Source organism: Pseudomonas sp. H2_A10 (assembly GCF_054680085.1).
The window spans coordinates 1,962,501-2,409,734 of the sequence record NZ_CP162821.1; the positions used below are offsets into that span (position 1 = coordinate 1,962,501).

Here is a 447,234-nt window from a genome sequence, read left to right on the forward strand (position 1 = left end):
GAGAGCGCCTGCCTTGCACGCAGGAGGTCAACGGTTCGATCCCGTTTGGCTCCACCACTACTGCTTCTGACGTATGAAAGCTTAGAAATGAGCATTCCATCCTAGCGATGGTGAATGTTGATTTCTAGTCTTTGATTAGATCGTTCTTTAAAAATTTGGGTATGTGATAGAAAGATAGACTGAACGTTACTTTCACTGGTAACGGATCAGGCTAAGGTAAAATTTGTGAGTGATTACAGATTTTCGGCGAATGTCGTCTTCACAGTATAACCAGATTGCTTGGGGTTATATGGTCAAGTGAAGAAGCGCATACGGTGGATGCCTTGGCAGTCAGAGGCGATGAAAGACGTGGTAGCCTGCGAAAAGCTTCGGGGAGTCGGCAAACAGACTTTGATCCGGAGATGTCTGAATGGGGGAACCCAGCCATCATAAGATGGTTATCTTGTACTGAATACATAGGTGCAAGAGGCGAACCAGGGGAACTGAAACATCTAAGTACCCTGAGGAAAAGAAATCAACCGAGATTCCCTTAGTAGTGGCGAGCGAACGGGGACTAGCCCTTAAGTGGCTTTGAGATTAGCGGAACGCTCTGGAAAGTGCGGCCATAGTGGGTGATAGCCCTGTACGCGAAAATCTCTTAGTCATGAAATCGAGTAGGACGGAGCACGAGAAACTTTGTCTGAATATGGGGGGACCATCCTCCAAGGCTAAATACTACTGACTGACCGATAGTGAACTAGTACCGTGAGGGAAAGGCGAAAAGAACCCCGGAGAGGGGAGTGAAATAGATCCTGAAACCGTATGCGTACAAGCAGTGGGAGCCCACTTTGTTGGGTGACTGCGTACCTTTTGTATAATGGGTCAGCGACTTATTTTCAGTGGCGAGCTTAACCGAATAGGGGAGGCGTAGCGAAAGCGAGTCTTAATAGGGCGTCTAGTCGCTGGGAATAGACCCGAAACCGGGCGATCTATCCATGGGCAGGTTGAAGGTTGGGTAACACTAACTGGAGGACCGAACCGACTACCGTTGAAAAGTTAGCGGATGACCTGTGGATCGGAGTGAAAGGCTAATCAAGCTCGGAGATAGCTGGTTCTCCTCGAAAGCTATTTAGGTAGCGCCTCATGTATCACTGTAGGGGGTAGAGCACTGTTTCGGCTAGGGGGTCATCCCGACTTACCAAACCGATGCAAACTCCGAATACCTACAAGTGCCGAGCATGGGAGACACACGGCGGGTGCTAACGTCCGTCGTGAAAAGGGAAACAACCCAGACCGTCAGCTAAGGTCCCAAAGTTATGGTTAAGTGGGAAACGATGTGGGAAGGCTTAGACAGCTAGGAGGTTGGCTTAGAAGCAGCCACCCTTTAAAGAAAGCGTAATAGCTCACTAGTCGAGTCGGCCTGCGCGGAAGATGTAACGGGGCTCAAACCATACACCGAAGCTACGGGTATCACGTAAGTGATGCGGTAGAGGAGCGTTCTGTAAGCCTGTGAAGGTGAGTTGAGAAGCTTGCTGGAGGTATCAGAAGTGCGAATGCTGACATGAGTAACGACAATGGGTGTGAAAAACACCCACGCCGAAAGACCAAGGTTTCCTGCGCAACGTTAATCGACGCAGGGTTAGTCGGTCCCTAAGGCGAGGCTGAAAAGCGTAGTCGATGGAAAACAGGTTAATATTCCTGTACTTCTGGTTATTGCGATGGAGGGACGGAGAAGGCTAGGCCAGCTTGGCGTTGGTTGTCCAAGTTTAAGGTGGTAGGCTGGAATCTTAGGTAAATCCGGGATTCTAAGGCCGAGAGCTGATGACGAGCTAACTTTTAGTTAGCGAAGTGGTTGATGCCATGCTTCCAAGAAAAGCTTCTAAGCTTCAGGTAACCAGGAACCGTACCCCAAACCGACACAGGTGGTTGGGTAGAGAATACCAAGGCGCTTGAGAGAACTCGGGTGAAGGAACTAGGCAAAATGGCACCGTAACTTCGGGAGAAGGTGCGCCGGTGAGGGTGAAGGACTTGCTCCGTAAGCCCATGCCGGTCGAAGATACCAGGCCGCTGCGACTGTTTATTAAAAACACAGCACTCTGCAAACACGAAAGTGGACGTATAGGGTGTGACGCCTGCCCGGTGCCGGAAGGTTAATTGATGGGGTTAGCTAACGCGAAGCTCTTGATCGAAGCCCCGGTAAACGGCGGCCGTAACTATAACGGTCCTAAGGTAGCGAAATTCCTTGTCGGGTAAGTTCCGACCTGCACGAATGGCGTAACGATGGCGGCGCTGTCTCCACCCGAGACTCAGTGAAATTGAAATCGCTGTGAAGATGCAGTGTATCCGCGGCTAGACGGAAAGACCCCGTGAACCTTTACTATAGCTTTGCACTGGACTTTGAATTTGCTTGTGTAGGATAGGTGGGAGGCTTTGAAGCGTGGACGCCAGTCTGCGTGGAGCCAACCTTGAAATACCACCCTGGCAACTTTGAGGTTCTAACTCAGGTCCGTTATCCGGATCGAGGACAGTGTATGGTGGGTAGTTTGACTGGGGCGGTCTCCTCCTAAAGAGTAACGGAGGAGTACGAAGGTGCGCTCAGACCGGTCGGAAATCGGTCGTAGAGTATAAAGGCAAAAGCGCGCTTGACTGCGAGACAGACACGTCGAGCAGGTACGAAAGTAGGTCTTAGTGATCCGGTGGTTCTGTATGGAAGGGCCATCGCTCAACGGATAAAAGGTACTCCGGGGATAACAGGCTGATACCGCCCAAGAGTTCATATCGACGGCGGTGTTTGGCACCTCGATGTCGGCTCATCACATCCTGGGGCTGAAGCCGGTCCCAAGGGTATGGCTGTTCGCCATTTAAAGTGGTACGCGAGCTGGGTTTAGAACGTCGTGAGACAGTTCGGTCCCTATCTGCCGTGGACGTTTGAGATTTGAGAGGGGCTGCTCCTAGTACGAGAGGACCGGAGTGGACGAACCTCTGGTGTTCCGGTTGTCACGCCAGTGGCATTGCCGGGTAGCTATGTTCGGAATAGATAACCGCTGAAAGCATCTAAGCGGGAAACTAGCCTCAAGATGAGATCTCACTGGAACCTTGAGTTCCCTGAAGGGCCGTCGAAGACTACGACGTTGATAGGTTGGGTGTGTAAGCGCTGTGAGGCGTTGAGCTAACCAATACTAATTGCCCGTGAGGCTTGACCATATAACACCCAAGCAATTTGACTACTCGAAAGAGCATCAGATTGCGGTGTGTGAAGACGAAACGAACCGAAAGTTTGTAACTCACAAAACACCGACTGCTGTCACATACCCAATTTGCTGAAGCGAGGCCATCTGGTCACGAGTCAGTACCCGAATTTCTTGACGACCATAGAGCATTGGAACCACCTGATCCCATCCCGAACTCAGTAGTGAAACGATGCATCGCCGATGGTAGTGTGGGGTTTCCCCATGTGAGAGTAGGTCATCGTCAAGATTAAATTCCGAAACCCCATTTGCGAAAGCAGATGGGGTTTTGTTTTGGGCGCTCGAAAAGCCAGACGAAATTCTCCAGCGAGTGACCGACAAATTTGCGCAATTATCCCGAGCTTCAGCCCTTGGTCAATGCACTGCATACCTGGGCATGGCCCAAGGCGATTTTGTGTCGGAAGGATCGTCATCGGCAAAGCTCTGGATTACAGCTTCGAACGCTGGACAATATTGATTCGACCTCCCTAATAAGGCTGATAACGCTCCACTGCACAGTTGCGCCAAGTGGATGGTTTGCGAATAAGGCACCAGCGGCCTATAAGGCGCCTCACGGGGTTTTGATCGCCGTTACAGCTCCTCATGGGGCTGGAGGCTGCTGCTTGCTTTCTGGGTGCCTTACAGGCTCTCTCCGGCAGGTTGACACTTTTCTGCAGACGAAAAAAAAGACCTTGAAATTCAAGGTCTTTCTTTAAGATGGTGCCCCGAGGGAGACTCGAACTCCCACTCCTTTCGAAAACGGATTTTGAATCCGCCGCGTCTACCAATTCCGCCATCAGGGCTCAATGGCGGCGAAGTATAGAGATGAGATTACCGTTGGTCAATCACGTTTCATGGTCTATTTTCACTATTTCCGCTAGACTTCCCGGCCCTGCTAGACGAACCCCATCATGCGCGTTGCTGACTTTACTTTTGAACTCCCTGATTCGCTGATCGCTCGCCACCCGTTGGCCGAGCGTCGCGCCAGTCGACTGCTGACCCTGGACGGGGTCAGCGGCGCCCTCGCACACCTTCAATTCACTGATTTGCTTGAGCATTTGCGCCCAGGCGATTTGATGGTGTTCAACAATACCCGTGTGATTCCTGCACGGCTGTTTGGCCAGAAAGCATCCGGCGGCAAGCTGGAAATTCTGGTGGAACGGGTTCTGGACACCCATCGCGTGCTTGCCCATGTGCGCTCCAGTAAGTCACCGAAGCCGGGTTCGAACATCGTCATTAATGGCGGTGGTGAAGCCGAGATGGTGGCGCGTCATGACGCGTTGTTCGAGCTCAAGTTCGCCGAGGAAGTATTGCCGTTGCTGGAGCGCGTAGGCCATATGCCATTGCCTCCTTATATCGACCGTCCTGACGAAGACTCGGACCGTGAGCGCTATCAGACGGTTTACTCCCGCCACCTCGGGGCGGTTGCCGCTCCGACTGCCGGCCTGCATTTCGACCAGCCGCTGCTGGATGCGATTGCCGCCAAGGGCGTCGAGACCGCCTATGTGACCCTGCACGTGGGGGCCGGCACGTTTCAGCCGGTGCGTGTGGAGAACATCGAAGATCACCACATGCACAGCGAATGGCTCGAGGTCAGCCAGGCGGTTGTGGATGCGGTCGCTGCCTGCAAGGCACGTAATGGACGGGTGGTAGCCGTTGGCACCACCAGCGTGCGCTCCCTGGAAAGTGCTGCGCGCGATGGCGTGCTAAAACCGTTCAGTGGCGACACCGATATCTTTATTTTCCCCGGCCGGCCATTCCATGTGGTCGATTGCCTTGTGACCAACTTCCATCTGCCGGAATCCACGCTATTGATGCTGGTGTCGGCATTTGCCGGTTATCCGCAAACCATGGCCGCCTACCAGGCCGCCATCGATAACGGGTACCGTTTTTTTAGCTACGGTGATGCGATGTTTATCACCCGTAACCCGGCGCCACGCGGCCCAGAGGAACAACTATGAGTCGTATGTCGTTTGAATTGCTCGCAACTGATGGCAAAGCCCGTCGAGGTCGCCTGACCTTCCCGCGCGGCACTGTAGAGACCCCGGCGTTCATGCCGGTCGGTACCTACGGCACCGTAAAAGGCATGCTGCCGCGCGACATCGTCGCCACCGGCGCCGAAATTATCCTCGGCAATACCTTCCACCTGTGGCTGCGCCCGGGCACGGAAGTGATCAAGAAGCACGGCGACTTGCACGACTTCATGAAATGGCAGGGCCCGATCCTCACCGATTCCGGCGGCTTCCAGGTGTTCAGCCTGGGCGCCATGCGCAAGATCAAGGAGGAGGGCGTGACCTTCGCCTCGCCGGTAGATGGCGCCAAAGTATTCATGGGGCCGGAAGAGTCGATGCAAGTGCAACGGGACCTGGGTTCCGACATTGTGATGATCTTTGACGAATGCACGCCGTACCCGGCTGACGAGGACGTGGCGCGGATTTCCATGGAGTTGTCGCTGCGTTGGGCCCAGCGTTCGAAGAATGCACACGGCGACAACACTGCTGCATTGTTCGGTATCGTCCAGGGCGGTATGCACGAAAGCCTGCGCAAGCGCTCGCTCGAAGGCCTCGACAAGATAGGCTTTGATGGCTTGGCCATCGGCGGCTTGTCGGTCGGTGAGCCCAAGCACGAAATGATCAAGGTGTTGGATTACCTGCCGGGCCTGATGCCGGCTGACAAACCTCGTTACCTTATGGGCGTTGGCAAACCTGAAGATCTCGTAGAGGGTGTGCGCCGCGGTGTGGACATGTTCGATTGCGTGATGCCAACCCGTAATGCCCGCAATGGGCATCTGTTCATCGATACAGGCGTGCTGAAGATCCGTAACGCGTTCCATCGCCATGATGACTCGCCGCTGGATCCGACCTGTGATTGCTATACCTGCCAGAACTTCTCACGTGCTTATCTGCACCATCTGGACAAGTGCGGAGAAATGCTGGGTAGCATGTTGAATACCATCCACAATTTGCGTCACTACCAAGTCCTGATGGCTGGTTTGCGCGAGGCTATTCAACAGGGTACATTGGCCGCCTTCGTCGATGCCTTCTATGCCAAGCGCGGGCTTCCTGTGCCGCCCTTGGACTGAGTTTTCCGACCCTAAGATTCACTATTTGCAACTGGAGTGCTAAATGAGCTTTTTTATCTCTAACGCCATGGCCGACGCCGCTGCGCCTGCTGCTGCCGGCCCTATGGGCGGTGGTTTCGAGTGGATTTTCCTGGTCGGCTTCCTGGTCATCTTCTACCTGATGATCTGGCGCCCACAGGCCAAGCGTGCCAAAGAGCAGAAGAACCTGCTGGGCAGCCTGCAGAAAGGTGACGAAGTTGTGACCACTGGCGGCATCGCCGGCAAGATCACCAAGGTTTCCGACGCTTTCGTTGTACTGGAAGTCTCCGACACCGTAGAAATGAAGTTCCAGAAGGGCGCCATCGCCGCCACGCTGCCAAAAGGCACGCTCAAAGCGATCTAAGTAACAACCTTTACCAATCGACGGGGCGCGCAAGGCGCCCCGCGTTATAAGCGGGCGGCGTGATGCTGAACAAATACCCTCTGTGGAAATACGTACTGATCCTGGCGGTGCTGGCGATCGGTTTTATTTATTCCGCTCCCAATCTTTATCCTGATGACCCGGCTATCCAGATCACTGGAGCCAGCACTTCCCTGCAGGTCACTCAGGCTGACTTGGAACGCGCGAGCAAGGCTCTGACCGACGCGGGTATCCAGGTTAAAGCGGCAACATTGGCAGCTGGTGCGAAGGGCGGCTTGCTGCGCTTGACCAAGCAAGAAGACCAATTGCCGGCAAAAGATGTCGTGCGCAAGGCCATGGGCGACGACTACGTCGTAGCGCTGAACCTTGCACAGACCACGCCACAATGGCTGCGCAGCATTGGCGCGCACCCGATGAAGCTGGGCCTGGACTTGTCCGGTGGTGTGCACTTCCTGCTGGAAGTCGACATGGACAAAGCGCTCGACGCACGTCTGAAGGTCTATGAAGGCGATGTGAAGAGCCTGCTGCGCAAAGAGAAGTTGCGCTATCGCAGCCTGCCGCAGCTCAACGGCGCCATCCAGTTGGGCTTCTCCGACGAAGCTTCCCGCGAACAGGCCCGTACGCTGATCCGCAAGAACTTCAATGATTTCGATATCGTACCGGCTGACCTCAATGGTCAGCCTGTACTGCGCCTGGCAATGAGCCCGGTCAAGATCGCGGAAATCCGCGAATACTCCATCAAGCAGAACTTGACCACGGTGCGTAACCGCGTCAACGAGCTGGGTGTAGCCGAGCCTATCGTGCAGCGCCAGGGCGCCAACCGCATTGTGGTTGAGCTGCCGGGTGTGCAGGACACTGCTGAAGCCAAGCGTATCCTGGGTAAGACCGCCAACCTGGAGTTCCGCCTCGCGGCCGAGCCGGGTGCTTCCCGCGCGACGTCCGAGGAGTTCGAATTCCGTGAAGGCAACCGTCCTCCAGCGCTGATCGAGCGCGGTTTGATCATCACGGGCGACCAGGTCACCGACGCCAAAGCTGGTTTCGGCGAGCACGGTACCCCTGAAGTGAACATCCGCCTGGATGGTCATGGCGGCGAACTGATGAGCCGCGCCACGCGCAGCAATGTCGGTCGCAGCATGGCGGTGATCTTCATCGAGCAACGCCCGGTGACCACCTACACCAAGCAGGTCGTCAACGGCGTCGAGAAAGACGTTCCGGTGCAGACTTTCAAGGAAGAGAAGAAGATCATCAGCCTGGCGACCATCCAGTCGCCACTGGGGGCCCAATTCCGTATCACTGGCCTGAACGGTCAGGGTGAATCCTCGGAGCTGGCCCTGCTGCTGCGTGCCGGTGGCCTGGCTGCTCCGATGTACTTCGCTGAAGAGCGCACCATTGGCCCGAGCCTGGGTGCGGACAACATCACCAAGGGCGTGGACGCTGCGCTGTGGGGCATGCTGTTCGTGTCGCTGTTTATCATCGCCATCTACCGTTTCTTCGGCGTCATCGCCACCGTGGCCCTGGCGGGCAACATGGTGATGCTGCTGGCGCTGATGTCGTTGCTGGGCGCTACGCTGACCTTGCCAGGTATCGCCGGTATCGTACTCACCATGGGTATGGCGGTAGACGCCAACGTCCTGATCTTCTCGCGGATTCGTGAAGAGATCGCCGCCGGCATGACCGTGCAGCGTGCAATCAACGAAGGCTTCGGCCGGGCATTTACCGCGATTCTCGACTCCAACCTGACCACTCTGTTGGTCGGCGGGATTCTCTTTGCCATGGGCACCGGCCCGGTCAAAGGTTTTGCGGTGACCATGTCCCTCGGTATCTTTACCTCGATGTTCACGGCCATCATGGTGACCCGCGCAATGGTCAACCTGATCTTTGGCGGGCGTGACTTCAAGAAGTTGTGGATTTAAGGGGCTGCCATGTTACGTACAATCAACTTCATGGGCGTTCGCAACATTGCGTTCGGCGCCACAGTGCTCCTTACCGTTCTGGCGTTGTTCAGCTGGTTCCATAAGGGCCTGAACTACGGTCTGGACTTCACCGGCGGTACGCTCATCGAGCTGACCTACGAGAAGCCGGCCGACGTTACCCTGGTGCGCAACGAACTGGTCAAGGCTGGTTACCACGAAGCTGTGGTGCAGAGCTTCGGCGCGACCACCGACTTGTTGGTGCGTATGCCTGGCGAAGACCCGCAGCTGGGTCACCAGGTGGCCGAGGCCTTGCAGAAGGTCGGCGGTGAAAACCCGGCGTCGGTCAAGCGCGTCGAGTTCGTCGGCCCGCAAGTCGGTGAAGAGCTGCGCGACCAGGGCGGCCTCGGCATGCTGATGGCGCTGGTCGGCATCATGATCTACCTGGCATTCCGGTTTCAGTGGAAGTTCGGTGTCGGCGCCATTGTGTCGCTGATCCATGACGTGATCGTGACCGTGGGCATCCTGGCCTACTTTCAGATCACCTTCGACCTGACCGTACTGGCGGCCGTACTGGCCATCATTGGTTACTCCCTCAACGACACCATCGTGGTGTTCGATCGGGTTCGCGAAAACTTCCGTGTACTGCGCAAGGCGACGTTGATCGAGAACATCAACATCTCCACCACCCAGACCCTGTTGCGGACCATGGCGACGTCGATCTCCACCCTGCTGGCGATTGCCGCACTGATGATCTTCGGCGGCGACAACCTGTGGGGCTTCTCCTTGGCGCTGTTCATCGGCGTACTGGCGGGTACCTACTCGTCGATCTACATCGCGAACGTGGTGCTGATCTGGTTGAACCTCAACAGCGAAGACTTGATCCCTCCGGCCGCTACTGACAAGGAGGTCGACGACCGCCCTTGATGGGCGGTTGTTGATACGCTGTTACAAAGAAGGCGCGAGTATTGAACTCGCGCCTTTTTTTTTGCTCCAAGGCTGGGTATAGCGCGGATCTTTCGATCCGTTTGTGATGGTCAGGAGGTTCAACGTGAACAAGTCGTTACTGGTTGGTGCGGTATTGGGTGCTGTCGGTGTGACTGCCGGGGGTGCTGTTGCCACCTACAGCCTGGTAAAAAGCGGCCCTGAGTATGCGCAAGTGCTGGCAGTGCAGCCGGTAAAAACCCAGATCAAAACCCCTCGCGAGGTCTGTAAGGATGTCACGGTAACCCGGCAGCGTCCGGTGCAGGACCAGCATCAAATCGCCGGTACCGTCGTCGGCGCGCTGACCGGTGGCCTACTGGGTAACCAGATTGGTGGCGGTAACGGTAAGAAGCTGGCGACCGTGGCCGGTGCAGTCGGTGGTGGTTACGCCGGTAACAAGGTTCAGGAAGGCATGCAGAACCGCGATACCTACACCACCACGCAAACTCGCTGTAATACCGTGAACGACATCAGTGACAAGGTTGTTGGCTACGACGTGCGTTACACCCTGGATGGCAAGGAAGGTTCGGTGCGTATGGATCGTGATCCGGGCGGCCAGATTCCGGTCGACAAGGAAGGGCGTCTGATCCTGGGTCAGAACCAACAGTAATCCTGGGCCTGGCGCGGATTCAAAGGTCTGTGCGGTCCAGAATGTGGGAGGGGGCTTGCTCCCGATAGCAGGGTGTCAGTCACCGGATTTTTGGCTGATTCACCGCTATCGGGAGTAAGCCTCCTCACACATTTGATTTTGGAAGCAGCCGGTATTTAGTTTCTTGCTAAACCCCAGGCATAAAAAAAGCACCCCGAGGGGTGCTTTTTTGTGCGCGTTCGCTTAGCGCTTCAGCGAAGCCGGCAGGTGCGGCTGAATCGCTGTCAGCACTGCCTTGAAGCATTTGGTGTTGCCGGCAACCACGTGGCCTTTTTCCAGGAAGTCGTGGCCGCCTGTGAAGTCGCTCACCAGGCCGCCAGCTTCTTGGATCAGTAGGGCGCCTGCAGCCATGTCCCATTCGGACAGGCCTGACTCCCAGAACGCATCAAAACGACCGGCAGCAACATAAGCCAGGTCCAGGCTGGCAGCGCCGGCGCGACGGATGCCGGCGGTCTGGCCAACCAGGGCGCGGAACATGCCCAGGTAGTTCTCCAGGTTATCCATCTGGTCGTCACGGAACGGGAAGCCGGTACCCAGCAGCGCGCCGTCCAGGCTGGTACGACCGCTGACGCGCAGGCGGCGACCATTCAGTTGGGCGCCACGGCCACGGCTGGCGGTGAATTCTTCCTGGCGAACCGGGTCGAGGACAACGGCGTGCTCCAGGCGGCCACGGTATTTGCAGGCAATGCTCACCGCAAAGTGTGGAATGCCGCGCAGGAAGTTGGTGGTGCCGTCCAGTGGGTCGATGATCCACAGGTAGTCTTCGCCTTCGCCGCTGCCTTTGTGCAGGCCGGTTTCTTCACCGAGTATGCCGTGGGTAGGGTAGGCCTTGCGCAGCGCATCGATGATTTTCTGCTCGGCGGCGCGATCTACCTCGGATACATAATCCTTGGCGTCTTTTTCGTCGACCTTGATGGTATCCAGGCGCTCGATGGAGCGGAAGATCAATTCACTGGCGCTGCGGGCGGCGCGCAGCGCGATATTCAGCATGGGCTGCATGGATGTGTCACCTAAGGTTGTTAAAGAAAGCCGAGCATTCTAGCAGAAACTTTCTTCAGGTGAAGGACGACGTTAGCTTTCATGGCATAACCTTAGGCTGTTCTGTAAGATTTGCTCCCCTTTCCCGTGTCCGAGAGCGCCTCCCTTGCTGCAAAACATTCGTGTCGTCTTGGTCAATACCAGTCATCCCGGCAATATCGGTGGGGTGGCGCGAGCCATGAAAAACATGGGCCTGACGCGCCTGGTGTTGGTCGAGCCGCGTGTGTTCCCGCACCATGAAGCTGATGCTCGTGCTTCCGGCGCCAATGACCTGCTTGAAAAAGCCCAGGTCGTCGCCACCTTGGAGGATGCCTTGGTCGGTTGCAACCTGGTGCTTGGTACCAGTGCGCGTGATCGGCGCATCCCCTGGCCGCTCTTGGATCCGCGTGAGTGCGGAACCAAAGTGGTGGAAGAAGCGGCCGGTGGTGCGCAAATCGCCTTGGTTTTCGGTCGTGAAGATTCCGGCCTCACCAACGAAGAGCTGCAGCGATGTCATTACCACGTGCACATTCCATCCGACCCCGAGTTCAGTTCGCTTAACCTCGGGGCTGCGGTACAGGTGTTGACCTACGAAGTGCGCATGGCTTGGCTGGCTGCCGAGGGGCAGCCGAGCAAAGTGGAAAAGGACGAGGTGGCGTCGACCAAAAGTGGCGAGCTGGCCACCATGGACGAACTGGAGCGGTTCTACGAGCACCTGGAGCAAACCCTGGTGGCCATCGAATTCCTCGACCCGGAAAAGCCACGGCATTTGATGGCGCGCCTGCGTCGCCTTTACGGGCGCAGCTCGGTGAGCCGAGCGGAAATGAATATATTGCGTGGCATCCTCACGGAAACCCAGAAAGCGGCCCGTGGCGAGCTTCTTAAGCGGAAGGATTAAAAATGTTCGAGCGTTTGCGAGAAGATATCCAAAGTGTTTTCCACCGTGATCCTGCGGCGCGCAACGCTTTTGAAGTGCTCACCTGCTACCCAGGCATGCATGCCATCTGGATTCATCGCCTGTCCGGTGCCTTGTGGGGGATGGGCTGGAAATGGCTGGCACGTCTGGTGTCGAATTTTGGTCGTTGGATGACTGGGATCGAGATTCATCCGGGAGCCAAGGTTGGGCGCCGCTTCTTCATTGATCATGGCATGGGGATCGTGATTGGCGAGACGGCGGAAATCGGCGATGACGTGACGTTGTACCAGGGCGTGACCCTGGGCGGCACCACTTGGAACAAAGGCAAGCGCCACCCGACTTTGGAAAACGGCGTGGTGGTGGGGGCGGGCGCCAAGGTGCTGGGCCCGTTTACCGTGGGGGCCGGTGCCAAGGTCGGTTCCAATGCTGTCGTCACCAAGGCTGTGCCGCCAGGCGCAACCGTGGTGGGGATTCCGGGTCGCATCATCGTCAAGCCGCAGGTAGGCGATGAGCAAGAAGCCAAGCGCAAGGCGATGGCCGAGAAAATCGGCTTCGACGCCTACGGTGTCAGCGAAGACATGCCCGACCCCGTGGCGCGCGCCATTGGCCAGTTGCTTGACCACCTGCAAGCGGTGGACGGCAAACTGGAGGGTATGTGCGGTGCACTGAAGGAGTTGGGCAGCACTTACTGCGCCAAAGAGTTGCCCGAGCTGCGCGAAGAAGACTTTGCCGAGATCAAGGACGAAGCCGCCACCAAGGCAAGCTGAGGTCTGCGGTGGGAGGGGCTTGCTCCCACCTGTTGATCTCCATGGGGCGCGGAGTTTTTGCTCGGCCCCGTTCTTGCTGTTCGTTCCCACCCCATCCTGCTATGATTCGCGCGCCCTTTTTACGGGTAATCCTGACTAAAGTACTAGGTCTTATAGTTGACTTAAATACTCGGGAATCGCATACTTGCTCCCATTCCGAAACACCTTGGTACTTGTCCATGAGACTGACTACAAAAGGCCGATACGCGGTAACCGCCATGCTTGACCTGGCCTTGCACGCGCAAACTGGGCCGGTGTCCCTGGCCGATATCTCCGAGCGCCAAGGCATTTCCCTGTCCTACCTCGAGCAACTGTTCGCCAAATTGCGCCGTAGCAATCTGGTCTCCAGCGTACGTGGGCCGGGCGGCGGTTATCAGTTGTCCCGTGACATGCAAGGCATCCAGGTAGCCCAGGTGATCGACGCCGTCAACGAATCCGTCGACGCGACCAAATGCCAGGGCCTGGGTGATTGCCACGCTGGCGACACCTGCCTGACGCACCATTTGTGGTGCGACCTGAGCCTGCAGATCCATGAGTTTTTGAGTGGTATCAGCTTGGCTGATCTTGTGACTCGCCGTGAGGTGCAAGAAGTAGCCCAGCGTCAGGACCAGCGCCGTTGCAACACCAAGGCGCCGCGTCTGGACAAGATTGAAGCGTCCGCCGTCGAGTAACAGCCGAAGAGCTAACGGCGCGCCAGCCAGCCTGATTTAGGAGAAAGTCCATGAAATTGCCGATTTACCTTGATTACTCTGCGACTACCCCGGTTGATCCGCGTGTCGCGCAAAAAATGAGCGAGTGCCTGCTGGTTGACGGAAACTTCGGCAACCCAGCCTCCCGTTCCCACGTATTCGGCTGGAAAGCCGAGGAAGCGGTCGAGAACGCTCGTCGCCAGGTCGCTGACCTGGTTGGCGCAGACCCGCGTGAAATCGTCTGGACCTCCGGTGCCACCGAGTCCGACAACCTGGCAATCAAGGGAGCCGCGCATTTCTACGCGACCAAGGGCAAACACCTGATCACCACCAAGATTGAGCACAAGGCTGTCCTCGACACCATGCGCCAACTGGAGCGTGAAGGTTTCGAGGTGACTTACCTTGAGCCAACCACCGACGGTATCGTCACCCCGGCCATGATCGAAGCCGCGCTGCGTGAAGACACCATCCTGGTTTCCGTGATCCACGTTAACAACGAAATCGGCACCATCAACGACATCGCAGCCATCGGCGAACTGACCCGTTCCAAGGGCATTTTGCTGCATGTCGATGCGGCCCAGTCTACCGGCAAGGTCGACATCGACCTGTCCAAGCTGAAAGTCGACCTGATGTCGTTCTCCGCCCACAAGACCTATGGTCCTAAAGGCATCGGCGCCCTCTACGTAAGCCGCAAGCCGCGTGTGCGCATCGAAGCCACCATGCACGGCGGCGGTCACGAGCGCGGCATGCGTTCGGGTACCCTGGCGACCCACCAGATCGTCGGCATGGGCGAAGCCTTCCGTGTAGCCAAGGAAGACATGGCTGCCGAAAACGTGCGCATCAAGGCTTTGAGCGATCGCTTCTACAAGCAGGTCGAAAACCTTGAAGAGCTGTACATCAACGGCAGCATGACCGCCCGTGTGCCGCACAACCTGAATTTGAGCTTCAACTACGTCGAAGGCGAGTCGCTGATCATGGCGCTCAAGGACCTGGCGGTTTCGTCCGGTTCGGCCTGCACTTCGGCGTCCCTCGAGCCTTCGTACGTACTGCGCGCCCTGGGCCGCAACGACGAACTGGCACACAGCTCGATCCGCTTTACGTTCGGCCGCTTCACCACCGAAGAGCAAGTCGACTACGCCGCGCAGAAAGTCTGCGAAGCCGTCAACAAGCTGCGCATTCTGTCGCCGCTATGGGACATGTACAAAGACGGTGTCGATATTTCCAAGATCGAGTGGGCGGCACACTAACTATAGAAGCCGCCACCCAAGCTCTGTAGGAACGTGGCGGAAAACGCAGGCGTTTCTATAGGGTTCCAGAGCGGCCCTGATGAGTGAGGATTCAATACCATGGCTTACAGCGAAAAGGTCATCGACCACTACGAAAACCCGCGTAACGTCGGCAAGATGGATGCGCAAGACCCTGATGTCGGCACCGGCATGGTCGGCGCTCCTGCATGCGGCGACGTAATGCGCCTGCAGATCAAGGTCAACGAAGCTGGCGTTATCGAAGACGCCAAGTTCAAGACTTACGGCTGCGGTTCGGCCATCGCCTCCAGCTCGCTGGCCACCGAATGGATGAAAGGCAAGACTCTGGATGAGGCTGTGACGATCAGCAACACCCAACTGGCCGAAGAGCTGGCGTTGCCGCCAGTGAAAATCCACTGCTCCGTACTCGCAGAAGACGCCATCAAGGCGGCCGTTCGCGACTACAAGCAGAAGAAAGGCTTGATCTAAGTATTTGGCGACGAGTAAGGAGTCAACGATGGCTATCAGCATGACAGAAGCGGCTGCGCAGCACATTCGCCGCTCCCTGAATGGGCGCGGTAAAGGTGAGGGGATTCGTCTGGGTGTACGCACCACGGGCTGTTCCGGCCTTGCCTACGTGCTGGAGTTTGTCGACGAGGTGGTTGAGGAAGACCAGGTGTTCGAAAGTCACGGCGAGAAAGTGATCATCGACCCTAAAAGCCTGACCTACCTGGACGGCACCGAACTCGATTTCGTCAAGGAAGGGTTGAACGAAGGCTTCAAGTTCAACAACCCCAACGTGCGCGGTGAATGTGGCTGCGGCGAAAGCTTCAACATCTGAGGCTACTCGTGGGTACTCCTTGTCATTTCGCTTTATTCGAGCTGCAGCCGAGCTTTCGGCTGGACCTTGAGCAGCTTGCCGCGCGCTACCGTGAATTGGCGCGTGGCGTGCATCCGGACCGCTTCGCTGACGCCTCCGAGCGTGAGCAACGCTTGGCGCTGGAGCAATCGGCCAGCCTCAACGAAGCCTATCAGACGCTAAAAAGCCCGCCCAAGCGCGCGCGATATCTGCTTGCGATGAACGGCGGTGAGCTGCCACTCGAAGTCACGGTGCACGACCCGGACTTCCTGATGCAGCAGATGCAATGGCGCGAAGAGCTCGAAGACTTGCAGGATGAAGCCGATCTGGCTGGCGTCGCGGTCTTCAAGCGTCGTCTGAAAACGGCCCAGGATGAGCTCAACGAAAGCTTCGCAGCCTGTTGGAATGATGCGGCGCAACGCGAACAGGCCGAACGCCTGATGCGGCGCATGCAGTTCCTCGACAAGCTCTCCTACGAAGTGCGCCAGCTAGAAGAGCGCCTCGACGATTAACCCAGTGTGCTGCCCGTGATGCACGCCTGATAGACAGATAAGACCTGATTACCATGGCTCTACTGCAAATCGCCGAACCCGGCCAAAGCCCTCAACCGCACCAGCGTCGTCTGGCGGTGGGGATTGATCTGGGCACCACTAACTCCCTGGTCGCTGCCTTGCGCAGCGGCCTGTCCGAACCACTGCCCGACGCTGATGGCCAGGTGATCCTGCCCTCTGCCGTGCGTTATCACGCCGATCGCACCGAAGTAGGCGAATCGGCCAGGCTGGCGGCGTCCAGTGACCCGTTGAATACCGTGCTGTCGGTTAAACGCTTGATGGGCCGCGGTCTGTCCGACGTCAAGCAGTTGGGCGACCAGCTGCCGTACCGCTTCGTTGGCGGCGAATCCCATATGCCGTTCATCGACACCGTGCAGGGCCCTAAAAGCCCGGTGGAAGTGTCGGCCGATATCCTCAAAGTGTTGCGCCAGCGTGCCGAAACCACTTTGGGCGGCGAACTGGTCGGTGCGGTGATCACGGTTCCGGCCTATTTCGATGACGCACAACGCCAGGCGACCAAGGATGCGGCGAAGCTCGCCGGCCTGAACGTGCTGCGTTTGCTCAACGAGCCGACGGCCGCCGCTGTGGCCTATGGCCTGGACCAGCACGCCGAAGGCCTCGTCGCGATTTACGACCTGGGCGGCGGCACTTTTGATATTTCGATCCTGCGCCTGACCGGCGGTGTGTTTGAAGTGCTGGCTACCGGTGGCGACAGCGCCCTGGGTGGCGATGACTTTGACCATGCCATTGCCGGCTGGATCATCACCAGCGCCGGCTTGTCGGCTGACCTGGACCCTGGCGCGCAGCGTAATCTGCTGCAAACCGCCTGCGCGGCCAAGGAAGCACTGACTGACGCTGATTCTGTTGAAGTTTCCTACGGCAGCTGGTCCGCTCAGCTGACTCGCGAAGCTTTTGATGCGTTGATCGAACCGATGGTCGCTCGCAGCCTCAAGGCGTGCCGTCGGGCTGTACGTGATTCCGGTATCGAGCTGGAGGACGTGGCCGCTGTGGTCATGGTCGGCGGTTCGACGCGCGTCCCACGCGTTCGCGAAGCGGTTGCCGAAGCGTTTGGCCGCCAGCCATTGACGGAAATCGACCCGGATCAAGTAGTCGCCATCGGCGCCGCTATCCAGGCCGACACCCTGGCCGGTAATAAACGCGATGGTGGCGAACTGCTGCTGCTCGACGTGATCCCGCTGTCCCTGGGGCTGGAAACCATGGGCGGCCTGATGGAGAAGGTGATTCCACGCAACACCACCATCCCCGTCGCACGCGCCCAGGATTTCACCACGTACAAAGATGGCCAGACGGCCATGATGATTCATGTGCTGCAAGGCGAGCGCGAACTGATCAGCGACTGCCGCTCCCTGGCGCGCTTTGAACTGCGCGGCATCCCGGCGATGGTGGCCGGTGCGGCGAAAATTCGCGTGACCTTCCAGGTCGACGCCGATGGCCTGCTCAGCGTGGCAGCACGTGAATTGGCCTCGGGCGTTGAAGCCAGCATTCAGGTCAAGCCGTCCTACGGCCTCACCGACGGCGAAATCGCCAAGATGCTCAAGGATTCGTTCCAATATGCCGGTGACGACAAGGTCGCCCGCGTGCTGCGCGAGCAGCAAGTCGATGCCCAGCGCCTGCTCGAAGCCGTGCAGGGCGCCCTGGAAGCCGACGGCGAGCGTCTGCTGGATGCTGAAGAGCGCATGGTCATCGACCTGCAGATGCAGGAACTGGCCGAACTGATGAAAGGCAACGATGGTTACGCCATCGAGCAACAGACCAAGCGCCTGTCGCAGGTGACTGATGCCTTTGCCGCCCGCCGCATGGATCAGACGGTGAAAGCCGCACTGGCCGGGCGCAACCTGAATGAAATCGAGGAATAATTAATGCCGCAGGTCATTTTTCTGCCACACGCCGAGCATTGCCCGGACGGTATGGTTGTGGAGGCTGAGACCGGCAAGTCCATCCTCGAAGTTGCCCATGACAACCATATCGAGATCGAAAGCGCCTGCGGCGGTGTCTGCGCCTGCACGACCTGCCACTGCGTAATTCGCGAGGGTTTCAACTCTCTCGAAGAAGCGGACGAGCTGGAAGAGGACTTTCTGGATCGCGCCTGGGGCCTGGAGGCGACTTCTCGCCTAAGCTGTCAGGCAAAGGTCGGCACGGAAGACATCACTGTCGAAATTCCGAAATATTCCCTCAACCATGCGGCCGAAGCGCCGCATTGATTCAAGGAAATGTCATGAGCCTGAAATGGGTTGATGTACAAGAAATCGCTATACAACTTGCGGAAGCTCATCCTGAGGTCAATCCTCTTACCGTGAACTTCGTCAAGTTGCGCGACCTCGTAATGGCACTGCCGGAATTCGACGACATCCCTGACCGGGGTGGCGAAAAGGTCCTGGAGGCGATTCAGGGTCTGTGGATCGAAGAAGCAGACGACTGAGCCGACTTTTTACGCAGTTAGGCAATACCCAATAACCCGCGTATAATTCGCGGGTTTAATTTTTCGTAAATTACCGTTTCTGGAGTTACACCATGGCTGTTCAACGTACTTTCTCCATCATCAAGCCTGACGCTGTTGCAAAAAACGTCATCGGCGAGATCACCACTCGTTTCGAAAAAGCCGGCCTGAAGGTTGTAGCTTCGAAACTCAAGCAACTGTCCAAGGCTGAAGCTGAAGGCTTCTACGCTGAGCACAGCGCTCGTGGCTTCTTCGGCGACCTGGTTGCCTTCATGATCTCTGGCCCTGTTGTTGTTCAGGTTCTGGAAGGCGAAAACGCTATCGCTCTGAACCGTGAGCTGATGGGCGCTACCAACCCTAAAGAAGCGGCTGCCGGCACCATCCGCGCTGACTTCGCTGAGTCCATCGACGCCAACGCTGTTCACGGTTCGGACTCCGAAGCCGCTGCTGCTCGCGAAATCTCGTACTTTTTCGCCGCTACTGAAGTAACCGCTCGCTAAGCATCGGCTTAAAGAGTGAGGGTGAATCCATGACTATATCGACTGTTAAAACCAACCTGCTGGGGCTGACTCAGCCGGAAATGGAGAAATTCTTCGACTCAATCGGGGAGAAGCGTTTCCGTGCCGGTCAGGTAATGAAATGGATTCACCACTTTGGCGTCGACGATTTCGACGCCATGACGAACGTCAGCAAGGCCCTGCGCGACAAGCTCAAGGCCATTGCCGAGGTCCGTGGTCCCGAGGTTGTCAGCGAGGACATCTCCAGCGACGGCACCCGTAAGTGGGTGGTGCGCGTGGCGTCCGGCAGCTGCGTCGAGACCGTGTATATCCCCCAGGGCAAACGCGGTACTTTGTGCGTTTCGTCCCAGGCTGGCTGTGCCCTGGACTGCAGTTTCTGCTCCACCGGCAAGCAAGGCTTCAATAGCAACCTCACCGCCGCCGAAGTCATCGGCCAGGTGTGGATTGCCAACAAATCCTTTGGCAGCGTCCCGGCAACCGTCGACCGTGCCATCACCAACGTGGTGATGATGGGCATGGGTGAGCCGCTGCTGAACTTCGACAACGTAGTTGCGGCCATGCACCTGATGATGGACGACCTGGGTTACGGCATCTCCAAGCGCCGTGTCACCCTGTCGACCTCCGGCGTGGTACCGATGATCGATGAGCTGGCCAAGCACATTGACGTCTCCCTGGCGTTGTCGCTGCACGCACCCAATGACGCATTGCGTAATCAATTGGTGCCGATCAACAAAAAATATCCGCTTAAGATGTTGCTCGAATCTTGCCAGCGCTACATGGCGACCTTGGGTGAAAAGCGCGTGCTGACCATTGAGTACACCATGCTCAAGGACATCAACGACAAGGTCGAGCACGCGGTCGAGATGATCGAGCTGCTCAAGAACACCCCGTGCAAGATCAACCTGATTCCGTTTAACCCGTTTCCCCATTCCGGCTACGAGCGGCCGAGCAACAACGCCATCCGCCGTTTCCAGGACCAATTGCACCAGGCAGGTTACAACGTGACGGTACGCACCACCCGTGGTGAAGACATCGACGCGGCCTGTGGCCAGTTGGTTGGGCAGGTGATGGACCGTACCCGACGCAGTGAACGTTATATCGCCGTGCGTGAACTGAACGCCGCCGACGATCTACCGCAAATTGCTGTGAATCGAATCTGAGAGAGGATCTCTATGCCCTTGCGCCTCGCGCTGCTTCTGCTTGTTACCGGCCTGGCGGCTGGTTGTGTTTCATCGGGCCATGACAGCCCTTTGCAAACCGGTAAGGGGCGTGACGAAGCGCGAGTTGCTTATGTGCGATTGGGCTTGGGTTATTTGCAGCAGGGCATGAGCGAGCAAGCGAAGGTGCCGTTGAAAAAAGCCCTTGAGCTGGATGGCGACGATGCCGATGCCAATGCCGCATTGGCTTTGGTGTTCCAGGCTCAGGCCGAGCCTGAACTGGCCGAACGCTACTTCAATAAAGCCTTGGCCTCTCGTCCTTCGGACCCGCGACTGCTGAACAATTACGGCAGCTTCCTGTTCGAGCAGAAACGTTATGACCAGGCCTCCCGTTATTTCCAGCAAGCATCCGCCGATACCCTCTACCCGGAACGCTCGCGGGTGTTCGAAAACCTCGGGGTGACCTCGGTGCGTCTGGGCCAGCGCGACAGCGCTCGCCAGCAGTTGGAAAAAGCCCTGCACCTGAACAGCCGTCAGCCACGGGCATTGCTCGAAATGGCTGAGTTGTCTTACGAAGACAGGCATTATGTGCCGGCACGTGACTATTACGAACGTTTTAGCCTGCTCAGCGGGCAGAATGCACGTAGTCTATTGCTCGGTGTACGCCTGGCGACGGTTCACGAAGAACGCGACACGGCCGCACATTTTGGCCAGCAACTCGAACGACTCTATCCCGGTACGCCGGAATATCAGCAATACCTGTCGGAGCAATGATGAAAGCGGCGCACCCGGAAGTTGTAGCAGCTAATCGCGTAAACCCAGGCGACACCTTGCGTCAGGCCCGCGAAAGCAATGGTTGGTCGCTGTCGGAAGTGGCCCTCAAGCTCAATTTGACCACTACGTCCCTGGCCAACCTCGAAGCCGGTGCGTTCGATAAGCTGCCTGGGCACACGTTTGCCCGCGGCTATATCCGCGCCTACGCCAAGTTGCTGGGTATCGACCAGGCCGTCCTGGTTCAGCAATTCGACCAGTTCACCGGTACCGACTCCCAGGGCAGCAATGTCCATGGCTTGGGTCGCATCGAAGAACCGGTGCGGGTTTCCCACACTATTTTGCGAATTGTCAGCCTGCTGCTGCTGATCGCCGTGATCGGCGGCGGGTTTTTGTGGTGGCAAGACCAGACGTCCCTGCGCACCAAGGACCTGACCAGTAACGCCATGGAGCATGTCGAAGTCGAAAGCGCCGATGGTACCACCCAGATTCACCCGCTCGATGAGCCCGAAGACCAGGCCGTTGCCGAAGGCCAGGCCACGCCTGAAGCCCCGCTCGCAACCGAACAGCCCGTGCCGGAAACGGCGCCTGCCGCCACCGCTGCCATACCTGCTCCGGTAGCACCTGCCACGCCGGCGGCTTCCGTTGCTGCCCAGCCCCATGCACCTGCGGCACCTACTTCGACGCCCGCTACGCCGGCCGCCCCGGCAGCGCCCGCCATTTCGCCGCCCACCACCCCTGCGTTGATCGCCGGTGACGGCCGGGTACAGGTTACGTTCATCGCTGACTGCTGGACGCAAGTCACCGATGGCAATGGCAAAGTGCTGTTTAGCGGGCTGAAGCGTAAGGGCGATACGCTCGACCAGGGCGGCAAGCCTCCTTTGACGCTGCGTCTGGGCTTTGCCCGTGGCGCGCAAGTGGCCTACAACGGCCAGCCTGTGGACGTGGCGCCGTTCACCAGTGGCGAGACTGCTCGCATCAAGTTGGGACAATAGTCATGCACGGCGAATCTCCAATCAAACGTCGCGTATCGCGCAAGATCTGGGTCGGCTCGGTGCCGGTGGGCGGCGATGCCCCCATCGCAGTGCAGAGCATGACCAACAGCGACACCAACGACGTGGCCGCCACCGTTGCCCAGATCAACCGCCTGGAAGCTGCCGGCGTCGATATCGTGCGGGTTTCAGTGCCGGACATGGACGCTGCCGAAGCCTTTGGCCGCATCAAGCAATTGGTCAAGGTGCCGTTGGTTGCCGACATCCATTTCGACTACAAGATCGCGCTGCGCGTTGCCGAGCTGGGCGTGGACTGCCTGCGCATCAACCCAGGCAACATCGGTCGTGAAGACCGTGTGCGCGCGGTGGTGGATGCAGCCCGTGACCGCGGGATTCCGATCCGCATCGGCGTCAACGCCGGTTCCCTGGAAAAAGACCTGCAAAAAAAATACGGCGAGCCTACTCCGGCGGCGCTGGTTGAGTCGGCGCTGCGCCACGTCGAGCACCTTGAACGCCTGAATTTCCAGGACTTCAAGGTCAGCGTAAAGGCCTCCGACGTGTTCATGGCGGTTGAAGCCTACCGCTTGCTGGCCAAGGAAATCGTGCAACCGTTGCACCTGGGTATCACTGAAGCGGGCGGTTTGCGCTCAGGCACAGTGAAATCTGCGGTGGGTCTCGGTATGCTGCTCGCCGAAGGGATTGGCGATACTATCCGCATCTCGTTGGCGGCAGACCCCGTAGAGGAAGTGAAAGTCGGCTACGACATTCTCAAATCCCTGCGTTTGCGTTCCCGTGGCATCAACTTCATCGCCTGCCCGAGCTGCTCGCGGCAGAACTTCGACGTGGTGAAAACCATGAACGACCTGGAGTTGCGCCTCGAGGACCTGCTGGTGCCGCTGGATGTCGCCGTGATCGGATGTGTGGTCAACGGGCCGGGTGAAGCCAAGGAAGCCCATGTGGGCTTGACCGGCGGAACTCCGAACCTGATCTACATCGATGGCAAACCGTCGCAGAAGTTAACGAATGACAATCTTGTGGATGAGCTGGAAAAGCTGATCCGCGAGAAAGCGGCCGAGAAGGTCGCCGCTGACGCAGCGCTTATCGCACGCGGCTAAGAACGAATTTAAGGATTTGATGTGAGCAAGTCTCTGCAAGCCATTCGTGGCATGAACGACATCCTGCCGGAGCAGACGCCCCTGTGGCGCTACTTCGAGAACACGGTCGCGCGTCTGCTGGATAACTACGGTTACAAGCAGATCCGCATGCCGATCGTTGAGTTCACCGAGCTGTTCAAACGCTCCATCGGTGAAGTGACCGACATCGTCGAAAAAGAGATGTACACCTTTGAAGACCGCAACGGCGACTCCCTGACCTTGCGTCCGGAAGGGACCGCAGCGTGCGTGCGCGCCGTGCTTGAGCATGGTCTCACCGGCGGCGGTCAACCGCAGAAACTGTGGTACATCGGCCCGATGTTCCGTCACGAACGCCCGCAAAAAGGCCGTTATCGCCAGTTCCACCAGATCGGCCTCGAAGTGTTCAACCTCGACGGCCCGGACATTGACGCAGAGCTGATCGTGCTGACCTGGCGCCTGTGGGGCATGCTGGGCATCCGCGATGCGGTCAAGCTTGAGCTCAACAGCCTGGGCACCAGCGAGTCCCGCGGTCGCTATCGCGAAGCCCTGGTGGAGTTCCTCTCCGCTCGCCTGGACAAGCTGGACGAAGACAGCCAGCGTCGCCTGAAGACCAACCCGTTGCGCGTATTGGATACCAAGAACGCCGACACCCAGGCCGTACTGATCGACGCGCCGAAAATGGCCGACTACCTGGACGATGAATCCCGCACGCACTTCGAGGGCCTCAAGGCTCGTCTGGACGCGGCCGGTATTCCCTACGTGATCAACCCGAAACTGGTGCGCGGCCTCGACTACTACAGTAAAACCGTGTTCGAGTGGGTCACCGACAAGCTCGGCGCCCAGGGCACCGTGTGCGCGGGCGGCCGTTACGACGGCCTGGTCGAGCAGATGGGCGGCAAGCCGACCACGGGCGTAGGCTTTGCCATGGGTATCGAGCGGCTGATCCTGCTGCTGGAAACCCTGGAGCAGGTCCCGGAAGAAATCTCCCGTCAGGTGGACGTGTACCTCTGTGCGTTTGGCGAAGCCGCCGAACTGGCTGCCCTGGCCTTGAGCGAGAAGGTGCGTGACCAACTGCCGAACCTGCGCCTGCAGATCAACGCCGGTGCCGGCAGCTTCAAGAGCCAGTTCAAGAAGGCCGACAAGAGCGGTGCGCTGTATGCGCTGATCCTCGGCGATGACGAACTGGCCCAGCAAGTGATAGGTTTCAAGCCCCTGCGTGGCCAGGGTGAGCAACAGAACATTGCCTTCGATGCGCTCGCTGCGCACTTGGCCACCTGCGTCGTGCAGGGTTGAAGCTGTCGAACAGCCGAATTTAGCGATTAAGGAGTGTTGGGGTGTCGAGTACTGATGATGAGCAACTGGCCGAGTTCAAGGACTGGTGGCAGCGTAACGGCAAGCCTCTGGTTACCGGCGGTCTGCTGGCTTTAGTGGTGGTGTTCGGCTGGCAAGCCTGGCACAAGTATCAGGCCAACCAGTCCCAGGGCGCCTCGATCCTCTATCAGCAACTGCTGGAAACCACGCTGACGCCTAGCGGCAAGCCCGATCCGGCGCAAGTTGCGGACCTGGCCGGCAAGCTGAAAAACGAATTCGGCGGTAGCACCTACGCCCAATACGGTAGCCTGTTCGTCGCGAAAGTTGCGGTCGACACCGGTAAGCTGGATGACGCTGGCGCAGAACTCAAGGCAATCGCTGACAAGCCAGCCAACCCGACCCTGGGCGAAATCGCACGTCAGCGTCTGGCCCAGGTACTGGCGGCACAAAATAAGGCTGACGAAGCACTCAAACTGCTCGACGGCGATGCGGACAAGGCATTTGTAGCCACTCGCGAAGAGCTCAAGGGCGACCTGTTGGTCCAATTGGGTCGTACCGACGAAGCCAATGCTGCGTATAAAAAAGCCAAGGCGGCGCTGTCTGATGAAGCGGCGGTCGGTGGCTTACAAATCAAGCTGGACGACTTGGCCAAAGGGGATGCGTGACGTGATCCGTTGGAAACATGCAGCATTGCTGGCTCTGGCCGTTCTGGCCGCGGGTTGCAGCAGCAACAGTAAAAAAGAACTGCCACCGGCGGAGCTGACCAGTTTCAAGGAAGAAGTGGTCCTGCAAAAGCAGTGGAGCCGCTCCATCGGTGACGGTCAGGGCGAAACCTACAACATGTTGGTACCGGCAATCGACGGTGACAACATTGTGGCCGCTGACGTGACCGGCGTGGTGATCTCCATGGATCGCATGAACGGCGACGTCAAGTGGAAGAAAGACCTCGAGTTGCCAGTGTCCGGCGCCGTAGGCGTGGGTTACGGCCTGGTGATGGTCGGCACGCTGAAAGGTGAGGTCGTAGCCCTGGATTCCAGCACCGGTGAAGAGAAATGGCGCGCTCGCGTGACCAGTGAAGTCCTCGCGCCGCCTGCCACCAACGGCGATATCGTCGTGGTACAAACTCAGGACGACCGTGTCATCGGCCTGGATGCCAGCACCGGCGAACAGCGTTGGTTGTACGACAGCACCCCTGCGGTGTTGACCCTGCGCGGTACCAGTGGTCCGGTTGTGACCAACAATCTGGCCGTTGCAGGCCTGTCGACCGGTAAAGTGGTCGCCCTGGACACCCAGAACGGCGTGCCGACCTGGGAAACCCGTGTGGCCATCCCGCAAGGTCGTTCGGAACTGGATCGCGTCGTGGACATCGATGGTGGCTTGCTGCTGTCGGGTGAAACCCTTTATGTCGCCACCTACCAGGGCCGCGTTGCCGCGCTGGACCTGCAAAGCGGCCGCGTCAATTGGCAGCGTGATGCTTCCAGCTACGCCGGTGTCGCCCAAGGGTTTGGCAGCGTCTACGTCAGCCTGGCGTCCGGCACCGTTGAAAGTGTCGACGAGCGTTCCACCACTGCATTGTGGAGCAACGACTCCCTGGCTCGCCGTCAGCTGTCGGCACCGGAAGTATTCTCCAGCTACGTGGCGGTCGGCGACTTCGAAGGCTACCTGCACCTGCTGAGCCAGGTGGACGGTCGCTTTGTAGGTCGTGAGCGTATCGACAGCGACGGCCTGCGTGCGCGTCCGCTGGTGGTGGGTAACATGCTTTATGTGTATGGCAACAGCGGCAAGCTGGAAGCCCTGACCATCAAGTAAGAACGATGCTTGGGGTAACACCCAGGCGGCCCTGCTTCGGCGGGGCATGCGGCATCTGACGATGCTGCCCCGAGCACCAGCCGCTGCCTTGCAGCGGCTTTTGTATTTTCTGAAATAACGAAGTGGAGAGCCGCATGGTTCCCGTAATCGCCCTGGTGGGCCGACCTAACGTCGGCAAGTCCACCTTGTTCAACCGCCTGACCAGGACTCGCGACGCCATCGTCGGCGACTTGTCCGGTCTGACCCGTGATCGCCAATACGGTGAGGCAAAGTGGCAAGGGCGCTCCTATATTATTGTCGACACTGGGGGTATCTCCGGTGACGAGCATGGCATGGACGAAAAAATGGCCGAGCAGTCGCTGCTGGCCATTGAAGAAGCCGATGTCGTGTTGTTCCTGGTGGACGCCCGTGCGGGCTACACCGCTGCCGACCAGATGATTGGCGAGCACCTGCGCAAGCGCAACAAGCGTTCCTACTTGATCGCCAACAAGATCGATAACATCGATCCTGAGCAGGCCCGTGCCGAATTCAGCCCGATGGGCCTGGGCGACGCAATCCCTATCGCTGGCGCCCACGGTCGCGGCATCACCCAAATGCTGGAAATTGCCCTGCGCGATTTCCCCAAGGATGACGCTGAGGAAGAGGAAGGCGAGGAAGAGATCGTTGCCGAAGGTGAGGAAGCCAAGCGCATTCCTGGCCCAAGTGAAAAAGACGGCATCAAGATCGCCATCATCGGCCGCCCGAACGTCGGCAAGTCGACCCTGGTCAACCGCATGCTCGGTGAAGACCGCGTCATCGTCTATGACCAGCCCGGCACCACTCGCGACAGCATCTACATCCCGTTTGAGCGTAACGACGAGAAGTACACGCTGATCGACACCGCCGGTGTGCGCAAACGCGGCAAGATCCACGAGGAAGTTGAAAAGTTCTCCGTGGTCAAAACCCTGCAAGCGATCAAAGACGCCAACGTGGTGATCTTTGTGATGGATGCCCGCGAAGGCGTGGTGGACCACGACCTCAACCTGCTGGGGTTTGCCCTGGAAGCCGGTAGGGCGTTGGTAATCGCGATCAACAAGTGGGACGGCATGACGCCGAGCGAGCGCGATTTCGTCAAGATCGAGCTGCAGCGTCGCCTGTTCTTCGTTGAGTTTGCCGATATCCACTTTATCTCGGCCCTGCACGGTACCGGCGTGGGCAACCTCTACGCGTCCGTGCAGAACTCGTTCAAGTCCGCGGTGACCCGCTGGCCGACCAACCGCCTCACCCAGATCCTGGAAGATGCGGTCGGCGAGCACGCGCCGCCGATGGTCAACAACCGCCGGATCAAACTGCGTTACGCCCACCTGGGCGGTGCCAACCCGCCGATTATCGTGATCCACGGTAACCAGATCGAGAAGGTGCCCAAGTCCTACGTGCGTTATTTGGAAAACACCTACCGCCGTGTCTTGAAACTGGTCGGTACGCCGATCCGTATCGAGTTCAAGGGTGGCGAGAACCCATACGAAGGCAACAAGAACACACTGACCGACCGTCAGGTGAACAAGAAGCGTCGTTTGATGACTCACCACAAGAAGGCCGACAAGAAGCGCCGCGATAAGAAATAGCAGCCGCTTCACGTTAAGCGACACGCTGCAAGAGAGGGCTCCCTTGGAGCCCTTTTTTGTGTCCGGTGGTTTGTCGCTTGACCCGCTTGCAGCTTGCAGCTTAAAACTTGCAGCTCACCCGAAGGGGGCTCCCATGATCACCAGCAAGCTGCCGAATGTCGGCACGACTATTTTCACCACCATGTCACAACTCGCCGCCGAAACCGGCGCGCTCAACCTGTCCCAGGGGTTCCCCGACTTCAATGGCCCCCAGGGTTTGCTCGACGCCGTGGGCAAACACGTTGCCAGCGGCCATAACCAATATTCCCCGATGACCGGCCTGCCGGCGTTGCGCCAGCAGGTAGCGGCCAAGATCGCGCGCAGCTACGGCGCCACGGTCAATGCCGACACCGAAGTGACCATCACCCCCGGCGCCACCGCCGCGATTTTCTGTGCGATCCAGGCCGTGATTCGAAGCGGCGACGAAGTCATCGTGTTCGACCCCAGCTACGACAGCTACGAGCCTTCGGTGGAACTGGCCGGGGGCCGGTGCGTGCATGTGCAACTGAGCCTGCCGGGCTTTGCGCTGGACTTCGAGCAGATCCAGGCCGCGCTGTCGCCCCGCACGCGCATGATCATCCTCAACACGCCGCACAACCCCACAGGCGCGCTGATCAGCCGTGCCGAGCTGGACCAACTGGCCGACCTGATCCGCGACCGTGACATCTACCTGGTCAGCGACGAGGTCTACGAACACTTGGTATTCGATGGCGTGCCTCATGTCAGCGTGCTGGCTCACGAAGAGCTGTATCAGCGTGCTTTCGTGGTCAGTTCGTTTGGCAAGACCTACCACGTCACCGGTTGGAAAACCGGCTACGTCGTCGCGCCGCCCGCGCTCACCGCAGAACTGCGCAAGGTGCACCAGTACGTCAATTTCTGCGGCGTGACGCCATTGCAGTTCGCGCTGGCCGACTTCATGGCCGACCACCCGGAACATGTCGACGAACTACCGGCGTTCTACCAGGCCAAGCGCGACCTGTTCTGTGACCTGCTGGCGCCGTCGCGTTTCAGCTTTGCGCGGGTTACCGGTACCTACTTCCAGCTGGTGGATTACTCCCGGATTCGCCCCGACCTGGACGACGTGGCCATGTCGCTGTGGATGACCCGTGAGCACGGCGTGGCCACTATCCCAGTCTCGGTGTTCTACCAGAACCCACCCCAGGGCCAGCGCCTGGTGCGTCTGTGCTTCGCCAAACGCGAGGAGACGCTGCGACAAGCAGCTGAAAAACTATGCGTGATCTGAGTGCACTGCCGAATCTGAATATTGCTTTGATCCAGACCACATTGGCCTGGCACGACCGCCAAGCCAATCTTGATCACTTCGAGTTGCTGCTGGCACAGGCCAAAGGCGCCGATTTGATCGTGCTGCCGGAGATGTTCACGACCGGGTTTTCCATGGCGTCGGCCGCCCTGGCCGAGCCTGAAAACGGTCCGACCCATGTTTGGCTCCAAGCCCAGGCGGCAACGTACAACGCGGTGATCACTGGCAGCGTGATCATCCAGGCTGCCGACGGCAGTCACCGCAACCGCCTGCTGTGGGCACGGCCGGATGGCGAGGTGTTGCACTATGACAAGCGCCATCTGTTCCGTATGGCGGGTGAACACGATCACTACACCCCCGGCGAGCGCCAGGTGCAGGTCGAGTTGAAGGGCTGGCGCATTCGGCCGCTGATTTGCTATGACCTGCGCTTCCCGGTGTGGAGCCGCGATGCCCAGGATACGGACCTGCTGTTGTACACCGCCAACTGGCCGGGCGCGCGGCGTCAGCACTGGAACCGTCTACTGCCGGCGCGGGCGATTGAAAACCTGTGCTATGTGGCGGCGGTGAATCGGGTGGGCACGGACGGCAAAGGCTTTGCCTATACCGGCGACAGCCAGGTGCTGGATTTCCAGGGCGAAACCTTGCTGAGTGCGGGGGAGGCGGACGGGGTGTTCCAGGTGATGCTGGATGCGGCCGAGTTGTCTGCTTATCGCAGCCGATTCCCGGCGAACCTGGATGCCGATAGCTTTCAGTTTGTCTGACAGACCGCTATCGGGGGCAAGCCCCTCCCACACCTTGATTTGTGAATATATTCAAAATGTGGGAGGGGGCTTGAACCCGATGAGGCGCTATCAGGCAACCCAAATCTGAAACTCAATAAAAAGGCCCCTGGATTCTCAGCCAGGGGCCTTTTGCATTGCGACGATAGCTTACGCCGCCTTCGTCGCTTCTTGCTGGCTCAACGAACGATTCAGTGCGCTGAACAGCGCCTTGAAGCTGGCGGTGGTGATGTTTTCGTCAATGCCCACACCGTGCACCGGGCGTTCGCCATTCACGCGCAGCTCGATATAGGCCGCCGCCTTGGCGTTGGTGCCCGCGCCGATCGCATGTTCGTTGTAGTCCATGATCTCCACGCCAATCGGCAAACCGGCCACCAGCGCTTCCAGAGCGCCGTTGCCTTTGCCTTTCCAATGCAGGTTGGTCTCGCCCTGGCCCTTGCCGGAAACTTCCACCTCGACAAAACTGTTGCCGTTCTCTTCCTGCAAGCGATGGCTGACCAGCGCGTACGGGGTGTTGGCTTGCAGGTACTCGCGTTGCAGCAAGGCGTAGATCTGCGGTGCGGTCATTTCCAGGCCCACGCGGTCGGTTTCGGCCTGTACCACCTGGCTGAACTCAATCTGCATGCGACGCGGCAAGCTGATGTCGTATTCCTGCTCCAGCAGGTAGGCGATACCGCCTTTACCCGACTGGCTGTTCACACGAATCACTGCTTCGTAGCTGCGTCCGATGTCGGCCGGGTCGATCGGCAAGTACGGCACTTCCCACAGGGCATCGTCTTTCTGCTGGCTGAAACCTTTGCGGATGGCGTCCTGGTGGGAGCCGGAGAACGCGGTGTGCACCAGGTCGCCGACGTACGGGTGACGCGGGTGCACCTGGATCTGGTTGCACTCTTCAACCACTTTGCGCACGCCATCGATGTCGGAGAAATCCAGCTGCGGGTCGAGGCCCTGGGTGTACATGTTCAGTGCCACGGTTACCAGATCGACGTTGCCGGTGCGCTCGCCATTGCCGAACAGGCAGCCTTCGACACGGTCGGCGCCGGCCATCAGGCCCAGCTCGGTGGCGGCTACGCCGGTGCCACGGTCGTTGTGGGTGTGCAAGCTGATGATCACGCTGTCACGACGGTTGATATGGCGACCGAACCACTCGATCTGGTCGGCATAGATATTCGGCGTTGCGCATTCGACAGTGGCCGGCAGGTTGAGGATCATCTTGTGCTCAGGCGTCGGGTTCCACACCTCGATCACTGCATCACAGACTTCCTTGGCGAATTCCAGCTCAGTGGCGCTGAAGGTTTCCGGGGAATACTCGAACGTCCACTGGGTTTCCGGCTGCTGGGCGGCGTATTTGACGAACAGCTTGGCGGCGTTGACCGCGATGGCCTTGATGCCATCCTTGTCCTGGTTGAACACAATACGGCGGAACGACGGCGACGTGGCGTTGTACAAGTGCACGATGGCTTTTTTGGCGCCGCGCAGGGATTCGAACGTACGCGCGATCAAGTCTTCACGGCCCTGGGTCAGCACCTGGATGGTGGTGTCCTCGGGGATGTGGTTGTCTTCGATCAGGGTACGCACGAAGTCAAAGTCGGTTTGCGACGCAGCGGGGAACGAGGCTTCGATTTCCTTCACGCCGACGGCAACCAGGGTCTTCCAGAAGCGCAGCTTTTTCACCGCGTCCATCGGCTCGATCAGCGACTGGTTGCCATCACGCAGGTCGGAACTGCACCAGATCGGCGCGGTGGTGATGGTTTTGGATGGCCAGGTGCGGTCCGGGATGTCGATAGTCGGGAACGCACGGTACTTCGAAGACGGGTCTTTGAGCATGCTCATCGGGAAATCCTTTGTTGTAGGGCCGAGAAAAGGCGGCCTGCCGTAGAACTGTTGTTTGGGGATAAAGCTTGGGGACGAGGCAGATCGATTCAGCCTGGCAGTCGTGCGCTGACGAGGCACAGGCTGCGGTGCTGGCGAAGCTGAATGAGGGTGTGAGAGGTTTTCATAAGCTCAACCCTAACCGTCGGGGTGAAAGATGGCAAGCAGTCGCTAAAAATTGAGAGAAGTTCTTTTATATTCGTGAGAAACGGGATTTTATGGTTTGGAATTGCTTGGAGGCTAGATTAAATTGCGCTTCGGTTATCCAGCGCGCAATCGCTTCATTCAAGGTTGGAACGCCCCGATGAAAATCGCCGGGTCGACCCGCGCATCGTTCAGGCTCACATTCCAGTGCATATGGGGGCCGGTGGCGCGGCCAGTCGCGCCGACCTTGCCCACCACCGTACCGCGTACCAGTTGCTGGCCCACCTTCACGTCGATCTTGGACATATGGCAGAACATGCTGATAAAGCCCTGGCCGTGGTCGACGAATACGGTATTGCCGTTAAAGAAGTAGTTACCCACCAGGATCACCTTGCCGTTCGCCGGGGTCTTGATCGGTGTTCCCGCCGGCACCGCAAAATCCAGTCCCGAATGCGGGTTGCGTTCTTCGCCATTGAAGAACCGGCGCACACCGAACTTGCTCGACAGCGGCCCGTTCACCGGCTTATCCAGCACCAGATTGCTCGGCAGGTTGGGGCTGAAGCTGCGATAGAGCCTTGATCTGCACCGCCAGTTCCGCCTCGATGCGCTTGAGTTGCGCGGGGGCCGGGTTGACCTGGCTTTTGTTCTTCAAGGTGATGCGCTGTTCCGGGTATTTCTTGTAGCCGACGATAAACGGCAGGCTGCGCCCGCCACTGCTGATGCGCTCGTTACCCGGCTTGACGCTCAACGGGATGCCGACAATCGCCAGCCAATTGTCCTGCTCCTTGACCACCAGCACCGGTTTGCCCTGATAGCTGGCCTTGGGCGCGCCGGCCGAAGGCCCGAGGTCGACCACTGCAACGCCCCCCGGCACCGGTTTGTTCAAGGTGCGACTGATGTAGCTATCGGCATGCGCGTTAAAGGCCAGGCACAGCAGCAGCAACAAACTTAAGAAACGTGGCATCAATCAATCCAATAACGAAAGGGTGACGGGTGTGAGGTGGTTGTCTTCCACCCGCACTTGCAATTGGCCTTCGCCGAGACGCGCGGTGAGGCGCTGGCCGGTGTGGGTTTGCGCCGCGTTGCGGATGGCCTGGCCCCGTTCATCCAGCAGGATGCTGTAGCCACGGCCCAGGGTTGCCAGCGGGCTGACCACCTGTAGCGTCTGCACCTGGCTTTGCAGTTGCAGGCGCCGTGCCTTGAGGCCTTCGCGCATGGCGCGGGGCAGGCGTTCGGCAAGGCTGTCCAGGCGCTGGCGCAGCAGGGCCAACTGGCGGCCAGGGTGCTGACCGGCAAGGCGGGTTTCCAGGCGGATCAAGCGTTCGCGGCGGGTATTGAGGCTGCGCTCGAATGCTCGGCGCAGGCGCATGTCCAGATCGTCCAAGCGCTGAGCCTGCTGGCGCAGGCGCTCGCCGGGGTGGCGCAGGCGACGCGCCATGCCTTCCAGGCGCAAGCGGTTGTGGGCCAGGCGATTGCGCATCAGCATCACCAGGCGGCGATGCAGGTTTTCCACCTGGCGCACGAGGTGACTGGCGTCCGGCGCCAGCAGTTCAGCGGCGGCAGACGGGGTGGGCGCGCGCACATCCGCCACGAAGTCGCTGATGGACACATCGGTTTCATGGCCCACGGCGCTGACGATCGGGGTGACGCAAGCATCCACCGCGCGCGCCACGGCCTCTTCGTTGAAGCACCAGAGGTCTTCCAGCGAGCCGCCGCCACGCGCCAGGATCAGCGCGTCAAAGCCACGTGCGTCGGCGAGTTTCAGCGCACGCACAATCTGCGCGATTGCTTCGCGGCCTTGCACGGCCGTCGGGATCAGAGTCAGTTCAATGTTCGGCGCGCGGCGGCGGAACACACTGATGATGTCGCGTATCACCGCACCGGTAGGCGAGCTGATAATGCCGATGCGCCGAGGGTGGGCCGGCAGCGGCACCTTGCGCTCGGCACTGAACAGGCCTTCGGCGCTGAGCTTTTCCTTCAACGCATCGAAGGCCAGGCGCAGTGCGCCGTCACCGGCCGGCTCCACGGTGTCGAGGATCAGTTGGTAATCGCCACGGCCTTCGAACAGCGAGACCTTGCCGCGCACTTTCACCGCCAGGCCATCCTTCAGCGCCTGGCGCACCCGGGCGGCGTTATTGCGAAACAGGGCGCAACGCACCTGCGCACCGCTGTCCTTGAGGGTGAAGTACACGTGGCCGGAGGCCGGGCGGGCGAGGTTGGAGATCTCGCCTTCGACCCAGATATTGGTGAATACGTCTTCCAGCAACACCCGCGCACGGCCGTTGAGTTGGCTGACAGTCAGGACTTCGCGGTCCAGGCCCAGGCGGGCAAAGGGGTCTTTAATCATGGGCGGCAGTTTATAGGCATTCGCGCAAGGTTTGGCAGAATTGCTCCACCAGCGGGCCCGGTGCCTGCTGGCAGGTCAGCGCCACGGTGCTCAGGCAGTCCGGGTCGGCCAGGGGTAAAAAACGCACATTGGCGGGGGCGATGTCCTGCATGGATTCTGGTAACAAGGCTATGCCGAAACCGGCCTGGATCAGTTGCAACTGGGTGGTCTTGCGCGACATGACGCGCGCCGCCTTGGGGAAAAATCCGGCACGCATGCACAGTTCAGCCGACAGATAGCTCAGGCCACCGCGCTGAGGGTGAGGGATCGAGATAAACGCCTCATCCTTGAGTTGCCCCAGTTCGATGGGCTTGTCGGTGTGTGATAACGGGTGATTCGACGGCACCGCCAGCAACACCTGTTCGCTATATAAAGGCAATACGCTCACCCCCTCGCGCTGGCGCAACACCGGCAAGCGCAGCAGGCCGATTTCCAGGCGGCCCTCGGCGATCTCTTCCAACTGGGCTTCGGAGGACAATTTGACGATATTCATCGACACCTCGGGGCAGCGTGCCAGCCAGGTACTGATGCCCTGCAACAAACGACCACTCATCGGCACGGTGCTCGAATGGCTGAGGCGCAGGGTGCCGAGCTGGCCATTGCCGACTTGGGTAGCCAGTTCGCTGGCCTTGAGCAACTCACTCAGCAGGTTGCGCGCCCGTGGGTAAAAGGCTTCGCCGGCGGCGGTCAGGCGCGGTTGGCGCGCGGTGCGCTCGAACAGCGGTGTTTGCAGCTGGGTTTCGAGGGCCTTGATTTGCCGGCTCAGGGCCGATTGCGCCACGAACAGGCGTTCGGCGGCCGTGCTGAAGCTGCCACTGTCGGCGATTTCGACGAAGTAGCGCAGTTGGCGGGTGGAGATCACGCGTCATGCCTTTTCGAGATGGGTAGAGGGCTTTGAAGATATTAGTCGCATCGCTCGTTGATGGCTAAAGTAAAGGCCGTCTCTTTCAAGGAATGACCCATGAGCCCGGTTGAACTGATGAGTCAGTGGTCGTTTGGTGGTACGGATTGGCTGGTAATCGGCCTGGGTGTGGTGGTGGCGTACATCGTGTTCGGTATCGCCGGCTTCGGTACGGCGCTGGTGGCCGGGCCTGTCTTGATTCTGTTCATGCCGCTGTCGAAGATCATCCCGTTGCTGGTATTGCTCGATTTTGTCGCAGCCTTTGGCGGCCTGCTGCAAACACGACGGGATGTGAACAAAGCGGAGCTGCTGCGCCTGTTGCCGTGCATGGCCATCGGTTGCACATTGGGCGTGGTGTTTTTGCTCAACCTGCATTCAGACCTGTTGCTGCTGTTGATGGGGCTGTTTATCACCGCCTATGCCCTTTACACCCTGGCGGTGAAAGCGCGGCCGACGCAATTGGCGGCGGCTTGGTCGATCCCCATGGGCACTGTCGGCGGGTTGTTTGGTGCGCTGTTCGGCAGTGGTGGCTTTTTATATGCGATCTACCTGAACAGCCGCCTGCCCAAGGATGCGGCGCGGGCGACGCAAAGCGCGCTGATCAGTTGCAGCACAGTGGTGCGCCTGAGCTTGTTCCTGATTGCCGGGGTGTACGCTGATTTGCCGCTATTGATGTTGGCGCTGTGCCTGCTGCCGGCGATGGCCGTGGGGTTGTGGTGCGGGCGCAGGTTGACGATGCGCATGTCCCGTGAAGCGTTTGTACGGTTGGTGACATGGCTGGTGCTGGCCAGCGGCATTGCGTTGATCGGGCGGTATTTGAGTACTTGACCTGTGTGGGGCAGGGATTAAGCTGCCTACCCCCGATGGCGTCAGCAGCCACACCGCAGGACTCCCATGAACTCCCAAAGTATCCTTGTTCCGAAAATCTCCACCTTGCCCGTCCATGAACCCCGCGCCCGGGCGATCGTGCGCTGGCTGGTGCGCAAGAACATCATCAAGGAAGAACTGACCACCTGCGGGCGCACCGGCAACCGCATGGCCTACGCCTTGGCTGACGGTGCCCGCGCCGTGGTGCTGTACCCCGAGGCGCTGCCGTTCAATGAACCGGTCAACGGCCTGGAGATCATCTATAAGCGTTGCATCTATACGCCGGCCAAGGGCTTTCTCGAAGAGGCCGGCTGCCCGGAGTGCCGCAAGGAAGTGGGTGAAGCGCTGTTCGAAAGCCTGGAAGACTGGATGCCCGGCCACACCGATAACTTCACCTGCCCGCTGTGTGGGCATGAAGATGACATCAACGGCTTCCTGTTCCTGCAGGAGTGCGGGTTTTCCAACCTGGGATTTATCTTCAACAACTGGGCGGAGGCCGGTTTCAAGCAGAGCTTTATCGACGAATTTGCCGATTGGCTGGACCAGAAGATCAGCTGGGTCAAAGTCGAGCTTTAATCCATCTATCAGTATTACCAAGTTTGTCAGAGTTTTACATTGAGCCCGACAGGGTGCATGTATATAATGGCGCGCTTCCATTTTCCCGCTCGGGAGCCCCCGCGATGCTGCGTATCAGCCAAGAAGCTCTGACATTCGACGACATTCTCCTAGTGCCCGGTTATTCCGAGGTGCTTCCTAACGAAGTCAGTCTCAAGACCCGCCTAACCCGTGGCATCGAGCTGAATATTCCCCTGGTTTCCGCTGCGATGGACACCGTTACCGAAGCCCGCCTGGCCATTGCCATGGCGCAGGAAGGCGGTATCGGGATCATCCACAAGAACATGACCATCGAGCAGCAAGCTGCCGAAGTGCGCAAGGTCAAGCGGTACGAAGCCGGTGTGGTGAAAGATCCGATCACCATCGAGGCCGACGCCACTGTGCGTGACCTGTTCGACCTGACCCGCCTGCACAACATCTCCGGTGTTCCCGTGCTGCACGATGGCGACCTGGTCGGCATCGTCACTTCCCGTGACGTGCGTTTCGAAAACCGTCTTGAAGTCACCGTCCGCGAAGTGATGACGCCCAAAGAGCGTCTGGTCACTGTCAAGGAAGGCGCCGACAAGAACGATGTGCGTGAACTGCTGCACAAGCACCGCATCGAGCGCGTGCTGATCGTCGACGACAAATTCGCCCTCAAAGGCATGATGACTGTCAACGACATCGAAAAAGCCAAGGCTTACCCGCTGGCCAGCAAGGATGACCAAGGTCGCCTGCGCGTGGGTGCTGCCGTCGGTACCGGTAAAGACACCGGTGACCGCGTTGCCGCGCTGGTTGCCGCCGGTGTGGACGTGGTAGTGGTCGACACTGCCCACGGCCATTCCAAAGGCGTGATCGACCGCGTGCGCTGGGTCAAGCAGAACTTCCCAGAGGTGCAGGTGATCGGCGGTAACATCGCCACCGGCGCTGCCGCCAAGGCCCTGGCCGAAGCCGGCGCCGATGCAGTCAAGGTCGGTATCGGCCCAGGCTCGATCTGCACCACGCGTATCGTCGCCGGTGTAGGCGTGCCGCAAATCAGCGCCATCGCCAACGTCGCCGCAGCCCTTGAGGGCACTGGCGTGCCATTGATCGCCGACGGCGGCATCCGTTTCTCCGGTGACCTGTCCAAGGCCATCGTGGCCGGTGCTTCCTGCGTGATGATGGGCTCGATGTTCGCCGGTACCGAAGAGGCGCCGGGCGAGATCGAACTGTTCCAGGGCCGTTCGTACAAGGCTTACCGTGGCATGGGTTCGCTGGGCGCCATGTCCCAGGCCCAGGGCTCGTCCGACCGTTACTTCCAGGACTCCTCGGCAGGCGCCGAGAAGCTCGTACCGGAAGGCATCGAGGGCCGTGTGCCGTACAAGGGCACCCTGAGCGCCATCATCCATCAACTGATGGGCGGCCTGCGTTCTTCGATGGGTTACACCGGCAGCGCCAACATCGAAGAAATGCGCACCAAGCCAGAGTTCGTACGGATCACCGGCGCCGGCATGGCTGAATCCCATGTCCACGACGTGCAGATCACCAAGGAAGCGCCAAACTACCGCGTAGGTTGAGGCTTCCAGCAAAATGTTAAGTAACCGGGGCTGTTCTTCAGCCCCGAGTTGTTTCTGATTCATTAGACGAGACTGACTTCATGGCCCTCGACATTCACGCCCACCGCATCCTGATCCTCGACTTCGGTTCCCAGTACACCCAGCTGATCGCTCGCCGCGTGCGTGAAATCGGTGTGTACTGCGAACTGCATCCGTTCGACATGGATGACGAAGCGATCCGCGAATTCGCACCTAAAGGCGTCATCCTCGCCGGTGGCCCCGAGTCCGTGCACGAAGCCAACAGCCCGCGTTGCCCGCAAGCCGTATTCGACCTGGGCGTACCGGTGTTCGGCATCTGCTACGGCATGCAGACCATGGCCGAGCAACTGGGCGGCAAGGTCGAAGGCTCCGAACTGCGTGAATTCGGTTATGCCCGTGTCGACGTGGTCGGCAAGAGCCGCCTGCTGGACGGCATCGAAGACCACATCGACGCCGACGGCCTGTTCGGCCTCGACGTGTGGATGAGCCACGGTGACAAGGTCACCAAAATGCCGGAAGACTTCCACATCCTGGCCAGCACCCCGAGCTGCCCGATCGCCGGCATGTTCAGCGACGAGCGTCGTTACTACGGCGTGCAGTTCCACCCGGAAGTGACCCATACCAAGCAAGGCGGCCGCATCCTGTCGCGTTTCATTCTCGACATTTGCGAGTGTGAAGCCCTGTGGACCCCGTCGAAGATCGCTGAAGACGCCATCGCCCAAGTACGCGCCCAGGTCGGCACCGACAACGTATTGCTCGGCCTGTCCGGCGGCGTTGACTCCTCCGTGGTTGCCGCGCTGCTGCACAAAGCCATCGGCGACCAACTGACCTGCGTATTCGTCGACAACGGCCTGTTGCGCCTGCACGAAGGTGAGCAAGTGATGGCCATGTTCGCCGAGAACATGGGCGTCAAGGTGATTCGCGCCAACGCCGAGGACCAGTTCCTCAACAACCTGGCTGGCGAGTCCGACCCGGAGAAGAAGCGCAAAATCATCGGCCGCACCTTCATCGACGTATTCGATGCCCAGTCCAACAAACTGGACAACATCAAATACCTCGCCCAGGGCACCATCTACCCTGACGTGATCGAGTCGGCCGGCGCCAAGAGCGGCAAGGCCCACGTGATCAAGTCCCACCACAACGTGGGCGGCCTGCCTGAGGAAATGAACCTCAAGCTGGTAGAACCGCTGCGCGAACTGTTCAAGGACGAAGTCCGCCGCCTTGGCCTGGAACTGGCCTGCCGTATGACATGGTCTACCGCCACCCATTCCCGGGCCCTGGCCTGGGCGTGCGCATCCTGGGTGAAGTGAAGAAGGAATACGCCGACCTGCTGCGTCGCGCCGACCACATCTTCATCGAAGAACTGCGCAAGGCCGACTGGTACCACAAAGTCAGCCAGGCGTTCGTGGTGTTCCAGCCAGTGAAGTCCGTTGGCGTTGTAGGCGATGGTCGTCGTTACGCGTGGGTCGTGGCCCTGCGTGCGGTGGAAACCATCGACTTCATGACCGCGCGCTGGGCGCACCTGCCGTATGAACTGCTGGAGACGGTCAGCGGCCGGATCATCAATGAGATCGAAGGTATTTCGCGCGTGACGTATGACGTGTCGAGCAAGCCGCCGGCGACGATTGAGTGGGAATGATTCTGTCTCGACCCTGCCAACGGGTGCAGCGCTAGGTTCTCAATAGCGCTGTAAGGGGGTTATCCAATGCCAGTCAGTCACGCTGACTGGCATTTTTGTTTCTGGGTAAAAACCCTTGAGCGGTAAAGGCTGGCGCGGCATCAGAGAAACCGAGCTCGGATCAGATCCGTATCGAACGGTGTTACCCCTTGATCAGGTGCAAACACCGCCTGTGCCTGCTGCGGTGAATCCACCCGTTCTCCGCGTGCTCGAACATGTAAATCGAACAGCGTTTTCAGATCTGGTCTTGGTATGTGTACCAACGCTCGCAGCATCAACGATACTCCACTGAGGTTGTTGCTGACGTTGTTCCACCGCGCTGATGAGGCGAGCCCCAAATCGGCCCAGATCATGCGCCGTTCCTGCAAGTCCATCACGAATGGCAGGCAGATTCCTGTGTCGGATGCGATATCGATACGGTCGAACACGGAGCGCGGTTCGAATGCTTCACCCGACGCCACGTCGGCCCGAGCCATCCAACCGGCGAAGCATTCCGGAAGATCGCAGTACGGTTGCTCGGTGAATGAGTTGATAGACGTGACAACGTAGCGAATACCTTTCTCAATGAGGACATCAAGGTCGAGATCGATGAACTCCGAAGCGCCTTCGGGCGCGTCGATGATATCGCCGCTGTGGCAGCCGCCAAAATCTTTCAGATTGTAGTATGCGACCGTTTGTTTGAACGCGAAGTTGGCGTCGAAAAATGCCGCAGACAGGTCAATGTCTGTACGTCCGCTACCGTTCTTCCACCATAGGAACAGGCGAATAAAACGTGTATCAGGCATGGGCAATCGACTACCGCGCACGAGTGTACGCAACGACTTCGATGAAGCCCGTTGCGCCAGTGGAGCCCTATATTCTTTTAACGCTGGATCGACGAAGCAGCGGCTCTAGTGGCGGCAGCGAGGTAAAACGCGTTACGAGGGCGTCCTCGCAGATGCTGGCTGCACGAGCCAGCACGGTGGGATCGATAGGTTCGCGTCGATCCCTGATGCCGTAGATTTTGGCAAATGCGCCTTTCGGTATGAACGCCCTTAGCGGAAGGGGGCGGGGAGTGCGTAAGTGGGCCAGCAACTGCAGCAGAACAGGTGAGGACACCTGGCTTGCAATCGCCTCGAATGCGTCGAGAACCGACTCTGGTTCCGTCGCGCGCCGAAGAGTTACATCCAGCCGTCGTGCGAATTCACCAGGACGGCTCTGTAGCATCGGCGTCAGCGTGTCGATGTGACGCCGGGCGAGCAATGTTTCGACACGAGAACCAAATGAGGCGGGCGCTTCGTTGCGACGTGCTGCCCTAAGGGCGCCTAATGCTCTTGGGTACTTATCGGCGTAGTCGCCGGGATGCAACACTTCCGCCAGTCGTTTCCATCGCTCGGCATGGCGCATTAGGTCTTCTGTGGCGTGGGGGATATTGTCGAGCAAACGCAACAACAGACGGCGCGTCGAACGCTTCATCGCGGTGAATCGTGTGGTCGCAGTTGTCAGTGATACGTCTCCTCCACTCAGCGCGACTGCAAGTCGCAGCACGTCAGTGGCTGTTTCGACATTTCGCTCCAAGAAGGCTTCCACTCGCGTATCGTCGGCCACATGCACGAGCAGTGTGCCCCCCACCAGTGCCCGATTCTCCCGGAATGGTACGACCTCAGGCAGCAGGCGGAACACATCGCTTTTGTACGTTCGGATAAACCAGGCGACGTCGGCAGCTTCCTCTTCAGAGAGCGAGGTGCGCGATGAAACGAGCGGCTCGAGTAGTGACTCGAACTCAGAGACACTTCCCAATTCGATAACGCGAGATATGAAGTTGCCTTCAAGCATCGCAGGTCGAGAGTGCTCAGCCGCTGGTAAACGTCGAAGCGTGAGATAGTGCATGACGGCGTTAAGGTACAACTGCGCCTCTGATGCCGCCAGAACTTGCTCTGGAAAGTCAGGGTAAAACGGCCGATGGTGCACATGAGCGCCAGTTTCCCGCCGAAGTACTCCGACAATTTCACGCAGCCAGTGCTTGAGTTCGATCGCTGACAACATGCCGAGTCGCTCAATCAGAGGCTCCGCTAGTACGCATCGGAACGCCGTGACTTCCCGCACGGCAGACGCGACCTGAGCGCGCGTGGCTCCGCCAGTGCCCATCGGAACGTGAGCTTTGCATCGACGACGCAGGAACAGAGCCTGATTCATCCTTGATTTTCTCCCTTGGTCGCCGGCTTGGACGAACTGCAGCAGTGTTTTATTACTGATATAAAAACGCCTGCAGGAAGCAGGCGCGGTGTGGAGAGCGAAACCCCTAGGTCATAGGAGGTTAGAAGGAAGGTGTTTCATAGCCACGGCGGCATTCTACGTAAGGTCGTACTTGCTTGTCAGGTCGCGGTGTCTATCAACGGTAACAAGTTGCGTCGTCAGCAAATAGGGGTTGATAACCGACAAGTTGCCTGTCCACCGATGCGGTTGACTTGAATGATGGGAGCCCGGTTATTGGTCGGCATTCGCCAATAGGAAATATCCTGAAGCCAGCGTGATGGCGGTTTTTTGCGTAACATCGTTTAGCAAGTCTTGGCATCGCCGAGCCCTCTCATTTGTTTCATCTACCGTCTACGGCATCGCTTTTATTCGCGAAGGCGAAATGACGCGTCGGGCTGATATCGCGACCCTACGTGACATGATCATGCGCCGTGAGGTAGAGCCGGAGCGCTGGGAGCGTCGTTTCTCAAATGCGGATCTACACGATGATCTAGACGAGAACGAAATCAGGCGCGCCGCTCAGCAGGGTGAGAGGGGCGGTCACATCGACTCCGGGGCGGTATCAGAGCGCAGGTATTCCCCCATCGTGTAGAAATCTGGAACTCGGGCTCCTTACCCGACGGGGCAACAGCGGACGGCCTGAAAAACGGCCAGATTTCCATTCTGCGTAATCCGGACATAGCCCATATGCTTTATCTGCAAGGGCTCATGGAGAAACTTGGGCGTGGAGGAATGTTGATCAGCCATGCTTTCGCGGAGCAGGGTTTCCCGCCGCCGGAATGGCAAAGTGATGCCCAAGGCGTAACGTTGACACTGCGCACCCCGGAAGCTACCCCGGAAGTTATAAGGCTGCTCAACGCCTTGGATGGTGATTTGTCACGTAAGGAACTTCAGCTAGTTCTCGAACTTAAAGATGACGAGCATTTGCGCAAAAGCTACTTGCGACCTGCGTTGGCTGCCGGAGTGGTCGAGATGACACAGCCTGACAAGCCCAGCAGCAGCAAGCAGCGCTATCGGCTGACAGGAATTGGCTTGGGTTTGCAAAAACGGAAGCGAAAGTCCTGAGCAGGCTTTCACGATTGGAGCGCCCCAATTGGCAGGGCATGGCTGGGCAGTGACCAATCTTGCGCGAGGGGCGTGTGATCGACCGTCTAAGATCGCTCGTCATGCCGTTTGCCCCTCAACGTTCTGCAAAGATTGTCACCGTCGCGCCACATCCGAAAAATAAAACTTATCCAACGTATGCCGCGACTCGGTGTACTCGAATTGCCGTCCATCCTGCAAAAACGTCTGGTTACTCACCACGATCACATGACTTTGCCCTTCAAGGTCCAGGTGCGCCTGGTCGTCCTTGCTGCGGGGCAGGGCTTCGATGGTGCGTTGGGCGTAGCTGATTTGCAGTTGCAAGGTTTGCTCGATAAACGCGTAGATCGACTGTTCGGCAATCGTCTGGTCCAGCCCTGGGATCAGGTCGGCGACGAAGTGGTTGATGTCAAGGATCACCCGTTTGCCGCCGATGCGTCGTACGCGTTTGATGCGCGTGATGAGGGTGCCGGGTTCGGCCTCGATGTGTTGCAGCAGCGAACCTTCCAGTGGGAGTTGGGTGAACTCCACCACTTCGGTGTGTACGTCATCGCCCAGGTCGGCGTGGGTTTCGTGGAAGCTGACGATGCCGCCCAGTTGAAATTCGATCGGGTTGGGGGACAGCACGAAGGTGCCTTTACCGTGGATCTTTTGCGCAAAACCACGCTCCTGCAACTGCTCGATGGCCCGGCGTACGGTGCCTCGGCTCGCCTGGTAGGTGTCCATCAGTTCGGTTTCGGAGGGAAGGCGCGTGCCACGCTGCAGGCGTTCAGTGGTGATGCTGGCAAGCAGATCCGTATAGATCTGGTTGTATTTGCTCATGGGGATGGCTCTGTGCCCGACTTTGGTGAAGGTGGTTGCGCGTTCAGGCAGGAACCTTAGTGGTGCCGCTCGCGTTTGTCCATTAGACCCACGCATATCGATCAGCCTGCGAAACGCAGAATTTCAAACTCGTACAGACGAGTTGTTGCTTTAACTCGTACAGACGAGTACTTTTGCTCTCGGCGTGCTGCCAATGACTGCCCTCAAATAAAAAAATCAAAGTGGAAACCAAGCATGAGCCACGACTATTCGAACATTGCCCGCGAGATCCTCGGAAACCTCGGGGGCCGCGACAACCTTGAGCAAGCCGCCCACTGCGTGACCCGCCTGCGCCTGGCGCTCAAGGACCCGGGCCTGGTCAATAACAGCGCGTTGAACCAGGTTGATCTGGTCAAAGGTTCGTTCTTCACCGGCGGCCTGTTCCAAGTGGTGATCGGCCCTGGCCAGGTGGAAAAGGTCTACGCCGCCCTGCGCGAACAGACCGGCCTGGCGGCGTCCACCATTGCCGACGTCAAGAAAGCCGGTGGCGACAAGACCAACCCCATGCAGCGTCTGGTGCGGGTGTTTTCCGACGTGTTCATGCCGATCCTGCCCGCGCTGATCATTGCCGGCCTGCTGATGGGCATCAACAACCTGATGGGTGCCAAGGGCATGTTCATCGAAGGCAAGACGTTGCTGGAGGCCTACCCGAATCTGGATGGCCTGTGGAGCCTGATCAACCTGATGGCCAACACCTCGTTCGTGTTCCTCCCGGCGCTGGTGGGCTGGTCGGCGGCCAAGCGCTTTGGCGGCAGTGAAATCCTCGGCATCGTGCTCGGCCTGATGCTGGTACACCCCGACCTGCTCAACGCCTGGAACTACGGCAAGGCAGTGGCTGGGCTCGACGGCCAGAGCCTGCCGTACTTCGATATTTTCGGCTGGTTCAAGATCGAAAAAGTCGGCTACCAGGGCCAGATTCTGCCGATCCTGATGGCCGCCTATGTGATGAGCGTGATCGAGAAATGGCTGCGCGCCCGGGTGCCGAATGCCATTCAACTGCTCGTCGTGCCGATCACGACCATCGTCGTCACCGGCGTGCTGGCGCTGGCGATCATCGGCCCGGTGACCCGCCATCTCGGCATCCTGATCACCGAAGGCGTGGTCACCTTGTTCGATTTGGCGCCGATGGTGGGCGGGGCGATTTTCGGCCTGCTGTACGCGCCGCTGGTGATCACCGGCATGCACCACATGTTCCTGGCCGTGGACCTGCAATTGATCTCCACCCAGGGCGGCACTTTTATCTGGCCGATGATCGTGATGTCCAACCTGGCCCAAGGCAGCGCCGCGCTTGCGGTGTTCTACATGACCCGCAACGCGCGGGACAAAAGCATGGCCTCCACGTCAGCAATCTCCGCTTATTTCGGCATCACTGAGCCGGCGATGTTCGGGGTAAACCTGCGCTTCAAGTTCCCGTTTTATGCGGCCCTGGTGGGCTCGGCACTGGGCAGCATTTTCCTGTCGCTGAACAAGGTGCAGGCCTCGGCCATCGGCGTGGGTGGCTTGCCAGGGTTTATCTCGATCGTGCCGGGTGCCATCCCGATGTTCGTGATCGGCATGGTGGTGGCGATGGTCGTGCCGTTTGCGCTGACGTGCATGTTGAGCATGAAGATCGTGCGGCCTGGGTATCGGGTTGCCTGATCTACCGCCATTGGGGCGAGCCCCCTCTCACAGGTTGGAATGCATTTCAAAACGGTGGGAGGGGGCTTGCCCCCGATGAGGCCCTCAAAGCCAACACACCACCCACTCAAGGAACCCACCATGCAAAACTGGCAACACTCGGTGATCTACCAGATCTACCCCAAAAGCTTCCACAGCCACGCGGGTAACGCCACCGGTGACCTGCTGGGCATCGTGGACAAACTCGACTACCTCCAATGGCTGGGCGTGGATTGCCTGTGGATCACCCCGTTCCTGCGCTCGCCGCAGCGCGACAATGGCTACGACATCAGTGACTACTACGCCATCGACCCCAGCTACGGGACCATGGCCGACTGCGAGTTGCTGATCCGCGAAGCGGCCAAGCGCGGCATCAAGCTGATGCTCGATATCGTGGTCAACCACACCTCCGTCGAACATGTGTGGTTCCAGCAAGCGCGCAGCAGCCTCGACAACCCGTACCGCGACTTTTACATCTGGCGCGACCAACCGAACAACTGGGAATCCAAGTTCGGCGGCTCGGCCTGGGAGTACGAGGCGCAAACCGGGCAGTACTTTCTGCACCTGTTCGATCACACCCAGGCAGACCTCAACTGGGACAACCCGAAGGTGCGCGCCGAGGTGTTCAAGCTGATGCGTTTCTGGCGCGATAAAGGCGTGGGCGGTTTCCGCCTGGACGTGATCAACCTGATCTCCAAGCCTGCCGACTTTCCAGAAGACAGCAGCGACGGCCGCCGCTTCTACACCGATGGCCCCAACGTGCATGAATACCTGCAAGAGATGCACCGCGAAGTCTTCGAAGGTCATGAGTTGATCAACGTCGGCGAGATGTCCTCTACCAGCCTGGAACACTGCATTCGCTATTCGAACCCAGCGTCGAAAGAGCTGTCGATGACCTTCAACTTTCATCACCTGAAAGTGGATTACCCCAACCTGCAAAAGTGGGTGAAGGCCGACTTCGACTTCCTCCAACTCAAACGGATTTTCTCGGACTGGCAACAGGGCATGCAGGCCGGCGGCGGTTGGAACGCGTTGTTCTGGTGTAACCACGACCAGCCGCGAGTGGTCTCGCGCTTTGGCGATGACGGCGAATACCGCGTGGTCTCGGCCAAGATGCTCGCCACGGCGCTGCACTTCCTCCAGGGCACACCGTTTGTGTACCAGGGCGAAGAGCTGGGCATGACCAATCCGGGGTTTAACAGCATCGAGCAATACCGCGATGTGGAAACTCTGAACATCTTTCGTCTCAAGCGTGATGCCGGTGAGTCCGAGGCGTCGAGCATGGCGGCGATCATGCAGAAGTCCCGCGACAACGGGCGCACGCCGATGCAGTGGAGTGCGCAGCCCAATGCCGGTTTCAGCAGCGGTGAACCGTGGATCGGCATTCCGGCCAACGCGGCGCGGATCAACGTCGACAGCCAGCGGGATGATCCGGACTCGGTGCTGCATCACTACCGTGCGCTGATCGCCCTGCGGCGCCACGAACCGCTGATCCAGGCAGGCATTTACCGCGAACTGCTGCAAGACCACCCCCAGGTCTGGGCGTACCTGCGCGAAGGCGCCGCCGAGCGCCTGCTGGTGCTGAACAACTTTTATGGCCGGCCCTGCGAAATCCAACTGCCCGATGGTGTGATCGGCGCGGCGAGCGAGCAGCGCCTGTTGATCAGCAACTACCCCGATTGCCCGTTGCGCACGCGCACTGTGGTGTTGCGTCCGTATGAGTCCTTTGTGCTTCACCTCAAGCACTGACACCCGTTGTAAACCCCGTATGGGAGTGCGGGGCGCTTGACCCAAAACATAATAAAAATATCGGAGTGCTTCATGAAAACAACAATAAAGCTGGGCCTCGTTGCATCCTGCCTGAGCCTGCCGTTCGGCGCTCAGGCCCTGGAATTTGCCGGTTACTTGCGTAGCGGTGCAGGCACTTCGACAGGCAGCGGCCCGCAGCAGTGTTTCCAACTGCCGGGGGCGCAATCCAAATACCGTCTGGGCAACGAATGCGAGCAATACGGCGAACTGGAGTTGCGCCAGGACCTGCTCACGCTCGACGACGGCTCGGTGCTCAGCGTCGACGCCATGGCCTCGCTCTACAACAAGTACGACCGGGAGCTGAAGTTCCAGGGCGAGGACAACGGCTCGGCGCGCATGCCGCAGATGTACGCGCAATGGTCGAACCTGCCCGCCCTCAACGGCGGTTCGCTGTGGGCCGGTCGGCGTTACTACAAGCGTAATGACATCCATATCTCCGATTTCTACTACTGGAACCAGAGCGCCACGGGCGGCGGTATCGAGGACGTGCTGATCGGCGATCTCAAATACAGCTACGCGATTTCGCGCAAGGACAACCTGTACCAGAAGGAATACGCCACCCGTCATGACTTCAACGTCGCGGGTTTCAAGACCAACCCCGGCGGCGAGTTGGAGCTGGGCGCCAGCTACATCGAAAGGGCCGGTGGGCGCGACACCCACAGCGGCTGGGCCCTGACCGCGCAGCATGTGCAAAAGCCGTTTCTGGGCGGCAAGAACAAGTTCGCCCTGCAGTACGGCGAAGGCCCCGGTACCGGCCTTGGGTACACCGGCAATACCTTCTTGGACAAGAGCAGCAAAAGCTACCGCGCCGTGGAGTTTTTTGACTGGCAGGTAACCCCGCGTTTCGGTGGCCAGATCGAGGCCGTGTACCAGAAGGACATTCGTCCCGGCAGCCAGGACCAGACCTGGATGTCGCTCGGCGTGCGCCCGGCGTATGCGGTCAGTGAACAATTCAAACTGGTTGCCGAGTTGGGCCATGATCAAGTCGACGCCAGCGGCGGTACACGCAAGCTGAGCAAATTTACCTTCGCCCCCACCTGGTCGCCCAAAGGCCCGGATTTCTGGGCCCGGCCGGAGGTGCGCGTGTACTACACCTATGCGACCTGGAACGAAGCGGCCAAACGAGCGGCGAATGAACTGGCGGCGGGTTCGGCGTTGTCCGACACCGGTTCCTACGGCACCGCGCGGCATGGCTCGAACTTCGGTGTGCAAGTCGAATACTGGTGGAAATAAAGGCGGGCGGGGTAAGCCCCTCCCACAGCCGCTCCCTGTATTCACGGGATGTGAATCCGCCCAATGATTTTTACGGAACAAAACAGCAGGTGACCTCCATGACCCCATCTAAACCCTTGGAATTGCTGGCGCCCTTGTCGGGTGTGCTGCTGGAGCTGGGTCAGGTGCCCGACCCGGTATTCGCCAGCCGCATGATCGGCGACGGCCTGTGCATCGACCCCACCTCGCAGACACTCTGTGCGCCGTTGGCTGGCGTGATCAGCAACATCCAGGACACGGGGCATGCGGTGAGTATCACCGACGACAACGGTGTGCAGGTGCTGCTGCATATCGGCCTGGACACGGTGAACCTGGCGGGCAAGGGCTTCACCCGATTGGTCGAAGAGGGCCAGAGCGTGGAAGCCGGGCAGGCGTTGATCGAATTCGAGGCCGACTATGTGGCGCTAAATGCCCGCAGCCTGCTGACGTTGATGCTGGTGGTCAGCGGCGAACCGTTTACGCTATTGGCCGACGATGTGGTGGAGACCGGCCAGCCGCTGCTGCGGTTATCCCCCATTGAAGCCCTTGACGCGGTGGACGAGGAGGAGGGCGACGCACTGTTCTCCAAGCCGCTGACCTTGCCCAACGCCAACGGCTTGCACGCGCGCCCTGCGGCGGTGTTCGCCCAGGCGGCGAAGGGCTTCAACGCGAGCATCTACCTGCACAAGCAAACCCAGAGCGCCAACGCCAAGTCGCTGGTGGCGATCATGGCGCTGCAAACCGTGCAGGGTGATACGTTGCAAGTCAGCGCGGCGGGGCAAGATGCCGACGCGGCAATCACGGCATTGGTCGCGTTGTTGCTGCAAGGGTGCGGCGAGCCCGTCGTCGCACCCGCTGCGGTGGTTGCACCGCTGTTGTCGTCGACCTTGCTGACGGGCGTGTGTGCTTCGCCGGGTTCGGCGTTTGGCCAAGTGGTTCAAGTGCGTGAGCCCGAGCTGAACATTATCGAAGAGGGCACCGGTGAAGCCGCCGAACGCGCTGCGCTGGAACGCGGCCTGCGCGCCGCAACCGAGGCATTGCAAGCCTTGCAAAACCAAGCTGCCGGCAGTGCCCAGGCAGAGATTTTCCGCGCTCATCAGGAACTGCTCGAAGACCCGACGTTGCTGGAGCAAGCCCATGCGCTGTTGGCCGCTGGCAAGAGTGCCGCATTTGCCTGGCGCAGCGCCACGCAGGCCACCGTCAAACTGTTCCAGGGCTTGGGCAATACGCTGATCGCCGAGCGCGCTGCAGACCTGGCCGATGTCGGCCAGCGCGTACTCAAGCTGATCCTCGGTATTCAAGACAGCGCCTGGGATGTGCCCGAATGCGCGATCCTGGTGGCCGAACAGCTCACCCCCTCGCAAACCGCCAGCCTGGATACCCGCAAGGTGCTGGGCTTTGTCACCGTCGGCGGCGGCGCGACCAGCCACGTGGCGATCCTCGCCCGCGCCCTCGGCTTGCCGGCCATTTGTGGTGTGCCGGTTCACGTCTTGGCCCTGGCCAATGGCAAGCAGGTGCTGCTCGATGCCGACAAAGGCGAACTGCACCTGGACCCGGACCTGGCTGAGATCGAACACTTGGAAGCCGCGCGCCAACAGCAGGTTGTACGACACCAGCGTGATCTGGCGCAGGCGGCATTGCCGGCCACCACCCGCGACGGCCATCACGTGGAAATCACCGCCAACGTCGCTTCGTTGCAGGAAGTGCAGCAATCCCTGACTCTCGGCGGTGAGGGCGTGGGCCTGTTGCGTTCGGAATTCCTCTACCTGGACCGCAACCGCGCGCCGAGCCCCGACGAGCAGGCCGGCACTTACACCGCGATCGCCCAAGCCCTGGGCGCCGGGCGTAACCTGGTGGTACGCACCCTGGACGTCGGTGGCGACAAACCGTTGGCCTACGTGCCCATGGCGGCCGAGACCAACCCGTTTCTTGGCCTGCGCGGCATTCGCTTGTGCCTGGAGCGACCGGAACTGCTGCGCGAACAGTTTCGCGCGATCCTGGCCAGCGCCGGTTTTGCGCGGTTGCACATCATGTTGCCGATGGTCAGCCTGCTGTCGGAGCTGCAGCTGGCGCGCGAGATCCTTGAAGAGGAAGCGCTGGCGCTGGGGCTCAGTGAGTTACCGAAGCTGGGCATCATGATCGAAGTACCGTCTGCCGCGCTGATGGCGGATGTCTTCGCGCCCCATGTGGATTTTTTCTCCATCGGCACCAATGACCTGACGCAATACACCCTGGCCATGGACCGTGACCACCCACGCCTGGCCAGCCAGGCCGACAGCTTTCACCCGGCCGTGCTGCGCCTGATCGCCACCACCGTCACGGCGGCCCACGCCCATGGCAAGTGGGTCGGCGTCTGTGGAGCACTGGCCTCCGAAGCCCTGGCCGTGCCGGTATTGATTGGGCTGGGGGTGGATGAGCTGTCGGTCAGCGTGCCGTTGATCCCCACTATCAAGGCCGCCGTGCGGGAGTTGGCGCTGGCCGACTGTCAGGTCATCGCCCAGCAGGTGCTGGGCCTTGCGGAAGCGGCGCAGGTGCGTGAGGCGTTGCGCGTCTATCACGCGGCCACCGTCGAACCATCACCTGTGCTGGAGAACTGAGCATGTTGGATAAATTGAAGCAGGCGTTCTGGAAAGCCCTGACCCCGGATTTGATTGCGGAGACGGTAGCGGCGCCCGCGCCAGGCCTGGTGTCGGCGCAGGTGCTGGCGGCGCTGGGGGGTGTGGATAACCTTAAGTCGCAACAGCGTGTGGCGCTGACGCGGGTGCGCGTGCACCTGCAGGACCCGAACAAGCTTGATGCCGTGGCGTTAAAAGCGGCGGGGGTAGCGGGGGTGATGGTGCTAGCGGGCGGGGTGGTCCATCTGCTGACCGGCCTCCAGGCCGAATAGCGATCAGGACGTGGGAGGGGGAGGAGCCCTTCCTCCAGTGAGCATTCTTACAGTTGCGGGTTATCTTCCGGCGGCTTGGTCTTGTCTACGCCTGGAACATGCAAGTTGCCTTCGACCACCTGGTTGCCTTCGAGCTGCGGCTGGGTTACCCAGGTGAGGATGTCGTAGTAGCGCCGGATGTTCGCCACGAAGTGCACCGGCTCGCCGCCCCGGGCGTAGCCATAGCGGGTTTTGCTGTACCACTGCTTCTGCGACAGGCGCGGCAGCATCTTCTTTACGTCCAGCCACTTGTTCGGGTTCAGGCCTTCTTTTTTCGCCAGCAGACGCGCGTCGTCCAAGTGGCCGGTGCCTACGTTGTAGGCGGCGAGGGCAAACCAGGTACGGTCCGGCTCGGCGATGCTGTCGTCCAACTCATCCTTGATCTTGGCCAGGTACTTGGCGCCGCCCATGATGCTCTGCCTGGCGTCCAGGCGGTTGGATACGCCCATCGCCTGGGCGGTGTTCTGGGTCAGCATCATCAGGCCGCGCACGCCGGTCTTGGAGGTGACCGCCGGTTGCCACAGCGATTCCTGATAACCGATGGCGGCCAGTAAGCGCCAATCGACCTTTTCTTCCTTGGCGTAGGCGCGAAAGTGTTTCTCGTACTTGGGCAGGCGTTGCTGCAGATGCTGGGCGAAGGTGTAGGCGCCGACATAACCGAGTACATCGACATGTCCGTAGTAGCGATCCTTGAGACGCTGCAGGGTGCCGTTTTTTTCAACCTTGTCCAGGTAGCTGTTGATCTCGTTGAGCAGGCTGTTGTCTTCGCCGGGGGCTACGGCCCAGCTCTGGTTGCTGGCGTTGCCGAGGTCGAACGCCACGCGCACGTTGGGGAAGTACACCTGGTTCATCGCCACTTCGTTGGAGTCCACCAGGGTCAGGTCGATTTGCCCCTCGTCCACCATGCGCAGCAGGTCGACGACTTCAACGGCGTCGGACTCTTCGTATTCGATTGCAGGATTCTGCTTTTTAAGCTCAGCCAATTGTTCGGCGTGGGTGCTGCCCTTGAGCACCATGATCTTCTTGCCCGCCAGGTCCGCCGCGTTGGTCGGGCGCGACTGGCCGTTGCGGTAGATAATCTGCGGGGTGACTTCAAGGTAAGGGTGGGAGAACCGCACCTGCTGCTGGCGCTGCTCGCTGCTCACCAGGCCGGCGGCGGCGAGCACCGGGCCGTTGGGTTTGCTCAACTGGCCGAACAGGTCGTCGAGGTTGTCGGCGGTCTCTATCTCCAGTTTCACGCCCAGGTCGTCGGCAAAGCGTTTGACCAGTTCGTATTCGAAGCCGGTTTCGCCGTTACGGTCCTGGAAATACGTGGCCGGGCTGTTTCGGGTTATCACCCGCAATACGCCATCCTCCTTGATTCGCTCGAGCGTGCTGGGTTTATCAACACAGGCGCTGAGCAGCAAAAAGAGTCCGGTGGCGAAGAGCCATTTGGCGCATCGCGGGCGCAAAGCAGTTGGTGAGAACATCTGCGCAGTATACGCAAACGGCCCACGGCGCCATATCTCGACAGCGAGGGTCTTGTCTGCTAGCACGGGGAAAACTGTGCTGCAGCCCGCAGAAACGTGGCTTGGCGCCCAATTGTGACGGTTAAAATAACTGCTCGGAATGCCTGGTATCGCGCCCCGATACGGGGCAATCCGTGCCAACTGACGTTCGGCAGCGGCCAGCCATGCCGTTTCGAGTGCCGTTGGCGCAGGTTTACGCTAGAATGCACGGCCTCAAAGCACACCCCTTCCCGAGGCTGTCCCGAAGATGTTGATCCTGCGCGGCGCTCCTGCCCTTTCTGCCTTTCGCCACAGCAAACTCCTTGAACAACTGAGCCAGAAGGTTCCAGCGGTTACAGGCCTGTATGCTGAATTTGCTCACTTCGCCGACGTTACCGGCGTATTGACCGCCGACGAACAGCAAGTGCTGGCACGCCTTCTGAAGTACGGCCCAAGCGTTCCCGTTCAAGAGCCGACCGGCCGCTTGTTCCTGGTTCTGCCACGGTTCGGCACCATCTCGCCCTGGTCGAGCAAGGCCAGCGACATCGCCCGCAACTGCGGCCTGGACAAGATCCAGCGCCTGGAACGTGGGATCGCCTTCTACGTGGCTGGCCAGTTCAGCGATGCCGAGGCCAAGCTGATCGCCAGCAGCCTGCACGACCGCATGACCCAGATCATCGTCAGCCAGCTGGAACAGGCCGCCGGCCTGTTCAGCCACGCCGAACCCAAGCCGCTCACCGCGATTGACGTACTCGGCGGCGGCCGCGCCGCTCTCGAAAAGGCCAACACCGAACTGGGCCTGGCCCTGGCCGAAGACGAGATCGACTACCTGGTCAACGCCTTCAACGGCTTGAAGCGCAACCCGCACGACATCGAACTGATGATGTTCGCCCAGGCCAACTCCGAGCACTGCCGGCACAAGATCTTCAACGCCAGTTGGGATATCGACGGCCAAAGCCAGGAAAAAAGCCTGTTCGGCATGATCAAGAACACCTACGTGATGCACAGCGAAGGCGTTCTGTCGGCTTATAAGGACAACGCCTCGGTCATCGTCGGCAGCGTCGCCGGCCGTTTCTTCCCGGACCCGCAAACCCGCCAGTACGGCGCGGTGCAGGAGCCGGTGCACATTCTGATGAAGGTTGAAACCCACAACCACCCGACCGCGATTGCCCCGTTCCCGGGCGCAGCCACCGGTTCCGGCGGCGAGATTCGCGACGAAGGCGCTACCGGGCGTGGCGCCAAGCCAAAGGCGGGCCTCACCGGTTTCACCGTGTCCAACTTGCAAATCCCAGGCTTCGAACAGCCGTGGGAAGTGCCATACGGCAAGCCTGAGCGCATCGTCACCGCGCTGGACATCATGATCGAAGGCCCGCTCGGCGGCGCCGCGTTCAACAACGAGTTCGGGCGCCCGGCACTTACCGGTTACTTCCGTACGTTCGAGCAGTCCATCACCACCCCGCGTGGCGATGAAGTGCGCGGTTACCACAAGCCGATCATGTTGGCCGGCGGCATGGGCAACATCCGTGAAGAGCACGTCAAGAAAGGCGAGATCCTGGTCGGCTCCAAGCTGATCGTGCTCGGCGGCCCGGCCATGCTCATCGGCCTGGGCGGCGGCGCGGCTTCCTCCATGGCCACCGGCACCAGCTCGGCCGACCTGGACTTCGCCTCCGTACAGCGCGAAAACCCTGAGATGGAACGTCGCTGCCAGGAAGTCATCGACCGTTGCTGGCAGTTGGGTGACAAGAACCCGATCAGCTTCATCCATGACGTCGGCGCCGGTGGTTTGTCCAACGCCTTCCCGGAACTGGTCAACGATGGCGAGCGGGGTGGCCGTTTCGAACTGCGCAATATTCCAAACGACGAGCCGGGCATGGCCCCGCACGAAATCTGGAGCAACGAATCCCAGGAACGCTACGTACTGGCCGTCGGCCCTGACGATTTCGCGCGCTTCCAGGCCATCTGCGAACGCGAGCGTTGCCCGTTCGCCGTGGTCGGCGAAGCCACTGCCGAACCGCAGCTTACTGTTACCGACAGCCACTTCGGCAACAGCCCGGTGGACATGCCACTCGAAGTGCTGCTGGGCAAAGCCCCGCGCATGCACCGTTCGGCCGTACGCGAAACCGAGCTGGGCGATGATTTCGACCCAAGCCACCTCGACCTGGCCAACAGTATCGAGCGCGTGCTGCACCACCCGGCCGTGGCCAGCAAAAGCTTCCTGATCACCATCGGCGACCGCACCATCACCGGCCTCGTTGCCCGTGACCAAATGGTCGGCCCATGGCAAGTGCCGGTGGCTGACGTTGCCGTCACGGCCACCAGCTTCGACGTGTACACCGGTGAAGCCATGGCCATGGGCGAGCGCACGCCGCTGGCCCTGCTGGACGCTCCGGCGTCGGGCCGCATGGCCATCGGTGAAACCCTCACCAACATCGCCGCTTCCCGCATCGGCAAGCTGTCCGACATCAAATTGTCGGCCAACTGGATGTCCGCTGCCGGCCACCCCGGCGAAGATGCGCGCCTGTACGACACCGTCAAGGCTGTCGGCATGGAGCTATGCCCGGAACTGGGCATCACCATTCCGGTGGGCAAGGACTCCATGTCCATGGCCACCCGCTGGAACGATGAAGGCACCGACAAGAGCGTGACCTCGCCGCTGTCGCTGATCGTTACCGGTTTTGCGCCGGTTACCGATATCCGCCAGACCCTCACCCCGCAACTGCGCATGGACAAGGGCACCACCGACCTGATCCTGATCGACCTGGGCCGTGGCCAGAACCGCATGGGCGCTTCGATCCTGGCGCAGACCCACGGCAAGCTCGGCAAGCAGGCCCCGGACGTCGACGACGCCGAAGACCTCAAGGCCTTCTTCGCCGTGATCCAGGGCCTCAACGCCGACGGTCACCTGCTGGCCTACCACGACCGTTCCGACGGTGGTTTGCTGACAAGCGTGGTCGAGATGGCCTTCGCCGGTCACTGCGGCTTGAACATCGTGCTCGACAGCGTTGCCGAGGATGCTGCCGAAATCAACGGCATCCTGTTCAACGAAGAGTTGGGTGCGGTGATCCAGGTGCGCCAGGACGCTACCCCGGACGTGCTCGCCCAATTCAGTGCCGCTGGCCTGGACGACTGCGTGGCCGTGATCGGCCAGCCGATCAACAACGGCGAAATCAATATCTCGTTCAACGGCGACACGGTCTTTACCGGTCAGCGCCGCTTGCTGCAACGCCAGTGGGCCGAGACCAGCTACCAGATCCAGCGCCTGCGTGATAACGCCGACTGCGCCGAGCAGGAATTCGACGTGATCCTGGAAGAAGACAACCCGGGCTTGAGCACCATGCTCAGCTTCGACGTCAACCAGGACATCGCCGCGCCTTACATCAAGAAAGGCATCCGCCCACAAGTTGCCGTACTGCGTGAGCAGGGCGTCAACGGCCAGGTGGAAATGGCGGCTGCGTTCGACCGTGCCGGCTTCAACGCAATCGACGTGCACATGAGCGACATCCTCGCCGGTCGCGTTGACCTCAATGAGTTCAAAGGCCTGGTGGCCTGCGGCGGTTTCTCCTACGGCGACGTGCTGGGTGCCGGTGAAGGCTGGGCCAAGTCGGCGCTGTTCAACAGCCGTGCCCGCGATGCGTTCCAGGGTTTCTTCGAACGCAACGACAGCTTCACCCTGGGTGTGTGCAACGGTTGCCAGATGATGTCCAACCTCAGCGAACTGATCCCGGGCAGCGAGTTCTGGCCGCACTTTGTGCGTAACCGTTCCGAGCAGTTTGAAGCGCGCGTGGCCATGGTGCAGGTGCAGGAGTCCAACTCGATCTTCCTGCAAGGCATGGCCGGTTCGCGCATGCCCATCGCCATCGCCCACGGCGAAGGCCATGCCGAATTCAGCAGCGAAGAAGCGTTGCTCGAAGCCGACCTGTCCGGCACCGTGGCCCTGCGCTTTGTGGATAACCACGGCAAGGTCACCGAGACCTACCCGGCCAACCCGAACGGCTCGCCGCGCGGAATCACCGGCCTCACCAGCCGCGACGGCCGTGTGACCATCATGATGCCGCACCCGGAGCGCGTATTCCGCGCGGTGCAGAACTCGTGGCGCCCCGAAGAGTGGAACGAAGACGGCGCCTGGATGCGCATGTTCCGCAACGCGCGCGTGTGGGTGAACTAAGACGGTGTACAAGCTCGCCTTCTTCGTGCCCGACAGCCATGTGGAGACGGTGAAAACCGCCATCTTCGCAGCCGGCGGCGGGCGCATCGGCGACTACGACAGCTGCGCCTGGCAAGTGCTGGGCCAGGGCCAGTTTCGCGCGTTGGACGGCAGTCAGCCGTTTATCGGGCAGGTGGGCCAGGTTGAAGTGGTTGATGAGTGGAAGGTTGAGTTGGTGGTGGCGGATGAGTTAATCGTGGCTGTCGTGGCTGCATTGAAGCTCAGCCATCCGTATGAGACACCGGCGTATGAGGTGTGGCAGTTGGCGGATTTTTGATTCGTTAATTGCATAAAAAAGAAACCCGCTGGACCAGTTTGGTCAGCGGGTTTTTTGTTGGCAGCAGGGCCTCAGGCCTTAGAGCGGATCAGGCATTGATCGGGCGAGTAACCAACCGCTCCAACGCTTCACCCAACCCCGAAGCGTCATCGCCCACCAACAGGTGCCAGACCCCGCTATCCAGTCGGCTCACACCTTGGCATCCGAGCGCCGTCAGCTCGGCTTCGGACACCCTCGAATCATCCCCCAACTCCACCCGCAGCCGGGTCATCGCCACCGCCTCCAACTGGCGCACATTGGCCCGGCCACCCAGGGCGCTCAGCCATTTCTCGGCTTCCTGCACATTCACCGCAGCCGGGTTATCCACAGGGGCCGCCGCGACCGCAGGCGTGGCAACAAAACCCGGCATCGCCAGGCGAATTTCGTCGGCGATGCTATCGGCCATCGGGCCGACCACCACCTGCAAACTGCCGCCGTTACCCGGCCGCACCACGGCCATCGCACCCAGTGCTTTCAACTCGGCATCCACCGCCTTGTTGCGATCGACCATGTCCAAGCGCAGGCGCGTGGTGCAAGCACCGACGCTGAGCAAGTTATCGGCACCGCCCAGGGCTCGGATATACGCCGTTGCGCGCTGGTTATCATTCATTACATGCGCCTGCGTCACCTGGACATCTTCCCGCCCCGGTGTCTTGAGGTTGAAGCGGCGAATGCAGTAGCTGAACACCGTGTAGTAGATGACCGAGTAGGCCAGGCCTACCGGTATCACCCGCCAGCCATTGGTCGATTTGCCCCAGCCCAGCACCATGTCGATAAACCCACCGGAGAAGGTAAAACCGAGGTGGATATTCAGCATATTCGTCACGGCCATCGACAGGTCGGTGAGCAGCGCATGCAACAAATAGAGGAACGGCGCGAGGAACATGAAGGCGAACTCAATCGGCTCGGTCACCCCGGTGAGGAACGAGGTCAGCGCCATTGACAGGAAGATCCCGCCCATGACTTTGCGGCGCTCCGGCAGTGCATTGCGGTACATCGCCAGGCACGCCGCCGGTAGCCCGAACAGCATCACCGGGAACATGCCGGTCATGAATTGGCCGCCTTTGGGGTCGCCGGCAAAGTAGCGGGTCAGGTCGCCTGTCACGACTGCGCCGGTCGCCGGATCGGTAAACGTGCCGAACACAAACCACGCCATATTGTTGAGGATATGGTGCAGCCCGGTGACGATCAGCAGGCGGTTGAACACGCCAAACACGAACGCGCCGAGGCTGCCGCTTTCCATCAACAGTACACCGAAGCTGTTGATGCCGTGCTGGATCGGCGGCCAGATAAGACCAAAGATCACGCCCAAGCCTACCGCCGAGAACCCGGTGACAATCGGCACAAACCGCCGCCCACCAAAGAATGCGAGGTACTCCGGCAGCTTAATGTCCTTGAAGCGGTTATACAGCGCGCCGGCCATCAGGCCGCTGGCGATCCCGGCGAGCATGCCCATGTTGATGGTCGAGTCCATGACCTTGAGCGTGGAGATCATCACCAGATAACCAATCGCACCGGCCAGGCCCGCCGTGCCGTTGTTGTCGCGGGCAAAGCCCACGGCGATGCCGATGGCGAAGATCAAGGCGAGGTTGGCGAAAATCGCCTGCCCCGCATCGTGCATCACCGCGATGCTAAGCAAGTCGGTGTCGCCCAGGCGCAGCAGGAGGCCGGCGATCGGTAAAATCGCGATCGGCAGCATCAGCGCACGGCCCAGGCGTTGCAGCCCTTCAATAAAGTGTTGATACATGGCGAGTCTCCTTTTTCTTGTTGTTGTCAGCTCAGCGGCCAGTGCAGTTCACAGGCTTGGCGAACGGCCTTGGCGCTGTTCAGGTCGAGCAGGTCTTGGCTCAGTCGGCGGCATTGCGCCGCGTCCAGGTGGCGAACGCGGTCCTTGATTTCACCGATCTGCGGCGCGCTGACCGACAGCTCGCGCACGCCCAGGCCCACCAGCACGGGGGCTGCCAGCGGGTCGGACGCCAACGCACCGCACACGCCGACCCAACGCCCATGTTTGGCGGCGCCGGTGCAGGTCTGGGCGATCAGCCGCAATAGCGCCGGGTGCAAGGCGTCGACGCGCGCGGCCAGGCCCGCGTGGTCACGGTCCATGGCCAGGGTGTACTGGGACAGGTCATTGGTGCCGATGGACAGAAAGTCCGCATGTTCGGCCAGTTGCTCGGCCATCAACGCGGCGGCGGGCACTTCGATCATCACGCCGAGTTCGGGGCGCTGGGTCAGGCCCAGCTCGACGCACAACTCATCCAGACGCCGGCGTATCTGCAGCAGTTCGTCGACCTCGCTCACCATCGGCAACAGGATGCGGCAGCGCCCCAACGGGCTCACTTGCAGCAGTGCGCGCAATTGCTGGTCGAGCAATTCCGGGCGCACCTGGGCCAGACGAATACCGCGCAGGCCCAGCACCGGGTTCGCCTCGACGGGTAGCGGCAGGTAGTCGAGTTGCTTGTCACCGCCCACGTCAATGGTGCGGATGATCACCGACTTGTCGCCCATGGCATCCAGCACGGCTTGATAGGCTTGGCGCTGCTCCTGTTCATCCGGCGCCGTGTGGCGGTCGACGAACAGGAATTCGGTGCGCAGCAGGCCAACGCCATCGGCGCCGTTTTCAAAGGCCACTTGGGCCTCGCTGCTGGAGGCTACATTGGCGGCCACTTCAATGCTGACCCCGTCAGTGGTGCGCGCGGGCAGTTGGGCCTGGGCCTGCTGCTGTTGGCGGCGCAGTTTTTGCGCGTCGCGAATCTGGTGCACCTCGGCGTGACGGGCTTCGCTGGGCGCCAGCTCCAGGCGGCCGTTGGCGGCGTCGAGTACCACGCGCTGGCCCTGGGGCACGTCGAGCACTTCAGCGCCCAACGCGACCACACAGGGCAGGCCTTTGCCGCGCGCCAGGATCGCCACATGTGAAGTGGCGCCGCCTTCGGCCATGCAGATGCCCGCCGCACGCTGCGCGCTCAGTTGCAAAAGGTCCGACGGGGTCAACTCGTGAGCGCTGACGATCGAGCCCGTCGGCACCTCGAAGTGCCAGGCCTCGCCCAGCAATGCGCGCAGTACGCGTTGTTGCAGGTCACGCAGGTCATTGGCCCGTTCGGCAAACAGGGGCTTCCCCAGGGCGAGCAGCACCGTGCATTGAGCCTGGATCGCATCGCGCCAGGCGTGGGTGGCGGCGCTGCCGTGTTGGATGGCGGCGGTGGCGGTTTCGAGCAGGGCCGGGTCTTCCAGCAGGGCCAGATGGGCGGCGAAGATCTCTTGCTCTTCGACATGTTTGCGTTGGCGGGCGTGGCCCAGGGTGGTGCGGATGTCGCTGCGCACTTGCTCCAGGGCGGTGTCCAGGCGTTGCTGTTGGTCATCGGCCGAATGGGTGCCGGTATCGGCCGGCAATTCAATCCCGGCGAGGCGGAACAACGGCCCGCACGCCAGGCCCGGCGCCGCGCACACGCCTTGCAATACGTTGGCTTCGGTACTCGCCCGGCGGGGTGTCGCCGCGACAGGCTCGGAATGTTCGCCCTTGGCCGGCACTGACAGGGCGGCAATCAACGCCTGCAACGCCGCTTCGCCATCCTCGCCACGGCAGGTGACCCGTACTTCATCGCCTTCGCCAATCCCCAGCCCCATCAAGCCAACCAGGCTGTCGCACGGCGCCGATTTCGCGCCGTAATGCACGCGTGCCTGGCTGCTGAACGCCAGCGCTGTCTTGCGGATCAGCGCCGCAGGCCGCGCATGCAAGCCGCCCCGATGGGTCACGCGTACGCTGGCGCCGGCTTCAGCGCTCGAGTTATCCACAGCGGTGTCATCAAGGGCTGTCGAGCGAGCGAGTACACGCATCAGCGGCTCGCCGACCTTGACCGTTTGGCGCGCCAGAGGCTGCAACTCGAAGCGCTCGCCATTGGTCAGGATGATCAGGCTGACCAGGCTTTTGCACTGGCGCGCAATGCGGTCCAGATCAAAGCGCAGCAGCGCCTGGCCCTCTGTCACTCGCGCGCCCTCCTTGACCAGCAACGCAAAGCCTTCGCCGTTCAATTGCACAGTGTCGATCCCCACATGCATGAGCAGTTCGGCACCGTTGTCGGCGCGGATCGTCAGGGCATGGCCGGTGCGCGCGACATGAAGGATCACCCCGTTACACGGCGCATGCAGGCTGTCATTGAGGGGGTCGATGGCAATGCCGTCGCCCATGGCGTGGCTTGCGAACACTTCGTCGGGAACGTGGCCCAGGGTCAGCACGGGGCCGCTCAACGGGGCGCTGAGTGTGAGTTCTTTATTGTTGTTGGACATGGGCACGGTACTCATCAGGAAAAACGCAGCGATCGACTCAGTGGGTGCGGGTGACTTTGCTCAGATGACGCGGCTGGTCCGGGTCCATGCCACGCGCGACCGCCAGCCCTGCCGCCATCACATAAAAACTCTGGATGGCCAGGATCGGATCCAGGCTCGGGTGCTCGGCGCGGCTCAGGGTCAGGTCGCGTTCGGCAATATCGTCCGGCGCGGCCAGCAATACACGTGCGCCGCGTTGGCGCATGTCGGCGGCCAGGCTCAGCAAACCGGCTTGCTCGGCGCCGCGCGGGGCGAACACCAGCAGCGGGTAGTTCTCATTGATCAAGGCCATCGGCCCGTGGCGCACTTCGGCGCTGCTGAAGGCTTCGGCCTGGATCGCCGAGGTTTCCTTGAGCTTGAGCGCGGCTTCCTGGGCGATGGCAAAACCGGCGCCACGGCCGATCACCATCAAGCGCTGGCTGTCACGCAGGGCGTCGACGGCATGGCGCCAATCCTGTTTGGCGGCGTCGCGCAAGCCCTCGGGCAGCGCCTGGCATGCTTGCAACAAGTCCGCTTGCTGATTCCAGTGCCCGACCAACAGGGCGCTGGCGCTGAGGGTGGCGATAAAACTCTTGGTGGCGGCCACACTGAGTTCGGGCCCGGCGCACAGCGGCACGTGGAACTCGCACGCAGCTTCCAGAGGTGAGTCTTCAGCGTTGACCAGCGAGATGCTCAAGGCACCGCGCTTGCGCAGCAGGCGCAGGCTGTTGACCAGGTCCGGGCTTTGCCCCGACTGCGAAAACCCGAAGGCCACTTGGCCGCTAACCTTCAACGGCGCTTGCAACAAGGTCACCACCGACATCGGCAACGACGCGACCGCAACCCCCAGATGCTGCATGGTCAGGTAGGCGAAGTAGCTGGCGGCGTGGTCCGAACTGCCACGGGCAATGGTCATCGCCACTTGCGGCGGCTGGCGGCGCAGGCGGCCGGCGATCTCTTCCAGTATCGGGGTCAGGCGCTGTAATTGGGCGACGACCGCGTCACAGGAGGCCAAGGCCTCTTCAAGCATTTTTGAAGTCAAGGGTGTCTCCTTCGACCATTACGTCGGTCAGATGCAGGGAGCGGTCCAGGCGCACACAATCGGCAAAGCTGCCGGGTTGCAGGCGACCGCGTTCTTCCAGGCCCAGGTAGTCCGCAGGAAATTGCGACAGGCGTTGTGAGGCTTCGCTGATGGGCAGGCCGATCTTCACCAGGTTGCGCAGTGCCTGGTCCATGGTCAGCGTGCTGCCGGCCAGGGTGCCGTCGGCCAGGCGCACGCCGCCCAGGCACTTGGTCACGGTGTGGCTGCCCAGCTTGTACTCGCCGTCGGGCATACCGGCGGCAGCGGTGGAGTCGGTCACACAGTACAGGCACGGGATCGCACGCAGGGCCACGCGCATGGCGCCGGGGTGGACGTGGAGCAAGTCCGGGATCAATTCGGCGTATTGGGCGTGGGCCAGCGCGGCGCCGACGATGCCCGGCTCGCGGTGATGCAGCGGGCTCATGGCGTTATACAAGTGAGTGAAACTGGTGGCGCCGGCGGCGAGGGCGGCGACGCCTTCTTCATAGCTACCCAGGGTGTGGCCGATCTGCATGCGTACCCCGCGCTCGCTGAGGGTGCGGATCAGCAGGTCGTGGCCGGCGATTTCGGGGGCGATGGTGATCACGCGGATCGGCGCCAGGCGCAGGTAGGCTTCGACTTCTTCCATCAAGGCGGTGTGGGCGAAATTGGGCTGGGCGCCGAGTTTTCCCGGATTGATGTAGGGGCCTTCCAGATGCACGCCAAGTACTCGGGCGCTGCCCGTAGGGCGCTGCTCGCAGAAGGCGCCGAGCTGGCCGAGCACGCGGGAGATCTCTGCCACCGGCGCGGTCATGGTGGTGGCCAGCAGCGAGGTGGTGCCAAAGCGCACGTGGGTGCGGGTGATGGTCTCGAAGGCCTCGATGCCCTCCATGATGTCCTTACCGCCACCGCCGTGCACATGCAGGTCGATAAAGCCCGGCAGCAGGTAGGGCAAGTCGTTTTCAGCCGGGTCGCAAGGCGTGCCTTCAATGGCCACCACCTTGCCGTGTGCGTGTACCAGGCGGCCGCGAATCCAGCCGTGTGGCGTGAGGATATTGTCTTCGGACATGGCAGTTCTCTAAGGCCGCAACTCGGCGGCAAAGTCGTATCTGCGCAGCTCTGCCACGAAGTCGTAGTAGTCGTTGCGGCAGTAGGTGTCGGTGATTTCTATCGGCGTGTTGTCAGCGGTGTAGCCCACGCGGGTCATCAGCAACATGGCGGTGCCCGGGGCGATGCCTACCAGGGCGGCGAACTCGTCCGAGGCGTTGATCGCCTGGATGTGCTGCAGGGCACGCACGATGGGTTTGCCGATGCTTTCCAGGTACTCGTAGAGCGAGTTGCCGATGGCTTGCGGTTGCGGCAGCACGGTGGCGGGCAGGGTGGTCATTTCAATCGCCATGACCGTGTCATCGGCTTTGCGCAACCGCTTCAGGCGCGCCACTTTGTCGGTAGGCGACAAGGCCAGGCGGATCAGCTCTTCGTGGGTGGGCTGGGTGATATCGCGCTCCAGCCATTGGGAGGTAGGCACAAAACCCTTGAGGCGCAACATCTCGCTGAACCCCGAGAGGCGCGACAGCGGCTGTTCCAGGCGTGGCGTGATAAAGGTGCCGGAGCCCTGGCTGCGGCGGATCAGGCCTTGGTCAAACAGCACTTGCAGCGCCTTGCGAGCGGTGACTCGCGAGATGCTCAATTGCTCGCTGAGTACGCGCTCGGAGGGCAACGCCTGTTCGGATTTCCACTCTCCGGCGTGAATGGCGGCTTCGAGCTTGCGCGCCAATTGCAGGTACAGCGGCGTGGACTGTTTACCGTCGGGGCGCAGGGCCAGGATGGGATTCATCTGTCAGGTTTCCGATGCGTTATTGGAGTGTTGTCGCCCGGTATTGGCCGGAAATTAATACCACTTAAATACCATGTCAATGCCGCCAAAACGGTGCAAATCGCCATTCCAAGGCCCTGAAACGGGGCTTGGCGGCAAGTGGTATTACAGAGGTCTTTATCGCGCGCAGAACGACGCAGCCCGTGCCGTGCACTGGTATTCACCGGCGGGGGCTGTGGGGGAAGGGGATTTTTTTGAATTATTTTACGAACGGTCGACGATTACGGGCGAATCTCGATCAGCGTGCCGTCTTTGACCAGGCTCCAGACTTCACGCATGTCGACGTTGCGCATGCCGATGCAGCCGTCGGTCCAGTCCAGGGTGTGGAACCACTGCTCGGGGTAGTCCTCGGTGTCGGGAGTGCCGTGGATCATGATCATGCTGCCGGGCTTCACCCCTTCGCGGCGCGCGCGGGCGGCGTCGCTGATGTTGGGGTAGGAAATATGCATGGCCAGGTTGAAGCGGTCGCTGGTCTTGCGCCAGTCGATCCAATAGAAACCCTCGGGGGTGCGGCGGTCGCCTTCGATCAGCTTGTGGCCCTTGGGGTTTTTGCCCAGGGAAATACGGTAGGTCTTGAACGGCTTGCCGTCGTTGATCAGTTGCAACTGATGGGCGGATTTAAGCACCAGGACTTTTTCGACAGGTTTGCCGCCCAGGGTTTGCAGGGTGGAGGCCGACGACAGCGTAGCGAACGACAGGCAGAGCAGAGCAAGCAACCAACGCATTGAAACGGTATCCCTTTGGCGACGATCGGCCGGCTTGTTATTGGGCGGGCTTGGCAAGTGGTGGCACGGACTCGCTGCGCACCGGGTACGCCTGTTGGCGACGGTCAGCGAAAAAGCATTCTAAGGTACGCCCTACCGTGCGGAAAGCCAGCTCGGACCAAGGGATATCGGCTTCATCGAACAGCTTCACTTCAAGGCTTTCCTGGCCTGCGGCAAAGTCCAGGTCGATCAGCTCGGCGCGGTAGAAGATGTGCACCTGGCTGATGTGCGGCACATTGATCAGGGTATAGATGTTCAGGTTGCGCACGCGGGCGCAGGCTTCTTCCAGGGTTTCACGCATGGCCGCCTGTTCGACGGTTTCGCCGTTTTCCATGAAGCCTGCGGGCAGGGTCCAGTAACCCAGGCGCGGCTCGATGGCGCGGCGGCACAGCAGCACTTTGTCGCCCCACACCGGCACGGTACCGGCAACGATATTGGGGTTCTGGTAATGGATGGTCGAGCAGTGATCGCACACAAAGCGCAGGCGCGCGTCGCCTTCGGGAATGCGTTGGGTCACCGGTTTGCCGCACTGGCTGCAGAAATTCATGCTGGGGTTCCTGGAAAGTGCGTCTATCTTGGCGTGGCGGGCAAGGCCCTGCAAGTTGTCGTTTAGCGACACCCACCGGGTTTTGGGGTTGGGCGCCCGCACGCTTTGGTGCATGATGCAAGGTAGCCAACAGACCGAGATGACTCATGCTGGACGAGCTACTTCGCCGGGTAAGCAATCACACCCCCCACACGCTGGAAACCGATGGGCGTTTCCCCGAGGCTGCGGTGCTGGTGCCGATTACCCGCAGTGACGAACCTGAGCTGATCCTGACCCTGCGCGCCAGTGGCCTGTCGACCCACGGTGGCGAAGTGGCCTTTCCCGGCGGGCGCCGCGACCCCGAAGACCCGGACCTGATCTTCACCGCCCTGCGTGAAGCCGAAGAAGAAATCGGCCTGCCACCTGGGCTGGTCGAGGTGATCGGCCCGTTGAGCCCGCTGATTTCCCTGCATGGCATCCGCGTAACGCCGTATGTGGGGGTGATACCCGACTACGTCGAATACTTGGCCAACGACGCCGAGATCGCCGCCGTTTTCAGCGTGCCCCTGGACTTTTTCCGACAGGACCCACGCGAACATACCCACCGCATCGATTACCAGGGCCGCAGTTGGTATGTGCCCAGCTATCGGTTCGGCGAATACAAAATCTGGGGGCTGACGGCGATCATGATCGTGGAGCTGATCAACCTGCTCTATGACGATGCCAAGATCAGCCTGCATCAGCCGCCCAAGAGTTTCATCAATATCTAAGCCATCGTGTGAATGGCGAGCCGTGAGGACACACCATGAAATACCGCTTGGGCGACGCCCGCGTCGAGACGCATCCGCAGAGTTGGGTGGCCCCCAATGCAACGCTGGTGGGCAAGGTCAAGCTGGAGGAGGGCGCTAACGTCTGGTTCAACGCGGTGTTGCGTGGCGATAACGAACTGATCCTGATCGGCAAGAACAGCAACGTGCAGGACGGCAGCGTGATGCACACCGACATGGGCTACCCGCTGACCCTCGGCACCGGCGTGACCATCGGCCACAACGCCATGCTGCACGGTTGCACGGTGGACGATTACAGCCTGATCGGTATCAATGCGGTGATCCTCAACGGCGCCAGGATCGGCAAGCATTGCATCATCGGCGCCAACTCGCTGATTGGCGAAGGCAAGGAAATCCCCGATGGTTCGCTGGTGATGGGCTCGCCGGGCAAGGTGGTGCGTGAGCTGACCGACGCGCAGAAACGGATGCTCGAAGCCAGCGCTGCGCACTATGTGCATAACGCTCAGCGTTACGCGCGGGACCTGATCGAGCAGCCGGAATGAACCCGGTTGAACGCCCCGTTGCCTCGCCGTGCGTAAGTATTTGCGCGCTGGATGATGACGATATGTGCACCGGCTGCCAGCGCACTGTGGATGAGATTACGCGCTGGAGCCGCATGGATAACGCCGAGCGCCGGGCGGTGCTGGTGTTGTGCCATGCGCGGGCGGTGGCGAGTGGGTTGGTATGGATGACGCCCAAGCGCTCGGATGCCTGATCGATTGCTATCGGGAGCAAGCCCCCGATGAGGCCCTCCCAGACGACGTGTATTTATTTGTGTACCCTGTGCGAGATTATCCACAGGTCCACTTCCAATGCTCTTCCTGATCGCCTACATCAGCAGCGTCGTGCTGATCAACTTCGCCTTTTCCACCGCTCCGCACCTGGACGTGATCTGGTCCGCCTGGGGCGGCCTGGTATTCGTCTTGCGCGACATGGTGCAAACCCGCTTCGGCCATGGTGCGATCATTGCCATGCTGGCGGCGCTGGTGCTCTCGTACATCACCTCCGACCCGGCCATTGCCCTGGCCAGTGCCACGGCATTTGCGGTGTCCGAGTGCATCGACTGGCTGGTGTTCAGCATCACCAAGCGCCCGTTGCACGACCGCCTGTGGATAAGTTCGGCGCTGAGCATTCCCCTCGACACCTTCATTTTCTTCGGCCTGATCGGCGCCCTGACGCCGGCGGTGGTGGGCACCGCACTGGCCTCGAAATTCGCCGGGGTTACGGTGGTGTGGCTGATCATGGCCTGGCGCTTGCGCAAGCGGGCTGTCGCCAACTGAGGCCAATTGTTGTAGTTCATGTAAAATGCCGGCCTTTCTCCCCATGATCCGCTCCCCTGAGGACCTGAGATGACCCGAATCGGAACTCCATTGTCGCCAACCGCGACCCGCGTTTTGCTGTGTGGCTGCGGTGAGCTGGGCAAGGAAGTGGTAATCGAACTGCAACGCCTGGGCGTTGAAGTGATTGCCGTGGATCGCTATGCCAACGCGCCGGCCATGCAAGTGGCGCATCGCAGCCACGTGATCAATATGCTCGATGGCGCCGCCCTGCGTGCGGTGATCGAAGCCGAAAAGCCGCACTTCATCGTGCCGGAAATCGAAGCCATCGCCACCGCCACCCTGGTGGAACTGGAAGCTGAAGGCTTCACGGTGATCCCGACCGCGCGCGCCGCGTCGCTGACCATGAACCGTGAAGGCATCCGCCGCCTGGCCGCCGAAGAGCTGGACCTGCCGACCTCGCCTTACCACTTCGCCGATACCTTCGAAGACTACAGCAAGGCCGTGCAAGACCTGGGCTTCCCCTGCGTGGTCAAGCCAGTGATGAGTTCGTCGGGCAAGGGCCAGAGCCTGCTGCGCAGCGCCGACGACGTGCAGAAGGCCTGGGACTACGCCCAAGAGGGTGGGCGTGCCGGTAAAGGCCGCGTGATCATCGAAGGCTTTATCGACTTCGACTACGAGATCACCCTGCTGACCGTACGCCACATCGGAGGCACCACGTTCTGTGCGCCAGTCGGCCACCGTCAGGAGAAAGGCGACTATCAGGAATCCTGGCAGCCACAGGCCATGAGCCCGGTAGCCCTGGCCGAATCCGAGCGCGTTGCCAAAGCCGTGACCGAAGCCTTGGGGGGCCGCGGCCTGTTTGGCGTGGAACTGTTCATCAAAGGCGACCAGGTGTGGTTCAGCGAAGTATCGCCGCGCCCGCATGACACCGGTTTGGTCACGTTGATCTCCCAGGACCTGTCGCAATTCGCCCTGCACGCGCGCGCGATTCTCGGCCTGCCGATTCCTTTGATCCGTCAGTTCGGGCCTTCGGCTTCGGCGGTGATTCTGGTGGAAGGGCAGTCAACCCAGACCGCATTCGCCAACCTCGGCGCCGCCTTGAGCGAGCCGGATACGGCGTTGCGTTTGTTTGGTAAGCCAGAAGTCAATGGCCAGCGCCGCATGGGCGTGGCGTTGGCGCGGGATGAGTCGATCGAAGCGGCGCGGGCCAAGGCGACCCGGGCTTCCCAAGCTGTTGTCGTAGAGCTCTAACAGCATCGGGAGCAAGCCCCTCCCACATTTAACCGCGTATAGCCTTTGGAATGCGGTCGAGTGTGGGAAGGGGGCTTGCTCCCGATTGCGGTTTATCAGGCGACCTTGTTCAAGTCGTTATCCCGCGTCTCTTTCAGGCACAGCACGGCAATCAAGCTGAGCAACGCTGCCGCCGACACATACCCTCCGACATAACTCAGGCCACCCATCGCCACCAGCTTGGTTGCGAAGAACGGTGCGGCCGATGCACCGACGATTCCACCCAGGTTATACGCCGCCGAAGCACCGGTATAACGCACGCGGGTCGGGAACAGTTCGGGCAACAGCGCGCCCATCGGGGCGAAAGTCACGCCCATCAGGAACAGCTCCAAGGCCAGAAACAGTGCCACGGCCCAGGTTGAGCCGTGGGTCAGCAGGGGCTCCATGGTGAAGCCCGACAGGATGGCGAGGATCGCACCGACGATCAGCACCGGCTTGCGCCCATAGCGATCACTGGCCAGGGCGGCCAAGGGGGTGGCCAGGCCCATGAACAACACGGCAAAGCACAGCAGGGCGAGGAAGGTTTCGCGGCTGTAGCCCAGGGTCGATACGCCGTAGCTCAGGGAAAACGCTGTGGTGATATAGAACAGCGCATAGCACACCACCATAGAGGCGGCGCCCAACAGCACCGGCAGCCAATGCTGGCTGAACAATTCCACCAGCGGCACTTTTACTGGTTTTTCCCTGGCCACTGCGTTGGCGAATACCGGGGTTTCATGCAGCTTCAAGCGTGCGTATAAACCGACCATCACCAGCGCCGCGCTGAGGATGAACGGAATGCGCCAGCCCCAACTGCGGAACTGCTCGTCGTTCAGGCTCATGGCCAGGATCAGGAACAAGCCGTTTGCGGCAAGGAAGCCGATCGACGGGCCCAACTGCGGGAACATGCCGAACCAGGCGCGTTTGCCTTTGGGCGCGTTTTCGGTGGCCAGTAACGCCGCGCCGCCCCATTCGCCACCCAGGCCAAGGCCCTGGCCGAAGCGCAGCACACACAACAGGATAGGCGCCCAAGCGCCGATACTGTCATAGCCGGGCAGCAAGCCGATCAACGTCGTGCATACGCCCATCAGCAACAGCGAGGCCACCAGTGTGGATTTGCGCCCGATACGGTCCCCGAAGTGGCCGAACAACGCCGAGCCCAGCGGCCGGGCGATAAAAGCGATACCGAAGGTCAGGAACGACGCCAGCATTTGCGCGGTGCCGGAAGTCTGCGGAAAAAACACCGGGCCGATCACCAGCGCCGCGGCGGTAGCGTAGATATAGAAGTCGTAGAACTCGATGGCGGTGCCGACGATGCTGGCGGTCGCGACCCGTGCGGTCGAGTTGGCCGGGGCGGCGGGCGCGGCTTCGTTATAGGTGGTACTCATGGCGGTATCCCTGACGGTCATTGCGCGTTTGGACGCGGATTATTATTGGTCGAACACCCATTGATCAGGGTTGCACGCGGTCGGGCGAAGCTTGGGTAAGCCGCAGGGATTATAAGAAGGGGTCTGGAATTACAACAAGAGCCCGCACGCCGCAAAACAAATGTGTGACGGCTATTTACGGTCAGGCAGTTAGGCGGCGACGGGTATCCGGCTGGTATGCCAGATCAGCACCTTGCTCACCCGGTTGTCCTCGGTCTCGAGGATTTCCAGGCGGTAGCGACCGATTTTCAGGCACACCGCGCAATCCGGAATCGTCTCCAGCGCCTCGGTCACCAGACCATTGAGGGTCTTGGGACCGTCGCTGGGCAGGTGCCAGCCCAGGCTTTTGTTCAGCTCACGGATCGATGCGGCGCCGTCGATGATATAGCGACCGTCGGGTTGGGGCTCGATATGCGGGTTGTCGGTGCTTTGCTCGTTTTCGAACTCGCCGACGATTTCTTCGAGGATATCTTCGAGGGTCACGATACCCAGCACTTCGCCATATTCATCCACCACCATGCCCAGGCGCCGCTGCTGTTTGTGGAAGTTCAGCAATTGCAGTTGCAGAGGCGTGCTTTCGGGAACGAAGTAGGGTTCATGGCAGGCGGCGAGGAGCGCCTCTTTGGTCAGGCTGGCGTCAGGCAGCAGGTGCTGGATTTGCCGCGTGTTGAGCACGGCCTGCACTTGGTTGATATCGCTGTGGAACACCGGCAGGCGCGTGCGCTGGGAGGTGCGCAGTTGCTCGATGATGTCTTCGATCGGGTCATCCAGGTTGATGCCATCCACTTCGCTGCGGGGCACCAGGATGTCATTGACCGTGATGTTGTCCAGGGCGTGGATGCCGGGCATGCCGGGTGTGCGGTTTTCGTCGGTGTCGGGCTCGGGCTCGTCATCGTGGTCGGGCAGCGGCTCGTCGCTCTTTTTCACCACGCCGGATTTGCGCGTGAACGGGCGCAACAACAGCAGGCTGATGCCATTGAGCAGCCAGGCTGCGGGGTAGAGGATTTTCAGCGGTACACCCAGCAGGCTGTTGCCAAAACCCAGCACCGCTTGCGGATGGCGGGTGGCCAAGGCGCGGGGCATGTAGTCGGCCAGTATCAGCAGCAGGGCGCAGGCGATCAGCCAACCCAGCCACGGGCCGTTCTTTGCCCAGGCATAGATCGCCAGCAATGTGCACAGAATGACCACGGCGGCGCGACACAGGCTGTTGCACAGGATCAGGCTGTTACGTGGAAAATTCAGGCGGGCCGCGGCCTTGTCACCCTGGCGCGTGCCGGGGCGCAGCGCCAGCAGGTGTTGCTGGGCGGCTTCAATGGCGGTAAACAGCCCGGCCCATAACACCAGCAAGGCGATTACCGCAAGCATCGGCCCAAGGGGCAAGTTGTCCATGATCGCTGCCCGTCAGATATGCAGGATGTATTCGCGAACCAGCTTGCTGCCGAAATAGGCCAGCATCAGCAGGCAGAAACCGGCCAGGGTCCAGCGGATTGCCTTATGCCCGCGCCAGCCGAGTCGGTTACGACCCCACAGCAGCACGCTGAACACGATCCAGGCCAGGCAGGCCAGCAGGGTCTTGTGTACCAGATGCTGGGCAAACAGGTTTTCGACGAACAGCCAGCCCGAGATCAACGACAGCGACAACAGCGTCCAGCCGGCCCACAGGAAACCGAACAGCAGGCTTTCCATGGTTTGCAACGGCGGGAAGTTCTTGATCAAACCCGACGGGTGCTTGTGCTTGAGTTGGTGGTCTTGCACCAGCAGCAGCAGGGCCTGGAACACAGCGATGGTGAACATGCCATAGGCCAGGATCGACAGCAGGATGTGGGCAAGGATGCCGGGTTCTTCGTCAATCACCTGCACCGTGCCGGTGGGGGCGAATTGCGCCAGCAACACCGTCAGCACGCCCAGCGGGAAGAGCAGGACGAGCAGGTTCTCGACGGGGATCCGGTAGCAGGCCAGCACGGTCAGTGCGATGACCGCCGCAGCGATCAGGCTGGCGGCGCTGAAAAAGTCCAGGCCCAGGCCAACGGGTGTCATCAGATGGGTGAACAGGCTCGCGGCGTGGGCCAGCAGGGCGAGGACGCCCAGCCCAACCAGCAGACGTTTGTCCGCCTTGGTGCCTTGGGCCAGACGAGTGCCCTGATAGAGAGTCGCAGCGGCATACAAGATGGCGGCGGCGAGGCTGGGTAGCAAACTGGGTGACAAGGGGACCATAAATCCTGATAGACGAGCCCGAAAGGCGCTGAGTTTGGCACACCCCAGCGTTGCACGAAAGACTCCCAGGCCAGACAGCGGGTGTGCATGCGCGCAGTCTTCGCTATAATCCGCGACCTGCCCACGCCGCAGGCTCGCCGAACGCTGTTTTTAATAGCGATTTACCGCAGCCTGGGCCGTCACTACCTCGGTCTACCAACGCACTTCGATGCATAGGGCCTGAAAGGATCGCGCATGTTTGAAAACTTGACTGACCGTCTCTCGCAGACGCTGCGCCACGTAACCGGCAAGGCCAAGCTGACCGAGGACAATATTAAAGACACCCTGCGCGAAGTGCGCATGGCATTGCTGGAAGCCGACGTGGCGTTGCCTGTGGTCAAGGACTTCGTCAACTCGGTCAAGGAGCGCGCGGTCGGCACTGAAGTGTCGCGCAGCCTGACCCCGGGCCAGGCCTTTGTGAAGATCGTCCAGGCCGAACTCGAAAGCCTGATGGGCGCGGCCAACGAAGACCTGAACCTCAGCGCCGTGCCGCCCGCCGTGGTGCTGATGGCCGGTCTGCAAGGTGCGGGTAAAACCACCACCGCCGGCAAGCTGGCGCGCTTCCTTAAAGAACGCAAGAAAAAATCCGTGATGGTGGTATCGGCGGACGTCTACCGTCCGGCCGCCATCAAGCAGTTGGAAATGCTCGCCGGCGAAGTGGGCGTGACCTTCTTCCCGTCGGACCTGAGCCAGAAGCCGGTCGACATTGCCAACGCCGCTATTAAAGAAGCACGGCTGAAATTCATCGACGTGGTCATCGTCGATACCGCCGGTCGCCTGCACATCGACGAAGAGATGATGGGCGAGATCAAGGCATTGCACGCCGCGATCAACCCGGTCGAGACGCTGTTTGTGGTCGATGCCATGACCGGCCAGGATGCGGCCAACACCGCCAAGGCCTTCGGTGACGCGCTGCCGCTGACCGGCGTGATCCTGACCAAGGTCGACGGCGACGCCCGTGGTGGTGCCGCGTTGTCGGTACGTGCCATTACCGGCAAACCGATCAAGTTCATCGGCATGGGCGAGAAGAGCGAAGCGCTCGAACCGTTCCACCCGGAGCGTATCGCCTCGCGCATCCTCGGCATGGGCGACGTGCTCAGCCTGATCGAGCAGGCCGAAGCGACGCTCGACAAGGACAAAGCCGACAAACTGGCTAAAAAGTTGAAGAAGGGCAAGGGCTTCGACCTCGAAGACTTCCGCGATCAACTGCAACAAATGAAGAACATGGGCGGCCTCGGCGGCCTTATGGACAAGCTGCCGAACATCGGCGGTGTGAACCTGGCGCAAATGGGCAATGCCCAGGGCGCGGCAGAGAAGCAGTTCAAGCAGATGGAAGCCATCATCAATTCCATGACCCCGGCCGAGCGCCGCGACCCTGAGCTGATCAGCGGTTCGCGCAAGCGTCGGATCGCCATGGGCTCCGGCACCCAGGTGCAGGACATCGGTCGCTTGATCAAGCAGCACAAGCAGATGCAGAAAATGATGAAGAAATTCTCCGCCAAGGGCGGGATGGCCAAGATGATGCGCGGCATGGGCGGCATGTTGCCCGGCGGCGGCATGCCGAAGATGTAAAGAATTCGAGCGTAAGCGTTGCTTGCGCTCCGACCCACAGGGATGTGGGATCTCCAGCAAACCCGCCGTTGGCGGGAGCTGACTCGCCGTTTTAATCGACGGCCCTTTAGCAGATCTGAATGGCACGTTGATAGGCGCCAGAAAAAGACATTTGCAAAAGTCCGGATATTCCTTAGAATATGCGGCCTTTCGGGCACCTATGCCCGCTGTGCATTTAGATTTGCAGCACCGACTACAGGAACGATGTTCACATGCTAACAATCCGTCTTGCCCTTGGCGGCTCCAAAAAGCGCCCGTTTTACCACTTGACCGTAACCGACAGCCGCAACCCGCGCGACGGTTCGCACAAGGAACAGGTTGGTTTCTTCAACCCTGTTGCCCGTGGTCAAGAAGTTCGTCTGTCCGTGAACCAAGAGCGCGTAGCCTACTGGCTGAGCGTTGGCGCACAGCCATCCGAGCGCGTAGCAAAACTGTTGAAGGACTCGGCTAAGGCCGCAGCCTGAGCAATATGAACGCGACGCCAGCTGTTGCTGATGATTTGATCGTTATCGGCAAGATTTATTCTGTTCATGGCGTTCGCGGCGAAGTGAAGGTGTATTCCTTTACTGATCCGACCGAAAACCTGTTGCAGTACAAAACCTGGACGCTCAAGCGCGAAGGTAGTGTGAAACAGGTCGAGCTGGTCAGTGGACGCGGGAGCGATAAGTTCCTGGTCGCAAAGCTCAAGGGTCTTGATGATCGCGAAGAAGCCCGTCTTCTGGCCGGTTATGAGATCTGCGTGCCGCGCAACCTGTTCCCTGAATTGACCGACGGCGAGTACTACTGGTACCAGCTGGAAGGTCTGAAGGTTATCGATCAACTCGGGCAATTGTTCGGGAAAATCGATCATCTTCTGGAAACCGGCGCCAATGATGTAATGGTGGTCAAGCCTTGCGCTGGCAGCCTGGATGATCGCGAACGCCTGTTGCCCTATACGGAGCAATGCGTGTTGGCCGTCGACCTGGCAGCGGGCGAGATGAAGGTGGAATGGGACGCGGACTTCTAAGCGTGGCTAATTTGCGCATTGAAGTGATCAGTTTGTTTCCCGAGATGTTTTCCGCCGTCAGCGAGTACGGCATCACCAGTCGGGCGGTGAAGCAGGGGCTGTTGCAGCTTACCTGTTGGAACCCGCGAGACTACACGACGGATCGACATCACACTGTGGACGATCGCCCATTTGGCGGTGGCCCGGGCATGGTGATGAAGATCAAGCCCCTGGAAGACGCATTGGCCCAGGCCAAGGCCGCCGCCGGGGAGAAGGCGAAGGTAATTTACCTGTCCCCTCAAGGCCGCCAGCTGAAACAGGCTGGGGTACGCGAACTGGCGAATGAGGAAAGTTTGATCCTGATTGCCGGTCGCTATGAAGGCATTGACGAGCGTTTTATTGAAGCTCATGTCGATGAAGAGTGGTCGATTGGGGACTATGTCCTGTCTGGCGGTGAGCTGCCGGCGATGGTCCTGATAGATGCGGTTACACGACTGCTGCCTGGAGCTTTAGGGCATGTGGACTCCGCGGAGGAAGATTCCTTCACGGATGGTTTGCTGGATTGCCCGCACTACACCCGACCGGAGGTGTATGCGGATCAGCGTGTTCCCGACGTATTGCTAAGTGGCAATCACGCACACATCCGGCGTTGGCGTTTACAGCAGTCCCTTGGTCGGACCTATGAACGACGCGCCGATCTTCTGGAAAGCCGCTCGCTTTCTGGAGAAGAGAAGAAGCTGCTCGAGGAATACATCCTCGCGCGGGACGATAGTTAACAACGTATCGATGGTAGGTCCATTGACTTACCTTAGGAGCACAGCATGACTAACAAAATCATCCTTGCACTCGAAGCAGAGCAGATGACCAAAGAGATCCCTACCTTTGCCCCAGGCGACACTATTGTCGTTCAGGTGAAAGTGAAGGAAGGCGACCGTTCGCGTCTGCAAGCGTTCGAAGGCGTGGTAATCGCCAAGCGTAACCGTGGTGTGAACAGTGCTTTCACTGTTCGTAAAATCTCCAACGGTGTTGGCGTAGAGCGTACTTTCCAGACCTACAGCCCGCAAATCGACAGCATGGCCGTCAAGCGTCGCGGTGACGTACGTAAAGCCAAGCTGTACTACCTGCGTGACCTGTCCGGTAAAGCAGCTCGCATCAAGGAAAAACTGGCTTAAGTCCAGCTTCCCGATGCAGAAAAAGCAGCCTACGGGCTGCTTTTTTGTGCCTGGAATTTGTCTGAGCGCTACCAGGCATACGCCATTGAAGTGTGGCGTTGGCTTGGCTGCGATAAGATCCACCCGACACCCCCGATAATCAGCCCGAGCCCCCATGCCCGCTATCGACCATCCCCTGATCGACCGCTTCCTCGACGCCCTCTGGCTGGAAAAAGGCCTGTCGGACAACACCCGTCAGGCCTATCGCAGTGACCTGGCGCTGTTCAACGGCTGGCTACAGGAAAAAAACCTCGAACTGATCAACGCCGGCCGTGAGCTGATCCTCGATCACCTGACCTGGCGCCTTGAACAGAACTATAAACCACGCTCCACGGCGAGATTTCTCTCGGGCGTACGTGGGTTTTATCGGTATTTGCTGCGAGAAAAACTGATCGCGCTCGACCCGACCCTGCAAATCGACATGCCCCAACTGGGCAGGCCTTTGCCCAAATCGTTGTCGGAAGCCGATGTTGACGCCTTGCTCGCCGCCCCGGACCTGAGCGAAGCCATTGGCCAGCGCGACCGTGCGATGCTCGAAGTGTTGTACGCCTGCGGCCTGCGTGTCACGGAATTGATCAGCCTGACCCTGGAGCAAGTCAACCTGCGCCAAGGCGTGCTGCGGGTCATGGGCAAGGGCAGCAAGGAGCGGCTGGTGCCCATGGGCGAGGAAGCGATTGTGTGGGTCGAGCGCTATATGCGTGATGCCCGCAGCGAACTGCTCGGCGGGCGCCCCAGTGATGTGCTGTTCCCCAGCCTGCGCGGTGAGCAAATGACCCGCCAGACGTTCTGGCACCGCATCAAGCACCAGGCCAAGGTCGCCGGGATCGGCAAGACCCTGTCGCCCCATACGCTGCGCCATGCATTTGCCACGCATTTGCTCAACCACGGCGCCGACTTGCGCGTGGTCCAGATGCTGCTGGGGCACAGTGATTTATCCACAACCCAGATCTACACCCATGTGGCACGGGCGCGCTTGCAGGATATGCACGCCAAGCACCACCCGCGAGGCTGAAAACGCCCAATTTATCCCGCCAACGGCTGCCCTGCGATCCAACTGTGGTAGGCTTTGCCGGTTCGCAAAGGCGACGGTCCACACCCGAGTTTGCAATCGGCCTGCCTGTACCCGTCCCAGCATCTGCCTTCAGGAGTTTCCATGCGCTTGACCCAGATTATTGCCGTCGCAGCCATTGCGTTGGTATCCACCTTTGCCGTCGCCGATGACGCCGCTGAGCAGACCATCCGCAAGAGCCTGGCCAACCTGCAGCTTGATACGCCGATTGAAAGCATCAGTGCCAGCCCGATGGCCGGCCTGTACGAAGTCAAGCTCAAGGGCAGCCGCGTGCTGTACGCCAGCGGCGATGGCCAGTACATCGTCCAGGGCTACCTGTTCCAGCTCAAGGACGGCAAACCGGTCAACCTGACCGAGAAAGCCGAACGCCTGGGCGTGTCGAAGCTGATCAACGGCATCCCGGTGGCTGAAACCGTGGTTTACCCGGCCATCGGCGAGACCAAGACTCACATCACCGTGTTCACCGACACCACCTGCCCGTACTGCCACAAGCTGCACGCCGAAGTGCCCGCGCTGAACAAGCTCGGCGTGGAAGTGCGCTACGTTGCGTTCCCGCGCCAGGGCCTGGGTTCGCCAGGTGACGAGCAGTTGCAAGCGGTGTGGTGCTCGACCGACAAAAAAGCGGCCATGGACAAAATGGTCGACGGCAAGGAAATCAAGGCCGCCAAGTGCGCCAACCCAGTGTCCAAGCAGTTCGCCCTGGGCCAGTCGATTGGCGTGAACGGCACACCGGCCATCGTTTTGGCTGACGGCCAGGTGATTCCGGGCTACCAGCCGGCACCACAAGTTGCCAAACTGGCGCTCAGTGCCAAATAAACCAGCATCGTCGAACCTTTGACGATCATGGCCCGCGCATAAGTCGACGGGCCATCAATTGAAAGCCGCAGTCGTGCGGCTGTTTTCCACGGCCGACCTTGCGTCGGCCGTTTCATGGGGAGTTCTTCAGTGAAACCGGTCAAAGTAGGCATCTGTGGGTTAGGGACCGTCGGTGGCGGCACCTTCAACGTACTTCAGCGTAATGCTGAAGAAATTTCCCGCCGTGCAGGGCGTGGGATTGAAGTGGCGCAAATTGCCACGCGTTCGCCAAAGCCTCAGTTCGAAACGACCGGTATTGCAATTACCAACGATGTCTTCGCCGTGGCGACCAACCCTGAAATCGATATCGTCATTGAACTGGTCGGCGGCTACACCGTGGCCCGCGAATTGGTGCTCAAGGCCATCGAGAACGGCAAGCACGTAGTCACCGCCAACAAGGCGCTGATCGCCGTACACGGCAACGAGATCTTCGCCAGGGCCCGTGAAAAAGGCGTGATTGTCGCGTTCGAAGCCGCTGTAGCCGGGGGTATCCCGGTGATCAAGGCGATCCGTGAAGGCCTGTCCGCCAACCGCATCAACTGGGTGGCCGGCATCATCAATGGCACCGGTAACTTTATCCTTACCGAAATGCGCGAGAAGGGCCGTACCTTCGAAGACGTATTGGCCGAAGCCCAGGCCCTGGGGTACGCCGAAGCCGATCCGACCTTCGACGTGGAAGGCATCGACGCTGCGCACAAGCTGACCATCCTGGCGTCCATCGCCTTTGGTATTCCGCTGCAGTTCGACAAGGCCTACACCGAAGGCATCACCAAACTGACCACCGCCGATGTGAACTACGCCGAAGCCCTGGGCTACCGCATCAAGCACCTCGGTGTAGCGCGCAGCACCCCGGCCGGTATCGAGCTGCGCGTACACCCGACACTGATCCCCGCCGACCGCCTGATCGCCAACGTCAATGGTGTGATGAACGCCGTGATGGTCAATGGCGACGCCGCCGGCTCGACCCTGTTCTACGGCGCTGGCGCCGGCATGGAGCCGACGGCGTCGTCGGTGATCGCCGACCTGGTGGACGTGGTTCGTGCCATGACCAGCGACCCGGAAAACCGCGTACCGCACCTGGCTTTCCAGCCGGATTCGCTGTCGACCCACCCGATCCTGCCGATCGAGGCCTGCGAAAGCGCCTACTACCTGCGTATCCAGGCCAAGGATCACCCTGGCGTACTGGCCCAGGTCGCCAGCATTCTGTCGGAGCGCGGTATCAATATCGAATCGATCATGCAGAAGGAAGTCGAGGAGCAAAACGGCCAGGTGCCGATGATCCTGCTGACTCATCGCGTGCTCGAGCAGCACATCAACGATGCCATCACCGCGCTGGAAGCCTTGCAAGGCGTCGTCGGCCCGGTCGTTCGCATTCGTGTCGAACACCTGAACTAACCGATTGTTCCAGAGGCCCCGTGCGTTCGGCGGCTTCTGTTCGAGAATGTTTTAGAGGAGCCAGTCATGCGTTACATCAGCACCCGCGGCCAGGCACCGGCCCTGAATTTCGAAGACGTTCTGCTGGCAGGCCTTGCCACCGACGGCGGCCTGTACGTGCCGGAAAACCTGCCACGCTTCACCCAGGAAGAAATCGCCTCCTGGGCCGGCTTGCCATACCACGAGTTGGCCTTCCGGGTGATGCGCCCGTTCGTCACCGGCAGCATTCCGGATGCGGACTTCAAAAAAATCCTGGAAGAGACGTACGGCGTGTTTTCCCACAGCGCCATCGCGCCTTTGCGCCAACTGAACGGCAATGAATGGGTACTGGAGCTGTTCCACGGCCCGACCTTGGCGTTCAAGGACTTTGCCCTGCAACTGCTCGGTCGCCTGTTGGACTACGTATTGGCCAAGCGCGGTGAGCGCGTGGTGATCATCGGCGCCACCTCCGGTGATACCGGCTCGGCGGCCATCGAAGGTTGCAAGCACTGCGAAAACGTCGACATCTTCATCCTGCACCCGCACAAGCGCGTGTCGGAAGTGCAGCGTCGGCAAATGACCACCATCTTTGGCGAAAACATCCACAACATCGCCATCGAAGGCAACTTCGATGACTGCCAGGAAATGGTCAAGAACAGCTTCGCTGACCAGAGCTTCCTCAAGGGCACCCGCCTGGTGGCGGTGAACTCGATCAACTGGGCGCGGATCATGGCCCAGATCGTCTACTACTTCCACGCGTCCTTGCAGTTGGGCGGCCCGGCGCGCTCGGTGTCGTTCTCGGTGCCCACCGGCAACTTCGGCGACATCTTCGCCGGTTACCTGGCGCGCAACATGGGCCTGCCGATCAACCAGTTGATCGTCGCCACCAACCGCAACGACATCCTGCACCGCTTCATGAGCGGCAACCAGTACGTCAAGGAAACCCTGCACGCCACTCTGTCGCCGTCGATGGACATCATGGTTTCGTCGAACTTCGAGCGTCTGCTGTTCGATATGCATGGTCGCAACGGCGCCGCTATTGCCGGCTTGATGGACACCTTCAAAAGCGGTGGCGGTTTCAGTGTTGATGAGGAGCGCTGGACTGAAACCCGCAAGCTCTTCGACTCCCTGGCGGTGGACGATGCGCAGACTTGCGAAACCATCGCCGAAGTGTTTGCCCAGACCGGTGAGCTGCTCGACCCGCACACCGCGATCGGTGTGAAGGCCGCCCGCGAATGCCGTCGCAGCCTGGATACCCCGATGGTCATCCTCGGGACCGCTCACCCGGTCAAATTCCCGGAGGCGGTGGAGAAGGCCGGTGTTGGCAAGGCCCTTGAACTGCCGGCGCATCTGACTGACCTGTTCGAGCGTGAAGAACGTTGCACGGTGTTGACCAATGACCTCAAAGCGGTGCAGGCGTTTGTCAGCCAGCATGGCAATCGGGGTAAACCGTTGTAAGGCGAACCGCTTACACCAAAACGCCGCTTTCCCTTGCTGGGTCAGCGGCGTTTTTTGTTTGTGTGCCGCAGTTTTTTCGTTGTCATGTTGCAAGCGCATGCTGAATACGTCATCCCCCCGCGATAACGAAAAAGCGAACTTTCCTACGTCACGACCAGTCACTTAGGATAGATGCAGCACCCGTTGAAACGATTGTTCCCGAACTATTGAGTGGTGATCGAGATGGAAAGTATCAGCCTATTGCTCGAAGAAGCACTGAGCCCTTATCTGGTTACGCTGACCACCTCAGGTGTGCAGGGCGAATGCCTGGTGACCGTGAAGAACCCCGGTGGCGCCATTATGGTCGAGCGCGAAGTCAACCGCGCGCAGTTGACCGACAAACGCGCCCTGGTGGATGTGGTGGATTGCCTGCTGCGCGATTTGAAAATCGCTGAAGGTCGCCTCGAACCCTCGGTTATCGCAGCCTTGCGCAACGCCGCCATGACACGTGCGCCGGTCTGCGCATGAAGAATTATTTGTCCTTGGAAACTTCCTACAGCATGGCCGGTCAGATTTCGTAACAGCAAGAGCAAACATTGTGCTCCGGTGTTTGTGGCTTGTTGTACTGGTCATTGTAAGGCCACGTTTAACCCCGAAGTGTCTCCCCACGCTTCGGGGTTTCTTTTTGCCTGCGATTTATGTGGGGCGATGCTGCTTGAGGTGTCAGATGGCGCCCTGTTCGCGCAGACGTGCGATGGCGGCGGCGTCGTAACCCAACGCTTCGAGCACCACCGCGTTGTGTTCACCCAACTGCGGGCCGACCCACTCGCAGCTGCCGGGGGTGTCCGACAGTTTGGGCACGATGCCCGGCATCTTGAAATCCTTGCCATCGGGCAACTGCGCCTTCAGGAACATTTCACGGGCCAGGAATTGCGGGTCGCCGAGCATGTCTTCGGCGCTGTAAATACGGCTGGCCGGTACGTCGGCTTTGTTCAGTTGCTCGACCACCTGCTCCAGTGGCAATGAATTGACCCAGCGATCGATCACGCCATACAGCTCATCACGGCGGCTGTCGCGTCCATCATTGCTGGCCAGTTGCGGATCGTTGGCCAAGTCGTCACGGCCGATGGCGCTCATGAAACGCTTGAAAATGGCATCGCCATTGGCGCCGATCTGCACATGCTTGCCGTCCGCGCTGGTATGGATCGAGGACGGCGTAATGCCGGGCATGATGTTGCCGGTGCGCTCGCGAATAAACCCGAACACGTCGAACTCGGGGATCATGCTTTCCATCATGGCGAAGATCGCTTCATACAGCGCCACATCCACCACTTGGCCCAGGCCGCCGTTGACCTCACGGTGCCGCAGCGCCATCAGCGCGCCGATCACGGCCCACAAGGCGGCGATGGAATCACCGATGGAAATCCCGGTGCGCACCGGCGGGCGGTCCTCGAAACCGGTGATATAGCGCAACCCGCCCATGGATTCGCCCACGGCACCAAACCCCGGCTGATCTTTCATCGGCCCGGTCTGGCCGAAGCCCGAGAGGCGAACCATCACCAGCTTCGGGTTCAGCGCGTGCAGGGTCTCCCAGCTCAGGCCGAGTTTTTCGAGCACGCCGGGACGAAAATTCTCGATGAGCATATCGGCGTCCGCCAGCAGCTGTTTGAGAACCGCCAAACCGTCCGGATGCTTGAGGTTCAGCGTCAGCGACTTTTTGTTGCGCGCCTGCACAAACCACCACAGCGAGGTGCCCTCATACAGCTTGCGCCATTTGCGCAGCGGGTCGCCGCCGTCGGGGGATTCGACCTTGATCACCTCGGCCCCGAACTCGGCGCAGATGCGAGAGGCGAACGGCCCGGCGATGAGGGTGCCGAGTTCGATGACTTTGAGGCCGGCAAGCGGTTTGGCATTGAACGACATGGGGATCCTTTCTGGCGCTGGACGGGTGTGTGATGCCTTTTAACATAGGCGAGCGGTGAGGGATAAGGATGATGATTCGTTGAATGGCTCCACCATCGGTTAGACTGGCCGCCTTTCCCTGTCTCTAGAAGCCCGTTCATGGCCCAGCCGTCCACGACCTACAAATTCGAACTCAACCTCACCGACCTCGACCGTTCGGTCTACGAGAGCGTCAAACAGACCATCGCCCGTCACCCTTCGGAAACCGAAGAGCGCATGACCGTGCGCCTGCTGGCTTATGCCCTGTTTTATAACGAGCAGTTGGCGTTCGGTCGTGGCCTGTCAGATGTAGATGAACCGGCCCTGTGGGAAAAAAGCCTGGATGATCGGGTTTTGCACTGGATCGAAGTCGGCCAGCCCGACGCCGACCGTCTGACCTGGTGCTCGCGCCGCACCGAGCGTACCAGCCTGCTGGCGTATGGCAGCCTGCGAGTCTGGGAAGGCAAAGTGGTGCCGGTGGCGACTAACCTGAAGAACGTGCACATCGCTGCCGTGCCACAGGAAGTGCTGGAAACCCTGGCCAAGGACATGCCCCGCGTTATCAAGTGGGACGTGATGATCAGCGAAGGCACAGTTTTCGTGACCGATGACCGTGGCCAGCATGAAGTGCAGTTGCAGTGGCTGGTTGGCGGACGCGATTGAAAAATGTGGGAGGGAGCAAGCCTCCTCCCACAGTGATTTGTGTCGTTTGAAGCATTGTCGTTTAACCGTTTATCCGCAGAGAAGTCATCACCCCCGTATGCGTATCGATCCTCGCCCGTTGCCCGCTGTCCTGCCGTTTCTCGGTGAATTGCCGCCGCTGTTGACCCGTCTTTACGCCGCCCGCGGGGTGCAATCGGAGGCTGAGCTGGATAAAAGCCTGGCACGGTTGATTCCCTATCAGCAGCTCAAGGGCATCGACGCGGCGGTAGACCTGCTGGTGACGGCCCTGGAACAACGTCAGCGCATCCTGATCGTCGGCGACTTCGATGCCGATGGCGCCACCGCCAGTACCGTGGGCACCTTGGGCCTGCGTTTGCTGGGTGCGGCCCATGTCGATTACCTGGTACCCAACCGCTTCGAATATGGCTATGGTCTGACCCCGGAAATTGTCGCCGTGGCCCTGCAGCGCGAGCCGCAATTGCTGATCACCGTGGATAACGGCATCTCCAGTGTGGAAGGGGTGGCCGCGGCCAAGGCGGCGGGGCTGCGGGTGCTGGTGACCGACCACCACTTGCCCGGTGACGAGTTGCCGGCAGCGGATGCGATCGTCAATCCGAATCAACCCGGCTGCGCGTTCCCCAGCAAGGCCCTGGCCGGCGTGGGCGTGATCTTCTACGTATTGATGGCCCTGCGCGCGCGCCTGCGTGACCTGGGCTGGTACACGAACACGCCGCAGCCGAACATCGGCGATCTGCTCGACCTGGTCGCCCTGGGCAGCGTCGCCGACGTGGTGCCCCTGGACGCCAACAATCGCATTCTGGTGCATCAGGGCCTGGAACGTATCCGCGCGGGTCGTGCGCGGCCGGGAATCAAGGCAATCCTGGAAGTGGCCAAGCGCGACGCCGCGCGCATCACTTCAACCGACCTGGGCTTTATCCTCGGGCCACGGCTCAACGCCGCCGGGCGTCTGGACGATATGAGTCTGGGCATCGAATGCCTGCTCACCACCGATTTTGCGGCCGCACGGGAAATGGCCGCGCAATTGGATGGCATGAACCAGGACCGCAAATCCATCGAACAAGGCATGCAGCGCGAGGCCCTGGCCCAGCTCAAGGACTTGCCGATGGAATCGATGCCCTATGGCCTGTGCCTGTTCGACCCCGAGTGGCATCAGGGCGTGATCGGTATTCTGGCGTCGCGCATGAAAGAGCGCTATTTCCGCCCGACCATCGCCTTCGCCGACGCCGGTGATGGCCTGCTCAAGGGCTCGGGGCGCTCTGTGCAGGGCTTTCACATCCGTGATGCCCTGGCGGTCGTCGCCAGCCAGCATCCCAGCCTGATCACCAAGTACGGCGGCCACGCCATGGCGGCCGGGCTGACGTTGCCCGAGGCAAATTTCCCACTGTTTGCCGAGGCCTTTGACGCCGAGGTGCGTCGTCAACTGCGTGAAGAAGACCTCACCGGTCGCCTGCTGTCCGATGGCACCCTGGCGGTGGAAGAGTTTCATCTGGAACTGGCCCGTGCGCTACGGCATGCAGGCCCGTGGGGGCAGCACTTTCCCGAGCCGTTGTTTCACGGTGTGTTCCAGTTGGTTGAGCAGCGCGTTGTGGGGGAGCGGCACCTGAAAGTGGTGCTCAAGAGCGAATGCGGCTCGGTGAAGCTCGATGGCATTGCGTTTGGGGTGGATCGGGAGGTCTGGCCGAACCCTACCGTGCGTTGGGTGGAATTGGCCTACAAGCTGGACGTGAACGAGTTTCGTGGGAATGAGACGGTTCAACTGATGATCGCGCACATCGAGCCGCGCTGATTTTCAGCCACACCATAAAGCAAATGTGGGAGGGGGCTTGCTCCCGATTGCGGTGCATCAGTCACAACGCTGTTGACTGACACTTAGCTATCGGGAGCAAGCCCCCTCCCACATTGGGTCCTGTGTGTTGCCTGGGGTTATTCGGCCTTGGCCTGGTGCTTGACGATGATATCCACCAACCGCTTGGCGAGCGCCGGGTAGTTCTCGTCGAAGTGATGCCCACCTGGCAGTTTCAGTGCCTCACCCACAGCGGTCTTGTCGGTGCAGCCACTCTCGTCGACTTCTTCGGCGCCATAAATGCACACCACTTTCTCAGGCGGCAGCTTGGCCATTTCCGGCCCGGTGGCGGCTTCTTTGCCGGCATTGCCCAGCCAACCTTCCACTTCGATCTCAAAGCTGCCGGTACGGGCGAAGGCCAGCAGGATGATCGCATCGACCCGTTGCTGCTCGTTCTCCGGCATGCGGTTGTAGATCGCCGGCAGTACGTCGGCGCCGAACGAATAGCCGGTCAGTACGAAGCGCTTGGTGCCCCACTTCTGCCGGTAGTGCTGCATCAGTTCGGTGAGGTCCTTGGCGCTTTGTTCCGGGGTTTTGTGCTGCCAGTAGTAGCGCAGGGTGTCGATGCCGACCACCGGGTAGCCGATCTTGGCCATTTCACCCGCTACGTCGCGGTCCAGGTCACGCCAGCCGCCGTCACCGGAGAGGAACAGGGTGACCGTGTCTTTGGCCTGGCCAGCCGGTACTTCCACCACGGGAATCGCCAGCCCGCCGTTGTCCGAACCCACCAGTTGCTTGCGCAGTTCGTTATTCAGGACTTGCGGGTAATGAATGTCATAGTCGCTGATGCTCGTAGTCGCGCGTGGCGTGTCGCGTACGAAACTGGCGCTTTCATCGTCAGGGTTATCGTTCCACGCCACCAGCCAGTTGCCGTGAGCGGCGGTCTTGGGCAGCGGGTCCTTGCAGCCTTCCTGCACCAGAGCAAAGCCGACGGAGATGGCGTTGGCCTTGTCGTCGTTCTGGGTGGCCAGCCAGCGCCAGGCGAGGGCGGCGCCAGGGCCGATGCCGCTGACCAGCGTCGCCGGGCCCTTGAGCTGGCCCAGGGCGCTTTGCAGCGCTTGTTCCTGCAGCTTGCAGTCGTCTTTTGGCAGGATCACCTGGACGATCTGCGCCTTGCCCCCCTGGCTCAGCGTCATCAGTTGGCTGTCGGTCAGGGTTTCGTCGGCCATCACCGCTACGGCGACGCGTGCTTTGGCTGTGCCGACCGGAGTGACGCGGGTCATCACCGAACCATCGACCTGGGGCAGTTGCTCCAGGGTCGGCTGCGGGGCAGGGCGGTTCCAGAACCAAAAGCCACCGCCCAGGACCAGCGCGAGCAGCACTACAAAGGCCAATACATACCGCCAGGAGCGTCGAATCATCAGCGTTTCACCAATCCAGTCAAGCCGCCCGCGATCAGGGCGGCGGTATCGGCCAGTGCCACCAGCGGATCCAGTCCGGCGGGCACGGCCATGTAGCGGGGTTCCCAGTCGGGCTGGAACTTGTCTTTGAAGCGGCGCAAACCTTGGAAGTTATACAGTTGCTCGCCACGACGGAACACCATCGAACCCAGACGCTGGGTTAATGGCGCGCCCCGTCGCGGTTGCAGGCCCGACAATGGCACCATGCCCAGGCTGAAGCGGGCGTAGCCATGATTCTTATAGTGTTGAATCAGGCCGACCATCATGAACTCCATGGTCAGCTTGGGCGCGTCCGGGTGGGCACGCATCAGGTCGAGGCTGGCCAGGTCGTGGTTGTAGGTCTCGAGCAGGTTGGCGAAGGCCACCGGGCGCCCTTCGAAGCGAATGATCGCGATACGAAAATGCTTGAGGTAGTCGTCACTGAAGCGTCCCAGGGAAAAGCCTTTTTCGCGCACATTCTTACCGGTAAGCCAGGCGTCCGAGATAACTTTTAATTCATCCATCGGCGCGGTGCCCGGCTCGCAGATCTCCAGGGACAGGCCGTCCCGGGTGCCACGGTTCCAGGTGTAGCGCAAATCCTTCATCTCTTTGCCCTTGGCTTCAAGGTCAAAGCGTTTGAGGTCCACGCGCGCTTCTTCGCCCAGCTTGATCGCGGTAAGGCCGATGTCCATGTAGTACGGCAGGTTCTCCGCCCGCACCTGGTAGAACACCGGGCGCGCATGGTGGATGTCGCACAGGTCGCGGAACTGCCAGATCATCTCGGCGCGCGGTTGGGTCGGGCCGATCGGGTCGTACAGGGCCACCAGGCTGCGGCCGCGACGGGCATACATCAGGAAGGCTTCGTCGTTGGGGTGGAACAGCAGCGCCTTGTCGCCGGTCAGCGCCAGGCCGCCGTCGGGCTGTGACGAGGCCATCAGGATCTTGCTGGCGCGCTCCAGCTCTTGCGGCGTCGGCAGGTGGATCACCGGGCGAGCAGTGCGCAGCAGCCAGGTCAGCGAGACGATCACCAGCAGCACCGCAGCCCCGAGCAGTGAGCGCAGGCCACGTGGGGCGTTGGCGTCCAGGGTGAACTGCCACCACAGTTGATGGCTGTAAGGCACATCTTGATAGGCGAACAGCAGCAGCCAGATCGACGCGCCCAGCACGCAGACGCTGGCCACCAGGTAGAGCGGCGAGAACGGCAGTTCGGTGAGGCGGCTGGCGCGGTAGAACGAGCGCCGGAAGATCGCCAGCAGCACCGCGGTCATGGTCATCAGACTGGCTTCTTCCCAGTCGAAACCCTTGAGCAGCGAGAGCAGGGCGCCCGTCAGCAGCAGCACCATGGTCAGCATCCAGGCGGCTGACAAACGCCGGCGCAAGCCCTGGGCCAGCAGCAGGCACAGCACGCCGATCAGGCTGGCACCAAAGTGCGACGCATCAATCAGGCGGTGGGGAATCAGGAAACCGATGTTTTCCAGGCGTGAGTCGATCTCTGGCGTGGCGCCGGAAAACAGCAGGACCACGCCGGACAAAAAAACCAGTACGGCCAACACCGGCGCCGCCAGGCCCGAAGCCACGCGCAGGCTCTGTTGGGTCTGGAACAGTCGCTGGGCCTCATTGATCAGCAGGAATACACAGGCAATCAGCAGCGGCAGCACGACATAGATCATGCGGTACAGCAGCAGGGCGGCGGCCAATGGCGCGGCGCCGAGCTTGTCGGCGAAGGCTGCCAGCAGAATCGCCTCGAACACCCCCACGCCACCCGGTACATGGCTGAGTACGCCGGCGGCCAGGGCCAGCAGGTACACCAGCAGGAACGGGCCGAACGGCGGGGCTTCGGGCAGCAACATATAAAGAACGGTAGCGGCAGCGGCGACGTCGAGTGCGGTGATGACCAGTTGCAGGAGCGTCAGGCGCCGGCCAGGCAAGCGCAGGGTGCGACGGCCGGCCCTGACCAGCAGGTTGTCCGGATACGGTTGTTCCGGCAGGCGTCGGCGATAAATACCGATGCACAGCATCGCCGATAACAGCAGGACGGCACCGGCAACGCCGCCGAGTACAGTTTGCGGCAAATGCAGGTACGTCGATGCGGCCGGCAAATTGCTCAGTGTCGCCAGGGCGGCCAGCGGCGGCAGGGCGCAGCCCAGGGCCAGGCTGGCGAATACGGTCATATGGGCCACTTCCGACGCCCCGATGCCATGGCGCGCATATAAACGGTAGCGCACCGAGCCGCCCGAGAGCATCGACAGGCCGATGGCATTGCCGATGGCAAACGCGGTAAAGCCGCCCAGGGCCAAGGTTTTGGCGGGCAGGTTTACCCCGGCGTAACGTGCTCCGGAAAATTCGTAGCCCAACAGAATGACGAACCCGGCCACCGCTGCGGCGAATGCCCCCAGCAGCGCCGGCCTGGGCACGTCCAGGATCGAGTCGTGGAGGGCGTAGAGGTCCAGTTCCAGCAACAGGTGTCGGCAGGCGATCAGGGCAATTGCGAACAGCAGCAAGGTGACGGCCAGCCCGATGGGTTGCCGGTATTTGCTCAACAGATCCAGCCAGCGTAAGCGGGTGGGAGCGATCGGTTGTTCTGCTGTGACGGTGTCTTGTGGTTCAGACGAGTTGGCGCGCATCAATCACCTCGTGGATTGTGCGCGACAGGATGGAGGTATCCAGCCAAGTTACCAATCCCTATGGACAAAATAATTACAAATATTAACGCGGATCACCGGGTGCGGCGACTGCGGCCATTGGTCGTAGAGAAGTAAGCATGCTTGCGATGAGATGGACTCTACAAACCCTGTACGGTTTCATGAAAGATGCCATGTCATTGTTTCAAAAGAACTTTTTCGCCGGATACAAAAAAGGCCACTCTTTCGAGTAGCCTTTTTTGATGTTTGGTTGCGGGAGCCGGATTTGAACCGACGACCTTCGGGTTATGAGCCCGACGAGCTACCAGACTGCTCCATCCCGCGTCTGTGGGCGGCATTGTACAGTCCAACGCCGAGGTGTCAACCGTTAATCAACCAATGGGTCAAATAAGTGTGAATTGACTGCGCGGGCAACCTGACTTCGCGATTGAAAACACTTTGCCCCGATGCCGGCCGGATCAGGAAGCTGACACCCAGGCAAAACAAAAAAGGCCACTCTTTCGAGTAGCCTTTTTTGATGTTTGGTTGCGGGAGCCGGATTTGAACCGACGACCTTCGGGTTATGAGCCCGACGAGCTACCAGACTGCTCCATCCCGCGTCTGTGTGTCGGCATTCTACAGAGGAACGCGAGTGTGTCAACCCGAGATTGAAAGAAAAGCGCTTGTGGTTCAATCGGTTAGCTCTCCATTAGTGGCTGCATGACCGCTGCGGGCCAGTCCGGCCGGGGCTTTCAGCTCTATTGAAATGCCAAATTCGATTGAGAAAATAAATTTAGCTGGGAATTTTCCTACCGCTCAGACGGAAGATTCAAACTACTGGTGCTATATACAGGGGTGAATGCGATACTGGCGGCCCGTTGGATTGCCCTCTTTTATATGACTCAGCGCAAAATCATCCACGTCGACTGTGATTGCTTCTACGCCGCCATCGAGATGCGCGATGACCCGAGCCTGGCGCAAAAGCCGCTGGCGGTGGGGGGCTCGGCGGATCGGCGTGGGGTGATCGCCACTTGCAACTACGAAGCGCGGGCCTATGGGGTGCGCTCGACCATGTCGTCGCGCCATGCCTTAAAGCTGTGCCCGGACCTGACCATCGTCAAGCCGCGGATGGATGCCTATAAAGAAGCGTCAAAGGAAATCCAGCTGATCTTTCGCGATTACACCGATTTGATCGAGCCTTTGTCGCTGGATGAGGCCTACCTCGATGTCTCCGACAGCCCGCATTTTGGTGGCAGCGCCACGCGTATCGCCCAGGATATTCGCCGGCGGGTATCCAACCAGTTGCACATCACCGTGTCCGCAGGGGTGGCGCCGAACAAGTTCCTGGCGAAGATCGCCAGCGACTGGAAAAAGCCCAACGGCCTGTTCGTGATTACCCCGGACCAGGTCGAAGACTTTGTCTCCCAGTTGCGCGTGAGCAAATTGCACGGTGTAGGCAAGGTGACGGCCGATAAGCTGGCGCGCCTGGGTATTGAAGACTGCCTGCAACTGCGCGAGTGGAACAAGCTGGCGCTGGTGCGCGAATTCGGCAGTTTTGGTGAGCGACTCTGGAGCCTGGCTCGTGGGATCGATGACCGTTTGGTGCACAACGACAGTCGGCGACAATCCATCAGTGTGGAAAATACCTACGACGTCGACCTGCCCGATCTTTCAAGTTGCCTGGCAAAACTCCCCGAACTGATGGAAACCCTGGCCGGGCGCATGGCGCGCATCGACAGCAGTTACCGCGCAGGCAAGCCGTTTGTGAAGGTGAAGTTTCATGACTTTACCCAAACGACATTGGAGCAGGCGGGGGCGGGGAGGGATCTGGAGAGTTATCAACAGTTGCTGACCCAGGCATTTAACCGAGGTGGCAAGCCGGTGCGGCTGTTGGGGATTGGTGTGCGGCTGCTGGACTTGAGCGGCGGCAACGAACAGCTCGAATTCTCCTGGTAGAAACCGGAGTCGAAATGTGGGAGGGGGCTTGCTCCCGATTGCGGTGTGTCAGCTATGTATAAGCTGGCTGATGCACCGCTATCGGGAGCAAGCCCCCACACATTTGGATCTACAGCGTTTTTGAAGCCTCAGCGTGCTCCGGGATCCGCCACCAACCGCCCCGCATCCTTGGTCAGCGCTTGCAGAAATTCCTGCTGCAACTCCGGATCATTGCGGGTCAGTTCGATCAAGCTTTGTTCCAGTTCGCTGGCTTCTTCTTCCAGGCCCAGCTCCGAGAGGCGCTTGACCCGGTGAACCCACTGGCTGACTTCATCGTCTTCCAGGTCGTCATAGATCAGGCCGTGGGCTTCCAGCAATTTGCCGCGCAAGGCGCTGCTGATCGCCAGGGTCGAGTCCGAATGCACATCGTCCTGGCCATCTTCCACGCTGATTTTCAAGGTGGTGATGCGGTTCAGGTCCTGCTCGGCAAATGGGCTGTCCAACAGGTTCAGGCGCAGGACGCCGTTGCGGTCGGTGGTCAGCTCATGGGTTTGTTTGCCGGCGGTGACCTGTACCGGGCGCTCGCTCCACGGCAGGCTCGAATACTCCACGCGCTTGTCGCGCTGGACTTCATCGATACCCGCCAGGTTCTGTTGCGCACGGCCATGGGACTGCACGTTCATGAACGGGTTGAGGCCGTCCACGCCGTAGGTCAGCCAGTCGTGGGTCATGCTGGTAGGCAGGTGGCCGAGGGCGAAGATATTCGCCACGTTGGCACCCGCGCCCGCCACCAGCGCCACCGCACCCAGGGGCATCTCATAGAGTTTGCGCCAGGGTTGGTAGGGCGTGTAGCGGTCGTAACGACGGGTGACTTCGAATTCGGTGACCTCGAAGGTCTTCTGTTCGTGAATGCGCACCCGGCGTTGCGGCAGCTCAAGCACTTTGGGTTCGCCTACATCGATCTGCAGGCTGTGGTTGAGCAACTTACGCTCGACCCGCTCCTCGTGCTCACTGCGTTGCGACATCTGGTTGGCGCAGCCGCTGACCAGCAGGGCGCCGCACAAGGCGGCGCCCCCCAGGGCTCTGGTGTTTCGCTTGAACATGACTTCTCTTGATCTGGTTTTCAGCGACGAATACGCGCCTGAAGGAAAGACAGCACGTCAGCCACCGGCAACGGTTGGGCTTCGGCTTCGGTCCGGCTCTTGTATTCCAGATTGCCATCAGCCAGGCCGCGGTCACTGACCACGATGCGGTGTGGGATGCCAATCAGTTCCATGTCGGCGAACTTGATGCCCGGGCTGGTTTTCTTGTCCCGGTCATCGAGCAACACTTCAAAACCGGCTGCCGTGAGTTCGGCATACAGTTTGTCGGTGGCTTCGCGTACTTGCTCGGTTTCGTAACGCAGCGGCACCAGGGCAACCTGGAACGGCGCCAGGGCGTCACTCCAGATGATGCCTTTCTCGTCGTTGTTCTGCTCGATGGCAGCGGCAACCACGCGGGACACGCCAATGCCGTAGCAACCCATGTCCAGGGTGATCGGCTTGCCGTTTTCGCCCAGCACTTCGCACTTCATCGCCTTGCTGTACTTGTTGCCCAACTGGAAGATGTGCCCGACTTCGATGCCGCGCTTGATTTCCAGGGTGCCCTTGCCATCCGGGCTTGGGTCACCGGCCACGACGTTGCGCAGGTCGGCCACGGTCGGCACCGGCAGGTCTCGCTCCCAGTTCACGCCGAAGTAGTGCTTGTCGTCGATGTTCGCGCCGATGCCGAAATCGCTCATCAGTTCGACCGAGCGGTCGATGATGATCGGCAGCGGCAGGTTCAGCGGGCCGAGGGAACCGGCGCCGGCGCCAATGGCGTCGCGCAGTTCGGCATCGGTGGCCATGACCAGCGGGCTGGCCACGCCAGGTTGCTGGGCCGCCTTGATTTCGTTGAGTTCGTGGTCGCCACGGATCACCAGGGCGATCAGCTTGCCTTCTTCCTCGGCGTGCACGATCAGGGTCTTGATGGTCTTTTCAATCGGCAGATTGAATTTCTCCACCAGGGCCGCGATGGTCTTGGTGTCCGGGGTATCCACCAGGCGCAGCTCTTCAGTTGGGGCTGGGCGCGAGGTTTCACGCGGCACGGCTTCGGCTTTCTCGATATTCGCCGCGTAGTCGGAGCCGTTGCTGAAGGCGATGTCGTCTTCGCCGGACTCGGCCAGCACGTGGAACTCGTGGGAGCCGGCGCCGCCGATGGAACCGTTGTCCGCTTCAACCGCGCGGAACTTCAGGCCCAGGCGTGTGAATACGTTGCAGTAGACCTGGTGCATGCGGTCGTAGGTCGCCTGCAGCGAAGCCTGGTCGGCGTGGAACGAATAGGCGTCCTTCATGATGAACTCACGGCCGCGCATCAAACCGAAGCGTGGGCGGATTTCATCACGGAATTTGGTCTGGATCTGATACAGGTTCAGCGGCAGCTGTTTGTAGCTGCTCAGCTCGTTGCGCATCAGGTCGGTGATCACTTCTTCATGGGTCGGGCCGGCGCAGAAGTCGCGGCCATGACGGTCCTTGAAGCGCAGCAACTCAGGGCCGTACTCTTCCCAGCGCCCGGATTCCTGCCACAGTTCAGCCGGTTGGGTGCTCGGCATCAACACTTCCAGAGAACCGGCAGCGTTCATTTCTTCACGAACGATGGCTTCGACCTTGCGCATCACCTTCAGGCCCATGGGCAACCAGGTGTACAGGCCCGAGGCCAGTTTGCGGATCATGCCGGCGCGCAGCATCAACTGATGGCTGATCACGACCGCGTCGGAAGGCGTTTCTTTCTGTGTGGCGAGCAAATATTGACTGGTGCGCATGGTAGGCCGTTGTCGGTTGCTGGGCTTGAAATGACTTGGGATTGTACGGGCGCAAACTGCTGGAGTACAGGCGTCAGAATGCAGAGGGGTCTGTGGGAGGGGGCTTGCTCCCGATAGCAGGGTCAGGCGCTTATAGCGCACTGGCCCACCGCTATCGGGAGCAAGCCCCCTCCACATTGACCGAGTTGTGTCAGTCTTCGGCGGGTGGGTTCAACCGAATCCGCCGGTTTTCCTGATACCAGTGCAACGCAATCAGCAGCAGCGTTGGCACACCCAGCAGGCAGGTAATCATAAAGAAGTTGTGATAGCCGAACTTCTCCACCATCACGCCCGAATACCCGCCGATGAGGCGTGGCAGCAATAGCATGATCGAGCTGAGCAGCGCATATTGGGTGGCGGAGAACTTGAGGTTGGTCAGGCTCGACAGGTAGGCCACAAACGCCGACGTGGCCAGGCCCGAGCTGAAGTTGTCCAGGGAGATGGTGAAGATCAGCATCTGCAGGTCCGGGCCCATGTCGGCAAGCATCACGAACAGCAGGTTGGTGCCGGCCGACGTCACACCGCCGATAAACAGGATCGGCAGGATGCCGAAACGCACGATCAACAGGCCGCCCATGCCGGCGCCGAGCAGGGTCATGATCAGGCCGAAGATCTTGCTGACCCCGGCAATCTGGTCCTTGGTAAAGCCCTGGTCGATATAGAACACGTTGGCCATCACGCCCATCACGGTGTCGGACATGCGATAGGTGGCGATCAACCCCAGCAACAGCAGGGCCTGCCAGCGGTAGCGCAGGATAAAGTCATTGACCGGCGTCAGCACCGGCGCAAGCCCACGGCGGCCCATGGCCGAAAGGCATAAGGCGGTCAGCGTGATATAGAGGATGGCGCGCAGGAAGGCGCGGTCTTCCATCAGCAGGTCCCACAGGCTGACACCCTGGAACAGTACACTGGCGAAATCGGTGTTGAACAGTTGGGTAAACATCGCCGGAACCGACACCAGCAGCACAATCAGCACAAACACCGATACCAGTTGGTGCACAAAACTGTAGCGTCCGGCCTGCAACTGGGTGCGCAATGGCACATTCGGTTCGCGCATGAGCAGCGTGGTCAGCAGCGCCGGGATCATCAGCACGCCGAACAGCACGTAGGTGCCGGTCCAGGCCGCGTGTTTATAGTTGAAACCGGTGGAGCCGAAGCCTTCGGCAAAGAACAGCGCGCCGGCCGTGGCCAGCAGGGCGGCGATGCGGTAGCCGGACATATAGCTGGCGGCCAAGGCGGCCTGGCGGCTGTCGTCGGCGATTTCCAGGCGATAGGCATCGACCGCGATGTCTTGGGTGGCGGAGGCGAAGGCCACGACCACGGCAATAGCGATCAGCCAGGACAGGTGTTTCTGTGGGTCGCAGAAGCCCATGCCGATCAATCCGAGGATCACCAGCGACTGGGACAAGACCAGCCAGGAACGTCGACGTCCGAGTTTGCCGAGCAGCGGCAGGCGCCATTGGTCGAGCAGCGGCGACCAGACCCATTTGAAGGCGTACGCCAAACCGATCAGGCTTGCATAGCCGATGGTCTCGCGGGCCACACCGGCCTCGCGCAGCCACACCGAAAGCGTCGAGAACACCAACATGTAAGGCAAGCCGGCGGCAAAGCCGAGCAACAACAGCACTAACGTCGAGGGGCTGGCATAGGCAGCGAGCGCGGCGCGCCAGGTTTTACGGGGCATGGGCTGGAGTCTGCCTCAGGTTTGCGAAAACAAAGCGCGCACTCTAACCGCTGTGCTCTACCGGGCGCCAGCCATGGCGCTGAATATCCACGCGATTGTTGCGCACCGTGACGCCTTCATCGCGCAAACGCGCGCGCTGCTCGTCGCCCGAGGCACTGCCCGCCGGCAGACTTATCCGACCACCGGCACCCAGCACGCGGTGCCAGGGCAGTCGGCTGTCCTCGGGCAGTTGGCTCAAGGTGCGCCCGACCCACCGAGCCGCGCGCCCCAGCCCAGCCAGTTGCGCCAGTTCGCCGTAGCTCACCACGCAGCCAGCGGGGACTTGCGCCAAAGTCAGGTAGAGCGCGGTGCGGCGCATTTCGGCGGGGGTTTGGGCTGATTGATTCACTGTGGTGCTATCCGGTTTATGGCGCGATCCGTTGAAATCGTCGGCATATTTGTAAGAAACGTCTGTAAACATGGTGGTGAGCGTTGAACTCAACCCCGATCCTTGAGTCAGTCCTTGCTCAGACGTTATCTAACACGATAATGCCCTCTTTTTGCCAAAGCCCGAGCCTCGAATACGCTTATGTTGTCCAGAACCCTGCTGTGCCTAGCTGTTCTCAGCGCCTCAACCCCCTTGCTAGCAGACACCGTCTGGTTGAAGAACGGTGACCGCCTGACCGGCAAGATCAAGGTCTTCGACGGCGGTAAGCTGTTGATCCAGACCGATTACGCCGGCGCCATCCCGGTGGACTGGAAGCAGGTCAAGACCCTCGAAAGTGAACAGGAACTGCTGGTCAAGCAGGATGCCTATACCGGCGAAAAGGCCAAGTCCCTGCAGGCTGCGGATGACGGCAAAGTAGTGCTGGCCAATGGCGAGGCGCCCAAGACCGTCGAACTGGCCAGCATCCAGCAAATCATCAAGCCCAAGCCGGTGATTGAAGACCTGGTGTGGAAGGGCAACGTCGACATGGCGCTGGACTATAAGCGCGCCGAGAAAGATACCAACGATTACGACATCGATTTCAAGACCACCGCGCGTCATGGCCAATGGCGTCACACTGGCCAGGGCGAATACAACCGCGAGTTCCAGGATGATGTGAGCACCACGGACAACTGGGCGCTGGAATACGACCTGGACCGTTTCCTCACCGAGCACTGGTTCTGGCAGGGGCGTTTGACCTACAAGCGCGACAAAGTCGAAGACCTCGCCCGCCAACGCACCGTCGGTACCGGCCCGGGGTACCAGTTCTGGGACGACGAGTTGGGGGCGTTCTCCCTCGGTTCGCTGGTCAACCGTACCGACTATGAATATGCCGAAGGCGGTAAAGACAACTTCTATTCGGTGGCCATGAAATGGAATTACAACCGCTACCTGGTGGGCAAGACCGTCGAGTTCTTCACCAATGGGGAACTGGGCCGGCCGATCGATGGGCCCGTCGACTACTCTCTCGATGCTGAGATGGGCCTGCGCTACAAAGTCACCGAATGGGCATCGCTCAACCTCAAGGCCGAGCGCGACATGATCAGCGGCGACTCCGAAAGCAGCTTGAGCAAGACCCGCTACACCGCAGGCTTCGGCGTGGCCTGGTAATCGAGTCCCTGGCAACCGGTGCGTATATTGATTACCGTGTGTTGAGATCGATTCCCATAGACTGTGGGCGGCTGAATACCCGAGGAGTCATACGTTGAGCGCACAGGTTGCCAAGAACGCCCGAGAGCTGTTGCTCAAGGAATACCGTGGAGCCCTCTCCACATTATCCAAGGCCATGCCTGGCTTCCCGTTCGGTTCGGTGGTGCCTTACTGCCTGGACGAACTGGGCCGCCCGCTGATCCTGATCAGCCGCATCGCCCAACACACCCACAACCTGCAGAAAGACCCCAAGTGCTCGCTGTTGGTGGGCGAGCGCGAGGCGGATGATGTGCAGGCGGTGGGGCGCCTGACCTATCTGGCCGAAGCCGAGAAGCTGGAAGACACCGCTGCCATTGAAGCGGCCGCCGAGCGTTACTACCGCTACTTTCCTGATTCGGCCAATTACCACAAGGCTCACGATTTCGACTTTTGGGTGCTCAAGCCGGTTCGCCACCGCTATATCGGCGGCTTTGGCGCGATTCACTGGATCGACCAGTTGAGCCTGACCAACCCGTTCTTCGGCAAGGCCGAGCGCAGTATGGTCGACCACATGAACAGCGATCACGCCAAGGCAATTGCTCACTATGTCGACCTGGCGGGGCTGCCCGCCTCCGAGCCGGCGCAACTGGCCGGCATCGACAGCGAGGGCATGCACCTGCGCATTGGCCAATCACTGTACTGGTTGCCCTTTGCCGAGTCTTGCAACACTCCGACACAAGTGCGCGAAGCCCTCGTTTCATTGGCTCATGCCCAGGCATGGCCAAAAAAAGAACCGGCTTCAGCTTGAATTCAGGCAGGGGTGGCGGCATCTAGTGTGTACTTGCAAGGCATTCTTGCGTTGAGGAACTCTTTTGATGCGCCCTTTTTTATTGCTCTTTCTGCTGTTCCCGGTGTTGGAGCTGTTCGTATTCGTTCAAGTCAGCAGTGCGATCGGCTTTTTCCCGGCCCTGTTGCTGATCATTCTCGGCTCGATGCTCGGCGTTCTGGTGCTGCGCGTCGCCGGGCTGGCGACGGCGCTGCGTGCCCGTGAAAGCCTGAACCGCGGCGAGCTGCCGGCCCAGACCATGCTCGAAGGCCTGATGATGGCCCTGGCGGGTGGCCTATTGATCCTGCCGGGTTTTATCAGCGATGTGATCGGCCTGGTCATGCTGCTGCCGTTCACCCGCAAACTGCTGGCCGGCAAGATGCGCCAGCGCGCCGAAGAAGCGGCGATACGCCAACGAGCGTTCGCCGACGACCTGCAATCGCGCGGTGGCCCGGTTCCACGCGAGCCGCTGGGGCGCGAAGGCGATGTGATTGAAGGCGAGTTCGAGCACCGCGACAGCAAATAACTGCTTCATCGGCACGGCACCTTTGGGTGCCGTGTTGCATTTCCCCGGCCGCAGACACAAAAAATTTCATCTACGCCCCCTTGTAATCAGCTTATGCGCCCTTATGTATCGGTCACCGCAAGGTTTCTGGTGGTGACACTAGACAGACTTCCGCGTTTCGCCCAGCGAACCGCGACCGGCACCGCCGGAATTTAACCCGCCGGAATTGATACCGGCCGATGAAAAACACAATTAGGAGAGATCGACAATGAGCAAGCTTCGTCCTCTGCACGACCGCGTCGTCATCCGTCGCAGCGAAGAAGAAAAGAAAACCGCTGGCGGCATCGTTCTGCCAGGTTCGGCTGCTGAAAAAGCCAACCACGGTGTGATCGTCGCTGCGGGCCCAGGCAAGACCCTGGAAAACGGTGATGTCCGCGCACTGGCCGTGAAAGTGGGTGACAAGGTTGTTTTCGGCCCTTACTCCGGCAGCAATACTGTGAAAATCGACGGCGAAGACCTGCTGGTGATGGCTGAGAACGAAATTCTCGCCGTACTCGAAGGCTGATTTCCCGCTCATTTTCCCGTTACTACAAAGTATTTAAGGAATATCGATCATGGCTGCTAAAGAAGTTAAATTCGGCGACTCCGCCCGCAAGAAAATGCTCACCGGTGTCAACATCCTGGCTGACGCAGTAAAAGCGACCCTGGGCCCGAAAGGCCGTAACGTGATCATCGAGAAGAGCTTCGGCGCTCCGACCATCACCAAGGACGGCGTTTCCGTAGCCAAAGAAATCGAACTGGAAGACCGTTTCGAGAACATGGGCGCGCAGCTGGTCAAAGACGTTGCCTCCCGTGCCAACGATGACGCAGGCGACGGCACCACCACCGCTACCGTTCTGGCTCAGGCCATCGTCAACGAAGGCTACAAGGCCGTCGCTGCCGGCATGAACCCGATGGACCTCAAGCGCGGCATCGACAAGGCGACCATCGCCATCGTTGCCGAGCTGAAAAACCTGTCCAAGCCATGCGCTGACACCAAGGCTATCGCCCAGGTGGGTACTATTTCCGCCAACTCCGACAGCTCCATCGGCGACATCATTGCCGAAGCCATGGAAAAAGTCGGCAAAGAAGGCGTGATCACCGTTGAAGAAGGCTCGGGCCTGGAAAACGAACTGTCGGTTGTAGAAGGCATGCAGTTCGACCGTGGCTACCTGTCCCCGTACTTCGTCAACAAACCAGACACCATGGTTGCTGAGCTGGACAGCCCGCTGATCCTGCTGGTCGACAAAAAGATCTCCAACATCCGCGAAATGCTGCCAGTACTGGAAGCCGTGGCCAAAGCCGGCCGCCCACTGCTGATCGTTTCCGAAGACGTTGAAGGCGAAGCCCTGGCCACTCTGGTTGTGAACAACATGCGTGGCATCGTCAAAGTCGCAGCCGTCAAGGCTCCAGGCTTCGGCGACCGTCGCAAGGCCATGCTGCAGGACATCGCCGTATTGACCGGCGGTACCGTTATCTCCGAAGAGATCGGCCTGAGCCTGGAAAGCGCCACCTTGGAAAACCTGGGTAGCGCCAAGCGCGTGACCATCTCCAAGGAAAACACCATCATCGTTGACGGTGCTGGCGTTGAAAGCGACATCGAGTCCCGTATCGCCCAGATCCGTGCGCAGGTTGCTGAAACCTCCTCGGACTACGACCGTGAAAAACTGCAGGAGCGTCTGGCCAAGCTGTCCGGCGGCGTTGCAGTGATCAAGGTTGGCGCCGGTTCCGAAGTTGAAATGAAAGAGAAGAAAGCCCGCGTTGAAGACGCCCTGCACGCAACCCGCGCAGCCGTCGAAGAAGGCGTGGTACCTGGCGGTGGCGTTGCGCTGATCCGTGCTCTGGAAGCCCTGACCGGCCTGACCGGCGACAACGCTGACCAGAACGTCGGTATCGCTGTGCTGCGTCGTGCTGTTGAAGCACCGCTGCGCCAGATCGCTGCCAACTCCGGCGACGAGCCAAGCGTTGTGGTTAACGAAGTCAAGAACGGCAAAGGTAACTACGGTTACAACGCTGCGACTGGCGTCTACGGCGACATGATCGAAATGGGCATCCTGGACCCTACCAAGGTGACCCGTTCGGCGCTGCAAGCAGCATCCTCCATCGGCGGTCTGATCCTGACCACCGAAGCGGCGATCGCTGATGCACCGAAGAAAGAAGGCTCGGCTGGCGGCGGTATGCCAGACATGGGCGGCATGGGTGGCATGGGCGGCATGATGTAAGCCAGCCTTACCCCTGTACTGAAAAAGCCCCGCCTGCAGTGATGCAGGCGGGGCTTTTTTGTGCGCGCTGTCTGAGGTTCAGCGCGGCGCCAAGGGCCTCGATGGCCGATACAGCAACAAACCATACAGGCCCAGGCAGATCAGCCAGCAAAAAATCGCCGTCCACACATTGTGGGAAAAGAAGTGCGCCCCTTGCAGCATGCGGCTCACTGAAAAGATGCTGCCCAAGCCGACCGCGAAGAGGAATGCGTAGCGGGCCATCCGCGGCTTGCGGTCACGCAGTGCAAAAAACAGCGCGAACAGGGCGAACCCGGTGGCCGCATGGCCGCCGGGCCAACAGCGCCCGGGTTTATCGGTGGCGGGGCGATGGCTCAACAGTGTGCTGTAGGTTTCCTCGCCACCGAACTCCTTGAGGCTCCACGGGCACTGCACGCCGGTCAGGGTTTTCAACGGTGAAACAAAGGCGGTCGCCAGTCCAAGGGACAGCACCAGGCAGCCCAGTTCGCGGCGGTAGGGCTTGAGGCGTTGCAGGATAAATGTGCCGACAAACCCCAGGATTGCCATGACCGAAAACAGGATCACCAACTGCTTGGCGCGGTCATGCAGGATGTCTTCGAGCAAGAAGCTGTAGCGACCGACGAAGCCGCCCTCCGCCGCGTTGTAGAACCGTTTGGCGAGAGCCATGTCCAGTGGCGTCAGCTCCAGCAACAGCAATGCCAGCGCGGCGGCGGCGGGAATGCCCAGGTATAGCCGAAAATCAAGCGGCTTGGAAGCCGGCGCAACGGGAGGGGATGGCATGGCGGACCTTGATCGAAGACGTCCCGCACTCACCTGTGCGGGACGCTCTGTTTAGCGTGTGCTCAGCGCTGGGGCCTCGTCCTTGTGCCCCCTCCAACTCAGCAATTGTTGTTTGAACCCATAGCTGGCGGCCTGGTAGTAGGTGATCGCGCGCTGGATTAATGGATCATCGCTGTTCACCCGCAATTCCTGGCTCTCACCCAGGGCTTGGTCATGGCGACGCAGGCCCAGGCGTGGGCTGAGGATCGCCAGGTCCGTGCCGTCGAACAACCCCAGATGCTGGTAGTTGCCGACCACGACCCGAGGCGGCAGTGGGTTGTCCTGCAGCAGGTTGCGGCCAAAGAAGGTCGACTCGTAGCTCAGGTTGATCAGGCCCAACAGCGTCGGCGCAATGTCGATCTGGCTGGCCAATTGCGCGGTTTCCCGGGCATCGATCAGCGTTGGCGCATAGATGAACAAGGGGATCTGATAGTTGGTGATGGGCAGGTCTTCCTTGCCCGCGCTGCCGGCGGTGTGGTCGGCGACGAACACAAAGATCGTGTTATCGAACCACGGTTTCTTGCGCGCAGCGGCGAGGAATTCGCCGATGGCGTGGTCGGTGTATTTCACCGCGCCGTCGCGACCATTGCCGGATTTGATGTCGATGCGCCCATCCGGATAGGTGTAGGGACGATGATTGGAGGTGGTCATCAGTTGCAGCAAAAACGGCTGCTGCCTGGCGTAGTCGGCGTCGGCGAGCTTGAGGGTCTGTTTGTAGAGATCTTCGTCGGCCATGCCCCAGGCGTTTTTAAACGAAATTTCCGCTTCGGGCACGCTGCTCTGGTCTACGACCCGGTAACCGTTACCGCTGAAAAACGCGTTCATATTGTCGAAGTAACCGCGCCCGCCGTAGACGAACACGCTGTCGTAGCCGATGGCGGAGAGTTGTTGTCCGAGGCTGGCGAACCCGCTCTCGCGGCCAATGCGCTTGACGATCGAGCGCCCCGGCGTCGGAGGGATCGCCAGGGTGATGGCCTCAAGGCCTCGATCGGTACGGGTGCCGGTGGCGTAGAAATTATTGAAATACAGGCTTTGTTTACGCAGCTCATCCAGGTTAGGCGTGAGGTTGCGCCCATCGCCATTGCTGCCCATGTACTTGGCGCTGAAACTTTCGATGGTCACCAGCACGATGTTGGGTTTGCGCAAGGTGCCGGGGTTGCTGATCTCGCGCCGGATATCCAGCGGGTCCTGGCCGACGAAGCGGGCGTTGGGTTCGCTGAGTTCGGCGCGCAATTGCTGGGCGACCACGTCGGTTGGCAAGGTTTTGTAGAACTGGGTGTAGTCCAGCTCGTTGTTACGGAACGCGGCGAAAAACTGATAGGGGCCGTTACTCGCCAGCTCGTTCTTGTAGGCGTTGCCGCCCTGGGTGCGCGGGCTGTCCTGACTGATCAGTTGCAGGCTGAGGCCGGCGACGACCAGCAGCGCCACGGCGTTCAACACGCGGCCGCGCAGGGCCGGCAGCGGAGCGTTCATCGCCGCGTTGAACGGTTTGCGCAGCGCCAGGCTCAGCACAATGGCCAGCATCGCCAGCAGGCTCAGCAGCTTGCCGATCGGGTAGGACTCCAGCAGGTTGTTCAGCACCTCGTCGGAATACACCAGGTAATCGACGGCAATAAAGTTGAAGCGCACACCGAACTCGTCCCAGAACAGCCATTCGGCGACCGCGGTGAACAGCATGGCGAACAGGCTCACGGTCAACACCGCCTGCAGGAACCAGCGGTGTCCACGGCGGCGCCACAGTCCCGCAGGGCAGAGCAGTAAGTAAAGTCCCAGCGGCAGCGCCGCATAGGCCAGGAAACCCAGATCGTAGAGCACACCGACGCCAAACACCGGCAGCAGGTTGCCGCCGACTTCGTCCAGGTGAGTAATGAGCAGCACGCTGCGAGTGAGCAGGAAAACCACCAGCCAGGCACCGGTGATCAACTGCAGATAGCGCATTGGCGCCGATTTGAAAAACCCCATGTCCATGTTCCTTATATCAATGGGCGGCGATATTCGTCCTGACGCTGTAGTCAGTTTGTGAAGCTATAGTGAAAAACTCGTTGAACGGTTGAATCGGTTGAAAACCCTTATCGACGCACCTTCCGGCTCTATCCCTGAGCCCCGCTTGGCCTTAAGCTGCGCGAGCCAACACGGCCGTTACCGCGTACGGAGACACTGCCCATGCGAATTTTATTGGTTGAAGACAACCGCGATATTCTGGCCAACCTGGCGGATTACCTGGGGCTCAAGGGCTACACCGTGGACTGTGCGCAGGACGGTTTGTCGGGCCTGCACCTGGCGGCCACCGAGCATTACGACCTGATCGTGCTCGACATCATGCTGCCCGGTATCGATGGCTACACCCTGTGCAAGCGCCTGCGCGAAGACGCCCGCCGCGACACGCCAGTGATCATGCTCACCGCGCGTGACCAGTTGGACGACCGGTTGCAGGGCTTCAAGTCCGGCGCCGATGATTACCTGCTCAAACCGTTTGCTCTGTCGGAACTGGCCGCGCGTATCGAAGCCGTGCTGCGCCGTGCTCAGGGCGGCGACCGCCGCGCCTTGCAGGTCGGCGATTTGAGCTATGACCTCGACACCCTGGAAGTCACCCGTGAAGGGCGCCTGCTCAAGCTCAACCCGGTCGGCCTCAAGCTGCTGGCGGTGCTGATGCAAAAAAGTCCGCACGTGCTGCGCCGCGAAATCCTCGAAGAGGCGCTGTGGGGCGACGATTGCCCGGACAGCGACAGCCTGCGCAGCCACGTCCACCAGTTGCGCCAAGTCATCGACAAGCCCTTCGCCAAACCGTTACTGCAGACAGTGCACGGCGTTGGTTATCGTCTGGCCGAGGGGCGTGATGGAGTTTAAGCAAAGCCTTTCCCAGCGGATCATCATCGCCTTTGCGTTGATGAGTGCGTTGGTGGCGGGGGCCTTCGCCATGGGCATTATCGCGACCGTGCACCTGGTGGAAGAGAAGTTGATCTCGGCGGGCCTGGGCGGTGACTTGCAACGCTTGCTGCTGATGGACACGGTCGAAGACTGGCGCCACCGACCCGAGCCGGACCAGTTGTTCTATTTCAGCGGCGGGCCGGGCGATTTTGAATTGCCCAAGGACCTGCGGCATCTGGAGCCGGGCTTTCATGAAGTATTTCGCGAATCGCTGTCGTACCACGCCATGGTCGAAGTGATTGACGGGCGACGTTATGTGTTGCTGCAAGACCAAAGCGATTTCGAAGAGCGTGAGCGTGTGCTGTTTGCCGTGGTGCTGGTGGGCTTTGTGCTCAGCCTGGCATTGGCGGTGTTCCTCGGCTGGGTGCTGGCGCGCAAGGTGATGGCGCCGGTGGTGCGCCTGGCGCGTCAGGTGCGTCACCGCGACCAGTTGCTGGGGCTGGCGCCGCCCCTGGCGCCGGACTATGCGGCCGATGAAGTGGGTGAGCTGGCGGTGGCGTTCGACGCCACGTTGGGGCGGCTGCGCGCGGCGTTGTCGCGTGAGCAGTTGTTTACCAGCGATGTGAGCCACGAATTGCGCACCCCCTTGATGGTATTGGCTAGCTCCTGCGAGCTGTTGCTGGAAAACCCGGCCATCGACCAGCGCGGGCGTAACCAGGTGCAGCGCATTGCCCGTGCCTGCGAAGAAATGCGCGAGCTGGTACAGACCTTCCTGATGCTGGCCCGCGCCCAGCATAACGATGCCTCTATGTCGGCCCAGGTCACCCTCAGCCAGGTGGCGGACGATTTGCTCGGCATCTGGCGTGAACAAATCGAACACAAGGGGTTGGAACTGATCTACCAGCCAGGCAACCCCCTGGACACGCGCTACAACACGACGTTCCTGCATGCGGTGATGGGCAACCTGCTGCGCAATGCCTTGCATTACACCGAGCATGGTTTTATCCGGCTGACCCTGGAGCCGGCGGGCTTTGTGGTGGAAGACAGTGGCGTCGGCATTCCAGAAGAGAAACGCGAAGCGATGTTCGAGCCCTTCGTGCGCGGCAGCGAGAAGCGTGGTGATGGCCTGGGGCTTGGTTTGTCGCTGGTGCAACGGATCTGCGAGAACCAGGGCTGGAGCGTCAGCCTCAGCACCATGGAGCCCAATGGCTGCCGCTTTCATGTCGAACTGGGTCAGCCCGGCGCCTGACCCGTCCACCCTGCCGCAATCCTCCCAAACATCGTCGTCATTCGGCGAAGATGGCCCCATGATATTGTTTATGTCTGTAAAGTTTTGAAATGTATGGGGTTGGACAGGACAGGTTTTTCACACATGGTTGACCTGTTGATCACAGTTCGGTGCTTAACGTTGTAGGCATCAGTAACTGGAGATCAGTGATGTCTAACCCTATCAAGCTCGAATTTTCCGAAAAGTATGACGATGAGCATGCGCGGGAATATTTACTCAAGCATCAAGACAATCTGGCGCGTCGCCTGTCCCATAAACGCGACGAGCAATTGGCTCGTGGCGCCCTGGCGATGGCCGGTGAGCCAGGCCTGGTACTGGACCTGCCGTGCGGCGCGGGGCGGTTCTGGCCGTTGCTGGCAGAGAAACCCAACCGTGTGATTATCGGCGCGGACAATTCAGCGTCGATGTTGAAGGTTGCAACCGTCGCCCAACCCGCGGAAGTTGTGAAACGGGTACGACCCTTGCAGACATCAGCCTTTGATATCGACCTGCCAGATAACGCGGTCGACAGCATTTTCTGTATGCGCCTGCTGCACCATATTGGTGACCCGGCGCACCGGCTGGCGATATTGCGGGAGTTCCAACGGGTTACCCGCGACAGTGTGATCATTTCGCTGTGGGTCGACGGCAATTTCAAAGCCTGGAAACGCAAGCGCCTCGAAGGGCAGCGGCGTAGAAAAGGTGAGCAGGAAAGTTACCAAAACAGATTTGTGTTACCAGCTGCTACTGTTGAGGCAGAGTTCGAAGAAGCCGGTTTTCGTGTCCAGGAGTCTCTGGACTTCATACCGTTGTACGCCATGTGGCGAGTGTATGTATTGCGCAAGAGGTAGCAGGATGGCAGTTGAGTGCGTAGCAGGCAGTCACGTAGCTCCCGAAGACAAGTTTGATTATTTCTGGCGCCAGCAAGGCGAGTGGGTCGAGGAACCCAATCGTCGGCGCGGCGGTGAAAGCGGTGTGCAACGCGTGATGAGCGCCAATGGCCGCTTGCTCTACAGCAAGCGCCAGACCGGGCACATCTATCGCAGTTGGCTGCACCCGTTCGGTCGCCCCACCGTGTTGCGCGAGCGGGACGCCATCAAGGGCCTGCGCTTGTTGGATGTGCGCGTACCGGAGCTGGTGTTCTGCGAGGCGCGTCGCGATGCGGATCACCACTGGAAGGCACTGCTGGTGACAGCGGCGCTCGACGGTTTCGACGAAATTGAACACTGGTACGCCGCCGGTGGCCGTGAACGCTACGGCGAAGTAGTGCACGAGCGTGTGCTCAAGGAATTGGCCGGCACCCTGGCGCGTATGCACAAGGGGCGCTGGCAGCACGGTTGCCTGTACATCAAGCATATTTTTGTGCGGGTGATGGGCGAGGGCGACTCGGCCACTGTGGACGTGGCACTGCTGGATTTTGAAAAATGTCGCCAGCGCCTGACCGCTCATCGGGCGGCGTCCCATGACATGCGGCAACTGCGCCGCCATTCGTCGTGGAGCGATAGCGACTGGCAAAAACTCAGCTACTTTTACGAGACGGCGTTTGGCAGCGCTATCAAGGGTTTAACCAAATGAAGCTAGAAATAGCACGAGGTCTGTTCCTGGTGGGGGCGTTGGGCGTTGCTGCCTTGGCCCTGGCCGCGTGGGAGCAGCCTCGCACACAGGTACTCAGTGCAACGCAGGAGGGCGCGCAATGCCTGTTGCCGCGTGTCGCCAAGGCGAGTGTGGCGGCCAAGCCTGATCACGAGCTGCTGCTGTTCATGTTTGGCATGTCTCAAGGGATGAGGCCACAGAGTTGAAACGATCAAGCCAGCCGAAAAGGGCCTTGCGATGCGAGGCCCTTTTTTTGCGTTATTCACCGCCGGGAAACGGCCAAACTCGGCTCAAATCAGGTGCAGATGGTTATCCCAGAGCCCCGCCGGCAACTCCAGCGGTGTTGCCACCAACGGTTGCTGGCGGCAATCGTAGAAGCGGCAACGCCCTTGACCGGAGGTGACGACAAAACCATCCGCCACCGCGCCGACACCCGCGCAGTCCGGTAACGGCCCATCCAGGCGCAGCTCGCCGCTGTCCATGTCCCAGATAAAGAAGCGGTTGCCACGCGGCGCGGTCAGCGCCACCAGGCGCAACTCGCTGTGCACCGCGACGCTGGCGGTGTAATGCCCCATCGCCTGCAACTGCTCATCGGCTACCGGGAAGGGGACGAACGGCTGCCCTGGCCGCTTGATCGCCAGCAGCTCGGAACGCTCTTGGGACGGCCCCATGAATTGCTGACCGGTAAGGATGGTGCCATCGCTGGCGATGCCCATGTGGCGCACGCTGTTCATCTGTTGCGCCAGGGTTTCCTTGCTGATCAGTGTGCCGTCGCGGCACATCAATACCAGGCTTGGCTCCATGGCGTTGAGGTTCATCTCCACACGGCTTTCGGCTTCGGTGCGAATGCCGCCGTTGGCCACGATCAGTGTCTCGCCGTCGGGCATCCACGACACCTGGTGCGGGCCGATACCGTGGGTAGAAAGCTCACCGCTGTGCACCAGCCGCTCGCCTTCGAACTTATACACACCGAGCAGAGCCGCGACCGGGGTCGGAGGTGTCGTTTTCGGTGGCGTACAGCCAGTCGCCGCTCTGGTGAATCACCGCATGGCCATAGAAGTGGCGATTGGCGTTCGAGGTAATGGTTTGCAGCAATGCGCCATCACGCAGGTCGATCAGGTAACTCTCGGTGCCTGGGCGTCGGGCAACAAACAACGCAATCGGTAGCGTGGGGTGGTTGATGATGTCGTGGCAACGCTGGCCAACCTGGGTGGCAAATACGGGTTTGCCGTCCAGGTGGTAGCCCACGGCGTAGTGCTTGCCGTCCGCATCATCCCGCGCCGACAACAGCAGCGGGCGTTTGTCTTTGCTTTTGAACAGCGTCCAGCCACCCAGGGTGAGTGCGCTGAGCAGTACGCTGCCAATGGCCAAAGCCTGTCGCCTGAGCATCATCAGTCACCGTCGTTGGCGTTAAAGCCCAGTTGGATGCCCAGCGCCTTGGCCAGTTCGCCTTCGTGCAGGCGGTGAACCACATTGAGGCTGTCGTAGAGGTCATTGAGTTGCTGGCGCCCGGCGTCATCGTTCAACAGTTCGTTGAGGGTGCGCTGGTTGCTGGCGAACAGTTTCAGCGATGCTGCATAGGCAGCGTCGATCTTGTCGGCCAATGGCTTCTGATCCGCCGGCAGCAGGCCGCGCAGGCCCTTGTTGTCGACGCCGACCCACACGGTCTGGGCGGCGGCGAGGCTGGCCTCCAGGCTTTGCAGGGACGACTGGCTGCGCCATGCGTCAGCCTGGAACGGCTGCGGGATGCCCTTGGTCTGGCGGCCCATCGGCGTGCCGAGTTTTTTCTTCAGGGTGTCCAGCGCGGTCACTTGCACACGCAGCAGATCAGCGATCGCTTCGTGGGAATCGGCGTAGCGCTGGTTGGGAAACTTGCTCATCTGCGCGAGCATGCCGTCGGTGCTATTCCAACTGGCCAGGATCTCTTCAGCCAAGGCTTTCTGACGGTCGCCGATGGCCACCAGCAGCGGGCAATAACGCGCTTTCTGTGCCGCGTCGGCGAGGTCGGTCTTGGCGTCGTAGAGGATGTATTCGTAGGCCGACAAGCCTTGTACCACCACGCTGGACTTGGCCAGTTCGGCGCCGTCGATCTGCGGCTGGCTGGCGACCAGTTGTTCTACCTGACGGCCCACCAGGTTCTTTTTGTCCGGCCAGAACTGCACCTGCCACGAACGGTTGCCTTCAGCCAGCGGGCCGATCAGCAGCGGTTGCAACTCGGCCCAGGCTTTTTGCGCGTGGAGGAAGTCTGCGCGGGCGGTGTCCAGGCTCTCCTTGCCTTGGCAGTAGGCCAGGGCACTGACGGCCAGTTGACGGTCGGCCTCGACCCAGCGGCTGTAGGTCGGCAGGATCACTTGCTTGGCGATCGCCGCCGAGGTCACGGCTTGCGGGTCTTGTGGCGAGCAGGCGCCCAGCGCAAGGGCGGCCAGGCTGGTGAACAACAACTTGGGACGGAACATGTCGAGCTCCCTTCTGTAAGTGGGGCAAAGCTTATAAAGAATTCAGGAACGCCAGCAACGCAGCGCGCTGCTCGGCATTGAAGGACAACACATGCTGCTGCGCCGCTTGTGCCTCACCGCCGTGCCAGAGCACGGCTTCCAGCAGGTTGCGCGCGCGGCCGTCATGCAGAAACTGGGTGTGGCCACTCACGGTTTGCGTCAGGCCGATGCCCCACAACGGCGCGGTGCGCCAGTCGCGGCCGCCGGCCTTGAATTCGCTGCGGTTGTCGGCCAGGCCCGGGCCCATGTCGTGCAACAGCAGGTCGCTGTAGGGGCGGATCACTTGGTTGGCCAGTTCAGGTTCGGCGGCCGTCGCTGCGGTGGTGAACGACGGTTTGTGACAACCCTGGCAACCCGCCTGGTAAAACAGGTTCTTGCCGTCCAGCACTTGTGGGCTGTCGACATCGCGACGCACGGGTACGGCGAGGTTGCGGGTGTAGAACAGCACCAGGCGCAGGATGTTATCGCTGACCTCCGGCTCGCCGTCGGGGCCGTTGCCGTTGGGCGCCTGCTTGCAGGCCACTTGGGCATCGGTGCAGTCATCGAAGGGTCTCAGGGAGGTGGTGAGGCCCATATCACCAGAAAACGCGTGAACATTTTGTTGATTGAGGTTGGGTTGCCCGGCTTTCCAGCCAAAGCGCCCCAGAACAGTCTTTTGCCGAGCGTCATCCCACACCCAATTCGCGCGGCCGACCAGGGCTTCTTTATCGGCGGTTTTCGCGTCGGTGTTGCGCAGGATATCCGCCTCGCTGATGGCTTCGAGCAGGCCCAGGCCGATCATCGGCGGGGCGATGCGCGCCGAAAAACGCGTGTCGGGGTGCATCGGGCCATAGCCCAGTTGGGTGATCTGCAGGTTTGGCTGGCGCAACTCGACGACGGTACCGTCCTTGAAGGTGACGTTGACCGGCGTGTAGTCGACGCGCACCTTGCCTTCGGGTTCTACACCGGGCACGGCCATGTCTTGCAATTGCCCGCCATAGACCGGCTCGGGCACCACGCCGGCCTGTTCAATGAGTTTGGCGTAGGCGGGCGCATCCGGGATCGACAGACGCACCAGCATCGACACTGCATTGGCGGCGTCGGGCAGCGGCGGGTGGCCACGGCCATCCTTGATATGGCAGTTCTGGCAGGCGTTGGTGTTGAACAGCGGGCCCAGGCCATCACGCGCGGTGGTGGTGGACGGCGCGATCACCCAGGGGCTGCGGAAAAAGCTGTTGCCGACGCTGAAGTCCAGGCGGCGCGTGGGCGACAGGTTGGCCGACGGCAGGGAAAACGCGTTCTGGTCGCGCTTGTTCACCGTCGCCGCGCCGCCCGCACGCGCCTCACCCGGCTCGACCTTGGCAAACCTGGGGGCGTTATCGCACGCAGTGAGGCCCAGGGCCATGCAAGCGATGGACAGACGAAAAAGCGAGCGGAACATCGAGTTTCCTGAACGAAGGCGAAAAATCTGGTCGCAAAGTCTAACAGGGCCGGGGGGAATGAATAAGAGCAATTATCGTTTGGTGGTAGCCGATTCATTCCCGCTAGAATGACCGCACATTTTTTTTGGAGGTGACCAATGCAGGCTATCGACGCTTTGCTCAACCGTGTTTCCGTGCCGCGCTTGCTGGAGCCGGCACCGACCCAGGCGCAGCGCGACGTGTTGTTCGCCGCCGCCATGCGCGCGCCTGACCACGGCCAGCTGCGTCCTTGGCGTTTCCTCACGGTGGAGGGCGCCGCCCGCGAGCGGATGGGCACGCTGCTGGCCGAAGCCGCGCGCCTGCAAGACGCCGACGCCCCGCAAGCCGCCATCGACAAGGCGCAGAACGGCCCGTTGCGCGCACCGCTGGTGGTGGTGGTGATTGCCCGTTTGCAGGAACACTTCAAGGTACCCAAATCCGAACAGTTGCTGGCCGCTGCCTGCGCCGCCCACGGCATTCTGCTGGCGGCATACGCACAGGGGATCGGCGCGGTGTGGCGCACCGGCGAATTGTCTTACTCCGCTCATGTCGCCAAGGGCCTGGGGCTGAAGCCGGATGAAGAAGTGATTGGCTTCCTATACCTGGGCACGCCGCAAAACCCACCGCGCACGGCGCCGAAGGAAGATGTGGCGCAGTTTGTTCAAGCCTGGAACGGTCTTTGAACGATCACTGAGCTGCTTGATGTGGGCGCTGGCAAACCCCGCTCCCACAGCGGCTTCATGGCGTTGGTGAGCGGATCGTTGGCGGTGCAGGAGCGTTCAGAGCGGCTGGGCATGCCGTTCGGGGCGTGACCAGATCCACAGGTTGCCCAGGCTCATGCCGGCAATGGCCAGGTAAATCGGCCAGCCGTGGTCGAGCATCACCAGCATCACTATGGCGCACAGCAGCATGCTCACGGTGGCGCTGACCTTGGCCCTGCGCGCGATGATCTTGCCGTTGCGCCAGTTGAACAGGATCGGCCCGAACAGGCGGTGGTTTTCCAGCCAGGCGCTGAGGCGTGGCGAGCTTTTAGTGGCAGCCCAGGCAGCCAGCAGGATGAATTCGGTGGTGGGCAAACCCGGCACGACAATCGCCACCAACCCGATGCCCAGGCTGACGTAGGCCAGCAGTCCGAAAAGGAGCTGGACGATTTTCGAGGTGGATTGGGTTTTACCGGTCATGGTGAAACTTATCTGGGGAGAAGGTTTACAAAAGTGCGAACTGAAATGCAGTTTAACGGTGGAAGGGGGCTTGCACCCTCCCACAGTTGATCGCATTTCAATTCAGACGTCAGGCCAGTTCAGGCGCGCTAGCGTACGCCTGTTCCAGCAACACGGTGAAGCGTACAAACGCATCGACCGCGCCTTGTTCCACGGCGGCTTCTTCTTCGGCGCTCAATTGCAGAGCATCCAGGGTGCGGGTGAAGCTCTTCCAGCCTTCGGCGCGACCGCCGGCCGGTTCGCCCAGGTGGCGGGCCCCGAAGGTTTCGCTCAGGCCCAGGCCCACGGCGCGTTTGATCAGGAACGCGGCGCCCAGCTTGGAACCTTCAGACACGAACAGCCAGCCCAGCGCTTGGGCCTTGCTTGGGTTCTTGAGCGCGCCGGCCACCGGTGCGGGCACTTCAGTGTCCAGGTCGGCAAGGTCCAGTTTGGCGGCGTCGGCGCGGCAGCGCGCGGCCAGGTCCGGGACGATCTTGATCAGTTCGGCATCGTTGTACAGGCCCACCAGTTCCGATTGGAACAAGTACTGCGCCACCACGAAACGGGCAAAGTTGGCCTGGGTTTCGAACGGTGCATGGGCTTTTACCAGCGCATCGAGCTTGGTGTGCGGCTCATTGGTGATCTGGTTCAAGCGCTGGGAGCGCAGGCTTGGGCGTTCTGCGGTAGGGGAAGCGGTCATGAAAAAGTCCTTGAGAAGGGAAGCGCCTTGTTGCCCTAAAGAGAGCGGTTATCAACTAGACGAACAAGAAGACGCGGCACAGTAAAAAATCCTCACCTGGCCGACGAAATCTCGGCGAGGTGAGGGAGGCGTGGTCAGATGTCCCAGACCACGTTGATCGCAAAGTTGCGACCCGGCTGGGTCAGGCGGTCAAGGTTGGCGGGGCCCGTCACTGCGGCTTCGCCGACGCTGTCGTAGCTGCGCACGTCATCCCAGTTCCAGTACTTTTTGTCGGTCAGGTTGTAGAAGCCGCCGTTGAGGGTCACGTCGTTGGTCACCTTGTAGTAGGCGGTCAGGTCGAGAATGCCGAAGCCCGGGGTCTTGAACGGGCCTTCGGTGCTGCCGTCGGGGGCGTGAAAGGTGCTGCTGTCGACGCGATTCTGTTTTTTCACCAGGGTCCAGCTCAGCAGGCCACCGTAGTTGTCCTGCTCATAGCCCAGGCCGAACACGCCCTTGAGCGGGTTGACGCTGTTAAGCGGTTCACCGTTGTCGTCGTTGCGGCCGTGGGCGTAGGCAACCGCGCCTTGGGTGTAGAGGCCTTGTGGCGCGCCGAATGCGTCCAGGTTCAGGCGGCCCTTGGCTTCTACGCCCTTGACGGTGGCGCGTTTGATGTTCACGGCCTTGAACTGCTCGACGGTACCCGCGACCACGGCGTTGTCTTCGTCGATAAAGTCGCGGTACTTGTTGTAGAACACCGCGATCTCAAAAGACCCCTCGTCAAACTTCCCGCGAAGCCCGGTTTCGATGCCCTTGCTGGTTTCCGGCTTGAGGTCGGGGTTCGGCTCCACGAGATAGCCGATGTTCAGGTTCTCGAAGCGCCCATAGAGGGATTTGGCCGAGGGGGTGCGGAACCCTTCGGCGTACTGGCCGAACCATGTGTAGTGATCGGTCAGGGCGTAGGTCAGGCCAAATTTGGGCGTAACACGGTGCCAGGTTTTTTCCTTGTCGCTCACTTGGTCCGCACCGGTGGGGTTCACGGTGTTGAGGAATTCCTCGGTCAGCTTGGGTTTGAGCCGGGTGTAGTCGTAGCGCACGGCGGGCAGGAACGTCCATTTATCCCAGCTGATCTGGTCTTGTGCGAACAAGGAGTAAGCGTTGATGGTCGGGTCGGGGAAGTCACTGGACTTCTTCACGCTGTCGCCGGCTTGCGGGCTGGGCGCGCCGATGGCCGTGCAACCGGAGCCGACAGCGAGGCAATAGGCCGAGCCCTCGCGGGACCCGGTGACTTTTTGCTGTTTGAGCGTCGTGCCGTAGGTCACCTGGTGATCGGTTTCACCCAGGCTGAATGCTTTGTCCAACTGAGCGTCGAAAACCCACTGTTTCTCTTCGTAAAGCGTGTCGCGGGTACGCATCACGCGCCGGCCCGACTGATAGATTTCGGCGGTCGTCTGGTCGGTCTTGGCGATCTGGTAATTGAGGCTGGTCTTGATACGGTCGGCTATCGGTGACGCGAGGGCGAAGCTGTTTTCAAGGCCGAAACGTTCGCGGGTAATGGTGTCGTTGCCGCGACGGTCACGGTACAGGTTGAAACCGCGCCCGCCGATGAACGGGCCGCCCACCGCGTTCTTCAGGTTGATGTCGCGATCATCCTTGTACTTCTCATATGTCAGGCCCAGGCGGTTGTCGTCACCGTAGTTCCAGCCCAACTTGGCCAGCACGTTGGTGGTGCGCGCGTCTTCCGGGTTGGCGCCGGTGCGGTCCAGCCCGGTGGCGTTATTGCCGTCATAGGATTCGGTTTCATGGCCGTTGCGCTGGCTCAGGTGCAGCAGGCCGTCGAAGTCCTGCACGCGACCGGCGAAGGTGCCGGACGTCAGCCAGCTCTCATCGGCGGAGCTGTAGCCGGTCTTCAGGCGGGCGCCGACATCCTGGCCGGGCTTGATGATGTCATCCGGGTCGAGGGTGAAATAGCTCACCGCGCCGCCGATGGCGCTGCTGCCATACAGGGCTGAGGCGGGGCCACGCAGGATCTCTACGCGCTTGACGATTTCCGGGTCGACATAGTTGCGGCGGGTCTTGGCGTAGGGGCCGTTGAAAAAGTTGTCGGGTACTTCCACGCCGTCCACTTGGGTGAGGATGCGGTCGCCATCGATGCCGCGGATGTTGAAACCGGCATTGCCCGACCGTGTGCCGGCGCCGCCCACCGACACGCCGGGCTCGTAGCGCGCCAGTTCGCGGATGGTGTTCACGTTCTGACGGTCCAGCGCTTCGCGTTCATGCACGCTGACGGTGCTGGGCACACTGTTCACATCCTGTTCGTTGCGAGTGGCGCTGATGGTCACCTGCTGCAGGTTGAGGGTGCCGCCGGCTGCGCGTTTCTCCAGCACGATGCTGTTATTGCCCAGTTTGCGGTAGCCCAGGTTGGTCCCCACCAACAGCCGGTCCAGCGCTTTTTCCGGCGGCAGCGGGCCGCGCACGCCAGGCGACGACACGCCTTGGCCGAGCTCTGCCGGCAGGCCGACTTGCCAGCCGGTCACGGCAGTAAATGCGTTGAGCGCCGAGACCAGCGGCTGCTGCTCGATGCTGAAGGTGTAATTGCCGTGGCTGCGCGCGGCGGGCTCGGCGGCGCTGGCGGTCATCACCGGCACGCCGGCCAGCAGGATGGCGGCGGTCAGCAAGGACAGGACGGGCGAAGAAGACCGGCGATTGAAACGAGAGGACATCGAGAGCGCTCCGGGGTACGAATCTTATAGTTGCGAACCGAACCAAATAGGAATCAGTTGCATTGGCTAAGACGAGACGTACCACCGAGGGCTATCGAGTAAAAATTGTTCTCATTTAATTCAGGATAACCAGCGCCGGGTATTCCGAGAGCGTGGCCGAGGTGATGTGTGCCAGGGAACGCACCACGTCCAGCGGCTGGTCGAGGCGGTAATTTCCGGTGACGGCGACGCGGGCGAGACGGTCGTTGGTGTTGACGATCCAGCCGGGATAATACCGACGCAATTCGGCAAGCACTTCGCTCATCGGGCAGTTTTCGAAGATCAGCCGGCCTTGGACCCAGGCCAGGTCTTTGTTGGCATCCAGCTTGGCCGGCTGGCCGAAGCCTTTGGGGCCGATGCGGATACTTTGCCCCGCGCTCAGGCGCACGCGGGCGTCGTCGACGGTGTTGCTCAGGTCGACATCACCACGCTGCACTTGCACCTGGGCCTCGCCATTGAGGTAGCGCACGGCGAAGGCGGTGTCACGTACGCTGGCGCGCACTGGGCCGGCGTCGATCTGCAAGGGCTGGTCGTGGTTCGGCGTGACTTCAAAAAACGCTTCGCCCTGGTACAGGCGGGCGATGCGCTGGTGATCCTTGACGTCGCTGGAAAACGCCGAGTTGGTGTTGAGCAGCACTTTGGAGCCATCGTCCAGTTGCAAGCGCTGACGTTCGCCGACCACGGTGAGGTGGTCGGCTTGCAGGCGCACCGGCAAATTGCTGAAGCTGAACAGGCCGATCAACAGCACGGCGGCTGTTGCCAGTGGCTTCCAGTACGGTTTGATCCGGCGCCAGGCGCTGGGCGTGCGCGGCGCCGCCAGGGCCGCGGCGGCGCTGTGTACCGGCGCGCCACCCCAGGCCGCCTGGGCTTTTTCGAAGGCATTGGCGTGGGCCGGGTCGCTGGTCAGCCAGCTTTCAAACTCGGCCTGCTGCCCGGGCTGCGGGCACTGCAGGGCGATCAGCCAGTCGAGGGCCTGGTCCATAGCCGCGTCTTGCAACACCTCATGAGCCAGCTCATGGGCGCGCAGTTTGTTCGGGTCTGTCACGGTGTGCCTCGGGTCTTCGCCACGTTCTATTCATTTTCTACGGCTTGGGTCGACATTTCTGTCGGATGCAGCTTAAGGCCGATCCAGCCGTTCGGCCACACCTACGCAAATGGCCATGATCAATTTCAGTTCTTTTTGCACGGTGCTCAAGGACACGTTCAACTGATCGGCAATCTCCTGGTAGCTGCAATCGTGCAGGCGGCTGAGGATGAAGATCTGCTGCTGGCGCGCGCTTAACTGGCCCAGGCTGACGCTCAGGTGTTCCAGCAACTGCTCGGCCTGGGTGGCGTCTTCGGGGGGGCTGATGGGGGCGGCAACGCTTTGTAGGATGTCCAGCGGTACATCTTCCTGCAACGTACGGGCCTGGATCCGACGCGCGCGCAGGTGATCCAGCGCCAGGTTGCGTGCGGTTTGATAGACGAAGGGTTCGAGGTGATCGATGGGCCGCTCGCTCAGGGCCCGGGTGACGCGCAGGTAGGTTTCCTGCAACAGGTCCTCGGCGGTGCTGTGGTTATTCACCATCCGCTGCAAGGTGCGTAGCAGAATCACCCGTTGGGTGAGAAAGACATGGTTAAAGCGAGATTGGCTCACAGGCGTACCCGACCGATTTTCAGTTAATGATAATGCTTATCATCAACTGAAATGGCAAGTGGCTATTGCTGCAGGCCTACATAGAGCAAATGCGGGAAGGGGGCTTGCCCCGATAGCGCGGTGTCAGTCACCCCATCTCTGACTGATAAATCGCCATCGGGAGCAAGCCCCCTCCCACAAAAGCCACATGCACAACGCTCGTTATTCGGCGTTGCACAGTGCCAGGCAGTTATCCAGCATGCGGTTGGAGAAGCCCCACTCGTTGTCGTACCAGGCCAGCACTTTGAGCAGCTTGCCGCTTACCTTGGTGTGGTTGGCGTCAAAAATCGACGACAGCGGGTTGTGGTTGAAGTCGCTGGAAACCAGCGGCAGGGTGTTGTAGCCGAGGATTTTCGAGTGCTGGCTGGCTTCCTTGAGCAGCGCGTTGACTTCTTCGGCGGTGGCTTCTTTTTTCAACTGTACGGTGAGGTCCACCAGCGACACGTTGATCACCGGCACACGCACGGCCATGCCGGTCAGCTTGCCCGCCAGCTCCGGCAGTACCAGGCCCACCGCTTCGGCGGCGCCGGTCTTGCTCGGGATCATGTTCTGGGTGGCCGAACGCGCACGGTACGGGTCGGTGTGGTAGACGTCGGTCAGGTTCTGGTCGTTGGTGTAGGCATGGATGGTGGTCATCAAGCCGCTTTCGATACCCAGCTCGCGATGCAGCACCTGGGCGACCGGTGCCAGGCAGTTGGTGGTGCACGAGGCGTTGGAGATGATCTGGTGGGACTGGCGCAGAATGTCATGGTTCACGCCATACACCACGGTGGCGTCCGCACCCTTGGCCGGTGCCGAGATGATCACCTTGCGTGCGCCGGCGGTAATATGGGCGGCAGCCTTGTCACGGTCGGTGAACAGACCCGTGCATTCAAATACCACGTCGATCTTGTGTGCGGCCCATGGCAGGTCGGCCGGGTTGCGAATGGCACTCACGGCAATCCGGTCACCATTGACGGTCAGGCTTTCCTGATCGTGGGCGACCTCTGCGTCGAAAGTACCGTGCACGGTGTCGAATTTAAGCAGGTGGGCATTGATCGAGCTGTCGCCCAGATCATTGATGGCGACGATCTGCAAATCCTGGCGATAGCCTTGGGTATACAGTGCGCGCAGGACATTACGGCCGATACGGCCAAAACCATTGATTGCGATACGAAGAGTCATTGGAAGGTGCCTGTCGTCGATTTGTTGTAAGAATTACAAGATTATTCGCATAAAAATAGAAAACAAGCCTTTTTAGTGGCAATATTTTGTTCAATCTACAACGAGTGACCTGAATCAACTGGTCCGATGATTTAAACGACACCCTGCCATCCCATGCGCTGCGGGCGTTTGATCAGCATAGACACTCAGGTCGCCACATCCGTTAGCCTGGAGTTCTACACATGCATCCCCGCGTTCTTGAGGTCACCGAACGGCTTATCGCCCGCAGCCGCGCTACTCGCGAGGCTTACCTTGCGCTCATTCGCGGTGCCGCCAGCGACGGGCCGATGCGTGGCAAGCTGCAATGCGCCAACTTCGCCCACGGCGTGGCCGGTTGCGGCACCGAAGACAAAAACAGCCTGCGCATGATGAATGCCGCCAACGTGGCAATTGTTTCTTCATATAACGACATGCTTTCGGCGCATCAGCCGTACGAACATTTCCCGGAACAGATCAAGAAAGCCCTGCGCGAAGTCGGCTCGGTCGGCCAGTTCGCCGGCGGCACCCCGGCCATGTGCGACGGCGTGACCCAAGGCGAGCCAGGCATGGAACTGAGCCTGCTCAGCCGTGAAGTCATCGCCATGTCCACGGCGGTTGCGCTGTCCCACAACATGTTCGATGCCGCGCTGATGCTGGGCATCTGCGACAAGATCGTCCCCGGCCTGATGATGGGCGCGCTGCGCTACGGCCACTTGCCGATGATCTTCGTACCGGGCGGCCCGATGCCCTCAGGCATTTCCAACAAGCAGAAGGCCGACGTGCGCCAGCGCTACGCCGAAGGCAAGGCCACCCGCGAAGAGCTGCTGGAATCGGAGATGAAGTCCTACCACAGCCCCGGTACCTGCACCTTTTACGGCACCGCCAACACCAACCAATTGCTGATGGAAGTGATGGGCCTGCACCTGCCGGGCGCCTCGTTCGTCAACCCGTACACACCGCTGCGTGACGCCCTGACCCGCGAGGCCGCGCATCAGGTCACACGCCTGACCAAGGCCAACGGCAACTTCACGCCGATCGGCGAAATCGTCGACGAAAAATCCATCGTCAACTCCATCGTCGCCCTCAACGCCACCGGTGGTTCCACCAACCACACCTTGCACATGCCGACCATCGCCATGTCGGCGGGCATTATCCTCACCTGGCAGGACATGGCCGACCTCTCCGAGGTGGTGCCGACCCTGTCCCACGTGTACCCGAACGGCAAGGCCGACATCAACCACTTCCAGGCGGCGGGGGGCATGTCGTTCCTGATCCGCGAGTTGCTTGAGGCCGGCCTGCTCCATGAAGACGTTAATACCGTCGCGGGCAAGGGCCTGAGCCGTTACATCCAGGAGCCGTTCCTGGTCGACGGTGAACTGGTCTGGCGCGACGGCCCCATCGAAAGTCTCGACGAAACCATCCTGCGCCCCGTGGCCCGCGCGTTCTCGCCCGAAGGCGGCCTGCGCGTGATGGAAGGCAACCTGGGGCGTGGCGTGATGAAAGTTTCCGCCGTGGCCCCTGAGCATCAGGTGGTTGAAGCACCGGCGGTGGTGTTCCAGGACCAGCAGGACCTGGCCGATGCGTTCAAGGCCGGCCAATTGGAAAAGGACTTTGTCGCGGTCATGCGCTTCCAGGGCCCGCGCTCCAATGGCATGCCGGAGCTGCACAAGATGACGCCGTTCCTCGGTGTGTTGCAGGACCGCGGTTTCAAAGTCGCGTTGGTGACAGACGGGCGTATGTCCGGCGCGTCGGGTAAGATCCCCGCCGCGATTCACGTCAACCCCGAAGCCCAGAGCGGCGGGCCGCTGGCGCGGGTGCGCGATGGCGATATCATTCGCGTGGATGGCGTGACAGGTACCTTGGAGCTTAAGGTAGACGCCGAAGAATTTGCAGCGCGCACGCCTGCCACGGGCCTGTTGGGCAATAACGTGGGCGCCGGTCGCGAGCTGTTTGCATTTATGCGCTTGGCCGCAAGCTCCGCAGAGCAGGGCGCCAGCGCCTTTACCTCTGCCTTGGAGACGCTTAAGTGAAGCTTGCGCTGGTCGGTGATATCGGGGGTACCAACGCCCGTTTTGCGTTGTGGCGGGATTCGGCACTGCATTCGATTCGTGTGCATGCCACGGTGGATTACTCCAGCCCTGAAGAAGCGATCAAGGTCTATTTGCAGCAAGAAGGCCTGAACATCGGCGATATCGGCGCAGTCTGCCTGTCGGTGGCCGGGCCGGTGAGCGGCGATGAATTCAAATTCACCAACAACCACTGGCGCCTGAGCAAGGCTGCGTTTTGCAACACGCTGCAGGTGGAGCAACTGCTGTTGGTGAATGATTTTTCGGCCATGGCCCTGGGCATGACCCGTTTGCAGCCCGACGAATACCGTGTGGTGTGCGCGGGCACGCCGGAGCCGTTGCGCCCGGCGGTGGTAATCGGCCCGGGTACTGGCCTGGGTGTCGGCACCTTGCTGGACCTCGGCGCAGGTCGTTACGCGGCGTTGCCGGGCGAGGGCGGCCATGTCGACCTGCCCCTGAGCAGCCCGCGGGAAACTCAGTTGTGGCAACACATTTACAACGAAATCGGCCACGTCAGCGCCGAAACCGCCTTGAGCGGCGGTGGGTTGCCGCGTCTGTACCGGGCGATCTGTGCGGTGGACGGCCACACGCCGGTGCTGGAAACGCCCGAAGCCATCACGGCGGCGGGTTTGGCCGGCGATCCGATCGCCATGGAAGTGTTGGACCAGTTCAGCATCTGGCTGGGCCGGGTTGCAGGCAATAACGTGTTGACCACCGGTGGGCGCGGTGGCGTGTACATCGTGGGCGGGGTGATACCGAGGTTTGCCGACTTCTTTATCACCAGCGGTTTCGCCAAAAGCTTCGCGGACAAAGGCTGCATGAGTGACTATTTCAACGGCATTCCGGTGTGGCTGGTGACAGCGCCGTATTCGGGGTTGACCGGGGCGGGTGTGGCGCTTGAGCAGGCTTTTACGTAGGCATCAAGAACACCCCATAACAACAAGGAGGACCCCGTGAGCGTAATCAGTAAATCGATTCTCCTCGTCGACGACGACCAGGAAATCCGCGAATTGCTGCAAACCTACCTCAGTCGCGCCGGTTTCCAGGTGCGGGGCGTACCGGATGGTGCGGGGTTCCGTCAGGCGATGAACGAGGCGCCGTGCGACTTGGTCATCCTCGATGTCATGCTGCCGGACGAAGACGGCTTCAGCCTTTGCCGCTGGATCCGCCAGCACCCGCGCCAGGCGCAGGTGCCGATCATCATGCTGACCGCCAGTTCCGATGAGAGCCGACCGCGTGATCGGCCTGGAGCTGGGCGCCGACGATTACATCGGCAAGCCGTTCAGCCCCCGTGAGTTGCAGGCGCGGATCAAGGCCCTGTTGCGCCGCTGCCAGTTCGGTCAGGAGCGCAGCAGCGGCGGCGATGTGCTGGTGTTCGATGAATGGCGCCTGGACATGATCAGCCATCGGCTGTTTCACGTGGATGGCGAAGAGGTGATCCTTTCCGGTGCCGATTTTGCCTTGCTCAAATTGTTTCTCGACCACCCACAGGAAATCCTCGACCGCGACACCATCGGCAACGCCACCCGTGGCCGCGACCTGATGCCGCTGGACCGTATCGTCGACATGGCCGTGAGCCGCCTGCGCCAACGCCTGCGCGACACCGAAAAGCCGCCGCGGCTGATCCGCACCGTGCGCGGCAGCGGTTATCAACTGGCAGCCAGCGTGGTTGCCGGCAATGCCCACTGAGCCTGTAACCGAACGCCGCCGCCGCTTCCCGGTGCCGCGCTCATTGCTGGGGCGCATGCTGCTGCTGACCTTGCTGGTGGTGCTGTTCGCCCAGGCGCTGTCCAGCGTGATCTGGGTGTCGCAGTTACGCGCGACCCAGCTCGAAGGCCTGGTCACCAGCGCCCGGAGCCTGGCGCATTCGATGACCGCCAGCGTGAGTTACTTCCGTTCGTTGCCGGTGGCCTATCGGCCGTTGGTCCTCGACCAATTGCGCAGCATGGGCGGCACCCGGTTCGTGGTGACGCTCAACGATCGCCCGCTGGAGATGCAGGTACTGCCCGAAACCCCGCGCAAACAAGCGGTGCTGGTCGCGGTCGATGAAGTACTGCGCCAGACCCTTGGCGCTGACGTGGTGATCTCAGTGGAGTTCGTCAGTGCCGAAGACCTGCGCATCTTCAATGCCGGCCTCAAGCTTGATGAGCTGCCGCGCTCCTGGGCTCATTACGCCTTGACGCTGGAGCCCGTGAACCCGCCGGTGCTGGTCACCCAGATTCAACTCGCCCCCGGCGAATGGCTGTACATCGCCTCGCTGTTGCCCGAGCCCTACACCAGCCTTGAGGAACAAGGCCTGCCGTCCCAGCAGGTGTGGTTTATCGTGCTGACCAGTGGTTTTCTGCTGTTATTCATCGGCCTGTTGGTGCACTGGCAGAGCCGCCCACTCAAGCGCCTGGCGCGGGCGGCGCGGGATATGTCGCTGGGCGCCGACGTGGAGCCGGTGGCCGAAGGCGGCGGCAGCGAAGTGGTGGAAGTGGGTCGTGCCTTCAACGCCATGCGCGAGCGCATCAGCCGTTACCTGACCGAGCGCAGCCAGTTATTCAGCGCGATTTCCCACGACCTGCGCACCCCGATCACCCGCCTGCGCCTGCGCGTAGAGCTGCTGGAAGACGAAAACCTGCAAACCAAATTTGGTCGCGATCTGGATGAATTGGAGCTGCTGGTGAAAGGCGCGTTGCAATGCGTCAAAGACACCGATATCCACGAGAACATCCAACCCGTCGACCTCAACCATGTGCTCGAATGCCTGGTGGAACCTTACGTCGCGCCGAACGGCAATGGTCGCGTGACCCTGGATGGCTACGCCCTGGCGGCCTACCCAGGCAAGCCACTGGCGCTCAAGCGCTGCATCGGCAACCTGATCGACAACGCGTTGAAGTACGGGCAGAACGCCCATTTGCATATCGAAGATGATGGCGCGCAGTTCATCCTGCACGTGGATGACGAAGGGCCCGGGGTGCCGGAACAGCGTTTGGAGCAGGTGTTCGAGCCCCACTTTCGTCTGGCCGGGCAGCAGCAGGGTTATGGGTTGGGCCTGGGGATCGCGCGCAATATTGCCCATAGCCATGGCGGGGAAGTGAGTTTGCAGAACCTTCGCGAAGGCGGGCTGAGGGTGACCCTTCAGCTCCCGCGAACGCTGGACTAACTGTGGGTCAGATGCTTTGGCGCAACCGGGCCAAGTCTCTGAGCGGCGGCGCACCAAATAGCCGCCTGTATTCCCGGCTGAACTGCGACGGGCTTTCATACCCCACCCGATACCCGGCCGCCGAGGCTTCCAGCCCCTCGGCAATCATCAGCCTGCGCGCTTCCTGCAAGCGCAGCTGTTTCTGGTACTGCAGCGGGCTCATGGCGGTAATCGCCTTGAAGCGATGGTGCAGGGTCGAAACGCTCAGGTTGACTTCCTTGGCCAGGTCATCGATGCGCAACGGCTGTTCGTAATTGCCATTGAGCCACTTGATCGCCTGGCTCACCCGATGGCTCTGACTGTTGGCCACGGCAATTTCATACAAACGATAGCCCTGTGGCCCACGCAGCAAGCGGTAGAGAATTTCGCGGTTGATCAGCGGCGCCAGCATGGCGATGTCTTTGGGCGTATCCAGCAAGCGCGCCAGGCGCAGTACGGCGTCGAGCAGTTGATGGTCGATCCGGTCCACGTACATCCCGCGCGACGTTGGGCGTGTAGGCACGCCCATGGGGCCGGCCTCGGCGATCAGCGCTGTGAGTTGCGCCGGGTCGATGTTGATGCGCACCGACAGGTTCGGGTCGTCCGGCGTGGCATCGATGATGCGCCCGGCCACCGGCATCGCCACCGAAAACACCAGATAGTTGAGCGGGTCATAGGCGAAGATTTCGTCAGCCAGGCGCACTTCCTTGCTGCCGTTGGCGAGGATGCACAACGCGGGCTCCACCAGCACCGGCATGAAGTCTCGCGGTGTGTTGTGACGGTTCAGGTACAACGAGGTGATTGCGGTGCCGTAGGAACCATCTTCCCAGGTATGCCGGTGCACGATGCTGGCCAGTTCGGCGCGCTGTTTTTCCATCTCGGCATCGAGGGGGGTGGGCTTATGTTCGGGCGACGACATGGCGCGTCCTCTGCGGCGGCTTTGATGGGGCTCAGCTTAGCGGCGGCCTTTGAAAAAGTGTTAGGTCGATTCTGCATAATCCTTGCCTGATCCTGCGGCCTGTCGTCAATCAGGCAAGCGCGAGGCGTTTCATCTGCCTGAAACATGGCGTGTGTGCGTGGAATAAAACCGTTGGGCCAACGTCCTATCTACGCTTCTCGCAGGATCGTGCAATAAGCCGGCAGGAATTGACTAACCGCGCGCTCACCCGCGCCGTTATCGTTGATCCTGTGGCAACACACCCTCACAGTGCTTGCCGAGCATCACTTCTCAACGGGAGAGTCGAACATGTCCACCCCCATTCCCGCGAGCCATATGGCCTTTATCCGCGCCCGCACCGGGTGCAGCACCGAACTCGGTGCACGCTTGAGCAGTTTGATCGAACCGGGCCGCCAGGCTCAGGGTTGCCTGCAGTTCTCGTTGCAGCATTCCCAGGTCGACCCCGATGTGTGGCTGGTTTCGGGCTTTTGGAGCAGTGAGCAGGCGATGAGCGCCTACTTCAACTCGCCGGCCCTGCTGATCTTTACCGAGCTGCTGAACGACATGGTCATCCGCAGCATGGACTTCCAGACCTTCACCGATGCATCCGCTGCACGCGCCTACGGCGAGTACCTGCAACTCGCCGGTTGAACCGGTTTAGAATGGCCGCCTTTCCATTGACCAGGACCTGCAACATGGCACGTAAACAATTTGCCCTCCACGAAGCCGTTTCCGCCGTAGTACCGGGTGACGGAGGCTACAGCGCCGCCGTGGCCGTCAAGGCGCTGGATGGCATGGGCGCCCCGCGGTTTCACAAGATCCTGGATGGGCAGAGGTTCAAGACCGCCTCGGATGCTGATGATGCCGCCACTGTGCAGCTTGAGCGTCTGGTCGATGTGGACGTAGAGGGGCAACTGACGTGGGCACCTGCCGCTGACTAAAGGTGGGGCTTGCTCCCGATAGCGGTGTATCAGCTACAGATAGGCTGACTGACACAGCGCCATCGGGAGCAAGCCCCCTCCCACCATGGGTTGCATTCCACTCAGGGTTTTGCAGCGCCAGGCCGGTACATCTTGAACAACGCTTCGGGCCCCAGCTGGAAGTAATCCGCCGGGCCGCCGCCGCGTAGAATCGGTTCGGCGGCAGCGGTGTCATAGATGCCGTCCTTGAGCAGCCACTTGGCGATGTGCACCGCGACTACCTCGCCCAGTACCAGCCAGCTTGGCACCAGCTCCTTGTCGGCGCGTTGCAACTGGATGATCTGCGTCACCTTGCACTCGAACGACACCGGGCTCTCACCCACGCGCGGTACGCCAACGATTTTCGAAGCCACCGGCGTCAGGCCGGACAACTCGAATTCATCCACCTGCGGCGAGACCGCCGCGCAGCTCTGGTTCATCTGCTCGGCCAGCGGGCGCGTGGCCAGGTTCCACACGAATTCGCCGGTCTGTTCGATGTTGTTCAGGCTGTCTTTGCGCCCGACACTGGAAAACCCAATGATCGGCGGAATGTAATTGAACGCATTGAAAAAACTGTAGGGCGCCAGGTTCAGGTGGCCTTCACGGTCGTGTGACGAAATCCAGCCGATCGGCCGTGGGCCGACGATGGCATTGAACGGATCATGAGGCAGGCGGTGGCCGTTGGCGGGTTCGTAGAAGTGGATATCGTCGGACATGGGCCGGGGTTCCTGCTGCGGGGTTCTGGGAGGCGACCATACTGCAACCCATGGGCGCGAATTTCCATTGGCCCCATGGAATTTTCATTGATTGCCCACCTATTTTTCACAGCGTCCCGTTCAGTCTGCGGCCAAGGTCGACACTCCATAAGTCGGCCATTGAAAGACTGAGCTTCGGAGCCTTTACCCCTATGAATAAACTTCCTCAGATCACCCTGGCGTTCTGGGTCATGAAAATCTGCGCAACCACCCTGGGCGAAACCGCCGGGGACTTGTTGTCGATGACCTTGAATGTTGGCTACGCACTCAGTTCGATGATCCTGATCAGCGTGTTCCTGGTCACCCTGGTGACACAACTCTGGTCGAAAACCTATAACCCCATGCTGTACTGGATTGTGATTTTGTCCACCAGCACCGCTGGCACGACGATGTCGGACTTTATGGACCGAACCCTGGGCCTGGGCTACGCCACCGGTTCAATGATCCTGATCGTGATCCTGATGATCATCTTTGCGCTGTGGCACCTCAGTGGTGATTCGCTGAACGTGAACAAGGTGCAGACCTTGCGGGGCGAGTTGTTCTATTGGATGGCGATCCTGTTTTCCAACACCCTGGGCACCGCATTGGGTGACTTCCTGGCGGATGATTCGGGGCTGGGCTTTGCCGGCGGCGCCTTGTTGATCGGCTCGACCATCGCTGCGGTAGTGGCGCTCAAGTACTTCACCCAAATCTCGGCGGTGCTGTTGTTCTGGGTGGCGTTTGTGCTGACCCGGCCTTTCGGTGCGACCCTGGGCGACTTCCTGACCAAGCCCCATGAAAAGGGCGGGTTGGATTTCGGCACCATTGGTTCATCGGCCGTGTTGGCTGCAATCCTGGTGGTGATGATTGTCGGCGCGGCGTATGCACAGCGACGGTATGGGCGACCACCAGTGGCAGAGGTGTCCTGATTCACCAAGCGACATAAAACCGATGTGGGAGGGAGCAAGCCCCCTCCCACAGGTTTAGCGGGTCAGGCTTTTAGTCCGTGGTAATCCGCGAGTGCTTGCGGGTGTCCTTCATGGTCACGTAGACCAACAACGACACCGCAATACAGGCGGTCACGTACCAGTAGTAACCGGTTTCCATGCCGATGCTCTTGAACCACAGTGCGATGTATTCAGCGGTACCGCCGAAGATCGACACGGTCAGTGCATAGGGCGAGGCCGACGCCCAGGGCGCGGATTTCGGTCGGGAATAACTCGGCCTTCACCACGGCGTTGATCGAGGTGTAGCCGCTGACGATAATCAGCGCCGCCATGATCAGGAAGAACGCGCCCCACCAGGTCTGGATGGTGTGCAGGGTGGTGAGGATCGGTACGGTGAACAGGGTGCCGAGGATGCCGAAGGCGATCAGGATCGGCCGACGACCGACTTTATCCGATAGCCCACCGACGATCGGCTGCAGGCACATGAACAGAAACAACGTGGCCGCCGAGATGGTGGTGGAGTCGGAGATGCTCATGCCGACGGTATTCACCAGGTATTTCTGCATGTAGGTGGTGTAGGTGTAGAACGCCAGGGTGCCGCCCATGGTCAGGCCGACCACGGTCATCAGTTCCTTGGGGTGGCGCATCAAGGTGCGCATTGCGCTTTCCTTGGCTTTTTCTTTTTTGCTGAACGACTCGGTTTCTTCCATGCCACGACGCAGGTACAGCGCGACCACTGCGCACAGGGCGCCGATGGCGAACGGGATGCGCCAGCCCCAGGCATAGAGTTGTTCGGTGGTGAGCACCTGTTGCAGCACGATCAGCACTGCCAGGGCAATGAGCTGACCGGAAATCAAGGTCACATATTGGAAGCTGGAGAAGAATCCGCGACGTTCCCGTGTCGCCATTTCGCTGAGGTAGGTGGCGGAAGTGCCGTATTCGCCCCCTACCGACAAGCCTTGCAGCAAACGGGCGAACACCAGCAGGATCGGAGCCCCGATACCGATGGTTTCGTAGCCAGGGCTCAGCGCGATCAACAGCGAGCCGAAGCACATCAGCAGCACCGAGGCCATCAGCGCAGCCTTGCGCCCCTTGTAGTCGGCGTACATGCCCATCAACCAGCCGCCGATGGGGCGCATCAGGAAGCCGACGGCGAAGATCGCGGCGGTGTTCATCAACTGAGCGGTGGAGGAGCCGGCTGGAAAGAAGGCTTTGGCGAAGTACAGCGAAAAGGCGGCGTAGACGTACCAGTCGTACCACTCGACCATGTTGCCGACCGAACCGCTGAAGATCGATTTGATGCGACTGGTGGTGGTGCGTTCCTGCGCAGGCGCAGCCACCGAGCCCAGAGGCAGGGAGTTGGAGTTATCCATTGAAGGATCCTTCATCTAGTTGTTTTTATGGAGCGGCGCGAACGCTGCCTGGCTGGGGCTATAGCAGGAGCTGTGCCAGGTGGATGAAGGCCCGGTCTAGAGGGGTTTGCGGTTTTTTTTGAGCGGAATGTTGCTGATGGTTTTGCAGCGGTGAGCGGAAATCCGCTCATTGATCCTTGAGAAACATGTCCCGTGCAAGGCCATGGCGCTGCATCTTTTCATTGAGGGTTCGGCGGGGCAGTTGCAGCTCCGCCAACACCTCTTTGATATCGCCTTTATGCCGGGTCAGTGCGGCTTTCAGGCAATGGGCCTCAAAGGCTTCCTGCTGCGCGGCGAGGGATTGCCCGGCTTCGATGCCTTCCGGTTCGGACTCGCCGAGGCCCAGCACCTGGCGCTCGGCGACGTTGGCCAGTTCACGCACATTGCCTGGCCAGTCGTGACTGAGCAGGCGCCCCAGCGCCGCACCGCTCAAGGGCTGGGCAGTGCGGCCCAAGCGCTCTGCGGCGTCATGGGCGAAGTGTTCATACAACAGCGGGATGTCTTCACGGCGCTCGCGCAGCGGTGGCAGGCGCAACTGGGCCACGTTGAGACGATATGCCAAGTCTTCACGGAAGCGTCCGGCGCGGGCCTCTTCCAAAAGGTCCGGCTTGGTGGCGGCGATGATGCGCAAGTCTACGTGGATGCTCTGGTTGGACCCCAATCGCTCCAGCTTCTGTTCCTGCAACACCCGCAGCAATTTCACCTGCTGGGCCAGGGGCATGCTTTCGATTTCATCCAGGAACAACGTGCCGCCGTGGGCGTATTCCAGCTTGCCGATGCGTTTGCCCTGGGCGCCGGTAAACGCGCCGCTTTCGTGGCCGAACAGTTCGGCCTCGAACAGTTGCTCGGGGATCGCCGCACAGTTGAGCGCCACGAACGGTTTTTTCGCCCGCGGCCCACAGTCGTGCAGGCAACGGGCGACCCGTTCTTTGCCGCTGCCGGTTTCGCCTCGGATCAGCACGTTGACCGGCAAGCTCGCCAAATCGAGCACCTGGCGGCGCAGGTTCTGCAAGCCACGGGACACGCCAAGCAGGCTGGATTCGAGTTGCGCGCGGTGATCGGCCTGCTGATGCAGGCGACGGTTCTCCAGGATCAGCCCACGTTTATCCAGGGCGCGGCGCAGACTATTGAGCAGGGTATCGGGGCTGAAGGGTTTTTCCAGAAAGTCGTAGGCGCCGTCGCGCATCGCCTCGACGGCCATCGGCACATCGCCATGGCCGGTGAGCAGGATCACCGGCAAGTCGGCGTCGCGGCGTTGCACCTCGGCGAGCAGCTCCAGGCCGCTGAGCCCGGGCATGCGCACATCGCTCAAAATGACCCCGGCAAAGTCCCTGGGCAATTGCGCCAGGCATTCTTGGGCACGGCTGAACAGTTGCACCTCAAACCCCGACAGGCTCAACCACTGTTCCACGGCCGTGCGAATGCTGGTTTCGTCATCGACCACAATCACCGCATTTAACATAGGTCCGGCGTCTCCAGCGCGATGGGCAGGGTCAGGGTGAACACCGCGCCGTCGCCGCGGTTACCGGCGATCAGGCGGCCGCCCAGTTCATGCACGATAGCGTAGGACACCGCCAGCCCCAAGCCGAGGCCGTCGCCCACCGGCTTGGTGGTGAAAAAGGGGTCGAACACATTGCTCAAGTGTTCTTCGGCAATGCCGCCGCCGCTGTCGCTGACGCTCAAAACCCAAAGCTGCTGGTCGGCATGCACACGGATTTCCAGGCGTTTGCGTGGCTTGTCCACCATGGCGTCGAGGGCGTTGCGCAGCAGGTTGATCAGCACTTGTTCCAGGCGTATCGCGTCGCCGCGTACCCAGGCCGGGCGGGTCAGGTCCAGCACGACGCCGATGCCTTCATCACGCAGGCGTGCATCGAGCAAGTGCAGGGACTGGTCGACGACCGTGGCCAGGTCCAGGCGCTCGCGCAGGCCGCTGGGGCTCTTGCGCGCAAAGGTCTTGAGGTGGCCGGTGAGCGCGGCCATGCGCGTGAGCATGTCGTCCAGGGGCGTAAGCGCCTTGTAGGCGTCGTCCACGCGACCGTGATCCAGCAGCAGGCGCAGGGTCGCCAACTGCATGCGCTGGGCGGTCAGAGGTTGGTTGATTTCGTGGGCGAGGGCGGCAGACATCTGCCCCAGCGCGGCCAGCTTGGCCGATTGCACCAAACCCTCTTGGGCGGTGCGCAGGGCCTGGGTGCGTTCTTCCACCAGTTGTTCCAGCTCTTCGCGGCTGCGTTGGCGCAAGCGGGCCAGGCGCCAGCGTTGGCTCAGGAACAGCGCCAGGAACACCAGCGCCAGCCAGGAACCGGCGGCGGCCAGGCCAGCGTTGCGTTGGTCTTCAAACGGGAACTGCGGTTTGCGCAACAGGTGCAGGGTCCAGCCTTCGGCCTTCAGCGGCAGGGATTCCCAGATGTAATTGGCGCTGCCGTCGGGGCCGTTGACGCGCATCAGGTGGCTGTTTTCGTCAAAGCGTTGCAGGGTGCTGGTGTCCAGCGGTTGCAGGTGTTTCTTGTCGTATTGGCGGGTGGCCTTGAGTTCGGCCAGGTCGCTGTCCGACAACGGGCGCAGGTTGCGATAGCGCCAGCCCGGCTGGTTGGCGATAAATACGATGCCACGCGCATCACTCACCAGCAGCAGGTCATTGCCCTGGGCCCATTCGCGCTCAAGCTCCGGGAATTCCAGCTTGACCACCATGGCGCCGAGAAACTGCTCCTGTTCATCGAGCACCGCGCTGGAGAGGAAGTATCCCGGAATCCCCGTGGTCACCCCCACCGCATAGAAACGCCCGGTACCCTGGCTTCTGGTCTGGCTGAAATACGGGCGAAACGCATAGTTATGCCCCACATAACTACTCGGCAATGCCCAGTTGCTGGCGGCTACGGCCAGGCCGGTGCGGTCCATCAGCTCCAGGGTGGAGGATTGCGCAGCGCCGTTGATGCGTTCGAGCTTGCGGTTGAGCGTGTCTTGTGTGGCGGCATCCATCGGGCCTTTGAGCGCGCTGATCATTTCCGAGTCCAGCGCCAGCACGGCGGGCAGCGCGCGATAGCGTTCGATCAGGGTGTGCAGGGAGTTGGCGTACAGCGCCAATTGCTGGTTGGCGCGGGCGGCATCGTCGATCAGGGCCTGACGTTCGGCATGGCGCGTGGCCAATGCCGCGGCCAGCACCGCACCGGCGATGATCAACAGGGAATAAAAGGTCAGGCGCAGGGGGCGAGGAATCGCGATCATACGAAGATGAACAGCTGCAATAAGGGTGAGCACAATATCACGCGTTGCCCGGATCTTGTGGTGGCGCGCCCTCATAAAAAAAGGCGACCGGGCTTATCGCCTCGGTCGCCTTTATGGGCCAGTTAAAGTGCTTACTGCACCTCTACCGCCAGGCTCTCACTGATCTTTTTCTGCCAGATGGCAGGACCGGTGATGTGCACGGACTCACCCTTGCTGTCTACCGCGACGGTGACCGGCATGTCTTTGACGTCGAACTCGTAGATCGCTTCCATACCCAGTTCGGCGAATGCGACAACGCGCGACTTCTTGATGGCTTGCGCCACCAGGTAAGCGGCGCCGCCCACGGCCATCAGGTACACCGCCTTGTTGTCCTTGATCGCTTCGATGGCGGTCGGGCCGCGTTCGGACTTGCCGATCATGCCCAACAGGCCGGTCTGCTCGAGGATCTGGCGGGTGAACTTGTCCATCCGCGTCGCGGTGGTCGGGCCCGCCGGGCCAACCACTTCTTCGCGTACCGGGTCAACCGGGCCGACGTAATAGATGAAGCGGCCCTTGAGGTCCACCGGCAGGCTTTCGCCCTTATTCAGCATCTCGACCATACGCTTGTGCGCCGCATCGCGACCGGTGAGCATCTTGCCGTTGAGCAGCACGGTTTCGCCCGGCTTCCAGCTTTGCACGTCTTCTGGGGTCAGGGTGTCGAGGTTTACGCGACGAGCCGACGGGCCGGCTTCCCAGACGATTTCCGGGTAGGCGTCCAGCGGTGGCGCCTCCAGCGACGCAGGGCCCGAACCGTCGAGCACGAAGTGTGCGTGACGGGTGGCGGCGCAGTTGGGGATCATGCACACCGGCAACGAGGCGGCGTGGGTCGGGTAATCCATGATCTTCACGTCGAGCACGGTGGTCAGGCCACCCAGGCCCTGGGCGCCGATGCCCAGTTGGTTGACCTTCTCGAACAGCTCCAGGCGCATCTCTTCGATACGGTTGGACGGGCCGCGCTTGATCAGCTCGTGGATGTCGATGGATTCCATCAACACTTCCTTGGCCATCACCGCGGCCTTCTCGGCGGTGCCGCCGATGCCGATGCCGAGCATGCCCGGTGGGCACCAGCCGGCGCCCATGGTCGGAACGGTCTTGAGCACCCAGTCGACGATCGAGTCGGACGGGTTGAGCATGGCCATCTTCGATTTATTCTCGGAACCACCGCCCTTGGCGGCCACGTCCACTTCCACGGTGTTACCCGGGACGATGGAGTAGTGGATCACCGCCGGGGTGTTGTCCTTGGTGTTTTTACGCGCCCCGACCGGGTCGGCGAGGATGGATGCCCGCAGTACGTTCTCCGGCAGGTTGTAGGCGCGACGCACGCCTTCGTTGATCATGTCGTCCAGGCCCATGGTGGCGCCATCCCAACGCACGTCCATGCCCACGCGCACGAACACGGTGACGATACCGGTGTCCTGGCAGATCGGGCGATGGCCGGTGGCGCACATGCGCGAGTTGATCAGGATCTGGGCCATGGAGTCACGGGCTGCCGGCGATTCTTCGCGCAGGTAGGCCTCGTGCATCGCCTGGATGAAGTCCACGGGGTGGTAGTAGGAAATGAATTGCAGGGCGTCGGCAACGCTCTGAATCAGGTCGTCTTGCTTGATCACGGTCATGAGTCGCGCTCCTCTATAAGGGAACATTCAATAAAGGTGGCTTCAGTGTTGCATCGGTCGGCTGGAGCCACCTTTCCAAGGCACGCCAAGTGGTGCAGGCGCGACGCTAAAAAGGCGCGGCAGTATAACCCGGCGCGGTGGCCGATACACCCGACTATGGTCAAACTCTGCCGGGCATGATTCCCTGTGCGGGCCTTTTTGATTCGAGAGTTTCCATGCCTGAACTGTACGTCGGCGAACGCCATTGGTCGGTATCCACCGGCAGCAACCTGTTGGACGCCTTGAACCAGGCGGGCGTGGCGGTGCCCTACAGTTGCCGCGCAGGCAGTTGCCATGCCTGCCTGGTGCGTTGCCGAGGTGAGGTCGAGGACAAACAACCCGACGCCCTGAGCCCGGCGCAACGCCAGGATGGCTGGCGCCTGGCGTGCCAGTGCCGGGTGACGGCGGATGTGCAGGTCGAAGCGTTTGACCCGCTGCGTGATGGTTTGCCGGCCCAGGTGGTGGGGGTCGATTGGCTGAGCGCGACGGTGTTGCGCCTGCGTCTGCAACCGGAGCGTGGCCTGCGTTACCGCGCCGGGCAACATCTGGTGCTGTGGGCGGGGCAGTTGGCGCGGCCGTATTCCCTGGCGAGCCTGCCGCAGGAAGATGCGTTTCTGGAGTTTCATATCGACTGCCGCCTACCCGGTGAATTCTGCGATAGGGCCCGGCTGCTGCAGATCGGCGACCGCCTGCGCCTGGGCGAACTACGCGGCGGCGCGCTGCAATACGACCCCGACTGGCAATCCCGGCCGCTCTGGCTGCTGGCGTCCGGCACCGGGCTGGGCCCGTTGTGGGGGGTGTTGCGCGAGGCGTTGCGCCAGGATCACCAGGGCCCCATCCGTATGATTCACCTGGCCCATGATGCTGGCGGCCATTACCTGGCCGAACCCTTGGCCGCGCTGGCCGCCGGGCATCCGAACCTTACGGTGCAGCTGTGGACGGCGGCTGAGTCGATCCAGGCATTGGCGCAACTGCGGCTTGTTTCAAGGCAAACGCTGGCCTTACTCTGCGGGCACCCCGCCAGCGTCGAGGCGTTTTCCAAGCGCCTGTTCCTGGCCGGGTTGCCGCGCAATCAACTGCTGGCCGATGTGTTCCTGCCCCGTGGTTGAGCGCTGAACTTCACAGCCGCGAGACGCACCATGACCGACGCCATCCTGTTGCAACGCGAGCGCGGGTTGCTGACCCTGCAGCTCAACCGCCCGGACAAGAAAAACGCCCTGACCCGCGCCATGTACACGCAACTGGCCGAGGCTCTGGAGCGGGCCGATGCGGACGCCACCCTCAACGCCGTACTGATCCAGGGCAGCCACGAGTGCTTCACGGCCGGCAATGATATAGGCGACTTTCTCGATCAGCCGCCCAGCGATCTCGACAGCCCGCCGTTTCACTTCATGCAGAGCCTGCTCAACTGCCGCAAACCGGTGGTTGCCGCGGTAGCGGGGCCGGCGATAGGCATTGGTACAACCCTGCTGCTGCACTGTGACCTGGTGTATATCAGCCGCGATGCCAGATTGCGCATGCCGTTCGTCAACCTGGGGTTATGTCCGGAGTTTGGTTCGAGCCTGATCCTGCCGCGTCTGCTTGGGCATGCGAAAGCCGCGCAATTGCTGCTGTTGGGCGAGGCGTTCAGCGGTGAACAGGCCGCCGCGTGGGGAATCGCCACCGAGGCGCTGAGCAGTGGTGATGCGGCATTGGCCAAGGCGCGGGAAGTTGCGTTGCGCTTTGAACACCTGGCATTGGGGGCGGTGCAGGTGACCAAGCAATTGATGAAGAGCGTGGACCGTGAGCAGTTGCGGCAGGTGATCGAAGAGGAGGGCGCGTTGTTTACCCAGCGGTTGAGGTCGCCGGAGGCGATTGCGGCGTTGTCGGGGTTTATCACGCGCAGATAAAGCGTGTCGGCGGGGCCGTCGAATTGAATGAATCAGTAGCCGGCTACAGCAAAAAGCCCCGCCATTCACATGGCGGGGCTCTTGTTTTTCAGCGTGTCACTCAGACCTGCGGGTCGCCCACGTGCAGGATCTTCATGCCGTTGGTGCCACCGGTGGTGTGGTAACTGTCGCCCTTGGTCAGGATGACCCAGTCGCCTTTCTCTACGACGCCGCGTTTAACCAGCTCATCGATAGCCTTCTGGCTGACTTCGTTCGGTGCCAGCGAGGCCGGATCGAACGGAATGGTGTACACGCCGCGGAACATCGCCGCGCGGGCCTGGGCTTCGCGGTGCGGGGTGAACGCGTAGATCGGCACCGAGGAGCGGATGCGCGACATGATCAGCGGCGTGTAGCCGCTTTCGGTCAGGGCAATGATCGCTTTCACGCCAGGGAAGTGGTTGGCGGTGTACATGGCAGCCAGGGCGATGCTCTGGTCGCAGCTTTCGAAGACCTTGCCGATACGGTGGCTGGAGGTCTTGCTGGTCGGGTGCTTTTCGGCGCCGACGCAGATACGCGCCATGGCCTGCACGGCTTCCAGTGGGTACGGACCGGCAGCACTTTCAGCCGAGAGCATCACGGCGTCGGTGTAGTCGAGTACGGCGTTGGCCACGTCGGACACTTCGGCGCGGGTCGGCATCGGGTTCTGGATCATCGACTCCATCATCTGGGTCGCGACGATCACCGCTTTGTTATGGCGGCGCGCGTGCAGGATGATCTTTTTCTGAATGCCGATCAGCTCTGCATCACCGATTTCCACACCCAGGTCACCACGGGCAACCATCACGGCGTCGGACGCCTTGATCAGGCCGTCGAGGGTTTCGTCATCGGCCACGGCTTCGGCACGTTCGATCTTCGCCACCAGCCAGGCGGTACCGCCAGCTTCGTCGCGCAGTCTGCGGGCGTATTCCATGTCGGCGGCGTCGCGCGGGAAGGAAACGGCAAGGTAGTCCACTTCCATTTCTGCGGCGAGCTTGATGTCGGCCTTGTCTTTCTCAGTCAGGGCTGGTGCGGTCAGGCCACCGCCACGACGGTTGATGCCTTTGTGATCGGACAGCGGGCCGCCGATGATCACCGTGCAGTTCAGTTCGGTTGGAGTGGCGGTGTCGACGCGCATGACGACGCGGCCGTCGTCCAGCAGCAGTTCGTCGCCGACGCCGCAGTCCTTGACCAGATCGGGGTAGTCGATACCCACCACGTCCTGGGTGCCTTCGGTCAGCGGATGGCTGGTGGAGAAGGTGAACTTGTCACCGATCTTCAGCTCAATGCGCTTGTTGGCAAATTTGGCGATACGGATTTTCGGGCCTTGCAGGTCACCCAGCAGTGCAACGAAGCGGCCATGTTTGGCGGCCAGGTCACGCACCAGCTTGGCGCGAGCCTTGTGCTCGTCCGGGGTGCCGTGGGAGAAGTTCAGACGGGCAACGTCCAAACCAGCCAGAATCAGCTGTTCGAGGACTTCCGGCGAGTTGCTGGCCGGGCCAAGGGTGGCGACGATTTTGGTACGACGGACGGACATGCACGGACTCCTGAGTTCAAGCGCTGAGGAAGGCTACTATGCTCTTTCGTTGTAGTCATTGTTCGTTTGCACTACTTATCGACGATTGACTTGTTTTGGTTGTGGCTGAATAGACGAACTGCCTTGAAGATTTTTGACGAGGGGTCGATACACTGCACAAGACTGGAGAACCCTCATGCGAATTCTGCTCATTGCTGCACTGGCCGTCAGTGTTGTCGGCTGCACCCGCTGGTCAATGGACCACCATTTGAACAACGCCTACCGTGCTTACAAGGTGGGTGACTGTGAGCGCGTTACCCTGGAATTGTCCCAGGTCGACCGCACAAGCCGCACTCGGCGTTATGTGCAGCCCGAGGTCTCAATGCTGCGTGGGCAATGCCTGGAACGGCAGAAACTGTTCGTCGACGCGGTGCAGACCTATCAATTCATCATCAACCAATACCCGTCGAGCGAGTACGCCTACCGTGCCCGCGCCAGACTGGACACCCTGCAACAACTGGGGCATTACCCCGGTGCGAGCGTTGCGAAGCCGAGTCCAGCGTCACTGTAATGCTATTCGTCATTTGTTAACTGGCCTCTTGCCAGTCTTGGGCTATCCTTTGTATGTTCGTTTGTATAAGTTTTACTCGAACGAATGAGGGGCCCGGACTCGGCAGCTGTCCAGTGACAAAACGTTTTCTGTTGTCACACCGAGATCCAGGGAGAGCGAGTGTTTGTGCTCGTTCCGAATCACTGGCACGGCCAAATAATGGCCACTGGATGGCGATCTCACCATGTTTACCGACCGACGGATCGAGCGGCATCAACTACCTTATTTCCTGCAAGTGTTTAATCGTCTTACCGATAAACCTATCGGCTTCTTGGGTAATGTCTCGGGGAATGGACTGATGTTGATCAGCCAGTTGCCCATGATGGTCAATGCGCAATTCGAGCTGCGCTTGAAGATCCCCGAGGCTGACGGCACTTTCCATGCAATTGACCTTACGGCGACCTGCCTGTGGAGCCACGAAGATATCAACCCGCAGTATTACGATTCGGGGTTCAACGTGCTTCAGGCGCCCGAGGAATATGAGCAATTGATTGGTGTGTTGGTGCAGTACTTCAGGTTTGACCCCCTGCAGGCATCCGTCTGATTACCGCACGGTGGTTGACCCGGCTCGGGTAATGCTACCCGGGCCGTGACCAGGCGTTAATGGTTCAGAACACGCCGGCTTTTTTCCAGCCCAGATAATGCGTCACCAGGGCCGCTCCCATGGCTGATGGCAAAGTGTCCAATACCGAGAGGCCGTGCGCGTTCAAACGGTCATGCAGTTCATCCCGGGTGTTGAGGTAGTCCACCGTTGCGCTGTAGGCCAAGGCTTCTGGCATTGTTTGCACGGGCGACTGGCGCAGTCGATCGAGTACTTCTTCACGCAAGCTGGCCACCAGCACCCGATGCTGGCGACTGATGCGCTTCACGGCAGTCATCAACGCTTCGTCATCTTCATCGCGCAGGTTGGTCACCATAATCACCAATGCCCGACGTTTTTGCCTGGCCAACAGTTGGCTGGCCGCCGCCTCGTAGTCGGCGGCTCGTCGAGTGGTGTCCAGGTCGTAGACCGAGTTGAGCAACAGGTTCAATTGGCCACTGCCTTTGACGGGAGCGAGGTAGCGTGGTTGGTCGCCGGCAAAAGTGCACAGCCCCACCGCGTCGCCCTGGCGCAACGCGACGTAACTGAGTAGCAGGCAGGCGTTGAGCGCGTGGTCAAAATGGGACAGTTCGTCATCCTGGCTGCGCATACGTCGGCCGCAATCGAGCATGAACACGATCTGTTGATCGCGCTCGTCCTGGTACTCTCGGGCAATGGGCGTACGTTGCCGTGCGGTGGCTTTCCAGTCGATCTGCCGCAGGCTGTCGCCCTCACGAAACTCGCGCAACTGATGAAACTCCAGGCCCAACCCACGCCGCTGGCGTTGACGCACCCCCATTTGGCTCAGCCAGTTGTCTACGCCCAGCAGTTGCGCTCCATACAAACGGGCGAAGTCCGGGTAGACGCGAGTGGTGTCGTGGGCTTCGATAAAGCGCCGCGCGGACCACAGCCCCAAGGGGCTCGGCAGGTGGACTTCACAGCGACTGAACGTGAAATGCCCCCGTCGCAGAGGGCGCAGGCGATAGCCCAGCTCACTGCGTTCACCGGGGCGCAGTTCGATGGCCTGGGGTAGGTTTTTCCTGCCTAAACCATCGGGGACATGGTCGAACACCTGGACTGTCAGCGGCTGTGGGTAGTCGCATTCCAGGCTCAGGCGTACTTCGCCCCAGCGGCCCAACGCCAAGCTGCCGGGCATCTGCCGTTGCACCCGTGGCGAGGGCCGGTGCCGCAACCGTAGCGCGTCGAGCATGGCCAGCAGCAACAGCGCCAGGAGCAAGCCCCACGCCACCGAATGTACGGTGTCGGGCACTTTGAACGGCAATGCTGCGGCAGTGCCCAGCAAGATGTTCAAACCCAGCAATAGGCCGAGCCAGATCAACAGCAGACGGGTTGGCTTCATGGTCAGCTCATTGGCGGGGTGCTGGGATCTGGTCCAGCAGCTGCTTGAGCACCTGGTCGACCTCCAGCCCATCGATGTCCAGTTCTGGTGCAATGCGTACCCGATGGCGCAGTACCGCCAAAGCGCAGCCCTTGATGTCATCCGGGGTGACGAACTCGCCGCCGCGTAACAATGCCCGGGCGCGGGCGCCGCGCACCAGTGCAATGGACGCACGTGGGCCGGCACCTATGGCCAGCCCTGGCCAACTGCGGGTGGCCCGCGCCAGGCGCACGGCATAGTCGAGCACTTGTTCATCCAGGGCCAGTTCACTGGCGATTTGCTGCAATTGCAGCACGTCCGAGGCTTGCAGCACGGTGCGCAACGGTTGCACATCCAGCATGTCGGCCCGTGACGAGCGCGTCACTTCACGCACCATCTCCAGCTCTTGCTGTGCATCGGGATAGTCCATGCGCACCTTGAGCATGAAACGGTCCAGTTCTGCTTCCGGCAGGGGGTAGGTGCCTTCCTGTTCGATGGGGTTTTGCGTGGCCAACACCATAAACGGCTGCTCGATGGGCAGCGCCTCGCCTTCGAGGGTCACCTGCCGCTCCTGCATGGCTTCGAGCAAGGCTGCCTGGGTCTTGACCGGGGCTCGGTTGATTTCATCGGCCAGCAACAGGTGGGTGAACACCGGCCCCTTGCGCAACTTGAATTGCTCGGTGTGCAGGTCGTACACGGCGTGGCCGGTGACATCGCTGGGCATCAGGTCCGGGGTGAATTGGATCCGCGCGAAGTCACCCTCAAAGCATCGCGCCAGGGCACGTACAAGCAGAGTCTTGCCCAGCCCTGGGACGCCTTCGAGCAATACATGGCCGCCGGCGATCAGTGCGGTGAGCACGTCGTCGATCACCTGCTCCTGGCCAATCACTGCTTTGCGCAGTTCAACGCGCAGAGCCTGGGCCTGCCGGCTGGCGCGTTGCAGGGTTTCGGTCGTCAGGGTGTTGGCGCTGGTAAATTCGCTCATAGGGCGTTCCTGAGGGTTTGCAGGCATGCCACCCGCCGGCTGAAATCGGCGCTGGAAAGCCGTTTTGCCGGGAGTGGGCCAAGGGCCTGGCTGATGACATGAGGGGGTTGGCGCGTCAGGTGTTCAAGTACTCGCCATTGTTCGGTGTTGTCGAGGTGCTCAAAGCCAGGATGGCGGCGCCGGGCGGCACGCTGGATATCGCGCTGCAACGCGTGCAATAGCGAACCCTGGCTGCTGCGGCGCAGCAGGAAGTCGGCGCTGGCCTTCAAGTGTTCCTGCAACTGCCGGCGAGCCTTGGGAGCGGGTGCCTGGATCGGGCCTTGGCGCATACCTGCCTGCCAGAGCGCCAGGGCGACCAGCGCAATGAGCGCGACCGCGGCCTGGGGGAAATAACGCAGCAGCAGGGTCAGCAGGTTGTCCACGTCACTGTTGAACAAGAAAGTCACCGCCGTACCCTGGTTCAGGTACCACAGCAGCCAGGCGTTGTCGTGTTTGCCGATATCGGTGGTTTTCCACAGGTCGCTGTCGGTAATCACGGTCACACGGCCTTGCCCGAGGTCTCGTTGCATCAGGTGACTTGACCTGGCGCTATTGGCTGAAAACTGGGCAAGGTGCTTGGGGTCGGTGAGGTTGAAGTCGGTGTCGAAGCTGAAGTACGCCGGGGCGGTTTCATTGTCGACATAGAGTTTGGTCAGGTCCGGCGCTTTCTTTTTGCGGGGTGGGGTGGGCTCAGCCGGCTCCTCACTCAGGGCCTGGTGGATATGCAGGCTATCGAGTAATAAGTCACCGCTTTTGCCGGTTTCTTCATCCCATAGCGCCTCGGCGACCAGGAGCAGATGGCCGCCGGATTTGGCCCAGTCGAGCAGTTGCCCGGCCTGGCGTGGCGACATATTGCTACGTTCGCCCAGCAACAACAGGCTGTTGCCCTTGGCGGGCAGGGTGGCCAGGCGATCAAGGCTATTGACATGCTCCACCGTCAGGCCTTGCTTGCGCAAAAAGTGTTCGGCCGCCAGGTAAGGGTTGGCCAGCACTTGTGGGGCAGGGCCGCGATCCACGACTTCGTCATAGGGCGTCGCGTTGCTCCAGGCGTAAAGGCCACCCGCTCCGATCAGGCATATCAATAACAGCCCAACCCACACCAATAGCCGGCTCATTGATGACCCCCGTAACTGAACAGGGCGCGCCAATCACTGCATAATTTTTGCTGGGTTGAGGCAGAGGGAAGGTGATGACCGTAGGCAAGGTTTTGCCAGTGTCGGGTCAACTCGTCGCTGAAGGCCAGCAGTTGCGGTTGCTGTAATTGTTGAACGCGTGCCAGCACCTGGCCTTCGGTATCGGCGCTCTTAAGCGGCAGGTTGAAGTCATGCAGTAACCGGCTCAGCAGGCCGCGATACAGAAGGCCAAGTGCTTCCCTCGGTTGAGTGGGCCACAGTTGCTCGGCGGTGCTGGCGATATCGACGGGCAAGGTGTCGGTGCCCAGCTCCAGGCCGAACAATTGCGTGGGGAGCGGTGGGGTTGCTTTGGCGCTGGGTGGCCCGCGTCGGCTGACAAATGTTTGCAGCCAGTCGCGATAGCGCCAGACCAGCAGGGCCAGGCCACCTGCCAGCAGACTCCATAACAGCACCTCCAGGCCTTGGGCAATGTGCTTGAAAGCATTGCTGTTGAGGTTGCCCAGTAGCGTTTGCAGCCATCCCGGCAGTTTACTGTCGGCGTGTGTCTTGTTTTTTGCGGCGGGCTTTTCTTCGCCAAAGCGATAGCGGGTCACGGTTTCCGGGTTTTTGAAGGGGGGCTTTTCCAGCATCGACTTGATGGATCGGCGCGCGTCCTGGGTACTCAGCGGCTTGGCTTCGCCTGCCATGACAGGAGGGTTGAAGGGCAACAGTGTCAGCCCGATCACCAGCAATAACAGCGTGGCCACATGACTCAGGCGTTGGCGCAAGCGGCGGAACACCAGCTCCAGGTCCCACGCCTCCAATACGGTGCGACGATTGAGATAAAGGCTGAAACCACACGCGACGTAAATGGGCTCCCAGAACACTAGGATCAACGCGTAGAAAGCGTTGCCCAGATGCTCCAGCCACAGTCCTTCGGTGGTGGTCGCCAGTGCCAGGCGCTGCCAATCCCAATCCAGTTCAAGTTGCTGCGGAATGAACAGGTAGAACAGCGCCATGCAGCCGAACCACAGTCCGATTTCCAGGTGTACGCCAACCGTGGTCAACCACCTCGCGGCACCGGCGTTGCGTTGTTGCAGCACGCCCAGGCGTTTTTGCCTTGCCTGGCCGTCCAGGCCTTCAAGTTGACTGACCGGCATCACAAAGCTGCGGCTGAGGCTGAGTCGGCGCCAGGTCAGGCTGACCAAGAGTTGACCCTTGAGCAGGCGGGGCCACTGGCGCACGGCCTGCTTGAGGCTGGGCGTTTCTCCGAACAAGGCCTTGGACAGGATATAGAGCGGCAAGCGGTCGAAGGCCGGTTTGAACCACCAGAACAGGAACATGGCGGTGGAGGGGTATTTCCACAGCAGCGCGCTTAGCACGGCGAATACCGGCAAGCTCACCAGCGCCCAGCTACCCATTAGCAACCGGCGATGTTCCCTGGCCATTAGTACACCGAGGTCCATGGCTTCCCAGGCCGTGCGCGGTCGAATCACCACGCTGGAGTCACTCAGGCGCATGGCGAGCCCTCCCGGCAAAAGTCAGGTAAGCGATTACCAGCAGCCAGAGTGCAGCCCCAACCAGGTATTTGACCCAGGGGGCGATCTGGGTAGTGGACGACCAGTAGGCTTCGATGAACGCGGCGATCAGCAAGAACATCATCACACCGCAAAGCAATTGCACGCTTTTGCGTGCCGCGAGCCGCAAGGATTCCCCGCGGGTCAACTGCCCTGGGGCGATCAGCGCCCAGCCCAACTGCAAGCCTGCCGCACCGGCGAGGGCGATGGCCGTCAACTCAAAGGCACCATGGCCGATGACGAATGACCAGAAGGTCTGGCCGTAGCCGATCTCGGTCAAGTGCCCGGAAATCGCGCCGATGATCAGCCCGTTGAAAATCAGGAAAAATACGCTGCCCAGGCCAAACAGCAAACCGGCGGCAAACGTCTGGAAGGCGATACCGATGTTATGCATCACGTAGTAGCCGAACATCATCCAGTCTTCGCTCGATGCCCGTTCGGCGGCGCGCCCCAGGCGGCTGGCTTCAGGGTTATACATACTTTGCATCTCGGCCACTTGTTGCGCGCTGACAATGCTGTAGATCAGGTCAGGAAACAGGTAGACCAGCAGTGCAATACCCAACAGGCTGGTAAAGAACAGCAGGCTGGCGATCAATACGAAGCGCCACTGCTCGCGCACCAGTCGCGGGAAGTCCGCCAGGACGAAGCTCAGCACGTTGCTCGCCAATTGGCTGCGATGACGGTACAGCTGTTGATGGCCGCGTAACGCCAATTGTTGCAAAGGATCCACCAGGTAACTGCTGTAGCCGCGCTCCTGAGCCAAGGCCAACTGCTGGCACAGACGCCGGTATTGATGGGGGAAATCGGCTACATCAGCGGCCTTGGCCTTGCCTTGTTCCAACTGCGTCAGTCGTTCGGCAAAGGCGTGCCATTGGGGCTGGTAGCGGCTTTCGAACATGCTTTGCTTCATGTCGGCCCCAACAGGCCGCGGGCCACGCCATTGAGTTGCTCGGCGGCGCGCGCCGGGGATACTTGCAAAGGCGTCGCGAGGATAGCGGCCAGTTCATGCACGCGTTCAGCAGAGAGTTCACCCTGGCGTTCGGCGAAGCCGAGGATCGCCCGTTGCTCACTCAGTTCCAGCGCAAACGGCAAGCGCAGGGCCGCAGCTTGCGGGACCCGAGGCCGCGCCAGGGGCAGTTCGCGGTAGACCACCAGCGTGCCGGCGGCCAAGTCGCCAAGGCGTTTGAAATTAGGATGCTGCAGGCAGCTGATAGCGCCAAGAAAGTAGCCGAAAGGCAACATGTCGACAAACCGCAGCAGGTTGCGAATGAGCGACGCCGACCAGCCGATGGGGGTGCCGTCGTCCTGTACGACGCGCAGGCCCATGACTTGTTTACCGGGTGAGCAGCCTTGGTTGAGCACTTCGAACAGCACCATGTACCACCAGCTCGCCACGAACAGCAGCAGTGAGCCCAGGCCGATTCCAATATTGCCGAGCAGCGCCAGCGGCACCAGAAGCACACCCATGACCACGCCGCGCGCACCAAGGTCGAAGGCGAAGGCCAACGCCCTGGGCACCAGGCCGGCGGGGCGCAGCGGGAGGTCGATACCCTCAGGGGTTTCGATCTGGTAGCGGGTGTCCAACGGGGTTGATGGCATCGCGATCCTTGGCAGTGCGGAGCGTTTGGAGACACGGATGCTAGCAGTGTCGGCGATGGAAGCAACTCTCCAAGATTTTACTGGGTGTTTGTACAGTGCATTTGGTGCTGGCCCCGAGTGCTGTTCAGCGCCTAGACTTTGCCGATCTTCAGCACAGGAATAGCCCGTGACCTCGATTTTCTGGTACGACTACGAAACCACCGGCATCAACCCGCGCAACGATCGCCCATTGCAGGTGGCGGGAATCCGTACCGATTTCGAGCTCAACGAGGTCGGCCCGCCGGTCAACCTTTATTGCCGGCCCAGCGACGATATCCTGCCCCATCCCGCCGCCTGTGCGATCACCGGCATCACCCCCGGAATACTGGCGGAAAAAGGCCTGGCCGAAGCCGATTTCATGACGCGGGTGCATGCGCAGCTGGCCGCGCCGGGTACCTGTGGCGCCGGCTACAACACGTTGCGCTTTGACGATGAAATGACCCGCTACAGCCTGTATCGCAATTTTTTCGACCCTTACGCGCGGGAATGGCAGGGCGGTAACAGCCGTTGGGACTTGATCGACGTGGTTCGCACCGCCTACGCCCTGCGACCGGAAGGTATCGAGTGGCCGCTGGAGGGCGGGCGCGTGACGCTCAAGCTTGAGCGCTTGACCGCCGCCAACGGTATCGACCATGGCCAGGCCCACGATGCGTTGTCCGATGTGCGCGCCACGATTGCGCTGGCGCGGTTGGTTCGCCAGAAGCAGCCCAAGCTTTATGACTGGCTGTTTCAACTGCGCAGCAAGCAGCGCGTGATGGATCAGGTGCGCTTGCTGCAACCCATGGTGCATATCTCCGGGCGGTTTTCCGCCGAGCGTCATTATCTGGGCGTTGTGCTGCCGTTGGCTTGGCACCCACGCAATCGCAATGCGTTGATTGTCTGCGACCTCGGGCTCGACCCTCAGGCGCTGCTGAACGAGGATGCCGACACGCTGCGCCAGCGCCTGTACACCCGCCGTGATGAGCTTGCCGAAGGTGAACTGCCGGTGCCGCTCAAGTTGGTACATATCAATCGTTGCCCGGTGGTTGCGCCCTTGAGCGTGTTGCGCGCCGAAGACCGTGCACGTTTGCAATTGGACATGGACGTTTATCAGGCGCGGGCGCTGCGGCTAACTGAAGCACAGGCACTTTGGTGCGATAAGTTGGCGGCCATTTATGCCACGGAAGATTTTGCCTCGAGTGCAGACCCGGAACAGCAGCTTTACGACGGTTTTATCGGTGATCGCGACCGACGCTTATGTGAACAAGTCCGCATGGCCGAACCCGCGCAATTGGCGCTCCAGCAGTGGCCTTTTGATGATCATCGTTTACCGGAATTATTGTTTCGCTATCGGGCACGCAACTTCCCCGATACGTTGAACAATGAGGAGCAACAACGCTGGAAACTTTTCTGTCAGCAGCGCTTGTCAAATCCTGAATGGGGCGCGCCGAATACCCTTGAGGCATTTAAGCTGGCCAGGCAGGAGTTGGCCGTTAATGCGACTCCGTTTCAGCAGCAGGTGTTGGCACTTTGGCAGGAATATGCTGATTCTTTAGCGGCCCGCGTGGCGCGGTAATCAGCGTTGTAACAAAATAGACGGGCATTAAAAAACGCCAGCAAGCTGGCGTTTTTTATGTGTTGCGTATCAGGTGCAGGCCTGTCGAAGCTTAGCCCAGCAGGGTAGCCCAGCCTTCAACGACGTCGCCGCCCCACTTGGCTTTCCACTCTTTCAGCGTTTTGTGGTTGCCACCTTTGGTTTCAATCACTTCGCCGTTGTGCGGGTTTTTGTATTGCTTGACCTTACGGGCACGTTTGGTGCCGGTAGTTTTCACGGCGCCGCGAGGTGCTTTAACTTTCGACTCTGGATCCAGCAGCGCGATGATGTCACGCAGGGATTTGGAGTATTCACCCATGAGGGTGCGCAGTTTGCCTTCGAATTCCAGCTCGGTTTTCAGTTTGTCGTCTTGGGACAGGTTCTTCAATCGGGCTTGCAGCTCTTTGATAGCTTCTTCGGTGGCACGGTATTCGTTGATCAGAGACATGTGGACTACCTTATGTAGAGCGCTGATTGACAGGGACAGTGGCCAATAATAGTCAGGCAGTTTGCCCAAGTAAACATTTAAGCGTGCATTTATGTGAATTACTTTGATTGTTTTTAGCGAATCTATGCAATCGAGTTAATTATAGGGCGCAGCGCTTAAGCCAATACCCCAGGTATTCAGGGTAACGCCCGCGGGTAACGCAATAGATTCATATATGAGGGATAAAACCCTGGGCTATTGAGGGGTATGACGCGGCATCGCGGTCAGAATAGGCGATAACGAATACTGCAGTTTTTCTGCGCAAACGCTAGAATGGCGGCCTTTGCGAAGTCCTGGAGTTCCCCCCTAATGCGCACTTTTCGGCTGGTGATTGCTTGCCCGGACCGGGTTGGCATCGTTGCCAAAGTCAGTAACTTTCTGGCCTCCCACAACGGCTGGATCACCGAGGCGAGCCATCACTCGGACAACCTCAGCGGTTGGTTTTTCATGCGTCACGAGATCCGTGCCGACACGCTGCCCTTTGGTCTTGAGGCTTTTCGCGAGGCATTCGCGCCAATCGCCGAAGAGTTTTCGATGACCTGGCGCATCACCGACACCGAGCAGAAAAAGCGCGTGGTGTTGATGGCCAGTCGCGAATCCCATTGCCTGGCCGACTTGCTTCACCGTTGGCACAGCGATGAGCTGGACTGCGAAATCGCCTGTGTAATTTCCAACCATGACGACCTGCGCAGCATGGTCGAATGGCATGGCATCCCGTACTACCACGTGCCGGTCAACCCGCAGGACAAGGAGCCGGCGTTCACCGAGGTTTCCCGCCTGGTCAAGCAACATGAAGCCGACGTGGTGGTACTGGCGCGCTATATGCAAATCCTGCCGCCGCAGCTGTGCCGCGAATATGCCGGCAAGGTGATCAACATTCATCACAGCTTCTTGCCGTCGTTTGTCGGCGCCAAGCCTTACCACCAAGCTTCCCTGCGGGGCGTGAAGTTGATTGGCGCAACCTGCCACTACGTCACCGAAGAGTTGGACGCCGGTCCGATCATCGAGCAGGACGTGGTGCGCGTCAGTCATAGCGACAGCATTGAAGACATGGTGCGTTTCGGCCGCGATGTCGAGAAAATGGTCTTGGCGCGTGGCTTGCGATATCACTTGGAAGACCGAGTGCTGGTGCACGGCAACAAGACTGTGGTGTTCTGATTTATACGTGTTGATTGAAGAAAGGGCCTGGGCGTTTAATCGCTTCAGGCCTTTTTTGTTGTTAGCTGACCGTCAGGACAACGCCATGAACGATCCGCTCGATAAAGCCACGTCCAGGGCGCCCGCCACACTCGGTGAGGGGTGCCTGAGTCGTTATGATCCGGATGCGCTGGACGCCGAGGATGGCACGGATTTCCCGGACGCTGCGCAGTTGTGGAAGCAGTTGCAGGCGTTGGATGAAGCGCCTGCCGCACCTGAAGAGGACGCTTGAGCCGCCCTGGCACAAGGCTCGGTTCATGATCGGGTAGCGAGCCAGGCGGCTTTGGTCATTGGGATGCGTCCCGCGTTCAGCATGCGCTGCAAGGTCTCAAGCCAATAGCGACGGGAAAACTCGTGGCGCATGTCCACCGGGTGCAGGCCCAGGCGGATGACTTGGGCTGTCTTCCAACGGTGCTCGCAGCAATCACTGAGGGCTTTGGACAGGTGCCGGCGCCAGGCGCTGCGGGCACTCCACACCAGGCCGGGGGCGTCGATACGCGTGAAGTCGGGAAGCCGGTACAGGTGCTGCGGGTCGCTGGTGTAGCTCAGCGGTAATTGGCGCAATGCCTGGCGGGTGCCTTGGCTCATCAACCAAGCGGGCGCGACGAAACCCGACAATGGCCAGTCGTTGCGTTGGAATACTGCTATGCCCTCATGAAGTCGATTCAGGGCCTGGACATATGACAGGCGATAAAACTCACCCTCGTGGGTATACACGCGGCGCATGAGCCAGTCTTTGGGCGTGCGCGGTGCCGGTTGGTCATCGCAGTGGTAGTAGCCGTGCAACGCCAGTTCATCACCCCTGGCGACGCGGCTGTCGAGCAGGCGTCGGAACTCAGCGTGATCGTGCAAGGCATCGCGATGGTGAAAGTCCGGCACCACCAGCCACGTGATAGGCACCGCGCCGAGTGCGTCCACGGCCTCGACAAAGGGACGATAGTCCGCCCAATTGTGCGGCGCGACATCGTGCAGCACCAGTAACACGGCGGTTTCAGCCATGACAAAGCATCGTGTCGTGGCTGCCCAGTACGGCATGGTAATGCCCGAGCAGGCTGTCGACCACGCTGTCCCATGCGTAATGCTGTTCCACATAACGCCGAGCCTGGGCTCCCAGGCGCCGGCTGTCGGTGTTGAACAACTCGCGTACGGCGTCGGCCATCGCCTGTGGGTGGTTGGGCCTGCATAACAGACCGCAGCGTTCATTGACGATCTCATTGAATGCGCCGGCTGCCACGGCGACCACGGGGGTGCCGCAGGCCATGGCTTCGAGGATGACCAGGCCAAAGGTTTCCTGGTCGCCAGCATGCAGCAAGGCGTCGGCGCTGGCCATCAGACGGGCAACGTAAGGGGCCGGGCGAAACCCGTCGATGACGGTGACGTTGCCCGGCACGCTGACCGGCATGCCGGAGCCCACCAGCAATAAATGGTAACCGTTGCCCAGGCGTTTCATGCAGCGCAGCAGGACCGGCAGGTTTTTCTCCTTGGAGCCGCGCCCGGCAAAGATCAGCAGGCGGGTGTCCTGGTCGATCCCCAGTTCGGCGCGCAAGCCCGGGTCGCCGGCCTGCGGAGTAAAGGTCTGCAGGTCCACCCCCAGGGGCTGGACGAAGACATTCTTCACCCCCAGGCCTATGAGTTTGTCGGCCATCACCTGGCTTGGCGCCAGTACCCGGTCAAAATTCCCGTAGAGTTTTCTGACATAGGCTTCAACATTGGGTGTAAACCACGGCCCCATGCGGTTGCTCACCAGCAGCGGTAAGTCGGAGTGGTAAAAACCGATGACCGGCACATCCAGCTGGCGCCGAGCATCCGGTGCGGCCCACGCAGTGGGTAGGGGTCTCCTACCTCGATCAGATCGGGCTGTAAATCGCGCAGGACATTTCGCCAAGGAGCCAGGCGCACCGGGAATCGATAGCCCTTGCCGAAGGGCAGGGCGGGCGCCGGCACTTTGAACACGCCATCGCGTTCGCTCAAGTGCGCGCCGGGTATTAAAAGGCTGTGGCGAATGCCGGGTTTGAGGGCCAGGCGGCGGTGCTTGGCATCCAGATAAGTGCGTACGCCGCCGCTGGCTGGGGCGTAGAACATGGTTATGTCAGCGATATGCACGATGAACATCCCTCCGATCCATTGCTCTCCTAAACGTGGACCTGAGCTAAGGATAGATGTTCGGTTGGTGTTCATCGTGCAGGCGTCGGTCCGGCGCCTGGGTGGCTCAGATGCGGAAACTGCCCACCAGCTGTTTCAGCCGCGCAGCCTGCTGTTCCAGATCGGCACAGGCACGCAATGTCGATTGCAGGTTTTCCACGCCTTCCTGATTGAGGGTGTTGATTTCCGTGATGTCCATGTTGATCGATTCCACCACCGAGGTTTGCTCCTCGGTGGCGGTGGCCACTGACTGGTTCATACCGTCGATCTCGCCAATGCGCAGGGTCACGCTATTGAGGCGTTCACCGGCGAGGTTGGCGATTTCCACACTGTCATGGCTGTGACGCTGGCTCTGGCTCATGGTGGTCACCGATTCCCGGGCGCCGACTTGCAGCTCTTCGATCATGGTTTGTACCTGTTGTGCCGATTCCTGCGTGCGATGGGCCAGGTTGCGCACCTCGTCGGCCACCACCGCAAACCCACGGCCCGCTTCACCGGCCCGTGCCGCCTCGATGGCAGCGTTCAGCGCCAGCAGGTTGGTTTGCTGAGAGATACTGGTGATTACCTCGAGAATCTGGCCGATATTCACGGTCTTGCTGTTAAGTGCTTCGATATTGCTGCTGGAGGCGCTGATCATCTCGGACAGTTGGGTCATCGCCTTGATGTTGCGATCGACCACCTGTTGGCCGTCCTCAGCCAAGTGGCGGGCATCGCTGGCCTGGTTTGAAGCCTGCGCGGCGTTGCGCGCGATTTCCTGGGCGGCAGCCCCCAGCTGATTGATCGCGGCGGCCACGCTGTTGGTTCGGTTGGCCTGCTCGTCGGAGTTGACCATCGACGAGTTGGAGGCGCTTACCACCCGCAGGGCCACTTCATTGACGTGCTCGGTGGCCGAGGACACTTCGCGGATCGATGTGTGAATGCGCTCTACGAAGCTGTTGAAGGCATTTGCCAAGGTGCCGAACTCATCGTGGTTCTGGATGGCCAGGCGGCGCGTCAGGTCACCTTCGCCGTCGGCGATGTCCTGCATGGCGCGGGTCATGACGTGCAGCGGTTGCAGCAGTACGCGGATCAGCATGCCCAGCAGGGCGATGATGATCACCACGGCGATCACGGTGGCAATCACGGCAGAGGTGCGGAATTTGCTGAGCATCGCGTAGGCTTCGTCTTTATCCACCGATACTCCCAGATACCAGTTCACCGACGGCAAACCTTTGATCGGTGTGAAGGTGACGATGTTGACCTTACCGTTGCTCTCGACTTCGCTGAAGTTGCCGCTGATTGCCGGCGTGTGGCTGGGGTAGACATCGGCGAGGGTCTTCATCACCAGGTTTTTGTCGGGGTGTACCAGCACCTTGCCGTCGGCGCTGACCAGGAACGCATAGCCCATTCCGCCGAAGTTCAGCGCGCCGATGTTGTCCACCAGTGTCTGCAGGCTCAGGTCGCCGCCGACCACGCCGACAGCCTGGCCGCCCTTGGTGCTGGGGGTCGCGATGGAAATAATCAACTTGCCGGTGGCGGCATCGATATAGGGCTCGGTCAGGGTCGAGCCGTTGCTGCTCTGCGCCCCTTTGTACCAAGGGCGAACGCGCGGATCAAAGCCGTCCGGCATTTTGGTGTCGGGGCGGATGGTGAACGCGCCCTGGCTGTCACCCACGTAGGTGGCCATGAACGACGAGGTCAGGGTTTTCTGGTCCAGCAGGCTCGCGACGACGCTGGGCTCAGGGTTGATGGCGATGTTCTGTGCGGCGTTTTCCACCAGCGCAATACGCCCGCTCAGCCAGGTCTGAATGCTGCTGGCGGTGACGTCACCCATCTCATGCAGATAGCTGTTGAGGTCCTCGCGTATGGCATTGCGCTGCAGGTAATCGTTATAGAGGGTAAACAACGCGAAGGCGGCGATGACAATAAGGGAGGCTGCAAGCAGGATCTTATGGCTGAAACGCAGATTTTTATTCATGGCTTGAAGGGTCCGCTAAGGTCATAAATATCCAACGCGCGTCCTTGTGGAACACGCTGGAGGGTAGCGTCAAAAAAAGTTTGATATTTCCGTTGTTCCCTGTAGGAACTATCTGAGCGTTTTTTAGACTTTGTGGGTCTCACATCTGTCTTATCGACCTGGCGACACTAAAGATTAACCATGGGTGACGAAATGCCTGACTCCACGCAACTCCTTATAGGTGCCGGCCTTGATGGCCAGCCCATCGCCCAGGCCATGCGCCTGGCCAATCGTCACGGGTTGATTGCCGGCGCCACGGGTACGGGCAAGACGGTCACGCTGCAACGCCTGGCCGAAGCCTTCAGTGATGCGGGCGTGGCGGTGTTTGCCGCGGATATCAAAGGTGACCTCTGCGGCCTGGGCGCCGCGGCTTTTCCACAGGGCAAGGTGGCCGAGCGTATCGCCGGCATGCCTTTCCTGAATTACACGGCTCAGGAGTATCCCGTCACGTTGTGGGATATCCACGGGCAGTCCGGTCATCCGTTGCGCACCACCATCAGCGAAATGGGCCCGTTGTTGCTCGGCAGCTTGCTGGAGCTGACGGACAGCCAGCAGTCGGCCCTCTATGCGGCGTTCAAAGTGGCGGATCGCGAAGGCTTGCTGCTGCTGGACCTCAAGGACCTCAAGGCACTGCTCAACCATCTGCGCTATCACCCGGAGTTATTGGGTGACGATGCCGCGCTGATGACCACCGGCTCCAGCCAGGCACTGTTGCGGCGCCTGGCGGTGCTGGAACAGCAGGGCGCGGAGGCGTTGTTCGGCGAGCCGGCCCTGCAGCTGGAAGATATCCTGCAGCCGACCAGTGATGGGCGCGGGCGTATCCACCTGCTGGATGCCAGCCGCCTGGTGCACGAGGCGCCGAAGGTGTACGCGACGTTCCTGCTGTGGCTGTTGGCCGAATTGTTCGAGCAACTGCCCGAGCGTGGCGATGCGGATAAACCGCTGCTGGCGCTGTTTTTCGATGAGGCGCATTTGTTGTTCGCCGACACCCCCAAGGCCTTGCAAGAGCGCCTGGAGCAGGTGGTGCGCTTGATTCGTTCCAAAGGGGTGGGCGTGTATTTCGTGACTCAATCGCCTGGCGACCTGCCGGACACGGTGCTGGCTCAACTCGGCTTGCGCATCCAGCACGGCCTGCGCGCATTCACCACTAAAGAGCAGAAATCCCTGCGCGCGGTGGCAGACGGTTTCCGGCCCAACCCGGCATTTGATGCCTTGTCGGTGCTTACCGAGCTGGGCACCGGTGAGGCGTTGGTGGGCACCTTGCAGGAAAAGGGCACGCCGGAGGTGGTCCAACGGGTACTGGTAGCGCCGCCGCAATCGCGTATCGGGCCGCTCAGCGAGGCCGAACGCACGGCACTGATTGCCCGTTCACCCCTGCAAGGGCGCTATGACAAACCGATCGACCGGGAGTCCGCTTATGAAGTGCTGATGGCACGCAAGGACTTGAGCCCTGCCGAAGACGCTGTGCCAGCTGCCGAGGAGCCGAGCTTTACCGACAAGGCCGGTGCGTTTCTGGGAACGGCAGCGGGTAAGGCGCTCAAATCAGCGATGCAACAGGCGGCCAATCAGATGGGGCGGCAATTGGTGCGCGGCTTGTTGGGGTCTTTGCTGGGCGGCGGCAAGCGCAAGTAACGGTTCAGGGCTTGGGCTTGCCGTGGGCGGCCAGCCGCTCAAGCGCGGCGCGCAAGCCCGGGTCGCTGATCCCGTCGGCCGTGGCCTGAATGGTCTCGGCCGCACTTTCCGACAGGTCCATGGTGTGCCCCGCCGCGCCTTGCTGAACGGTCGGCGGTTGCACCTTGAACTGGATGCGCGTCAGGCTGGCGAACTCTTCAAAGGCCATTAATTGACGCTGCAGGCGTTTTTGCTGATAGCGCAAGCGGGTCGCCCAATGGCCATCTGTGACAATCAGCAGCAGGTTGCCTTCACGCCAGGACGCCACATGGCAATGTTCACGTGCGGCCGGTTGCAACTGGCTTTCGAGCAGGCGCTGCAAATGGCCCAAGCGTTGCGCATGGCCAAAGATGGCTTTCAACGGCTTGGCTTCGCGAAGCAACACGCTGGGCGCGCGGGCTGTAAGAGGGCGAAATGCCATGATTGGACACCTTAGGTAACAGAGCGGCCATCTTAGCAGAAAGCGCCTGCACGCCTTCCAGGCAAAGCGTCGACGCGGTTTTTTGCGTGAAATCAATAGGTGACTTCTGCGCGGCATGGGTTGAAGTTCCGACAAAAGCCCTTATTTTAAACAAGCCCTCTCACAGCGCCGTGCCCGCATCGGGGAACAACGCCACTTTCCTCACCCACGATTCCGGGTAGAATGCGCGTTCGCATGCGGCCGTGAGGGCTGCTCGGGCCACTCACGGTGCGCCCTCCATCCCTATGTGTGGAAGAACCTGCCGATATGTTTGCGCCTTTGTTAAAGAAACTTTTTGGAAGCAAGAATGAGCGCGAAGTCAAACGCATGCTCAAGACGGTGCAGCTGGTCAATGCCTTCGAAGAGCAGATGGTTGCCCTGTCGGACGAGCAATTGCGCGCCAAGACCCAAGAGTTCAAGGCCCGCATAGCCAAAGGTGAAACCCTCGACAAACTGCTGCCCGAAGCGTTCGCGGTTGCCCGTGAAGCCGGTAAGCGTGTCATGGGCATGCGCCACTTCGACGTGCAGTTGATCGGCGGCATGACCTTGCATGAAGGCATGATTGCCGAAATGCGTACAGGTGAAGGCAAGACCCTGGTAGCAACCCTGGGTGTTTATCTCAACGCATTGTCCGGCAAGGGCGTGCACGTTGTGACGGTGAACGACTACCTGGCTCGCCGGGACGCCAACTGGATGCGCCCGCTGTATGAATTCCTCGGCCTGACCGTCGGCGTCGTGACGCCGTTCCAGCCGCCGGAAGAGAAGCGCGCCGCCTACGCCGCCGACATCACCTACGGTACCAACAACGAATTCGGTTTCGACTACCTGCGCGACAACATGGCGTTCAGCATGGAAGAAAAATTCCAGCGCGAACTCAACTTTGCCGTGATCGACGAAGTCGACTCCATCCTCATCGACGAAGCTCGTACCCCGCTGATCATCTCCGACCAGGCCGAAGACAGCTCGCGCCTGTACACCGAGATCAACAAGTTGATCCCGCGCCTTGAGCAGCACATCGAGGAAGTGGAAGGCGTGGTGACCAAAGAAGGTCACTTCACCATCGACGAGAAGACCCGCCAGGTCGAACTTAACGAAGCCGGCCACCAGTATGTCGAAGACATGCTGACCCAGATCGGTTTGCTGGCTGAAGGCGAAAGCCTGTACTCGGCGCACAACCTGGGCCTGCTGACCCATGTGTATGCCGGCCTGCGTGCCCACAAGCTGTTCCATCGCAACGTCGAATACATCGTGCAAGATGGCCAGGTGGTACTGGTCGACGAACACACCGGCCGTACCATGCCGGGTCGCCGTCTGTCCGAAGGCCTGCACCAGGCCATCGAAGCCAAGGAAATGCTCAACATCCAGGCCGAAAGCCAGACGTTGGCGTCCACCACCTTCCAGAACTACTTCCGTTTGTACAACAAGCTGTCCGGCATGACCGGTACGGCCGACACCGAAGCGTTCGAGTTCCACCAGATCTACGGTCTGTCGGTAGTGGTCATCCCGCCGAACAAGCCGCTGGCGCGTAAAGATTTCAACGACCTGGTGTTCCTGACCGCCGAAGAGAAATACGCGGCGATCATCAACGACATCAAGGATGGCATGGCCCAGGGGCGCCCGATCCTGGTGGGTACCGCCACCATCGAGACTTCCGAGCACGTGTCCAACCTGCTCAACAAGGAAGGCATCGAGCACAAGGTCCTCAACGCCAAGTTCCACGAAAAAGAAGCCGAGATCATTGCCCAGGCCGGTCGCCCAGGCGCATTGACCATCGCCACCAACATGGCCGGTCGTGGTACCGACATCCTGTTGGGTGGCAACTGGGAAGTGGAAGTGGCCTCCCTGGACAACCCGACCCCCGAGCAGATCGCCCAGATCAAGGCCGATTGGCAGAAGCGTCACCAGGCCGTGCTGGAGTCCGGCGGCCTGCAGGTGATCGCCTCCGAGCGTCACGAATCGCGTCGTATCGACAACCAGTTGCGTGGTCGTGCCGGTCGTCAGGGTGACGCCGGTTCCAGCCGCTTCTACCTGTCCCTGGAAGACAGCCTGATGCGCATTTTCGCCTCGGACCGGGTGAAAAACTTCATGAAGGCCCTGGGCATGCAGTCCGGTGAAGCGATCGAGCACCGCATGGTGACCAACGCCATCGAGAAGGCCCAGCGCAAGGTTGAAGGCCGCAACTTCGACATCCGTAAGCAACTGCTCGAGTTCGATGACGTCAACAACGAACAGCGTAAAGTGATCTATCACATGCGTAATACGTTGCTGGCCGCCGACAACATTGGCGAGACCATCGCCGATTTCCGCCAGGACGTGCTCAACGCCACCGTCAGCGCGCACATTCCGCCACAGTCCCTGCCTGAACAGTGGGATGTCGCCGGCCTGGAAGCGGCATTGAAGAGCGACTTCGGTGTCGACTTGCCGGTTCAGCAATGGCTGGACGAAGACGACCACCTGTACGAAGAAACCCTGCGCGAAAAACTGATGGCCGAGTTGCTGGCTGCGTACAACGAGAAAGAAGAGCAGGCGAGTGCCGAAGCGCTGCGCACCTTCGAGAAACAAATCGTACTGCGCGTGCTGGACGACCTGTGGAAAGACCACCTGTCGACCATGGACCACCTGCGTCACGGTATCCACCTGCGTGGCTACGCCCAGAAGAACCCCAAGCAGGAATACAAGCGCGAGTCGTTCACGCTGTTCTCCGAGTTGCTGGATTCGATCAAGCGCGATTCGATTCGCGTGCTGTCCCACGTTCAGGTGCGTCGCGAAGACCCTATCGAAGAGGAAGCTCGCCTGCGCCAGGAAGCCGAGGCACTGGCGGCGCGCATGCAGTTCCAGCACGACGAAGCACCGAGTCTGGACGCACCTGAGGTGCTGGGCGAGGAGGTCGATGTGGCCCTGGCCCAGACACCGGTGCGCAACGAGCAGAAGCTGGGCCGCAACGAGCTGTGCTATTGCGGCTCGGGCAAGAAATTCAAACACTGCCACGGCCAGATCGAATAAGATTTTCGCCTGACGCTGCAACACTCCGCGCCGCGACCGGCCTCTGCCGTCGCGGCGTTTTGCCATTAATTTCACCGTCGATCATGGCGGCACAGACATCACCTAATTTTAAGGAGCGCATTCATGGCTGTTGGTCTTGGTCCTTTGCCCACATTGCACCCGGTTTCCGGTTTTGAACTGGGTATCGCTTCGGCCGGCATTAAACGTGCGGGGCGCAAGGATGTGGTGGTGATGCGCTGTGCCGAAGGCTCGACCGTCGCCGGTGTGTTCACCCTCAATGCGTTTTGCGCCGCACCGGTGATCCTGGCCAAGCAACGTGTTGCAGGCTCCATTCGTTACCTGCTGACCAACACCGGCAATGCCAACGCCGGTACCGGCGAGCCTGGCCTGGTGGCTGCCGCGCGCACATGCGCCAAGCTGGCTCAACTGGCCGGCGTGGATGCCAGCCAAGTGCTGCCTTACTCCACCGGCGTCATCGGCGAACCGCTGCCGGTCGAGAAAATCGAAGGCGCCCTGCAAGCCGCACTGGATGACCTGTCTGTGGATAACTGGGCCGCCGCCGCGACTGGCATCATGACCACCGACACCCTGCCAAAAGGCGCGAGCCGCCAGTTCGTGCATGACGGTCAGACCGTCACCGTCACCGGCATCAGCAAAGGCGCGGGCATGATCCGTCCGAACATGGCCACCATGCTCGGCTACATTGCCACCGACGCCAAAGTCTCTCGCGATGTGTTGCACAGCCTGATCCTGGACGGTGCCAACAAGTCGTTCAACCGCATCACCATTGATGGCGATACTTCGACCAATGACTGCTGCATGCTGATCGCCACCGGCCAGGCCAGCCTGCCGGAAATCACCGAGGCCAGCGGCCCGCTGTTCGCGGCCCTCAAGCAGGCGGTGTTCGAAGTGTGCATGGACGTGGCCCAGGCCATCGTGCGTGACGGTGAGGGGGCGACCAAGTTCGTCACGGTCGAAGTCAACGGCGGCGGCAATCACCAGGAATGCCTGGATGTCGGCTACACCGTGGCCCACTCGCCACTGATCAAGACTGCGCTGTTCGCTTCCGACCCGAACTGGGGCCGCATCCTCGCCGCTGTTGGCCGTGCCGGTGTGCCGGACCTGGATGTGAGCAAGATCGATGTGTTCCTCGGTGACGTGTGCATCGCCAGCCGTGGCGCCCGCGCCGAGAGCTACACCGAAGCCCAGGGCTCGGCGGTGATGCAGCAGGAAGAAATCACCATCCGTATCGAGTTGGGCCGTGGCGATTGCAGCGAAACCATCTGGACCACCGACCTGTCCCACGAGTACGTGAAGATCAACGCGGAATACCGTACCTGAAGCCTGGAGGATGAGCGCGGTGAAACGAGTGCATGTAGCAGCAGCGGTGATCCGCGGTGTCGATGGCAGGATCCTGCTGGCGCGCCGCGCCGATACTCAGCATCAAGGCGGCCTCTGGGAGTTTCCCGGCGGCAAGGTGGAGGCGGATGAATCGGTCGCCGCCGCCTTGTCCCGCGAGTTGCAGGAAGAGTTGGGCATCCAGGTCACCACGGCGCGGCCGCTGATCAAGGTGCAACACGACTACCCGGACAAACAGGTATTACTGGATGTCTGGGAAGTTTCGGCGTTTACCGGCGAACCGCATGGCGCCGAGGGTCAACCCTTGGAGTGGGTGGCGCCTCGGGATTTGCTCAACTATGAATTCCCGGCCGCTAACGCGCCGATCGTTGCCGCCGCGCGCTTGCCCGCCGATTACCTGATCACTCCTGGCGAACTGGAAACCCCGACACTGTTGCGTGGGATTCAGAAGGCTGTGGCTGGCGGCATCAAGCTGGTTCAACTGCGCGCGCCCAACGGCTACGACCCCAAATACCGCGACCTGGCGGTGGATGCGGTGGGCCTGTGCGCGGGCAAGGCACAATTGATGCTCAAGGGGCCGTTTGAATGGCTGGGGGATTTTCCTGCGGCCGGCTGGCACATGACCTCGGCCCAGCTGCGTAAATACGCGAGCAAAGGCCGACCGTTGCCGAAGGACCGCTGGCTCGCGGCGTCGTGCCACAACGCTGAAGAACTCGCATTGGCGCAATTGATGGACGTGGATTTTGTCACGCTGTCGCCGGTGCAACCGACCCAGACCCACCCTGACGCGCAGCCGTTGGGCTGGGAGCAGGCGATGGAGTTGATCCGTGGGTTCAGCAAGCCGGTGTTTTTGCTGGGTGGTGTTGGGCCGGCTGAACGAGAGAAGGCTTGGGAGGCTGGGGCGCAGGGTGTGGCAGGTATCAGGGCGTTCTGGCCGCAGGAGTGATGGTGTTCTGACGGGCCTCATCGGGAGCAAGCCCCCTCCCACATTTGACCGGGGCATACCCTTTGGAGTGCGGTTCAGTGTGGCTTGGCTGCCGCCTGCCACAAAACCTCCGCTACTCCCTGGCGCCTGGCAATCACCCGCGCCGCCACAAACAGCAAGTCCGACAACCGATTGATATACGCCAACCCAACGCCTTCCAACGGCTCCACCGCATTCAGGTGCTGACATCGCCGCTCCGCGCTGCGCGCCAGGCTACGGCACACATGGGCCTGGGCAATCAGCGCCGAGCCACCGGGCAGGATAAAGTTCTCCAGTGGCCCGACCTCTTCATTCCAGCGATCAATCGCCGCTTCCAGCCGATCCACTTCTGCGGCGTTCAACGCCTTGTACACCGGCATCGCCAGCTCACCGCCCAGATCGAACAATCGATGCTGGCAAGGCGTCAGTACCTCAACCACATCCTTCAGTTGCGGATGCTTGCCGCTTTGCTCTTCAAGGCCTGCCAGCAACAACCCCAGTTGGCTGTTCAGCGTATCGACTTCGCCGATGGCCTCCACGCGCGGATGGTCCTTGGGCACCCGGCGGCCGTCGCCGAGGCCGGTTTCGCCTTTGTCGCCGGTACGTGTGTAGATTTTCGACAGGCGAAAGCCCATGGTCAGTGCTCCAGTTGGGTGCGTTCGTAGGGTGGCAGTTGGCTGCCGGCCAAGGGGATGCGCAAGGTAAAACAGGTGCCTTGGCCGAGGGTGGAATGTACTTCCATTTGGCCTTTGTGGTTGTTGGTGATGATGAAATACGACACCGACAGCCCCAGCCCTGTGCCCTGGCCGATTTCCTTGGTGGTGAAGAATGGCTCGAAGGTGCGCTTGCGCACATTCTCACTCATGCCGATGCCGTTATCTTCCACCTGGATCTCTGCCCATGGCGGGTTGAGGCGGGTGCGCAGGATGATGCGCCCCGGCTCGCGATCGTCTTCACGCAGGTGAATCGCCTGGGCGGCGTTTTTCAGCAGGTTGAGCAGCACCTGCTCCAGTTCGTTGGCGGTGCCGGGCACCGGGCCCAACTGCGGGTCGAACTGGCGGATGATCGCCTGGCCCTTGAAGTCGAACCCTATGGCCAGGTCGAAGTCGTTGCCGGCAATTTCAACCGCCTGGTCGATCAGCGCGGGTAAGTCGCAAGGCGCCATCTGTCGATTGCTGCGCCGGCTGAAACTGAGCATGTGCGTGACGATTTTGGCGGCTCGTGCCCCGGCTTGCTGGATGCCATCGAGCAGTTGTGGCACTTCGCGACCTTCCAGGTAGCGGTTGATCGTCGCCAGTTCCACGCCTGTCTGTTCGGCGTATTCCAGATTCTTGGGCAGGTCGGCGGACAAACGGCGGCGGATGTTCTGTACGTTGTGCAGGATCGCCCCCAGCGGGTTGTTGATTTCGTGGGCCATACCGGCGGCCAGCCCGCCGACGGAGAGCATTTTTTCCGACTGCACCATCATTTCTTCCAGGGACAGGCGCTGGGTGATGTCATCGATGCGGATCACCACACCGCGCCCGGCACCGCCCATCAGTGGATAGAACGTCAGGGCGTAATGCTTGGGCTCTTCATCCTTGATCCAGGTCACACGTTCGATGCGTTCTACCGTGTGTTGCTCGATCGTGGCCTTGATTTGCGGCAGGAAAGGCTTGAGCGGTTCGAAGGCGAGATAGATCGGCTGGTTCAGTGCTTCGTCCAGGCGCGTACCGGAAAGCGCGCTGGCTTCCTGGTTCCACTGGGTGACATAGAGCTGCTCGTCCAGGGCGATCAGCGCCGAGGGCATTGAGTCGATGATGCTGTTGAGGTAGTTCTGGAAACCGGTGAGTTTTTTCTCGATTTTGCTGCGAACCTGGACTTCCAGCTCCAGCTTGCGGTTGGTGTGGCGGGTCTCTTCAGCCAGGCCCTGGGCCTGGTCGTAGGCGGCCTGGGAGTCGTCCCGGGCGCGCTTGAGCTGTTGCTCGCGGGCTTCGATACGCGACAACATCGTGTTGAACGCTTCGGCCAGGCTGCCGATTTCATCGTGGTTGCCACGGCCGGCGCGCAGGGCGTAGTTTTCTTCGCGGGTTACCTGGCGTGACAGTTCTTCCAGTTCGTGGATCGGCCGGGTGATCAGGCGTTTGATCTGCCGCGCGATCACTAACCACAACAGCACGCTGAAAATCAGGATGCCCAGGCTGGCCGTCAGCGTGCCGGTATAGAACGCCACCGGCAGCTCACTGCTGGCCACCAGCAGCAAATGCCCTGAAGGCTGGCCGGCGCGGGGCAGGGTGATCACCTGGTTGCTGCGAAACTCGGTCACGCGCCACGCCTCGATATGCCGATAGTTGTCGGGCAAATTCAAGCGATCACCGTGTTGCATCTGCGCCAGGCGGTTGCCTTCGCCGTCGTACAAGGCGGCAGCGCGCAAGGGTGAATAGCTGGTCAGTTCATTGAGCAGCGCTTGGGCTTTGGCGCTGGATTCGAGGGCTTCGGCGGCGAGGGCCGGGTTGGAGACCAGCCGACCGATGGCCTGCAAGGCCTGGGGAGCCATGCTCTCCTGGGAGATCCAATAGGCGGCGCTGATAAAGGTCAGGTTGGCCACCAGTAATACGGTGGTCAGCAGCACCAGCAGGGCGGCCAGCAGTTTCTGCCCTACCGGTAAGTTTTCAAGACGCTGGCGCAGCGGCATCAGGGTTTTCCCAGGTGATAGACAGGCTGGCAGGGTAGCGCGTGGTTCAGTCGCGGGGCAATCGGCGTACCACTAACTGGTCGATCAAGCGCTGCTGCAACTGCTGCAAATGCGGCAGCGTCAATTGGTGGCGGGTTGCCGCCTGGCAAGCATAGCCCAACAAGTAGCTGATTTCGGTGCGGCGGGCGTTGGCCACGTCCTGGTACATGGAGGAATAGTTGGCGGCGGTGGCGTGGATCACCCGTTCCACTTCTGCTTGCAGATCCTGCGCGGCGGCGGGTTGGCCGCAGCATTCCAATAGTTCGCCGAGTTCGGCGCACAGGGTGGCCACTTCGCATTGATGCTTTTGCAGCTCGCCATTGCGGCACTGGTAAAGCACGGTCAGTGGGTTGATCGCGCAATTGAGCGCCAGCTTGCGCCATAGCCGCGTCAGGATATCGGTACTCCATTCGTGGGGGATGCCGGCGGCTTGCAACTCGTCCAGCCACACCGGTGGCGTCGGCCGGGCCGAGTCGCCCAGCCAGGTGTAGCCATGACCCGCAAAGACCACGCGCCAGTCCGCCTGGCGAAACGCGCCTTCGGTGCTGGAGGCAAAGATGCAGCGTGCCTGGGGCAATTGCGCGGCCACCGCGTCTTGGCTGCCAAGGCCGTTTTGCAGCAGGATCAACTCCGCGTCTTGCATCAGCCGGTGTTGCAGCTGTGCGACCGCGCTTTGGGCGTCGTAGGCTTTGCACGCTACCAGCAGGCGATGAATTGGCTCCGGGCCGTGGGGCGTTTCGCCAATGACTGGATATGTCTGCTCTACGCCGTGCTCGACCAACGTCAGCCCCTTTGCGGCCTGATAGTTGGCCAGGCGCGCCTCATCCCGCAGGATCAACCTCACGGGCAGCCCGGCGCGGGCCAGGCGCGTGGCCCAGAGTGTGCCCAGGCTGCCGGCGCCGAGAATATGCCAGGTGGTCGACATCAGTTTTTGCTCCGTAGGGTCGCCTGCGGTGAACGGGGCGAAAGAACCGCTATAATGCCCCGGCATTTTAGCTCGGGCGCGCTCCATCTCTACTGAGCCCGCCCCTTTATTATTGGAGAAATCACATGCCTTCGTTCGACGTGGTATCTGAACTGGACAAACACGAAGTCACCAACGCCGTCGAGAATGCCGTCAAGGAGCTGGACCGTCGCTATGACCTCAAAGGCAAGGGCAGCTTCGAGTTCAAGGAAAAAGAACTGACCGTCAACCTGACCGCTGAAGCCGATTTCCAGCTGGAAGCGATGATCGAGATCCTCAAGCTGTCACTGGTCAAGCGCAAGATCGACGCGCAATGCCTTGAAATCAAGGACGCCTACGCCTCCGGCAAGCTGATGAAGCAGGAAGCCGTGCTCAAGGAAGGCATCGACAAGGAGCTGGCGAAGAAAATCGTCGCGCATATCAAGGATGCCAAGCTGAAAGTCCAGGCCGCCATCCAGGGTGAGCAAGTTCGTGTGACCGGCAAGAAGCGTGACGATCTGCAAGAGGCCATCGCGGCCCTGCGCGCCAAGACCTTCGACATGCCGTTGCAGTTCAATAACTTCCGCGACTGATGGCACTTTGCGGAACCTGTGCGCGTTTTTGACGTCCCACGCCCCAGAATCCGCGCCTACACTTGAGCCCTACGGGGCTCATTTGCGTTTTTAGGCAGTCAATAAAGCCGCACATCCGCTACACAGGAGAAGCTCCATGGATTTAAACGCTGAAATGGATCACTTGATCAAGACCTCACAGTCGTGGATCCCGATGATCATGGAATATGGCAGCCGCGTATTGCTGGCGATGATCACCCTGGCCATTGGCTGGTGGCTGATCAATGTATTGACCCACCGAGTGGGCCGCCTGCTGGCCCTGCGTAACGCAGACCAGGCGCTGCAACATTTCATCACCAGCCTGGCGAACATCGCGCTCAAAGTCATGCTGGTGGTCAACGTGGCCTCGATGATCGGCGTGGCGACCACCTCGTTCGTTGCCGCCATCGGTGCCGCTACCCTGGCTATTGGCCTGACCTTGCAAGGCAGCCTGGCGAATTTTGCCGGTGGCGTGCTGATTCTGTTGTTCCGCCCGTTCCGCATTGGTGACTGGATCGAAGCCCAGGGCACCTCGGGTACCGTCGACAGCATCCAGATCTTCCACACGGTGTTGCGCACCGGCGACAACAAGACGGTGATCATTCCTAACGGCAGCCTGTCCAACGGCCTTATCACCAACACCAACCGCCAGCCGACCCGCAAGGTGGTGTTTGACGTGGGTGTGGACTACGAGGCGGACCTGCAGAAAGCCCGCGAAGTGCTGCTGGAGCTGGCCAAGGACCCACGCGTACTGACCGATCCTGCCGCGGTCGCGGTGGTTTCGACCCTGGGCGACAGCTCGATCACCGTTTCCCTGCGCTGCTGGACCAATACGCCGGATTATTGGGACGTAGTGTTCATGCTTAATGAATTGGCGCGTGATCGTTTGAAGGCGGCGGGAATTGATATTCCATTTCCGCAGCGGGTTATTCGCGTAATGCAGGAAGCCGCACCGAAGTAACGGGAAGCGTCATGTTTAACTTGGCCGAAAGGTCAGGTTAAACGTGTTGGTTTAATCTCATTAGTTACTTAGCTTGCTAGTTATTATCGGGCGACATGAAACTGCAATAAAAAAGCCGCTCCCTTGCAAACAGGGGAGCGGCTTTTTGTTTAAGGCCGAAGCCTTAAGTCATCGTTGTAATTGAACGGGCAATTACAGGATGTTCAGCGGGTATTGCGCGATCAGACGCAGTTCGTCGAGAGAACCCGAGTAAACCTGATCAGACGAGCGATAGGTCGCTTGACGTACGCGCAGGCTCAGGTCCTTGGCCGGACCGCTCTGGATCACGTACTTGGCTTCGATATCGCGTTCCCACTCTTTACCGTTGTTAGTCGTGGCGATGTTGGCGCCGCGACCGGTTACGTAACGAGTCATGAAGCTCAGGCCTGGAATGCCGAAGGTCGCCATGTTCAGGTCATAACGAGCTTGGTAGGACTTCTCGTCTTCAGCGTTGAAGTCGGAACGGGCGATGGAGTTGGCCAGGAAAATCGTGCCGCCGCCGTCTACGCCGTAGCCGTATTGGCCGTCGCCGCTGACTTTCTGAGCTGCCAGGGTGAAGGTGTGAGCACCAATGGTGTACGCGCCTTGCAAGCTGAATGCACGGTTGTCGAGCTTGGTGGTCTTGTCTTTGTCGGACCGTACCAGGCCCGCGCCGTCGCTCTTGGTGTCGTAGATGTTGAAGTCGACAGCCACGGATTGGTCATCGCTAAGCGCGTGTGTCCAGTTCACGTTGGCGTAGATCTTCTTCCAGTAGTCTTCCACTTTCGAGTAGTAGAGGCTGGTGGTGAACTCTGGGGTCCAGGAGTACACGCCGCCCACGAAGTTGGCGTCGCGCAGGCCGCGGTTTGAGTTTGGCTCAGAGCTGAGGATACTGTCGCGGTAGGTCTGGTCTTGGGCAACGATCGAGGTGAAGTGACCGGCTTCCAGTTTCAGATCTTTGATTTCGTTGCTGGTGATGGAAACGCCTTGCGGCAGTTCCGGCAGCAAACGGCTGTCATCGGAGGCGAATACTGGAGCGGTGGTGTATTGATCACCGACCTTCAGAACCGTGTTGGAAATACGGAACTTCACGGCAGCGCCGGCTTTGGAATAGTCGTCCTGCGAACGGCCGTCGGAACCTTCAGGGAACAGACCGGTACCTGCGCGCCCTTTGCCGCTGTCGAGTTTGACGCCCAGCAGGCCGATGACATCGACACCAACACCGACGGTGCCTTGGGTGTAGCCCGAGCTGAAGAGGCCGTGGAAGCCCAGACCGGATTCTTCAATACGGCTTTGCGCTGCATCGTGATTACGGCGGTCACGGCTGAAGTACAAGGCACGCGTCAGGATGCTGGCGGTGCTGTCTTCGATAAAGCCCTTGGAATCGTCCTGGGCGGACGCCATTGCGAACTGCGAGGTGCCTGCTGAAACAGCCAGGGCGATCATGCTCCACTTCATCACGCGCATCGTGATTTGCTCCTTTGGTTTTAGGAAGAGTACTGCCGTCCCACCTGTATTTTTATCTGGGCGGCTCTTTCTTTTTTGTGTCGGCGCAAAGTTATATCACGCCGGCTCTATTGACGATACTTACCCATCTTTCCTTTCAGCTTCTTTACGAGGCTGTCGTAAATTGCTAGCTCCGTGTCGCAAATTCACAGCCCGACTGTAAATGGGCTGACAACTTCAATGCTGTTTTCAAACGCCTTTCGAAGTTTGAAACCTTCCCTGAGATGCATTGAAACGCCACTGTTCTTTATCGCGTAACACCTGCTTCCCGGCAGGTGCCGTTGCCGACGATAACGGGGTGAATGCAACAAGCGCGCCCAACTCAGTAACCGAATGTCATTTTTTCGTGAAAAATGTGATGGTCCTGTAAAAACCTCATAAACACGGGCTTTTTAAGCCGTTTGGTTTGGGCTTGACGCCCTAGTGTTACTTCTGTTCGCAGGTACAAAAAAGCTGTTCCAGGTAAAAACGTTACCGGTCCACCCCACGAAGTGGGTAGTTCGCGGGCCCCTTTGAAGCACAGGTGGGTCATTTTGGTGCATCCCGGTGAGGCCCAAGTTAGCGTAGCTCAAATAATTGCCTGCATCGAAAGGGTGCAGGTTTTTTGCAGGATTGCGCGGGTGCGTGTGCAATCGCCGTGAAGCCTGAGGCATTCAACGGTATGCTGGGCGCCCTGAACCTGACCTGCCGAACGGAGGCCCGCGGTGTTCGCCTTAGATCAACGCCTGCAACAAGACACACTGGTCATCGGGGATTTCCCGTTGTGCCGCCTGCTGCTGACCAACGACTCGAACTACCCCTGGTTCATCCTGGTGCCGCGCATCGAAGGTATCAGCGAAGTGTTTCAGCTGAGTGTCCAAGATCAACAAACTCTGTGGCAAGAGACGACAGCCCTGGCGCAATGGCTGAACCAGGGCCTGGACGCCGACAAGATGAATATCGGTGCACTGGGCAACGTGGTCAGCCAACTGCATGTGCATGTGATCGTACGCAAGCGCGATGACGCCGCCTGGCCGGCACCGGTGTGGGGCAAGCATCCTGCGCAGCCCTATACTGACGAGCAAGTGGCGGGTATCCGCGCACGTCTGCGCGAGCTGCTGCCCGCCGATTTCAAATTTACCCAGAGCTGAATCATGGATCTGCAAGCACGCGTTACCGACCTGGAAAGCCGCCTGGCCTTTCAGGACGACACCATCGAGACCCTCAATGACATCCTCGTCGCCCAGCAACGCGCGGTTGAGCGCCTGCAACTGCAGATGACTGCGCTGCTCAAGCGCCAGGAAGAAATGGGTGGCCAGTTCGAAACGTCCGAAGAAGAAGCGCCACCGCCTCACTATTGATCCGGGGGCAATAAAAAACCGCGACCCGGCAGCGCCGGATCGCGGTTTTTTTACGGCTGCTAAAGCGGTATCAGCGACGCGGCAATGCCGCGATCACGTCTTCGGCTTGCAGGCCCTTGTCGCGATTCATCACGGAGAATTCCACGCGCTGACCTTCCACCAGGACGCGATGGCCTTCACCGCGAATGGCCCGGAAGTGGACGAAGATATCGTCGCCCGAATCACGGGAAATAAAGCCGAAGCCTTTGGACGTATTGAACCACTTGACGGTACCGGTATCCCGGTTGGTCATATCGTAGTTCTGCGACGCGGCCGCCGGCGACGAACGGTAGAAGCTGATGGCCAGGTGAAGAACGATGGCGACCACAGCAATCACCAGGCTGAGCAGGATGGCCGGATGACCACCGACTTCAGGCATGGGTGCCAGGAGGGTGAGGGTTTGTACGACAACGGTCAGTACCAGCAGCGCGCTGACCAGGTTTTGCAGTTGATGACGGGTGCCTTTGTTCCAGTAAGGGATTACCGGGGCGAGGGTCAGGTTAAGAAGGCCGAACAAGGCCAGATACAAAGCATCATGTTGTTGCAGGTAGGGCAGGCTTTCAGGCTGCAGGCTCGGGATAAAGGACAGCAGCAACGCTGCAACGCCCGTTAGCAGGTGGACGATTTTCAACATTTTGATTAACTCACGTTAAGACGGATCACCAGGAAGAGCTGACTGGCACGGTTCGCTTCTGAACAATGGGAGGCGTTGGGCACGTGCACGGGTATCAGCCTATGCCGCTTGCCGTGGACATTAACGGCGGCGACACGCTGCCTATTTAACAGCAAAGGCCGTGCCTACTCAAATCAAGCATTTACGGGGCGCGTGAGGCTTTGGGCATTTGCAGGGCAAACACTTGTCCTAGACAGGTGCGCGCGATTTGCCGCACGTCGCCTGGGTGTATCCGGCTGCGTATCGCCGGCACTCTTGCTAGAGTGGTGCGGCACCTGGTCAATGAATGTTGCTCAATTGAAGGGGATAAACATGGCAATCGATATCGGCATCAGTGAAGAAGATCGCAAATCCATCGTCGACGGGCTTTCGCGGCTGCTTTCCGATACCTATGTACTGTATCTGAAGACCCACAACTTCCATTGGAACGTCACAGGCCCCATGTTTCGTACGTTGCACTTGATGTTCGAAGAGCAGTACAACGAGCTGGCGCTGGCGGTGGACTCCATTGCCGAGCGTATCCGCGCCCTTGGGTTCCCGGCACCGGGCGCCTATTCGATCTACGCCCGGCTTTCTTCTATCAAGGAAGAGGAAGGCGTACCCAGCGCCGAAGAGATGATCAAGCAGCTGGTGACCGGCCAGGAGGCGGTCACCCGCACGGCGCGTGGCATCTTCCCATTGCTCGATAAAGTCAGCGATGAGCCGACGGCGGACCTGCTGACCCAGCGCATGCAGGTCCATGAGAAAACCGCGTGGATGCTGCGTTCCCTGCTCGAAAATCAATAAGTCACGCATCGGAGTGGCGCCGTCCTGGCGCCACTCGCTTGTTTCTGCGCACTTCCTGGCGTTGTCCTACAACTATCGACTCCGCGTCTTCTGGCTGCCACCGGTCTCCCTGCTGTTCCATAGAACCATCGCCCAATGGGAATAACCCCTGGGTTACTGTTTGGCAATGGAGTGTCAGGTGTATGTCACGCGCGGTGGGTAATGGAGTGATGGAAACCTGTGGTTTTCATAAGATAAAAGTCGACCCGTTTGCTAAAGGGTTCGACATGGCGCTGGCCAGGCCCTTGTCCCGATCGGTCAGGCTCAATGGGTTTTCAACGTGCCTGCGGCTTGAGCAGGTCTATTGGAACATCCTTACGGAAATAGCCCGGATCAATGCCTGTTCTGTCAGTGCATTGTTGTCTTACGTCGACCGGGAAGTGCATTTGCGTTACGGCGGTGTGAAAAATTTCAGTGGGCTCGTGAGGGTGGTGTGCGTCGTTCACTTGCTAAAAAGCTGCGCCACCTCGCCGAACCCTGAGTAAACCCGTGACCCCGCAGCCGGCCCGCCGCCCAGGCGGGCGAGGCTTCGGGTAGAAAGCCGGCTGCGCTGCCTCGATTTACCAGATATAATCCCGCGCTTTGCTGCGCATGCCGCCGACCCTTAGGGCAGGCGTGGCGCAGTAACGTTCTGATCGCCGAGACATCTCCATGCCCATGTACGACTATCAATGTGCTTCCTGTGGTCATCAGTTGGAAGCCATTCAGAAGATCAGCGCAGCGCCGCTGGTCGATTGCCCAGCCTGCCAGGCTCCGGAGCTCAAGAAGATGTTGTCCATGCCGGGCTTCCGCTTGAGCGGCAGCGGCTGGTACGAGACCGATTTCAAGACCGGCTCGAAGAAGAATCTGGCGGGCGGCGACAAAGCAGACTGAGTTGAACTCTACGCGCAGGCTCCTGCATTATCCGTCCCCTGCTTTAATGTACGGTGACGAGGCAGGCCTGCCACCGAATTTCGAATTACGAGAAGTGAAACCACGACCATGATGCGCAGCCACTATTGCGGCCAACTGAACGAGACCCTGGAAGGTCAGGAAATCACCCTTTGCGGATGGGTTCACCGTCGCCGCGACCACGGCGGGGTGATCTTCCTCGATATCCGTGATCGTGATGGTCTGGCCCAGGTAGTGTTCGACCCGGACCGCGCCGAGAGCTTCGCCGCCGCCGACCGTGTGCGCAGCGAGTACGTTGTGAAGATCACCGGTAAGGTCCGCCTGCGTCCTGCCGGTGCCGTGAACAAGAACATGGCGTCCGGTGGCATCGAAGTGCTGGGCTACGAGCTGGAAGTGTTGAACGAGTCGGAAACGCCGCCGTTCCCGCTCAACGAATACTCCGACGTAGGCGAAGAAACCCGCCTGCGGTACCGCTTCCTGGACCTGCGTCGTCCGGAAATGGCCGAGAAGCTGCGCCTGCGTTCGCGCATGACCACCAGCATCCGCCGCTTCCTGGATGAAAACGGCTTCCTCGACGTCGAAACGCCGATCCTCACCCGGGCCACCCCGGAAGGCGCGCGTGACTACCTGGTACCGAGCCGTACCCACGCCGGTTCGTTCTTCGCGCTGCCGCAATCGCCGCAGTTGTTCAAGCAATTGCTGATGGTGGCCGGCTTCGACCGTTACTACCAGATCGCCAAATGCTTCCGCGACGAAGACCTGCGCGCTGACCGCCAGCCGGAATTCACCCAGATCGACATCGAGACCAGTTTCCTCGATGAAAAAGAGATCATGGGCCTGACCGAGCAAATGATCCGCAACCTGTTCAAGGAAGTGCTGGACCTGGAGTTCGGCGAATTCCCGCACATGACCTTCGAAGAGGCCATGCGCCGCTACGGTTCCGACAAGCCAGACCTGCGTAACCCGCTGGAACTGGTGGACGTGGCCGACCAGCTAAAGGACGTCGACTTCAAGGTGTTCAGCGGCCCGGCCAACGACCCGAAATGCCGCATCGCCGCCCTGCGTGTGCCAGGCGGCGCGAGCATGCCGCGCAAGCAGATCGACGACTACACCAAGTTCGTCGGCATCTACGGTGCCAAGGGCCTGGCGTACATCAAGGTCAATGAGCGCGCCAACGGCGTTGACGGCCTGCAATCGCCGATCGTGAAAAACATCCCGCTGGACAACCTGAACGCGATCCTCGATCGCGTGGGTGCGGTCGACGGTGACATCGTGTTCTTCGGCGCCGACAAGGCCAAGATCGTCAGCGAAGCCCTGGGCGCGCTGCGTATCAAGCTGGGTCACGACCTGAACCTGCTGACCTGCGAATGGGCGCCGATGTGGGTCGTTGACTTCCCGATGTTCGAAGAGAACGACGACGGCAGCTTCAGCGCCTTGCACCACCCGTTCACCGCGCCGAAGTGCTCCCCGGCCGAGTTGGAAGCCAACCCGGCAGGCGCGTTGTCCCGCGCCTACGACATGGTGCTCAACGGCACCGAGCTGGGTGGCGGTTCGATCCGTATCCACCGCAAAGAGATGCAGCAAGCGGTCTTCCGCCTGTTGGGCATCAACGAAGCGGAACAGGAAGAGAAATTCGGCTTCCTGCTCGACGCCCTGAAATACGGCGCGCCGCCGCACGGTGGCCTGGCGTTCGGCCTGGACCGTCTGGTCATGCTGATGACTGGCGCCCAGTCGATCCGTGAAGTGATCGCCTTCCCGAAAACCCAGAGCGCCGCGGACGTCATGACCCAGGCTCCGGGTGTGGTGGATGCCAAGGCACTGCGCGAGCTGCACATCCGCCTGCGCGAGACGCCGAAGGCTGAGTAAGGCTGCTGCGTGAAAGCGCGATAGGGTTGTAGGCAGTCAAAAAGGCGCATCTTCGGATGCGCCTTTGCGTTTAAAAGAGGGAAATCTCGCCTGGGGCGGGATTGATAAGGTTTCTAGAGAATTCGGAGTTGTGTTATGGCTGGCCATTCCAAGTGGGCGAACATCAAGCACCGCAAAGAGCGTCAGGATGCCAAGAAAGGCAAGATTTTTACCAAGTGGATCCGTGAGCTGACCGTCGCCGCCCGCCAGGGCGGTGGTGACCCAGGTTCCAACCCGCGTCTGCGCCTGGCACTGGACAAGGCCCTGGGCGCTAACATGAGCCGCGACATCATCGACCGCGCCGTGGCTCGTGGCGCCGGTGCGACCGACACCGACGACATGGTCGAGCTGACCTACGAAGGTTATGGTCCGGGCGGCGTGGCGGTGATGGTCGAGTGCATGACCGATAACCGCAACCGCACCGCCGCCGCCGTGCGCCATGCATTCAGCAAATGCGGCGGCAACTTGGGTACCGATGGCTCGGTGGCCTACCTGTTCGAGCGTAAAGGGCAGATATCCTTCGCGCCGGGCACCGATGAAGACGCGCTGATGGAAGCTGCGATGGAGGCCGATGCCGACGACGTGGTGACCAACGAAGACGGCTCCATCGATGTGTTTACCTCGTTTGCCAGCTTCTACGCCGTGCGTAACGCGTTGGAGGCTGCCGGCTTCAAGGGCACCGACGCGGAAATCGTGATGTTGCCGACCACCAGTGCCGAACTGGACCTGGACGGCGCGCAGAAAGTGCTGAAGATGCTGGATATGCTCGAAGACCTGGATGATGTGCAGAACGTTTACTCGAATGCCGACATCCCGGAATCGGTAGCGGAGCAACTGGGCTGAAAAGCGCTGTAGCTCCGAATCTGGGAGGGGCTTGTGTGGGAGGGGGCTTGCCCTCGATGAGGGAGTGTCAGTAAGCACATTTGTGACTGACCCACCGCCATCGGGGGCAAGCCCCTCCCACATTGGATTCTCTGAGTATCAAGAAATGTGTTTACCCTAACCGCAGGCGTTATGACTTTAATCCTAGGTATCGACCCCGGTTCGCGCATTACCGGTTTTGGCGTGGTGCAACAGACCCCGCGCGGCTGCGTCTACGTTGCTTCGGGGTGCATCCGCACCGGTTCGGGCGAACTGGCCGAGCGTTTGCAGATTGTCTATCGCGGCGTGCGTGAAGTGATCCAGACCTACGGCCCTGTGACCATGGGCATCGAAAAAGTATTCATGGCCAAGAACGCCGATTCTGCGTTGAAGCTTGGTCAGGCCCGCGGTGCTGCTATCGTGGCTGGCGCCGAGGAGGGCATGGAGATCGCCGAATACACCGCGACCCAGGTCAAGCAGGCTGTGGTCGGCACTGGCGCGGCCAATAAAGAACAGGTGCAGATGATGGTCATGCACATGCTAAAACTCACTTCAAAACCGCAGATTGACGCTTCCGACGCCCTGGCCATCGCCATTTGTCATGCGCATACCCGTTCCAGCCTGCTGCCTCATGGGTTGGGCACCGCACGCAGTCGTGGCGGGCGGCTGCGTCTCTGATAGCATCAGCGCAATCGATATTTGCGGTCAGGCCTTTGATCTGACCCCCACGCTTTAAGGATCTGAACCGTGATTGGACGCTTGCGCGGCACTCTGGCTGAAAAACAGCCGCCGCACCTGATTCTGGATGTCAATGGGTTGGGGTATGAGCTGGAAGTGCCCATGACTACGCTGTACCGCCTGCCCTCGGTCGGCGAACCCATTACGCTGCATACTCACCTGGTGGTGCGCGAAGACGCGCAATTGCTCTATGGTTTCATTGGCAAGCGTGACCGCGACTTCTTCCGTGAACTGATTCGCCTCAATGGCGTAGGGCCAAAATTGGCGCTGGCCTTGATGTCGAGCCTGGAAGTGGATGAACTGGTGCGTGCGGTTTCGGCCCAGGACACCTCGGCGCTGACCAAGGTGCCAGGCGTGGGCAAGAAAACCGCCGAGCGCCTGCTGGTGGAGCTCAAGGACCGCTTTAAAGCGTGGGAAGTCGTACCGAGCATGTTCGCCCTGGTGCCGAACCAGCCGGACATGCCGGCGGGCCAGGTCGCTAGCGCCGAAAGCGATGCGGTCAGTGCCTTGATCTCCCTGGGCTACAAGCCGCAGGAAGCCAGCAAAGCCGTGTCGGCCATCAAAGACAAGAACCTGAGCAGTGAAGACATGATCCGCCGAGCCCTGAAGGGAATGATTTAAGTGATTGAAGCTGATCGTCTGATCGCGGCCACCGGCCCGCGCGACCGTGAAGAAGTCCAGGACCGTGCCATTCGCCCGCTGAGCCTGGCCGACTACATCGGCCAGCCCACCGTGCGCGAGCAGATGGAGCTGTTTATCCAGGCCGCGCGTGGGCGCAGTGAGTCTTTGGACCACACCTTGATCTTCGGCCCGCCGGGCTTGGGTAAAACCACCCTGGCCAACATCATTGCCCAGGAAATGGGCGTGTCGATCAAATCCACCTCCGGCCCTGTGCTGGAGCGTCCAGGCGACCTGGCCGCGCTGCTGACCAACCTTGAACCTCACGATGTGTTGTTTATCGACGAGATTCACCGCCTGTCGCCGATTGTCGAGGAAGTGCTGTACCCCGCGATGGAAGACTTCCAGCTCGACATCATGATCGGCGAAGGCCCGGCGGCCCGTTCGATCAAGCTCGACCTGCCACCGTTCACGCTGGTGGGCGCAACGACGCGTGCCGGTATGCTGACCAACCCGTTGCGAGACCGTTTCGGCATTGTTCAACGTCTAGAGTTCTATAGCACCGCCGACCTGGCAACCATCGTCAGCCGTTCGGCAAGCATTCTCGGGTTGCCGCTGGACCCGGAAGGCGCGTTTGAAATCGCCCGTCGCGCCCGTGGCACGCCGCGAATTGCCAACCGCCTGCTGCGCCGCGTGCGCGACTTTGCCGAAGTGCGAGCCAAGGGGCATATCACCAAGGCCGTGGCCGACCTGGCGTTGAACCTGCTGGACGTGGATGAGCATGGTTTCGACCACCAGGACCGGCGCCTGCTCTTGACCATGATCGAGAAATTCGACGGTGGCCCGGTGGGTGTGGACAGCCTGGCGGCCGCAATCAGTGAGGAGCGCCATACCATCGAAGATGTGCTGGAGCCGTACCTGATCCAGCAGGGCTATATCATGCGCACCCCAAGGGGCCGCGTCGTCACACGCCATGCCTATCTGCACTTCGGGTTAAACATTCCGTCACGTTTGGGTGAGATGCCTGCGGTAGACGAGTTTCTCGATGCAGTGGACGATTAAAAAGGCGATGCGGGCCGATTTATTCGAGGTTTGTGCTGTCCCAGTGTCTGGCGTCGTCAGTCAGTGGTTGGAAATGTCTTTGAGAATGCAAAAACAGTTGCTCAGCCGGATTGGCAACCTCAGGAGTAAGCACTAGAGTATGCGCGCGCAAAACGGGGATCAGTCGTTCGCACATCGCTGTCGCGTTTATTACGAGGACACCGATGCCGGCGGCATCGTGTATTACGTCAATTACCTCAAGTTCATGGAGCGGGCTCGAACCGAGCGGCTACGGGAGCTGGGCTTTGCCCAATCCCAGCTGGCAGGGGAGGACCTGTTATTCGTCGTGCACTCCAGCGAGGCGCGTTACCACGCGCCGGCGCGACTGGACGACGAACTGCTGGTCAGCGCTGAAGTAATCGAATTGAACCGTGCCAGCCTGCGTTTCAAGCAGCAGGTCAGGCGGGCAACGGATGCAACGCTGCTCTGCGAGGGGCAGTTCCTGGTGGCCTGTGTGCGCACCAACAGTTTGAAACCTCGGGCCATTCCCGAAACTCTACGTGCGGCCTTTGCCGCCGTGAGCGGCGCGGGTAAACAATCAAAGCAGGAGATTTAGCGTGGAACCTACCGTCGTCGACCATTCCTCCATGTGGAGCCTGGTCAGCAATGCCAGTGTTGTGGTTCAACTGGTCATGCTGATCCTGGTAGCCGCATCGGTTACCTCTTGGGTCATGATTTTTCAGCGCAGCAACCTGCTGCGTGCCGGTCGACGTGCCCTGGAGAGCTTTGAAGAGCGCTTCTGGTCGGGTATCGACCTGTCCAAGCTGTATCGCCAGGCCGGCAGCAACCCCGACCCGGACTCGGGCGTCGAGCAGATCTTCCGTGCCGGTTTCAAGGAATTTTCGCGCCTGCGCCAGCAACCGGGTGTTGATCCGGAAGCGGTGATGGAAGGCGTCGCCCGTGCCATGCGCGTGGCCATTTCCCGCGAAGAAGAGAAACTGGAGCAGAGCCTGCCGTTCCTCGCCACCGTAGGTTCCGTCAGCCCGTACATCGGCCTGTTCGGTACCGTGTGGGGCATCATGAACTCCTTCCGCGGCCTGGCCCAGGCCCAGCAAGCCACCCTGGCCACCGTGGCCCCGGGTATCGCCGAAGCCCTGATCGCCACCGCGATCGGCCTGTTCGCCGCTATCCCGGCCGTTATTGCCTACAACCGTTTTGCCGCGCGCGGCGAAAACCTGATTGGCCGTTACTACACCTTCGCCGATGAATTCCAGGCGATCCTGCACCGTAAAGTGCACACCAGCGAAGAATAAGCAGGTACTCCCCGATGGCTTTAATCACTCGAGCTCGAACCAAGCGCAAGCCGGTCGCCGAGATGAACGTAGTGCCTTACATCGACGTGATGCTGGTGCTGCTGGTGATCTTCATGGTGACTGCGCCGATGCTCAACCAGGGCGTGAAGGTTGACCTGCCCAAGGTTTCCAGCGAAGCCTTGCCCCAGGACAACAACACCCAGGTGCTGACCATTTCGATCAAGTCTGACAAGACCTATTACTGGAACCTTGGCAGCGAAGTCGACACCCAGAAGCAGCAGGACAAGGCCTTGACCCTGCCGGCGATGACCGATGCGGTGACCAAGATCATTCGCTCCGGCAACGAAGGCGGCAAGCACACCCAGGTGTTCATTCGCGGCGACAAGTCGGTCGACTACGGCTCCGTCATGGGTGCCATGGGTGGGCTGCAGAAAGCCGGCGTGGGTAACGTTGGCTTGATTACCGAGGCGCCCTGATGCAGCAACAGCGAGAGCCGTCCGCCTCGGAAAGCTACTTCTGGCCTAGCGTCTGGGCAATTGCCCTGCACGTCCTGGTATTTGGCATGCTGTTCGTCAGCTTTGCCATGACCCCGGACCTGCCGCCAGCCAAGCCGATCGTGCAGGCGACCCTGTATCAGCTGAAATCGAAAAGTCAGGCCACCACCCAGACCAATCAGAAGATTGCGGGTGAAGCCCAGAAGTCGGCCGCGCGCCAGACTGAAGTCGAGCAGATGGAACAGAAAAAGGTCGAGCAGGAAGCGGTGAAGGCTGCTGCGGAACAAAAGAAAGAAGAGGCGGCTCAAAAAGCCGAGGAATCGAAAAAGGCTGACGAAGCGAAGAAGGCCGACGAGGCGAAAAAGGCTGATGAAGCCAAGAAAGCCGAGAAAGCCGCCGAAGCGAAAAAAGCCGAAGAGAAACAATTGGCTGATATAGCCAAGAAGAAATCTGAAGAAGAAGCCAAAAAGGCTGCCGAAGAAGAGGCCAAGAAGAAGGCCGCTGAAGAGGCCAAGAAGAAGATAGTCGAAGACGCGAAGAAGAAAGCCGCCGAAGACGCCAAGAAAAAAGCTGAAGCAGACGAGGCGAAGAAGAAAGTCGCCGACGACGCGAAGAAGAAAGCTGCCGCCGATGCCAGCAAGAAAAAGGCCCAGGAAGCAGCGCGTAAATCCGCCGAAGAGAAAAAGGCCCAGGCCTTGGCAGATTTGCTCTCCGACACGCCGCAGCGTCAGCAAGCCTTGGCCGATGAGCGTGGTGATGAAGTCGCGGGCAGTTTCGACGACCTGATTCGGGCACGGGCAGCAGAAGGCTGGACTCGTCCACCTTCGGCACGCAAAGGCATGACAGTAGTGCTACAGATCGGCATGTTGCCGGACGGTACGGTGACTTCGGTCAGCGTGGCCAAGGGCAGTGGCGATCCATCGTTCGACAGTTCGGCGGTTGCCGCGGTCAAGAACATTGGCCGGTTGACCGAGATGCAGGGAATGAAACCAAGCGACTTCGCTCCCTATCGTTCATTCAAGATGACATTCACACCTGAGGATCTAGCCTTGTGAGAAACCTTCTTCGAGGAATGCTTGTCGTTATTTGCTGTATGGCAGGGATAGCGGCGGCGGATGAAAAGAACATTCTGGTTACCAGCGGTAGCGATCGGGCCACCCCGATCGCGGTTGTACCGTTCGGTTGGCAGGGCGGCAGCGTGCTGCCGGACGACATGGCCCAGATCGTCAGCGACGACCTGCGCAATTCCGGCTACTACGCGCCGATTCCCAAAGGCAACATGATCAGCCAGCCGGCCCAGGTCAGCGAAGTGATCTTCCGTGACTGGAAAGCCGTTGGCGCCCAGTACCTGATGGTCGGCAACATCACGCCGGCCGGCGGTCGCCTGCAGATCACCTACACCTTGTTCAACGTGGCCACCGAGCAGCAGGTGCTGACCGGCAGCGTATCGGGCACCGCCGAACAACTGCGGGATATGGCCCACTACATCTCTGACCAGTCGTTTGAAAAGCTTACCGGCATCAAGGGTGCTTTCTCGACGCGTCTGCTGTACGTGACGGCTGAGCGTTTCTCCGTAGACAACACCCGTTACACCCTGCAGCGCTCGGACTATGACGGCGCGCGCGCCGTGACCTTGCTGCAATCGCGTGAGCCAATCCTGTCGCCGCGCTTCGCGCCGGATGGCAAGCGCATTGCCTATGTGTCTTTCGAGCAGAAACGTCCGCGTATCTTCGTCCAGCACATCGACACCGGCCGTCGTGAGCAGATCACTAACTTCGAAGGCCTCAACGGTGCGCCGGCCTGGTCGCCGGATGGTTCGCGCCTGGCGTTCGTATTGTCCAAAGACGGCAACCCGGACATCTACGTGATGAACATGGCTTCGCGCCAGATCACGCGTGTGACCAGCGGCCCGGGTATCAACACTGAACCGTTCTGGGGTAAGGATGGTTCGACCATCTATTTCACCTCTGACCGGGGCGGCAAGCCACAAATCTACAAATCGAGTATTGGCGGTGGCGGTGCGGAACGAGTGACCTTTATTGGTAACTACAACGCCAACCCTAAGCTTTCGGCTGATGAAAAGACGTTGGTGATGATTCACCGTCAGGATGGTTTCACTAATTTCCGGGTTGCGGCCCAGGATTTGCAGCGTGGAACGGTAAAAATCCTTACAGATACCAACCTTGATGAGTCAGCTACTGTTGCGCCCAACGGCACCATGGTAATCTACGCCACCCGCCAGCAGGGCCGGGGAGTCTTGATGCTCGTGTCCATTAACGGACGCGTAAGGCTCCCGCTTCCTACCGCTCAAGGCGAAGTCAGAGAACCGTCCTGGTCCCCTTACCTGAACTGACGCGGCGCTACAAAAAGAAGTACTTAACACACTGGGGTTCATTAGGAGTTTCACGATGGAAATGCTGAAGTTTGGTAAGTTTGCTGCTCTGGCTCTGGCTCTGTCCGTAGCCGTTGGTTGCTCGTCTAAAGGCGGCGACAATGCCGGTGAAGGCGCAGCTGTTGATCCAAACGCTGGTTACGGCGCTAACACTGGTGCAGTTGACGGCTCCCTGAGCGAAGAAGCTGCTCTGCGCGCTATCACCACTTTCTACTTCGAATACGACAGTTCGGACCTGAAACCAGAAGCCATGCGCGCTCTGGACGTTCACGCCAAGGACCTGAAAGCTAACGGCGCTCGCGTTGTTCTGGAAGGTAACACTGACGAACGTGGTACTCGTGAGTACAACATGGCACTGGGCGAGCGTCGTGCGAAAGCCGTTCAGCGCTACCTGGTACTGCAAGGTGTTGCTCCAGGCCAACTGGAACTGGTTTCCTACGGTAAAGAGCGTCCAGTTGCTACTGGCCACGACGAGCAGTCCTGGGCTCAAAACCGTCGCGTCGAACTGCGTAAGTAATTCGTCATGCGAACGTGCCGTCGTGCTCTAACTGTATTGGCTCTCAGCTTCGCACCGCTTGCGGTGTGGGCTGCGGTTCCTGTGGAAGATAGCAACTCTGGCTATAACAATAGCGGGAGCAGCTATCCGCCAGCGGGTTATGGCACGAACGGCGCCTATGCTGGGGGGGCGGCTACGGCCGCTCCTTCGGCACAGGGCGAACTGTTCAACCAACTGCAACGCATGCAGGATCAATTGGCCCAGCAACAGGGCGCCATTGAAGTTCTGCAGAATCAAGTGAACCAGTTGAAGCAAGAAGGCCTGGAGCGTTACCAGGATCTTGATCGACGCATAGGAGCCGGTGTTACACCTGCCGCTACTCCTGATAATTCTTCTGCCGGTGGTGCGCCAAGCGCTGCCGCCGGTGGTGCAGCAGGCGCCGCGGCTGCCAGCCAAGCCCCTGCCGCCAGCAGCGAACCGGGTGATCCGGCCAAGGAGAAGCTGTATTACGATGCAGCTTTCGACCTGATCAAAGCCAAGGATTTCGATAAGGCCAGCCAGGCATTCAGCGCGTTCCTGCGCAAATACCCGAACAGCCAGTACGCGGGCAATGCCCAATATTGGCTGGGCGAAGTAAACCTGGCGAAGGGTGATCTGCAGGGGGCGGGCCAGGCATTTGCCAAGGTCAGCCAGTTGTACCCCAAACACGCCAAAGTACCCGACTCGCTGTACAAGCTCGCTGACGTAGAACGCCGCCTGGGTCATACCGACAAGGTAAAAGGCATTCTGCAGCAGGTTGTAGCCCAATATCCGGGGACTTCCGCCGCACAGTTGGCTCAACGGGATCTGCAGCGCTTGTAAGCAATGCCGCCCGTTTAGAAGAAACCCGCGCCTGGCGCGGGTTTTTTCGTTAGAATCCACGCCCTTTTATGAAACACGCTCCTTGGAGCCTACGCGTTGGCGGGGTTCCTTGAAGTGCCTGACGGAGGCGGACAGCCTGTTTAGCTGTTACGCCCGTGGCGACTATGCAAGACACATTACGTATTACCGAAGTTTTTTACTCGTTACAGGGTGAAACGCGAACCGCTGGGCTGCCCACCGTTTTCGTGCGCCTTACCGGTTGCCCTTTGCGCTGCCAATACTGTGACAGTGCCTATGCCTTCAGTGGCGGCACCCTGCGCACCCTCGACGACATCCTGGAGCAGGTCGCCGGCTTCAAGCCTCGCTATGTCTGCGTGACCGGTGGCGAGCCCTTGACCAGCCCAATGCCATCCCGTTGCTTAAGCAGTTGTGTGATGCCGGTTATGAAGTGTCCCTGGAAACCAGCGGGGCCTTGGACATCTCGGCAGTCGACCCACGCGTCAGCCGCGTGGTCGACCTCAAGACGCCAGGCTCCAAGGAAGCGCATCGCAACCGTTACGAGAACATCGAGCTGCTGACGCCCAACGATCAGGTCAAGTTCGTCATCTGTTCCCGTGCGGACTACGATTGGGCCAACACCAAGTTGATCCAATACGGTCTCGACCGTCGAGCCGGTGAAGTGCTGTTTTCCCCAAGCCATCACGACCTGAACGCGCGCGACCTGGCCGACTGGGTGGTGGCGGACAACCTGCCGGTGCGCCTGCAATTGCAGTTGCACAAGTACCTGTGGAACGACGAGCCGGGTCGCTGAGAGGGCGCACAAACGGCCGTCATTGCAGCCCTAACGCGTTATTTCTGATTTTTTTAAAATAAGGTGTTGAATAATCCTTAGAAATCAGTATTATACGCGCCACCACACAGCGGGTCGTTAGCTCAGTTGGTAGAGCAGTTGGCTTTTAACCAATTGGTCGTAGGTTCGAATCCCACACGACCCACCATTTTTGGCGGTTTAGAAAATCCGGAAGGCCCACGCAAGTGAGGATTTCCGGGTTTTTTTTTGCCTGGCATTTGGGCCTGACAGGTGCGCAATGCACCCGGCACTGCCAGCATTTGGCCAAAGCGCCTGTTGACTCTCCTGTTACGGGCACACCCTATCCTGAACGTTCAACTTTCAGGATGCGGTGATGATGAGTAAGCGAGTACTGGTGATTCTGGGGCACCCCTCAACCGACAGTTTTTGTGGGGCGTTGACCGAGACGTACGTGAATGCCGCCACACGTGCCGGGCACGATGTGCGTCTGTTGCGGCTGGACGCATTGCGCTTCGATCCCGTGCTGCACGACGGCTACAGACACGTTCAGCTGTTGGAGCCGGATCTGCTCAAGGCTCAGGCCGATATCACTTGGGCTGAACACCTGGCATTTGTCTATCCGATCTGGTGGGGCGGGATTCCGGCATTGATGAAGGGGTTTTTCGACCGGATATTCCTTCCGGGGTTCGCCTTCAAGTACCGCGAAGGCAAAGCCTTTCCCGATAAGCTTCTAAAGGGGCGTACGGCTGATCTGCTGGTCACGATGGACACGCCGCCGTGGTACTACAAATGGGTCTATCGCATGCCGGGCCTGCATCAGATGCGCAAAACCACCCTTGAGTTTTGCGGCATAAAACCGTTGAACACGCTTACGTTTGGGCCAATCCTCGGTTCCGGCGCCTCCCAGCGTGAAGCCTGGCTCAAGCAAGCGCAGGCTATCGCCGGCCGTTGATGCCCGCGTGGCACAGCATCGCCTGCAACGGGCGATGCCAGCTTCATTCATATAGATACATAGCCTTTTGATATCTCCGGGTTCCCGGTTCCGGAGACATGTGTGAAGATGCGCGCGCCAAAATGCGCTTCCACACGTGTGCCATAAAAAAGGACTTTTCATGTATATCGGCAAAGCGGCCCTGCTGTCGGGCACCACCGTCAAGACGATCCGCCACTATGAAGACATCGGCTTACTGCCCCCGCCGGTGCGCGAGGGCAAGTATCGGGTCTATAGCCAGCAAAGCGTCGAGTTGCTGACGTTTATCAAGTGTGCTCAGCAACTGGGGTTCAAACTCAAGGAAATGCAGGCGATCCTTCAGGATCACCGCGGCCAGGAGCTGCCTTGGGATTTGGCCAACAAGGCCATTGCGGATAAAAAAATCGAGCTGAAAGCCCAGATCCAAGGGTTGCAGAACATCTACGACGGCCTTGAGCAATTTGAAAGCAGCCTCAAGGATGCCCAATACCAATGCCAGTTTGAGCACCTGTCCAAAACAGCCTGAACGAACGTGCTGCATGAGCTCATGAAGCGGTGCACGCGGTTCGCAAACGCCGGCAACCCATGGTTACTGAATGGTTATTGCCGGCGTCGCCCGTTTCAGCACCTAGCCCAGGGCGCCCTCGTGTGCTGGATGTTCACGTTCAGTTGCCGGTTGCTCGGGCACGATCGCTGCAAAGAACCAGGGCGATATCAGCGTCACTAACAAGATGGTCATGACCCCGCTGGAGAACAGCGCCAGCGCCACCAATGTTCCCAGATCAATCACGGGCTTGTACGCGGAAAACAGCAGCGCCAGAAAACCCACCGAGAAAATCACCACGTTGACCACCGTCGAGCGCCCGACACTGTGCATGGCCGTCAGAATTGCCTCGTCCACGTGGATACCTTGCTGCACCAGCAGCTTGATGCGCGACAGCAGATGTACGGCGTAATCCACGACGCCCACCACCAGGAACGTGACCAGCGTGGTGCCGATGTTCAGCTCGATGTTCAACAGGTACATACAGCCATACACCGTCACCGAAGTGGTCAGCAGCGTCAGCATGCCCAGGATCCCCAGCCGCACTGACTTGAGCCAGAACATCATCATCAGCGTGACCACCAGCAGCGCGAGCGAGAAGCTCAGCACCTGGCCCTGGGTGATCTCCGCCAGGATGCCGGTCCAGATTTTGGGTGTGCCGGCATGGGTGACCTGCAGGTTGGCCGGTTTGTTTACCAACAGCCAGGCGTCCAGGCGGTCCAGCAGGTCCTTGTAGTCGCTGGCCACCGAGGAGGTCATGGTATAGAGCGTCAAGGCTTTGGAGTAATCGGCGTTAAGCACGTTCTGCAAGTCGGAGCCGCCGCCGTTCTCGAACATCATGATGTGCTGCTCGATCAGCGAGTTACCGTCGACCTCAAAGGTTTCCGTTTGCCCTTCATCGTTGACGGATGTCACCTGCTCCATGGCCTGCGGCACGCGCAGGTACGCGGGGTTCATGTCATTGAGCACGAGGTTCATGCGCTTGACGTAAGCCGCCACTGAATAGGTGTAGCTGACGTTCGGCTGAGACTTGAGAAAGTGGTCGAGTTTGTCGAGGAACTGTACCGTCTCGGTGGTCAGCGCGCCGCGCGGGGTGTTGGTGTCGAAGGCGATCCAGCCAGGGGAAGTGCCCGCGATCCGGGAACGGTTGATGAACTCATCGGAAACGCGCACCGGGCTGTCTTTCTTGAAATAGGCGATACCTGAGTCCTCGATATCGACCATGAAGGTAAATACCGTCATCAGTGCCAGCAACGGCAGGCTCACGACGAGCACCGGCTTGCGCCAGCGGATCAGGCGCGCGCAAAAAGCCACCAGGTAGCGCGAGATAATCGACTCTTTGTGTACGGTTTTACGCAGCGGCTGGTCTTTGCCCCAGATGGAGATCCACGCTGGAATCAAGAGCAGCGAGATGATCAACGCGGCCGTCAGCCCGATGGACATGAAGATGCCGAAATTGCGGATGCTGACGATGTTGTTGGTCGTAGAGATCATAAACGTGGCGATGGTGGTCACCGTGGTCAACACCACGGGCACCACCATGCGGCGCATGGTCTCGCGGTTGGCCTCGCGGTACGTCTTGCCGGCGTTGAGTTGCTCGTAATACTCAGCCATCACATGGATCGCGTCGGCGCAGCAAATCGTGAACAAGAACACCGGCAGCACACTGGTGAGCAGGTCGATGGGCACTTTCAGCAATGCCATCAGCCCCAGCGTCCAAATCGTGCAGAACAGAATATTGAACAGCGGCAGGAACACGCCCAGGGGCTTGCGGAAGAAAAACACCAGCATCGAGGTCACGAGCAGGAACACGATAGGAAACAGCAACGCCAGGTCGTGATCGATGATCTCTTGTTGGGCGGCAATGAAAATGGGGGTGCCGGCAATAAACACCTCATCGGTGAATTGCGGGTTTTGGCTCTGGTAGTCGGCGACAATCTGGCGAACCTGTTGGTAGGCCCGCAGTTGCGCCTGGGCGTCGTCTTGCTTGGTGCCCAGCTCGGCCACCACTACCGCGACTTTCTTGTCCGGGGACACCACCCCGCCGACCATTTGTTCGTTGCCCATGATCTGCGCTTCGACGGCCTGCGGGTCCATGTCCAGGCCGTGCAGAGTCTTGTGGATCCACAGTTCGCCGTCAGCGCTCAGGCTGATGTTTTCCAGGTCGGCCATCGAGGCCATTTCCTGGATCGGGTTGATGCGTTCGGCCAGAAAGGTCAGAAACTGTAGGTCGCGCGCCTCCCAGCCCTGGCTGCGCGCGTGGTCGCGCAAGGCTTTGGCCTGGGCATAATCGTTTTGGCTGAAGCCGTTGCCGAGGATATCGGTGGCCAGCAGTTGGGCACGACTGTCGTTCTCGTGCTGGCCGACAATGCGGCGCAACTCGACTTCGTCATCGGCGTTGGCCAGCATCAGCCGTCGCAGGGCTTGGGATATTTCGAACTGGGCGTTGAGCGACTGCGTGTTAAAGACGCTGTGCGCATTATTCTGGGCGACCATGACCGAGTCATAGGTGCCTGTGAACTCGCGTTGCAGTTCGATGATGGTTTTGCGTGCGGGGTGGCTTTCCTTGAGCAGGTAGGGGTTGGTGTCCGACATCAGCGAGCCGAGGGCATAGGTGAAGTAGGCCGTGATCGCCACCAGCACAAACACAATCGTTCGCGCATAGCGCTCAACGAAGTTCAGGTATCGTTCCATAGTTCAATCGGTTCCACGAAAGGCAGGCGCAGGAGTCAGCGGGCGGAGACGGCAAATTCCGGCAGGTCACCGGTTTTGAGGCCGCGCTTGATCGCGGTCTGGTTGAACAGCCAGTCGTCCAGTTCAACGTTGTATTGCAACTGGTTGAAGCGCAGCTGGGAGCGGGTGCCGGCGATGAAGTCTTCGGTCTCGCTGAGGGTGATGCTGTCGATGTGGTCGACGGTCTCGACTCTGAGCGTACGCATCTGCTTGAACATCACGCCTTTGACGTCGAAGAAATCCTGGCGCATGACCAGCTTGTTCTGCTTGTCGATCCACACCTTGAGCTGGTTGTAGCCGGTCTTGGCCAGAATCTGCGCGGACACCGGGGTGCGTTCGATGACGTAGCATTCGCGCCCGCCCAGGGTCTCTTCGCCCACCAGCGTCTGGCGGTAGTCCTCGGCGCGGATCTTGTCCAGGTCTGCGTAGGAGTAATCACTGCCCATAAACGCGCCGCGCTTGTCGGTGGTCGAGATCCGGCGGGTCTGACGGCTGACCGGCAAATACATCCACTGGCTGTCTTCGGCATTCAGGGCTTCGTGGGGGTTTTCGATGTGGAAGGCCACGTTGCGCACATCGTTGGGCGCCGAGAAGTACATGGTGAATTTGTCACTGTCCGCGTAATCCTTTTGCAGGTAGCTGAACTCGCGCACACGGCTGTTGCCTTGCTTGTCGAGCAGGATCAACGAGACCTGCGACATAAAACTCTTGCCGTCATTGCGGTCGCGGGCCTGGCGAATGATGTCGTCGGCGTTCGGCGCGGCCAGCGCAAGCGTGCTGGTGAACATCAGCAGGCTGGTGGTCAGGACCTTGAGGGGCGGCAACATAGAAATTTCCTTTTCTTTAAGTGGTTTTATCGAAGGTCAGAACAAATAACCGGCCGACACGCGCAGTTGGTCGCGTTGGCTGTATTGGCCAAACGTGTGGTCTTGTTTGCCAAAAAACACATCCACCTCCAGCCCCAGCTTCAGCCAGTCCACGGGGGTGTAGGTGAAAATGCCTTGCAGCAAGGCGTCGTCTTTGGCCGGCGGGGACATTGCCAGCACCAGCCTGGATTTGAGCCGGTCACGCAGGTGGGTGCCCTCGGCGGACAAGGTGAACAACGGCTGGCGTTTGTCCTGCACCATGCCGGCCTGCCAGTCCAGCAATTGCTGCTCTTGCCATTGCACCGAGATCAGCCAGTTGCGCAGCAGGTAGTCCACCCCCAGCAACGACTTGATCATCGGGCTCTGGCTGCTGCCCTGGGCGCGGTAGGGGTTGGTGACGTGCCAGCGATCGAAGTAAGCCACCTCGCTGCGCACCACGATACTGTGGCCGGCGTCGATCGCCAGGCCGGCGCCGCCCATGCTGTAGCGAGGGAACTGGCGCTCGAGGATCACGCGCTGGTCGTCGGCGATGCCCTCGACCGCATACACCGGGTCTTGCTGGCGTGCATTGAGGGCGACAAAACTGGCGTCTACCGCGCCGATCCGGCCGTTGGCGCTCAACCCATACGAAAACCCCTTCTGCCCGCTGTAGTCGGGCTTTGAGCCGACCACGAACGTGTCCGGGGCCGGTGCGGCGAATAGCGGCGCGTCGAATTCGCTGCCCGTGGCCGGCGCCTGGTTTTTCAGGAAGTCGGTGATCCACAAGGCTTCCACTTCCCACTCGCCCACGGGTTGGGTCAGGCGCACCATCGGCACGGCGATGCGGCTGTCTTCGAGCAAGGCCGTCACCCCTTCGCGATAGTCGATGGGGTTGACCTGGTCCAGCACCCGCAACTCATCGGCGCGCCCCCACACCACTTGCTGCCAGCCCACCGTGACCTCACCGTCACCCAGGTAATGGCCCCAGTACAGGTGGCGCCAGTCGGCACTGAAGCGATAGTCCTCGCGTGCCGCCTGGCTATAGGGGTTATGCCCGTCATAGCGTGCGTCGTAGCGAACCCGGCCCTTGGCCTTGTAGTAACCGCTGTCCCAGTTGTCTTCCAGATTGGCCTTGAAATACACCGCCTTCTGCGTGACCGGGTCATCACCGTGCAAGCGCAATGCGCTGGCCAGGCCCACTTCCGCATCGGCATGCGCCGGCAGCAGGTCCGCGCCGGCCAGTTGCGGCGCCAGCGCGACCAGGCCCAGCAGCAGGCTGCGCGTGAGCAATGCTGTGTTCATGGCTACATCCCCAACCCGGCGCCGCCATCGATCATCAGGCTCTGCGCCGTGACCCCGCTGGCTGCGGGGCTGACCAGGTAACCCACCATGGCGGCGACTTCGTCGGCTTGGATGAAACGGCGCAATGGCAGCTTTTTCTTGGCATTGCGCAGGATCTGCTCCTGGCTCATCCCGGTAATGCCGGCTTGCGTCGCCAGCTCGCCTTGCAGCATCGGCGTATCGATCCAGGCCGGTAAAATGGCGTTCACGGTGATCCGGCGCGGCGCCAGGTCCAACGCCAGTGCCTTGGTCATGCCGATAATGCCGTGCTTGGAGGCACAGTAAGCGGTGTTGCGAACCTTGCCGATGCGGCCCAGGATCGACGACAAATTGATGATTCGCCCGCGATCCGCCAGCAGCGGCAGGCACAACGAGGTGACATAAAAGGTGCCGTTCAGATTGACCGAAATCACCTTGTGCCAGTTATCCAGGTCCTCCGGTTCATTCTCGTTGCACACGCCGGCGCTGTTGACCAGCACGTCGATGTAATCCAGGCGTGCCGACAGGTCGTTGAACAAAGCCTGCACGCAGGCCAGGTCGGCGATATCGACGCCATGGGTTTCGATGCTTGCGGCAAACGCCCCGGCGCCCACCCAGCTTTGCAACTGCGCCAGGTCACGATCCACCAGGATCAGGCGATGGGCCGGGTCGTTGGCGAAGTGCTCCGCCACCGCGCGACCGATACCGTTGGCGGCGCCGGAAATCAAAAACGTTCGAGATGCATTCATGGCATTTTCAGCCCGCCGTTGACCGACAGTACTTCACCGGTCACATACGTTGCGCGTTCGGCCAGGTACAGCACGGCCTCGGCGATGTCAGCCGGCAAGGCAAAACGCTTGATCAACAGGCGTGATTGCACTTCTTGCGCGTGGAGGTCGAGCAAGGCGGCGGTCATGTCGGTGCTGACGATACCCGGCGCTACCGCGTTGACGCGGATATTGCGCGGCGCCAGTTCCACCGCCAGGGCGCGAGTCAGCGCCTCCACGCCGCCTTTGGCGGCGGCGTAGCTGCTTTGACCCTTGCCAGGTTTTTGCGCGGCTACCGAGCTCAAGTTGATGATGCAACCCTGGCGCTGGCGCATCATGCCGGGCATCACCTGCCGGCAGCAGAGCAGGGTGCCTATCAGGTTGGTCTGGATCACTTCACTGATCGCCTCGACCGAGAGTGTCGCCAACAGACCATCGCGGGTAATCCCAGCGTTGTTGACCAGCAGGTCTATGCGCTCGAAGCGCTGTTCAACCTGTGCGAAAAAAGCCGTGATGCTGTGGGCGTCGCCGACATCGCACTGCGCCGTGAAACACGCGCGGCCCATCTTTTCGACGTCATCGCGCACCGCCTGAGCCGCCGCTTCGTCACGCACATAGCTGAAGGCAACCTGGTAACCGGCCTCGGCCAGTGCCAGGACGACCGCTTTGCCGATGCCGCGACTGCCTCCGGTGACTACCGCTGTTTTGAGGTTCATGGCCGTTCCTTAGAGTGAGTTGTGGGTCTTGAACTGCGCCAGGCCAAAACCGTGGATCGCCGCCAGGGCGCGGATCTGCTGCACTTGTTCGCGGCTGATGTCGCCGTAGGAGTAATGCTTGGTGATCCCCGCCAGCCCCATCAGCACCGACTCGGCCATGCAGGCATACAACTGGCCCTGTTTCAGATAGGCCCGCACATTCGGCGCCAGGCCATCGTTGAAAGGCGTCTGCACAATGCCGCCATGCATGTACAGCACGTCGCTGCGCTGGGCGCTTATCGCTTGGTCCACGTTCAAGGGCACGGCGATGTCGCAGATCACGCTGTGTTCGGCAAAATGCCCGGCGTCGAGAAACGGCTGCGCCGCGTTTGCCGCACACAGCACGATGCGTGCGCGCTTGAGGGCTTGCAGGTCATCGGTAACGGTGATGAAGGCGTTGGCGCCCAGGCGCTCCTGCACCAGGCGCGAGACCTGCAACCCCAACTGCGGGCTGCTGCCGTATTCCTGCAGCAATGCACGGATACCGTCGATCTGGAGCAGGCGCCGCGCCAGCAGGTCGTCGTTGGCCGTGCCCTTGAGTATCGAGCGCGCAGCGTCGGCGTAGATCAGTTGGGCGGTTTTTTCCAGGCGGCGTACCGAGCCATCACGACCGCTGCCAATCAGGATCAAATGGTCGACGGCGACGGACAGCAAAGAGGCGTAGGTCGACGCCACGTTACCGGCCGCACCTACCACGGCTGCCGTTTGCGCATGCAGCGCCAGGCCCTGTTGCTTGCAACCTTGCTCGATGGCCTCCAGGCCCATGCCGATGGTCAGGGCGTTGCCGGAGGTGAGCGCCATGTCCGGGATTTTCAGGGCCTGGCAATTGTTAGTCACGATGGAGGTGTACATTCCCAAGCCGGCGACGCGGTAGCCGTCGGCGCGGGCGTCGAGGACGCGATTGCCGACTTCTGTGCGAATCACCTCCAGGTCGCCGCTGATGATGTAGTCCGCCATGGCATTGGAGTCCATGCTCAGCGGGTACAAGGTGAACTCCACCGCCATGCCCAACTGCGAGCGAATCACCACGGGGCCCACGGGCGCGGCACGGCGCTCCGGTGCGGTGCGTTGCATGAACACGCGCTTTTGCTCGGCGCTCAGTTGGCTCAAGGACGGGTCGACATCACCGAGAATGTCGGCATCGATCAAGTGGTTGATAAAGGCCACGCGCGCGACGATAGGCGTGTCCTGCGTGGCATGGGCAGCGGCGGCGACCTGGAATCCGGTGTCACGCGGGGCGATCACCGGGATCAAGTCACTGCAGACGGTGGCGACCAGCGGGAAGGCGTCCCCGCGTTGCAGCATGTCGCAGACTGTTTGCAACGCGCCGATCAGCCCGTCGATCTCCGCAAAGGTGATGCATGCGGGCGGTTCCAGGCGGATCACATTGGAGTTGCTGCCCGAAGGCGCCACGCGCAGGGCTTGGAACTGCAACAGGTAGCCGGCGATCAGGTAACCCAACGCATCGTTGTACTGGGCCGATGCCTGCACCAGTGAGCTGTTGCCGCTTTGGTCGTGCAGTTCAATGCCCAGCAACAGGCCACGGCCCCGGACATCGGCGATGACCTCGGGGTACGCCGCTTGCAATTCAAGCAATGACGACTTGAGGTATTCGCCCTTGTTGTGCACGTCCTTGAGCATCGCATGGTCATCGGCGAACAGGCGATTGAGCGCCGCCAGGGCGATATGGCACGAGGCGTCGTCTTCGGCGAAGGTCGAGCTGTGGATATAGCTGAAGTCTTTTTCATAGTGGCTGCTGCGGATCACCGTGGCCGCGATCTTCATCAAGCCGCCGCCCAGCGCCTTGGACAGGCAGTAGCAATCGCCTTGCAGGTTGAAATGACTGCTGGCCAGGAAGGTGCCCGTACGCCCGAAACCCGACTGCACTTCGTCGATGATCAGCGGGCATTGCTGCTCGTTACACAGGCGGCGCAACGCCCGGTAAAAATCAGCCGGGAACTCGATGATGCCGCCTTCCCCCTGGATCGGCTCCATCAGCACGCCGGTGATCGCGCTGAATGCATCGCGCTTGACCAGCAGTTGGTCTGCGCTCCATTGCACGCTCAGCCAATGTCGGGTGTGGCGCGCCGGCAGTTCCTGGAGTTGGTGGGGCTGCTGCGGGTCGATGAACTCCACGTTCAAGCCAAAGCGCGCGAACGGCTGGCGATATTGCCGGCCATGCGTCAGTTGCACCGTGTTGACCAACTTACCGTGGAAGCTGCCGCGCAACGCGACGAACACCGGCTCTATGTGCAACTCGGCGAGGTTGTGCTGGCGCACGGCCTCAACCACCTGGCGTACCGTGGCGCTGGTCAGGTGGGCGGGCAGCAGGCCCGCCGGCAGGTCGAGGTCGGCCACGTCCACTTCACGGTAGGCGCGGTCGCTGGCGCTCAGTTGCGCCAGGTCGAAGTCCAGTTCGTCGAACCGGCGTTGCAGGTTTTTCTGGCGGCGAAACTCGGCATGCTTGACGGCAATTTCCACCGCCTCGGCGCCGCTGTTGGAAAAAGTCGAAATGTACGCTTCGCTGTTCTTCAATTCGCGGTTGAAGGCTTCGCTCAGCGCACGCCCCAAGGTTCCGGCCGTGCCGCGGATCGACATCTGCGCGTTAAACGGCACGTCGGCGCGCAGCAACGTGCAGAGTTGGTCGACAAACCCTGGGTCGTTGTGGCCGAACAAGGCGGCGCCATAGCCGCCGAGAAAATCGGTGACGGTGACTTCGTCACCCTGGCGGTTGCGGTAGAACAATTGGCTGCCCAGCGCGCGCTGGAACTCGCACTCCAGCCCCAGGGCCTGGAGCAAGTCGACAAACTTGGGGCGCACAAAATCACGGTAATCCATTACATCCATGTCCTTTAAAAGAGGAGGGTGTCGTACAAGAACGTCAGGCGTTGTCGGCCCGCTCGCTGTAGGTCAAGTGGTAACAAGCACTGAAACCGTTGTCGTCCTGGTTGAGGACCAGGCAGTCGACGAGTTTTGTCGAATGGGCGGCCCCCATCGCAAAGGGCAGGTCCGCGGCCACCGGTTGGCGCAACCCGGCAATCGGCGGCACGCACTGGGCGCGCAGGGCGCAGCGGGCGAGGATCAGGTCCGCCAGGCTGGGGGCCGCGCTGAGCAGGCCGGTTACCGCCACGCCGCTGGTAATGTGGGCGGCGCCGGTTCGGGCCAGGGTGTGGCTCAACCGCCGGTCTTTGTCGGGCTGGCCGGTAGCGCCGCACACCAGCAAATCGGCTTGCCGGTCAGGCAGGTTCAACGCTTCGACCGCCACATCGGCGGTCATTGTTTGCAGGCATACCTGGGCTTCATCGCCAAGCTCTACGCGCCGGCGCAACACCAAGGCCGCCGCGCCTTCGCCGGCGATACCGCCAGTGCCTTGCGCATCGAAAGGCAGCAGGGTGTGGGCGCCGTCGGCGCTGATCGTGCCGACCTGCACCAGAGCGCTGAGTGCCAATGCATCGAGTTCGCTGCCCGCGCCGACGATGATGGCCACGTCGATGCGCCCGCTCTGCAAGGCGGCGCAGGCCTCACGCAATGCCGCGAGGTTGCCGCTGACGCCCTGCATGTAGGCGTTGCATTCGCATTCAAGCTTGAGCGCCAGGCTGGTCACGCCCAACAGAATGTTGCTCAGGCCTTTGAGCACCAGGAACGGGTCCTGCGCCCGCTCCTGCAAGATGCGTCGGGCCAGGTGGCGCATGTCGGCGCCTTCGGCTTGACGACAGTCGTGGAGCAACTCGCCGTAGGACGCCAGCGACGGATGGGTATACCCGCCCTGGCAGCAATAAAGACCGTAGGTCAGGTCGTCGGTGCCTGGGTTCAGATTGGCCTCGGCCAATGCCTGGCGTACCGCGCTGACGCCCCAGATGACGGCGGGCGTGCAGTAACGTTGCAGGTTTTGGGCAAGGTCCTGACGGCTGCGTTGGTGGTCGTCATAGTGGACCTGGCCGAAGGCTGTGACCCGTTCACTGTGAAACTGCAACGAGCGCAGCGGCTTGATCCCGCTGCGCGACTCGCAGGCCGCCGACCAGAACGCATCCACGCCCCAACCGCTGGCCAGTACGCAGCCGCTGCCGGCGATCGCGATGGGTACGCCGCTCATTGTGCGTGCTCCTGGTATTTACCCAGCACCAGGCAGGTATTGAGCCCGCCAAAACCGAATGAGTTGCTCAGTGCCACATCGACGCGGCGGTTCACCGTTTGATGGGCGCAGTAATCCAGGTCGCAGTCGTCGGCGGCATCGTGCAGGTTGAGGGTCGGGGTAATCCGGTCGTGCTTGCAGGCCAGTGCTGTGACGATCAACTCGGGCGCGCCGGCGGCTGCGATCAAGTGGCCGAACTGGGATTTGTTGGCGCTGACCGCCAGCCGTCGATAGTGCTCGCCTTGGGCGAACACTGACTTGATGGCGAGGGTTTCGGCCGCATCGTTGAGCGGGGTGGAGGTGCCGTGGGCATTGATCAGGTCCACCTGTTGCGGGCGGATGCCGGCGTCGTCCAGGGCGGTCTGCATCGCGAGGGCGGCGCCCCGGCCCTGCGGGTCGGGCGCAGTGACTTTGTAGCCGTCCAGGCTGCTGCCAAAACCCAGCACTTCGGCATAGGGCACGGCGCCACGGGCGAGGGCGCGCTCCAGGGGTTCGAGCACTACAAAGCCGCCGCCTTCGCCGGCCACCAGGCCGCTACGGTGGCGATCAAATGGCCGGCAAAGCCCGGTGCCCCAGCGTTGTTCGCTGCTCGCGGCACCCAACAGGTACAGCGCGGTCATGGTGTCCAGGCTCAGCACCGAATCGGCGCCGCCGGCGATAGCGACCTCGACTTCACCCCGGCGGATCATCTGGAAGGCATTGCCGATGGCCTGGGAGGCCCCCGCGCAGGCGCTGCTGATATTGACCACCGGGCCTTCGCAACCGATGTCATCGGCAATCACCCGCGCCAGGCGGTCGTTGCTCTGGCGCAGCGAGTGGTCGGCATCGACCTGGTCGACCCTGGCCATCAAATGGCGCCACGCCGGTGGCGCATCCCGCTCGCTGGAGACGGTGAGCAGCATGTCCTGGATGCTGTGGGCCGGGGCGCCCGACGCACACAGTACCGCGGCATCGCGCAGTTGCTCGCGGGTCAGGCCACTGTCGGTAATGGCTTGGCTGGCCGCCACCCAACCCAATCGGCTGCGTTTTTCCAGGGGCATTTGCCAGGCGCGATGGCCTTGCAGGTAGTCGGGCAGCAGGCGGCTGTCCACGGCGGCCGCATAGCGTACCGGGAACGTCCCGTCCGCCACGCCTTCGGGTTGCCAGGGGCGGATGCAGTGCTCCCCGCGCAGCATCTGCGCCCACATCGATTGCCATTCGAAACCGAAGCCGGTCACGGCACCCATGCCGGTTATCACAATCCTTGGTGGGCTCATGCCTGTTTCTCCGTGGTTTCGTTGGCCAGTAATACGGCGCCCCAATGGCCTGCGCGGCTGTGATCGAGCAGCAGGGTGTAGCCATCGGCGTGATCGTGAAGCGCCAGGGCGATTTCGGTCAGCAAGGCGCTGGCCCCCAAGTCGCCAGTCATATGCCGGCTGCTGTGGAAAATCGCCTGGGTGTCTGCGAACAGAAGAGGCAGGAACGGCGTACCTGGCGCGGCGACAATCCGTGCGACGTCGCGCATGCCGAGTTTTTCCCTGGCTAATGTTTGCTGGACGACTCGCTGCGCCACGGCGCTCGACCGTTCGGGCGAGGCGCTGTAGCCACGGGCGAACCCGGCAATGCGCAATGCATGTGTGCCGTTTGCCGGTGGGCGCGAGGTCAGCAACAGCGCTGCCGCGCCTTCGCCGTAAAGGCTCGCGTCTGCCTGAGGCGGGCTTTGTGTGCTGTCGCGCAGATACAGCGCAGGCGAGAGGTTCGGGCTACTGCTGACCACGACAGCCGCATCGGCACGATCACCGGCGATCTGTTCAACCGCTTCGATCAGCGCATCGATCCCGGCATTGCTCTGTGAGCAGAAACCGCCCATGGGGCCGTGGCAATGCAGGGCTTCGGCCACGTAGGCCATGACGCTGCTGTTGAGCATCATCAGCGCATGCAGCGGCGGGGTATGCGCAAACAGTTGCGCGAGCAGCGCATCCGGTTGTTCGGCGATGGCCTGCACGGCCTCCCAACAGGAGCTGGGGCCATCCACTTCCGGAATGGCGGCCATCAGCGCAACCCGCTCGCCGGCGAGGTGCAAGTTATTCAGCGGGCCGGCCATACGACCGGCGCAATACAGCAGCCTGGCGCCCTGCGGTTCGACATTGCGTTGAATCTTGCGGTCGAACACCGTGGTCGGCAAACGCGGTACGGTCACTGGATAGGCCAACGGGCCTGGGGGGAAATCCAACACGTGGGCGACCGGCGCCGAGCCATGTAAGTCGGCGCACTCACTACCGGCGCTGTTGAACACGGATGCGGCGACCAGGTAGACGGGTTTTGCTTGAAGGCTGTTCATCTCATGCGTTTCCCAACACCAGCGAACTGTTGACGCCACCAAAACCGAACGAATTGGACAGCACCACCTTGATGGGCTGTTGCTGTGCTTCGGTCAGGAAGTTCAACTCAGGGAACTCGGCATTTGCCGGGTCATAGTTAAGGGTGGGCAACGCCACGCCTTGCTGCAGGGTCATCAATGACAACACCGCCTCGATGGCGCCGCTGGCCGCCAGCGAGTGGCCAATCGCCGATTTGTTGGCGGTAAACGTCATCGTGCTTGCGGCCGCGCCGAACACACGCTCGATGGCCAGTGCTTCACTGCGATCGTTCGCCTGGGTCGAGGTGCCATGGGTATTGACGTGGTCCACGGCGTCGCGGCTCAGGCCGGCACTGGCAAGGGCGGCGTTCATGCAGTGGGCGTAGTGGCTGCCATCGCGGCTGCTGGAGGTGATCTTCTGTGCTTCGCAATAATTGGCGTAGCCCAAGACCCGGCCGAGGGCGCGGGCCTTGCGTCGTTCGGCATGTTCCCTGGACTCGAGCACGAGCATCGCCGCGCCTTCGCCGAGGACGAACCCGCAGCGGTCATTCATGAACGGGCGACTCTGTTGCTCGGGTGCGAGGTCGGCACGCTGGCAAATCGCACCCAGGCCGTCGAAGCTGTAGTAGGACAATTCGTGGGCCATCAACTCGACGGCGCCGCAGATGGCCACGTCGATGTCGCCGCGCGCGATGGCGCGAAACGCGCTGCCGATCGCCATGGTTCCGGCCGCGCAGGCGTCGGAGTGGGTGCTGATATGGTCGCGAATGCCGAGCAGGCGGGCGATGTGGACCGTCTGCTGGTCGATCCGCCGAGCGAATGGGCCACCCACCAGGGTGTGGTTGTCCAGGTAGCGATCCAGGTCGACGCTGCCGGTGGCGTCCATATGGCGACTGGCTTCTTGCAGGTCACGGCTCACGCAATGCTTGTTGGCGCCGAGGAACACGCCGCTGGCCACGCGGGAAAAATCGGCGGCAACCAGGCCTGCCTGCTGCAGCGCCTGCCGGGCGACGAACTCGGCGAGCAGGCTCTGGCGCGGTAGCGTTGTTGCATCCACCGCCACCTGCGCGGCCATGGCCTGCCACTGCGCGTGGTCGATATAACCGGCGGCGCTCACCGCGAAGCCCAGTTCGGCAAACACCGGATGTTGACGGATACACGAACGCTTGCCACGGATGTGTGCAAACAGCGTTGCAGCATCCAGTGCCGTGGGGGCTACCAGCCCGTAGCCCGTGACTAAAACCTCTCGCGGCCCCATGAGCAAACTCCTAGACCGCTTGCGGCAAACGCGACGCGGCAAATTGCTCCACCAGGTGGCGAGAAATTTCATCGCCCTCCATCGGCGTCAAGCGCGCACTGCAACCGCAACACACGACTTGGCTACGCTCATTGAGACGGGCCTGGTCGGCGGCACACTCGGGGCAGGTCGCGGGCAAGTAGTTGAACATGCGGTAGCACTGCTCGGCCCAGTTGCGCACGGTCGTGGCCGCGAACACATCCGCCGGCTGCATGCCGCTGCGCAACTGTCCGGGGGTAAACGCGCTCAGGCTGTGTTCCAGAAGCTCCACGCCGGCCTGCGTGATGCGGCCTTTCTCGACCAGCCCGCTGACATCGCCAAACACCGCGACCGCATGGTCGAGTACGCTGGTCTTGGGCAGCGTGCAGCCGTAGTGGCGGCCGAGCTGAAAACTCAGGTCGACGATATCCAGCGAGTCGGCACTCAGGTCTTCCACGATGCTGCTGTGCTCATTTACATCGGCGGCATCCATCACCAGTAGCTGTGCGAGGATTTCGCGGGTGGTGGTAATGACGCTGTCCAAGTCCAATGGATTGTTCAAAGGTTATGTCCCTATAACGCGTAAATGAGAGGGGTGTGAGCAGTGACCCTGACGGGATTTGCTTGAGGTGTTTTTGAAGGCGGGGGAGCGTAAACCCTCCTGCGAGGGGGAGAGTCAATGTGCCATTATTTTTTTTTGCTGAGCAGGCGCAGGTGTCATGGCCAGATTAGGCTTTTGAATCCATTCGATATTCTGTAGCCTTGCGCAGCTTCACCTTTACCCGTGCTTGATGAACACGATCACTTCGTCCGGCGGCGCCCGAAGGGCTCCAGAGCCGGTGGTAAACTCGACTTTCGCGCAACTGCGCCTGCAGGTCTTGCGAATATGACGCACATTTCCGAACGCCTACTGGTTCAAGCCCATCTCGACGCCAAGCAGCCCAAGGCCCTCAGCGCCGACGAAGAGGCGAGCCTGCGCGCCGCCATCGCCGCCGAGCTCAAGGCTCAGGACGCGGTGCTGGTGGCCCACTTCTATTGCGACCCGGTGATTCAGGCCCTGGCCGAAGAAACCGGCGGCTGTGTCTCCGACTCCCTGGAAATGGCCCGCTTCGGCGCCGCCCACCCGGCCAAGACCGTACTGGTCGCCGGCGTGCGTTTCATGGGTGAGACCGCCAAGATCCTCACACCCGACAAACGCATCCTCATGCCCACTCTGGAAGCCACGTGCTCGCTGGACCTGGGCTGCCCGGTGGATGAGTTTTCGGCATTCTGCGACCAGCATCCCGAGCGCACCGTGGTGGTCTACGCCAACACCTCGGCTGCGGTCAAAGCCCGGGCCGACTGGGTGGTGACCTCCAGCTGCGCGCTGGAAATCGTCGAAAGCCTGATGGACAACGGCGAGACCATCATCTGGGGCCCGGACAAACACCTGGGCACTTATATCCAGCGCCAGACCGGTGCCGACATGTTGCTGTGGGACGGTGCGTGCATCGTGCACGAAGAGTTCAAGTCCAAGCAGTTGGAAGACATGAAGGCGCTGTACCCGGATGCGGCCATTCTGGTGCATCCCGAATCCCCGACCTCGGTGATCGAGCTCGCCGATGCGGTGGGCTCCACCAGCCAGTTGATCGCTGCGGCGCAACGCTTACCGAACAAGACCTTCATCGTGGCGACCGACCGCGGCATCTTCTACAAGATGCAGCAGCTCTGCCCGGACAAGGTTTTCGTGGAAGCGCCTACGGCGGGCAACGGTGCTGCGTGCCGCAGTTGCGCGCATTGCCCGTGGATGGCGATGAACACGCTGGAGCGCACGTTGCAGTGCCTGCGTGAGGGCAGCAATGAGATCTTCGTCGAACCGTCGGTGATCCCGCATGCCGTGCGGCCGCTCAAGCGCATGCTGGACTTTACCCAGGCCGCACGTCTGAAGCTGGCCGGCAACGCCTGAGCCGAGACGGGCTCGGTCAAACCGGTGGGCAGGGGTGCAAGCCCCCTCCCACCGGTTGATTTCCATTGGGCAGGGGTTACTTCTTTTGCTTTGGGACGCGCACCAGTTGCGTGTCCGAATAGATGTCATGCCAGCTGCGTTTGTGCTTATCAAACAGCGACCAGATAAACCCCAACCCCACGCACAGCCACGACGCAATCGACACCACAAAGCGCAACAGTGCCTGCCACAGGCTGATGCGTGAGCCGTCGGCGTTCTGCACGCGTACCCCCCACACCTGCATGCCCAAGGTCTGACCCGAGTGGGTCCAGAACTTGGCGAAGAAGCCAAACAGCACGAACAACAGAATCGTCGACAGCAGCGGATCGCCGTCCAAGGCGCCGGACTCGGTGAGGGTGCGCATCCTGGCTTCGCCGACGAACGCGATCCATACCAGCTTGTAGATAAACGCGGTGACGATCAGCAGTGCGGTGCACAGCAGCAAATCATAGAACATCGCTGCCAGGCGACGGCCCAGGCCAGCGGCGGGAAATTCGCCTTGGGGGCTCAGCAGGGGTTTGGACATGGCAGGGCTCTCTGGAGAAAACACGCAGTTTACGGAATCGCGCCCATAAAAAAGCCCCTGATGTCATATCAGGGGCTTTTTGTCGCAGGTAGAGATCAGGCTTCCGCTTGTACTTCGTCAGCCTGCATGCCTTTTTGGCCTTGCACGGCAACGAAGGTCACTTTCTGGCCTTCTTTCAGGCTCTTGAAACCGTTGCCCTGGATAGCGCGGAAATGCACGAACAGATCCGGACCGCTTTCTGGCGTGATAAAACCAAACCCTTTCTCGTCGTTGAACCATTTAACGGTACCGCTCTGACGTGTAGACATTGTCTTCTTTCCTTTGACACTAAAATTAATGACAGCCCCTTTCACATGAAAGAGTACTGGGCTGGGTTGCAGGAAAGTAAGAGACGTCGAACGGGTTGTAGCGCAACTACTTCAGCTACTGCCCAGGTCCAGGTTCCAAGCGACCCATGCAAACACAGTGGGCAAACTCTACGCCAACTAATATGAAAAAAACAAGCCCCGCCAAACCCCAGGTTTTGCTCGGTTTCATGAGACTGGGTTGAATAATATGGAACGGACTTATTCGATAGAGTTAGTCACTTGTTATAGGGAAAACCCTATAACAATGACTATCGCTACTGCACTGTTTTATGGCGGTTGCGTTACAGATTAGTGCACGTTAACGCAACCGCGTTACTTATAGGAACAGTCAGCCACGGAAGTAACGTTGCGGCACGAATGGCATTTTACTTACACGAAGAGGCACCTTTTTCCCACGCACCAACGCAGCGACTTCGGTATCCAAGGCGGTGAATGCGCTGTCCAGGTAGCCCATGGCAAGCGGGCCGCCCAGGCTCGGACCAAAGCCGCCGCTGCACACGCTGCCGATCACCGTGCCATGTTCGTCGACGATTTCCGCGCCCTCCCGCACGGGCGTGCGCTCTTGCGGCAGCAGGCCCACGCGCTTGCGGCCGACGCCGGCTTGCTGCTGGGTGAAGATCCGGTCGGCGCCAGGGAAACCGCCGGCACGCGCCCCGTCGGCACGGCGCGCCTTGGAGATTGCCCACAACAGGCTGGCTTCGATCGGCGTGGTGTCGGTGTTCATGTCGTGGCCGTACAGGCACAGGCCAGCTTCAAGGCGCAGCGAGTCGCGGGCGCCCAGGCCGATGGCCTGTACTTCGGTCTCGGCCAGCAGGCTGCGGGCCAGGCTTTCGGCGCTGGCGGCAGGCACGGAGATCTCAAAACCGTCTTCGCCGGTGTAACCCGAGCGGCTCACGTAGCAGTCCACGCCCAGCAGACGCAACGCGGCGAACTGCATGAACGTCATCTTGCTGACCTCCGGCGCCAGGCGCGCCAGCACCTTCACCGCCAACGGGCCTTGCAGGGCCAGCAGCGCGCGCTCTTCGAACAGCGGCTCGATGGTGCATTGGTCGCCAATGTGCTTGCGCAGGTGTGCCAGGTCCTGATCCTTGCAGGCGGCGTTGACCACCAGGAACAGCTCATCGTTACCCAGGTTGGCGACCATCAGGTCATCGAGGATGCCGCCTTGTTCGTTGGTGAACATGGCGTAGCGCTGCATGCCCACCGGCAGGTCGAGAATGTCGACAGGCACCAGGGTTTCCAAGGCTTTGGCGGCGTTGGCGCCGGTCAGGCGGATCTGGCCCATGTGGGACACGTCGAACAACCCGGCCTGGTCACGGGTGTGTTGGTGTTCCTTCATCACGCCCAGCGGGTACTGCACCGGCATGTCGTAGCCGGCGAAGGGCACCATGCGTGCGCCCAACTCGAGGTGCAGAGCGTGCAAGGGGGTTTTCAACAGGGTTTCGGTGGACATGTTCAGCTCCTGAAAAACGTGCCGGCGCGCCTTGAGGCGTCAGCACTCGATAATGTTGACCGCCAAACCGCCACGGGCGGTTTCCTTGTATTTGCTTTTCATATCGGCGCCGGTCTGGCGCATGGTGCGGATGACCTTGTCGAGGGATACGAAGTGCTGCCCATCCCCGCGCAAGGCCATGCGCACTGCATTGATCGCCTTGACCGAACCCATCGCGTTGCGCTCGATGCAGGGCACCTGCACCAGCCCGCCTATCGGGTCGCAGGTCAGGCCCAGGTTGTGTTCCATGCCGATTTCGGCGGCGTTTTCCACTTGGGACACGCTGCCGCCCAACACCTCGCACAAGGCGCCCGCGGCCATGGAACAGGCCACGCCGACTTCGCCCTGGCAGCCGACTTCGGCACCCGAGATCGAGGCGTTTTCCTTGTACAAAATACCGATGGCGGCGGCGGTGAGCAGGAAACGCACCACGCCGTCTTCGTTCGCACCTGGGATAAAGCGCATGTAGTAATGCAGTACCGCCGGGATGATTCCCGCCGCACCGTTGGTAGGCGCCGTGACCACGCGGCCGCCGTTGGCGTTTTCTTCGTTGACGGCCAGGGCGTACAGGTTGACCCAGTCGAGCACCGATAATGGATCGCGCAGCGCCGACTCCGGGTTCTTGCATAACTGGCGATGCAGGGCCGCCGCGCGCCGCTTGACCTTCAAGCCCCCCGGCAAGATCCCTTCATTGCGGCAGCCCGCATCTACGCAGTCCTGCATGACTTGCCAGATGTTCAACAGGCCGCTACGGGTTTGCGCTTCCGGGCGCCACGCACTTTCGTTGGTCAGCATCACCTGGCTGATGGACAGCCCGTAAGTAGTGCAATGGCCGAGCAAGTCTTTGGCGTGCTTGAACGGGAAGGTCAGGGGCGTGGCGTCCTCGACAATCCGGTCGGCGCCGGCGGCGTCTTCGTCGACCACAAACCCACCGCCGACCGAGTAGTACTCGCGGCTGCGGACCTGGATACCCGCGCCATCGAAGGCACGGAAAATCATGCCGTTGGGGTGGTAGGCGAGGGGTTTGCGGATCATCGCCAGGTGTTCTTTCTCGTTGAACGCAATGCTGTGTTCGCCGAGCAGGTTCAAGCGGCCGCTGCTGCGCATCGCCAGGAGGCGCGCGGCGACGGTTTCAGTGTTTACGGTGTCCGGGTGTTCGCCTTCCAGGCCGAGCAGCACGGCCTTGTCGCTGCCGTGGCCTTTGCCGGTGGCGCCCAGCGACCCGTAGAGTTCCATCTTGATGCCGGTGGTGGCGCTCAACAGGTTGTCGCGCTTGAGGCCCTCGACAAAACGAGCGGCGGCGCGCATAGGGCCGACGGTGTGGGAACTGGAGGGGCCGATGCCAATCTTGAACAGGTCGAACACGCTTAACGACATGGTTGTTCTCCGGTTTCTTATTATTTTTGAGATCGTACTCGGTCAAGTGTGGGAGGGGGCAAGCCCCCTCCCACATTTGATCGAGTTGACCCTTGAGTTAGGCGTAGCTCTCGATCGATGGGCATGCGCAGACGAGGTTGCGATCGCCGAACACGTTGTCGACCCGGCCCACCGGCGGCCAGTACTTGCCTTCGACCAGCGACGCAACCGGGTACACCGCTTGCTCACGGCTGTACGGGTGGCTCCATTCGCCTACCAGTTCGGCGGCGGTATGCGGCGCGTTCTTTAGTGGGTTGTCGTCCTTGTCCAGGGTGCCGTTTTCCACCGCGCGGATCTCTTCGCGAATGGCGACCATTGCGTCGCAGAAGCGGTCCAGTTCTTCCTTGGACTCACTTTCGGTCGGCTCGATCATCAGCGTGCCCGCCACCGGGAACGACATGGTCGGTGCGTGGAAGCCGAAGTCGATCAGGCGCTTGGCCACGTCATCCACGCTGATGCCGCTGCTGTCCTTGAGCGGGCGCAGGTCGAGGATGCATTCATGCGCCACCAGGCCGTTGCTGCCGGTGTAAAGCACCGGGTAGTGCTCTTCGAGGCGACGGGAAATGTAGTTGGCATTCAGGATCGCCAACTGCGAAGCGCGCTTGAGGCCCGCGCCGCCCATCATGCTGATGTACATCCAGGTGATCGGCAAAATGCTCGCGCTGCCGAACGGTGCGGCGCACACCGCGCCCTCCTTGCGTTGCATGGCCGCATGGCCTGGCAGGAACGGCGCCAGATGCGACTTGACGCCGATCGGGCCAACGCCCGGGCCGCCACCGCCGTGGGGAATGCAGAAGGTCTTGTGCAGGTTGAGGTGGGATACATCGCCGCCGAACTTGCCCGGTGCGCAGAGGCCGACCATCGCGTTCATGTTGGCGCCATCGATGTACACCTGGCCGCCGTGGTCGTGGATGATCGCGCAGATCTCGCGGATGCCTTCCTCGAACACGCCGTGGGTGGACGGATAGGTGATCATCAGCGCGGCGAGGTGTTCGCGATGCTCGATGGCCTTGGCGCGCAGGTCTTCGATGTCGACGTTGCCACGCGCGTCGCATGCGGTCACCACCACACGCATGCCGGCCATGTTGGCGGTGGCCGGGTTGGTGCCGTGGGCCGACGATGGGATCAGGCAGATGTCGCGACGTTCTTCGCCACGGCTGTGGTGATAGGCACGAATGGCCAGCAGGCCGGCGTATTCACCCTGGGAACCGGCGTTCGGCTGCAGGGAGATCGCGTCGTAACCGGTGGCCGCGCAGAGCATGGCTTCCAGGTCGGAGGTCAGTTGCTGGTAACCGGCGCTTTGCTCGGCGGGGGCGAACGGGTGCAGGGCACCGAATTCGGCCCAGGTCACCGGGATCATTTCGCTGGCGGCGTTGAGCTTCATGGTGCAGGAGCCCAGCGGGATCATGGTGCGGTCCAGCGCCAGGTCTTTGTCCGCCAGCTTGCGCAGGTAGCGCATCAGCTCGGTTTCCGAGTGGTAGCGGTTGAACACCGGGTGGCTGAGGATCGGCGACTGGCGCAGCAGCGCGGCCGGCAAGGTGCTTTCAGTGTGGGCGAAAACCGGCAGGGCCTTGCCGTCGGCGAAGATCGCCCACAGGGTTTCGATATCGGCCTGGGTGGTGGTTTCGTCCACCGACAGGCCGACACGCTCGGCATCCACCACACGCAGGTTGATGCGCTGGGCGCGGGCCTTGTCGTGCAGGGCCGCGGTGTGGGCGCCGGTGTTGAGGGTGAGGGTGTCGAAGAAGTGTGCTTGTTCGACCTTCAGGCCCAGGGCGGTCAAGCCCTTCGCCAGGATTGCCGTCAGCTGATGAATACGCTGGGCGATCTGGGTCAAGCCTTCAGGCCCGTGATACACGGCGTACATGCTGGCGATATTGGCGAGCAGCACTTGGGCGGTGCAGATGTTGCTGGTGGCTTTCTCGCGGCGGATATGTTGCTCGCGGGTCTGCATGGCCAGGCGCAGGGCCGGCTTGCCGAAACGGTCGACGGACACACCGACCAGGCGGCCCGGCATGTCGCGCTTGAACGCATCCTTGGTGGAGAAGTACGCCGCGTGCGGGCCACCAAAGCCCAGCGGCACGCCGAAGCGTTGCGCGCTGCCGATGGCCACGTCGGCGCCGAACTCACCCGGTGGGGTCAGCAGGGTCAGGGCCAGCAGGTCGGCGGCCACGGCCACCAGGGCGTTGGCGGCGTGGAAGCGTTCGGTCAGCTCGCGGTAGTCGAACACGTCACCGTTGCTCGCCGGGTATTGCAGCAGGGCGCCGAAAAAGGCGCTCACGTCGCTCAACTCGCGCTCATCGCCCACCACTACATCGATGCCCAGCGGCTCGGCACGCGTGCGCAGCACATCGAGGGTTTGCGGGTGGCTGTGTACGGAGGCGAAGAACGCGTTGCTGCTTTTGTTCTTGCTCAGGCGCTTGCAGAAGGTCATGGCCTCGGCGGCGGCGGTGGCTTCATCGAGCAAGGATGCGTTGGCGATCGGCAGGCCGGTGAGGTCGCTGATCAGGGTCTGGAAGTTCAGCAGCGCTTCCAGGCGGCCTTGGGAAATCTCCGGCTGGTAGGGGGTGTAGGCGGTGTACCAGGCCGGGTTTTCCAGTAGGTTGCGCAGGATCGGCGACGGTGTGTGGCAGTTGTAGTAGCCCTGCCCGATGTAGGTCTTGAACAGTTGGTTCTGGCTGGCGATAGCCTTGATCTTGGCCAGCGCCTGGGCTTCGCTCAGGCCGTCTTCGAGGCCGAGCACACTGGTGCCCTTGATGCTTTCCGGGATCACGCTGGCGCTCAAGGCTTCGAGGGAATCAAAGCCCAGGCTTGCGAGCATCTGCTGCTCGTCTGCCTGGCGCGGGCCGATGTGGCGGGCGATGAATTCGTTGGCGGTGCTCAAATTAATACTCATGGCGCGCTCCTCAGGCTTCAGCGTTGGCTTTGATCAGGCGGTCGTACGCATCCTGATCCAACAGCTTAGCCACTGCACTGGCATCGGCCGGTTTAAAACGGAAGAACCAGCCTTCGCCCATCGGGTCTTCGTTGACCCGCTCCGGGCTGGCGTCGAGTTTGTCGTTCACTTCCAGTACTTCGCCGTCCAGCGGCATGTATACACCGCTGGCGGCTTTGACCGACTCCACGGTGGACGCTTCAGCGCCCTTGCCGTAGACCTGCAGCTCAGGCAGTTGCACGAAAACCACATCGCCCAGCGCGTTCTGCGCAAAAGCGGTAATGCCTACGGTAACGCTGCCGTCAGCTTCGGCGCGCAGCCATTCGTGATCTTCAGTGAAACGCAACTCGCTCATGGAAACTCCTCAGGGCCAGAATCGTCTGGTGGGCGGGATTGGAATAATGAGGAGTTGCTAAGCAAAATCGCGGCCAATGTTATTAATTCCTTATAATTCAAGAAGTTAATAAAAATGGTTATGAGGTTATACGGCTGCGCTGTAGCGATTTCGCTACAGCTGGGCCTTGGAAAAAAAGCCTATGTGGATCAAAGCCTTGCATGGCGCGCAAAAAGCAGGGTTGTAGCGATATCGTTACGCTGTAGCGCTTTCAGTACACGGGATGTCGTTCCTGGACCAAAAATGCGGTCAATGTGGGAGGGGGCTTGTATTTCAGGTTTAGAGCCCATTCCCTTTGGAATCAGGGCTTGCCGGGTATGCCGTACTTGCGCAATCGATGGGCAATGGCGGTGTGCGAGGTCTGTAACCGGCTGGCCAGCTGGCGGGTCGAGGGGTAGCTGGTGTAGAGCTTTTCCAGCAGGTCGCGCTCGAAGTCTTCCATGGCCTGTTCCAGGCTGTCGATTTCGCCGTCGTTCTGGCGCGCAACCGAGGTGCCGGCGATGTCCAGGTCGCCGATGTCCACCAGGCTGCTTTCGCAAATGGCGGCGGCGCGGAAGATCACGTTCTGCAACTGGCGCACATTGCCCGGCCAGCGGTTGCCCAGCAGCGCCGGGTAAGTGCCGGGTGCCAGGCGGCAGACGGGGCGCTGGATCTGCGCACAGGCCTGCTGCATGAAGTAGCGGGCCAGCAGCAAGATGTCCTGGCCGCGTGCGCGCAGGGGCGGTACTTCGACGTTGAGGACGTTGAGGCGATAAAACAGGTCTTCGCGGAAGGTGCCTTCGCTGACCATTTTTTCCAGGTCGCGGTGAGTGGCGCTGAGAATGCGCACATTGACTTTCACTTCACGGTCGCCGCCCACCCGGCGAAAGCTGCCGTCATTGAGAAACCGCAGCAGCTTGGCCTGCAGGTACGGCGACATCTCGCCGATCTCATCGAGGAACACCGTGCCCTGGTTGGCCAGTTCCATCAGCCCTGGCTTACCGCCGCGCTGGGCGCCGGTGAAGGCGCCCGGTGCGTAGCCGAACAGCTCGCTCTCGGCGAGGTTCTCCGGCAGCGCCGCGCAGTTCAATGCCAGAAACGGCGCACTGTGCCGCGTGCTGATGGCATGGCAGGCACGCGCCACCAACTCTTTGCCGGTACCGGTCTCGCCCTGGATCAACAACGGTGCATCCAGGGCCGCCACCCGCTGCGCACGCGCCTTGAGGGTGCGAATGACCGGGGACTCGCCGAGCAGCGCATCAAAGCCTTCGGCATGGTCATGGTGCAACGCCGACAGTTGTTCGCCGATACGGTTGGGTTGGTACAGGGTCAGCAGGGCGCCGGCGTCGGTGATCGGCGTGGCGTCCAGCAGCAAGGTCTGGCCGTTGACGCTGATCTCGCGCAGCGGCAAACGAAAGCCGTTTTCCAGCAAGGTCTCCAGCAGCGCGAGGTCGTTGAACAGCTCGGCGATACTTTCGCCGGCCGGTTCGCGCCCGTACAGGGCGATCAACGCCGGGTTGGCCAACAGAATCTTGCCCGCGCTGTCCAGGGCCAGCACCGGGTCGGTCATGGCGGCCAGCAGGGCATCGAGTTGCAGGTGGCGGCGTTGGCCGGGAAGGATGTCCACCACCGTCACCGCTTGTACGCCGTGCACGCTGAACAGGGCATCGCGCAGTTCTTCCAGCACCTCGGCGCTGAGGGTCGGGGCGTCGATGTAGACGTTGGGCGGCACCATTTCCACCGCATCCAGGTTGAGATTGCGCCCACCGAGCAAGGCCAGGACTTCCTGGGTAATGCCGACGCGGTCGATGAAGCTGACGTGGATACGCATGCAGTGGCTGACGATTCTGGGGAGCGAGAGGCGGCAAGTATGCCTTGACGCGAGGCACAGGTGAAATCTGACAAATAATGGAGATCAAAATGTGGGAGGGGGCTTGCTCCCTCCCACATTTGAACACTGTTGTGTCAGTGCAAACGCATCACGCCAGGTGTTCGGGCTTGACCGGGTCCCCGGATTTCATGTCCAACTGATGCCGCACATCTTCAAACATCAGATCGTAGTGCTTGTGGTCCGATCCCACGCTGCTGTGGGTTTTGGGGATACCGTATTTCTCGACAATCCGGGTCACGTTGCTGGCGAAGTTGTAGGCCTGATCCTTGGGCAGAAAGAACGTTTCCTTCATGTCCTTGCCCTGGACGCTGCCATGCAGGGTGAATTGCATGCCTTTGCCCTCGCTTTTATCCGTGACGACTTCGTAGTCCAGGCACAGGTCGTAGCTGACGTCGTCCTTGTTCAGCGCATGTCGCTCGATATGCAGGTGACCGGGTTCAAAGGTGGCCATAGGCGAATCTCCTCTACTTCACAGATAGGTGATGCCAGGTGTTGCCGTGCTGATGCGGGTACCGGCGCTGCCCTGGACGATGGCTTCGATGTCCGAGAGTGAACCGATCACCGCGGTTTTGCCAGTCTGGCGGGCGAACTCGCAGGCGGCTTGCACCTTGGGCCCCATGGAGCCGGCGGCGAAACCGAGGTCTTCCATGGCGTCGGGGTGGGCCTGGGCGATGGCCTTTTGGGTTGGCTTGCCGAAGTCGATAAATGCGGCGCTGACGTCGGTGGCGATCACCAGCAAATCGGCGTCCAGTTGCGCGGCCAGCAAGGACGAGCACAGGTCCTTGTCGATCACGGCTTCAATGCCTTGGAGTTTGCCGTCTTCGCCATACATCGTCGGGATGCCGCCGCCGCCGGCGCAGATCACGATGGCTTTTTTCTCCAGCAGCCATTTGATCGGGCGGATTTCGAAGATGCGTTTCGGGCGCGGGCTGGCGACCACGCGCCGGTATTTGTCGCCATCCGGGGCGATGGCCCAGCCTTTTTCGGCGGCGAGTTTTTCCGCTTCGGCCTTGGTGTATACCGGGCCGATCGGCTTGGTGGGGTTCTGGAAGGCGGGGTCGTTGGCGTCGACTTCCACTTGGGTGAGCACGGTGGCGAAGGGCACTTCAACGTCCAGCAGGTTGCCCAGTTCCTGTTCGATGATGTAGCCGATCATGCCTTCGGTTTCGGCGCCCAATACGTCCAGTGGGTAGGGCGAAACGCTGGTATAGGCCGCCGCCTGCAACGACAGCAGGCCGACCTGGGGGCCATTGCCGTGGGCGATCACCAGTTCGTTGCCGGGGTGGATCCTGGCGATCTGTTGGGTAGCGACGCGGATATTGGCGCGTTGGTTGTCCGCCGTCATGGGTTCACCACGGCGGAGCAGGGCGTTGCCGCCCAGGGCTACGACGATGCGCATAAGGAATGTCCTTCTAAGATTTATCGTTGTGAACACAGGAAAAATGTGGGAGGGCGCAAGCCCCCCTCCGACATTGATTGCGTTCCTGCAGTAAAAGTTAGATATCCGCCAGTGCCGACACCAGGATCGCCTTGATGGTATGCATGCGGTTTTCCGCCTGCTCAAAGGCGATGTTGGCCGGCGACTCGAACACTTCTTCGGTCACTTCCACGCCATTGGCCAGGTTCGGATAGCGTGCGGCGATGTCTTTGCCGACCTTGGTTTCGCTGTTATGGAACGCCGGCAGGCAGTGCATGAATTTCACCCGGGGGTTGCCCGAGGCTTTCATCATCTTGGCGTTGACCTGGTACGGCAGCAGTTGCTCGATGCGCTCGTCCCACGCTTCCACGGGCTCACCCATGGATACCCAGATGTCGGTGTGGATGAAGTCCACGCCCTTCACCGCCTCGGCAGGGTCTTCGGTGATGGTGATGCGTGCGCCGCTCTCTTCGGCGAACGCCTGGCATTGTTTGATGAAATCTTCGTGTGGCCACAGGGCTTTCGGCGCGCCGATGCGCACGTCCATGCCGAGCTTGGCGCCGATCATCAGCAGCGAGTTGCCCATGTTGTAGCGGGCGTCGCCCAGGTAGGCGTAGCTGATGTCATGCAGCGGCTTGTCGCTGTGTTCGCGCATGGTCAGGGTGTCGGCGATCATTTGGGTGGGGTGGAATTCGGCGGTAAGGCCGTTGAACACCGGCACGCCGGCGAACTTGGCCAGCTCTTCGACGATTTCCTGTTCGAAACCACGGTATTCAATGGCGTCGAACATGCGCCCGAGCACACGGGCAGTGTCTTTCATGCTCTCTTTGTGGCCGATCTGCGACGATACCGGGTCGATGTAGGTGACGTGCGCACCTTGGTCATGGGCCGCTACTTCGAAGGCGCAACGGGTGCGCGTCGAGGTTTTTTCGAAGATCAACGCGATGTTCTTGCCTTGCAGGTGCGGACGCTCGGTGCCGGTGTATTTGGCGCGCTTGAGGTCGCGGGACAGGTCCAGCAGGTAGTTCAGCTCGCGGGTGGTGTGGTGCATCAGCGACAGCAGGCTGCGGTTGCGCATGTTGAAAGCCATGATGGATCTCCTTAATAGTCGATAGGGTCGCGGACGATCGGGCAGGTCATGCAGTGGCCGCCGCCACGGCCGCGGCCGAGTTCACCGGCGCTGATGGTGATGACTTCCACGCCCGCCTTGCGCAATAGGGTGTTGGTGTAGGTGTTGCGGTCGTAGCCGATCACCACGCCCGGTTCCACGGCCACCACGTTGTTGCCGTCGTCCCACTGCTCGCGCTCGGCGGCGAAGCTGTTGCCGCCGGTCTCGACCACACGCAGGGCCTTGAGGTTGAGGGCTGCGGCCACGGTGTCGAGGAAGTTGGTTTTCTCGCGCTGGATGTCGATGCCGTGCGGCTTGCTGTCGTCAGGGCGCAGGGTGAACGGGACGATCTGGTTGACCACTTCCGGGAAGACGGTCACCAGGTCGCGGTCGCAGAAGCTGAACACGGTGTCCAGGTGCATCGCCGCGCGGGATTTGGGCAGGCCGGCAACGATCACGCGTTCCACGGCTTTGTTCTTGAACAGGTTGCGCGCCAATTGGCCGATGGCTTGGTGGGACGAGCGCTCACCCATGCCGATCAACACCACGCCGTTGCCAATCGGCATCACGTCACCGCCTTCCAGCGTGGCGGCACCGTGTTCCTGGTCGGGGTCGCCGTACCAGATCTGGAAGTCGGCGTTGGTGAACTCGGGGTGGAATTTATAGATGGCGCTGGCCAGCAGGGTTTCCTGGCGTCGCGCCGGCCAGTACATCGGGTTGAGCGTCACGCCGCCATAGATCCAGCAGGTGGTGTCGCGGGTGAACTGGGTGTTGGGCAGCGGCGGCAGAATGAAACTGGCGTGGCCGAGGAAATCGCGGAACATCTCGATGGTTTTGCCACCGAAGCTGCTCGGCAGGTCATCGGCCGACACGCCGCCGATCAGGAACTCGGCGATCTTGCGCGGCTCCAGGCTGCGCAGCCACGAGCCGACTTCATCGACCAGGCCCAGGCCCACCGTATTGGCGGTGATCTTGCGTTGCAGTATCCAGTCCAGCGCCTCGGGGATTGCGACGATGTCGGTCAGCAGATTGTGCATTTCCAGCACATCAATGTCCCGCTCGCGCATCTTGGTCACAAAGTCGAAATGATCGCGCTTGGCCTGGGCCACCCACAACACGTCATCGAACAGCAATTCATCGCAATTGTTGGGGGTCAGCCGCTGGTGGGCCAAGCCTGGGGAACACACCATGACTTTGCGCAGTTTGCCGGCTTCGGAATGTACGCCGTACTTCACTTTTTCCGTGGTCATTACAGATCCTCCAGTCAGAATTACAGAGTCAGGAAGCCGTCGTAGAGCCCATAGGCCGCCACCAGGGCGCCAATGACCACTGCGGCGAAAATCAGCTTCTCGACAGGGGTGAAAATCGGTTTGCCCAGTTCATGCTTGGCCTTGGCGAACAGGATCGCGCCGGGCGCATACAGCAGGGCGGAGAGCAGCAGGTATTTGGTGCCGCCGGCGTAGAGCAGCCACACCGCGTAGATCAGCGCGATGGCGCCGATGAACAGGTCTTTGCGGCGCTCCTTGAGGGCGTTTTCGTAGGTTTCGCCGCGTACCGCCAGCAGCAGGGCATAGGCCGCCGACCACAGGTAGGGCACCAGGATCATCGAGGTGGCGAGGTAGATCAGCGACAGGTAAGTGCTGGCGGAAAACAGCGTGATCACCAGGAACACCTGCACCATGGCGTTGGTCAGCCACAGGGCGTTGGCCGGCACATGGTTGGCGTTTTCCTTGCGCAGGAACTCCGGCATGGTGTGGTCCTTGGCTGCGGCGAACATGATCTCCGCACACAGCAGCACCCACGACAGCAGCGCACCCAGCAACGAAATGATCAAGCCGACGCTGATCAACACCGCGCCCCAGTGGCCCACCACATGCTCCAGCACGGCAGCCATCGACGGGTTCTGCAATTTGGCCAGTTCAGGTTGGGTCATGATGCCCAGCGACAGCACGTTCACCAGCATCAGGAACAGCAGCACGGTGATAAAGCCGATCACGGTGGCCTTGCCCACGTCGCTGCGTTTTTCGGCGCGGGCCGAAAAGATGCTCGCCCCTTCGATACCGATGAACACCCACACAGTCACCAGCATCATGTTGCGCACCTGGTTCATCACGCTGCCCAGGTCCGGGTTTTTCACGCCCCAGATATCTGCGGTGAAGATGTCCAGCTTGAACGCGAACACTGCGATCAACACGAACAGCACCAGCGGCACAACCTTGGCTACGGTGGTCACCAGGTTGATGAACGCCGCTTCCTTGATCCCGCGCAGCACCAGAAAATGCACGGCCCACAGCAACACCGAAGCGCCGATCACGGCAGCCGGGGTGTTGCCTTCGCCGAAGATCGGGAAAAAGTAACCGAGGGTGCTGAACAGCAACACGAAGTAACCGACGTTACCCAGCCAGGCACTGATCCAGTAGCCCCAGGCCGATGAGAAACCCATGTAGTCACCAAACCCGGCCTTGGCGTAGGCGTACACGCCGCCATCGAGGTCGGGCTTGCGGTTGGCCAGGGTCTGGAATACGAATGCGAGGGTCAGCATGCCCACGGCGGTGATCACCCAACCGATCAGCACGGCGCCGACATCGGCGCTGGCCGCCATGTTTTGCGGCAGCGAGAAAATACCGCCGCCAATCATCGAGCCGACGACAAGTGCAACCAATGCGCCTAAGCGAAGTTTTCCGGGAGATTCAGACATCGCATAACTCCAATGCAGGAGAAGAGAGACCACAGAATAATTCCGTGTGCTAATCAAACAGCTGACTCAGATCACTTCATTGGCACATTCCATTGTGAATTAATGACTTAGGCTGGAAATCCTTGGGCAATGGTTTTGCGCGAAAAGCCGCTTGCCAGAGCGGTTTCTGCTTTGTGGTCACGCATTGGGGCTACGTATGGACGTTTGACGCTAGACCGTTTTATGGAATGTGCAAACGTTTAAATAAAACGCTGAAGTATTTGGCGTATTTAAATTATAAATACGCCTGAACGCTATAAGTTGTCATGCCGTTGGGTTATGAACGCGGCGCTTTTATCGCCATCGCTAATAAACGCTACACTCGCGCAGTTAGTTAAATGAGTGTGCGAGTGTCAGCGGTTAAATTCTCAGGAGTGTGCATGTCTCAACCGGCCCAGAAACTTCGACTCAGCGCCCTGATCGCCCTGGTGGTGGGTTCGATGATTGGCGGGGGGATTTTTTCCTTGCCGCAGAATATGGCGGCGCGCGCCGAGGTGGGCGCGGTGCTGATCGGCTGGGCGATCACCGCCGTGGGCATGCTGACCCTGGCCTTTGTGTTTCAGACCCTGGCCAATCGCAAGCCTGAGTTGGACTCCGGGGTGTATGCCTACGCCAAGGCAGGTTTTGGCGACTACATGGGTTTCTCATCGGCCTGGGGTTACTGGATCAGCGCGTGGATGGGCAACGTCGGTTACTTCGTGTTGCTGTTCAGCACCCTCGGGTACTTTTTTCCGGTGTTTGGCCAAGGCAATACGCCAGTGGCCATCGGTTGTGCGTCAGTGCTGCTGTGGGCTGTGCACTTTCTGGTGATGCGTGGGATCAAGGAGGCTGCGTTCATCAACCAGGTCACCACCGTGGCGAAGATCGTACCGCTGCTGATGTTTATCGTGATCGCCGCCGTGGCGTTCAAGGCCGATGTCTTCACCCGCGACATCTGGGGCCTGGGCAACCCGCAATTCGGCAGCGTGGTGGACCAGGTGCGCAACATGATGCTGGTCACGGTGTTTGTGTTCATCGGCATCGAGGGCGCCAGCGTGTATTCGGCGCGGGCCGAGAAACGCGCGGACGTTGGCCGGGCCACGGTCATCGGTTTTCTCGGCGTACTGGCGCTGCTGGTGATGGTGAATGTGCTGTCCCTGGGCGTCATGAGCCAGCCGGAGTTGGCCAGCCTGCAAAACCCGTCGTTGGCGGGCGTGCTGGAGCACATCGTCGGGCCATGGGGCGCGATGCTCATCAGCCTCGGCCTGGCGGTGTCGCTGCTGGGGGCGTTGCTGTCATGGGCGCTGCTCTGCGCGGAAATTCTGTACGCCACGGCCCATGACAAGACCATGCCGGCCTTCCTGAAAAAGGAAAACGCCAACCAGGTGCCGGTCAATGCGCTGTGGCTGACCAACGTGATGATCCAGGCTTTTCTGGTGATCACGCTGTTTTCCCACAGCACCTACACCACGCTGATTTACTTGGCCTCGTCGATGATTCTGGTGCCGTACCTGTGGTCGGCGGCCTATGCGGTGTTGTTGAGCGGGCGTGGTGAAACCTACCAAGACGCCCAGGGCCAACGCATGAAGGACCTGCTGGTGGGGGTGATTGCCTTGGGTTATGCGGTGTGGCTGCTGTATGCCGGCGGCTTGAAGTATTTGTTGCTGTCGGCGCTGCTGTACGCGCCGGGTGTGATCCTGTTTGCCCTGGCCAAGCGTGAACAGGGGCAACCGTTGTTTACCCACGTGGAAAAAGGCATTTTCAGCTGTGTGATTGCGGGCGCGGGGTTGGCGGCGTATGGGTTGTACAGCGGGGTTTTGGCGCTTTGACTGGGTTGGCTGTACTGGCCTCATCGGGAGCCCCCTCCCACATTTTGATTTGTGAACACAGTCAAATGTGGGAGGGGGCTTGCCCTCGATAGCGGTGTGACGAGTCACCACTGAGCCCGATGTGCCCCCAATTCCCCCGCCGGCAAATCCCACTGCAACGGCGTGCCGCGATGGTCAGCGGCGCCAGCAGGCGATGTGCCTGGCCCCAGGCCGTCTGAGAAGGGCCACTCTAAGAGATCATCACACCGCAGTGACAACCCCCGGTTCCAACGGCAGGTCGATGCTGGCGATAAACCCGCCGCCGGGGTGGTTGGCCAGGCTCAGGCTGCCGCCATGGCGTTCGGCGGCGCGCCGTGCGATCGCCAGCCCGAGGCCGTGGCCTTGGGCGGTCTGGCCGGGGGCGCGGTAGAACGGTTCGCCCAGTTGGCTGAGGTGTTCGGCGTCGACGCCGGGGCCATGGTCGCGCACGCTGATCAGGATGCGTTCGCCCTGGCGCTGTGCCTGCAACTCGATTGGTTGGCCTGGCGGGTTGAAGCGTTGGGCGTTGCGCAGCAGGTTATCCACAGCGCGTTCGATCATGGTCGGCCAGCCCTTCAGGTGCAGGTCGCTGTCGGTGCTCAGTTGCACCACCTGGTCCGGTGCGCTGAGTTGGGCGTCCTTTTGCAGGGTCTTGAGCAGTGGGATGAGGTCGACCTGTTCGGCGCTGGCGTTGTCGGCATCGACGCGGGCCAGTACCAGAATTTCACTGATCAGCGCTTCGAGGCGGTCGCATTCGCGGGTCAGGCGTGGCCAGAGTTTTTCGCGTTCTTCAGGGCTTGCGCGTTCGGCCAGTGCCAGGGCTATGCGCAGGCGGGCCAGTGGCGAGCGCAGTTCGTGGGAAACGTCGCGCAGCAATTGGCGCTGGCTGCCGATCAGGCTTTGCAGGCGCGCGCCCATGCGGTTGAAGTCGGTGGCCAGTACGCCGAATTCATCGCGACGGTTGGCCAGGCGTGCCAGGCTGTTTTGCTGATAGCTCGCTTGGCCGAGGTCATGCACCGCGCCGCGCAGGCGGCTGAGCGGGCGCGTGATGGACAAGGTGACGAACAGGCTGAACAGGGTCAGCACCACCAGGGCAATGGCCAATGCGCTCAAGGGCCAGGTCAGGCTGCTGCGGTGCCATTGGTCAAGTTCCGGGTGCGGAATGCGGTAGATCAACAGGTAGGTGTCGCCGGTTTTCTCGCTGGTGTACTCGGCGGTCAGGCGCCGCCAGGGCAGGTGGCTGTCCTTGTTGTCGTTCTGGCGGGCTTCAAAAGCCGCGGCGCGACGCGGGAAGGTCCCGCGCACCACCGGCTCGCCGCTTTCGTTCAACACTTGTACGTCAATGTGGTACTGGCGCTTGCGCTGTTGCAGCAAATCCTGGGCAGCGTCCTCACCCTGGGCTTCGTAGAGTTGAGTCCACTCTTGGGCCAGGTTATTGAGGCCGGGGTGCCGGCTGAGAATCCACGCATCTTGATTAAGCATGTGCCCAAGCAGGATCGACAGCCCGGCAACCAAGGCGATGGCCAGCCAGAAACTGGCCAGGATGCGCCAGAACAATGAACGCACAGGAAACCCTCAAACTGGAAAAGCCCAGTGGCGGGGGGCCACTGGGCTGGGAGCATTAACGCGAGGGCATTATTGCGCTTTTTGCGGCTGTTGCGCTTTCCAGGCTTGGAATTCCTTCCACTCGGCACGGCGCTCGGCTTGCTTTTTGACGATCTCGTCGAACTTCTTCTGCTGGTCCGGCTTGAGCACGGTACGGATATCGGCCTGGGTTTTCTGGCGGCCGGCGTCGATTTCATCCCGCATGGCTTTCTGGTCGGCGGCCGGGAGTTTGTCCAGGTACTTTTTGGTCAGGTCTTTGCGAGCGTGCCATTGGTCGCCCATCAGTTTGCCGATCTGCTCGCGCTGTTCGCGGCTCAGGTCCAGCTGGCTGAAGGGGCCGCCTTTGCCACGCGGACCGTGTTCACCGCCGTGGCCCGGGCCACCCATCATGTGACCGGAAGGCTCGCCCATCGGGCCTGGGCCTTCAGGCATGGCGGCCATGGCAACGGTCGGCAGGGCAGCGGCGAACATCAAAGCGATAAGGGTCTTGCGCATGGTGATTCTCCTGTCTCTATTCCGGTGAGTCCGGATGTGAGTAGGCTACGCAGATCAAGGTCAGCGGCGGTCAGGGGTGGGTAAAGCTTCTGTAAAGGCGGTTTTGATGCGAACTGACAAAACGTTCATACCGCTCAGATCAATGGCCGGCGCAAAGGCTCAGAGGCTGTAGTAGTAGCCGCGACTGCGCAGCGCCACGATGCGTGGCCTTCCATCAGGGTGAGGGCCGATCTTTTTGCGCAGGTTGCTTACGTGCATGTCCAGGCTGCGATCGTACAGGGTCAGCTTGCGGCCCAAGGCGATCTGCGCCAGTTCCTGTTTATCCAGCGGCTCGCCGGGTTGGCGCAGCAAGGCTTCGAGCAGGCGGCTTTCGGAGACGGTGAGGGCAAATTCCTGCTCTTCAATGCTGACCACGCCGCGCACGGGGCTGAAGCACAGGTCGCCCAGTTCCAGTTGGGTGGAAACGGCGGCCGGGTGGCTGCGGCGCAATACCGCGCGCAGGCGAGCGGTGAGTTCGCGCGGATCGCAGGGTTTGGCCAGGTAATCGTCGGCGCCCAGTTCCAGGCCGAGGATGCGGTCCAGCGGTTCGCCGCGGGCCGAGAGCATCAACACCGGCAGCTCCGGGTGGTCGTTGCGCAATTGCTTGAGTAATTCCAGGCCACTGCCGTCGGGCAGCATCACGTCGAGCACCACGGCGGCGGGCGCGCTGTCGGCCAAGGCTTTGCGCGCGCTCAAGCCATCGTGGCAGGCGCGCACCTGGAAGCCTTCCTGGCTCAACCAACTGGTCAGCAGCTCACAGAGCTCCTGGTCATCATCTATCAGTAACAGCTCGCTCATGACTCACTCAATTTAGCCATTGTCGACGGCGACGGTGCCCCCCGCTGGCGAAGATCCCGCACAGCAAGGCGATCAGTGCGACGGCCCCGCCAGTGACAAACCATTGCTGTTGCTCGGTGAGCCATCGGGTCAGGACGCCGCCCTGTGAATCTTTGAGTTGCTGGGCCAGCCGTTGGTTCTCCTGGCGCAGGCGACTCAACTGAGCGCTTTCGCGGGTAGCGTCGGCGCTTTGCAGTTGCTTGCTCAGTTCTTCACGCTGACGTTCGCTTTCTTTCAAACGTTGCTGCAACTCGGTGATCTGGGCGCCGGCACTCAAGGACAGGGGCGTGGAACTGCCGGTGTTCGAGGTTTCTTCCGCGTGGGCCGTAGCCCCGATCATTAACACTGCCAACAGACACAACTGACGTAAGCGCATCGGAACTCCTGATTCCACACGAATATTCAGAACGTTGTCGGCAGGTTACCGAGAATAATGAGCCCTTAGGCGCTTGCCGAACGCAATTGGTTCGGCGCGGGCGGGGTCAAGGCAGCACTTGTTTGAATGGCTTGATCACCACGTCGGCGTAAACGCCCGCTGCGACATAGGGATCGGCCTTGGCCCAGGCCTGGGCATCGGCCAGGGAGTTGAACTCGGCGACGATCAGGCTGCCGGTGAAACCGGCGTCGCCCGGGTCGTTGCTGTCCACCGCCGGGTGTGGGCCTGCGAGCACGATGCGCCCCTCGGCTTGCAGCACTTTCAGGCGCTCGACGTGTGCCGGGCGAACGGAAAGGCGTTTTTCCAGCGAGTTTTCAACGTCGGTGGCAATGATGGCGTAGAGCATGTCAGTCCTCGGTTTTCGGCGTGGAAGGGTCGGTGTCATGCAGGTGGCGCGACAGGTAGATACCCTGGCCGACCAGGAACAGCACGGTCATGCCCAGGCTGCCGAAGACTTTGAAATCGACCCAGTAGTCCTGGAAGGTAAACGCCACGAACAGGTTGGCGGCGCCGCAGAAGATGAAAAACACGATCCAGGCCACGTTCAAACGTGTCCATACCGGTTCCGGCAGTGTCAGCGCGTGGCCCATGATCCGCTTGATCAACAGGCGGTCGCCGATGAAGTGGCTGCCGATGAACGCCAGGGCGAACAGCCAGTTCACCACCGGCGCTTTCCATTTAAGGAAGGTTTCGCTGTGGAAGGCCAGGGTCAGGCTGCCGAAGACCAGGCACGCGACCAGGGTCAGCCATTGGCTTTTTTCGAGTTTGCGCTGGGAGACGAAGATCGCGCCGTAGACCACCACGGAGCTGATGATCAGCACGGCGGTGGCACTGTAGATGCCGCCGAACGTGAGTTCGTGACCGGCCAGATCGATGACCCTGGGGTCGAGTTTGTACACGATGAAAAACAGCAACAGCGGGATGAAGTCGATGAATTGTTTCACAGTAAGAGCCAGAAGCTGGATGTGGCGGCATAATAACAAACATCCTTGGTTGCGAAAGCGCCAGCTGACTTGAGGTTCAAACCCCCCGTGAATGTTGATTTGCACTGCCACAGTACGGCCTCCGACGGCGCCCTGGCGCCCGCGGTACTGGTTGCGCGTGCGTTTGAAAAAGGCGTGCGAGTCCTGGCGTTGACCGACCACGACACCCTCGAAGGCCTCGATGAAGCCCGCAGCGCGGCCCATGCGCTGGGCATGCAGTTGGTCAACGGTGTGGAATTGTCGTGTACCTGGGGCGGTGCCACCATTCATGTGCTTGGCTACGGCTTCGATCAAACCGCTGCGCCGCTGGTGCAGGCCATCGCCAATTTGCACGATGGCCGTTGGCTGCGGTCCGAGGAAATAAGCCGCAAGCTCAGCCTTAAAGGTATGCCCAACGCCCTTGAGGGCGCCCGCGCCATCCAGCAAGAGCTGGGCGACAGCGGCAACGCACCGGCCCGTCCGCACTTTGCCGACTGGATGGTGCGTGAAGGTTTTGTTAAGGACCGCGCCGAAGCCTTTCGCAAATGGCTGGGCGCCGGCAAGTTGGGCGATGTGAAGCAACACTGGCCGACTCTTGAAGACACCGTCGAGACCCTGCGGGCCTCCGGGGCCTGGGTCAGCCTGGCGCATCCCTGGCATTACGATTTCACCCGCAGCAAGCGTCGCAAGCTGGTCAGCGACTATATTGGAGCGGGCGGCCACGCCATCGAAGTGGTCAACGGGCATCAACCCGCCGAACAGGTCGGCAGCCTGGCGATTCTTGCCCGCGAATTTGGTCTGCTGGTCAGTGCCGGCAGTGACTTTCATGGCCCAGGTGGCTGGTCCGAGATCGGCGAGTATCGCCCCGTCCCGGACGACCTGCCGTTGTTGTGGGGGCGATTCAAGCATGACCCCATTATTGCCACCGTCTGAACAGGTAGAACACGTGAGTCAATTCTTCCAGATTCATCCGGAAAATCCCCAGGCGCGCCTGATCAAGCAGGCCGTGGAGATCATTCGCGCCGGTGGGGTGGTGATCTACCCAACCGATTCGTCCTACGCCATCGGTTGTCAGATCGGCGACAAAGGCGCAGTTGAGCGTGTCAGACGCCTGCGTCAGCTGGACGACAAGCACAACTTCGCGCTGATCTGCAGCGACCTGTCCCAACTCGGGCTGTTCGCCAAGGTCGACACTGGCACGTTCCGCCTGCTCAAGGCCCATACGCCGGGGCCCTACACGTTTATCCTGAACGCCACCCGCGAAGTGCCGCGCCTGCTGCTGCACCCCAAGAAGCGCACCATCGGCCTGCGCGTGCCGGAGCACCCGATTGCCCTGGCGCTGCTCGCCGAGTTGGGTGAGCCGTTGATGAGTGTGTCGTTGATCATGCCCGGCGACACCGAGCCGCTGGAAGATCCCTACGAAATGCGCCAACTGCTGGAAAAACAGGTGGACCTGATCATCGACGGCGGCTTCGGCGGCGGCAAGGCCTCCACCGTGATCAACCTGGCCGACGGCGAGCCCGAAGTGGTACGTGTCGGTTGCGGCGACCCGGCGCCGTTTATGGTCGAGGCCTGAATGTCGTCAGTGGAAACCGTCGACCCCCAGGCAGGCGCCCAGCAGGAGCTGCCGTTTGCCATGGTGTATGGCCAGGCGGTCATGGAAATGCCGCTGGACCTGTACATTCCGCCGGATGCGCTGGAGGTCTTCCTTGAAGCGTTCGAAGGCCCGCTGGACTTGCTGCTGTACCTGATCCGCAAGCAGAACATCAACATCCTCGACATCCCGGTGGCGGAAATCACTCGCCAATACATGGGTTATGTCGAATTGATGCAGTCGGTGCGCCTGGAACTGGCCGCCGAATACCTGGTGATGGCCGCCATGCTCGCCGAGATCAAGTCGCGCATGCTGTTGCCGCGTTCGGAGACAATCGAAGCCGAAGAGGACGACCCGCGCGCCGAACTGATCCGCCGCCTGCAAGAGTACGAACGCTTCAAGGCCGCGGCGGAAGGCATCGACGGCTTGAGCCGCGTGGGCCGCGATGTGGTGGTGCCCAAGCTCGACGCCCCCGAGGCCCGCGCGCGCAAGCTGTTGCCGGACGTGAGTCTTGAAGAATTGCTGATGTCCATGGCCGAAGTGCTGCGCCGTGGCGATATGTTCGAAAGCCACCAGGTCAGCCGCGAGGCGTTGTCGACCCGCGAGCGTATGAGCGATGTGCTGGAGCGCTTGAAGGGCGGCGGTTTTGTGCCGTTTGTCGAGCTGTTCACCGCTGAAGAAGGGCGCCTGGGTGTCGTGGTGACCTTTATGGCCATCCTTGAATTGGTCAAGGAATCCTTGGTCGAGCTGGTCCAGAATGAGCCTTTTGCGGCTATCCACGTGCGGGCGCGAGCCGAATAAAGAGCTGAATCGATGAATCTGACAGAACCCCGCGAACTGGCACCCTTGCTGGAGGCTTTTCTACTGGCCTCGGGTAAACCGCAATCTTTGGAGCGCCTGTTCGAACTGTTTGAAGAGGCCGAGCGCCCCGAGCCGCCAGTGTTCAAGAAAGCGCTGGAGATCCTGCGCAAGTCCTGCGAGGGCCGTGCGTTTGAATTGCGCGAAGTGGCGTCGGGCTATCGCCTGCAGATCCGTGAGAAATTTTCCCCATGGGTGGGCCGCCTGTGGGAAGAGCGCCCGCAACGTTATTCCCGGGCGATGCTTGAGACCATGGCGTTGATCGCCTATCGCCAGCCGATCACCCGCGGCGAAATCGAGGATGTGCGGGGCGTGGCGGTCAACAGCCATATCGTCAAGACGCTGCTGGAGCGCGAGTGGATCCGCATCGTCGGCTACCGCGACGTGCCGGGCAAACCGGCGATGTTCGCCACCACCAAGGTATTTCTTGACCACTTCAACCTGAAAAACCTCGACGACCTGCCGCCGCTCGCCGAATTGCGCGAGATGGAAGCCGAGCCGGTGCTGGATTTCGACGACGCGCCGGTGCCTGCGGGTTTGCAGGAGTTGGCTGATGCTACGGCCGAGCCGGAAGAGCCAAAGGATGAAACCAGCTTCCATACCTTGCTGTTGGAACTGGACGACATGGAGCAGGGCATCAAGACCGACTTTGATGATTTGCTGCGCGATGGCGCGGCAGAGCCTGAAACAGAGATGAACGTTGAGCCTGAGGTCGAGCCCGAAGAAGACATCCTCGGCGTGGCCGATGCCCGCGAGAAACTCCTGGCCGCCGTCGCTGCCCTCGAACAGCCGCCGCTGAGCGATGAAGAGGACGAAGCCCGGGCGCTGGCCGAAGCGATTGAGGCCGAGCGCCGCCAGTTCGAAGACTGACACAGTCCAATGTGGGAGGGGGCAAGCCCCTCCCACATGGAGTCAGTGGTGTGCTGGGCGCCACCGGTCGGCGGAAAAACAAATGACTTGGCGCTTATCGACTACTCTGTGATGCGCAACGCGCGCCATGCGCGTATGATTCGCGACCCTTTGCCGACCTATTCGGCCAAGGCCCCGCTTTCAACACTCTTCAGGCCATGCCTGAATCGACCCACCGGGAGGTGCTTAAGATGAACGACAAAGACCAGAACGACAGCCAGGAAATCGGCCCAGCAGGTGAAAAACTGCAAAAGGTGCTGGCGCGTATCGGCGTGGGCTCGCGCCGCGACGTCGAGGCCTGGATCACCCAGAAGCGCATCAAGGTCAACGGCGTCGAGGCCACCCTCGGCCAGCGCGTCGACCTGCACGATGCAATCACCATTGATGGCAAGGTCATCAAGCGTGAAGAGGCCGCCGAATCGGTGCGCCGCGTGATCATGTACAACAAGCCCGATGGCGAGATCTGCACCCGTGACGACCCGGAAGGCCGTCCGACGGTGTTCGACAAGATGCCCAAGCCCAAAGAAGGCCGCTGGATCAACATCGGTCGTTTGGACATCAACACCACCGGCTTGCTGATGTTCACCACCGACGGTGAGTTGGCCAACCGCCTGATGCACCCGTCCTACGAGATGGACCGCGAGTACGCCGTGCGTGTACGTGGTGAAGTCGATGACGAAATGATCGAACGCCTCAAGGCCGGCGTGGTGCTGGAAGACGGCCCGGCCAAGTTCACCGACATCAAGCAGGCGCCAGGTGGCGAAGGTTTCAACCACTGGTACCACTGCGTGGTGATGGAAGGCCGTAACCGCGAAGTACGTCGCTTGTGGGAATCCCAGGGCCTGGTGGTCAGTCGCCTGAAGCGCGTGCGTTTCGGCCCGGTGTTCCTCAATTCCGACCTGCCGATGGGCCGCTGGCGCGAAATGAGCCAGTACGAAGTCGACATCCTCAGCGCCGAAGTCGGCCTGACGCCGGTCGCCATGCCGCAAATGAACGCCAAGAGCAAAGACAAGCTTGAGCGTATGCAGCGAAAATCGTCGCGCCCTGTAGCGCGTACCGAGCGCGTTGCCCGCACCCTGCGCCCGGCGTTGGATGCACCGGCAACCGGCGGGCGTATCTCGCGCCAGCCGCACATCGAAGGTGAGCGTCGCCCAACCGCGCCATCGCGTCAGGAAGGTGAGCGTGCTCCACGTACGCCGCGCCCTGCACCGTCCGGTGGTCGCAGCAACCGTGGTGAAGCGGATCGCCCCGCCGACAACGCCAGTACCAAGCGTCCAGCCAAGCCGGCGGCGAACAAGCGCCCCGGTCCGAAACTGGTCGCCGACGAGCCGTCGGGCAAGCGCCGTGGCGCACCGGCCGGTTCAGGTCAACGTCCTGGCTTTGGTCGCAAGAAGCCGCAGTGATGTAAAGCTGCAATGCAATAAATTGTGGGAGGGGGCAAGCCCCTCCCACATTTGGATCTCCAGTGTTTTCGAGCCCTTTGCTCAGAAGGTAAAGGCCCCATCGAATACCGGCTTGTCATCCAAGGCCAACACCCCGCTGGCGAAGATCAGGTCCAGGTGATGACTGCCTTTCTGTCCGCCGCCCAAGCCCAGATGCAACCCGCAGTGGCGCTCTTCAAAGCCCGCATTGCGTGCATATAAATCCTTTACGCCTTCGTTGGTCCCGATACCCAGTTCCTCCACGCGCCGATTGGACGGGTTGGCGTTCAAGTACTTGTTGAAATCCTCCACCAGCCCCGGCACATCACTGGCCACGCTGCAGACGGTCGAGTTTTCGATCCACAGCTCAAGCGGTGATTGCAGCACGCCGTATTTACGTGCAAACGGAATGGTACTGAGGAAAGTACCGACAAACCTCACCTGGCCATTGATGGCTTCGCTGTGGGTGGCGATTTCGCCGGGAGCGAGATCGTGGTTGCCGATGCCGTTGATATTGGTCCATTTCTTGATGCTGCTCAGCGGCGCTTCAAGGCGAGAGCCGTGCTTGTCGGTAAAGCTCAGCACCTGGGCCTGGCTCATGCGCCGGATCAGCGTGGCATTCAGGTCGGCGATGCGCTGGGGCTCGACGCTGAAGGTGTCGTAGAAATAATCCCCATAATCCTTGAACAGCAGGGATTTTTTCCAGTGTTCGGCCATTACGCCCTGCAAGGCGCGGATAAAGTCGGGGCCCTCGGCGCGCGGGTTGGCCAGGGTCGAAGCGTCGTATAAAAACAGGTAGAGGTCGCAGGTTTCGATGGCCTGGGCCAGGGTATCGCTGGCAGCCAGGTCGAGGCGCTGCACCTGGAAGTTGAAGCGGGCGGCGCTGCTGTGGACGATCGCCTGGGCGATGGCGTCGTAGCGCTCGGTATGGCCCAGCAGCACGGTGGGGCAGTTCAGGCCGCTAACGGCCGGGTGATGGGCCAGGTAGTAAAGAAAGTGTTCGACGGCGCGGGCCTTGTCCATGACGTGTGTCCTTGTGTGCCTTGGGTAAGGAGGGCAGGCGCCGTGCGCGGCACCTGCCGGATGGCTGTCGAGGGTTAGAACGGCCACATCGCGGTACCAAACGGTACAACGGCATCGGCCTGCATCATTTCCACGGCGGCTTCGTGGGTGGGGGCTTCGAACCAGTCGTCGAGTTGCAGTTCGGTTTCCAGGTCGTTTTCCAGTGCTTGCATGGTGTATCTCCTAGAGGGCGAAAGTTGAGAAAGGCTCGCCAGCGGGCTTCGCGGGCAAGTGGAATGAACCTAGGAGAAGCTGTTGTTTAATGCAAAAAATTTATTGACACGGTTTCATTTGGATTTTTTGTTCTGTTTTTTGGCCGTGGCTATTTATCGAGGAAATACAGGAGGCTGGCGTCGTAGGTGTTGAAGAGATTTCCCATCGCCAATTTTTCTTCGGATGACAGGTGTAACGCCTGTTTTCCGTGATGTAACGATTAATTTACGACTTGGCCTGGTTATCATTGGCCTACCGGTCGGTGTAAGGAATAGCTGACAGATCGTCGCATGCACCGTTCAGGGGCGGGCGTAAGCGGTCGAGCGGTGTACAATGCGCCGCGTTTTACTGTGACCCCCTTGCGTAACCACGCAAAAGGCCAAGACCTCAGGGTTTACCTACCCTGATCACTCCGCTCGGCCACGAGCCCTGCGGGTTCGATTTCGTCACAGATAAAAACAAACAGGTGACGCATGACCGTTAGAAAGACGCTGTATTCCTGGTGCCTGCGCTGGGGTTTGAGCGGCGCTGCTTGAGTCGAGATTCAACGCAGCAACGTGCATTCAACATCATCAAACCTTGCGTGAGACCCTTTTCATGAGTGGACCCCATTCCTCTTCAGGCGAGCTGAAACGCGGCCTGAAAAACCGTCATATCCAGTTGATCGCCCTCGGTGGCGCCATCGGTACCGGCCTGTTCCTGGGCTCGGCCGGGGTGCTCAAATCCGCGGGCCCGTCGATGATCCTGGGCTATGCGATCTGTGGCTTCATTGCCTTCATGATCATGCGCCAGCTCGGCGAAATGATCGTCGAAGAGCCGGTCGCCGGTTCCTTCAGCCACTTTGCCCACAAATACTGGGGCGGTTTCGCCGGTTTCCTGTCGGGCTGGAACTGCTGGATCCTGTACATCCTGGTGGGCATGTCAGAGCTGACGGCCGTCGGCAAATATGTGCATTACTGGTGGCCGGAGATCCCGACCTGGGTCTCGGCAGCCGCGTTCTTCGTGCTGATCAACCTGATCAACCTGGCCAACGTCAAAGTGTTCGGTGAGGCCGAGTTCTGGTTTGCAATCATCAAGGTGGTGGCCATCGTCGGCATGATCGCTTTGGGCAGCTACCTGCTGGTCAGCGGCAGCGGCGGCCCGCAAGCCTCGGTGAGCAACCTGTGGGAACACGGTGGCTTCTTCCCCCATGGCGTTGGCGGGTTGGTGATGGCCATGGCGATCATCATGTTCTCCTTCGGCGGCCTGGAAATGCTCGGCTTTACCGCCGCCGAAGCCGACCAGCCACGCACGGTGATCCCCAAGGCGATCAATCAGGTGATCTACCGCATCCTGATCTTCTACATCGGTGCGCTGGTGGTGCTGTTGTCGCTGACGCCGTGGGACAGCCTGCTGGCCACGCTCAATGCGTCCGGCGATGCCTATAGCGGAAGCCCCTTCGTGCAGGTGTTCTCGATGCTGGGCAGCAACACGGCCGCGCACATCCTCAACTTCGTGGTCCTGACGGCGGCTTTGTCGGTGTACAACAGCGGCACCTACTGCAACAGCCGCATGCTGCTGGGCATGGCCGAGCAAGGCGATGCGCCCAAGGCCCTGGCCAAGATCGACAAGCGCGGCGTGCCGGTGCGTTCAATCCTCGCCTCGGCGGCGGTGACCCTGGTGGCGGTGCTGATGAATTACTTCATCCCGCAGCACGCGCTGGAGTTGCTGATGTCGCTGGTGGTGGCCACGTTGGTGATCAACTGGGCGATGATCAGCTATTCCCACTTCAAGTTCCGCCAGCACATGAACCGCACCGGCCAGGTGCCGTTGTTCAAGGCGCTGTGGTACCCGTATGGCAACTACGTCTGCCTGGCGTTCGTGGTGTTTATCCTGGTGATCATGTTGATGATTCCGGGGATCCAGGTGTCGGTGTACGCGATCCCGGTATGGGTGGCGTTTATGGCGGTGTGTTACTGGTTCAAGAACAAACGTAGTGCTGAAGCGGCGTTGGCGACGGCGAATGCCGTATTGAAGTAAGCGAAATATGCAGGCTGTGTGAAAACGCTGCCTGCACCGGTGAAAGCAAATGCCCTGAAAAGAGATCTGGACGTCTGGTATTTCCAGTGCTCACTTGTTTCAAAGACGCTGATGTTTAAACGACTACTTTCTCAACCATGGCAGGACGCCATGAGCTGCACAGTTGCACCCATCCCACTTATTTCATCTGCTGCCATACATTTCACGTCTATACAGCGTGGCCATATAGCCTCATCCACTACAAGACAACTGAAAAGTGTAGTCCGGGCTATTGAAGGTCTTGCCGGTCATGCTTTCAAGAAGGCCGACTTGCGCTGGTGATAGGTCGTACTCATAGATCGCGTCTTCAGGCTCACTCCAGGACATTAGCTCCGATAACTTGTCGTACCGGTCGGCAGGAATTTCAATACTGAAAGCCAACTCCTCGGTTTTTTTATTAAATGCAAGAATTTCATGCTGCATGTCTGATGCTCCTATCGAAATTATTTTGGCGTGGTTCGGCCTGGCTCGGCGTCCTTTGTGCGCTCTCCCGTATCAGGGTTGAACTCTCCAAGATGTTTGCCTTGCTTGTCGTAAAGTTCAACCCGGCCATTTTCATAGTCCCACTCATAAATGCGTCCCTTGCGATCTTTCCAGCGCTTACGCTTTTGCCCCCACGCCTTTAACTGAACTCTTCGAGGGGCTGAGTACCGCATCGGGAAACGCTGTCAGCCCCTTGGGGGCAGGGTGGTAGCTGTGATCGCGGCGGAACTGAAAGCGGACGCGGGTTGGTGCGCGGCTCATTTGGCGCAGTGCGTCGTCGCTGTAGAGCGTTCCGTCACCCATCTGGGTAAGGGAGCATTCCCGCAATGAACACTCCGGCAGGATTGCCGCGAAGAGTCCATCTGAATCCCTGCTGCAAGATGCCGCTACCGGCTATGCGTCCCAATACCGCGTCGAAGCCTACCGCGAATGCAATTGCTTCGATTGACGAGGGAACAAGCATCGGCGCGGCAAGCATGACCTTCCCAAAGTCTGAGGCGGGGACGGTGGCAGAGCCAGGCTTGGTACAGCTCCAGTTTTCAGCGACACAGGACTTGGCAAAGACCAAGTCTGTACGTTCCTTGGGGCGCGGCCATTCATCTTTTTTGATATAGGCCGCCGGCTCTGGCTCGCGGGGTGGATTAAACGCGGCCCATGAGGCACCACCGTTCGGAAGTTTCCGGCTCCATTCGTTGTCAAAAATGCTTTTCGGTGTGTCCTTTTCCATGACAAGTCTCTGTATCACTTGATGTCGAGTCGGGGAGATTGTCGTCCAAAAAGGATGACGGTCAATTTTGCTCGGTAACCTGAAGTTCCAGAGTGCGTTGAGCATGAGCCATATGACGCACAAAGCTCATGTAGCGCTTTTGTCCATTTCTGGGACGGAGTTGGGCGCATCTGTGGAATTTGAATCATCTGGATACGCGATAAGCAAAAGGTGAAAACGCGACAGGCTTTCGCCTGATATGTATACATCTTAATAATCAAACGCGATGAAGTAGTCGCTTTCTAAAAGAATAATCTCACGAGCGAAGTACGCTTAGATCAGTGGTAACCACCTCTGTCGCAGTTCAAACATGCCGTTATTGACGTCCTCGTTTATTGGCAGCCCGAGTTTGGAAATCACGGCGCAATCGTTTCCTAAGTCCGCAGGTTCATCCCTTTCGCTTAGCCACTTTTTGGTTCTGTCGAACCATTCCAATCTAACTTTTAGTCCTGTGTGGCCCCTATCTCGGAACTGGTCACTTACTACCAGTACATAACTCAGTATGGCCAAGACTCCTGAAGGTGGAATGATATCTGATAGTCGTAGTTGTCTTGTTTTATCTCATGTTTGAAGTGAGGCTGTAGGACCGTTACCCACTTACTTGTGAGGTCATAAGAACCGTCAAAAATCTGATAGTCGCTTTCTAGCTCAAGCGAGGCGAGTATTGAATGGTTGTTTTCAAATATAGCTGATGGTTCTTCTCCAATTCCAAGCCCAGTATTTTTTTCAAACCATTCGAGTATTACTCTGAAACTCATAAACCTTTTTCCTCACGGGATTTTAGAGAGGAGCGTTCAGGCATGACGGGCTCACTTCCTTGTGTGGGGGAGTGAGCCTACGCGGGAGGAACAAGGGCCTGGAATCGGCATTTATTCGATGGGAAACGTGGGAAAAGTAGACGGAAAATTCAGCTTGTTTCGAATACATTTTTTCGAGAGCCATTCACCGGCTTTTTAAAATCACACCACTCATGTATTGATTCAAATCGCGAAAATCCTCAACGCTCCACGCATGCGGCGGTACGCGCACACCGTTTTCCTGCAATGTTTTTGGAATCAGGTTCCCATTGGGACGAAGGATCACCGAAGAGACAATCACGCCCGGATAATCAGCCAGGCGTTTTTTGAACGCGGCGGTTGTAAGGTCAGGTGTGGGCGGGCTGCTTTTCCTGGCCAGTGGTCCCGTTGCCTTGAGGTCCGCTCCATGGCACATGGCGCATCGCTGGGAATAGAGATTCTTGCCGTTGGCACTATCGGCGAAGGCCTGCGCAGTTTGAATGAGTGATAAAGTGCCTAGCACAGCGATCAAGGGTATTTTCATTTTTACAGGTGGCCTTGTTGTCGATGTTGTTCCACGTTTGGCTTATCCGTTGCCTAAGGTCTTTGATTCATGCTGGTCATTTCCAACAACGTGCACCTGCCCGACGCCGAGATCGAGTTGACGGCCATCCGTGCGCAGGGCGCCGGCGGGCAGAACGTTAACAAGGTGTCGAGTGCGGTGCACCTGCGCTTTGATATTCCGGCGTCCTCGCTGCCCGAGTTCTACAAGGAACGCCTGCTGGCCCTGCGTGACAGTCGCATCACCAGTGACGGCGTGTTGATCCTCAAGGCCCAGCAATACCGGACCCAGGAGCAGAACCGTGCCGATGCGCTGGAGCGCCTGGTGGAGCTGATCCTCAGCGCCACCAAGGTGGAGAAAAAGCGCCGTCCGACCAAGCCCACCCTGGGCTCGAAAAAACGTCGCCTCGAATCCAAGACCAAGCGCGGCAGCATCAAGGCGGGGCGCGGCAAGGTCGACTTCTAGGCGTCGCGTGTTTCGCGGGCCTTGGGCGCCTGCCGGTACAGGTACACGCTCAGCAGCAAGCCACCCAAGGCGGCGAGAGCGGCGAACAGGAAGATCGACGCAAAACCGAAGCCTGCCGCTACGGCCCCGGCCAACGGGCCGGTGATTCCCAGGGACAGGTCGATAAACAGTGAGTAAGCCCCCACCGCCGAACCGCGGCTGGAGGCGGGCACCAGGTTGACGGCCTCGACCCCCAAGGCCGGGAACACCAGGGAAAACCCAAAGCCGCTCAACGCCGCGCCGGCCAACGCCAAGTTGGCATCCGGCGCCAGCCACAGTAACAGCAGGCCAAGGATCTCCACCGACAGGCAGGCGATCGCCACGCGAAAACCGCCGATGCGGTTGATCAAATTGCCGAACAGCAGGCGCGCGCCGATAAAGCTGGCGCCGAACAGGCTCAGCGCCCACACCGCGTTATCCCAGTGCTGGGTGGTGTAATACAGGGTGATGAAGGTGGCGATGGTGCCAAAGCCGATCGAACCCAAGGCCAGGGCGCAGCCGTGCGGGAGTACCCGGCCAAGGACATTCATGAACGGCAGGCGTACCCCGGCCACAATCGGCGCGGCGACCTTGTTCCACGCCAGCAACAAGCCCACCGCCGCCAGCAGGATAATGCTGACGCCCATGCTCCACAGCCCAAATTGTCTGACCAGCAACACCCCCAACGGTGCACCGACCGCCAGCGCCCCGTAACTGGCAATGCCATTCCACGAGATGACCTTGGCGGTGTTGGCCGCGCCTACCCGGCCGATGCCCCAGCCGATCGCGCCGGACCCCACCAGGCTTTCCGCGCTGCCCAGTACCAGGCGGCCGACCAACAGGCTGCCCAGGCTCAGCGCCGGCAGGCTTGAAAACCACGCCGCGAATAACATGAACACACCGCTCAGGCCACAGCCCGTCAAGCCGATCAGCACCGCACGCTTGCTGCCCAGGTTATCGATGATTTTGCCCGCATACGGCCGGCTCAACAGGGTCGCCAGGTATTGCACGCTGATCACCAGCCCGGCAATCACCGCGCCGTAGCCCAACTCGCTGTGGACATAGCCGGGCAACACGGCCAGGGGGATGCCGATATTCAGGTAGCCGATAAAGGTGAACAACACGATGGAAACAACTTGCAGCGTGACCGCCAAGGGGCGCTGGGTATCTGGCATGGGGAGAGGTCCACTGTCGCAGCAGGTAAAGATAGGCTGCTAATGATAGCGGTGCTTTGGCCCGAACAGGGTAGTAAAACGCAAAAACGTCAGGGGTCAGGGCTTGGCGGGTGCCAGCAACTGGGTAGTAACCAAGGCGGCCAGGGCGTTTTCCTGGGTGCCGAAGCGCTTGAGCAGTACGGCTTGCTTGTCGGCGCTGAGGCGGTTCCATACCTCGACCATCTGCAAGGCAGCATCGAGGACGGCGGTGTCCGGGGTGTCGGGGAGCGTGTCGGTCATGGCGGGTACCTCGGGTGATTCAGGCAGTGTGGAAAGCGCTCAAAGCTGCGCTTTCCACACGGTCTGGTACGGCGTCAGTCCTGGCGTTTGCTGTCGACTGGTTTGGCTTCTTTGGCCTCAGGCTGCTTTGGGCTGGCCTGCTGCGGTGTTGGCTGCTCAGTTTCGTGCAGGCTTGGGAAGGGGAGATTAGGTATCTCGTGCATCGTCGTCGCTCCTCGCAAAGTCTGTTTTTTCAATCGCAGGTGATTCCGCGCTCTCAAAAAGCCTTGGCAGGATACCGCACTGCAAATGACAAAAAGACTTTTATCTCCACCCGGCCTAGAACGGCACTTTGCCCAGAATCATGTCGCGATACATCACAAAATCCCCCAGCAAGCTGTAGAACGGGTGCTGAAACGTGGCCGGGCGGTTCTTTTCAAAGAAGAAATGGCCGACCCAGGCAAAGCTGTAGCCGGCGATCGGCAGCGCCAGCAGCAGGCCTAATGAGCCCCGGCCGATGGCATAGGCCAGAATGCCGATCACCAAGGTGGTGCCGATAAAGTGCAGGCGTCGGCAAGTGCTGTTGCCGTGTTCGCGCAGGTAGTACGGGTAAAATTCGGTAAAACTGTTGAATTGCTTGACGTTTTCCACGTGGCCGGCCCTTTGATTGTTGTGCCGCCCAACAGATGTTCGGCGGGGGGATTATTTGAGTCTAGAGTGATCAGTGGTAACAGCCAGTGACATTAAATGCCACTTTAGTATCCTTGACTTCCTGGCTGCCGTTTTGAGCCTGCTTTATTAAGAAGACGCCATGAGCGAACGAACAACTTCTGCAAGCTGGGCGATGGGGATAGTCAAGGCGCTGGAAATGGATGGCCTGGACTGCCGCACTCTGTTCACGCAACTGGGCCTGGATTACGCCGCCCTCAACGACCCCGACGCGCGATTCCCGCAGGATTCCATGACGCGCCTGTGGCAGCGCGCGGTCGAGTTGTCGGGCAACCCGGCGATCGGCCTGAACATGGGCAAGGTGGTGCGTCCGGCGTCGTTTCATGTAGCCGGCTACGCCTTGATGTCCAGTAACACGCTGGCCGAAGGCTTTATGCGACTGGTTCGCTACCAGCGGATCATCGCCGAAAGCGCCGACTTGAGTTTTCGCCTGTTGCCCGAAGGCTATGCGCTGATTCTGACGGTGCATGGCGACCATCTGCCGCCCACCCGGCAAAGCGCCGAAGCCTCGCTGGCCTGCGCATTGGCGCTGTGCGGCTGGCTGACCGGGCGCACCCTGCAACCGCGCAAAGTCATGTTGCAAGGCGAGCAACCGGTGGACCTGGCGCCCTACAAACAGGCATTTCACGCGCCGCTGCAATTCAACGCGGCCTACGACGCATTGATCTTCGAGCGCGCCGACATGGACGCGCCGTTGCCCACGGCCAACGAAGCCATGGCGCTGCTGCATGATCGGTTTGCCGGTGAATACCTGGCGCGTTTTTCCGAAAGCCGCGTGACCCACAAGGCGCGACAGGTTTTGTGCCGGTTGTTGCCTCAGGGCGAACCCAAGCGCGAAGTGGTGGCCCAGACGCTGCATCTGTCCCAGCGCACCTTGCAGCGGCGTTTGCAGGAGGAGGGCACCAGTTTCCAGACCCTGCTCGACGACACCCGCCGCGAACTGGCCGAGCAATACCTGGCGCAGCCAAGCATGACGTTGTTGGAGATCGCCTACCTGTTGGGGTTTGCCGACCCAAGCAACTTCTTTCGCGCGTTTCGCCGCTGGTTCGATACCACGCCCGGCGAGTACCGGGCGCGGTTGTCGACGATCAGTGACGCCAGAACGCCGGGATGCACAGAACAAAGACAGTGATGATTTCCAAGCGGCCCAGCAGCATGCCCAGCGACAGGATCCACTTGGCCGCATCCGGCAGGCTGGCGAAGTTGCCGGCCGGGCCGATGGTTTCGCCAAGCCCCGGGCCTACGCCGGATACGGTACTGGCGGCGCCGGTGAGCGCGGTCATCCAGTCCAGGCCCAGCAGCGACAGGGCCAGGGCGATGGCGCAGATGGTGATGGCGAAGAAAAACGAAAAGGTCAGGATCGAACGCACAATCTCTTCATCCAGACGGTGGCCGTTGTACTTCTGCTTGATGACCGCGCGCGGGTGAATCAGCTGGTTCAAGTTGGCCTTGAGCAGGATATAGGCGACCTGGAAGCGGAAGATCTTGATCCCGCCGGCCGTCGATCCCGAACAACCGCCGATAAAGCCCAGATAGAAGAACAGCATCAGTGAGAAGTTGCCCCACAGGCTGTAGTCCCCGAGTGCAAAACCGGTGGTCGTCACGACGGAGGTCACGTTCAGCGCCACATGGCGCAGGGCTTCCAGCCAATGCAGGTTGGTGGTCCACCAATACCAGGTGCCGAGCACCAGCCAGGTCACCACCAGCAAGCCGAGCAAGCCCTGAACCTGTTGGTCTTTTATCAGTGCCTTGCGGTTGCCACGCAAGGTGGCCACGTACAGGGTGAACGGCAGGCTGCCGAGGATCATCACCACCACCGCCACCCAGTGCACCGCCGGTTGTTTCCAGTGGACCAGGGACTCGTCGGAGGTGGAAAACCCACCGGTGGAAATCGCCGACATCGCGTGGTTGATCGCATCGAACAAGCCCATGCCGGCCCACCAGAACGCCAGGCTGCCGAGGATGGTGATGCCCACGTAAGCCGCCACGATCAAGCGTGCCACCATGTGCGAACGCGGCATGACCTTTTCCGAGCGGTCCGAGGACTCGGTCTGGAACAGGCGCATGCCACCAATGCGCAGCAGCGGCAGGATCGCCACCGCCATGCCGATAAAGCCGATACCGCCCAGCCAGTGGAGCAACGAGCGCCATATCAGGATGCCCGGCGACATGCTGTCCAGCCCGCTCAATACCGTGGAGCCGGTGGCGGTGATGCCCGACATGCTTTCGAAGAACGAGTCGGTGTAGCTGATGTGCTGGGTCAGCAGAAACGGTAGCGCAGCGAACACGCAGACCACCAGCCAGCTTGTGACGGTCAGTAGGTACATGTCGCGGGGGCGCAGGTTGACGTGTTCGGGGCGGCCGGGGATCACCAGGGCCAGGCCGGCGACAAAGGTAATCATGCTGGCCCAGAGGAACGAGGGCAGGTCGCTGGTGCGTTCGAAAATCACCAGGGTCGCCATGGGCACGACCATGGCGATCGCGAGGGTGATCAGGAAGATGCCGATGATGAAACCGATGATACGTAGGGTCGGCAACGCCATGAAGTTCGCTCGATATAGGGCAGAGGCGCCATTCTACCTGGGGTGTGGGGCATGTAAACCGGGCCCTCCACATGGGTTTGCCGGTGGTGGTACTACTGTGGACAACAGGCATGAAAAAGGCGACCCGAAGGTCGCCTCGTTCAACGCACCACTGATCAGAACTCGTGATCAGCGCTGTCGGGGTTCAGGTCGCTGATGCCCAGCTTGCCTGCCGCGGCTTCGATCGAACCGGTCTGCTTGACCAGCGAGGCGATGGCGTCGCGCACGATCTGGTTGCCCGCGTCGTTGCCGGCCGCGATCAACTGGTCGTAGTGCTCACCCTTGTTGGCGTGGTCAACCATGACCTGGATCTTCGCTTCGGTCGCGGCCAGGTCGGCCTTCAACGCGGTGTCGGCGGCTGGGTCCACCTTGGCCACCAGGGACGACAGGCTGGCGCCGGTCAGTTTGGTGCCGTCAACACGGGTGTACTCGCCCAGGTAGACGTTGCGGATGCCCTTGGCGTCATAGAAGTGCGAGTAGTGGGTGTTGTCGCTGAAGCAGTCCTGCTCATCTTCCGGCGAGTTGGCTTCCAGGGACACTTTCATACGCTCGCCGGCCAGCTCGCCCAGGGACAGGCTGCCCATGCCGAACAGCATCTTGCGCAGGCCGTCGGTGGCAGGTTCTGCCTCCAGGGTGGCGCGGTAGTTATCGTCAACCTTGGGTTTCCAGTTGCCGACCATTTCTTGCAGGTCGCTGACCAGCAGTTGGGTCACGGCGCGCAGGTAGGTACGACGACGCTCGTTGTGACCGCCAGTGGCGCCGTCGCCGGTCAGGTAGTCCGACGCGGGACGGTTGCCGGCGCCTGGGCCGGTACCGTTCAGGTCCTGGCCCCAGAGCAGGAATTCGATGGCGTGGTAGCCAGTGGCGACGTTGGCCTCGGAACCGCCCAGCTCGTTGAGGCTGGCGAGTTTTTCCGGGGTGATTTCCTTCACGTCGACCTTGTCTTCGCCGACCTGGACTTGAGTGTTGGCGATGATGTTGGCGGTGGCGCCTGGGTTACCCAGGGCGTGCTCGTAGGACTTGTCGACATAGTCGATCAGGCCTTCGTCCAGGGGCCAGGCGTTCACCTGACCTTCCCAGTCATCAATGATGGTGTTGCCGAAGCGGAATACTTCGCTCTGCAGGTAAGGCACGCGCGCGGCAACCCAGGCAGCACGGGCGGCCTTGAGGGTTTCGTCGTTCGGCTTGGCGAGGAAGGCGTCGATGGCGGTCTGCAGGGTTTTCGCAGTGGCTTCGGCGTCGCTGTACACCGCGAACACCATGTCGGCGTAATGCGCGACCACGGCTTTGGCGGCGGCTTCGTCGACCTGGCCGGCAGGAGTGGCAGCCGCTGGAGCGGTAGTGCTGGCAGCCGGGGTCGGCGCCTGGTTGGCTGCGGGCTTGTCTTTACCTTCGCCGCAACCGGCGAGAGAAATGGCAATAGCCAGCAGACTGGCGGTGGCCAGGGGCATACGAATCATGGCGAACATCCTGCTTCGGTTGTTGATGGGACGCGCGGGGGAGCGCAAAAACTGCGACATAATGCGAAAGATTTGCATTTTGTGTAAAGGGGTACACGCGGGAAATATTCAGTATCGTATTGCCGCGTCAGAGAATGGCCGCGTTATTGCGCTCGGCCTGCTTCAAAAAAGCCGCCAGCTCGCGTGCCTGCAAGGGTTTGCTGTAGTAGTAGCCCTGACCTTCGTGGCAGCCCTCGGAAATGACGTAAGCCTCCTGTTCCGCAGTTTCCACGCCTTCGGCGATCACCTGCATGCCCAGGCTTTTACCCAGTTGGATAATGGCGCGCACGATGGTCGCATCGTCGTCATCGTCCAACAGGTCCTGGACGAAGCTCTTGTCGATCTTGATCTTGTCCAGCGGCAGGCTCTTGAGGTAGCTCAGGGACGAGTAGCCGGTGCCGAAGTCATCGATGGCGATCAACGCACCGGAGCGGCGCAGGCTCAACAGGTGCTGGGCGGCGGTGCTGATGTCTTCCATCAGGCCGGTCTCGGTGACTTCCAGCTCCAGGCTGCGCGGCGGCAGGCGGTAGATCTGCATCAGGTTGTTGACCACCCTCGGCAATTCGGAGTGGTGCAACTGCACGGTGGACAGGTTGACCGCCATGCGCAGGGCGGTGAAGCCCTGGTCGTGCCATTCGCGCAATTGGCGGCAGGCCTGGTCCAGCACCCATTCACCGATCGCAATAATGGTGCCGTTCTGCTCGGCCAGTGGGATGAACAGGTCCGGCGGTACCAGCCCATGCTCCGGGTGCTGCCAGCGAATCAGCGCTTCCACGCCCACCACGTGCTGATCGCGGTAGCTGATCTGCGGTTGGTACACCAAGTGAAACTGGTCGCGGCTCAACGCGTCGCGCAGGTCTTTCTCCAGTTCGCGGCGGCGGCGCATTTCGCTGTCGACGCTGGCGATATAGAACTGATAGCGGTTGCGCGAACGGCTCTTGGCCAGGGTCATGGTCTGTTCGGCCTTTTGCAGCAGCTTTTCGGTGCTGTCGCCGTCTTCGGGGAACAGGGTGATGCCGATAGTGGCGCGCAGACGGATCTGCTCGTGGTCGAGGGCGAATTCCGCTTCCAGGTCGTCGAGGATGCTTTGCGCCAGCTCGGCGGCTTCGTAAGGTTGGTCGATGTCGGCCTGCACCAGGGCGAACTGGTCGCCGCCCAGACGCGCGAGGGTCCCAAGGCGGCCACTATGGGCACGCAAGCGGTCGGCCAGGGCCAGCAGCAATTTGTCGCCGACCTGGTAGGTGAACTGCTCGTTGATGCTTTTAAAGTCATCCAACCCTACACATAACACCGCCACCCGGCGTTGCCGGCGACCGGCATCGATCAGGATCTTGTCCAGTTGCTCCTGCAGCTTCTGGCGGTTGGGCAGACCGGTCAGGAAATCGTACTGGGCCATGCGCAACAGGCTGCTTTCGGCTTCGTGGCGCAGGTGGGTGTTGCGTTCGATGGATTCCAGCAACTGGTTGGCGGTGTTGATCCACAGCCCCAACTCGTTGTGCTCGTGCCCCTTGAGTTGCGGGATCTTATGCTCGCTGGGCCGATCCGGATTGATGGAGGTCAGGTGTTCGATTATCCGCGACAACGGTTTGGTCAGCAGCCAGTGATACACCAGGTACAGCACCAGGCCCATGGCCAGCGCGCGTAACACGCCGGAAATAAAGATGACCACCGAGCTGACAATAAAACCCTTGCCGTAGGTGGCGGTGTCGAGGGTCAGGCTCAGGTCGCCGTAATACTCGCTGTACGGGCCTTTGCCAACCAATGCAGTGGTGAAGGTGCGTTCCTGGCCAAGAATCAGGTCGGTCAGCCAGCGGCTGGGGGACTGCTGCAACGCGCGGCTTTTTTCCGCCAGCATGGTCTCGTTGGGATGGCCGATGGAGGCCATGCGCACGGCCTCGTCCTGAAACAGCCCTTCGATCACCTGCATGCCCATTTCGCGGTCCAGGCTGTAGACGGCCTGGGTCGAAGGGTCGCGAAACATGTCGAGGATGCGCTGGGCATCGCCGGCTACGGCCTGGCGTGTCTTATAAGCATCGAACACGATCTGCGCCACGCTCAGCGCCACGCCAACGATCAATGCCGAGAGCAGCACCACCCTTAGCAACTTCACCGACAAGCTGTTTTTGAGTTCCAGCTTCAAAGGGGCATTCCTTGTCTCATGCGGGTGGCCTTCAATATGCCATGAGTATTGGCAATCTGATGGCGGCCGTCAAAGGAACATTGGGGCGTGGGGTAACGGGAAGCGGTCGAATGCAGGTGGGGCAGGAAGAGGGCGGATAAAATCCGCCGCTCTCTGGTGTGGCGCGGGGCCCAAAGGGCGCGAACCTTTTGGCTATCCCGCCTGGCGGGACCCGCTGTTTTATGCGTTGTAACTGATCTGAACAGTGTTGCTCTGGTGCGTATCGGCGCCGATTTTGCCTGGGTCCTGATTGGCGCTCGTGCTTTTTGCGTCCACGATCTTCCCGAGCACATCCAAGCCTTTGCCCAGCAAATCCAGGCCTTGGCCGACGACTGGCATCACTGATGACAATGCCGACATACCCATCGATAACGGATCCATTGCGGAGTCTCCTACATGAACTGAGAGAGGTATTTCTCTCGTCGTCTGGGTGGCGAATTCGTTTCAGTGAGTTCCACACTTCCTGCACGGCGTGCATTTTCAAGCGCCCACAAAAAAGCCCGGCGATCGCCGGGCTCTTTCTACTGCACGCGTTGCTTAGGCAGTGAAGGTCTTGCCTTCGAACTGCTCAGCCACGAACTTCCAGTTGACCAGGTTCCAGAACGCTTCCACATACTTGGGACGCACGTTGCGGTAGTCGATGTAGTAGGCGTGTTCCCATACGTCGCAGGTCAGCAGCGGGGTGTCGCCGTTGGTCAGTGGGTTGCCGGCGCCGATGGTGCTGGCCAGGGCCAGGGAACCGTCAGCTTTTTTCACCAGCCAGCCCCAACCGGAACCGAAGGTGCCGACGGACGTCTTGGTGAATTCTTCCTTGAACTTGTCGAACGAACCGAACGCTGCGTTGATAGCTTCAGCCAGTGCGCCGGTAGGTTGGCCACCGGCGTTTGGCGCCAGGCAGTTCCAGTAGAAGGTGTGGTTCCAGACCTGAGCGGCGTTGTTGAAGATACCGCCCGAAGAGGATTTAACGATCTCTTCCAGGGTCTTGCCTTCGAACTCGGTGCCTGGCACCAGGTTGTTCAGGTTCACGACATAGGTGTTGTGGTGCTTGTCGTGGTGGTACTCCAAGGTTTCCTTGGAGATGTGCGGCTGCAGGGCATCGTGTGCGTAGGGCAGCGGCGGCAATTCGAAAGCCATGATAATTCTCCTAATCAGGTCAGTTGCGGTGAGCGCAAGGCCGATCACGGGCGGCCAAACAAGCGCCGGGGAGTTTGTACTCTTTGCGGCGCAGGGGCAGGATCATAGCACCGGGGGTGCGGCAAAACCACGCAACAACTGTGTGGGATAGAGGTTCCAGAGCCTTTTGGAATAAGTTCAAGGCGCGCTTATTAACTGATAGGCCACGCTGAACATCATCACGGCCACCAACAGATCCAGCAGCCGCCAGGTCGCCGGGCGTGCGAGCCAGGGCGCCAGCCATGCCGCGCCGAGTGCCAGCGTGGCGAACCACAGGAACGACGCGCTGGCCGCCCCCGCCACGTAAGCGCCCGGTTCGGTTTGTTGCGCGCCCAGGGAGCCGATCAGCAGCACGGTGTCCAGGTAGACATGGGGGTTGAGCAGGGTCACCGCCAGGGCACTGAGCAGCACGGCGCGCAATGAGCGGGTCTTGAGACTGGCGCCCTGGTCCAGGCTCTGTTTCGAACACGCCCTGCGTAGCGCGCACGTGCCGTACCACAACAGGAATGCCGCACCGCCCCAACGCGCCACGGCCAACAGTATCGGGCTCTGCGCCAGCACCGTCGCCAAGCCGAAAACCCCGGCAGCCACCAGCACGGCATCACAGATCACACACAGGGCAGCGACGGGCAGGTGATGCTCGCGGCGCAGGCTCTGAGCCAGGACAAACGCATTTTGCGTACCGATTGCCATGATCAGGCCAAGGGCCACCAGCAGTCCGTTCATATAGCTTTGCCACATAAATAAAGATCCTCAAGGCGATGCTGGTCATTCTCGGGGTCGAGGCTGTATAAGAAAAACCAATATTGCTGATCGCTCATTAGAGAAACTGATGTTCGACTATAAATTACTGTCTGCCCTCGCGGCCGTAGTGGAACAGGCTGGCTTCGAGCGCGGCGCCCAGGTGCTGGGGCTGTCGCAATCGGCGATCTCCCAGCGCATCAAGTTGCTGGAGGCGCGCGTCGGCCAGCCGGTGCTAGTGCGGGCCACGCCGCCGACGCCCACCGATATCGGCCGACGCCTGCTCAATCACGTGCAACAGGTGCGCTTGCTGGAACGTGACCTGCAAAGCCAGGTGCCGGCGCTGGATGAAGAGGGCATGCCCGAACGCCTGCGCATCGCCCTCAACGCCGACAGCCTGGCGACGTGGTGGGCCGAGGCGGTCAGCGAATTTTGCGCCGAGCAACATCTGTTGCTCGACCTGGTTGTTGAAGACCAGGCCGTCAGCCTCAAGCGGATGCGCGCCGGTGAAGTGGCGGCCTGCATTTGCGCCAGCGAACGCCCGGTAGCCGGAGCCCGCAGCCTGCTGCTCGGCGCCATGCGCTACCGCGCATTGGCCAGCCCGGCCTTTATTACCCGGCATTTCCCGCAAGGCGTGCGCGCCGATCAACTGGCGCGCACGCCCGCGCTGGTGTTTGGCCCGGACGATTTCCTGCAGCATCGCTACCTGGCATCCCTCGGGGTGGACGGTGGTTTCGAGCATCATTTATGCCCATCGTCCGAAGGCTTTATCCGGCTCACGGAGGCAGGGCTGGGCTGGGGGCTGGTGCCGGAATTGCAGGTGCGCCACCAGTTGGAAAAGGGCGTGTTAGTGGAGTTATTGCCCGATAAACCGATCGATGTGCCGTTGTACTGGCATCATTGGCGCAGCGGCGGGCAATTGTTGGGCCTGTTGACCGACCATCTGGCCCAGGCGTGTGGTCAATGGTTGGTGCCGTTGGACTGACAGCGGGCGTCAAGGCAACAGCAATGAAAAACGAAAGAACACGGGGTAACACATGAAGATTCTGGTCACCGGCGCAAGCGGCTTCATTGGCGGGCGCTTTGCGCGTTTCGCCCTGGAGCAGGGCCTGGACGTGCGGGTTAACGGGCGCCGCGCCGAGGGCGTGGAGCACCTGGTACGGCGCGGTGCCGAGTTTATCCAGGGTGACCTCAATGATGCCGACCTGGTGCGCGACCTGTGCCGCGATGTCGAAGCGGTGGTGCACTGCGCCGGTGCCGTGGGGCTGTGGGGGCGTTACCAGGATTTTCACCAGGGCAACGTGCTGGTCACCGAAAACGTCGTCGAGGCCTGCCTGAAACAGCGGGTTGGGCGCCTGGTACACCTGTCGTCGCCGTCGATCTATTTTGATGGTCGCGACCATCTGGGCCTGACTGAAGAACAAGTGCCCAAGCGCTTCAAGCATCCCTATGCGGCCACCAAGTACCTGGCTGAGCAGAAAGTGTTCGGTGCCCAGGAGTTCGGCCTTGAAGTGCTGGCCCTGCGCCCACGTTTTGTTACCGGCGCCGGCGATATGAGCATCTTCCCGCGCCTGCTTAAAATGCAGCGCAAGAACCGCCTGGCGATTGTCGGCGACGGTCTGAACAAGGTCGACTTCACCAGCATCCACAACCTCAATGAAGCACTGCTCAGCAGCTTGCTGGCCCCTGGCTCGGCGCTGGGCAGGGCCTACAACATCAGCAACGGCGCGCCGGTGCCGGTGTGGGATGTGGTGAACTACGTGATGCGCCAAATGGAGTTACCCCAGGTGACCCGTTATCGATCCTACGGCTTGTCCTACAGCGTGGCGGCGTTGAACGAAGCTTTCTGCGCCCTGTGGCCGGGGCGACCGGAGCCGGCGTTATCGCGCCTGGGCATGCAAGTCATGAACAAAGATTTCACCCTCGACATCAGCCGGGCCAGGCATTATCTGGACTACGAGCCCAAGGTCAGCCTGTGGGCCGCCCTCGACGAGTTCTGCGGTTGGTGGAAAGCCCAGGACCCGGGTGGCAAGTAAGGTCACACCAGGCAACACATCGGGAACCGAATGGGTGGTTCCCGGTCGATCAGTGCGATGGGACTGCGGTTTATACTCCCGTCGCCTGGCGTTCCCGCCAGCCATTTCAGCGATTCAGGGTTGATTCATGCGTAACGATGCCAACGACGACTTCGACAACGTTCCCAGCCTGCGGGCCGATCCAGGGGATGACGATGATTTCGAACCTTCCCCGGCCACTTCGGTGCGTTCGCGCAACACACCGGTAGTCAAGGTCAAGAGTGCCAGCACCGGCCCGTTGTGGGCATTGATCGGCGCGCTGCTGATCGCCTTTGCCGGCTTGGCCTGGTGGAGTTTCCAGCAGATCTCCCTGATGGGCCAGCAGTTGGTTGCCACCCAGGAAAGCTTTGCACGCATCAGCGAAGAAGCGGCGGGGCGCCTGCAGGACATTTCCGGCAGGGTCGTCGCCAGCCAAGCCAGCGTGAATAACGGCAGCGAAGCGCTGAAGTCGCAGATCAAACAGTTGGAAAGCCAGTTGCAGGAGCAGGGCAAGCAGCAACTCGGCGTCGCCGGCCAGGCCACCGAACTGGACAAGCGCCTGGCGCAAATGACCGCCAGCACCGCCGACCTCTCCACTGCCAACAGCAAGTTGCAAGGCCAGGTACAAGCCCTGACCGACGCCGTGGCCAGCCTCAAGGCCGCGCAAGGCGATGCCGGCAAGCGCGATGCCGAGATAAAGGAACTGGTGGCCGACGTTGCCGCCCTGAAGAAACAAGGCAACCCGAGCGCGGCCATTGCCCGCCTGGAGCAGGACCTTGTAGTGCTTAAAAGCGCACAGGACGCCCAGCCGGCCAACAGCGATGCACCCACCAATAAAGAGTTCGACGTCTTCCGCATCCAGACCACGCGCAATATCACTACCTTGCAGAGCCAGGTGCAGAACCTGCAGCAGCAGCTCAATACGCCGGCGAAGATCACCCCGCAGGCTCAATGACTAAAGCTGGCCAAAATGTGGGAGGGGGTTTGCTCCCACATTTGGATCATTGTCGAGAGTTGAATCACGCTCGCTTGTAGCATTGTCACTGCTTGGTGACATTTATGATCCCCTTCGTTACTTGCCCCTCTCACGCCCTTGTTTAGACTCCCGTCACCCCACCAAAAACAATAAGGGCCACCCATGACCACGCAACCACTGCCTGCCAGCAGTTGGCTGAATGCACCTGCCCATCACGCCTGGCTTGCCGCCGAAGGCCAGCGCCTGCTGTCATTCGCCAAGTCGTCCCGTCTGCCGGACGGGTTCGGCAACCTGGACGATAAAGGCCGCCTTGCGGCCAGTGCCCGCGCCGAAACCATGAACACCGCCCGCATGACCCACAGTTTCGCCATGGCCCATGCCATGGGGCTGCCGGGGTATGCCGAATGGGTTGAACACGGTGTGGCGGCCCTGCGTGGCCCTTTGCGCGATAGCGAGCACGGCGGTTGGTTCGCCGCGCCACACGCCCAGGATGGCAACACTGGCAAGGCGGCCTACCTGCATGCGTTCGTCGCCCTGGCGGCCAGCTCTGCGGTGGTGGCGGGGGCTCCCGGTGCGCAAACCCTGCTCAATGACGCCATTCACATCATCGACCAGTTCTTCTGGAGCGAGGAGGAGGGCGCGATGCTCGAATCGTTTGCCCAAGACTGGAGCGGTATCGAAGCCTATCGCGGCGCCAACAGCAATATGCACGCCACCGAAGCCTTTCTGGCGCTGGCGGATGTCACGGGTGACACGCGGTGGCTCGACCGCGCGTTGCGCATCGTTGAGCGGGTGATCCACCGTCATGCCGCCGACAACCAATTCATGGTGATCGAGCATTTCGACAGCCGCTGGCAACCCGTGCACGGTTACAACGAAGACAACCCCGCCGACGGCTTCCGCCCTTATGGCATCACCCCTGGCCACGGTTTCGAGTGGGCGCGCCTGGTGCTGCACCTGGAGGCTGCGCGCCTGCAGGCCGGCCTGGTCACGCCGGATTGGCTGGTCAGCGATGCCAAGGGGCTTTTCGCCAGTGCCTGCGAATACGCCTGGAGCGTGGACGGCGCCCCCGGCATCGTCTACACGCTGGACTGGCAGCATCAGCCGGTGGTGCGCGAGCGCCTGCATTGGACCCACGCCGAGGCCAGCGCCGCGGCCCAGGCCCTGCTCAAGCGTACCGGTGAGCTTCACTATGAAACCTGGTACCGACGCTTCTGGGAGTTTTGCGAGACCCATTTCATCGACCGCCGCCACGGCAGCTGGCACCACGAACTCAGCCCGCACAACCAGCCCAGCTGCAACATCTGGGGTGGCAAGCCGGACCTGTACCATGCCTGGCAAGCGGTAGTGCTGCCTGCATTGCCTTTGGCACCTAGCATGGCCAGCGCTTTAGGCGCTGGACGCTATGTCACCAGGTGGTGACATTTGTGCATCCCTTTGTTACCTGCGCTCAAAAAAACCATGTTTAAACTCCGTGCAGCGCAAGCTCCAGACTTGCATGCATAACAACAAGAAAAGGTATTCAGATGAACGCGATTAATCGCCTCGCCGTAGCTATTTCCGTTGCCTCGTTGTTCCCCCTCAGTGCATTTGCCGCCGACTCCAAAGGGACGGTTGAAGTTGTGCATTGGTGGACCTCGGGTGGCGAAAAAGCGGCTGTAGATGTCCTGAAGGCCCAAGTTGAGAAAGACGGCTTCACCTGGAAAGACGGTGCCGTCGCCGGTGGCGGCGGCGCCACGGCCATGACCGTGCTCAAAAGCCGCGCGGTCGCCGGCAACCCGCCAGGCGTTGCCCAGATCAAAGGCCCCGACATCCAGGAATGGGCGTCCACCGGCCTGCTCGACACCGACGTCCTGAAAGACGTGGCCAAAGAAGAAAAATGGGATTCCCTGCTCGACAAGAAAGTCTCCGACACCGTGAAGTACGAAGGTGACTACGTGGCCGTGCCGGTGAACATCCACCGCGTGAACTGGCTGTGGATCAACCCGGAAGTCTTCAAGAAAGCCGGCATCACCAAGAACCCCACCACCCTTGAAGAATTCTACGCAGCCGGCGACAAGCTGAAGAAAGCGGGCTTCATCGCGCTCGCCCACGGTGGCCAGCCATGGCAGGACAGCACTGTGTTCGAAGCGGTGGTTCTGTCGGTGATGGGCGCTGATGGCTACAAAAAAGCCCTGGTCGACCTGGATAACGGCGCTCTGACCGGTCCGGAAATGGTCAAGGCCCTTACTGAGCTGAAGAAAGTCGCGACCTACATGGACGTCGACGGCAAAGGCCAGGACTGGAACCTCGAAGCGGGCAAGGTCATCAACGGCAAGGCCGGCATGCAGATCATGGGTGACTGGGCCAAGTCCGAATGGACCGCCGCCAAGAAAGTCGCGGGCAAGGACTACGAGTGCGTAGCGTTCCCTGGCACCGACAAAGCCTTCACCTACAACATCGACTCCCTGGCGGTGTTCAAGCAGAAAGACAAAGGCACGGCTGCCGGTCAGCAGGACATCGCCAAAGTCGTGCTGGGTGAGAACTTCCAGAAAGTGTTCAGCATCAACAAGGGCTCGATCCCTGTGCGCAACGACATGCTGAACAAAATGGATTCCTACGGCTTTGACTCCTGTGCCCAGACCGCCGCCAAGGACTTCCTGGCAGACGCCAAGACCGGTGGCCTGCAGCCGAGCATGGCGCACAACATGGCCACCACCCTGGCTGTGCAAGGTGCGTTCTTTGACGTCGTGACCAACTACATCAACGACCCGAAAGCCGACCCGGCCGACACTGCCAAGAAACTGGGCGCTGCGATCAAGTCCGCCAAGTAACACCGTTGTAGGAACCCGGCTTTTGGAGTGAGGGAGCAAGCTCGCTCACCCCACAAGCCGGCCCCTGCAAGCTGTAGTCCTTTTTCTCTGTATTGGATTTTCCCATGAGTTCTGTTGCTGTGTTCAGCAAAGCCTCGCCGTTCGATGCACTGCAGCGCTGGCTACCCAAACTGGTGCTGGCGCCCAGCATGTTTATCGTGTTGGTAGGCTTCTACGGCTACATCCTGTGGACGTTTGTACTGTCGTTCACCACGTCCACCTTCCTGCCCAGTTACAAATGGGCGGGCCTTGCGCAATACGAGCGGTTGTTCGACAACGATCGCTGGTGGGTGGCGAGCAAGAACCTGGCGCTGTTTGGCGGCATGTTCATCGGCATCACCCTGGTGATCGGCGTGACGCTGGCGATTTTCCTCGACCAGAAAATCCGCCGCGAAGGCTTTATCCGCACCATCTACCTGTACCCGATGGCGCTCTCGATGATCGTCACCGGTACCGCCTGGAAATGGCTGCTCAACCCGGGCATGGGCCTGGACAAACTCCTGCGTGACTGGGGCTGGGAAGGTTTCCGCCTGGACTGGCTGATCGATCCGGACCGTGTCGTTTACTGCCTGGTGATCGCGGCTGTGTGGCAAGCCTCGGGTTTTATCATGGCAATGTTTCTCGCTGGCCTGCGTGGTGTTGATCAATCGATCATCCGTGCGGCCCAGATCGACGGCGCGAGCCTGCCGCGCATCTACTGGAGCGTGGTGCTGCCCAGCCTGCGTCCGGTGTTCTTCAGCGCGGTGATGATCCTGGCGCACATCGCCATCAAGAGCTTCGACCTGGTGGCGGCAATGACCGCCGGTGGCCCGGGCTACTCGTCCGACCTGCCTGCCATGTTCATGTACTCGTTCACCTTCAGCCGTGGCCAGATGGGCATGGGTTCGGCCAGTGCAATCCTGATGCTCGGTGCGATCCTCGCGATCATCGTGCCTTACCTCTACTCCGAGCTGAGGACCAAACGTAATGACTAGTCTCGCTTCCAAACCTGCCATCAGCCTGAGTCGCATCGCGATCTACGCGGTGCTGATTCTCGCGGTGCTGCTGTACCTGGTGCCGCTGGTGGTGATGTTGCTCACCAGCTTCAAGACCCCGGAAGACATCACCACCGGCAACCTGCTGAGCTGGCCGACCGTAGTCACCGGCATTGGCTGGATCAAGGCCTGGGATACGGTGGATGGTTACTTCTGGAACTCGATCAAGATCACCGTTCCGGCCGTGTTGATCTCCACCGCTATCGGTGCGTTGAACGGCTACGTGCTGTCGTTCTGGCGCTTCCGCGGTTCGCAGCTGTTCTTCGGCCTGCTGTTGTTCGGCTGCTTCCTGCCGTTCCAGACCGTGCTGCTGCCGGCATCCTTCACCCTCGGCAAGATGGGCCTGGCCAGTACCACCACCGGCCTGGTGTTTGTGCACGTGGTCTACGGCCTGGCGTTCACCACGCTGTTCTTCCGTAACTACTACGTGAGCATTCCGGACGCGCTGATCAAGGCCGCACGCCTGGACGGTGCGGGCTTTTTCACCATCTTCCGTCAGATCATTCTGCCGATGTCGACCCCGATCATCATGGTCTGCCTGATCTGGCAGTTCACCCAGATCTGGAACGACTTCCTGTTCGGTGTGGTGTTCTCCAGCGGCGACTCCCAGCCCATCACAGTGGCGCTGAACAACCTGGTCAACACCAGCACCGGGGCCAAGGAATATAACGTGGATATGGCGGCGGCGATGATCGCCGGGCTGCCGACCCTGCTGGTCTATGTGATCGCAGGCAAGTATTTCGTGCGCGGCCTCACGGCCGGCGCGGTCAAGGGGTAATCATGGCTACGCTTGAACTTCGCAATGTAAACAAGACCTATGGCGCCGGCCTGCCCGACACCTTGAAGAATATCGAACTGTCGATCAAGGAAGGCGAATTCCTGATCCTGGTCGGCCCGTCGGGCTGTGGTAAATCCACGCTGATGAACTGCATCGCCGGCCTGGAGACTATCACCGGTGGCGCGATCATGATCGGCGACCAGGACGTGAGCGGCATGAGCCCCAAGGATCGTGACATCGCCATGGTGTTCCAGTCCTACGCGCTGTACCCGACCATGAGCGTGCGCGAGAACATCGAGTTCGGCCTCAAGATCCGCAAGATGCCGCAAGCCGACATCGACGCTGAAGTGGCGCGCGTGGCCAAGCTGCTGCAGATCGAGCACCTGCTCAATCGCAAGCCGGGCCAACTCTCCGGTGGTCAGCAACAGCGGGTGGCCATGGGCCGTGCGCTGGCGCGTCGCCCGAAGATCTACCTGTTCGACGAACCGCTGTCCAACCTCGACGCCAAGCTGCGCGTCGAGATGCGCACCGAAATGAAGCTGATGCACCAGCGCCTCAAGACCACCACGGTTTATGTGACCCACGACCAGATCGAGGCGATGACCCTGGGCGACAAAGTGGCGGTGATGAAGGACGGCATCATCCAACAATTCGGCACGCCGAAAGAAATTTACAACGACCCTGCTAACCTATTTGTGGCAAGCTTTATCGGTTCACCACCCATGAACTTCGTTCCCATGCGCCTAAAACGCAAAGACGGTCATTTGGTTGCGCTGCTCGACAGCGGCCAGGCCCGTTGCGAATTGCCGCTGAGCATGAACGACACGGGCCTGGAAGACCGCGATGTGATCCTGGGCCTGCGCCCGGAGCAAATCGTGCTGGCGACGGGGGAAGGCAATGGGTCGTCGAGCATTCGTGCCGAAGTCCAGGTCACCGAGCCCACCGGCCCGGACACCCTGGTGTTCGTGCAGCTCAATGACACCAAGGTGTGCTGCCGTCTTGCACCGGACGTAGCACCCCAAGTGGGGGAGACGCTGACCCTGCAATTCGACCCGGCCAAGGTCTTGTTGTTCGACGCCAACACCGGCGAGCGGCTGGGCACCGCCTCTTCATTGCCCGCACAGGGGCATGCCGACAATGTGGCCCAATTCAAGGGTCGCTGAAGCAGGTAACGTATTGTTTTAATTGAAAAAAATGTAACCCGCGTTAGATAAAAACAGTTTAATAACAATAAAGACGAGGATGTAGGGATGAAAAAGCAACACAACAACACCCGGCTGATCTGCCAATTGTCAGCGGCAGCAGCCCTGGTATTGTCCGCCAATGCGATGGCGGCCGATGCATTCAGCGCCGATTCCAAGTGGATGACCGGCGATTGGGGCGGCGAACGTACCAAGCTGATCGAGCAAGGTATCGACATCAAGGCTGACTACGTAGGGGAGATGGGCTACAACGCCCACGGTGGCTTCAACGACGACAAGACCGGTCGCTACTCCGACCAGTTCGGTCTGGGCGTGGCACTGGACCTGCAAAAACTGTGGGGCTGGGACAACACCCAAGCCAAGATCCAGTTCACCAACCGTAATGGCCAGAACATTTCCAACGACCGCATTGGCGACCCGCGTGCCGGCACGCTGAGCTCGTCCATGGAAGTCTACGGTCGTGGCCACATGGTGCGTCTGACCCAGTTCTGGATCCAGCACCAGATGTTCGACAACAAACTGGATGTGAAACTCGGTTACTTCGGTGAAGGCGAAGACTTCAACACCTTCCCGTGCGACTTCCAGAACCTGTCGTTCTGCGGCTCCCAGGTCGGTAACTACGTGAACACCTGGTACAACTGGCCGGTCAGCCAGGCGGCGATCCGCGTGAAGTACAACATCACGCCAGAGCTGTATGCGCAAATCGGTGCCTACAACCAGAACCCATCGCAGCTGGAACACGGCAACGGCTTCAAGCTCAGCGGCAGCGGCACCAAGGGCACCGTGATTCCGGTGGAATTGGTCTGGTCGCCGAAGGTTAATAACCTGCCGGGCGAATACCGTGTGGGTTACTACAAGAGCGCGGCCGATGCTCCGGATGTACGTGAAGACGTCAACGGCGGCAATGCTGTCCTCACTGGCGCAGACTTCCGTACCCGCAGCAGCAAGAAAGGCTACTGGTTCGTTGCCCAACAGCAACTCACCACGCATAACGGCGACGCTTCCCGTGGTCTGAACATCGCGGCCAACGCGACCTTCCACGACAAGGAAACCAACCTGGTCGACAACTATCAGTCGCTCATGCTGGTGTACAAAGGCCCATTCGATGCGCGTCCAAAAGACGACGTCGGCATTGGCGCCGCGCGCCTGCACGTCAACAACGACGTGAAGAAAAACGCCGAACTGCTCAATGCCGCCAATGGTGTCAGCGATTACGACAACCCGTTGTACACGCCGATCCGCGAAACCGAATACAACTTCGAAATCAACTACGGCTTCCACGTTACCAACTGGCTGACCGTGCGTCCCAACCTGCAGTACGTCGTGCAACCTGGCGGCGTGGATAAAGTCGACAACGCGTTGGTGGCTGGCCTGAAAATCCAGTCTACGTTCTAACGCTGTTGCGATAAGCTCCTTCTCTCTGTGCGCATTTTGCGGGTAGCCATGGCTATCCGCTTTTTTTTGGGTGGCACTGTGAAGATATTCAGGACCGTGGCACATGCATGAGCAACCGCTGCAACGCTTTTTCAAATCCCTGCGCGAGCGTCCGGTGTTTGCCTGGGAGCGCTTTCAGATGCGCGACGTGTTGGTGATCGACCATCCGCTGTGCCAGGCGGTGTTCAGTCGTCAGGGCGCGCAACTGCTGCATTTTCAGCCCCGTGGCCAGAAACCATGGCTGTGGTGCGCGGCCAAGTGGCCGCAAGTCGGTGCCATACGGGGTGGCGTGCCGGTGTGCTGGCCGTGGTATGGCCGCCACCCCAGCGAGAATGCCTGGCCGTCCCATGGTTGGGCGCGCTTGATCGACTGGAAACTGCTCGACAGCAGCACCGACGACGAAGGCGTGCGCCTGCACTGGCAATTGCAGCTGTGCGATTGGCAGGTGGACTTGCATGCGCACCTGGGCGAAACCCTGGAGCTGCGCCTGAGCACCGAGCATCAGGACGAGTTGCCGTGCCAGTTGAGCCATGCTTTGCACGCTTACTGGCGTATTGGTCACGTCGACGAGATAGCGCTGTCTGGGCTCGACGGCGCTCAAGGTTATGACCAGCTCAATCGTCAGGCTTGCCAGCAGGAAGGCGAATTGCGGGTGGACGGTGGGTGCCAGCGGGTATTCCAGCATGAGGGTGAGTTACACCTCAAGGACCACGCCTGGCAGCGCGAACTGTGTATCGACACCGGCGACAGCGCTGACACCGTGGTATGGCATCCTGGCAGCCGGCCGCTGTTGGGCGTCAGTTTCAACGAGGCGTCGGGGTTTGTGTGCGTGGAGTCGGCGATGGCCGGTGCCAGTTTGGCGCCGGGGGAGAGGGCGCACCTGAGTTTGCAGGCGAGAGCGGGGGTTTAGCGGTGCGACGATTCGACTTGCCCCCGATAGGGCCAGTGAAGCCAACACACAGGCCGGCTTAGTTGAACTCATCCCCAACCGGATACCGGCTGTCATTCAAACTCTCTTTGATCTTGCGCAAATGCGGCTGGAAATCCACCCCGCGACGCAAGGTCATGCCGGTGGCCAGCACGTCCAGTACCGTCAGCTGGATGATCCGCGAAGTCATCGGCATGTAGATGTCGGTGTCTTCCGGCAACGGAATATTCAGGCTCACTGTACTAGCCTTGGCCAGCGGCGAGTTCTCGGCGGTCACGCCCAGCACGGAGGCACCGTTTTCGCGGGCGATACGGGCTACTTCCACCAGTTCACGCGTACGCCCGGTGTAGGAAATAATCACGAACAGCTCGCCGGTATGCGCCACCGACGCGATCATGCGCTGCATCAGCACGTCGGCATGGGCGGTGACCGACAGGTTGAAGCGGAAGAATTTGTGCAAGGCATCCATCGCCACCGGGGCTGAAGCGCCCAGGCCGAAGAAGTGGATCTGCCGCGCCTGGATCAACAGGTCCACGGCCTTGCTGATAAGGGCGGGGTCCAGCGCCTGGCAGGCACTGTCCAGGGAGGCGATGGCGCTGCCGAAGATCTTCTGGGTATAGGCCTCAGGGTTATCATCGGCCTCCACGGCGCGGCTGACATAGGCCGCGCCACTGGCCAGGCTTTGCGCCAGTTGCAATTTGAGTTCAGGGTAACCGCTGACGCCGAACGAACGGCAGAAACGGTTGACCGTCGGTTCACTGACCGACGCGGCTTGGGCGAGAGCGGCGATAGAGAAGCGGGTCGCCTGCTGCGGGTTGAGCAGGATGACCTCGGCGACTTTTTTCTCGGCCTTGTTCAATTCTTCGAGGCGGTTCCGGATCTGTTCCAGAAGATTTCGCACGCGGTCCATTCAGTCTTTCCTTCGGGCGACGATGCAAATAAAGGGCGGCAGCCAATCGACGAGTGGCTTTTCGCGGTGGCCTATCCTACTGAGGGTAGCTGAACACCACCACTCGGAATGCGCATTTCGGCAAAATGTTGTGGTTATTACTACATTTTTCCTTGAGTGATACCTTGGAAAAAGGTATTTGTAGCTTAACTTGATAAAAGAACAAACATCATGCCTTTGATAACCGTAGAACCCTGCACCTTTGCCCTGTTTGGCGCCTTGGGTGATCTGGCGCTGCGCAAGTTATTTCCTGCCCTCTATCAACTCGATGGCGCCGGGCTGCTGCACGACGATACGCGCATCCTGGCCCTGGCCCGTGAAGCCGGCTCCGAGCAACAGCACCTGGCCCATATCGAAAAAGAACTGCGCAAATACGTCGGCAAAGAACTGGAAGAGACCATCGCCCAGCGGTTCCTGGCGCGCCTGACCTACGTACACGTCGACTTCATGAAGGCCGACGATTATGTGGCCTTGGCCGAAATAGCCGGCACCGAGCAATGCCTGATCGCCTACTTCGCCACGCCAGCGGCGGTGTACGGGGCGATCTGCGAGAACCTGTCCAAGGTCGGCCTGGCGCAAAACACCCGCGTCGTGCTGGAAAAGCCCATCGGTTCGGACCTGGAGTCCTCGCGCAAGGTCAACGACGCCGTGGCGCAGTTCTTTGCGGAGAACCGCACCTACCGCATCGACCACTACCTTGGCAAAGAGACCGTCCAGAACCTCATTGCCCTGCGGTTCGCCAATAGCCTGTTCGAAACCCAGTGGAACCAGAACTACATTTCCCACGTGGAAATCACCGTGGCCGAGCAGGTCGGTATCGAAGGCCGTTGGGGTTATTTCGACAAGGCCGGCCAACTGCGCGACATGATCCAGAACCACCTGCTGCAACTGCTTTGCCTGATTGCCATGGACCCGCCGGCCGACTTGTCCGCCGACAGTATCCGTGACGAGAAGGTCAAGGTGCTCAAGGCCCTGGCGCCCATAAGCCCGGATGGCCTGACCACCCAGGTGGTACGCGGCCAGTACATCGCCGGCTACAGCGCCGGCAAACCGGTGCCGGGTTACCTGGAAGAAGAGAATTCCAATACCCAGAGCGACACCGAAACCTTCGTCGCGCTGCGGGCCGATATCCGTAACTGGCGTTGGGCCGGGGTGCCGTTCTACCTGCGTACCGGCAAACGCATGCCGCAAAAACTGTCGCAGATCGTTATCCACTTCAAGGAACCGTCCCACTACATCTTCGCCCCCGAGCAGCGCTTGCAGATCAGCAACAAACTGATCATTCGCCTGCAGCCGGATGAAGGTATCTCCTTGCGTGTAATGACCAAGGAACAGGGCCTGGACAAGGGCATGCAACTGCGCAGCGGCCCACTGCAACTGAATTTTTCCGACACTTATCGCAGCGCGCGCATCCCCGATGCGTACGAGCGTTTGCTGTTGGAAGTGATGCGCGGTAATCAGAACCTGTTTGTTCGCAAAGATGAAATCGAAGCCGCGTGGAAATGGTGTGACCAGTTGATCGCCGGGTGGAAGAAATCCGGTGACGCGCCCAAGCCGTATGCGGCGGGGTCTTGGGGGCCGATGAGCTCCATTGCACTGATCACGCGGGATGGGAGGTCGTGGTATGGCGATATCTGAATTGAAACTGCCTCAGGGCGTAACGGCCCATGAGTACCGTTCGCCGGTGCTGCTGGCGGAGGGCCTGGCCAATGACGTGGCCGAGCAATTGCGCGTGGCCATCAGCGCCCGTGGCGAAGCGACCCTGGTGGTGTCCGGTGGCCGCAGCCCCGTGGCGTTTTTCCAGAACCTGGCCAAGCAAGGCCTGGACTGGTCAAAGGTCACCATTACCCTGGCCGATGAACGCTGGGTGCCGGTGGAGCACGCCGACAGCAATGCCGGTTTGTTGAAGCAGCACCTGTTGCAAGGCCCGGCGGCCAAGGCCAGGTTTTTGAGCTTGTACAGCGCGACGCCAACCCTTGAAGACGCTGCCGAGCAGGCCGATCGCCTGCTGGCCGAACTGCCGGCCATTGATGTGCTGGTGCTGGGCATGGGCGATGACGGCCACACCGCTTCGCTGTTTCCCAACAGCCCGAACCTCGCCGAAGCGCTGAAGGCCGACGGTACCCGCCGTTGCTGGCCGATGCTGGCGCCGACCGTGCCGCATCAGCGCCTGACCATGAGTCGCGCGTTGCTGGCCACGGCCAATTACACCGTGCTGTCGATTTCCGGCAGTTCGAAGTTGACCACCTTGAGCGCGGCCCTGGCCAGTGACGATGTTGCGGCCATGCCGATTCGCGCGTTTTTGCAACCTACATTAGAGATTTACTGGTGCCCATGAGCCAAGGATCAGCCGCTATGAAAAGCCCACAACCGACCGTGTCCATGGCGGATAAAGTTGCCCTGATCGACAGCCTCTGCGCCAAGGCGCGGATCCTGCCGGTGATCACCATCGCCCGTGAACAGGACATTTTGCCGCTGGCCGATGCCCTGGCAGCCGGTGGCTTGACCGCATTGGAAGTGACCCTGCGTTCCGAGTTCGGCCTCAAGGCCATCCAGGTGTTGCGTGAGCAGCGCCCGGAACTGTGCACCGGTGCCGGCACTGTGCTCGACCGCCATATGCTCGAAGCGGCTGAAGTGGCAGGCTCGCAATTTATCGTCACCCCCGGCATCACCCGCGACTTGCTGGAAGCCTCGGTACACAGCCCGATCCCATTACTGCCGGGCATCAGCAATGCCTCCGGAATCATGGAAGGCTATGGCCTGGGCTACCGCCGCTTCAAGCTGTTCCCGGCCGAAGTCAGCGGCGGCGTTGCCGCAATCAAGGCCCTGGGCGGCCCGTTCGGCGAAGTGAAGTTCTGCCCGACCGGCGGCGTCGGCCCGGCCAATATCAAAAGCTACATGGCGTTGAAAAACGTGATGTGCGTGGGCGGTAGCTGGATGCTGGACCCGGAGTGGGTCAAGAACGGCGACTGGGCCCGCATCCAGGAAGTCACCGCACAGGCGCTGGCGCTGCTCGATTGAGCTGATTTATCGAATCGTTGTTGCTGTGCTTAACGGCATTTTTGCGGTGCACTTGGTCGGTGTACCGCTTTTTTTTGCCTGTAAAAAATCGCGACAGCGCCACAAAACCGAAGGTGGGAAGGGGCGAGCCCCTCCCACATTTTCAGCGTGTGTTTAGCTGGGTAATGGCGTCGACCAGCACACTCATGTCTGCCGCCGATGTCAGCAACCCCGGCGTCACCCGAATGCAGGTACCGAACGCCGCTCCTGTTCGCGTCGTGGTAAACAGGCCGTACTCCTTGAGCAACCGATCCACCATGACTGGCTGATCGCGCCCCATGAACTTGAACGCGGTGATCCCGCAATAAAGCCGCGGATCATCCGACGTCAGCACCTCGATCCCTTCCAACGGCCGTACCCGGCTCACCCAAAGGTCGCGCAGGTAATTGACCCGCGCCCCCTTGGCCGCCGCGCCGCCCAATGCCCGATGTTCTTCAAACACCAGCGGAAGGGTCATCAGCGCCGGAAAATTCGGCGTGCTGTAGGACGTACGTGCGCGTACATCGGTGGCGGGGTAGTGGAACTCGCCCATATCCGGGTCGATATCGGCCAAGCGCTCGGGAGCGATATAGAGAAAGCCGAGCGTCAGCGGCGCGCCAATCCACTTGTGCAGGTTGAAGCCGGCGAACTGGATACCCAAGTCGGCCAGGTTGAACTCGATTTGGCCCAGGGCGTGGGCACCGTCGAGGATCACATCGATGCCATGCTCGCGAGCGGCCTTGGCAATCGCCGCAACCGGCATTACCAGACCGGTGCGGTGGGTGACGTGGGTCAGCGCCATCAGCTTTAAACGCGGGTGCTGGGCGAAGGCATCGCGATACGTCTGCACCAGGCTGTCGAAACTCGCCGGGTGCGTGTGGGACAGTTCGACTACTTCGACCCCGCGAACATCCGTCAGCCAGCGCATGGCGCCTTTGACCGTGTCGTACTCCAGGTCACTGATCAACACTTGGTCGCCCGGTTGCAGACGGTTGTAGTTGCGGATCAGCGACTGCAAGGCTTCGGTGGCATTGCGCGTGAAGGCGACGGACTCCGGGTCGACATCGATCAACCCGGCCAGTTGGCGTCGGATCTCGACGTTTTCGCCGGTCTCGAAGCGTTGGCGCACGTGCAGCGAATTGCTGCGGTTGATAAACGCGACGTGGTCCAGGTACTGCGCCTGCACCGGACGGCTCATGCGCCCGAAGTAGCCGTTTTCCAGATTGATCGGGCCCGGTTCCACGTCATAGCACCGGGCGATGGCCTGCCAGTGATCTTCGTTATCTGCGTTCCTTGGCATGGCGGGGCTCTTAGTCAATGGCGAGGGGCTGGTTTGCCGTGTTTCGCGCGTAGCGGTTCAAGTAATTCGGCCAGGCCGTTGTGGTCGATTTCCTGCATCAACGCCAGCAAACCACCCAGCTCGCCGTGGGGGAAACCTTCGCGGGCAAACCAGTTCAGGTAAGGCCCCGGCAGGTCGGCGATGATCCGGCCCTTGTATTTGCCGAAGGGCATTTGGCGGGTGATCAGTAGTTCGAGTTTTTCGGGGTTCATGGGGATCGGCCGCTTGCGTCGAGACCTTGGAAAATACAGGCATTCTGCATGAAGGCCAAATGACAGATCATGCAAATAACGTACATACAGATGGTTCAATAATTCATAACTTATTGAAAATTAAAAGGAAAATAATTTTTCAAAACCTGGCATGAGCGCTGCAATCATCTAGGCAACCTTCCTCAACCCACATAAGGAATTGAAAAATGACTGACATCAATAAAGAATCGATCTCTGTACTCAACGACCTGATCGAGACCAGCATCGACGGCCAGAAGGGTTTCAAGGAATGTGCCGAAGACATCAAGCACCCAGAACTCAAAGCGCTGTTCGCCAAGCGCTCCGCTGATTGCGCGACTGCCGCTGCCGAACTGAAAACCGCTGTGCGTGCATTGGGTGGTGATCCGGAAGATTCCGGCAGCGTCGCCGGCGCACTGCACCGTGGCTGGGTCGACGTGAAGTCGATGGTGACCGGCAAAGACGAAGAGGCTGTGCTGAACGAAGCCGAGCGCGGTGAAGACCATGCACTCAAGGCTTACCGTGAAGCGATCGAGAAGATCAACCAGCACAACCTGCTGGGCATTCGTGACCTGGTTGAGCGCCAGTACCATGGCGCACAGCGCAACCATGATCAGGTAAAAGCCCTGCGTAACCAGGCACGCGCTCAGTCGTAAGCCCTACGCAGTAAAAAAATGTGGGAGGGGGCTTGCCCCCGATGGCAGTGGTTCAGTCACCGATAAAGTGCCTGACCTACCGCGATCGGGAGCAAGCCGCCTCCCACATTTGTTGTGTGTTGATGATGAAAGTGCAATCAACCAATGCTGATCGGCGGCAGTTCGGTCAGGGTCACGACTTGCTGCTTGCGTGGCGCGAGGATCTCGGCCTCGCCATCCACTACCAGCTCATCGCGCTGGTTGAACACACGGGTGGCGATGCGTACGCGAAACTTCGGCAGTTTTTCAAGGATTTCCAGGCGCACGGTCAGGGTGTCGCCGATCTTGACCGGTTTTTGAAAGCTCATCTGCTGGCCAATATAGATGGTGCCCGGCCCAGGCAGCTCGCAGGCCACGGCTGCACTGATCAACGCGCCGCTGAACATGCCATGGGCGATACGCTCCTTGAACAGGGTGGCCTTGGCGTATTCGGCATCCAGGTGCACCGGGTTGTGGTCGCCGGACATGGCGGCGAACAACTGGATATCGCGCTCTTCGACGGTCTTGCTGTAGCTGGCGGTCTGGCCGACTTCGAGGGCTTCGTAAGGGGTATTGGTTACCTGGGTCATCTAAAGGTGCATCCTGTGGCTAATCGGTAATTTAACAGGCTGATTTTTAAGCGGAATTTATTCGCAATGGACCGGCCTGCGCAGGGTCAGGGCCTGGTCGAGCCACGTCAGCACATCCGCGGTGACTTCATCGCGGTTGGTTTCGTTGAACACTTCGTGACGCGCCTGCGGGTAGATATTGAGTTGCAAATGCTGACAGCCGGCCTCACGCAGGGCGGTGGCCAGACTGTTGAGACGCTTGCCCTCACTCACCGGATCACATTCGCCGCCTATGACCAGGATCGGCAGGCCCGGATCGATCTGCGCGAGGTTGGACGCTTTGCTGATTTGCTGCAAGCCGCCGAGCAAATCGACCCACAGTTGGTTGGTGCAGCGAAAACCGCAAAGCGGGTCATTGATGTACTTGTCCACCTCTGCGGGGTCGCGGCTGAGCCAGTCGAACGCCGTGCGGTTGGGCTTGAACGCTTTGTTGAACGAGCCGAACGACAGGAACTCGATCAGCGCGCTGCGACCGCGCAAACCCTGGCGCACACGCTCGGCGCGGGCGATCACGCGGGCGGCGCGGTATAGCGCCACCGGCTGGAAATTCGACCCACTGAGAATCGCCCCGTGCAGGCTGGCGCTGTGGTGCAACAGGTAGGCCTGGGCGATGTAGCTGCCCATGCTGTGGCCCAACAATATGATCGGCAACCCTGGGTGCTGCTGGCCAATGTGCTGGTTGAGACTCGCCAGGTCGCCCACCACTTTGTTCCAGCCATCCTCCTCGGCGTACAACCCCAGCGTGCCTTCATCGGCGGTGCGGCCGTGGCCACGCTGGTCCGGCGCATACACACCATAGCCGGCGGCGCACAGGGCCTTGGCCAACCGCGCATAGCGCCCGCTGTGCTCGGCCATGCCGTGGGACAGCATGACCACCGCATGGGCCGGCTCGTCGGGCATCCATTGATTGACGTACAGGCGGCTGTGGTCATTCGCGGTCAGCCAGTGGGTGCTGTGGTTCATGACGCGTCCTTTCTTCAAGGTTGCTCGGGGGTCGTTGCAGTGTATAGCTCATCTGCCAGAGGGCGGGGTATCTGCCTACGCGTCAGGGACAAGATTCATACAATCAATGACACGATTGAGTGTATTTGCCTGTTTGGCTATAGCTGCTAACGTCCCCAAAGCTCCGCTTTTTATAAGCGGCCGGACACCTTCAGGTACAGAGGACAAGAATAATGCAACCTGATTTCTGGAATGACAAACGCGCGGCGGGGGTTCCCAATGCCATCGACCTCTCGGCCTACAAGTCGGTGATCGAGGTCTTCGAGCGTTCCTGCAAGACCTTTGCCGACCGTCCGGCGTTCAGCAACATGGGCATTACCCTGACCTACGCCGAGCTTGAACGCCAGAGTGCGGCGTTCGCCGGCTACCTGCAACAGCACACCGACCTCAAGCCCGGCGAGCGCATCGCCGTGCAAATGCCCAACGTGCTGCATTACCCGATTGCCGTGTTCGGCGCCCTGCGCGCCGGCCTGATCGTGGTCAACACTAACCCGCTGTACACCCCGCGCGAGATGCGCCACCAGTTCAAGGACGCCGGCGTGCGTGCGCTGGTCTACCTCAACCTGTTCGGTTCGCGGGTACAGGAGGTGTGCAACGATACCGAGATCGACTACCTGATCGAGGCCAGGATGGGCGACTTCATGCCCGCCGCCAAAGGCTGGCTGATCAATACCGTGGTCGACAAGGTGAAGAAAATGGTCCCCGCCTATCACCTGCCGCGCGCGGTGTCGTTCAAGCGCGCGCTGCGCATGGGCGCCGGCCTGGGCGTAACGCGCCATCCGGTGAGCCTGGATGACATCGCCGTGCTGCAATACACCGGCGGCACCACCGGCCTGGCCAAGGGCGCGATGCTCACCCATGGCAACCTGGTGGCGAACATGCAGCAGGTGCGTGCCTGCATGTCGCAAACCGGCGAGGACGGCCACCCGCTGATCAAGGAAGGGCAGGAGGTGATGATCGCGCCGCTGCCGCTTTACCATATCTACGCCTTCACCGCCAATTGCATGTGCATGATGGTCTCGGGCAACCACAACGTGCTCATCACCAACCCCCGGGACATCGGCGGGTTTATCAAGGAGCTGAAAAAGTGGCGCTTTACCGGGCTGCTGGGGCTCAACACGCTGTTTGTGGCGTTGATGGACCACCCCGACTTCAAGAGCCTGGATTTCTCCCACCTCAAACTCACCAACTCCGGCGGCACCGCACTGATCAAGGCCACGGCCGAGCGCTGGGAGCAACTGACCGGCTGTGCGATTGGCGAGGGCTACGGCCTGACGGAAACCTCGCCCGTGGCGAGTACCAACCCCTATGGCAACAAATCGCGCCTCGGCACCGTGGGCATTCCGGTGCCGGCCACCGCGATGAAGGTGATTGATGATGATGGCGTCGAGTTGCCCCTGGGTGAACGCGGCGAGTTGTGCATCAAGGGGCCGCAGGTGATGAAGGGCTACTGGCAGCAGCCGGCCGCCACCGCCGAGGCTCTGGACGCGGAAGGCTGGCTCAGGACTGGCGATATCGCGGTGATTGATGAGGATGGTTTTGTACGGATTGTCGATCGCAAGAAAGACCTGATCATCGTCTCCGGTTTCAATGTGTACCCCAATGAAATCGAAGACGTGGTGATGGCTCACCCGGGGGTGGCCAACTGTGCGGTGATCGGCGTGCCGGACGAACGCACGGGCGAGGCGGTGAAGCTGTTCGTGGTGGCGCGTGCCGAAGGCGTGAGCCTTGAAGAGCTCAAGAGTTACTGCAAGGCCAACTTCACGGGCTATAAGGTACCCAAGCAGATTGTGCTGCGCGATTCGTTGCCGATGACGCCGGTAGGGAAAATTTTGCGGCGTGAGCTGCGCGACATCGCCTGAGTTGAAATAGATTCAAAATGTGGGAGAGGGCTTGCTCCCGATGGCGGCGTTCAGTCACCAACTGTGTGACTGACCCACTGCCATCGGGAGCAAGCCCCCTCCCACATGTGTTTTATGTTGTGCTGAAAGCCTTATTCCAGAGCCTCTCGCTGAGGCATTTCGGCTTTGTTTAAAGTGTGACCAAATATTGTAGGACAGTCATGATAGTGACTGTGGGGCCCTCGTTTGGCTCTAGTCGGCCCTTGGCAAAGCTGCTACTCTCGGCGCGCTTTGTGACGTCTAGGCCTGCTTGAAAGCGCCAGATTCACCTTAAAAAAACATACACCAATAATAATCGCATCAAATGCGATGATGAATTCGCGTCGCTGAGGAGTGGGCTTTCCATGCACGAAGACTTTTGGAAGGATAAGTACCCCGCCGGGATTGCTGCAGACATCAATCCAGACGAGTATCCAAATATTCAGGCGGTACTGAAGCAGTCCTGCCAGCGCTTCGCCAACAAACCGGCTTTCAGCAACCTGGGCAAGACAATCACCTACGGTGAGTTGTACGAATTGTCCGGCGCCTTCGCCGCGTACCTGCAACAGCACACCGACTTGAAGCCCGGCGACCGAATCGCCGTGCAACTGCCCAACGTCCTGCAATATCCCGTCGCCGTGTTCGGTGCCATCCGTGCCGGCCTGATCGTGGTCAACACCAACCCGCTGTACACCGCGCGGGAAATGGAACACCAATTCAACGACTCCGGCGCCAAGGCCCTGGTCTGCCTGGCCAACATGGCGCATCTGGCGGAAAAGGTCGTGCCCAAGACCGCCGTCAAGCACGTGATTGTCACCGAAGTCGCCGACCTGCTGCCGCCGCTCAAGCGCCTGCTGATCAACAGTGTCATCAAGTACGTGAAGAAAATGGTCCCGGCGTACCACTTGCCGCACGCGATCAAGTTCAACGATGTGCTCGCCAAAGGCCATGGCCAGCCGGTCAGCGATGCCAGCCCGGCCAGCAGCGAAGTGGCGGTGCTGCAATACACCGGCGGCACCACCGGCGTGGCCAAGGGTGCGATGCTCACCCACCGCAACCTGGTCGCCAACATGTTGCAGTGCAAGGCACTGATGGGCTCCAACCTCAACGAAGGTTGCGAGATCCTGATCACGCCGCTGCCGCTGTATCACATCTATGCTTTCACCTTTCATTGCATGGCGATGATGCTAATCGGCAACCACAACATCCTGATCAGCAACCCGCGTGACTTGCCGGCGATGGTCAAGGAACTGTCCAAGTGGAAGTTCAGTGGCTTTGTCGGCCTTAACACGCTGTTTGTGGCGCTGTGCAACAACGAAGCCTTTCGCAAGCTGGATTTCTCCGCGCTCAAGGTCACCCTGTCGGGCGGCATGGCCCTGCAACTGGCGGCCGCCGAACGCTGGAAAGCCGTGACCGGCTGTGGCATCTGCGAAGGCTACGGCATGACCGAAACCAGCCCGGTGGCCACGGTCAACCCGATCCAGCATATCCAGCTTGGCACCATCGGCATTCCGGTGCCCTCGACCCTGTGCAAGGTCATCACCGATGACGGCGTCGAGTTGGCCCTGGGGGAAGTCGGCGAGTTGTGCGTCAAGGGCCCGCAGGTGATGAAAGGCTACTGGCAGCGCCAGGACGCCACCGACGAGATGCTCGACAGCGAAGGCTGGCTGAAGACCGGTGATATCGCGATCATCCAGCCGGATGGCTACATGCGCATTGTCGACCGCAAGAAGGACATGATCCTGGTCTCGGGCTTCAACGTGTACCCCAACGAGCTGGAAGACGTACTGGCCACCCTGCCGGGCGTGCTGCAATGCGCGGCCATTGGTGTGCCGGACGAAAAGTCCGGGGAGCACATCAAGATCTTCATCGTGGTCAAGCCGGGCGCCACCCTGACCAAGGAGCAGGTGATGGAACACATGCGCGCCAACGTCACCGGCTACAAGGTGCCCAAGGCCGTGGAGTTCCGCGATGCGCTGCCGACCACCAACGTGGGCAAGATCCTGCGGCGTGAGTTGCGTGATGAAGAGTTGAAGAAACTCGGCCTTAAAAAGTAACCCGGTCCAAATGTGGGAGGGACGGTGCGCCCCTCCCACATTTTTTGTCCTGTGTGCTTACAGAGCGAACTGCGCGAAGCTCACACCCGCACCCGCCGGGCGTACATCCTTCAAGAACGAATCCTTGTCCGCGCTCAGCTCCAGGGTGATCTCCGGGCTGCGCTTGCCCGCGTTACGCACCACCAAGCCTTCGAGCTTCTCACGCAGGAACGCCGTCGGCACCTTCAGGTGCAGCAACTGGTCGGACTCGGCGTTGTGCATCAACAGGTGAATCCACTCGTACTGGCCGACGGCAATACGGCCTACCGGCAGGTCGAACCACCAGATGTTGCGTTTGCGGTCCAGGTCGGTGAAGTGGCAGTTGTTGACGCCGAGTACGGCACCGCCCAATTCCTGGTTTCTGCGGGCGATGGCCTGTGCTTTATTGAGTTTCATAACCTTCCTACGGGATCTGTTATTCAGCGTTATAGCCTGAATGTGCCGGGCATTCTCGTGGGTTGGCCACAAAACATAAAGCCAAACCTGCCGCTTTCGATGAAATGCCTGCCGCAAAATAATTGAAACTCTGTCGAACGGCCTCGGGTCAATCGCTACGCAATGACCAAAACCTTTGATTGTTCCTTCGGAGAAATACCATGAGCAGCACATCGGATAAGGCAAAAGGTTTGGCGAACGAAGCAGCTGGCAACATCAAGCAAGGCGTCGGCAAAGTCACCGGCAACGACAAGCTGCGCGCGGAAGGTGTGATCCAGGAGAAGAAAGGCGAAGTGCAGCAAGCGGTCGGCGATACCAAAGATGCGGTAAAAAAAGCCACCCGGTAAATCGATATGCCGGCGGTCTTGATGCAGCGCTGCGGCCATCCACGGATGGCCGTTTTTGTATCGGTTACTGCAACTAAACTTTCGAAATTGTTTCAAAGTCGCCAAATGGGCTACTTTGATGTAGAAAACGGCCCCTGAGTCGCCCACGACCTCACCCTCTTTGCGGCGAAAGGAGACGCTATGATCTTTCCGGTTCTCGATGGTCTCAAGCTGCACAAGGTTCTGGCGCGCACCGTCAAGGAATTCGTCGATGACGAGATGTCCACCTACGCTTCGGCACTGGCCTACCAGATGCTGTTTTCGCTGTTTCCCTTCCTGCTGTTCCTGATTGCCCTGATCGGTTTCCTGCACTTGCCGGACTTTTTCAGTTGGCTGCGCCTGCAGTCGGAGCTGGTATTGCCGCCCCAGGCCCTGGAGCAGGTCAACCCGGTGATCGACCAGTTGCAACAGTCCAAGGGCGGCCTGCTTTCGGTGGGTATCGTGATTGCGTTGTGGACCGCTTCAGCCGGCGTGCGCCTGATGATGAGCGCGATGAACGCCGCCTACGATGTGGTGGAAGGCCGGCCGATCTGGAAGCGTTTCCCGCTGTCGATTTTCTACACCGTCGGCATCGCCGGCATGCTGCTGGCCGCCGCCGCGCTGATGGTGCTCGGCCCGCAGGTGATGGAGTGGCTGGCCGGGCAGATCGGCATGCAGGAGTTCGTGGTTACCCTGTGGACCATCGTGCGCTGGCCGCTGATCGTGATTCTGCTGATGTTCGCCGTGGCCCTCATGTACTACGTGATGCCCGATGTGGAGCAGCAATTCCGCTTTATCACCCCAGGCTCGGTGTTGGCGGTGGTGGTGTGGATCGTCGCGTCGCTGGGCTTTGGTTATTACGTCAAAACCTTTGCCGACTACAACGCCATGTATGGCAGTATCGGCGCGATCATTGTGCTGCTGCTGTACTTCTACATTTCGGCCGCCGTGCTGCTGCTCGGTGCCGAGATGAATGCAGTGATCGAGCACATGTCGGCCGAAGGCAAGGCGCCCGGCGCGAAGGGGATCGATGAGCCCGCGCAAGAAAAACAGCATGTCTCCGGTCTCGGCCGGGACCACTCCAAACCCACCCCCGTCGAGCCTGATCAATGATCCGTGACATCCTGAAAATGGGCGACGAACGCCTGCTGCGCATCGCCCCTGCGGTTCCGCCGGAAATGTTCGACAGCCCCGAGCTGTGGCAATTGATCGACGACATGTTCCAGACCATGGAGCATGTCGGTGGCGTAGGCCTGGCCGCGCCGCAGATCGGCGTGGACCTGCAATTGGTGATCTTTGGCTTCGAAGCCAGCGAACGTTACCCGGATGCACCGCCGGTACCGCAGACCATCCTGATCAACCCGCTGATCACGCCGCTCAGCCCGGTGTTGGAAGAGGGCTATGAAGGCTGCCTTTCCGTGCCGGGGTTACGCGGCGCGGTGAACCGTTACCAGCAGATTCGCTATGAGGGGTTTGACCCGAAGGGCGAGCCGATTGTGCGTTTTGCCGACGGTTTCCATGCGCGGGTGGTGCAGCATGAATGCGATCACCTGATCGGTCGGTTGTACCCGTCGCGGATTACCGATTTCAGCAAGTTCGGATTTATCGAGGTGATGTTCCCGGACATGGATCCGACGGCCGACGAATAACGTCCACACCGATCAAACGGGTGGAGGGCTTGCCTCGCTACCCTGGTTATTGCAAACCCATCGCAATCATTGGCTTATTACGCTTGTAGCGCACCAACCGCTCACTTAGCGACTGCGGCAGCACGGTGTCCTGGGAAAACCCCATGCGCTGATACAAGCCTTCCAGATCCGGATGGCACAGCAGCCACACCGTGCCGTCCACCCCGGCGACCGCCTGTTGAATCAACCGCGTCGCCAGCCCCTGGCCGCGATAGGCCGGGTCGACGAACATCCCCGTCAGCCACTGCCCACCCACCACGGGGCTCAGGCACAGCCCGGCCACAATTTCTGTATCCCGCACAACCCATAGTCGTCCACCCTTGAGGGCTTTCATCGAAGAGTCATGGCGGCGATAAAACTTGTTCAGCAGCGGCCACAGGGGCTCTGCCAGCAGATCAATGGGCAACTCGGGCATGGTGTTCAAGCACGCGTTATGAAGAGCCGGCGATTATAAGCGCCTTCTGCCGGGTAATAGGTGGTATACCCAATGCTGCATCCCCTTACAGTGGAGTACGCAGCATGGCCAAAGGTATGGATTCAAAGAAAGCCTCGAAGAAAAAACCGGCAAAGACCGCCGATGAAAAACGTGCCGACAAAAAAGCCAAGAAGACCGAAACCGGGCTGTTCGGGCACTGATCACCTTAGCTTCAGCGGTTTTCAGCGGCCAACGCGGCAATCACCGTTGGCCGTGCACTTACCCGTTGTTGAAACGCTGCCAGCGCCGGCCACTCGCGCAGATTGATCGCGTGAATGTCGGCCCAGCGCAGCACCACGAACAAATACACATCCGCTACCGAAAACTGTGAACCCATCAAGTAGTCCTGCCGCTCCAGCGTCTGTACCAGAATCGCAAAGCGCTTGAATAGCGTGGCCATGAACATCGCCTTGATGTCACCTTGGATCGCGCTGTTGAAGAACACCGCTAACCCGCCATGCACTTCGCTGGCAATGAAGTTCAGCCATTCCTGCAAGCGCACGCGCTCCCAGCTGCCATTGGCCGGGGCCAACTCAGCGTCGGGTTTGAGGTCGGCGAGGTATTGCAGGATGGCGCTGGCTTCGGTCAGCACCTGACCATTGTCCAGTTGCAGCGCCGCCACATAACCCTTGGGATTGATCTGCAAGAAATCTTCGCCATCGGCGGTGGTTTTTGCCTGGTTGTCGACTCGCACCAGGTCAAAGGGCAGCGCCAATTCGCGCAGCACGATATGCGGGGCGAGGGAGCAGGCGTTTGGAGAAAAGTACAGTTTCATCAGGGGGCGGCTCCGCAGAATTTGCGCCAGTCTCGCGGGCATGCCACCGTGGGTAAAATTAAACCTTCAGCGCCCTGCCATAAGGACAGCGACTGCCATGATGAATCTGATGCACTGGCGCCTTCTGGTGGCCGTGGCCGACCACGGCAGCATCACCGCCGCCGCCGAGCGCGTGGGCATGACCCAATCCGCCGCCAGCCAGGCCATGGCCGGCATGGAGGCGGCCCTGGGCGCGCAACTGTTCACCCGAGCCCCGCGCAACACCTTGCCCACTGCCCTGGGATTGAGCGTGATCGAACAGGCGCGGGTGATGCTGGGCGCCTTGCAGACGATTCGCCGCACTGTGGATCATGCCCGGCCGATGCTGCGTGGGAGCATTCGTATCGCCAGTTTCCCGAGTGTGCTGGCTAAGTTTCTAACGCCGCAGTTGCAGCGTTTCGCCCAGTTGTATCCAGGTATCGAGGTCACTCCCCTTGAAGTGACCGACAGCGAAGTGGACACCTTGCTCGGAGGCCGGCCTGATTGACTTGGGCGTGGTGCTCAACCCCCAGCCTGAGCGCAATGCCACATTGCTGGGGCGTGACCTGTGGCTGGCAGTATTGCCCGCGGACCATGCACTGGCACAGCGCCCCTCTGAGGCCAGCGTGTCGCTGGAAGAATTACTTCAACAACCCTTTGTACTCGCCACCGGCGGCTGCACCGCCAATGCCCGCAGCCTTGGCGCCGAGGCCGGGCTGGCGCTGGGCGATATCCGCGTGCAAGTGCGCGAATGGAGCAGCGCCTTCAGCCTGGTGCGTGAAGGAGTGGGCGTGACCCTGGTGCCGGAAATGACCTTGCCCGTCGAGCGCCGAGGCTTGCGCGTCATGCCGTTGAAGGTGCCGGTGCATCGTGAATTTGCGCTGGTGGCAACTCCACGACGCCCGCTGTCTTCCAGTGCCAGCGCCTTGTTGCAAATGCTGGCTCAATAGCAGCCTTGCGCAAACCCCTGTCATCGTTTTGATCGCCCGCTCAAACCACACGCGTCAGGCCAGCGGCGCGGCCTAGATTGCCGCCAGGGTTTCTTTCACTGTCCGGGCCTGCGGGTCTGCCGTTTTCGCCGCTACCTGCTGCTCTTGCTGCTGCTTGAGGCGCTCGGCCACTTGCTTGGAAATAGCGTCCTGTTTTTCCTGCGACATGGTCTGCACATCCGCCTCGGTCAAGCCTTGCTCCTTGAGCAACTGCTCACGAATCCGCTCGGCCGGGGATTTGCTCATGTAGTCGGTGAACTCGGCGCGCGCGCCCGAAGCTGCCGTGGTCGACGGCACATCGCTGGTTGCTGCGCTGGCCTGTAACTGCACGCGGGTCTTGGCGAAGGCTTCATCGATACGATCGGTCGCCTTGTCCAGTTCCTTCTGCGCGGCAGGCACGGTCACGCTTTGTTGCACCGCTTGCAGGGCACCGCTGTACAGCGCGCTGGCGGCGGCGTTGGCGGGGTCCATGTCGGGCCGCTTGATCTGTTGCACGGTCGACAGGGCTTGGGTGTTGTTGTTAACCAGCATGATCGGTCACCTGGGAAAATGTACGGTGCAACCGCTGGAGCAAATAGCGTGCCGGGCATCAAAGCCCCGTGTTTGTTGGGGATGGCATGGCCGCTGCGGCAAGACTTGTGCCGCCAGCGGCCAGGCGTTGCCGTCCGACTCGGGAAAACGTCTTGCCGATTCTAGTTGTGACCGTCGAGGGCGAAGTTCTTGAAGCCCTGATGTTGCCTGAGGCGTTCGTAGTAGGCCGCGATGGCGGGGTAGGGCGGATGCTCCGGGAGTGTCATGCGCCAACGGTGCACCGAAAGGCCGATGAGGATGTCGGCCAGGGTGAACTCTTCACCGGCGACGTAGGCCTTTGTTTTCGCGAGCTGCTGCTCCAGCAGACCCATCTTGTCGTTCCAGGCCTTTACACCGGCCTTGATACGCTCCGGGTCCTGATAGTCGGGGTGCTGGCGCACCAAGGCATGGAAAGCGTAACCCCAAGACGGATTGAGTTCGGTGGCCTGCCAGTCCATCCATTGCTCCACCCGCGCCCGTGGCGCGGGTTCGGCGGGCAACAGGTCGTGGCGCTGATAGAGGCTGACGAGGTAGCGGCAGATGGTGTTGGATTCCCACAGCACGCCATGGTCGTCGATCAGCACCGGTATTTGCGCGTTGGGGTTGAGGGCGAGGAATTCGGCGGATTGGGTGGGTTTGAAGCCGATGCCCCAGTTGTCCTCGTGCGCGTAGTCGATGCCCAGTTCGTGGCAGGTCCAGAGTACTTTGCGCACATTGATGGAAGAGGTGCGGCCGAGGATTTTCAGTGAGTGTCCCATGGTGATTCCCTGGCAGTGGAGAGGGAGACAATCTAGCAGGGCCTGCACGCTACGGCGAGATGCCCAAGCGGGCACGGTAAAACAAGGGGGCTTGCTCCCGATAGCAGTGGTCCAGCTAATGAATACTTGGCTGACACGCCGTCATCGGGAGCAAGCCCCCTCCCACATTTTGACCGAGTAAAGGTCTTAACAGCGCGGAGTATGTTGGTCCATGGCTTTGCCCACCAGCAAGACGGACAGCTCGCTCAGTTGATGAATGGCCAATGCCACATCACGCTGTTTACCACTGAGGTCATTGGACAGGTCGAGCAACAAGGTGCTCACGGCAGACACGGTTTCGTAGCTGTTGATCAGCAGGGTTTCGGTGGAGGAACCAGGAGTGACAGTGAAGAGCGTATGCGTGGGGATGCTTTGCATTGTTGACGTACCTGATGTGGCTGATACCTCATCGCTACTCAACGAGGGTGGCAGCTGTACGCAGGTTAGTAGACCGGTGGACACTCAAAGCCGGCGCACCCGAAGATGCCCTACGCACAGCCGCCATAAAACAGAAAAGGCTCATGCACTAAGAGTGACCAATAGTCGGGCTACTAAACCCGATCACCGAAAAATTCAGCGACCGGCCAACCTTAAAGACCACCTCCCAGGCACACAAGCCGGCGGATTCTGACGTAAGCGTAGGCAACCGGGCAAGGGGCTTACCGCGATGTCAGCCCCGTCTTACAGGCGTCTTACGTGCTTTCCCGTACCTGCAACTCAAACCCCATATCCACCACCGGTTTGGCGATCTTGTTACCCGCCATGATCGTCAACAAATGTTCCGCCGCGCGCCGGCCAATGGCTTCCCGTGGCGTGCTGATGCTGCTCAAGCGCGGCACCATGAACGCCGACGCGGGCAAGTCGTTGAAGCCCAGCACCGCCACGCGCTCCGGCACTTTAATACCATGGCGCATCGCTTCCAGCAGGGCGCCATGGGCCAGGTCGTCGTTGCCGAAGAAGACCGCATCCACATCCGGATGCGCGGCCAGCAGTTGCAAAAACAACTCACCGCCCAGGCCCACGGAAGACGGGCGCGGCGTGAGCAGTTCCAACGCCGGGTCGTACTTGCCCGCCTGTTGCAATGCCCGGCGGAACCCTTCGCCGCGCAGCAGGGTGCGTTGGTCCAACTGGGCGCCGATATAGGCCAGGCGTTTGCGCCCACGGGACAATAAATGCGCCGCCGCTGTTTCGCCCGCGGCCAGTTGCGAGAAGCCCACGCAGTTCACGCCCGCATTCGGGTCCAGGTCCATCATGTATACGCAGGGCACGTTACTGGCCTCGACCATCCGTCGGGCGCTTTCGGTGCGATCGAACCCCGTCAGCAGCAAACCCCGAGGCTGGTAGGCCATGTAGTTGCGCAGCAGGTTTTCTTCTTCATCGCGCGAATAGTGGGAGTTGCCGATCAGCACTTCGAAGCCCTTGGGCCGCAGCACCTGGTGAATGGCTTCGAGGGTTTCGATGAACAGCAGGTTGGACAACGACGGCACCAATACCACCACCGAATGGCTCTGGGTCGAGGCCAGGGCGCGGGCGGCGGGGTTGACCACGTAGTTGAGTTCGGCGGCGGCGTGCTGCACTTTTTCGACCAGCTCAACGGCCACGGTGCTGATGCCACGCAAGGCGCGGGAAGCGGTAATCGGGCTGACGCCGGCCAGGCGGGCGACTTCGTTAAGGGTCGGGCGACCCGTGGTGCGCGTATTTTTATCGTTCTTGGAGGTCATCAGGCGGCTTGCCAAACAAAAATCGAGGCACTAAGGTAGCGCTGTCTCCAAATGGCTGCAAATTATTGAACTCTGGGTTGCCTGATCCGGTTCAAATGATTGGAGCGGATGCACGCGTCACTCCATAAAAATGACAAGACGGCGCGGGAAAAGCCTGTTTTTGCACTCGCCTCAAGGCGTGCAAAGGTAGCGCTATCTGCGTCTTGAGGTGTTTCATGAGTCAACCTGTTACCGCCCTGGTCATCATGGGCGTCGCCGGCTGCGGCAAGACCAGTGTCAGCGAGGCCCTGTGCCGGCTGAACGGCGCCACTGCCATTGAAGGCGACAGCTTTCACCCCGCCGCCAACATCGAAAAGATGAGCGCAGGCCACCCCCTCGACGACGACGACCGCGCCGGCTGGCTCGACATCCTCTGCGATGAACTGCGCCGCTCTCTTAAAGCCGGTGAACACCCGGTGCTCACCTGTTCAGCCCTGAAGAAGAAATACCGCGACCACCTGCGTGAAGCCGCGCCGGGCCTGGGTTTCGTCTTTTTGGAACTGACCCGTGAAGTGGCCTCGGACCGCGTGTCCCATCGCCCCGGCCATTTCATGCCGGCAAGCCTCATAGACAGCCAGTTCGCCACCCTTGAATCGCCCAAAGGCGAGCCGCTGACCCTGGCCCTCAACGCCAGCGAAGACAGCGTTGAGGCCCTGGCCGAGCAAACCAACGCCTGGTGGCTTCTGCACGGTTTTGAACGAACTGATTAATTTTTTGCCGGAAAAGATAGCGCTATCCCCGGCAGGAAATTCAACACCCGCTTTAATAACAACAACAAACAGGAGAGACCCCCATGTTTGGCATGTCCCACGAGTCGTACCTGCTGCTAGATGCAGTCGTCACCATCATCGGGTTGATCGTTCTGATCACCAAGTTCAAGGTTCACCCCTTTATTGCGTTGATCATCGCGGCCGGCTTCCTCGGCCTGACCTCGGGCATGCCCGTGGACAAGATCATCAAGGCGTTCCAGGACGGTTTTGGCGGGGTGCTCGGCTTTGTCGGCATCATCCTCGCGCTGGGCACCATGCTCGGCAAGATGATGGCCGAATCCGGCGGCGCCGATCAGATCGCCCAGACCCTGATCCGCGCTTTCGGCAAGGACAAGGTCCAGTGGGCCATGATGTTTGCCGCCTTCCTGGTGGGCATCCCGCTGTTCTTCGAGATCGGTTTTGTACTGCTGATCCCGCTGGTGTTTATTGTTGCGCGCCGCACCGGCGTGTCGTTGATCAAGATCGGCATCCCGCTGCTGGCCGGCCTGTCGGCGGTGCACGGCCTGGTGCCACCGCATCCGGGCCCGCTGCTGGCCATCGGCGTGTTTGGCGCGGACATCGGCAAGACCATCCTGTACGGCCTGATCGTCGCCCTGCCGACTGCCATCATTGCCGGCCCGATCTTCGGTACGTTCATCGCCAAGTACATCCCCGGCAACCCGTCCCAGGAGCTGGTCGACCAACTGGCCCGCGAGACCGATAACAAGTCGCTGCCAAGCTTCGGCATCACCCTGGTCACCGTGCTGTTGCCGGTGTTCCTGATGCTGCTCAAAACCTTCGCCGACATCGCGTTTGCCGAAGGCAACGTAGTGCGCAACTGGATGGACATGATCGGTCACCCGATCACCGCCTTGCTGCTGGCGCTGCTGCTGTCGCTGTATACCTTCGGCACTCGCCAGGGCATCCACGCCAAGCAGATCCTCAAGCTGCTCGACGCAAGCCTGGCGCCCACCGCCGCGATCATCCTGATCATCGGTGCCGGTGGTGGCTTCAAGCAGATGCTGGTGACCAGCGGCGTGGGTGACGTGATCGGCCATATGGCGGTGAACGCGCAGATCAACCCGATTCTGCTGGCGTGGCTGGTGGCGGCGGTGATCCGCGTGGCCACCGGTTCCGCGACCGTGGCGACCATCACTGGCGCGGGCATCGTGGTGCCGGTGGTAGGAATGATCCCAGGGGTTAACCGCGAATTGCTGGTGTTGGCGACGGGGGCGGGCTCGTTGATCTTGTCTCACGTCAACGATGCGGGATTCTGGCTGGTGAAGCAGTACTTCAACATGACCGTGGCAGAAACCTTCAAGACCTGGACGGCGATGGAGACCATCCTGTCCATCGTGGCACTGATCTTCATCATGCTGCTGTCGTTGGTGGTCTAACAGACACCCAATGAAACCGGGCTGATAACCCAATTAAAATGTGGGAGGGGGCTTGCTCCCACATTTTGACCGAGTCAGATTCAGGCTTTAGCGACTAGCCCATCCGCCCTGAACATCCCGCGAATCCCGCGTACCGCCTGGCGAATCCGGTCTTGGTTCTCGATCAGCGCAAAGCGCACATGATCATCCCCATACTCACCAAAGCCGATGCCCGGTGACACGCACACCTTGGCCTCCAGCAGCAGCTTCTTGGCAAATTCCAGCGAGCCCATGGCGGCGTACTGTTCGGGGATCTTGGCCCAGACGTACATCGACGCCTTCGGGTTCTCGACCATCCAACCCAGCTCATGCAGGCCCTTGACCAGCACATTGCGGCGCTGGCGGTATTGCTCGGCGATGTCTTTCACGCATTGCTGGTCGCCTTCCAATGCCGCAATCGCCGCCACCTGCAGCGGGGTGAAGGTGCCGTAGTCGTGGTAACTCTTGATGCGGGCCAGGGCGTTGACCAGTTCCGGGTTGCCCACCATAAAGCCGATGCGCCAGCCGGCCATGTTGTAGCTCTTGGACAGGGTGAAAAACTCCACCGCAACGTCCTTGGCGCCCGGCACCTGCATGATCGACGGGGCTTTCCAGCCGTCGTAGACGATATCGGCGTAGGCCAGGTCGTGGATCACCAGCACGTCGTATTGCTTGGCCAGCGCAATCACCCGTTCAAAGAAATCCAGCTCCACGCACTGCGCGGTGGGGTTGGACGGGAAGCCGAGAATCATCATCTTCGGCTTGGGGATCGAGCCGCGAATCGCCCGCTCCAGCTCGTCGAAGAAGTCCACGCCGGGCACCAGCGGCACCGAGCGCACTTGGGCGCCGGCAATCACCGCGCCGTAGATGTGAATCGGGTAGCTCGGGTTGGGCACCAGCACAGTGTCGCCCTGGTCCAGCGTGGCCAGCATCAAGTGCGCCAGGCCTTCTTTTGAACCAATGGTCACAATGGCTTCCGACTCGGGGTCGATGTCCACTTCATAGCGGTCTTTGTACCAGCGCGAAATCGCCCGGCGCAGCCGCGGAATACCTTTGGAGGTGGAGTAGCCGTGGGTGTCTTCACGCTGGGCCACTTGCACGAGTTTTTCGACGATGTGCGGCGGCGTGGCGCCGTCGGGGTTACCCATGCTCAAGTCGATGATGTCTTCGCCGCGCCGACGCGCAGCCATCTTCAGCTCGGCAGTGATGTTGAATACGTAAGGGGGGAGTCGATCGATGCGCGCAAAGCGGCGCGGCGAACCTTGTTCGGCCATTGTTGCCTCGAAGTACGTAAGCGCCCGGAACCGTCCGAGCGACGTCGGCCACTGCGGTGGCCTGCGGGGCAGACAATACGGTCCGTGATGGCCAGTTGTCTAGATGCGTAGGAAAATTTTCCGGTTGAAGCGCTGCGTGAAAATGCCCCTATACTCGATGCGGGTTTGTTCCCTCATAAGAAGGAGACTGTTCGTATGGATCAGCAGACAAGACAACCGCTGGAGCCACGCATGGAAGCAGGCAAGGCGCTGGTGATCGCCGGGGTACAAGGGCGTTATTCGAAGGCCACCGTCGGCGATATACCCAGGTTGTGGGAGTTGTTCGACACCTGCGTCAAAGACATCAAAAAGCGTGTCGGCGGTGTGACCTATGGGGTTTGCCATAACCCCCACCATGGCGAATTCGATTACATGGCCGGCGTGGAAGTCCCGGCTAAAAGCGCGGTGCCGAGCAACTTTGAAGTGATCGAAATTCCACCGCTCAACTATGCCGTGTTCCCGCATCACGGCCCGGTGCAGGCGTTGGAACAGACCTACGAGCGCATCATGTTCGAGTGGCTGCCGCACTCGGGCTACAAGGTGATGGGCGCGGATTTCGAGCGCTACAGCGCCGATTTTGATGCGCGCAAAGGCACGGGCACAGTGGAGATCTGGTTACCGGTTGGAGAGCGCGGCTGACTGCAATCATGCGGGTGCCGGCTTGCCGGCGCCTGCAGAGGCACCTCAGCCACCAAAGCTGCGTTGGTAAACCTCAGCGGATTGCCGTATGGCTTTCGCCACTTCAGGCGCTGACCGGCAGTAATCGTCTTCGCGCTTGAGCACGACTTCAAGCGTCTGGAGCAACGCCTGGATGCGTGTTTCAGGATTCTCGACTTCGCAGGTTTTGGCGAATTCGAGGATGCCAAGGCGCGAGGCGAACATTGATTTATTTCCGCTCAGGTCCAACGCCAGTGCATCCTCGGGGATGTAGGCCGTGGTGTTTACAATATCGTAGGCAGGTGCCAGTCGCGTATCCAACTGCACTGGATCGCTGTAGAGCACGCCGAAGTTTTTCAGATGTGCATCGCCATTACCCACGATGCAGCTCAGCGCCACGCTATCGAACAATTGATCGAGTGAGCTGCGTTGATGTGCCGGGGCGCAGAAAACGCGCACGGCCTTCGCGATGGCGGCGTAGCTCTTGCTGTATTTTTGCTCGGCAGACAGGTCCATCAGGGTGGTCATATCTTCAAAGCCCAACGGGTTGAGCTGCTCGTCTCGGTCAAAGCGTCGCATGACGAACAGTTTATGGTTCTTCGACAGGTAAAACGGCGGCACGGGAAGGCCTGCATCCCGTGCAATGGACATGCACAGGTACTCATTGATAGCCAACCCCGGAAACTCCTCGCGCCCGCTCTTGATAATCAGATCGTCTGTTTTCGAGGTGAATTTCTGCTCGGGTGTCTGTGGTTTTTCCGGCACCAGTACTTTGGGCTGCACACCAGAAATGCCTGCCCGCAAAATGTAGCGATCCATCAAGTCGGCGAACAAATCTTGCGCACCGTCCCAGGCGAGAATCTCGTCCAGGTTCTCGCCTGTGGTAGAGGGGCTGTTGCGTTGGAGTAATCCGTTCACTTGCTCGGAGGATACGAACACTCGGCCAATCGGCGCACTGCTGCCTGACAATGCCAGTAACAGCATGGGGTCGACCTTCATCATTTTGGCGAGGCGATTGCGCAATTGCTCCAGAACGTAGCCTTCCGGCAGGTTCATCTGGAAAATGGGATGAAGCTCTCTGCGACGGTACTCCTGCGTTCGAACAGGCATAGACAGGCTTACTGCGCTTTGTGCCTTTGCTGAGTCGCTGTATCGAAACAGATAGTCGTCAGCACTGAGCAACACACTACCGCTGTCTCCTTGAGGGGTACGCACATGGAGCGTTGGGCTATTCATCGAACAAATCCTCTAACTCCTCCAGCGTCGGCAGGGTCACGGGTACCAATTTGACCTCGCTGCCCAAGGCCGCCATCACCCGGGCGTAAGCATTCATGGAAACCGAGAGGCTTCCTTGTTCAATTTCAATCAGTTTCTGCCGGGTAATGCCCGCAAGCTTCGCCAGGTCGGCCTGTTTATAGCCCCGATTGAGGCGCATGGCGCGGATTTGATGACCGAGTCGTTGGGTAATAACCGAGGCGTCCATGTTACGTATTCGTTACTTTTGAAAGGTGAAGTCATATATACGTTACATTTCGGCAGTGTCAACGGTGGCCCGACCAAACACCCACCTCAACCTGCGCTCGTAGCCCACCCGCCCTTTATAGGCCTCGCCGCTGTCCACCCATCCGAGCCCCAGATACAAGCCCATCGCCGCCACATTGTCGGTATCCACCGACAACTCCAACGCCTTGATCTGCGGCCACGCCTCAAGCGCCGCCGCCGGCAATGCCTGCAGGCACGCCTTGCCGAACCCACGGCCCTGTTGCCGGCGATCCACCTGCAAGGCATGCAGCGTGGCGCTGTGTTCGTCGGCCCAGTGCGGCAGGCACGGCGGGCGCTTGAGCAACAGGAAGGCCACGGGGAAATCATCGGCCAGCAGCGCAAAGCCTTTGACGCCGGGGCTGGGTTTAGCCAACAGGCTATTGAGCGCGCAATACATGTCGCCGCAAAACGGTAACTGCTCGGGATGCACTTCGATGGCGCTGACGTGCTGTTGCTGTGTGGCTGTCAGCGCGGCGTAATCGACCAGGCGGGTGTGCATCGGGGTGTCCGAACGGCTGCAAGTAAGGCCGCAGTCTATCGGGTTTGGCGGGGTTGAAATTATTTTTCAACGGTCTGTCGATTGGCCCACGGCGCGTTCGACTAAGGGTGTCTTCCATGATTTTCCATCCCAGGAGTCAACACCATGAGCACTGCAATCAACACCCTGATCGAACACTGGAAACACGCCGTACTGGCCCGTGATATCGACAAAATTGTCAGCTATTACGCCGACGATATCGTCTCGTTCGACGCCGTTAGCGCCCTGCAATTCAAGGGCAAGGCCGCTTACCGCGAACACTGGAAGGCGTGCATGGAGCACTGCCCTGGCCCCGGTATTTTCGAGTTCCACGAACTGCGCATCGTGCAGGCCCAGGACAGCGCCTTTGCCCACTGGCTGGCCCATTGCGGCGGCGCCGGGCCGGATGGCGAGGTAAAGGCCTGCTGGATGCGCGTCACCGCCGGTTATCAGCGATTCAACGGCGAATGGAAAGTGGTGCATGAGCATTGGTCGGCCCCGTTCGATATGGCCACAGGCACCGCGCTGTTCGACCTGAAACCTTGAGCGTCGCGAACTATAGTCAATAGTCCGAAAACGGAGAACGCCATGAAATACCTGTGCCTGATCTACAGCAACGAACAGGTGCTGCACACCTCGCCCGACAGCCCTGCCGACCCGGAATGCCTCGCTTACGCCCAGGCCATCCAGGCCAGCGGGCGCATGCTTGCCGCCGAGCCGCTGGAGTCAGTGAGCACCGCCACCACCGTGCGCATGCGCAACGGCAAGCTGTCGATCACCGACGGGCCGTTTGCCGAAACCAAGGAGCAGCTCGCCGGCTTTTACCTGATCGAAGCCCGGGACCTCAACGAAGCGCTCCAGGTAGCCGGCGGCATCCCGGCTGCTCGGGTCGGCAGCGTGGAAGTGCGCCCGGTGCGCGAATTGAATCTCTGAGTACAACAATCCCAACAATCAGGAGGTTTTTCCCATGTTCCGACAACCTGCCGCGTTTGAACCGTCCATCAGCTGCTTGATCAATGCGCCAAGCCATGGGTTTTCATAATGGCCGGGGCCAGAGCCTCGACCGAAGGCATGCGCGATTGACGCCGCAGATCGAGGCGATCTACCGCAGTGAATCGCGGCGCGTGCTCGCCACGCTGATCCGCCTGCTGGGTGATTTCGACCTCGCCGAAGAAGCCCTCCACGAGGCGTTCTTCGTCGCGGTCGAACGCTGGCCGCAGGACGGCGTACCCAACAACCCCCGCGCCTGGCTGGTCTCCACCGGGCGCTTCAAGGCCATCGACCGCCTGCGCCGCCAGGCGCGGTTCACCCCGTTGTTGCAAGCGCAGGCCGACGAACTGGAAGCGGCCGACTGGAGCGTTGAAGACGTGCAAGACGATCGCCTGCGCCTGATCTTCACCTGTTGCCATCCCGCGCTGGCACCTGATGCCCAGGCGGCGCTGACCTTGCGCGAGATCTGCGACCTCACCACTGAAGAAATTGCCCATGCGTTTCTCGTCACGCCCACCACCATCGCCCAGCGCATCGTGCGCGCCAAGGGCAAGATCCGTGAGGCGAAAATCCCCTATCAAGTACCGTCCCTGGCCGAATTGCCCGAGCGCCTCGACAGCGTATTGCGCGTGATTTACCTGGTGTTCAATGAAGGCTATTCGGCGTCCATGGGCGCCGACCTCACCCGCGAAGCATTAACCGGCGAAGCCATTCGCCTGGCGCGCTTGCTCATGGAATTGCTGGCGGAACCGGAAGTGATGGGCCTGCTGGCGCTGATGCTGCTGCACGAATCTCGCCGCGCGGCGCGTACCTCGGCCAATGGCGAACTGGTGCTGTTGGATGAACAGGACCGTTCGTTGTGGGATGCGTCCCTGATTGCCGAAGGCTGCACGCTGGTGGAACGCGCGCTGACCACGCGGCGCTTCGGCCCCTACTGCCTGCAAGCGGCCATTGCGGCGGTGCATGCCGAGGCGCCGAGCGCAGGGCAAACGGACTGGCCGCAAATTGTCGGGCTTTACGATGTATTGCTCAGGGCCATGCCGTCGCCGGTGATCGAGTTGAACCGCGCGGTGGCACTGGCCATGCGTGATGGGCCGCTGGCGGGGTTGCAGCAGGTGGAAGCGATCCTGGCGCGCGGCGAATTGCTCGATTACCACTTGGCACACTCGGCGCGTGGGGAGTTCTGCCGGCGGTTGGGGCGGTGGGAAGACGCACGCCTGGCATACGAAAAAGCCCTGTCCCTGACCCAGCAGGTCCCGGAACAGCGCTTTCTTGACAGCCGCCTGGCTGAACTCAAATCGTCCATGCAATGAAGATCAAACTGTGGGAGGGGGCTTGCTCCCGATAGCGGTGGTTCAGCCAGCACATCGGATACTGTCACACCGCCATCGGGAGCAAGCCCCCTCCCACAGGTGATCTCAGTGTCAGCACCGGCAGTGCTCGTCACTCCAGCATCTTGCCCAACAACCAACTCCCCGCCGGCCCCGGCGCGTGGTGGCGCGACCACAGCGCATCCACCGCCACCGAACGCGGCCAACTGCGTGCGGTGAGTTCGACCAGTTGCCCGCCGCCAAACCGCTCTACCAGCCAGCGCGGAATCGGTGCCCAGCCGAAACCCAGTTGGGCCATCTCCATCAGCATCAGGTAACTGGGTGCCGACCAGACGCGCCCGGTGGCGCGGGTTTCATTCGGGTTGATGATGCTGGCCAGGCGCAATTCGCGGTGTTGTTGCAGGGCGTGTGCGGTGATGGACTTGAGCGCCGCCAACGGGTGTTTCGGCGACACGAACAACGCAATTTCCGTGCGCTCGTCCACGGTTGCGCAGGTCAGGTCCGGCGGGTAAACCGCCTGGTGCTCAATAAACGCAATCTGCGCCCGACCGCTCTGCACCAAGGCAATCAAGTCTTCGCATTCGGCGATCAGGCATTCCAGCTCAAGGTCCGGATAGCGCTGTTCAAATGCGCTGAGGGCGCACTCGAAACGGTCGGATTGGTAGGTATCGGACATGGCGATGGTCAGCTTCGGCTCCAGGCCCTGGGCCAACTGGCTCGCCGCCAGTTCCAGGCGGCTGCTGGCCTCCAGCACCTGCTCGGCGCGTTGCAGCAACACATGGCCGGCGGGGGTGAGGGCTGGTTTGCGGCTGCTGCGGTCGAACAGCACCACATCCAAGTCAATCTCCAGGCTGGCCACTGCCGCGCTGACGGTGGACTGGCTCTTGCCCAGTTTGCGCGCGGCTGCGGAAAACGAGCCTTGGGTCGCCGCCTGGACAAACGCCTGCAGCACTTCATGAGAGGCCATGACTATCGCCTTGATCGATGGTTATTGGTTATGAAGTATCGAGACAAGGGGTAATCATGGCAACCTTCCTCACTCACGGAGACCGGTCATGAGCCCTACCAAATCCATCGCTGAACGCGTGTGCCAAGCCATTGGTTTCGAAGCCTTGGCGTTGTTGATCTGTACGCCCTTGCTGGCGTGGATCATGGGCAAGCCGGCCCTGGAAATGGGCATGGTCACCCTGGCGATCAGCCTTATGGCGCTGACATGGAACGTGATTTTCAACGGCCTGTTCGACCGCCTCAAGGTGCGCCTGCAACTGGCCAACACCGCCTGGACCCGCGTGCTTCATGCGTTGCTGTTCGAAGGCGGGCTGATCCTGGTGTGCGTGCCGTTGATCGCGGCGTGGCTGAAGATCAGCCTGTTGCAGGCGTTTGTCCTCGACATCGGCATACTGCTGTTCTTCCTGCCGTATACCTATGTGTATCACTGGGGGTATGACGTGCTGCGCGAAAAGCTCCTACAAAAACATACCGCCCGAAGCCTCGATCCGTTGGCCGGTGATCCAGTGGCTGCCGTCGGCCAACAGGCTGGCGATGGCCCCGCCAATGTCATCCGGTAAACCGGCGCGGCCCAGCGCGGTGTTGTTGGCGACCATGGCATTCAGGCTGGCGTTGTCGCGCACGGCGCCGCCGCCGAAATCGGTCTCGATGGCGCCGGGTGCGAGGACGTTGACGCTGATGCCGCGCCCGCCCAATTCCTTGGCCTGGTAGCGGGTCAGCACTTCCATCGCGCCTTTCATCGCCGCATAGGCCGCGTAACCTGGCAGGCTGAAGCGCGCCAGGCCGCTGGAGACGTTAAGGATGCGCCCACCGTCGCGGATCAACGGCAGCAACTTCTGGGTCAGGAAGAAAGGGCCCTTGAATTGAATCGCCACCAGTTGATCGAACTGCTCCTCGGTGGTTTCAGCAAAGCTGGCGTGAATGCCGATACCGGCGTTATTGATCAGAAAGTCGAAGTGATCCTGTGCGAAAACTTCCTTGAGCACGCCGGCCACTTCACCGACGAAAGCGCCGAAGGTCGCGCTCTGGCTCACGTCCAGCTTGAGCATGGCGGCGCGGCCACCCAATTGTTCGATCTGCGCTACCAAGGCTTGTGCTTCGTCGGCCTTGCTGTGGTAAGTGCCGATGATGTCGACGCCTTGCGCCGCCAGATGCAGCGCGGCGTTCTTGCCCAGGCCACGGCTGGCGCCGGTGATGAGTGCGATTTTACGGGTCATGGTGCAGTCCTCTTCAGATGTGAGCGTGGGACCGAGTGTATTTGTCCGCTTATAACGTGATAAACAGAGCAGAACCGGAATCACTGGCCGGATAAGGCGAACAATCCATGAACAAGTTGGAGTTGCTGCGCACCTTTGTGCGCGTTACCGAACTGTCGAGTTTTACCCAGACCGGCGAGAGCCTGGGGCTGCCGCGCTCCACGGTGTCCGAGCATGTGCAGGCATTGGAAGAACTGCTCGGTGCGCGCCTGTTGCAACGCACCACGCGCAAGGTGCAAGCCACCCAGGACGGCCGCGTTTTGTATGAGCGCAGCAAGGATCTGCTGGCCCATATGGACGAGCTGGAAGGCCTGTTCCGCCAGGATGAAGCGCAGTTGGCCGGGCGCATCCGTGTGGACATGCCCAACGTGATGGCCCGCGATTTGATCTTGCCGCGCCTGCCGCAGTTCATGGCCGCGCACCCGCTGATCGAGCTGGAAATCAGCACCACCGACCGCCAGGTCGACCTGCTCGCCGAAGGGTTTGATTGCGTGTTGCGGGTCGGCGCGCAACCGGACCAGACGGTGGTGGCGCGGCTGCTGTGCAGCATGCCGATGATCAACTGTGTCAGCGCCGCCTACCTGCAACGCTTTGGTGTGCCGCAAACCCTGGCTGACTTGGCCGGCCACCACTTGGTGCACTACGTGCGACCGTTGGGTTCGCGCTCGGCGGGGTTCGAATACCTGCAAGGCAACAAAGTGCAACGTATCCCCATGGCTGGGCGTGTCACTGTCAGCAGCACCGATGCGTACAAGTCGGCGTGCCTGGGCGGCTTCGGGATTATCCAGGTGCCGGCCCTGGGCATCGGCGATGAGTTGGCCAGCGGCGAGCTGATCGCGGTACTGCCGCAGTACCCGGCGCCGCCCCTGGACGTGTCGTTACTCTACGCCGGGCAGCGGCATTTGCCATTGCGGGTGCGGGTGTTCATGGACTGGTTGGCGGCCATCGTGCAAACCCATCTTTAACGCCGCGCCGACAACTGCTGCGGCGCCAGGAACGCGTCGTGGAAGTAATCGCGCAGCGCCTGCATCGCCGGGGTAAACGCACGCTCGCGGTGCCAGGCCAGGCCGACGCTCATGGGCGTGACGGGGTCGGTGACGGTCAGGGTTTCGATGCGCTTGCCTTCCAGTGACCAGGGCCGGTGCACCAGGTCTGACAGGATCGCCACGCCGCTGCCGTTGGCGACCATGCTGCGCACCGCCTCCACCGAACTGGTGCGCAGCCGCACCTTGGGTGTCTGCCCGGTCTGTTCCCAGTAGCGCATGGCGCTGTGTTCGGCTTCATCCACGGTGAGCAGGATGTAGGGGTGCCGGGCCACCTCGGCCAGGCTGACGCTGGCGTGTTCGCACAGTGGGTGATGGCTGGGCAGCCACAGGCGCCGTTCCGAGTTAAACAGGATTTCGGAGACGATATCGGGGTGGGTCAGGTTGGCAGTGAGCACCACGGCCATGTCGAACTGGCCGTTGAGCAAGCCCTGTTCGATGGCCTGGCGCTCCTGCTCGAACACCTCGATGGTCACGTCCGGATGCCAATGCTCCAGGCGCTGCAAGTGGTGGGGCAGGAAGTAACCGAGCACCGTGTAACTGGCGGCCAGGCGCAGTACGCCGCTGGCGCGATGGTCGGGCAGGGGGCTGTTCAACGCATCGTCGACACTGCGCGCAATCACATAGGCGCGGTTGAGAAAATGCCGCCCGGCGTCGGTCAGGTTCATGCCCTGGGCCGAGCGCACAAACAGCTGCACGCCGAGCATCGCCTCCAGCTCCTTGATCGCCGTGGTCACCGCCGACTGGGAGATATTCAGGTGAATCGCCGCCTGGGAGATCTGGCCGATCTCGGCGGTGGCGATGAAGTAACGCACTTGGCGCAAGGTCAGGGACATCATCGCTCCCAGCATCGGGTTATCTGTTTTTCAGAAGAAGGGCCATCTGATAATAGATCTTCCCAAGGGGTCAAGCCGCGCCTACTTTTCCAGCATCACCTTGGCGGAGCGACCTTGATGCAGGCAGTGGATTTCAACTCGGACATGGGCGAAGGCTTCGGCCCCTGGACCATCGGCGATGGTGTCGATGCAGAACTGATGGCCTATATCAGCTCGGCCAATATCGCCACCGGCTTCCATGCCGGCGACCCCGGCACCATGCGCCGTACCGTCGAACGCGCCAAGCAACTGGGCGTGGCCATCGGCGCGCACCCAGGCTTTCGCGACCTGGTGGGGTTTGGCCGCAGGCACATCAATGCGCCGGCCCAGGAATTGGTGGACGACATGCTCTACCAACTGGGCGCCCTGCGTGAAATTGCCCGTGCCCAGGGCGTCAGCCTGCAACACATCAAGCCCCACGGCGCGCTCTACATGCACTTGGCCCGCGACGAAGAAGCCGCGCGACTGCTGGTGCAAAACCTGCAAGTCGTCGAGCCGACGCTGCTGCTGTACTGCATGCCCAACTCGGTGATCTGGCAGGTGGCCAAGGAGCTTGGGCACCCGGTGGTGCGCGAGTTTTATGCCGATCGTGAATATGATCTGAGCGGCTCCATTGTGTTCACCCGTAAGGTCCGGGCGTTGGACCCCGCAACGGTCGCGGCACGTGTGCTGCGGGCTTGCCAGACCGGGCTGGTGCGAACCGTGGAAGGCGAAGACCTGGTTATCGAGTTCGATTCGATCTGCCTGCACAGCGACACCCCCGGTGCGCTGGAACTGGTGGAAGCCACCCGCGAAGCGTTGGACCAAGCGGGGATTGCGGTGTGCAACGCGGCTTGTGTCATCGGGCAGGCCCGCTCATTCCACCCGAGGAACACCCATGGCTGAAACGTCGCCCATCCGCTACAGCTTCGGCGGTGATGAACACCTGTTTGCCGAGGTCAGCGACAGCATGTCGCTGGAGGCGTTTTTCAAGGGCATGGCCGTGACCCGCGCGGTGGAGCGCCTGGCGCTGGACGGTGTGCTGGATGTGTGCCTGGCCAACGCCTCGTTCCAGGTCCGCTTCGACCCCGACCGCATCGCGCCTCATGTGCTGCTCGACGCCGTGCAAAGCGCCGAAGCCCAGGCCGTGGCCGAACGCCGTCTGCACACGCGCATCATCGAAATCCCGGTGCTCTACAACGACCCCTGGACCTTGGAGACCTTGATGCGTTTTCGCGACCGCCATCAAGACCCCAGCGGTACCGACCTGGAGTACGCCGCACGCATCAATGGCCTGGCCGATGTGGACGCGTTTATCGCCGCCCACAGCGGTGCGCCGTGGTTTGTGTCGATGGTCGGGTTTGTTGCGGGTCTGCCGTTCATGTTCCAGATGGTCGAGCGCGCGCGGCAATTGCAGGTGCCCAAGTACCTGCGCCCACGCACCGACACACCGAAACTCACCCTGGGGCACGGCGGTTGTTTCGGTTGTATCTACTCGGTGCGCGGCGCCGGCGGTTACCAGATGTTCGGCGTGACCCCGGCACCGATCTATGACCCGGCGCAGCAGTTGGCCTACCTCAAGGAACATATGGTGTTCTTCCGCCCCGGTGACATCGTGCAGTTCAAACCGATTGACCGCGAAGCCTACGACCGGGCCCTCGCCGAGGTGGACGCGGGACGTTTCGACCTGCGTATCCGCCCGGTGGAGTTTTCCCTCGATGCGTTCCTCGCCGACCCGATCGGTTATCCGAAAACCCTGCAGGAGGCGTTGGCATGATCAAAGTGCTCAAGCCCGGTCTCGCCACCTCCGTGCAGGACCTTGGGCGCGAAGGTTATTACCACTTGGGCATCCCGCCTTCGGGCGCGCTGGACCAATATGCGTTGAGCGCGGCCAACCATCTGGTGGGCAACCCACTCGGCGCGGCGGGCCTGGAGTGCACGTTGATCGGGCCTGAGTTGGCGTTCCGGCAGGATGCGTTAGTGGCGTTAAGCGGCGCATTGATGTCGCCGCGTCTGGACGGTGAAGTGGTGCACCAGGACACCGCCTTTCACGTGCGCGCGGGGCAGGTATTGCGCTTCGAATTTCCCCAGGTCGGTGCGCGCACGTACCTTGCGGTGGCCGGTGGCATCGACGTGCCGCAGGTGCTCGGCAGCCGCTCCACTTATACCCTCGGCGCACTGGGTGGGTTTCACGGGCGGCGTTTGCAGGAGGGCGACGAACTGCCCATCGGCGTGGCGAGCGGGCAGGGCCGGGCGGGTAACAGCCTGCCGATGGCTTTGCGCCGCTCGGTGGGCGGCGACATTACCCTGCGCGTGGTGCCCGGTCTGTATTACGAACGCCTGATGGATACGGCCAAACACAGCTTTTTTGCCGAGCCGTGGACAGTCGGCTCCGAAGCCGACCGCATCGGCTATCGCTTCAAGGGCGGCAGCGCGTTGAGCTTCCAGCCACGGGAGCAGCCATTTGGTGCGGGCTCGGACCCTTCGAATATCGTCGACAGTTGCTACCCCATCGGCTCGATCCAGGTGCCGGCGGGGCTGGAACCGATCGTGTTGCATCGCGATGCGGTGTCGGGCGGCGGCTACGCAATGATCGGCACGGTGATCAGTGCCGACCTGGATTTGATCGGGCAGATGCAGCCGAACCAGCGGGCGGGGTTTGTGGCGGTGACGCTGGAGGAAGCGTTGGAGGCGCGGCGGGTGTACAAAAAACGGCTGAAGGCGATGGCTGCACTCTTTAGTCACTGACACCGCACGGTACTCATGTGGAAGGGAGCAAGCCCCCTTCCACATTCAAGCGATGGTGTGTCAGAAAAGCTTGGTGAACAGCCAGTAGAGGCTGCCCGACAGAAGAATCGCTGCCGGCAATGTCAACACCCAGGCCATCAACAGATTGCGGATGGTCCGCATCTGCAACCCACCGCCATTGGCCACCATGGTGCCCGCCACACCGGACGACAACACATGGGTGGTCGATACCGGCAACCCATACATATCCGCCGCGCCGATGGTCAGCATCGCCACGGTTTCCGCCGAGGCGCCCTGGGCGTAGGTCATGTGGGTCTTGCCGATTTTTTCGCCGACGGTGACCACGATGCGCTTCCAGCCGACCATGGTGCCCAGGCCCAATGCGATGGCCACGGCGATCTTGACCCACAGCGGAATAAAGCGCGTGGAGTTATCGATCTGTTGCTTGAACAGTTGCAGCTTGCCTTGGGTGTCGGCGTCAAAATTGCCGACTTTGCCCTTGTCCATCAAGCGGATGGTTTCGCTGGTCAGGTACATGTCGTTACGTACGTTACCCACCGCTTCGGCGGGGACCTTGGCCAGGGAGCCGTAGCCTTTTACCTCTTCGCCGATATGCCCGGTGAGGGCCGCCAGGGCCGGTACCAGTTGCGGGGTGGCTTCCTTGGTGCGCACGTAGGTCGACAGGATCGGCCGTGGGTCAGCCGCCAGTGCCTGCGGCGCGGTTTTCATCAAGGCCACCTGGGTGACTTCCGCCACCGCCGCAAACTGCAACGATTGCTCGGCCGGCATCGTGCGGTTCAGTGCGTAGGCCATCGGCAGGGTGCCGACCAGGATCAACATGATCAGCCCCATGCCTTTTTGCCCGTCGTTGGAACCGTGGGCGAACGACACACCGGTGCAGGTGGCGATCAGCATGCCGCGAATCCACCATGGCGGCGGGGTGTCACCTTTGGGGGCCTTGTACAGCGCGCGGTTTTTCACGAAGGCGCGCAGGGCCAGCAACAGCAATGCGGCAAACGCGAAGCCGATCAGTGGCGACAGGAGCAGCGCGTAACCGATCTTGATCGCCTGGCTCCAGTCCACACCGCTGGTGCCGTCACGCCCGTGCATCAGGGCATTGGCCACGCCCACGCCGATGATCGAACCGATCAGTGTATGGGACGACGACGCCGGCAGGCCCAGCCACCAGGTACCCAGGTTCCACAGGATCGCGGCGATCAGCAGCGCAAAAATCATTGCGAAGCCGGCCGAGGAGCCCACCTGCAAAATCAGCTCGACGGGCAGCAGGGCGATGATGCCGAAGGCCACCGCGCCGCTGGACAGCAGCACCCCGAGGAAATTGAAGAAACCCGACCACACCACCGCGAAATGCGGCGGCAGCGAGTTGGTGTAGATCACCGTCGCCACCGCGTTGGCGGTGTCGTGGAAGCCATTGACGAACTCAAAGCCGAGGGCGATCAGCAGCGCCACGCCCAGCAGCAGGAACGGCGTCCAGGTGGTGACCACCGTGCCCAGCTCCCTCATGTCGTGCATCAGGCTGTAGGCGGTGAACAGCAGGCCCATGGCGAGCACGGCGAAGAAAATGATCACCGTCACCAGGCCGGGTTTCTTGTCCAGCCTGGGTTTGGGGTTGGCAGTCGAGGTGTGTGTGGAAGCAGTCAGGGAAGGGGTGGCCATGCCGGAGCATCCAGGTAATGAAGGATGTCGTTCATAGTCATTGCAGAATGTTACAGAGATGCTGCGATAAGTCACTGTTTGTGAAATTGGCTATGCCGCTCGTCTACAACACCCCGTAGAGCCCTGCGATCTACCCCTTCCCACAGCCGGTCGCCTTTCAATTCGAGAATTTGCGAAAGGCCCAGCGCCCCGCGATCAGCGTGAATGTCGCGACCAGCGCCACCAGAATCCAGAACCCCTCGGGGTCTTGTGAAAGCGGTACACCGCCCACGTTCATGCCAAAGAAACCGGCGATGATGTTGATCGGCAACGCCAGCACCGTGACCACCGTGAGGGTGAACAACGTGCGGTTGCTTTGCTCGTTGAGGTTGGCGGCGATCTCTTCCTGCAATAACTTGATTCGTTCGCCCAAGGCCGTCAGGTCGTTGATGACCAGCGCAAACTCCTCGGTAGATTTGCGCAGTTCCTTGACGTCTTCCTTTTGCAGCCATTGCGGTGGACGGTTGAGCAGGCGCAGCAGCGACCCCGGCTCCAGCGCCAGCAGGCGCTGCAGGCGCACCAGCACGCGGCGCGCGGCGCCCAATTCAGCGCGGTTGGTGGACAGGCGCGAGGACAGCAACTGGTCTTCGATATGGTCGACGCTGAGGCTGGTCTTGCGCACGATCTGCGTGAGTACTTCGCCCTGGTCGCGCAGCAAATGCACCAGCAACTCCAGGGGCGAGCGAAAGCGCTCACCGGCCTTTACCGATGAGCGCAGTTTGTCCACCGAGTGCAGCGGTTGCAGGCGCGCGCTGACCAGCAGGCGGCTGCGGGCGCATACCCACAGCGTGGAAATGTCCGACGAAACCAAACTGCTGAAGTTGAACACCACGTCGTTGACCACCGCCAACAAGGCCGAGTCGACGTGCTCGATCCGCGTGGAGCGCGAGCCCTCGTGCAGGGCTTCGAAGAACTCTTCGGGCAATTGCAGGTGCGTCTGCATCCAGCGCTCACAGGCGGCGTGGGCCAGGTTCAGGTGCAGCCACAAAAACTCTTCGGGGTCTTGAGGGCTTGTCAGCGCCGCCAGCGCAGCGGCTGAATCAATCTGTTCCGCCTTTTCACCTGGGCGAAAACGAAAACCGTAAAGCAAGCCAAACAGATCGGAGTCCTGATGGCTGTGGTCAATGCTGTGGTTCATGGAGGCTCGCAGAGAAAGCGCCTGTAGGACGTTTCACAGGATCGCGTAGGCGAATCATTGCAAGGCGGTATGACGGTTATGTGACGGTTTAGCGGCGCCCATAAAAAAACCGCGCCACCCGAAGGTGGCGCGGTTTTACAGCGGGGTGACTCAAGTGTCTTGCTTGTTTTCGAGTACGGCGCCGGTCTTGGCGTCGAGCTTGACTTCAAACTTCTTGCCCGCCGTGTCAGTCAGGTCGACTTCGTACACATATTCATTGGCTACACCGTGTTTGGTGTCCAGTTCGGTATCGGTAATCGTCGCCCCTGGGTGGGTGGCTACGGCGGCTGCGTTGAGTTTGTCGAACTGCATGACGGCGCCGGATTTGACCAAGCCTTCGATGTGGTCCGGACGAACATCAGCCTGGGCCAGGCCGGCAGTCAGAGTCAGGGCCGCGGCGGCGAACAAAGTGGTCATGGTTTTCATGGTGTGTCCTTCTGGGGGTGAGCTGTTTAAGTGGGATCAGGTTATCCCGCGCAACTTAATTCACGCTTAATTATGTCAAGTGGTTGCGCAGTTTGTTCAATCCACCCGCCGCCGACACTTTCATGCTGGGGCTCACTTGGAAGGAGACTCGGATGAAACGGTTAATGAGCTGGATCTATGCACCGGCGTTTATGACGGGATTTATCGGTTGGGCCATCGCGCAGCCAAATGGGCTGGTGCTGGTGTTTGCCACGGCGGTAGGGGTGTCATTTTTCATGGAGCAGTGGTTGCCCTATGAGCCGCAGTGGAATCGCAGCCTGGGGGACCGTCGGCGCGACACGCTCCACGCGTTGGTCAACGAAAGCCTGAATGCCATGGGCCTGCTGATGCTGCCGGGGCTGACTGCGCTGTTGGCGTTCGAAAGCATCTGGCCGCGTGGTTGGCCGTTGTGGGAGCAACTGCTGATGGCCATCGTACTCGCCGACGCAGGCATTACCTTGATGCATTACGCCAGCCACCGCATCGCGCCGCTGTGGCGTTTGCATGCGGTGCACCACAGCGTGCAGCGGCTCTATGGGTTCAACGGTTTGATGAAGCACCCGTTACACCAGATGCTGGAAGCGACTGCCGGCTTGCTGCCGCTGATCCTGCTGGGCATCCCGCTGGAGGTGGCGCAGCTCTTGGCCCTGGCTATTGCCGTTCAACTGTTGCTGCAGCATTCCAATGTGGATATGCGCCTGGGGCCGCTGCGCTGGGTGTTCGCCTGGGCACCCGTGCATCGGTTTCATCACATGAAGTACGGCCGCGCCGGGGATGTCAATTTCGGCCTGTTTTTCAACCTCTGGGACTGGCTGCTGGGCACGGCGTTTTATCGCGACCGCTATCGCATGGGGCCGGGGGATCTGGGCATTGGCAGTCGCCCGGATTTTCCAGTGGCCTATGGGGCGCAGTTGCGTGATCCGTTCCTGCCCGTTTGCGTGCGCAAGGAGCCGCCGCTGCCGGAAGAGTTACGCTAGAAATTGCACGTTCAGTTGGCGCAGCGATGCGGCGGCCGTTACGCCGAACAACTGCTTCATGGTCCGCGAGAAGTGCGCCGAATCGGCAAAGCCTGCGGCATGGGCAGCCTCGGTCAACGTGCTGCCGGCGAGTGCCAATCCCAGGGCGACGCGCAATCGTCGCCACACCACCAGGCGGCGCACCGGCAAACCCAACTGATGGGTGAACAGGCGTTCCAACTGGCTCAGTGACAAATGTGCCACCTCGGCCAAAGCCTCGGTCGACACCTTGCCGCCGAGCTGTTGGTCCAAGGTGTCGAGGGCGCGCTCCAGGCGTGGATCACCGAGGCTGCGCCGGGGCAGTTGGTGCAGGGCGTCCAGTGACAGGTCGGCGCCGGTCAACAGCTGTTGCAAAGGGGCGGTATCAAATACGGCGGGTTCGGCGTACAGCACCCGCACCTCACCCTCGCTGTCGAGAATGGCATGGGTTTTTCGCGAAGGGATAAACAAGCGCTGGGCCACGGTGATCTGGCCATTGAGGCGGACCGTGATGGCGCCGCCGGGGCAGAACATCAACTGATGGGCGTAGTGCGCATGGGGCGCGGTACGCCCCAGCTCGCCGAGGATCAAGCCGTAGTCGCGCCCCAGCCACAGGCGGCCTGACCATGGGGCCGTCACTCAGTATTTATAGTCGTTGAGCAAATCCTGCACGCTCGATGACGGCCAGCGCTTGTAGAACTTCAGCAGTTCGGCGGCGCGGTTGGTGAAGATGCCATCGACGCCGGCCTTCATGACTTTTTCGAAGTCCACCGGCTCATCCACGGTGTACACATGCACCAGCAGGCCTTTGTCGTGGGTCAGCTGGTTCATTTCAGGCTTGACCAGGTCGGTGTAGCTCTGGTCGCCATGATCGGTCAGCTCGGCCGACGGGCCGGTGCCGATGGCGCCGAGGCTCTTGGCTTCGTCGACCCATTTTTCGAACTCGGCGGCGTCCTTCGGCTCTTGTTTGGCGTAGTAGGCGGCCTTGGTGGGTTCGCCGGACTCGGCGAAGGTCTGCTTGGATTTGGGTTCGATGCTGCCTTCACCGACCCACAACAGCAGGATTTTCGGGGTGTTGGGCATTTCTTTTTGCAGCTCTTTGAGGCTGGCGGTTTCGAAGGTTTGCAGCACCACGCGGCCCTTGCCCTGGCCGACGCCGGTGTTGCTCTTGCCCAGCTTGGAACCGGCGGAACTCAACCAGCCTTTATCCAGCAGTTTGTTTTTCAGGTCGGCTTCGATTCCAGGAAATTGCTTGGGCTCTTTGGTTTCGATGTACAGGCCGGGTTTGTGCTGCGGGTTGCCTTCGGCGATCTTGATGATGTCGTCCAGGCTCAGGATCTTCAGGCCGACGAAACCGGGGCGTGCGCGGTCCGGGTAAGCCGCGTTGAACCAGCTGCCGGCGTCGAGGGTTTGCAGCTCTTTCCAGGTGAATTCGTTGGCCGGCGCGTCTTTGCGCTCAGGGAACTTGGTGGCCACGTCGGTGGTGCGCTGCAGGTTGTTGTCGTGCAGGGCGAACAGCACGCCGTCCTTGCTGCGCTGCAAGTCCAGCTCCAGATAGTCGGCGCCCAGGTCACGCGCGACCTTGTAGGCTGCGGCGGTGGATTCAGGCGCGTCGTACGAGGCGCCACGGTGGGCGATCACGGCGGGGTACGGGATGCCTTCGTTAGTTGCCAATTCAGCCGGGCTGATCGGGTCGGCAGCCTGCGCCTGGCCAAGGCCGAGCATCAGAGCCAGCAGCAAGGCGCTCTTGGTAAACGTGACAGGCATATGCGAAGTCCTTTCGTAGAGGTAGCTTTGAGATGGCCTCCTTTTTAACAATTGATTGCGAAAGGCGCTATCACCAAACCGACATTAACGTGCGCCCGCGCCAATTTTTTCGGTTTTTTTTGCCAGGCATTGCAGTACTCTTGTTCGCAGCCGCCCCGTCAGAGGGCAGTACTTTCCGCCACGCGTGTAAACCATCTTTCCAGTCCATGTAGGACTTTTCAGTGAGGTTTACCATGCGCATCACCTCCGAGCTTATCTGCCAGGCCGCCGACCAACTTAACGGGTTTGTGGGCCTTAACCGCAAGACCGGCCAATACATCGTGCGTTTCAGCGAAGACTCCTTCGGCATGGACGTTGCCGACGACGGCATCATCCCCACCGCCGAATTCGTCTGGTTGCCGGCCCCCGGGCAAACCATGACCCTGTCGCGCGAGCGCATCCGGTTGCTGCTGGACCAGAACATCGACGACCGCATCAACATCACCGAGCCGCTGCGTGTGTACATGCGCCGGGTAGAGATCCCGCAGATCAGCGCGTTGCGCAGTCTTGTGAGCTAGGTTTGCGCGTTGCCCGCAGGGTTTTGCAGTGTGTTATCGACTGCCTTTCAATGCGCGAATCCATAGTCTCGTTCCACCTTGCACACCCGCGTATGAAACGCCGCGTACCAGGTGGAGCGTCCTCTCTCACGCACGGCGCGGTGCTCGGCCTGCTGCTTCCAGGCCAGGATCGCGGCTTTGCTGCTCCAGTACGACACGGTAATCCCCAGCCCATCTTCTCGTGCCGATTCCACCCCGAGGAAGCCTGGTTGTTCCCGCGCCAGTTCCAGCATGCGGCCGGTCGCCTCAACGTAACCGTGGTCACCGTCGGTGCGCAGTGAGCTGAAAATCACTGCGTAGTAGGGCGGGGCGGGCGTCTTGGCGATCATGCCGTTTGCGCCTGGCAAGCCTTGAGCAAGGCCAGCGCCAAGGGTGGTGTGCGACCCTTGAGCGCCGCGCGTTCGGGTTGGAACAGGGTGGCGACGAAGAACGGATGGTCCAGCGACTCGATGGCGCGCAGGTCGCCTGCCGAATCGTGGCCGCTGGCTATCAAGTCACGTGCGAGCAACGCCGCGGCAAAATCAGGGTTGATGCCATAGCGACAGCGGTAGCCTTCCTCAACCTCAAGCGTGTCGTAGGCCTCGGCGATGCGTGTGTAAGGCGCCAAGCGTATGGTGTCGCGCGCTTCCACCAAGGCGCAGCTCAGGGGCGTGATCACCGCGCGCTTGGCATCCGGAGCCAGTTCACCATGTTCGGCGTCGGCCCAGCCCAGTACGTTGCGGGCATATTCCAGCACCGCATGTTGAAAACCGCCGCAGGTGCCGAGGAACGGTCGCCGTTGTTCGCGGGCAAAACGGATCGCGCGCAGTGCGGCTTCGGTGTCGCGATAGGGGCTGGCGGGCACGCACCAGAAACCGTCGAAGTCGTGCAGGGAGTGCGTGAGCGTATCGGTGTCGAGCCAGTGGGCGTTAACTGTCACGCCCAAGTTGGCGGCAGCCTGTTGCAGCGCCAGGGGGATGGCCTGGTGGGCGATCACCTCAGGGTTGTAGTCACCGATCAGGGCAAGGCGCAGAGGGCGGGTTGTCATCGTAGGCGTTCCATGGCTTGTGGTGGGGCTGGGGTGCACTATAGATTGGCGCTCACGCAATCAATATTGGCGTTTACCCATATGCTCAATGCGGCCACGCACTATTCAATCGCTTATACCGACCTGTCGCTGATCCTCGCCCTGGTGCGCGGCGGCAGCCTGGCACGCGCGGCGGCGTTGCTGCGCGTGGATGTGTCCACGGTGTTCCGCGCGGTGCGGCGCCTGGAGGCGGCGCTGGGCCAGACGCTGTTTGAAAAAAGCCGCGCGGGTTACTTGCCGACCAGCCTGGCCAGCACCCTGGCGCAGCAGGCCGAGCGCGCCGAGCAGGCGTTGGAGGCCGCGCGCATTGGCGTGGAGCAGGGCGGCGAAGTGATCAGCGGCACGGTGCGCCTGACATGTACCGACTCGGTACTGCAAGGCCTGCTGCTGCCTGCGCTGGCGCAGTTTATGCCGCAGTATCCCGCGCTCACTCTGGAGTTGAGCACCTCCAATGATTTCGCCAACCTCAGCCGTCGTGATGCGGATATCGCCCTACGCTTGACCAGGACGCCACCGGAGCATCTTGTAGGGCGCTGCCTCGGTACTGTGTCGTACGTCGTGTGTGCCAATGCCGACTATGCCCGGTGCCATGCCGGTCGGGAGTTGGCCGAGTTGGCCTGGATCGCACCGGATGATTTCCTGCCCGACCACCCCACCGTCGCCTGGCGCCGCGAACACCTGCCAGGCGTGCGCCCCAGCTATCGTTGCAACAGCATGTTGTCGGTCACCGAACTGGTGAAGGCCGGGCTCGGCGTGGCGGCGTTGCCCGACTTTTTATTGGATGACGCCCTGCAACCGCTGGGGCCGGCATTGGCAGGGCACGACACTGCGCTGTGGTTGCTCACGCGCCCCGACTGCCGGGCGTTACGCTCGGTGGTGACGTTGTTTGACGAGCTGGGACGGCACGTGCGCTTGAATAAATGAACGTTTGGGGCGAACTGCACCGACCTTGGCTTCAGGTTTTTCTCACAAAGTGCTCATGCATTTCACACGTCAGGGTTTCGATGTGTTCCGTCAGTTGCTTGGTCATTTCTGTCAGCCGGGTGTTTTGTTCGAGCAGTTCCAGCAGTTGTCTGGTGGTCTGCGCGGCCTGGGCCTGGCGTTCGGTATTGGCGATGGCCAGGGCTTCGCGGTGTTGCGCGTCGGCGTCTGACTGGGCTTTATCCCGTGCGGCTTGCCGGGTCTGGGCCAGCAGAATCAGCGGTGCGGCATAGGCTGACTGCAGGCTGAAGGCCAGGTTGAGCAGGATGAACGGGTACACGTCGAAGTGGGTGATGCCGGTGGCGTTCAATGCCACCCACAGCACCACGATGGCGGTTTGCGCGCCGAGGAAGGTCGGCGTGCCAAAGAAGCGCGCGAACGCTTCAGCCTTGAGCGCAAAGGTGTCGTTGCCAAAGGTGGGCGCCAAGTGCGCGTGGGCACGATGGAAGCGCAGGTGGTCGACGGGGGCTGTGTCGGGCTTTTCTGAGTGCATGGCGGGCTCGGGTCATCGTTAAGACAGGGGGTGACTATAGCCCTGGCGACCTGTCTTACGCATGAATAACCCGTAGCCTGCTTAGCGCCCGGCGCGCTCGTTGGCAAACGCACTCACCGCCTGCACCGCCTCGCTGGTGCCCTCGCGGATCTGCAGGATGACCGTGCCGGCTCGGTTGGCCAGGTCCACGGCTTGAGCGGCGCGGTCGCGGGTGCCGTCCATGCTCTCGATGGCCTGGCGGGTTTCGTCCTGGATCATCGCGATCATGCTGGAAATTTCCGCCGTTGAGCCACTGGTGCGTGCCGCCAATTGCCGGACTTCGTCGGCCACCACGGCAAATCCGCGGCCTTGCTCACCCGCGCGGGCTGCTTCGATGGCTGCGTTGAGGGCCAGCAGGTTGGTCTGCTCGGCGATGCCGCGAATGGTGTTGACGATGGTGGTGATCTGCTGCGAACGCTCGCCCAGCTTGGCGATCAGGTGCGAAGAGTCGTCGATGTCGGCGGCGATGTCGCGCATGCCGTTGGCGCTTTGCTGGATCACCTCGGCGCCTTTTTCGGCGATGTCCCGGGTACTCAGGGAAATGTGATACGCCTGGGCCGCGCTGGCCGCATCGGCCGCGTGTTGTTGCACGCTCGCGGTCACGTCCGAGGCGAACTTGACCACTTTGCACAGCTGGCCGCTGGCGTCATACACCGGGTTGTAGTTGGCTTCGAGCCAGACGGTCTGGCCGTTTTTGTCCACGCGTTCGAACTGGCCGCTGAACAGTTCGCCCTGGTTCAAACGTTTCCAGAATTCTTTGTAGGCCGCACTGTTGGCCAGTTGCGCCGGGCAGAACAGGCGATGATGCTGGCCCTGGATCTGCGCCAGGCTGTAGCCCATGCGCTGCAGGAAGTTCGCATTGGCCGTGATGATGGTGCCGTCGAGGTTGAATTCGATCACCGCCATTGCCCGGCCGATAGCCGCCAATTTGGCATTGGCTTCGCTCTCGGCCTGCAGGCGGTGTGTGACGTCCATGGCGTACTTGACCACCTTGATCACTTGGCCTGCCTCATCACGTACCGGGTTGTAGCTTGCCTCCAGCCACACCGACTGCCCCTTGTCGCCCACGCGTTCGTACGTACCGGCCTGAAATTGGCCGCTGCGCAGGTTCGACCACAACTGCTGGTACTCGGCGCTACGGGCGAACGCGGGGGGACACAACAGACGGTGGGGCTGGCCCACGATCTGCTCGGCGCGGTAGCCCATGGTTTTGAGGAAATTGTCATTGGCCCGCAACACGTGGCCCTGCAGGTCGAATTCGATCACCGCCATGGAGCACTCGATGGCGTTCAGCAGGCTGGCCTGTTGCGCGAGGGTGTGGTGCAAGAGGCTGATGGTTTTTTTATGGGCGTTGAATAACATGTTCGGGGGCTCGTACAGGCAGACGTGAGGTATCCATGAATGTGCGCCTGTCCCCGTAAGGCATTCTGCCTTACGGTTGACCTGCTCATTGTCAGTGTCCTGTTTCTGACAGCGGGGGGGAACAAGGGGCTCAGAGTGGTCAGCGTGACAAGAAGTTCGCCCCAGGGGCAGGACCTTTTTTGGGTAGGCGACCAGTGGCGGCATTGTGCTATCGCTCAGCCGGCCTGACGGGAGAATCAGACGAGGTGCGTAAGGCCTTTCAACTGCAGTGAGCGACCTTTTTCTCACTGAGGTTGACCCGGTTGCGCCCGGTGTCCTTGGCGGCATACAGCGCCCGGTCCGCCGCATTCAGCCACATCGCGGCGTCGGTGAAGGAAGGATGGAAATCTGCCAGGCCGATGCTCAGGCTCACGCGCAGTTCGGGGATATGCGCGGGACGGTAGTTGCTGAATTTTTCGCGCATGCGCTCCATGATTCGCGCCGCTTCCTCCTGATGCATCTGCGGAAGAATCACACAGAATTCATCGCCGCCATAACGTCCCGCCAAGTCGTTATTCCCCAGGTTGCGCCGGAGCTCCAGGCTCAGTTGGCGCAGCACGGCGTCGCCGACGATATGGCCGTGGGTATCGTTGATCTGCTTGAAGTGGTCGATATCGATCAGCGCGATGGTGGCGTGGCTTTGTTGCTGCCGGCACTTGTGGAACGTGAGGTGCAGCAGGTCTTTCCATGAGCCGTGATTGAGCAGGCCGGTGAGGCTGTCGATGCGGCTTAACGCGCTGAGGGTGCGTTTGTGTGCCGACAGGTTGATCGCCAATTGATAGCAGACCATGCCGATGGCCATCGGGTAGAGGGTCAGCATCGGCAGGCAGGCATAAACTTGCACCAAACCGACGCTGGGGTTGAAGTGCAAGCCAAACAGCAGCACGGCCACCCCGGCGCCGAACAGTTGGGCCAGTGCGCCGCGAATCAACAGGCGTTTGCCGCCGGCGGCCACGTTGTTCATGGACACCATCGACAGCAGGGTGACGCTGGTTAACGGTGTGAACTGCAGCGTCGCGACCCAGAACCCACTGAACAAGGCGTCATACACCAGGTTGCGCTGTTCGCCGTCATAGGGAACCTTGGAATGGGCCGCCCACTGATACGCCAGGTGAGGCCAGACCACGCCATTGAACAGCAGTAATGCCCAGACCCAGCCAGGCATGGCCAACGGATACAGGGCTGCAATCACGCCGATGCTGCACATGGCCGCGCCGATGATCCTTGGCCTGTAGATGCGTCTGGCAAACGAAAGCCCTTTGCCTTGTCTGTTTTCCATAGATTCCCGGTTCAGCTGCTTGACCTGCACGGCGATGCACGCTCGGTGGATTAACCGTTGATCGGATAAGCGCGGTGAATATTGTGGGGACTCGCAGGGGAATAATCAGTGTCCTTCCAGGCCATTTGCGCAGAGCAGAGGGCGAAAGCGTCAAAAACGACCTGGAATGTCGCGCCTGCAACACCTTTTATGGGCGGCGCGGGGCAGTGACTTCGTAGCCGGCCAGGAACAGGTCGATGGCCGACTCGATGACATTGGCCTGGCTGGCAGTGTCGAGGATGGGTTGGCCGAGGGTGATCTGGGGCCAGAAAGCGAAGGCTTTGAGCAGGCTTTGGATCTGGTGGGCGGCAAACGCCGGGTCGGTGCAGCAGAGGCGGCCGTCTTCCTGGGCGGCACGTACCCATTGGGTGAAACCTTCTTCGCGCTGGCTCAGGCGGTTGACCATGTCTTGCGCGCGGTCCGGCGAATGAATGGTCGCAGCGATGGCGACGCGGGCCAGGTCGAGGAAATTGGCATCCGACATCATCTTCATCTTGGCCTCCAGCAACCCGCGCAATTGTTCGCGCAGCGGGCGTTCGCTGGCGTAGCTGACATCGAGTTGCGCGACGCTGCTGGCCCAGAGTTGGTGCAGGATTTCGGCGAACAACTCTTCCTTGCTGGGGAAGTGGTTGTACACGGTGCGTTTGGAAACCCCGGCGGTGGCGGCGATTTTGTCCATGCTGGTGACCTCGAAACCGTTCTCGCGAAACTCGGCGATGGCCGCTGCCACGATGGCTTGGCGTTTACGGTCGGTGAGGCGCTGAGGGGCAGTCATGGGTGGCGTTCGGCTCTTGAAGTAAAATTACACTCGGTAGTTTACTTGCTAACGGTTTTGTTGCAATCTTGAAACTACACTGTGCAGTGTAGTTTAGCTGCGGACCGTAGGAGTCACTCTGCAATGGCCACCGTCTCACCCCGCATCGACCCTTCCTCCACCGCCGTGCAGGGCAAATCGCATTTCAGTAACGCCCCCCCTGTGCCGCACGGTGGCTTCGGCAAAACCTTGCGTATCTTTTGGAACATGCTGTTCAACAAACCGCGTACCACGCGGCCGGTAGGGGCGATTCCGGTGCAACCGTTGTCCCGCGACCAATTGCTGGCCGCACCCGATCACAGCGTGTTTCGCCTTGGGCATTCCACCGTATTACTCAAGATGCGCGGTAAGTTCTGGGTGACCGACCCGGTATTCGCCGAACGCGCCTCGCCATTCAGTTGGGCCGGCCCCAAGCGCTTTCACCAGCCACCGATCAGTCTGGATGAGCTGCCTGAGCTGGAAGCGGTGATTCTTTCCCACAACCACTACGATCATCTTGACCGCAAGGCTGTCATCCAACTGGCCGCCAAGACCCGTTATTTTCTTGCGCCGCTGGGCGTGGGTGACCTTCTGGTCAAGTGGGGCGTGGCGGCCGACAAGGTGCGCCAGCTGGATTGGTGGCAGGGCACCGAGGTGCAGGGCATTCGTTTCGTGGCGACGCCGGCGCAGCATTTTTCCGGGCGCGGGCTGTTTGATGCCAACCAGACGCTGTGGTGTTCCTGGGTGATGGTCGACGGCGCGCGGCGGATCTTTTTCAGCGGTGACACCGGTTATTTCGACGGCTTCAAGCGGATCGGCGAACAGTACGGCCCATTTGACCTGACGCTGATGGAAACCGGGGCCTACAACGTCGACTGGCCACACGTGCACATGCAGCCGGAGCAAACCCTGCAGGCGCACATCGACCTCAAAGGGCGTTGGCTGCTGCCGATTCACAACGGCACCTTCGACCTGGCTTTCCATGCCTGGCACGAACCGTTCGACCGCATCATGGCGCTGGCGTGGGAGCGCAATGTGTCGATTACCACGCCGCCGATGGGGCGCGCGTTCAGTTTGAATCACCCTGAGCGTGGGTATGCATGGTGGTTGGAGGTGGAAACTCAGGATGCGCAACAGCCCCTCGTGAGCTGATGAGGGGGGATCGGAAAAAGGAGTTTTCAAGCTGTTTCAGGACTGCGACACGTGTCCATGAAGGGTGCGATGATCCCCGAAAATGAGTGTTCAGGGGGCAGATCTGATGGAAGGCAAGTGTAAGAAATATGGGTGGCCGGGCATGGGTTGTCAGGTCGGAGCGTGGGGGCCCGCGCTCACGGAATCCACCGGCTCTGGCGACGGCAACCTGCCATTCCGCCGTCGAACCCGCGAGCCCGCCCAGCATTGCGTTTGGTGGTGTTCCCTTGCCTCAGGTGCATGCCGACAGCCGCGTCCCGATCCCGGGTTATGACGCACCGGCACTTCCCATAAAGCCCATGCGGGATCCCTCGTTGTCGCTGATCGCCTTGAGCGGTGTCGACCCAAGGGAGCCAGTCATGGTGGCGGTGCCGCCGGTGCAAGACAGTTGCACGTTTACGACCGTCTACGGGTTGTCCGGCAAACGCATAGGGTTTGCCGACTGCTACGGGAGTGGCCCTGATCAAACGTCTATCGCACACCGGCCGCCCTTCACGCGGGCGCTGGAAACCCTGTGTCGGGCCGGGGTAAAGCTGGTTCCGGTACCGGCACGACGGGTTGATGCAAGCCTCCAGTTCAACCTGCACACCCACAATGAAATCGACGAACTGGTGAACGAGTATCGGCTGGATGCCCTGGTATCCGACAGCCAGAGTGCCGCGTTCCATGAGGCGTGTTGGGCTGGGTATCCACGGTTTGGCGAGCCACTCGAGGGCGGCACTACGGTGTGGTTCTACGGTGCGCGATGGTCGAGGGAATCACTGGCCGTGGTGGTGCAGGGGTATCGCAGCGTGCGTTTGAACAACCCCACGCCTGACCCTGGGCCCTGAAACCAATGGCTCCATCATTGTGCCCGCGGTGTTCCAACGCGGTGGAGCGAACCCCGCCAAAGTAGGCGTCAAACCTGGGGGGTTTAGCCTGCGCACCTGGCGTCGGCCCTCATTCCCCACGCCGGCGCAAACCCTGGAAAAAATACCAGCCCTTCTGCTTCCAGCCGAAACGCCAGGGCCAGACGGGTTTTGTCATCCACCTCGCCCAGGCCTTCAAACTGTTGAACCGATTCGACCGCGACGCCCGCGTGACGGGCCAGGTCTTCGCGGCTCCAGCCCAGCATGAGCCGGGCCTGTGCGCTATGTTTGGCGGTGAATTGGTGCAGGACGATCTGCTGTTCTACAAAAGAGCTCATTGCCAGAGAGGACATCGGGTTTCTCCAGGGTTCGACGGGGAGGGCAAACTATACTGTGTTTTTGTACAGTTGTTTCGACCGTTCATCAACTGGATTTTTTTGATGGCTTTTCAGCCGCCCTCTATTCGACCGTCGGCGCCTCCCGAATAATCAGGTGGTCCAGGTTCTCGATATTCGCGCTGAACACCCCGAACGTCTGCTCGGGGTTCTTCTTGCTCGGCACCTGTTTCAGCTCGGGCGTCACTCCATAAAAGAAGCAATACAGCGACCGCTCACTGCTCGCAGCGGCTTTGATCTGCTCCAGGAATGCGGTGCGCTTGCGGTAGTTGTCGATGAGTTTTTTGCTCAGGTAGACGTTCACCGAATACGGCTTCTTGTCGAGCCATACCTTCTTTTCGAAGTCGATGCGAAAGCTGCTGGTGTAATCCTTGATCGCTTTGATCTTGCCCCAGTAGATCAAGCCCTTGTTGTCTTGCAGGTATTCGATTTTCTTGAAAAAAGCCCAATAGGTCGCCGTGTGATCACCGATCTTCAGCGGCATGCGCTTGAGCGTATCCTTGTCGTCGATATTGGACACGTAGCATTCCACCGGGTGGGCGAATACGCTGGTTTTATCCGGGGTATGGTCGCTGGCGCCGTGGGATGGGGTTGCTTGAGGTGACGGCACCTTTGTGTGGGCTTGTGGGAGGCTTCCTTCGGTACCGGCGGGTGCGGGTTTGCGTGGGTACTGACGCCGCGTCAGCACCCATTCCGACGGGAAGTTGTCCTCGCGCTCGTCGTCATTTTCACCCGCAGCGGCCTTGTGCGTACTGGCATAGCGGCAGCCTTCGATATGCCGGGTGCTGGTTTTGTTCTTGAAATGCGGCGTGCGCACATAATTGACGTTTTTCGCGTTGAAGGTGCCCAGTGCATTGCCCGTATCGAACGCCCCACGGCAGGCGTCGTTGGGGCAGAGGAAGCTATCCTGTTCGGAGTCGTAGGCTGCGGTTTCATCGAAATTCAGCTCTCGGACGTCGTAGATCGACAGCTTGTCATCGAGGCTCAGGCTGTAGGCCGTAGCGAATTTCATGGGGCTTGGGTCCGGGAGAAGTTTCGCTGGATATTACGCAGATATCGGTCATTGCAGCGATCGAATGTACAGGCTTACGGCCCCCAGCGAAGCTACCGCCAACCCCGCCACCGCATTAGCGCTGCAACCGAGCCCGCTTTTTCTTCTTCGCATGAAAATGCCGAAAATGCGCGTCCTGCGCCGCCGCCAGCAACTCCCGGTCCCCGCGCGTATCGCCCCAGGCCCTGAGCCGGTACTCCCCCAGGTCGCCATACACCGCTTCGAGCCGCAGCACCTTGTTCTCACAGCGGCAATTATTCCCGGTGAGCTTGCCGGTCAACACCCCATCCACCACTTCAAGCTCAGTGCCGATCAAGCGGATGCCAAGCCGATCGGCAAACGGCTGCAACACCAACGCCGGCGACGCCGAACACAGCGTCACCACCGCCCCCGAGCCCAACTCCTGCTCCACCGACAACACCCCCGCCGGGCGCATCAACCGCGCCCAATTGCGCTGGCAATACTCCTCGGCCTTCTGCTGCACCCACGTCTTCTCCACCCCCGTCATAAAGGTGCGGATCAACTGCGCCTTCAACTCATCCCGGCTGATCTGCCGCACCAAAAAGCGCAGCCCCGGCACCGCCAGCTTGACCATCCGGCCATAAAACTCGCCGGGGCCAAAGGCAAACTTGAGGAAGGGCACAAAACTGTCGTGGTGGGTGAGGGTGCCGTCGAAGTCAAAGACGGAAAGTACTTTGGCATCAACGGGGCCGGCTTCGAGCATGTCTGGGTTCACGGGTTGGCCTCGGTCCTATCTAATAGTTTTGAACGTGCATCAGCTGTGACAGCAGGAGTCTACTCCCGTGCCAATCTTCCGATTTTGGCGTAAAGCCCTTCGGTGAAAGCCTCCCGATCACTCGACCGGTGACGACGCTGATGGCAATTGGGGCACAAGGCTACAGCATTGGTGATGCGATCCGAACCCTTCTGGGCCAGGTGCTTGACGTGATGTACTTCGAGGAATGGCAAACGTTTATGGGTAGTCCATTTGTTCCAGCCGTTCAAGGGCCTTGTCCAACGCAGTTTGTTGCACGCACAACCGACAGCGCAGGTCGTCAAGCTGTTCTCTCCGCTGTGCTATCGATAGCTTCGTGGGGTTATCCAATAGCCGCTGCGCATGCTGTTGGATCATCGCGATGTGGTTGTAAACCAGCCTCACGGCAGCCTTTGCAGAGTGTTTATCCGCTTTGGCTAGATGCTGGGCTTTCAATAGGATGCCGCTTGCAATCAAACTTCCGCCGGCAGCTGCGATGGTGTAGCTGACAAGTGCGGCGGTCAGCTTAAGGTCGCTAAAGTACTTAGCGACTTCGGCGTTATCGGCGGCTTCTTGCAAACTGTAGGAAAGGTATCCGCCGGCGAGGGCCAGGACAAAACCCATGACGCAGAGAACGAACGGTTTTCTGAAGACAAACCCACCGAGAAACATCCAGGTAGCCAGTCCGATTGACGCGATTATGATTAGGGTGGCGTAGAGCATTTCCATGTGCTGATTGGACCTTCTAACTTCCATATATAAAAAAAGAGCCGCCCATGGGCGGCTCTATCTGGTGTTTGTAACTTCAATCCCAGCTCAGCGCGCCGCCGGTCTGGTACTCAATCACACGGGTCTCAAAGAAATTCTTCTCTTTCTTCAAATCCATAATCTCGCTCATCCACGGGAACGGGTTGGTCGTGCCTGGATACTCTTCCTTCAGCCCAATCTGCGACAAACGGCGGTTAGCAATGAACTTGAGGTAATCCTCCATCATCGCCGCATTCATCCCCAGCACCCCACGCGGCATGGTGTCACGCGCATATTCGATCTCCAGCTGAGTCCCTTGCAGGATCATCTGGGTCGCTTCTTCCTTCATCTCGGCATCCCACAAATGCGGGTTTTCGATTTTGATCTGGTTGATCACGTCGATACCGAAGTTCAGGTGCATCGACTCATCGCGCAGGATGTACTGGAACTGCTCGGCCACGCCGGTCATTTTGTTGCGGCGGCCCATGGAGAGGATCTGGGTGAAGCCGCAGTAGAAGAAGATGCCTTCCAGTACGCAGTAGTAGGCGACCAAGTTGCGCAGCAGTTCTTTGTCGGTGTCGACGGTGCCGGTTTCGAACTTGGGGTCGGAGATCGAGCGGGTGTATTTCAGGCCCCACGCGGCCTTTTTAGCCACCGATGGGATCTCGTGGTACATGTTGAAGATCTCGCCTTCATCCATGGCCAGCGATTCGATGCAGTACTGGTAGGCGTGGGTGTGGATCGCTTCTTCGAAGGCCTGGCGCAGGATGTACTGGCGGCACTCCGGGTTGGTGATCAGGCGGTACACGGCCAGCACCAGGTTGTTGGCGACCAGCGAGTCGGCGGTGGAGAAGAAGCCCAGGTTGCGCATGACGATGCGGCGTTCGTCGTCGGTGAGGCCTTCGGGGTTTTTCCACAGGGCGATGTCGGCGGTCATGTTGACCTCTTGCGGCATCCAGTGGTTGGCGCAGCCGTCGAGGTACTTCTGCCAGGCCCAGTCGTACTTGAAGGGCACGAGTTGGTTGAGGTCGGCGCGGCAGTTGATCATGCGTTTTTCGTCAACGGCGACGCGGGCGGAGGCGCCTTCGAGTTCGGCGAGGCCTTCGGCGACGTCGAGTTTGTCCAGGGCAGCCTTGGCGCGGATGATGGCGGCGGAGTCGTTGGCGGTGACGGCGCGGGCTTCGACGGCGGCAGCGGCGCCGGCACCGTCGAGGCGGTCCATGTTGGCTTCGGTGGCGTGGCCGGCGTTGGCGCCTTTAGCGGCTACTTCGCCTTCTTCTTCTTTGTCGAATTCGTCCCAGCTCAGCATGACGTGTCGTCTCCTGCGTGAGGGCTCAAAGGTGCCCGTGTGAAACCGCGTGGTTGGGTGTTCACACGGCCCTGAGGCCGCGGTGGATCTTAAGGAATCGTTTGTTGCAGCAGCTCGCGCAGGCATTAAACGGAATAGGGTTACGGGTACTCTGCGTGAGGCTTGAGGTGCGGAGCGGTGCGCGCTTGCTCCAGCGGAGGCCTCAGGTCTGGCTCTTCGTCCCAATGTAATGGGATATTGCAGGCCCGATTTACCCGCGCATTATAGGGAAAAAATCGGCGCTGTGTTGCGGCGGATGGTCTCGGCGCGCGCACAAAATGAAGACTTTTTTACCCGGAGTGCGGGTTTACAGGGGTTGGCGGGGTAGGAATTTTTTGACGGACGGTGACGAGATTTCAGTGGGCATTTGCCGCATGCAGGCGCCAGCCCTGTAAATCGGGCAGTTGGCGGGGTAGGGCTCAATGTGCAGGGCCGGGTATTTGAGCGCGCAGAAACTGCAGCAGGCTTCTGCATGCCGCCGATTGATACGGCGTGGGCCGGGTGATGATGTGAAAGCGCCTGGACGCCCAACTGTCGCTCAACCCGATGCTGACCAGCCCCGGCCCGTCGGTGTAGCTGACCGCTTTGCGGGGAATGACGGCGATACCCATGTGTGCCTGGATCATCCAGCACACCGCATCGAAGCTCTTTACATGCACGTCGTACTGGATCGTTTGGCTGTCGCTGCGGGCCGCGTGGTCCAGCATTCGGTACAGCGGGCTGTCCGTGTGCAGGGCGATATGGCGGAACGACAGGCTGTCTGAAAAGGCGATCACGCGATGCTGGCACAACGGGTGGCCCATCGGCACCATCAGCACCAGTTCGTCCCAGTGGTAATCATGCACCTGCAGCCCGCGCTCTACCGCGTCGCACAGGCCCGTGCCAATACCCAGGTCATGTTGATTGCCGAGCACCGATTCCAGGACCTCTTCGCTGGTCTGTTCCTCCAGTGCTATTTCAATACCGGGGTACTCCGTACGGAAGGCGCGAAGGTCGTGGGGCAGGAACTGAATGATGCTGGAGCGGTTCGCGCCGATCCTGATATGCCGCGTCGGCCCTTGGCGAAGCCGGACATCTGCGCGCTCATCTGCAATAAGTCATCGACGACCCGCGTTGCGTGTTCAAACAGGCACTGGCCGGCAGGCGTGGCGGTGATGCCTTTTTTGTGCCGATAGAACAAGGGGGTGCCAACGGCTTCTTCCAGTTCCGCAATGCGTTTGCTCACCGCCGAGGCCACCCTGTTTTCTCGTTCCGCGGCGCGCGCAATGCTGCCCAATTCGCAGGCGGCAATGAAGAGCTTCAAGGAGGTGGGGTCAAATCGCCAGATTGATTGCATGGAGCACCGCTATTTGGTGATGGGTGTGCTGAGCAATGATCACTACCGTTAAACGGGTCGAAGTTTAGTCTCGCTCTCAAAAGGAGAGGGCATATGGCTAAAACACCCCTGCGCTTTGAAGGACGCATCCTGTTTTTATCCAGCCACTGCGAGGCCGTTCGTGCCCAGCTCCAGGGGCACGACATCACGCTGACCGCTGCGCTGCCACTGCGTGATGATATTTCCACCGATGAAATCACGCCCGTGGTCGTCATGATGACCTATGACGCGCGGCTGGGTGAGTTTCCCTACGTGGGCTTCAAGGTTGAAGGCGTGTGCCCGATCGGCAATTTTGCGGTTCAGGCGGGCGGGTTCACGGTCACGGTGACAGGCAAGCGTTATGGCAAGGGATCTTCGCGCGAATCCAGCCCACTTGCCGTCGCGTGATGGCAACGTGTTCAACCCGCTCCCGAGCAGCCGGCCTCTCACGTTGGTCGAAAAGATCATCGAGCGTCGTCGCCTCGGGCCTGATAAGGCGGTGGCGAAAGGGGATGGCGTATTTATCTCGGCGGACTGGCGTTTTAGCCACGATTACTTCACCGGGATGTGCGCGCACTTGATGCACGACGCTTTTGGTGACGATGTGGCGCTGGTGCGTGCCCATGAAATTATTGCTTTTCAAGACCATCTCATCCTGGTCAGCCAGAGTGTGGCCCATGTGCGAGACAACCTGCTCGCTGCGGTCGGTGGGCTGGCCAGCGCCCATCACGCGTTTGTACGGCGCTACCCGGTGATCGAGCACGGCGCATTGCAAGACAGGCCTGGCTCGGAGGGTATCTGTCACGCCTTGATGACCGAGAAGTACGCGATGCCCGGCCAGGTCGTCGTCGGTACCGACTCACATTCCCCGCACTCCGGCGCGCTGGGCTGCCTGGCCTTCGGGGCCGGCGCCACCGACATTGCCAACAGTTGGGCCACGGGTTACATCCGTTGCCGGGTGCCCGAGATCATCCGTGTCGAGCTCAATGGCCGGCTTGTGCCGGGGGTTACCGCCAAGGACGTGGTACTGCAGTTGCTGAGCCTGGCATTCATTCGTCAGGGCCATGGGATTGGCGCGGTGTTCGAGTACACCGGCGAAGCGGTGCGGGCCATGTCCATTGATGAGCGGGCCACGTTGACCAATATGGTGGCGGAGCTGGGCGGGTTCACCGGTATCGTGCAGCCCGACCAGAAAACTGTCGATTTCATCCTTGAGCGCCGGGGCGTGGCTATTGAATTGGAAGGGTGGTTATTCAGCGATGCGCAGGCCGAGTACAAAGAGCGGTTGGCGATCGACTGTTCGCGCCTGAGGCCCAGGGCTTGTCCCTGCATGAGCGCACCCGGCTCTACCTGCAATATGGCACGCTGGCAGTTCGCGACTACTGCATCGAAAAGGGCTACCTGGCCACCTTCGAGCGCCTGGGCGTCGAAATGATCATGCCCGGGTGTGGCGCCTGCGCGAACTGTGGGCCGGGGTCATCCACGCGCGCGGACCAAGTAACGGTGAGTGCGATCAACCGCAGCATTGCTATCGCCGGGGGGATTGCCGCCGTGAATACGGTGGGGCAGCTCAGTGGGATGGTCGCGCCGTTGCTGGTGGGCTACATCAACGATGTAAGCGGCAACACCTACCTTGGCATGTTGGCGCTGGCACCGTTCTGCCTGATATGCACAGGCGTGGTGTACTGGGGGTTGCCGGATGATCGCACCACAGGCAAGCCTGCTCGTCGGTTTATGAACGTCGCGCGGCTGGGGCGATAAAAGAGGCTGGGCCTTTGCCGCAAGAACGATTTCTTGCGGCGAGCAAGCATTCAACTTGAAAACTCATTACCCGTTGGAGCAACCATTGCCCATCACGTGATAATTAAGAATATGCCGTTGGCCGTGCGAGTCTTCATATTCCATCTTCACCGGTACAACTTCGCAGACTTCCGGGATATTACTCATGGACACTACTTTGGCGACATCCAAGTGCGTGCTGTAGGTGTAGTCCTCAACAATCGGGGCGTTCTGGCCGGCCAGCTCGGTCGGGGCTTCGTCGGCCAGGACGGTGGTGGCAAACAGGCTGCTGAGGGCCATTGCTACTAGAACTTTCATTTCTTTACTTACCTTCTTTGGGGCGAAAGGGGTCACGGGGCCCTTGTGAGGCCGCGTGCGTAACTTGAAGTTTGGGAGTTCGGATTAACGTTGCCTTCGTGGGGGCTGTTGCGGTGTTAATCAGATTGCCTTGTTGGCGGAGTTGATTTTAGGCGTGGGGGTTATATTCATATACCCGTGGTTTTGATAAACACTTTTAGCGGTTTTTGTAACAATCCCGTGTTAAAGGTTTTTTCACAAACCGTCGAAGCGCCGCAGGCCGCGGGCCAGAGCGCCAAAGCTGGATACCGGGGCAATTTGTAGGGGCTTGTTACTACCATCGTCGAATGGTTCTATAGGCCGGCCCCGGCTACAACAGGGCCATACAAAAACAACTATTGTCACCGAGGTAAGAAAGATGAGTGCGGCTTCCCTGTACCCCGTTCGCCCCGAAGTAGCAGCCAACACGCTGACCGATGAGGCGACCTACAAGGCCATGTACCAGCAGTCGGTGGTCAACCCCGATGGTTTCTGGCGTGAGCAAGCCAAGCGTCTTGACTGGGTCAAGCCTTTCACCGCGGTGAAGCAGACCTCTTTCGACGACCACCATGTCGACATCAAGTGGTTTGCCGACGGCACCCTGAACGTTTCCTACAACTGCCTGGACCGTCATCTCGCCGAGCGTGGCGATCAGGCGGCGATCATCTGGGAGGGTGATGACCCTGCCGAAAGCCGCACCATCACCTACCGCGAGCTGCACGAAGAAGTCTGCAAGTTCGCCAACGCCCTGCGTGGCCAGGACGTGCACCGCGGCGACGTGGTGACGATCTACATGCCGATGATCCCCGAAGCCGTGGTCGCCATGCTGGCCTGTACCCGCATCGGTGCGATCCACTCGGTGGTGTTCGGCGGTTTCTCGCCGGAGGCCCTGGCCGGCCGTATCATCGACTGTAAGTCGAAGGTGGTGATCACCGCCGACGAAGGCATCCGCGCAGGTAAGAAAATTCCGCTCAAGGCCAACGTCGATGACGCCCTGACCAACCCGGAAACCAGCAGCATTCAAAAGGTCATCGTGTGCAAGCGCACCAATGGCGCGATCAAGTGGAACCAGCATCGCGACATCTGGTACGAAGACCTGATGAAAGTGGCCGGCACCGTGTGTGCGCCTAAAGAAATGGGCGCCGAAGAAGCGCTGTTCATCCTCTATACCTCCGGTTCCACCGGCAAGCCTAAAGGCGTGCAGCACACCACCGGCGGCTACCTGTTATACGCAGCCCTGACCCACGAGCGCGTGTTCGACTACCGCCCGGGCGAAATCTACTGGTGCACCGCCGACGTTGGCTGGGTCACCGGCCACACCTATATCGTCTATGGCCCGCTGGCCAATGGCGCGACCACGCTGCTGTTCGAAGGCGTGCCGAACTACCCGGACATCACCCGGGTGGGCAAGATCGTCGACAAGCACAAGGTCAACATCCTCTACACCGCGCCGACTGCGATCCGCGCGATGATGGCCTCGGGCACCGCCGCTTGCGAAGGCGTGGATGGCAGCAGCCTGCGCTTGCTGGGTTCGGTGGGTGAGCCGATCAACCCCGAGGCGTGGGACTGGTACTACAAGAACGTCGGCCAATCCCGTTGCCCGATCGTCGATACCTGGTGGCAGACCGAAACCGGCGCCACCCTGATGAGCCCGCTGCCGGGCGCTCATGCGCTCAAGCCGGGTTCGGCCGCACGGCCGTTCTTTGGCGTGGTGCCGGCGTTGGTGGACAACCTGGGCAACATCATCGAAGGCGCCGCCGAAGGCAACCTGGTGATCCTCGATTCGTGGCCGAGGCCAGGCGCGTACGCTGTACGGCGATCATGACCGTTTTGTGGACACTTACTTCAAGACCTTCCGCGGCATGTACTTCACCGGCGACGGTGCGCGTCGTGACGAAGACGGCTACTGGTGGATCACCGGGCGTGTGGACGACGTGCTTAACGTGTCCGGCCACCGCATGGGCACCGCCGAGATCGAAAGCGCGATGGTCGCCCACCCTAAAGTCGCCGAAGCGGCGGTGGTGGGTGTGCCGCACGACATCAAGGGGCAGGGCATTTATGTGTACGTCACCCTTAAAAATGGCGAAGAGCCGAACGAAGCGCTGCGCCTGGAGTTGAAAAACTGGGTGCGCAAGGAGATCGGGCCGATCGCTTCGCCGGATGTGATCCAGTGGGCGCCGGGCTTGCCGAAGACCCGTTCGGGCAAAATCATGCGCCGCATCCTGCGCAAGATTGCCACGGCTGAGTACGACGGGCTGGGTGATATCTCCACCCTGGCCGACCCAGGTGTGGTGGCGCATTTGATCGAAACCCACAAGACCATGAACGTCGCGTAACGCGGGCTAGGTGGCAAAGAGCCCCATTCGGCATGAGCCGGCTGGGGCTTTTTTGTGCGTTCTCGAAACCACGAAGATCCCCTGTGGGAGGGAGCTTGCTCCGATAGCGGAGGTCCAGTGACCTAGGTGTTGGCTGACACACTGCAATCGGGAGCAAGCCCCCTTCCACATTTGGGCTGCATTTCAGGTCAGGCTCATGACCAGTCCAATAAATATCGGTTTTTCACGTAGGAGGTTTCTGAATGTTACCGAGCGGCGCAAATGTGTAACCCTGCGCCCAAACATGAGGCAAAGCGCTACGCCCGCGCCGCGAAAAACCGCGTTTTAGACACCCCCGCAAATAAGATCAAACGCCACACTTGCCGTGCTAGAAGGGTTTGCGAATAATAGGCCCGCAATTTGCAGCGTCTACAGGTTTAGTGTCTTTTGTCTCTGCATAAAATTCAGGGGCTGTCAATGAGCTGGAACCGCTTTCTCGGTGCTTCTGTAAATTGTTGTCGCATTGAGGAAATATCGGCTTCCGGCCTGTCGTTAGAATGCCGATCACTCGCTCGTCGTCTCCAGTGTTGAACTGGCGTAGGACGCAGCACCGCTATTCGGTTTCACCTTCGCCGCATCGTGGGCCATGGCTCATACTGCTGTTTTGCCCTATACCGATGGAGTCCCAAGATGAAGAAACTCGTGCTGTTGGGCGCCCTGGCGCTGTCCGTGCTGTCCATGCAGGCTTTCGCTGAAGGCAAGCCTCTGAAAATTGGTATCGAAGCGGCCTACCCTCCGTTTGCCTCGAAGGCGCCGGATGGCAGCATCGTCGGTTTTGACTACGACATCGGCAACGCCCTGTGCAAGCAGATGGACGTCAAGTGCACCTGGGTCGAGCAGGAATTCGATGGCCTGATCCCAGCGCTCAAAGTGCGCAAGATCGACGCGATCCTGTCGTCCATGTCCATTACCGACGACCGCAAGAAGTCCGTGGACTTCACCAACCGCTACTACCTGAGCCCGGCGCGCCTGGTGATGAAGGACGGCACTGCGGTCAGCGACAGCCTGGATGAGTTGAAAGGCAAGAAGATCGGCGTACAGCGTGGCTCGATCCATGACCGTTTCGCCCATGAAGTCCTGGCGCCAAAAGGTGCGGACATCAAGGGTTACAGCACCCAGAACGAAATCTACCTGGACGTGGCTGCCGGTCGTCTCGACGGTACCGTGGCTGACGCTACCCTGCTGCAGGACGGTTTCCTGAAAACCGACGCCGGCAAAGGCTACGCGTTTGTAGGCCCGTCGTTCACCGAAGCCAAATACTTCGGCGACGGCATCGGCATCGCGGTACGCAAGGGCGACAAGGAAAACCTGGACCGCATCAACGCAGCCATCGCCGCGATCCGTGCCAACGGCGAATACAAGAAAATCCAGGACAAGTACTTCGACTTCGATATCTACGGCGCTGACGCCAAGTAAATCGTCGCGGCTGTCTGTGCAAAATGGCGCAAGCAACAGAACACTCTGAAGTTTGCGCCATTTTTTCATCCCCCTTTTCGAGGACCTGAATCATGTTGAAAGGCTACGGGGCCGTCATCCTCGATGGCGCATGGTTGACGCTTCAGCTCGCCTTGTCGTCCATGGCCTTGGCCATTGTTCTGGGTCTGATCGGGGTCGCGTTACGCCTGTCGCCGGTGCGCTGGCTGGCCTGGCTGGGTGACTTGTACTCCACGGTGATCCGCGGGATCCCCGACCTGGTGCTGATCCTGCTGATTTTCTATGGCGGTCAGGACCTGCTCAACCGCGTCGCGCCGATGCTCGGCTACGACGACTATATCGACCTGAACCCCTTGGCCGCCGGTATCGGCACCCTGGGTTTCATCTTTGGCGCCTACCTGTCGGAAACCTTCCGCGGTGCCTTCATGGCCATCCCCAAGGGGCAGGCCGAAGCCGGCCTTGCCTATGGCATGAGCAGCTTCCAGGTGTTTTTCCGGGTGATGGTGCCGCAGATGATTCGGCTGGCTATCCCTGGGTTCACCAATAACTGGCTGGTACTCACCAAGGCCACTGCGCTGATTTCGGTGGTGGGCCTGCAAGACATGATGTTCAAGGCCAAGCAGGCGGCAGATGCCACCCGCGAGCCTTTTACCTTCTTCCTCGCGGTGGCGGCGATGTACCTGGTGATCACCAGCGTGTCGTTGCTGGCCCTGCGTCATCTTGAGAAGCGCTACTCGGTAGGCGTAAGGGCGGCTGATCTATGATCTTCGACTACAACGTCATCTGGGAATCCATGCCGCTGTACCTTGGCGGTTTGCTGACCACCCTGAAACTGCTCGCCATTTCGCTGTTTTTCGGCCTGCTCGCCGCCTTGCCGCTGGGCTTGATGCGCGTGTCCAAGCAGCCGATCGTCAACGGCGCGGCGTGGCTCTACACCTACATCATCCGCGGCACGCCGATGCTGGTGCAGCTGTTTTTGATCTACTACGGGCTGGCGCAGTTCCAAGCGGTACGCGAGAGCTTCCTGTGGCCGCTGCTGTCCAGCGCCACCTTCTGCGCGTGCCTGGCCTTTGCGATCAACACCAGCGCCTACACCGCAGAAATCATCGCCGGCAGCCTCAAGGCCACGCCCAATGGCGAGATCGAGGCAGCCAAGGCCATGGGCATGTCGCGCTATAAGCTGTACCGCCGCATCCTGCTGCCGTCGGCCTTGCGCCGCGCGCTGCCGCAGTACAGCAACGAAGTGATCATGATGCTGCAGACCACCAGCCTGGCGTCCATCGTCACCCTGATCGACATCACCGGTGCCGCGCGCACGGTGAATGCGCAGTTTTACCTGCCGTTCGAGGCCTACATCACCGCCGGCGTGTTCTACCTGTGCCTCACCTTCATCCTGGTACGCCTGTTCAAGTTGGCCGAGCGCCGCTGGCTGAGCTACCTGGCGCCACGGAAGCATTGATATGGAACGTATCGATCACCTATTGCCCTGGGGGCATCTGGGCTGCGAACGCCAACTGAGCGTATTCCGCTTTGGCAGTGGCGAGCGCAAGGCCTATATCCAGGCCAGCCTGCACGCCGATGAACTGCCCGGCATGCGCGCCGCCTGGGAACTGAAAAAACGCCTCGGCGAACTGGAACGTCAAGGCGCCCTCAACGGGGTAATCGAGTTGGTACCGGTGGCCAACCCGATGGGCCTGGGCCAGTTGCTGCAAGGCAGCCACCAAGGGCGTTTCGAGGTAGGCAGCGGCAAGAATTTCAACCGTGATTTCGTCGAATTGAGCGAACCGGTCGCGGCGTTGCTGCAAGGCCGGCTGGGCGATGATGCCCACGCCAACGTGGGCATGATTCGTCAGGCCATGAGCGCCGCGCTCAGCGCGTTGCCGGCCCCGAGCAGCCAGTTGCAAGGCATGCAGCGTATCTTGCTGAGCCACGCCTGCACCGCCGATGTGGTGCTCGACTTGCACTGCGACGCCGAGGCCGCGCTGCATATGTACGCGTTGCCCCAGCATTGGCCGCAGTGGCGTTCGCTGTCGGCGCATTTGAACGTGAAGGTCGGCCTGCTGGCGGAAGATTCCGGCGGCAGCTCGTTCGATGAAGCGTGCTCGTTGCCGTGGTTGCGTCTGTCGCGGATGTTCCCTGAGGCGCAGATCCCGCTGGCGTGCCTGGCGACGACCCTGGAATTGGGTGGCCAGGCCGATACCGGCCGGGATGAAGCGATCTTCCACGCCGAAGGCATCCTCGCATTCCTCGCCGAGCAGGGCCTGATCAAAGGTCAATGGCCGGAGCCGCAGTTCGAGCCTTGCGAAGGCATGCCTTTCGAAGGTACGCAATTGCTGTTCGCCCCCCACGCCGGGGTCATCAGTTACCTGCGTAAGGCCGGTGACTGGGTTGAGAAGGGCGATGCGATTTTTGAAGTGATTGACCCCCTGGAAGACCGCGTGAGCGTCATCTGCGCGGGCACCTCGGGGGTGTTGTTTGCCGTTGAACGGCTACGTTATGCCCAAGCGGGTTTCTGGCTGGCCAAGGTGGCGGGGCGCGATGCGCTGCGGCACGGGCGCTTGCTCAACGACTGACCACCTGTTTTTGTGAGAACCGACCGCATGTACAAGCTTGAAGTCCAAGACCTGCATAAACGCTATGGCAGTCATGAAGTGCTCAAAGGCGTGTCCCTGGCCGCCGCGGCCGGTGATGTGATCAGCATCATCGGTTCCAGCGGTTCGGGCAAAAGTACCTTTTTGCGCTGCATCAACCTGCTGGAGCAACCCCACGCCGGCAAGATCCTGCTCAATAACGAAGAGCTGAAACTGGTGGCCAACAAGGACGGCGCCTTGAAGGCCGCCGACCCCAAGCAACTGCAACGCATGCGTTCGCGCTTGTCCATGGTGTTCCAGCATTTCAACTTGTGGTCGCATATGACCGCCGTTGAGAACGTGATGGAAGCCCCGGTGCATGTGCTGGGCGTGTCGAAGAAAGAAGCCCGTGAAAAGGCCGAGCACTACCTGGCCAAAGTCGGCGTTGGGCATCGTAAGGATGCGTTCCCCGGCCACATGTCCGGCGGCGAGCAGCAGCGCGTGGCGATTGCCCGTGCCCTGGCGATGGAGCCGGAGGTGATGCTGTTCGACGAACCCACCTCGGCGCTCGACCCGGAGTTGGTTGGCGAGGTGCTCAAGGTGATGCAGGACCTGGCTCAGGAAGGCCGCACCATGGTGGTGGTGACCCACGAAATGGGCTTTGCCCGCGAAGTGTCCAACCAGTTGGTGTTCCTGCACAAAGGCATTGTTGAAGAGCGCGGCAACCCGAGGGAAGTGCTGGTCAATCCACAGTCCGAGCGCCTTCAGCAGTTCCTGTCCGGCAGCTTGAAATAACACCCCTGCTGAAATTGCTGGCGCTTTAGGTGGGAGGGGGCTTGCTCCCGATAGCGGTCCATCAGATACACATGTGCTGACTGGTACACCGCTATCGGGAGCAAGCCCCCTCCCAGATTTGTTTTTGAGCTTTGTATTGGTTTACGGGCTAGCATTGCCCCACAGTTTCTTTCACTGTTTTTGTTTCGGATAGCTCCCACATGACCGCCCACAAAATTGGTTTCCTGATTTGGCCCAGCACAAAAGCGCTCACGCTTGCGCTGGCTGAGGAGGCCTTGCGCGTTGCTCAGCGGGTGCATCCGGATGTGGTCTACGAGCTGTCGTTCCTGCTCGCCGAACCTGCCACCGACGGCGCCTGGCAACTGCCGGGCGAGCCATGGGCCGGCAAGCTCGAAGGCTTCCAGAAACTGTTCCTGCTGGCTGACGAACCGCCCACCGTCATCGCCTCTCAACTGAGCAGTGCCCTCAAGCAACTTGTGCGGGCCGGCTGCGTGATCGGTGGTCTGTCGGCAGGCGTGTATCCACTGGCCCAACTCGGTCTGCTCGACGGCTACCGCGCCGCCGTGCACTGGCGCTGGCAGGACGATTTCGCCGAGCGCTTCCCCAAGGTCATCGCCACCAGCCATCTGTTCGACTGGGACCGAGACCGCTTGACCGCCTGCGGTGGCATGTCGGTGCTCGACCTGCTGCTGGCGGTACTTGCCCGTGATCACGGCGCCGAGCTTGCCGGCGCGGTGTCCGAAGAGCTGGTGGTGGAGCGCATCCGCGAAGGCGGCGAACGCCAGCGGATTCCGCTGCAAAACCGCCTGGGTTCCAGCCACCCGAAGCTGACCCAGGCGGTGTTGTTGATGGAAGCCAATATCGAAGAACCGCTGACCACCGACGAAATCGCCCAGCACGTGTGCGTGTCGCGACGACAACTTGAACGCATCTTCAAGCAGTACCTCAACCGCGTTCCCAGCCAGTATTACCTGGAACTGCGCCTGAACAAGGCGCGCCAGATGCTCATGCAAACCAGCAAGTCGATCATCCAGATCGGCCTCTCCTGCGGCTTTTCCTCGGGGCCGCATTTCTCCAGTGCCTACCGCAACTTTTTCGGCGCCACGCCGCGTGAAGACCGCAACCAACGACGCAGCAGCAGCCCCTTTGAATTGTCCTCGGTGCCGTCCGAACGCGGTTGACCCGCAGGCTCTATTGTTCCATTTCCTCCTCGGACACGTCGGGTGACGCAGCAAGCGGGTTCATCTGCGGGTCCAGCGTGACTTCTACTACGCCAAAGTCCACCGCATGGCGTCGGTAGTAAGGGCGCAGCATGGCAATTGTCGCGGGTGAGAGTGGGTTGCCATTCAGATCGAAGCCATCGGCCAGGTCAGGCGTGATTTCAAGAATGTCGCTGGGAAGCTCGGTGATCTGGTTGTCGCTCAAATCCAGTTGATCGAGCAGCGGCAGGTTGAATGCGCCCGCGGGGGCTTCGGTAAGCCCGGCATTCGAGAGCATCAGCGTTGAGAGCCCGGTCATCAAGCGTACGTTCGGTGTAATGCCCAGCGGGTTTTCGCTCAGGTCCAGGTAGTTAAGGTGCTCCAGGCCGCTTAACGCGTCGGCGCTGGCAGGGCTCAGGCGCAGGCCGCTGAACGTCAGGCTCAGCGACCTGAGCTTGGCCAGGTTGAACACCTCCAGTGGGATGTCCGGCAATGCGTAGCGATGCACCAGCAAGCTTTCAAGCTGAGGGAAGCGCTTGAGGAAGCCCGGCGGGATCGACGTATGGTGCTCGCCCACCAGTTCAATCCTCGCGACATGGTTAAAGCTCACGTTCAGTGCCGGCAAATCCCCCAGGATCGCGTGGGTGCTGACCAGTTCGTGAGTGTCTCGCGGCGACTCATGATCCGCGTACAGGGCGGTTTCCCGGCGCCAGCAGTCTTGCAGCAACGTCTTGAACGCCCGCCGTGTGATTTGCTGTTGCGCGCGCGTTCGGGTGTCCAGGGGGGCGTGGGTGACGGGGTGTCGCTCGGGGACTTCCACCGCCCACTGCTCAAGGTCTGTTTGCAGGCGCTCGTAGTCCGCTTTCATGTCGGTGAGGGTAGCCATTGCGTCGTCCAGGCTGCCCGGCAGCTTGAAGATAAATTGGCTGGCCTCCCTGTCGGTGAAGGTAGGGTAGAGCTCATGGACCCGGCGCCGCTCTTCAAGGCCGGCATCCGCGCCGAAGTGTTCGCCGGTTTGCTGGCAATAGGTTTTGACCCGCTCCAGGGTGGCCCGCGAGAGCGGGTTGCCGGAAAAATCAAAGGCCTTGGCGCGTTCGGCCGGCAACGTAAAGAGGGCATCGGGCAGTGCTTGAAACTGGTTGTCGCTGAGGCTGGCGTCGATCAAGTGGGGCAGGTCCGTCAGGCCTTGGGGCGCTTGGGCAATCTCTGTGTGGCTCAGGTTCAGCAGCTGCAAGTCGGTCATGTGTTCAAGGTTGGGCGCCAGCGTCAGCGGGTTGCTGGACAGGTCGAGGGTCTTTAACCCGCGCAGGCTGGCCAGGTTTTCACGGCTTTGCGCGGTCAACTTGATGGCCGTGTTGCGCAGTGTCAGGTCATTGAGATGGGGTTGCGACGTTACCTCGGTGGGCAGTGTTCGCAGGGCTATGCCGTGGATATTCAGGCTGCGCAGCTTGGGGAATTGGGCCAGGAACGCCGGTGTGCCTCGGGTGGACACATAGCCGTTCAATTCCAGGTAGGAGATGTGGTCGAAGTTGGCGCTCAGTTTTGGCAGTTCGCCATAGATCGGCTGGGTGAGGCGCAGCGTGAGGCCGTTGTCATCGGGGTTGGGGAAATGGCTATCGGACGGGGTTTCATGCCGCCAGGCGTGAACTATTTCTTCTACCCACCGCGCTCGATTGTGCCGCTCGGCCGTGATCACCGCGCGGCTCAGGGGGATCTGCGTATCGAGGAACGTCTGCGGCGTGTTGTGAAGCCAGGTCGCCAGGTCGGCTTGCAATCTCAGCAATTCTCTTTTGACGGATTGCAGCGTCAGCAACGGCGGACCCGCCTGGGCGCGCATGGCTTCCAGCACATTGCGCACTTCTTCCGGGTTCAGGCTGGGGTAAAGATCGCGCAGCCGATCTTCCAGCGACGGTTGCCCACTGGGGCCAGGCGTGGGTGAGGTCCGGTCATAGCCTTCCATGCCCCCTGGCAGGCGCATCAGTTTCGGGTCGTAAAGAGGCTTGCGCACGGGCATCTCGGCGAGCAGCGTGCCAACCTCTTCGCGCGTCAGCGCGTGTTGGCGCAAGGTCTGGCGCAGCAATCGGCCTTGGCCGATCTGCATGCCCAGCGCGTCGCGCTGGGCGTCGGGGAGTGCCTGGAGCACCGCTGTATAGAAGTCGGTTTCTCCAAAGAGCGTGCCCTCGCCGTTTTCTGGAACGTAAGCGCCCTCGGCCGTACGCACCAACGTACGTTGGATCGGCGCTTGAGGCGTGCCGATTGAGTCGCGCACGCGGCCTGTGCGCGAGTAGTCGGTGACGACCAGGCGCACCTGGGGCGACCAGCCCGGCAGCTTTTGCAAGGTGTGCAGGGCAAGGCGATGGGTGTCGCTGCTGTCCACCGAGTCCAGGTACAGCCCTTCGTAGGCGCGGCTGATCCTGACTTGGTGCGCCGCCCAACGTGCACGTTCCGTCAAGGTTGCGGGCAGGCTGCCCTGGTCGATTTCCAGCAGCTCCTGGCCGGTCGCTTCGCGCAACACCTCTTCGGCGGTGCTGGTAGGTAGGCCGGGCGTGGTGTCGATGATTTTTTGCACGCGAGGGTCGTGGGTGACCTCCCGGCTGCGATAACGCGCGTCAAACAGGGCAAAGCGTTTCTCCTCGGCTTTGCGCGCCAGGCGTTTGCGCAGTATGGCCGCGCGCACGTGGGGCTGTGTGACGGCCGCGCCAAACTCTTCTTCCAGTAGGATTTTGCGTTCGGGTTCGTCGAGGGTTTCGAGCAGGGTCTTGAGCAGGTCGCCATTTTTCAACTGCGCTTGGTGGACCTGCACCACTGCGGCGTTTTCCTTGCCTTTGAGTTCCCACAACGTGCGGCCTTCGGCGTCGAGAAAGCGCAGGGTTTTGGATGCAGGCCACAGGGCCGTATTGCTGAGCAACCAGAGTTGGGTCTGTGAATCGGCTTTTTGAAACAGCTCAGGGTCGTCGCTGTTCATCTGGTCGATGAAGTCTTGCAGTTGTTGGTCGAGGGTGACGCGCTTGAGTGCGTCGGCTAGCAGGGGCGGCGGTGGCTGGCGGTCCATGAACTGCTTGCGCAGGGCCGGTTCATCGGTACCGCTGATCAGCCGCGCCTCCTCCAGGCGTGCGTCGCTGAGGTGCTCGGCGAGTGGGCCTTGTCGGCGCAGGAGGGTGGCGCGGTCCCAGCTCAAAGGCTGATCCACTTCGGTGACCCAGGCGCCCGCGCCGTTGCCCATGATCTGGGGGCGGTAGGCGTGCGGGCGGGTCGGGTGTTGCATGAATGCGTGGCCGGCGCGTTGCTCAACGGCGAAGTGTTTGCCGTCGAGCGCCAGGATCTGTTTGCCTTGGTGGGTGTGCAGCCCTTCGGGGTTGGCAGATGATTCGGCAGCCAGGGTGATGTCGTGGGCGTAGGGCGTGAGATCAGGCTTCCAACGGCGGGTTTTGCCGTCTTCGCCGCTGACCGGGTGAAGCGTGTCGAAAAAATCCCACAGTGGCTGGGGCAGCGCCTGTCGTAGCAGGCTTTCGGCAATCGGTGCGCCCACCGCGAACATCCCCAGTTGCACCATTTGTTCAAGGATCGACATCAGGTGGCCGAAGGCCTGGCGCTTGAGCCCTTCGGCCCAATCGAGGATGCCTTCGAAGGTGTCGTCGAGCAGTTGGAAGGCGGTATAGCCGAGCATCAACGCCCCCAGCGGCGGTATGAAGGGGGTGGCGATAAAGGCCGCCACTTCGAGAATCGCCTTGGCGACTTTTTGCACGATGCTCCAGCGTTGCCAGCGCGCCTGGCGATCGGCGTCGGCGCTGGACACGGCGGTCACGCGTGCGTCGTTGAGCAGCTGGTTGAGTTTGTTTTCGTAGAGGTGTTCGTACAGGCCGCCGCTGATCTTGGTGGCGAAAAACTGCAGGTTGGGCTCCGCCACGGGCTTTTCGCGCCAGGTCGGTCGTGGGTCGCCGGGTTTGGGCTTGTGCCAGGCCACTTGCGACAGGCGATTGTTAAGGTCGGCAAAAAAATAGCCGCGGTGCTCCTGTTTGACGAAGCGGCAGAAGAACTTCTGGTAGTCGGCGCTGCGCAGCTTCGAGGTGAGGTCGAGCATGAACGCCGTGCCGTTGGGGTAGTACTTGAGCGGCGCCTGTGGGTCACCGGGGATGTAAGCCACCACGGGCGTTGAATCGTGGTGCGCCTCCAGGTCGGCGGCGAACAGCACGATACCGGTCAGCGGCGCTGCCATCAGGCTCAGGTCGTGGCTGAGCAGCAATTTGCCTTCCAGCATCATGCCGCGCAGGCCTTCGAGTTGGCCCTGAAGGGTGTAAAAGGCGGCGTCGCTCACGTCTTTTTTCAGGCGCGCCATATGCAGGCTGGTGTTGGCCTCGGCCTTGAGGCTTTGGATCAGCGTGTCGCGCAGGGTGGCCTTGACGGTGGCGTCTTCGAAGCCGAAAAAGCGCTTGAGGTAGCGTTGGTAGCGCGCGCCGATATCCAGCTCGCGGCACAGCTGGATGAACTGTCGGATGCTGACCTTGCTGGCGAACGAGGGCAACGTGTCGAACTGCCCGGTGGCGCTGGGTTGGGTGATAAAGGTTGAGTCGTTTGTGTAAGCGTGCGGCTGGCTTTCGGCCGCGTCGAAGTTATGCAGCGCGGCCGAAAGCAGCGACACGGTCCAGACTTTCGCGCCGCCGGTCGGCACGGGCAGCAGCGGGGTCGTCAGCGGTGTGTACAGGCGCAGGTAGGTGGTCGTTACATCGGCGTCCAGGCCGAACCGTTGCTTGAGCGCTTGCTGCAGCAGGGGCGCGGCGAACTGTTGCGGGGTCTGGAGTGTCGCCAGGGCGCTGTCCACCTGATTGTGCGCGTTCCAGTTCGTCGCCAGCGCCAGTTTGAGCGGCGCCTGCCGTTCGCGGCTGGTGGTGGCATGCCAGTCGGCAAATACCATCGGTGTGGCTTTTAATGCCTGGCGCTTGGCGGCTGAGGCGTTTCCCAGCCAGCTTGGCAGCGTTGTGTGTACACCGGCGGGCGCGATGCGTGTGGCCTGGATAACGCTTTGAATGACAGCGAAAGCCATGTGGCTGATCCTTCAGTGAATTGAGTCACCGTGATCAAAACAGGCTTTGGGCTCGTCCTGGCTTCAAATAGTTAGCGCGTGGCGGCAAATCAGCCGTGCGTGCCTCTGCCTCTCGGGCCCTGCACGGTTTAAACTGCGCCTTTGCGACGCTATTTGTCGCATTGGCGTAAACCCGCCAAAAACGCGGGTTGGCGCTATAAGAAGTTGTCGCTTGGCGGCAAGGCCGCGCTGAAAACTGTCCTTACAATCCCTGCATCGCCCGCCAGTTCCAGGCAGGCGTTCCTCTTCAGGAGACTCCGATGTCCGTTGAGCAAGCCCCGGTGCAACGTGCCGATTTCGACCAGGTCATGGTTCCCAACTACGCACCTGCCGCGTTCATACCTGTGCGTGGCGCAGGGTCCCGCGTATGGGACCAGGCGGGTCGCGAGCTGATCGACTTTGCCGGCGGCATCGCGGTCAACGTGTTGGGCCACGCCCACCCGGCGCTGGTCGGTGCGCTGACCGAACAGGCCAACAAGCTGTGGCATGTCTCCAACGTCTTCACCAATGAGCCGGCCCTGCGCCTGGCGCATAAATTGATCGACGCCACCTTTGCCGAGCGCGTGTTCTTCTGCAACTCCGGCGCCGAAGCCAACGAGGCCGCGTTCAAGCTGGCCCGTCGCGTGGCGTTCGACCGTTTCGGCAGTGAAAAGTACGAAATCATCGCCGCACTGAACAGCTTCCACGGCCGTACCCTGTTCACCGTCAACGTCGGTGGCCAGTCCAAGTACTCCGATGGCTTCGGGCCTAAAATTACCGGCATCACCCACGTGCCTTATAACGACCTGGCGGCGCTGAAAGCCGCCGTGTCGGGCAAGACCTGCGCGGTGGTGCTGGAACCGATCCAGGGCGAAGGCGGTGTACTGCCGGCCGAACTGGCTTACCTGCAAGGGGCCCGCGAGCTGTGCGACGCCAACGACGCGCTGCTGGTATTCGACGAAGTGCAAACCGGCATGGGCCGCAGCGGCCACCTGTTTGCCTACCAGCACTACGGCGTCGTGCCGGACATCCTCACCAGCGCCAAGAGCCTGGGCGGCGGTTTCCCGATCGCGGCCATGCTGACGACTGAAGCGCTGGCCAAGCACCTGGTGGTCGGCACTCACGGCACCACCTACGGCGGCAACCCGCTGGCGTGCGCGGTGGCTGAGGCGGTGATCGACGTGATCAACACACCCGAGGTGCTGGCCGGCGTCAAGACCAGGCATGAACAGTTCAAGGCGCGCCTGGAGCGGATCGGCACGCAATACGGCATCTTCACCCAAGTGCGCGGCATGGGCCTGTTGATCGGTTGCGTGCTCAGCGACGCGTTCAAAGGCAAGGCCAAGGACGTGTTCAACGCGGCCGAAAAAGAAAACCTGATGATCCTGCAAGCCGGCCCCGACGTGGTGCGTTTTGCCCCGAGCCTGGTGGTGGACGAAGCGGACATCAATGAAGGCCTGGATCGTTTTGAGCGGGCTGTAAAAACACTGACGCAAGCATGATGGACCGTTCGATGCCCGAGCGATTGAGCATCGAACCCAAATTTTTGTGCCGGGCCCGTCAGTTGGAGCGGTGAAGATCCAAATGTGGGAGGGGCGGTGCGACGATTCGACTTGCTTCCGATGGCGGTGTGTCAGTGAATTCATTCATCAACTGACACACTGCCATCGGGAGCAAGCCCCCTCCCACACCGGACGTCACTGGTTTCTGGACTGTGCCTGGTATTTTTTCCTATGAGTTTTTCGAGTTAAGGAGTGACACCATGCTGGTGATGCGCCCCGCGCAAATGGCTGATCTGGGCGAGGTACAGCGTCTGGCTGCGGACAGCCCGATTGGTGTCACTTCCTTGCCGGACGATGTGGAACGCCTGAGCGACAAGATCGCCGCCAGCGAAGCGTCCTTCGCGGCCGAGGTGAGTTTCAACGGTGAAGAAAGCTATTTCTTCGTGCTCGAAGACACCGAGACCGGCCAGCTCGCCGGTTGTTCGGCCATCGTCGCCTCGGCCGGCTACTCGGAGCCCTTTTACAGTTTCCGTAACGAAACCTTTGTGCACGCCTCCCGCGAGCTGAAGATCCACAACAAGATCCATGTGCTTTCCCAGTGCCACGATCTCACCGGCAACAGCCTGCTTACCAGTTTCTATGTGAAGCCTGCGCTGGTCGGTTCGCCGTGGTCGGAACTCAACTCCCGTGGCCGTCTGTTGTTCGTCGCCAGCCACCCCGAGCGCTTTGCCGACTCGGTGGTGACCGAGATCGTCGGCTACAGCGACGAGAACGGTGATTCGCCGTTCTGGGACGCCATCGGCCGCAACTTCTTCGACCTCAACTACGCCGCCGCCGAGCGCTTGTGCGGGCTGAAGAGCCGCACCTTTCTCGCCGAACTGATGCCGCATTACCCGATCTACGTGCCGCTGCTGCCGGACGAAGCCCAGGAAGCCATGGGCCAGGTGCACCCGCGTGCGCAGATCACCTTCGACATCCTCATGCGCGAAGGCTTCGAGACCGACCATTACATCGACATCTTCGATGGCGGCCCGACGCTGCATGCACGGGTTTCGGGCATTCGCTCGATCGCCCAGAGCCGCGTGGTGCCGGTGAAGATCGGTGAGATGGCCAAGGGTGTCGGCCGCCAGTACCTGGTGAGCAACGCGCAATTGCAGGATTACCGCGCGGTGATGCTGGAACTGGACTACGCCCCCGGCAAGCCGGTGACCCTGGACCTGGCGGCGGCTGAAGCGCTGGGCGTTGGCGAAGGCGCCAGCGTGCGTCTTGTTGCAGTTTGAGAGCCGGTATAAAACAGAGTTTCGCGGGTGGCTGCAAAGCGGCCCGTCTGAGGAGATAGCATGATCGTTCGTCCCGTACGCAGCAGCGATTTACCGGCCCTGATTGATCTGGCGCGCAGCACCGGCACCGGCTTGACCACCTTGCCGGCCAACGAAGAGCGCCTGACCCACCGGGTTGGCTGGGCCGAAAAAACCTTTCGCGGCGACGCCGGGCGCGGCGACGCGGACTACCTGTTCGTGCTGGAAAACGATGAAGGCCGCGTGGTGGGTATTTCCGCCATCGCCGGTGCCGTTGGACTACGTGAACCTTGGTACAACTTCCGGGTCGGCCTGACGGTCAGCGCCTCCCAGGAGCTGAACATCTACCGCGAGATCCCGACGCTGTTCCTGGCCAACGACCTCACCGGCAATTCCGAGCTGTGTTCGTTGTTTTTGCACGCCGATTACCGCAACGGCCTCAACGGTCGCATGCTGGCCAAGGCGCGCCTGCTGTTTATCGCCGAATTCCCGCAGCTGTTCGGTAACAAGATCATCGCCGAGATGCGCGGCGTGTCCAACGAGGCCGGGCGTTCGCCGTTCTGGGAAAGCCTGGGCCGGCACTTTTTCAAGATGGAATTCAGCCAGGCCGACTACCTCACCGGCGTGGGCAACAAGGCGTTTATCGCCGAGCTGATGCCGAAGTTTCCGTTGTACAGCTGCTTCCTGTCCGAGGATGCGCGCAACGTGATCGGCAAGGTGCATCCAGACACCGAGCCGGCGCTGAGCATGCTCAAGAGCGAAGGTTTCAGCTACCAGGGCTATGTCGACATCTTTGACGCCGGCCCGGCGGTGGAGTGCGAAACCGCCAAGATCCGTGCGGTGCGCGACAGCCAGTCGCTGGTGCTGGCCATTGGCACGCCGGGGGACGACGCCACGCCGTTCCTGATCCATAACCGCAAGCGCGAAGATTGCCGCATCACCGCCGCACCGGCGCGCCTTGCCGCCGGCACCCTGGTGGTTGATCCGCAGACCGCCAAACGCCTGCAACTGGTGGTGGGTGATCAAGTGCGCGCTGTACCGTTGTCCGCTGCTCGGGAGTCGAAATAATGAATTCGTTGTATATCGCAGGGAGCTGGCTGGCTGGCCAGGGTGAGCTATTTGAATCGCGTAACCCGGTAACCCAACAGGTGTTGTGGGCCGGCAATGGCGCCAGCGTCGAGCAGGTTGAATCCGCCGTGCAGGCCGCGCGCCAGGCGTTCCCGGCGTGGGCCCAGCGCTCGTTGGAAGAGCGCATCGGCGTGCTGGAAGCCTTCGCCAGTATCCTGAAACGCCGCGCTGATGAAATCGCCCGCTGCATCGGTGAGGAAACCGGCAAGCCGCTGTGGGAATCGGCCACCGAAGTCACCAGCATGGCCAACAAGATCGCCATCTCCGTGCAAAGCTACCGTGAACGTACTGGCGAGAAGAGCGGCCCCCTGGGCGACGCCACCGCCGTATTGCGCCACAAACCTCACGGCGTGGTGGCGGTGTTCGGCCCCTACAACTTCCCTGGGCACTTGCCCAACGGGCATATCGTCCCGGCCTTGCTGGCGGGTAACACCGTGTTGTTCAAGCCGAGCGAACTGACCCCCAAAGTCGCCGAGCTGACCGTGCAATGCTGGATCGAAGCCGGCTTGCCGGCGGGCGTGCTGAACCTGCTGCAAGGCGCGCGGGAGACCGGCATCGCGTTGGCGGCCAACCCAGGCATCGACGGTTTGTTCTTCACCGGTTCCAGCCGCACCGGCAATCACCTGCACCAGCAGTTCTCCGGGCGTCCGGACAAGATCCTGGCGCTGGAAATGGGGGGCAACAACCCGCTGGTGGTCGACGAAGTGGCCGACGTGGATGCGGCGGTTTACACGATTATCCAATCGGCGTTTATCTCGGCCGGCCAGCGCTGCACCTGTGCCCGTCGCCTGTTGGTGCCGCAAGGTGCCTGGGGCGATGCGTTGCTGGCGCGCCTGGTGGCGGTCAGCGCCACGATTGAGGTGGGCGCCTTCGATCAACAACCGGCGCCGTTCATGGGCTCGGTGATTTCCCTCGGCGCGGCCAAGGCCTTGATGCAAGCCCAGGAGTTGATGCTGGCCAACGGCGCCGTGGCGCTGCTTGAAATGACCCAGCCGCAGGATCAGGCGGCGTTGCTGACCCCCGGCATCATTGATGTGACCGGCGTCACCGAGCGCGAAGACGAAGAACTGTTCGGCCCGCTGCTGCAGGTGATTCGCTACGTTGATTTCGAAGCGGCGATCACCGAGGCCAACAACACCCAGTACGGCCTGGCTGCCGGTTTGCTGTCGGATTCCGAAGCGCGTTACCAGCAGTTCTGGCTGCAAAGTCGCGCCGGTATCGTCAACTGGAACAAACAACTGACCGGCGCCGCCAGCACTGCGCCATTCGGTGGGGTAGGGGCTTCGGGCAACCATCGCGCCAGTGCGTATTACGCGGCGGATTATTGCGCGTACCCGGTGGCGTCGCTGGAGACCCCGAGCCTGGTGGTGCCGGCCACGCTGACCCCCGGCATAACACTGATCTGAATGTGGGAGGGGGCTTGCTCCCGATAGCGGTGTGTCAGTCACCTGATTCATAACTGACAGACTGCTATCGGGAGCAAGCCCCCTCCCACACTGGATTTATGGTGTTTTAAAGACTTTTACTGCCTTATAAAAACAGATGTTCGTGGAGCCTCGCCGATGAAATCCTATGAAGTCAATTTTGACGGTCTAGTGGGGCCGACCCATAACTATGGCGGTTTGTCCTTCGGCAACGTCGCGTCCCAGAGCAACAGCCAGCAGCATTCCAACCCCAAGGAAGCCGCGTTGCAGGGCCTGCAAAAAATGAAAGCCCTGATGGACATGGGGTTTGTGCAAGGCGTGCTTGCACCGCAGGAACGCCCGGACGTAGCCGCTTTGCGCAGCCTCGGTTTCGGTGGCACTGATGCCCAGGTGATCGAGCAGGCGGCCAGGCAAGCCATGCCGTTGCTGGTGGCCAGTTGCTCGGCATCAAGCATGTGGGTGGCCAACGCCGCCACCGTCAGCCCGAGCGCCGACACGTCTGACGGCCGCGTGCACTTCACCGCCGCCAACCTCAACTGCAAATACCACCGCAGCATCGAGCATCCGACCACCAGCCGCGTGCTGGGGGCGATGTTTGCCGATGGCAAGCACTTCGCCCACCACGCCGCGTTGCCGGCTGTGGCGCAGTTCGGCGACGAAGGCGCGGCCAACCACACGCGTTTCTGCCGTGAATACGGCGAGGCGGGCGTGGAGTTTTTTGTGTTCGGGCGCAGTGCATTCGACCCGCGTTACCCCGCGCCGCAGAAATACCCGGCGCGCCAGACCCTCGAAGCGTCCCAGGCCGTTGCACGCCTGCACGGCCTGAAGGACGAAGGCGTGGTCTATGCCCAGCAGAACCCGGCGGTGATCGATGCCGGCGTGTTCCATAACGACGTGATCGCGGTGGGCAATGGCGAAGTGCTGTTCTATCACGAGGATGCGTTCCTCAATACCGAACCGATGCTCGCCGAGCTGCAAGGCAAGTTGGGCAAGCTGGGCGGCAACTTCCAGTCGGTGTGCGTGCCACGTGCGCAGGTCAGCGTCGAGGACGCGGTGCGTTCCTACCTGTTCAACAGCCAATTGCTGACCCGCCCGGACGGCTCGATGCTGTTGATCGTGCCGGAGGAATGCCGTGCCAACGAACGTGTGTGGCACTACCTGCAAGGCCTCACCGCCTCCGGTGGGCTGATCCGCGAAGTGAAGGTGTTCGACCTCAAGCAAAGCATGCAGAACGGTGGTGGCCCGGCGTGCCTGCGCTTGCGCGTGGCGCTGAACGAAACTGAACTGGCGGCCGTGAACCCAGGGGTTATCATGACCGCGCCGTTGTACGACACGCTGACCCAGTGGGTCCACAAGCACTACCGCGACAGCCTGCGTGAAACCGACCTGGCTGACCCGCAATTGCTGCTTGAGTGCCGGACGGCACTGGATGAACTGACGCAAATCCTTAAACTGGGCTCGGTTTATCCTTTCCAGATCAATTAATGCCGCACGGCTGAGAGCTTTTATTTATGACCGACACCCTGCAACTTATCCTTGAAGACACCGACGGCACCCAGTTGGAAACCTCCTGCACCCGCGTCGCCGTGGTCTGGCAGGGCAAGGAGATCTGGATCCAGCACGACGGCCGCGGCCAACTGCTGATCGGCGTGGATGTGGAAGAAGGCGATGCCGAGTACGCCAACCTGCTGATGCGCCCACTGGCCACCAACCTGATGAGCCTGCAACTGGAAATGGAACCGGCCGACGTCGAAGGTGATGACGACGATCACGTCCACGGCCCAGGCTGCAACCACTAAGGAAGCTGCGTATGCTCGCCCTCGGCAAACTGCTTGAACTGACCCTCGCCGGTCGCGAACCGGCGCAAAAAATTCAACTGACTGTCGACGGCGTGCAGATGCGCTGGCTCAGCGAGGGTGCGCTTGAAGTGCGCCCGCCGCAGGCTCGGGACAACGGCGGCGACCTGCTGCTGTCGTCCGGCATCCATGGCAACGAAACCGCGCCGATCGAACTGCTCGACCGCCTGTTGCATGGCATCGCCCGTGGGGAGATCAAGCCCCGCACCCGTATTCTGTTCCTGTTCGGCAACCCCGAGGCCATGCGCCGCGGCGAGCGTTATCTCGAACTGGACATCAACCGGCTGTTCAACGGCCGTCATGAAAGCAACATCGGCCCCGAAGCCATGCGCGCCGCCGAACTGGAGCAACTGGCCCGCAGCTTTTTCAGCCAGCCTGGCCGTTCGCGCCTGCATTACGACCTGCACACGGCCATCCGCGGCTCGAAGATCGAGCAGTTCGCCCTGTACCCCTGGAAGGAAGGGCGCCAGCACTCGCGTCGTGAGCTTTCGCGCCTGCGCGCCGCCGGCATGGAAGCGGTGCTGATGCAGAACAAGGCCTCGATCACCTTCTCGGCCTTTACCTACGAGCAGTTGGACGCCGAGGCCTTCACCCTGGAACTGGGCAAGGCCCGGCCGTTCGGGCAGAACCAGGGGGTGGATGTGTCGCGCCTGGAGCTGCGCCTGAAGCAGATCATCGAAGGCACCGAGCCTGAGGCTGACAGCCTCGACGGTCTGAAGCTGTTTGCCGTTGCGCGGGAGGTGATCAAGCACAGCGACGCCTTCCTGCTGCACCTACCGGCAGACGTGGAAAACTTTTCGGAATTGGAAAAGGGCTATTTGCTGGCCGAAGACGTGGCGAAGACCCGCTGGGTGATCGAGGAGGAGGGCGCACGCATCATCTTCCCCAACCCGAAGGTCAAGAACGGCTTGCGGGCGGGGATTCTGATTGTGCCGACTACAGAGGCCGGTCTGGCGTAGATCTCAAGGCTCGTGTAGTTCCAATGTGGGAGGGAGCAAGCCCCCTCCCACATTTTGTTTGGCGGTGTGGCTTAGACCGCTACCGCACGCGGTTCGCTGCGACGGATCGCACGGACTTTGTGCAGCGTGTCGGCGCAGGTGCGTGCCGCTTCCTGGCCCTTGTGCACGAAGTGATCGTGGAAGAATGCATGGTGTTCGCTGCCCGCATGGAAATGGTGTGGGGTCAGGGAGACCGAGAACACCGGTACTTCTGTTTCCAGTTGCACTTGCATCAGGCCACTGACCACCGACTGGGCGACGAATTCGTGACGGTAGATACCACCGTCCACCACCAGTGCGGCGGCGACGATACCGGCATAACGGCCGGTCTTGGCCAGCAGTTTGGCGTGCAGGGGCATTTCAAAGGCGCCGCCGACTTCGAAGAAATCGATGTCCGATTCCTGGTAGCCCTGAACGAGCATTTCGGCGAGGAAGCCTTTACGGGATTGGTCGACAATATCCTTGTGCCAGCAGGCCTGGATAAACGCGACGCGCTCGCCATGATGGTTTTTGCTTTTGCTGTCGATAGCGGTGGGTTGCATGTTCTGACTCCTGTTTAAGAAAAAAACAGGGCGTTATGAATCGAATGGGATTTAAGGGTACGCATGCGCGAACAGGCGCGCGGCCCTTAGGTGCCAATCCCGTTCTCTCTTCATCCGGACTATGACCGTCGGCCCCGGGATCACACCGGGTCTGCTGACCTTGTCGCCGTCCCGCGTGAGCAGTTCGAGGCGCCAAGCGCTCGCGGGCTATACACATTGCGTGTAATTACCGCCGGTGGGGAGTTACACCCCGCCCTGAGAACGTTACCGCCAGAACCCTGGCGGCGGAGAGTTTTTAACATGGTTTTTCAAAAACTGCACGAGCGCCGTATCGATAAGCTATATCGGTTTGTTTGGTTGGTATTCGATTGAGTGCAGACGGGGCTTGATATTCCTCGGCTTTGCCCGCAGTAATCACTCACAAAAGGACTTATCCAACTTGCCCGAGGCCTGCTTCATGACTGTGATTGACCTGCGTAGCGATACTGTGACCCAGCCCACCCCCGGCATGCTCGATGCGATGGCCAGTGCCGTCAGCGGCGATGACGTCTACGGTGAGGACCCCAGCGTCAATCGTCTGGAAGCCGAACTGGCCAAGCGCCTGGGGTTTGCGGCCGCGTTGTTCGTGCCCACCGGCACCATGAGCAACCTGCTGGCGTTGATGGCTCACTGTGAGCGCGGCGAGGAATATATCGTTGGCCAGCAGGCCCACACTTACAAATACGAAGGCGGTGGCGCGGCGGTACTGGGCTCGATCCAGCCGCAACCGCTGGAAGTGCAGGCAGACGGCTCCCTGGATTTGAAGCACGTGCTGGAAGCGATCAAACCGGACGATTTCCACTTCGCCCGCACCCGCCTGCTGGCACTGGAAAACACCATGCAGGGCAAGGTGTTGCCCTTGGATTACCTGGCCCAGGCGCGGGCCTTTACCCGTGAGCATGGCCTGGCTCTGCATCTGGACGGGGCGCGCCTCTATAACGCAGCAGTCAAGTTGGGGGTAGACGCGCGGGAGATCGCCCGGCATTTCGATTCGGTGTCGGTGTGCCTGTCCAAAGGCCTCGGTGCGCCGATTGGCTCGGTGCTATGCGGCTCCACCGCGTTGATCGCCAAGGCCCGCCGTTTGCGCAAGATGGTCGGCGGCGGCATGCGACAGGCCGGTTCTCTGGCGGCAGCCGGGTTGTATGCGCTGGATCATCAGGTGCAGCGCCTGGCTGACGACCACGCCAACGCCCAGTGGCTGGGGGACCAATTGCGCAAAGCGGGGTATGAGGTGGAGCCGGTGCAGACCAACATGGTCTATCTGCGCGTCGGTGACCTGGCCTCGGCGCTCCAAGCCTTTGCCGCCGAACGCGGGATCAAGTTGAGCGCCGCGCCGCGCCTGCGTATGGTCACCCATTTGGATGTGAGCCGGGCTCAGATTGAGCAGGTGCTCAAGGCATTCGTCGATTTTTCGCGCAAATGAGCGTGTTGACCGTCTAATTGAGCTTCTCTATCGCATAAACACGCTGTACCACCGGCAAAGGGCCGATATAATGCGGCCTTTTGCCGTCGCTCCGTCTGATGATGTTGCGCACTGGCCTTTGGCCGCAGCCTCCGTGGAAGAACCTAATGAAAAGCGCAGAAATCCGTGAAGCCTTCCTTCGCTTCTTCGAAGAGCAAGGTCACACCCGTGTCTCCTCCAGCTCCTTGATCCCAGGCAATGACCCGACCCTGCTGTTCACTAACGCGGGGATGAACCAGTTCAAGGACTGCTTCCTGGGCCAGGAAAAACGCGCCTACACCCGCGCCACCAGCAGCCAGAAGTGCGTACGCGCCGGCGGTAAGAACAGTGACCTGGAGAACGTCGGTTACACCGCTCGCCACCACACATTCTTCGAAATGCTGGGTAACTTCAGCTTCGGTGACTATTTCAAGAAAGACGCGATTACCTTCGCCTGGACCTTCCTGACCGGCGTGTTGAAGCTGCCCCAGGAAAAACTCTGGGTCACCGTGTACGCCACGGACGACGAAGCGTATGACATCTGGACCCAGCACATCGGCGTGCCCGTCGAGCGCATGATCCGCATCGGCGACAACAAAGGCGCGCCGTATGCCTCCGATAACTTCTGGACCATGGGCGATACCGGCCCGTGCGGCCCCTGCACCGAGATTTTCTACGATCACGGCGCCGATATCTGGGGCGGCCCGCCAGGCTCGCCGGAAGAAGACGGCGACCGCTATATCGAGATCTGGAACAACGTGTTCATGCAGTTCAACCGCACCGCCGATGGCGTGTTGCATCCGCTGCCGGCGCCGTCGGTGGACACCGGCATGGGCCTGGAGCGGATCAGTGCGGTGATGCAGCACGTTCACTCCAACTATGAAATCGACCTGTTCACCAACCTGCTGAGCGCGTCGGCGGCGGCCATTGGTTGCGCCAATGAAAGCCAGTCTTCGCTCAAGGTGGTGTCGGACCACATCCGTTCCTGCGGTTTCCTGATCGCCGACGGTGTGCTGCCGTCCAACGAAGGCCGTGGCTACGTGTTGCGCCGCATCATCCGTCGCGCTTGCCGTCACGGTAACAAGCTGGGCGCCACCGGCAGCTTCTTCTACAAAATCGTGGCCGCGCTGGTTGCCGAGATGGGCGAAGCGTTCCCGGAACTCAAGCAGCAGCAAAGCAACATCGAGCGTGTGCTTAAGGCCGAGGAGGAGCAATTCTCCAAGACCCTGGAACACGGCCTGAAGATTCTGGAGCAGGACCTGGCTGAGCTCAAAGGCACCGTGGTGCCGGGCGACGTGGTGTTCAAACTCTACGACACCTATGGTTTCCCGATGGACCTGACCGCCGACATCGCCCGTGAGCGTGAGCTGACCGTCGATGAAGCCGGTTTTGAGCGTGAGATGGAGGCCCAGCGCGTGCGTGCGCGTTCCGCCAGCTCCTTTGGCCTGGACTACAACACCCTGGTCAAGGTTGACGTACCGACCGAGTTCACCGGCTACAACGCAACCGTTGGCTCGGCCAAGATCGTTGCCATTTACAAAGACGGCAAATCGGTCGACGTGCTGAACGAAGGCGACGCAGCGGTGGTGGTCCTGGACCAGACGCCGTTCTACGCCGAATCCGGTGGCCAGGTCGGCGACTGTGGTTTCCTGAGTTCGACTTCCGGGCGCTTTGAAGTGCGCGACACCACCAAGACCGGCGGTGCGTTCCTGCATCACGGCGTGCTGGTGCTGGGCAACCTGACCATCGGTGCGCCGGTCGACACTCAGGTAGATGCCGATGTACGTCACGCCACCGCGCTGAACCACTCGGCCACGCACTTATTGCACGCCGCGCTGCGCCAGGTGCTGGGCGATCACGTTCAGCAGAAAGGTTCGTTGGTCGACAGCCAGCGCCTGCGCTTCGACTTCAGCCACTTTGAAGCGATCAAGCCTGAGCAGATCAAGGCCCTGGAAGACATCGTCAACGCCGAGATTCGCAAGAACACCGCCGTAGAAACCGAAGAGACCGATATCGAGACCGCCAAGGCCAAGGGCGCCATGGCGCTGTTCGGCGAGAAGTACGGCGACAGCGTGCGTGTATTGAGCATGGGCGGCGATTTCTCGGTAGAACTGTGCGGCGGTATCCACGCCAACCGGACCGGCGACATCGCCTTGCTGAAAATCATCAGCGAAGGTGGCGTGGCCTCTGGTGTGCGTCGTATCGAAGCGGTCACCGGCGCTGCGGCCCTGGCCTATTTGAATGCGGGTGAAGAACAACTCAAGGAGGCGGCCAGCCTGGTCAAGGGCAGCCGCGACAATCTGATCGACAAACTGTCCGCCGTGCTGGAGCGCAACCGTGCGCTGGAAAAACAGCTGGAGCAGTTGCAAGCCAAGGCAGCCAGCGCGGCGGGCGACGATCTGTCGGCTTCTGCGGTGGACGTCAAGGACGTGAAGGTCCTGGCTGCACGCCTGGACGGTCAGGACGGCAAGGCGTTGTTGGCCCTGGTCGATCAGTTGAAGAACAAGCTCGGCCGCGCAGTGATCCTGCTCGGCAGTGTCCATGAGGATAAGGTCGTTCTGGTTGCCGGTGTAACCAAGGACCTGACTGGCCAACTCAAGGCTGGTGATTTGATGAAGCAAGCCGCTGCGGCAGTGGGCGGCAAGGGCGGTGGGCGTCCGGACATGGCGCAAGGCGGTGGTGTAGACGCCGGTGCCCTGGACGCGGCCCTGGCCTTGACCGTGCCGTTTGTCGAAGCGGGTATTTAAGGCACAGCTGACTGGCCCGTGGTTCACTCGCGGGCCATGCGGTGTGGGTTGATTGGATATTAGGCGCCCCTTTACGGGCTGAGGCGGCTTGGAAATGGCTTTGATCGTACAGAAATTTGGAGGCACCTCGGTCGGCTCTGTTGAAAGAATCGAGCAGGTGGCCGACAAGGTTAAGAAGTTCCGCGATGCCGGCGACGACCTGGTGGTGGTGCTGTCGGCCATGAGCGGCGAGACCAATCGCCTGATCGATCTGGCCAAGGCCATTAGCGGCGACCAGCAACCGCTGCCGCGTGAGCTGGATGTGATCGTGTCCACCGGTGAGCAGGTGACCATCGCCTTGTTGGCCATGGCGCTGAACAAGCGTGGCGTACCGGCGGTATCCTACACGGGCAGCCAGGTGCGCATCCTTACCGACAGTGCGCACACCAAGGCGCGCATCCTGCAAATTGATGATCAGAAAATTCGTACTGATCTGAAAGCAGGCCGCGTGGTAGTTGTAGCGGGTTTCCAGGGTGTGGACGAGCACGGCAACATCACCACCCTTGGGCGCGGTGGTTCGGACACCACCGGTGTGGCCCTGGCTGCAGCCCTCAAGGCTGATGAATGCCAGATCTACACCGATGTGGACGGCGTCTACACCACCGACCCGCGCGTGGTGTCGGTGGCCCAGCGCCTGGACAAGATCACCTTTGAAGAGATGCTGGAAATGGCCAGCCTCGGTTCCAAGGTGTTGCAGATCCGCGCGGTGGAGTTCGCCGGTAAGTACAACGTTCCGCTGCGCGTATTGCACAGCTTCAAAGAGGGTCCGGGCACCCTCATTACTATTGATGAAGAGGAATCCATGGAACAGCCGATCATTTCCGGTATCGCTTTCAACCGTGATGAAGCCAAGCTGACTATCCGTGGCGTGCCAGACACCCCGGGCGTGGCTTTCAAGATTCTGGGCCCTATCAGCGATGCGAATGTTGAAGTCGACATGATCGTGCAGAACGTCTCGCACGATAACACCACCGATTTCACCTTCACTGTGCATCGCAATGAGTACGATGCGGCGCTGAAAATCCTGGAGAACACTGCGCGCGAAATTGGCGCCCGCGAAGTGGTGGGCGATACCAAGATCGCCAAGGTCTCGATCGTGGGTGTAGGCATGCGTTCCCACGCCGGCGTTGCCAGCCGCATGTTTGGCGCACTGGCCAAGGAAAGCATCAACATCCAGATGATCTCCACCTCGGAAATCAAGGTCTCGGTGGTGATCGAAGAGAAGTACCTGGAGCTGGCTGTACGCGCACTGCATACCGCTTTTGAGCTGGACGCTCCGGCCCGACAGGGCGAGTGATGTGTTGCCAGGAAGGCGCGGACTACCGCGCCTTTCCTTTTTTTGTAGGGCGCATGGTCTTTTGCCTGCGCTCGACAATACTTAGGCCGTTAGGGCTGCGTCCATCAGGTCGTAGGTCGAACGCCTTTTTTTTGCAGACTGTTGTTCCTGAACTGAAATGCGTGAGGAGAAAGGTATGCTGATTCTGACTCGTCGGTGCGCAGAAAGCCTGATTATCGGTGATGGCGAAATCACCGTGACCGTGCTCGGCGTCAAAGGCAATCAAGTACGTATCGGGGTTAACGCTCCGAAAGAGGTAGCGGTCCACCGCGAGGAAATCTACCTGCGGATCAAGAAAGAGAAGGACGAAGAACCAAGCCTTTAATTTTTATCGTTTTTTATGTTTGCAAACGGGGATGAACGTGGTTAATATACGCCCCGTGTTGCGGAGAGCTGGCCGAGTGGCCGAAGGCGCTCCCCTGCTAAGGGAGTACACCTCAAAAGGGTGTCGGGGGTTCGAATCCCCCGTTCTCCGCCATTATTTGCTTAGTACGTTGCAATCTGGTTTTTTCGTTAAGTTGTTGAAGTTAAACGAAAAAATAGCTTTACATAGAGATTGAACGGCCTATAATGCGCGGCAACAAATGCACTCGTAGCTCAGCTGGATAGAGTACTCGGCTACGAACCGAGCGGTCACAGGTTCGAATCCTGTCGAGTGCACCATTTAAGAGTTAGTTGCAGCAATGCAGGTAGCTTGGCTTCAGCCAGTTGTGATCTGGTCTAAAAACACAATCTGCACTCGTAGCTCAGCTGGATAGAGTACTCGGCTACGAACCGAGCGGTCACAGGTTCGAATCCTGTCGAGTGCACCATACAAACAAAAAGCCCGCCTAGTGCGGGCTTTTTGCCGTCTGGGGTTTGAGTAAGATTTATCCCAAGCGCTGTTTTTCTCTCGCCTTCATGTGTTTTCCTTTCGCGCTGCGTCGTCGCAGATCCTAGATGCAGCCAATACTCAACTTTGGCTCGCAAGCGCTTGTTCTTTCCAGTTTTTTGACGTTAAAACCAGCCGAGCGGTGTATCATTGCGCCCGTCAGCCCCGCCGGGGCTTGTGGAATACCTCCATGGACTTACCCAGTAGTTACTCAGTACCCCGTTTTACCAATCATGAATTGACTGATTGATCCTTCCGGCGTGCCCCGCTGCTGGGAGTGGAGTTCGCCTATGACCGAAGTAGAAGTAAAGAAAACACAAGAAAGCCTGCAGGATCGCCTGGCTCAAGTCATCGAGCTGCTGCAGCGCCAGCGTGTGGTCGAAGACCTCACGCACCGCCAGGAAGGTCCGCATCACGACCGCGTTGAAAACCTGGTCCATCGGCAAAATCTCGTCGAGTTGCAGCGCAAGCTCGACGACCTGCACTCCGCCGACGTCGCCTACATTCTCGAAGCTTTGCCGCTCGATGATCGACTGACCCTCTGGCAGTTGGTCAAGGCTGACCGCGACGGCGACATCCTCCTCGAAGTATCCGACTCGGTCCGTGAAACCCTGATCGCCGACATGGACGATCACGAACTCCTGGCCGCGGCCAAGGAGATGGACGCCGACGAGCTGGCTGACCTGGCGCCTGAGCTGCCTCGAGATGTTGTCCACGAGCTGATGGAGGCTCTCGACGGCCAGCAGCGTGAGCGTGTGCGCTCCGCGTTGTCCTATGACGAGGACCAGGTCGGCGCCCTGATGGACTTCGAGATGGTCACCATTCGTGAAGACGTCAGCCTGGAAGTGGTACTGCGTTACCTGCGCCGGCTCAAAGAGCTGCCGGGCCATACCGACAAGTTGTTCGTGGTCGACTACGAAGGCATTCTCAAGGGGGTGCTGCCGATCAAGCGCCTGCTGGTCAACGACCCTGAGAAGAAAGTGGCTGATTTAATGGCCAGCGATACCGTGAGCTTTCATCCGGATGAAGATGCCTACGATGCGGCGCAGGCGTTTGAGCGTTACGACTTGATTTCGGCGCCGGTGGTCGACAAAAACGGCAAGTTGATCGGCCGTCTGACCATCGATGAAATGGTCGACCTGATTCGTGAAGAAAGTGAAACCGAAGTCCTCAACATGGCGGGTTTGCGTGAAGAGGAAGATATTTTTGCGTCAGTCTGGCGTTCGCTGCATAACCGCTGGGCCTGGCTGGCCGTTAACCTGATTACCGCGTTTATCGCTTCTCGGGTGATCGGCTTGTTCGAAGGCTCCATCGAAAAACTGGTGGCCTTGGCGGCATTGATGCCGATTGTGGCGGGTATCGGCGGCAACTCCGGTAACCAGACCATTACCATGATCGTGCGCGCAATGGCGCTGGATCAGGTGAGTACGGCTAACTCTTCGCGCCTGTTGCGCAAGGAGCTGGCGGTGGGGCTGGTCAACGGTCTGGTGTGGGGAGGCGTGATCGGGGTTGTCGCCTACTTGCTGTATGGCAGTTGGTCCCTGGGGGTGGTCATGACCGCCGCCATGACCCTCAACCTGCTGCTGGCTGCGTTGATGGGGGTGCTGATCCCCATGACGCTGGCACGTCTCGGTCGCGACCCTGCCATGGGGGCCAGTGTCATGATCACTGCCATGACCGACAGCGGCGGTTTCTTCATCTTCCTGGGGCTGGCGACAATCTTCCTGCTTTGATCCCTTGTGGGGGCGGCTTGCGTTGGTGAGCAAGCTTCCCTTGCCGCAGCAGAGCCGGCCCCAACCCTTGCCCAGTCCGGGCGCCCTTGAAAGACGCGCAAAAAAAAAGCCAGCACATGGCTGGCTTCGGCTATCAGTTGCAGATCAATTGGCTTCTGCGGCTGCCTCTACGTCGTGCGCGATAAGCGAGACCAGGGCATTTTGCTGGCGATGGGAGAGCTGACGAAAACGCTGCAGCAGTTCGCGTTCGTGCAGTGACAGCTCTGGGCTGTCCAGGCGCATGCTCAACTCGTCGCCCAGCGCACCTTCCTGAATAAGGCTTTGTTCCAGGCGCGCGATGATTTCAGAGTTCATGCTGCGATGATGATTGCGAGCCACCTCGGCAATGCGTTCCCGCATTCCGTCTGGCAGACGTACGACGAACTTGTCAGCCGTACGGCTTGAATAGATTGCCTGTTTCAATGGGCGCATATATTTAACCGGTTAGTTCAGGGGAGCGGTTTTTGGAATTGGCCGCAAGATGAGTGTTAAGACAAGACTCACGACCAAAGTTCAACCCGAATTGCAAAGAGGCCGCATCATGCCTCAGATTTGCCAGTTCCTTGGCGTCAATTCTGTGACAAATATTGAACTGCCTAAAGGCTTTATGCCAGCACTCATTTGCATTTTTGCGGACTGGTTGGAAAAATCTTTCGCGCGGGATGCCCAGGGCGATTTCCGCGCAGAACCAGGCTGCATAAGGGTTTGAGGCCGAACATCCTATCGCAAACTGGCCTTTTGCCCTGTTGTTTAAGACTAGTGGCAATTTGCTGATTTACTAGGTTGAGGCGACATAAGGTAGGGCGGGGAACGGGCTAGCGCAAAATCGGGTCGAACTTGATGCGTCGGCCTACGATAAGCGTCAGCAGCAGAAGGCAGGCGAATACGCCGCTGGCAATCTGTGCGGTGGTGTGGCCGGTTCCCAAGCCGAACCCGGCGGTGGCAATGAACAGGCACAGAAACAGCCAGGCAGATTTGCTCATGAGTGCTTTTCTCAGAAAACCCAATGTTCAGAGGCTGGCGAAGCCTGACTACCTTGAGCCAAGCGCAGTGGCGCTTGCGCGGTCGGGGTCATCACCGCCAGTTGCGGGCGTTGTTGCAGATGGTGTGGCACGACCTGGCTGATCTGCGCGGGGTCGTTGCTGCCGGTCGATTGGAAATGAAACATCACCAGCGCAGCCAGGGCGACGGTATTGAGGGCTAACAGAAGGGCACTGTTCATGGTCATGTTCTCCGTTTAACGCCGTGGCTGAGGGGGTTCACATGAAACATTGCAGGTCGCGTGCCAATCTATTATTTCAATAAAATCAAATGGTTGAGTCTACCTTAAGTGGCTTTCGGGTTGCAATTTGCAATGCTGGCATTTTGTCGCAGTGCATTCTGCACGATGGCGTCATGTGCCGGTGTTTACAGGGTTGAGCGACGATCGCATTCGCAAGTATCGGCCTACGCTCAAAAAGCCCACGGACGACATGACAAAACCTAACTCGACCGTTAACATGCACGCCGTCCGTCGCAGTGCCCCTGAGCCCGATGGCTGTCATTTGTCCCAGTAGCTCAATTGGATAGAGCATCCCCCTCCTAAGGGGAAGGTTGGCCGTTCGAACCGGCCCTGGGACACCATATAATTAGGGTCTCTCCCGCCTATCCACTGCCGGTTCACTTTTTCCGTGACAGCAGGGTGGCAGCAGCAGGCCAATAAAAAGCCCCGCTGGGCGATGCTCAGGCGGGGCTTTTTTTGTTCTGTAACTTGTAGCAGGCGTTAGTCGTTGACTCGTCGCCCGTGCTGGGCCATCAGTTCAGCGAACTGCGTCCAACTGAGTTTCAGCTTGTGCTGAGCACCGCGCGGTTTCCAGTCAATGGTTCCCTGGCTGATCAGTAACTCGCCAAGCTTCGCATCGTCTTTCCGCACCTCAATTTCTACGTCCTTTCGCTGCACTACCTTGGTGTGCAAAGTGAGGTTTATTTCGTGCTTAGCCATTATCGATCCCTGGTTGGTTGGTGGCAGAATGCGATCATACGCGCATGGGTGTTAGTGGGCGAGACTGTCTTTAATCCGGAGCACCTTGGTGGTTGAGCAGTTGGAGTGCCGTGCAGTGGCGCGGATGCCGAGACCGGGCGCCAGCAATTCTCGTGCGCGCTTGTGCAGATCGATGTCCACTGGTCCGCCCTCGCCCTGTGAGACGGCAGACTGGGACATCACATAAATTGATACTTTCAGCCGATCAAGCTCAAAACAACTTCAGGTCATGGGTGCTATGTGGGTGCATCTGGCGCCGGGAAAGAATTACCAGTTTTTTGCTAGGGCTTCCAAATCGTCCCTCTCGATCAGATGCAATTCCATCAAATTTGAAAGGCGTTGCCCGGTAGTAGAAAGGTTCGTAGCGCTTGGTAGGGTTGTGGCTTCGTTGAAAGTTATGTCGGCCTGGAATGGAGAAAGCTTCTGGAACAACTGCCTTTGTTTAAGGTATTCAGCCTGTTCGGCCAGATTTTGAGTCTCTTCCGATACCATTTCTCCGGAATTCAAGTTATGCGTCCGGACTACATACTCGCCGCTTTGCAGCTTTGATCGAAGCCCCAGCATGCAAAGCTGGGTGTAGGTCAGCGTTTCCGCAACTCCTAGCAAATAATTTGCTTCGGATCGTTTGACGGACTTGTCAAACACTAGGTTGGCATAGAAATTTGCCATGTATGGAAGCTTGAGTTGTTCGTGTTCCTGCTTCGCACTCAACAGTAGCCCTTCAAATAGCTCTGCTGCGGCTGATGGGGAGCTGTCGTCACCTTCAAAGAAGTCATCGTTTCTCACAGTCTCAAAAAGAAGCTTTTCACGGATTTTCTCTATAGCTAGGACGGCTACGCCTGCTACCCGCTGTTCTTCTTTCGGTGAAAGCCAACGCTTCGCCAAGTCATCCAGAACCTTAGTGCACGTCTCTGCTACAGCGGCCCCAATAGCAGCACCAGCTACGGTCCCGGCTGGTCCCGCGAGTGAGCCCGCGGCGCCTCCAACTGCTGCCCCGGCAATTTTGGCTCCGTGAGTTAAGAGCGATATGTGATTTTTCATTTTTTCTCAGCTAGCTGGAATGGATATCTGTTCGCGTATGCGAAGTACTGTAGTTGTGGAGCAGTCAGCGTGCCGTGCGGCGGCACGGATACCCAGCCCGGCCTTTAGTAATTCTTTCACGCGCTTGTGCAGATCTGCATCGACTGGGCGGCCCTGATACTTGCCCTCAGCCTTGGCCTTCTCGATGCCCTGGGCTTGCCGCTCGCGGCGCTGCTCGTAATCCTTGCGAGCGATCGCGGCCATCATTTCTACCAGCATCGAATTAATCGCGCCCAGCATGCGTCCGGTGAACTCATCACCTTTCGTGTCCTGCATCCCCTGATGGCTCGTCGGCAGATCGAGCGCCACGATGCGCAGGCCCTTGGAGTCGATCGCGACCTTGAGCTTCGCCCAGTCATCCACCGGCAAGCGGGAGAGGCGGTCTATCGACTCCACCAGCAATACGTCCCCCTTGCGAGCATCCTTCAACAGGCGCAGCAGCTCAGGCCGGTCGGCGGTGGCGCCGCTGGCATTCTCCAGGTAAACGCTTGCAATGACCTTGTTGTGGTCGCTGGCGAACTGCTCGAGCGAAGCCCGGGCACGGCCGGCGTCTTGTTCTTCGGTGGAAGCTCGGAGGTATGCGCGGATGAACATGATTTGTGCCTGTATCAGTTAGGGCGTTCTACTAATACTGTTGCACTTTGGGTGTTCCTTATCAAGCGGAAAGCCCGAAAAAGGCAAAATAAGCCTGTATCTGGATAGGCATACCCTAGTGAGATTCGCCGGATGTCATTATGATCTCAAGCTTTTGCGTGGTGAAAACTCCGGATATGAAAAACCCTTATGCCGTTGGATTTTACTGCGCGCTGGTTGCCCTTCTCGTGTTGTCTACTGGCGTCTTTTTCGGAAATTTGAGTGTGGGCGGCGCTGATAAGGCGTTCAGCTTTATTAGCTCCTTCTCTTCGTTAGTGCAGGCCATTGCAGCCATCGTCGTCGGTGGAATTGCGTTCCACGGCCTAAGTGCTTGGCGGAACCAAATAATTTATGGAAAAGCTCTGGGGGTAATCTGGGACGCCCAAGTCGCTCTAAGGCAGATTGAAGCTTCCTGCAGTGCTTATCTTGAACGAATAGACGCACTCGATCGAGGTAGAAGGACGAAGACGGAGATCACGGAAGAAATTGCCGACACGTCGCTAGGTGATGCTTTCAATCAATTCAAATATCAATGTATTTTGCTCGACAAGGTCGTGGTCAAACGGGGCTCTGAGTGGCAGGATCATGCGTCCAATTTGGAAAATTCGATCCATAATCTTGCGATTGAGATTAGTAAACCCCGGCCTCTCTACACTGCCTGGTGCCTTGCTAACATTGGGAAAAGGTCCGAGGCGGAGGTTGAAAAGCACCTTTCGGATGCAGACGGATACGTTGAAAGAATGAGTTCGCTACTCGACAGTCTTGCGGAAAAATATACGGTCTGATGCGATAGTTTGCCTAGCTATCAGAGCCGTCGATGATGGCGTGGTGAAAGCGCCAAAGTGTGTATGTTTCAACACACTGTGTTGTTTGCGACACGGTGGGGGTTCAAAGCGAGCTGGGGCGAATATCCGTGCCGTTCTGCGTGCCAGAGATTCGGTACTTCTGAACCTCGCCCCCCGCCACCTCTGAGGCCGTCTCCTTGACTGGCTGGCCGATCTGCATCGCGCAAAGGCCGTTACCCTCATCGTCGCCAGCGATGCCGACAATATGACGGCCCGGCTTGACCTGGAATTTCACCACTTCGCCAGTGTTGATGCGGGCGACCTTTTTCCCGTCAATGAGCACGGTCGCCATACAGCCACCCGAAGCCCAAAACCCGTTATCCCGGCTTACCACCAACGTAGCACCACCCGGAACGGCGGCCTGGTAGGCATAGACCCGATCGGCAGGCACGCGCTTGGCCGAACCTGGCTCTACCGGCGTGCTTGAACAGCCGGCCAGCAACACGGCAGCGGCGGAGAGCAGAATCCTGTGCATATTTCTTCCTCGTGGGTTGATGGGTGACTTTATAGCAGCCTGGCTACATCTGGTCTTCGGCGTAGATAGCGGCGCTGATGATCGCGCCTCCTACCCGCCGCTTGCCGTAGCAGAGCGGTACCGGGTTGCCAGATGCGGTGGTGTTCTTGGCGCTGCCGAAGGCGTAGCCCGGTGTGTTCTCTGGCGCGGCGCTGGTCTTGAGGCCGCCGGCTTGGGGGCTGAGCATTTGGATAACCCCGCCAGCCACGAGCGCAATTCCAGGGGCAAGCGTTGCGCCGTTGGTAAATGCGCTGGCCACGATCAACACGATGCCGACGATGGTCTGGAGTATGCCGGCGCGCTTGCTCCCGGTGATCACTGGAACCACCCTTATTTCCCTGGCCCCGCCGAGAGTCAACTCGGATTCGCCTACGTTCTTCCTGTTGCGGAAAATTGCGAACTCCAGACCGATAGACCTTGCTCGCGCGATGTCGCTCAGGAAGCCCGGGTGATTCACATCGATTGCCCTTAAAGCCTCCCTGGTATCGCCATGAGCGGACAGGGCATAGGTATGTCGACGGCCATATTTTTTGGCCAGTGAGCCACTGAGCAGAATGGTTGTGCGCGGTGAATATTCGATGGCAGTCATACCCGATCCTCAGCGTAAATAGCAGCGCTGATGATGGCGCCACCCCAGCGACGGTGGCCGATACAGAGAGGTACGGGCAAGCCCGATGCCACCGTATTTTTCGCACTGCCAAAAGCATAGCCAGGCGTGTTCTCGGGCGCGGCGCTGGACTTCAAACCCTGGGCTTGAGGGCTCAGCATTTGAATCACGCCGCCGGCGGCCAAGGCGATACCCGGCGCAAGAGTTGCACCATTTGTGAAAGGGCTCATAACGATCAGTACGGCCCCTATGATCGTCTGCAAGATGCCTGCCCGCTTACTGCCTACGATCACTGGGGCGATAATGATGTCGCCCTGGCCTTGGTAGTTGAGCTCGCTCTCCCCGATGTTTTTCTTGCCTCGAAAAACGGCGAACACCAACCCACGCGACCTGGCATTTGAGATAAAGCGTTCCAAGCCGGGAATTTGCACGCACAGTGCTTTCAAGGCTTCTGCCGGTGTCCGCACTGCAAGGTCGTAGGACCTGCCGAACTGTCGGAGCTGGCCGTAGAGCTTGATGGTGGTCATAGGGGAGTTATCGAATGCTGTAGCGGCCATGGGGCCTCCTATGGATTGGTGGACGGGGCTGGAAGCCCAAGGCGAATGGCGAGCACTGCGCGCGACATATGCGCCTGATCGATGGTCAACTGCTCCTGGCGCGGGTCGTAGTTCCACACCCGGTTGTAGATCGCCTCACTGGCCCGGGCGCCTCGGAATGTACCCCTCAGCAGGTCGGCCGAAACCCTGGCCTCTTCCTCGGTGAAGAAGGGGCCGTCGATTGTCACCTGTTGGCCACCGCTGACGTGCTGGACCTCCCACACCGTGTAGCCGGCGTCCGGCCCCTGGATCAGTTCGTAGGGTTTGAATTTCTGCGTTTTGCACGCCTCGGTATAGCGCTCTTGAAACGTCATGTTTTCTTACTCAAAGAATCAGCCGGCTGATCGGCGCTACCAATACTTGCGTAGCGCACGGATGGTCAGTTAGGCCGCTTCGGAATGATCAGGGGTCGCTTTTGCAGAGGTGCGAGTGGGCATTTTCGCCAGCCATTCGCGAAGTGCTTCGGAGCCCTCACAGCCCGATCGCCACTTCTCAAACCGGCCGGTGTATCCATTCGAATTGGCGACCATACCGCTCAGTGCGACACCGGCATTGGAGGCGGTGGCCAACACGTCATCGTAGATCGCTAACATCTGCTTGAGCCCTTCGATGTCTTCGGCGCGCGACGCGGCAATGCCTGCACGCGAAAGGCTGTCAGCCGCCTCTGGCGATAGCCCGGAGAGCATTGGGTTTGCCCTGAGTACAGCCTCTACAACGTCGGGATGACTGCCTGCGCGCGCCTCAGCGACTAGTCGCTGGCGCTCTTCCGGCTTGAGGCTACGCACGATGGCTCGTAGCTCCTGATCGGCCAGGAAACCAACAACGTCCGAGCTAGCGCGCGGCGTGACCGCGGCAAAGCCGCTGGCCACTGTTTGGGCCAACGTGAGCATATCTTTTGCTGCCTTCTCCATCGCCGGCATCAGGACGGGGATGATTCCATCAATCTGCTCCTTGCCCTTGCGCTCAATAGCAGCGGCGTTGAGGTCCTTGTTCCCGCGAATCGAGAGGATTTCTTCTCCGAGGTCCTTGAACGCCTCCAGCGACAAGCCCTGCAAATGGCGAACAGACTTCAACAAGCCACCGACCTGCCAGGTGCCTTTGGTGCCATCGGGGCGCTGGATATTGAATGTTCTTGCCTCTACCTGGTGGTGTTCGTATTCGGAGTAATGGAGGTTGGCCAAGCCAACTTTGAGGACGGATCGTTTGCCGATTTTCATGGGGTTACCTTTTGATTGTCTGGCCGTGGTTCGGCCGGTTTTGGTCTGAGGCTTCGCTCAGGATTTGGAGTAGGGACAAGTTCTCCCGGGCGTCACCGCCGGTTGCTGCTGCGTGCAACTCGTCCATAAGGGCGCTGATCTCTCGCACGTCACGATTGAATTGAGTGAGTCCGGATTGCTGACGCAGCTTGGCCACCTGGCTACGGATGTTCATGGCGGGCCTCGAGGATCAGCCGGTACTGTTCGGCGACGTGATTTTTGATGTCTTGCCCGTCAGCCAATGGCGGGAAGATCCAGGCGCCAGCGCTTGGGAATGGCCGCATATCCATCACACCTACTGGAGTGGGACGGCGGAGACTTTCAATTGCTCGGACGTGGAGAATGAACGCCTCTGCCAGATTGGCCGCGTCATAGCTGTTCATGGTGCACAGTGGGAAGTGCATGACCGTCTGTACGCCGAGGACGGGATAGTTGAAGGAGTGGCCCACTGTCTTGGGGTAGTCCATCTCCTCCTCAACCGCGCCAACCCTGCAGTCCACCACCGTCAACATAACGAGCACTGTTTCTTCGTCATCGGCGCCGATCTTTTCTGCAATTCGCTTGAGCTCGGCCCGCATCCACTTGATGCTCATTGCCGCATTCCCTCCATCTGTTCGCGGAGTTCTTCGACAGCCTTCTGTAGCTCGGCAACCTCGATGACTCGGGCAACAGCGCCTAGCCCTTCGATCAATGCCTTGCCCTGGTCGGGCGGTAGCTCGCCGGCGGCAACTGCGCGAAGGATTGATTTGGCTGCGCTGGGTAGGTCGGTGTCGTCGAGTTCGAAGCACACTGTCTCGGCAGTTGGCTTGATTGGCGGTACCAGGCGCTCAAGGATCAGTCGGCAAGCCTGCATATCGCCCTTCTTGGCTGCTGTCAGAACCTTCTTTGTCACGGCGTCTGCACCTTCCGCTAGTCGGGCGCGCAGCTCTTGCGTCTGGCCGGAACGGCCGCCGGGATTACCCGACTGTCCTGGCTTCCATTTGCCGGCTTTATCGCGATCAGTCATGCGGCCGGCGATTCCATGGCGATGACCGGTTTGTTTTCAGCGAGCGCTATCAGCAGGGCGGATGCTTGAACGCTTCCGTCTGCTGCGGCTTCGCGAAGGCGGCCCCAGGCGGCAGCAACTTCGGAGCGAGTTGGTTTGTGCTGACGTCCTCGGGCGGGCTTAGCTGTGTTCATAGGTGCTGCCTCGAATGGGTTTTGAGTGGCTCAAAAACTCACATTAGGCATGATCTGATCATTTATCCAGTGCTTTTTAGGTGCACTCTAGGTGATACACATAACCGGATTAAACGGGACTGAAATTGTTGGTATTGGCGGGATTGAAGAGGGTGTTTTTGTTGCAGTAAGTCGAGGATAGGCAAAGTGATACAGGGCTGGGATTTCAGCTCAGTCCGGCCTCAGATTGTGGGTGGGGCGGGGAGGGCTGGCCTACCGTTTCGGTATGTCAGGTATCCGCGCCACGTTTTACGAGATATGAAAACGTGGCGCGGAAGTATGATCCACCACTGGTGGAATACCCCTGATCGGCGGGATTTGCGAACGACAGAGAAATCCTCGGCAGTTGGCAGCCCAGGCGGGGTGAGAGAATCCCACCTCGCTCCGAATGGATTAAGGGTGAGCAAGGATCACATTTGAGCGAGGATGCTGCTGCCACAGCAACGCCTGCTCCAGCCTGCTGTCAGGGGCTATTTGTTGTTGCCAATTAATAGTGGGAGGTATTGAAGCGCTTGGGCGTCGCGATCTTTAAAATATGCGACAGCCTTTTGAGGGAGCCAGACTCTGTGAAAATGGTCTCTAAAGTCACCGAGCACCTCGTTGGGATAAAGCTTTGGCGACACTACCCGGCCATCTTCAAACCGATGTTGGTATGTGGGGAGGGCATCGGTATCGATACCTTTGGTATCTCTAAGCCACTTGCAAAACATACGGCCTTCCGAGATGTCCGGGAGCATTCTGTCTGGCAGCCTGTAACCGGCATCCTCCATAGGACCTATCAACACTAGCGCCATTTCGTTCAGCATTGAAAAATGAGTAGGTGGAACGGCCCCTCTGTTGGCCATATACCTTTTCATATGGTACGGCAAGTTTTGTGGGTTTGCCTTTTCTGCAAGCCACTCTCTTACCCAGGTAGCTACCGCTACTGCGAAACGTGGGGAGCACCATTGACCTAGGTTGATTGCAACGTCCGGGTGAACCCAAGTCCCACGTGCTTCGACAGGGCCGTTTATTACGGTGATTACCAATGAATCAATCGGGATGCCGTTCGACCTAGAAAGTTCTGATAGGAACTCTCCAGTCACTACCTGCCTTGAGTAATCGTGAAATCCTTTGCCTGAGGCACTGCACATTGCAGTTGCATTCACATATCCATCAGCAGTGCGCTGGTGGATCAATGCGCCTTCTACCCGTCTAGGGATAAGATCCATCTGTTCGTTCATTGCAGCTCTCCATTCCTGCCTGGACCCAGCTGGATCCAATCGGACAGGCAGAGTGCCACCATAACCGCATTTTAAGGGCTCGGCCTATACCCTTTCGTCTTAGTTGATGGAGTGCCCTCGAAGATTTCCGATTTACGATCCTGTTGATTGGCAGATGCGGGCCAAACCTGCTGGGACATTTATCCGTCCTGCTGATCTGACAAAGCGGCGCGAACCAGATGATCAGATCCGATTCGGCTCATATGGTCTGTCTCGAAGGGAAGAGAGGAGGCTCCATCCTGGGTCTTGCAGCAAAGGTATGGTGATGTTGACCACCCCCCGGTGTTGAATTCTTGACTCAGTGAGACCAAAACGTCTCAGTGAGACAGGCTTGACTCTCTCGCCGCGATTAATAATGCCCTTACTGCTATTAGTCTTCAGTTTGCTGATGGACCAAAGGTTTCGACCATCCCCATTGTTGTCCCGCGAGCGATCAGGGAGGCTAAGGTTGGATGGCGGCTTGCTAAAGCTTAGCGTTTCCGGACTTTCGAGGGTGTAGGTATTCGCCTGGTGCTAGTACGTTCGGCTCGCTCAGCTGACCACTCCTCAGTTAAGCTATCGGTATGACACTCGGTCAAGCTTTTCCCATCCTCGGGTGGGGCAATATAAATTGATGCAAGGGAAAGCAATGCTTAATGTGCGACGTTGGAAGGAATGGCCTGGGCGGGCGGTAGGTGAGCTCAATATCGTTTCTGGGGTGGCAACTTTTGGTGGGTGTGTCGCTAGTCTCGCCGGCTGGTTGCTTGCGACGGGGCCGTTCGCGACGGTATTAACCTATGGCGGTATTCTTATCATAGCTTTTTCAATAGGGATAGCGATTGTACGTTCAACGCCGCCCATTATAAAAAGGCCAGAAGACCTAGTAGGGAAAACAATCCCTCTATCAGAAGTAAAAAATATTTCCCCGGCGATAATGACTCTTGCTGTTGTTGGCCCAAGTATGGTTGGGAAGACTACACTAAAAGATCGTTTATCCTTTGCAGATTCCGGCAATGTCAGAACGCAGGCTGTTAGTGCTTATATTGCCAACTTCCAAACGTCTCCGCCAACGCACATAGCTATACTTGATGGCGGGGGAGAGCTCTACTCTCATCAGCTTGAACTAGCGGAGTATTGTCAGTGCTTGTGCGTGGTTATAGATCATAATTCCTCTGATAGCGATGCTGAAGTGGACGTTGATCGACTTGCGAAGCATCGTGAGTTCTCAAAGCAGATAAGGCAACATCTCGATAAGGTTTCGGGTGTACGTAAAACCTGGGTGCGTCTTCTTATTAATAAACATGACCTGTGGGGAACGCTTTCCTCAGATAAACAACAGCTAATCAGTGATTTTTACACTGAGGAATTGGATTTGTGGAGGCAGGGGAATCGTGCGGTTTCGACAGAGTCACTTGTATTCTCAAATGAGGACGCATCGGATGTTGCTCGATTTGTAGAAAAACTAAAACAGACAGCGGCTATCTGAGGTACTACTAAATGAATCCAAATGGCCGGCCTATTGTAATAAAAAACTCCCCTATTGAGTTTGTAGTGTCGGGCCCGATGGCGGGGCGCGATCGCATACTTATTCGTAGTGAAAATGCGGGAGTGGACCTTGTCGGTAAATCAATTCATAGCGCTGGATACAAGCAGGGAAAGGCGCACAGGGTCACCTCTTCCTTGATTTTCGGAGGCCCAGCGGAACTGCATACCGTGGTGAGTGGTTTCGTCGCCGATTTTAGGTCTGATGTAGATGATAGAGAGTCTATGATGGCTCTAACTTGGCGTGGTTATGCCACGAGCCGTGGGGTTGAGGAAGTGAAGGATACTTTCCTTAAATACTATAGAGATATATATGCTGCGTATTATTATGGTGATGAAAATGATGTTGAGCTTCAGGTGGCTCCGCTGATTTATCAGTGCTCTTTTGCTAATGATAGTGCTATTCGCTCACGAGGAAGAGTGAAGTTTTTGCTGGGGGTTTACGCTCTACTAGGTTTGGGTTTAAGTCTTTGGTCTGTAATAAGGTATTTTAAATTTTGATTCGGTAGTTTTTACTCGGGTAGTAGCGTGAGAGAGCTACCCGTGGAAACAGACCGCCGATAGCCGGCGGCCTGTGCGCCACATTATCCTCTAGCGTCTCGCCCGGGCTCATCTTCAGCTACCCTGAAACGCCAGTAACGATCAGGTTTAACCCACACCACGCTGTCTGGCGTCAGCTTGCGGAATGTTGCGAGAACACTCTTTCCGAGAACCTGGTTTCCGTCTGCGTTCTCGGTCAAGAGCTCTTCATGCCCGGATTTAACGATGTGATCAACGACATCGTCTTGGTAAACGCACGCGTCGCGCTCGATCTCCGAGAGCATCCATTGCGCAACCGACGAGGCGTCCATTAACTCGCCCCAGAGGTTTTGGGCTCGAGAGACTCGGCTTTGAAATCACCGCTTTCGAGTTTCTTTCCAGCAAACCACTGGCACGTGTAATACAAATAACCCTTGTCCCAGCGTTGAACGGTCATATCGGGGCCACCCGATTTCAATTTGACGATATCGCCAACCGCGAATTCTTTTCCTGTAGCCATGATTTGCAAGCCCTCATAAGCAGGGGACATCCCTGTGCTTTCCATATGGGGGCTGGCCATTTGCTTTCAAGTGGTGTTCGGTGCGTCTGCCGGGGTGCAATTTTTTGCACCCTCCTTGTTGCGTTTCCCGTAACGCAATGCCATTATTCTTTCGCGTTACGGGAAACGAGGCTTGTATGACGGACGAGAAGATCATCAAAAGCAGCACCGAGCGGCAACGAGAGTTCAGGGAGCGTCAACGCGAACTGGGTTTCAAGCAAACCACTCTGTGGATTCACACGGAGACAGAGGAGGAGGGCAGGCAGGCAGCCAGGGATGGCAAGCCACTCAAGCCGATGGGTACGAAAGACCCGCTGAGCTGGGCGGCAGGATGGATCAGCGAGAAGGGTAAGCAGTAAATACCCCGGATTCAGGGTATTTAGATCGGCTCAGAAATTAGCCGATCGAGACGATGGCTTGGATCTCAGCCATCAGAGAAGAGGTGCCAAGCCGCTGCGTCAACAGCGGCCTGGCGATCACACGACGCCACTTGAAGGTACACGTCATGCAATTTAAACAGAATACCATCCAAATTCTGGATGCGCGCGGCCAGATCATCGCCACCATGGCGCTGCCGGCCAATATCAAGCTCACTGAGCTGGCCCCATTGAAGATCCTGGGCGACGTAAGCTTCAAGGTTTTGCCAGGCGCAGCTCCTTCACGCGGGATCTGCGTAGGGGGTGTCCTATGAGCGCTCAGGCCCGCACCATCCAAGAAGTCGCACATGACGCGCTTGAGGATCTCGAAAGCGCCCAGATCGTCCTGCGCAAGGTTGAGGCGGTTCTCTGCGCCGCGCTGGCAGACAATGCCACCAGTCAGCACGTCCGCAACTTGGTAGACGTTGCGTGGAACCTGGCCGCTGACGGAGCCAACACCGCCGACTGCAACCGCGAGCAAATCGCCGCCGCGCTGGTCGGGTGTGCTGCACCGGGCGCAGGGGGTGATCTATGAGCCGCTCCTACAAGGCAATCGCCGAGACCGCCACCAGCGATCTGTACGAAGCGCAGGCAGCACTAGACAACATGCACGCAATCTTCACGCTGATGCTCCAGCACTTCCCCGAAGACAGTACCGGCAACGCTTTCGCGCAACTCGGCATCCTCGAGTCGAATGACTGGTCCACGAAAATTTATCAGTGGTGCGAGTGCATGGAAAACGAGCTGGATGACGCGAACGAAGAGGCGGCCGTGGCGATTTCTGCCGAGCGCGCACACGCTACCCGATGGTGGACGCACTTGAACGAGATGCGGCGCCGTAAGGAGCTGCCAGAGTGGGTAGCGGCGGGCATCGGCACGCATGATGAGCATGACCTTCTGCTTGAGAGTAGGAAGGCCGTCAATCAGGCTTTGTTCGGATCGGATGACCTGGGCGGCGATCAGCAATACCGCGCGGTGGTGCTGGAGTAGGGCTGGTAAACTACCAAACCTTCGCAGCATCAAGGGCACTACCCCGAAACAGGGTGGTGCCCTTTTTTCATTTGTTGGCCGTTGGTGCCTTCTCGGTGAGGTAGATAAGGTCTTTCCTCACTTCCTCGGCGCACGGTCTGCACATTCCGAGCGTCGTCCAAGGTCGCCAGTCGAGAACAAGGAAAGTGAAGCCTCCGATGCGCTTACATTTCCCTGCATAACCATGAGTGCAGCGGGCCTGCTGGTAGGTCGTTGGTCCCATCTTAATAACCCCTGGTGGTGGTAATTTATAAAGGGTGGGATTTTTTCCGTTTACGCACTCCTCTGGAGGCCCCGGTTTCATTGAAAGGTACTGGGAAAAAATCCCAGTACTGCACCATTTCAGCAAAATAACCGGACGCAACCGGACAATGAGGGGGTGATGACTGGGAAAAATTCCCAGTACTAGGCGGAAAAATTCCCACCGAAAAACTCGAAATCAGATGAACTTGAAGCGCGGTGGCCCGGGGGAAATCTCGAGTTCCTTTCCCGGGCAGTCGTCAATTGCTGCCCAGGTGACCGCATACAGCGCGCAACGGGCCATTCCCTGCTCTCTGCCGCCCTTACGGCTCTCCCTTGTGCGAACGATCAGCCCAGCCTCCATAAGCTCAGCGAGGGCTGAGGCAAGCGTCTTCGCGTCCATAGGCTTACCCTTGGCCATCATTGAGGCAGTGCAGGAGAGATCTCCGTTATTGCGGCCGTTGTAGTTCCTGGCCAGCTTGATCAGCACCGTTACCGCCTTGGTCGACAGATTGTCGAAGGCGTCGCTGACCAAGAGCCGATAAGGAAGCGCCAAAACTCGGCCGCCGCCAAAATCGACTTTGTAGGGTTTTTTTCTGGCCATTAGCGGCTCACAGGCAGGCGGAACGGGTGTCTCCGTTATGGAGACACCCGCTATCTTTGGATTACGACGCTTCGCGCATGAGGATGTACTTGGCCACGCGGTGTGGTGGCCGGCCTGGTTCGGTGGACTGGTGCGTCCAGTAGGTGCGAATTTCGTGACCCTTTTTCCTGAGGCGTCGGATGGTGTTGGGGGGCTGGACAATATCCAGGTCCTTGGCGGCTTCGATGGTCGATACCGGCCCGTTTCGCAGGGCCTCCATCATCTTGCGGTCTTGCTCAGTGGAAGAATGACGTGTCATAGTTTGCCCTTCACGTTGGTGCTATCCAGTGTGTTTTCGCTAAGGCGGTGCTCGAACACCGCCTTGGCAATCTCTCGCGCAACCGTGCGCAATCCCCACTCCTTATTCTTTTCGCACTTCATCGTGCGCCGACCTTTGCTGCGCGCTCGATGAAAGCCTTTAGCTCGGATGCCAACGCCAGGCGCCGGCGGCCGATCTTAAAAGTCTTGATTTCGCCCCGAGCGATCAGCTCGTAGGTTGCTGAGCGCGATATACCCAGAATGCGGGCAGATTCTTCGACGCTCATCGACAGCGGCGCCATTTGTTGCTGTGCTTGTTCCATGGATGTCTCCCGAAAAACGAAGCCGGAGAAGGCGTCGTGTGTTGCTAGGTTACAACGCACAAAACTAACATTGCAAGCAATTGCTAGACAGACTCGTACTCGCATGGATTGACAGGGGTTTGCGTGTCGCGCAAGCTGTGGCAATCAGGTCGGCAAGGCTGACCTCATCAGAGCAGATGGAAAGTTATGGCTACTAAGACAAGTAAGCGGGCGGGTGAATCGAGCACGACAGTGAGTGTTGGGATACGGATCGATCCTAAGATCAAGTTCGCCTTGGACATCATGGGGCGACTCCAGAAGCGCTCTTTGACGGCCGTTATTGAATGGTCAATTTCACAGGCAATTGCGAGTCAGGCGACAGACGCAGATGGCGGAACCTTGGCGAGCTCCATAGACAAAATATGGTCTACTGATGAGTCGGTTCGAATGGTCAACCTTGCCATCAATATGCCGGAAGCTCTTACATACGATGAGTTACGAGTATGGGAGACCATCAGATCCAGCGAGTACTTTTGGAACACGTATCCCAACGGATCGTTCGGAGACAACTTTGATCGATTGGAACTGAACCTCATCAGGTCTAACTGGGCGTTGATCCAGTATCATGTTGAAAAGCATAAATCGTCACCGACAGTGGTCCCCATGTACGACGACGACTTCATGCCTGATGACATACCGTTCTAGATTAACTCGACTGCCGCTGCCTTGGTCCCGGGAGCCAGGTGCGCGTACCGTAGGGTCATCTTGATATCCGCGTGCCCCAGCAGATCTCGTACCGTGTTGAGCGGTACGCCGGCCATTACCAGGCGAGACGCGAAGTCGTGACGCAAATCGTGCCAGCGGAATCCGTCGATCTGCGCCCGCTCAAGCAACTTGAGCCAGGCGCTTTTGACGTCCTCAAAGCGACCGCCGCCCTGACCTGGGAATACATAGGGCGACTTGCTCACCTGCTTCTTCCAGGCTTCCAGCACACCAACGGTCTCCTTGTTCATCGGGATGTGGCGCGTATCGCTTGTCTTGGTGGTGGCCCCGGCGACTGTGATTGTCTTCGTGTCGAAGTTCACCGCTGACCATTTCAGGTCGAACAGCTCTCCGCGCCTCATGCCGGTATTCAACGATACCAACACCATTGGCTTCAGGTGATCGGTGAAGGGCAGTTGCAGAAGGCTTGGCAACAGCTCTCTGTAACGGTCCGTTCGCCAGGTATTTGCACTCTCACGCTCGGCCCTCATTTCATCCTGTCGAGCGTCCAGGGCATCGCGTAGACGCTTGGTCTCGTCAGCAGCCAGGTAGCGAATCACTCCCTTTGAATCGACTTTGAGCTGTTTCAGCTTGGCCAGCGGATGTATATCGATGTACTCCCACTCAACGGCACGACTGAATACCCCGCTGATTGAACCCATCTTGCGGTTCACCGTTGAAGGCTTGTTGCCGGCCTGCATCCATCCTGTGCGGATCTGCTCCAGGTCCCGCCCGGTTATCGCGTCCAAGCGCTGGGGCATGATTGGGTCGAAGTTGTTGCTGAGGGTGTGCTGCGTCTTCTCATGGCCTTTGTGATGAGCTTTGAACCACGGCATATAGTTGTCGTCGATGAAATCGCGCAGCGAGGGCAGGGCTGACCCCTTGCGCACCTGGGCGATGGCCAGGGGCTCGCCGTGGGCGTGCGCATCGGCTAAGTACTGGGCGGCCTCGGTTCGGGCTTGGTCAAGGGTAAGCACGCCGACACGCCCGAGGGTGGCGTTCTTGTTTCGGCCCCAAGTGACCATGTAGGACTTGTGACCGCTGGGCAGTACGCGAATAAAGAAACCGGGTTGCACGGTGTCATGCACGCGGTATGCTTTCGCCTCGGCGGCTAGGCTGCCAATAAGCTTCTGAGTGATTTTGGTTTTCAAGGGTTCGACCGTGACAGCAGGGTGGCAGCAAAAAGCACTATACCGCTCGATGTTCACGGACTCAATGGGACTAAAAGGCCCAATAATACTGGGCTTGTGGCTGTACCCATTGGGTCTAAATTGACCCTCCTAAGGGGAAGGTTGGCCGTTCGAACCGGCCCTGGGACACCATATTATTCAAGGCTTGTAGCGCTTTTTTTTCTTCTCTTGGCTCTCATGTGGACAGCGTGGGTGCAGCAGTAACAATTCAGGCAGAAAAAATCCCCGCTAAGGTTTGACCTGGTGAGACTTTTTTCGCCGGATGGTGACGAAGAATGCTTATCCGTTGTGCTACGGAGTGAGAGATTTCCCCCACCGCTTGGTTACGGTTTGGATTTCGAGCCCCATTACCTGAATACTCACTTCCAATCGGTGATATTCAGGCGATGTCAGGCGGGCGGTCATGATCGTCGTTGCTATGCTCTTACCCCGATGAAGAGGTCCAAGCTCATCGGCAATTGTTCATTGATTGCTAAGGCAATTTGCTGCACTTGGTTTTCTGTTAGTGGAAGCTCTCCGTCGGCCTCCGCCGCCAAACTTTTCCAGCCCAGCACCTCCATAACCGCTTGCTGAAACTCAGGGCTTATCTCGAGCTCAAATTTAATTGAGTCATCTTCGTTGGCGTCAGCGAGAAACCCCGTAATTTCTAAAAACATCTTGGCCCTCCAATATCACTTTGATGTGGTACGTCCTGGTTCAGCGTCCTTTGTTCGCTCTCCTGTTCCTGGGTTGAACTCCCCCCAGGTGCTTGCCTTGTTTGTCGTATAGCTCGACTCTGCCGTTCTCATAATCCCATTCATAAATTCTGCCTTTGCGATCTTTCCAACGACTTCGTTTTTTGCCTGCGCCCTGGACACTCGACATCTGTTTTGCGCGTATTGCATCTGGGCTACATTTTTTGTTGGCATTCGGTCTTTTCACCTACCAATCGAACCTTGCCGCCGATCGAGGTTCACAGCATGTGCGTCGTGTCTTTTATCGTAACGATGTACCTTGCACGCCACCCGGCAGCGTCTGAGCGGTTAAGCAAAATAATCCCCGGAAACAGCCTCTGCCGCCTGTCCGGAACCTGCCACCCGGGACTATCATGCCGATAGCCCTGTTTCTAACTGCAAGGAGCCGCTCGGAACGCCGATGCGCCAGATCTGGAAATCTTTTCGAGCCCTTTATTTCGCTTCCTTGATGATGCTGATCGGCTCCGGCCTGCTCAGTACTTACCTGGCCTTGCGCCTGGCGGCTGACCATGTCGACAGCTTGTGGGTGGGTGCGCTGATGGCGGCCAACTATTTCGGCCTGGTGCTGGGCGGCAAGATCGGGCATCGCCTGATCGCCCGGGTCGGGCATATTCGCGCGTATGCGACCTGTGCCGGTATCGTCGGTGCGGCGGTGCTGGGGCATGGTTTGGTCGACTGGTTGCCGGCCTGGATCGTGCTGCGGGTGATCGTTGGCCTGGGCATGATGTGCCAGTACATGGTGATCGAAAGCTGGCTCAACGAGCAGGCGGATGCCAAGCAGCGTGGCGTGGTGTTCAGCGGCTATATGATCGCTTCCTACCTTGGCTTGGTGTTGGGGCAGTTGATTCTGGTCATGCATCCTCAACTCGACCTGGAGTTGTTGATGCTGGTCGCGCTGTGCTTTGCCTTGTGCCTTGTGCCGGTGGCCATGACCCGACGCATCCACCCCGCGCCCCTGCACCCCGCACCGATGGAGCCGCGTTTCTTTATCAAGCGCGTGCCGCAGTCGCTGAGCACGGTATTGGGGGCGGGGTTGATTGTCGGCTCTTTCTATGGCCTGGCACCGCTGTATGCGTCCCAGCAGGGGCTCACCACCGAGCAAGTGGGTTTGTTCATGGGTAGCTGCATTTTTGCCGGACTGCTGGTGCAGTGGCCGCTGGGATGGTTGTCTGACCGCTATGATCGCGCGCTGTTGATTCGTTGTTTTGCCCTGTGCCTGGCGGTGGCGGCATTGCCGCTCGCAATCATGACCCAGGTGCCGCTGGAGGTTTTGTTCGTCGCAGGCTTCCTCTGCTCGCTGGTGCAGTTCTGTTTGTACCCGCTGGCCGTGGCGTTTTCCAATGACCATGTCGAAGGTGATCGCCGCGTGTCGCTGACAGCCATGTTGCTGGTGACATATGGCATCGGCGCCAGTATCGGGCCTTTGCTGGCGGGTGTGGTGATGAAGATGTTCGGCAGCCAGATGCTTTACGCGTTTTTCAGCCTGTGTGCGTTGATTCTGGTGTGGCGCATCCGGCCAAAAGCCGTCACCAACCTGCACCAGGTGGAGGACGCCCCCCTGCATCACGTGGCGATGCCCGACAGTATGTCCAGCTCACCGCTGGTGGCTGCACTTGACCCGCGGGTGGATGAGGCCGTGGTCCAGGAGCAGATGCAGACCACTGCGCCTGAGCCTGAGCCTGAAACCGAGCCAGAGCAGCCGCCGATAGAGGAGCCAGGCTGCGAAGCGCCACCCGAGCATCCGGACCCGGACGAGCATCCCCATGACCTCAGCAGGGCACGCCCCTGAACGAAAAAAACGGGCAGATCCCCAAAGGATCTGCCCGTTTTTTTGTGACGACCTGTATGTATTAAAAATCGTCGTCTTTATCGAACCGTCGCGCTTCACGCTGCAACTGGTACACAAAGCGCTCGACCTGGCGCTGTACCAGCCCACTCATGTTGTGGAAGCGTACGCCGGCAAAGGTGGTATTGATCTTTTCTTCGAAGTGCAGGTAACGCAATTCGACCGAGGTGGTCATGCTGCCAAAGGGCAGGGCGGCAATAAATCGGTCGTAGACCTGGCCCAATTGCAGGCGCTCGGAGATATTGCCTTCAAAACGCAGCTTGCAGCCGGTGGCGGAAATATCCAGCAATTTACCGTTGACCGGCGCCTTGAGTTTTTCGCCACCCAGTTCGATGTTGACCAATTGCGCCAGCTTCAACGCGGCACGGAACGCATTTCGACGCTGATGGTAGACCACCTCGTCCGGCAGGCTGCCGGTGTAAATGCGGTGGCCGTCTTTCGCGCTGATAGCCAGGGTGCCCTTGCTTTCCCAGGCAACGCGAACGCCATCGTGGAAGCCTTCGATGCGGAAGGGCTCGCCGCTCTCAAGGTAGCGTTCGCCGTCGCGTGGAATCATTTCGTCCAGTGCCAGCGTGTTGCTGTCACGGTTGACGTCCACCAGATAGCTTTGGAAGCGCTGGCTGCGTTCGTGGAAGGTGATGATCAGCGGGTCATGGCTGTCTTGCAGCATCCGCAAGGTGCCGGCGATTTCCAGAGGCGTGGTGAGCACCTTGGGTGGCTGCGGGGCATCTTCCGCATTAAGGGCGTTGAACACGGTTCTTCCATCTCCAGACAAAATACGACTACACGCAAGAACCGGCATTTTGCCAGCATGTGGCGCGCCTTGGATAGGGCGCACGGTAAACCGATGTCAGGCTTGGCTGCGGGTGCTTGGTTTGACCAGACGCGAGGTGGAACCCTGGGCGTTATACAGCGCCGGCGGCTCTCCGCCGTGAAGTATGCGTAACTGGTTGGCGGTCGTGGCTTGCTGAAGCTGGATCGACTGACCGTTGAGCCGGTTGGCTTCCTGGCACTGGGCGAGCAACTGATTGAGTTCTTTGCTCTGGGACAGCAATTGGTCGCCAACCGAGGAGTGGCTGGCCAACTGCGCCAGGCCGTCATGGTCTGCCGGCAGGCCGAGACTACTGAGGATCTGGCTGCGTTTTTTGCCGTGTTGCTCCAGCAGCACAATCAGCGATTGCTTGCGCGCCAGAATTTCTTCCAGCAGCGGCATATCCCGGCCATAGAGGGCCAGGGATTCTTCTTTGAGCAGCTCGAGCAATTGTTGCGTCGGCGCTAGATCATCAATGATCAGTTGCAGCAAATTTTCGTCGTGATGCATGGCTGGCCTTGGGGTTTAAGCGTCCAAAAGCCCTGCGCAGGCCTTTGCCTAGCGCTCGGCTTCGAAATTAAGCAGCTTGCTGGCTACACGGTTGCTGTCGACTTTATAGCTGCCATCGGCGATTGCCTGTTTCAACTCGGCCACGCGGGCTTTATTGACCACTGGTTGATCGCGCAGCGAGTCAGTGACCTTCTGCAACTGTTGAGCCTCATTGCTCAGGTGTACGGATTCCCCGCTTTGGCTGACGCTGGCCTGTTCTGTCAGCGGCTGGGCCTTGGCTTCGACGCTTTCTTTGGCAGCGCTGGTACGCGTAGCGCCTGACGTCGACGGGGTGTTATTCAAACGGCTGAAATCGATGACCATGATAAAAAAACCTCTGGGTATTTGGACGCTTGCCATGTTTTCGGCCATACCCGGACAAACTTTAGGCGCGAATGACAATAAATCTCCGCACGGTAAACCGCGTGCACAGTGTAGGAAAACCCAGCGTCCTGTACCAGTAATCTATAAAGCGACCTCTACCTGTCCGGGGGCTGTGACCCGCGCTTTGATCACGCGATTGGAATTGAGATTCTTGACTCGAATTTGTTCACTCATGCCGCCGTTGGACAACGCTTCACCGGGCATTTTTACATTCAGCGTACCGCTGCTGGCGGAAATTACCACTTGGTCGCCCTTGCGAATCACTTCGGCCTGTTCCAGGTGGACCAGCGTGATCACCTGATCGGTGACCACTGGTCGGGTCAATCGTTGGCCGACGGCCTGATCCAGGGACGTCAGGTAGCCCTGGCTGATCAGGCTGATGTCGCGTTCGCGTAATACGACGTCCTCAAAACCGATGATGCCGGTGCGTTTCAGTGGTCGGGCCACTACCACAACATCGCGAAACAACTTGACCTGCGCCGGCACAAACACCGTCCAAGGCGAGGCTCCGTCGCAGCGCACCCGTACCGTCACGCGGCCGATGGGCTGGGCTGGGCTTTCAAGGGTCGCTGTCAATTCCTTGTCGCACATCGGCATGCGCAGGCGGGGGTCCAATTGGTTGACTTGGATTTCATAACGCCCCGGTGTCTGTGTGGTTGCCAGATAATCTTCTACAGTGAACTCAAGAAAGCCCTGAGTGACGCCGATAAGGAGATCAGGCAAGGTGACGTTCTCTGCGCGGGCCGTGGTGTTCAGGCTCAAAGCAAGCAACGCCACCGAGGCGCAGAGCAATCTGCGGTAACGTGGGAGTCGAAGGCGTCGGGAAACTGTCGTTTTAATGTCCATGGCCAATAAATAGCAAGGCTCGTGCCGTTTAGTGTTGGGTGCGCGCTGCCGTGTAGGTACAGCCCAAGGTTTTAGCGTAGGAGTAAAGGCATGGCAGGTGTAATGGATTCAGTAAACCAGCGCACACAGCTGGTAGGGCAGAATCGCCTGGAGTTGTTGCTTTTTCGCCTCGATGGCAAGCAACTCTATGGCATCAATGTGTTCAAGGTACGGGAAGTGCTGCAGTGCCCCAAGCTGACGATCATGCCCAAATCCAGCCCGGTGGTGTGTGGCGTGGCCAATATTCGTGGTGCGACCATTCCGATTCTCGACCTGGCCCTGGCCACAGGTTCGGCAGGCTTGCAGGACCGCGAAAGCCCATTCGTGATCATTACCGAATACAACACCAAGACCCAGGGTTTCCTGGTGCGCTCGGTGGAGCGCATCGTCAACATGAACTGGGAAGAGATCCATCCGCCACCCAAGGGCACCGGCCGCGACCACTACCTCACGGCGGTGACGCGGGTCGATAACCAGTTGGTGGAAATCATCGACGTAGAGAAGATCCTCGCCGAAGTGGCGCCGACCTCGGAATCGATTTCGGTCGGTGTGGTTGACGCGGAGACGGCGCACAAGGCGGTCTCGCTGCGGGTGCTCACAGTGGACGACTCCTCGGTGGCGCGTAAGCAGGTGACCCGTTGCCTGCAAACCGTCGGCGTGGACGTAGTGGCGCTCAACGACGGCCGCCAGGCGCTGGACTATCTGCGCAAACTGGTGGATGAGGGTAAGAAGCCGGAAGAAGAATTCTTGATGATGATTTCCGACATCGAGATGCCGGAAATGGATGGCTACACTCTCACGGCCGAAATACGCAGCGATCCACGCATGCAAAAATTGCATATCGTCCTGCATACTTCGTTGTCGGGTGTATTCAATCAGGCGATGGTCAAGAAAGTCGGTGCCGATGACTTCCTGGCCAAATTCCGTCCTGATGACCTGGCATCCCGGGTGGTCGACCGGATCAAGGCAGCAGAATAATAATAGCCAGGGGCTTTTTCCCTGGCGGTCATACGATTTTAGAGGCGGTATCAGTGTCTACAGGTAATTTGGATTTTGAGCAGTTCCGGGTCTTCCTGGAAAAAGCCTGTGGGATATTGCTCGGTGAAAACAAGCAATACCTGGTATCCAGTCGTCTTAACAAACTAATGGAGCAGCAGGGTATCAAGTCCCTGGGTGAGTTGGTTCAACGGATCCAGGGCCAGCCGCGCAGTGGGCTCAAAGAGATGGTGGTCGATGCCATGACCACCAACGAAACCCTGTGGTTTCGTGACACCTACCCCTTTGAGGTGCTCAAGAGCAAGGTGCTGCCGGAGGCTATCAAGGCCAGCCCGGGCCAGCGTCTGCGCATCTGGTCGGCGGCCTGTTCTTCGGGGCAGGAGCCGTATTCCATCTCGATGTCCATCGATGAGTTCGAGCGGACCAACATCGGGCAATTGAAGGCCGGTGCGCAAATTGTCGCCACCGATCTGTCCGGCACCATGCTCACCAACTGCAAGACCGGTGAGTACGACAGCCTGGCCCTGGGCCGTGGTTTGTCCCAAGACCGGTTGCAGCGCTACTTCGAGCCTAAAGGCGCCGGGCGCTGGGCGATCAAGGCGCCGATCAAAAACCGCGTGGAGTTTCGCTCGTTCAACCTGCTCGACAGCTACGCCAGCCTGGGCAAGTTCGACATGGTGTTTTGCCGCAACGTGCTGATCTACTTCTCGGCCGAGGTGAAGAAAGACATCCTGTTGCGCATCCATGGCACGCTCAAGCGTGGCGGCTACCTGTTCCTGGGTGCTTCCGAAGCGCTGAACGGCCTGCCGGATCACTTCCAGATGGTGCAGTGCAGCCCCGGCATCATTTACCAGGCCAAATAACCGGCGCTTTAAAAACAAAAACGGGAGACCTTTGCAAAGTCTCCCGTTTTTTATTCGCGCAAAATCGCTGCCGGTCCTCATCAACAGCGCTCAGGGCGTGGTGCTCATTTGGAGGGGCCCCAGGGACAGGCCATGTTGCCCGCTGGGCACTGTTGCGTTGAAGATGCCGAGTCGCACGGTTCCCGTCGTGGCGGCGGTAAATGTTCCTGTTCCGATTTGGCGTCGGGCATCGGTAATAGTGGTGACGTCAGGCCCGATCCGGCTGCCGTTTATCGTCATGTGCAGGGTCGACCCGTCGCTGACGGCTGTACTTCCCGTCACCTCGAAGCTGCAGTTATAGGTGCGTCCTGCCGTTACCGGAACTGCACGGGTGATGATGTGGGAGCTGGTGGCCTGATTGTTGAACTGGTTAACGACCACGCGGCTACCGATCACGCTTAGCCGCGACACATAGACGCCTTGTGCTACCCAGCCTTGAAAGGTGCCGTCGCTGAAGTCCCATGACTGGTCTGGTGGCACCACAATGGGCAGGCGACCGATGTTTACTCTCGCCTCCCCTGCAGTGGAATACAGCCCTCCACGCAGGATGCGGGCCCGCAACTGGACTTCGGTGCCCGCACTGGCGATGACAATGTTCGTGGGAATCAGAATCCGCAGCGAAGCGGTGCTGTGGGCAATATTAAAGCTTTGATTGTGCGTGCCACCAAGAACGGTGCTGTTGAGGCTCAAATAGAAATAATCGGCTGGCTGCATAGGAAAATCCAACCTCAGTATGGCGACGTCGCCGCTCAGTCGGGCAGGGTCAAGATTCGGGATCGGCTGTGTCGAATCCTGTTCGACAAACCTGGGGGCCGGGATTATCAACATGTCGAGCCTCTGCGTTGTGCTTAAGGGGGTCGGTTGATAAAGTATCAAAGCCTACGCGTGTCGCAATTGTCATAAATAACAGTACGGACAAACGGTTAAATACCCCGGCCCCCTGCGCACACCGTTTATAGCCCTCCACTCGCAAGCGGCAAGCCCGATTGCCGCTTTACTGGCGCTACGCGGAAATCGCTTGCCGCTTTTCTGGCATCACCGCCGGCAACATTGCCGCAAGCCCTTGAAATTCGGGCTCTGCTCAGGTTGGCATGCACCTTGCTATAGTCCTGTTAACGAACAGCAGGTCAGCCTAAAGGTTTCCGCCATGAGCATCAGCTTCGATAAAGCGCTCGGTATCCACGAACAAGCCCTGGGCTTCCGCGCCCAGCGTGCCGAAGTCCTGGCCAACAACATTGCCAACGCCGACACCCCGAACTACAAGGCTCGGGACCTGGACTTCTCCGCTGTGCTCGCTGCACAGCAGGACAAGACCAAGAACGGCACCTTCGCCTTGAACATGACCAACAACCGTCATATCGAAGCGCAAGGCCTGAGCAGTGGTGACGAGTCGTTGCTGTATCGCACGCCGATGCAGCCATCGATCGACCAGAACACCGTCGACGCCCAACTGGAGCAATCGGCTTATGCCGAGAACTCGGTGAACTTTCAGGCCAGCTTTACCCTGCTCAACAGCAAATTCAAAGGGCTGATGTCAGCCCTGCGTGGAGAGTAAGCCATGTCCCTGTCCAGTGTTTTCAATATTGCCGGCAGTGGCATGAGCGCCCAGACCACGCGCCTCAACACCGTCGCCAGTAACATCGCCAACGCCGAGACTGTGTCTTCGAGCATTGACCAAACCTATCGCGCCCGGCACCCGGTGTTCGCCACCATGTTCCAGGCCGGCCAGAACGGTGGCAGCGATTCGTTGTTCCAGGAACAGGACGCCGCCGGCAAAGGCGTGCAGGTACTCGGTGTGGTCGAAGACCAGAGCAACCTCGAAGCGCGCTACGAGCCTAACCACCCGGCAGCGAACGAAAAAGGCTACGTGTATTACCCGAACGTCAACGTGGTCGAGGAGATGGCCGACATGATCTCCGCCAGCCGCTCGTTCCAGACCAACGCGGAAATGATGAACACCGCCAAAACCATGATGCAAAAGGTCCTGACCCTGGGTCAGTGATAAGGGGCGCCAAATAATGGCCATCGTTGATACGTCTAACAACACGGCAGTCCAGGACCTGTTCAATTCCAAGGTCAAGACTGCAACGGACAACAGCAGCCTGGGTGATGCTTCCAAGACCGCGACGGGCAACCAGTCGCTGGGCAAGGACGCGTTCCTGCAACTGCTGGTGACCCAACTGAAAAACCAGAACCCGCTGTCACCCCAGGACAACGGTGCATTCGTGGCCCAGCTGGCGCAGTTCAGCAGCCTCGAAGGCATCAACACCCTGAACGACTCGGTGAATAACATCTCCAGCAACTTCAGCTCCTCGCAAGCGCTGCAGGCTTCTTCGCTGGTCGGGCGTTCGATCATCACCCAGACCGACAAGGCCCTGGTGGATACCAGCAAGAGCATGACCGGCTCGGTGGCCGTGACCGCGGCGACGGGTAACGTCACCGTCAAGATCACCGACAAAGACGGCAACCTGGTGCGCACCCTCGATTTGGGCGCCCAGAGTGCCGGTACGTCGGACTTTATCTGGGATGGCAAGAACGGCAACGGCGAGGTCGCCCCAGCCGGCACCTACACCTTTGCGGCCACGACCAAGAATGACAAGGGCGACGCAGTGGCCCTGGCAACATCGCTGCCGGCAACCGTGACCAGCGTGACGTTGAGCAAGACCGGCGGCGAAATGCTGCTGAACCTTGCAGGTGGCATGGGCAGCGTGAAGCTGTCGCAAATTCAGACTATTGGTACATAGAGCCGGCTAGATACGGCAGAGGGAGAGAAACATGTCTTTTAACATCGGCCTTAGCGGCCTCTATGCGGCCAATAAACAACTGGACGTGACCGGCAACAACATCGCCAACGTCGCGACCACCGGCTTCAAGTCGTCCCGTGCGGAATTCTCCGACATCTATGCCGCGTCCAAACTGGGTACCGGCCAGAACAGCATCGGCAACGGCGTGAACCTGGCGGCGGTGTCCCAGCAATTCACCCAGGGTGACGTCAACGGCAGCGGCGGTATCCTGGACATGGCGATCCAGGGTGGTGGCTTCTTCGTGCAGAAGGGCAGCGACGGTTCGCTGGAGTACACTCGCAGCGGTGCCTTCCGTGCCGACAAAGACGGCTATATCACCAACAACACCGGTACCTCGCGTTTGCAAGGCTATGCGGCGGACGATGACGGCAAAATCATCAAGGGTGGCCTGACCGACCTGCAACTGAACCTGTCGAACCTGCCGCCGAAGGCGTCCACCAAGGTGGATTCCACCAGTAACCTGAACTCCTCGGAGCCGGTGATCAACCAGACGCTCAAGCCATTCGACCCGACGGATACCAGTACTTTCACCACCCAATACAGCACCACCTTGTACGACGCCCAAGGCAATGCGCACCCGATGGTGCAATACCTGGTGAAAACCGACGGCAACAAGTGGAACGCCTATACGCTGATTGATGGGCGCAACCCTAACGGTTCGTCACCAACGGGCGGTACGCCACCCACTCCGCCTGTGCCTTCGACCCTGACCTTTGACGGCTATGGCAAGCTCACCAGCATCGTCACCGCCGGCGCGTCCAGCACGACGCTGACCTTGACCGGTTGGGTGCCAGGTACCGTGACCAATGGCGTCTGGAAAGCCAACGGCGCGGATGCCAACCCTGACGGCATCGCCATCAACATGGCGAACATCACCCAGTACAACTCGGCCACCTACCGCAACCCACCGATCACCGACGGCTATGCCACCGGCCAGATCACCGGCCTGAAAATCGACGGCAGCGGCGTGTTGTTCGCCACGTTCAGCAACCAGCAGAGCAAGGCCATCGGCCAGATCTCCCTGGCCAGCTTCAACAACGAGCAGGGCCTGCAGCCAGCCGGCAGCACCACTTGGAGAGAGACGTTCGCTTCGGGCCAGCCGGGTTACGACACCCCGCAATCCGGTACCTTGGGTTCGATCGTGGCCAACTCCCTGGAGAACTCCAACGTCAACCTGACCAACGAGCTGGTGGACCTGATCAAGGACCCAGAGCAACTACCAGGCCAACGCCAAGACTATCTCCACCCAGAGCACCATCATGCAGACCATCATTCAGATGACTTGATGCCATGGCGTAATGCGCTTGACTGAAAACCCCTCGATCGAGGGGTTTTTTTTGCCCTGACAAACGTCGTCTGGAACGTCCTACGCCCTGAATGCCACCCATGAAGCCGGAAGCTATCGAGCTTGTGACCTTGGGTGGGGAATAACAATGGGAAATCAGTGGGGGATGGGTCGCAGCGAGGCCGGCGTGCATTTTGACGCGGGAGCGGCACAGTTCTATTTGAGCGGCAAAGGCGCGACACACGCGATCAACGAAGACCGGGACGCAAAAAATAAGGAGGCCGTCGCACAACTGCTCAAGGAGCTTGATGACGCGCACAGTACCGGCAAAAACCAGACTGTCCGGGAATTGCGCGACAGGCTCAATGAAAAACGCACAGCATTGGGGGACGACACGTTCAAGAAAATCCTTGAGCAACTCAAGGAAGAACGCTCCAAGCGATGGCTGGAGCTTTTAAAGATGCTGTTTCCGGACCTGTTTCCGGATACGCCTGCCCCTTCTCCGGCACCACCATCGCCTAGGGATGGCGGTGGCGGCGGTGATTTTCCCGGTCGCGGCGGCTTCGGTCCCAGTGAGTCGATGAGCAACAAGCCGATTACCGAAGGCTCACGGCATCACCACTACAAGCCCGACACGAGCAACCCCGGGAAAAAGCCGGACAATATCTGGAGTGGCTTCAGGCAGGGGCCTGACGGCAATTGCGTGACTGTATCGGCGATAAAGGCGGCGATGATGCGGTATGGGCAAAAACCTACGGACATTTTCAAAGACGTTAAGGCGTTGGGCCACGGCTACGAGGTGACCATGCGTGATGGCTTCAAGCTTTCTCTGTCCAATGACGAGGTGAGGCAGGCGGCCATTCATGCGCGTTTCAAGGGCGATGACCCGGCAATGATGACGGATGCCAACTTCATGTATGCCGCGAGCGCCAAGCGGGCGCAGATGGAAAACAATGACGGTACTGCTGGGCGCAGTTTCCAGGCGGCCATGAACAGCCTCAACGATGGCGAACACTCGCGTGAAGGGCTGGACCGTTTGGGTTTGAGAGGGTTCTACAGGCAGACAACCGTTGCTGATTTGAGAAACAGCAAGGTGGGCACCGTGGAGTTCGGTGGCCATTCGATGGCCGTGATTGATGGCCGGATTGAGTTGTGGGGCAAGCGCGGCGGCATGCCTCAATCAGGTATCGCGACCGTATTGTTTTAAATCGCGAGCGCTTTTCACCCAGCAAAAGAAAGCCCCCGATACGCCGTAAGCCTATCGGGGGCTTTCAACTTGGGTGGTTAACCCAATGGGCTCAGCTTATTGGCAAGCTTCGCAATCCGGCTCGTCAATCGCGCAGGCTTTTGGCACGGGTGCCGGGCCGGCTGGAGCAGCCAGAACCGAATCATCACCATGGTTGCCGCTGGACACTGCGTTCAGCTTGCCGGTGTTGATGGTCGACTTCTCGGTGCTGGTCGCTGCCAGGGCACGGAGGTAGTAAGTGGTTTTCAGACCACGGTACCAGGCCATGCGGTAGGTCACGTCAAGCTTCTTGCCCGAAGCGCCGGCGATGTACAGGTTCAGGGACTGCGCCTGGTCGATCCACTTCTGACGACGGCTGGCGGCGTCAACGATCCACTTGGTGTCCACTTCGAATGCAGTCGCGTAGAGCTCTTTGAGCTCCTGCGGGATGCGCTCGATCTGCTGCACGGAACCGTCGTAGTACTTGAGGTCGTTGATCATCACCGAGTCCCACAGGCCGCGAGCTTTCAGGTCGCGAACCAGGTACGGGTTGATCACGGTGAATTCGCCCGACAGGTTCGATTTCACATACAGGTTCTGGTAGGTCGGTTCGATCGACTGCGATACGCCGGTGATGTTGGCGATGGTCGCGGTCGGCGCGATGGCCATGATGTTGGAGTTACGAATACCTTTCTGCACACGGGCACGTACCGGTGCCCAGTCCAGGGTTTCGTTCAGGTCGACATCGATGTACTTCTGGCCACGGGCTTCGATCAGGATCTGTTGCGAATCCAGCGGCAGGATGCCCTTGGACCACAGCGAACCCTGGAACGTCTCGTAGGCGCCGCGCTCGTCGGCCAGGTCGCAGGAGGCCTGGATCGCGTAGTAGCTGACCGCTTCCATGGACTTGTCGGCGAACTCGACCGCCGCATCCGAACCGTACGGAATGTGCTGCAGGTACAAAGCGTCCTGGAAGCCCATGATGCCCAAGCCGACCGGACGGTGCTTGAAGTTGGAGTTCTGCGCCTGCGGCACCGAGTAGTAGTTGATGTCGATCACGTTATCGAGCATGCGTACGGCGGTGTTGACAGTGCGTTCCAGCTTGGCGGTGTCCAGCTTGCCGTTGACGATGTGGTTCGGCAGGTTGATCGAGCCCAGGTTGCAAACGGCGATCTCGTCCTTGTTGGTGTTCAAGGTGATCTCGGTGCACAGGTTCGAGCTGTGGACCACGCCCACGTGCTGCTGCGGGCTGCGCAGGTTGCATGGGTCTTTGAAGGTCAGCCATGGGTGGCCGGTTTCGAACAGCATGGACAGCATCTTGCGCCACAGGTCTTTGGCCTGGATGGTCTTGAACAGCTTGACCTTGCCTGGGTACTCGGTGAGGGCTTCGTAGTACTCGTAGCGCTCTTCGAAGGCTTTGCCGGTCAGGTCGTGCAGGTCCGGCACTTCGGATGGCGAGAACAGGGTCCACTTGCCGTCATCGAAGACACGCTTCATGAACAGGTCGGGGATCCAGTTGGCGGTGTTCATGTCGTGGGTACGACGACGGTCATCACCGGTGTTCTTGCGCAGCTCGATGAACTCTTCGATGTCCATGTGCCAGGTTTCCAGGTAGGCACACACCGCGCCTTTGCGCTTGCCGCCCTGGTTGACCGCAACGGCGGTGTCGTTCACGACTTTGAGGAACGGTACGACGCCCTGGGACTTGCCGTTGGTGCCCTTGATGTAGGAACCCAGTGCACGTACCGGGGTCCAGTCGTTGCCCAGGCCACCGGCGAATTTGGACAGCATGGCGTTGTCGTGGATCGCGTGGTAGATGCCCGACAGGTCATCCGGCACGGTGGTCAGGTAGCAGCTCGACAGCTGTGGGCGCAGGGTACCGGCGTTGAACAGGGTCGGGGTCGACGACATGTAGTCGAAGGACGACAGCAGGTTGTAGAACTCGATCGCACGGTCTTCCTTGTGCTTCTCTTCGATGGCCAGGCCCATGGCCACGCGCATGAAGAACACCTGCGGCAGTTCGAAACGGATACCGTCCTTGTGGATGAAATAACGGTCGTAAAGCGTTTGCAGGCCCAGGTAGGTGAATTGCTGGTCACGCTCGTGGTTGATCGCCTTGCCGAGTTTTTCCAGGTCGAAGGTGGCCAGGACCGGGTTGAGCAATTCGAATTCGATACCCTTGGCGATGTAGGCAGGCAGGGCCTTGGCGTACAGGTCGGCCATTTCGTGATGGGTGGCGCTGTCGGCCACGCCCAGGAAGCCCAGGCCTTCGGCACGCAGGGTGTCCATCAGCAGGCGCGCGGTGACGAACGAGTAGTTCGGCTCGCGTTCAACCAGGGTACGGGCGGTCATCACCAGGGCGGTGTTGACGTCGGTCAGGGCCACGCCGTCGTATAGGTTCTTCAGGGTTTCGCGCTGGATCAGGTCACCGTCGACTTCTTCCAGGCCTTCGCAGGCCTCGGTGATGATGGTGTTCAGGCGGCCCAGGTCCAGCGGCGCAAAGCTGCCGTCGGCCAGGGTGATGCGGATCGAGGGGTGGGCTTGCACGGCTTCGGCGGCCGGTGCGTGCACGGCACGTTCCTTGGCGCGCGAATCGCGGTAGATCACGTAGTCGCGGGCGACTTTCTGCTCGCCGGCACGCATCAGGGCCAGTTCGACCTGGTCCTGGATTTCTTCGATGTGGATGGTGCCGCCCGACGGCATGCGACGCTTGAAGGTCGCGGTGACCTGTTCGGTCAGGCGGGCAACGGTGTCGTGGATGCGCGACGAAGCGGCAGCGGTGCCGCCTTCAACTGCGAGAAACGCTTTGGTGATGGCGACGGTGATTTTGTCATCGGTGTAAGGAACGACAGTGCCGTTACGCTTGATCACACGCAATTGGCCAGGTGCGGTAGCGGACAGATCCATATTCGAATCAGCGGCCTGCGGCACGGAGCCCTGCGGGTTCTCGCGAGTTGTGTCGGTTTGCATGGGGGGTTGTCTCCACGTTCTATATTTGATTGCGAGTGCCAGGCTCTTCCTGCAACACCCGTACCGTTTTCCATATCGGGATGGAGAAACAGGTGCCATCCGCGTGAGCGGTTTGGTCTACTGAAAATCGGTTGGTTCCACGCTGTGTCAGCAATAAAACGCTTGAATTTCGTGCCACTTGTGTGGTTGGGCAATTTGTTCAAAAACCCTACATGTAGGGTCTGTGTTGTCGCCGAGCTACAAGATAATGCGTTTTGGACGCCTTAGCAATGCACTAACCTGTGGATAACGCTGTGAGTAAAATGTGTATGAAAGGTGGAACTGCCGTGTAGGCCGCATCACTGCTGCATTGCGCCGTTTGTCACTAAATGTTCCAAGGACCAAACAGCCCGGCGAATTTCGAAGGGCGCGAACCCTATCACAAAAAAATGCGATCACCGAATGGATTTCCCGGCTTGTGCGCAAGGGTTGGGGCATGGCTACAATCGCCTCCTTTTATGCCTTCCCAACATGACAAACAGGGTATCTGCCTGGTGAAGACCAACCTGTGGGAGGGGGCATTTTTTATAACAATGAGGACAACGCATGGAGCAAGAAGCCTGGCACATATTGATTGTCGAGGACGACCAGCGATTGGCCGAGTTGACCCGCGAGTACCTGGAGAGCAACGGCCTGCGCGTGTCGGTCGAAGGTGACGGCGCCCTGGCCGCGGCGCGGATCATCGCCGAGCAACCGGACCTGGTGATCCTCGACCTGATGCTGCCCGGTGAAGATGGCCTGAGCATCTGCCGTAAGGTGCGCGAACGCTATGACGGCGTGATCCTGATGCTGACCGCGCGCACCGACGACATGGACCAGGTGCTCGGCCTGGACATGGGCGCCGACGACTACGTATGCAAACCCGTGCGCCCGCGCCTGTTGCTGGCGCGCATCCAGGCCTTGCTACGGCGCAGCGAGCCGGTCGAGCCCGTGGCGGTGGAAAACCAGCGCCGCCTGCAATTCGGCCCGTTGGTGGTGGACAACGCCCTGCGCGAAGCCTGGCTGCATGACAGCGGCATCGAACTGACCAGCGCCGAATTCGACCTGTTGTGGCTACTGGTGGCGAATGCCGGGCGCATTCTGTCCCGCGAAGAAATCTTTATCGCCCTGCGTGGCGTCGGCTATGACGGTCAGGATCGCTCCATTGATGTGCGCATTTCGCGTATTCGCCCCAAAATCGGCGACGACCCGATTCACCCGCGCCTGATCAAGACCATCCGCAGCAAAGGCTACCTGTTCGTCCCCGAAGCCTGCGCCGACATGCCGCTGTGAACTCGATCTTCCTGCGCATCTACGGCGGCATGTGCGCGGCGCTGATTCTGGTGGCGCTGCTCGGTGTGCTGGCCCTGCACTTGCTCAACGAGGTGCGCAGCGGCCAGTACCGCGAACGCCTGGCCCATGGCACCTTCGCCTTGATGGGCGACAACCTGCGCCCCATGAGCGCCATCGAGCGTCAGCGCGCGTTGGCGGTATGGGAGCGTTTGCTGGGCATTCCGCTGGAACTGCGCAGCCTCACCGACGCCCAGCTGGACCTCAGCCAGCGCAATCGCCTGCAACGCGGCCACGTGCTGGTACAGCAGACCGGGCCCCATGCCGCCCGCGTGCTGCGCCTGGTCAGTGATAAAGAGCAGTGGGTGCTCACGGGGGAGGTGCAGCAGATCAGCGAGCAGCTGGCCCGTGCGACCATTTACCTGTTGGCCGACGAACTGGTGCGCTTTGCGGTGGCCGAGCAACCGCAACGGCTGGCGGATATAAAACAGGCCAAGGGCTTTGGCTTCGACATGCACTTGATGACACTCGATCAGGCGGACATGGACGATGACCAGCGTCGCCGTGTGTCGGAAGGCGATACGGTGATGGCCCTGGGCAAGGGCGGCGACTCGATCCGCGTGTTTGCCGGTATGGTCGGCACGCCCTGGGTGCTGGAGCTCGGCCCGTTGTACCAGATGAACCCGTATCCGCCGCAATGGCTGGTGCTGATCGCCTTGATCGGCCTGACCCTGATCGGCCTGATCGTCTATCTCTTGGTGCGTCAGCTCGAGCGTCGGCTGCGCGGCCTGGAAGCCGCCGCCACACGCATCGCCAAAGGCAATCTGGAGGTGCGGGTACCGGCCCGTGGCGCCGACTCGGTAGGGCGCCTGGCCGCGGCGTTCAATGGCATGGCCGAGCACTTGCAACAATTGCTGGCGATCCAGCGAGAACTGGTGCGCGCCGTGTCCCATGAACTGCGCACACCGGTGGCGCGCCTGCGTTTTGGGCTGGAGATGATTGGCGAAGCCGCCACCCCTGAAACGCGGCGCAAGTACCTGGACGGCATGGACAGTGATATCCAGGACCTCGACGGCCTGGTGGATGAAATGCTCACCTACGCCCGGCTTGAGCAGGGCGCGCCGGAGCTGAATTTCCAGCGGGTCGATCTTGATGCGTTGCTCGACCAAGTGATCGGCGAATTATCGCCACTGCGCCCGCAAGTGACCGTCGCCCGTGGGATCTGCCTGTCATCGGCGCATTGGGACGATGCCTGGGTCGACGCCGAACCGCGTTACCTGCACCGCGCCCTGCAAAACCTGGTGAGCAACGCCATGCGCCATGCCCAGGGCCAGGTGTTGATCAGTTATCAGGTCGGCCAGGTACGTTGCCGCATCGATGTGGAAGATGACGGCCCCGGTGTGCCGGAAAGTGCCTGGGAACGCATTTTTACGCCGTTCCTGCGTCTCGACGACAGCCGCACCCGCGCGTCCGGCGGGCATGGCCTGGGCTTGTCGATTGTGCGGCGGATTATTTACTGGCATGGCGGGCGGGCGCTGATCGGCAAGAGCAATAACCTGGGCGGGGCATGCTTCAGCCTGAGTTGGCCGAGGGATCAGGACAAGCCCTGACACCGCTGTCGAAGGTAGCCACAGATCACAGTGTGGGAGGGGGCTTGCTCCCAATAGCGATCGATCAGACGCCGACGGCCACCAGGCTCAACAACTGCCCATCAGCCACCGCAAACTGCCCAACCAGCTCCTTGCCGTGGCACCACTCGCTGGACAGGTCGATCAACAGCCGCAAGCGCACGTGCCCGGTCGGCGACCATTGCACCACCTCGGCATGCTCAAAGTAGAAGCGCGTCTGCACAATCGGATACAGCGCCTTGAACAGGCTCTCTTTGACCGAAAACGTCAGCGTCACCAACAGGGCCGCCTGCTCGCGGTCTACCGTGGCCATGCGCTGCAATTCATCAGCGGTGAGAATCTCCCCGGCCAGGCGCTCCGCCCGTTCTCGTGTCAGCACATTTTCCAGATCCATGCCCAGCCCGCGCCATTGGGCCTTGTGCCCGACAATCGCTGCCGCATGCCCGGTGCTGTGGGTGATCGAGCCACTGATATGCGAAGGCCATACCGGCGCACGGTCTTCGCCGATCGCGGGGATGCAGTTGAGGTGGTCGAGCTGTTGCAGTGCGGCGCGGGCACACACTCGACCGGCGAGAAACTCGGCCTGGCGCTTGGCCACCGAGCGCTGGATGCTCGGCGGTGGCGGCACGGCGCTGCGCTGGAAGTCCCCAGCGGTTAATAGCGCCGGGTCAAAACGGGTGCTGAGAAACACCGTGCCCGGCAAGGGAACGGGCAGCGGCCAATGGGCATCGAGTGGAGTGCAGCAAGCGGGTAGGGGCGTCATGGGGCGGTATTTTGCCGAGTTGCAGCGCCCGCGGATAGCCCGCGGCTGTTCAGGGGGAGTTCAGGGGCGTTTGCGTAGGCTGGTCACAACAGCCCAAACGCGTATGAGGTAACCCACCATGACTGCGATCAAAAAGCTGATGTTGGCCTTGACCCTGCTCAGTGCCACCGCCGGGGCCCAAGCCTCGGAAGGTGCCTTCGCCGAGTTCGGCAGGGAGAAAACCAAGAAAACCAGTAGCCTGATCCAGCGTGTGAGTTTCGAGGATGCAGGCAGCCAGCCCCAGCCTTGGGGCCAGGCCCTGGGGCTTGCTGCCCCGCAGCCAACCTACCGCGTCGGCTATGAACATCTGAGCGGCCGGTTCAATGGCATTAAACTGCGCCCGCAAGACCTGCAGGGCCGCTATGATGTCCTCCTGTCGGACAGTTGATTTGCTTTGGAGAGCCTTATGAAATTGCTGGTGGTGGAAGATGAGGCGCTGTTGCGTCATCACTTGTTTACCCGCCTGACCGACAGCGGCCATGTGGTCGAGGCTGTGGCGAATGCCGAAGAGGCGCTTTACCAGATCGGCCAATTCAACCACGACCTGGCGATCATCGACCTGGGCCTGCCCGGCATGGGCGGCCTGGACCTGATCCGCCAATTGCGCACCCAGGCCAAGACCTTCCCGATCCTGATCCTCACCGCACGCGGTAACTGGCAGGACAAGGTCGAAGGCCTGGCCGCCGGTGCCGACGACTATGTGGTCAAGCCGTTCCAGTTCGAAGAGCTGGAGGCGCGCATGAACGCCTTGCTGCGTCGCTCCAGCGGGTTTACCCAGTCGACCATCGTCGCCGGGCCTCTGCTGCTGGACCTCAACCGCAAGCAAGCGTCGCTCGACGAACAGCCCTTGGCATTGACCGCCTACGAATACCGCATCCTCGAATACCTGATGCGCCATCACCAGCAAGTCGTCGCCAAGGACCGCTTGATGGAACAGCTCTACCCCGATGATGACGAGCGTGATCCAAACGTCATTGAAGTGCTGGTCGGCCGCCTGCGCCGCAAATTGGAAGGCCCGGCCGGGTTCAAACCGATCGACACCGTGCGCGACCTGGGCTACCTGTTCAATGAGCGCTGCCGTTGATTCGCTCGTTACGCGTGCGCTTGATGCTGGCGGCCACCACCCTGGCCGTGCTGTTTATGCTGGGCTTGTTGCCCGCCATGCAAGGTGCGTTCAGCCTGGCGTTGCAGGACTCTATCGAGCAGCGCCTGGCGTCGGATGTCACGACGTTGATCTCGGCCGCGCGGGTCGAAAACAATCGTCTGCTGATGCCGGCGCAATTGCCGGATGAGCGTTTCAACCTCACCGATAGCCGGTTGCTCGGCTATATCTACGACCGCGAAGGCCACCTGGTGTGGCGCTCGCGGGCGACCCGCGACGAAAACATCAACTACAAGCCGCGTTACGACGGGCGTGGCAATGAGTTTGCGCGGATCCGCGAGGCCGACGGCCAGGAATTCTTCGTCTATGACGTGGAGGTCAAGCTGCTTGGCGGCAAGAGCGCGGCGTTCAGTATCGTGGCCCTGCAACCGGTGCGTGAATACCAGCTGACCCTGGAGGGCCTGCGCGAGAACCTTTACCTGGGTTTCGGCGCGGCATTGCTGGTGCTACTGACCTTACTGTGGCTGGGCCTGACCTGGGGCCTGCAAGCCTTGCGGCGGTTGAGCCAGGAGTTGGACCAGATCGAGGGCGGCACCCGTGAAAGTCTCTCCGAACAACACCCCCGTGAATTACTGCGCCTTACCGGCTCCCTCAACCGCTTGCTGCACAGTGAACGCGAGCAGCGGGCGCGCTACCGCGATTCTCTGGACGACCTGGCCCATAGCCTGAAAACCCCGCTTGCGGTGTTGCAAGGCGTGAGCGAAGACATGGCCCAGCGCCCCGAGGACCGCGACCAGGCCTGGGTGCTGCAATCGCAGATCGAGCGCATGAGCCAGCAGATCAGCTATCAGCTCCAACGTGCCAGCTTGCGCAAAAGCGGCCTGGTGCGCCATCAGGTGCGCCTTGAACCGGTGCTGCAAAGCCTGTGCGATACGCTGGGCAAGGTGTACCGCGACAAGGGCGTCACGGTGTCTTTTGACTTGCCGCAGGCGTGCGACATACCAATCGAGAAGGGCGCCTTGCTCGAGTTGCTCGGCAACCTGCTGGAAAACGCCTACCGCCTGTGCCTGAGCGAAGTGCACATCAGCCTGGTAGAAAGCCTTGAAGGCATCGAGTTGTGCATCGAAGATGACGGCCCCGGCGTACCGCCGGATCAGCGCGCGCGGATTTTGCAGCGCGGCGAGCGGCTGGACCGCCAGCACCCTGGACAGGGGATTGGGCTGGCGGTGGTCAAGGACATCATCGAAAGCTACGGCGCGCGGCTGACCCTGGGCGATTCACCTTTGGGTGGGGCGGCGTTCAGGATTCATTTTCCGGCTGTTTGATCCTTATGGGCTGTAAAGGCCTCATCGGGGGCAAGCCCCTCCCACATTTTGATCTCTGAATACATTCAAGTGTGGGAGGGGGCTTGCCCCCGATGAGGCCCGGTCAGGCGACACATCTTTAACGCTCCTGCGCTCTGTAGGCCCCCGGCGTGAGCCCCGTCCACTTCTTGAACGCCCGATGAAACGCCGACGGTTCTGAAAAGCCCAACTGCTCGGCGATCGCTTGCAACGACAAATCCGCCCGGCCCAAGTGGTAGATGGCGATGTCCCGCCGCAGTTCGTCCTTGAGCGTCTGGAAACTGGTGCCTTCTTCGCGCAAATGCCGACGCAGGGTTTGCGGGCTGACGTGCAGGTGTTGGGCGACGGCTTCCAGATCCGGCCAGGGCGTGCGGTCGCGACTTAACAGACGACGCAACTGGCTGCTCAGGCTATCGCCTTCATCCGGGCGTGACAGCAGGTCGGCGGGGGAGCGTTCGAGAAAATGTTTGAGGGTGCGTTCGTCCTGCAACAGCGGCAGGCTCAAATAGCGGGCGGGAAACACCAGGCTGCTGTTCGGTGCACCGAACACCAGGGGGCAGGGGAACAGCAGGTCATATTCACTGGCGTGGGCGGGCATCGGGTAGCTGAACGTGGCCTGGTGCAGCCGGATGCGCTGGCCAATCAGCCAACTGCCCAGGCGATGCCAGATCACCAGCAGGCATTCGCTGAGAAAGTGGTCCGGGTCCCATAGGTGCGAGTCATCCAGGCTCAAGTGGGCCATTTCGCCATCTAGCGTCAGCTGCCAGCGCGGGCCTTGTGGGAATAGGCTATAAAATAATAAGCCGCGTTCCAGGGCCTTCTCCAGCGTGCGGCAGTGAATCAGCGCGTGGCACATCATGGCAAAGGTGCCGCGTTTGCTCGGGGCCTCGGCGAACCCCAGGTATTCGTCGTCCAGCCCCTGCCAGAGCATTTGCAGCAAGTGGGTAAATTGTTCCGGGGTGATGCGGGCACGCGCTTCGGTCAACAATTCAGGAGTGATGCCCACCTGCTGGAGCAGGCCCGAATAATCGTAACCGGCCCGACGCGCACCCCCGAGGGCAGCGCGGGCGTAGTGACTGGCGATGGTACGTTCACGCATGCGGGGCCCTCGTTGCGGAAGGCCAGAGGGTAGTCATTGACGAGCAGGGCAACAAGGCGGATATCCGCCAAATTGTAGGACGGGATCGGGCCGTGCGGCGGAAATCCGCCAACCGCTTCGGTGGCGGGAACCCTGCTTGGAAACCCTAAACCCTGATGTCTAAAGGCCTTTAGCGGATTTGCCGAAAGTGGCACGGCGTTTGCGATACACAAGACAGCGCAGGCTTAGTCCTACAGGCCTCGTAAACAACAAATCCCTCCAGTGCAGGAGGGTTCGCAATTCAAGTGCCGTGGGCAATGGCGGATATTTGCCCCATGGGACGTTTGAGGAATTTCGCAATGACGACTCGTCAGCCAATCTACAAATCCCTGTATTTCCAGGTGATCGTTGCAATCGTTATCGGTATTTTGCTGGGCCACTTCTACCCGCAGACCGGTGTGGCCCTCAAGCCGCTGGGTGACGGGTTTATCAAACTGATCAAAATGGTCATTGCGCCGATCATCTTCTGCACCGTTGTCAGCGGCATCGCCGGCATGCAGAGCATGAAATCGGTCGGCAAAACCGGCGGCTACGCGCTGCTGTACTTCGAAATCGTATCCACCATCGCCCTGCTGATCGGTCTGGTTGTCGTGAACGTTGTGCAACCGGGCGCCGGCATGCACATCGACGTGGCCACCCTGGACGCGTCCAAAGTCGCGGCTTACGTGACTGCCGGTAAAGACCAGAGCATCGTCGGCTTTATCCTCAACGTTATCCCGAACACCATTGTCGGCGCCTTCGCCAACGGCGACATCCTGCAAGTGCTGATGTTCTCGGTGATCTTCGGTTTCGCCCTGCACCGCCTGGGCGCCTACGGCAAGCCGGTACTGGACTTCATTGATCGCTTCGCCCACGTGATGTTCAACATCATCAACATGATCATGAAGCTTGCGCCGATCGGTGCCCTGGGTGCGATGGCGTTCACCATCGGTGCCTACGGTGTAGGTTCGCTGGTGCAACTGGGCCAGTTGATGATCTGCTTCTACATCACCTGCGTCCTGTTCGTGCTGGTGGTGCTGGGCGCCATCTGCCGCGCCCACGGCTTCAGTGTGATCAAACTGATCCGCTACATCCGTGAAGAGCTGTTGATCGTACTGGGTACTTCTTCTTCCGAATCCGCACTGCCACGCATGCTGATCAAGATGGAGCGTCTGGGCGCGAAGAAATCCGTGGTAGGCCTGGTGATCCCGACCGGCTACTCGTTCAACCTCGACGGTACCTCGATCTACCTGACCATGGCGGCCGTGTTCATCGCCCAGGCGACCGACACCCACATGGACATCACCCACCAGATCACCCTGCTGCTGGTGCTGCTGTTGTCCTCCAAAGGTGCTGCCGGCGTGACCGGTAGTGGTTTCATCGTACTGGCGGCAACCCTGTCGGCCGTCGGCCACCTGCCGGTTGCCGGCCTGGCGCTGATCCTGGGCATCGACCGCTTCATGTCCGAAGCCCGCGCACTGACCAACCTGGTGGGTAACGCAGTTGCCACTATCGTTGTGGCCAAGTGGGTCAAGGAACTGGACACCGACAAGCTGCAAAGCGAGCTGGCGTCCGGTGGTACCGGTATCTCCGAAACCCGCGAACTCGATGACCTGGGCGTGGCCGAAGGCCCTGCACCTGTGGTCAAGTAAACGACTGATGGCGTGAACTCACGCTAGCCGTCATCTGCAAACGCCCCGACTGGTTCGGGGCGTTTGCGTTTGTGCGCGGCCACTTTTGAATTCTTTTGCTTTACAGTAAATAAATATTTCAGCAACAACGCTGGCGGGAGGCGTGATGGACAGTGTGGATCTGAATGTCCTGCGTAGCGTGCTCGAATGGCGCCGCGCCGGGCAGCGAGTGGTGTTGTACAGCGTGGTGCAGACCTGGGGCAGTGCCCCGCGCCCACCGGGGGCGATGCTGGCCTTGCGCGGCGATGGGGTGGTGATTGGCTCGGTTTCGGGTGGGTGCATCGAGGATGACCTGATCGCGCGCCTGCAGGATGGCCGCTTACCCGCTGACGGCCCGCCCGTGCAATTGGTGACCTACGGCGTGACGCGCGATGAAGCGGCGCGTTTTGGCCTGCCTTGCGGCGGCACCCTGCGCCTGACTGAAGAGCGGGTGGATGACTGGGGTTGGGTCGAGGAATTGCTGGCGCGTTGTGAGGACCATCAAGTCGTCGCGCGCGAGCTGAACCTGGTCACCGGCGAAGTCACCTTGAGCAGCGCGAGCAAGACCGACGTGGTGAGCTTCGACGGTGAACGCTTGCGGGCCATCTACGGCCCGCGCTGGCGCCTACTGTTGATCGGTGCCGGGCAACTGTCGCGCTACGTGGCCGAAATGGCGCGTTTGCTGGATTTTGAAGTGTTGATCTGCGACCCGCGTGAAGAGTTTGTGTACGGCTGGGAAGAGCAACATGGTCGTTTTGTGCCGGGCATGCCTGATGAAGCGGTATTGAGTATCCAGACCGACGAGCGCACGGCCATTGTCTGCCTGACTCACGACCCGCGTCTGGACGATATGGCATTGCTGACTGCGTTGAATTCGAGTGCTTTTTACATCGGTGCGCTGGGGTCGCGGGTCAACACGCAAAAACGCCGGGAAACCCTCGCTGCATTGGGCTTATCGGCGGCGGCGATCGCGCGGTTGCACGGGCCGATTGGGTTGCATATCGGCAGCCACACACCGGCGGAAATCGCTCTGTCGCTACTGGCGGAAATTGTCGCGATCAAAAATGGCGTGGCGCCGATGCAGAAAAAACCCTTGCCGGTGGTGGTTGAGTGACGCTCGCCGCGATTGTGCTGGCGGCAGGGCAGGGCAGCCGGTTTCGCGCTGAAGCGGGGAGGGATCAGGATAAGTTGCTGGCGCCCTGCGTCGGTCGGGACGGCGTGACGCGGCCGGTGATCGAACAGGTGCTGGTGAATCTGCCGCAGGGGCTGGTGGAGCGCTGGGTGGTGACTTCGCCGGATCGTACGGCCGTTATTCAGTTGGCCAAAACGTATGGCTGCAAGGTCTTGTTGCTGCAATCGGCCGGCATGGGCCACAGCATTGCCGCAGGCGTCGCGGCCAGCGCTTCGGCGCAGGGCTGGCTGGTGGTGCTGGGGGATATGCCGTTTATTCAGGCCTCGACAATCGAGCGCGTGATGGAAGGTCTCGATAGCATCAACGTGCCCGTGCATGCCGGGCGATATGGGCATCCGGTCGCGTTTGCCCGCGCATTCGGGCCTGCCTTGATGGTATTGACCGGGGACCGTGGTGCCAAATCGCTGTTTGCGCAGGCTGCGCTGAAGGAAGTGCCGGTGGATGACCCCGGTGTGTCATGGGATGTGGATGTGCCCGCGTCGTTGGATTACCGCTAATCAGCAACCATAAAAAAGCCCCGCCTGATCACTCAGGCGGGGCTTTTTAGTGGCTCATGGAATCAGACGAGAGGTTTGGTCTCGTGTTCTTCTTCCTGGGCCTGGTGCTCTACCACTGCTTCAGCAGCGGCGTGCTCAACCACGGTTTCAGCAACCGGGGCTGGCGCCTCGACGGTTTCGACTACGGCTGGAGCAGCAGCAGCAGCAGCAGCAGCGGCGGCTTCAGCTTCCTTGCGACGGCGACGCACTTCACGAGGGTCGTTCGGTGCGCGGCCGTTTTCGGTCAGGGCGCTGGCAGGGGGCGTTTCGACCACTGGCGCTTCAACTTCGGCGACGGCCGGCACTTCGACCGCTGGCGCAGGCTCGGCAACCACAACCGGAGCCGCTTCAACCACTTCGGCAACCGGTGCCGGCGCTTCTTCTACGACAGGCGCAGGCGCTGGGGCTTCAATCGGAGCGGCGGGCTCGGCAGCCCATTGGAAGGCGGTCTGTTCTTCACGAACTTCACGAACTTCACGCACTGCCGGGGCGGCTTCTTCGGCAACCGGGGCTTGAGCCGCGACTTCAACCGGGGCTTCAACCACTGGCTGAGGTTCAACCACTGGAGCCGGTTCAACGGCAACCACTTCGGTGTCTGGCTGGGCGTCGCGAACCGGTGCCACTTCCACTTCCGGAACCACTGGGGCTTCGATCGGGGTGGTGGCTTCAACGACAGGTGCTTCAACTACGGGAGTCTCGGCAACAGGCGCTTCTACAGCAGCGGTTTCTTCGACAGCAGCCGTGGCGCGTTCAGCTTGCTCGTGAGCCTGGGCTTCAGCAGGTGCGCTGATGACCGAGCTGGCAACGGCAGCGGTAACGGCCAGCCCGGCAGCCAGTTCGGCGCCGGTCGGTTCGCTGGTGTGGGCCTGCGCGTTCTCGCCGGCTTCTTCCGAGCCTTCGATCACGTTGCCGTTGGCATCACGCTGACGCTCGCGACGGTTGCTGCGACGACGCTGGCCACGGGAGCGGCGGCGTGGACGGTCGCCTTCGGCGCCTTCCTGGCCATCTTCCTGCGAGTGCTCTTCACCGGTCAGCACTTCTTCTTCGCTGGCGGCAGCGGCTTGCTCGGCGCGTGGTTGACGCTCTTCACGCGCAGGGCGCGGCTGGCGCTCTTCACGTGGGGCGCGTTCTTCACGCGGCTGGCGGGCCGGGCGCTCTTCGGTAGTGGCGGCAGCGCCAGCAACGGCTGGCGCGGCGGCGTCCAGCGGCTCGCGCAGTTCACGCACGCGCTCTTCACGCTCGCCACGTGGCTTGCGGTCTTCACGTGGGGCGCGCGGGGTGCGGGGTGCGCGCTCTTCGCGGGGTGCACGTTCTTCACGGGCGACGGCCGGGGTGTCTTCACGGGCTTCGCGAGGCGCACGCTCTTCACGTGGCGCGCGATCTTCACGCGGTGCACGTTCTTCGCGAGGCTTGCGCTCTTCGTCACGGCGACCGTTGCGGTTACGGCTTTGCTGGCGACCGTTGCGACGCTCTTCGTTGCGTGCCGGGCGTTCGGATACTGGTTTTTCAACCACTACCGGTGCCACAGGCTCTTCCTTGCTGGCGAACAGGCTGACCAGCGACTTCACCAGCCCTTTGAACAGGCTTGGCTCAGGCAGGGCGGCCGGCGCGGCAACCGGGGCTGCGACTTCAACCGGCACCGGTGCGTTGGCGCGGGCCGGCGCGGTCTTCACGGCTGCTTCCTGGCGAACCAGGGTGCGGGTCGCGGCAGCTGGCTGGACTTCTTCCACTTCGGCAGCTGCCGCGGCGATTTCATAGCTGGACTGGCCGCTGTGGGCTTCCGGGCTGTCATCACGCAGGCGCTGCACTTCGAAGTGCGGCGTTTCGAGGTGATCGTTCGGCAGGATCACGATACGGGCGCGGGTGCGCAGTTCGATCTTGGTGATCGAGTTGCGTTTTTCGTTGAGCAGGAAGGCTGCAACCGGGATCGGCACTTGCGCGCGGACTTCGGCGGTGCGGTCTTTCAGGGCTTCTTCTTCGATCAGGCGCAGGATCGCCAGGGACAGCGATTCAACGTCACGGATGATGCCGGTGCCGTTGCAGCGCGGGCAGACGATGCCGCTGCTCTCGCCCAGGGAAGGGCGCAGGCGCTGACGGGACATCTCCAGCAGGCCGAAGCGCGAGATGCGGCCGACCTGTACGCGGGCACGGTCAGCTTCCAGGCATTCGCGGACTTTCTCTTCCACGGCGCGCTGGTTCTTGGCGGGGGTCATGTCGATGAAGTCGATCACGATCAGGCCGCCGATGTCACGCAGACGCAGCTGGCGGGCGATTTCTTCAGCCGCTTCCAGGTTGGTCTGCAGGGCGGTTTCTTCGATGTCGCTACCCTTCGTGGCGCGCGCGGAGTTGATGTCGATGGACACCAGGGCTTCGGTCGGGTCGATCACGATGGAGCCGCCGGAAGGCAGTTCAACCACGCGCTGGAAGGCGGTTTCGATCTGGCTTTCGATCTGGAAACGGTTGAACAGCGGCACGCTGTCTTCGTACAGCTTGATCTTGCTGGCGTACTGCGGCATCACCTGGCGAATGAAGGTCAGGGCTTCGTCCTGGGCTTCAACGCTGTCGATCAGCACTTCGCCGATGTCCTGGCGCAGGTAATCGCGGATAGCGCGGATGATCACGTTGCTTTCCTGGTAGATCAGGAACGGCGCGGAACGATCCAGCGAGGCTTCTTTAATGGCGGTCCACAGTTGCAGCAGGTAGTCGAGGTCCCACTGCATTTCTTCGCTGCTGCGGCCCAGGCCCGCAGTGCGCACGATCAGGCCCATGTCGGCCGGTGCGATCAGGCCGTTCAGCGCTTCACGCAGTTCGTTGCGCTCTTCGCCTTCGATGCGACGGGAGATACCGCCGGCACGTGGGTTGTTCGGCATCAGCACCAGGTAACGGCCGGCCAGGCTGATGAAAGTGGTCAGGGCTGCGCCCTTGTTGCCACGTTCTTCTTTTTCGACCTGAACGATGACTTCCTGGCCTTCGCTCAGGACGTCCTTGATATTCACGCGACCTTCAGGGGCTTTCTTGAAGTACTCGCGGGAGATTTCTTTAAGGGGCAGGAAGCCGTGGCGCTCGGAGCCGAAATCGACAAAGGCTGCCTCAAGGCTTGGTTCGATGCGAGTAATACGGCCTTTGTAGATGTTGGCCTTCTTTTGCTCGCGTGCACCGGACTCGATGTCCAGGTCGTAGAGGCGTTGGCCATCTACCAGTGCAACACGCAACTCTTCGGGTTGAGTTGCGTTAATCAGCATTCTTTTCATGTTGTACCGTCGGTTTCCGGGCTGCCGGAAACGGCGTTCGGCACACACGACTTCTCACGGTCGGTGTCAGGTGCGTCAAGAGTGGTTGGCCACTCCAGTGTCCAGCAAAGCCTGCCAATTGGGCGGGCATCGCGACGGACGCGTCCTGCTTGTTAGCGGTGGTGACAAAGGCACCACTTCAACAAAAGCTAAGGTCAGGAGGAGGAATCAACCGACGACTGTGGACGAGATGAAGCGTCTAAATATAAGCCTAGTGCTACACGGTCCGACGGTTGTGCATCTCCACCCTACACGTATCCCTGATAATTCGGGTGCTGCCGCGCGCAGAATCCGCAGCGGGTTGGCATTTACCGTGTTCTCCAATGGGGAGTCCACGCTCATGGCTAAACAAGACTGAATGTGGGCGATTGCGCTCTCACTCAGCTCTTAACAGGCGTTGTTTCCGAAGCATTCGCCATGGTCTGGCACAAGACTGACTGCACTTTGTGAACTGGCCGTAAATATCGGCGCGCAACGCGAGTATTCACTCTGCGCATCGCACTCGCTTCAGGCCTCATGTCACCTGCGCTTGTTACAATCCTGAGCCTTCCAAGGTGGCGAAAGCCCCGTAGGACGGCCTCGCGTCCTGATGAATTGCGATGGTCAGGGCCGGCAGTTTGCCGCATGTCCTCTGGCCAGGCCGCTTTTGGCGGCGTTCGCGACTATAGCAGCAATGATTAAGTGCTTCAATTCCATAAAAAATTGTTATCATCGCCGCCATGACGACTACCGCCCCCCCGACCCCCAGCGTCCAGCTGCTTGAGGTCTCGCCGGAATATGCCGGCCAACGCATCGACAATTTTCTCCTGGCCAGGCTCAAAGGCGTGCCCAAGACCTTGATTTACCGCATCTTGCGTAAAGGCGAAGTGCGCGTGAACAAGGGGCGCATCAAGCCCGAGTACAAGTTGCAGGCGGGCGATATCGTTCGTGTGCCGCCCGTGCGCGTGCCTGAGCGTGACGAGCCTGTGCCCTTGGCCCAGGGGCTGTTGCAGCGCCTGGAAGCATCGATCGTGTTCGAAGACAACAAGCTGATCGTGATCAACAAGCCGTGTGGCATTGCGGTTCACGGTGGCAGCGGCCTGAACTTCGGCGTGATCGAAGCCTTCCGTCAATTGCGCCCGGATGCCAAGGAGCTTGAGCTGGTCCATCGGCTGGACCGCGATACCTCTGGCCTGCTGATGATTGCCAAAAAACGCAGCATGCTGCGCCACTTGCACACCGCCCTGCGTGGCGATGGCGTGGACAAGCGCTACATGGCGCTGGTGCGCGGCAACTGGGCCAGTTCGATCAAGAGCGTCCGCGCGCCGCTGCAAAAGAGCAACCTGCGTTCGGGCGAGCGCATGGTCGAAGTGGACGAGGAGGGCAAAGAAGCCCTGACCCTGTTCAAGGTGCTGCGCCGCTTCGGTGACTTCGCCACCATGGTCGAGGCCAAGCCGGTGACCGGGCGTACCCACCAGATCCGCGTGCATACCCTGCATGCGGGCCACTGCATTGCGGGCGATACCAAGTACGGTGATGAGGGTTTCTCCAAGGAAATCCGCGACCTGGGCGGTAAGCGCCTGTTCCTGCATGCCTACATGCTTACTGTGCCGCTGCCGGATGGTGGCGAATTGAAGCTGCAGGCGCCGGTCGATGAGATGTGGGCCAAGACCGTGGAGCGTTTGAGTGTCGCACCTTGATTACAAGCTGCTGATTTTTGATTGGGACGGGACCCTGGCCAACTCCATTGGCCGTATCGTTGAATCAATGCACGTGGCGTCTACCCGTTCAGGCTTTGCGTTGTGCAGCGACCTGGCGGTCAAGGGCATTATCGGTCTGGGCTTGCCTGAGGCGATTCGCACCCTGTATCCCGAAATCACCGACCCTGAGTTGATCACTTTTCGCGAGCACTACGCCGATCACTACATTGCGCTGGAGGCTGAGCCTTCGCCGCTGTTTGAAGGGGTTGTGCAATCGCTGGACACCTTCCGTGCCGAGGGTTACTACCTGGCGGTCGCCACCGGCAAGGCGCGTCGCGGGCTGGATCGGGTGCTCAGGGCCCATGGCTGGGAAGACTATTTCGATATCACCCGCGCCGCCGATGAAACCGCCAGCAAACCACATCCTCTGATGCTGGAGCAGATCCTGGCTCATTGCGGCGTGTCTGCCCGCCAGGCACTGATGGTGGGTGACGCCTCCTTCGACTTGATGATGGCGCGCAACGCCGGCATGGACAGTGTGGCGGTCAGCTATGGCGCCCAATCCGCCGAGGCGTTGCAGCCATATGAGCCCAGGGTCATGATCGATCATTTTTCGCAATTGCAGGCCTGGCTCAGCCGGGCCCGATAAGTCTTAGCCGGGGTTGATGGCACATGAGTGACGAGTGGAAAGCGCCTGAAAAGGCAGAAAGTGGTGACGACAAAAGCTGGAAGCTGCTGGAGAAGACGCTTCTGGCCAGCGTCCAGGAGCAACGTCGCGCACGGCGCTGGGGGATTTTCTTCAAGCTGCTGACCTTTACTTATCTGTTACTCATGCTGGCCTTGTTCAGCCCGCTGATGGACATGGAAAAAAGCGCGACGCGCGGCGCCAACTACACCGCGTTGATCGAAGTGCGTGGGGTCATCGCCGACAAGGAGCCGGCCAGTGCCGATAACATCGTCGCCAGTCTGCGTGCCGCATTTGAGGACCCAAAGGTCAAGGGCGTGATCCTGCGCATCAACAGCCCAGGCGGCAGCCCGGTGCAGTCGGGTTATGTGTATGACGAGATTCGCCGTCTGCGCGGCCTGCATCCGGATCTCAAGCTGTATGCGGTGATTTCCGACCTGGGGGCTTCGGGTGCCTATTATATTGCCAGCGCCGCTGACCAGATTTATGCCGACAAGGCCAGCCTGGTGGGTTCCATTGGTGTGACAGCGGCGGGTTACGGCTTTGTTGGCGCCATGGAGAAGCTCGGGGTAGAGCGTCGCACTTATACCTCAGGCGAGCACAAAGCGTTCCTTGACCCATTCCAGCCGCAAAAGGCCGATGAGACCCAGTTCTGGCAGGGCGTACTTGATACTACCCATCGCCAGTTCATTGCCAGCGTGAAGCAGGGGCGTGGCGATCGTCTGAAAGACAAAGAGCACCCGGAGTTGTTCTCGGGTCTGGTTTGGTCAGGCGAGCAGGCGCTGCCGCTGGGCTTGGTCGATGGCCTGGGCAGTGCCAGTTCGGTGGCGCGTGACGTGATTGGCGAGAAGGAGTTGGTGGATTTCACGGTTGAGGAATCGCCGTTTGATCGCTTCTCCAAAAAACTCGGTGCCAGCGTGGCGGAGAAGCTGGCCCTGTACATGGGCTTCCAGGGCCCGAGCCTGCGCTGACAGTTCGGGGCAGGTAGATATCAAAAATGTGGAAGGGGCTTGTGCCCGATGACGGTGTGTCAGCCATAAAGAAGCTGGTGGGTCCATCGCTATCGGGGGCAAGCCCCTCCCACATTTTGATTTATGTTTCTCCTAGGGGATTTGCACGCCTTCGGCCAGCAGCATGTCCACCAGTCGAATCAGTGGCAGGCCTACAAGGCTGGTGGCATCCGGCCCTTCGGTACTCTGGAACAGGCTCACGCCCAGCCCTTCGGCCTTGAAGCTGCCCGCGCAGTCATAAGGCTGTTCGGTCCGCAGATAGCGCTCGATGCGCTCAACGTCTAGTTCGCGCATGTGTACGGTAAACGGAACGCAGTCCACCTGGCAGTGCCCTGTCTTGGTATTGAGCAGCGTCAGGTCGGTGAGAAAGCTCACACGCTTGCCGCTGGCCGCCAACAACTGCTCGCGGGCGTTTTCGAAGGTGTGCGGTTTGCCGATAATCCGCCCGTCCAGTGCGGCAACCTGGTCCGATCCGATAATCAGGTGCTCGGGGTATTGAGCTGCAAGGGCGCGTGCCTTCTGTTCAGCCAGGCGCTTGACCAGTTCCACGGCAGGCTCGTTGGCACGGTGGCTTTCGTCGATATCCGGCGAGCTGCAGATGAACGGCAGGCGTAGGCGGCTCAGCAAATCCCGGCGATAAACCGAGCTGGAAGCAAGTAATAAAGGCAGCATGGGCATCTCCTCAAAGCAGTCGCGGATTCTAGCGGGGCGACCGGCTGACGCACAGGGCTGAATTTCCTTTGACATGGCCGGGTGCATCCCTATAATGCTGCGCCTATGTTGAATGACCCGATTCCACCTCACGTTGACCCGCGCAAATTGGCTGACCGTGGCACCACCCTTCAAGGTGAACTGCTGCTGGCCGATTTGAAGAGACTCTGCGACCCGCTTTCCGACGATGTCGGTACGGTGCAGGCCAAATTCGTTTTTGAACGAGATGAACGCAAATCTGTGGTGATCCACAGCTTTGTCGACACCGAAGTCAAAATGGTTTGCCAGCGTTGTCTTGAGCTGGTCACCCTGCCGATCCACAGCGAATGCAGTTACGCCGTGGTGAAGGAGGGTGCGAATACCCAGTCGTTGCCGAAAGGTTATGACGTGCTGGAACTGGGCGAAGATCCATTGGATCTGCATGCACTGATCGAGGAGGAGCTTCTGCTCGCCTTGCCCATTGTGCCTGCTCATCATCCGGAAGAATGCCAGCAGCCGGAGGGTCTCGATGACGAGGCCGAGCCGAGCGAGGACGAGGTAACGCGGTCCAACCCGTTCAGTGTATTGGCGCAGTTAAAGCGTGACCCAAACGTTTAGGAGTTAATCAATTATGGCTGTTCAGCAGAACAAAAAATCCCGCTCCGCCCGTGACATGCGCCGTTCGCACGACGCTCTCGAGGCTAGCACCCTGTCCGTGGAAAAGACCACTGGTGAAGTTCACCTGCGTCACCACGTATCGCCAGAAGGCGTATACCGTGGCCGTAAAGTGATCGACAAGGGCGCTGACGAGTAATCACTTGTCTGCTCAAGTCATCGCGATTGACGCAATGGGCGGGGACTTCGGTCCCCGCAGCATTGTTCAGGCCTGCATTGCCAGCCTGTCTGCCACGCCCTCGTTGCACCTGACCCTTGTCGGTCAACCCTCACTCCTTGAAGAATTGATTGCCAGCCATCCGGTTGTGGATCGCGCGCGCCTGACGATTACGCCAGCCAGCGAAACCATCACCATGGATGAAAAGCCGGCGGCAGCGTTGCGCGGCAAGCCCGACTCCTCAATGCGGGTGGCCTTGGAGTTGCTGCGTGATGGCAAGGTGCAAGCCTGCGTCAGTGCCGGTAATACCGGGGCGTTGATGGCGTTATCGCGGCACGTGCTCAAGACTCTGCCGGGTATTGACCGACCGGCGATGGTCGCGGCGATTCCGACGCAGAAAGGCTATTGCCAGCTGTTGGACCTGGGCGCGAATGTGGATTGCAGTGCCGAGCACCTGTTCCAGTTCGCCGTGATGGGCTCGGTGGCCGCCGAAGCGCTGGGCGTGGCCCGCCCGCGAGTCGCCCTGCTGAATATCGGCACCGAAGACATCAAGGGCAACCAGCAGGTCAAGCTGGCCGCTACCCTGTTGCAAGGCGCGCGCGGCCTGAACTACATCGGTTTTGTCGAGGGTGACGGTGTATACCGCGGCGAAGCGGATGTGGTGGTGTGCGACGGGTTTGTCGGCAATATCCTGCTCAAGTCCAGTGAAGGGCTGGCGACCATGATCGCCGCGCGCATTGAGGCGTTGTTCAAGCAGAGCATGGTCTCGCGCTTTGTCGGCGCCCTGGCGCTGCCATTGATGCGGCGGTTACAGGCTGACCTGGCGCCGGCAAGGCACAACGGCGCGAGCTTTCTGGGGTTGCAGGGCATTGTGGTGAAAAGCCACGGTTCGGCCGGTGTGGAAGGGTTTCAAAGTGCCATTGCGCGAGCCGTGATCGAGATCCAGGAAAACCTGCCGCAACGGTTGCACGGCCGTCTTGAGGATCTGTTGCCTTAGGCGAATTGGCCCGGGAGTGCTTAAATGTGACCGGCCAGTTCAATTGACCATCCAATCTGTCAGTTTCGTGCGCTCCCACCCTTCATTTTAAGATCGGGAGCGACCATTTCCGACGACCTGATCATTTAGGGGCTTGTTACATGTCTACATCCCTCGCATTCGTCTTTCCAGGGCAGGGTTCGCAGTCCCTCGGCATGCTGGCCGAGCTGGGCGCGCAATACCCGTTGATCCTGGACACCTTTAAGGAAGCTTCCGACGCCCTGGGTTACGACCTGTGGGCGCTGACCCAGCAAGGGCCGGAAGAGCAACTCAATCAAACCGATAAAACCCAACCGGCCATCCTGACCGCTTCGATCGCCCTGTGGCGCTTGTGGCTGGCCGAAGGCGGCGCGCGCCCGGCATTCGTGGCCGGTCACAGCCTGGGTGAATACAGCGCCCTGGTAGCGGCGGGCAGCCTGACCCTGGGTGAGGCCGTCAAGCTGGTCGAGCGCCGTGGTCAATTGATGCAGGAAGCCGTCCCGGCTGGGCAGGGCGGCATGGCCGCTATCCTGGGCCTGGACGACGCGGTAGTGATCGAAGCCTGCGCCGAAGCGGCCCAGGGTGAAGTGGTCAGTGCGGTGAACTTCAACTCCCCAGGTCAGGTGGTGATTGCCGGTGCCAAGGCGGCAGTCGAGCGTGCCATTGAAGGCTGCAAGGCCCGTGGCGCCAAGCGCGCGTTGCCGTTGCCGGTGAGCGTGCCGTCGCACTGCGAGCTGATGCGCCCGGCGGCCGAGCGTTTTGCCGAGTCCATCGCCGCCATCAACTGGCAGGCGCCGCAGATCCCGCTGGTACAGAACGTCAGCGCGGCGGTAGCCGCCGACCTCGAGACCCTCAAGCGCGACCTGCTGGAACAACTGTACAAGCCGGTGCGCTGGGTTGAATCGGTCCAGACCCTGGCTGCCAACGGCGCCACCGAGCTGGTCGAATGCGGCCCAGGCAAAGTCCTGGCAGGCCTGAACAAACGCTGCGCCGATGGCGTGTCGACTGCCAACCTCAATACCCCGGATGCCTTCGCTGCCGCTCGCGCGGCGCAGGCCTGACCCCTCGAACTTAGGAGAAGCCTGCATGAGTCTGCAAGGTAAAGTTGCACTGGTTACCGGCGCCAGCCGTGGCATTGGCCAGGCGATCGCCCTGGAACTGGGCCGTCAGGGCGCTATCGTGATCGGCACCGCCACGTCTGCTTCGGGCGCCGAGCGTATCGCCGCTACCCTGAAGGAAAACGACGTTCAAGGCACCGGCCTTGAGCTGAACGTGACCAGCGACGAGTCCGTGGCTGCCGTACTGGCCGAGATCACCGCACAGTTCGGTGCGCCGGCGATTCTGGTGAATAACGCCGGTATCACCCGTGACAACCTAATGATGCGCATGAAAGACGACGAGTGGCACGACGTGGTCGATACTAACCTGAACAGTCTGTTTCGCCTGTCCAAGGGTGTTTTGCGTGGGATGACCAAGGCGCGTTGGGGTCGAATTATCAATATTGGCTCCGTAGTGGGTGCCATGGGCAACGCAGGCCAAGTAAACTATGCAGCCGCCAAGGCCGGTCTGGAGGGTTTCAGCCGTGCACTGGCGCGTGAAGTCGGCTCGCGGTCGATTACGGTCAACTCGGTGGCCCCAGGGTTCATCGACACCGATATGACCCGCGAACTGCCTGAAGCACAGCGTGAAGCCTTGCTGACGCAGATTCCGCTGGGCCGTCTGGGCCAGGCTCAAGAGATCGCGAATGTGGTCACTTTCCTGGCATCCGACGGTGCGGCATACGTGACTGGGGCTACAATCCCGGTGAACGGCGGGATGTACATGAGTTAAATTGTGACGGATCGCTTCAAAAAAATGTCATACGAGCTGTCTAAAATCCGTTATAAAGCTGCAACTTAATTTATAGACAGGTGGCCGAGCGGGTACAGGGTGAAGCTTTCAGTTGAAAAGCTGAAATGGCTTTCTATACACTTACCCACTGGCCAGCTGCCTGAATTTGTCCATTAGGAGTTAAACAAGGTATGAGCACCATCGAAGAGCGCGTCAAGAAAATCGTTGCCGAGCAACTGGGCGTTAAAGAAGACGAAGTGGTCAACACTGCTTCCTTCGTAGAAGACCTGGGTGCCGATTCCCTTGACACCGTTGAGCTGGTGATGGCTCTGGAAGAGGAATTCGAGACCGAAATCCCGGACGAAGAAGCTGAAAAAATCACTACTGTTCAAGCTGCCATCGACTACGTTACTAGCCACCAGGCGTAATAGTTTGTAGTCGTCGCTTGCTGTCAGGGAAAAACCGCACTGCTGTAACGGCGTGCGGTTTTTTCTTTAGCGTCTATGAAAACTGGCGCCGATGAAAAGTGAGCTCTGAAACGAAGTGTCGTCATCAAGAAAAAGGAGAGTGCTGTGTCGCGTAGACGCGTCGTAGTCACCGGTATGGGTATGTTGTCGCCACTGGGTACGGATGTGCCGAGCAGTTGGCAGGGCATTCTGGCTGGCCACAGTGGTATTGGTCTGATCGAACACACGGACCTTTCTGCCTATTCCACCCGTTTTGGCGGCTCGGTAAAGGGTTTCAATGTCGAGGAATATCTCTCGATCAAAGAATCCCGCAAACTCGACCTGTTCATTCAATACGGCCTGGCAGCCGGTTTTCAGGCGGTGCGTAACGCCGGCCTGGAAGTCACCGACGCCAACCGTGAGCGCATCGGCGTGGCCATGGGTTCGGGTATTGGTGGTTTGACCAATATCGAAGAAACCAGCCGCACGCTGCATGAATCCGGCCCTCGTCGAATTTCACCGTTCTTCGTGCCTGGCTCGATCATCAACATGATTTCCGGTTTCCTGTCCATCCACTTGGGTGCACAGGGGCCTAACTACGCCATCGCCACAGCCTGTACCACGGGCACTCACTGCATCGGGATGGCGGCGCGCAACATCGCCTATGACGAAGCCGACGTGATGATCGCCGGCGGCGCCGAGATGGCCGCCTGCGGCCTCGGCATGGGCGGCTTCGGCGCGTCGCGTGCATTATCGACGCGCAATGACGAGCCGACCCGTGCCAGCCGTCCGTGGGACAAGGGCCGTGACGGCTTCGTGCTGTCCGACGGCGCCGGTGCGCTGGTGCTCGAGGAGCTGGAGCACGCCAAGGCGCGCGGTGCCACCATCTACGCCGAGCTGATCGGTTTTGGTATGAGCGGCGACGCCTACCACATGACCTCGCCACCGTCCGACGGTGCCGGTGCTGCGCGTTGCATCACCAACGCACTGCGCGATGCGAAGGTCAATGCGGACCAGGTGCAGTACATCAACGCCCATGGCACTTCGACCCCGACGGGCGATCTGGCGGAAGCCGAAGCCATCAAGTCGGTGTTCGGCGAGCACGCCTACAAGCTGGCCGTGAGTTCCACCAAGTCCATGACCGGCCACCTGTTGGGCGCGGCGGGCGCGGTCGAGGCGATCTTCAGCGTCATGGCCATCAAGGATCAGGTCGCTCCGCCGACCATCAACCTGGATGAGCCGGACGAAGGCTGCGATCTGAACTTCGTGCCTCACGAAGCCCAGCCGATGCCGATTGATGTGGCAATCTCGAACTCCTTCGGGTTTGGTGGCACCAACGGTTCCCTGGTGTTCCGCCGGTTCGCCGAGTGATGTACAGCTGGGTCGACGGTCAGCCAGCGGACAGCGTGCCCCTGAAAGATCGCGGCCTGGCGTATGGCGATGGGCTGTTTGAGACCATGGTGGTCAAGGCCGGGCAGCCTGTGCTGCTCGACCGCCACCTGCAGCGCCTCGACGAGGGTTGCAGGCGCCTTGCGCTGGTGGCGGAGCCGACCGTGATCCGCCACGAAGTGCTGGCCTACGCTGGCGCCCTTGGCAGCGGTATTCTCAAACTGATCCTCACCCGCGGCGACAGCCTGCGCGGTTATGGGATCAACCCTGACGCGCCGGTGCGTCGTATCTTGCAGGGCAGTCCGCCCGCTACTTATCCCCCCGCCCATGCAATCGATGGCATCCGCCTGTTTGCGTGTGCCACCCGCCTGGCTGAACAGCCGTTGCTGGCCGGTCTCAAGCACCTTAATCGCTTGGAGCAGGTGATCGCCCGTGCCGAGTGGCAGGATGCCGAGCACGCCGAAGGCTTGATGCTGGATATGTCCGGGCGTGTGATCGAGGGTGTATTCAGCAACCTGTTCCTGGTGCGCAACGGCTTGTTACTAACCGCCGATCTGAATCGTTGCGGCGTAGCCGGGGTGATGCGCGCCGAGATCCTGGCCCAGGCACAAACGCTGGGCGTCCCGGTGGCCGTGGCTGATATCACTGTCGAGCAACTGCAGCAGGTCGACGAAGTTTTCATGTGCAACAGCGTTTATGGCATTTGGCCGGTGCGCGGGTACGCCGCGATGCGCTGGCCGGTTGGCCCGCTCACCCGTAAACTGCAGGGCATTGTTCGCGCGCTATTGGATATTTGAGTTGATACGAAAACTGGTTGTACTGCTGCTGGTCGGTCTGTTCTCGGCGGCGTTGCTGTTGGGCTTTTCTGCCTGGAAATACGACGCTGCCTTGAAGCAACCGTTGAACCTGACCCAGGAGCAGTTGCTCGATGTGCCGGCTGGGGCGACCCCTACCGGTATGTTCAATCGCCTTGAAGCCGACGGCGTGCTCGATGGCGCCTTCTGGTTGCGCCTTTACTGGCGCTTCAACCTCGATGGGCAGCCGCTGCACAGCGGCGAATACCGTATGGCTCCCGGCATGACCGCCCAAGGCCTGATCGGCCTGTGGCAGCGCGGCGAAGTGGTGCAATACAGCCTGACCCTGGTAGAAGGCTGGAATTTCCGCCAAGTGCGCTCGGCCTTGGCCAAGCACGAAAAGATTGTGCAGAGCCTGCCGGGGCTGAGTGACAGCGAAGTGATGGAGAAGCTCGGCCACCCCGGCGTATTTCCCGAAGGACGGTTCTTCCCCGATACCTACCGCTTCGTGCGTGGCATGACGGACGTCGAATTTCTCAAGAAAGCCTACAACCGCCTGGATGACGTGCTTGCCCAGGAGTGGAACACTCGCGCCGCCGATGTGCCGTACACCGATCCGTATCAGGCACTGATCATGGCCTCCCTTGTCGAGAAGGAAACCGGCGTACCGCAAGAGCGCGGGCAGATCGCCGGGGTTTTTGTGCGGCGGTTGAAGGTCGGTATGTTACTGCAGACCGACCCCACGGTGATCTACGGCCTGGGCGAGCGCTATAACGGCAAGTTGACCCGCGCCCACCTCAAGGAAGCCAACCCCTACAACACCTACATGGTGGCTGGCCTGCCGCCGACGCCGATCGCCATGGTCGGCCGCGAGGCGATCCATGCCGCGCTGAACCCGGTGCCGGGCAGCAGTCTGTATTTCGTCGCCCGTGGCGATGGCAGCCATATTTTCTCCGATGACCTGGGTGCGCATAATGCCGCCGTGAGAGAGTTTCAGCTCAAGCGCCGCGCCGACTACCGCTCCAGCCCGGCGCCGGTGGCAAAGCCTGCCGAAGACGTGATGCCGCCCGCAGACGCACCCGCCGAGCCCACGCCGGACACCGCCGCGCCGCAAAGCCCGCAATGACTCTGACTAAGGACTGCCTGTGACTGGCTTGTTTATTACCCTGGAAGGCCCGGAAGGCGCCGGCAAAAGCACCAACCGCGATTACCTGGCCGAGCGCTTGCGCGCCGAAGGTATCGAAGTGGTGTTGACCCGCGAGCCTGGCGGTACGCCGCTGGCCGAGCGCATTCGTGAAGTGCTGCTTGCCCCAGGCGAGGAACAGATGAACCCGGACACCGAGCTGCTGCTGGTGTTTGCCGCCCGTGCCCAGCACCTGGCCGAGGTGATTTGCCCGGCCCTGGCACGTGGAGCGGTGGTGATTTGCGACCGTTTCACCGATTCTACCTACGCCTACCAGGGAGGTGGTCGTGGCTTGTCTCTGGAGCGTATCGCCACTTTGGAAACCTTCGTGCAGGGCGATCTACGCCCTGACCTGACGTTACTGTTCGACCTGCCGGTGGAAGTCGGTATGGCCCGCGCCAGCGCCCGTGGCCGTCTTGATCGTTTCGAGCTGGAAGGCCAGGCATTTTTCGATGCCGTACGCAGGGCCTTCCTCGCGCGTGCCGAGGCTGAGCCGGCGCGCTATCACCGGCTGGACGCCGCCCGGCCATTGGCCCAGGTGCAGCAAAGCATTGATGCGCTGCTGCCCACGTTATTGGAGCGCGCCCGTGGCTGAGGCCTATCCGTGGCAGGACAGCCTTTGGCAGCAGTTGGCCGGCCGTGCCCAGCACGCCCATGCCTACTTGCTGCACGGGCCAATCGGTATCGGTAAGCGCGACCTTGCCGAGCGCCTGATGGCCAGCTTGCTGTGCCAACGCCCGGTCAACCTGAACGCCTGTGGCGAATGCAAATCCTGCCTGCTGCTCAAGGCCGGCAGCCACCCCGATAACTACCTGCTGGAACCCGAGGAAGCCGATAAGGCGATCAAGGTCGACCAAGTGCGCGACCTTGTCAGCTTCGTGGTGCAGACCGCGCAAATGGGCGGGCGCAAGGTGGTGCTGATCGAGCCCGTGGAGGCGATGAATATCAACGCCGCCAACGCCTTGCTCAAAAGCCTGGAGGAACCTTCCGGCGACACCGTGCTGTTGCTGGTGAGCCATCAGTCCAGTCGCTTGCTGCCGACCATTCGCAGCCGTTGCGTGCAGCAGGCGTGCCCCTTGCCCAGCGAGGCTATGAGCTTGCAATGGCTGGGGCAGGCGTTGCCGGACTGCTCCGAAGACGAGCGGGTGGAATTGCTCACCCTGGCAGCCGGCTCGCCTCTGGCCGCAGTAAAGTTGCAGGCCCAAGGCGTGCGCGAGCAACGGGCACTGGTGGTGGATGGCGTTAAAAAGCTGCTCAAGCAGGAACTCTCCGCGACACAACTGGCCGAGAGCGCCTGGAAGGATATTCCACTGCTGTTGTTGTTCGATTGGTTCTGCGACTGGTCGAGCCTGATCCTGCGTTACCAGTTGACCCAGGATGAAAACGGCCTTGGCCTGCCGGATATGCGCAAGGTGGTGCAATACCTCGCGCAGAAAAGCGCCCAGGAAAAAGTACTGAATATTCAGGACTGGATCCTCGCCCAGCGCCAGAAGGTGCTCGGCAAGGCCAACCTCAACCGTGTGCTGTTGCTCGAAGCGCTGCTGGTGCAGTGGGTCGGGTTGCTTGGCCGACGTTAATTTCCGTGGCCGACAGGTGTATCGTCGGCCAGACAACTTTCTGTGATCTCAAGTCGTAATTTCCTATGCTCGTAGACTCCCATTGCCACCTTGATCGTCTCGACCTCGCCCAGCACAACGGCTCCCTGGATGCAGCGCTGCAAGCCGCTCGCCAGCGTGGGGTAGGGCACTTCCTGTGTATCGGCGTCAGTGCCGACAACGCCGCCGACGTCAAGGCCCTGGCGGACCGTTATGCCGACGTAGACTGCTCGGTGGGTATCCACCCACTGGACCTCAAGCCCGGCGAAGCCCCCGCCCTTGATTGGCTGCTGAGTGAGCTCAACCATCCGCGTGTGGTCGCCATCGGCGAAACCGGCCTGGATTATCACTACGAGCCTGAAGCCGCCGAGTTGCAGCAGGCTTCCTTCCGGTTGCACCTGCAAGCCGCCCAGCACACCGGCAAACCGGTGATCATCCACACCCGTGGCGCCCGCGCCGACACCTTGGCGCTATTGCGCGAAGCCGCCTTGCCCCAGGCCGGTGTGCTGCATTGCTTTACCGAAGACTGGGATATGGCCAAGGCCGCCCTGGACCTGGGGTTCTATATTTCCCTGTCGGGTATCGTCACCTTTCGCAATGCCGATGCCCTGCGTGACGTGGCGCGGCAAGTGCCGGCGGATCGGCTGCTGGTGGAGACCGACTCGCCGTACCTGGCCCCCATCCCTTATCGTGGCAAGCCGAACCTGCCGCAGTATGTGCGCGAGGTGGCGGATTACCTGGCGATGCTGCGCGGTGAGCCTTACGAGCGGTTTGCCGAACAGACCACCGAGAATTTCAAGCGCCTGTTCCCATTGGCCCGCGTTGGCGGGTAACGAGGCCAAATCGCGGGCAAAAAAAACCCGGGTTCTGGGGGGTGAATCCGGGTTAAGACCATTAGGAGTAAAACAAGGGCACACAGTCCGTCGGTACCCAGGTCGGCGCTTCACTTGGGGGAGATGTCACGCCGACAGTTGAAGTATTGATCATGTTCTGATTCAGTCCAGTCTTTGCTGCTCGTTTTTTAAACAGATTTGGAATACGTCCACTTCGCTTGAGTTCTCATGGCGGGGTGTACGGGGATAGATGTTGCGTATTATTTCTGACTGATTCCCATGAAAACGTTGGCGTGCTGAAAGTAAGTGCGTGTTGGGTTCACATAGGCGTTGCCCAACGACCGTTCAGTCGGGATAATCCCTTGCACTGGGTAAATCGTATCGCCATGTATTCGTGGCCCTGCGCAACCCTTCCTATTCCGACCTTTGCAGACCTCTTCCTCATGCACAAAGAACCCCGTAAGGTCCGTGAGTTTCGCCGCCGTGAGCAGGAAATTCTCGACACCGCCCTCAAGTTGTTCCTCGAACAAGGCGAAGACAGCGTCACCGTCGAGATGATCGCGGATGCCGTGGGTATCGGCAAAGGCACCATCTACAAGCACTTCAAGTCCAAGGCCGAAATCTACCTGCGGCTGATGCTCGATTACGAGCGCGACTTGAACGAGCTGCTGCATTCGGCCGATGTGGACAAGGATAAGGAAGCCCTGTCCCGCGCTTATTTCGAGTTCCGCATGCGTGACCCGCAGCGCTATCGTCTGTTCGACCGCCTGGAAGAGAAAGTTGTCAAGGGCCATCAGGTGCCGGAGATGGTCGAGGAGTTGCACAAGATCCGTGCCTCGAACTTCGAGCGTCTGACCCTGCTGATCAAGGGCCGTATCAGCGAAGGCAAGCTTGAAGACGTACCGCCGTATTTCCACTACTGCGCCGCCTGGGCCCTGGTGCACGGTGCCGTGGCGCTGTATCACTCGCCGTTCTGGAGCAATGTGCTGGAAGATCAGGAAGGATTCTTCCAATTCCTGATGGACATCGGCGTACGCATGGGCAACAAGCGTAAGCACAGCAGCGAGCCGGCGCCGGTGGAAGCCGCACCCGTCGACGCGCCTGCCACGTAATGATTTGCTGCCAGGCGTAGTACCCCAGGAATATACTCAGGCAAGGACCTTGCTAAAAACTGATTTATAAGTCAGCTTTCAGTGCGCCCGAATTATCCTCTGCCGGAGTGATCCATGATCGTTGATCGTCAAGGCAGGCGTTTTCGCAATTTGCGGATCAGCCTGACCTCAGCCTGCAATTATGCGTGTACCTACTGCGTGCCTAACGGCAAGCGGCTGGTGGCTGCCCAGGACGAACTCTCGGCCGAGGCCATGGCCCGTGGCGTGGCGTACCTGATCGAAGCGGCGGGCATCGACCGCCTGCGCATCACGGGCGGTGAGCCGCTGGTGAGCCCCAAGCTGGAAGCCTTCATGGGGGCCGTGGGGCAAATGGGCCTCAGTGATATCAGCCTGACGACCAATGGCCAACTGCTGGCACGCAAACTTCCGCTATTGGTGGATGCGGGTATCAAGCGCATCAACGTTTCCCTCGACACACTAGATGCCGACGCCTTCCGCGGAATCGCCCGGGGCGGCGACCTCGCCACCGTACTTGATGGCATGGACCAGGCTCGCGCGGCCGGAATCAAGATCAAAGTCAATATGGTGCCGTTGCGTGGCCAGAACCTGGACCAGGTCATGCCGCTGCTCGACTACTGCCTGGAGCGCGGCTACGAATTGCGATTTATCGAGTTGATGCGCATGGGCCACCTGGCCAAGGATTCCAATGCGTTCCTGCAGCAATTCGTCAGCCTGCAGCAGCTGCTTGGCTTGATCGGCGAACACCATGAATACCTGCAAGCCAACGCGCCCGTGGATGCCACGGCGGTACGCTACGAAGTACCGGGCAAAGGCTTCTTTGGCGTGATCGCCAACGAAAGCGTGCCGTTCTGCCGCACCTGTTCGCGGCTGCGCTTGTCATCCACCGGGTGGCTGCATGGCTGCTTGTCGTCGAGCAACCGTCACTACGTCGGCGACTTGCTGGACAAACCGCGTCATCAAGCGCTGCCGGCCCTGCAAGGCTTGCTGATGAAGGCGCTGGGCGACAAGCAGGAAGTGGCGTTCTCCGGAGGGGCCACCATCATGAAAATCATTGGCGGCTGAGCCTATTCCAACCATTTCACATAACTGAAGGTGGGAGGGGGTTCGCAAGCACCCTCCCACCTTGAGTTATGCGTTGTTTGCAGATGGCGCGGTTTCTGCATCTCACGCCCATTCGCCGGTTTTCCGTCACCGGCTTCTGGAGGATTAGGATGCGTAGTCTGGTTTTGTTGCTGGCGTCGTTGACGCTGAGTGGTTGCATGACCGTCAGCGATATGGCCGAAGGCACCCGCTATCAGATGAGCGACGCCGGCTTGCTTGACCATAGCGATACCCGTCGAACCGCATCGGTTCGCATACAACCGGACTCCTTTGTCTTTATAGCCCAAGGCGCTTTCGTGCCGCCGGGCAGCGCCTATCCGCGCCCGAACGTAGTGGCCGAAGAAGCCTTCAATGGCTTCGTTGAGTACTTTCCCATGGTGCGCCGCGCCCGTCAGCCCGAAGGCTTGGAGCAGGCGCTGGCCGAAGCCCGTGCGGCGGGTGCGCACTACTTGCTGTACTGCCGCTTCGCCAAGGCGGATGACCGTATCGGCAACGCCGATGAATGGGCGGACCAAGAGGCCCTGGATCGTGTCGGCCTGGACAATGGTGTTATCCAGATCATGTTGATCGAGACCAGCACGCAGTATTTAATTGATACCGCACGTATCCGCAGTCGTGGCGGTTTACTGACGTTCCACGACAACAAGCCGGAAGACCTGATCGCCCGCCCACTGGCGCAGTACGCACGAGGGCTGCTGGGCATGGGTGATCAGTAAGCCCGGCAGGTAAAAAAGGGAGACCTCATGACCGATTCCGCCAAGGCCAACGATCTGCTCGCCCAACTGCCCAAAGGCAAGGGACCGGCGCCGGTGCACCTGTGGAACCCGGATTTCTGCGGCGACCTCGACATGCGCATCGCCCGCGACGGCACCTGGTTCTACCAGGGCACGCCGATCGGGCGTAAACCGATGGTCAAGTTGTTCTCCAACATCATCCGCCGCGATGGCGATGATTACTTCCTGGTGACTCCCGTCGAAAAAGTCGGCATCCGCGTCGATGACGCGCCCTTCGTCGCGGTGACCCTGGAGGTCGAAGGGCAGGGTGAAAGCCAGGTGCTGCGCTTTACCAGCAACGTCGACGAGCAGATCGAGGCGGGCCTCGAACACCCGCTGCGGGTCGTCACAGACCCCGTCACCCAGGAGCCGTCACCTTACTTGCGTGTGCGCACCAACCTCGAAGCCCTGGTGCATCGCAACGTGTTCTACCAATTGGTCGAGTTGGCGGTAAGCCGCCCAATCAACGGTCAGAACTGGCTGGGCGTATGGAGCGGCGGCGAGTTTTTCCGCATTGACCTGGAGCCCTGAGGTCGGTATTTTCACCTCGCTGAAATAATTCGCTTGCTGCAATCTGACGCTTTCGGTTATCAATTTGGACATGATTAGACATGTGCGATTTGATAAGAAAAAACGCGTCGTCGACGAGCTCATCCGCCGTATCGAGGGTGGGGTGATGGCCGACGGTGTCCTGCTGCCTGGGGAACATCAATTGGCCGAGGAGTTTGCGGTCAGTCGCGGCACCCTGCGCGAGGCCCTGGCCGAACTCAAGCGGCGTCATTACATTGCGACCCAGAGCGGCGTAGGTTCCATCGTCACCTTCGACGGCATGGTGCTGGATCAAAATAGCGGCTGGGCCCAGGCCCTGGCTGACACCGGTGCGCTGGTAACCACCGATATCCTGCGTCTGGAAGCGGTGACCCGGCCGGACCTGCTCAGCCGATTCGGCAGCGACCAATTCATTGCTCTCGACCGCCGCCGGCGCACCACTGACGGTACCGCCGTATCCCTGGAGCGTTCGCTGATGCCGGCGTCCGGCGGGCTGGAAAGCCTGCCCAGGGTCGGCCTCATCGATGATTCCCTGACAATCACCCTGGCGGCCTATGGTTACATCGGCGCCGACGGTGACCAATGGATCGGCGCCGAGCCACTGAGCGATGAAGACGCCGAACTGCTGGGTCGCCCGGCGGGTAGCGTGTTCCTCAAGGCGTCGCGTACCACTTACGACCGTCGTGAGCGTTTCATGGAATACGTCGAGAGCTTGCTCGACCCTGTGCATTTTCGCCTGCACTTGCAGTTTGGATCTTCGAAATGACCCCTCAAACCCGCGCCCTCGGCGCCTTCTACGGTCTGGCCCTGGGCGATGCCCTGGGTATGCCTACCCAGTCCCTGAGCCGTGAGCAAGTGCAACAGCGCTTCGGGGCCATCACTGCCCTGGAAGCGGCTGGCCCCGACCAACCCATCGCACCGAATATGCCCGCGGGCGCCATCACCGACGACACTGAACAGGCGATCCTGGTCGGTGAGTTGCTGGTCGAGGGCCAGGGCAAGATCGCACCCACCGTACTCGCCCAGCGGTTGATCGACTGGGAAGCACGGATGCGCGCCAAGGGCTCCCAGGATTTGCTCGGGCCGTCGACCAAGCGTGCCATCGACCTGATCCTTGCCGGGCACACGCCCCAAGAGTCCGGACGCTACGGCACCACCAATGGCGCCGCCATGCGCATCACGCCCGTGGGCATCGCCGTGGATGTGAGCGACCCGGCAAAGTTTATCCAGGCGGTGATCCAGGCGTGCCAGGTCACCCACAACACCACATTGGGCATCTCCAGCGCGGCGGCGGTGGCTGCGGTAGTGTCCGCCGGCATCAATGGCGTCGACTTGGGCGAAGCCTTGAACATCGGCACCCAGATCGCCCAACAGGCGCAAGGCCACGGCCATTGGGTTGCCGGCGGGCGTATTTCCACCCGTATCAGTTGGGCGCGCACCTTGAGCGTCGGCAGTGGCGACAAAGCCCTGTTTGCCGACCTGGTGTATGAACTGATTGGCACCTCCGTCGCCTCCCAGGAGTCGGTGGTGGTGTCGTTCGCCCTGGCTCAGCAAGTGGCGGTGGGCGACATGAACGCGTTCGAAGCCCTGTGCCTGGCCGCCAGCCTGGGCGGCGACACCGACACCATCGCGGCGATTCTGGGAGCGATGCTGGGGGCGTGCCTGGGCATGCAGTGCTGGCCCGAGGCGATGATCGAGCAGGTCAAGCGGGTCAACGGCCTGGATCTGCAGCCGCTGGTGCAGGCGCTGCTCAACATGCGCTAAGCACCGCAGGCAAGCCCTCTGCCACACGGGGCTCGTTCAGTCAGGAAGACATCTGCCACAACCACAACAATGCAGGCATCAGGGAGCATCCTCATGAGCAGCACCTCTTGCGGCCAAAGCGCCGGGCAATTGGAAACACGCGGCATCGAACCGGTCCCCGAAAGCGAGTGCAACGGCCATCCGCTGCAACTGTTCTGGGTGTGGTTTGCCGCCAACATCAGCATCCTGGGTTTGCCGCTGGGGGCGACGCTGGTGGCGTTTCGTGGCCTGGCGATCTGGCAGGCGATCATCGTGGCGATCCTCGGCGCCGCCGGTTCCTTTGCAGTGGTGGGCATCATCTCCATTGCCGGTCGTCGTGGCCGTGCGCCGAGCCTGACCTTGTCTCGCGCCATTTTCGGCGTGCGCGGCAATATCGGTCCTACGCTGGTCTCGCTGATGTCGCGCCTGGGCTGGGAAACGGTCAACACCACCACGGCGGCGTTCGTGTTGCTGTCGCTGTGTTCGATCCTCTTCGGGTCAGCGGTAGAGGCGAAAAGCGCACCGCTGCTGACGTTGATCTTTATCGGTATTTTCGTGCTGCTGACCCTGGCCGTTTCCGGCCTGGGCCATGCCACGTTGCTGGTGATCCAGAAGTGGGCCACCTATGTGTTCGGTGCGTTGAATATCCTGGTAGGCGGCTTCCTCTGCGCCACCATCGACTGGAGCGCCGTGTTCAACGCCACACCGGCCCCGCTCAGCGCGATGATCATCGGCATCGGCACCATGGCCGCCGGCACCGGTATTGGATGGGCCAACGCCGGCGCCGATATGTCGCGCTACCAGCATCGCAGCGTCAAGGCCGCGCGCCTGGTGGCGTCCGCCGCGTTCGGTGCGGGCATTCCGCTGGTGCTGCTGATCACCCTCGGCGGCCTGCTGTCGGTGGGTAACAACGACTTGGCCTCGGCCACCGACCCGATTATTGCGATTCGCGACATGCTGCCCACCTGGATGGCCGTGCCGTACCTGATCACCGCGTTCGGCGGGCTGTTGCTGTCCAATAACCTGTCGGTGTATTCGGCCGGGCTCACCACCTTGACCCTCGGGTTGAAGGTCAAGCGCGTACATGCGGTGATCGTCGACATTGTCGCGATCTTTGCCGGTTCGATCTACTTCATGCTGATCGCCGACAGTTTCTACGGCCCATTCATTACCTTCATCTCGTTGCTGGCGGTGCCGATCACCGCGTGGGTCGGAATTTTCGTGGTCGACCTGATCCACCGTCACCACTACAGCGCCAAAGACCTGCTGGACGTGAGCCCAAGCAGCGCCTATTGGTATCGCGGCGGTGTGGAATGGCGTGCCTTCGGCGCCTGGGCCGTGGCCATCGTGCTGGGGTTCAGTTTCACCACCATTGGCACCACGGCCGAGAACATCTGGTTTGCCGGCCCATTGTCCGACTCCTGGCTGGGCCATAACGGCTTGGGCTGGATCGTTACCTTCCTGCTGGCCGGCGGGGTTTATGCGGTGTTGGGTGGCGCGGCTGACCGTCGCCCAGTGCCGGTAGAAAGCCACAATGTCTAGATTGCTGCACACCGGCCAGGTCATCGTCGACTTGGTCATGGCCCTGGATACCTTGCCCGCGACCGGCGGTGATGTACTCGCCAAATCGGCCAGTTTCGAGGCCGGAGGTGGTTTCAACGTCATGGCCGCTGCCCGTCGCAACGGGTTGCCGGTGGTCTACCTGGGGCGTCATGGCAACGGGCGCTTTGGTGACCTGGCACGCGCGGCGATGCAGGCCGAGGGTATCGACATGGCCCTTGCCACAAGCCCTGACAAGGATACCGGCCTGTGTGTGTCGCTGACCGAAGCCACCACCGAGCGCACCTTCATTTCCCACCTCGGCGCCGAGGGCGAACTCAGCGCCCAGGACTTGGCTGACGTGGTACCGCGTGCTGACGACTATATCTATGTCAGCGGCTACAGCCTGCTGCTTGAGGGCAAGGCCCAACCCTTGCTCGACTGGCTGCTGGCATTGCCACGAAACACTGTGGTGGTGTTCGACCCAGGCCCGTTGGTCAAGGCGCCGGGTTCGGCCTTGATGCGCAGGCTGTTGCCGCGTATCGACATCTGGACCAGCAACGGGCCGGAAGCGCTGGCGTTTACCGGTGCGTCGGATATCAACGCAGCGCTGCCCGCGTTGAGCCGGCACCTGCCCGCCAACACGCTGCTGGTGGTGCGTGATGGACCCAATGGCTGTTGGGTCGGGCGCGTGGGGCACATTGAGCACGTGCAGGGCTTCAAGGTGCGTGCCGTGGACAGCAACGGCGCAGGCGATGCGCATGCCGGGGTGTTTATTGCGGGGTTGGCAAACGGTCTGGAACCCGCTGAAGCGGCACGCCGAGCGAATGCGGCGGCGGCGTTGGCGGTGACGCGCTGGGGGCCGGCTACCTCTCCCGGTACCGCTGAAGTTGACGCCTTGCTCGCCGAATAAACACGGGCAACCTGTGGGAGGGGCAAGCCCCCTCCCACATTTGGCTCTATGTTTAGCCGGCCTTTTTCAGCGCCGCGATCAGTTCATCCTTACGCATCGTCGAACGCCCCGGAATATTCTTGGCCCGCGCTTCCTTCATCAGGCTTTCCTTGGTTTGCGTCCCCAGCGAAGCACCGCTACTACGCGAATGACCCTTCCGGCTGGCGGCCGCTCGTTTGGCCGATTCCTCTCGGTCCTGGGCCTTCTTCGCCGGGGCCTTGCGCTGGCCCGAGCCCCCGGCCTTTTCGCCACCGCCGGACTGCTTGTTGACGGTAGCCCAGGCACGGGCTTCGGCTTCTTCCTTGGACACGCCCTTGTGCTCGTAACTGTCTTCGATATGAGCGGCTTTGCGCTTCTGTTCGGCGGTGTATTTGGCTTTGCTTCCACGAGGCATCGCGATACTCCTTCTGGCCCTCGGTAACCGGGCCAGGCCAGGCAAAATAGATTACTGAGTGAGTTCACCGTCGAGCTTGCGCGCTTCGTCCACGCCCGATGCGGTCAGCTTGATGGGCAGGTTCAACGAATATTCGCCGGCGTCGTCGGTGGTGACATGACCATCCCTGATAAAACCGCGGTCTTGCAGGCCGGCCAACACGCCGGCCACTTCCTTTTCGCCACGGTAGTTGTCCAGCAGCTCCTTGCCCAGGCCCTGGGGGTGGGCGTGCAACAGGCGGGTGAGCACTTCTTTTTCGAGGTTTCTATCAACGTTCATGCATACCTCTTCACTGGGAAATGATCAGGTGTCGGTGTTGCGTGCGAAGGCTCAAGGCGCCGGTTGTTTCGGCGTGCCTGGCACGTTGGAATCGTCACCTTTGTTGACGCCGGGCTGATTGATTCCGGGGCCCATCTTGCCGTTGCCTACGCCCGCAGGTGCTTGGCGTTGCGGGTCGTCACCTCGGGTGCGTGGGTCGGTGCCGTTGTCGATGATCGCGCCGCCGTTGGTGTCGAGGCCGGTGCCCATGGACTTTTGCGAATCGGTGGTGGCGTCCGGGGTCGGGTCGGTCGGGCCGGTGGTCGAGCCGGCGGCAAATGCGCTCAGCGAAGCGGCGGACAGCAGGCCGGTGAGGGCGAGGGCAGCAAACTTGGTCGTGTTCATGAGGATGTCTCCATAGGGTTATTGTCCTTACCCTTTATTGGTCAGTCCTCGTTTTGCGTTGGTGCCTGGGTGGCGACGAACGGTATCAGCCCAGCTGCAAGATTTTCTCTGCTGTCGCCCTGCGCCACGCCAGCCGCGCCACGCTGATCAACCAATTGCCGGCAGCCACTGTCAGCACGCTGAGCATCAGCGCGGGCAAGCCGAAGTCAACGATGATCCAGCCCGCCAGCCATGGGAAACCGAACACACCGACGAAGTAGGCGAGGCTGAACAACAGCAAGGCCTGGGGCGTAGTGCCAACGGGTGCCTCGTTGGCCACCTGGCCATTGATCACCGAATACGTCAGGCCATAGCCGACCCCCAGGGTCACGGCCGCGAACAGGTAACTGGCATTCCCGCTCACGCCAAAGGTGAACAGCAGGATAGCCCCCAGCATCAGCCCGGACAGCGCACAGGCGGCCACATAGGCATCGCGCTTGACCACGTAGCCGGCGATCAACAGGCGGCTGGCAATCGCCGCACTCACGAAACCTGCGAAGAACAGCGAGTAATCCAGCCCGTGGGCCGCCGCATAGCTGGTCTGGAACGAAGACAACCCGCCAAACACACACCCTCCGAGGCCGACCATGACGATGGCAAATACCGCCCGCGAAGACAGCACGCGGCGGCAAGCTGCCCAGGAAATTTTCGACACCGGCGCCGTGGTGTGGCGTTTGAGCGCGGTGCCCAATCGCCAGAACACCAGCACCCCGAGCAGGCTGGCCAGGGCGGCAATGTAGAAAGCGCTGGTCAACGGCAGGCCCAGGGCATTCGCGGCCCGGCCCAGCAACGGTCCCGAGCCGATGCCGCTCATCATGCTGCCCGACAGCAGAGCGAAATATCTGGCGCGTTGTTGCGGCTCCACCAGCATCGCCACGATGATCGGCCCCAAGGTATAGAACACGCCCCAGCCCAGCCCGAGGGACAAGCCGAACAGCATCAAGCCCTCGCCAAAACCCGGCGCCAGCGCAAAACCCAGGCACGCCACCACCAGCAACCCACCCATGCCCGCAATCGCCCGCGCCGCGCCCCAGGCATCCGCCAGATGCCCGCAAAGCAGCACCGCCACGAAGGTACTGAGCATCGCCGTGGAGATCACACTGCCCGCGTCGTGCTCGTTGCCGCCGCGCGCATGAATCAGCAACGACAATAGGAACGTCGAGCCGTAGGACAGCGACAACAGGAAACTGGCAAGGCAAAACAGCGCGAACAGCTTCGTGCTCACCGGGGACGTGGACTGCATGGGGCCGCCTGGAGGTGATTGGAGTGATGCGCCACTGTTTACCACGCACACCGTCCGGGTTTGTTCTGTGGTTAGTGGTGCTTGCATTGCTTCAGGCCGGAGTAACCCGGCAACCCGCGAAATTGCACTGCAATCAGTCATCAAAGCGCCTTAGTATGTGTGCTTTGAAATTGCCCAAGGCTTGCCCATGACCATCGAGATTCGCCCTGCGGTGCCCAGCGATGCTGCGCAGATCCTGACGTTCATCACTGAACTTGCCGAGTACGAAAAGGCTCGGCATGAAGTGATCGCCAGCGTGGCGGACATTCAGCGCAGCTTGTTCGGCGAAGGCGCCACCGCCCATGGCCTGATCTGCTTGCGCGATGGCTTGCCGATTGGCTTTGCGGTGTTCTTTTTCAGTTACTCCACGTGGCTGGGCAGCAATTGCCTGTACCTGGAAGACCTCTATATCAACCCCGAGCAACGCGGCGGCGGAGCGGGCAAGAAGTTACTGCGCCACCTGGCCAAGATTGCGTTTGATAACGGTTGCGCGCGTTTCGAGTGGAGCGTGCTGGACTGGAACGAGCCGGCGATTGCCTTCTACAAATCCATCGGCGCCCAGCCCCAGGAGGAGTGGGTGCGCTACCGCATGGAAGGCGACGCGCTGCGCGACTTTGCCCTCGGCTGATGGAGTTTTGGTGCTTGGAAAAACCGGCCCTTGAAGCGCCGGTTTTTTTATTAATTTGCTCACAATATGGGATGCAAATTTATATATTGAGATGTTTCTGGGTCTGGGTTTATAGTCGGCGGCATCAGCACTCACTACCAAAAATAAAACAGGTGAAGCGATGCAGGCACAACCGTTGTCACTCCCCGCCGTGCCCGAGCCCACTTACGGCGAGCGGCTCAAAGGCAAGGTGGTGATCATCACCGGCGCCGCCCAGGGCATTGGCGAGGCGATCGTCGCGTGTTTCCAGGCCCAGCAGGCGCGCCTGGTCATCGCGGATATCCAGAGCGAAAAAGTCGAGCGCGTCGCCGCCCATTGGCGCGAGCGTGGCGCCGAGATTGACGCGCAAGCGGTCGACATCACCTCCAAGGAGCAATGGCAGGCGCTGGTCGATACGGCCATTGCGCGCTTCGGTAGGGTGGATGTGCTGGTCAACTGCGCCGGCGTCAACGTGTTCCGCGACCCGTTGCAAATGACCGACGAAGACTGGCGCCGCTGCTTTGCCATCGACCTCGACGGCGCCTGGTTCGGCTGCCGCGCGGTGCTGCCGCACATGATCGAGCAGGGCATCGGCAACATCATCAACATCGCCTCCACCCATTCCAGCCACATCATTCCCGGTTGCTTCCCGTACCCGGTGGCCAAGCACGGCCTGCTTGGCCTTACGCGCGCCCTCGGTATCGAGTACGCGCCCAAGGGCATTCGCGTCAACGCCATCGCTCCCGGCTATATCGAAACCCAGCTCAACGTCGACTATTGGAACGGTTTCCCCGACCCCCATGCCGAGCGTCAGCGCGCCTTCGACCTGCACCCGCCCAAGCGCATCGGCCAACCGGTCGAGGTGGCCATGACGGCGTTGTTCCTGGCCACCGATGAAGCGCCTTTTATCAATGCCACCTGCCTGATGATCGATGGCGGGCGGTCTGTGATGTACCACGACTAGTCCTTGAAACGCTCAATAACAAGAAGAGGTGCTCCATGCTTGGCAAAAACAGGTTCAAGAAGACACTCGGTGCCCTGGCACTGGCGATGGCGTTCAGCGGCGTTGTATCGGCTGAAGAAGTGAAGATCGGTTTTCTGGTCAAGCAGGCCGAGGAGCCGTGGTTCCAGACCGAATGGGCCTTTGCCGAAAAAGCCGCCCAGGACAAGGGTTTCAAACTCATCAAGATCGCCGTGCCCGACGGTGAGAAAACCCTTTCGGCCATCGACAGCCTGGCGGCCAACGGCGCCAAGGGCTTTGTGATCTGCCCGCCGGACGTGTCCCTGGGCCCGGCCATCGTGGCCAAGGCCAAGCTCAACGACATGAAAGTGATCGCCGTGGATGACCGCTTCGTCGATGCCAAGGGCAATTTCATGGAAGACGTGCCGTACCTGGGCATGGCCGCCTTCGAAGTGGGCCAGAAGCAGGGCGCCGCGATGGCCGCCGAAGCGAAAAAACGCGGGTGGGACTGGAAGGAGACCTATGCCGTGGTCAACACCTTCAATGAACTCGACACTGGCAAGAAGCGCACCGACGGTTCGATCAAATCCCTGGAAGAGGCCGGCATTCCCAAGGACCACATCCTCACCGCCCCGCTGAAAACCCTCGACGTTCCCGGCAGCATGGACGCCACCAACTCGGCCCTGGTCAAACTGCCCCGTGGCGCGAAAAACCTGATCATCGGCGGCATGAACGACAACACCGTGCTCGGTGGCGTGCGCGCCACTGAAAGCGCCGGTTTTGCCGCCGCCAACGTGATCGGCATCGGTATCAACGGCACCGACGCCATCGGCGAACTGAAGAAAGCCAACAGCGGCTTCTTCGGCTCGATGCTGCCAAGCCCGCACATCGAAGGCTATAAAACGGCCGAGATGATGTACGAGTGGGTGACCAAAGGCACCGAGCCGCCGAAGTACACCGCCATGGACGAAGTGACGTTGATCACCCGCGAGAACTTCAAGGAAGAACTGACCAAAATCGGGCTGTGGAAATGACTGCTGCGGCCCTGCGGTTTGACGGTATCGGCAAAACCTTTCCCGGGGTCAAGGCGCTCGACGGCATCTGTTTCACCGCCCACCCGGGGCAGGTACATGCCTTGATGGGCGAAAACGGCGCCGGCAAGTCGACGCTGCTGAAGATATTGGGCGGTGCCTATATCCCCAGCAGCGGCACGCTGCAGATCGGCGATCAGACCATGGCCTTCAAATGCGCCGCCGACAGCATCGCCAGCGGCGTGGCGGTGATCCACCAGGAGTTGCACCTGGTGCCGGAAATGAGCGTGGCCGAGAACCTGTTCCTGGGGCATTTGCCGACGCGTTTGGGCGTGGTCAACCGCGGCCAGCTGCGCAAGCAGGCTCTGGCCTGCCTCAAGGGCCTGGCCGATGAAATCGACCCGGACGAGAAGCTCGGGCGTTTGTCCCTCGGCCAGCGCCAGTTGGTGGAAATCGCCAAGGCGCTGTCCCGTGGCGCCCATGTGATTGCCTTCGATGAACCCACCAGCAGCCTCTCGGCGCGCGAGATCGACCGCTTGATGGCGATCATCACGCGCCTGCGCGACGAGGGCAAAGTGGTGCTGTATGTGTCGCACCGCATGGAGGAAGTCTTCCGCATCTGCAACGCGGTGACGGTGTTCAAGGACGGCCGCTACGTGCGCACCTTCGATGACATGAGCACGCTGACCCACGACCAGTTGGTGACCTGCATGGTCGGTCGCGACATTCAGGATATCTACGACTACCGCCCGCGCGAGCATGGCGAGGTAGCGCTCAAGGTCGACGGCTTGCTCGGTCCTGGCCTGCGTGAGCCGGTGAGTTTCGCGGTGCGCAAAGGCGAGATCCTTGGCCTGTTCGGGCTGGTGGGGGCAGGGCGCACCGAGTTGTTCCGCCTGCTCAGCGGCCTGGAACGCGCGAGTGCCGGCAGCCTGCAACTGTGCGGCGAAAAACTGCAGTTGCGCTCGCCTCGCGACGCCATTGCCGCCGGTGTCTTGCTGTGCCCGGAAGACCGTAAAAAGGAAGGCATCATTCCGCTGTCGAGCGTGGCCGAGAACATCAACATCAGTGCGCGGGGCGCCCATTCCACCTTCGGCTGGCTGCTGCGCGACGGTTGGGAGAAGGGCAACGCCGAGCATCAAATCAAGGCCATGAAGGTCAAGACCCCGAACGCCGCGCAGAAAATCATGTACCTCTCCGGCGGCAACCAGCAGAAGGCCATTCTCGGCCGCTGGCTGTCGATGCCGATGAAAGTGCTGCTGCTCGACGAACCGACGCGGGGCATCGATATCGGCGCCAAGGCCGAGATCTACCAGATCATTCACAACCTCGCAGCCCAAGGCATCGCGGTGATCGTGGTGTCCAGCGACCTGATGGAAGTCATGGGCATTTCCGACCGCATCCTGGTGCTGTGCGAAGGCGCCATGCGCGGCGAACAACTGCGCGCGCACGCCACTGAATCCAACCTGCTGCAGCTGGCCTTGCCGCGCCGCGTGACGAACTGAGAGAAGACCATGACCACTCAAAACAACGCGTTGCCAACCGCACGCAAACCCCTGGATATGCGCGCGCTGCTCGACAACTGGGCGATGCTGCTGGCGGCGGTGGGCATTTTTGTGCTGTGCGCCTTGCTGATCGATAACTTCCTTTCGCCGCTGAACATGCGCGGGCTGGGCCTGGCGGTGTCCACCGTGGGCATCGCGGCGTGCACCATGCTGTTTTGCCTGGCATCGGGGCATTTCGACTTGTCGGTGGGCTCGGTGATCGCCTGCGCCGGCGTGGTCGCGGCCATTGTCATGCGCGATACCGACAGCGTCATGCTCGGCATCGGCGCGGCGCTGGGGATGGGCCTGATCGTCGGGTTGATCAACGGCATCGTCATTGCCAAGCTGCGGGTCAATGCGCTGATCACCACCCTGGCGACCATGCAGATCGTGCGCGGCCTGGCTTACATTTTTGCCGACGGCAAGGCAGTGGGCGTGTCCCAGGACCAGTTCTTCATCTTCGGCAACGGCCAGTTGTTCGGCGTGCCGGTGCCGATCCTGATCACCATCCTGTGCTTCCTGTTCTTCGGTTGGCTGCTCAACTACACGACCTACGGGCGCAACACCATGGCCATCGGCGGCAACCCGGAAGCAGCATTGCTGGCGGGGGTCAACGTTGATCGCACCAAGATCCTGATCTTTGCTATGCACGGTCTGATCGGCGCGCTGGCCGGGGTGATCCTCGCGTCGCGCATGACCTCGGGCCAGCCGATGATCGGCCAGGGCTTCGAGCTGACGGTGATCTCGGCGTGCGTGCTAGGCGGTGTGTCGTTGAGCGGCGGGGTCGGCATGATCCGCCATGTGATTGCCGGGGTACTGATCCTGGCGATCATCGAGAACGCGATGAACCTGAAGAACATCGACACGTTCTATCAGTACGTGATCCGTGGTTCGATCCTGTTGCTGGCGGTGGTCATCGACCGTATGAAACAACGTTGAAAACCGGTCTGTAGAACACAGAGGATCAAATGTGGGAGGGGCGGTGCGACGATTCGACTTGCTCCCGATGGCAGAGTGTCAGCTTGCACATTTTTCCCTGACCCACCGCCATCGGGAGCAAGCCCCCTCCACATTTGGATCTCCACTGTATTGATATTCAGCATTTGCCATAATGGCGCCGTTTTCGTACTTCCCAATAGGCCCGATATGCAGGAACCCCCCCACACCCCCGTCAAAGACGCCGTTCCCACCGGCACCCAGACCCTGCTGCGTGGCCTGGGCGTGGTGCAAGCGGTGGCGGCCGGTGCGCGGGATCTGAAAGAGATCGCCAAGCGCATCGGCACCACCCGCAGCACCACCCACCGCCTGGCCAGTTGCCTGGTGGAGGAGCGTTACCTGCGCGTGGTGCCGCAAGTCGGTTACCTGCTGGGGCCGAAGTTGATCGAGCTGGGGTTCCAGGCTCGCGAAGAATTGCCCTTGGTGACCCTGGCGGTGCCCTACCTGGATGAGTTGTCCGCGCTGACCGGCGATACCATCCACCTGGCCATTCGCGAATACGACGACGTGCTGTACCTGCACAAGAACCCCGGCCGCAACGGCCCGGAGATGCGTTCGCGGGTCGGCCACCGCATGCCGTTGGCACGCACGGGCGTGGGCAAGGCGATGTTGCTGGATGACTCGGTACAGGAGTGGCAACGCTTATACGAAACCAGCTTGCCGGCGGGTGGGAAAAACCTGCAATGGCCGCAGCACCCGGAACAGTCCTGGGCGCAGTTCGAGCAGCGCATGCATGAATATGTGTTGGGCGGTTATGCGTTCGATCTGGAAGACAACGAACCGTCGATCCGTTGCGTCGCGGCACCGGTGCGCGATGCCAGCCGGCGAATCGTCGCCGGCATCAGCATCGCCAGTACCGTGCCCTACATGCCGCTGGAGAAAATGGCCGAGCTGATCCCTGTGATCAAACAGGTTGCAGCGCGGCTTTCCGCGCAGTTGGGCGCGAAGGTTTGATCAGGCTTTCAAGGTTGCCATGTCGATAACAAAGCGGTACTTCACGTCACCGGCGATCATGCGGGCGTAGGCCTCGTTGATCTGGCGGATGTCGAGCATTTCGATGTCGCAGGTGATGCCATGCTCTGCGCAGAAATCCAGGACTTCCTGGGTTTCGGCAATGCCGCCGATCAGCGAGCCGGCCAGCACTTTACGCCCCAGCACCAGTTTGGCGGCGTTGACGGGCGGGTCCACCGGCTCGATCAAACCGACCAGAATATGCACGCCATCAAAGCGCAGCACATCGAGGTAGGGGTTCAGGTCGTGCTGCACCGGGATGGTGTCCAGTAGGAAGTCGAAGTGCCCGGCGGCGGCTTTCATCTGTTCGGCATCGGTGGACACGATCACGTGGTCGGCGCCCTGGCGGCGACCTTCTTCGGCCTTGCTCGCCGAGCGGGTGAACAGCGTGACTTCGGCACCCATGGCCTTGGCGAACTTGATGCCCATGTGGCCCAGGCCGCCCATGCCCAGGATCCCCACCTTGTCGCCAGCCTTGACGCCGTAATGCTTGAGCGGCGAATAAGTGGTGATGCCCGCGCACAGGATCGGCGCGGCGCTGGCCAGGTCGAGCGTGGCCGGGATTTTCACCACGAAGTGCTCGCTGACCACGATGCTGTCGGAGTAACCGCCCATGGTGTTGCTGCCGTCCACGCGGTCGGGGGTGGCGTAGGTCATGGTCGGGCCTTCGAGGCAATATTGCTCGAGGTCCGCTTGGCAGGCGTCGCAGTGGCGGCATGAATCGACCATGCAGCCTACGCCGACCAGGTCGCCGACTTTATGGGCGGTGACGCTGGCACCGACGGCGGTAACTTTGCCGACGATCTCATGACCGGGCATCAGCGGGTACACGGCGATGCCCCACTCGTTGCGTGCCTGATGGATGTCGGAGTGGCAGACGCCGCAATAGAGGATCTCGATGGCCACGTCATCGGCGCGCGGGCTGCGGCGTTCAAACGACATGGGGGCGAGGGGCGTGGTGGCCGATTGGGCGGCATAGCCGATGGCGGTGTACATGGAAAACCTCGCAAAAGCGTTGGAAAGTGAGGTGGGCCATTCTCCGTGCCGACCTTGTGGGCGGCCATGGCGATTGCTCCGAGTCTCATGCCTATTCGTCCGGCAGTGCCCTCTGTTTGGATTTATGTACCGTCAGACCTGCGATGATGCTCGCATCTCTTTTTCACGAAGTTTTTTGCCATGTTGTTGACCCGCCATCTCGACGCCAATGCCACGCTGGTTTCCTTGATCGAGGGGCTCACGTCCCGCGACGGTTTCTCCCCGACCCACCTGCCCGGCGTAAAGGTATTGCGCGCCAGTTGCGACGTGGCGCGCGGGCCGCAGATCTATGAGCCGAGCCTGATGTTCGTGGCGCAGGGCAGCAAAGTCGCGTACCTGGGCCCGCGGACGCTGGAGTATGGCGCCGGGCATTACCTGATCCAGGCCATGCCGGTGCCGTTCGAGTGCGAGACCTTCGCCATGGCGCCGGGTGCGCCATTATTGGGGGTGACGGTGGGTATCGACCGCGTAGTGCTGGGTGAGTTGGTCATGGCCATGGGCATGCAGGCCGGGCCACCGCCGACGGCGCAGACGCTGGCGTCGATGAGCTCCGTGGTGCTTGATGATGCGATGCGCGGTTGCGTCGAGCGGCTGCTGCAGTGCCTGCACGATCCGCTGGAAAGCCGGATCATCGGCCCGTCGCGAGTGCGCGAATTATTGTTCACGGCGTTGCGCGGGCCCCAGGCCGATGTGTTGCGCGCGCTGGTGGAGCAACAGGGGCAATTTTCGCGAATCGCCACCTCGTTGAACCACCTGCACGCGCATTTCGCCGAGCCGCTGAACATCGAGACATTGGCCGGGTATGCGCATATGAGCGCTTCGACCTTTCATGAGCACTTCAAGCGCTGCACCTTGCTGTCGCCGGTGCAATATCTGAAGCGCCTGCGCTTGCTCAAGGCCCAGCAGTTGCTGCTGGTGGACGGCATGAGTGTGGCGCAGGCGGCGCACAGCGTGGGGTACCAGAGCACGTCGCAGTTCAGTCGCGAATACAAGCGCTACTTCGAGCGCAACCCCGGCGAGGAGCGCGCGGCCTAGTAGTAACGGCGCGGGTCGGTTTCGATCAGGCTGGCCAGTTTGGTCAGGGCAAAGCGCAATTCGTTGCGGCTGGTGGGCGACATCAGCACCAGTCGCACGCAGCGTGTCATTTCAGAGCGTTCGGCCTGGAACTGCGTGCCACTAAGTACCAGCACGCCATTGGCCCGAGCCAGCATGGTGAACTCGTCGCTGGTCCATGGCTCCGGCAATGTCAGCCACACATGGTAGGCGTAGGGCTGGGTCTTGAGCTCGAACCTGGCGAAGATCTCGCGGGCAATCGCTTGCCGGCCGGCCGCCTCGTTGCGGTGGATGCGGATCAGTTTTTGGTCCATGCCTTCGGTGATCACATTGCTGGCCAGTTGCGCGGTCAGGGGTGATGGCATCCAGACGCTGCTACGCACCATCGAGCTGAGCCGCGACAGCAATTTTGGCGGGCTGTGCAGGTAGCCGATACGCAATGCGGGCATCACCGACTTCGACAGGCTGGTGAGGTACACCGAGCGGTCCGGGGCAAACGCCGAAAGGGGTTTGATGGACGGGTCGGTGGCAAGAAAGCCGTAGATGTCGTCGTCGAGGATGATGAAGTCGAACTCTTCGGCCAACGCTGCGATTTGCGCCCGACGTTGTTGCGACATGATCGCCGCCGTCGGGTTCTGGCAGGTCGCGACGCACACCAGCATCGCCGGTTTTTCCCGCAGGCACAGTTCGCGCAGCGCCTCGGGAATGATGCCTTCGTCATCCATCGGCACGCCACGCAGGCGGCGTTCAAGGCCATGGGCCAGGGAAATGATGCCGGGGTAGCACAGTGCCTCGCAGAGCACCAGGTCGCCGGCGTTGGTCAGGGCGCTCATCGCCACCATCAAGCCATGCTGCGCGCCGGCGGTGATGATCACCTGCTGCCACTGTGCCTCGGGCAATGAATGCCGTAGCCACTGTGCTCCCGCCTCGCGATGCGCCGGGTGACCGCCGTCCGGGGCGTAGTCCAGGGCGCCCGCGAAATCGGTGCTCCTGGCCAGGCTCACCAATGCGTCGCGCAGCCAGTGTTCCAGGGTTTCGCTGCCGGGCTTGATGATCGACAGGTCGAGCAGTTCCGGCTGCCCCAGATTCAGCGCCGCCGGGCTGTTGCTCGCCGCCGGCCCCGGTGGGTTCTGAGTGAGCACAAACGTACCGCGGCCCACTTCCCCCTGCACCAGGCCCCGGCGCTGCGCTTCGCTGTACGCGCGGCTGATAGTGCCCGGCGTGACATCCAGGGCCGTGGCCAGCTCCCGCAGGGTCGGCAGGCGATCGCCTTTGTTCAACACGCCGTTGCTGATATCGCGTGCCAATGCGTCGGCAATCGCCAAATACACCGGCTGGTTGAACTCGCTTAGCTGGGGAACCCACATGAATGATCACTGCCCTTCGTAGAAATGATGAAGCGTTGAGCATATCACAGGGATATTGGATGCCTGATCAGATGAGCTAATCGCTTTATTGATTCGATTGATTCGATAATTTTATGGCTGATTGCTTTTATTGTAGAGGGTGTATTTTAGTATTTTATTTAGTAATCAAAGGGTTGTATTCAAGTCGTTGAGGAGATGCGCTGGTGATCGCAAAAAATATCGAGTGATAATTGAGTTGCTTATTGAATCAACTCAATTTAATCAAATACACTCGCCTCGAATCGAGTCAATCGAATCGATCATCCCCCTGGTCACTGCGCGACGCTGCCGCGCCAAGTCGAGACATCATGGACACACTCAGAAAGGATCTATCCCTGTCAGCCGTGATTGCGGGTTTTATCGCCGTGATCATTTCGTATGCCGGTCCCTTGATCATCGTGTTTCAGGCGGCTAAGGAAGCGCACCTGCCCAATGACGAGGTGTCATCGTGGATCTGGGCAATTTCCATTGGCAGCGGGATTACCGGCCTGTTTTTGAGCTGGCGCCTGCGGGTGCCGGTAATCACCGCGTGGTCGACGCCGGGAGCGGCGTTGCTGGTCTCGATGCTGCCCACGGTGACTCTGCCCCAGGCCATCGGCGCGTACGTGGTTGCGTCAGTGATTATTGCCGTGGTGGGTTTGTCTGGCGCGTTCGACAAGCTGATGAGTCGCCTGCCCAAAGCCATCGCCGCCGCCATGCTCGCCGGCATCCTGTTCCGCTTCGGTGCCGAGCTGTTCACCTCGATCAAGCTGCAACCGGCGCTGGTGCTGGCGATGATCGCGACTTACCTGGTGTTCAAGCGTTTCTCGCCACGTTACGCCATCCTGTCCGTGCTGATTATCGGCTGCGCGGTCGCTGCCTCGTTTGGTGAACTCAACAGCGGGGCAATGACTATCGCCGTCGCCCAGCCGGTGTTTATCGCGCCGCAGTGGAGCTGGCACGCCATCATTAATATCGGCTTGCCGCTGGCGCTGGTGACCCTGACCGGTCAGTACGTGCCGGGCATGGCGGTATTGCGCACTTCGGGCTACCACACGCCGGCGCGCTCAATCATTTCGGTGACGGCGATCGGCTCGATCCTGATGGCACCGTTCGGCTCCCATGGTTTGAATCTGGCAGCGATTACCGCCGCCATCTGCACCGGCCGCGAAGCCCATGAAGACCGCGACAAGCGCTACATCGCCGGGATCGCCTGCGGGGTGTTCTACATCCTGATGGGCATCTTTGGCGCGACCCTGGCTTCGGTATTTTCTGCCTTGCCCAAAGAGCTGATTGCCTCCCTGGCGGGCCTGGCACTGTTCGGCGCAATCAGCACCGGGTTGACAGGCGCCATGGCCGACGAGAAACAACGCGAAGCGGCGCTGATTACCTTTCTGGTCACCGCTTCGGGCATGAGCTACCTGGGGCTGGCCGCTGCGTTCTGGGGCTTGATCTTCGGCCTCGTCGCGCACTGTGTGCTGAGTTACACCCGGCAAAGCAAAGCCGCCGCTGTCGCCGAGGGCAGCCGACCATGAGGCACGGGTTGAGCGCTTGAGCGGGTACAAAAAAAGCCAACGCTTGAGGCGTTGGCTTTCAGGTGTGGCGAAATGCGTTGTGAGGAGCCGCGTTACATATTCGGGTAAGTCGGCCCACCTGCGCCTTCCGGTGTAACCCAGGTGATGTTCTGCGAAGGGTCCTTGATGTCACAGGTCTTGCAGTGCACGCAGTTCTGGGCGTTGATCTGGAAGCGCTTCTCGCCGTCTTCCTGGGTGATCACTTCATACACGCCGGCCGGGCAGTAACGCTGTGCCGGTTCATCGTAGAGCGGCAGGTTGGTGCCGATCGGGATGCTCGGGTCTTTCAACTTCAAGTGGCACGGCTGTTCTTCTTCGTGGTTGGTACCGGAAATGAACACCGAACTCAGCTTGTCGAAGCTCAGCTTGCCGTCGGGCTTGGGGTAGTCGATCTTCGTGCTGTCTTTGGCCAGCTTCAGGCAGGCGTAGTCCGGCTTGGTGTCGTGCAGGGTAAACGGCATTTTGCCGCCGAGGATGTTCTGGTCGAACCAGTTGAAGCCGGCGCCGAGGATTGGGCCGAACTTGTGCATCGCCGGGCCGAAGTTGCGGGTGGCGAACAGTTCTTCGTAGAGCCAGCTGGCTTTGAAACCGTCGACGTAGTTGGTCAGTTCATCGCCGCCTTCGGATTCGGCGAACAGGCGCTCGGCCACGGCGTCGGCGGCGAGCATGCCGGACTTCATGGCGGTATGGCTGCCCTTGATCTTGGCCACGTTCATGGTGCCCAGGTCGCAACCGATCAGGGCGCCGCCCTTGAAGACCATCTTCGGCAACGAGTTGATGCCGCCTTTGGCCAGGGCGCGGGCGCCGTAGCTGATGCGCTTGCCACCTTCGAGGTACTGGTCCAGCACCGGGTGATGCTTGAGGCGCTGGAACTCATCGAACGGCGACAGGAAGGCGTTGCTGTAGGACAGGTCGACGATCAGGCCGACGACCACCTGGTTGTTTTCCAAGTGGTAGAGGAACGAGCCGCCGGTGTTCTCGTTGCTCATGATGTCCAGCGGCCAACCGGCGGTGTGTACCACCAGGCCGGGTTGGTGCTTGGCCGGGTCGATTTCCCAGATTTCCTTGAGGCCGATGCCGTAGTGCTGGGCGTCGGCGTCGCTGTCCAGGTTGAAGCGCTTGATCAGTTGCTTGCCGATGTGGCCACGGCAACCTTCGGCGAACAGCGTGTACTTGCCACGCAGCTCCATGCCTGGGGTGTAGACGCCTTCTTTCGGGTGGCCTTCACGGTCGACGCCGAGGTCGCCGGTGATGATCCCGCGGACCACGCCGTTTTCGTCGAACAGCGCTTCCTGGGCGGCGAAGCCTGGGTAGACTTCAACGCCCAGGTTTTCGGCCTGTTGGGCCAGCCAGCGGCACAGGTTGCCGAGGGAGATGATGTAGTTGCCTTCGTTGTGCATGGTCTTGGGCACGAAGAAGTCAGGCACCTTGGTGGAGGCCTCGCTGCTGCGCAGTACATAGATGTCATCGCGCACCACGGGGGTATTGAGCGGGGCGCCGAGGGCTTTCCAGTCCGGGAACAGTTCGTTCAGGGCGCGAGGTTCAAACACGGCACCGGAGAGGATGTGTGCGCCGACCTCGGAGCCTTTCTCGACCACGCAGACGCTGATTTCCTTACCGGCTTCGGCGGCCTTCTGCTTCAGTCGGCAGGCGGCGGACAGGCCCGCCGGGCCGGCGCCGACGATGACCACGTCGAATTCCATGTATTCGCGTTCCACAGGCTATCTCCTACTCAAGGCTCAACAGGCTTTTTTTCTAATGGGTGGAGGTTCGGTGTGGTCCTGCGGCAACGGCGGGACCCACCTTTCTCTCTAGGTGGCGCATTATATATAGACCACTGTCAGCGTCCAATACAAACGTTTGTTTGAATTGCCCGCAGGCTAGGTAAATCAAAGCAACGCGGCTTATGACTGGCTATTTTGCTGTATTGACCAGAATAGGCGTTCCGGTCAATATACGGTCGGTTTTGCGCTTACCGTAGGCAGACAGCAGGTTTCAAGAGCACGTCCAAAAGCGAAACAGGTGACGCGCGCCTACCCACCGGGGCGCAGTTTACACGCCGCGATAAAGAATGACCTCTCAGTCACCACTGACGAACGGTCATCGTTTCCCGTGAGCAAGGTCATTTGCCTGGGTTTTTGGAGGTGCCCTTGTGTGCCGATGAGCATCAACCGCCAGGTTCGCCTAGGCGATTTTCTTTTCACCGGAGAGTAACGAGGAATCCATGAAGGTTCTTGTAGCTGTCAAACGCGTTGTCGATTACAACGTGAAAGTTCGCGTCAAGGCGGACAATTCCGGCGTCGATCTTGCTAACGTCAAGATGTCGATGAACCCATTCTGTGAAATCGCCGTGGAAGAAGCCGTACGCCTGAAAGAGAAAGGCGTTGCGACTGAAATCGTCGTGGTTTCCATCGGTCCTGCCACTGCTCAAGAGCAGCTGCGTACCGCCCTGGCGCTGGGTGCCGACCGTGCCATCCTCGTCGAATCCGCTGAAGAGCTGACCTCCCTGGCCGTGGCCAAGCTGCTCAAGGCGGTTGTCGACAAGGAGCAGCCTTCGCTGGTGATCCTGGGCAAACAAGCCATCGACAGCGACAACAACCAGACTGGCCAGATGCTGGCTGCACTGACCGGTTACGGCCAGGGTACTTTCGCATCCAAAGTGGAAGTGAGCGGCGACAAGGTTGCCGTGACCCGCGAAATCGACGGCGGCGCGCAGACGGTTTCCCTGAAACTGCCGGCCATCGTCACCACCGACCTGCGTTTGAACGAGCCGCGCTACGCGTCCCTGCCAAACATCATGAAAGCCAAGAAGAAGCCTCTCGAAGTGCTGACTCCGGATGCTTTGGGCGTTTCCACCGCCTCCACCAACAAGACCGTCAAAGTCGAAGCGCCGGCTGCACGCAGCGCCGGCATCAAGGTCAAGTCGGTGGCTGAACTGGTCGAGAAACTGAAAAACGAAGCGAAGGTGATCTGATCATGGCTATCCTCGTAATCGCCGAACACGACAACAAGGTGCTGGCCCCGGCCACCCTGAACACCGTGGCCGCTGCCGCTAAAATTGGTGGCGACATCCACGTACTGGTAGCAGGTCAAGGCGCTGGCGCCGTGGCTGAAGCCGCTGCGAAAATCGCCGGTGTGAGCAAGGTCCTGAACGCTGACAATGCTGCTTACGCGCATCAGTTGCCGGAAAACGTTGCCCCGCTGGTTGCAGAGCTGGGCGCCGGCTACAGCCACATCCTGGCCGCCGCTACTTCCAACGGCAAAAACATCCTGCCACGCGTTGCTGCGCAGCTGGACGTTGACCAGATCTCCGAGATCATCTCGGTCGAAAGCGCCGACACCTTCAAGCGCCCGATCTACGCGGGTAACGCCATTGCCACCGTGCAATCGAGCGCTGCCATCAAAGTCATCACCGTGCGCGCCACCGGTTTCGACCCGGTTGCCGCCGAAGGTGGTTCGGCTGCCGTTGAGGCCGTCGCCGCTGCCCATGACGCCGGTACTTCCAGCTTTGTTGGCGAAGAGCTGGCCAAGTCGGATCGCCCTGAGCTGACCGCTGCCAAGATCGTCGTTTCGGGCGGGCGTGGCATGCAGAACGGTGACAACTTCAAGCACCTGTACGCCCTGGCCGACAAGCTCGGCGCTGCGGTCGGCGCTTCCCGCGCGGCCGTCGACGCAGGTTTCGTACCCAACGACATGCAGGTCGGCCAGACCGGCAAGATCGTCGCGCCACAGCTGTACATCGCGGTCGGTATCTCTGGCGCGATCCAGCACTTGGCCGGTATGAAAGACTCCAAAGTGATCGTTGCGATCAACAAGGACGAAGAAGCACCGATCTTCCAGGTGGCCGATTACGGCCTGGTCGCGGACTTGTTCGAAGCCGTACCGGAGTTGGAGAAGCTGGTCTAATCCAGCCGCTTCACTTATAAAGAGCCCGGTCTTATGACCGGGTTTTTTTTGCCCGGTCTTTTGTGAACCTCGGAGAAACCGCCATGGAACTGCGCCCCTGGGCCTTACTGCTGGGCCTGTCGCTGTTGCCGGGCCTGGCGCTGGCCGCCGGCAAATGTGAGCGCCTGGTGATCACCGGCAGCCCGGACACCCCCCCTTTGCTCTGGCGTGATCCCCAGGACCCCACCCACCTGATCGGTGCCACCGCCGATGTGTTGCAGCAGGTAACGAAAGACCTGGGTGTGAAAATCGACCTGCTCTACGGTGGCAATCGTTCGATGGCGCTGGATGAAGTACGCAGCGGGCGCATGGATATTTTTGCCGATGCGCCGTTGAACCACGCGCAACTGGGCAACTTCGACTACATCCACCCGGCCCTGGTGCAGACCGACTATAGGGTCTGGACGCGTACGGATTCGGCACTGGTATATGCCAGCGCTACCGACCTGCAGGGTTTCAAGGGGGCGGCCTCGGAGCGTGCCCGCTTGAGCCAGGGATTCGAAACCCTGGCCCAGCACCTTACCCTGCAACGATTCCCGAGCTTGACCCCCGCCTTCCAAAAACTGCTGCTGGGCGAGGTGGACTACGTACTCGCCGGGCGCTATTCCGGCATGGCCATGGCCCAGACGCTGGGCATGAGCAATGACTTGATTGCCCGCGATACGCCTGTCGATCAGGCCGGCCTGCACCTGGCAATTTCCCACAACTCGGCCTGCAATGATCCGTGGTTGCGCGGACAGCTTGCCAAAAAGATGACAGAATTGCCCGGGTCTGGTGTGACGGAAGCCGCGCTGCAGCGCAACCTCGAGCGCTGGAAGGCGCAATTGCAACAACCCGTCGGCACCCCAACACAGTAGGGATTTTTAGTGACTCTTCGACCTTTTTTCGCGGCCCTCGCCGTTGTTGTAGCCCTGGCGGGATGTGCAGCCGATCCTGCGCCGAATGAACAGATTCGCCTCACCCAGCAGGCCCTGGAACAGGCCAACGCCGTCGGTGCCAGTGCCGATGAATCGCCTGACCTGAAACTGGCCGAAGACAAATTCGCCCAGGCCAAGGCCGACATGGCCGACCAGTCCTACAAGGATGCGCGTATGCGGGCCGAACAGGCCGAGCTGGACGCACGCCTTGCCGAAGCCCAAGTGCTGACCCGCAAAAGCCAGGAACAACTCAACGTGCTCAACACCCGCATCACGCGCCTGCGCAAGCAATTGCAGCTGGGAGAAGCCCAATGAGCCCGATCATGCGTGGTATGAGCTGTGCCGTGTTGCTGGGCAGTGCGGTACTGGGCGGTTGTGCCAGCCATCCCAATGGCGAGCAAGCCTTGCAACAGGCCGGCAATGATTTCCAGAAGGTCAAGGAAGACGCGAATGTGCTGCGCATCGCGCCCAAGGACGTGATTCGCGCCGGTGAATCCCTGGCGCGCGCCGATCGTTTGTCCAGCTATTGGGGCAGCGGCACGGACGTGGTGCATTACGCCTACCTGAGCCAGCGCTACAGCGCCATAGCCCGCGAACACACCGAGCAGGCGCTAAACGAAGAACGCGCCGCCAAGCTCGAACTGGAACGCCAGCGCCTGCAATTGGCCCTGCGTGAAAACAAGCTGATCAGCGTGCAACAGCAGGGCAAATGGCTTGAAGAACAGATCGCCAGCCTGACCACCACTCAGACCGACCGCGGCCTGGTGATGACCCTGGGCGACGTGCTGTTCGACACGGGCGAAGCGGAGCTGAAAAACTCGGCCAACCGCACCGTGTTGAAAATTGTGCAGTTCCTGCAACTGAACCCCAAGCGCGTGGTGCGCATCGAGGGCTACGCCGACAACACCGGCGGCCAACAGGAAAACCTCAGACTGTCGCGTGACCGCGCGCAGTCGGTGGCCGATGTGCTGGTGGACCTGGGGATCGACGAAAAACGCATCCAGGTCGAAGGCTATGGCGACCAGTATCCGGTGGAGGCCAATGCGTCCGAACGGGGCAGGGCGCAAAATCGCCGGGTGGAGATAGTATTCTCGGACGAAAAAGGCCAACTCGGCGCCGCCCGTTAAATGTGGGAGGGGGGCTTGCTCCCGATAGCGGTGGGTCAGTTGAACATCTATGACTGATTCACCGCTATCGGGAGCAAGTCGAATCGTCGCACCGTCCCTCCCACTTTTTGTTCGATGTACACCTGAAACGTCGTGTATCCCGTTTACAGTTTTTACTGTCACTCCCGCCCGCGCTCGACTATTGTGGCAACTGTCCCCGTACACTTTTAAACTGTGCCGGTATGTTTCACACAAAAATAAATACCCGTGAAATCGAGTGCTGCGTCATGACCAATCTGCTGCTTTATCAACGTATCGCCCAGCAACTGGCTGAGGATATCCGGCGCGGTGTCTATCAGCCGGGCGAGCGCGTGCCTTCGGTGCGCAAGATGAGCTCCCAACTCAATGTGAGTCATGCCACGGTATTGCAGGCCTATGCCAACCTGGAAGACCAGGGGCTGATCCGCGCGCGACCGCAGTCCGGCTACTACGTGCATCAGACGCCGGCGCTCACTGCGCCGACACCGGATATCGCACGGGTCGAACGCCCCGGGTTGGTCACCCGCAGCAGCATCATTCAACAGGTATTGGGCGAGTCGCGCCGTGAAGGGGTATTCCCGTTGGGCGCCGCCGTGCCGAGTGTCGACTACTTGCCGGTCCGCGCGTTGCACCAGCAACTGGCCAAGGTCACACGGTTCCAGAGCCCGCGGGCATTCAGCTACATGTTCAGCCCCGGTTTCGAGCCGCTGCGACGCCAAGTGGCGATCCGCATGCGCGATGCCGGCGTAGTGGTGGACCCTTCCGAAGTCGTGATCACCCACGGCTGTGTCGATGCGTTGCAGATGTCGCTGCGGGTGCTGACCCGTCCCGGCGATCTGATCGCAGCGGAATCACCGACCTATTATGGTTTGCTGCAACTGGCCGATCTGCTAGGCCTCAAGGTCATCGAGATCCCCAGCGATCCGTCCACCGGCATGAGCCTTGAAGCCTTGCAGTTGGCGGCCAATCAATGGTCGATCAAAGCGTTGGTACTGACCACGCGCCTGAGTAACCCGTTGGGTGGCACCATGCCCGAGGAGCGGCAGAAACAGCTGCTGCGCCTGGCATCGGATTTCGATATCCAGATCGTCGAGGATGATATCTACGGCGAACTGATGTTCGAGCTGGGCCGCACCAAAGCCCTCAAAGCCTATGACCGCCTGGATCGGGTGATCTATTGCTCAAGCTTCTCCAAGACATTGTCGCCGGGCGTGCGGATCGGCTGGATGATTGCCGGCAAGTACCAGCAGGAAATCCAGCGTTTGCAGATGTTCAGCACCCATTCGGCGTGCAGCGTGACCCAGATGGGGGTCGCGGCCTACCTGGAGAACGGTGGCTACGATCGACACCTGCGCTACATTCGTCAGGAGTACCGCAAGAACCTCAGCGCGTTTCAACTGGCGGTGCAGCAATATTTCCCGGAGGGCACCCAGATGACTCGCCCGACCGGCGGTTTTATTTTGTGGGTCAGTTTGCCGGGCCGGGTCAATACCCAGGAACTGCATGTGCGCGCCCTGCAACAGGGCATCAGCATTGCGCCGGGGTTGATCTTCAGCAATACCGAGCAGTTCAACCACTGTATTCGGCTTAACTGCGGCACACCCTGGAACCGCGAGGCAGAGCGCGCGCTGATGACCCTGGGGATGCTGGCCAGCCAGTTATGCCAGGAAACCGCAGCGGGTTTTTGAGCCGTAAAAAGAGGGCAACTCCGATAGCTGGCGAGTCACCGCGCTTGTCATGCCGCGCACAACAAGCGAGCATATGGCCCTCTGCCGTTAATGCTGTAGGCGATATGACCTGTATTTTTCGCACTGCTATGGTGATTGGCCTGTTAAGCCTGTGTAACGTCAGCACCGTGCTGGCGGCATCACCCGTGACTGAAAACAAGCCTGCTGCCAGCAGCGAACAGAAGCCCTCCGCAAAAAAAACCACGCCAACCCAGCAAGCACCTGCGGCGAAGAAAAAAGCCGCAGCCGCTAAAAAGCGGGCGTCGGCGAAAAAGTCCAAGTCAGCCCAGGAAGTGGCACAGACCCAGCTGCCACCGGCGCAGTTGGACCTGTCCCTGCCTTCGGACATGGTCCGGCACCTGCAGCCGCTAGGCACCATGCCCAAGCCCAAGAGCGTGCCGTTGCTGCCACCGATGTTCGGCGAGAAGCCCACTGACAACAGTGCCTTCCAGATCAACGGCCGTTTGCTCAGCAATGAAATGAAGCTGCAATTGCGCAACGAGGAACGCCGGGAGGTGGAAGGCGCCGCGTTGGAGTTTGAGTTCAAGCAGTAAACTTTCCCCCGTGCGTGACGCGAGTCATTGACCATCTGTCGCAGACCGGTCGGTCATGTTTGTTTTATGCGAAAAACCCGTGTTAGCCCATTTTAAAACGGCTGTTTAAGGGCGTACCCTAGCCCGGCCATCCCTATTGAGTCGTCGAGGACCTGCTGGTCATGAATTGCCGTGAAGGCTGTGGCGCCTGCTGCATTGCCCCCTCCATCAGTTCGCCGTTACCCGGAATGCCTAATGGCAAGCCCGCGGGCGAACGCTGCCTGCACCTGTCGGTCGAACAGCTGTGCCAACTGTTCGGGCAGCCGGAGCGCCCGGCGGTGTGCAGTGATTTCAAGGCGGATATCGATGTGTGCGGCACCGACCAGGCCGATGCGATCCGGTTGATCGGCTGGTGGGAGCAGATGACGGCGGCTTGATGGGCTTTACTCTCGGAACGTCAACAATAAGGAATACAACAATGGGTTCGCTGAAACGAATGGCGGTGCTGTGCGGTTTTACGCTGTTGTGTGCTGCCACTGCACAAGCTGAAGACTGGCAGGTCGCCAAGGACGAAGAGGGGATCAAGGTGTCCCTGAGCGAAGTGGCGGGTTCCAAATACAAGGCCTATCGCGGTGTAACCGTGATCAAGGCGCCCGTGGCCAAGATCGTTGCGCTGCAAGAAGATGTCGCCGGTGCCTGTTCCTGGATCCACGAATGCAAATCCCAGAAGCTGGTAGATAAAAAAGGCGACGAGGCCTGGACCTACACGCAGTTCAACGCCCCATTCCCGGTGACCGATCGTGATTCCTATATTCATGTCACCACCATCAAAAACGCCGATGGCAGCGTAACCCGCAAGCTTGAGGGCGTGCCGACCTACAAGCCGGACGAAAAAGGTTATGTGCGTGTCGCCCAGGTCGAGGGTTTCTGGAAGCTGGTGCCCAAAGGCGACAACCAGACCGAAGTGACTTACCAGGTCCACACCGAGCCAGGCGGCAGCGTGCCGTCGTGGCTGGCGAACAAATTCGTGGTGGATGCCCCGTTCAACACGTTGAAAGCCTTGAAAGACCACGCTGAAAAATAAGCGCGGTTGATCCGGTGCCTCAGGCCTTGAGCGGAACGTTTAGCGCGCCCTCAAGGTCCAGATACCTGTGAGCCCATACGCGGGCTTTATCGAGGAGGCACCGATGCAAACGTGGCAAATTACCTTCGTTGATGATCACGGCGAGCAGTCCGTGGAGCAGTTCACCTGCGAACAAAAGCCCAGCCTCGAAGACGCTGCGCACATGATTCGCAACAAGCTGGTGCCCGTCGCCGCTGAACTCGACCTCAACGACCTCGAAGGTCGCCAATCCGAGCCGACGGTCAAGATTCTCAAAGACCAGAACAGTATCCAGATCCTCGACATTTCTCCCTCAGCCTGAATATTCCCTTTACGCCCATCAAGCCCCTCTGGTGGAGGTGATAGCTTCGCGCTACTCTGCAAGCGAGATCAGCGAATGAATCGCTAAGGTCTGGTCTTGTCAGCTACATGCTTGTTTTCCAGCGGTGATGTCATGGCCGTTCCCGCGCCGGTAGGTGCGGGCTTCGGGAAGCACGGAAAGTCTATCCATCGGTTTGAGGAGGACGTTTCATGAGCACAGCCTATCAAGAAGACATCAGTACCCACGTTCTGCGCCGCATGAAAGAAGGCGGCTTCGATTTTTCACGTTTCCACCCCATCGAGTTCTACGCCATTTTCCCGGATGAGGAACGGGCGCGCAGGGCGGCGGGTGAGTTTCGCGGCGAGTCGCTGAACGCCCAGGTCAGTGCGCGCGACGATGGCGCCTGGTACCTGGAGCTAAGCAAGGTCATGTTTGCAACCTACGACGGCATAGGAGACTTCGAGCAGGACTTTGAAGCAGTGGTGGAGCCCCTTGGCGGCATCATAGAAGGGTGGGGCGTCAAGCACCCGGTTCGCCCGTTACCCATGTAGTGGGTTGTCACGCGCAACGCCGTGTATCGGCTGACCTCAGGGTCGGCCGATTTTGTTTGTATGACCTGAAACGCCGCGCGACGCCTACCGTACTTTTTGAACCCTAAAAAAAAGCCACCCAACGAGGGTGGCCTAAAGGGAAGAGCGGAGCGCCAAAGGTTATTCAGCAGATGACGCGATTATCCGCAGGCTTGACCGGGCAGTGAAATCAACTCTGGCTATGCTGTTGATAGTCAAAGCCTGCATTGCGATGAAGCGCAGGACAACACGCCGGGCATTCTGTGCACCAGGAAGGTGCGACAAGGTGCCTGGATTAATTCAACACACTGATTTTTAAGTGTTTATGCCGATGGCACGGGCCTTGCGATGGTTCTTGCGTCCGAGTGACAAGGAGTACGGCATGATCCGCACTTATTACGATGAGATGTACGATGGGGCGGGGCAGGTGCGCCCGCACTACCGCGAATTCGCCCGCTGGTTGGCCGACACCCCGGCAGAACTCTTGGCCCAGCGTCGCCGCGAAGCCGATTTGCTGTTTCACCGCGCCGGGATCACCTTCACCCTGTACGGGGACGAGCAAGGCACCGAGCGCCTGATCCCCTTCGACACCATCCCGCGCAGTATTCCGGCCAGTGAATGGCGGGTGGTCGAGCGCGGTTGCATCCAGCGGGTCAAGGCGCTGAACATGTTTCTGGCCGACCTGTACCACGAGCAACGCATCATCAAGGCCGGCATCATTCCCGCCGAACAGGTGCTGGCCAACGAGCAATATCAATTGGCGATGCAGGGGCTGGATCTGCACCGTGATCTGTATTCCCACATCTCCGGGGTCGATCTCGTACGTGATGGCGATGGCACTTACTACGTGCTGGAGGACAACCTGCGTACACCCAGCGGTGTCAGCTACATGCTCGAAGACCGCAAGATGATGATGCGCCTGTTCCCCGAACTGTTCGCGGCCCAGCGCATCGCGCCCATCGACCATTACCCCAACCTGCTGCTCGATACCCTGAAAAGCTCCAGCCCCCTGGATAACCCCAGCGTGGTGGTACTGACGCCGGGGCGGTTCAACAGCGCCTTTTTTGAGCATGCGTTCCTCGCTCGGGAAATGGGTGTGGAACTGGTGGAAGGGGCTGACTTGTTCGTGCGTGATGACCGCGTATTTATGCGCACCACCGACGGCCCCAAGGCGGTGGACGTGATCTACCGTCGCCTCGACGACGCGTTTCTCGACCCGCTGGCGTTCAATCCGCACTCCATGCTCGGCGTACCCGGCCTGCTCGCCGCCTATCGTTCAGGCAACGTGGTGCTGGCCAATGCCATCGGCACCGGGGTGGCGGATGACAAGTCGGTGTATCCCTTCGTCACCGAGATGATCCGTTTTTACCTGGATGAAGAACCGATCCTGAAGAACGTGCCGACCTTCCAGTGCCGCAAACCTGATGAACTGTCCCACGTGCTGGCCAACCTGCCGGACTTGGTGGTCAAGGAAACCCAAGGCTCCGGCGGCTACGGCATGCTGGTGGGGCCCGCGTCCACCGCGGCCGAGATCGAAGCCTTCCGTGCGCGTATCAAGGCCAAGCCCCACGCCTATATCGCCCAACCGACCCTATGCCTGTCCACCTGCCCGACCTTTGTCGAAAACGGTATCGCCCCACGGCACATCGACCTGCGCCCGTTTGTGTTGTCCGGCAAGGAAACCCGTGTAGTCCCCGGCGGCTTGACCCGTGTGGCGCTGCGCGAAGGTTCGCTGGTGGTCAACTCGTCCCAGGGCGGCGGCACCAAAGACACCTGGGTGGTGGAGGACTGATGCCATGTTGAGCAGAACTGCCTCGGATTTATATTGGATGTCGCGCTACCTTGAGCGCGCCGAAAACCTCGCACGCATGCTCGATGTCAGTTATTCGTTGTCGCTGATGCCCCAGGACGGGCGCGGCGATGGCCTGCATGAACTGGCCATGCCGTTATTGATCACCGGCACCCTGGAGGATTACCGCGAGCGCCACGGTGAATTGCATGCCGAAAACCTGCTGCACTTCTTCGCTCTGGACGCGGCCAACCCGGCCAGTATCTACAGTTGTCTCGGCGCCGCGCGGGCCAGTGCCCATGCGGTGCGTGGGCGAATTACCGCCGACATGTGGGAAAACATCAACGCCACCTGGCTGGATATCCGCGATATCGCCCAACAAGGCCTGGGCCGCTACGGCATGAGCCGTTTCTGCGAGTGGGTCAAGGAGCGCTCACATCTGTTTCGCGGCGCCACCTACGGCACCATCATGCGCAACGACGCGTTCCGTTTCATTCGTCTGGGCACATTTATCGAGCGCGCCGACAACACCCTGCGTTTGCTGGACGCACGCTATGAAATGGCCGGCGACCGCGCCGAAGCCGTCACCGACGGCACGGCTCACGCCTACTACCAATGGAGCGCCTTGTTGCGCGCGCTGTCGTCGTTCGAGGCCTATACCGAGATTTACCGCGACGCCCCCGGCGCCCGCCAAGTGGCGCAGCTGCTGCTATTGCGCGCCGACGTACCGCGCTCGCTCAGGGCCTGCAGCGAAGAGATCGACCAGATCCTCGCCAGCCTGCCAGGCCTCAACGGGCGACCGGCGCAACGCCTGGCCGCCGAGATGGACGCGCGCCTGCGCTTTACCGCCATTGATGAAATCCTCGAAGAAGGCCTGCACGCCTGGCTGACCGACTTTATCCCTTTGGTTCGCCAGTTGGGCGACGCCATCTACAGTTCCTACCTGGAGGCGGCATGAGACTCTCCATCAGCCACGAAACTACCTACCACTACGAAGACCAAGTGCGCGCCAGCATCCAGTACTTGCGTGTGACCCCCCACGACAGCGAGCGCCAGCACGTACTCAGTTGGCAATTGGACCTGCCGCGCCCGGTGCGCGCCCAAGTGGACCCGTTCGGCAATATCCTGCACGTGCTGACCCTGGATGAGCCGCATGACACCATCATCATCGGTGCCCGTGGCCAAGTGGACATCGACGAGTTGCGCGAGGCCGAACACGAGAGCCAATCGCCGCTTCCGTTCCTGCGCTGCACGCGCCTGACCGAGCCCGACGAGGCGTTGCGTGTGTTTGCCGAACAGCACTGTCATCAACGTCGCGACCGCACGGCATTGATCGACCTGACGCACGCGCTCAACCACGTGATGGTCTATACCCCTGGCGCCACCGAAGTCGACACCAGTGCCGCGCAGGCCTTTGCCGGCGGGGCGGGTGTTTGTCAGGACCACACTCACGCGTTCCTGGCCTGCGCGCGCAGCCTTGGGATCGCGGCACGCTATGTATCAGGGTATTTGTACACCGAAGACAGCACGCACCTGGCCAGCCACGCTTGGGCCGAAGCCTGGTTGGACGGCGCCTGGTACAGCTTTGACGTGACCAACCAACTGGCACGGCCGGAGCGGCACCTCAAGCTCGCGGTGGGCTTGGATTATCTTGACGCCTGCCCGGTGCGCGGCATGCGCCGTGGCGGCGGGCATGAGCAGATGCATGCCAAGGTGTTCGTGGCGCCCACGCCGGTGATCGCAGTGCAGCAGCAATAATCTCAAGGCGCCGCAGATCAATGTGGGGCGGTCTCAAGGCTGTTGTTTACGCCCCGCCATATGCTTCAAATACCCCACCAGCAAATCCAACTCGCTGTCAGGCAACACGCTGGCGGCGAATGCCGGCATCTTCGCCTGGGGCCAATGCCGCAGACTTTGGGGGTCGCGGATATAGCGCTTGAGGAAATCAGCGCCGAAATATTCGGTGGGGCTGTAAGGCGTATTCAAGTCCGGGCCCACCTGTGCATCGCCTGCGCCATTTAGGCGATGGCAGGCCAGGCAGTTTTTCTGGAACAGCGCAAAGCCTCTATTGATCGGGTCATTTGCGGCCAGTGCCGGGTCAGGCAACAGCGCCGGAAAACGTTCGGCCACCGTTTGCAGTTGCTTGATTCTGGAAACTTGGAACGGCCATTGCTCAGGGCTGATATGCCCGGCCTGCGGGTCGGTCCACACCAGGTAGAACGGCCCGGCGCTGGGCTTGCCATCGGCCAGGGCAGGCCATGGTTTGGCGGGGTCTTCCACCGCCAGCCAAGCGCGGGCGCCGTGGTTCTGCAGCAGCGGGGCGGCGGTAAGTTCAGCGGCGAAGCCGTCGAGGGCCACGGCTTGAAGGTGATTTTCAGGCTTAAGGCCTGGTAGGAGTACAGCCAATGGCAATGCGCGATAGGTCATGTTGCGCTTGTAGGAAACGTCATCGACGATCTGCACCGTCTGCGCATCCGGGTGCTTGAGCAGGTCGGCGGTTTGCCAGGTTTTGCTGGTGTGGTCCAGCTCAATGGTCAATTGCGCCGCATGAGCGGGCAGGGCAAGCAGCAAGGCGATAAATGCAAAGATCGGTTTCAAGGCGCAGGCCCCGTGTTAAGTCGCGATGGGGCTCACGATAGCGCAAAAACACGCGTAAAAAGGCAGCCCCTGCAACAGGATCGCTATACACGAAGGCCCGGCAGGTGCTGCCAAAAATCGGTAGTCCTGATGCATGCAGTGCTGCGCACGCGGCATCACCCAATAACTTTGGTCAAGTTGGGCAAGATCAGAATCAGGGTGGTGGCGAACAGAATAAGTCCCGCCTGACGTACTTTTGTGTGCTTGAACATGGCTGACTGCCTTTTGTTGTTATTCCTGAGCGTCAAATACGTGCCGGTTTATTTCAGTATGGCGCGTTGACGTGTCGCTTTTCTTACAGCTGCTCCAGCAAAACCCGGCAGCAACCTCCTACTGATTGAACCTTAGAGCCCCCGTTCTTCAACGCTTAGATCCATTTCATATCAACTAAGCAGGAAATCAGCTTAAAAACGTATGAGGCATAACGCCATCTTGGCGCCAATGCCTTGGCTAGACAGCTAAAACGATTAACCCGCGAATTACCTTAGGGCCCTACCGTTCGTCCGAGCGTGGGGGTCAAAAGCAATGAGCGCATCCGTCATTGAAACCGTGTCAATCGGGCCTAAGGTAAGGGCACTACTGCGCAATGGTCCGAGGACGTCATGACCCAAGCTTTGATCTTTGATGCGATACGCACACCCCGTGGCAAGGGCAAGGCCGACGGTGCGTTGCACAGCGTCAAGCCGGTGAACCTGGTGGCAGGCCTGCTCACCGCACTGGCGCAACGCAGCGACCTCGACACCCAGCAAGTGGATGACATTGTGCTGGGCTGCGTGACCCCGGTGGGGGATCAGGGCGCCGACATTGCCAAAACCGCCGCTCTGGTGGCGGACTGGGCCATCAGTGTCGCCGGTGTACAGGTCAACCGCTTCTGCGCCTCGGGCCTGGAAGCGGTGAACCTGGGCGCGATGAAAGTGCGTTCCGGCTTTGAAGACCTGGTGGTGGTAGGCGGCGTCGAGTCCATGTCCCGCGTGCCCATGGGCAGTGATGGCGGTGCCTGGGTGCTCGACCCGCAAACCAACATGCACAGCCACTTCACGCCCCAGGGCATCGGTGCCGACCTGATCGCCACCCTCGAAGGCTTTACCCGTGAAGACGTCGACACCTTTGCCCTACAGTCCCAGCAGAAAGCGGCCAGGGCGCGCGCCGACGGTTCCTTCAACAAATCGCTGATTGCGGTGCAGGACCAGAACGGCATCGTGCTGCTCGACCATGACGAATTTATCCGTGGCGACTCCACGCTCGACGGTCTGGGCAAGCTCAAGCCCAGCTTCGAAATGATCGGGCAAATGGGCTTCGATGCCACCGCGTTGCGGGTCTACAGCCATGTGGAGCGCATCCGGCATGTGCACACGCCGGGCAACAGCTCCGGCATCGTCGATGGCGCCGCGCTGATGTTGATCGGCTCCGAGGCCAAGGGCCGCGAGCTGGGCCTGCAGCCACGGGCGCGCATCGTCGCTACCGCGGTGACCAGCACCGACCCCACCATCATGCTGACCGGCCCCGCGCCGGCTACCCGCAAAGCCTTGGCCAAGGCCGGTTTGCGCGTGGAAGACATCGACCTGTTCGAAGTCAACGAAGCGTTTGCCTCGGTGGTGCTCAAATTCATCAAGGACATGCGCATTGATGCGGCGCGAGTCAACGTCAATGGTGGTTCCATCGCCATGGGCCACCCACTGGGCGCCACCGGTTGCGCGATCCTGGGCACCTTGCTCGACGAACTCGAAGTGCGCCGGCAACGCTACGGCCTGGCCACCCTGTGTGTCGGCGGTGGCATGGGGATCGCCACCATTATCGAACGCCTCTGATCCAAGGAATTTCTGATGACCGATGCCATTCGTTACGAAAAAGGCCAGGACCGGATCGTGGTGCTTATCCTCGACATGCCCGGCCAGAGCGCCAACACCATGAACGGCGCATACCGCGAGGCCATGGCGGCCACCGTCCTACGTTTGGAAGCAGAAAAGGACCACATCGCTGGGGTGATTATCACCTCGGCGAAGAAGACCTTCTTCGCCGGCGGTGACCTTAATGAACTGATCCAGGTCGACAAGGCCCACGCCAAGGATTTCTACGACGGCGTGCGGGTGTTAAAAGCGCAACTGCGCCGTCTGGAAACCCTCGGCAAACCGGTGGCGGCGGCGATCAACGGCGCGGCCCTGGGGGGCGGTTGGGAGATTTGCCTGGCGTGTCATTACCGGGTTGCGCTGGACGATAAATCGGTGCAGCTCGGTCTGCCGGAAGTCACTCTGGGCCTGTTGCCCGGCGGCGGTGGCGTGGTGCGCATGGTGCGCATGCTCGGCCTGGAAAAAGCCTTGCCGTATTTGCTGGAGGGTAAAAAAATTCGGCCGCAGCAGGCGCTGCAAGCCGGTTTGATCAATGAGCTGGCGGTGAACCGCGACGAGTTGCTGGCCAAATCCCGTGCCTGGATCCTGGCCAACCCGGACGCCAGGCAGCCCTGGGACAACAAGGCCTATCAGCTCCCCGGCGGCACTCCAGCGAGCCCCAAGGTGGCACAGATGCTGGCGATTGCGCCGTCAATCCTGCGCAGCAAAACCAACGGCTGTTTCCCGGCTCCGGAGAAAATCCTCTGCGCCGCCGTCGAGGGTGCCCAGGTGGATGTCGACACCGCGCACCTGATTGAAACCCGCTACTTCACCGAGCTGGTCGTGGGGCAAGTGGCGAAAAACATGATCGGCACCTTCTGGTTCCAGCTTAATCAAATCAAGGCCGGCCGCTCGCGGCCCCAGGGCTTTGCCCCCTATGTGACGCGCAAGGTCGGCGTGCTTGGCGCAGGGATGATGGGCGCGGGTATTGCCTATGCCAGCGCCTGCGCGGGGGTCGACGTGGTGCTCAAGGACATCACCCAGGCCGGTGCCGAGAAGGGCAAGGCGCATTCGGCGGCGTTGCTGGACAAAAAAGTCGGCCGTGGGCAATTGAGCGCCGAGCAGCGGGAAAGCACCTTGGCGCGGATCCATCCTACGGCCTCGGATGCCGACCTGGCCGGCTGTGACCTGATCATCGAAGCAGTGTTCGAAGACCGTGAGCTCAAGGCCAAGGTCTCGGCTGCCGCGCGAAACGTGGTCGGCGCCGATGCGGTGATCGCTTCCAATACCTCCACCTTGCCCATCGGCGGCCTGGCCAAGGCGGTGCCGGATGCCGGCAAATTCATCGGCCTGCATTTCTTCAGCCCGGTACACAAAATGCCTTTGGTGGAAATCATCAAGGGCGCCAACACCTCGGACGAAACCCTGGCCCGTGGGTTCGATTTTGTCCTGCAAATCAAGAAAACCCCGATCGTGGTCAACGACCGTCGCGGCTTCTTTACCTCGCGGGTGTTCGGCACCTTCACCAACGAAGGCATCGCCATGCTCGGCGAGGGCGTGGCTGCGCCGATGATTGAAACCGAAGCGCGCAAAGCGGGTATGCCGGTGGGGCCGCTGGCCGTTTCCGATGAAGTCTCCCTCAGCCTGATGAGCCATATCCGACAGCAGGCGGCCAAAGACCTGCTGGCTGAAGGTAAGAATGTACCTGGGCATCCGGCGACGGCGGTCATCGATCTGCTGGTGAACGAATACCAGCGTTCAGGCAAGGCGGCAGGCGGCGGGTTCTATGAATATCCCAGTGGCGGGCAGAAGTACTTGTGGCCCGAACTGAAAAAGCGCTTTGAACAGCCGGATCAACAGATCTCTGCGCAGGATGTGCGCGACCGTTTGCTGTTTATCCAGGCCATCGAAACCGTGCGCTGCGTGGAGGAGGGCGTGTTGATGTCCACTGCCGACGCCAACGTGGGGTCGGTTTTCGGCATTGGTTTTGCGGCGTGGAGTGGGGGAGCGTTGCAGTTTATCAACCAGTACGGCTTGAACGACTTCATCGCCCGCGCCCGTTATCTGGCTGAGCAGTATGGCGAGCGGTTTTCGCCGCCGGCGTTGTTGCTCGACAAAGCCGCACGAGATGAAGTGTTTCGGTGATCGGCGTGTGGGAGGGGGCTTGCCTTGAAGGGGTGTTTCAAGGCAGGCTCTGGGTGTTCAATATTCCCATCGCCGTGTCAGGTATTTTTTATGTCGCTACGCGTCTGCATCCTGGAAACCGATATCCTGCGTCCAGGCTTGATCGATCAGTACCAAGGTTACGGGCAGATGTTCAAGCGCCTGTTCGCCAAGCAACCGATTGCCGCCGAGTTTGTGGTCTACAACGTGGTGCAAGGCGAATACCCGTCGGACGATGAGGTGTTCGATGCCTATCTGGTGACCGGCAGCAAGGCCGATTCATTCGGTACCGACCCCTGGATACAGACCCTCAAGACCTACCTGCTCCAGCGCTATGAGCGTGGCGACAAATTGCTGGGCATCTGTTTCGGTCACCAGCTATTGGCGCTGCTGCTCGGCGGCAAGGCTGAACGCGCCAGCAAAGGCTGGGGCATGGGCATCCATGATTACAAACTCGATACCAAGGCGCCGTGGATGAGCCCGGAGGTACCGGAACTGACGCTGTTGATCAGCCATCAGGACCAGGTCACCACCTTGCCGGACAATGCCACGGTTATTGCCTCCAGCGATTTCTGCCCGTTCGCCGCGTATCACATTGGCGACCAGGTGCTGTGCTTCCAAGGGCACCCGGAGTTCATCCACGACTATTCCCGCGAGCTGTTGGAGATTCTTCAGACAACGCTGGGTGAAACGATCTACACGAACGGCGTAGCGAGCCTTAAGCGTGACCACCACGGCGCCACGGTGGCGGAATGGATGATGCGCTTTGTGGCGCACAAACCTGAGGCGCGCGCTTAAAGCCAACCAGAGCGCTTGAAGCTGGCCCACAAGCCTGTGCAACCTGTCGCAATAAGCCCGAGCACCGCAAAATAGCCGTAGTGCCATTGCAGTTCGGGCATGTTCTGGAAGTTCATCCCATAAATCCCCGCCACTGCGGTGGGGAACGCGAGGATCGCCGCCCACGCGGCAAACTTGCGTTGCACCACGCTCTGGCGCGACGCCTCGAGTAACACACCGATCTCGATGGTCTGGCTGGCAATATCGCGTAGGGTGGTGAGGTCTTCCATTTGCCGTGTCACATGGATCTGCACGTCACGGAAATACGGGCGCATGTTCTTATCGATAAACGGGAAGCTCAGCTTCTGCAATTCCTGGCTGATCTCCACCATCGGCGCTACATAGCGCTTGAGCCGCAGCACGTCGCGGCGCAGGCCGTGGATCTTCTGGATGTCGCGTTCGCTGAGCGAGCTGCACAACACGTTGTGCTCCAGCTCATCGATCTCGGCGTGGATGGCCTCGCTGACCGGCTGGTAATTTTCGGTGACGAAATCCAGCAACGCATACAGTACGAAATCTTCCCCATGTTCCAACAATAGCGGCCGCGCCTCACAGCGCTGGCGCACAAAGCCGTAGGACGCCGAGTGACCGTTGCGCGCGGTGATGATATAGCCGGTGCCGGCGAAGATATGGGTCTCGATAAACTCCAGCTTGCCGTTCTCGCGCACCGGTGAGTAGGTGACGATAAACAGCGCATCGCCGAAGGTTTCCAGCTTGGGGCGGCTGTGTTTTTCCAGGGCGTCTTCGATAGCCAGTTCATGCAGGTTGAACTGGCGCTGCAGGTTGCTCAGCTCCTGGGCATTGGGCTCTTCCAGGCCGATCCACACAAAGTGCCCGGGTTTGGCGGCCCAGGTCGCGCCTTCATCAAGGGTGATATCCGTGACTTTCTTACCGGCGCTGTAGACGGCGGCTGCAACAACTCTACCCATGGTGCTGGTCACTTCTTATAAAGGGGACAGGTGTTGGGCAGCTTAGCTGGAAGGGAGTTCTATTGTTGCGGCGCTTTGAGTTCGCGGTCCATTGCGGCAATACATTCATCCATCTGCGCCTGGCAAGCCTGCATCAATGCTGGGACGTCATCCGACGTCAGCCCGACGGTAGGAATCGGCGTCAGCGAGCGTATGAGCACATCACCGCTGTTCCAGCGATTGAGCCGCATGTGGGTGACGTAATTGCTGACACACACCTGCACGATGGGCACGCCGGCCGCGATCGCCATATGAAACGCGCCTTTCTTGAATGGCCGCAGGCCTTTGCCGAGGTTGCGCGTGCCTTCCGGAAACACCCAGATCGAGGTGTCTTCATGCTGCAAGGTGTGCGTGGTGGTGAGTATCGCGCGGCGCGCCTTGTGCGCGTTGCCCCGGTCGATCAGCACATTGCCTGCCAGCCAGAACAACTGGCCGAACAGCGGTACCCATTTCAGGCTCTTCTTGGCGATACACACCGTACGGTAGGGCACCACGTTGCCACAGACAAACAGATCGTAATTGGACTGGTGATTGGCGATCACCACGCAGGTGCCAGGCTTGTTGCGCAACGAGTCGACATCGGCCTTCACGTTTAAACGCAATATCCACATGGCCGGCAACGCATACAGGCGAGCGCACAGGCGACTGTTGTCCGGGTTGAAAGGGCGACAGAGCCCAATCAACACGCCTAGCACGCCGGCGAGGATAAAGTGCAGGCCCATCAACAACATACGCAACAGGAAAAGCATCGACACGGCCTATGCGGGCAAAAGGTGGCTCAGTGTACGGTTGTGCACTGTATTCAGCAATTGCCCCTATCGAGGTAGGGGATGGCGTTTCGGATTTGCGTGTAAGAAAAAGCCCGACGAAGGTCGGGCTCTGGCACAACAACTGTAAGCACTTAGCTCAGGCTGTGGCTCTGGTCCCGAATGATCGCGTCGTCCAAGGCTTCCAGCAGCGCCTTACGCACTTTCAACTTGGTGTGCTTGTGGGCGTTCATATTGATCTTCTTCAACTGCCGCGCAGCTTCCAGGGCTGCTGCGTGCAAGTCTTCCGGTGCGACCACCTTATCGAGGAAACCGGCGTGCAACGCGCCTTGTGGATCAAACATCTCGGCATTGATCACCGAGCGATGGAACGCCGACTTGCGTAGACGATCCCGCGCCAACTCGATCCCGGCGTGGTGCATGGTCATGCCGATCGCCACTTCATTCAGGCCAATGCTGAACGGGCCTTCCACCCCAATCCGATAATCCGCCGACAGCAACAGGAAAGCGCCCTTGGCCACCGCATGCCCAGGGCACGCCACAATCACCGGGAACGGGTGGGACAGCAGGCGCCGCGCCAACGTCGAGCCCGACGTCACCAGGCTGATCGCCTCTTTTGGGCCGGCCGTCATTACCTTCAGGTCGTAACCACCCGACAAAATCCCCGGCGTGCCGGTGATCACCACCACCGCCCGATCTTTCTCGGCCTGGTCCAGCGCCTCATTAAACGCACTCACCACCGCCGGAGAAATGGCGTTCACCTTGCCGTTGCTCAAGGTCAGGGTCGCGATACCGTCTTCGAGGTGGTAGGCAATCAACTCACTCATGACGCGGTTCCTTGTAGGACTTGTTATAGAAGAATGCAGCAGACGTTACCCACCACGCCCGCGCCGGTAAAGCGCTGTGACTGACTGGCCAGTCAGGCTTT

428 protein-coding genes, 9 tRNA genes, 2 rRNA genes, 14 pseudogenes and 1 riboswitch (1 of these 454 cut by a window edge) are annotated in these 447,234 nt (G+C 60.2%); of the genes and pseudogenes, 256 read left to right on the plus strand and 197 right to left on the minus strand.

Translation table 11 applies throughout. The annotated features are described in order from the left end of the window. The 3 genes from AB4O23_RS09020 to rrf form a co-directional block, all read left to right on the plus strand. A tRNA-Ala gene (locus AB4O23_RS09020) sits at positions 1 to 57 on the plus strand (it extends 19 nt beyond the left edge of the window). A gap of 234 nt (positions 58 to 291) precedes the next feature. Continuing rightward, a 23S ribosomal RNA gene (locus AB4O23_RS09025) occupies positions 292 to 3,183 on the plus strand. 157 nt (positions 3,184 to 3,340) lie between these two features. After that, positions 3,341 to 3,456: ribosomal RNA gene (rrf, locus tag AB4O23_RS09030) — 5S ribosomal RNA — on the plus strand. Positions 3,457 to 3,924: 468 nt separating this feature from the next. On the opposite strand, the gene AB4O23_RS09035 is transcribed toward rrf, so the two are convergent. Beyond that, positions 3,925 to 4,009, minus strand: a tRNA-Leu gene (locus AB4O23_RS09035). 108 nt (positions 4,010 to 4,117) lie between these two features. Between AB4O23_RS09035 and queA the strand changes: the two genes are divergently transcribed. The 6 genes from queA (at position 4,118) to AB4O23_RS09065 (ending at position 10,192) form a co-directional block, all read left to right on the plus strand. Beyond that, on the plus strand, positions 4,118 to 5,167 hold the full coding sequence (queA, locus tag AB4O23_RS09040) for a tRNA preQ1(34) S-adenosylmethionine ribosyltransferase-isomerase QueA (RefSeq protein WP_017530028.1): 1,050 nt from the start codon (positions 4,118 to 4,120) through the stop codon (positions 5,165 to 5,167). Between the two features lie 5 nt (positions 5,168 to 5,172). Continuing rightward, entirely contained in the window at positions 5,173 to 6,288 is a 1,116-nt protein-coding gene (gene tgt, locus AB4O23_RS09045; RefSeq protein ID WP_032803964.1) for a tRNA guanosine(34) transglycosylase Tgt, read from the plus strand. A 43-nt stretch (positions 6,289 to 6,331) separates the two neighbouring features. Beyond that, positions 6,332 to 6,670, plus strand: a complete 339-nt coding sequence (gene yajC / locus AB4O23_RS09050; RefSeq protein ID WP_003175975.1) for a preprotein translocase subunit YajC — start codon at positions 6,332 to 6,334, stop codon at positions 6,668 to 6,670. Positions 6,671 to 6,732: 62 nt separating this feature from the next. Beyond that, a complete protein-coding gene (gene secD / locus AB4O23_RS09055; RefSeq protein ID WP_017530027.1) occupies positions 6,733 to 8,601 on the plus strand; it encodes a protein translocase subunit SecD in 1,869 nt (622 codons plus the stop codon). A 9-nt stretch (positions 8,602 to 8,610) separates the two neighbouring features. Beyond that, complete coding sequence (gene secF, locus AB4O23_RS09060; protein ID WP_017530026.1) at positions 8,611 to 9,525, plus strand: protein translocase subunit SecF; 915 nt, start codon at positions 8,611 to 8,613, stop codon at positions 9,523 to 9,525. Positions 9,526 to 9,649: 124 nt separating this feature from the next. Further along, positions 9,650 to 10,192 carry a glycine zipper 2TM domain-containing protein gene (locus AB4O23_RS09065; protein ID WP_460062917.1) on the plus strand — a complete coding sequence of 181 codons (543 nt, stop codon included), beginning with the start codon at positions 9,650 to 9,652 and terminating at the stop codon, positions 10,190 to 10,192. 222 nt (positions 10,193 to 10,414) lie between these two features. On the opposite strand, the gene suhB is transcribed toward AB4O23_RS09065, so the two are convergent. Then, on the minus strand, positions 10,415 to 11,230 hold the full coding sequence (gene suhB, locus AB4O23_RS09070) for a type III secretion system regulator SuhB (RefSeq protein WP_003175971.1): 816 nt from the start codon (positions 11,228 to 11,230) through the stop codon (positions 10,415 to 10,417). A 145-nt stretch (positions 11,231 to 11,375) separates the two neighbouring features. On the opposite strand from suhB, the gene trmJ reads away from it, so the two are divergent. From trmJ to AB4O23_RS09175, 21 genes are all read left to right on the plus strand, one after another. Beyond that, positions 11,376 to 12,146: a tRNA (cytosine(32)/uridine(32)-2'-O)-methyltransferase TrmJ gene (gene trmJ, locus AB4O23_RS09075; protein ID WP_017530024.1), complete on the plus strand. Its 771-nt coding sequence runs from the start codon at positions 11,376 to 11,378 to the stop codon at positions 12,144 to 12,146. Between the two features lie 2 nt (positions 12,147 to 12,148). After that, complete coding sequence (gene cysE, locus AB4O23_RS09080) at positions 12,149 to 12,931, plus strand: serine O-acetyltransferase (RefSeq protein WP_017530023.1); 783 nt, start codon at positions 12,149 to 12,151, stop codon at positions 12,929 to 12,931. Positions 12,932 to 13,149: 218 nt separating this feature from the next. After that, a complete protein-coding gene (gene iscR / locus AB4O23_RS09085) occupies positions 13,150 to 13,641 on the plus strand; it encodes a Fe-S cluster assembly transcriptional regulator IscR (protein ID WP_003194020.1) in 492 nt (163 codons plus the stop codon). Positions 13,642 to 13,691: 50 nt separating this feature from the next. Beyond that, positions 13,692 to 14,906 (plus strand): IscS subfamily cysteine desulfurase, encoded by a 1,215-nt coding sequence (locus tag AB4O23_RS09090; protein ID WP_460062921.1) that lies wholly within the window; start codon positions 13,692 to 13,694, stop codon positions 14,904 to 14,906. Positions 14,907 to 15,005: 99 nt separating this feature from the next. Next, positions 15,006 to 15,392 (plus strand): Fe-S cluster assembly scaffold IscU, encoded by a 387-nt coding sequence (gene iscU / locus AB4O23_RS09095; protein ID WP_017530021.1) that lies wholly within the window; start codon positions 15,006 to 15,008, stop codon positions 15,390 to 15,392. Positions 15,393 to 15,420: 28 nt separating this feature from the next. Continuing rightward, entirely contained in the window at positions 15,421 to 15,744 is a 324-nt protein-coding gene (gene iscA, locus AB4O23_RS09100; protein WP_003209680.1) for an iron-sulfur cluster assembly protein IscA, read from the plus strand. A gap of 8 nt (positions 15,745 to 15,752) precedes the next feature. Beyond that, positions 15,753 to 16,274, plus strand: a complete 522-nt coding sequence (gene hscB / locus AB4O23_RS09105; RefSeq protein ID WP_135196996.1) for a co-chaperone HscB — start codon at positions 15,753 to 15,755, stop codon at positions 16,272 to 16,274. 53 nt (positions 16,275 to 16,327) lie between these two features. Then, positions 16,328 to 18,190 carry a Fe-S protein assembly chaperone HscA gene (gene hscA / locus AB4O23_RS09110; RefSeq protein WP_065876686.1) on the plus strand — a complete coding sequence of 621 codons (1,863 nt, stop codon included), beginning with the start codon at positions 16,328 to 16,330 and terminating at the stop codon, positions 18,188 to 18,190. Positions 18,191 to 18,193: 3 nt separating this feature from the next. Then, a complete protein-coding gene (gene fdx, locus AB4O23_RS09115; protein WP_015885743.1) occupies positions 18,194 to 18,535 on the plus strand; it encodes an ISC system 2Fe-2S type ferredoxin in 342 nt (113 codons plus the stop codon). A gap of 14 nt (positions 18,536 to 18,549) precedes the next feature. Continuing rightward, positions 18,550 to 18,753, plus strand: a complete 204-nt coding sequence (gene iscX / locus AB4O23_RS09120; RefSeq protein WP_017135947.1) for a Fe-S cluster assembly protein IscX — start codon at positions 18,550 to 18,552, stop codon at positions 18,751 to 18,753. 92 nt (positions 18,754 to 18,845) lie between these two features. Then, positions 18,846 to 19,271, plus strand: a complete 426-nt coding sequence (ndk, locus tag AB4O23_RS09125) for a nucleoside-diphosphate kinase (protein WP_003175956.1) — start codon at positions 18,846 to 18,848, stop codon at positions 19,269 to 19,271. Positions 19,272 to 19,300: 29 nt separating this feature from the next. After that, on the plus strand, positions 19,301 to 20,449 hold the full coding sequence (gene rlmN / locus AB4O23_RS09130; RefSeq protein ID WP_017530016.1) for a dual-specificity RNA methyltransferase RlmN: 1,149 nt from the start codon (positions 19,301 to 19,303) through the stop codon (positions 20,447 to 20,449). A 12-nt stretch (positions 20,450 to 20,461) separates the two neighbouring features. Beyond that, positions 20,462 to 21,220, plus strand: coding sequence for a type IV pilus biogenesis/stability protein PilW (gene pilW / locus AB4O23_RS09135; RefSeq protein WP_017530015.1), 759 nt, complete (start codon positions 20,462 to 20,464; stop codon positions 21,218 to 21,220). Continuing rightward, positions 21,220 to 22,212: a RodZ domain-containing protein gene (locus AB4O23_RS09140; RefSeq protein WP_017530014.1), complete on the plus strand. Its 993-nt coding sequence runs from the start codon at positions 21,220 to 21,222 to the stop codon at positions 22,210 to 22,212. Before pilW ends, AB4O23_RS09140 begins: the two co-directional genes overlap by 1 nt. Before the next feature lie 2 nt (positions 22,213 to 22,214). Then, a complete protein-coding gene (gene ispG, locus AB4O23_RS09145; RefSeq protein WP_003175952.1) occupies positions 22,215 to 23,324 on the plus strand; it encodes a flavodoxin-dependent (E)-4-hydroxy-3-methylbut-2-enyl-diphosphate synthase in 1,110 nt (369 codons plus the stop codon). A gap of 21 nt (positions 23,325 to 23,345) precedes the next feature. Next, positions 23,346 to 24,635, plus strand: coding sequence for a histidine--tRNA ligase (gene hisS / locus AB4O23_RS09150; protein ID WP_017530013.1), 1,290 nt, complete (start codon positions 23,346 to 23,348; stop codon positions 24,633 to 24,635). Between the two features lie 41 nt (positions 24,636 to 24,676). Next, positions 24,677 to 25,318: a YfgM family protein gene (locus AB4O23_RS09155; RefSeq protein ID WP_017530012.1), complete on the plus strand. Its 642-nt coding sequence runs from the start codon at positions 24,677 to 24,679 to the stop codon at positions 25,316 to 25,318. Then, on the plus strand, positions 25,311 to 26,462 hold the full coding sequence (bamB, locus tag AB4O23_RS09160; protein WP_460147224.1) for an outer membrane protein assembly factor BamB: 1,152 nt from the start codon (positions 25,311 to 25,313) through the stop codon (positions 26,460 to 26,462). Before AB4O23_RS09155 ends, bamB begins: the two co-directional genes overlap by 8 nt. 134 nt (positions 26,463 to 26,596) lie before the next feature. Beyond that, positions 26,597 to 28,066, plus strand: coding sequence for a ribosome biogenesis GTPase Der (gene der / locus AB4O23_RS09165; RefSeq protein ID WP_017530010.1), 1,470 nt, complete (start codon positions 26,597 to 26,599; stop codon positions 28,064 to 28,066). A 133-nt stretch (positions 28,067 to 28,199) separates the two neighbouring features. Beyond that, complete coding sequence (locus AB4O23_RS09170; protein ID WP_017530009.1) at positions 28,200 to 29,348, plus strand: pyridoxal phosphate-dependent aminotransferase; 1,149 nt, start codon at positions 28,200 to 28,202, stop codon at positions 29,346 to 29,348. Then, complete coding sequence (locus AB4O23_RS09175; RefSeq protein WP_068936957.1) at positions 29,336 to 30,127, plus strand: amidohydrolase; 792 nt, start codon at positions 29,336 to 29,338, stop codon at positions 30,125 to 30,127. Before AB4O23_RS09170 ends, AB4O23_RS09175 begins: the two co-directional genes overlap by 13 nt. 168 nt (positions 30,128 to 30,295) lie before the next feature. On the opposite strand, the gene leuA is transcribed toward AB4O23_RS09175, so the two are convergent. The 4 genes and pseudogenes from leuA to AB4O23_RS09195 all read right to left on the minus strand — a co-directional run bounded on the left by leuA (position 30,296) and on the right by AB4O23_RS09195 (position 35,409). Next, positions 30,296 to 31,978 carry a 2-isopropylmalate synthase gene (leuA, locus tag AB4O23_RS09180; RefSeq protein WP_217855351.1) on the minus strand — a complete coding sequence of 561 codons (1,683 nt, stop codon included), beginning with the start codon at positions 31,976 to 31,978 and terminating at the stop codon, positions 30,296 to 30,298. A 324-nt stretch (positions 31,979 to 32,302) separates the two neighbouring features. Next, positions 32,303 to 33,125 (minus strand): annotated as a pseudogene (locus AB4O23_RS09185) (peptidoglycan DD-metalloendopeptidase family protein). A gap of 3 nt (positions 33,126 to 33,128) precedes the next feature. Further along, positions 33,129 to 34,508: an exodeoxyribonuclease VII large subunit gene (xseA, locus tag AB4O23_RS09190; protein ID WP_017530005.1), complete on the minus strand. Its 1,380-nt coding sequence runs from the start codon at positions 34,506 to 34,508 to the stop codon at positions 33,129 to 33,131. A 10-nt stretch (positions 34,509 to 34,518) separates the two neighbouring features. Further along, complete coding sequence (locus tag AB4O23_RS09195; protein ID WP_460150440.1) at positions 34,519 to 35,409, minus strand: LysR family transcriptional regulator; 891 nt, start codon at positions 35,407 to 35,409, stop codon at positions 34,519 to 34,521. Between the two features lie 99 nt (positions 35,410 to 35,508). Here AB4O23_RS09195 and AB4O23_RS09200 point away from each other — a divergent pair, with 99 nt between their 5' ends. From AB4O23_RS09200 to guaA, 4 genes and pseudogenes are all read left to right on the plus strand, one after another. Beyond that, a complete protein-coding gene (locus tag AB4O23_RS09200) occupies positions 35,509 to 36,276 on the plus strand; it encodes a sulfite exporter TauE/SafE family protein (protein WP_017530003.1) in 768 nt (255 codons plus the stop codon). A gap of 66 nt (positions 36,277 to 36,342) precedes the next feature. After that, entirely contained in the window at positions 36,343 to 36,891 is a 549-nt protein-coding gene (locus tag AB4O23_RS09205) for a hypothetical protein (protein ID WP_017530002.1), read from the plus strand. 104 nt (positions 36,892 to 36,995) lie between these two features. After that, the gene (gene guaB, locus AB4O23_RS09210; RefSeq protein ID WP_017530001.1) at positions 36,996 to 38,465 is read left to right on the plus strand and encodes an IMP dehydrogenase; all 1,470 of its coding nucleotides are present in this window, start codon (positions 36,996 to 36,998) and stop codon (positions 38,463 to 38,465) included. A gap of 80 nt (positions 38,466 to 38,545) precedes the next feature. Then, positions 38,546 to 40,122, plus strand: a pseudogene (guaA, locus tag AB4O23_RS09215) (glutamine-hydrolyzing GMP synthase). A 140-nt stretch (positions 40,123 to 40,262) separates the two neighbouring features. Here guaA and AB4O23_RS09220 read toward each other — a convergent pair. Continuing rightward, positions 40,263 to 40,946: a TerD family protein gene (locus tag AB4O23_RS09220; protein WP_460069863.1), complete on the minus strand. Its 684-nt coding sequence runs from the start codon at positions 40,944 to 40,946 to the stop codon at positions 40,263 to 40,265. A 67-nt stretch (positions 40,947 to 41,013) separates the two neighbouring features. Further along, positions 41,014 to 42,336: a hypothetical protein gene (locus AB4O23_RS09225; protein ID WP_460150442.1), complete on the minus strand. Its 1,323-nt coding sequence runs from the start codon at positions 42,334 to 42,336 to the stop codon at positions 41,014 to 41,016. 654 nt (positions 42,337 to 42,990) lie between these two features. Between AB4O23_RS09225 and AB4O23_RS09230 the strand changes: the two genes are divergently transcribed. Next, on the plus strand, positions 42,991 to 43,461 hold the full coding sequence (locus tag AB4O23_RS09230; RefSeq protein ID WP_241665020.1) for a Fic family protein: 471 nt from the start codon (positions 42,991 to 42,993) through the stop codon (positions 43,459 to 43,461). Between the two features lie 135 nt (positions 43,462 to 43,596). Here the strand turns inward: AB4O23_RS09230 and treR are convergent, their stop codons facing one another. Further along, complete coding sequence (gene treR, locus AB4O23_RS09235; RefSeq protein ID WP_017529999.1) at positions 43,597 to 44,301, minus strand: trehalose operon repressor; 705 nt, start codon at positions 44,299 to 44,301, stop codon at positions 43,597 to 43,599. 234 nt (positions 44,302 to 44,535) lie between these two features. On the opposite strand from treR, the gene treP reads away from it, so the two are divergent. From treP to AB4O23_RS09260, 5 genes are all read left to right on the plus strand, one after another. Then, complete coding sequence (gene treP, locus AB4O23_RS09240) at positions 44,536 to 45,978, plus strand: PTS system trehalose-specific EIIBC component (RefSeq protein ID WP_460062933.1); 1,443 nt, start codon at positions 44,536 to 44,538, stop codon at positions 45,976 to 45,978. A 120-nt stretch (positions 45,979 to 46,098) separates the two neighbouring features. Then, on the plus strand, positions 46,099 to 47,745 hold the full coding sequence (gene treC, locus AB4O23_RS09245; protein WP_065876678.1) for an alpha,alpha-phosphotrehalase: 1,647 nt from the start codon (positions 46,099 to 46,101) through the stop codon (positions 47,743 to 47,745). A gap of 72 nt (positions 47,746 to 47,817) precedes the next feature. Then, positions 47,818 to 49,038: a maltoporin gene (locus AB4O23_RS09250; RefSeq protein WP_017529996.1), complete on the plus strand. Its 1,221-nt coding sequence runs from the start codon at positions 47,818 to 47,820 to the stop codon at positions 49,036 to 49,038. A gap of 98 nt (positions 49,039 to 49,136) precedes the next feature. Next, complete coding sequence (ptsP, locus tag AB4O23_RS09255; protein ID WP_065876677.1) at positions 49,137 to 51,653, plus strand: phosphoenolpyruvate--protein phosphotransferase; 2,517 nt, start codon at positions 49,137 to 49,139, stop codon at positions 51,651 to 51,653. 2 nt (positions 51,654 to 51,655) lie between these two features. Next, on the plus strand, positions 51,656 to 51,943 hold the full coding sequence (locus tag AB4O23_RS09260; RefSeq protein ID WP_065876676.1) for a PTS transporter subunit EIIB: 288 nt from the start codon (positions 51,656 to 51,658) through the stop codon (positions 51,941 to 51,943). Positions 51,944 to 51,990: 47 nt separating this feature from the next. On the opposite strand, the gene mltF is transcribed toward AB4O23_RS09260, so the two are convergent. Then, on the minus strand, positions 51,991 to 53,451 hold the full coding sequence (gene mltF, locus AB4O23_RS09265) for a membrane-bound lytic murein transglycosylase MltF (RefSeq protein WP_017529993.1): 1,461 nt from the start codon (positions 53,449 to 53,451) through the stop codon (positions 51,991 to 51,993). Between the two features lie 286 nt (positions 53,452 to 53,737). Here mltF and purL point away from each other — a divergent pair, with 286 nt between their 5' ends. Continuing rightward, positions 53,738 to 57,634: a phosphoribosylformylglycinamidine synthase gene (gene purL, locus AB4O23_RS09270; RefSeq protein ID WP_137220244.1), complete on the plus strand. Its 3,897-nt coding sequence runs from the start codon at positions 53,738 to 53,740 to the stop codon at positions 57,632 to 57,634. Between the two features lie 4 nt (positions 57,635 to 57,638). Next, the gene (locus AB4O23_RS09275) at positions 57,639 to 57,950 is read left to right on the plus strand and encodes a YqfO family protein (RefSeq protein WP_017529991.1); all 312 of its coding nucleotides are present in this window, start codon (positions 57,639 to 57,641) and stop codon (positions 57,948 to 57,950) included. Between the two features lie 88 nt (positions 57,951 to 58,038). Here the strand turns inward: AB4O23_RS09275 and nagE are convergent, their stop codons facing one another. From nagE to AB4O23_RS09310, 7 genes are all read right to left on the minus strand, one after another. Then, positions 58,039 to 59,736: an N-acetylglucosamine-specific PTS transporter subunit IIBC gene (gene nagE / locus AB4O23_RS09280; RefSeq protein WP_460150444.1), complete on the minus strand. Its 1,698-nt coding sequence runs from the start codon at positions 59,734 to 59,736 to the stop codon at positions 58,039 to 58,041. A gap of 26 nt (positions 59,737 to 59,762) precedes the next feature. Then, complete coding sequence (gene ptsP, locus AB4O23_RS09285) at positions 59,763 to 62,273, minus strand: phosphoenolpyruvate--protein phosphotransferase (protein WP_065876675.1); 2,511 nt, start codon at positions 62,271 to 62,273, stop codon at positions 59,763 to 59,765. A 37-nt stretch (positions 62,274 to 62,310) separates the two neighbouring features. Beyond that, positions 62,311 to 63,321, minus strand: a complete 1,011-nt coding sequence (locus tag AB4O23_RS09290) for an SIS domain-containing protein (RefSeq protein ID WP_017529988.1) — start codon at positions 63,319 to 63,321, stop codon at positions 62,311 to 62,313. Then, positions 63,314 to 64,420 (minus strand): N-acetylglucosamine-6-phosphate deacetylase, encoded by a 1,107-nt coding sequence (nagA, locus tag AB4O23_RS09295; RefSeq protein WP_068936954.1) that lies wholly within the window; start codon positions 64,418 to 64,420, stop codon positions 63,314 to 63,316. Before nagA ends, AB4O23_RS09290 begins: the two co-directional genes overlap by 8 nt. 9 nt (positions 64,421 to 64,429) lie before the next feature. After that, positions 64,430 to 65,188, minus strand: a complete 759-nt coding sequence (locus AB4O23_RS09300) for a GntR family transcriptional regulator (protein WP_065876672.1) — start codon at positions 65,186 to 65,188, stop codon at positions 64,430 to 64,432. Between the two features lie 260 nt (positions 65,189 to 65,448). After that, positions 65,449 to 65,952: a L,D-transpeptidase family protein gene (locus AB4O23_RS09305; protein ID WP_017529986.1), complete on the minus strand. Its 504-nt coding sequence runs from the start codon at positions 65,950 to 65,952 to the stop codon at positions 65,449 to 65,451. A gap of 37 nt (positions 65,953 to 65,989) precedes the next feature. Beyond that, the gene (locus AB4O23_RS09310; RefSeq protein WP_017529985.1) at positions 65,990 to 66,538 is read right to left on the minus strand and encodes an NUDIX hydrolase; all 549 of its coding nucleotides are present in this window, start codon (positions 66,536 to 66,538) and stop codon (positions 65,990 to 65,992) included. Positions 66,539 to 66,684: 146 nt separating this feature from the next. Between AB4O23_RS09310 and AB4O23_RS09315 the strand changes: the two genes are divergently transcribed. From AB4O23_RS09315 to purT, 5 genes are all read left to right on the plus strand, one after another. Further along, complete coding sequence (locus tag AB4O23_RS09315) at positions 66,685 to 67,287, plus strand: CoA pyrophosphatase (RefSeq protein ID WP_016971944.1); 603 nt, start codon at positions 66,685 to 66,687, stop codon at positions 67,285 to 67,287. Between the two features lie 35 nt (positions 67,288 to 67,322). Further along, positions 67,323 to 67,847 carry a gamma carbonic anhydrase family protein gene (locus AB4O23_RS09320; protein WP_116079258.1) on the plus strand — a complete coding sequence of 175 codons (525 nt, stop codon included), beginning with the start codon at positions 67,323 to 67,325 and terminating at the stop codon, positions 67,845 to 67,847. Further along, positions 67,844 to 68,059, plus strand: a complete 216-nt coding sequence (locus AB4O23_RS09325; protein ID WP_065876670.1) for a DUF1289 domain-containing protein — start codon at positions 67,844 to 67,846, stop codon at positions 68,057 to 68,059. The genes AB4O23_RS09320 and AB4O23_RS09325 overlap by 4 nt, the downstream gene beginning before the upstream one ends. A 97-nt stretch (positions 68,060 to 68,156) precedes the next feature. Then, positions 68,157 to 68,624, plus strand: a complete 468-nt coding sequence (locus AB4O23_RS09330; RefSeq protein WP_017529982.1) for a VUT family protein — start codon at positions 68,157 to 68,159, stop codon at positions 68,622 to 68,624. Positions 68,625 to 68,693: 69 nt separating this feature from the next. Further along, a complete protein-coding gene (gene purT, locus AB4O23_RS09335) occupies positions 68,694 to 69,875 on the plus strand; it encodes a formate-dependent phosphoribosylglycinamide formyltransferase (RefSeq protein ID WP_017529981.1) in 1,182 nt (393 codons plus the stop codon). 95 nt (positions 69,876 to 69,970) lie between these two features. On the opposite strand, the gene AB4O23_RS09340 is transcribed toward purT, so the two are convergent. The 3 genes from AB4O23_RS09340 to AB4O23_RS09350 all read right to left on the minus strand — a co-directional run bounded on the left by AB4O23_RS09340 (position 69,971) and on the right by AB4O23_RS09350 (position 73,534). Beyond that, positions 69,971 to 71,281 carry an MFS transporter gene (locus AB4O23_RS09340; RefSeq protein WP_017529980.1) on the minus strand — a complete coding sequence of 437 codons (1,311 nt, stop codon included), beginning with the start codon at positions 71,279 to 71,281 and terminating at the stop codon, positions 69,971 to 69,973. A gap of 189 nt (positions 71,282 to 71,470) precedes the next feature. Continuing rightward, positions 71,471 to 72,709 (minus strand): transporter associated domain-containing protein, encoded by a 1,239-nt coding sequence (locus AB4O23_RS09345; protein ID WP_460062944.1) that lies wholly within the window; start codon positions 72,707 to 72,709, stop codon positions 71,471 to 71,473. Positions 72,710 to 72,721: 12 nt separating this feature from the next. After that, positions 72,722 to 73,534 carry a cytochrome C assembly family protein gene (locus AB4O23_RS09350; protein WP_017529978.1) on the minus strand — a complete coding sequence of 271 codons (813 nt, stop codon included), beginning with the start codon at positions 73,532 to 73,534 and terminating at the stop codon, positions 72,722 to 72,724. Between the two features lie 234 nt (positions 73,535 to 73,768). Between AB4O23_RS09350 and ffh the strand changes: the two genes are divergently transcribed. The 10 genes from ffh (at position 73,769) to AB4O23_RS09400 (ending at position 82,682) form a co-directional block, all read left to right on the plus strand. Next, a complete protein-coding gene (gene ffh, locus AB4O23_RS09355) occupies positions 73,769 to 75,145 on the plus strand; it encodes a signal recognition particle protein (RefSeq protein WP_003175900.1) in 1,377 nt (458 codons plus the stop codon). A 251-nt stretch (positions 75,146 to 75,396) separates the two neighbouring features. Next, entirely contained in the window at positions 75,397 to 75,648 is a 252-nt protein-coding gene (rpsP, locus tag AB4O23_RS09360; protein WP_003175899.1) for a 30S ribosomal protein S16, read from the plus strand. 5 nt (positions 75,649 to 75,653) lie between these two features. Then, positions 75,654 to 76,190, plus strand: a complete 537-nt coding sequence (gene rimM / locus AB4O23_RS09365) for a ribosome maturation factor RimM (protein WP_053135622.1) — start codon at positions 75,654 to 75,656, stop codon at positions 76,188 to 76,190. Then, positions 76,172 to 76,945, plus strand: a complete 774-nt coding sequence (gene trmD, locus AB4O23_RS09370) for a tRNA (guanosine(37)-N1)-methyltransferase TrmD (protein ID WP_175404167.1) — start codon at positions 76,172 to 76,174, stop codon at positions 76,943 to 76,945. The genes rimM and trmD overlap by 19 nt, the downstream gene beginning before the upstream one ends. Before the next feature lie 45 nt (positions 76,946 to 76,990). Next, positions 76,991 to 77,341: a 50S ribosomal protein L19 gene (gene rplS, locus AB4O23_RS09375; protein WP_003175895.1), complete on the plus strand. Its 351-nt coding sequence runs from the start codon at positions 76,991 to 76,993 to the stop codon at positions 77,339 to 77,341. Between the two features lie 154 nt (positions 77,342 to 77,495). Beyond that, the gene (gene xerD / locus AB4O23_RS09380; RefSeq protein WP_460062947.1) at positions 77,496 to 78,392 is read left to right on the plus strand and encodes a site-specific tyrosine recombinase XerD; all 897 of its coding nucleotides are present in this window, start codon (positions 77,496 to 77,498) and stop codon (positions 78,390 to 78,392) included. Positions 78,393 to 78,533: 141 nt separating this feature from the next. Next, positions 78,534 to 79,265 carry a thioredoxin fold domain-containing protein gene (locus AB4O23_RS09385; protein ID WP_017529973.1) on the plus strand — a complete coding sequence of 244 codons (732 nt, stop codon included), beginning with the start codon at positions 78,534 to 78,536 and terminating at the stop codon, positions 79,263 to 79,265. A gap of 129 nt (positions 79,266 to 79,394) precedes the next feature. Next, complete coding sequence (locus tag AB4O23_RS09390) at positions 79,395 to 80,699, plus strand: homoserine dehydrogenase (RefSeq protein WP_460062949.1); 1,305 nt, start codon at positions 79,395 to 79,397, stop codon at positions 80,697 to 80,699. Between the two features lie 66 nt (positions 80,700 to 80,765). After that, positions 80,766 to 82,175: a threonine synthase gene (gene thrC, locus AB4O23_RS09395; protein WP_017529971.1), complete on the plus strand. Its 1,410-nt coding sequence runs from the start codon at positions 80,766 to 80,768 to the stop codon at positions 82,173 to 82,175. Between the two features lie 222 nt (positions 82,176 to 82,397). After that, positions 82,398 to 82,682 carry a DUF3509 domain-containing protein gene (locus tag AB4O23_RS09400; protein WP_065876668.1) on the plus strand — a complete coding sequence of 95 codons (285 nt, stop codon included), beginning with the start codon at positions 82,398 to 82,400 and terminating at the stop codon, positions 82,680 to 82,682. 195 nt (positions 82,683 to 82,877) lie between these two features. On the opposite strand, the gene AB4O23_RS09405 is transcribed toward AB4O23_RS09400, so the two are convergent. Next, on the minus strand, positions 82,878 to 84,077 hold the full coding sequence (locus AB4O23_RS09405) for a CaiB/BaiF CoA transferase family protein (RefSeq protein ID WP_017529969.1): 1,200 nt from the start codon (positions 84,075 to 84,077) through the stop codon (positions 82,878 to 82,880). 138 nt (positions 84,078 to 84,215) lie between these two features. Between AB4O23_RS09405 and AB4O23_RS09410 the strand changes: the two genes are divergently transcribed. Further along, entirely contained in the window at positions 84,216 to 84,758 is a 543-nt protein-coding gene (locus AB4O23_RS09410; protein ID WP_003175888.1) for a YaeQ family protein, read from the plus strand. Between the two features lie 97 nt (positions 84,759 to 84,855). Further along, entirely contained in the window at positions 84,856 to 86,565 is a 1,710-nt protein-coding gene (recJ, locus tag AB4O23_RS09415) for a single-stranded-DNA-specific exonuclease RecJ (protein ID WP_017529968.1), read from the plus strand. Between the two features lie 137 nt (positions 86,566 to 86,702). On the opposite strand, the gene AB4O23_RS09420 is transcribed toward recJ, so the two are convergent. The 4 genes from AB4O23_RS09420 to AB4O23_RS09435 all read right to left on the minus strand — a co-directional run bounded on the left by AB4O23_RS09420 (position 86,703) and on the right by AB4O23_RS09435 (position 91,242). Continuing rightward, positions 86,703 to 87,983, minus strand: coding sequence for a virulence factor family protein (locus AB4O23_RS09420; protein WP_460069856.1), 1,281 nt, complete (start codon positions 87,981 to 87,983; stop codon positions 86,703 to 86,705). After that, the gene (gene mprF / locus AB4O23_RS09425) at positions 87,983 to 90,625 is read right to left on the minus strand and encodes a bifunctional lysylphosphatidylglycerol flippase/synthetase MprF (RefSeq protein ID WP_017529966.1); all 2,643 of its coding nucleotides are present in this window, start codon (positions 90,623 to 90,625) and stop codon (positions 87,983 to 87,985) included. The genes AB4O23_RS09420 and mprF overlap by 1 nt, the downstream gene beginning before the upstream one ends. Positions 90,626 to 90,890: 265 nt before the next feature. After that, positions 90,891 to 90,967: transfer RNA gene (locus AB4O23_RS09430), tRNA-Met, on the minus strand. Between the two features lie 198 nt (positions 90,968 to 91,165). Continuing rightward, a tRNA-Met gene (locus AB4O23_RS09435) sits at positions 91,166 to 91,242 on the minus strand. 277 nt (positions 91,243 to 91,519) lie between these two features. On the opposite strand from AB4O23_RS09435, the gene dinB reads away from it, so the two are divergent. Further along, a complete protein-coding gene (gene dinB, locus AB4O23_RS09440) occupies positions 91,520 to 92,578 on the plus strand; it encodes a DNA polymerase IV (RefSeq protein WP_460150447.1) in 1,059 nt (352 codons plus the stop codon). Positions 92,579 to 92,706: 128 nt separating this feature from the next. Here dinB and AB4O23_RS09445 read toward each other — a convergent pair whose 3' ends face one another. The 4 genes from AB4O23_RS09445 to AB4O23_RS09460 all read right to left on the minus strand — a co-directional run bounded on the left by AB4O23_RS09445 (position 92,707) and on the right by AB4O23_RS09460 (position 97,477). Then, positions 92,707 to 93,660 (minus strand): hypothetical protein, encoded by a 954-nt coding sequence (locus AB4O23_RS09445; protein WP_017529283.1) that lies wholly within the window; start codon positions 93,658 to 93,660, stop codon positions 92,707 to 92,709. A 20-nt stretch (positions 93,661 to 93,680) separates the two neighbouring features. Further along, positions 93,681 to 95,396, minus strand: a complete 1,716-nt coding sequence (locus AB4O23_RS09450) for a proline--tRNA ligase (protein WP_460150449.1) — start codon at positions 95,394 to 95,396, stop codon at positions 93,681 to 93,683. Positions 95,397 to 95,586: 190 nt separating this feature from the next. Next, the gene (locus tag AB4O23_RS09455) at positions 95,587 to 97,119 is read right to left on the minus strand and encodes an AmpG family muropeptide MFS transporter (protein ID WP_017529281.1); all 1,533 of its coding nucleotides are present in this window, start codon (positions 97,117 to 97,119) and stop codon (positions 95,587 to 95,589) included. Between the two features lie 43 nt (positions 97,120 to 97,162). Next, positions 97,163 to 97,477 carry an MGMT family protein gene (locus AB4O23_RS09460; protein WP_050554005.1) on the minus strand — a complete coding sequence of 105 codons (315 nt, stop codon included), beginning with the start codon at positions 97,475 to 97,477 and terminating at the stop codon, positions 97,163 to 97,165. Positions 97,478 to 97,687: 210 nt separating this feature from the next. Here AB4O23_RS09460 and AB4O23_RS09465 point away from each other — a divergent pair, with 210 nt between their 5' ends. From AB4O23_RS09465 to groL, 5 genes are all read left to right on the plus strand, one after another. Continuing rightward, positions 97,688 to 98,695, plus strand: coding sequence for a DUF481 domain-containing protein (locus AB4O23_RS09465; protein ID WP_267864430.1), 1,008 nt, complete (start codon positions 97,688 to 97,690; stop codon positions 98,693 to 98,695). 94 nt (positions 98,696 to 98,789) lie between these two features. After that, positions 98,790 to 99,521, plus strand: coding sequence for a HugZ family pyridoxamine 5'-phosphate oxidase (locus tag AB4O23_RS09470; protein ID WP_217855345.1), 732 nt, complete (start codon positions 98,790 to 98,792; stop codon positions 99,519 to 99,521). Positions 99,522 to 99,588: 67 nt separating this feature from the next. Beyond that, on the plus strand, positions 99,589 to 100,065 hold the full coding sequence (locus AB4O23_RS09475) for an FxsA family protein (RefSeq protein WP_460062957.1): 477 nt from the start codon (positions 99,589 to 99,591) through the stop codon (positions 100,063 to 100,065). Positions 100,066 to 100,312: 247 nt separating this feature from the next. After that, positions 100,313 to 100,609 (plus strand): co-chaperone GroES, encoded by a 297-nt coding sequence (locus AB4O23_RS09480; protein ID WP_017529276.1) that lies wholly within the window; start codon positions 100,313 to 100,315, stop codon positions 100,607 to 100,609. A 49-nt stretch (positions 100,610 to 100,658) separates the two neighbouring features. Then, a complete protein-coding gene (groL, locus tag AB4O23_RS09485; RefSeq protein ID WP_017529275.1) occupies positions 100,659 to 102,305 on the plus strand; it encodes a chaperonin GroEL in 1,647 nt (548 codons plus the stop codon). 78 nt (positions 102,306 to 102,383) lie between these two features. On the opposite strand, the gene AB4O23_RS09490 is transcribed toward groL, so the two are convergent. Beyond that, a complete protein-coding gene (locus tag AB4O23_RS09490) occupies positions 102,384 to 103,103 on the minus strand; it encodes a phosphatase PAP2 family protein (protein WP_460069853.1) in 720 nt (239 codons plus the stop codon). A gap of 51 nt (positions 103,104 to 103,154) precedes the next feature. Next, entirely contained in the window at positions 103,155 to 105,104 is a 1,950-nt protein-coding gene (locus AB4O23_RS09495; protein WP_065876664.1) for an LTA synthase family protein, read from the minus strand. A gap of 201 nt (positions 105,105 to 105,305) precedes the next feature. On the opposite strand from AB4O23_RS09495, the gene colR reads away from it, so the two are divergent. The 5 genes from colR to AB4O23_RS09520 all read left to right on the plus strand — a co-directional run bounded on the left by colR (position 105,306) and on the right by AB4O23_RS09520 (position 109,076). Next, a complete protein-coding gene (gene colR, locus AB4O23_RS09500; RefSeq protein WP_460150451.1) occupies positions 105,306 to 105,989 on the plus strand; it encodes a two-component system response regulator ColR in 684 nt (227 codons plus the stop codon). Next, complete coding sequence (locus AB4O23_RS09505; protein ID WP_065876663.1) at positions 105,979 to 107,259, plus strand: sensor histidine kinase; 1,281 nt, start codon at positions 105,979 to 105,981, stop codon at positions 107,257 to 107,259. The genes colR and AB4O23_RS09505 overlap by 11 nt, the downstream gene beginning before the upstream one ends. A gap of 188 nt (positions 107,260 to 107,447) precedes the next feature. Continuing rightward, the gene (locus tag AB4O23_RS09510) at positions 107,448 to 108,128 is read left to right on the plus strand and encodes a class I SAM-dependent methyltransferase (protein WP_017529271.1); all 681 of its coding nucleotides are present in this window, start codon (positions 107,448 to 107,450) and stop codon (positions 108,126 to 108,128) included. Between the two features lie 4 nt (positions 108,129 to 108,132). Then, positions 108,133 to 108,852 (plus strand): lipopolysaccharide kinase InaA family protein, encoded by a 720-nt coding sequence (locus tag AB4O23_RS09515; RefSeq protein ID WP_017529270.1) that lies wholly within the window; start codon positions 108,133 to 108,135, stop codon positions 108,850 to 108,852. Beyond that, positions 108,849 to 109,076, plus strand: a complete 228-nt coding sequence (locus AB4O23_RS09520) for a hypothetical protein (protein ID WP_017529269.1) — start codon at positions 108,849 to 108,851, stop codon at positions 109,074 to 109,076. Before AB4O23_RS09515 ends, AB4O23_RS09520 begins: the two co-directional genes overlap by 4 nt. Positions 109,077 to 109,160: 84 nt before the next feature. Here the strand turns inward: AB4O23_RS09520 and AB4O23_RS09525 are convergent. The 3 genes and pseudogenes from AB4O23_RS09525 to AB4O23_RS09535 form a co-directional block, all read right to left on the minus strand. Continuing rightward, positions 109,161 to 110,259, minus strand: a pseudogene (locus AB4O23_RS09525) (DUF1513 domain-containing protein). Between the two features lie 2 nt (positions 110,260 to 110,261). Then, entirely contained in the window at positions 110,262 to 111,326 is a 1,065-nt protein-coding gene (locus AB4O23_RS09530; RefSeq protein ID WP_017529267.1) for an imelysin family protein, read from the minus strand. A 31-nt stretch (positions 111,327 to 111,357) separates the two neighbouring features. Next, positions 111,358 to 112,785 carry a di-heme oxidoreductase family protein gene (locus tag AB4O23_RS09535; protein WP_460150453.1) on the minus strand — a complete coding sequence of 476 codons (1,428 nt, stop codon included), beginning with the start codon at positions 112,783 to 112,785 and terminating at the stop codon, positions 111,358 to 111,360. A gap of 138 nt (positions 112,786 to 112,923) precedes the next feature. On the opposite strand from AB4O23_RS09535, the gene AB4O23_RS09540 reads away from it, so the two are divergent. Then, positions 112,924 to 113,487 (plus strand): NAD(P)H nitroreductase, encoded by a 564-nt coding sequence (locus AB4O23_RS09540; RefSeq protein ID WP_017529265.1) that lies wholly within the window; start codon positions 112,924 to 112,926, stop codon positions 113,485 to 113,487. A 96-nt stretch (positions 113,488 to 113,583) separates the two neighbouring features. Here the strand turns inward: AB4O23_RS09540 and AB4O23_RS09545 are convergent, their stop codons facing one another. The 6 genes from AB4O23_RS09545 to gap form a co-directional block, all read right to left on the minus strand. Then, the gene (locus tag AB4O23_RS09545) at positions 113,584 to 113,985 is read right to left on the minus strand and encodes a YbaN family protein (RefSeq protein ID WP_017529264.1); all 402 of its coding nucleotides are present in this window, start codon (positions 113,983 to 113,985) and stop codon (positions 113,584 to 113,586) included. Positions 113,986 to 114,094: 109 nt separating this feature from the next. Then, positions 114,095 to 114,703, minus strand: coding sequence for a biliverdin-producing heme oxygenase (locus AB4O23_RS09550; protein ID WP_017529263.1), 609 nt, complete (start codon positions 114,701 to 114,703; stop codon positions 114,095 to 114,097). A 134-nt stretch (positions 114,704 to 114,837) separates the two neighbouring features. Next, the gene (locus AB4O23_RS09555; RefSeq protein WP_065876661.1) at positions 114,838 to 117,402 is read right to left on the minus strand and encodes a TonB-dependent receptor; all 2,565 of its coding nucleotides are present in this window, start codon (positions 117,400 to 117,402) and stop codon (positions 114,838 to 114,840) included. A gap of 115 nt (positions 117,403 to 117,517) precedes the next feature. Then, the gene (locus AB4O23_RS09560) at positions 117,518 to 118,486 is read right to left on the minus strand and encodes a FecR family protein (RefSeq protein ID WP_065879542.1); all 969 of its coding nucleotides are present in this window, start codon (positions 118,484 to 118,486) and stop codon (positions 117,518 to 117,520) included. A 72-nt stretch (positions 118,487 to 118,558) separates the two neighbouring features. Further along, positions 118,559 to 119,077 carry an RNA polymerase sigma factor gene (locus tag AB4O23_RS09565; RefSeq protein WP_460062965.1) on the minus strand — a complete coding sequence of 173 codons (519 nt, stop codon included), beginning with the start codon at positions 119,075 to 119,077 and terminating at the stop codon, positions 118,559 to 118,561. A 201-nt stretch (positions 119,078 to 119,278) separates the two neighbouring features. Next, positions 119,279 to 120,280, minus strand: a complete 1,002-nt coding sequence (gene gap / locus AB4O23_RS09570; RefSeq protein WP_003175856.1) for a type I glyceraldehyde-3-phosphate dehydrogenase — start codon at positions 120,278 to 120,280, stop codon at positions 119,279 to 119,281. 221 nt (positions 120,281 to 120,501) lie between these two features. Here gap and edd point away from each other — a divergent pair, with 221 nt between their 5' ends. From edd to AB4O23_RS09590, 4 genes and pseudogenes are all read left to right on the plus strand, one after another. After that, a complete protein-coding gene (gene edd, locus AB4O23_RS09575) occupies positions 120,502 to 122,328 on the plus strand; it encodes a phosphogluconate dehydratase (protein WP_460069850.1) in 1,827 nt (608 codons plus the stop codon). Continuing rightward, entirely contained in the window at positions 122,325 to 123,281 is a 957-nt protein-coding gene (locus AB4O23_RS09580; RefSeq protein WP_065876985.1) for a glucokinase, read from the plus strand. The genes edd and AB4O23_RS09580 overlap by 4 nt, the downstream gene beginning before the upstream one ends. A 36-nt stretch (positions 123,282 to 123,317) precedes the next feature. Further along, a pseudogene (locus tag AB4O23_RS09585) lies at positions 123,318 to 124,053 on the plus strand (response regulator). Next, positions 124,043 to 125,512: an ATP-binding protein gene (locus tag AB4O23_RS09590; RefSeq protein ID WP_017529257.1), complete on the plus strand. Its 1,470-nt coding sequence runs from the start codon at positions 124,043 to 124,045 to the stop codon at positions 125,510 to 125,512. The pseudogene AB4O23_RS09585 and the gene AB4O23_RS09590 overlap by 11 nt, the downstream one beginning before the upstream one ends. Positions 125,513 to 125,519: 7 nt before the next feature. Here AB4O23_RS09590 and AB4O23_RS09595 read toward each other — a convergent pair whose 3' ends face one another. Continuing rightward, positions 125,520 to 126,449 carry an AraC family transcriptional regulator gene (locus AB4O23_RS09595; RefSeq protein ID WP_460062973.1) on the minus strand — a complete coding sequence of 310 codons (930 nt, stop codon included), beginning with the start codon at positions 126,447 to 126,449 and terminating at the stop codon, positions 125,520 to 125,522. Between the two features lie 327 nt (positions 126,450 to 126,776). On the opposite strand from AB4O23_RS09595, the gene AB4O23_RS09600 reads away from it, so the two are divergent. Together AB4O23_RS09600 and AB4O23_RS09605 are read left to right on the plus strand one after the other, a co-directional pair. After that, complete coding sequence (locus AB4O23_RS09600; protein ID WP_017529255.1) at positions 126,777 to 127,118, plus strand: putative quinol monooxygenase; 342 nt, start codon at positions 126,777 to 126,779, stop codon at positions 127,116 to 127,118. A gap of 44 nt (positions 127,119 to 127,162) precedes the next feature. Then, the gene (locus AB4O23_RS09605) at positions 127,163 to 127,408 is read left to right on the plus strand and encodes a hypothetical protein (RefSeq protein WP_137220240.1); all 246 of its coding nucleotides are present in this window, start codon (positions 127,163 to 127,165) and stop codon (positions 127,406 to 127,408) included. A 101-nt stretch (positions 127,409 to 127,509) separates the two neighbouring features. On the opposite strand, the gene AB4O23_RS09610 is transcribed toward AB4O23_RS09605, so the two are convergent. After that, positions 127,510 to 128,142 carry a flavin reductase family protein gene (locus AB4O23_RS09610; RefSeq protein ID WP_065876983.1) on the minus strand — a complete coding sequence of 211 codons (633 nt, stop codon included), beginning with the start codon at positions 128,140 to 128,142 and terminating at the stop codon, positions 127,510 to 127,512. A 191-nt stretch (positions 128,143 to 128,333) separates the two neighbouring features. On the opposite strand from AB4O23_RS09610, the gene AB4O23_RS09615 reads away from it, so the two are divergent. Then, positions 128,334 to 129,089, plus strand: a complete 756-nt coding sequence (locus AB4O23_RS09615; RefSeq protein WP_065876982.1) for a COG4705 family protein — start codon at positions 128,334 to 128,336, stop codon at positions 129,087 to 129,089. A 70-nt stretch (positions 129,090 to 129,159) separates the two neighbouring features. Here AB4O23_RS09615 and AB4O23_RS09620 read toward each other — a convergent pair. The 4 genes and pseudogenes from AB4O23_RS09620 to AB4O23_RS09635 all read right to left on the minus strand — a co-directional run bounded on the left by AB4O23_RS09620 (position 129,160) and on the right by AB4O23_RS09635 (position 135,396). Continuing rightward, positions 129,160 to 130,480, minus strand: a pseudogene (locus tag AB4O23_RS09620) (MFS transporter). 166 nt (positions 130,481 to 130,646) lie between these two features. Beyond that, positions 130,647 to 131,981: a sigma-54-dependent transcriptional regulator gene (locus tag AB4O23_RS09625; protein WP_017529250.1), complete on the minus strand. Its 1,335-nt coding sequence runs from the start codon at positions 131,979 to 131,981 to the stop codon at positions 130,647 to 130,649. Beyond that, complete coding sequence (locus AB4O23_RS09630; RefSeq protein ID WP_017529249.1) at positions 131,975 to 133,741, minus strand: sensor histidine kinase; 1,767 nt, start codon at positions 133,739 to 133,741, stop codon at positions 131,975 to 131,977. The genes AB4O23_RS09625 and AB4O23_RS09630 overlap by 7 nt, the downstream gene beginning before the upstream one ends. Before the next feature lie 131 nt (positions 133,742 to 133,872). Next, on the minus strand, positions 133,873 to 135,396 hold the full coding sequence (locus AB4O23_RS09635; protein WP_460085015.1) for a fumarate hydratase: 1,524 nt from the start codon (positions 135,394 to 135,396) through the stop codon (positions 133,873 to 133,875). A 215-nt stretch (positions 135,397 to 135,611) separates the two neighbouring features. Here AB4O23_RS09635 and AB4O23_RS09640 point away from each other — a divergent pair, with 215 nt between their 5' ends. Further along, positions 135,612 to 136,544, plus strand: a complete 933-nt coding sequence (locus AB4O23_RS09640; RefSeq protein ID WP_068937509.1) for an iron-sulfur-binding ferredoxin reductase — start codon at positions 135,612 to 135,614, stop codon at positions 136,542 to 136,544. Positions 136,545 to 136,574: 30 nt separating this feature from the next. Next, entirely contained in the window at positions 136,575 to 137,324 is a 750-nt protein-coding gene (locus tag AB4O23_RS09645) for an enoyl-CoA hydratase (RefSeq protein ID WP_017529246.1), read from the plus strand. Positions 137,325 to 137,424: 100 nt separating this feature from the next. Here AB4O23_RS09645 and pyk read toward each other — a convergent pair whose 3' ends face one another. Further along, positions 137,425 to 138,876 (minus strand): pyruvate kinase, encoded by a 1,452-nt coding sequence (gene pyk, locus AB4O23_RS09650; protein ID WP_017529245.1) that lies wholly within the window; start codon positions 138,874 to 138,876, stop codon positions 137,425 to 137,427. 175 nt (positions 138,877 to 139,051) lie between these two features. Between pyk and AB4O23_RS09655 the strand changes: the two genes are divergently transcribed. Then, positions 139,052 to 139,426, plus strand: coding sequence for a tol-pal system YbgF family protein (locus tag AB4O23_RS09655; RefSeq protein WP_017529244.1), 375 nt, complete (start codon positions 139,052 to 139,054; stop codon positions 139,424 to 139,426). Between the two features lie 223 nt (positions 139,427 to 139,649). Beyond that, complete coding sequence (locus AB4O23_RS09660) at positions 139,650 to 140,009, plus strand: PilZ domain-containing protein (protein WP_017529243.1); 360 nt, start codon at positions 139,650 to 139,652, stop codon at positions 140,007 to 140,009. Positions 140,010 to 140,073: 64 nt separating this feature from the next. On the opposite strand, the gene AB4O23_RS09665 is transcribed toward AB4O23_RS09660, so the two are convergent. The 6 genes from AB4O23_RS09665 to AB4O23_RS09690 are packed head-to-tail and all read right to left on the minus strand — an operon-like array spanning position 140,074 to position 146,735. Beyond that, positions 140,074 to 141,405, minus strand: a complete 1,332-nt coding sequence (locus AB4O23_RS09665) for a DUF58 domain-containing protein (RefSeq protein WP_460069848.1) — start codon at positions 141,403 to 141,405, stop codon at positions 140,074 to 140,076. A 7-nt stretch (positions 141,406 to 141,412) separates the two neighbouring features. Next, entirely contained in the window at positions 141,413 to 142,408 is a 996-nt protein-coding gene (locus AB4O23_RS09670) for an AAA family ATPase (RefSeq protein WP_460150455.1), read from the minus strand. Then, positions 142,405 to 143,562, minus strand: coding sequence for a DUF4350 domain-containing protein (locus AB4O23_RS09675; protein WP_065876978.1), 1,158 nt, complete (start codon positions 143,560 to 143,562; stop codon positions 142,405 to 142,407). Before AB4O23_RS09675 ends, AB4O23_RS09670 begins: the two co-directional genes overlap by 4 nt. Next, complete coding sequence (locus AB4O23_RS09680) at positions 143,559 to 145,079, minus strand: DUF4129 domain-containing protein (RefSeq protein ID WP_460150457.1); 1,521 nt, start codon at positions 145,077 to 145,079, stop codon at positions 143,559 to 143,561. The genes AB4O23_RS09675 and AB4O23_RS09680 overlap by 4 nt, the downstream gene beginning before the upstream one ends. Then, positions 145,066 to 146,046 (minus strand): stage II sporulation protein M, encoded by a 981-nt coding sequence (locus AB4O23_RS09685; RefSeq protein ID WP_135196474.1) that lies wholly within the window; start codon positions 146,044 to 146,046, stop codon positions 145,066 to 145,068. Before AB4O23_RS09685 ends, AB4O23_RS09680 begins: the two co-directional genes overlap by 14 nt. Beyond that, positions 146,043 to 146,735 carry an RDD family protein gene (locus AB4O23_RS09690; protein ID WP_017529238.1) on the minus strand — a complete coding sequence of 231 codons (693 nt, stop codon included), beginning with the start codon at positions 146,733 to 146,735 and terminating at the stop codon, positions 146,043 to 146,045. The genes AB4O23_RS09685 and AB4O23_RS09690 overlap by 4 nt, the downstream gene beginning before the upstream one ends. A 166-nt stretch (positions 146,736 to 146,901) precedes the next feature. Here AB4O23_RS09690 and sbcB point away from each other — a divergent pair, with 166 nt between their 5' ends. Further along, positions 146,902 to 148,329, plus strand: a complete 1,428-nt coding sequence (gene sbcB, locus AB4O23_RS09695) for an exodeoxyribonuclease I (RefSeq protein ID WP_368949326.1) — start codon at positions 146,902 to 146,904, stop codon at positions 148,327 to 148,329. A 91-nt stretch (positions 148,330 to 148,420) separates the two neighbouring features. Here sbcB and mvaT read toward each other — a convergent pair whose 3' ends face one another. Next, positions 148,421 to 148,795 carry a histone-like nucleoid-structuring protein MvaT gene (gene mvaT, locus AB4O23_RS09700; protein WP_003175830.1) on the minus strand — a complete coding sequence of 125 codons (375 nt, stop codon included), beginning with the start codon at positions 148,793 to 148,795 and terminating at the stop codon, positions 148,421 to 148,423. Between the two features lie 348 nt (positions 148,796 to 149,143). Here mvaT and purU point away from each other — a divergent pair, with 348 nt between their 5' ends. Both purU and AB4O23_RS09710 read left to right on the plus strand, forming a co-directional pair. Then, positions 149,144 to 149,992: a formyltetrahydrofolate deformylase gene (purU, locus tag AB4O23_RS09705; RefSeq protein ID WP_017529236.1), complete on the plus strand. Its 849-nt coding sequence runs from the start codon at positions 149,144 to 149,146 to the stop codon at positions 149,990 to 149,992. A gap of 85 nt (positions 149,993 to 150,077) precedes the next feature. After that, positions 150,078 to 150,263 carry a hypothetical protein gene (locus AB4O23_RS09710; protein ID WP_017529235.1) on the plus strand — a complete coding sequence of 62 codons (186 nt, stop codon included), beginning with the start codon at positions 150,078 to 150,080 and terminating at the stop codon, positions 150,261 to 150,263. A gap of 23 nt (positions 150,264 to 150,286) precedes the next feature. On the opposite strand, the gene AB4O23_RS09715 is transcribed toward AB4O23_RS09710, so the two are convergent. The 4 genes and pseudogenes from AB4O23_RS09715 to AB4O23_RS09730 all read right to left on the minus strand — a co-directional run. Further along, entirely contained in the window at positions 150,287 to 151,030 is a 744-nt protein-coding gene (locus AB4O23_RS09715; RefSeq protein ID WP_460062989.1) for a DUF2334 domain-containing protein, read from the minus strand. Next, positions 151,023 to 152,143, minus strand: a pseudogene (locus AB4O23_RS09720) (glycosyltransferase family 4 protein). The gene AB4O23_RS09715 and the pseudogene AB4O23_RS09720 overlap by 8 nt, the downstream one beginning before the upstream one ends. A gap of 97 nt (positions 152,144 to 152,240) precedes the next feature. Further along, complete coding sequence (locus tag AB4O23_RS09725; RefSeq protein WP_370737723.1) at positions 152,241 to 153,005, minus strand: methyl-accepting chemotaxis protein; 765 nt, start codon at positions 153,003 to 153,005, stop codon at positions 152,241 to 152,243. 141 nt (positions 153,006 to 153,146) lie between these two features. Further along, a pseudogene (locus AB4O23_RS09730) lies at positions 153,147 to 154,130 on the minus strand (PDC sensor domain-containing protein); the annotation flags it as partial. 192 nt (positions 154,131 to 154,322) lie between these two features. Here AB4O23_RS09730 and AB4O23_RS09735 point away from each other — a divergent pair. Further along, positions 154,323 to 155,801 carry a helicase HerA-like domain-containing protein gene (locus tag AB4O23_RS09735; RefSeq protein ID WP_460150529.1) on the plus strand — a complete coding sequence of 493 codons (1,479 nt, stop codon included), beginning with the start codon at positions 154,323 to 154,325 and terminating at the stop codon, positions 155,799 to 155,801. Positions 155,802 to 155,805: 4 nt separating this feature from the next. On the opposite strand, the gene AB4O23_RS09740 is transcribed toward AB4O23_RS09735, so the two are convergent. Then, positions 155,806 to 156,261 (minus strand): DUF721 domain-containing protein, encoded by a 456-nt coding sequence (locus AB4O23_RS09740; RefSeq protein WP_017529230.1) that lies wholly within the window; start codon positions 156,259 to 156,261, stop codon positions 155,806 to 155,808. A 306-nt stretch (positions 156,262 to 156,567) separates the two neighbouring features. Here AB4O23_RS09740 and secA point away from each other — a divergent pair, with 306 nt between their 5' ends. The 3 genes from secA to AB4O23_RS09755 all read left to right on the plus strand — a co-directional run bounded on the left by secA (position 156,568) and on the right by AB4O23_RS09755 (position 161,608). Next, entirely contained in the window at positions 156,568 to 159,303 is a 2,736-nt protein-coding gene (gene secA, locus AB4O23_RS09745; protein WP_460150459.1) for a preprotein translocase subunit SecA, read from the plus strand. 123 nt (positions 159,304 to 159,426) lie between these two features. Beyond that, positions 159,427 to 160,644 carry a bifunctional glutamate N-acetyltransferase/amino-acid acetyltransferase ArgJ gene (gene argJ, locus AB4O23_RS09750; RefSeq protein WP_460150460.1) on the plus strand — a complete coding sequence of 406 codons (1,218 nt, stop codon included), beginning with the start codon at positions 159,427 to 159,429 and terminating at the stop codon, positions 160,642 to 160,644. 19 nt (positions 160,645 to 160,663) lie between these two features. Next, entirely contained in the window at positions 160,664 to 161,608 is a 945-nt protein-coding gene (locus AB4O23_RS09755) for a Nudix family hydrolase (protein WP_065876987.1), read from the plus strand. A 74-nt stretch (positions 161,609 to 161,682) separates the two neighbouring features. Here the strand turns inward: AB4O23_RS09755 and AB4O23_RS09760 are convergent, their stop codons facing one another. Genes AB4O23_RS09760 through AB4O23_RS09770 form a run of 3 tightly spaced genes read right to left on the minus strand, consistent with a single transcriptional unit; the run spans position 161,683 to position 165,264 of the window. Further along, entirely contained in the window at positions 161,683 to 162,261 is a 579-nt protein-coding gene (locus AB4O23_RS09760; protein ID WP_065876970.1) for a cob(I)yrinic acid a,c-diamide adenosyltransferase, read from the minus strand. A 2-nt stretch (positions 162,262 to 162,263) separates the two neighbouring features. Beyond that, the gene (locus tag AB4O23_RS09765) at positions 162,264 to 164,300 is read right to left on the minus strand and encodes a sensor histidine kinase (RefSeq protein WP_017529225.1); all 2,037 of its coding nucleotides are present in this window, start codon (positions 164,298 to 164,300) and stop codon (positions 162,264 to 162,266) included. A 46-nt stretch (positions 164,301 to 164,346) separates the two neighbouring features. Further along, positions 164,347 to 165,264: a putative 2-dehydropantoate 2-reductase gene (locus AB4O23_RS09770; protein ID WP_065876986.1), complete on the minus strand. Its 918-nt coding sequence runs from the start codon at positions 165,262 to 165,264 to the stop codon at positions 164,347 to 164,349. 125 nt (positions 165,265 to 165,389) lie between these two features. Between AB4O23_RS09770 and AB4O23_RS09775 the strand changes: the two genes are divergently transcribed. Both AB4O23_RS09775 and AB4O23_RS09780 read left to right on the plus strand, forming a co-directional pair. Further along, positions 165,390 to 165,875, plus strand: coding sequence for a YajQ family cyclic di-GMP-binding protein (locus AB4O23_RS09775; RefSeq protein WP_003175814.1), 486 nt, complete (start codon positions 165,390 to 165,392; stop codon positions 165,873 to 165,875). Between the two features lie 136 nt (positions 165,876 to 166,011). Further along, positions 166,012 to 166,854, plus strand: a complete 843-nt coding sequence (locus AB4O23_RS09780) for a mechanosensitive ion channel family protein (RefSeq protein ID WP_460062994.1) — start codon at positions 166,012 to 166,014, stop codon at positions 166,852 to 166,854. A 192-nt stretch (positions 166,855 to 167,046) separates the two neighbouring features. Here the strand turns inward: AB4O23_RS09780 and AB4O23_RS09785 are convergent, their stop codons facing one another. Next, on the minus strand, positions 167,047 to 168,339 hold the full coding sequence (locus tag AB4O23_RS09785; RefSeq protein ID WP_017529222.1) for an OprD family porin: 1,293 nt from the start codon (positions 168,337 to 168,339) through the stop codon (positions 167,047 to 167,049). 743 nt (positions 168,340 to 169,082) lie between these two features. Between AB4O23_RS09785 and AB4O23_RS09790 the strand changes: the two genes are divergently transcribed. Beyond that, positions 169,083 to 169,508, plus strand: a complete 426-nt coding sequence (locus tag AB4O23_RS09790; RefSeq protein WP_065876967.1) for an HIT domain-containing protein — start codon at positions 169,083 to 169,085, stop codon at positions 169,506 to 169,508. Between the two features lie 3 nt (positions 169,509 to 169,511). Continuing rightward, positions 169,512 to 169,718 carry a SlyX family protein gene (locus AB4O23_RS09795; protein WP_003175810.1) on the plus strand — a complete coding sequence of 69 codons (207 nt, stop codon included), beginning with the start codon at positions 169,512 to 169,514 and terminating at the stop codon, positions 169,716 to 169,718. A gap of 70 nt (positions 169,719 to 169,788) precedes the next feature. Here AB4O23_RS09795 and AB4O23_RS09800 read toward each other — a convergent pair whose 3' ends face one another. After that, a complete protein-coding gene (locus AB4O23_RS09800; RefSeq protein ID WP_005790922.1) occupies positions 169,789 to 170,391 on the minus strand; it encodes a cold-shock protein in 603 nt (200 codons plus the stop codon). 351 nt (positions 170,392 to 170,742) lie between these two features. On the opposite strand from AB4O23_RS09800, the gene AB4O23_RS09805 reads away from it, so the two are divergent. The 19 genes and pseudogenes from AB4O23_RS09805 (at position 170,743) to AB4O23_RS09895 (ending at position 185,172) form a co-directional block, all read left to right on the plus strand. Next, complete coding sequence (locus tag AB4O23_RS09805) at positions 170,743 to 171,216, plus strand: Dps family protein (protein ID WP_460105874.1); 474 nt, start codon at positions 170,743 to 170,745, stop codon at positions 171,214 to 171,216. A 182-nt stretch (positions 171,217 to 171,398) separates the two neighbouring features. Further along, complete coding sequence (locus AB4O23_RS09810) at positions 171,399 to 171,740, plus strand: ribbon-helix-helix domain-containing protein (RefSeq protein ID WP_017529220.1); 342 nt, start codon at positions 171,399 to 171,401, stop codon at positions 171,738 to 171,740. 166 nt (positions 171,741 to 171,906) lie between these two features. Beyond that, positions 171,907 to 172,128 (plus strand): FmdB family zinc ribbon protein, encoded by a 222-nt coding sequence (locus AB4O23_RS09815; protein WP_010208103.1) that lies wholly within the window; start codon positions 171,907 to 171,909, stop codon positions 172,126 to 172,128. Between the two features lie 108 nt (positions 172,129 to 172,236). Next, positions 172,237 to 174,012: an aspartate--tRNA ligase gene (aspS, locus tag AB4O23_RS09820; protein WP_116079235.1), complete on the plus strand. Its 1,776-nt coding sequence runs from the start codon at positions 172,237 to 172,239 to the stop codon at positions 174,010 to 174,012. Positions 174,013 to 174,147: 135 nt separating this feature from the next. Further along, the gene (locus AB4O23_RS09825) at positions 174,148 to 174,894 is read left to right on the plus strand and encodes a YebC/PmpR family DNA-binding transcriptional regulator (RefSeq protein WP_460150462.1); all 747 of its coding nucleotides are present in this window, start codon (positions 174,148 to 174,150) and stop codon (positions 174,892 to 174,894) included. A gap of 171 nt (positions 174,895 to 175,065) precedes the next feature. Beyond that, positions 175,066 to 175,590: a crossover junction endodeoxyribonuclease RuvC gene (gene ruvC, locus AB4O23_RS09830; protein WP_017529217.1), complete on the plus strand. Its 525-nt coding sequence runs from the start codon at positions 175,066 to 175,068 to the stop codon at positions 175,588 to 175,590. Positions 175,591 to 175,659: 69 nt separating this feature from the next. Further along, a complete protein-coding gene (gene ruvA, locus AB4O23_RS09835) occupies positions 175,660 to 176,271 on the plus strand; it encodes a Holliday junction branch migration protein RuvA (protein WP_003175802.1) in 612 nt (203 codons plus the stop codon). Continuing rightward, on the plus strand, positions 176,272 to 177,330 hold the full coding sequence (gene ruvB, locus AB4O23_RS09840; protein WP_017529216.1) for a Holliday junction branch migration DNA helicase RuvB: 1,059 nt from the start codon (positions 176,272 to 176,274) through the stop codon (positions 177,328 to 177,330). It abuts the gene before it with no gap. A gap of 139 nt (positions 177,331 to 177,469) precedes the next feature. After that, entirely contained in the window at positions 177,470 to 177,925 is a 456-nt protein-coding gene (gene ybgC / locus AB4O23_RS09845) for a tol-pal system-associated acyl-CoA thioesterase (protein WP_032890914.1), read from the plus strand. 1 nt (position 177,926) lies between these two features. Beyond that, positions 177,927 to 178,622, plus strand: coding sequence for a protein TolQ (gene tolQ / locus AB4O23_RS09850; protein ID WP_032890916.1), 696 nt, complete (start codon positions 177,927 to 177,929; stop codon positions 178,620 to 178,622). Between the two features lie 23 nt (positions 178,623 to 178,645). Next, entirely contained in the window at positions 178,646 to 179,098 is a 453-nt protein-coding gene (gene tolR / locus AB4O23_RS09855; RefSeq protein WP_161979898.1) for a protein TolR, read from the plus strand. After that, positions 179,098 to 180,171 (plus strand): cell envelope integrity protein TolA, encoded by a 1,074-nt coding sequence (gene tolA / locus AB4O23_RS09860; RefSeq protein ID WP_017529214.1) that lies wholly within the window; start codon positions 179,098 to 179,100, stop codon positions 180,169 to 180,171. Before tolR ends, tolA begins: the two co-directional genes overlap by 1 nt. Positions 180,172 to 180,188: 17 nt before the next feature. Continuing rightward, on the plus strand, positions 180,189 to 181,469 hold the full coding sequence (gene tolB, locus AB4O23_RS09865) for a Tol-Pal system beta propeller repeat protein TolB (RefSeq protein ID WP_460063006.1): 1,281 nt from the start codon (positions 180,189 to 180,191) through the stop codon (positions 181,467 to 181,469). 55 nt (positions 181,470 to 181,524) lie between these two features. Beyond that, positions 181,525 to 182,025, plus strand: a complete 501-nt coding sequence (gene pal / locus AB4O23_RS09870) for a peptidoglycan-associated lipoprotein Pal (RefSeq protein ID WP_003209827.1) — start codon at positions 181,525 to 181,527, stop codon at positions 182,023 to 182,025. A gap of 6 nt (positions 182,026 to 182,031) precedes the next feature. Further along, on the plus strand, positions 182,032 to 182,865 hold the full coding sequence (ybgF, locus tag AB4O23_RS09875; protein WP_017529212.1) for a tol-pal system protein YbgF: 834 nt from the start codon (positions 182,032 to 182,034) through the stop codon (positions 182,863 to 182,865). 164 nt (positions 182,866 to 183,029) lie between these two features. After that, a pseudogene (gene queE / locus AB4O23_RS09880) lies at positions 183,030 to 183,676 on the plus strand (7-carboxy-7-deazaguanine synthase QueE). A 111-nt stretch (positions 183,677 to 183,787) separates the two neighbouring features. Beyond that, a tRNA-Lys gene (locus tag AB4O23_RS09885) sits at positions 183,788 to 183,863 on the plus strand. Positions 183,864 to 184,049: 186 nt separating this feature from the next. Beyond that, the gene (locus AB4O23_RS09890) at positions 184,050 to 184,628 is read left to right on the plus strand and encodes an NAD(P)H-dependent oxidoreductase (RefSeq protein WP_137220233.1); all 579 of its coding nucleotides are present in this window, start codon (positions 184,050 to 184,052) and stop codon (positions 184,626 to 184,628) included. A gap of 160 nt (positions 184,629 to 184,788) precedes the next feature. Further along, on the plus strand, positions 184,789 to 185,172 hold the full coding sequence (locus AB4O23_RS09895) for a MerR family transcriptional regulator (protein ID WP_017529209.1): 384 nt from the start codon (positions 184,789 to 184,791) through the stop codon (positions 185,170 to 185,172). Positions 185,173 to 185,274: 102 nt separating this feature from the next. Here the strand turns inward: AB4O23_RS09895 and AB4O23_RS09900 are convergent, their stop codons facing one another. From AB4O23_RS09900 to AB4O23_RS09950, 11 genes are read right to left on the minus strand one after another with little or no spacing between them, the layout of a single operon-like run. Beyond that, complete coding sequence (locus AB4O23_RS09900; protein WP_017529208.1) at positions 185,275 to 187,884, minus strand: efflux RND transporter permease subunit; 2,610 nt, start codon at positions 187,882 to 187,884, stop codon at positions 185,275 to 185,277. A 35-nt stretch (positions 187,885 to 187,919) separates the two neighbouring features. Then, on the minus strand, positions 187,920 to 188,750 hold the full coding sequence (locus AB4O23_RS09905; RefSeq protein WP_017529207.1) for an outer membrane lipoprotein-sorting protein: 831 nt from the start codon (positions 188,748 to 188,750) through the stop codon (positions 187,920 to 187,922). Between the two features lie 36 nt (positions 188,751 to 188,786). After that, complete coding sequence (locus tag AB4O23_RS09910; protein ID WP_460063010.1) at positions 188,787 to 190,070, minus strand: DUF1302 family protein; 1,284 nt, start codon at positions 190,068 to 190,070, stop codon at positions 188,787 to 188,789. Positions 190,071 to 190,072: 2 nt separating this feature from the next. Next, positions 190,073 to 190,837, minus strand: a complete 765-nt coding sequence (locus tag AB4O23_RS09915; protein WP_460063012.1) for an SDR family NAD(P)-dependent oxidoreductase — start codon at positions 190,835 to 190,837, stop codon at positions 190,073 to 190,075. After that, positions 190,834 to 191,571: a 3-oxoacyl-ACP reductase family protein gene (locus AB4O23_RS09920; protein WP_017529204.1), complete on the minus strand. Its 738-nt coding sequence runs from the start codon at positions 191,569 to 191,571 to the stop codon at positions 190,834 to 190,836. Before AB4O23_RS09920 ends, AB4O23_RS09915 begins: the two co-directional genes overlap by 4 nt. A gap of 9 nt (positions 191,572 to 191,580) precedes the next feature. After that, entirely contained in the window at positions 191,581 to 194,448 is a 2,868-nt protein-coding gene (locus tag AB4O23_RS09925) for an aminotransferase class III-fold pyridoxal phosphate-dependent enzyme (protein ID WP_460063014.1), read from the minus strand. A 43-nt stretch (positions 194,449 to 194,491) separates the two neighbouring features. Next, a complete protein-coding gene (locus AB4O23_RS09930) occupies positions 194,492 to 195,703 on the minus strand; it encodes a beta-ketoacyl synthase N-terminal-like domain-containing protein (RefSeq protein WP_460105881.1) in 1,212 nt (403 codons plus the stop codon). Continuing rightward, a complete protein-coding gene (locus tag AB4O23_RS09935; protein ID WP_135196407.1) occupies positions 195,700 to 196,998 on the minus strand; it encodes a beta-ketoacyl-[acyl-carrier-protein] synthase family protein in 1,299 nt (432 codons plus the stop codon). Before AB4O23_RS09935 ends, AB4O23_RS09930 begins: the two co-directional genes overlap by 4 nt. Beyond that, complete coding sequence (locus AB4O23_RS09940) at positions 196,995 to 198,062, minus strand: beta-ketoacyl-[acyl-carrier-protein] synthase family protein (RefSeq protein WP_116079220.1); 1,068 nt, start codon at positions 198,060 to 198,062, stop codon at positions 196,995 to 196,997. The genes AB4O23_RS09935 and AB4O23_RS09940 overlap by 4 nt, the downstream gene beginning before the upstream one ends. Before the next feature lies 1 nt (position 198,063). Continuing rightward, positions 198,064 to 199,338 (minus strand): beta-ketoacyl-[acyl-carrier-protein] synthase family protein, encoded by a 1,275-nt coding sequence (locus tag AB4O23_RS09945; RefSeq protein ID WP_017529199.1) that lies wholly within the window; start codon positions 199,336 to 199,338, stop codon positions 198,064 to 198,066. A gap of 10 nt (positions 199,339 to 199,348) precedes the next feature. Further along, the gene (locus tag AB4O23_RS09950) at positions 199,349 to 199,918 is read right to left on the minus strand and encodes an acyl carrier protein (RefSeq protein ID WP_026067366.1); all 570 of its coding nucleotides are present in this window, start codon (positions 199,916 to 199,918) and stop codon (positions 199,349 to 199,351) included. Positions 199,919 to 200,242: 324 nt separating this feature from the next. On the opposite strand from AB4O23_RS09950, the gene nadA reads away from it, so the two are divergent. Next, positions 200,243 to 201,301, plus strand: a complete 1,059-nt coding sequence (nadA, locus tag AB4O23_RS09955) for a quinolinate synthase NadA (RefSeq protein WP_017529197.1) — start codon at positions 200,243 to 200,245, stop codon at positions 201,299 to 201,301. Positions 201,302 to 201,377: 76 nt separating this feature from the next. Here nadA and AB4O23_RS09960 read toward each other — a convergent pair whose 3' ends face one another. The 12 genes from AB4O23_RS09960 to arcD (AB4O23_RS10015) all read right to left on the minus strand — a co-directional run bounded on the left by AB4O23_RS09960 (position 201,378) and on the right by arcD (AB4O23_RS10015) (position 215,564). Then, a complete protein-coding gene (locus AB4O23_RS09960; protein WP_460150464.1) occupies positions 201,378 to 201,866 on the minus strand; it encodes an RDD family protein in 489 nt (162 codons plus the stop codon). Positions 201,867 to 201,961: 95 nt separating this feature from the next. Further along, on the minus strand, positions 201,962 to 202,174 hold the full coding sequence (locus AB4O23_RS09965; RefSeq protein ID WP_003227496.1) for a cold-shock protein: 213 nt from the start codon (positions 202,172 to 202,174) through the stop codon (positions 201,962 to 201,964). A 388-nt stretch (positions 202,175 to 202,562) separates the two neighbouring features. Further along, positions 202,563 to 203,687, minus strand: a complete 1,125-nt coding sequence (gcvT, locus tag AB4O23_RS09970) for a glycine cleavage system aminomethyltransferase GcvT (protein ID WP_137220230.1) — start codon at positions 203,685 to 203,687, stop codon at positions 202,563 to 202,565. Positions 203,688 to 203,726: 39 nt separating this feature from the next. Further along, positions 203,727 to 205,103: an L-serine ammonia-lyase gene (locus AB4O23_RS09975; protein WP_460063020.1), complete on the minus strand. Its 1,377-nt coding sequence runs from the start codon at positions 205,101 to 205,103 to the stop codon at positions 203,727 to 203,729. Between the two features lie 97 nt (positions 205,104 to 205,200). Further along, a complete protein-coding gene (gcvP, locus tag AB4O23_RS09980; protein ID WP_223495941.1) occupies positions 205,201 to 208,038 on the minus strand; it encodes an aminomethyl-transferring glycine dehydrogenase in 2,838 nt (945 codons plus the stop codon). Positions 208,039 to 208,048: 10 nt separating this feature from the next. Then, positions 208,049 to 208,432: a glycine cleavage system protein GcvH gene (gene gcvH, locus AB4O23_RS09985; RefSeq protein ID WP_065876960.1), complete on the minus strand. Its 384-nt coding sequence runs from the start codon at positions 208,430 to 208,432 to the stop codon at positions 208,049 to 208,051. A 340-nt stretch (positions 208,433 to 208,772) separates the two neighbouring features. After that, the gene (locus AB4O23_RS09990; RefSeq protein WP_065876959.1) at positions 208,773 to 210,281 is read right to left on the minus strand and encodes a sigma-54-dependent transcriptional regulator; all 1,509 of its coding nucleotides are present in this window, start codon (positions 210,279 to 210,281) and stop codon (positions 208,773 to 208,775) included. A gap of 148 nt (positions 210,282 to 210,429) precedes the next feature. Beyond that, positions 210,430 to 210,792, minus strand: a complete 363-nt coding sequence (locus AB4O23_RS09995; RefSeq protein ID WP_017529190.1) for a DUF5064 family protein — start codon at positions 210,790 to 210,792, stop codon at positions 210,430 to 210,432. Positions 210,793 to 210,810: 18 nt separating this feature from the next. After that, positions 210,811 to 211,740, minus strand: a complete 930-nt coding sequence (gene arcC / locus AB4O23_RS10000) for a carbamate kinase (RefSeq protein ID WP_017529189.1) — start codon at positions 211,738 to 211,740, stop codon at positions 210,811 to 210,813. A gap of 97 nt (positions 211,741 to 211,837) precedes the next feature. After that, positions 211,838 to 212,848, minus strand: coding sequence for an ornithine carbamoyltransferase (locus AB4O23_RS10005; RefSeq protein ID WP_017529188.1), 1,011 nt, complete (start codon positions 212,846 to 212,848; stop codon positions 211,838 to 211,840). Between the two features lie 11 nt (positions 212,849 to 212,859). Then, the gene (gene arcA, locus AB4O23_RS10010) at positions 212,860 to 214,116 is read right to left on the minus strand and encodes an arginine deiminase (protein WP_017529187.1); all 1,257 of its coding nucleotides are present in this window, start codon (positions 214,114 to 214,116) and stop codon (positions 212,860 to 212,862) included. A 20-nt stretch (positions 214,117 to 214,136) separates the two neighbouring features. Continuing rightward, the gene (gene arcD / locus AB4O23_RS10015; protein ID WP_017529186.1) at positions 214,137 to 215,564 is read right to left on the minus strand and encodes an arginine-ornithine antiporter; all 1,428 of its coding nucleotides are present in this window, start codon (positions 215,562 to 215,564) and stop codon (positions 214,137 to 214,139) included. 419 nt (positions 215,565 to 215,983) lie between these two features. On the opposite strand from arcD (AB4O23_RS10015), the gene arcD (AB4O23_RS10020) reads away from it, so the two are divergent. Beyond that, on the plus strand, positions 215,984 to 217,411 hold the full coding sequence (gene arcD, locus AB4O23_RS10020) for an arginine-ornithine antiporter (RefSeq protein ID WP_017529185.1): 1,428 nt from the start codon (positions 215,984 to 215,986) through the stop codon (positions 217,409 to 217,411). A 240-nt stretch (positions 217,412 to 217,651) separates the two neighbouring features. Here arcD (AB4O23_RS10020) and AB4O23_RS10025 read toward each other — a convergent pair whose 3' ends face one another. The 6 genes from AB4O23_RS10025 to AB4O23_RS10050 all read right to left on the minus strand — a co-directional run bounded on the left by AB4O23_RS10025 (position 217,652) and on the right by AB4O23_RS10050 (position 221,785). Then, the gene (locus AB4O23_RS10025) at positions 217,652 to 218,995 is read right to left on the minus strand and encodes a sensor histidine kinase (protein WP_017529184.1); all 1,344 of its coding nucleotides are present in this window, start codon (positions 218,993 to 218,995) and stop codon (positions 217,652 to 217,654) included. A 69-nt stretch (positions 218,996 to 219,064) separates the two neighbouring features. After that, positions 219,065 to 219,529: an LTXXQ domain protein gene (locus AB4O23_RS10030; protein WP_065876957.1), complete on the minus strand. Its 465-nt coding sequence runs from the start codon at positions 219,527 to 219,529 to the stop codon at positions 219,065 to 219,067. Between the two features lie 159 nt (positions 219,530 to 219,688). Then, positions 219,689 to 220,366 (minus strand): response regulator transcription factor, encoded by a 678-nt coding sequence (locus AB4O23_RS10035; protein ID WP_065876956.1) that lies wholly within the window; start codon positions 220,364 to 220,366, stop codon positions 219,689 to 219,691. A 7-nt stretch (positions 220,367 to 220,373) separates the two neighbouring features. After that, positions 220,374 to 220,781, minus strand: a complete 408-nt coding sequence (locus AB4O23_RS10040) for a hypothetical protein (RefSeq protein ID WP_017529182.1) — start codon at positions 220,779 to 220,781, stop codon at positions 220,374 to 220,376. Positions 220,782 to 220,887: 106 nt separating this feature from the next. Then, complete coding sequence (locus AB4O23_RS10045; protein WP_017529181.1) at positions 220,888 to 221,187, minus strand: YciI family protein; 300 nt, start codon at positions 221,185 to 221,187, stop codon at positions 220,888 to 220,890. A 1-nt stretch (position 221,188) separates the two neighbouring features. Beyond that, positions 221,189 to 221,785: a septation protein A gene (locus tag AB4O23_RS10050; RefSeq protein WP_017529180.1), complete on the minus strand. Its 597-nt coding sequence runs from the start codon at positions 221,783 to 221,785 to the stop codon at positions 221,189 to 221,191. Between the two features lie 87 nt (positions 221,786 to 221,872). Between AB4O23_RS10050 and AB4O23_RS10055 the strand changes: the two genes are divergently transcribed. From AB4O23_RS10055 to rluB, 5 genes are all read left to right on the plus strand, one after another. Beyond that, entirely contained in the window at positions 221,873 to 222,736 is an 864-nt protein-coding gene (locus AB4O23_RS10055; protein ID WP_017529179.1) for a PHP domain-containing protein, read from the plus strand. Between the two features lie 13 nt (positions 222,737 to 222,749). Further along, complete coding sequence (locus AB4O23_RS10060) at positions 222,750 to 223,379, plus strand: L-threonylcarbamoyladenylate synthase (protein ID WP_017529178.1); 630 nt, start codon at positions 222,750 to 222,752, stop codon at positions 223,377 to 223,379. A 120-nt stretch (positions 223,380 to 223,499) separates the two neighbouring features. Next, positions 223,500 to 224,198, plus strand: coding sequence for a segregation and condensation protein A (locus AB4O23_RS10065; protein ID WP_169851199.1), 699 nt, complete (start codon positions 223,500 to 223,502; stop codon positions 224,196 to 224,198). Positions 224,199 to 224,210: 12 nt separating this feature from the next. Further along, positions 224,211 to 225,125: an SMC-Scp complex subunit ScpB gene (gene scpB / locus AB4O23_RS10070; protein WP_017529176.1), complete on the plus strand. Its 915-nt coding sequence runs from the start codon at positions 224,211 to 224,213 to the stop codon at positions 225,123 to 225,125. 230 nt (positions 225,126 to 225,355) lie between these two features. Further along, entirely contained in the window at positions 225,356 to 226,567 is a 1,212-nt protein-coding gene (gene rluB, locus AB4O23_RS10075) for a 23S rRNA pseudouridine(2605) synthase RluB (protein ID WP_017529175.1), read from the plus strand. A gap of 81 nt (positions 226,568 to 226,648) precedes the next feature. On the opposite strand, the gene AB4O23_RS10080 is transcribed toward rluB, so the two are convergent. Together AB4O23_RS10080 and AB4O23_RS10085 are read right to left on the minus strand one after the other, a co-directional pair. Further along, positions 226,649 to 227,608, minus strand: coding sequence for a M29 family metallopeptidase (locus AB4O23_RS10080; RefSeq protein WP_017529174.1), 960 nt, complete (start codon positions 227,606 to 227,608; stop codon positions 226,649 to 226,651). A 74-nt stretch (positions 227,609 to 227,682) separates the two neighbouring features. Then, on the minus strand, positions 227,683 to 227,820 hold the full coding sequence (locus AB4O23_RS10085) for a hypothetical protein (protein WP_003175756.1): 138 nt from the start codon (positions 227,818 to 227,820) through the stop codon (positions 227,683 to 227,685). 637 nt (positions 227,821 to 228,457) lie between these two features. Here AB4O23_RS10085 and AB4O23_RS10090 point away from each other — a divergent pair. Then, positions 228,458 to 229,879 (plus strand): amino acid permease, encoded by a 1,422-nt coding sequence (locus AB4O23_RS10090; protein ID WP_017529173.1) that lies wholly within the window; start codon positions 228,458 to 228,460, stop codon positions 229,877 to 229,879. 231 nt (positions 229,880 to 230,110) lie between these two features. On the opposite strand, the gene AB4O23_RS10095 is transcribed toward AB4O23_RS10090, so the two are convergent. The 6 genes from AB4O23_RS10095 to AB4O23_RS10120 all read right to left on the minus strand — a co-directional run bounded on the left by AB4O23_RS10095 (position 230,111) and on the right by AB4O23_RS10120 (position 232,487). Continuing rightward, positions 230,111 to 230,341: a DUF7683 domain-containing protein gene (locus AB4O23_RS10095; protein ID WP_135196404.1), complete on the minus strand. Its 231-nt coding sequence runs from the start codon at positions 230,339 to 230,341 to the stop codon at positions 230,111 to 230,113. Positions 230,342 to 230,361: 20 nt separating this feature from the next. Continuing rightward, complete coding sequence (locus tag AB4O23_RS10100) at positions 230,362 to 230,574, minus strand: colicin E3/pyocin S6 family cytotoxin (protein WP_411736592.1); 213 nt, start codon at positions 230,572 to 230,574, stop codon at positions 230,362 to 230,364. A 122-nt stretch (positions 230,575 to 230,696) separates the two neighbouring features. Continuing rightward, positions 230,697 to 231,128 carry a hypothetical protein gene (locus AB4O23_RS10105; protein WP_068937283.1) on the minus strand — a complete coding sequence of 144 codons (432 nt, stop codon included), beginning with the start codon at positions 231,126 to 231,128 and terminating at the stop codon, positions 230,697 to 230,699. 312 nt (positions 231,129 to 231,440) lie between these two features. Next, a complete protein-coding gene (locus tag AB4O23_RS10110) occupies positions 231,441 to 231,677 on the minus strand; it encodes a cloacin immunity family protein (protein WP_262984022.1) in 237 nt (78 codons plus the stop codon). After that, positions 231,665 to 231,925, minus strand: coding sequence for a colicin E3-like toxin immunity protein (locus AB4O23_RS10115; protein ID WP_460063033.1), 261 nt, complete (start codon positions 231,923 to 231,925; stop codon positions 231,665 to 231,667). Before AB4O23_RS10115 ends, AB4O23_RS10110 begins: the two co-directional genes overlap by 13 nt. Positions 231,926 to 232,109: 184 nt before the next feature. Continuing rightward, positions 232,110 to 232,487 carry a c-type cytochrome gene (locus AB4O23_RS10120; protein ID WP_068937285.1) on the minus strand — a complete coding sequence of 126 codons (378 nt, stop codon included), beginning with the start codon at positions 232,485 to 232,487 and terminating at the stop codon, positions 232,110 to 232,112. A 69-nt stretch (positions 232,488 to 232,556) separates the two neighbouring features. Here AB4O23_RS10120 and arfB point away from each other — a divergent pair, with 69 nt between their 5' ends. Beyond that, positions 232,557 to 232,970 carry an alternative ribosome rescue aminoacyl-tRNA hydrolase ArfB gene (gene arfB, locus AB4O23_RS10125; protein WP_017529168.1) on the plus strand — a complete coding sequence of 138 codons (414 nt, stop codon included), beginning with the start codon at positions 232,557 to 232,559 and terminating at the stop codon, positions 232,968 to 232,970. On the opposite strand, the gene AB4O23_RS10130 is transcribed toward arfB, so the two are convergent. From AB4O23_RS10130 to AB4O23_RS10140, 3 genes are all read right to left on the minus strand, one after another. Next, entirely contained in the window at positions 232,967 to 234,163 is a 1,197-nt protein-coding gene (locus AB4O23_RS10130) for an MFS transporter (protein ID WP_017529167.1), read from the minus strand. The two genes, arfB and AB4O23_RS10130, sit on opposite strands and share 4 nt — an antisense overlap. A gap of 96 nt (positions 234,164 to 234,259) precedes the next feature. Continuing rightward, positions 234,260 to 234,442 carry a hypothetical protein gene (locus tag AB4O23_RS10135; protein WP_017529166.1) on the minus strand — a complete coding sequence of 61 codons (183 nt, stop codon included), beginning with the start codon at positions 234,440 to 234,442 and terminating at the stop codon, positions 234,260 to 234,262. 318 nt (positions 234,443 to 234,760) lie between these two features. Beyond that, positions 234,761 to 235,072 carry an Mpo1-like protein gene (locus AB4O23_RS10140; protein ID WP_017529164.1) on the minus strand — a complete coding sequence of 104 codons (312 nt, stop codon included), beginning with the start codon at positions 235,070 to 235,072 and terminating at the stop codon, positions 234,761 to 234,763. A gap of 160 nt (positions 235,073 to 235,232) precedes the next feature. Between AB4O23_RS10140 and AB4O23_RS10145 the strand changes: the two genes are divergently transcribed. Continuing rightward, positions 235,233 to 236,282 (plus strand): AraC family transcriptional regulator, encoded by a 1,050-nt coding sequence (locus AB4O23_RS10145; protein WP_065876691.1) that lies wholly within the window; start codon positions 235,233 to 235,235, stop codon positions 236,280 to 236,282. Here the strand turns inward: AB4O23_RS10145 and AB4O23_RS10150 are convergent. The 6 genes from AB4O23_RS10150 to AB4O23_RS10175 all read right to left on the minus strand — a co-directional run bounded on the left by AB4O23_RS10150 (position 236,239) and on the right by AB4O23_RS10175 (position 243,324). After that, positions 236,239 to 237,693, minus strand: coding sequence for a TrkH family potassium uptake protein (locus tag AB4O23_RS10150; protein ID WP_460063036.1), 1,455 nt, complete (start codon positions 237,691 to 237,693; stop codon positions 236,239 to 236,241). The two genes, AB4O23_RS10145 and AB4O23_RS10150, sit on opposite strands and share 44 nt — an antisense overlap. Positions 237,694 to 237,848: 155 nt before the next feature. Next, complete coding sequence (locus AB4O23_RS10155; RefSeq protein ID WP_017529161.1) at positions 237,849 to 239,192, minus strand: imelysin family protein; 1,344 nt, start codon at positions 239,190 to 239,192, stop codon at positions 237,849 to 237,851. A gap of 127 nt (positions 239,193 to 239,319) precedes the next feature. After that, on the minus strand, positions 239,320 to 241,371 hold the full coding sequence (locus AB4O23_RS10160) for a putative bifunctional diguanylate cyclase/phosphodiesterase (RefSeq protein ID WP_460150467.1): 2,052 nt from the start codon (positions 241,369 to 241,371) through the stop codon (positions 239,320 to 239,322). Positions 241,372 to 241,590: 219 nt separating this feature from the next. Beyond that, positions 241,591 to 241,791: a hypothetical protein gene (locus AB4O23_RS10165; protein WP_017529159.1), complete on the minus strand. Its 201-nt coding sequence runs from the start codon at positions 241,789 to 241,791 to the stop codon at positions 241,591 to 241,593. A gap of 156 nt (positions 241,792 to 241,947) precedes the next feature. Beyond that, positions 241,948 to 242,544 carry a superoxide dismutase gene (locus tag AB4O23_RS10170; protein ID WP_003175739.1) on the minus strand — a complete coding sequence of 199 codons (597 nt, stop codon included), beginning with the start codon at positions 242,542 to 242,544 and terminating at the stop codon, positions 241,948 to 241,950. Between the two features lie 177 nt (positions 242,545 to 242,721). Beyond that, complete coding sequence (locus tag AB4O23_RS10175; protein WP_017529158.1) at positions 242,722 to 243,324, minus strand: LysE/ArgO family amino acid transporter; 603 nt, start codon at positions 243,322 to 243,324, stop codon at positions 242,722 to 242,724. Positions 243,325 to 243,415: 91 nt separating this feature from the next. Between AB4O23_RS10175 and AB4O23_RS10180 the strand changes: the two genes are divergently transcribed. The 10 genes from AB4O23_RS10180 (at position 243,416) to AB4O23_RS10225 (ending at position 254,564) form a co-directional block, all read left to right on the plus strand. Beyond that, positions 243,416 to 244,309, plus strand: a complete 894-nt coding sequence (locus AB4O23_RS10180) for a LysR family transcriptional regulator ArgP (protein ID WP_017529157.1) — start codon at positions 243,416 to 243,418, stop codon at positions 244,307 to 244,309. Between the two features lie 52 nt (positions 244,310 to 244,361). After that, positions 244,362 to 245,360 carry an NAD-dependent epimerase/dehydratase family protein gene (locus AB4O23_RS10185; protein ID WP_017529156.1) on the plus strand — a complete coding sequence of 333 codons (999 nt, stop codon included), beginning with the start codon at positions 244,362 to 244,364 and terminating at the stop codon, positions 245,358 to 245,360. A 127-nt stretch (positions 245,361 to 245,487) separates the two neighbouring features. After that, positions 245,488 to 246,333, plus strand: coding sequence for an ATPase (locus AB4O23_RS10190; RefSeq protein WP_065876693.1), 846 nt, complete (start codon positions 245,488 to 245,490; stop codon positions 246,331 to 246,333). A gap of 183 nt (positions 246,334 to 246,516) precedes the next feature. Then, positions 246,517 to 247,776, plus strand: coding sequence for a D-mannose isomerase (locus AB4O23_RS10195; RefSeq protein WP_065876694.1), 1,260 nt, complete (start codon positions 246,517 to 246,519; stop codon positions 247,774 to 247,776). A gap of 104 nt (positions 247,777 to 247,880) precedes the next feature. Next, the gene (locus AB4O23_RS10200) at positions 247,881 to 249,167 is read left to right on the plus strand and encodes an ABC transporter substrate-binding protein (RefSeq protein WP_017529153.1); all 1,287 of its coding nucleotides are present in this window, start codon (positions 247,881 to 247,883) and stop codon (positions 249,165 to 249,167) included. 104 nt (positions 249,168 to 249,271) lie between these two features. After that, a complete protein-coding gene (locus tag AB4O23_RS10205; RefSeq protein WP_003175732.1) occupies positions 249,272 to 250,180 on the plus strand; it encodes a carbohydrate ABC transporter permease in 909 nt (302 codons plus the stop codon). Next, positions 250,173 to 251,018: a carbohydrate ABC transporter permease gene (locus AB4O23_RS10210; protein WP_003175731.1), complete on the plus strand. Its 846-nt coding sequence runs from the start codon at positions 250,173 to 250,175 to the stop codon at positions 251,016 to 251,018. Before AB4O23_RS10205 ends, AB4O23_RS10210 begins: the two co-directional genes overlap by 8 nt. Before the next feature lie 2 nt (positions 251,019 to 251,020). Beyond that, entirely contained in the window at positions 251,021 to 252,181 is a 1,161-nt protein-coding gene (locus AB4O23_RS10215) for an ABC transporter ATP-binding protein (protein WP_003175730.1), read from the plus strand. A gap of 87 nt (positions 252,182 to 252,268) precedes the next feature. Beyond that, positions 252,269 to 253,615 carry a carbohydrate porin gene (locus AB4O23_RS10220; RefSeq protein ID WP_017529152.1) on the plus strand — a complete coding sequence of 449 codons (1,347 nt, stop codon included), beginning with the start codon at positions 252,269 to 252,271 and terminating at the stop codon, positions 253,613 to 253,615. A 103-nt stretch (positions 253,616 to 253,718) separates the two neighbouring features. Continuing rightward, positions 253,719 to 254,564: a D-hexose-6-phosphate mutarotase gene (locus AB4O23_RS10225; RefSeq protein WP_065876696.1), complete on the plus strand. Its 846-nt coding sequence runs from the start codon at positions 253,719 to 253,721 to the stop codon at positions 254,562 to 254,564. A 58-nt stretch (positions 254,565 to 254,622) separates the two neighbouring features. On the opposite strand, the gene AB4O23_RS10230 is transcribed toward AB4O23_RS10225, so the two are convergent. Continuing rightward, complete coding sequence (locus AB4O23_RS10230) at positions 254,623 to 255,483, minus strand: MurR/RpiR family transcriptional regulator (protein WP_169875662.1); 861 nt, start codon at positions 255,481 to 255,483, stop codon at positions 254,623 to 254,625. A 219-nt stretch (positions 255,484 to 255,702) separates the two neighbouring features. Here AB4O23_RS10230 and zwf point away from each other — a divergent pair, with 219 nt between their 5' ends. The 3 genes from zwf to AB4O23_RS10245 are packed head-to-tail and all read left to right on the plus strand — an operon-like array spanning position 255,703 to position 258,552. After that, positions 255,703 to 257,169, plus strand: a complete 1,467-nt coding sequence (gene zwf / locus AB4O23_RS10235; protein WP_065876697.1) for a glucose-6-phosphate dehydrogenase — start codon at positions 255,703 to 255,705, stop codon at positions 257,167 to 257,169. Beyond that, positions 257,156 to 257,869 carry a 6-phosphogluconolactonase gene (gene pgl, locus AB4O23_RS10240; protein WP_065876698.1) on the plus strand — a complete coding sequence of 238 codons (714 nt, stop codon included), beginning with the start codon at positions 257,156 to 257,158 and terminating at the stop codon, positions 257,867 to 257,869. The genes zwf and pgl overlap by 14 nt, the downstream gene beginning before the upstream one ends. Positions 257,870 to 257,886: 17 nt before the next feature. Continuing rightward, a complete protein-coding gene (locus tag AB4O23_RS10245; protein WP_026067364.1) occupies positions 257,887 to 258,552 on the plus strand; it encodes a bifunctional 4-hydroxy-2-oxoglutarate aldolase/2-dehydro-3-deoxy-phosphogluconate aldolase in 666 nt (221 codons plus the stop codon). A 142-nt stretch (positions 258,553 to 258,694) separates the two neighbouring features. Here AB4O23_RS10245 and AB4O23_RS10250 read toward each other — a convergent pair whose 3' ends face one another. Beyond that, positions 258,695 to 259,870: an aminotransferase class V-fold PLP-dependent enzyme gene (locus AB4O23_RS10250; protein ID WP_065876699.1), complete on the minus strand. Its 1,176-nt coding sequence runs from the start codon at positions 259,868 to 259,870 to the stop codon at positions 258,695 to 258,697. Between the two features lie 14 nt (positions 259,871 to 259,884). Then, positions 259,885 to 260,121, minus strand: a complete 237-nt coding sequence (locus AB4O23_RS10255) for a DUF3820 family protein (protein WP_017529145.1) — start codon at positions 260,119 to 260,121, stop codon at positions 259,885 to 259,887. Positions 260,122 to 260,327: 206 nt separating this feature from the next. Between AB4O23_RS10255 and AB4O23_RS10260 the strand changes: the two genes are divergently transcribed. Continuing rightward, a complete protein-coding gene (locus AB4O23_RS10260) occupies positions 260,328 to 260,795 on the plus strand; it encodes a ferritin-like domain-containing protein (RefSeq protein ID WP_017529144.1) in 468 nt (155 codons plus the stop codon). Positions 260,796 to 260,932: 137 nt separating this feature from the next. Here AB4O23_RS10260 and AB4O23_RS10265 read toward each other — a convergent pair whose 3' ends face one another. Together AB4O23_RS10265 and AB4O23_RS10270 are read right to left on the minus strand one after the other, a co-directional pair. After that, positions 260,933 to 261,403 (minus strand): MaoC family dehydratase, encoded by a 471-nt coding sequence (locus AB4O23_RS10265; protein WP_065876700.1) that lies wholly within the window; start codon positions 261,401 to 261,403, stop codon positions 260,933 to 260,935. Between the two features lie 57 nt (positions 261,404 to 261,460). Then, complete coding sequence (locus AB4O23_RS10270; RefSeq protein WP_017529142.1) at positions 261,461 to 262,405, minus strand: alpha/beta hydrolase; 945 nt, start codon at positions 262,403 to 262,405, stop codon at positions 261,461 to 261,463. A 212-nt stretch (positions 262,406 to 262,617) separates the two neighbouring features. Between AB4O23_RS10270 and fadD2 the strand changes: the two genes are divergently transcribed. Further along, on the plus strand, positions 262,618 to 264,306 hold the full coding sequence (gene fadD2 / locus AB4O23_RS10275) for a long-chain-fatty-acid--CoA ligase FadD2 (protein ID WP_068937290.1): 1,689 nt from the start codon (positions 262,618 to 262,620) through the stop codon (positions 264,304 to 264,306). A 383-nt stretch (positions 264,307 to 264,689) separates the two neighbouring features. Beyond that, positions 264,690 to 266,381, plus strand: coding sequence for a long-chain-fatty-acid--CoA ligase FadD1 (gene fadD1, locus AB4O23_RS10280; RefSeq protein ID WP_017529140.1), 1,692 nt, complete (start codon positions 264,690 to 264,692; stop codon positions 266,379 to 266,381). A 57-nt stretch (positions 266,382 to 266,438) separates the two neighbouring features. On the opposite strand, the gene AB4O23_RS10285 is transcribed toward fadD1, so the two are convergent. Beyond that, entirely contained in the window at positions 266,439 to 266,816 is a 378-nt protein-coding gene (locus AB4O23_RS10285) for a hypothetical protein (RefSeq protein WP_017529139.1), read from the minus strand. A 200-nt stretch (positions 266,817 to 267,016) separates the two neighbouring features. Between AB4O23_RS10285 and AB4O23_RS10290 the strand changes: the two genes are divergently transcribed. The 3 genes from AB4O23_RS10290 (at position 267,017) to def (ending at position 268,869) form a co-directional block, all read left to right on the plus strand. Next, positions 267,017 to 267,202 carry a CsbD family protein gene (locus tag AB4O23_RS10290; protein WP_017529138.1) on the plus strand — a complete coding sequence of 62 codons (186 nt, stop codon included), beginning with the start codon at positions 267,017 to 267,019 and terminating at the stop codon, positions 267,200 to 267,202. A gap of 180 nt (positions 267,203 to 267,382) precedes the next feature. After that, positions 267,383 to 268,333 (plus strand): YihY/virulence factor BrkB family protein, encoded by a 951-nt coding sequence (locus tag AB4O23_RS10295; protein ID WP_017529137.1) that lies wholly within the window; start codon positions 267,383 to 267,385, stop codon positions 268,331 to 268,333. Next, positions 268,330 to 268,869 carry a peptide deformylase gene (gene def, locus AB4O23_RS10300; RefSeq protein WP_017529136.1) on the plus strand — a complete coding sequence of 180 codons (540 nt, stop codon included), beginning with the start codon at positions 268,330 to 268,332 and terminating at the stop codon, positions 268,867 to 268,869. Before AB4O23_RS10295 ends, def begins: the two co-directional genes overlap by 4 nt. 46 nt (positions 268,870 to 268,915) lie before the next feature. Here the strand turns inward: def and AB4O23_RS10305 are convergent, their stop codons facing one another. After that, on the minus strand, positions 268,916 to 269,323 hold the full coding sequence (locus tag AB4O23_RS10305; RefSeq protein WP_068937291.1) for a GNAT family N-acetyltransferase: 408 nt from the start codon (positions 269,321 to 269,323) through the stop codon (positions 268,916 to 268,918). Positions 269,324 to 269,555: 232 nt separating this feature from the next. Then, positions 269,556 to 270,158 (minus strand): glutathione transferase GstA, encoded by a 603-nt coding sequence (gene gstA, locus AB4O23_RS10310; RefSeq protein WP_017529134.1) that lies wholly within the window; start codon positions 270,156 to 270,158, stop codon positions 269,556 to 269,558. A gap of 97 nt (positions 270,159 to 270,255) precedes the next feature. Here gstA and AB4O23_RS10315 point away from each other — a divergent pair. Continuing rightward, positions 270,256 to 271,126: pseudogene (locus tag AB4O23_RS10315) on the plus strand (LysR family transcriptional regulator). Between the two features lie 72 nt (positions 271,127 to 271,198). Here the strand turns inward: AB4O23_RS10315 and AB4O23_RS10320 are convergent. The 4 genes from AB4O23_RS10320 to gntR form a co-directional block, all read right to left on the minus strand. Next, positions 271,199 to 271,696, minus strand: a complete 498-nt coding sequence (locus AB4O23_RS10320) for a hypothetical protein (protein WP_017529132.1) — start codon at positions 271,694 to 271,696, stop codon at positions 271,199 to 271,201. A 161-nt stretch (positions 271,697 to 271,857) separates the two neighbouring features. Further along, a complete protein-coding gene (locus AB4O23_RS10325; protein ID WP_017529131.1) occupies positions 271,858 to 272,493 on the minus strand; it encodes a glutathione S-transferase family protein in 636 nt (211 codons plus the stop codon). 186 nt (positions 272,494 to 272,679) lie between these two features. Then, entirely contained in the window at positions 272,680 to 272,910 is a 231-nt protein-coding gene (locus tag AB4O23_RS10330; RefSeq protein ID WP_017529130.1) for a DUF6124 family protein, read from the minus strand. Between the two features lie 314 nt (positions 272,911 to 273,224). After that, positions 273,225 to 274,256 carry an HTH-type transcriptional regulator GntR gene (gene gntR / locus AB4O23_RS10335; protein ID WP_460063924.1) on the minus strand — a complete coding sequence of 344 codons (1,032 nt, stop codon included), beginning with the start codon at positions 274,254 to 274,256 and terminating at the stop codon, positions 273,225 to 273,227. A 212-nt stretch (positions 274,257 to 274,468) separates the two neighbouring features. Between gntR and AB4O23_RS10340 the strand changes: the two genes are divergently transcribed. After that, entirely contained in the window at positions 274,469 to 275,002 is a 534-nt protein-coding gene (locus AB4O23_RS10340; RefSeq protein ID WP_017529128.1) for a gluconokinase, read from the plus strand. An 83-nt stretch (positions 275,003 to 275,085) separates the two neighbouring features. Then, on the plus strand, positions 275,086 to 276,438 hold the full coding sequence (locus AB4O23_RS10345; protein WP_017529127.1) for a GntP family permease: 1,353 nt from the start codon (positions 275,086 to 275,088) through the stop codon (positions 276,436 to 276,438). Between the two features lie 80 nt (positions 276,439 to 276,518). Here the strand turns inward: AB4O23_RS10345 and alaC are convergent, their stop codons facing one another. Further along, positions 276,519 to 277,730 (minus strand): alanine transaminase, encoded by a 1,212-nt coding sequence (gene alaC / locus AB4O23_RS10350; RefSeq protein ID WP_017529126.1) that lies wholly within the window; start codon positions 277,728 to 277,730, stop codon positions 276,519 to 276,521. 195 nt (positions 277,731 to 277,925) lie between these two features. On the opposite strand from alaC, the gene AB4O23_RS10355 reads away from it, so the two are divergent. After that, positions 277,926 to 278,408 (plus strand): GyrI-like domain-containing protein, encoded by a 483-nt coding sequence (locus AB4O23_RS10355; RefSeq protein ID WP_017529125.1) that lies wholly within the window; start codon positions 277,926 to 277,928, stop codon positions 278,406 to 278,408. Between the two features lie 45 nt (positions 278,409 to 278,453). On the opposite strand, the gene AB4O23_RS10360 is transcribed toward AB4O23_RS10355, so the two are convergent. Genes AB4O23_RS10360 through AB4O23_RS10370 form a run of 3 tightly spaced genes read right to left on the minus strand, consistent with a single transcriptional unit; the run spans position 278,454 to position 280,467 of the window. Further along, a complete protein-coding gene (locus AB4O23_RS10360; RefSeq protein ID WP_460116869.1) occupies positions 278,454 to 279,662 on the minus strand; it encodes a type II toxin-antitoxin system HipA family toxin in 1,209 nt (402 codons plus the stop codon). Next, entirely contained in the window at positions 279,655 to 279,909 is a 255-nt protein-coding gene (locus AB4O23_RS10365) for a helix-turn-helix domain-containing protein (protein ID WP_017529124.1), read from the minus strand. Before AB4O23_RS10365 ends, AB4O23_RS10360 begins: the two co-directional genes overlap by 8 nt. A 42-nt stretch (positions 279,910 to 279,951) precedes the next feature. Further along, the gene (locus AB4O23_RS10370) at positions 279,952 to 280,467 is read right to left on the minus strand and encodes a GNAT family N-acetyltransferase (RefSeq protein WP_017529123.1); all 516 of its coding nucleotides are present in this window, start codon (positions 280,465 to 280,467) and stop codon (positions 279,952 to 279,954) included. A 144-nt stretch (positions 280,468 to 280,611) separates the two neighbouring features. On the opposite strand from AB4O23_RS10370, the gene AB4O23_RS10375 reads away from it, so the two are divergent. The 3 genes from AB4O23_RS10375 (at position 280,612) to AB4O23_RS10385 (ending at position 282,788) form a co-directional block, all read left to right on the plus strand. Then, positions 280,612 to 281,031 carry a YybH family protein gene (locus AB4O23_RS10375; RefSeq protein ID WP_017529122.1) on the plus strand — a complete coding sequence of 140 codons (420 nt, stop codon included), beginning with the start codon at positions 280,612 to 280,614 and terminating at the stop codon, positions 281,029 to 281,031. Positions 281,032 to 281,073: 42 nt separating this feature from the next. Further along, entirely contained in the window at positions 281,074 to 281,418 is a 345-nt protein-coding gene (locus AB4O23_RS10380; protein ID WP_017529121.1) for a YciI family protein, read from the plus strand. Positions 281,419 to 281,564: 146 nt separating this feature from the next. After that, positions 281,565 to 282,788, plus strand: coding sequence for an RNA polymerase sigma factor (locus tag AB4O23_RS10385; protein ID WP_017529120.1), 1,224 nt, complete (start codon positions 281,565 to 281,567; stop codon positions 282,786 to 282,788). A 130-nt stretch (positions 282,789 to 282,918) separates the two neighbouring features. Here AB4O23_RS10385 and AB4O23_RS10390 read toward each other — a convergent pair whose 3' ends face one another. Then, complete coding sequence (locus AB4O23_RS10390) at positions 282,919 to 283,773, minus strand: LysR family transcriptional regulator (RefSeq protein WP_065876705.1); 855 nt, start codon at positions 283,771 to 283,773, stop codon at positions 282,919 to 282,921. A gap of 88 nt (positions 283,774 to 283,861) precedes the next feature. Here AB4O23_RS10390 and AB4O23_RS10395 point away from each other — a divergent pair, with 88 nt between their 5' ends. After that, positions 283,862 to 284,374 carry a multidrug/biocide efflux PACE transporter gene (locus AB4O23_RS10395; protein WP_065876706.1) on the plus strand — a complete coding sequence of 171 codons (513 nt, stop codon included), beginning with the start codon at positions 283,862 to 283,864 and terminating at the stop codon, positions 284,372 to 284,374. On the opposite strand, the gene AB4O23_RS10400 is transcribed toward AB4O23_RS10395, so the two are convergent. Continuing rightward, a complete protein-coding gene (locus tag AB4O23_RS10400) occupies positions 284,273 to 285,031 on the minus strand; it encodes an SDR family NAD(P)-dependent oxidoreductase (protein WP_017529117.1) in 759 nt (252 codons plus the stop codon). The genes AB4O23_RS10395 and AB4O23_RS10400 overlap by 102 nt on opposite strands. Positions 285,032 to 285,138: 107 nt before the next feature. On the opposite strand from AB4O23_RS10400, the gene AB4O23_RS10405 reads away from it, so the two are divergent. Continuing rightward, positions 285,139 to 286,035 carry a LysR family transcriptional regulator gene (locus AB4O23_RS10405; RefSeq protein ID WP_460063057.1) on the plus strand — a complete coding sequence of 299 codons (897 nt, stop codon included), beginning with the start codon at positions 285,139 to 285,141 and terminating at the stop codon, positions 286,033 to 286,035. On the opposite strand, the gene AB4O23_RS10410 is transcribed toward AB4O23_RS10405, so the two are convergent. Further along, a complete protein-coding gene (locus AB4O23_RS10410) occupies positions 286,032 to 286,949 on the minus strand; it encodes a LysR family transcriptional regulator (protein ID WP_460150470.1) in 918 nt (305 codons plus the stop codon). The two genes, AB4O23_RS10405 and AB4O23_RS10410, sit on opposite strands and share 4 nt — an antisense overlap. A gap of 117 nt (positions 286,950 to 287,066) precedes the next feature. Here AB4O23_RS10410 and AB4O23_RS10415 point away from each other — a divergent pair, with 117 nt between their 5' ends. From AB4O23_RS10415 to AB4O23_RS10425, 3 genes are read left to right on the plus strand one after another with little or no spacing between them, the layout of a single operon-like run. After that, positions 287,067 to 287,873, plus strand: coding sequence for a 5-oxoprolinase subunit PxpA (locus AB4O23_RS10415; protein WP_223495919.1), 807 nt, complete (start codon positions 287,067 to 287,069; stop codon positions 287,871 to 287,873). Then, the gene (locus AB4O23_RS10420) at positions 287,866 to 288,744 is read left to right on the plus strand and encodes a 5-oxoprolinase subunit B family protein (protein ID WP_065876708.1); all 879 of its coding nucleotides are present in this window, start codon (positions 287,866 to 287,868) and stop codon (positions 288,742 to 288,744) included. The genes AB4O23_RS10415 and AB4O23_RS10420 overlap by 8 nt, the downstream gene beginning before the upstream one ends. Then, positions 288,741 to 289,715, plus strand: a complete 975-nt coding sequence (locus tag AB4O23_RS10425) for a 5-oxoprolinase subunit C family protein (RefSeq protein ID WP_460063060.1) — start codon at positions 288,741 to 288,743, stop codon at positions 289,713 to 289,715. Before AB4O23_RS10420 ends, AB4O23_RS10425 begins: the two co-directional genes overlap by 4 nt. 60 nt (positions 289,716 to 289,775) lie before the next feature. Here the strand turns inward: AB4O23_RS10425 and AB4O23_RS10430 are convergent, their stop codons facing one another. The 3 genes from AB4O23_RS10430 to AB4O23_RS10440 form a co-directional block, all read right to left on the minus strand. Further along, a complete protein-coding gene (locus AB4O23_RS10430; protein ID WP_065876709.1) occupies positions 289,776 to 291,392 on the minus strand; it encodes an inorganic phosphate transporter in 1,617 nt (538 codons plus the stop codon). 157 nt (positions 291,393 to 291,549) lie between these two features. After that, the gene (locus tag AB4O23_RS10435) at positions 291,550 to 292,569 is read right to left on the minus strand and encodes a transporter (RefSeq protein ID WP_017529110.1); all 1,020 of its coding nucleotides are present in this window, start codon (positions 292,567 to 292,569) and stop codon (positions 291,550 to 291,552) included. Between the two features lie 150 nt (positions 292,570 to 292,719). Then, positions 292,720 to 293,034 (minus strand): PepSY domain-containing protein, encoded by a 315-nt coding sequence (locus tag AB4O23_RS10440; protein ID WP_065876710.1) that lies wholly within the window; start codon positions 293,032 to 293,034, stop codon positions 292,720 to 292,722. A gap of 152 nt (positions 293,035 to 293,186) precedes the next feature. On the opposite strand from AB4O23_RS10440, the gene AB4O23_RS10445 reads away from it, so the two are divergent. Then, positions 293,187 to 294,050: a sterol desaturase family protein gene (locus tag AB4O23_RS10445; protein WP_065876711.1), complete on the plus strand. Its 864-nt coding sequence runs from the start codon at positions 293,187 to 293,189 to the stop codon at positions 294,048 to 294,050. On the opposite strand, the gene AB4O23_RS10450 is transcribed toward AB4O23_RS10445, so the two are convergent. Together AB4O23_RS10450 and AB4O23_RS10455 are read right to left on the minus strand one after the other, a co-directional pair. Next, complete coding sequence (locus tag AB4O23_RS10450; protein ID WP_460150471.1) at positions 294,042 to 294,707, minus strand: helix-turn-helix domain-containing protein; 666 nt, start codon at positions 294,705 to 294,707, stop codon at positions 294,042 to 294,044. The genes AB4O23_RS10445 and AB4O23_RS10450 overlap by 9 nt on opposite strands. Then, complete coding sequence (locus AB4O23_RS10455) at positions 294,708 to 295,835, minus strand: glycerophosphodiester phosphodiesterase family protein (RefSeq protein ID WP_116079190.1); 1,128 nt, start codon at positions 295,833 to 295,835, stop codon at positions 294,708 to 294,710. It abuts the gene before it with no gap. 233 nt (positions 295,836 to 296,068) lie between these two features. Here AB4O23_RS10455 and AB4O23_RS10460 point away from each other — a divergent pair, with 233 nt between their 5' ends. Further along, complete coding sequence (locus tag AB4O23_RS10460) at positions 296,069 to 296,392, plus strand: DUF2025 family protein (protein WP_017529105.1); 324 nt, start codon at positions 296,069 to 296,071, stop codon at positions 296,390 to 296,392. A gap of 47 nt (positions 296,393 to 296,439) precedes the next feature. Here the strand turns inward: AB4O23_RS10460 and AB4O23_RS10465 are convergent, their stop codons facing one another. Together AB4O23_RS10465 and AB4O23_RS10470 are read right to left on the minus strand one after the other, a co-directional pair. After that, positions 296,440 to 296,760: an antibiotic biosynthesis monooxygenase family protein gene (locus AB4O23_RS10465; RefSeq protein ID WP_460150473.1), complete on the minus strand. Its 321-nt coding sequence runs from the start codon at positions 296,758 to 296,760 to the stop codon at positions 296,440 to 296,442. After that, a complete protein-coding gene (locus AB4O23_RS10470; protein WP_017529103.1) occupies positions 296,757 to 297,458 on the minus strand; it encodes a CTP synthase C-terminal region-related (seleno)protein in 702 nt (233 codons plus the stop codon). The genes AB4O23_RS10465 and AB4O23_RS10470 overlap by 4 nt, the downstream gene beginning before the upstream one ends. 81 nt (positions 297,459 to 297,539) lie before the next feature. Between AB4O23_RS10470 and AB4O23_RS10475 the strand changes: the two genes are divergently transcribed. After that, complete coding sequence (locus AB4O23_RS10475) at positions 297,540 to 298,421, plus strand: LysR family transcriptional regulator (protein WP_017529102.1); 882 nt, start codon at positions 297,540 to 297,542, stop codon at positions 298,419 to 298,421. A 31-nt stretch (positions 298,422 to 298,452) separates the two neighbouring features. On the opposite strand, the gene AB4O23_RS10480 is transcribed toward AB4O23_RS10475, so the two are convergent. The 5 genes and pseudogenes from AB4O23_RS10480 to AB4O23_RS10500 form a co-directional block, all read right to left on the minus strand. Next, complete coding sequence (locus AB4O23_RS10480; protein ID WP_017529101.1) at positions 298,453 to 298,971, minus strand: DUF1003 domain-containing protein; 519 nt, start codon at positions 298,969 to 298,971, stop codon at positions 298,453 to 298,455. 81 nt (positions 298,972 to 299,052) lie between these two features. Continuing rightward, a complete protein-coding gene (locus AB4O23_RS10485) occupies positions 299,053 to 299,487 on the minus strand; it encodes a methyl-accepting chemotaxis protein (protein ID WP_371911864.1) in 435 nt (144 codons plus the stop codon). A 165-nt stretch (positions 299,488 to 299,652) separates the two neighbouring features. Further along, positions 299,653 to 300,720, minus strand: a pseudogene (locus AB4O23_RS10490) (PAS domain-containing protein); the annotation flags it as partial. After that, on the minus strand, positions 300,632 to 301,690 hold the full coding sequence (locus tag AB4O23_RS10495) for a diguanylate cyclase (RefSeq protein WP_017529099.1): 1,059 nt from the start codon (positions 301,688 to 301,690) through the stop codon (positions 300,632 to 300,634). The pseudogene AB4O23_RS10490 and the gene AB4O23_RS10495, both read right to left, overlap by 89 nt. Before the next feature lie 187 nt (positions 301,691 to 301,877). Continuing rightward, the gene (locus tag AB4O23_RS10500; RefSeq protein WP_017529098.1) at positions 301,878 to 302,504 is read right to left on the minus strand and encodes a TetR/AcrR family transcriptional regulator; all 627 of its coding nucleotides are present in this window, start codon (positions 302,502 to 302,504) and stop codon (positions 301,878 to 301,880) included. Between the two features lie 123 nt (positions 302,505 to 302,627). On the opposite strand from AB4O23_RS10500, the gene AB4O23_RS10505 reads away from it, so the two are divergent. Both AB4O23_RS10505 and AB4O23_RS10510 read left to right on the plus strand, forming a co-directional pair. After that, entirely contained in the window at positions 302,628 to 303,674 is a 1,047-nt protein-coding gene (locus AB4O23_RS10505) for an MBL fold metallo-hydrolase (protein ID WP_068937296.1), read from the plus strand. 353 nt (positions 303,675 to 304,027) lie between these two features. Then, entirely contained in the window at positions 304,028 to 304,543 is a 516-nt protein-coding gene (locus tag AB4O23_RS10510; protein WP_241665019.1) for a hypothetical protein, read from the plus strand. A gap of 83 nt (positions 304,544 to 304,626) precedes the next feature. On the opposite strand, the gene AB4O23_RS10515 is transcribed toward AB4O23_RS10510, so the two are convergent. From AB4O23_RS10515 to AB4O23_RS10550, 8 genes and pseudogenes are all read right to left on the minus strand, one after another. Beyond that, positions 304,627 to 304,914 (minus strand): helix-turn-helix domain-containing protein, encoded by a 288-nt coding sequence (locus tag AB4O23_RS10515; protein WP_068937297.1) that lies wholly within the window; start codon positions 304,912 to 304,914, stop codon positions 304,627 to 304,629. Positions 304,915 to 305,020: 106 nt separating this feature from the next. Then, on the minus strand, positions 305,021 to 305,968 hold the full coding sequence (locus AB4O23_RS10520) for a hypothetical protein (RefSeq protein ID WP_068937298.1): 948 nt from the start codon (positions 305,966 to 305,968) through the stop codon (positions 305,021 to 305,023). A 115-nt stretch (positions 305,969 to 306,083) separates the two neighbouring features. After that, entirely contained in the window at positions 306,084 to 306,731 is a 648-nt protein-coding gene (locus AB4O23_RS10525) for an HAD-IB family hydrolase (protein WP_032883485.1), read from the minus strand. Positions 306,732 to 306,802: 71 nt separating this feature from the next. Next, positions 306,803 to 306,976: pseudogene (locus AB4O23_RS10530) on the minus strand (HNH endonuclease); the annotation flags it as partial. A 4-nt stretch (positions 306,977 to 306,980) separates the two neighbouring features. Beyond that, entirely contained in the window at positions 306,981 to 307,490 is a 510-nt protein-coding gene (locus AB4O23_RS10535) for a hypothetical protein (protein ID WP_460150474.1), read from the minus strand. Positions 307,491 to 307,566: 76 nt separating this feature from the next. After that, the gene (locus AB4O23_RS10540; RefSeq protein ID WP_217855327.1) at positions 307,567 to 308,817 is read right to left on the minus strand and encodes a ribonucleotide-diphosphate reductase subunit beta; all 1,251 of its coding nucleotides are present in this window, start codon (positions 308,815 to 308,817) and stop codon (positions 307,567 to 307,569) included. Between the two features lie 458 nt (positions 308,818 to 309,275). Further along, entirely contained in the window at positions 309,276 to 309,899 is a 624-nt protein-coding gene (locus tag AB4O23_RS10545) for a LysR substrate-binding domain-containing protein (RefSeq protein ID WP_223271471.1), read from the minus strand. Continuing rightward, positions 309,809 to 310,192: a LysR family transcriptional regulator gene (locus AB4O23_RS10550; RefSeq protein ID WP_083221600.1), complete on the minus strand. Its 384-nt coding sequence runs from the start codon at positions 310,190 to 310,192 to the stop codon at positions 309,809 to 309,811. The genes AB4O23_RS10545 and AB4O23_RS10550 overlap by 91 nt, the downstream gene beginning before the upstream one ends. A gap of 93 nt (positions 310,193 to 310,285) precedes the next feature. Here AB4O23_RS10550 and AB4O23_RS10555 point away from each other — a divergent pair, with 93 nt between their 5' ends. Genes AB4O23_RS10555 through AB4O23_RS10565 form a run of 3 tightly spaced genes read left to right on the plus strand, consistent with a single transcriptional unit; the run spans position 310,286 to position 311,971 of the window. Continuing rightward, the gene (locus AB4O23_RS10555) at positions 310,286 to 310,618 is read left to right on the plus strand and encodes a 3-isopropylmalate dehydratase small subunit (RefSeq protein WP_065876835.1); all 333 of its coding nucleotides are present in this window, start codon (positions 310,286 to 310,288) and stop codon (positions 310,616 to 310,618) included. A gap of 7 nt (positions 310,619 to 310,625) precedes the next feature. Then, positions 310,626 to 311,645, plus strand: a complete 1,020-nt coding sequence (locus AB4O23_RS10560; RefSeq protein WP_460150476.1) for an aconitase family protein — start codon at positions 310,626 to 310,628, stop codon at positions 311,643 to 311,645. Continuing rightward, entirely contained in the window at positions 311,531 to 311,971 is a 441-nt protein-coding gene (locus AB4O23_RS10565; RefSeq protein ID WP_218062381.1) for an aconitase family protein, read from the plus strand. Before AB4O23_RS10560 ends, AB4O23_RS10565 begins: the two co-directional genes overlap by 115 nt. A gap of 66 nt (positions 311,972 to 312,037) precedes the next feature. Here AB4O23_RS10565 and AB4O23_RS10570 read toward each other — a convergent pair whose 3' ends face one another. Then, positions 312,038 to 312,307: a DUF2790 domain-containing protein gene (locus tag AB4O23_RS10570; protein WP_017529408.1), complete on the minus strand. Its 270-nt coding sequence runs from the start codon at positions 312,305 to 312,307 to the stop codon at positions 312,038 to 312,040. Between the two features lie 397 nt (positions 312,308 to 312,704). Here AB4O23_RS10570 and acs point away from each other — a divergent pair. The 7 genes and pseudogenes from acs to AB4O23_RS10605 all read left to right on the plus strand — a co-directional run bounded on the left by acs (position 312,705) and on the right by AB4O23_RS10605 (position 320,680). Next, positions 312,705 to 314,661: pseudogene (acs, locus tag AB4O23_RS10575) on the plus strand (acetate--CoA ligase). Between the two features lie 669 nt (positions 314,662 to 315,330). After that, positions 315,331 to 316,116 carry an ABC transporter substrate-binding protein gene (locus AB4O23_RS10580; RefSeq protein WP_017529410.1) on the plus strand — a complete coding sequence of 262 codons (786 nt, stop codon included), beginning with the start codon at positions 315,331 to 315,333 and terminating at the stop codon, positions 316,114 to 316,116. A gap of 92 nt (positions 316,117 to 316,208) precedes the next feature. Beyond that, positions 316,209 to 316,898 (plus strand): ABC transporter permease, encoded by a 690-nt coding sequence (locus tag AB4O23_RS10585; RefSeq protein WP_010208305.1) that lies wholly within the window; start codon positions 316,209 to 316,211, stop codon positions 316,896 to 316,898. Then, entirely contained in the window at positions 316,895 to 317,593 is a 699-nt protein-coding gene (locus AB4O23_RS10590; protein ID WP_017529411.1) for an ABC transporter permease, read from the plus strand. The genes AB4O23_RS10585 and AB4O23_RS10590 overlap by 4 nt, the downstream gene beginning before the upstream one ends. A 1-nt stretch (position 317,594) precedes the next feature. Then, a complete protein-coding gene (locus tag AB4O23_RS10595) occupies positions 317,595 to 318,707 on the plus strand; it encodes a succinylglutamate desuccinylase/aspartoacylase family protein (protein ID WP_017529412.1) in 1,113 nt (370 codons plus the stop codon). Positions 318,708 to 318,734: 27 nt separating this feature from the next. Beyond that, entirely contained in the window at positions 318,735 to 319,499 is a 765-nt protein-coding gene (locus AB4O23_RS10600) for an ABC transporter ATP-binding protein (protein ID WP_017529413.1), read from the plus strand. A 200-nt stretch (positions 319,500 to 319,699) separates the two neighbouring features. Further along, complete coding sequence (locus AB4O23_RS10605; protein ID WP_017529414.1) at positions 319,700 to 320,680, plus strand: GlxA family transcriptional regulator; 981 nt, start codon at positions 319,700 to 319,702, stop codon at positions 320,678 to 320,680. A 10-nt stretch (positions 320,681 to 320,690) separates the two neighbouring features. Here the strand turns inward: AB4O23_RS10605 and AB4O23_RS10610 are convergent, their stop codons facing one another. Then, positions 320,691 to 325,739 carry a dermonecrotic toxin domain-containing protein gene (locus AB4O23_RS10610; RefSeq protein WP_460063082.1) on the minus strand — a complete coding sequence of 1,683 codons (5,049 nt, stop codon included), beginning with the start codon at positions 325,737 to 325,739 and terminating at the stop codon, positions 320,691 to 320,693. Between the two features lie 299 nt (positions 325,740 to 326,038). Here AB4O23_RS10610 and AB4O23_RS10615 point away from each other — a divergent pair, with 299 nt between their 5' ends. The 7 genes from AB4O23_RS10615 (at position 326,039) to astE (ending at position 333,924) form a co-directional block, all read left to right on the plus strand. After that, a complete protein-coding gene (locus tag AB4O23_RS10615) occupies positions 326,039 to 327,259 on the plus strand; it encodes an aspartate aminotransferase family protein (protein ID WP_065876830.1) in 1,221 nt (406 codons plus the stop codon). Positions 327,260 to 327,519: 260 nt separating this feature from the next. Next, positions 327,520 to 328,539 carry an arginine/ornithine succinyltransferase subunit alpha gene (aruF, locus tag AB4O23_RS10620; protein WP_017529417.1) on the plus strand — a complete coding sequence of 340 codons (1,020 nt, stop codon included), beginning with the start codon at positions 327,520 to 327,522 and terminating at the stop codon, positions 328,537 to 328,539. 60 nt (positions 328,540 to 328,599) lie between these two features. Further along, complete coding sequence (gene astA, locus AB4O23_RS10625) at positions 328,600 to 329,625, plus strand: arginine N-succinyltransferase (RefSeq protein ID WP_017529418.1); 1,026 nt, start codon at positions 328,600 to 328,602, stop codon at positions 329,623 to 329,625. Then, positions 329,622 to 331,091, plus strand: a complete 1,470-nt coding sequence (gene astD / locus AB4O23_RS10630) for a succinylglutamate-semialdehyde dehydrogenase (RefSeq protein WP_161979904.1) — start codon at positions 329,622 to 329,624, stop codon at positions 331,089 to 331,091. The genes astA and astD overlap by 4 nt, the downstream gene beginning before the upstream one ends. A 156-nt stretch (positions 331,092 to 331,247) precedes the next feature. Beyond that, positions 331,248 to 332,594 (plus strand): N-succinylarginine dihydrolase, encoded by a 1,347-nt coding sequence (astB, locus tag AB4O23_RS10635; protein ID WP_017529420.1) that lies wholly within the window; start codon positions 331,248 to 331,250, stop codon positions 332,592 to 332,594. A gap of 26 nt (positions 332,595 to 332,620) precedes the next feature. Then, entirely contained in the window at positions 332,621 to 332,908 is a 288-nt protein-coding gene (locus AB4O23_RS10640) for a hypothetical protein (protein WP_017529421.1), read from the plus strand. Positions 332,909 to 332,919: 11 nt separating this feature from the next. Further along, positions 332,920 to 333,924, plus strand: coding sequence for a succinylglutamate desuccinylase (gene astE / locus AB4O23_RS10645; protein WP_017529422.1), 1,005 nt, complete (start codon positions 332,920 to 332,922; stop codon positions 333,922 to 333,924). Positions 333,925 to 333,995: 71 nt separating this feature from the next. Here the strand turns inward: astE and AB4O23_RS10650 are convergent, their stop codons facing one another. Further along, positions 333,996 to 334,505, minus strand: a complete 510-nt coding sequence (locus AB4O23_RS10650) for a 6,7-dimethyl-8-ribityllumazine synthase (RefSeq protein ID WP_003175649.1) — start codon at positions 334,503 to 334,505, stop codon at positions 333,996 to 333,998. A gap of 97 nt (positions 334,506 to 334,602) precedes the next feature. Further along, positions 334,603 to 334,772: riboswitch (FMN riboswitch) on the minus strand. Positions 334,773 to 334,962: 190 nt separating this feature from the next. Here AB4O23_RS10650 and ltaE point away from each other — a divergent pair. The 8 genes from ltaE to mgtE all read left to right on the plus strand — a co-directional run bounded on the left by ltaE (position 334,963) and on the right by mgtE (position 342,711). Continuing rightward, entirely contained in the window at positions 334,963 to 335,967 is a 1,005-nt protein-coding gene (ltaE, locus tag AB4O23_RS10655) for a low-specificity L-threonine aldolase (RefSeq protein WP_017529423.1), read from the plus strand. 146 nt (positions 335,968 to 336,113) lie between these two features. Next, positions 336,114 to 338,732 carry an alanine--tRNA ligase gene (gene alaS / locus AB4O23_RS10660; protein WP_017529424.1) on the plus strand — a complete coding sequence of 873 codons (2,619 nt, stop codon included), beginning with the start codon at positions 336,114 to 336,116 and terminating at the stop codon, positions 338,730 to 338,732. A gap of 94 nt (positions 338,733 to 338,826) precedes the next feature. Next, on the plus strand, positions 338,827 to 340,068 hold the full coding sequence (locus AB4O23_RS10665) for an aspartate kinase (protein WP_017529425.1): 1,242 nt from the start codon (positions 338,827 to 338,829) through the stop codon (positions 340,066 to 340,068). A gap of 175 nt (positions 340,069 to 340,243) precedes the next feature. Next, positions 340,244 to 340,432 (plus strand): carbon storage regulator CsrA, encoded by a 189-nt coding sequence (gene csrA, locus AB4O23_RS10670; protein ID WP_003175645.1) that lies wholly within the window; start codon positions 340,244 to 340,246, stop codon positions 340,430 to 340,432. Positions 340,433 to 340,494: 62 nt separating this feature from the next. Next, positions 340,495 to 340,585, plus strand: a tRNA-Ser gene (locus AB4O23_RS10675). A gap of 108 nt (positions 340,586 to 340,693) precedes the next feature. Next, a tRNA-Arg gene (locus AB4O23_RS10680) sits at positions 340,694 to 340,770 on the plus strand. A 72-nt stretch (positions 340,771 to 340,842) separates the two neighbouring features. Beyond that, positions 340,843 to 340,919: transfer RNA gene (locus tag AB4O23_RS10685), tRNA-Arg, on the plus strand. A gap of 349 nt (positions 340,920 to 341,268) precedes the next feature. Beyond that, positions 341,269 to 342,711 carry a magnesium transporter gene (gene mgtE / locus AB4O23_RS10690; protein WP_017529426.1) on the plus strand — a complete coding sequence of 481 codons (1,443 nt, stop codon included), beginning with the start codon at positions 341,269 to 341,271 and terminating at the stop codon, positions 342,709 to 342,711. Between the two features lie 144 nt (positions 342,712 to 342,855). On the opposite strand, the gene AB4O23_RS10695 is transcribed toward mgtE, so the two are convergent. From AB4O23_RS10695 to AB4O23_RS10705, 3 genes are all read right to left on the minus strand, one after another. Beyond that, positions 342,856 to 343,182: an Arc family DNA-binding protein gene (locus AB4O23_RS10695; protein ID WP_003175643.1), complete on the minus strand. Its 327-nt coding sequence runs from the start codon at positions 343,180 to 343,182 to the stop codon at positions 342,856 to 342,858. Positions 343,183 to 343,565: 383 nt separating this feature from the next. Continuing rightward, positions 343,566 to 343,733: a PA3371 family protein gene (locus AB4O23_RS10700; RefSeq protein WP_017529427.1), complete on the minus strand. Its 168-nt coding sequence runs from the start codon at positions 343,731 to 343,733 to the stop codon at positions 343,566 to 343,568. A gap of 11 nt (positions 343,734 to 343,744) precedes the next feature. Beyond that, positions 343,745 to 343,972, minus strand: a complete 228-nt coding sequence (locus AB4O23_RS10705; RefSeq protein WP_460084967.1) for a hypothetical protein — start codon at positions 343,970 to 343,972, stop codon at positions 343,745 to 343,747. Positions 343,973 to 344,296: 324 nt separating this feature from the next. Between AB4O23_RS10705 and AB4O23_RS10710 the strand changes: the two genes are divergently transcribed. Next, positions 344,297 to 344,373, plus strand: a tRNA-Arg gene (locus AB4O23_RS10710). A gap of 139 nt (positions 344,374 to 344,512) precedes the next feature. Here the strand turns inward: AB4O23_RS10710 and AB4O23_RS10715 are convergent. The 4 genes and pseudogenes from AB4O23_RS10715 to AB4O23_RS10730 form a co-directional block, all read right to left on the minus strand. Beyond that, complete coding sequence (locus tag AB4O23_RS10715) at positions 344,513 to 344,731, minus strand: hypothetical protein (protein WP_017529429.1); 219 nt, start codon at positions 344,729 to 344,731, stop codon at positions 344,513 to 344,515. Positions 344,732 to 344,782: 51 nt separating this feature from the next. Then, positions 344,783 to 344,920 (minus strand): annotated as a pseudogene (locus AB4O23_RS10720) (recombinase family protein); the annotation flags it as partial. 117 nt (positions 344,921 to 345,037) lie between these two features. Continuing rightward, a complete protein-coding gene (locus tag AB4O23_RS10725) occupies positions 345,038 to 345,811 on the minus strand; it encodes a hypothetical protein (protein WP_017529430.1) in 774 nt (257 codons plus the stop codon). A gap of 6 nt (positions 345,812 to 345,817) precedes the next feature. Beyond that, positions 345,818 to 346,444: a recombinase family protein gene (locus AB4O23_RS10730; protein ID WP_460063096.1), complete on the minus strand. Its 627-nt coding sequence runs from the start codon at positions 346,442 to 346,444 to the stop codon at positions 345,818 to 345,820. A 140-nt stretch (positions 346,445 to 346,584) separates the two neighbouring features. Between AB4O23_RS10730 and AB4O23_RS10735 the strand changes: the two genes are divergently transcribed. Continuing rightward, positions 346,585 to 347,268, plus strand: coding sequence for a hypothetical protein (locus tag AB4O23_RS10735; RefSeq protein WP_460063099.1), 684 nt, complete (start codon positions 346,585 to 346,587; stop codon positions 347,266 to 347,268). Positions 347,269 to 347,371: 103 nt separating this feature from the next. On the opposite strand, the gene AB4O23_RS10740 is transcribed toward AB4O23_RS10735, so the two are convergent. The 9 genes from AB4O23_RS10740 to AB4O23_RS10780 form a co-directional block, all read right to left on the minus strand. Continuing rightward, the gene (locus AB4O23_RS10740) at positions 347,372 to 347,803 is read right to left on the minus strand and encodes a hypothetical protein (RefSeq protein ID WP_457243613.1); all 432 of its coding nucleotides are present in this window, start codon (positions 347,801 to 347,803) and stop codon (positions 347,372 to 347,374) included. A gap of 43 nt (positions 347,804 to 347,846) precedes the next feature. Then, on the minus strand, positions 347,847 to 348,431 hold the full coding sequence (locus tag AB4O23_RS10745; RefSeq protein ID WP_095185691.1) for a tail assembly protein: 585 nt from the start codon (positions 348,429 to 348,431) through the stop codon (positions 347,847 to 347,849). Beyond that, positions 348,428 to 349,006 (minus strand): tail assembly protein, encoded by a 579-nt coding sequence (locus tag AB4O23_RS10750; RefSeq protein WP_092359531.1) that lies wholly within the window; start codon positions 349,004 to 349,006, stop codon positions 348,428 to 348,430. The genes AB4O23_RS10745 and AB4O23_RS10750 overlap by 4 nt, the downstream gene beginning before the upstream one ends. 8 nt (positions 349,007 to 349,014) lie before the next feature. Next, entirely contained in the window at positions 349,015 to 349,359 is a 345-nt protein-coding gene (locus AB4O23_RS10755; RefSeq protein WP_065895875.1) for a hypothetical protein, read from the minus strand. Between the two features lie 69 nt (positions 349,360 to 349,428). Continuing rightward, on the minus strand, positions 349,429 to 350,262 hold the full coding sequence (locus AB4O23_RS10760; protein WP_460063104.1) for a hypothetical protein: 834 nt from the start codon (positions 350,260 to 350,262) through the stop codon (positions 349,429 to 349,431). Positions 350,263 to 350,266: 4 nt separating this feature from the next. After that, on the minus strand, positions 350,267 to 350,476 hold the full coding sequence (locus AB4O23_RS10765) for a hypothetical protein (protein WP_141688907.1): 210 nt from the start codon (positions 350,474 to 350,476) through the stop codon (positions 350,267 to 350,269). Beyond that, complete coding sequence (locus tag AB4O23_RS10770) at positions 350,463 to 350,894, minus strand: hypothetical protein (RefSeq protein WP_460063106.1); 432 nt, start codon at positions 350,892 to 350,894, stop codon at positions 350,463 to 350,465. The genes AB4O23_RS10765 and AB4O23_RS10770 overlap by 14 nt, the downstream gene beginning before the upstream one ends. Beyond that, positions 350,891 to 351,307 (minus strand): DUF5681 domain-containing protein, encoded by a 417-nt coding sequence (locus AB4O23_RS10775; RefSeq protein ID WP_017138405.1) that lies wholly within the window; start codon positions 351,305 to 351,307, stop codon positions 350,891 to 350,893. The genes AB4O23_RS10770 and AB4O23_RS10775 overlap by 4 nt, the downstream gene beginning before the upstream one ends. 682 nt (positions 351,308 to 351,989) lie before the next feature. Further along, entirely contained in the window at positions 351,990 to 352,742 is a 753-nt protein-coding gene (locus AB4O23_RS10780) for a KilA-N domain-containing protein (RefSeq protein ID WP_053257598.1), read from the minus strand. Between the two features lie 667 nt (positions 352,743 to 353,409). Between AB4O23_RS10780 and AB4O23_RS10785 the strand changes: the two genes are divergently transcribed. Both AB4O23_RS10785 and AB4O23_RS10790 read left to right on the plus strand, forming a co-directional pair. Beyond that, positions 353,410 to 354,246 (plus strand): hypothetical protein, encoded by an 837-nt coding sequence (locus AB4O23_RS10785; protein WP_460063109.1) that lies wholly within the window; start codon positions 353,410 to 353,412, stop codon positions 354,244 to 354,246. 11 nt (positions 354,247 to 354,257) lie between these two features. Beyond that, positions 354,258 to 354,803 carry a hypothetical protein gene (locus AB4O23_RS10790; RefSeq protein WP_460063111.1) on the plus strand — a complete coding sequence of 182 codons (546 nt, stop codon included), beginning with the start codon at positions 354,258 to 354,260 and terminating at the stop codon, positions 354,801 to 354,803. An 83-nt stretch (positions 354,804 to 354,886) separates the two neighbouring features. Here the strand turns inward: AB4O23_RS10790 and AB4O23_RS10795 are convergent, their stop codons facing one another. Beyond that, complete coding sequence (locus AB4O23_RS10795; RefSeq protein ID WP_460063114.1) at positions 354,887 to 355,153, minus strand: DUF6953 family protein; 267 nt, start codon at positions 355,151 to 355,153, stop codon at positions 354,887 to 354,889. After that, positions 355,153 to 355,401, minus strand: a complete 249-nt coding sequence (locus AB4O23_RS10800; RefSeq protein WP_460063117.1) for a YodC family protein — start codon at positions 355,399 to 355,401, stop codon at positions 355,153 to 355,155. Before AB4O23_RS10800 ends, AB4O23_RS10795 begins: the two co-directional genes overlap by 1 nt. A gap of 116 nt (positions 355,402 to 355,517) precedes the next feature. On the opposite strand from AB4O23_RS10800, the gene AB4O23_RS10805 reads away from it, so the two are divergent. The 4 genes from AB4O23_RS10805 (at position 355,518) to AB4O23_RS10820 (ending at position 356,786) form a co-directional block, all read left to right on the plus strand. Continuing rightward, positions 355,518 to 355,739 (plus strand): hypothetical protein, encoded by a 222-nt coding sequence (locus tag AB4O23_RS10805; protein WP_460063119.1) that lies wholly within the window; start codon positions 355,518 to 355,520, stop codon positions 355,737 to 355,739. A 146-nt stretch (positions 355,740 to 355,885) separates the two neighbouring features. Beyond that, complete coding sequence (locus AB4O23_RS10810; RefSeq protein WP_460063121.1) at positions 355,886 to 356,071, plus strand: hypothetical protein; 186 nt, start codon at positions 355,886 to 355,888, stop codon at positions 356,069 to 356,071. Next, positions 356,068 to 356,331: a hypothetical protein gene (locus AB4O23_RS10815; protein ID WP_460063123.1), complete on the plus strand. Its 264-nt coding sequence runs from the start codon at positions 356,068 to 356,070 to the stop codon at positions 356,329 to 356,331. The genes AB4O23_RS10810 and AB4O23_RS10815 overlap by 4 nt, the downstream gene beginning before the upstream one ends. Beyond that, a complete protein-coding gene (locus tag AB4O23_RS10820) occupies positions 356,328 to 356,786 on the plus strand; it encodes a hypothetical protein (protein WP_460063126.1) in 459 nt (152 codons plus the stop codon). Before AB4O23_RS10815 ends, AB4O23_RS10820 begins: the two co-directional genes overlap by 4 nt. A gap of 478 nt (positions 356,787 to 357,264) precedes the next feature. On the opposite strand, the gene AB4O23_RS10825 is transcribed toward AB4O23_RS10820, so the two are convergent. From AB4O23_RS10825 to AB4O23_RS10835, 3 genes are all read right to left on the minus strand, one after another. Then, the gene (locus AB4O23_RS10825) at positions 357,265 to 357,669 is read right to left on the minus strand and encodes a hypothetical protein (protein ID WP_460063128.1); all 405 of its coding nucleotides are present in this window, start codon (positions 357,667 to 357,669) and stop codon (positions 357,265 to 357,267) included. Positions 357,670 to 357,730: 61 nt separating this feature from the next. Beyond that, positions 357,731 to 357,967: a helix-turn-helix domain-containing protein gene (locus AB4O23_RS10830; protein ID WP_026067396.1), complete on the minus strand. Its 237-nt coding sequence runs from the start codon at positions 357,965 to 357,967 to the stop codon at positions 357,731 to 357,733. Between the two features lie 118 nt (positions 357,968 to 358,085). Further along, positions 358,086 to 358,289, minus strand: a complete 204-nt coding sequence (locus AB4O23_RS10835) for a helix-turn-helix domain-containing protein (protein WP_460063130.1) — start codon at positions 358,287 to 358,289, stop codon at positions 358,086 to 358,088. 186 nt (positions 358,290 to 358,475) lie between these two features. Here AB4O23_RS10835 and AB4O23_RS10840 point away from each other — a divergent pair, with 186 nt between their 5' ends. Further along, positions 358,476 to 358,973 carry a hypothetical protein gene (locus tag AB4O23_RS10840; protein WP_460063132.1) on the plus strand — a complete coding sequence of 166 codons (498 nt, stop codon included), beginning with the start codon at positions 358,476 to 358,478 and terminating at the stop codon, positions 358,971 to 358,973. Here AB4O23_RS10840 and AB4O23_RS10845 read toward each other — a convergent pair. From AB4O23_RS10845 to AB4O23_RS10855, 3 genes are all read right to left on the minus strand, one after another. After that, positions 358,970 to 360,181, minus strand: coding sequence for a phage integrase (locus AB4O23_RS10845; protein ID WP_460063134.1), 1,212 nt, complete (start codon positions 360,179 to 360,181; stop codon positions 358,970 to 358,972). The two genes, AB4O23_RS10840 and AB4O23_RS10845, sit on opposite strands and share 4 nt — an antisense overlap. A 455-nt stretch (positions 360,182 to 360,636) precedes the next feature. Next, on the minus strand, positions 360,637 to 360,876 hold the full coding sequence (locus AB4O23_RS10850; protein WP_065876827.1) for a pyocin S6 family toxin immunity protein: 240 nt from the start codon (positions 360,874 to 360,876) through the stop codon (positions 360,637 to 360,639). 40 nt (positions 360,877 to 360,916) lie between these two features. Next, positions 360,917 to 361,084 (minus strand): colicin E3/pyocin S6 family cytotoxin, encoded by a 168-nt coding sequence (locus tag AB4O23_RS10855; RefSeq protein ID WP_317617127.1) that lies wholly within the window; start codon positions 361,082 to 361,084, stop codon positions 360,917 to 360,919. Between the two features lie 270 nt (positions 361,085 to 361,354). On the opposite strand from AB4O23_RS10855, the gene AB4O23_RS10860 reads away from it, so the two are divergent. Beyond that, positions 361,355 to 362,743: an MFS transporter gene (locus AB4O23_RS10860; RefSeq protein WP_460150479.1), complete on the plus strand. Its 1,389-nt coding sequence runs from the start codon at positions 361,355 to 361,357 to the stop codon at positions 362,741 to 362,743. Between the two features lie 61 nt (positions 362,744 to 362,804). On the opposite strand, the gene AB4O23_RS10865 is transcribed toward AB4O23_RS10860, so the two are convergent. The 4 genes from AB4O23_RS10865 to flgA all read right to left on the minus strand — a co-directional run bounded on the left by AB4O23_RS10865 (position 362,805) and on the right by flgA (position 365,390). Continuing rightward, entirely contained in the window at positions 362,805 to 363,554 is a 750-nt protein-coding gene (locus AB4O23_RS10865; protein WP_017529454.1) for a flagellar brake protein, read from the minus strand. Positions 363,555 to 363,650: 96 nt separating this feature from the next. Continuing rightward, a complete protein-coding gene (locus tag AB4O23_RS10870; protein WP_017529455.1) occupies positions 363,651 to 364,121 on the minus strand; it encodes a flagella synthesis protein FlgN in 471 nt (156 codons plus the stop codon). A 48-nt stretch (positions 364,122 to 364,169) separates the two neighbouring features. Beyond that, entirely contained in the window at positions 364,170 to 364,484 is a 315-nt protein-coding gene (gene flgM, locus AB4O23_RS10875; protein ID WP_017529456.1) for a flagellar biosynthesis anti-sigma factor FlgM, read from the minus strand. Positions 364,485 to 364,625: 141 nt separating this feature from the next. After that, a complete protein-coding gene (gene flgA, locus AB4O23_RS10880) occupies positions 364,626 to 365,390 on the minus strand; it encodes a flagellar basal body P-ring formation chaperone FlgA (RefSeq protein ID WP_026067398.1) in 765 nt (254 codons plus the stop codon). 90 nt (positions 365,391 to 365,480) lie between these two features. Between flgA and AB4O23_RS10885 the strand changes: the two genes are divergently transcribed. Together AB4O23_RS10885 and cheR are read left to right on the plus strand one after the other, a co-directional pair. After that, entirely contained in the window at positions 365,481 to 366,407 is a 927-nt protein-coding gene (locus tag AB4O23_RS10885) for a chemotaxis protein CheV (RefSeq protein ID WP_017529458.1), read from the plus strand. Between the two features lie 53 nt (positions 366,408 to 366,460). Further along, complete coding sequence (gene cheR / locus AB4O23_RS10890; protein WP_017529459.1) at positions 366,461 to 367,288, plus strand: protein-glutamate O-methyltransferase CheR; 828 nt, start codon at positions 366,461 to 366,463, stop codon at positions 367,286 to 367,288. A 90-nt stretch (positions 367,289 to 367,378) separates the two neighbouring features. On the opposite strand, the gene AB4O23_RS10895 is transcribed toward cheR, so the two are convergent. Next, the gene (locus AB4O23_RS10895) at positions 367,379 to 368,155 is read right to left on the minus strand and encodes a hypothetical protein (protein WP_026067399.1); all 777 of its coding nucleotides are present in this window, start codon (positions 368,153 to 368,155) and stop codon (positions 367,379 to 367,381) included. 319 nt (positions 368,156 to 368,474) lie between these two features. On the opposite strand from AB4O23_RS10895, the gene flgB reads away from it, so the two are divergent. From flgB to AB4O23_RS10920, 5 genes and pseudogenes are all read left to right on the plus strand, one after another. After that, positions 368,475 to 368,882, plus strand: coding sequence for a flagellar basal body rod protein FlgB (gene flgB / locus AB4O23_RS10900; RefSeq protein ID WP_017529461.1), 408 nt, complete (start codon positions 368,475 to 368,477; stop codon positions 368,880 to 368,882). Between the two features lie 3 nt (positions 368,883 to 368,885). Continuing rightward, positions 368,886 to 369,329: a flagellar basal body rod protein FlgC gene (flgC, locus tag AB4O23_RS10905; RefSeq protein ID WP_003175632.1), complete on the plus strand. Its 444-nt coding sequence runs from the start codon at positions 368,886 to 368,888 to the stop codon at positions 369,327 to 369,329. A gap of 16 nt (positions 369,330 to 369,345) precedes the next feature. Beyond that, positions 369,346 to 370,071, plus strand: coding sequence for a flagellar hook assembly protein FlgD (flgD, locus tag AB4O23_RS10910; RefSeq protein WP_017529462.1), 726 nt, complete (start codon positions 369,346 to 369,348; stop codon positions 370,069 to 370,071). A gap of 31 nt (positions 370,072 to 370,102) precedes the next feature. Further along, positions 370,103 to 371,417: pseudogene (flgE, locus tag AB4O23_RS10915) on the plus strand (flagellar hook protein FlgE). 147 nt (positions 371,418 to 371,564) lie between these two features. Continuing rightward, the gene (locus tag AB4O23_RS10920; RefSeq protein ID WP_068937451.1) at positions 371,565 to 372,623 is read left to right on the plus strand and encodes a hypothetical protein; all 1,059 of its coding nucleotides are present in this window, start codon (positions 371,565 to 371,567) and stop codon (positions 372,621 to 372,623) included. 96 nt (positions 372,624 to 372,719) lie between these two features. Here AB4O23_RS10920 and AB4O23_RS10925 read toward each other — a convergent pair whose 3' ends face one another. Next, complete coding sequence (locus tag AB4O23_RS10925) at positions 372,720 to 375,611, minus strand: ribonucleoside-diphosphate reductase subunit alpha (RefSeq protein WP_017529465.1); 2,892 nt, start codon at positions 375,609 to 375,611, stop codon at positions 372,720 to 372,722. 585 nt (positions 375,612 to 376,196) lie between these two features. Here AB4O23_RS10925 and AB4O23_RS10930 point away from each other — a divergent pair. Together AB4O23_RS10930 and AB4O23_RS10935 are read left to right on the plus strand one after the other, a co-directional pair. Continuing rightward, positions 376,197 to 376,922 (plus strand): response regulator, encoded by a 726-nt coding sequence (locus AB4O23_RS10930; RefSeq protein ID WP_017529466.1) that lies wholly within the window; start codon positions 376,197 to 376,199, stop codon positions 376,920 to 376,922. Further along, on the plus strand, positions 376,919 to 378,529 hold the full coding sequence (locus AB4O23_RS10935; RefSeq protein WP_017529467.1) for an ATP-binding protein: 1,611 nt from the start codon (positions 376,919 to 376,921) through the stop codon (positions 378,527 to 378,529). Before AB4O23_RS10930 ends, AB4O23_RS10935 begins: the two co-directional genes overlap by 4 nt. Before the next feature lie 64 nt (positions 378,530 to 378,593). On the opposite strand, the gene AB4O23_RS10940 is transcribed toward AB4O23_RS10935, so the two are convergent. Next, positions 378,594 to 379,310 carry a 4'-phosphopantetheinyl transferase family protein gene (locus AB4O23_RS10940; protein ID WP_460089306.1) on the minus strand — a complete coding sequence of 239 codons (717 nt, stop codon included), beginning with the start codon at positions 379,308 to 379,310 and terminating at the stop codon, positions 378,594 to 378,596. A 118-nt stretch (positions 379,311 to 379,428) separates the two neighbouring features. On the opposite strand from AB4O23_RS10940, the gene AB4O23_RS10945 reads away from it, so the two are divergent. Genes AB4O23_RS10945 through AB4O23_RS10955 form a run of 3 tightly spaced genes read left to right on the plus strand, consistent with a single transcriptional unit; the run spans position 379,429 to position 381,776 of the window. Then, positions 379,429 to 379,737: a hypothetical protein gene (locus AB4O23_RS10945; RefSeq protein ID WP_017529469.1), complete on the plus strand. Its 309-nt coding sequence runs from the start codon at positions 379,429 to 379,431 to the stop codon at positions 379,735 to 379,737. Between the two features lie 18 nt (positions 379,738 to 379,755). Beyond that, entirely contained in the window at positions 379,756 to 380,433 is a 678-nt protein-coding gene (locus tag AB4O23_RS10950; RefSeq protein ID WP_460063143.1) for a response regulator, read from the plus strand. Continuing rightward, positions 380,430 to 381,776 carry an ATP-binding protein gene (locus AB4O23_RS10955; RefSeq protein ID WP_017529471.1) on the plus strand — a complete coding sequence of 449 codons (1,347 nt, stop codon included), beginning with the start codon at positions 380,430 to 380,432 and terminating at the stop codon, positions 381,774 to 381,776. The genes AB4O23_RS10950 and AB4O23_RS10955 overlap by 4 nt, the downstream gene beginning before the upstream one ends. Positions 381,777 to 381,894: 118 nt before the next feature. Here the strand turns inward: AB4O23_RS10955 and AB4O23_RS10960 are convergent, their stop codons facing one another. Further along, complete coding sequence (locus AB4O23_RS10960; RefSeq protein WP_017529472.1) at positions 381,895 to 382,893, minus strand: AraC family transcriptional regulator; 999 nt, start codon at positions 382,891 to 382,893, stop codon at positions 381,895 to 381,897. Between the two features lie 338 nt (positions 382,894 to 383,231). On the opposite strand from AB4O23_RS10960, the gene AB4O23_RS10965 reads away from it, so the two are divergent. The 3 genes from AB4O23_RS10965 to AB4O23_RS10975 all read left to right on the plus strand — a co-directional run bounded on the left by AB4O23_RS10965 (position 383,232) and on the right by AB4O23_RS10975 (position 386,270). Further along, on the plus strand, positions 383,232 to 384,563 hold the full coding sequence (locus AB4O23_RS10965; RefSeq protein WP_017529473.1) for a dicarboxylate/amino acid:cation symporter: 1,332 nt from the start codon (positions 383,232 to 383,234) through the stop codon (positions 384,561 to 384,563). Positions 384,564 to 384,708: 145 nt separating this feature from the next. Further along, on the plus strand, positions 384,709 to 385,695 hold the full coding sequence (locus tag AB4O23_RS10970; RefSeq protein WP_065876822.1) for an XdhC family protein: 987 nt from the start codon (positions 384,709 to 384,711) through the stop codon (positions 385,693 to 385,695). Further along, positions 385,692 to 386,270, plus strand: coding sequence for a nucleotidyltransferase family protein (locus AB4O23_RS10975; RefSeq protein WP_065876821.1), 579 nt, complete (start codon positions 385,692 to 385,694; stop codon positions 386,268 to 386,270). The genes AB4O23_RS10970 and AB4O23_RS10975 overlap by 4 nt, the downstream gene beginning before the upstream one ends. Positions 386,271 to 386,332: 62 nt before the next feature. On the opposite strand, the gene rne is transcribed toward AB4O23_RS10975, so the two are convergent. Continuing rightward, complete coding sequence (gene rne / locus AB4O23_RS10980) at positions 386,333 to 389,551, minus strand: ribonuclease E (RefSeq protein ID WP_460063151.1); 3,219 nt, start codon at positions 389,549 to 389,551, stop codon at positions 386,333 to 386,335. Between the two features lie 767 nt (positions 389,552 to 390,318). Between rne and rluC the strand changes: the two genes are divergently transcribed. Genes rluC through AB4O23_RS10995 form a run of 3 tightly spaced genes read left to right on the plus strand, consistent with a single transcriptional unit; the run spans position 390,319 to position 392,934 of the window. Continuing rightward, positions 390,319 to 391,278 (plus strand): 23S rRNA pseudouridine(955/2504/2580) synthase RluC, encoded by a 960-nt coding sequence (rluC, locus tag AB4O23_RS10985; protein ID WP_003175615.1) that lies wholly within the window; start codon positions 390,319 to 390,321, stop codon positions 391,276 to 391,278. Beyond that, the gene (locus tag AB4O23_RS10990; protein WP_017529477.1) at positions 391,265 to 391,927 is read left to right on the plus strand and encodes an HAD-IA family hydrolase; all 663 of its coding nucleotides are present in this window, start codon (positions 391,265 to 391,267) and stop codon (positions 391,925 to 391,927) included. Before rluC ends, AB4O23_RS10990 begins: the two co-directional genes overlap by 14 nt. Positions 391,928 to 391,950: 23 nt before the next feature. Further along, positions 391,951 to 392,934, plus strand: coding sequence for a S49 family peptidase (locus tag AB4O23_RS10995; RefSeq protein ID WP_068937867.1), 984 nt, complete (start codon positions 391,951 to 391,953; stop codon positions 392,932 to 392,934). Positions 392,935 to 393,066: 132 nt separating this feature from the next. Here the strand turns inward: AB4O23_RS10995 and AB4O23_RS11000 are convergent, their stop codons facing one another. After that, a complete protein-coding gene (locus tag AB4O23_RS11000) occupies positions 393,067 to 393,645 on the minus strand; it encodes a Maf family protein (protein WP_460069816.1) in 579 nt (192 codons plus the stop codon). 105 nt (positions 393,646 to 393,750) lie between these two features. On the opposite strand from AB4O23_RS11000, the gene AB4O23_RS11005 reads away from it, so the two are divergent. The 20 genes from AB4O23_RS11005 (at position 393,751) to AB4O23_RS11100 (ending at position 411,370) form a co-directional block, all read left to right on the plus strand. Next, positions 393,751 to 394,281 (plus strand): YceD family protein, encoded by a 531-nt coding sequence (locus AB4O23_RS11005; protein ID WP_017529480.1) that lies wholly within the window; start codon positions 393,751 to 393,753, stop codon positions 394,279 to 394,281. Positions 394,282 to 394,294: 13 nt separating this feature from the next. Further along, on the plus strand, positions 394,295 to 394,477 hold the full coding sequence (gene rpmF, locus AB4O23_RS11010; RefSeq protein ID WP_003179396.1) for a 50S ribosomal protein L32: 183 nt from the start codon (positions 394,295 to 394,297) through the stop codon (positions 394,475 to 394,477). A 4-nt stretch (positions 394,478 to 394,481) separates the two neighbouring features. Beyond that, on the plus strand, positions 394,482 to 395,492 hold the full coding sequence (gene plsX / locus AB4O23_RS11015) for a phosphate acyltransferase PlsX (protein WP_116079776.1): 1,011 nt from the start codon (positions 394,482 to 394,484) through the stop codon (positions 395,490 to 395,492). 140 nt (positions 395,493 to 395,632) lie between these two features. Further along, entirely contained in the window at positions 395,633 to 396,571 is a 939-nt protein-coding gene (gene fabD, locus AB4O23_RS11020; protein ID WP_017529482.1) for an ACP S-malonyltransferase, read from the plus strand. A 25-nt stretch (positions 396,572 to 396,596) separates the two neighbouring features. Further along, entirely contained in the window at positions 396,597 to 397,340 is a 744-nt protein-coding gene (gene fabG / locus AB4O23_RS11025; RefSeq protein ID WP_017529483.1) for a 3-oxoacyl-ACP reductase FabG, read from the plus strand. A 191-nt stretch (positions 397,341 to 397,531) separates the two neighbouring features. Then, entirely contained in the window at positions 397,532 to 397,768 is a 237-nt protein-coding gene (gene acpP, locus AB4O23_RS11030) for an acyl carrier protein (RefSeq protein ID WP_005892238.1), read from the plus strand. Between the two features lie 144 nt (positions 397,769 to 397,912). Further along, the gene (gene fabF / locus AB4O23_RS11035; protein WP_017529484.1) at positions 397,913 to 399,157 is read left to right on the plus strand and encodes a beta-ketoacyl-ACP synthase II; all 1,245 of its coding nucleotides are present in this window, start codon (positions 397,913 to 397,915) and stop codon (positions 399,155 to 399,157) included. Further along, positions 399,157 to 399,972 carry an aminodeoxychorismate lyase gene (pabC, locus tag AB4O23_RS11040; RefSeq protein WP_460069814.1) on the plus strand — a complete coding sequence of 272 codons (816 nt, stop codon included), beginning with the start codon at positions 399,157 to 399,159 and terminating at the stop codon, positions 399,970 to 399,972. Before fabF ends, pabC begins: the two co-directional genes overlap by 1 nt. A gap of 1 nt (position 399,973) precedes the next feature. Then, positions 399,974 to 401,095 carry an endolytic transglycosylase MltG gene (gene mltG, locus AB4O23_RS11045; RefSeq protein WP_017529486.1) on the plus strand — a complete coding sequence of 374 codons (1,122 nt, stop codon included), beginning with the start codon at positions 399,974 to 399,976 and terminating at the stop codon, positions 401,093 to 401,095. Positions 401,096 to 401,114: 19 nt separating this feature from the next. Then, positions 401,115 to 401,747 carry a dTMP kinase gene (tmk, locus tag AB4O23_RS11050; RefSeq protein ID WP_017529487.1) on the plus strand — a complete coding sequence of 211 codons (633 nt, stop codon included), beginning with the start codon at positions 401,115 to 401,117 and terminating at the stop codon, positions 401,745 to 401,747. After that, a complete protein-coding gene (locus AB4O23_RS11055) occupies positions 401,740 to 402,729 on the plus strand; it encodes a DNA polymerase III subunit delta' (RefSeq protein ID WP_017529488.1) in 990 nt (329 codons plus the stop codon). The genes tmk and AB4O23_RS11055 overlap by 8 nt, the downstream gene beginning before the upstream one ends. A gap of 65 nt (positions 402,730 to 402,794) precedes the next feature. Continuing rightward, positions 402,795 to 403,580, plus strand: a complete 786-nt coding sequence (locus AB4O23_RS11060) for a TatD family hydrolase (RefSeq protein WP_065876817.1) — start codon at positions 402,795 to 402,797, stop codon at positions 403,578 to 403,580. A 443-nt stretch (positions 403,581 to 404,023) separates the two neighbouring features. Next, on the plus strand, positions 404,024 to 404,692 hold the full coding sequence (locus AB4O23_RS11065) for a TetR/AcrR family transcriptional regulator (protein WP_017529490.1): 669 nt from the start codon (positions 404,024 to 404,026) through the stop codon (positions 404,690 to 404,692). A 114-nt stretch (positions 404,693 to 404,806) separates the two neighbouring features. Next, positions 404,807 to 405,775: a GTP 3',8-cyclase MoaA gene (locus AB4O23_RS11070; RefSeq protein WP_065876815.1), complete on the plus strand. Its 969-nt coding sequence runs from the start codon at positions 404,807 to 404,809 to the stop codon at positions 405,773 to 405,775. A gap of 149 nt (positions 405,776 to 405,924) precedes the next feature. Continuing rightward, entirely contained in the window at positions 405,925 to 406,530 is a 606-nt protein-coding gene (locus AB4O23_RS11075) for a DUF4823 domain-containing protein (protein ID WP_017529492.1), read from the plus strand. 27 nt (positions 406,531 to 406,557) lie between these two features. After that, positions 406,558 to 407,118: a DUF1285 domain-containing protein gene (locus tag AB4O23_RS11080; protein ID WP_460063166.1), complete on the plus strand. Its 561-nt coding sequence runs from the start codon at positions 406,558 to 406,560 to the stop codon at positions 407,116 to 407,118. 70 nt (positions 407,119 to 407,188) lie between these two features. After that, the gene (locus AB4O23_RS11085) at positions 407,189 to 407,902 is read left to right on the plus strand and encodes a GntR family transcriptional regulator (protein ID WP_460063169.1); all 714 of its coding nucleotides are present in this window, start codon (positions 407,189 to 407,191) and stop codon (positions 407,900 to 407,902) included. Next, complete coding sequence (locus tag AB4O23_RS11090; RefSeq protein WP_065876814.1) at positions 407,899 to 408,900, plus strand: ADP-ribosylglycohydrolase family protein; 1,002 nt, start codon at positions 407,899 to 407,901, stop codon at positions 408,898 to 408,900. The genes AB4O23_RS11085 and AB4O23_RS11090 overlap by 4 nt, the downstream gene beginning before the upstream one ends. A 93-nt stretch (positions 408,901 to 408,993) precedes the next feature. Further along, a complete protein-coding gene (locus tag AB4O23_RS11095) occupies positions 408,994 to 410,460 on the plus strand; it encodes a purine-cytosine permease family protein (protein ID WP_065876813.1) in 1,467 nt (488 codons plus the stop codon). Beyond that, positions 410,453 to 411,370 carry a PfkB family carbohydrate kinase gene (locus AB4O23_RS11100; protein WP_017529497.1) on the plus strand — a complete coding sequence of 306 codons (918 nt, stop codon included), beginning with the start codon at positions 410,453 to 410,455 and terminating at the stop codon, positions 411,368 to 411,370. Before AB4O23_RS11095 ends, AB4O23_RS11100 begins: the two co-directional genes overlap by 8 nt. 52 nt (positions 411,371 to 411,422) lie before the next feature. Here AB4O23_RS11100 and AB4O23_RS11105 read toward each other — a convergent pair whose 3' ends face one another. From AB4O23_RS11105 to AB4O23_RS11120, 4 genes are all read right to left on the minus strand, one after another. Next, the gene (locus AB4O23_RS11105) at positions 411,423 to 411,803 is read right to left on the minus strand and encodes a Rho termination factor N-terminal domain-containing protein (RefSeq protein ID WP_017529498.1); all 381 of its coding nucleotides are present in this window, start codon (positions 411,801 to 411,803) and stop codon (positions 411,423 to 411,425) included. A gap of 51 nt (positions 411,804 to 411,854) precedes the next feature. Beyond that, positions 411,855 to 412,121 (minus strand): hypothetical protein, encoded by a 267-nt coding sequence (locus AB4O23_RS11110; RefSeq protein ID WP_017529499.1) that lies wholly within the window; start codon positions 412,119 to 412,121, stop codon positions 411,855 to 411,857. 51 nt (positions 412,122 to 412,172) lie between these two features. Beyond that, positions 412,173 to 412,505, minus strand: a complete 333-nt coding sequence (locus tag AB4O23_RS11115) for a hypothetical protein (protein ID WP_017529500.1) — start codon at positions 412,503 to 412,505, stop codon at positions 412,173 to 412,175. A gap of 85 nt (positions 412,506 to 412,590) precedes the next feature. Further along, positions 412,591 to 413,787 (minus strand): MFS transporter, encoded by a 1,197-nt coding sequence (locus AB4O23_RS11120; RefSeq protein ID WP_017529501.1) that lies wholly within the window; start codon positions 413,785 to 413,787, stop codon positions 412,591 to 412,593. Positions 413,788 to 413,974: 187 nt separating this feature from the next. On the opposite strand from AB4O23_RS11120, the gene AB4O23_RS11125 reads away from it, so the two are divergent. The 6 genes from AB4O23_RS11125 to AB4O23_RS11150 all read left to right on the plus strand — a co-directional run bounded on the left by AB4O23_RS11125 (position 413,975) and on the right by AB4O23_RS11150 (position 419,955). Next, a complete protein-coding gene (locus AB4O23_RS11125) occupies positions 413,975 to 414,454 on the plus strand; it encodes a GNAT family N-acetyltransferase (RefSeq protein ID WP_017529502.1) in 480 nt (159 codons plus the stop codon). A gap of 160 nt (positions 414,455 to 414,614) precedes the next feature. Next, positions 414,615 to 415,436 carry an SDR family oxidoreductase gene (locus AB4O23_RS11130; protein WP_065876811.1) on the plus strand — a complete coding sequence of 274 codons (822 nt, stop codon included), beginning with the start codon at positions 414,615 to 414,617 and terminating at the stop codon, positions 415,434 to 415,436. Positions 415,437 to 415,522: 86 nt separating this feature from the next. Then, positions 415,523 to 416,467, plus strand: coding sequence for a substrate-binding domain-containing protein (locus AB4O23_RS11135; protein ID WP_225913341.1), 945 nt, complete (start codon positions 415,523 to 415,525; stop codon positions 416,465 to 416,467). Beyond that, positions 416,464 to 417,966 carry an L-arabinose ABC transporter ATP-binding protein AraG gene (araG, locus tag AB4O23_RS11140; RefSeq protein ID WP_460063180.1) on the plus strand — a complete coding sequence of 501 codons (1,503 nt, stop codon included), beginning with the start codon at positions 416,464 to 416,466 and terminating at the stop codon, positions 417,964 to 417,966. Before AB4O23_RS11135 ends, araG begins: the two co-directional genes overlap by 4 nt. 9 nt (positions 417,967 to 417,975) lie before the next feature. Beyond that, a complete protein-coding gene (araH, locus tag AB4O23_RS11145) occupies positions 417,976 to 418,944 on the plus strand; it encodes an L-arabinose ABC transporter permease AraH (RefSeq protein WP_460063183.1) in 969 nt (322 codons plus the stop codon). A gap of 207 nt (positions 418,945 to 419,151) precedes the next feature. Next, on the plus strand, positions 419,152 to 419,955 hold the full coding sequence (locus AB4O23_RS11150; protein WP_460069811.1) for an IclR family transcriptional regulator: 804 nt from the start codon (positions 419,152 to 419,154) through the stop codon (positions 419,953 to 419,955). Here the strand turns inward: AB4O23_RS11150 and AB4O23_RS11155 are convergent, their stop codons facing one another. Continuing rightward, on the minus strand, positions 419,956 to 421,008 hold the full coding sequence (locus AB4O23_RS11155; protein WP_017527394.1) for an NAD(P)-dependent alcohol dehydrogenase: 1,053 nt from the start codon (positions 421,006 to 421,008) through the stop codon (positions 419,956 to 419,958). A gap of 180 nt (positions 421,009 to 421,188) precedes the next feature. Here AB4O23_RS11155 and AB4O23_RS11160 point away from each other — a divergent pair, with 180 nt between their 5' ends. Beyond that, positions 421,189 to 422,082, plus strand: coding sequence for an AraC family transcriptional regulator (locus AB4O23_RS11160; RefSeq protein WP_017527395.1), 894 nt, complete (start codon positions 421,189 to 421,191; stop codon positions 422,080 to 422,082). Here AB4O23_RS11160 and AB4O23_RS11165 read toward each other — a convergent pair. Beyond that, on the minus strand, positions 422,079 to 423,467 hold the full coding sequence (locus AB4O23_RS11165; RefSeq protein ID WP_065878272.1) for an aminotransferase-like domain-containing protein: 1,389 nt from the start codon (positions 423,465 to 423,467) through the stop codon (positions 422,079 to 422,081). The genes AB4O23_RS11160 and AB4O23_RS11165 overlap by 4 nt on opposite strands. 347 nt (positions 423,468 to 423,814) lie before the next feature. On the opposite strand from AB4O23_RS11165, the gene AB4O23_RS11170 reads away from it, so the two are divergent. Continuing rightward, on the plus strand, positions 423,815 to 425,020 hold the full coding sequence (locus AB4O23_RS11170; RefSeq protein WP_017527397.1) for a benzoate/H(+) symporter BenE family transporter: 1,206 nt from the start codon (positions 423,815 to 423,817) through the stop codon (positions 425,018 to 425,020). Between the two features lie 92 nt (positions 425,021 to 425,112). On the opposite strand, the gene AB4O23_RS11175 is transcribed toward AB4O23_RS11170, so the two are convergent. Continuing rightward, positions 425,113 to 426,777, minus strand: coding sequence for an electron transfer flavoprotein-ubiquinone oxidoreductase (locus tag AB4O23_RS11175; RefSeq protein WP_460150481.1), 1,665 nt, complete (start codon positions 426,775 to 426,777; stop codon positions 425,113 to 425,115). 506 nt (positions 426,778 to 427,283) lie between these two features. On the opposite strand from AB4O23_RS11175, the gene AB4O23_RS11180 reads away from it, so the two are divergent. The 14 genes from AB4O23_RS11180 (at position 427,284) to AB4O23_RS11245 (ending at position 438,866) form a co-directional block, all read left to right on the plus strand. Then, complete coding sequence (locus AB4O23_RS11180; protein ID WP_017527399.1) at positions 427,284 to 428,033, plus strand: electron transfer flavoprotein subunit beta/FixA family protein; 750 nt, start codon at positions 427,284 to 427,286, stop codon at positions 428,031 to 428,033. A 2-nt stretch (positions 428,034 to 428,035) separates the two neighbouring features. Further along, positions 428,036 to 428,965 carry an electron transfer flavoprotein subunit alpha/FixB family protein gene (locus AB4O23_RS11185; RefSeq protein WP_017527400.1) on the plus strand — a complete coding sequence of 310 codons (930 nt, stop codon included), beginning with the start codon at positions 428,036 to 428,038 and terminating at the stop codon, positions 428,963 to 428,965. An 83-nt stretch (positions 428,966 to 429,048) separates the two neighbouring features. Then, the gene (locus AB4O23_RS11190) at positions 429,049 to 429,861 is read left to right on the plus strand and encodes a substrate-binding periplasmic protein (RefSeq protein ID WP_137219847.1); all 813 of its coding nucleotides are present in this window, start codon (positions 429,049 to 429,051) and stop codon (positions 429,859 to 429,861) included. Positions 429,862 to 429,870: 9 nt separating this feature from the next. Continuing rightward, positions 429,871 to 430,236: a DUF4398 domain-containing protein gene (locus AB4O23_RS11195; protein WP_017527402.1), complete on the plus strand. Its 366-nt coding sequence runs from the start codon at positions 429,871 to 429,873 to the stop codon at positions 430,234 to 430,236. Then, positions 430,233 to 431,048 carry an OmpA family protein gene (locus AB4O23_RS11200; protein WP_065878266.1) on the plus strand — a complete coding sequence of 272 codons (816 nt, stop codon included), beginning with the start codon at positions 430,233 to 430,235 and terminating at the stop codon, positions 431,046 to 431,048. Before AB4O23_RS11195 ends, AB4O23_RS11200 begins: the two co-directional genes overlap by 4 nt. A 266-nt stretch (positions 431,049 to 431,314) precedes the next feature. Then, a complete protein-coding gene (locus AB4O23_RS11205; RefSeq protein WP_017527404.1) occupies positions 431,315 to 432,754 on the plus strand; it encodes an aminotransferase-like domain-containing protein in 1,440 nt (479 codons plus the stop codon). Positions 432,755 to 432,858: 104 nt separating this feature from the next. Then, positions 432,859 to 433,347, plus strand: coding sequence for a translation initiation factor 2 (locus tag AB4O23_RS11210; protein ID WP_068932221.1), 489 nt, complete (start codon positions 432,859 to 432,861; stop codon positions 433,345 to 433,347). A 161-nt stretch (positions 433,348 to 433,508) separates the two neighbouring features. Then, entirely contained in the window at positions 433,509 to 433,763 is a 255-nt protein-coding gene (locus AB4O23_RS11215; RefSeq protein ID WP_017527406.1) for a YkgJ family cysteine cluster protein, read from the plus strand. A gap of 41 nt (positions 433,764 to 433,804) precedes the next feature. Further along, positions 433,805 to 434,410, plus strand: a complete 606-nt coding sequence (locus AB4O23_RS11220) for an START domain-containing protein (RefSeq protein ID WP_017527407.1) — start codon at positions 433,805 to 433,807, stop codon at positions 434,408 to 434,410. Between the two features lie 103 nt (positions 434,411 to 434,513). Further along, positions 434,514 to 434,750 (plus strand): hypothetical protein, encoded by a 237-nt coding sequence (locus AB4O23_RS11225; protein ID WP_017527408.1) that lies wholly within the window; start codon positions 434,514 to 434,516, stop codon positions 434,748 to 434,750. Positions 434,751 to 434,959: 209 nt separating this feature from the next. After that, positions 434,960 to 435,301 carry a ribonuclease E inhibitor RraB gene (locus AB4O23_RS11230; RefSeq protein WP_003175566.1) on the plus strand — a complete coding sequence of 114 codons (342 nt, stop codon included), beginning with the start codon at positions 434,960 to 434,962 and terminating at the stop codon, positions 435,299 to 435,301. 400 nt (positions 435,302 to 435,701) lie between these two features. Further along, entirely contained in the window at positions 435,702 to 437,111 is a 1,410-nt protein-coding gene (locus tag AB4O23_RS11235; protein ID WP_017527409.1) for a circularly permuted type 2 ATP-grasp protein, read from the plus strand. Between the two features lie 4 nt (positions 437,112 to 437,115). Then, positions 437,116 to 438,066 (plus strand): alpha-E domain-containing protein, encoded by a 951-nt coding sequence (locus AB4O23_RS11240; protein WP_460063193.1) that lies wholly within the window; start codon positions 437,116 to 437,118, stop codon positions 438,064 to 438,066. Beyond that, positions 438,063 to 438,866 carry a transglutaminase family protein gene (locus AB4O23_RS11245; protein ID WP_017527411.1) on the plus strand — a complete coding sequence of 268 codons (804 nt, stop codon included), beginning with the start codon at positions 438,063 to 438,065 and terminating at the stop codon, positions 438,864 to 438,866. The genes AB4O23_RS11240 and AB4O23_RS11245 overlap by 4 nt, the downstream gene beginning before the upstream one ends. Before the next feature lie 33 nt (positions 438,867 to 438,899). Here AB4O23_RS11245 and AB4O23_RS11250 read toward each other — a convergent pair whose 3' ends face one another. After that, a complete protein-coding gene (locus AB4O23_RS11250) occupies positions 438,900 to 439,706 on the minus strand; it encodes a c-type cytochrome (RefSeq protein WP_017527412.1) in 807 nt (268 codons plus the stop codon). Positions 439,707 to 440,347: 641 nt separating this feature from the next. Between AB4O23_RS11250 and AB4O23_RS11255 the strand changes: the two genes are divergently transcribed. From AB4O23_RS11255 to AB4O23_RS11265, 3 genes are all read left to right on the plus strand, one after another. After that, positions 440,348 to 441,553, plus strand: a complete 1,206-nt coding sequence (locus tag AB4O23_RS11255; protein ID WP_017527414.1) for an acetyl-CoA C-acetyltransferase — start codon at positions 440,348 to 440,350, stop codon at positions 441,551 to 441,553. A 15-nt stretch (positions 441,554 to 441,568) separates the two neighbouring features. Further along, positions 441,569 to 443,716 carry a 3-hydroxyacyl-CoA dehydrogenase NAD-binding domain-containing protein gene (locus AB4O23_RS11260; protein WP_460063197.1) on the plus strand — a complete coding sequence of 716 codons (2,148 nt, stop codon included), beginning with the start codon at positions 441,569 to 441,571 and terminating at the stop codon, positions 443,714 to 443,716. A gap of 90 nt (positions 443,717 to 443,806) precedes the next feature. Then, the gene (locus AB4O23_RS11265; protein ID WP_017527416.1) at positions 443,807 to 444,532 is read left to right on the plus strand and encodes an amidotransferase; all 726 of its coding nucleotides are present in this window, start codon (positions 443,807 to 443,809) and stop codon (positions 444,530 to 444,532) included. Here AB4O23_RS11265 and AB4O23_RS11270 read toward each other — a convergent pair. From AB4O23_RS11270 to AB4O23_RS11280, 3 genes are all read right to left on the minus strand, one after another. Next, a complete protein-coding gene (locus AB4O23_RS11270; RefSeq protein ID WP_460069803.1) occupies positions 444,529 to 445,500 on the minus strand; it encodes a magnesium and cobalt transport protein CorA in 972 nt (323 codons plus the stop codon). The two genes, AB4O23_RS11265 and AB4O23_RS11270, sit on opposite strands and share 4 nt — an antisense overlap. A gap of 59 nt (positions 445,501 to 445,559) precedes the next feature. Next, positions 445,560 to 446,288 (minus strand): 1-acylglycerol-3-phosphate O-acyltransferase, encoded by a 729-nt coding sequence (locus AB4O23_RS11275; RefSeq protein ID WP_017527418.1) that lies wholly within the window; start codon positions 446,286 to 446,288, stop codon positions 445,560 to 445,562. Between the two features lie 152 nt (positions 446,289 to 446,440). Further along, complete coding sequence (locus AB4O23_RS11280) at positions 446,441 to 447,133, minus strand: crotonase/enoyl-CoA hydratase family protein (protein ID WP_017527419.1); 693 nt, start codon at positions 447,131 to 447,133, stop codon at positions 446,441 to 446,443. Between the last annotated feature and the right edge of the window lie 101 nt (positions 447,134 to 447,234).

What these genes read in the sequence shown, in the direction of transcription:
- fdx (WP_015885743.1), top strand. Translation starts at nt 18,194, where the DNA reads ATGCCGCAGGTCATTTTTCTGCCACACGCCGAGCATTGCCCGGACGGT.
- AB4O23_RS10120 (WP_068937285.1), bottom strand. Translation starts at nt 232,487, where the DNA reads ATGAAAATACCCTTGATCGCTGTGCTAGGCACTTTATCACTCATTCAA.
- AB4O23_RS09465 (WP_267864430.1), top strand. Translation starts at nt 97,688, where the DNA reads ATGTTGTCCAGAACCCTGCTGTGCCTAGCTGTTCTCAGCGCCTCAACC.
- AB4O23_RS10825 (WP_460063128.1), bottom strand. Translation starts at nt 357,669, where the DNA reads ATGGCCAGAAAAAAACCCTACAAAGTCGATTTTGGCGGCGGCCGAGTT.
- AB4O23_RS11160 (WP_017527395.1), top strand. Translation starts at nt 421,189, where the DNA reads ATGTTGTTGACCCGCCATCTCGACGCCAATGCCACGCTGGTTTCCTTG.
- xerD (WP_460062947.1), top strand. Translation starts at nt 77,496, where the DNA reads ATGCCCGCTATCGACCATCCCCTGATCGACCGCTTCCTCGACGCCCTC.
- pal (WP_003209827.1), top strand. Translation starts at nt 181,525, where the DNA reads ATGGAAATGCTGAAGTTTGGTAAGTTTGCTGCTCTGGCTCTGGCTCTG.
- rpsP (WP_003175899.1), top strand. Translation starts at nt 75,397, where the DNA reads ATGCTAACAATCCGTCTTGCCCTTGGCGGCTCCAAAAAGCGCCCGTTT.
- AB4O23_RS09450 (WP_460150449.1), bottom strand. Translation starts at nt 95,396, where the DNA reads ATGCGCACCAGTCAATATTTGCTCGCCACACAGAAAGAAACGCCTTCC.
- ltaE (WP_017529423.1), top strand. Translation starts at nt 334,963, where the DNA reads ATGACTGTGATTGACCTGCGTAGCGATACTGTGACCCAGCCCACCCCC.
- AB4O23_RS09895 (WP_017529209.1), top strand. Translation starts at nt 184,789, where the DNA reads ATGTATATCGGCAAAGCGGCCCTGCTGTCGGGCACCACCGTCAAGACG.
- AB4O23_RS11090 (WP_065876814.1), top strand. Translation starts at nt 407,899, where the DNA reads ATGACCCCTCAAACCCGCGCCCTCGGCGCCTTCTACGGTCTGGCCCTG.
- astE (WP_017529422.1), top strand. Translation starts at nt 332,920, where the DNA reads ATGCTCGCCCTCGGCAAACTGCTTGAACTGACCCTCGCCGGTCGCGAA.
- AB4O23_RS09225 (WP_460150442.1), bottom strand. Translation starts at nt 42,336, where the DNA reads ATGAATCAGGCTCTGTTCCTGCGTCGTCGATGCAAAGCTCACGTTCCG.
- xseA (WP_017530005.1), bottom strand. Translation starts at nt 34,508, where the DNA reads ATGATTAAAGACCCCTTTGCCCGCCTGGGCCTGGACCGCGAAGTCCTG.
- fadD1 (WP_017529140.1), top strand. Translation starts at nt 264,690, where the DNA reads ATGCACGAAGACTTTTGGAAGGATAAGTACCCCGCCGGGATTGCTGCA.
- AB4O23_RS11190 (WP_137219847.1), top strand. Translation starts at nt 429,049, where the DNA reads ATGGAACTGCGCCCCTGGGCCTTACTGCTGGGCCTGTCGCTGTTGCCG.
- nagE (WP_460150444.1), bottom strand. Translation starts at nt 59,736, where the DNA reads ATGTATCAACACTTTATTGAAGGGCTGCAACGCCTGGGCCGTGCGCTG.
- nadA (WP_017529197.1), top strand. Translation starts at nt 200,243, where the DNA reads ATGACGCACATTTCCGAACGCCTACTGGTTCAAGCCCATCTCGACGCC.
- AB4O23_RS09515 (WP_017529270.1), top strand. Translation starts at nt 108,133, where the DNA reads ATGGCAGTTGAGTGCGTAGCAGGCAGTCACGTAGCTCCCGAAGACAAG.
- AB4O23_RS10375 (WP_017529122.1), top strand. Translation starts at nt 280,612, where the DNA reads ATGAGCACTGCAATCAACACCCTGATCGAACACTGGAAACACGCCGTA.
- AB4O23_RS09665 (WP_460069848.1), bottom strand. Translation starts at nt 141,405, where the DNA reads ATGAAGCCAACCCGTCTGCTGTTGATCTGGCTCGGCCTATTGCTGGGT.
- tolA (WP_017529214.1), top strand. Translation starts at nt 179,098, where the DNA reads ATGCAGCAACAGCGAGAGCCGTCCGCCTCGGAAAGCTACTTCTGGCCT.
- AB4O23_RS09735 (WP_460150529.1), top strand. Translation starts at nt 154,323, where the DNA reads ATGCCTGACTCCACGCAACTCCTTATAGGTGCCGGCCTTGATGGCCAG.
- AB4O23_RS10325 (WP_017529131.1), bottom strand. Translation starts at nt 272,493, where the DNA reads ATGGGACACTCACTGAAAATCCTCGGCCGCACCTCTTCCATCAATGTG.
- gcvP (WP_223495941.1), bottom strand. Translation starts at nt 208,038, where the DNA reads ATGAGTATTAATTTGAGCACCGCCAACGAATTCATCGCCCGCCACATC.
- leuA (WP_217855351.1), bottom strand. Translation starts at nt 31,978, where the DNA reads ATGAGCATGCTCAAAGACCCGTCTTCGAAGTACCGTGCGTTCCCGACT.
- AB4O23_RS10475 (WP_017529102.1), top strand. Translation starts at nt 297,540, where the DNA reads ATGCTCAATGCGGCCACGCACTATTCAATCGCTTATACCGACCTGTCG.
- AB4O23_RS10820 (WP_460063126.1), top strand. Translation starts at nt 356,328, where the DNA reads ATGAGCCGCTCCTACAAGGCAATCGCCGAGACCGCCACCAGCGATCTG.
- AB4O23_RS09460 (WP_050554005.1), bottom strand. Translation starts at nt 97,477, where the DNA reads ATGCGCCGCACCGCGCTCTACCTGACTTTGGCGCAAGTCCCCGCTGGC.
- AB4O23_RS11105 (WP_017529498.1), bottom strand. Translation starts at nt 411,803, where the DNA reads ATGCCTCGTGGAAGCAAAGCCAAATACACCGCCGAACAGAAGCGCAAA.
- AB4O23_RS09385 (WP_017529973.1), top strand. Translation starts at nt 78,534, where the DNA reads ATGCGCTTGACCCAGATTATTGCCGTCGCAGCCATTGCGTTGGTATCC.
- AB4O23_RS09630 (WP_017529249.1), bottom strand. Translation starts at nt 133,741, where the DNA reads ATGATCGCGATTCCTCGCCCCCTGCGCCTGACCTTTTATTCCCTGTTG.
- AB4O23_RS09680 (WP_460150457.1), bottom strand. Translation starts at nt 145,079, where the DNA reads ATGCGCCTGAGTGACTCCAGCGTGGTGATTCGACCGCGCACGGCCTGG.
- AB4O23_RS10590 (WP_017529411.1), top strand. Translation starts at nt 316,895, where the DNA reads ATGATCTTCGACTACAACGTCATCTGGGAATCCATGCCGCTGTACCTT.
- AB4O23_RS11205 (WP_017527404.1), top strand. Translation starts at nt 431,315, where the DNA reads ATGACCAATCTGCTGCTTTATCAACGTATCGCCCAGCAACTGGCTGAG.
- purT (WP_017529981.1), top strand. Translation starts at nt 68,694, where the DNA reads ATGACCCGAATCGGAACTCCATTGTCGCCAACCGCGACCCGCGTTTTG.
- AB4O23_RS11115 (WP_017529500.1), bottom strand. Translation starts at nt 412,505, where the DNA reads ATGAACACGACCAAGTTTGCTGCCCTCGCCCTCACCGGCCTGCTGTCC.
- AB4O23_RS09410 (WP_003175888.1), top strand. Translation starts at nt 84,216, where the DNA reads ATGGCCCAGCCGTCCACGACCTACAAATTCGAACTCAACCTCACCGAC.
- gstA (WP_017529134.1), bottom strand. Translation starts at nt 270,158, where the DNA reads ATGAAACTGTACTTTTCTCCAAACGCCTGCTCCCTCGCCCCGCATATC.
- mvaT (WP_003175830.1), bottom strand. Translation starts at nt 148,795, where the DNA reads ATGTCTCTGATCAACGAATACCGTGCCACCGAAGAAGCTATCAAAGAG.
- AB4O23_RS10515 (WP_068937297.1), bottom strand. Translation starts at nt 304,914, where the DNA reads ATGTCCTCTCTGGCAATGAGCTCTTTTGTAGAACAGCAGATCGTCCTG.
- AB4O23_RS10330 (WP_017529130.1), bottom strand. Translation starts at nt 272,910, where the DNA reads ATGCAAAGCATCCCCACGCATACGCTCTTCACTGTCACTCCTGGTTCC.
- AB4O23_RS10150 (WP_460063036.1), bottom strand. Translation starts at nt 237,693, where the DNA reads ATGGCGTTGCCGACCCTACGTATCATCGGTTTCATCATCGGCATCTTC.
- AB4O23_RS09170 (WP_017530009.1), top strand. Translation starts at nt 28,200, where the DNA reads ATGATCACCAGCAAGCTGCCGAATGTCGGCACGACTATTTTCACCACC.
- edd (WP_460069850.1), top strand. Translation starts at nt 120,502, where the DNA reads ATGCATCCCCGCGTTCTTGAGGTCACCGAACGGCTTATCGCCCGCAGC.
- AB4O23_RS10400 (WP_017529117.1), bottom strand. Translation starts at nt 285,031, where the DNA reads ATGACCCGTAAAATCGCACTCATCACCGGCGCCAGCCGTGGCCTGGGC.
- AB4O23_RS10100 (WP_411736592.1), bottom strand. Translation starts at nt 230,574, where the DNA reads ATGCGGTACTCAGCCCCTCGAAGAGTTCAGTTAAAGGCGTGGGGGCAA.
- AB4O23_RS11165 (WP_065878272.1), bottom strand. Translation starts at nt 423,467, where the DNA reads ATGTGGGTTCCCCAGCTAAGCGAGTTCAACCAGCCGGTGTATTTGGCG.
- AB4O23_RS10035 (WP_065876956.1), bottom strand. Translation starts at nt 220,366, where the DNA reads ATGAGCGAGCTGTTACTGATAGATGATGACCAGGAGCTCTGTGAGCTG.
- AB4O23_RS10505 (WP_068937296.1), top strand. Translation starts at nt 302,628, where the DNA reads ATGGCCACCGTCTCACCCCGCATCGACCCTTCCTCCACCGCCGTGCAG.
- AB4O23_RS09810 (WP_017529220.1), top strand. Translation starts at nt 171,399, where the DNA reads ATGTCACGCGCGGTGGGTAATGGAGTGATGGAAACCTGTGGTTTTCAT.
- AB4O23_RS11245 (WP_017527411.1), top strand. Translation starts at nt 438,063, where the DNA reads ATGAGACTCTCCATCAGCCACGAAACTACCTACCACTACGAAGACCAA.
- AB4O23_RS10340 (WP_017529128.1), top strand. Translation starts at nt 274,469, where the DNA reads ATGAGTCAACCTGTTACCGCCCTGGTCATCATGGGCGTCGCCGGCTGC.
- iscR (WP_003194020.1), top strand. Translation starts at nt 13,150, where the DNA reads ATGAGACTGACTACAAAAGGCCGATACGCGGTAACCGCCATGCTTGAC.
- rlmN (WP_017530016.1), top strand. Translation starts at nt 19,301, where the DNA reads ATGACTATATCGACTGTTAAAACCAACCTGCTGGGGCTGACTCAGCCG.
- rne (WP_460063151.1), bottom strand. Translation starts at nt 389,551, where the DNA reads ATGCTGATTAACGCAACTCAACCCGAAGAGTTGCGTGTTGCACTGGTA.
- AB4O23_RS11230 (WP_003175566.1), top strand. Translation starts at nt 434,960, where the DNA reads ATGAGCACAGCCTATCAAGAAGACATCAGTACCCACGTTCTGCGCCGC.
- AB4O23_RS09605 (WP_137220240.1), top strand. Translation starts at nt 127,163, where the DNA reads ATGGCACGTAAACAATTTGCCCTCCACGAAGCCGTTTCCGCCGTAGTA.
- AB4O23_RS11210 (WP_068932221.1), top strand. Translation starts at nt 432,859, where the DNA reads ATGACCTGTATTTTTCGCACTGCTATGGTGATTGGCCTGTTAAGCCTG.
- AB4O23_RS11180 (WP_017527399.1), top strand. Translation starts at nt 427,284, where the DNA reads ATGAAGGTTCTTGTAGCTGTCAAACGCGTTGTCGATTACAACGTGAAA.
- mprF (WP_017529966.1), bottom strand. Translation starts at nt 90,625, where the DNA reads ATGCGCGCCAACTCGTCTGAACCACAAGACACCGTCACAGCAGAACAA.
- AB4O23_RS11240 (WP_460063193.1), top strand. Translation starts at nt 437,116, where the DNA reads ATGTTGAGCAGAACTGCCTCGGATTTATATTGGATGTCGCGCTACCTT.
- AB4O23_RS10260 (WP_017529144.1), top strand. Translation starts at nt 260,328, where the DNA reads ATGACTGACATCAATAAAGAATCGATCTCTGTACTCAACGACCTGATC.
- rluB (WP_017529175.1), top strand. Translation starts at nt 225,356, where the DNA reads ATGAACGACAAAGACCAGAACGACAGCCAGGAAATCGGCCCAGCAGGT.
- ybgC (WP_032890914.1), top strand. Translation starts at nt 177,470, where the DNA reads ATGCGCGCGCAAAACGGGGATCAGTCGTTCGCACATCGCTGTCGCGTT.
- ybgF (WP_017529212.1), top strand. Translation starts at nt 182,032, where the DNA reads ATGCGAACGTGCCGTCGTGCTCTAACTGTATTGGCTCTCAGCTTCGCA.
- AB4O23_RS09995 (WP_017529190.1), bottom strand. Translation starts at nt 210,792, where the DNA reads ATGGCCACCTTTGAACCCGGTCACCTGCATATCGAGCGACATGCGCTG.
- AB4O23_RS10940 (WP_460089306.1), bottom strand. Translation starts at nt 379,310, where the DNA reads ATGACGCCCCTACCCGCTTGCTGCACTCCACTCGATGCCCATTGGCCG.
- AB4O23_RS10415 (WP_223495919.1), top strand. Translation starts at nt 287,067, where the DNA reads ATGCAGGCAGTGGATTTCAACTCGGACATGGGCGAAGGCTTCGGCCCC.
- AB4O23_RS09405 (WP_017529969.1), bottom strand. Translation starts at nt 84,077, where the DNA reads ATGTCGTTCAATGCCAAACCGCTTGCCGGCCTCAAAGTCATCGAACTC.
- AB4O23_RS10270 (WP_017529142.1), bottom strand. Translation starts at nt 262,405, where the DNA reads ATGAACCACAGCACCCACTGGCTGACCGCGAATGACCACAGCCGCCTG.
- purU (WP_017529236.1), top strand. Translation starts at nt 149,144, where the DNA reads ATGCGCACTTTTCGGCTGGTGATTGCTTGCCCGGACCGGGTTGGCATC.
- AB4O23_RS09825 (WP_460150462.1), top strand. Translation starts at nt 174,148, where the DNA reads ATGGCTGGCCATTCCAAGTGGGCGAACATCAAGCACCGCAAAGAGCGT.
- AB4O23_RS09675 (WP_065876978.1), bottom strand. Translation starts at nt 143,562, where the DNA reads ATGAGCCGGCTATTGGTGTGGGTTGGGCTGTTATTGATATGCCTGATC.
- AB4O23_RS10995 (WP_068937867.1), top strand. Translation starts at nt 391,951, where the DNA reads ATGAGTGACGAGTGGAAAGCGCCTGAAAAGGCAGAAAGTGGTGACGAC.
- secA (WP_460150459.1), top strand. Translation starts at nt 156,568, where the DNA reads ATGTTTGCGCCTTTGTTAAAGAAACTTTTTGGAAGCAAGAATGAGCGC.
- pabC (WP_460069814.1), top strand. Translation starts at nt 399,157, where the DNA reads ATGTACAGCTGGGTCGACGGTCAGCCAGCGGACAGCGTGCCCCTGAAA.
- AB4O23_RS10195 (WP_065876694.1), top strand. Translation starts at nt 246,517, where the DNA reads ATGACCACGCAACCACTGCCTGCCAGCAGTTGGCTGAATGCACCTGCC.
- AB4O23_RS11075 (WP_017529492.1), top strand. Translation starts at nt 405,925, where the DNA reads ATGCGTAGTCTGGTTTTGTTGCTGGCGTCGTTGACGCTGAGTGGTTGC.
- flgM (WP_017529456.1), bottom strand. Translation starts at nt 364,484, where the DNA reads ATGGTCATCGATTTCAGCCGTTTGAATAACACCCCGTCGACGTCAGGC.
- AB4O23_RS11060 (WP_065876817.1), top strand. Translation starts at nt 402,795, where the DNA reads ATGCTCGTAGACTCCCATTGCCACCTTGATCGTCTCGACCTCGCCCAG.
- AB4O23_RS09655 (WP_017529244.1), top strand. Translation starts at nt 139,052, where the DNA reads ATGCGAATTCTGCTCATTGCTGCACTGGCCGTCAGTGTTGTCGGCTGC.
- AB4O23_RS09765 (WP_017529225.1), bottom strand. Translation starts at nt 164,300, where the DNA reads ATGCCGCTGCGCCAGCGTCTTGAAAACTTACCGGTAGGGCAGAAACTG.
- AB4O23_RS11275 (WP_017527418.1), bottom strand. Translation starts at nt 446,288, where the DNA reads ATGCTTTTCCTGTTGCGTATGTTGTTGATGGGCCTGCACTTTATCCTC.
- AB4O23_RS10520 (WP_068937298.1), bottom strand. Translation starts at nt 305,968, where the DNA reads ATGAAATTCGCTACGGCCTACAGCCTGAGCCTCGATGACAAGCTGTCG.
- AB4O23_RS09770 (WP_065876986.1), bottom strand. Translation starts at nt 165,264, where the DNA reads ATGTCGACCACCTGGCATATTCTCGGCGCCGGCAGCCTGGGCACACTC.
- AB4O23_RS11265 (WP_017527416.1), top strand. Translation starts at nt 443,807, where the DNA reads ATGTCGCTACGCGTCTGCATCCTGGAAACCGATATCCTGCGTCCAGGC.
- AB4O23_RS10785 (WP_460063109.1), top strand. Translation starts at nt 353,410, where the DNA reads ATGCTTAATGTGCGACGTTGGAAGGAATGGCCTGGGCGGGCGGTAGGT.
- AB4O23_RS10735 (WP_460063099.1), top strand. Translation starts at nt 346,585, where the DNA reads ATGATCTCAAGCTTTTGCGTGGTGAAAACTCCGGATATGAAAAACCCT.
- AB4O23_RS10855 (WP_317617127.1), bottom strand. Translation starts at nt 361,084, where the DNA reads ATGTCGAGTGTCCAGGGCGCAGGCAAAAAACGAAGTCGTTGGAAAGAT.
- AB4O23_RS09325 (WP_065876670.1), top strand. Translation starts at nt 67,844, where the DNA reads ATGAACCCGGTTGAACGCCCCGTTGCCTCGCCGTGCGTAAGTATTTGC.
- flgC (WP_003175632.1), top strand. Translation starts at nt 368,886, where the DNA reads ATGTCCCTGTCCAGTGTTTTCAATATTGCCGGCAGTGGCATGAGCGCC.
- tolB (WP_460063006.1), top strand. Translation starts at nt 180,189, where the DNA reads ATGCTTGTCGTTATTTGCTGTATGGCAGGGATAGCGGCGGCGGATGAA.
- AB4O23_RS10190 (WP_065876693.1), top strand. Translation starts at nt 245,488, where the DNA reads ATGCGTAACGATGCCAACGACGACTTCGACAACGTTCCCAGCCTGCGG.
- AB4O23_RS10380 (WP_017529121.1), top strand. Translation starts at nt 281,074, where the DNA reads ATGAAATACCTGTGCCTGATCTACAGCAACGAACAGGTGCTGCACACC.
- AB4O23_RS10495 (WP_017529099.1), bottom strand. Translation starts at nt 301,690, where the DNA reads ATGGAAAACAGACAAGGCAAAGGGCTTTCGTTTGCCAGACGCATCTAC.
- AB4O23_RS10445 (WP_065876711.1), top strand. Translation starts at nt 293,187, where the DNA reads ATGAAACGGTTAATGAGCTGGATCTATGCACCGGCGTTTATGACGGGA.
- mgtE (WP_017529426.1), top strand. Translation starts at nt 341,269, where the DNA reads ATGACCGAAGTAGAAGTAAAGAAAACACAAGAAAGCCTGCAGGATCGC.
- AB4O23_RS10885 (WP_017529458.1), top strand. Translation starts at nt 365,481, where the DNA reads ATGGCAGGTGTAATGGATTCAGTAAACCAGCGCACACAGCTGGTAGGG.
- AB4O23_RS09315 (WP_016971944.1), top strand. Translation starts at nt 66,685, where the DNA reads ATGCTGGACGAGCTACTTCGCCGGGTAAGCAATCACACCCCCCACACG.
- AB4O23_RS09400 (WP_065876668.1), top strand. Translation starts at nt 82,398, where the DNA reads ATGGAAAGTATCAGCCTATTGCTCGAAGAAGCACTGAGCCCTTATCTG.
- AB4O23_RS09625 (WP_017529250.1), bottom strand. Translation starts at nt 131,981, where the DNA reads ATGTTAAATGCGGTGATTGTGGTCGATGACGAAACCAGCATTCGCACG.
- AB4O23_RS09660 (WP_017529243.1), top strand. Translation starts at nt 139,650, where the DNA reads ATGTTTACCGACCGACGGATCGAGCGGCATCAACTACCTTATTTCCTG.
- AB4O23_RS09960 (WP_460150464.1), bottom strand. Translation starts at nt 201,866, where the DNA reads ATGTCCAAACCCCTGCTGAGCCCCCAAGGCGAATTTCCCGCCGCTGGC.
- arcD (WP_017529185.1), top strand. Translation starts at nt 215,984, where the DNA reads ATGTCTCAACCGGCCCAGAAACTTCGACTCAGCGCCCTGATCGCCCTG.
- AB4O23_RS09610 (WP_065876983.1), bottom strand. Translation starts at nt 128,142, where the DNA reads ATGTCCGACGATATCCACTTCTACGAACCCGCCAACGGCCACCGCCTG.
- AB4O23_RS10085 (WP_003175756.1), bottom strand. Translation starts at nt 227,820, where the DNA reads ATGCAAGCACTGGAAAACGACCTGGAAACCGAACTGCAACTCGACGAC.
- ispG (WP_003175952.1), top strand. Translation starts at nt 22,215, where the DNA reads ATGCACGGCGAATCTCCAATCAAACGTCGCGTATCGCGCAAGATCTGG.
- AB4O23_RS10765 (WP_141688907.1), bottom strand. Translation starts at nt 350,476, where the DNA reads ATGAACATCCGTAGCCAGGTGGCCAAGCTGCGTCAGCAATCCGGACTC.
- AB4O23_RS10180 (WP_017529157.1), top strand. Translation starts at nt 243,416, where the DNA reads ATGTTCGACTATAAATTACTGTCTGCCCTCGCGGCCGTAGTGGAACAG.
- gap (WP_003175856.1), bottom strand. Translation starts at nt 120,280, where the DNA reads ATGACTCTTCGTATCGCAATCAATGGTTTTGGCCGTATCGGCCGTAAT.
- AB4O23_RS10745 (WP_095185691.1), bottom strand. Translation starts at nt 348,431, where the DNA reads ATGACTGCCATCGAATATTCACCGCGCACAACCATTCTGCTCAGTGGC.
- treP (WP_460062933.1), top strand. Translation starts at nt 44,536, where the DNA reads ATGAGCCACGACTATTCGAACATTGCCCGCGAGATCCTCGGAAACCTC.
- arcC (WP_017529189.1), bottom strand. Translation starts at nt 211,740, where the DNA reads ATGCGCATCGTCGTAGCCCTGGGCGGCAACGCCCTGCTCCGCCGTGGT.
- ruvC (WP_017529217.1), top strand. Translation starts at nt 175,066, where the DNA reads ATGACTTTAATCCTAGGTATCGACCCCGGTTCGCGCATTACCGGTTTT.
- AB4O23_RS10170 (WP_003175739.1), bottom strand. Translation starts at nt 242,544, where the DNA reads ATGGCTTTCGAATTGCCGCCGCTGCCCTACGCACACGATGCCCTGCAG.
- AB4O23_RS09635 (WP_460085015.1), bottom strand. Translation starts at nt 135,396, where the DNA reads ATGACCGTGATCAAGCAAGACGACCTGATTCAGAGCGTTGCCGACGCC.
- AB4O23_RS10970 (WP_065876822.1), top strand. Translation starts at nt 384,709, where the DNA reads ATGGACAGTGTGGATCTGAATGTCCTGCGTAGCGTGCTCGAATGGCGC.
- gcvH (WP_065876960.1), bottom strand. Translation starts at nt 208,432, where the DNA reads ATGAGCGAGTTGCGTTTCACTGAAGATCACGAATGGCTGCGCGCCGAA.
- AB4O23_RS10610 (WP_460063082.1), bottom strand. Translation starts at nt 325,739, where the DNA reads ATGGCTTTCGCTGTCATTCAAAGCGTTATCCAGGCCACACGCATCGCG.
- AB4O23_RS11130 (WP_065876811.1), top strand. Translation starts at nt 414,615, where the DNA reads ATGCAGGCACAACCGTTGTCACTCCCCGCCGTGCCCGAGCCCACTTAC.
- AB4O23_RS09250 (WP_017529996.1), top strand. Translation starts at nt 47,818, where the DNA reads ATGAAAACAACAATAAAGCTGGGCCTCGTTGCATCCTGCCTGAGCCTG.
- AB4O23_RS10870 (WP_017529455.1), bottom strand. Translation starts at nt 364,121, where the DNA reads ATGCATCACGACGAAAATTTGCTGCAACTGATCATTGATGATCTAGCG.
- hscA (WP_065876686.1), top strand. Translation starts at nt 16,328, where the DNA reads ATGGCTCTACTGCAAATCGCCGAACCCGGCCAAAGCCCTCAACCGCAC.
- der (WP_017530010.1), top strand. Translation starts at nt 26,597, where the DNA reads ATGGTTCCCGTAATCGCCCTGGTGGGCCGACCTAACGTCGGCAAGTCC.
- AB4O23_RS09925 (WP_460063014.1), bottom strand. Translation starts at nt 194,448, where the DNA reads ATGGATTACCGTGATTTTGTGCGCCCCAAGTTTGTCGACTTGCTCCAG.
- AB4O23_RS09785 (WP_017529222.1), bottom strand. Translation starts at nt 168,339, where the DNA reads ATGCGCGTGATGAAGTGGAGCATGATCGCCCTGGCTGTTTCAGCAGGC.
- AB4O23_RS10175 (WP_017529158.1), bottom strand. Translation starts at nt 243,324, where the DNA reads ATGTGGCAAAGCTATATGAACGGACTGCTGGTGGCCCTTGGCCTGATC.
- AB4O23_RS10850 (WP_065876827.1), bottom strand. Translation starts at nt 360,876, where the DNA reads ATGTTTTTAGAAATTACGGGGTTTCTCGCTGACGCCAACGAAGATGAC.
- iscA (WP_003209680.1), top strand. Translation starts at nt 15,421, where the DNA reads ATGGCTATCAGCATGACAGAAGCGGCTGCGCAGCACATTCGCCGCTCC.
- AB4O23_RS10805 (WP_460063119.1), top strand. Translation starts at nt 355,518, where the DNA reads ATGACGGACGAGAAGATCATCAAAAGCAGCACCGAGCGGCAACGAGAG.
- AB4O23_RS09530 (WP_017529267.1), bottom strand. Translation starts at nt 111,326, where the DNA reads ATGTTCCGTCCCAAGTTGTTGTTCACCAGCCTGGCCGCCCTTGCGCTG.
- AB4O23_RS10605 (WP_017529414.1), top strand. Translation starts at nt 319,700, where the DNA reads ATGACCGCCCACAAAATTGGTTTCCTGATTTGGCCCAGCACAAAAGCG.
- flgA (WP_026067398.1), bottom strand. Translation starts at nt 365,390, where the DNA reads ATGGACATTAAAACGACAGTTTCCCGACGCCTTCGACTCCCACGTTAC.
- AB4O23_RS09595 (WP_460062973.1), bottom strand. Translation starts at nt 126,449, where the DNA reads ATGTCGTCGCCCGAACATAAGCCCACCCCCCTCGATGCCGAGATGGAA.
- rimM (WP_053135622.1), top strand. Translation starts at nt 75,654, where the DNA reads ATGAACGCGACGCCAGCTGTTGCTGATGATTTGATCGTTATCGGCAAG.
- ndk (WP_003175956.1), top strand. Translation starts at nt 18,846, where the DNA reads ATGGCTGTTCAACGTACTTTCTCCATCATCAAGCCTGACGCTGTTGCA.
- AB4O23_RS09640 (WP_068937509.1), top strand. Translation starts at nt 135,612, where the DNA reads ATGCCTGAACTGTACGTCGGCGAACGCCATTGGTCGGTATCCACCGGC.
- AB4O23_RS09930 (WP_460105881.1), bottom strand. Translation starts at nt 195,703, where the DNA reads ATGAGCGGCGTACCCATCGCGATCGCCGGCAGCGGCTGCGTACTGGCC.
- alaS (WP_017529424.1), top strand. Translation starts at nt 336,114, where the DNA reads ATGAAAAGCGCAGAAATCCGTGAAGCCTTCCTTCGCTTCTTCGAAGAG.
- aruF (WP_017529417.1), top strand. Translation starts at nt 327,520, where the DNA reads ATGCTGGTGATGCGCCCCGCGCAAATGGCTGATCTGGGCGAGGTACAG.
- AB4O23_RS09945 (WP_017529199.1), bottom strand. Translation starts at nt 199,338, where the DNA reads ATGGGGCCGCGAGAGGTTTTAGTCACGGGCTACGGGCTGGTAGCCCCC.
- gcvT (WP_137220230.1), bottom strand. Translation starts at nt 203,687, where the DNA reads ATGTCCACCGAAACCCTGTTGAAAACCCCCTTGCACGCTCTGCACCTC.
- AB4O23_RS10535 (WP_460150474.1), bottom strand. Translation starts at nt 307,490, where the DNA reads ATGGAAATGCTCTACGCCACCCTAATCATAATCGCGTCAATCGGACTG.
- AB4O23_RS09645 (WP_017529246.1), top strand. Translation starts at nt 136,575, where the DNA reads ATGACCGACGCCATCCTGTTGCAACGCGAGCGCGGGTTGCTGACCCTG.
- AB4O23_RS10215 (WP_003175730.1), top strand. Translation starts at nt 251,021, where the DNA reads ATGGCTACGCTTGAACTTCGCAATGTAAACAAGACCTATGGCGCCGGC.
- AB4O23_RS10225 (WP_065876696.1), top strand. Translation starts at nt 253,719, where the DNA reads ATGCATGAGCAACCGCTGCAACGCTTTTTCAAATCCCTGCGCGAGCGT.
- AB4O23_RS10715 (WP_017529429.1), bottom strand. Translation starts at nt 344,731, where the DNA reads ATGGCTAAGCACGAAATAAACCTCACTTTGCACACCAAGGTAGTGCAG.
- AB4O23_RS10115 (WP_460063033.1), bottom strand. Translation starts at nt 231,925, where the DNA reads ATGAGTTTCAGAGTAATACTCGAATGGTTTGAAAAAAATACTGGGCTT.
- AB4O23_RS09490 (WP_460069853.1), bottom strand. Translation starts at nt 103,103, where the DNA reads ATGCCATCCCCTCCCGTTGCGCCGGCTTCCAAGCCGCTTGATTTTCGG.
- AB4O23_RS10755 (WP_065895875.1), bottom strand. Translation starts at nt 349,359, where the DNA reads ATGACGTTTCAAGAGCGCTATACCGAGGCGTGCAAAACGCAGAAATTC.
- arfB (WP_017529168.1), top strand. Translation starts at nt 232,557, where the DNA reads ATGCTGGTCATTTCCAACAACGTGCACCTGCCCGACGCCGAGATCGAG.
- AB4O23_RS10830 (WP_026067396.1), bottom strand. Translation starts at nt 357,967, where the DNA reads ATGACACGTCATTCTTCCACTGAGCAAGACCGCAAGATGATGGAGGCC.
- AB4O23_RS09455 (WP_017529281.1), bottom strand. Translation starts at nt 97,119, where the DNA reads ATGCCCCGTAAAACCTGGCGCGCCGCGCTCGCTGCCTATGCCAGCCCC.
- AB4O23_RS10205 (WP_003175732.1), top strand. Translation starts at nt 249,272, where the DNA reads ATGAGTTCTGTTGCTGTGTTCAGCAAAGCCTCGCCGTTCGATGCACTG.
- AB4O23_RS10145 (WP_065876691.1), top strand. Translation starts at nt 235,233, where the DNA reads ATGAGCGAACGAACAACTTCTGCAAGCTGGGCGATGGGGATAGTCAAG.
- AB4O23_RS11225 (WP_017527408.1), top strand. Translation starts at nt 434,514, where the DNA reads ATGCAAACGTGGCAAATTACCTTCGTTGATGATCACGGCGAGCAGTCC.
- AB4O23_RS09910 (WP_460063010.1), bottom strand. Translation starts at nt 190,070, where the DNA reads ATGAACACAGCATTGCTCACGCGCAGCCTGCTGCTGGGCCTGGTCGCG.
- AB4O23_RS10650 (WP_003175649.1), bottom strand. Translation starts at nt 334,505, where the DNA reads ATGCAACCCACCGCTATCGACAGCAAAAGCAAAAACCATCATGGCGAG.
- AB4O23_RS10730 (WP_460063096.1), bottom strand. Translation starts at nt 346,444, where the DNA reads ATGTTCATCCGCGCATACCTCCGAGCTTCCACCGAAGAACAAGACGCC.
- ffh (WP_003175900.1), top strand. Translation starts at nt 73,769, where the DNA reads ATGTTTGAAAACTTGACTGACCGTCTCTCGCAGACGCTGCGCCACGTA.
- AB4O23_RS09760 (WP_065876970.1), bottom strand. Translation starts at nt 162,261, where the DNA reads ATGGGCTTTCGCCTGTCGAAAATCTACACACGTACCGGCGACAAAGGC.
- AB4O23_RS10090 (WP_017529173.1), top strand. Translation starts at nt 228,458, where the DNA reads ATGAGTGGACCCCATTCCTCTTCAGGCGAGCTGAAACGCGGCCTGAAA.
- AB4O23_RS11170 (WP_017527397.1), top strand. Translation starts at nt 423,815, where the DNA reads ATGGACACACTCAGAAAGGATCTATCCCTGTCAGCCGTGATTGCGGGT.
- queA (WP_017530028.1), top strand. Translation starts at nt 4,118, where the DNA reads ATGCGCGTTGCTGACTTTACTTTTGAACTCCCTGATTCGCTGATCGCT.
- AB4O23_RS10555 (WP_065876835.1), top strand. Translation starts at nt 310,286, where the DNA reads ATGGCTAAAACACCCCTGCGCTTTGAAGGACGCATCCTGTTTTTATCC.
- AB4O23_RS10165 (WP_017529159.1), bottom strand. Translation starts at nt 241,791, where the DNA reads ATGGATCCGTTATCGATGGGTATGTCGGCATTGTCATCAGTGATGCCA.
- AB4O23_RS09915 (WP_460063012.1), bottom strand. Translation starts at nt 190,837, where the DNA reads ATGAATGCATCTCGAACGTTTTTGATTTCCGGCGCCGCCAACGGTATC.
- AB4O23_RS09300 (WP_065876672.1), bottom strand. Translation starts at nt 65,188, where the DNA reads ATGAATCCCATCCTGGCCCTGCGCCCCGACGGTAAACAGTCCACGCCG.
- fabD (WP_017529482.1), top strand. Translation starts at nt 395,633, where the DNA reads ATGTCTACATCCCTCGCATTCGTCTTTCCAGGGCAGGGTTCGCAGTCC.
- AB4O23_RS09290 (WP_017529988.1), bottom strand. Translation starts at nt 63,321, where the DNA reads ATGCTTGAAGAGGCCTTGGCCTCCTGTGACGCGGTCGTCGCCCAATTA.
- AB4O23_RS10570 (WP_017529408.1), bottom strand. Translation starts at nt 312,307, where the DNA reads ATGAAAGTTCTAGTAGCAATGGCCCTCAGCAGCCTGTTTGCCACCACC.
- acpP (WP_005892238.1), top strand. Translation starts at nt 397,532, where the DNA reads ATGAGCACCATCGAAGAGCGCGTCAAGAAAATCGTTGCCGAGCAACTG.
- AB4O23_RS09905 (WP_017529207.1), bottom strand. Translation starts at nt 188,750, where the DNA reads ATGTTGCCGCCCCTCAAGGTCCTGACCACCAGCCTGCTGATGTTCACC.
- AB4O23_RS10155 (WP_017529161.1), bottom strand. Translation starts at nt 239,192, where the DNA reads ATGATTCGTATGCCCCTGGCCACCGCCAGTCTGCTGGCTATTGCCATT.
- AB4O23_RS10960 (WP_017529472.1), bottom strand. Translation starts at nt 382,893, where the DNA reads ATGCGTGAACGTACCATCGCCAGTCACTACGCCCGCGCTGCCCTCGGG.
- AB4O23_RS10080 (WP_017529174.1), bottom strand. Translation starts at nt 227,608, where the DNA reads ATGGACAAGGCCCGCGCCGTCGAACACTTTCTTTACTACCTGGCCCAT.
- rplS (WP_003175895.1), top strand. Translation starts at nt 76,991, where the DNA reads ATGACTAACAAAATCATCCTTGCACTCGAAGCAGAGCAGATGACCAAA.
- AB4O23_RS10895 (WP_026067399.1), bottom strand. Translation starts at nt 368,155, where the DNA reads ATGTTGATAATCCCGGCCCCCAGGTTTGTCGAACAGGATTCGACACAG.
- pilW (WP_017530015.1), top strand. Translation starts at nt 20,462, where the DNA reads ATGCCCTTGCGCCTCGCGCTGCTTCTGCTTGTTACCGGCCTGGCGGCT.
- AB4O23_RS11095 (WP_065876813.1), top strand. Translation starts at nt 408,994, where the DNA reads ATGAGCAGCACCTCTTGCGGCCAAAGCGCCGGGCAATTGGAAACACGC.
- AB4O23_RS10860 (WP_460150479.1), top strand. Translation starts at nt 361,355, where the DNA reads ATGCGCCAGATCTGGAAATCTTTTCGAGCCCTTTATTTCGCTTCCTTG.
- AB4O23_RS10945 (WP_017529469.1), top strand. Translation starts at nt 379,429, where the DNA reads ATGACTGCGATCAAAAAGCTGATGTTGGCCTTGACCCTGCTCAGTGCC.
- csrA (WP_003175645.1), top strand. Translation starts at nt 340,244, where the DNA reads ATGCTGATTCTGACTCGTCGGTGCGCAGAAAGCCTGATTATCGGTGAT.
- AB4O23_RS10760 (WP_460063104.1), bottom strand. Translation starts at nt 350,262, where the DNA reads ATGAAAATCGGCAAACGATCCGTCCTCAAAGTTGGCTTGGCCAACCTC.
- iscU (WP_017530021.1), top strand. Translation starts at nt 15,006, where the DNA reads ATGGCTTACAGCGAAAAGGTCATCGACCACTACGAAAACCCGCGTAAC.
- AB4O23_RS09545 (WP_017529264.1), bottom strand. Translation starts at nt 113,985, where the DNA reads ATGACCGGTAAAACCCAATCCACCTCGAAAATCGTCCAGCTCCTTTTC.
- AB4O23_RS10525 (WP_032883485.1), bottom strand. Translation starts at nt 306,731, where the DNA reads ATGCTCGAAGCCGGCCCCGTTGATGCCAAAGTACTTTCCGTCTTTGAC.
- treR (WP_017529999.1), bottom strand. Translation starts at nt 44,301, where the DNA reads ATGAGCAAATACAACCAGATCTATACGGATCTGCTTGCCAGCATCACC.
- AB4O23_RS10305 (WP_068937291.1), bottom strand. Translation starts at nt 269,323, where the DNA reads ATGCCCGAGTTGCCCATTGATCTGCTGGCAGAGCCCCTGTGGCCGCTG.
- AB4O23_RS10290 (WP_017529138.1), top strand. Translation starts at nt 267,017, where the DNA reads ATGAGCAGCACATCGGATAAGGCAAAAGGTTTGGCGAACGAAGCAGCT.
- pyk (WP_017529245.1), bottom strand. Translation starts at nt 138,876, where the DNA reads ATGTCCGTCCGTCGTACCAAAATCGTCGCCACCCTTGGCCCGGCCAGC.
- ptsP (WP_065876677.1), top strand. Translation starts at nt 49,137, where the DNA reads ATGACCCCATCTAAACCCTTGGAATTGCTGGCGCCCTTGTCGGGTGTG.
- AB4O23_RS11235 (WP_017527409.1), top strand. Translation starts at nt 435,702, where the DNA reads ATGATCCGCACTTATTACGATGAGATGTACGATGGGGCGGGGCAGGTG.
- AB4O23_RS10460 (WP_017529105.1), top strand. Translation starts at nt 296,069, where the DNA reads ATGCGCATCACCTCCGAGCTTATCTGCCAGGCCGCCGACCAACTTAAC.
- AB4O23_RS11125 (WP_017529502.1), top strand. Translation starts at nt 413,975, where the DNA reads ATGACCATCGAGATTCGCCCTGCGGTGCCCAGCGATGCTGCGCAGATC.
- AB4O23_RS10255 (WP_017529145.1), bottom strand. Translation starts at nt 260,121, where the DNA reads ATGAACCCCGAAAAACTCGAACTACTGATCACCCGCCAAATGCCCTTC.
- AB4O23_RS09690 (WP_017529238.1), bottom strand. Translation starts at nt 146,735, where the DNA reads ATGCCATCAACCCCGTTGGACACCCGCTACCAGATCGAAACCCCTGAG.
- AB4O23_RS11220 (WP_017527407.1), top strand. Translation starts at nt 433,805, where the DNA reads ATGGGTTCGCTGAAACGAATGGCGGTGCTGTGCGGTTTTACGCTGTTG.
- AB4O23_RS11150 (WP_460069811.1), top strand. Translation starts at nt 419,152, where the DNA reads ATGCAGGAACCCCCCCACACCCCCGTCAAAGACGCCGTTCCCACCGGC.
- AB4O23_RS09475 (WP_460062957.1), top strand. Translation starts at nt 99,589, where the DNA reads ATGCGCCCTTTTTTATTGCTCTTTCTGCTGTTCCCGGTGTTGGAGCTG.
- AB4O23_RS11280 (WP_017527419.1), bottom strand. Translation starts at nt 447,133, where the DNA reads ATGAGTGAGTTGATTGCCTACCACCTCGAAGACGGTATCGCGACCCTG.
- AB4O23_RS09685 (WP_135196474.1), bottom strand. Translation starts at nt 146,046, where the DNA reads ATGAAGCAAAGCATGTTCGAAAGCCGCTACCAGCCCCAATGGCACGCC.
- AB4O23_RS10005 (WP_017529188.1), bottom strand. Translation starts at nt 212,848, where the DNA reads ATGGCTTTCAACATGCGCAACCGCAGCCTGCTGTCGCTGATGCACCAC.
- AB4O23_RS10410 (WP_460150470.1), bottom strand. Translation starts at nt 286,949, where the DNA reads ATGTCCCTGACCTTGCGCCAAGTGCGTTACTTCATCGCCACCGCCGAG.
- AB4O23_RS10250 (WP_065876699.1), bottom strand. Translation starts at nt 259,870, where the DNA reads ATGCCAAGGAACGCAGATAACGAAGATCACTGGCAGGCCATCGCCCGG.
- secF (WP_017530026.1), top strand. Translation starts at nt 8,611, where the DNA reads ATGTTACGTACAATCAACTTCATGGGCGTTCGCAACATTGCGTTCGGC.
- AB4O23_RS10700 (WP_017529427.1), bottom strand. Translation starts at nt 343,733, where the DNA reads ATGAGCAAATCTGCCTGGCTGTTTCTGTGCCTGTTCATTGCCACCGCC.
- AB4O23_RS10770 (WP_460063106.1), bottom strand. Translation starts at nt 350,894, where the DNA reads ATGAGCATCAAGTGGATGCGGGCCGAGCTCAAGCGAATTGCAGAAAAG.
- AB4O23_RS09975 (WP_460063020.1), bottom strand. Translation starts at nt 205,103, where the DNA reads ATGTCGTTAAGCGTGTTCGACCTGTTCAAGATTGGCATCGGCCCCTCC.
- AB4O23_RS10775 (WP_017138405.1), bottom strand. Translation starts at nt 351,307, where the DNA reads ATGACTGATCGCGATAAAGCCGGCAAATGGAAGCCAGGACAGTCGGGT.
- AB4O23_RS10540 (WP_217855327.1), bottom strand. Translation starts at nt 308,817, where the DNA reads ATGCTGAGCTGGGACGAATTCGACAAAGAAGAAGAAGGCGAAGTAGCC.
- AB4O23_RS10045 (WP_017529181.1), bottom strand. Translation starts at nt 221,187, where the DNA reads ATGCTCTACGCCATCATTGCCACCGACGTTGAAAACTCGCTGGAAAAA.
- AB4O23_RS11000 (WP_460069816.1), bottom strand. Translation starts at nt 393,645, where the DNA reads ATGCTGCCTTTATTACTTGCTTCCAGCTCGGTTTATCGCCGGGATTTG.
- araH (WP_460063183.1), top strand. Translation starts at nt 417,976, where the DNA reads ATGACCACTCAAAACAACGCGTTGCCAACCGCACGCAAACCCCTGGAT.
- tgt (WP_032803964.1), top strand. Translation starts at nt 5,173, where the DNA reads ATGTCGTTTGAATTGCTCGCAACTGATGGCAAAGCCCGTCGAGGTCGC.
- araG (WP_460063180.1), top strand. Translation starts at nt 416,464, where the DNA reads ATGACTGCTGCGGCCCTGCGGTTTGACGGTATCGGCAAAACCTTTCCC.
- AB4O23_RS10840 (WP_460063132.1), top strand. Translation starts at nt 358,476, where the DNA reads ATGGCTACTAAGACAAGTAAGCGGGCGGGTGAATCGAGCACGACAGTG.
- AB4O23_RS11185 (WP_017527400.1), top strand. Translation starts at nt 428,036, where the DNA reads ATGGCTATCCTCGTAATCGCCGAACACGACAACAAGGTGCTGGCCCCG.
- AB4O23_RS10695 (WP_003175643.1), bottom strand. Translation starts at nt 343,182, where the DNA reads ATGCGCCCATTGAAACAGGCAATCTATTCAAGCCGTACGGCTGACAAG.
- AB4O23_RS10795 (WP_460063114.1), bottom strand. Translation starts at nt 355,153, where the DNA reads ATGGACGCCTCGTCGGTTGCGCAATGGATGCTCTCGGAGATCGAGCGC.
- AB4O23_RS11155 (WP_017527394.1), bottom strand. Translation starts at nt 421,008, where the DNA reads ATGTACACCGCCATCGGCTATGCCGCCCAATCGGCCACCACGCCCCTC.
- AB4O23_RS10480 (WP_017529101.1), bottom strand. Translation starts at nt 298,971, where the DNA reads ATGCACTCAGAAAAGCCCGACACAGCCCCCGTCGACCACCTGCGCTTC.
- cysE (WP_017530023.1), top strand. Translation starts at nt 12,149, where the DNA reads ATGTTCGAGCGTTTGCGAGAAGATATCCAAAGTGTTTTCCACCGTGAT.
- AB4O23_RS10965 (WP_017529473.1), top strand. Translation starts at nt 383,232, where the DNA reads ATGACGACTCGTCAGCCAATCTACAAATCCCTGTATTTCCAGGTGATC.
- AB4O23_RS10465 (WP_460150473.1), bottom strand. Translation starts at nt 296,760, where the DNA reads ATGATCGCCAAGACGCCCGCCCCGCCCTACTACGCAGTGATTTTCAGC.
- AB4O23_RS10200 (WP_017529153.1), top strand. Translation starts at nt 247,881, where the DNA reads ATGAACGCGATTAATCGCCTCGCCGTAGCTATTTCCGTTGCCTCGTTG.
- secD (WP_017530027.1), top strand. Translation starts at nt 6,733, where the DNA reads ATGCTGAACAAATACCCTCTGTGGAAATACGTACTGATCCTGGCGGTG.
- AB4O23_RS09740 (WP_017529230.1), bottom strand. Translation starts at nt 156,261, where the DNA reads ATGGCATTTCGCCCTCTTACAGCCCGCGCGCCCAGCGTGTTGCTTCGC.
- AB4O23_RS09520 (WP_017529269.1), top strand. Translation starts at nt 108,849, where the DNA reads ATGAAGCTAGAAATAGCACGAGGTCTGTTCCTGGTGGGGGCGTTGGGC.
- AB4O23_RS11120 (WP_017529501.1), bottom strand. Translation starts at nt 413,787, where the DNA reads ATGCAGTCCACGTCCCCGGTGAGCACGAAGCTGTTCGCGCTGTTTTGC.
- AB4O23_RS10365 (WP_017529124.1), bottom strand. Translation starts at nt 279,909, where the DNA reads ATGGACGCCTCGGTTATTACCCAACGACTCGGTCATCAAATCCGCGCC.
- guaB (WP_017530001.1), top strand. Translation starts at nt 36,996, where the DNA reads ATGCTGCGTATCAGCCAAGAAGCTCTGACATTCGACGACATTCTCCTA.
- AB4O23_RS09815 (WP_010208103.1), top strand. Translation starts at nt 171,907, where the DNA reads ATGCCCATGTACGACTATCAATGTGCTTCCTGTGGTCATCAGTTGGAA.
- AB4O23_RS11200 (WP_065878266.1), top strand. Translation starts at nt 430,233, where the DNA reads ATGAGCCCGATCATGCGTGGTATGAGCTGTGCCGTGTTGCTGGGCAGT.
- AB4O23_RS11255 (WP_017527414.1), top strand. Translation starts at nt 440,348, where the DNA reads ATGACCCAAGCTTTGATCTTTGATGCGATACGCACACCCCGTGGCAAG.
- fadD2 (WP_068937290.1), top strand. Translation starts at nt 262,618, where the DNA reads ATGCAACCTGATTTCTGGAATGACAAACGCGCGGCGGGGGTTCCCAAT.
- alaC (WP_017529126.1), bottom strand. Translation starts at nt 277,730, where the DNA reads ATGGCCGAACAAGGTTCGCCGCGCCGCTTTGCGCGCATCGATCGACTC.
- AB4O23_RS10595 (WP_017529412.1), top strand. Translation starts at nt 317,595, where the DNA reads ATGGAACGTATCGATCACCTATTGCCCTGGGGGCATCTGGGCTGCGAA.
- AB4O23_RS10640 (WP_017529421.1), top strand. Translation starts at nt 332,621, where the DNA reads ATGACCGACACCCTGCAACTTATCCTTGAAGACACCGACGGCACCCAG.
- iscX (WP_017135947.1), top strand. Translation starts at nt 18,550, where the DNA reads ATGAGCCTGAAATGGGTTGATGTACAAGAAATCGCTATACAACTTGCG.
- zwf (WP_065876697.1), top strand. Translation starts at nt 255,703, where the DNA reads ATGCCTTTGATAACCGTAGAACCCTGCACCTTTGCCCTGTTTGGCGCC.
- AB4O23_RS10345 (WP_017529127.1), top strand. Translation starts at nt 275,086, where the DNA reads ATGTTTGGCATGTCCCACGAGTCGTACCTGCTGCTAGATGCAGTCGTC.
- AB4O23_RS10265 (WP_065876700.1), bottom strand. Translation starts at nt 261,403, where the DNA reads ATGACCCAGGTAACCAATACCCCTTACGAAGCCCTCGAAGTCGGCCAG.
- AB4O23_RS09310 (WP_017529985.1), bottom strand. Translation starts at nt 66,538, where the DNA reads ATGAATTTCTGCAGCCAGTGCGGCAAACCGGTGACCCAACGCATTCCC.
- recJ (WP_017529968.1), top strand. Translation starts at nt 84,856, where the DNA reads ATGCGTATCGATCCTCGCCCGTTGCCCGCTGTCCTGCCGTTTCTCGGT.
- AB4O23_RS09715 (WP_460062989.1), bottom strand. Translation starts at nt 151,030, where the DNA reads ATGGCTGAAACCGCCGTGTTACTGGTGCTGCACGATGTCGCGCCGCAC.
- AB4O23_RS11070 (WP_065876815.1), top strand. Translation starts at nt 404,807, where the DNA reads ATGATCGTTGATCGTCAAGGCAGGCGTTTTCGCAATTTGCGGATCAGC.
- AB4O23_RS09615 (WP_065876982.1), top strand. Translation starts at nt 128,334, where the DNA reads ATGAATAAACTTCCTCAGATCACCCTGGCGTTCTGGGTCATGAAAATC.
- AB4O23_RS09305 (WP_017529986.1), bottom strand. Translation starts at nt 65,952, where the DNA reads ATGCGTTGGTTGCTTGCTCTGCTCTGCCTGTCGTTCGCTACGCTGTCG.
- thrC (WP_017529971.1), top strand. Translation starts at nt 80,766, where the DNA reads ATGCGTTACATCAGCACCCGCGGCCAGGCACCGGCCCTGAATTTCGAA.
- AB4O23_RS10370 (WP_017529123.1), bottom strand. Translation starts at nt 280,467, where the DNA reads ATGCACACCCGCCTGGTCGATTACGCCGCGCTGACAGCCACACAGCAA.
- AB4O23_RS11080 (WP_460063166.1), top strand. Translation starts at nt 406,558, where the DNA reads ATGACCGATTCCGCCAAGGCCAACGATCTGCTCGCCCAACTGCCCAAA.
- AB4O23_RS10390 (WP_065876705.1), bottom strand. Translation starts at nt 283,773, where the DNA reads ATGGCCTCTCATGAAGTGCTGCAGGCGTTTGTCCAGGCGGCGACCCAA.
- AB4O23_RS09550 (WP_017529263.1), bottom strand. Translation starts at nt 114,703, where the DNA reads ATGACCGCTTCCCCTACCGCAGAACGCCCAAGCCTGCGCTCCCAGCGC.
- AB4O23_RS10425 (WP_460063060.1), top strand. Translation starts at nt 288,741, where the DNA reads ATGATCAAAGTGCTCAAGCCCGGTCTCGCCACCTCCGTGCAGGACCTT.
- AB4O23_RS10705 (WP_460084967.1), bottom strand. Translation starts at nt 343,972, where the DNA reads ATGAACAGTGCCCTTCTGTTAGCCCTCAATACCGTCGCCCTGGCTGCG.
- AB4O23_RS10930 (WP_017529466.1), top strand. Translation starts at nt 376,197, where the DNA reads ATGGAGCAAGAAGCCTGGCACATATTGATTGTCGAGGACGACCAGCGA.
- trmD (WP_175404167.1), top strand. Translation starts at nt 76,172, where the DNA reads ATGGGACGCGGACTTCTAAGCGTGGCTAATTTGCGCATTGAAGTGATC.
- yajC (WP_003175975.1), top strand. Translation starts at nt 6,332, where the DNA reads ATGAGCTTTTTTATCTCTAACGCCATGGCCGACGCCGCTGCGCCTGCT.
- AB4O23_RS09340 (WP_017529980.1), bottom strand. Translation starts at nt 71,281, where the DNA reads ATGAGTACCACCTATAACGAAGCCGCGCCCGCCGCCCCGGCCAACTCG.
- ptsP (WP_065876675.1), bottom strand. Translation starts at nt 62,273, where the DNA reads ATGTCCAACAACAATAAAGAACTCACACTCAGCGCCCCGTTGAGCGGC.
- AB4O23_RS09805 (WP_460105874.1), top strand. Translation starts at nt 170,743, where the DNA reads ATGGCAATCGATATCGGCATCAGTGAAGAAGATCGCAAATCCATCGTC.
- AB4O23_RS10550 (WP_083221600.1), bottom strand. Translation starts at nt 310,192, where the DNA reads ATGCAATCAATCTGGCGATTTGACCCCACCTCCTTGAAGCTCTTCATT.
- arcA (WP_017529187.1), bottom strand. Translation starts at nt 214,116, where the DNA reads ATGACCACGGAAAAAGTGAAGTACGGCGTACATTCCGAAGCCGGCAAA.
- AB4O23_RS10355 (WP_017529125.1), top strand. Translation starts at nt 277,926, where the DNA reads ATGGATCAGCAGACAAGACAACCGCTGGAGCCACGCATGGAAGCAGGC.
- AB4O23_RS09900 (WP_017529208.1), bottom strand. Translation starts at nt 187,884, where the DNA reads ATGGAACGATACCTGAACTTCGTTGAGCGCTATGCGCGAACGATTGTG.
- AB4O23_RS09795 (WP_003175810.1), top strand. Translation starts at nt 169,512, where the DNA reads ATGGATCTGCAAGCACGCGTTACCGACCTGGAAAGCCGCCTGGCCTTT.
- AB4O23_RS10470 (WP_017529103.1), bottom strand. Translation starts at nt 297,458, where the DNA reads ATGACAACCCGCCCTCTGCGCCTTGCCCTGATCGGTGACTACAACCCT.
- AB4O23_RS09670 (WP_460150455.1), bottom strand. Translation starts at nt 142,408, where the DNA reads ATGAGCGAATTTACCAGCGCCAACACCCTGACGACCGAAACCCTGCAA.
- AB4O23_RS10790 (WP_460063111.1), top strand. Translation starts at nt 354,258, where the DNA reads ATGAATCCAAATGGCCGGCCTATTGTAATAAAAAACTCCCCTATTGAG.
- AB4O23_RS10185 (WP_017529156.1), top strand. Translation starts at nt 244,362, where the DNA reads ATGAAGATTCTGGTCACCGGCGCAAGCGGCTTCATTGGCGGGCGCTTT.
- AB4O23_RS09940 (WP_116079220.1), bottom strand. Translation starts at nt 198,062, where the DNA reads ATGAACAGCCTTCAAGCAAAACCCGTCTACCTGGTCGCCGCATCCGTG.
- AB4O23_RS09175 (WP_068936957.1), top strand. Translation starts at nt 29,336, where the DNA reads ATGCGTGATCTGAGTGCACTGCCGAATCTGAATATTGCTTTGATCCAG.
- AB4O23_RS09600 (WP_017529255.1), top strand. Translation starts at nt 126,777, where the DNA reads ATGTCCACCCCCATTCCCGCGAGCCATATGGCCTTTATCCGCGCCCGC.
- AB4O23_RS11110 (WP_017529499.1), bottom strand. Translation starts at nt 412,121, where the DNA reads ATGAACGTTGATAGAAACCTCGAAAAAGAAGTGCTCACCCGCCTGTTG.
- AB4O23_RS10030 (WP_065876957.1), bottom strand. Translation starts at nt 219,529, where the DNA reads ATGCGCAAGACCCTTATCGCTTTGATGTTCGCCGCTGCCCTGCCGACC.
- AB4O23_RS10395 (WP_065876706.1), top strand. Translation starts at nt 283,862, where the DNA reads ATGAGCCCTACCAAATCCATCGCTGAACGCGTGTGCCAAGCCATTGGT.
- pgl (WP_065876698.1), top strand. Translation starts at nt 257,156, where the DNA reads ATGGCGATATCTGAATTGAAACTGCCTCAGGGCGTAACGGCCCATGAG.
- AB4O23_RS10615 (WP_065876830.1), top strand. Translation starts at nt 326,039, where the DNA reads ATGTCCGTTGAGCAAGCCCCGGTGCAACGTGCCGATTTCGACCAGGTC.
- AB4O23_RS11215 (WP_017527406.1), top strand. Translation starts at nt 433,509, where the DNA reads ATGAATTGCCGTGAAGGCTGTGGCGCCTGCTGCATTGCCCCCTCCATC.
- AB4O23_RS10295 (WP_017529137.1), top strand. Translation starts at nt 267,383, where the DNA reads ATGATCTTTCCGGTTCTCGATGGTCTCAAGCTGCACAAGGTTCTGGCG.
- AB4O23_RS10130 (WP_017529167.1), bottom strand. Translation starts at nt 234,163, where the DNA reads ATGCCAGATACCCAGCGCCCCTTGGCGGTCACGCTGCAAGTTGTTTCC.
- astB (WP_017529420.1), top strand. Translation starts at nt 331,248, where the DNA reads ATGAAATCCTATGAAGTCAATTTTGACGGTCTAGTGGGGCCGACCCAT.
- AB4O23_RS09445 (WP_017529283.1), bottom strand. Translation starts at nt 93,660, where the DNA reads ATGTTCAAGCGAAACACCAGAGCCCTGGGGGGCGCCGCCTTGTGCGGC.
- AB4O23_RS09800 (WP_005790922.1), bottom strand. Translation starts at nt 170,391, where the DNA reads ATGTTGAAAATCGTCCACCTGCTAACGGGCGTTGCAGCGTTGCTGCTG.
- AB4O23_RS09505 (WP_065876663.1), top strand. Translation starts at nt 105,979, where the DNA reads ATGGAGTTTAAGCAAAGCCTTTCCCAGCGGATCATCATCGCCTTTGCG.
- AB4O23_RS09555 (WP_065876661.1), bottom strand. Translation starts at nt 117,402, where the DNA reads ATGTCCTCTCGTTTCAATCGCCGGTCTTCTTCGCCCGTCCTGTCCTTG.
- AB4O23_RS09890 (WP_137220233.1), top strand. Translation starts at nt 184,050, where the DNA reads ATGATGAGTAAGCGAGTACTGGTGATTCTGGGGCACCCCTCAACCGAC.
- astA (WP_017529418.1), top strand. Translation starts at nt 328,600, where the DNA reads ATGATCGTTCGTCCCGTACGCAGCAGCGATTTACCGGCCCTGATTGAT.
- groL (WP_017529275.1), top strand. Translation starts at nt 100,659, where the DNA reads ATGGCTGCTAAAGAAGTTAAATTCGGCGACTCCGCCCGCAAGAAAATG.
- AB4O23_RS10725 (WP_017529430.1), bottom strand. Translation starts at nt 345,811, where the DNA reads ATGAAAAATCACATATCGCTCTTAACTCACGGAGCCAAAATTGCCGGG.
- AB4O23_RS10835 (WP_460063130.1), bottom strand. Translation starts at nt 358,289, where the DNA reads ATGGAACAAGCACAGCAACAAATGGCGCCGCTGTCGATGAGCGTCGAA.
- AB4O23_RS11135 (WP_225913341.1), top strand. Translation starts at nt 415,523, where the DNA reads ATGGCGTTCAGCGGCGTTGTATCGGCTGAAGAAGTGAAGATCGGTTTT.
- AB4O23_RS09140 (WP_017530014.1), top strand. Translation starts at nt 21,220, where the DNA reads ATGAAAGCGGCGCACCCGGAAGTTGTAGCAGCTAATCGCGTAAACCCA.
- purL (WP_137220244.1), top strand. Translation starts at nt 53,738, where the DNA reads ATGTTGATCCTGCGCGGCGCTCCTGCCCTTTCTGCCTTTCGCCACAGC.
- AB4O23_RS10360 (WP_460116869.1), bottom strand. Translation starts at nt 279,662, where the DNA reads ATGAATAGCCCAACGCTCCATGTGCGTACCCCTCAAGGAGACAGCGGT.
- AB4O23_RS10405 (WP_460063057.1), top strand. Translation starts at nt 285,139, where the DNA reads ATGAACAAGTTGGAGTTGCTGCGCACCTTTGTGCGCGTTACCGAACTG.
- AB4O23_RS09540 (WP_017529265.1), top strand. Translation starts at nt 112,924, where the DNA reads ATGCAGGCTATCGACGCTTTGCTCAACCGTGTTTCCGTGCCGCGCTTG.
- def (WP_017529136.1), top strand. Translation starts at nt 268,330, where the DNA reads ATGATCCGTGACATCCTGAAAATGGGCGACGAACGCCTGCTGCGCATC.
- AB4O23_RS10815 (WP_460063123.1), top strand. Translation starts at nt 356,068, where the DNA reads ATGAGCGCTCAGGCCCGCACCATCCAAGAAGTCGCACATGACGCGCTT.
- AB4O23_RS09725 (WP_370737723.1), bottom strand. Translation starts at nt 153,005, where the DNA reads ATGGTCAACTCCGACGAGCAGGCCAACCGAACCAACAGCGTGGCCGCC.
- AB4O23_RS10430 (WP_065876709.1), bottom strand. Translation starts at nt 291,392, where the DNA reads ATGGCCACCCCTTCCCTGACTGCTTCCACACACACCTCGACTGCCAAC.
- AB4O23_RS09495 (WP_065876664.1), bottom strand. Translation starts at nt 105,104, where the DNA reads ATGGGGTTTTTCAAATCGGCGCCAATGCGCTATCTGCAGTTGATCACC.
- AB4O23_RS10095 (WP_135196404.1), bottom strand. Translation starts at nt 230,341, where the DNA reads ATGCAGCATGAAATTCTTGCATTTAATAAAAAAACCGAGGAGTTGGCT.
- AB4O23_RS09965 (WP_003227496.1), bottom strand. Translation starts at nt 202,174, where the DNA reads ATGTCTACACGTCAGAGCGGTACCGTTAAATGGTTCAACGACGAGAAA.
- bamB (WP_460147224.1), top strand. Translation starts at nt 25,311, where the DNA reads ATGCGTGACGTGATCCGTTGGAAACATGCAGCATTGCTGGCTCTGGCC.
- AB4O23_RS09330 (WP_017529982.1), top strand. Translation starts at nt 68,157, where the DNA reads ATGCTCTTCCTGATCGCCTACATCAGCAGCGTCGTGCTGATCAACTTC.
- AB4O23_RS11085 (WP_460063169.1), top strand. Translation starts at nt 407,189, where the DNA reads ATGATTAGACATGTGCGATTTGATAAGAAAAAACGCGTCGTCGACGAG.
- AB4O23_RS10320 (WP_017529132.1), bottom strand. Translation starts at nt 271,696, where the DNA reads ATGCTGGTTAACAACAACACCCAAGCCCTGTCGACCGTGCAACAGATC.
- AB4O23_RS10210 (WP_003175731.1), top strand. Translation starts at nt 250,173, where the DNA reads ATGACTAGTCTCGCTTCCAAACCTGCCATCAGCCTGAGTCGCATCGCG.
- AB4O23_RS09510 (WP_017529271.1), top strand. Translation starts at nt 107,448, where the DNA reads ATGTCTAACCCTATCAAGCTCGAATTTTCCGAAAAGTATGACGATGAG.
- AB4O23_RS09920 (WP_017529204.1), bottom strand. Translation starts at nt 191,571, where the DNA reads ATGAACCTCAAAACAGCGGTAGTCACCGGAGGCAGTCGCGGCATCGGC.
- AB4O23_RS11260 (WP_460063197.1), top strand. Translation starts at nt 441,569, where the DNA reads ATGACCGATGCCATTCGTTACGAAAAAGGCCAGGACCGGATCGTGGTG.
- fabG (WP_017529483.1), top strand. Translation starts at nt 396,597, where the DNA reads ATGAGTCTGCAAGGTAAAGTTGCACTGGTTACCGGCGCCAGCCGTGGC.
- AB4O23_RS10220 (WP_017529152.1), top strand. Translation starts at nt 252,269, where the DNA reads ATGAAAAAGCAACACAACAACACCCGGCTGATCTGCCAATTGTCAGCG.
- rluC (WP_003175615.1), top strand. Translation starts at nt 390,319, where the DNA reads ATGACGACTACCGCCCCCCCGACCCCCAGCGTCCAGCTGCTTGAGGTC.
- AB4O23_RS09710 (WP_017529235.1), top strand. Translation starts at nt 150,078, where the DNA reads ATGAACGATCCGCTCGATAAAGCCACGTCCAGGGCGCCCGCCACACTC.
- AB4O23_RS10040 (WP_017529182.1), bottom strand. Translation starts at nt 220,781, where the DNA reads ATGCGCTTACGTCAGTTGTGTCTGTTGGCAGTGTTAATGATCGGGGCT.
- AB4O23_RS10925 (WP_017529465.1), bottom strand. Translation starts at nt 375,611, where the DNA reads ATGCAAACCGACACAACTCGCGAGAACCCGCAGGGCTCCGTGCCGCAG.
- AB4O23_RS10105 (WP_068937283.1), bottom strand. Translation starts at nt 231,128, where the DNA reads ATGGAAAAGGACACACCGAAAAGCATTTTTGACAACGAATGGAGCCGG.
- AB4O23_RS11270 (WP_460069803.1), bottom strand. Translation starts at nt 445,500, where the DNA reads ATGGGTAGAGTTGTTGCAGCCGCCGTCTACAGCGCCGGTAAGAAAGTC.
- nagA (WP_068936954.1), bottom strand. Translation starts at nt 64,420, where the DNA reads ATGTCCGAAGACAATATCCTCACGCCACACGGCTGGATTCGCGGCCGC.
- AB4O23_RS10435 (WP_017529110.1), bottom strand. Translation starts at nt 292,569, where the DNA reads ATGAACCACAGCATTGACCACAGCCATCAGGACTCCGATCTGTTTGGC.
- AB4O23_RS09220 (WP_460069863.1), bottom strand. Translation starts at nt 40,946, where the DNA reads ATGCCTGATACACGTTTTATTCGCCTGTTCCTATGGTGGAAGAACGGT.
- AB4O23_RS10585 (WP_010208305.1), top strand. Translation starts at nt 316,209, where the DNA reads ATGTTGAAAGGCTACGGGGCCGTCATCCTCGATGGCGCATGGTTGACG.
- AB4O23_RS10580 (WP_017529410.1), top strand. Translation starts at nt 315,331, where the DNA reads ATGAAGAAACTCGTGCTGTTGGGCGCCCTGGCGCTGTCCGTGCTGTCC.
- flgB (WP_017529461.1), top strand. Translation starts at nt 368,475, where the DNA reads ATGAGCATCAGCTTCGATAAAGCGCTCGGTATCCACGAACAAGCCCTG.
- AB4O23_RS11005 (WP_017529480.1), top strand. Translation starts at nt 393,751, where the DNA reads ATGTTGAATGACCCGATTCCACCTCACGTTGACCCGCGCAAATTGGCT.
- AB4O23_RS09935 (WP_135196407.1), bottom strand. Translation starts at nt 196,998, where the DNA reads ATGAGCCCACCAAGGATTGTGATAACCGGCATGGGTGCCGTGACCGGC.
- AB4O23_RS11100 (WP_017529497.1), top strand. Translation starts at nt 410,453, where the DNA reads ATGTCTAGATTGCTGCACACCGGCCAGGTCATCGTCGACTTGGTCATG.
- aspS (WP_116079235.1), top strand. Translation starts at nt 172,237, where the DNA reads ATGATGCGCAGCCACTATTGCGGCCAACTGAACGAGACCCTGGAAGGT.
- AB4O23_RS09780 (WP_460062994.1), top strand. Translation starts at nt 166,012, where the DNA reads ATGGATTTAAACGCTGAAATGGATCACTTGATCAAGACCTCACAGTCG.
- flgD (WP_017529462.1), top strand. Translation starts at nt 369,346, where the DNA reads ATGGCCATCGTTGATACGTCTAACAACACGGCAGTCCAGGACCTGTTC.
- AB4O23_RS09200 (WP_017530003.1), top strand. Translation starts at nt 35,509, where the DNA reads ATGAGCCCGGTTGAACTGATGAGTCAGTGGTCGTTTGGTGGTACGGAT.
- AB4O23_RS09480 (WP_017529276.1), top strand. Translation starts at nt 100,313, where the DNA reads ATGAGCAAGCTTCGTCCTCTGCACGACCGCGTCGTCATCCGTCGCAGC.
- AB4O23_RS10245 (WP_026067364.1), top strand. Translation starts at nt 257,887, where the DNA reads ATGAAAAGCCCACAACCGACCGTGTCCATGGCGGATAAAGTTGCCCTG.
- arcD (WP_017529186.1), bottom strand. Translation starts at nt 215,564, where the DNA reads ATGTCTGAATCTCCCGGAAAACTTCGCTTAGGCGCATTGGTTGCACTT.
- AB4O23_RS10920 (WP_068937451.1), top strand. Translation starts at nt 371,565, where the DNA reads ATGGGAAATCAGTGGGGGATGGGTCGCAGCGAGGCCGGCGTGCATTTT.
- argJ (WP_460150460.1), top strand. Translation starts at nt 159,427, where the DNA reads ATGGCTGTTGGTCTTGGTCCTTTGCCCACATTGCACCCGGTTTCCGGT.
- AB4O23_RS09775 (WP_003175814.1), top strand. Translation starts at nt 165,390, where the DNA reads ATGCCTTCGTTCGACGTGGTATCTGAACTGGACAAACACGAAGTCACC.
- colR (WP_460150451.1), top strand. Translation starts at nt 105,306, where the DNA reads ATGCGAATTTTATTGGTTGAAGACAACCGCGATATTCTGGCCAACCTG.
- AB4O23_RS09345 (WP_460062944.1), bottom strand. Translation starts at nt 72,709, where the DNA reads ATGGACAACTTGCCCCTTGGGCCGATGCTTGCGGTAATCGCCTTGCTG.
- AB4O23_RS09320 (WP_116079258.1), top strand. Translation starts at nt 67,323, where the DNA reads ATGAAATACCGCTTGGGCGACGCCCGCGTCGAGACGCATCCGCAGAGT.
- AB4O23_RS09205 (WP_017530002.1), top strand. Translation starts at nt 36,343, where the DNA reads ATGAACTCCCAAAGTATCCTTGTTCCGAAAATCTCCACCTTGCCCGTC.
- AB4O23_RS10780 (WP_053257598.1), bottom strand. Translation starts at nt 352,742, where the DNA reads ATGAACGAACAGATGGATCTTATCCCTAGACGGGTAGAAGGCGCATTG.
- suhB (WP_003175971.1), bottom strand. Translation starts at nt 11,230, where the DNA reads ATGCAGCCCATGCTGAATATCGCGCTGCGCGCCGCCCGCAGCGCCAGT.
- AB4O23_RS10500 (WP_017529098.1), bottom strand. Translation starts at nt 302,504, where the DNA reads ATGACTGCCCCTCAGCGCCTCACCGACCGTAAACGCCAAGCCATCGTG.
- mltF (WP_017529993.1), bottom strand. Translation starts at nt 53,451, where the DNA reads ATGTTCTCACCAACTGCTTTGCGCCCGCGATGCGCCAAATGGCTCTTC.
- AB4O23_RS10750 (WP_092359531.1), bottom strand. Translation starts at nt 349,006, where the DNA reads ATGGCCGCTACAGCATTCGATAACTCCCCTATGACCACCATCAAGCTC.
- AB4O23_RS10740 (WP_457243613.1), bottom strand. Translation starts at nt 347,803, where the DNA reads ATGCACAGGATTCTGCTCTCCGCCGCTGCCGTGTTGCTGGCCGGCTGT.
- AB4O23_RS10420 (WP_065876708.1), top strand. Translation starts at nt 287,866, where the DNA reads ATGGCTGAAACGTCGCCCATCCGCTACAGCTTCGGCGGTGATGAACAC.
- AB4O23_RS09990 (WP_065876959.1), bottom strand. Translation starts at nt 210,281, where the DNA reads ATGCGTATCCACGTCAGCTTCATCGACCGCGTCGGCATTACCCAGGAA.
- AB4O23_RS10665 (WP_017529425.1), top strand. Translation starts at nt 338,827, where the DNA reads ATGGCTTTGATCGTACAGAAATTTGGAGGCACCTCGGTCGGCTCTGTT.
- AB4O23_RS11065 (WP_017529490.1), top strand. Translation starts at nt 404,024, where the DNA reads ATGCACAAAGAACCCCGTAAGGTCCGTGAGTTTCGCCGCCGTGAGCAG.
- AB4O23_RS09420 (WP_460069856.1), bottom strand. Translation starts at nt 87,983, where the DNA reads ATGATTCGACGCTCCTGGCGGTATGTATTGGCCTTTGTAGTGCTGCTC.
- AB4O23_RS10810 (WP_460063121.1), top strand. Translation starts at nt 355,886, where the DNA reads ATGCAATTTAAACAGAATACCATCCAAATTCTGGATGCGCGCGGCCAG.
- AB4O23_RS10440 (WP_065876710.1), bottom strand. Translation starts at nt 293,034, where the DNA reads ATGAAAACCATGACCACTTTGTTCGCCGCCGCGGCCCTGACTCTGACT.
- AB4O23_RS10485 (WP_371911864.1), bottom strand. Translation starts at nt 299,487, where the DNA reads ATGCGCGACATCGCCGCCGACATCGACGACTCTTCGCACCTGATCGCC.
- AB4O23_RS09350 (WP_017529978.1), bottom strand. Translation starts at nt 73,534, where the DNA reads ATGGTCCCCTTGTCACCCAGTTTGCTACCCAGCCTCGCCGCCGCCATC.
- rpmF (WP_003179396.1), top strand. Translation starts at nt 394,295, where the DNA reads ATGGCTGTTCAGCAGAACAAAAAATCCCGCTCCGCCCGTGACATGCGC.
- AB4O23_RS10800 (WP_460063117.1), bottom strand. Translation starts at nt 355,401, where the DNA reads ATGGCCAGCCCCCATATGGAAAGCACAGGGATGTCCCCTGCTTATGAG.
- AB4O23_RS10135 (WP_017529166.1), bottom strand. Translation starts at nt 234,442, where the DNA reads ATGACCGACACGCTCCCCGACACCCCGGACACCGCCGTCCTCGATGCT.
- scpB (WP_017529176.1), top strand. Translation starts at nt 224,211, where the DNA reads ATGAATCTGACAGAACCCCGCGAACTGGCACCCTTGCTGGAGGCTTTT.
- AB4O23_RS10600 (WP_017529413.1), top strand. Translation starts at nt 318,735, where the DNA reads ATGTACAAGCTTGAAGTCCAAGACCTGCATAAACGCTATGGCAGTCAT.
- AB4O23_RS09590 (WP_017529257.1), top strand. Translation starts at nt 124,043, where the DNA reads ATGCCCACTGAGCCTGTAACCGAACGCCGCCGCCGCTTCCCGGTGCCG.
- AB4O23_RS10455 (WP_116079190.1), bottom strand. Translation starts at nt 295,835, where the DNA reads ATGCCTGTCACGTTTACCAAGAGCGCCTTGCTGCTGGCTCTGATGCTC.
- AB4O23_RS09260 (WP_065876676.1), top strand. Translation starts at nt 51,656, where the DNA reads ATGTTGGATAAATTGAAGCAGGCGTTCTGGAAAGCCCTGACCCCGGAT.
- AB4O23_RS10950 (WP_460063143.1), top strand. Translation starts at nt 379,756, where the DNA reads ATGAAATTGCTGGTGGTGGAAGATGAGGCGCTGTTGCGTCATCACTTG.
- AB4O23_RS10285 (WP_017529139.1), bottom strand. Translation starts at nt 266,816, where the DNA reads ATGAAACTCAATAAAGCACAGGCCATCGCCCGCAGAAACCAGGAATTG.
- treC (WP_065876678.1), top strand. Translation starts at nt 46,099, where the DNA reads ATGCAAAACTGGCAACACTCGGTGATCTACCAGATCTACCCCAAAAGC.
- dinB (WP_460150447.1), top strand. Translation starts at nt 91,520, where the DNA reads ATGACTCAGCGCAAAATCATCCACGTCGACTGTGATTGCTTCTACGCC.
- AB4O23_RS09535 (WP_460150453.1), bottom strand. Translation starts at nt 112,785, where the DNA reads ATGTTCCGCTCGCTTTTTCGTCTGTCCATCGCTTGCATGGCCCTGGGC.
- AB4O23_RS09090 (WP_460062921.1), top strand. Translation starts at nt 13,692, where the DNA reads ATGAAATTGCCGATTTACCTTGATTACTCTGCGACTACCCCGGTTGAT.